The organism is Desemzia incerta (genome assembly GCF_900115825.1).
Classification (GTDB): Bacteria; Bacillota; Bacilli; order Lactobacillales; family Carnobacteriaceae; genus Desemzia; species Desemzia incerta.
Genome location: NZ_FOXW01000001.1, coordinates 173,014 through 593,172 on the forward strand (window position 1 = coordinate 173,014; position 420,159 = coordinate 593,172).

The following is a 420,159-nucleotide window of genomic DNA, read 5'->3' on the forward strand; positions in this document are numbered from 1 at the left end:
CAATCACTGATTTGCCATACGACAGTATCGTTGAGGTTTCTGGTGTGGTTACGGCTCATGGAGTAGAACCGTATAACTGGGGTGCATTCCCGTCAGGAGCTGCAAGAGGAATCATCCAAAATATGAAAGGGATGGAAGAAACAGTTATTCGTGCAGCAGTAGAAGGGAACTATGGGGCTGCATTACAGGCCTTCACAGTAAATCCCTTAGTGCCAGGCGGAACGATGGCTAAAACGATTTTAGATGAATTACTTTATGCCCACAAAGATCATTTGCCGCAATTTGCCGATAAAATCAAAGAAATAGAAGAGACTCAACCTGAAACAGTTGCGTATGTCGATGAATTGATGAAAAGCAATAATCCTGCTTTAGTAGGAAACGTAGAAAACTAATCAAAAAGAGGAACAAGCAGTCAATGTTAGAAACTTGACTGCTTGTTTTATTTTGGTAGTGGAAGGAGAGTCTGGATTTAGGTGAAACGGGTGCTGTTTTCGGCCATGGTGATCAAAGATGATGTGCTCATGGCCGATAAAAAATGAGTTTGGGCCATAAGCGCGGTTTTATAGTAGCTGATGGCAGAAATACAGACAATAGTCGGCCATGAGGGTGAACACCCAGCTGCTCATGGCCGGACTTTTGTTGAAAAGAAGCAGCACAAATTTAGGCAAACAAAAAAACCTCCAACAAGAAATTAATTTCTTGTCGGAGGTTTTACATCATGAATCGATTATTTATCTTTTGGTGGGAAAACGACTTTTCTTAATTCCATAAGGACAACTGCAGCTAAAGCTAAACCAGCAGCAATTCCCCATTGTTCTAGACCGAAGTCAGCAGGAATATCAAAGATTGAACGTACACCAGGCAACATTGTGATACCATATAATGCCATACAGAAGATAAAGGCATAAATAGCATACATGTTAGAGAAGAAACCTGCACCAATAGATGTTTGTGTGTTTGAACGAGCTGGGAAAACTTGCAACGTACGAGACAAGATCAATGTCGTAAAGGCCATTGCAACACTCATTTCGTCAGAGTAACCTAAACCAATGTATTGAGAAATGATAACAGCAGTACCAATCAAGACACCACGGAAGACTACTGAAGAGAACGTACCGCCTGCGAAAATACCTTCATTTGGATCACGAGGTTTACGTTGCATTACATTTGGTTCACCAGGCTCCATACCTAAAGAAATAGCTGGGATAGAGTCGTTTACTAAGTTAATGAACAATAATTGTAGAGCAGTGAAAGGGCTGACCCAGTTCATCAATAAAGCAGCAATGATCGCGATGATCGCGCCTAAGTTACCTGAGAATAGGTAAGCAATAGCTTTTTTGATGTTGTCATAAACATTACGTCCAACTTCAACAGCGTTGATGATAGAAACAAAGTTGTCGTCCGTCAATACCATAGCTGCAGAGTCTTTTGCAACGTCAGTACCACTACCCATAGCAACCCCGATATCAGCTTGTTTCAAGGCAGGAGCGTCATTAACACCGTCACCCGTCATAGCAGATACTTTATCTTGATCTTGCCATGCACGAACGATACGAATTTTATTTTCTGGAGAAACACGAGCGTATACAGAAATGTGTTCCAATTTGCTGTGTAATTCTTCTTCACTAAGAGCATCTAATTCTTGACCAGTCAAGGCAATATCGCCTTCTTCGAAAATACCGATGTCACGAGCAATAGCACGAGCTGTTGTTTTGTGGTCACCAGTGATCATAACAGTTTTGATTCCAGCACTTTTCGCTTCAGCAACCGCGCCGTATACTGCTTCACGAGGAGGGTCGATCATAGCCATCAAACCAGCTAAAATCAAGTCATTTTCATCATCAAAACTTAATTTATTACCTTCAGGAAGCGGTTTGTAAGCAAAGGCCAACACACGCAACGCACGGTCTGAGAAAGATTCATTTTGATCTTGTAAAGCTTTCAGACGTTCTTCAGTCAATTCAACGACTTCGCCATTCAACAGCATTTTAGTACTGCGGCCAAATACAACATCTGGACCACCTTTAGTTAATAGAAGACGTTCGCCATCAATTGTGTGGACTGTTGACATCAATTTACGATCAGAGTCGAATGGCAATTCAGCTTCACGAGGATACGTTTTACGTACATCTTCATAAGGTTGGTTTAATTTATTGCTGAAAGCAATCATGGCAACTTCAGTAGGGTCGCCTAGTTCTTGTCCAGCTTCGTTGATGTTAGAGTCATTAGCTAAAACGGCAATTTCCATCAAACGTTTTTCATCAGTTGACCATGATTCAGGAGAAGCATTAAACTCACCAGATTGACCGTTTGGTAAGAAGTAATCTACAATTGTCATTTTGTTTTGAGTCAATGTACCAGTTTTATCTGTACAAATAATACTTGTTGATCCTAAAGTTTCTACAGCAGGCAGTTTACGGATGATTGCATGTTTCTTCGCCATCTTGTTTGTACCCACAGATAATACAATCGTTACGATCGATTGCAAAGCTTCTGGGATAGCAGCAACTGCAACAGCTACAGCAAACATGAAGGCGTTCAATAATTCAGTTTGAACATCTGCAACATCACCGAAGAAAATACGAGCAGCTTGGATACCGAAAATCAAGATACTTAATAGTAAGATTCCGACACCCAATTTTTTACTGAATGAATCTAGTTTCTTTTGTAATGGAGTTTGTTTAGTTGAAGCGTCGTCGATCAAGCTGGCAACTTTACCCATTTCCGTGTTGTTTCCAGTTCCGGTAACAACAAATAGACCACGTCCATAAGTTGTTAGTGTTCCACTAAAGACCATGTTAGAACGGTCACCTAAAGGAACATCTCCGCTCAATTCTTTAGTGTCTTTCTCAGAAGCGACTGACTCACCAGTCAACATACCTTCTTCGATTTGCAATGAACCGGCTTCGATCAAGCGTCCATCTGCAGGAACATAATCCCCAGCATCTAAACTTACGATATCTCCAACAACCAGTTCTTTTGCAGGGATCGTTTCTTTTTTGCCGTTACGTTGTACTTTAGCAGAAGGAGCAGACATGTTTTTCAAAGCGTCCAATGAACCTTCAGCTTTTCTTGTTTGAACAACACTCAAAATCGAGTTGATCATCAATACAGCAAAAATGATAAGAGATTCTGTTACTTCACCTAGTAATACTTGAATGACTGCGACAATTAAAAGAACGATAACCATTGCATCTTTAAATGTTTCTAAAAACAACTTCAAAACGGAGTCACGTTTCTTTTGCTTTAACTCATTAAGACCATCACGTTCTTGTCTGCGTTTGACTTCTGCATCTGATAACCCCTCTCTTGAAGCTTCGAATTCCTGAAAAATTTCTTCAGTACTTTTTTGATAATTTTCCAAATTTTACACCCTTTCTTAATTTCGTAGCAGTATGTTGATAAGTGCTAAGGAGAACTATTACTACTATATGAGATAGTTGTATTTTATTGATACATCTAACATACTATTCTAGCTGTTTTTTCACAAGAAACAGAACTTGTAGTTGAACTGTCAAAATGCCTAACTGAACTTATTTTGGCAGCTGATCAGCTGGATTAAAATGTGCTATCTCTTCTATCGACTCCTCCTGAATAAATTTGACAATAAAATCGAAAAAAAAAGAGACTTATGCGGAATTGTTTATGGTTCAACAACTGCATAAGTCTCACTATTTAAGACAACACCAGTAGAACGTTACCCCTACTTGCTGGTGATGTTGCCACAGCATCTGCTGCCAGTTACTCCCTTATTGGTTCTTATCGATTTCATCGTTATTTAGTATATCGTATTCTGAAACCTGACGCAACAAAAAAAGCTAAACTCATCATGCAAAAATATTTCCATAAAAGAAAAGAAAAATGAAAACGATTTAATTTTTTTTGAAATATGCGAGACAAATCAAATTTTTTTTGTTATGCTTTAAAAGTATAAAGGTTAAAAAATAAAAGTATAGTCATTTAAAAAGGAGCTAATAAACATGCAATATACATTTCCCGAGAATTTCTGGTGGGGTACAGCAGCAAGCGGCCCACAGACTGAAGGTGTTTTTGAAGGCGATAACAAAGGAGACAGCATCTGGGATTACTGGTATAAAGAAAGCCCAGAATTATTCTTCAATCAAGTAGGACCAGAAAAAACTTCTGTCTTCTATGAAAAATTCCAAGAAGATATTCAATTGATGAAAGAAACAGGTCATACGACATTCCGTACATCAATTCAATGGAGCCGATTGATCCCAAATGGTACAGGAGAAGTGAATCAAACGGCAGTCAACTTCTATAATGAAGTTATCGACGAATTGATTGCCAATGATATTGAGCCGTTTATAAATCTGTATCATTTCGACATGCCAATGAAAATGCAAGAAAAGGGTGGCTGGGAAAGTCGCGAGACAGTAGAGGCTTATGTTGCTTTTGCTAAAGTATGTTTCGAGTTGTTTGGAGACCGTGTTAAAAAATGGTTTACGCATAATGAACCGATTGTTCCTGTAGAGGGCGGTTACTTATATCAATTCCACTATCCAGCAATCGTAGACATGAAAAAAGCTGTTCAAGTAGCTTTCCATGAAATTTTAGCTAGTGCTAAAGCGATCAATGTTTATCATGAAATGAATTTAGGTGGAGAAATTGGGATCATCTTAAACTTAACTCCAAGCTATCCACGTGATGAAAATAACCCTGAAGATGTAAAAGCCGCTAAAGCAGCTGACGCATTCTTTAACCGTTCATTCTTAGATACAGCCGTAAAAGGTGAATTCCCAAGCGACCTAGTTGAGATTTTAAGTGAGATCGATGTTTTACCTATTATTGAAGAAGGCGACTTAGAAACAATCAAGGAAAATACCGTTGATTTACTAGGGGTAAACTATTACCAACCACGTCGAATCAAAGCTAAAGAATCAACAACAAAATTAGCTGAAGGTCCGATGCCGGATGATTTTTTTGACAACTACGAAATGCCAGGACGTAAAATGAATCCTTACCGTGGATGGGAAATCTACGAAAAAGGGGTTTACGATATCTTGAAAAACTTGCGTGAAAATTACGGCAACATCAAATGTTACATTTCAGAAAATGGAATGGGTGTTGAAGGGGAAGAACGTTACGTTAACGATCAAGGAATCATTGAAGATGATTACCGTATTGAATTCGTACAAGATCATTTGAAATATGTGCACCAAGCTATTCAAGAGGGAAGCAACGTACGTGGATACCATATGTGGACATGCATGGACAACTGGTCATGGACAAATGCTTATAAAAACCGCTATGGATTGATTGCAGTAGACTTAGACAATAATCACAAACGTACCATCAAGAAAAGTGGGCGTTGGTTTAATGAATTGGCAAAAAACAATGGTTTTGAAGCCTAATAGATAGTTAGCAATAGGCAAATACGGATGCACTCTACCATATTGGTATGAGTGCATTTCCGCTTCATTTAAGTAATAAAAAACTTTAGTAATTAATTAAAATGTGAACGATATGTGAAAAATACAAACTTCTTTTATAAAAGACTAGACATTTTATGAATAAGTGTTATACTTTATTTTGTAAACGTTTGCTATAATAATCAAATTATTCAAAAAATCAAAAAAGGAAAAGAGGATTTTACTTATGAATGGCTTTATTGATAAGTTAAGTGAAAAATTGTTACCGATTGCAGGAAAGCTGGGTCAAAACAAATATTTACTAGTATTACGTGACGCTTTTATGTTGGCTTTCCCGATCACGATGTTTGGTTCATTGGTTGTAGTAATTAACAACTTGCCTTTCTTCAGTGATGAAATGAAAGGTACTTTAGGAACATTGTTTGGTAGTGGACAAAACGCTACAATGTCTATTTTGACTATATTTGTTACATTTGGTATTGGTTATTATTTATCTAAAACGCATGATGTGGATCCTGTTTATGGAGGAGCTGTATCTCTTGCTTCATATTTGATCTTAACACCTTTTGTTACAACATTAGAATCTGGTGAAGTAGTATCAGGAGTATTAACACTCGACCGTTTAGGTGCTAAAGGTATGTTCGTTGGTATGATCGCAGCATTCCTTGCTGGCGAAATTTACAGTCGAATCACTAAAAAAGGAATCGTTATCAAAATGCCAGATGGCGTACCGACAGCTGTTTCCAAATCATTCGCAGCTATGATTCCTGCTATTCTTACATTAAGTGTATTTACTATTGTTAACGCTATCGTAACTGGTGCATTTAACACTAACTTGCATGACTTTGTATACAACGTGATCCAACAACCATTAACTGGTTTAGGTAGCGGATTGCCTGCAACGTTGATCGCAGTATTCTTTGTTCAATTGCTTTGGTTCTTCGGATTACATGGGCAAATCATCGTTAACTCAGTAATGGACCCAATCTGGAACACATTGATGCTAGACAACTTAGAAGCTTATGAAGCTGGAAAAGAATTGCCGAACATTGTTACTAAATCATTCATGGAAATGTATACTGTTGGTATGGGTGGATCAGGTAGTACATTGATCGTCGTTATCTTGATGGCATTTGTTATGAAGAGTCGTCAAATGAAAGATGTTGGTCGTTTAGCTTTAGCTCCAGGAATCTTCAATGTTAACGAACCGGTAATCTTTGGTATGCCGCTAGTATTGAACGCTTCAATCTTTATTCCTTGGCTTTTAGCTCCATTAGTAACTACTACATTGAACTATATCGTAATGGACTTAGGAATTTTCCCAATTCCGACAGGGGTATCCGTACCATGGACTGTTCCAGTATTCTTTAACGGTATGTTAGCAACTAACTCTGTAATGGGTGGGGTTCTACAATTGATTGACATGGCTATCATTGGCTTAATCTGGTTCCCATTCTTGAAAGTAGTAGACAAAGCAAACCTTCGTTCAGTAGATTTAAGTACAGCAGAATAATCACTCTTTATTAATTGAATAAAAAGCAGTTCTGAAGATTCCATTTAGAACTGCTTTTTTTATACAAAAAGTATACACTTTTTTAACATATGATACATTATATGTTCAAAAAAACTAGTCTTTTAACTTTCGTTAGAGTATGCTAGGTATAGAGAATAATTAATGGAGGTAAACGATGATAAAGTACGAAATGATAGCCAATAAAATTAGACAACGTATTCAAGATGGAGTCTACCTAGCAGATTCTCTCATACCTGATCAAGTTTCTTTAGCGAAAGAATTTAAGGTAAGCAGAATGACTGTAAAAAAAGCTATGGATGTTTTAGCATTTGAAGGCCTGATTTTTAGAAAACGCGGATCTGGAACGTATGTAAAAAAAACCGCTCTAAAAAATGGATTAAACGCGAATTTAATGGAGTATGAAGGTCTGACTCAGCAATTATCTGGTCATGAAGTGAAAAGCCAAGTGATTTCTTTTACAGTAGAATTTCCAGATGATTTTATAAAAGAAACATTGATGCTGGATAAACATGATCCGGTTTATAAAATTATCCGTTTGCGTACTGTTGACGGGGATCCGTACATCATTGAACACACCTTTATGAGCGTTAAATGTATACCAGGATTAAGCGAAGAGGCTTTAGATACATCTGTGTACCAATACATTCATAATGAATTAGGATTGCAATTTGGAGGAGCTTACCGCAAGATCCACGCGGCTAAGTCATCTGAATACGATCAAGAATACTTAGGGTGTGCTGTAGATGATCCAGTACTGGAAGTAGAACAAGTCGTTCATTTAGAAGATGGAACACCATTCGAATATTCCAGAAGCAGAAATCGATACGATAAACGCAGCTACACAGTGGTGGATTTGCAAAAATAAATATCAATTAAAAAGGATTGTTTCATTAAGAAACAATCCTTTTTAAATCCTGTTAGACAGGTGCTGTTTAATTAAATATTCAGTGTCAATTCAACTGGACAGTGATCAGAACCCATGACAGCATCATGAATTTTTGCATCTTCCAATTGAGAAGCCAGCCTTTTGGAAACGCAGAAATAATCAATGCGCCATCCAGCGTTGTTTTTACGTGCATTGAACCGATAATTCCACCACGTGTAGCTGCCTTCTTTTTCTGGATAGAAGTAGCGATAAGTATCGATAAATCCTGACTCCAGAAGAGTGGTGAATTGAGCTCTTTCTTCATCTGAGAAGCCCGCATTTCCTCGATTGCGTTGTGGATTTTTTAAATCAATGTCTTTGTGAGCAACGTTCAAGTCTCCACATAAAATAACGGGTTTTTGATTATCTAATTTCTTAAGGTAATCGAGAAAATCATTTTCCCAATGCATTCGGTAATCCAATCGTTTTAGTTCAGATTGCGAATTGGGTGTGTAACAGGTCACTACATAATAGTTATCGTATTCTAAGGTAACGACGCGGCCTTCTGTATCGTGTTCTGGGACTCCGATTCCGTAAGCAGCACTCAACGGTTCATGCTTGGTGAAAATGGCTGTACCAGAATACCCCTTTTTCTCGGCATAATCCCAAAAAGAATAATAGCCAGGAATATCTAAATCTATTTGACCTTCTTGCAGTTTAGTTTCTTGCAGACAGAAAAAATCTGCATCAAGTTCTGTAAAAATGTCTAAGAATCCTTTTTTAACGATAGCGCGTAATCCGTTTACATTCCATGAGATTAGTTTCATTTTAATGGTTTGCTCCTTTAACGTAAAATGGTACTATTATTGTACAAGAAACAAGAATAAACATGAAGCAGCTCAACTTGTAAAAATGTTAGTGAAAATAACTGAAAAAGAAAAGAGGAAGAAAATGAAATTAGGTGTAGTTGGTTTAGGAAGCATTGCTCAAAAAGCTTATTTGCCAGTGATGATGGCAATGAGCGAGGAAGTAGAATGGCATTTTTACACGCGGGACCAAGAAAAATTAGCAAAAATCGGCAAACAATACCGCGTAACAAATCTTCATCCCACAGTAGAATCTATGATTGAAAGTGGTGTAAAGGGAGTATTTATCCACACAGCTACACATACACACGCTGCTTTGATTCAACAGTTTTTAGAAAACGGGATCCATGTTTATGTAGATAAACCAATCAGTGAAAACTTGGATGAAGTAGAAGCTTTGATGGCCTTAGTTGAAGAAAAAGAATTGTTGTTAGTGACTGGATTTAATCGTCGTTTCGCCCCGATGATCCAAGAATTAAAAAAAGTTTCGAACAAAAATATGATTTTCGTGCAAAAGAATAAACCTAACGGATCAGGAACGGTTCAATTTGGGATTTTTGATATGTTCATCCATGTGATCGATACAGCAGTGTACTTATTAGATGAAGAAATTTTAGAAATGTCGCATACGGTTACGGAAACGGATGGACAATTAGAAAACTGTGTTGTCCAATTGGAGACTGAAAATACGATTTGTATCGCTACTATGAATTACAAAGCGGGTGCAAACCTTGAAGTCGCTGAAGTCCAGTCGCCTGAAGGAACTTATAAAGTAACGAATTTAACAGATTACGCAAGCGACTCTTATGGAGAACAGGAAACAAGGATGTTTGGCGATTGGGATCATACTTTAGAAAAAAGAGGCTTTGCCCCTTTGATTCGTCAATATATTGAAGCGATTAAAACTGGTGGAAAGAATCCTGTTAGTTTAGAATCTTCTTTCTTAAGTCACCAGATTTGTGAAGAAATCGTTTCTGAAAACGAATAACTCAATGACTAAACCAGAAATAGACAGGATATCTGTCTATTTTTTTGTTTATCTATGTTATCCTACATTTACTATTGATGAACTAAACATCAAGCAATAGACGAAAAAATTGTAGAAAGACATCAGTAAGAAAGGAGTGTTCTGAATGATCAGAGATAAATTTCGGTTATTATCACCGTCTACTAAAATCGCAGTCAGTTTCTTGGTCATTATTTTTATTGGCTCCTTATTACTGTCTATGCCGATCAGTCATTTACCTGACTCAAACGTCAGCTATTTTCAAAACTTATTTACATCTGTCTCAATGGTTTGTGTAACGGGACTCTTAACAACGCCGATTGTTACCACATACAGCTTGTTTGGGAAAATCATTTGTATTTTGTTGATGCAAATAGGTGGACTGGGACTGATGACTATATTAGCAGCCTTTATTGTCGGAGTAGGAAGAAGAATGACATTTAGAGATACTATTGCTGTCAATGAAGCTCTTAACAGACACAAAATAGGGGATTTTAAGGATTATTTAACATCCATTATCAAGTATACAGCTATTATCGAAGGTAGTGCATTTGTTTTATTAGCATTGCGTTTTGTACCTGATTTCGGAATGAAAAAAGGGTTGTTTCATGCCTTGTTTCTTGCTGTATCTGGATTCAGCAATGCTGGTTTTGACAGCTTTGAAGGAGACAGCTTACAAAATTATGTTCATGATCCACTAGTAAATGGTGTCATGATGGGATTGATTATTCTAGGGGGAATCGGATTCTCAGTCTGGTTTGACGTAACGGAAAATGTGTATTCAATTTTTAAAAAACGAGTCAAAATTGGTTTTATGAAAGATTACAAAAGACTACAAGTTCATACGCGACTAGCATTGAATATCTCGCTTTTTTTACTGATTTTAGGAACTGTAGTGTTCTTGGTTCTTGAATGGAACAATCCTGAAAGTATCGGTACGTTTAATGTTGGAGATAAAGTACTGGCGGCATTGTTTCAATCAACGACTTTTCGAACAGCAGGTTTTACAACAATAGATTTTCTGAATTTTAACCATTTGACTTTGTTCTTCCTCATTATCACTAGTTTTATCGGTGGATCCCCAGGAGGGACAGCTGGTGGACTGAAAACGACCACTGTGGCCTTAGTGGTATTGTTGATGTACAACGAAGTAAAAGGACAGCGGTATGTGAATTACGCTTATCACACTATCCCAACTGAAACAGTTCGGCGAGCCTTAGTGGTCGTCATTACGTTCTTTGTATGCTTCATGCTGGGGACTGGTTTGTTATTGTATTTTGAGCAAGACCAACAACCCTTCCATTTGATGTTTGAAATTGCTTCTGCATTGACGACTATTGGGTTGACGATTGATTTGACGCCTGAATTATCAGCAGCTAGTCAGGTAGTGATCATGGTGCTGATGTTCATCGGACGAATCGGACCTATCACCATATTTTTGAGTCTGGGAAGAAGCCACAAGAAACAGAGAAATCATAAGTATGCTAAAACGAACATCTTGATTGGATAAGTAAAATTGATGGTCTGGATTTACTTTCGAATTAGGGGTTTATGCACTAAAAAGAAGCTGGATAGAGAAGGAATTTCGGCAATAAAAATATTTTGTTTTTTTGATATTGAAACCTCTTTACTTTTACACTAGAAAGATTATAATACATTAGAACTTGAGAAAGAAATTATCATAAAGGAGGACGACATGTCTGCAAAAAAAATTAGGGAGATGTCCCCTGCTGTCAAAATTGCAATTAGCTTTGCTATGGTTATTTTTGTAGGATCCCTACTGTTATCATTGCCAATAAGCAACCTTGACACTTCTGAAACTACTTATTTTGACAATTTATTTATGGCTGTTTCAATGGTGTGCGTTACTGGATTATTTACTATACCTGTTGCAACATCTTATACTTTGTTTGGCCAAATAGTAACTATTTTATTAGTGCAAATCGGTGGTCTTGGATTAATGACCCTGCTAGCTACTTTTGTTTTAAAATTAGGTAGAAAAATTAGTTTTTCTGATACTTTAGCAGTAAATGAAGCATTAAACAGAAGTGAGCTTAGCGATTTTAATCATTATTTAGCTTCAATTTTGAAATACACACTCATTATTGAAGGTACAGGGATGTTCTTGTTGAGTTTTAGATTTGTTCCAGAGTTTGGTTGGGGGAAAGGGTTATTTACTTCTTTATTCTTAGCTGTTTCTAGTTTTTGTAATGCAGGTTTTGACAATCTAGGAGCGCTCAGCCTTCAGAAATATGTTCATGATCCCCTAGTCAATATCGTCATTATAGCGTTGATTGTTTTAGGCGGAATTGGTTTTTCAGTTTGGTTCGATGTCACTCATAATATCCAATCTATTGTAAAAAAGAAAGTACGTAGTGGCTGGAAACGTTCTTATCGCTTGCTCAAAACACACACTCGATTGGCTATTAACATGACGGTTGGTTTGATATTCGTAGGTACGCTTATGTTTTTACTGGTAGAATGGAGTAATCCAACATCTATTGGAACTTACTCAGTAGGAGAAAAGATATTAGCGGCTATGTTCCAAACAGTAACAATGAGAACTGCTGGATTTGCTACGATTGATTATGAACTTGTTAAACCTTTTACATTGCTATTTTTTATTTTTACCATGTTTATCGGCGGATCTCCAGGTGGAGCAGCTGGTGGTATCAAAACGACTACATTTGCGTTAATATTTTTATTGATCATTAATGAAGTCAAAGGCCAAAAGTATGTTAATTATGCAAACCATTCAATTCCGATTGAGCTCGTTAGACGGGCAATCGTTGTAGTAGCTACATTTTTTGGTTTTCTTATGGCAGGAGTCAGTATCTTGATGCTTGTTGAAAATCAACCATTCATCTATTTATTGTTTGAAGCTGTTTCTGCATTGGCTACTGTAGGGGTGAGTGTCAACTTGACACCTGAGTTGTCTCCGATCAGTCATGTGGTATTGATGTGCTTAATGTTTGTAGGAAGAATCGGACCGATTACGATCTTACTGGGATTAAACCGAAACAACAAAAAAACGAAAGACAAACTATTTGCAAAAACGACAATTTTAATTGGATAGGAGAAAAGTTAAAATGGCAGTTAGAACAATTGGTGTATTGGGACTTGGAGTATTTGGTTCTTCGATAGCAAAAGAACTAAGTGAATTCGATTGCGAAGTCATAGCAGTTGATATAGATATGGATAACGTTGAACGGGTTGAACCTTATGTTACTCAAGCGGTTCAAGGGAATATCACAGATTTAGATTTCTTACAAAGTATTGGGTTAGAGAATTGTGATGTTGTAGTAGTTGCAACAGGAACAAGTTTAGAGGCTAGTGTGTTAGCTGTTATGAACTGTAAAAAACTGGGCATTACCACTATCGTCGCAAAAGCTAAAAACAAATCATTTATGGAAGTGCTGCTTGAAATTGGAGCTACTAAAGTGATTCGTCCAGAAAAAGAAGCTGGAACACGTGTAGCAAAAAGTGTTATTAGAAGACATATAACAGATATTGTTGATTTGGATGAGGACTATGCCGTTATCGAGTTTATTCCGCCAGAACCATGGATTGGGAAAACATTTGATGAATTAGATTTAAGAAAACGTTACGAGATCAATATTATCGGAGTTCGTAGAGCGAGTCAAAAACGGATGGATGTCTCGTTTAGTCCTGATTATCGTATTGAAGGCGGTACTATACTGGTAGGAATAGCTGAATCAGAAGTATTTGAGCGTTATGACTATTTGAACAAATTAAAATAACCCGTAAGAGGTATGGTGGAGCGAAAACTCTGTCATACCTCTTTTTGTTCAAAAGTTATTCTAAAAGATGGCTAAAAATTTATCTATTTCATAAAGCAAACTACAAAAAGACAACATTGCATGGTAAACTACAAAATAAGAATGAAAAAATTTCTCGTCAGCAATGGAAATTTGCTCAGATTATTATAAAGTGGAATCTTTTTTTATCCACACGAAAGGGTATTTTAACGCGATGGTAATTGAAGAATTTAAGAAATATTTCCCTAATTTGATTGTAAAAGAAAATGAACCTTTAGCTTTATATACGTATACTAAAACTGGAGGTCCAGCCGACATTCTAGTTTTTCCTACCACTATCGAAGAAGTAAAAAACGTAGTGGAATGGGTCAATAAAGAACAACTTCCTTTAACAGTACTAGGCAATGCCAGTAACTTGATCGTTAAAGACGGTGGAATCCGTGGAGTTGTGTTGATTTTAACCAAAATGAACCAGATTCAAATCGAGAAGAAAAAAGTGATCGCACAAAGTGGGGCACGTCTAATCGATACGTCTTATGCTGCTTATGAAGCTGAATTGACAGGGTTGGAATTTGCTTGCGGTATCCCTGGAAGTATTGGTGGAGCAGTCTATATGAACGCTGGAGCCTACGAAGGCGAAGTCAGCGAAACAATTGAATCAGTGACTGTTTTAACACTTGCCGGCGAGTTGAAAGTCTTAAAAAATAAAGACTTGGACTTCAGGTATCGTCACAGTGCTATTCAAGAGAGTCACGATATCGTTTTGGAAGTCGTTTTTGCGTTAGATCATGGCAAGAAAAAAGAGATCAAAGAACGTATGGATGAATTGACGTTTTTAAGAGAGTCGAAACAACCTCTAGAGTTTCCTTCATGCGGCAGTGTCTTCAAAAGACCTACTGGATATTTCACCGGAAAATTGATCCAAGAAGCTGGACTGCAAGGGTTAGTTTGGGGCGGAGCGCAAATCTCTGAGAAACATGCTGGATTTATCGTGAATATCGATTATGCTACAGCGACGGATTACATTGAATTGATCGAACATATTAAAGAAGTGATCTTAGAGGTCAATCAAGTACAATTGGAAACAGAAGTCCGTATCATCGGCGAAGACTTAGTGAGAGAGTTTTCCTAAAATCCGCTTCGCAAATTGAACAGACAAACAAAAACCATTTCAACTTAATGAAATGGTTTTTTTTGTGTATACAAGGACAATTTTTATGAGGAAGATGGCTTGCGTTCCCTGAAGTTCAAAAATAGGGAGAAAAAGAGCACGCAAATTTGTATAAAAGCAATGTTATAGTCACAAATTTTTCATCCATAAAGTATTGCAATTTGAATAGAAATCCCTATAATAAAAAGAGGTTTTACTAAACAAAATAATTAGTCACAGAAAACTTTTGTGCTTTTTAGTTTAATGAGAGTAAACAAAAAAAGAGGTTGTATAACTATGGAAATCGGAAATCGAATCAAGAATTTACGTATTCAGAAAAATTTGACACAAGAAGAGCTTGCAGAGCGTACAGATTTGAGTAAAGGGTATATCTCTCAAGTAGAAAGAGACTTGAGTATGCCTTCGATGGATGTGTTTTTTGATATGTTGGAAGTGTTGGGTTGTAGTCCGAAAGATTTTTTTGATGAAGAACAAGAAGAACAAAAAGTAGTGTATAAAAAGAGTGACCGGACCCATTTTGAATCAGTGGACAGCCAATACACTATTCAATGGCTGGTACCAGAATCGAACGAGAACGAGATGGAACCCATTGAACTGACACTGGAAAAAAATGGAACGTTTAAAGAGTTCCCACCATCGATGGCAGAAACATTTGCCTACGTGACCAAAGGGGCTGTTTGTATTGAAATCGGTTTGAATCGGTACTACGCCAAAAAAGGGGACGCGATTTATTATCACGCGAATGAGACTCATCAAATTTTCAACCAAGCGGATGGAGAGAGTCATTTGCTGATGGTTGTAACAGAATCCTATTTATAAAAAGTACTTGAAAGCATTTCACTTGTCATTAAGAAGTATAACCAATAGATTGAGACAAAAAGGAGTCCAGAAAAATGCCAGAAAATCCAATTATTACGTTTGAAAATGTAAAGAAACAATATGAAGAAGATGTTGTATTAAAAAACATCAATCTAAAACTTGAACGTGGCAAGTTTTATACCCTATTGGGACCTTCTGGTTGTGGAAAAACGACCATTTTAAACTTGATCGCAGGCTTTACTGAAGTAACAGAAGGTACTGTGACGATCAATGGAGAAAAAGTCAACGATGTGCCGCCGAACAAGCGAACAGTCAATACTGTTTTTCAAGACTATGCGTTATTCCCGCATATGAATGTTTTTGAAAACATTGCTTTTGGATTGCGAATCAAAAAGATGGACACTAAAACGATTGAAGAAAAAGTAGCTTCTGTCTTAAAAATGATGCGATTGTCAGGATACGAAAACCGTGCAATCAGTGAGATGTCAGGTGGTCAGCGCCAACGTGTAGCCATCGCTCGAGCGTTAGTCAATGAACCAGATGTATTATTACTGGACGAACCTTTATCAGCTCTGGATTTGAAATTGAGAACAGACATGCAATACGAATTGCGCGAATTGCAGCAACGATTAGGCATCACTTTTGTTTTCGTTACTCATGACCAAGAAGAAGCCTTGGCGATGAGTGATGAGATTTTCGTTATGAAGGATGGAAAAATCGTTCAAAGCGGAACTCCTGTGGATATTTATGATGAGCCGATCAATCGCTATGTAGCGGACTTTATTGGTGAAAGCAATATCGTTGAAGCAACGATGATCCAAGACTACGAGATTTCGTTTGTCGGTCGCACATTTGAATGTGTGGATGCTGGAATAGCAGCAAATGAACGAGTAGAAGTGGTTATTCGTCCAGAAGATCTAGTACTTACGACGCCTGAAAAAGGAAAATTGACTGTCAAAGTAGATACACAACTATTCCGAGGTGTGCATTATGAGATCATCGGCTACGACAGTGAAGGAAATGAATGGATGGTTCATTCAACGAAGAAAGCAACAGTAGGCGAAATGGTCGGCTTGTTCTTCAATCCTGAAGATATTCATGTAATGCGTATTGGGGAGACAGAAAAAGAGTTCGATGCACGTTTAGAAAGTTACGAAGAGGAGTAGGAGGGAAAAAATGAAACAAACAAAAACTTTTTATTTTGTACCTTATTCGATTTGGCTGCTCCTATTCGTAGTAGCACCGTTGATGTTGATTTTGTATCAATCATTTTTTGACATCCAAGGAAACTTTACTTTTGCTAATTACGCAACGTACTTTCAGTCAGGTACGTATTTGACGATGACATTCAATTCCATCTTTTATGCGTTTTTGATTACGTTGTTCACTTTGTTGATCAGCTATCCGACAGCATATTTGCTGGTGAGAACGAAACATAAGCAATTATGGCTGTTGTTGATTATTTTGCCGACTTGGATCAATTTATTGTTAAAAGCTTACGCATTTATCGGCATTTTCAGTATGAATGGAACGGTCAATGATTTCTTGAGTTTTACTGGAATCGGCCGCCAACAAATTTTGTTTACAGATATGAGTTTCTTATTGGTAGCTTCTTACATTGAGATCCCGTTTATGATTTTACCGATCTACAATGCTTTGGAAGAAATGAATCCGTCTTATTTAAAAGCCAGCAATGATTTAGGGGCAAATAGTTGGGAAACATTCAGACGAGTGATTTTCCCGTTGTCTTTAAACGGCGTAAAAAGCGGTGTTCAAGCCGTATTTATCCCGTCACTATCCTTATTCATGCTGACACGCTTAATTGGTGGGAACCGAGTGATTACGCTGGGAACAGCTATTGAGCAGCATTTCTTAGTGACAGAAAACTGGGGAATGGGTTCGACGATTGGGGTCATTTTAATCATAGCGATGTTCTTAATGATGTTGGTGACAGGAGAAAAGAAAAAGAAAGGAGCAGTTCATAAAAAATGACAAAGAAAAATTTCAAATGGTCAAATTTATACCTGTTGTTGGTTTTTGTGGTCTTATATGCTCCGATCATGTATTTGATTTTTTACTCTTTCAATGAGGGCGGAACGATGACGTCGTTTACTGGCTTTACATGGGACAATTATGCGGCTGTATTCGAAGATACCAGGTTGATGGGAATCGTTCTGGACACCTTTCTTGTAGCATTGTTGGCCTCATTGTTGGCAACTGTGATAGGTACTTTTGGAGCCATCGGCATCTATTACGTTAAAAAGCGCAACACACGCAATACTTTGTTAAGCATGAACAATATCTTATTGGTTTCTCCAGATGTTATCATCGGAGCCAGCTTCTTGATACTTTTTACGTTTATTGGCTTTAGATTAGGGTTCACTTCAGTATTGTTGTCTCACGTAGCGTTCAGTATTCCTATCGTTGTGTTGATGGTATTGCCGAAGTTGCAAGAAATGAATCCGACGATGTTGAAAGCAGCTCAAGATTTAGGGGCAACGAATCTGCAAGTACTGACAAAAATCGTTTTGCCGGCGATCACGCCTGGGATATTAGCTGGTTACTTTATGGCATTTACGTATTCGTTAGATGATTTCGCGGTAACCTTTTTCGTTACTGGAAATGGATTCAGTACGCTTGCGGTAGAAATCTATTCTCGTGCACGTCAAGGTGTATCGTTGGAGATCAATGCCTTGAGTACATTAATGTTCCTATTCGCATTGATTCTAGTGATCGGATACTATTTTATCCAACAATACAACATGAGCAAAAAACACAAACAGAACGGCAAAAAGAATACTAAGGCGGTGACTTTACTATGAAACGATTGGTAACGTTGGCAGCCATTATTCTAGCAGCTTGCGGAGTTTTGTATTACTCTTCCAATAAGTTGGACCAAGCGCAAGGGATTACCGGTGAAAACACATTGAATTTGTACAACTGGGGAGATTACATCGATCCAGAGCTGATCACTAAATTTGAAGAAGAAACAGGTTATGTGGTTTCCTATGAGACGTTTGATTCGAATGAAGCAATGTACACTAAAATCAGCCAAGGTGGTACAGCTTACGATCTGGCTGTTCCTAGTGAATACATGATTGAACGGATGATTGAAGAGGATATGCTGATCGAATTGGACCATTCTAAAATCGAAGGAATGGAGCATTTAGATCCTGATTTGTTGGATATGGCATTTGATCCAGGCAACCAATATTCAATGCCTTATTTCTGGGGAACGTTAGGAATCGTTTATAACATCAAGTTTATTGAAGAAGGTTCTATTGAACATTGGGATGATTTGTGGAAACCTGAATTTCAAGACAACTTGATGTTGATTGACGGCGCTAGAGAAGTGATCGGATTATCGTTAAACAGTTTAGGGTACTCCGTCAATTCTAAAAACGATGCAGAGTTAGCTGAAGCTGCTGAAAAATTGGATACATTGACACCAAATGTAAAAGCAGTCGTTGCTGATGAAATTAAAATGTATATGATCCAAGAAGAAAGCTCGATCGCGGTAACCTTTTCTGGAGAAGTTGCGGACATGATGTGGGAAAATGAAGATTTACAGTATGTTATTCCACCAGAAGGTTCGAATCTTTGGTTTGATAACTTTGTCATCCCTAAAACAGCTCAAAATACGGAAGCTGCTTACGCGTTTATCAGCTTTATGTTAGATCCGGAAAATGCTGCTCAAAATGCTGAGTACGTTGGTTATTCCACACCAAATTTGTCGGCATTAGACATTATGCCGGCTGAGATCACTGAAGATGAACAATTTTATCCTTCAAAAGATACGATGGAACATTTAGAAGTATATGAAAACTTAGGACAAGAATACATTGGGATCTATAATGATTACTTCTTGAAATTCAAAATGCACCGTAATTGATAGTTTTATAGAGTGGAGCTGGGAGAATAACTCCCAGCTTTTTCTTGTTTACAAATCTTTGGTTTGGAAACGCGCTCAAAAAGGCAGCCTCTACATCCATTCACGAATCACGCTCGGGTGGTCTATGACCATCCGAGTGTGATTCGTGGATGGACATGAGGCTAAGCGCCTTTTTTCCCGCTCTCGCTCTTTTTTGGATGAGAGAAACTTTAACGGAATCACATGCTTAATAAGTTTTCAAATCGCCTAAAAAAGAGTATGATAGTAGACGGTGAGGGTTTAAAGAAACTATGAGTTGCTTAGGTGCAGCAGATAGATTTATAGATAAGGTTAAGGTGTAAACATGGAGAATGAGTCAGCAAAAGATTTGTGGGAGAGTTTTCAACAGCAAATTACAAATTTGCCGGAGAAATACGATGTTTGGTCTTTTGGAGATACGAAAGAATCAGCAGATGAATTGGCAGCTTTGGTTTTGGCAGGATTAAAAACGGCTACTTGCAGCCTAAAAAGAATGTATGAAATCGACGGTGCAGATTTGCCGCAAGTTGGAACCTATTCGGTGATTCTCGATGGAGACGATCAAGCAGTAGGGATCATCCAAAACTTGGAAGTGAAAGTTTTTCCATTTGATGAAGTAACAGAGGAAATTGCTATAGCTGAAGGTGAAGGAGATCGTTCAGTGGAATATTGGTCAGACATTCATAAGGACTTTTTCAAAAAAGAATGTCAATCGATCGGCGAATCTTTTTCTACTAAAATGGAAATTGTGTTTGAACGCTTTGAATTGGTGTACGCTGCTTAATCAGCAACAAGAATACGAGAGATGAGGAGAAGTTATCTGATGAACTTGAAAGAATTGGTTGGAGAAAAAGCTGCTGAATATGTAAAAGATGGAATGGTAGTAGGGTTGGGCACAGGCTCAACAGCTTATTATATGGTAGAAGCCATTGGAAGACGTGTGAAAGAAGGATTAGACATCGTTGGAGTAACTACTTCTAACCGTACAAAAGAACAAGCTGAAGGACTAGGCATCCCATTGAAAAGTGTGGATGAAGTCGACCGTATTGATCTGACAATAGACGGAGCAGATGAAATCAGCAAAGACTTTCAAGGCATCAAAGGTGGCGGAGCTGCTCATTTGTTCGAAAAAATAGTGGCCGACAACTCAGATAAAGTCATCTGGATCGTTGATGACAGTAAAATGGTTGAAACATTAGGAGCTTTCCCATTGCCAGTAGAAGTGATTCCTTATGGAAGCCAACAGTTGTTCCGTACATTTGAACAAAAAGGGTATAAACCTGCGTTCAGAAAAACGGAAAGCAATGAAAAATTGGTGACAGATGCCGGTCATTACATCATCGACTTACATATGGAAGTGATTGAAGAGCCTCATTCATTAGCAACATGGTTGGATAGTTTGACAGGTGTTGTAGAGCATGGTCTGTTTTTAGACAGTGTGAATACAGTGATTGTCGGAGGCGAAAACGGCGTAGAAATTTTAGAAGCCAGATAATCTTAAAAAAGTGAAACAGGTCCAAACTGGTCAATCAGTTTGGACTTGTTTTTGCATTTGTTAAAGATGATGTAAAAGTAGAAAAATTCCTTCTAGGATAAGCTAAATATGCTATAATAACTTAAGTAATCGTTTCCAAAAAAGATGCTTACATAAATAACAAACTATCAGGGGGGATAAGATGAGTCCTATATACACACTATACTGGTCATCATTTCGGCTTGTTTTTGTATTTCTAGCCATCACGTTAACCATCGTGTTAGCTTCTGCGTTTATTAAGAAAGTGAAAGAGAATAAAGTGATTGCTCTAGCACTCTGGGGAACTTCTTTCAGTTCATTCATCACAGTGATTTTTGCTTCTTATTTTTCAGGCATTTTATACGATGAATTAAACATACCGACTGATAATCTCATTTTATTTTTAATGGGTTATGCATCTATTGTATTCATCGTCCACACAGGATATTTTCTATTTACGTTGATTCGTAAAAAGAAATATTCTTCAGTGAATTCTGTTGGACGAGGTTATTACCTGTAAAAAACGCAAAAGGATCGAAAAGGAAACTTTTCGGTCTTTTTTGTATTAAGAACAACCGGTTATTTTACTAGAAATTTCTCATAATCATAAGAAAGAAAACGCTATCTTATTGAAGTGTGTTACACTATTCTTGTACTAATGATAGGGAGATGATATTGAGTGAGAATGGTAGATTTGATTCACAAAAAACAACATCAAAAAGAATTGAGTACGGAAGAAATTCAATGGATGATTGAGCAATACACAAACAATGAGATTCCTGATTATCAAATGAGCGCTATGTTGATGGCGATTTATTTTGAAGATATGACAGATGCTGAACGTGGTGCATTAACCATGAGTATGGTCAAATCAGGCGACGAGATCGATTTGTCCCAAATTAAAGGAGTAAAAGTAGACAAACATTCCACAGGTGGAGTGGGTGATACAACAACTTTGATCTTAGCTCCATTAGTAGCCAGTGTTGGCGTACCGATCGCTAAAATGAGCGGTAGAGGATTAGGCCACACAGGCGGAACAATTGATAAATTAGAAGCCATTCCAGGTTTCCATGTGGAATTGAGCCAAGAAGAATTCGTAAAACAAGTAAATGAACATAAAGTAGCTGTCATCGGACAATCTGGGAATTTAACTCCAGCTGATAAAAAATTATATGCTTTAAGAGATGTAACTAGTACAGTAGATTCTATTCCATTGATTGCTAGTTCAATCATGAGTAAGAAAATCGCTGCCGGAGCAGATGCCATCGTTTTAGATGTGAAAACTGGTGCCGGAGCATTTATGAAAACTCCTGAAGATGCACGTAATTTAGCTGATGCAATGGTAAAAATCGGTAACCATGTAGGCCGTAATACAATGGCGGTTATTTCTGATATGAGCCAACCTTTAGGATTTGCTATCGGAAATGCTCTAGAAGTCCAAGAAGCGATCGATACGTTGAAAGGTCATGGACCAGCTGACGTTGTGGATCTATGTTTGACATTAGGAAGCCAAATGGCTCACCTTGCAGGTGTTGGTAAAGATCTTGATGAAGCAAGAGACTTGTTAGAAGCTAATTTGCACAATGGAAAAGCTTTAGAAGTTTTCAAAACATTTGTTGCAGCACAAGGCGGAAATCCTGATGTAGCAGATGATCCAGACTTAATGCCTAAAGCTGCTTATCAAACAGAAGTTTTAGCACATAAAGACGGTTACGTAGCTGAATTAGTGGCGGATCAACTTGGTGTAGCGTCTATGATGTTAGGTGCCGGACGTGCAACAAAAGAGAGCGAGATTGATCTAGCTGTCGGATTAGTTTTACACAAAAAAGTTGGGGACAAAGTGTCTAAAGGCGAAGCATTGTTGACTATCCACAGCAACCAACAAGAAATCCCTGATGTAGAAGAAAAAATCTGGGAATGCATCACAATTGCAGACGAAGCTAAACCATTGCCGTTGATTTACGACATTTTAGCTGGCAAATAAAACAATCAATTAAAAACCTTCCACAGTTATGAAAACTGTGGAAGGTTCTTTCATTTTCTCCTTCACAGTGAAGCGATCAAATGAATCACTGCCAAGTGAAGCGGGTAGTAGGTATAACCTAAATATTTAGGGAAACGAACTACATGGGGATAACTATGGAATAGTATCAGCGCTAACGATAGTAGGGCATACATTTGAATAGAGGGGAAAACAGCCAAATGTATCACAAGATAAGCGATGATTCCAAGAGTACGATCTTTTGAAACCAGCCAATAAATCGCCCATCCTAAAAGAAAACCGTAAATTCCGTATTCCACAAAATAACTGGCAATCAAGCAGGGAATAAAAAAGCGTTTGTCTTTTATAGATAAAGCTAATAAAGAAAGAGCGAATAAGATATTGATCCTGCCTAAAGTGACAGGGATAGAAATAATTCCAAATACGACCAATTGAAAAAGGTACTTTTTAAAGTTCCGTGTTCTTTGGGTCCCAAGGACAGTTGTGTATAAAAATAGTGGAAAAGAAATTCTGCCGATGATTCGAAGAATAATATATTGAGGAAAGAGATATGCCCCTATATGATCGATCGTCATGGTCAAAATCGCCAGCCATTTGATAAAATTGGTTTTTTCGTCATATGTTTTTTGTGGATAAGTTTCCATTGCTTCGCTCCTTTTTGATGAAATGGATTGTCCCCATAGCTTTGTGGATAAAACCAGAAATAAGCAACTAAGGACTTTTCCCTATTATACTAGAGAAAACCATTTTCTTTAACTGAAAGAGGAGTCTGTTATGCTATAATAATTCTTAATCTTTATAAGCGGGGTGAAGGAGTGGAAAAAGAAGTTTGGTCAAAAGGTTTTAAAGTCGTTTTTCCGGTCATGTTGAGTTATGTTCCGTTGGGAATGGCTTGCGGGATGCTGCTGTATGAAGCAGGAATAAGTGTCTTTGGAATTGGTTTGATGAGTATTTTGGTTTTTGCTGGAGCAGGCCAATTTATGGCTGCATCTATGCTGACTGCAGGAGCAACTGTGCCATCAATTATCATCATGACGTTCTTTCTAAATTTACGGCATTTATTGATGAGTTCTAGTATAGCGCCATTTTTCAAAAAGAAATCTATGCCTTTTTTGATGTTGTACAGTCATACATTGGCAGATGAATCGTATGCATTGAACTACACTCAATTCAGAACAGACAAAGAATGGACTCCAGATAGCGCGTTGACGACGAATTTGTTAGCTTACTCTAGCTGGGTATTTAGTACGATTCTTGGCGGATACATAGGCAGTGCATTTGCCTTCAATGCGACGATCATGAATTACGTATTGATCGCCATGTTTATTTGCATGTTGGTGAGTCAATTCGTATCACGCATCTTTGTTATTGTAGGATTGGTAGCGGGGATTTTATCGGTTCTATTGATGGTATTGCTGAATCACAATATTGCTTTAGTGATCGCAGCGGTCATTGCCTCATTCGTAGGGTATCTATTAGATGAGCGAAGAGAAAAGAAACAAGCAGCGGAAGGAGAATCGGTTCAAAATGAATAGTAGCATAGTGATATTGATTTTAGGAATGGCTGTGGTGACTTATTTGCCGAGATTTGTACCGATGTTGGTACTGAGCAACCGAAAAGTTCCTGAAAAGCTTGTCAAATGGATGTCTTTTATTCCAGTATCTATTTTTTCAGCGTTGGTGTTTTCAGATGTCTTTTTTTGGAACAGTGAAGTGAATGTGCATCCACTGGAAAATGTGAAGTTGCTGCCGACCTTTCTGGTTTTTTACATAGCTTATAAAACACAAAATTTATTGTGGTCAATGGCATTTGGGATTTTAGGAATCAGTGTAATGGTTTTATTTACAAGTATATAGATAGCTGCAAACAAAGAGGACCTGTAATCATAGACAGGTTCTCTTTATTGATATTTATAGTTCTAAGTAGTGGTATAAGCGTTTCTTGAAGAAGAAATAAGGAAGTAGCCAGAAAATAATGGATACTAAAAAATATTTTAAAAGAAAGTTATCAGAAGGCCATAGGAGGAAAGCGAAACCAATGATGTCTATAACTTCGCTAACGATAACTAACTGAGTGATTTTTAAACGAGTTGATTCCGTTACATAATCTGTGTTTATGGATTCGGCAGGGAAAAAAGACAGGTGTCGAACGAAACGAGAAGAATAGTCTCCTTTACGGACTTTTAAGATAGTTATGATTCGAAGTGAAAGAAACAGTATACACAAAATAATCGTGAAAATGACTAAATAAAAATTCATAGAATCCCTCTATTCTCAGGTATGATGAACATTTCTGTCGAGTCAATCATACCATAATAGATATTGAAATAAATCGGTTACAAATAAAAAAACTACAAACATTAATAAGAAAAAAAGCAGAAAAAGGTATGGAACTCGAATCGTGTTATAATAAGCACAGTAATAAATATGGAGGCTTTTAGAATGACAAATCAATCTCGAGAAGTAAAAAAATGCTGGGAATCAAAAGTGGTACAGACGCACCGTGTCTTTCCTGGTGACGTAAATTCCCATCGGACGTTATTTGGAGGGAGATTAATGAGCTATATTGATGATACAGCATCGATTTCTGCTTCTCGTCACAGTCGCAGCGATGTGGTTACGGCATCAATGGACACACTGGATTTTTTACATCCCATCCATGAAAACCATTCTGTTTGTATCGAAAGCTATGTAACAGGTGCAGGAAACACTTCCATGGAAGTGTTCTGTAAGATAATGGGAGAAGAACTATCCTCTGGTGAGCGGTATTTGGCAGCGACAAGTTTTATTACTTTTGTGGCCGTATCGAAAGTTCCAGGCGAAAAACGAATGGTTCCCTTAGTAGTTCCGACAAGTAAAGAAGAACAGTTTATCTGCAGTGGGTATGAAAGCCGAAAAGCTAAACGCATGTCCAGCCGCTCATTTCACGAAGAATTTGCCAAGACAATTGAAAATAAATTACCATGGTCAGAATAAAATAAACGAAGCCCTTTGCGGATGATTCCGTGGAGGGCTTTACCTTTATTTTACTTTAACCAATGTGCGTCCAGTCATTTTTCCAGCAAGAATCTTTTCAAATGCACTCGGTAATTCTAAAAGAGTCACTTCTTGATCGATCAGTCGTTCTAGATCACCAGGTTTCCATTCAGAACTCAACAATTCCCACAAACGACGTCGAAGGTCTAATGGACAGTTAACAGAATCTACTCCAATCAAACGGATGCCGCGTAAAATAAACGGCAAAACAGTAGAATCGAATTTGATACCGCCAGCGTTACCGCTCAAAGCGATAGCACCAAAGCTCTTGATTTGAGCAAATAAGTGAGGCAGTTGTTCTCCGCCTACAGGATCCACCACGCCTGACCAACGCTGTTTAGCCAAAGGTTTTAAAGGATCCAAGCGAACTTCATCAGGATGCAAAATGGTGTCTGCTCCTAGATCAGTTAAATAAGCTGTAGAAGTCTCTTTCTTGCGGCTCACGGCCTCGATGGTGTAGTTCAAGTTTCTCAAAATCGCTATCGCGAAACTGCCTACGCCTCCCGTTGCGCCTTGAACCAATACAGGTCCTTTTTCTGGAAACATTCCCGATTCTTCCAAATAATACACCGATTGAGCCGCAGTAAAACCAGCCGTACCTATGATCATTGCTTCCTTCAACGATAGCCCTTCCGGCAGAGACACTACCCATTCGCTCGGGACGCGTGCGTATTCACTAAAGCCGCCAGAATGGTTGACACCCAAGTTGTAACCTGTTACCAAAACTTCGTCTCCAGGATTAAAATCAGATGACTCTGAAGAAACCACCACTCCGCTCAAATCAATTCCTAAAACCATCGGATAGTTGCGAATAACGCCAGTACCGGCTTTAGAAGCTAGAGCATCTTTGTAGTTCACACATGAATAATGCACTTCGATGACGACATCTCCTTGAGACAAGTCATCTATTCCAATAGAACGCAATTCTGTGTAAACCTCTGAATCTTTTGAATCCACAATTAAACTCTTAAAGTTTTGCATACATTTTCCTCTTTTCGATTTAGTGATAAATGATTAATATATAGTGTAAAAACCAATTTGTAAGCGGTACAATTATATACTATATCATAGAGGAGTCAATTTGATAAGAAAATAGTATAATTATTCAAGATATGCAGAAAGCTGGTTATGAAAAGATAGAGGAGAGAGCGTAGATTGACGGATGAACATCTCCTATTAGTCAAGTGAACGTTCAATTTGTATTCACTTGATTAATAGCGCCTAATTCTCATACCTTTAGATACACAAAAAGGTGAGACCACTCAAAAATTCGAGTAGTCTCACCTTTTTTAACTAAAATTACGATCTCAGTTGGTTTCTGCGTGCGTAAGAGCGGTAATCGATGCCTCTAGCCTCGCACCAGTCTTTTACAGCTCCAGAAATGATCACGTCGGCATATTGCAGCTCAGCAATCGTTTCGGCTCCTAGTAAAGTCATGATTGCAACAATGTGTTCTTTCAATTGTTCAATCTCAACAATCGTTTCTTCTACGCCGTTTTTCAATACGGAATGTAAGAAATGACCAGAAACACCCACTGCTCGCGCGCCAAGTGACAGACTTTTCACGATATCCATTGAAGTACGGATACCTCCAGAAGCCAAGATTTCTGACGAGTGGATAAAAGATTGAGCTTCTAGAAGAGAGATCGCAGTAGACTGACCCCAACCTTCTAAAAAGTCCAATTTATTTTCTTTGCGTCGGTAGTTTTCGATTTGAGCAAAATTTGTTCCGCCCATACCGCTGACATCAATGGTTTTGACACCGATGGAAGTCAGTTGCTGAATCGTTTCATGACTCATTCCGAAGCCAACTTCTTTCACAATGACAGGTACATCAACACCATTCACGATGCGTTCTAATTCAGACATCCACGTTGAAAAATCCCGGTCACCTTCTGGCATGACGATTTCTTGAGGGGTATTCAAATGGATCTGCAATCCGTCTGCTTGGATCAGATCGATTGCTTTTTTAGCATTTTCCAGCGTTTGTCCGCCGCCTAAGTTGGCTAAGACAAGACCAGTCGGATTCGTTTCACGAATGATCGTAAAGCTGTCGGCTACAGAAGGATCTTTCAATCCAGCACTCAATGAACCGGATGCCATCAACATACCCGTTTCTCTAGCAACAGTGGCCAGTTTTTCGTTCACTTTTTTAGTCCACGTGCTGCCGCCAGTGATGGCATTGATATAAATCGGCTGATTCATAGATAGTCCAGCAAAAGAAGTAGAAATGTCGATTTTTTGCGTACCTGTTTCAGGCAATGAATGATGAACGAAACGAAGGTGGTCAAAGTCTGTTTGGTGCGTATCTTGATAAAAATGTTCGGCCAACGAAACATGTTCGTTCTTCCTATTGTTTTTTTTCTCCATAATAATCCTCCTGCTGGATAAGTGTAACCCGATAATTAATTATTTTTTACGTAAACATGCAAGGGCAAGTTGGTGATGCCTTGTTCTTCCCACGCTGTGATCAAAGATAATACGCCGTCTTTGCGGTCAAATATCACGATACCGCAATCTCCGCCGCCAGCTCCTGATGATTTAGCAGCTCCATTAAAGTCCTCTGCTAACTTGCATAAATGAGTTAATGCGGGCGTTTCGATCACGACTCCGGTTGTTTGACTCATTTTTTTCAACAGCACTCGGCTGTGACGTATTTCTTCTTGAATTTTTTTGATATCGCCTTGTTCAAATCCGCGAATCATCTCTTGTACACACGCTGAACTAGCAGCTAGGAATTCATCATAAGCTAAAGCATCTTGTGTTCGTTTGCTGGTTACTTCATCAACTAAATGAGAAGTAGAAGCGGGAGAACCCGTCCAACCAATCAATAAACGCATTTCTGCTGGGGGAGTGAGCTGTTTGAAAGACAAGTGAGGCCACTCCAACTCGATGACTTCTCGTACAGATAAGTCTTGCTGCTGTTGCAGTACCCATTTGCGATCAAATGTCGTAAATGCCAGCCAGCCGCCGAATACACTCGCCGCTACATCGCCGCAAGAACCATTGCTCTTAACGGACAAATGAGCTAAAGCCGCCAATTTGAAAATCGTTTCATTGGATTCATTTTGCAGACCGTAAAAACGCAGCACGCCTTTAACAGTAGCTACAGTTACAGCAGCACTGGATCCTAAACCATATTTTCGTCCATTGGAGCTGTCTAATTCGCTGTCGACAGATAAGTGGTAGAAAGATAGTTCTTTACCAAATGATTTTACGTAGCTTTCCGTCACTTCGATAGCCGCCAGAATATAATGGAACGGGTTTTCTCGCTTATCCAAGACTAAACGGTCGTTTTCTCGTTTCCATGTGACCGGCAAGTTTCCGTATTGTGTAGACTGAATGGTCCCCATATCCGTCGTTCGCTCAAGGGAAACCGTGATGAATTGATCAACAGCCACTAAAATAGCTGGATGACCAGGTTCTACCACAGCGTATTCCCCTGCGATATATAATTTTCCGGGTGCAGAAGCACTAATCATGTATGACACTCCTTAAAAATGTTTTCAGAAATAAGAAACAATGCTGCTTTAATGTTTTAAATGCTGATTTCTTCTAAATCTTTTCCAGGTCCAGAAATCACGATTTGTTCTGGGTTGAACGTTTGTACTAAGTAGTCTTTGATTTTTTGACTATCAGACAAGCGGCACAGAACTTTGACGTTCGGACCCGCATCCATCGTAAAGTAACATGGAATACCCGATTGACGCAAATTTCTGACAGCTTGCATGGCGCGAACGCTGTCCGGTTCCCAGTAAGATAGGGGAGGATTAGCCCCCAGCATAGTCGCATGCATTTTCATACCGTTGCTTTCAGTGATCATGCCGACTTGTTCAAAGTCTTTTGCTAATATAGCCTCTTTGATGTTCGCTAAGTCGACCGATGTGGATTCCAACCAGCTCGGGTAGAAAGGAGAAGTAGCAACAGTATTTTTCATGCCTTCACGACTGGAAATGGATTTTTGCTTGTCATTGACGATAATCGTTACCATACCGATGTCCCATGAAGCTTCATCGATCTTGATGGCACGAGAGTCTTCATTATTCGTCCCTTTTTCCCACTCTACGAATCCGCCGAACATACTGCGCGTTGCAGATCCTGAACCGCGTCTAGCATAAGTAGATAAAGTCGTTTTGTCCAAATTCAAACCGCTTGCTAAATTAGCAGCTCCAGCTAAAGCAGCCATCCCGGAAGCAGAAGAAGCTAATCCTGCAGCAGTAGGAACAAAGTTGGTGCTTTTAACGACAGCAGCTGAAGTAATCCCAGCTTCTTGACGGAACAAATCTAAAAAACGGCTCACTTTTTGTGTAGCTTTAGCGTCTTGCAATGCATCATTTAAATAGAAAACATCGCCTTCAGTAGAGTCTTCAAAGGACACAGACGTTTCGGTGTAGAAAGAGTCTAGTGTCAAAGAAAGACTGCTGTTCATCGGCAAGAAGAGTTTTTCATCTCGTTTGCCCCAGTATTTTATCAAAGCAATATTTGTATATGCGCGTACTTTTTTTTCGTTACTCAAAAGAGTCATCCCCCAATTGATAGATCCACGTGTTAGAAGTGCCCGTTTCACGTAAGGCATCTGAAATTTGTTGTGCAGTCGTTTCGCTGTCTGCTAAAGCGATCATACAGCCGCCTCTGCCGCCGCCGGTCAACTTGGCGCCTAAAGCTCCATTTGCTAAAGCAGCATCCACTAATTGATTCAACTGCTCGTTGCTGACGCCTAGTTTATCCAGAAGAAGGTGCGCTTGATGCATGTAAGAACCTAAATCAATCGGACTGTTTTCTTCGATCGCTGTTTTTGCTTTGTCAGCTAACTCTCCCAATTGGTGAATGTCATTCATTGTTTCTTCAGGATGTTCTTTCATTAAAGCAGCGATACTGCCGACTGCTTCTCTGGTTTGTCCTTTGATCCCAGTATCTGCGACAACTAAGTAAGCATCTACAGACATTTTGAAAGGAACAAACGGCTTCCCTTTGATGTAATACAACGGCTGCTCGCCGCTGGTCATAGCTGCATCTAAGCCGCTTGGATTTCCATGAGCGATGACTTCAGATACATTGACCAGTTCGAGCAATTGGTCATGCGTCAATTCTTGCTCAAAGTAATTGAATAACGCACGAACGGTTGCTACAGCTACAGCTGCACTGGATCCCATTCCTCTTTCAGCAGGAATGGAACTGTCGATTTTTAAACTAAAATCTTTCAACTCTTTTTTTAAAGCCTTCAAACTGATTTCCACCACAGTCAGTAAATTGGATAAACGTTCAGGAACGTCTGTCAATAAACCTTTGTGATAAATGCAATCTACCGTAATCGGACCTGTTGATGGTGTAACAGTCGTTTGGATAGTCGCTTTTGGGAAGGGGATTGCTAGAGAAGGTTCTCCGTAAACAACTGCGTGTTCTCCCATTAAAATGATTTTTCCTGTTGCTCTCCCAATAGCTTGGTTGTTTACTGTCTGCATTGGTACGTACTCCTTAAAGGTTGATTTGTATTAGATGAGCGCCAAATATTGAACGATAAACGGCGCCGCGTATAAGGTCATGAACTGTATACCATAGTTCACTCCCATTTTATTTAACGTTCCACTAGTGATCCCAATCAATAACACTCCAAAGATATTGATCAAGCCTGCATCCATATAGGAAAGCAGAAGGATGAAAGAAATAAATAATCCTAAAATGGCTTCATGGGGAATTTTTTCTAGAACGAAGGTAGAAATTCTTCCAGCATACTTGTTAATAATAACATAACTTAAGATGGAAGCTATAGCTGCACCTAGAACGATGGCGATCGCCTTTTCTCCTGTAGACAAAATGTGGAACAAGTTATTTTCAACCGTATAAACAGGAGGAGCATTGAACAAGGCACTTCCTGGTCCGATAGCAGTAGGAGATAAAGGAATTCCCAGAGCCACTAAAGGAATAATGATTCCTGATATGTAAGTCGACTGGGATAATGCACTCATGGTAGTGATTGTTGTAGTCGCCTTTTCTTCAGGGTCTTTGATCTTATTGGACACTGTTTCTCCGAATAACAAAATCAATCCTACTGGACTTAAGACAAAGAAAATATTAGAAAGAAGGGCTGAAAATGATGCAGCTTTTAATTCTTTTTTAGATAAGATCTTGAAAGGATTCAATCTTTTTTCTTTATCTAAATCGCTTGGGATCGTGATTTTTTTGTAACTATCAGTCAACATTGTTTTGCGCGTTTCTTTATTCAATAATTGCATCAATGATACGATCAATGGTCCAATCGTGATCCCTAGGAAAAAGGAAGTAGTGATGTTGGCATCTTCTGGAACAACTCCAGTGCTCCAATACAAATGACGCAAACTTTGAAACAAGATGGCTAAAGGGATGATGCTTAATAAAGAAAGCATTTTTTGCTTACTGATCAAAGACAGAAAGACAGCTCCTATGACGAACAGCAACGATGCATACGGCTGAATAGCTTCTGCAAATGGAACTAATAAGTTCGCCAGTAAAAACGATACTGGAATCGAAATTAACGTGCCGATCAGAGCTCCAGCAGCCATTTTTTTAACCACGACACTGGACTTTCCTTCGTTCTTTAAGTAAATAGCATGGTCGATCATTGGAGCAGACAAAACGCCCCCAGGCAAACCGACGAGAGCTGTTGGCATCAAGTTGGTTAAATTCAGTGTAATAAAAGAGGCTACAAAAAATGTTAAAATGATCATCGGGTCAGCTCCTGAGAGAATCAATGCCAATGATACCGGCATTAAAACAGAAGTTTCATCTGTCCCTGGAATAAATCCGATAAACGTGTATAAAACTACCGCACTCAATGCGGCGAAAAACATTTGAACAAGCAATAAAACATCCATTTCTTAATCTCCTAACTAATGTGTTGGTCTTCTTCTTGGGACGAGCTGATGATGCGTTTTGGTTTTGTCAGTAATCCTGAAATAATAAAACCAAGAAGAGCTCCTCCTAGACCGAAAAATAATTGTAATGTTCTGCTTCCATCTGGCGCTAAAAAATACAAGCCCATAGTGGAGACGGCAGAGATGAATATGGAACGCACAAGATCACGTAATTCTACTACGTCGCCCCATATTTCAATATAGTTTTTTTCTTCTTTCATTGTCGAACTCCTTCCTATACAAATTTCTTATAGTTCCTTTAATGATTCGATAACTCCATTAAAACGCATTCTCACTTACAATAGTACAGTAGATGAATAACTTGTGGTAGTTAAGCTTCGCTAAAACACATTAAATTTTTTTAAAGATTTAGCCGGATTTTCATCTTACACAAAAGGAAAAACTATAATTAAGACTGAATATCTGTTACAATTATGCGAAACTTTCAAAATCAGGAGGGACAAATACCCATGAATGAAACGGAAACTCATCACATTATTTCTCGTGATGACTGGAAAGAATTAGGTCATGATACATCCATCAAAATGACATTTGAAGAATTGGAAAATATTAGAGGACTGAACGATCCGATTTCTTTAGCAGACGTAAAAGAAATCTATGTACCTCTAGTTCAATTAATCAATTTATTTATCCAACAATACGAAAAACTGCAAAAAGAAAAGACCTTTTTCTTAGAGCACCAAACTGAAACAAAACCGTTCGTGATTGGGATCGCAGGAAGTGTTGCTGTTGGGAAAAGCACGACAGCACGTTTGTTGACTCAAATGCTGGCCAGCTACTTCACTGATCTGAGTGTAGAAATGATCACCACAGACGGGTTTTTGTATCCAAATAAGGTCTTAAAAGAAAAAGGCATCATGAATCGAAAAGGGTTTCCTGAAAGTTACGATATGAAAAAATTGATCACATTTTTGAGCAAAGTAAAAATCGGTGAAACCAATATTACTTCTCCAGTCTATTCTCATGAAGTGTATGACATTATAGAGGGGAAAACAAACGTTTTGCACCGACCGGATATTTTGGTTGTGGAAGGCATCAACGTGCTGCAATCACCAGCGAACGAACAGATTTACATAAGCGATTTTTTCGATTTTTCAATCTACGTGGATGCAGAACCGGAACAAATCGAAAAATGGTACATCGAACGATTCGGAGTATTGCTGGAAACAGCGTTTACGGATCCGAACAACTATTATTATGAGTTAGCGCAAAAAGGTCCAGAAGCAGCATTTGCACATGCTCATGACGTATGGAGAACGATCAATTTAGAAAACTTGAAAAACTTCATTCTTCCGACGCGTAAACGGGCGGATTTAATTTTGCACAAAAGTGAAAGGCATTACATTGACAAAATCATGCTGAAAAAGTACTGAATGAACGGGTACTCAAATAGACAAGAATAAGGAAAATAAACTTTTCATTAGAAAAAGCGCTGTCATTTTTTTTGAGCTAACAAATCTATATCATTCATGATACTATGGTAAGAAAAATATAGAAGAGGTGTAAAGTTTTGACAACTATAACAGATACAAAAGAATTGGAAAAAATGATCGTACTTGATTTTGGTAGTCAATATAACCAATTGATCACGCGCCGTATTAGAGAATTTGGAGTTTATTCAGAGTTGATGCCTCATACAACAACAGCTGAAGAGTTGAAAGAATTAAACGTTAAAGGAATCATCTTTTCAGGTGGACCAATGAGTGTTTACGATGAAGGATCATTTTCAGTAGATCCAGAAATTTTTAATTTAGGTATTCCAATTTTTGGTATTTGTTATGGAATGCAATTGATGACGAAAATGATGGGTGGAGAAGTTAGCCCAAGTACAAACCGCGAATACGGGAAAGCTGAGATTCATATTGAAGACCGTACAGCACCTCTTTTCACTACTTTAGATGAAGAAGAAACGGTTTGGATGAGTCATGGTGACTTGGTTACTCAAGCTCCAGAAGGTTTCGTTGTCAGTGCGACTAGCGCACACTGCCCGATTGCTTCTATGTTTAACGAGCAAAAGAACTTCCATGCCGTTCAATTCCATCCAGAAGTTCGTCACTCTGTACATGGAAACGACATGTTAAGAAACTTTACGTTTAATGTCTGTGGTTTTGAAGGAAACTGGAGCATCAGCAACTTTATCGATTTAGAGATCGCTAAAATCCGCGAAACTGTAGGAGACAAAAAAGTCTTGCTTGGTTTATCAGGCGGGGTGGACTCAAGTGTAGTAGGAGTTCTATTGCAAAGAGCGATCGGCGACCAGTTGACGTGTATTTTTGTGGATCATGGTTTATTGCGTAAAGGCGAGAGCGAACAAGTTATGGAAAGTTTAGTCGGCAAATTCGGCTTGAACATTATCCGTGTGGACGCTAAAGAACGTTTCATGGCCAAATTAAAAGGCGTCAGCGATCCCGAACAAAAACGTAAAATTATCGGAAACGAATTTGTGTACTTATTTGATGATGAAGCAACAAAACTTGAAGGTGTTGAGTTTTTAGCTCAAGGAACACTGTATACAGACATCATCGAAAGCGGAACAGCTACTGCTCAAACAATCAAATCTCACCACAACGTAGGTGGACTTCCTGAAGACATGCAATTCAAATTGATCGAACCATTGAATGCTTTATTCAAAGACGAGGTTCGTGAATTAGGAATGGAATTAGGCATGCCAGAAAGCTTAGTTTGGCGCCAACCGTTCCCAGGCCCAGGTCTAGGAATTCGTGTCATCGGTGAATTAACAGAAGAAAAATTAGAGATCGTTCGCGACAGCGACTACATCTTAAGAGAAGAAATTGCTAAAGCCGGTCTTGACCGCGATATCTGGCAATACTTCACAGTTCTTCCAGGTTTCCGCAGTGTCGGAGTAATGGGAGACGGCCGTACGTATGACTACACAGTTGGAATTCGTGCTGTAACGTCTATCGACGGAATGACAGCAGACTTTGCACGTATCCCTTGGGACGTATTGCAAAAAATCTCTGTCCGCATCGTAAACGAAGTGAAACACGTTAACCGTATCGTGTATGATGTGACGAGTAAGCCACCAGCAACTGTTGAGTGGGAATAATTAGCAAGAAATTTGTTGAAGTTTGTATACTTATTTATTCGTTATTGTTTATCTAAAGCAAAATTACTAATTTAATATACAATGCTTGCCGTTAGTATGTGGAAACTTACTAATGGCTTTTTGAATTTCTATAGAAGTAAAAAACAGGCTATTTCTCCTATAAAATTAAATGAATTCAAACTTAGTTAATAGGAAAAAGCTTTGTCTTTATTAAATGAGTAACAAATACAATTTAAATGCTTCTCATAACTCTAGTTTATTAAGAAAAATGTAATCATGGTTATAACTTTCTTTATTATTAAGAATTTACATAGTATCTTTATCCTATGATATAATAAAGTAAAACTATAGTAATACATTCGGTGAAAGGTCAGAACAATGAATTTAAAACATCAAATTTTTACTCCTAAAAAAATAGTGGAAAAAATGTTAAATAGTGTCAATTATTGTAAAAATTTATATGGGAAAAAAATATTAGAAAGCTCTTCTGGAGATGGTAGTATACTACTTAATATTGTAGAGAGATATATAATTTCTTCAATAAAAGATAATTATTCTCTGGATGAAATAAAAGTTGGTTTAGAACAAGATATATATGCTGTTGAGATTGATACCTTCTATTATAAAGAGTGTATAAAGAAATTAAACGAATTAGCTCATGGATATGGTATAAATAAAGTACAATGGAATTTATTTAACTGTGATAGATTAGATAAAAAGTTCAAAATTAAATTCGATTTTATTATTGGAAATCCGCCTTATATAAAATACCATGACATTGAAAAAACAAATAGGGGATTTTTAAAGAGTAAATATAAATCATGTTCCAAGGGAAATTTTGATTATTACTATGCTTTTCTTGAAGAAGATTTAGATAGTTTGAATGAAACTGGAAAAATATCTTATTTGGTTCCAAGTAATATGTTTAAAAATGTGCATGGTAATATAATTAGAGAACTTATAAAAGATAAATTAATAGCTGTTTATGACTACACGAATGAAAAAATATTTCAAAATATACTTACTTCTTCCTCAATCATTATTATCGATAAATCAGTGTGTGTTAATCATATCAATTATCATGATATTAAGAAAAAGAGCACAATAATAATCTCTAAAAACTTATTAAAAGAAAAATGGGTGTTTAGGTCTCATATTAATCATAATGAAAATACATTAAGATTTGGAAATTATTTTGAGGCTTCAATGCCTGTGGCTACTCTATTGAATGAAGCTTTTATTCTTAGAGATTTTGAAGAGAGTGGAGATTACTATAAAGTAAATCAAAAAAAAATCGAAAAATGTTTGGTCAGAGATGCTGCCAGTCCTAAAAATATGTACCTACAAAGAAAAGAAAAAATAATTTTTCCATATTTCTATAATAGTCAAGGGTTAAATAGATATACACCTACAGAGTTTGCAAATTTGTTTCCTTCTGCTAGTGAATATTTGCAAATGTTTTCCCATAAATTATCTTCGAGGAATTCTAGCTCAAATGTTTTTTGGTTTGAGTATGGAAGAACCCAAGCTTTGAAGCATCTAAACCAGCCTAAACTATTGATTTCAACTATAATTACAAAAAAAGTTAAAATATATGAATTAAATCAAAATACAATTCCTTACTCTGGAATATATATAGTACCGAAACAAAATATGAGTTTAGCAATAGCTAAGGATATATTACAGACCAAAGAATTTTTTGAATATGTAACTTCGGTTGGAACTAATGTTAATAGCAGTTCTGTAAGAATAACTGCAAAAGATATCAATAATTACTTTATAAATGAGAATTTAATTTAAAGGAGTTTAACTGATGCTAGATCAAGAAGTAAAGGAAAAAGCTAAAGAAATATTCACTGATTCATATACAATGTCTATAGGTGAAATTGCTAGTATGTACAGTGAAGATGAGTTAGAATTACAACCTGAATACCAGAGGTTTTTCAGATGGTCTAATTCTCAAAAAACTAAGTTTATAGAGTCTATTTTATTAGGCATACCTATTCCACCAATTTTTGTGTATCAAAGAAAAGACGGGGTTTGGACAGTAATTGATGGGTTACAAAGGTTATCGACTATTTTTCAATTTATGGAAATATTAAATATTGATTCTACAAGTAGACACGAAGTTCCTGCATTAGAATTACATGGCACCAAATTTTTACCATCTTTAGAAGGGAAAAAATGGGAGAATGGCGATAATGCTATATCTAAAGAGATTAAACTTTTTTTTAAAAGATCTCGATTGGATGTAAAAATTATTAAGTATACAAGTGATGTGGATTCACAATATGAACTTTTTCAAAGATTAAATACAGGAGGCTCATCACTATCTGAACAAGAAATAAGAAATAGCTTGATGATTATGGGAAACAGGGAATTCTATGCATGGTTTGAAGAATTGAATAACAATATAAATTTTCAAAATTGTTTACCTTTGAGTAAAAAACAAACAAATGAAAAAGATGATATGGACTATTTGTTGAGATATTTTATATTTACATCTCTTAAAATCACTGATATAACTGGGAAAGAAGACATGAGTCCTTATATAACTGAAAAAATGCACGAATTGATTAAAATTGACAATTTTAATTATGACGAAAAGAAGATAGTATTTGAACAAGTATTTTCTATTTTATCAGATACATTAGGAGAAGATAGCTTTAAAAAATTTGATCCTGATAAATCGAAATTTACTGGAGCTGTTTCTATGGCTTTTTTTGAAGCAATAGTACCTGGTCTGACTAATTCTATTATAGAAAAACCTTATGAACCTTCCCAGAATGAAAGAAAAGAAAAACTTAAAAAATTAATTGAAAATTTATCAAATACAGAAGAGTTCCTGGAAAAAAAGAATCAATCAAGACCAATATCAAGAACTAAAGAACTAGTAACTTATAGTGAGGAATATTTTAGTGGATTGTGAAAAATTACAGAGAAAATTAGATAAAAATACAAGTTATCGAAAAAGAGAAATAAGTAATTTAAGCATACAAATTCAGGCTACTGATGGAGAAATTAAGGACTCCTTATTAAGAGCTGCATTTACTATAATATATGCACACTTTGAAGGTTTTTCAGTTGAAGCAATAAGATTGTTTTTACAACATATTAACTTTAAAGAAATTCCTGTGAAAAGTTTAGATTATCATTTACAGACACTGCACCATACAAAGAAAATTATAGATGTAAAAAAATCCACAAAAAAAAGAAAATTTAATGAATTAACTACAGCTATTTTATTAGAAAAAAACACCATTTTTAAAGTTGAAGAGAAAGATAAAAGTATTGTTTCAGCAGAAAGTAACTTAAAATTTGATGTTATTGAGGATCTACTTTTTTACTTAGGAATCACTACAGAAAAATTCATTTTACTGAGCGATAAACAGTCTAACCTATCAACTAAACAAGAATTTATAGATCGTAGTATTTTAAATGTCCGTAATAAAATCGCTCACGGAGAAAATGTTAAAGTTTCAATCGATGAATTTGAAGAAGTTAAAAGTTTTATTTTGGATTATATGGATACATTAAGTAATTATATTATGGACATCTCCATAAATGAAACTTATAAGATGCCAATAAAAGAAGTATAGTAAAAATAAAATAATTTTGGTAGTTAAAAAATAAATAACTAACACAGTGTCCAAAAAGTTTAAATTAAACTGAGTTATTAAAAGGATTGATTAGTTTTCGATAAAATAAGTATTTTTTGACAGCATGAACCTATGAATATAACTAATTGTATTATCTATTGAAATTACTAAATTATTACTAATAATGAGGTTAAACGATTTTGCTTTACGGATATATAATCATCATTTGAATTTATTAAAATTAAAAGGTATCTTATAAGACAATTGGTTAATCACAAAATAAGAAATGTTTTTTTGCATCTACTGTGTAATATAATATTTTGTTCTAAAAAAATTTCATAAATGAATTTTTTATTTTTAAATCGAAAGTTGTTAAACTATTTCTTCCTCTATGATTAAATTAGTTAGAAATAATAACTAGCTAACTATAAAGAAAAAGAAAGCTTTCATTATTACAGATACTGGTAGACTGGAAACTCTTAAAATAATTGAATATTTAAAAGGTAAGACCTAAAACAGCACGGAGTAAGTTAATTTCACTTCGGGCTGTTTTGTATATCTATAACATCTTTGAGTAGCATGAAGTCAGAAAAGAGAAAATAAATCAGGAGAACGAAAAAATTAAAGATTGAAAAAAGCAAATAGTAAACAGGGGGGATAATGATGAAAAAAATCGTACTTACCGGCGGAGCGAATGGAATCGGACGAGCGATTGTGGAAAGTTTAACGGACAAAGTAGAACTGTATGTGATTGATTGCGACCAACAAGCAGGAGAGGCTTTAGAGAAAAAGTTGTCTTCTTCTCATATTCATTTCTTTTACGGAGATTTAGCAAGTGAGACTGTTTTAGAAGAGTTCGCCCGTTTCGTAAAAGAACGAACAAACCAAATTGATGGATTTATCCACAATGCAGCTATCAATAATGGTGGATTAGTTTCCGGAGCAACGTACGGCGACTTTATGGAAGTATTGAAAGTCAATGTGGGAACGGCCTACTATTTGACGCAGCAATTTGAAGAACATCTTTCTGATGTTGCCAGCATTATTTTGATGTCTTCTACTCGTAATCGCCAAAGTATGGAAAACAACGAAAGTTACAGCAGCTCGAAAGGAGCCTTGCTTTCTCTAGCTCTTGCTATGGCGAACAGTCTTCGCAGCAAAGCCAGAGTAAACGTCATCAGTCCAGGATGGATTGAGACCAATGATTTCCAATTCGAAAAACAAGAAATGGAGCTGTCTACAAACGATCACTCCCAACACTTAGTAGGTAGGGTAGGTTATCCAGCAGATATTTTCCACATGGTGGAATTCCTATTAGATGAAAGCAAATCAGGTTTCATCACAGGACAAGAATTTGTAGTAGACGGCGGGATGTCGAAACAAATGATTTATCATGAAGAACATGGGTGGGAATACACCACTGATTAAAGTTAAGGTTGAATTCTGCAAAAAAAGCTGCGCCAACATTTATTGTTGGCACAGCTTTTTTTAACTATCCATAATTAATCAACCAAACCATATCTCTCTTTCACGTTCTGCACTTTCTGTTGAATCGGAAGCGTGAACAGTATTTTCAGACATACTTTTTCCGTAAAGGGCACGAATCGTATTATCTTGAGAATCTGCAGGGTCAGTAGTTCCGTTCAATGCTCGTACTCGACTAATAGCATTTTCTCCTTCTAATACTAAGGCAACTAAAGGGCTTCTTGTCAGATAAGCAACCAGGCGGTCAAAAAAAGGTTTACCTTTATGCTCTATGTAATGTTGCTCCGCTAAAGTTGAAGAGGCTTTCATTAGTTTCAACTCTAAAACGCTTAGTCCATTTCTTTCATATTCAACTAAAATATGACCAATCAGATTCCGTTCCACCGCATCGGGTTTAAGTAGTACCAATGTTTTCTCTATCATTTTTATCCCCCTTAGAAAGTTTCTTACTACAAGTTTAACATAGCTGCATTTTAAAAGCTGAAAGAAGCGAAGATGTTTACCTAGTCTTTCGTTAAATCATTTAGTATCAATTCCAATACTTCTTCTTGGCTGAATGTTTCATCAATGATGGTCTCATTCACAGTATTTAAGTAGTCCTTTTCCAACCACCATTTTTTCATTCTGTCAGGACCAAAATCATTCACTTTATCTCTCGTTTGGTGACGTATAACAGTCTCTTCAAATGGGATCTCATAATAGTACACATAGGCATGCGGAGCAAACAAATCCATCAACTCATCAAACAGTTCTTTATATCGTACAGAAGCGAAAATCCCTTCAATAATCACATATTGATACTTGTCTTTGCCGAATTCAGCCAGCAGTTTTACAAGGTCTACCGTAGGATTTCCTGGTCGGTCTTTAGCATTTAAAATATCGATTCGAACAGTGTCTTGTGAGATCAACATAGCTTGTTCGTAATCAAATTGTTTTTGGAGCAATTGAGCAGTGGTCGTTTTCCCGCTTCCAGAGTTCCCTCTGATGATAATGAGTTTAGAATCCATTTTTGCCTCCACTTGTATTTGATGAATTTATTATATCAATAGAGATCAGATTGGTATACGGATTACTGTATGCCAATGTAACTAAAGTTGATCCGTTTTTTAGCGTTTACTTATTTTCTGTGAGCAGATTATATGACATTCAGTGGGGAAGATTGTAAACTAAAATTTAACAATAGACGTAATCTGTCTAAAATTAGTTTAGAGATTACGCATACTTTCACTGAGGGAGTCACGATCATTATGAAACTAAAGGACTTATTGAAATCGGTAAAGATCGACTCTAGCTGCCCTGAACAGCTTAAAGCGAAATTAAATGAAATCGATATCAAAAAAATTGCATATCACACGAAAGAAGTTGGCGCAGATACGCTATTCGTCTGTATCAATGGACACAAAACAGATGGGCATAAGTATGCCAATCAAGCAGTTATCAATGGAGCGTCCGTTATTGTTGTTGAAAAATTTATTGAAGGGATAGACGTTCTCCAACTCAAGGTCTCTGATAGCCGAGAAGCATTAGCTCAGTTATCAAGTAATTTTTTTGGTCATCCTTCTCAGTCAATGAGCCTGTTCGGAGTGACCGCGACCAATGGTAAAACGACAATTACCTACATGACGGAAGAGATATTTAAAGCCTATCAATTGAAAACCGGTTTAATAGGTACGATTCTAGTCAAGTATGACAAAGAAATCGAAATGAGCCGGTTAACGACTCCAGAGTCCTATGACTTACAACAGTATTTGGCAAAGATGAGAGAGCATGAAATCACGCATGTCTCTATGGAAGTTTCTTCTTCGGCACTAGAATTGAAACGAGTCCGCAATACGGAATTTGATGTTGTAGCCTTTATGAATATCAGTCCCGAACACATCCGATTGCACGAATCGTTTGAAGCTTACTTTGATGCTAAAGCTTCTTTGGTAAGAAATGCTCCTAAAACAAGTACAGCTATTTTAAATATTGATGAACTGCTGCTCATTCCTTTAGCGAATCAGACAAAAGCTCAAGTGGTTACATTTGGAATTGAAAACAGTTCCGGCACTATAAGCGTTTCAGACATCCAATTCTCGTCTGGGATGCCGTCCTTCACCGTTCATATTCAAAAACCTTTTAAAACATTGAGCGGAAACCTCATTGAACCGGTAAGTTTCGGGTTGGAAATGTCGGTTCCAGGGTACCATTCGATTTACAACGCACTTACAACCGTGGTTACAGGATTGGTCAACGACATTCCAATTGAAGTAGTTCAACAAGGGATCAAAAACTTTTGCGGAGTCGAGAGACGATTCCAGATTCTTTATGACAATGAATTTAAAGTGATCGACGACTTATTACTCAACCAGAACAACATCCACTCTTGTATGGAAACCATCAGTCATTTAACTTACAACAAACTGCACCTTGTACACGCCCTCAGAGGAAGCAACGGACCCGAACACAGTACAGAAATCGCGGAAACTTTGGCAGCCTGTTTTGATCAAATGAATGTCGCAAAAATCATTTTGACAACAGCTTCTTCACATGTGGAGAAAAAAGATGAAGTTACTCCAGAAGAGCTAGCAGCTTTCTTGAAAGTCATGGAACAAAACAACATTGAAGTTGCTATGTTTGAGGAATTAGACGATGCATTGGAGTTCGGAGTTGCCCAGTTGGAACAAGAAGATATTCTTTTACTATCAGGAGCGCATTCGATGGATCAAGGTGCTCGAAAGACATTGGAATTGATAAAAGAGCTTTACCCTACAGTAGATCATGAAAAAATCAATCAAGTGTTAGAGTCTAAGCTGATTGGAATGGACACTTACAAATTGGCTGAAAATTTTTAATCCAATAAGTAAAATAAAATCAAAAAACAACTCAGCGGTTGGGATCTTGACCCAACCGCTGAGTTGTTTTTGACAGCCTATAGACATTTTAAACCACACAAATTGGTGCAGCTAACTGGTAGAAGTGGGTTACTTGATTCTGTCAGGCATCATGGCTTCCATGAAGCCCCAAACACCCGTGTTTAATCGCAATGCGTCACGCTCTTCTACACTGACAGACTCTCGAACTATATCTTCTCTGCCGCTTAATACTTTACTTACCCAGTGAGGATCAGCAAGCAATACTCGTCCTAATGCGACCATTTCACTGTTTTGTAGAGCTTCTTCAGCATCAGCACTAGTTCTGATATCTCCAACACTGATCAAAGGAACTCTTCCATTGATCTTGTCATTGATGTATTCAATCATTGATTTGTCTTGATAATTTTCTGATCTGGAAACTTGCTTGTAGTTTCCAATAGAAATGTGTAAATAATCCAGGTCTTTATCGGCAAGCTTATCCACAAGGTATAACGTATCCTCAAAACGAATTCCTGGATTTTCATATTCCTCTGGTGAAAAACGATACCCGATAATGAATGGCTCACTGGTTTCTTTCTCTACGACTTCAATGATCTCATTCACTAAGCGGTCAACAAAAGAATATCTCTTTTCTAAGCTTCCGCCTCATTGATCTTCTCTGCGATTAGAGTGTGGAGAAAAGAATTGTTGAATCAAATAGGTATTTGCCCCATGGATTTCAATACCGTCGAATCCAGCTTTTACAGCACGTACTGCTGCAGATTTAAAATCTTCGATAACTTCTAAAACTTCTGCTTCAGTCAATGCTCTTGGTTCTTCTGCATCTGGACGCTCAGCTTTTATTGCGCTGGCAGACACAGGTTGTTTCCCTTTTAGAATAGAAGAATGTGTCATTCTGCCGCCATGAAAAATTTGTAAGATTGACTTTGTACCAGATTTTTTTATTGCAGCGGAAAGTTTGGCGAGACCTTCTATATGTCGGTCATCAAAAACGCCAATTTCGCCGTCCCAACCTTTTCCAATCTCTTGAACGTTAGCAGCAGCCGTTATAACAGCGCCTACTTCGCCACTTCTTAGTGCATAATATTCGATTTCATCTTTTGTAACAGTCCCATCGAAAAAACTCATCATATTTGTCATAGGTGCCATTACTGCACGGTTTTTAAGTGTTGCTCCACGTTTTAACTCTATCGATTTGCCTAATTTAGTCAATTTTAACCATCCTTTCAAATTGAACGACGGCTTACAATAAGTAAGTTGTCATTCATATGTTGTAACTGCTGTTTCTAAATTATGCAAACTTTTCTACTTGACCGGTACAGAAGAGAGAAAAAACACAAAAGCGTAAAAATTGTCTTTCTTTCTAGAGAATAGTACCATTTTAGATAGTAAGCGGCTGAGAGTATTGAGTCAGTCCAATAAAATCAAATGGATACTTCATTGAGGAGGCAATCACGATGGATTTAGGGATTACAGGAAAAGCAGCACTGATTACAGGGTCGAGTTCAGGAATCGGACTAGCAACAGCAAAAGTTCTTTTGGAAGAAGGAGCTACCGTTATTTTGACTGGAAAAGAAGATGATGAAGTGAAAGAAGCGGTCAATGAACTGGGAGAAAATGAAAGACTTTTTGCTTATGCCGCAGACATTACTGATGAAGAAGAAATCAAGCAGCTCCGCGATAAGATTGCAAAAGATGTCGGCAAAATCGATATTCTTGTTCACTCTGCTGGAATAACAGGCAATCAAGGATTGTTCCACGAATTGTCTGTTGAGGATTGGCAACATACTCTGGACGTGAATTTGATCGGACCAGTTCGTGTAACAAAAGAATTCTTACCTGATTTAAGAGACGGCGGTTGGGGTAGAATTGTCTTTATCTCATCTGAAAATGGAGTTCAACCTTATGACGATGAATTACCGTATGATAGTGCTAAAGCTGGAATTATTGCATTTTCAAAAGGGTTGTCACGGACTTATGCGCGTGAAGGGTTGCTGGTCAATACTGTGTCGCCAGCCTTTATTGAGACTCCGATGACAGATACCATGATGGAAAATCGTGCTAAAGAGTTAAATGTATCTATAGAAGAAGCGGTAGAATCTTTCCTAGATGTGAAGAGACCATTTATGGAATTAAAACGCCGAGGTCGAGTAGAAGAAGTGGCCAGCGTCATTGCTTTTCTATGTTCAGATAAAGCTTCCTTTGTGAATGGATCAAATTACCGTGTAGATTCCGGTTCAGTAGCAACGATTTAAAGATATGTATGAAATAGTTGATAAAAGAAAGGGGAACATTTACATGAAAAACGAAGAAAGAAATGAAATTCAAAATTTACAACAAGTAAACCAGCCGTATGATTATTTGATCGTCGGAGGGGGAATGGTGGCAGCTTATGCCGTTCAGGGTATTCGCGAATACGATAAGATGGGCAGCATAGGAGTCGTTTCTACCGACATGGACGTTCCTTATACACGTCCGGCATTGACAAAAAAATTGTGGACAGATGATGAGTTTACTCAAGACCAGGTTCCTCTGGATACAGAAGAAAATGGGGTAGAATTAAAATTAGAAACAGCTGTCACTGAGATCAATCGAGACCAAAAAACGGTTCGATTGGATGATGGTTCCATTTTAAGTTACGATAAATTGCTTTTAGCTACGGGTAGCGAGCCTATCGAAATCGAAGGACCAGATGATGATCGTGCGATTTTCTTTAGAAGCTGGGAAGATTACCGCAAGTTGCGTGCTTACTCAGGCAACAACAATCATATCATTGTTGTAGGCGGAGGTTACATTGGAACAGAACTAGCGGCTGGATTGATTCAAAACGAAACGAGAGTAACTTTTGTCTATCCTGAAGAGGTGTTAGGAGAAAAACAATTCCCTGAAGAAATCACGAAAGAATATGAACAACCCTTTAGAGAAGCTGGCGTTCAAATGATGAATGGCAAGCGTGCCGAATCTTACCGAAAAGACGGCGACAAGATCATCGTGACTCTGGATGATGGACAGGAAATCGAAGGAGACGCTCTTGTGAGTGGTCTAGGAGTTTCGCCGCGAACAGATCTTGCTGAAGAAAGTGGCTTAAAAGTAGACGATGGAGTCATTGTAGATCAGTATTTGCGCACCAGTGATCCGAATATCTATGCGGCCGGAGATATTGCTACTTATCCAGATGAGATTTTAGGCAGCAACCGCATCGAGCATGTGGATCATGCCCGAAACTCTGGAGAAACAGTAGGTAAAGTGATGGCTGGATCGGATGAGCCATATACGTATACTCCATACTTTTATTCCGTGGTGTTTGACATTTCATGGAAAGCGATCGGTACATTGGATTCAGGGCTGGAGACAATGATCGACGAAGTGGGTGAAGGAAAAGTGGTTTATTACCTGAAAGACAATAAACCGGCAGGCATCTTGTTATGGAATGTAGAAGCCGACTTAGACGAGGTCAGAAGTATTTTAGACAACCCACCTTCTGATCCATCTCAATTGAAAGGCGCTATTCAAGAAAAAGAAGACTAAGTAGGAAACAACCTTTGCTGCAAAAGCAAAGGTTGTTTTTTGATTTGCGTCTATGAAAAGTTGATTATGGCATATATCAAGTGGCAAAGCGTAAAAATGCCTATCGGAAAAAGTGCGATGTGATTTCTTTTCTCCAAGGCATAGAAAAGAAAAGCGGCGCAAGGAGCAAGGGTTAAAATAAGAATCAATGCGAAATTTATCATTCCAATGTAATAAACGATCCAAGAAAGATAATAAACGGAACAAGAAAGAATAGTCGAAATCATTAGTGTAGATTTAACATTATGTTTTGGGGCAGCCGCATTTGCTGTGAAGTATAATAATCCGATAAAGATAACTTGACTAATAGAAGCTGCCAGATTGAAAATAGGAGTGACGGATTCTGTTCTTAATACATCATTAGGAGCAGGAAATAAAGACCAGACAACAGTTGGTAGCAGTAGAAAAACAGTCAGCTATATACTGTCTACATTCAAATTAAAGGTATAATTTTTGATCATAATAAACATGCTCCTTATTACTGACAGAATTAACCATGACAATGAGTCTTTTTTTCATTATACTATTGGTAACGATTGCAATGAGTATAGCAATAAAAAATACGAGAATAAAATAGGAGAGTACACTATGTATATTGAACATATCGCATTATGGGTAAAGGACTTGGAAGCAGCAAGAGATTTTTACTGCGATTATTTTGGCGCTGTTTCAAATGATGTATACCACAACCCTACTAAAGGCTTCAAATCTTACTTTTTAACATTTGAAAAAGGAGCTCGATTGGAATTGATGTCGCGTACAGATGTGACAGAAGCTCATGAACCAGCAATGTTAGGATGGGCACATCTGACGATTTCAGTAGGCAGTAAAGAAAAAGTAGATCAACTAACAGAACAATTGATCCAAGACGGCTACCGCTGTCAAGGACAGCCACGCACAACAGGTGATGGTTATTATGAAAGTGTGATCGAAGATCCTGAAGGGAATTGGATAGAGATCACAAAATAGAAATAGTAAGCCCTTATGCTTTAGTGTTAACAGCGCTTTAATACAGTGCTGTTATCCTGAATTATTCTGGATATATAATGTTTTTAAGATGAAGATCGAGGAAAGTAGTTGCAGCTATAATCTATAGGTTGAAACAAATAAAAATCAGTAGTAAGGATCCTGTGTTTTACAGGATCCTTACTACTGATAAAGTATTTCAGCTTATTTTATTGAGTCTAAATAATTTTGATAAAACTCTTCTACTTTAGCTGGATCAGCTACTAGTTCATTTCCAGTGTCTACTAATGGGCTAACCGTAGAATAAGCTTTCAATTTTAACCCATCATAAGCAGCGCTGAGTTCATCTTGGTTGATGGAGTAAAGAATCGATTTGCGCAAATCAGCACTGACAGAAACCTCACGTCCGTTGGCATTAAACAGCATATAAGTTACACCGTTGCTTGGCATACTTTGTAACGATAAACTGTCTTCTCCTTCAACAACGTCATATTTTGTTTCATCTAACCCAGCTAACAAGTGAATCTCGCCAGAACGTAAGGCAGACAAAGCACTATCTGCATCTCCGATGAAACGAACCGTTACGTTAGCGATTTGAGCGGCATGTTCTGTGCCAGCCATGTAAGCAGGATTTTTTTGGAATGTAGCTTCATAATCATTTTTCTGAGTCATGATATAAGGTCCACTAGCGTACAAATGATTGTCGTATGTTTCGCCTTCTGTTACGGCTCTTTGATCACCATAAGGAATGTCAGTAGAGATGTCAAAGTTTTCCACATCATATGTGTTGATGCTTTCAACTTGCTCTTGTGAGACGATTCCAGCAGATTGGTGTGCAAGATAATTCAAGACTTGTGGAAATGGTTCTGTAGTGGTCACTTTAACAACTTGGTATTGACCTGAAGCATTATCGACTTGCGCTGCATCTTCTACAACACTAGCAATAGGAGACTCTAAATTAGCCTCTAAAGCTTCTTTGACAGTTCCGTTTCCATCAGATAAAGAAGCATTTTCAAGTTCCGCAAGATCGGTAACTAAACTAACTGAATCAATGTGCTCATGTAAACTGTATGTCCGGTGATCTGGAACAGAGTTGGGATCTTTAGCACGATTCAGTGAGAAAACAGCATCTTGTCCACTGACCATTTTGCCAGTATCAACGGCTTGGTCATCTTCAACGGCTGCGAAATTAATATCGTCGCGTAAAATGAAATAGTAATCTGAATTACCTTCTGCAATCGCATGGTTGTAACTCAAAGAACCATCAGAAACCACTTGGTCATCATCTGTTAAATTTACTAATCGGACATACATATTAGTATTCAATTGGTTGATTGATCCATCATTGCCTTTGATAGGGTCTAATGAAGTCAAATCACCTATTTGTTGCGTCAATATTAATGGTTCTGTGTCGTTTGAAGCAGTTTCATTAAATTGTACCGTTTCCCAAGGGAAAGCACGTGATTTTGCTAGGCGAATAGAATCTGGGTTTAAAAGGTCTTGATTAAATGCTTGAGCTTTTAAAGAAGTATAAAGCGGGACGATATAAGCATTTTCGGTAACTAAAACATCTTCTAATTCTTTATATGTTTCGGTATATTCGTCAGAAGTTTGCAAAGCTGCTTCATTGATCAAAGCATCTACTTCACTATTAGACAGATCGCTATTGTCACCGTCTGTGGTAAATAAAGAACGAACAGCATAATCCGGGTTTCCGGTTACCGTTGTCCAACTTGAAATAGCTAGGTCATAATTACCAGCTTCTTTTTGTGTTTGGAAACTAGCGTAATCTGGCTGCGTGTTCAAGGTAACATCGAAACCATTTTTGATCAATTGATCTCTAACAATATTCATGTCGGTTTCATTGCTTGAAGACCCTAGTAATTCAATGGTCGTTTTTTCCGTTGTTTCACCCGTGGAAACATCAGAATTGTCATTGTTTGCTTGTTCTTCTGTTTGAACATTACAAGCCGCTAATAAAATCACACTAGTGGTAAGAGTTAGGAAAGATAATAATCGTTTTTTCATTGTACTTAACCTCCAAATTTTTTTGTTGTGAGAAAATAAAGATAAAGAATACCGGTTAGTTTAATTTTGGATCAGTTGCATCTCGAATACCGTCTCCTAAGAAATTAAAGGATAAAACAAGTAAGATAATAGCTAAGCCTGGATAAATAGCCAAATAGGGATTGGTTTCTAAATATTGGCTGCCGATTCTTAAAATATTTCCCCATTCTGGGATGTGTGCTTCCACACCGAGTCCAAGATAACTTAAGCTACTTGTCGAGATAACAGCAGTCCCAATAGTTAACGTTGAACGCACGATCATTGGAGCGATAGCATTTGGAATAACATGCCTGGAGATGATTCGGCTGTTTGTCTGCCCTAAAGCTCGAGCAGATTCAATGTATTCCAAGTTGCTGACTTGCATCACATTTGCGCGCATCGTTCTAGCGTAAGAGGGAATCGACCCTAAACTTAATGCAATGATCAAGTTCGTTGTTGAAGCTCCAAATGAGGCTATGATCGTAATGGCTAACAGCATGCCGGGAATGGCGTACAGCACATCCAACAATCGCATGATCACGTTATCAGTCTTACGGCCGTAAAAGCCCGATACTGCGCCTAAAATTCCGCCAACTACTAAAGGAATAGCTGTTGCAATCAACCCAACCGATAGTGAAATTTGAGTACCATAAACAATTCTTGTAAAAACATCGCGCCCATAATTATCCGTCCCAAATGGATAACGTAAAGAAGGGGTTTGTAAAATAGAACTGTAATCATTTTGAACAGCAAAAGAATAACTAAACGTCCAATTACAAGTAACAGCTAACATAATTAAGAAAGCAATGAACAGCAGTCCGAGCAAAGCAGCTTGGTTTTTAATCAGCTTTTCACGAATACTTGTCTGACGTTTTCCCATATGATCGGGTTTGTTGTTTTGATAAAAAGAAGCTGCTACAAAAAAGACGAGTATATTTCCTGTAAGACCAGTCAATGCAAGAATGAATAAGGTTATTTTTTGAGTTGTTGGTTTCCATTCAAACCATTTCTGCCCAAAAGCTAAAACGAAGCTGTGAAAGAGCAAGATAACTATCATGAGGTAAAATAACGGTAGAAAAGTGTTCGATACAAACGGCTTAAATAGGTTCAAAGCCGTTACAGCAATGACCAGTACATCAACTAATACCATATAAATTGAATAAATCAGACCAGTCGTTAGTGTTTTTTTAAACGTGGTGATTCCTGAAATAAAAGCAAAGATATTCCCTACTAAAAGACTAGCCATCAAAATCAACGAGCTGACTTTAATGGAAGAAAGGTTTATTTCAACATGAAAATCATCTTTTTTAACTGTTTGGAGCAATTTTTGATGCACTAGGCTGATGAATAAATTCAAGATACCTATTCCCAGAATCACCGGTTTGAACCCTAATGGTTGAAATTGAATACTTAGCAGTATCCATAATGCAGCATAGCCCCAAGTCAATCCGTTGTTGAAACGGATTTGTTGGTAAATTAAATTTGTTTGATAGGATCTCACTTAAAAGTCACCTGCTTTCATCGTCCGCTTTTGATTCGGGAACGAATTCTTGGATCAATAAAACTGTAAAGTAAGTCAATAAATACGTTGACGATGGATAAGATAATCGCGATATAAACGACCCCACCCATAACACTTGGAATATCTGGGACAAATTGTTTGTCAACGATGTAGCTTCCCACACCATTGATGTTAAATACTTTTTCCGTAACAGAGGAGCCGCCAAGCATGCCGCCAAATTGTAAACCAATGATTGTCACGATAGGAATCAAGGCATTCGGTACAGCATGTCGAAGAATGACTCTTCTATTTGAGAGTCCTTTTGCTCGGGCTGTCAAAATGTAATCCTCATTGATGACCTCCAGTGTCGATGAACGAGTCATACGAGCGACGGAAGCCATCAAGCCCGTTCCAAGAACAACGGCTGGCATAATAAGAGAAGCGATGTTGTCTGCATTGTAAGTAGCCGGCAGCCAACCCAAGTTAATGGAAAAGGTTAAAATAAAAATCAATCCTTGCCAGAAACTAGGAATGGATATTCCGATCAAAGCGATTAACATGAAAAGATGATCGAAAGTTGTATTGGCTTTAACCGCAGCATAAATTCCAGCAGGGAAAGCAACTGCAATGGAAAGTATCAAAGCAAATAAGGTCAATTGTAAAGTGACAGGAAAGCGGCGCATGATAGTTGTTACGACACGCTCATTTCCTTCAAAAGCATTGCCTAGATCAAAAGTAAAAATGCCTTTGATGGTTCTGCCTAATTGAGTGAGATAAGGGTCATCCAACCCATGAACAGCATTAAAATTAACGATTTGTTCAGGTGTTGCTTGTTCCCCTAAAATATTCGTCGCTGAATCGGAAGGCGACAAATACAATAATGTAAAGACAATAATGGTGACTCCGATAATAACGAACACCATCATAACTAAACGATTAACGATGTAGCGCAAAGTAGGAATGGATACGACCAATAATAGAAAATACATAGGAAAACCTAGAAGTAAAGATAGTACAAACCCAAGAGGTTGTTCTAACCAGTGTGCGGTTTCATTCAAGAAACTCGGCTGCTCGCGGTTTGACTCTTTGTAATAAGCTTCCATGCGTTCCTGTATTTCTTTCTGGTAACCCACTCGATAAAGTTCGTTGCCCTTTTTTTCCATCTGTGCTTGTGAGCTCTGTTGTTTCAGAAAAGCAACCTTCCGTTTTTCTTGGGCCCGAAGCTTGTCTTTTAAAGATGTTGCCGCACCGCTTTCTTCAAATTCAGATTTGATTTCATGCTCCACAGTGCGTTTTTCAAAAGGTTGGCTTTTTAGTAAGTAGCGGATGAGCACAAGAAGCTGAAAGGGGAAGCTGAGTAAACATAATCCTAAAGCGATAAAGGGTTGCTGTGAAGCTTCCTTATAAGATTGACTGACTTTTTGCAGCCAGTTTGATTTGGTGTGCATGCTATTTCCTCCTTCCAGTTATTTTAGTTGTCAAAGATTCGTTAGACATGTTTTCTGAAAAATATACAAAAAAAGCCCTTAAATGACTCTTCATCGAATGAAGAGCTATTTAAGGGTAAAATGCACTATTTTACGGTTCCACCTTAATGGGTACGAAGAAAAAAGAACTGCCATTCTTGTTTTCTTTGTATGCTTGATTCGGTACGGCGCCATATCATTCAGACGGGTATACCGATTTGCTGTAACGGGCAACCCCGATATGATCTAAAGAATCATTCCCTCAACCATACAACTCCAAGATGCACTTCCAAGTTTTCTTCTAGATCCCTTTCCACCAGACGGGACTCTCTATACTATCATCCAACTTGTACTTTTCTTTTCATAGTTTTTCAGATGTGTTCAATTGTCTAACTAGCCATAAATATAGCAAACGCTCTTATATTCGTCAAGCGAATATAAAAAAAACTTTTATTTAGTAAGCGACAGGGGTTTATTTTTAAAATGAATCGTGTTACATTGCTAAGCAAAAGGACTGCCGTTCACTACCAAGATCAATCTTAATGGTATAATTAAGATTGGTTTCGGTTAAAAATAGTAAAGGAGTCAATTATGGAAACTCTATTGAATGTAACTAATTTGTCTGTCTCTTTTACGACAGGCAGCAACACACAGCAAGTCACATCTGAAGTTTCTTTCTCAGTTCAAAAAGGAGAAACGATTGGAATTGTTGGCGAATCTGGCAGTGGAAAAAGTGTAACGGCTCGCTCTATTATGGGGCTGTTAGCCCCAAACGCATATGTTCATCCTGAGAGCAATATTGTATTTATGGGAAAGAACTTACTTAACATGACTGAACGAAAAATGCAGGAAATACGTGGGAAAGATATCGGGATGATCTTTCAAGATCCGATGACTTCATTGAACCCAACGATGACAGTTGGCAGCCAAATTACGGAGACTCTTCTTTTTCATGAAAAACTATCAAAAAAAGAAGCAGAAGCCCAAGCAAAAGATATTATGCGTCATGTTGGAATAACTGATGTAGATGTGCGGTACAAACAATACGCCCATGAATTTTCAGGCGGTATGCGTCAAAGGATGATGATTGCTTTAGCGTTAGTCTGCAAGCCGGCATTATTGATTGCAGATGAACCGACAACAGCGTTGGATGTGACCATTCAAGCACAAATTTTAGATTTACTGAAAGAGGTTCAAGAGAAATTTGGGACAGCGATTATTTTGATCACTCATGATTTTGGCGTTGTGGCAAATATGTGCGACCAAGTCCTTGTTATGAAAAACGGGCAAGTAGTAGAAACGGGCGAAACAAAAGACGTTTTTCAGCACCCAAAAGAAACGTATACTAAAATGCTTCTAGCAGCCATTCCAAATTTGCATAAAGAAAAGACAGCACAACAGAAGAAAAAACTTGCAGAAATCCATTCAGGAAAACGAGAAAAACTCCTTGAAATATCTCATTTAGAAAAACATTTCCCATTAGGCAAAACAGGTCTGTTGAAAGCTGTGGATGATATCAGCTTTGCCATTTACGAAGGAGAAACTCTAGGCTTAGTTGGAGAGTCGGGTTCTGGAAAGTCTACTACTGGGCGAACGATTCTTCGTTTACATGAAGCGACTGGCGGAGAAACTTTGTATAAAGGCTTTGACTTGAACCATCTGTCTCCAAAAGAATTAAAAACCATGCGCAAACACATGCAGATTATTTTTCAAGATCCTTACGCTTCCTTAAATCCACGAATGAAAATTCAAGATATTATTGGAGAAGCTTTGGATATTCACCACTTAGCAAAAAATAAGAAAAAACGAAATGAAAAAGTAGCAGAATTGCTGCGTTTAGTTGGGTTGGATGAAATATTTGCACAACGTTACCCACATGAATTCTCAGGAGGGCAGAGGCAGCGGGTTGGTATTGCGCGCGCTTTAGCAGTAGATCCTGCATTTATTGTGCTCGATGAGCCATTGTCTGCTTTAGATGCTTCTATTCAAACTCAAATTGTGGAACTTTTAGAAGAGTTACAAGAAAAATTAGGATTGACCTATTTGTTTATTGCCCATGATTTAGCCATGGTCAAGCAGATATCAGATCGAGTAGCTGTGATGTACAATGGCCAAATCGTAGAGCTGGCGGATGCGGAAGAATTATTTTCTAACCCTATTCATCCGTATACGAAAAAATTGTTGTCGGCTATTCCAGTTCCAGATCCAGTTTATGAGACTTCTAAAAAAATGACGAGTTTAGTGACCGATGAAAAAGCTGACTTTTATCCGAAAAATAGTGTCTTTAAAGAAGTTGCTGCTCATCATTGGGTAGCACAAACAGCTGAAAGGGAATAAAATGGCTAGATAGATATGAGGTTAAGCAACAAGAAAAAATGGTCCGCTCTAATCATCAAAGAAGATTGTCGTTGTTTTCTAACAAAAATCAGCGATAATTTTTTTGGAGCGCTTTCTTATATGAAATTAAAAATCAGGATAAAGGAGAGGTGTCGGCATGCACATCGAACATACAGCACTATGGGTAAAAGATTTAGAAGTAACAAAAGATTTCTACTGCAATTATTTTGGAGCTGTTTCAAATGATGTTTACCACAACCCTACAAAAGGATTTAAATCTTATTTTCTAACATTTGCGGAAGGTGCTCGATTGGAATTGATGACGCGTACAGATGTGACAGAAGCTCATGAACCAGCAATGTTAGGATGGGCACATCTGGCGATTTCAGTAGGCAGTAAAGAAAAAGTAGATCAACTGACAGAACAATTGATCCAAGACGGCTACCACTGTCAAGGACAGCCACGCACAACAGGTGATGGTTATTATGAAAGTGTGATCGAAGATCCTGAAGGGAATTGGTTAGAGATTACAGTGTAAAGACTAAAAAATAAAAAAGAAAGGGCTTGCATAACAAAAAGTTGCATGGTATTATCTTTTTAAGGATTGTTACTGGTTGTGCAGGCAAAACCTAAATTGTTACGAAATGATAATTTTTTGTCATTTGGTATCAGTTTAGGTTTTTTTTATTGAAAGGGGGAATGTTTGCTGCATGCGAGTAAAAAAAGTATTTAACAATAATGTCGTGCTTGCCGAAACAAAAGGACAATCCGAAATGATTGTAATGGGTAAAGGAATCGGTTTTCAAAAAAAATCTGGAGATGCCATCGAAGAAGAGTTCATTGAAAAGAAATTTGTTATTCAAGAAGATGAACCAGCAGAATATTTAAAAGCTGTATACCAAACTCTTCCAGTTGAAGAATCAGATGCCGTTTTTGCTATTGTTGTTAAAGCCGAACAAGATCTACAACAGACTTTTGATTCAAATGTTTACCTTACTTTAGCAGATCATATACACTACGCTATCCAAAGAACAGCTGAAGGAATTAATTTGAAAAACCCATTAGCTTGGGAAGTTAGACGGTTTTATCGAAGAGAGTATGAATTAGGGAAAGAAAGTTTAGCTATTATTGAAAAATATACGGGTACAGCACTTGATGCAGACGAAGCAGCTTCAATTGCATTGCATTTTGTAAATGCTCAAAAAGAAGGTCAACTGATCGAAGAAACAATCAAAGTAACCAGAATAGTACAAGATATTTTAAATATCGTTCGGTTGCATTTCGGAATTGTTTTTGAAGAAGAATCGATTTCTTATAATCGATTTATGACTCATTTGCAGTACTTTAGTCAACGAGTAGTCTCTAAAGAAACTTATCCAACTTCCCAAGATACCTTTTTACTTGAACAGGTCAAATCTAATTACCCGGATGCGCTAAAATGTACAGAAAAAATAGCTGTGTATATTTCAGAGAGCTATCAATTTCAAGTTTCTCCAGATGAAAAAATTTACTTAACCATTCACATCCATCGAGTAGTAAATCATATATAACTAATTAAATCTGATCTTAAAGGATTGTTACTGTTCAATCAGGCAAAACCTAAGCAGATAGTAAGTAAGAGCAAAGCAGAATTGCGCTCTTAGTATGCTATCCGTTTAGGTTTTTATTTTTACCAAATAAACTTAAAAAGAGGGATTAAAATGAAATATGAAGAATTAGCAAAAGATATATTAGATCATGTCGGCGGAAAAGAGAATGTCAGCAGTTTAGCACATTGTATTACAAGACTTCGCTTCAAATTAAAAGATGAAAGTAAAGCGGATACAGCTTACTTGAAGAAAAGAGAAGGGGTCGTAACTGTTATCCAAAGCGGCGGACAATATCAAGTGGTCATTGGGAATCATGTACCCGATGTTTACAACGCTGTTGCTAAAGTGGGTAATTTGAACACTGAGGGAGAAGTTCCAGTTGATGAAGGAGAAAAAGGAAGTGTCTTTAATCAGTTCATTGATATGATCTCTAAAATTTTCCAACCGATTTTAGGTCCGTTAGCTGCTACTGGGATGTTGAAAGGTTTAGCTGCAGTACTAGTGGCTTTTGGTGTAGCACAAACTAGCGGAACTTACTTATTGATTCAAGCTGCAGGGGATGGATTATTTAACTTCTTACCTATCTTCTTAGCTTTCACAGCAAGTAAACGATTTGGATTGACCCCTTTTACTGGGATGGCGATTGCTGCAGCGATGCTTTATCCAAGCTTAGTGAACCCAGCAGATGTTGAACCTTTGTATACATTATTTGCGGGAACGATCTTTGAGTCACCAATCTATATGACTTTCCTAGGGTTGCCAGTCATCTTGATGAGCTATGCTTCTTCAGTAGTGCCGATCATTTTGGCTACTTACTTTGGAGCAAAAGTTGAAAAAGCAATGAAAAAAATCATTCCAGATGTAGTAAAACTATTCTTAGTACCTTTCCTTACTCTATTGATTGTTGTACCGGTAACGATTTTAGCAATCGGACCAATTGCTACCTGGGCAGCAACCTTGATTGGATCAGGAGTATCAGCTGTATACAATTTTAGCCCAGCAATTGCTGGAGCAATTATGGGTGGTTTCTGGCAAGTATTTGTAATGTTTGGTTTACATTGGGGTTTTATTCCAATTGCCATCAACAACTTATCCACTATGGGATTTGATACTTTGCTTCAAACGGTATTAGGAGTTTCATTTGCTCAAACAGGTGTCATCATCGCTATTGCGTTGAAGACAAAAGAAGCAAAAGTGAGACAATTGAGTATCCCGGCAATCATCTCTGGTTTCTTTGGGGTAACAGAGCCAGCTATTTACGGTATCTCTTTACCAATGAAAAAACCATTTATCTTAAGCTGTATTGCTGGGGCTGTAACGGGTGTTCTTGCAGGAGTATTCCAATTAACTGGATACAACATAGGGGGATTAGGATTGTTTGCTCTACCAGCGGCTATTGATCCATCAGGAGTCAATACCTTTAATTTCTGGGCAGCAGTGATTGTAAGTTTAGTGGGGTTAGTTTTAGGATTCGTATTGATGTACTTTACAAAAGTTCCTACTTTATATGAAGATACAGCAACTGAAGCAACTGGCACATCAACAAATGGTATGACCACTGAATCAACTGTTTCAGTATCAGCAACTAAAAACAGTCAAAACGTTGCTGAAAAAGATTTGATTGCTAGCCCGATGACTGGAGAAACGGTTGAATTGTCTCAAGTCAAAGATGAAGCATTTTCTACAGGAGCTTTAGGTAAAGGTATTGCGATTCAACCCATAGACGGAAAAGTTTATGCTCCTGCAAATGGAACCATTACGATATTGTTTCCAACTCTTCATGCTGTAGGACTCACAACAGAAAATGGAACAGAGATTTTGATTCATGTTGGAATGGACACCGTTCAACTAGAAGGTGAAGGATTTACAGCTCATATTAAACAAGGCGACAAAGTTGTTGCTGGTCAATTGTTGTTAAGTGTTGACTTAGATGTCGTTCGTGGTAAAGGTTATGAAACGATTACTCCAGTCATAGTAACAAACACAAACGACTATACAGACATTTTGTCTACTAAAGATAGAGACTTAACAAATGGAGATTATTTATTGTCCATTGTAGGCTAGGTAGAAACTGATTTAAAAAACAATCAAAAAGAATGAGAGAGGAAGAAAAATAGATGACAACAGAATTTCCAAAAGACTTTTTATGGGGCGGCGCAACAGCCGCCAATCAATATGAAGGGGCATATAATGTAGACGGAAAAGGATTATCTGTACAAGACGTTACCCCACAAGGAGGTTTTGGGCCGATTACAGATGGTCCGACAGAAGACAATTTGAAATTAGAAGGTATTGATTTTTATCACCGTTACAAAGAAGACATCGCACTTTTTGCAGAGATGGGTTTCAAAGTTTATCGCACATCTATTGCCTGGTCGCGTATTTTTCCAAACGGAGACGAGAGTGAACCGAATGAAGCAGGATTAGCTTTCTATGATAAAGTCTTCGATGAGTTGCACAAATATGGAATCGAACCTTTAGTAACATTGTCTCACTATGAAACACCCTTGCATTTGTCGAAAGAGTACAATGGTTGGACTAATAGAAAATTAATTGGTTTTTACGAAAACTATGTACGCACTGTATTTACTCGTTACAAAGATAAAGTGAAGTATTGGCTGACATTTAATGAAGTCAATTCAGTCTTGCACGCTCCATTCATGAGTGGAGGAATCCTGACTCCACCTGAAGAACTGTCTAAACAAGATTTATACCAAGCCGTTCATCATGAATTGGTAGCTAGTGCGTCTGCAACAAAAATCGCGAAAGAAATCAATCCGGATTTCCAAATCGGCTGTATGGTCATCGCTATGCCGACGTATCCAATGACACCAGATCCAGATGATGTTGTGGCAGCAATGCATGCAGAACGACAAAACTACTTGTTCTCTGATATTCATGTACGAGGTAAGTACCCTAATTACATCAAGCGTTTCTTCCGCGACAATGACATTTCGATTCATTTTGAATCAGGTGATGAAGAACTATTAGCTGAAAACACGGTCGACTTTATCTCATTCAGTTACTATATGAGTGTTGCTCAAGCGGCACACCCTGAGAAATACAATAAAGGAAAAGGAAATATTATGGGAGGAATCGCTAACCCACATTTAAAAGCATCAGAGTGGGGATGGCAAATCGATCCGAAAGGTTTATATATTGCGTTGAATGATTTCTACGATCGTTACCAAAAACCATTGTTTATTGTGGAAAACGGTCTGGGTGCAGTAGATGAGTTGATCACTGATGAAAACGGCAATAAAACGGTCCATGATGATTACCGGATTGAGTACATGAATGATCATTTAGTCCAAGTAGGAGAAGCCATCAAAGATGGTGTAGAAGTCATGGGGTACACTTCTTGGGGATGTATCGACTTAGTGAGTGCTTCAACTGCTGAAATGAAGAAACGTTATGGATTCATTTACGTAGACCGCAATAATGATGGAACAGGAACATTAGAACGTTATAAAAAGAAAAGTTTCTACTGGTACAAAGATGTCATCGCATCCAACGGAGCAACTTTAAAATAGAAGAGAGGGGGATGTAATCAATGAATCGACCAAATGTGTTTCCTGAAGATTTTCTGTGGGGCGGTGCAACTGCTGCGAATCAATTTGAAGGGGCCTGGGACGTTGACGGAAAAGGTCCATCAGTAATTGATGGGCTGACGTGCTCTCGGGACATGAAAGAGCGTTTTAGTGGGACAGGAGATTATTATCCTTCGCATGTCGGAATAGACTTTTATCATCGTTATAAAGAAGACATTGCGTTATTTGCAGAAATGGGTTTCTCCATCTTCCGTTTATCTATTGCTTGGACACGGATTTTTCCAAATGGAGATGAAACTGAACCGAATGAAGCAGGTTTAGCTTTTTATGATAAAGTTTTCGATGAATTAGGCAAATACGGCATAGAGCCTTTAGTAACCATCTCTCATTTTGAAATGCCTCAGTATTTAGTGGATCATTATGGAGGATGGAAAAACCGGCAATTAGTTGATTTCTATGTTCGTTTTGCAACAACTTTATTTGAACGATACAAAGGAAAAGTAAAGTATTGGCTGACATTTAATGAAATCAACATGGCGACGTTTATTCCGCAAATCTCGATTGGTTCAGTGGCTGATGAAGGAGAAAATCCTGAAGAAGTGATGTACCAAGCACTTCACCATCAATTTGTTGCGAGTGCGTTGGCAACTAAGGAAGCTAAATTAATTGATCCGACAAACCAGATAGGCTGTATGATTGCTTATGCTCCAGTTTATCCTTTATCGCCGAAACCAGAAGACATTTTTACGGCAATGCAAAAAGAAGAGGAAAAGCACTTCTTCACGGATGTTCAAGTTAAAGGATATTATCCTGATAATAAGTTGGCTTATTTTGCAGAAAAGGATATTCATATTGAGGCAGAGCAAGGAGACGAAGAAATATTAGCGGCTTATCCAGTTGATTTTATTTCATTCAGTTACTATTCCTCAGGGGCTGCAAGTTTTGAAGAAACAGGTAAAAAGAATAATGGAAATGCAATGATAAGCGAAAAAAATCCTTATTTGAAAGAGTCTGAATGGGGATGGGCAATTGATCCGCTAGGGTTACGGACATCATTAAATACTCTATACAATCGTTACCAAGTTCCTTTAATGGTCGTAGAGAACGGATTGGGAGCTGTTGACGAAGTTGTAGACGGCAAAATTCATGATGATTATCGGATCGCTTACTTAAGAGAACACATAGAAGCTATGCGGGATGCTATTGTTAAAGACGGAGTGGATTTGATTGCATATACTTCTTGGGGCTGTATTGACTTAGTCAGTGCAGGAACTGGAGAAATGGCAAAAAGATATGGATTCATTTACGTAGATCGTCAGAATGATGGATCAGGTTCATTGAATCGTCTGAAGAAAGATTCGTTCTATTGGTATAAAGATGTGATTGCATCAAATGGTACAGAATTAAATTGATTGAATAGCTTGTTGGCTTGAGTCAGCAAGCTATTTTTTACTGTAAAAGAGCTTATTTTAACAGTATAAACAGAAAGCGTTTTCTTTGATAATCAAGGTACAAAATCATAAAGGAGATATGAAATGAAATTCAAAAACCCGATTATCAGCGGCTTTTATCCAGATCCTAGTATTTGCAGAGTTGAAGACGACTTTTATTTAGTTACCAGCAGTTTTGAATATTTTCCAGGTGTCCCCATTTTTCACAGCACGGATCTTGTGAACTGGAAACAAATAGGTCATTGCTTAACTACACCAAAGCAGCTGCCTTTGAACGAGACGCCGAGTTCTTGTGGTATTTATGCGCCTACGATACGTTTTCACGAAGGGGTATTCTATATGGTAACCACCAATGTCTTAGAAGGTGGGAATTTCTATGTTACGGCTACAGATCCGGCTGGACCATGGTCAGAACCGATTTGGTTTGAAGACAGCCAAGGAATCGATCCTTCATTCTTCTTTGATGAAGACGGGAAATGCTACTTGACTGGAACTGGCGGCGATCATGAGAAGCCGGGTATCTATCAAGTAGAAATTGATGTGCAGACAGGGAAATATCTTTCTGAAAGCAAATTTATTTGGGGAGGAACTGGTGGAGCATATCCAGAGGGGCCTCATCTTTATAAAATAGGAGAGTACTATTACTTAATGATTTCAGAAGGTGGAACAGAATATAGGCACATGCTGACGATTTCCAGAAGCAAACATCCGTATGGTCCATTTGAAAGTTACGAAGGAAATCCAATTTTGACACATCGGAGTTTAAATCATCCTATACAAGCAACTGGTCATGCTGATTTAGTGCAGCACACAGATGGTTCTTGGTGGGCTGTATTCTTGGCTTTTAGACCAATTGGATATCCAAAGAAACATCATTTAGGACGAGAGACATTTTTAGCACCTGTTACTTGGACAGAAGACGGTTGGCCTATAGTCGGAGAAATGGGTGTGGTAGGGGAAGAAATCGAACACGAATCGATTACGTCAGAGCAACGTTTTGATTGGAAAGAAAGAGAAGACTTCGATCAATCTGTATTAGATCACAAATGGATTTATAGAAGAAATCCGATAGAAGAAAATTATGTCTTGAATGAGCAAGAAGGTTCCTTGAGTCTACTTGGTTCATCAGCAATGTTGCGGGATACCGCAACACATACCTTTGTTGGACGTCGCCAAGAACATTTTGATTGTGAAGTATCCACATTGATGCGTTTTGATCCACAGAATGCAGAAGAGGCTGGATTGACGATATTTGCTAATGAAAATTACCATTATGAAATAGATCTAAGGTATGTGAATGGGAAAACAGAAGTTTTCTTCAGAAAGAATGTCGGGTCAATAAGCGTAGTCGAAAAAAGTTTTGATTATGAAGAAAGCACTATTGAGTTGCGTATCTTAGCTGACCCAGAATGGTATAAATTCGAAATTGTTTCTCCTAACGGTGAGGTGGTTTATTTAGGCAGCGGAGAATGCGGATTGTTGGCTACAGAAGTCTCAGGCGGCTTCACTGGAAACGTGTTTGGATTGTATGCAACTGGTAATGGAGAAAAGAGACAGAATGAAGCCCGTTTTGACTGGTTCACCTATAAAGTAAACAAATAAGACCATCTACTCTTTAAATACTCATCTACAGGTATGGCAAAGATTTGTTTAGTGTTGAAAGCCCAATTATTAGAATCGAGAACTCAATCCTGAATTTCAAAAAAGAAACCCTGAATGAAAAGTATATTTTTCATTCAGGGTTTCTTTTTTGCATAATCTTTCACCTATACCAAAATTTGAAATGGAAAAAAAATATGCAACTGGAGACGTTTTCAGTCGAAAAAAGAGTTGCAATGCTTCTAAGATAGCTTTAATCTATTTGTTAACACTTATTCATAAAGATGAATAAAGCATACATAATAATAAAGAGGAAAGAAGTGAGAAGCAGTGGAAATTATTAAGTTAATTGGAATCGCCATTATCGTTGTTGGTTTTATATTTAAATTCGATACTATTGCGGTTGTTTTAATAGCAGCTCTAGCAACAGCTTTGGTTTCGGGAATATCATTTGTAGAATTTTTATCTTTACTCGGAGAAGCTTTCGTAGATAATCGTTTAGTTACGTTGTTCTTATTGACATTGCCGATGATTGGAATATCTGAGCGTTTCGGTTTGCGTCAACAAGCTGTAAAGCTGATTGAAAGAATCAAAGGATTGACTCCTGGACGTATGTTGTCTCTTTATATGGTTATCCGTGAAATGGCCGGGTTATTTTCTATCCGCATGCAAGGACATACTCAATTTATTCGTCCACTTATCGAGCCGATGACTCAAGCATCTGCAGAAGCTAAATATGGAGAGATGGATGAACAGGATGTTGAGCGTATCAAAGCTCGTTCAGCTGCCACAGAAAATTTTGGAAATTTCTTTGCTCAAAACACTTTTATTGCAGCTTCAGGAGTGTTATTGATTGCAGGAACGATGAAATCACTGGGCTATGATATCTCTGCTGTAGCAGTCGCGCAAGCTTCTATTCCAGTAGCTTTGATTGCATTGGCTTTTGTAGCCATTTCGAATATATTGTTTGATAGAAAATTAAAAAATAAATATGGTAAAAAGCCGACTGAAAAAGGAGCTGAGTAGTCTATGGAATCAACGATCAATAATTTATTGGAATTTTTCTTTATTTTAACAGGATTTTTATTGATCTACACTGCTGGTTCAGTATTTGTAGACAAAACTCATCCAACTAGATTAGGCACTACTTTATTTTGGTTGTTGCTAGGTGTGATATTTGCTATAGGAAATTTCATTCCTTATACTTTAAGCGGCATTATGCTGTTAGTGATCGGTGCATTGACTTTACTGAAGCAAGTTAAACTGGGACATGTTCGTCCAGTTGAAGAAGCTGAAGCTGAAAAAGCTAGTGACCGTATCGGAAATTGGGTCTTTTTACCGGTTGTCGTGTTAGCTGCAGTTGCGGTAGGTGTGGCACAATTTACTGAACTTGGCGGACAAGTCGGAATCGGTATTGGAGCGGTTGTTTCTTTAATGACTGGAATATTAGTTACTAGAGCAACTCCGAAAACCGTTATGGATGACAGTAATCGAATGATCCAGCAAGTTGGAACAACAGGTATTCTGCCTCAATTGTTAGCAGCTTTAGGAGTGATTTTCACAGCGGCTGGTGTTGGAGAAGTCATCGCAGGAGGAATCTCAACAGTACTTCCTGAAGGGAATCGCTTCTTAGGAGTCGTGGCTTATTGTTTAGGAATGGTCATTTTTACTATGATCATGGGAAATGCATTTGCAGCATTCACGGTCATTACTGCAGGTATTGGTGTTCCATTTGTCATCGCCCAAGGAGGAGATCCTGTTATTGCAGGAGCTCTAGCTATGACAGTAGGATTCTGTGGCACGCTATTGACCCCAATGGCTGCGAACTTCAACGCCTTGCCAGCAGCATTATTGGAAATGAAAAGTGAAACAGGCGTCATCAAAGAACAAACCCCACTAGCCTTGATCATGATCATCGTACACATAGCCCTAATGTACTTCTGGGCATTCTAAAAGGAGGATGCGGAGATCGCTGCTTTGGCTTGAAGGGAAAATCCAGGAAAATTAGTTGGGATGTTTTTCAATCCCAATAATTTTTCTGATTTTACCCAAGAGCCAAGCGACTGCAGCTCAACTGATAAGGATGCGAAGAGGCCTTGCAGCTCAACTCCAGGATGTGAAGATTGCTGTTCTGGCTAGAATGTAAGATTAATGGTATAATTTCAACCAATATTAAACGATTTGAAGAAAGGGATTTTAAACATGAAAATTTTAGTTACTGGGTTCGATCCGTTTGGCGGAGAAAAAATCAATCCTGCTTTAGAAGCTGTAAAAGGATTGGCTGATACTATTAAAGGTGCCGAAATTAAAAAGTTAGAGATTCCAACAGTTTTCAATAAATCAGCAGAGGTAGTTCAAAAAGCTATCGAAGAATTTCAACCAGATTATGTATTGAATATTGGACAAGCTGGAGGAAGGTACGAGATTTCTCCTGAGCGTGTAGCCATAAACGTTGATGACGCACGTATTGCGGATAATGAAGGAAACCAGCCAATTGATGCTCCTATCAAAGAAGACGGAGATGCAGCTTACTTCACTCAATTGCCTGTTAAAGCTATGGTAACAGCGATTAAGAATGCTGGGATTCCTGGAGCAGTTTCAAATACAGCTGGAACGTTTGTGTGCAATCATATTATGTACCAAGTACAATACATGATTCACACCAACTTCCCTAAAATAAAAGGTGGATTTATCCATGTTCCTTACATTCCAGAACAAGTTGTTAATAAACCTGGTCAACCCGCTATGAGTCTGTCAGACATGACAAATGGCTTAACAGCTGCTATTGAAGCTGTTGTAGAATTTGATGGCAAGGAAGACTTGAAACAAGTTGGAGGAGCTATTCACTAGGTTTCAGGAATAGAATCAAATGTAGGTAGTAAGGTCGATGATGCAGAATTCACTTTATGTGGTTTCTGTGACATCGGCTTTATTTTTTTGTTTTTTTTATCCTAATTCCCTATCTTTCCACTAGGAAATAACGTAAGCTATAAGAGTAAAGTCCCTTATTATTGAATTTGTTCATCAAGAACTACTATTGAAATCCTTGAGGCAATTTATTGAATCGGTGGATGGAAACAAAGGAGAAGTGAATATGGGAATCAAAGACTTTGAACTAAATTTTGAAATGATCCAAGGCTCTAAAAAAATCAGCTGTGAAAGAAAAAGAGAGTTGTTTCAAAACTTCCTGAATGAGATAGAAATGATATGTTTCCATTCGTCTGAATATAACAATTCACCAGAAAAAGAATCTGCTGAGAATTTGTACGGTCAAATAAAAAATTACTTAAATGAAGCGTAAACCTCAAGGGAAAATCTTGAGGTTTTTTTGTGCTTTTTTCAATCATTAAGTACAGATTTAAGCAGGTGAAATTTAAGATAACTTTAGACACTGTTTTATATTATGAATTGTACAATTACAATAGACTTTTTAATCTATATCAAATACTGAAATTAGGAGATGCAAAATGCAGGGGAAAATCAAAGAAATTTTAGGGCTTACGGGTATTGTGATAATAACAATGATGGTTGTGCAATATGTAAAAGATCAACATATGGATTGGACCCAAATCTTTATGGTAACAGTCATATTCTTAGTGAGTACAACTCTAGGAAATTTCTATCGATATAAACGCTACGCCAGAAAAGATATGAAATAAGTAGACTATTCCTATAAGAAACTATCTTCAAGTTGTGAGCAAAAAAGAAGGCTCATCAAGAGAAACGTGATATAAATAGGATAAGGCGGATAGGTTGTTGCTTCTTTAATTCTTTATGAAAAAATGAAGTGTTTATTAAGGTGGTGAAGAGCATGCTCATATCAATCTCTTTAAAACTAATATTTGGACTGTTAGGTCTCTTGATCGTTGTTCGACTGATAGGAAAAAAATCATTATCCAATATAACGCCATTCGATTTGGTGTATACGCTGGTATTAGGCGGTATTTTAGAGGAATCTATTTACGATGACAAAGTAAATATAGGTCATTTACTATTTGCTTTAACTTTATGGGCTTCAATGATTTATTTCATAGAAAGAGTTGTTCAAAAAAATGATCGAATCAATCAATTATTGAAAGGAGAGCCTTCAATATTGATTAAAAATGGAACCTTAAACCTAAAAGAATTGTCTAGAAATCATATTGAAATGGAACAATTAAGAACAATGTTGAGACAACAACAATGTTTCTCAGTAGAAAATGCCAGACATGTAGTATTGGAAAATGCCGGACAAATCAGCTTGGTCAAGGAATCAGATGAGGATAAAGTTATGTCCATTATGGTTGTAGACGAAGGCATGATACAAGATAGAGTTCTTCAAACGCATGATTTAGAGCGAGCTTGGTTGATGGAACAATTGGAAAGAAAAGGATACCATTCCTTAGAAGATATTCTTTACGCTGAATGGTCAGAAGAAAAAGGCTTTTATATCGTAACGAATGATGATGTTTTAAATAGAACTTATCGAATAGATGGTTAAATCTAATTTAATTAAGAAAGTATCGCTCATTCATCAAATGGGCGGTACTTTTTGTTTACTCAAATAATACACCTTTCAAAAATACTCTAACTAAATTTGTATATTAATCATTATTTATGTCTAAAATGTTCTTTATCACCGATAAAATAATGGATTATATTTTATAAGTATACAAATCGTCATTCGAATATAGTATGATTGACTCGAGATTGAAGAACAGGAAAGAGGTCGATTCTAATGAATATTGACTTTAAAAAACGACATAGTTTAAACATTATCGGATCAGGTGAAAAAACGATTTTATTTATCCATGGATTTGCTTCCAGCCAACAAGCATGGCAATGGATCACGCCCGCATTTGAAACTACATATAAACTGGTTTTATTGGATTTAGTCGGTTCAGGACAATCTGATCGACAAGCATATGACGAAAACCGTCACCAAACCTTGATGGGACATGTAGACGATATTATTGAGTTGTGTGATGCTCTTGAGTTAGAAAAAGGAATTTTCTTTGGTCACTCTCTCGGAGGAATGATAGGGTTATTATTAGCGGTGAAACGACCAGATTTAGTAGATCAGTTGGTGATGATGGGCACATCCCCGCGTTACTTGAACGATTTGCCAGGATACTACGGCGGATTTGATCGCGAAAGCGTCGACCAAATTCTCGAAATGATGGAATTGAATTATGCAGGATGGGCAAGCTATCTGTCATCAGTAGCTTTACCTGAGTCTGAAGGGGAAAAGGAAAGAAAGTATGTAGAAGCCAGCTTTTTATCCAGTGACCCTAAAATCGCTTGTCAATTCCTTGAGATGACTTTAATGGTAGATTATCGTGATACTCTTAAGGCAGTTGAAACGAACACAGTGATTATTCAATGCTCAGACGATAGTTTCGTTCCGATAGAAGCAGCGGAATATATGGCTAAAGAACTAAAAAACAGTTCATTACACTCACTATCTTCTAAAGGACATTACCCGCATGTAAGCAATCCAGTAGAAACGATAGAAGCTATTAAGCGTAATTTAAAATAGGGGTTTTTAAAATGATAAGTAAACATTGGGAAGAAGCGATCGCACCTCTTGTCGCTTTGAGTTATGAAGGAGACATCATAGGTGTAAATCATGCCTTTGCAGAAATGCTGGGATACTCTACTGACGAACTGACCCAGCAACACATTGAGAAAGTGATGGATAACGGAGCCAAGTTTGTTTTCAACTCCATTCTTTATCCCAAATTAAGAATGGAAAAAAAAATTCAGGAAATTTATCTCACTCTTCAGCATAAAAATCGAGAGCCAATATATGTGATATTCAATGCACAAGTTATTGAGCCTGAGCACATCATTCATTGTTTTGTTGTGCCGATGTCTCAACGAATGGAATATGTGAAAGAAATCAGAGCAATTAATAAGGTCCTGAAAGAAACAGCGGAAGAAAAAACACGACTGCATGAGGAACTCGTAATAGTGAACCGCGAATTAAAATTTTATGCAGAGAGAGATTTTTTGACCAAACTGTATAACCGCAGGATTTTTATGAAAAAAGCGGAACAAACCTATGAAAAATTTCAACAAAGTAATCGTTTGTTTTCTTTCTGTATACTTGATGTTGATTTTTTCAAACAAGTCAACGATCAATACGGACACCATATGGGCGATGAAGTATTAATGGGATTGGCTGAAGAGATGCGGAACTACTTTGATTCTTCCTGTACACTGGCACGCTTTGGCGGGGAAGAATTTATCATTCTCTTACCTGACAAAAATGAGAAGGAAGCTTATGAAATTGCCGATCAATTTCGAGAGAGAGTGAAACTCCAGTCTTGGCACGGAGTTTCTGTGACGATTAGTTTAGGTGTAAATATGGTTTCGTACCCAAGTGAAGTCAGTGATATTATTGTTGGCGCTGATCGGGCACTTTATAAGGCTAAAGCTAATGGTCGAGACCAAGTCATGCTGTAAGTATTTTTTACAAAAAACAGTTCAGAAAAGAAGCGGCTTTGTTATAAGAAGCCAGCTTCTTTTTATGTGCACTTTAAAACAAATTAATCAAGCTTACTTGTGGTAAGCGTTATGCTTATGCTATTCTGGAGCTGGACGTTTTTAACGAGCTTAATATTTATTTTAGCCAAATAGAAAAGCTGCTGCTATTGAGAACAAATAGGAAAGATTTCTAGTTGTTCTTTTTTGTGGGCAAAGATAAAAATACACAAGGAAATAGAAAGGAAAGGATTAAAAAAATGGTTTCTACGTTTAAAAAATATGGATGGTTCTTCAAGCTGCGCTGGAAGAGCTACACATTTGGTGTTGTGGCATTGATTATCTGTGCCATATTGCAAGTTATGAATCCTAAAATTATTGGGACGGTTATTGACCACTTTGTAGAAGGAACCTTGACTTGGCCGATTTTACTGTCATGGGTCGGACTGATCGTCTTGTTTGCATTGATTATGTACGCACTACGTTATGGATGGAGAATGGCTTTATTCGGTAATTCAACATTGATCGAGTCGATTCTTCGTAATCGATTATTTTCATTTTTCACACGGATGGATGCAGAATTTTTCCACAAATACCGTACCGGAGATTTGATGGCGCATGCGACTAACGACTTGGCGGCGATTCGTTTCGTAGCTGCTGATGGAGTACTGACATTAACGGATGCCTTGTCTTTAGGTGGAGTAACGTTGTTTTCAATGTTCTTCTTTATTGACTGGCAATTAACGCTGGCTGCTGTTTTGCCGTTTCCGATTTTGATCGTTGTTTCTACTCGACTAGGGAAAATGATTCATTCTCGTTATCGCGGTGCTCTACAGGCGTTTTCTTCGATGAACGATCACGTTCAAGAGAGTGTTACAGGAATGAAGGTCTTGAAAACTCTTGGAGAAGAAGAGGAAGATTTTTCTGCTTTCAAAAATGAAACACATCATGTAATAACTGAAAACCAAAGTGTGTACAAATTAAAAGCTGCTTTGAATCCCAGTATTGAAATCGTGATGGGTTTGACGTACGTCATTGCTTTATTAGTTGGGGGAAACTTTGTGCAAATCGGACGAATCTCGATTGGAGATCTAGTTGCTTTCATGAGTTACATTGGAATGATGCGCTGGCCGCTATTGGCAGTGGGTGGTCTAATCAACACATTGGAGCGCGGAAGTGCGGCTTATGACAGAGTAAATGCTTTATTGAGCTATACACCAGCTATTGTTGAAAAAGAAGATGCTTATCAAGGCGCTCTAGATGGCGACATCATATTTGATATTCAATCATTTACTTACCCAGAGGATACTCATTCGGCATTAACGGATGTTTCTTTCACAGTAAATCAAGGAAACTTGTTGGGGATTGTTGGAAGAACAGGAGCTGGGAAAAGTACAATCTATAAGTTGTTGATGCGCGATTATGATCAATTTGAAGGCAGAGTAGCTTACAACAATATTGATATCAAAGACTATAGCTTGGAGTCTCTAAAAAAAGGAATCGCTATAGTTCCCCAAGAAAATTTCTTGTTCTCTACAACGATTCGAGAAAATATTCGTTTTGGGAATCCGCGTCTTTCACAAGAAGAGGTAGAGAAGTATGCTAAGATCGCTAATATTCATGAGGATATTCTTCAATTTCCGAATGGATACGATACAGAAGTCGGTGAACGGGGCGTTTCTTTATCTGGAGGGCAAAAACAACGGATCGCTATTGCTCGTGCTTTAGCTGTAGAACCGGAGTGTCTGATTTTAGATGACTCTCTATCAGCAGTAGATGCTCACACAGAAGAAGCGATCTTGAATTCATTGAAACAAGAAAGAAGCCATAAAACCACTATTATTTCTGCTCACCGAATCAGTTCTATTATGCATGCAGATGAAATCATCGTGATGGAAAATGGCAGTATCAGTGAACGAGGAACGCATCAAGAATTGATCCACACACAAGGATGGTACAACGATATGTACCACAAACAACAACTGGAAATGAAGCTAGATAAGGAGGGAGTATAATATGGAAGCACAAAAACAAACTTCTTTCTCTCTCAAAGAATCTTTTAGTATTTTAAAAACGTTATTCCATTTCGCTAAACCGTTTAAGTGGTTTTACATTGTTTCATTTATCTTTTTAGCTGCTGGATCAGCTATTGCTGCTTACTTGCCGATCATTATCCAACGCTATATTGATACGTATTTGGCAGACGGAACGGCTACTATGGAGGTCACTGTACGAATTGTTATTTTCTATGGAATTTTGACATTGTTGAAGGCAGTTTCAGATTATGCTAAAGATTTTCTATTCAATACAGCATCTGAAAGAACGGTTGGAAACATTCGGAACCAATTATACAAAAAGGTAGTGACCCTTGGGATGCGCTACTTTGATCAAACGCCTGCTGGTACAGTGGTTTCACGAGTAACTAACGATACCGAGACCATTAAAGAATTCTGGACAGTCTTTTTAACGATTGCGACTGGATTATTCAACGTTGTTTCGATCGGGATCGCAATGTTTGCTTTGAACTGGCGGATGGCTTTGGTATTTGTCTTGTTTATTCCATTTATTATTTGGATTGCAGGAGTTTACCGCAAGAAAAGTACATTAGTATATGGGCAAATGAGAAGAGTATTGAGTCAATTGAATGCCAAATTGAGTGAATCGATCAGTGGGATGAGCATCATTCAAAAATACAATCAAGAAAAAAGATTGATTGATGAATTTGATGAAGTCAATCAAGCTTATGTTGTTTCACGTCGATCCATGTACAGTATGAACGCTCTGCTATTGGCTCCGGCTATCAACGTCATTGAGTCTCTTGCTTTAGTGGCAGTCTTAATTATTTTTGGTTACCAAGATTGGAACCAGAGTGCTGTAGATATCGGGTTGGTTTATGCTTTTACCTCTTATTCGCGTTCATTTTTCCAGCCTATCAGCCATATGATGAACAGCTTGAGCTCATTACAAGACGGAATTGTTTCCGGACACCGAGTGAAAGAATTATTGAACAATAATGAATTAGCTCCAACAACTAACGCTAATAGTGAGGCTAAAATCACAGATGGCCACATTCGTGTCAGCAACTTGAGTTTTTCTTATGATGTAAAAAAACAAGTCTTGCGCGACATCAATTTTGAAGTGAAGCCAGGCGGAACGGTTGCATTAGTCGGTCAGACTGGATCAGGTAAAAGTTCCATTATCAACGTATTGATGCGTTTCTACGATTACTTTGATGGGGACATTACGATTGATGGGCATTCTTTAAAAGATATTCCAGTAGAAGAACTGCGCAGTAAAATGGGGTTGGTTTTGCAAGACAGTTTCTTATTTTACGGAACAATTTTGGACAACATTCGCATGTACAGTAGAGACTATACGGAGGAAGAAGTAAAGAATGCAGCCGAGTTTGTTTATGCTGATGACTTCATTAAAGACATGGATCAAGGATATCATTCAAAAGTGATTGAACGTGGAGCGAGTTTATCTGCGGGAGAAAAACAATTGATCAGTTTTGCCCGAACGATTTTACGCTCACCTCGTATCTTGATTCTTGATGAAGCAACAGCTAACATCGATACCGAAACAGAAGAGAAAATTCAAAAAGGATTAGCGAACATGCGTAAAGGTCGCACCTCGTTAATTATTGCTCATAGATTATCGACCATCAAAGATGCAGATTTGATTTTAGTAATGAAAAATGGACAAATCATCGAACACGGGACACATGATCAGTTGATTGAGAATAAAGAAACTTATTACGATATGTATCAACTGCAAACGTACCAAGAAAAAACTGGTGAAATGTAAACCGAGTAAAAGAAACACTTCCTGCTTAAGGGAAGTGTTTCTTTTTGTATTCAGATTTTTTGAACATTAAATAAAGATTGTCTTTCTATTTGAAAGCGCCTTCTATATAATGAGAGTAAATAAAAGTTGCGGAACAAAAGTGTTTGTCAGATAAGAGGAGGAAATAAAATGATGTACTTTTTGATAGACATGATTGCATCCATTGCGGAGAGTATCAGCTGGGCTAATTTTAAGAAATTGACGAATCGTCAAGAAAATAAGGAGGACGAAAAATGAAGTTCTTAGGCGGGACCATTGCCATTTGCAGCTCATTGTGGCTGCACGTATATCTTTTTGGTTTACAAGAAACTTCTTCGGCTAAATTTAATGGGTCTTTTTATGTGTATGCCATAATGATGTTTGGATTAGGCGTTTTTGCACTTTATGTATCTTTTACAGAACAAAAGGAAAATAAATAAATTCAAAAGGAGAATCATTGATGCTGAGATTATTGATTATTATTGCTGTAATAGCAATGTTTGTGTATTCCTTTAAGCAATCAAAGAAGTATTCACCTGCAAAACCATCTTTTAATACAGTCCTTACTTTTGATCCTGAAGTTTATGTGGATATCCGGTTTTATGAAGTATTTAGAGAATTAGCGAAATGGGAGAAAAGCGGCTCTACATCGTTCAAGGGGAACGTAAATTTGTCAAAAGAAGAACTTATTAGGCTTATTTGTGAAGTATTAGACATGCCTCTGGAAAAGTTTCGTGTGACACATTTATCAAAAACAGAAGGAGAAGAAATCGATTATATTGTTACCTTTGTAGCCATTCCAAAGCCAAGGATTGAAGACTATCCAAATTTAGAAATAATAGGGGACTGGGAAAATTATGGAAAAAACAGTTACCGCATATGGGCTAGTATTTCGCCAGAAGAATTCAAACAGTTTATTATCCAAGAACTAGCGATTCCAGAAGATAGTTTCACTATTTATTCACCTGCCGACCTGATATGGACAAGATTGTTGTAAACTGACAGGAAATGTTATTGGCTTCTGTTACAACCTTTAAGAATTGTCTTATATGACAAGGTTTTTCTAATCCTATTCAAGATAGAGTATGATGGAAGTATATTAGAGCGTGCGTAGCAGAGGAGGAGATGGAATGGCATTTTCGACATGGATTCAAGCAGAGCAATTTTATAATCGTACAGTGATGTGGATAGCTTTAGGCAGTATAGTTATTATCTTTATCGGGTTGTTTATTGTTTTTTATGCGGAGAGAAAAAAGGCTGTACGTTACATTGGGGTTTTGACTATCTTTCTAGCAGTGTTAGGATTTTGGACGTACGAACAACATCAAAAGTATGCTTCTTATATAAAGGAATACAGTTTGATCAGTCCACTAATCAGAGACCGACAAGCTGATGCGATTGTTCCTGTTTTTTATTCGGAGCGCGAAAAAAAAGTTTACGCGCGCTTGAATGATTTAGAAAGTTTACAAGAACTTAGTCTGTATGAAGAAAAAGACAATTCTATACCAATCCATTATCTTGGAGAAAGTCAATTTTTGCACTATTTTGAATACGAAGGAAAGATCTTCCATACTTCAAGCAGAATCCTCTATACGGATGATGTTTCGGATGCGCAAATAGTAGGAAGTGAATTTACATTAAAAGATCCTAGATATATGGAAATCGGGTTCAATAATGATTTAAACACAATGTTCCGTGCCATCGAAGTAAATGAAAAAAATAGACAGAAAAGTTATACTCCTGAAGCGGGGCAATACATTCCATCAATAAAAGAAGTTTTCCATCAATGGAATTTTTAAGGACAACGCACTACTGATTCAGCTTTTTTTCTGGTTCGTTTTTCAGTTTTCAGCTCTTTATAAGATTCAAAGATATCTAAGACAACCAGCAAATAAACAACTAGATTAAACAAGTGCAACGTGTAACCAGTTAGAAAATCGAGCTGAATATTGGACAAGTAAGTGATATAAAAAACAATCTAAATAAGATCCTCATTTTTCTAAAAATGGTTAACACCTCCAGAGTCATAAATACAGTTTAGAACAACTATTTAGAAATAGATAGCATTTAAATACCAATCCATAGTGAGAATCTGACTATTTTGATGAAAATAGCCAGGTTCTTTTTCGGTTTATATAACAAGTTCATAGCACATTAATAGACGTTCCAATCTGACTGGGGTATAATCTGAGGGATGAAATAAAATGTGAAAGACAAAGACTGAAAGGTAGTTATCAATGAAAACTATTACAATTTTAGTTCCAGCATACAATGAAGAAGAGGTACTTGAACAGATGTATAGTGTGTTGGTCTCTGTTTGCAATCAATTGACCAACTACAAATTTGAGTTTCTTTTTGTGAACGACGGTAGTAAAGATCGAACGTTAGAAATTGTTAAACAACTGAAAGAAAGAGATGCCCGTGTAGAATACGTAGATCTTTCACGCAATTTCGGAAAAGAAATAGCCATGTCGGCTGGGTTTGATTATGCCAGCGGAGACGGCTTGATTATTATGGACGCTGATCTGCAGCATCCTCCAGAAGTCATTGAAGAGATGATTTACTGGTGGGAACAGGGATACGACGATGTTTATGCGATTCGCAGAAAACGTGAAGGGGAAAGCAAGTTGAAAAAGCTGACCTCTAAAACGTATTACAAACTGTTGCAGAAAGTGTCTAAAGAAGAGATCATTCCAGATGCAGGGGACTTCCGCTTGTTAGACAAAAAATGTATCGAAGCCTTATCTCAGTTGAGAGAACATGCTCGTTATACCAAAGGAATGTACAATTGGATTGGTTTTAAGAAAAAAGAAATCAGTTATGATGCAGACCCAAGAGCTGGTGGTGAAACGAAGTGGAAGTTCAGTGCGTTACTGACTCTGGCAATCAATGGGGTGACGTCTTACAGTACGCTGCCGTTGAAAGTGTGGTCTATAGTAGGGGTTATTATTTCGTTATTAGGATTTATTTATTTGTTTGTCGAAATCATGCGCACGATTTTTATGGGCAATTCAGTGGCGGGATATCCTTCTTTAATTGCAGGTATTCTATTCCTTGGTGGAATCCAATTGATTTCTCTTGGGGTAATCGGAGAGTATTTAGGGCGAGTGTTTGTTGAAACGAAAGACCGTCCGCTTTATTTTGTTCAAGAGACCTCAGAAGAAAAGAAACAACGGGAGAAGAGAGAAGTTTCTCATACTTTGAACGAACAAGAAAAAACAGAAAGCGTTGGTCATGACAAATGGAATTCATAAAAAAAATGTATGTTAAATACGAAGAAGCCATTATTTATTTAGTGTTTGGTGTGTTAACGACAGTCGTCAATATCGTGTCGTTTTATTTATTAGACACGGTGCTAGGTGTACAATATTTGATCGCGAATTTAGTATCGATCATCGTATCGATTCTTTTTGCCTTTTTTACGAATAAGAAATATGTGTTCAAATCAAAATCAGAGAGTTTCCAGAGTTGGATGAAAGAATTTATTTTGTTCTGCAGTTTTAGAGCTCTTTCAGGTGTATTTGATATGTTGAGCATGTGGATATTGGTAGATTTCCTTACTCTCGATACAAATATAGCTAAGATAGCTACCCAATTTATTGTGGTTGTGCTGAATTACTTTTTCAGTAAATTCTTTGTATTCAAAAGATAGTATTTACTGAAAAATAATGAAGAGAAAAGAGATTGGTGGTTAGCGTTATGGAACAAATTCAACGAAGCACGAAAAAGAATACCTCAAAAGAAATTTTGTGGTATTCTCTTTTATTTTTGATTACAATGGCATCCATCTATGGATACTTCATGGTTAGCGGAACTTCCTTTATATGGGAAAGTGACGGATTTACTCAACATTATTTATTGTTTAAAGATTATGTAGGCATGTGGCAAGAATTTATCCAACACCCGTCTGGCGGGTTCCAAAATTGGGATTGGACAATAGGTCTGGGCGCTGATGTGATCAGTTCTTACGGATATTATGTAGTAGGAGATCCGTTCGTTTATTTAGGGTTATTGTTTCCGCAGTCGATGATGGAGTTTGCCTTTCACTTTTTGATTGTTTTAAGAATCTACTGTATTGGTTTGGCATTTATGTTTTACGCACGTAAAATGAATGTCAGCGGAGCAGGATTATTGGTAGGGACTTTTGTTTACACGTTCTCTCATTACGTGACACTGAATGCTACAAGGCACCCATTCTTTTTAATGCCGATGATTTTCTTTCCGCTGCTTTGTTTAGGAGTAGAAAAAATATTGCGCAAAGAGTCTGCGTTGTTGTTCGCTGCCGTAGTGTGCGTCAGTGCCACAAGCAACTTTTACTTTTTTTATAAATTGACCGTCTTGATTTTTATTTATGCCATTTTCCGTTATTTCGAGTTGGGCATACCGCTGAAAAAAATCTGGAAGTATTTCTGGAAAGCCTTGTCTCACTATTTAATTGGAGTGTGTATGTCAGCAGTGGTATTGTTTCCTGTGATCTGGGGATTTCTACAATCTTCCAGAGAACCAGGAACGTTTGCCAGCGGAATGACAGTGTACCCATTACAGTATTACGTTAACCTTTTAGCAAATATCTTTATTTCAGAAAGTTACTTGTGGACAGTTTTGGGATTTGCCGGAATCGTGATGTTAGTGATTCCATTGTTCTTTGTTAGACGGAAAGTTTTTGGAGCTATTCCTTATATGATGGTGTTATTCTTGGTTATGCTTCTATTCCCGGCATTCGGCTCCGTTATGAATGGATTATCTGGTCCATATAATCGTTGGACATTCGTTATCCCTTTGCTGTTGGGAATAGCGGTAGCGCGGTTGTATCAGTACCGATTTGACTGGAACAAAAAAGACCGCTTAGCAATGTTTGTGGGGTGGCTGTTTTTTGGTGGGATAGCACTTGGTCAGCAAATCCTTAGCGATTTTTCATGGGCTAGGACAGTACCGGTGATAGCCGCTTTTCTAGTATGGGCATTATTAGAACTAACAGCTCGTAGGAAAGAAAAAGGCAAACTGACAAATGGTTGGGAAAAAGTTGTTTCAGCTGTTATTTTCTTGTCAGTGATCGGTAATGTGATTTTCAATGCTCAAGAATATTATTATCCTATGGGACAAAACAAAGTAGCTGCCTTACTGCCTTATGGAACAGCAAATGACCAGTATGAGCAAGTATTTGATGAAATTGAAAAAGAGATTCCTCCTGTTTCAAAAGACGACATTTTCCGTATTGGGCTTACAGCTAAAGACAATCACATCCGCAATGATATGGTTTATTTAGAACGGATGGGGATGAACTCCTATCTTTCTATCACCAATGGGTCGGTGGCGCAGTTTGCTCGTCAACTGGAACTGGGCTCGTTTCAATTGATCCAACCGGTACGAAATGGAATGGATGACCGAAGAATAGCAAATCATATGTTAGGCGTGCGGTATATCGTGACAGAGGTTTCGAATGAAAAATATTTGCCGTACGGCTACGAAGTGATTTCACGTTCTGAGGGAGAGAACGCTCATTTGATCGCAGAGACAGATCAATCTTATCCTTTTGCATATGCAAATTCTGTTGTGATGGATAACGAGGAGTTTGAAAAACTGAATCCTGTAGAAAAAGAGGAGTTTTTATCTATAGGTTTTACTGCAGCAGCAGATGAAGCTGACATCAATCAGTTAGATCCGTTTGATTCATCACTTTCGACAAAAGAAATTGCGCACACGGTTCGCAGTGAGGACGAAAATAAACTCACTATTGAAAATGACCAAGTGCTCGTTCAAGACAGTGATGGCAAATTACTGATCGAATTAGAGGATGTAAAGGATATTCAACAGTCAGAAGTATACGTACACTTAAAAGGAATGGATTTTGAACCTAATCCAAGTAAAACGTATCATCGAGTGAATACCGGCTTTAATACTAAAGTAGCCTTTAATGGACGAACTAAAACAATTCATCAATCAGACAAGCAGAGTTTCAGTTCATACATTCATCGTAAAAAGATGTTGTTTAACTTAGGTTATCAAGCAGAATCTGAATCTAATACCATCACGGTCCAATTTGAAAAGCCTGGAGCCTATGATTTAGAAGACATCACGATTTATGCTTTGCCGGTAGATGAAGAGAGCTACAATGAAAAAGTAGCTGAGAAATCAGCGCATCAATTAGATGTGACGACATTTGAGAACGAATCTATAGAAGGGACGATCACTCAAGAAGAGGACGCTGTTTTAGTGACAAGCATTCCTTATTCTGTAGGGTGGTCAGCTGAGGTGAACGGGGAAGAAGTAGAGACCATAAAAGTCAATTATGGATTTATCGGGATTCCTTTAAAAGCAGGAACTTCTCAAGTAGCATTTTCTTACGAAACGCCGTTCTTAAAAATCGGCTTCATTATCACCTTGATTGGTATTGGACTGTTTACAGTTGAATATGTTAGACATAAAAAGAAGAGTGGAAAAAAAGGCGTTTAGCCTCGACGTCCACTTCACGAGATCAATATTCATAAAAAGAAGCAGAATCTATTAAGATTCTGCTTCTTTTTGCGTAGGCATTATTTTTCCTTGAGCGTGCTGATGTGATGTACGTCATTGATAGCGATCACTTCATCAATTAATTGAGTCATCTCCATTTCCTCAGGTAAACCGATACTGTAATAATTTGAGTAATGAATTTCAGAGTCTTTGCTGTAATCTAAGCTATGTTCTTCACTAAAAACTTTTATATCATGATCCGAAAAATAACGGTTCAATTCATTTTGTGTTTCTTTGCCAGTGTATTTGATATTCACTAACCGAACATTAGGTGCTCCAAATAATCCTTTAATGATTCTCAGTACGATGAGAACAGCTAACGTACTGATGATAGCTAGAAAATAATACCCCATCCCTACTGCGATACCAATACCGGCGATCGCCCAAATCGAAGCGGCCGTAGTCAGACCTGAAACATTGCGCTTAGTGACAATGATCGTTCCAGCACCTAAAAAACCGATCCCGCTGACGATTTGAGCAGTTAATCGAATGAAATCAGTTGTCAATACACCTTCTAAATCAGGATTCTCAATGACCATTCTAATAATGTCATAACTGGCTTCTACTTGTACCATAGCGATGATAGCTGAGCCTACAGCAACGAGCATGTGAGTTCTCAGACCGGCATTGTGCCCTTTAGCTTCACGTTCAAAACCAATAGCACTGCCGCAAATAATAGCCATACCAATTCGAATCAAAATTTCTATATTGCTCAATTCATACATAACAAAACCCTTTCGTAAGTAAGGATACGTGCGAAATTATCAATTGTTGTGATTTCGACTTGTTTTTCATTTTAAATATACCTTTGAGGGTAAAAATTGTCAAAGAAAGAAACCGAGTAAGAATAAGGCTTAAACGCTAAGAAACACTCATAAATTTGATTGTTTTTGAATGAATTTGATGGTAAAATGAAGAGCGCAGGAGGTGGCTTATGTTAACTGAAGAACGTTACCAATATATTTTGGATCAACTAACACAACATGGGTTGGTGAAGTCTCAAGAATTGATCAAAGAAATGAATTGTTCTGAATCTACGTTGCGTCGAGATTTGGATGCTCTTGAAGAAAAAGGGATGCTGGTTCGAGTTCACGGGGGAGCCAAACGTCTCTATGAGATAGAGCGAGAAATTCCTATTACCGAAAAAACGTCCAAAAACACTCAAGAAAAAAAAGAAATAGCTGAATATGCATCATCTCTTGTACAAGATGGAGACACGATTTTCTTAGATGCCGGAACAACTACATTGTATATGATTCCATTTTTGAAACAGAAAAAAATTCGTATTGTGACAAACGCAGTGCAGCATGCTCACTTATTAGCAGATCAAGAAAATGAAGTGGTTTTAATCGGCGGAGTATTAAAGAATACCACTAAAGCTGTTGTAGGAGCTGTAGGTTGTGCTCAGTTGAGCCAATACAATTTTAATAAAGCGTTTCTAGGGATAAATGGTGTAGATCTTGAATATGGTTTCACGACTCCTGATCCAGAAGAAGCAGCTATCAAGCAGCAAGCCATCAAAAATAGTGCAAAAGTATTTATTTTAACGGATAACAGCAAATTCAATACGGTCACTTTTGTAAAAGTAGAGGATATCGACGGGGCAACGATTTTGACAAACTCACTGAACAAAAAAGAATTTTCTGCTTATTTCGAAGCAACTACGATAATGGAGGTAAAACATGATTTACACAGTAACACTTAATCCATCGATTGATTACATTGTGCAACTTCCCACCGTTCAACTGGGGGAACTGAATCGCATGACAGGCGACATCAAGTTGCCAGGCGGAAAAGGTATCAATGTTTCGCGTGTATTAAACAATATCGGGCAAGAATCCACAGCGTTAGGTTTCATCGGAGGCTTTACAGGACGATTCATTACGGATTGGCTGAAAAAAGAAGCTGTTGGGACAGACTTTGTTGAGATCGAACAAGATACGCGAATCAATGTAAAAGTAAAAGCAGATATCGAAACAGAAATCAATGCAGCAGGACCAGCAGTCTCCGAAAAAGAGTCTGAACAATTATTGCAGCAAATGGATGCTTTAACTGCAGACGATATCGTTGTTTTATCAGGAAATAAACCGCCAACATTGCCAGAAGATTTTTACCAGCAAATGGTTAAAAAAATCTCAGCGGCTGGAGCAGATTTCGTGATTGATACTACTGGGAAAGAATTGATGAATGCAATCGGTTCTCGTCCGTTGTTGGTTAAACCAAACCATCACGAGTTGGCAGATTTGTTTGAAACAACTTTTGACTCTGTGGAAGACATCATTCCATACGGCAAGAAGTTGATTGAATTAGGTGCAAAATATGCGGTTATCTCTATGGCAGGTGACGGAGCATTGTTCTTTACTGAATCAGCGGCTTACCGAGCTACGGTACCTAAAGGACAAGTGAAGAATTCAGTTGGTGCTGGAGACTCTATGATCGCTGGATTTATCGGCGCATTAGTCAGCACTAAAGATCCATTAGAAGCTTTCAAAAAAAGTGTGGCAACAGGAAGCGCCACAGCATTTTCAGACGACTTAGCTACTAAAGAAGCTATCGAGGCATTAGTAGAACAAGTAGAAATCAAAAAGATTGATTAACCAAAACTTACAGGAGGATAAAAAAAGATGAAAATGAAAGACATTTTAATCAAAGATGTTATGATCATGGATCTAAAAGCTCAAACTAAAGAAACTGCTATCGACGAAATGATCGCCAGCTTAAAAGAAAACAACCGTATTAGTGACGTAGAAACGTTTAAAGAAGGTATCTTGAATCGTGAGAGCCTTTCTTCAACAGGTCTTGGAGACGGAATCGCAATGCCGCATGCGAAAAACAAAGCGGTTAAGGAAGCAACAGTTTTATTTGCTAGAAGCAACTCAGGTATTGATTACAATTCTTTAGATGGTCAACCAGCTTTCTTGTTCTTTATGATTGCAGCTCCAGAAGGGGCTAACGATGTTCATTTGGACGCATTGGCGAACCTATCTCGCTTATTGATCCGTCCGGATTTTGTAGCATCATTAAAAAATGCTTCTACTGCTGATGAAGTTCAAGAATTGTTTACAGCAGCAGAAGAAGTGGAAGAAGAATCAAATACTGTAGAAGAAACTACAGCACCTGCTGCAGAAGAAAGACCTTATGTCGTAGCTGTAACAGCTTGTCCTACAGGTATTGCGCATACCTTTATGGCTGAAGATGCTTTGAAAAAGAAAGCAGCTGAAATGGGCGTAGACATCAAAGTAGAAACAAACGGAAGCGGCGGAATCAAAAACCGTCTGACAGCTCAGGATATCGAACGTTCTGTTGGTGTTATCGTAGCTGCGGATAAACAAGTTGAAATGGCTCGTTTTGATGGCAAACCTGTATTGCAACGTCCAGTAAGTGATGGAATCCGCAAAACAGAAGAATTGATCACAAAAGCGATCAACCAACAAGCACCAATTTATTCAGCTGGTGATCGTAAAGCTGAAGCAAGTAATGACAATGAAGAAAAAGGTTCTGTATGGAACAAAGTTTATAAAGATTTGATGAACGGAATTTCTCACATGCTGCCATTTGTAGTCGGCGGCGGAATCTTAATGGGTCTTTCATTCTTATTTGAAAGCTGGTTAGGTAAAGAGAGTGAAATCTTCTTATTCTTGAACTCAATCGGAAGCCAAGCGTTTAATTTCTTGATTCCTATTCTAGCAGGTTACATTGCACTTAGTATTGCTGACCGCCCTGCATTGATGCCTGGTATGGTTGGTGGAGCGATGGCTGTTGCCAGCAACGCTGGATTCTTGGGTGGTTTAGTAGCTGGTTTCTTAGCAGGTTACTTAATGATCGGCTTGCAAAAAGGTTTGCGCAACTTGCCTAAATCGCTAGAAGGTATCAAATCAATCTTGTTGTTCCCAGTACTTGGTTTATTGCTGATTGGATTAATAATGTATTTCGTTGTTGGACCAATTTTTGGTACGATCAATGAAGCAATGATTACATTCTTAGAAAACCTTGGAACTGGAAATGCAGTTATTCTGGGAGCTCTATTAGGTGGAATGATGTCCATCGATATGGGTGGTCCATTCAATAAAGCTGCATACGCATTTTCTATCGGTATCTTTACGGATACAGGTGACGGAAGCTTGATGGCTGCTGTTATGGCCGGAGGAATGGTTCCGCCGTTAGCTATCGCATTAGCAAGCACATTGTTCAAAAACAAATTCAATGCAGACGAAAGAAAATCTGCTTTGTCTAATTACGTTATGGGAATTTCATTCATCACTGAAGGTGCGATTCCATTTGCCGCAGCTGATCCATTGCGCGTCATTGGTTCTTCAGTAGTCGGGTCTGCTATTGCAGGTGGATTGACTCAATTATGGAATGTCACTGTACCAGCACCACACGGTGGAGTATTCGTAGCTGGTCTTTCTAATCATGTTGGATTGTTCCTTCTAGCAATCTTAATCGGGATGGTTGTAGGGGCTGTTATCTTGGGACTATGGAGAAAACCAGTTGAAAGCAATGATTCAGGATTAGAACTAAAATAATCAACTAAAAAAAGTTGCTCCCGCATGAAGAGTTGATCTTCATAGGGGGCAACTTTTTTAGGTGTTTTCCAGTTTGGTGTGAAGGCGGAAATCGGCCATCAGCTCCTAGAAACAACTGCTCATGGCTGAAAAATAATTTAAAAAGGTCATGAGGACGATTTAGTACCGTCTCATGGCTGAACAATCATTTTTTTCGGTCATGACGCATCATATTTACTGGTTCATGGCTGATAATGTGCTGATCTGCTTTAAAGAATAACGTAATAGATCAAGATTCCGGCGAAACCTGAAAGGATCATAACGTGAATCGGACCAAGCTTGGTTTTGCGCAAAATGGCCAAACCGATACTAAACAGGATTACTGAGATCCAGTTTAAGTCGCTGAAAGCAATAGGGAAGCTTTCTGCACCAAACATAGCCGTCAAGAAAATCGTCAATCCAGCAGAAGCAATCAGTGCCACTACAGCTGGACGCAACCCTTGAAGGATACCATCCATAAGAGGGATTCCTTTATATTTGTAATATACTGTAGCTAGTATGATCACTATGATGCAAGATGGGGCGATACATCCAAGAGTAGCAACAATTGAACCTGGAAGTCCGGCCACTTTTGTACCGACAAAAGTAGAAGTATTAATGGCTATCGGACCAGGAGTCATTTGAGAAATCGTAATGATGTCAACGAACTCTGTACTCGACAACCAATTGTTTTGGTGGATAACTTGTTCTTCGATCAAAGGCAAAGCAGCATATCCGCCGCCAAAACTGAATAAACCAACTTGGAAGAAACTCCAAAATAATTGTAAGTAAACCATGATTTATGAGTCCCCCTTTTGATTACGAGATCCGCGTAGGGACGTATAAGCACCTACAGCACCGCATATCAATAAAATAATAACGATGTTGATGTTTAATAAGATAGCGGCTATAAAAGCTAAAATCATCATGACGATGGGCAAAACTTGCTTGGCTTTAATGATTTTTGCAGCCATATCGATTACAACGCTCACAATAACGGCTGCAACTCCAGCCTGCATTCCTAAAAGGAGAGCACTGACCACTGGATTATCTCTAAAAGCTTGATAAAAATAAGAAATAATCGTAATGATGATCAGAGGAGGGAAGATAGTACCTACGACTGCTATCAAAGAACCTAAGATCCCAGCCATTCTGTACCCCACAATAATAGAGGTGTTTACGGCTATAGGGCCGGGAGCAGATTGACCTATTGCGACCAGATCCAGCATTTCCTCTTCATCGATCCATCGCAATTCTTTAACGAACCGTTTTTGCATGAGGGGCACAATAACATAACCCCCGCCAAATGTAAAAGCACTTAATGTAAAAGTAGAAAGAAATAATGTCCAATAAAATTTAATATCTTTTTCCATTTGAACCTCCTATATAAATAATGACAATGTGTACTTTGTTTATTATACCGTAAATGAGAAGAGGTTTCATTTCATGGAAGGTGAATATTCTTTATTTTATACAAATGAAAACAAAAAGGGCTCCCTTTCATTGCAAATATGATATGCTTAATGAGGAGAAAGATATCAATAGATCAATAAAAGTATGATGAGATAGAAAAGAAGCAATGCCTGTCTGGAGGAGCTTCGATCATATAAGTAGGAGATCAAAAATGAATGTATTAGTGACGTGTAATGAAAATTATATTCCGCCCCTTAAAACCATGTTGTGGTCATTATTCAAATCGAATAAAGGGGAACAGTTTACCATTTATTTTATGCACAATAATATGGCAGAGAATAGATTGGAAGAATTAGATTTATTCATTAAGAGAAACGGCCAGGAATTTTATCCAATTGATGGCAGTGGCTTATTTGAAGAAGAAACGACGGTAAATCGTTATTATTCGATTGAAATGTATTATCGATTATTAGCGCCGTTTGTTTTGCCAGATGAAGTAGATCGGATTCTTTATTTGGATCCAGATATCATCAACTTAAACCCTGTTTCTGATTTCTACCATCAAGATTTCAAAGGGAATTTGTTTGTGGCGACCACTCATGATTATTTGACGAAATGGATACAGCCAATCAATAATATTCGGTTGAATACTTTGGAATCAAAAGGGTATTTCAATACGGGGATATTATTGATGAACTTGCCTGCCATTCGCTTGAGCAAAACAAAAGAAGACATCTTTTCTGGAATCGAACTGAATAAGAATCGATTACTGCTGCCAGATCAAGATGTATTCAATCATCTATATTGGGACTCTATTCTAGAAGCGGATTGGAGAATCTATAATTTAGACCCAAGGTACTATTCAAAAGCCAATGTGGTTTTTCCAAAAGATTACAATTTGGAATGGGTAGAAGAAAAAGTGGTGTTCATACATTATTGCGGCAAACAAAAGCCTTGGAATAAAAAAGAGGCTTACAAATACAAGCTTGGTCATTATTATGATCAATATGAACAAGAACATCTACAAGGATTCCCTCAATCGTTAGATTTTGTCCTTGAAGAATAGTAGAAAACTCGTTAACCTATAGAAAACAGAGAAAGAAGGAAATTAGAATGTCAAAACATTATGATTACATTGCTATTGGCGGCGGTAGTGGAGGAATTGCTTCAATCAATCGTGCGGGAATGCATGGAGCCAAAGTGGCACTCGTAGAAGCTAACGAACTTGGTGGAACGTGTGTCAACGTCGGTTGTGTACCTAAAAAAGTAATGTGGCATGGTGCTCAATTAATGGATGAAATGAAATTGTATGCTGAAGATTACGGAATCAGCTATTCAGACATGCAAGTAAACTATTCAAAATTGGTCTTGAACCGAGAAAAATACATCGACCGTCTGCATACAGTTTACAAAAAAGGCTTGGACAGCAACGGAGTCGATTTGATCAAAGGATTTGCTAAGTTTGTAGATAACCATACGATTGAAGTGAACGGCGAACAGTATACAGCTGATCACATTTTGATTGCAACAGGGGGCTATCCTGAAAGACCGAACATTCCAGGACAAGAATACGGTATAGATTCAGACGGTTTCTTCGCTTTAACAGAATTGCCAAAACGAGTGGCTATTATCGGAGCAGGATACATTGCTGTTGAATTGGCTGGTGTGACTCACGGACTAGGTGCAGATACTCATTTATTTGTGCGCAGAAATGCACCGCTTAGAACATTTGATTCAATCATCAGTGAAGGACTTGTAGAAACGATGGAAAGAGAAGGAGCAACTCTGCACACTCATTCTATTCCGAAAAAAGTAGAAAAAAATGAAGATGATAGTCTAACAATTTACTTTGAAGACGGTTCTTCTCACACGACAGATACGATTATCTGGGCTATTGGCCGTAAACCAAATACCGCAAACTTGAATTTAGAAGCTACAGATGTTGAATTGAACCCAGAAGGCTATATCAAAGTAGATGAATACCAAAATACTAACGTAGACGGGATTCACTCTATTGGAGATGTAACTGGACGCATTGAGTTGACTCCAGTAGCTATTGCAGCTGGACGACGTTTGTCAGAGCGCTTGTTCAACGGAAAAACGAATGAAAAGTTAGACTATACGAACATCCCGTCTGTGATTTTCAGCCATCCGCCTATCGGAACGATTGGTTTTACAGAAGAAGAAGCCATCGAAAAATACGGTTCTGAAAACATCAAAATCTATCAAACAAAATTCACTTCGATGCACAGTGCAATCACGAAAAATCGTCAACGGACATATATGAAATTAGTCTGCTACGGTAAAGAGGAAAAAGTTATTGGATTGCATGGTTTAGGAAATGGAATGGATGAAATGCTTCAAGGTTTTGCAGTAGCGATTAAAATGGGTGCTACAAAAGCTGATTTTGACAATACAGTTGCCATTCATCCTACCGGAGCAGAAGAATTTGTAACAATGAGATAATAGAGCAAAAAGAACGGTTGAGTTTCAGCCGTTCTTTTTTGTGCACATAAACAATAGGTAAACACGAACATTAAACGGTTTTTTATTATTAATTATATGACTTTGTCTTGTCATTTTCCAAAATACCGGCTATAATGATGGAGCAAAAGGAAAATCTAATATAATTTAAGCGATATGGGCTTTGAAGTTTCTACTGAACACCGTAAAAGGTTCAACTATTAGAGAAATAAATAGAGCGTGTGATCAAGCTGATGATATGCAGCTTGATGTTTTAATTGTGGATCAGTTTTATGGTTCTTATTGTTTTTTTATTTTTTTCCACAAAGACACCAGTGTTTCTTTAAAGAGACTTTATGACCCTTTTTCTTACTTTATAAAAGAGCGAATACTTCTTTTGTAAACTATAAAAAAGGCAGGGTACTTATTCAATGGATAATTTTTTTAAGTTTAAAGAAAATAATACAACTATCTCAACAGAAATCATGGCAGGTTTGACAACTTTTTTTGCGATGTCTTATATCATATTTGTGAATCCCGCCATTCTTTCTATGACAGGAATGCCCACACAAGCAGTCTTTTTATCTACATTGATCGCAGCCGCAATTGGAACTTTAGTGATGGGGTTATTCGCTAATGTACCGTATGCTCAAGCACCTGGAATGGGATTGAATGCATTCTTTACATACACAGTTGTTTTTGCACTAGGTTTTACTTGGCAAGAAGCTTTAGCAATGGTCTTTATTTGCGGGATCTTTAATATCTTGATCACAGTAACAAAAGTCCGTAAAATGATCATCCATTCGATTCCTATGAGTTTGCAACATGCAATCAGCGGAGGAATCGGAGTATTCGTTGCTTACATCGGAATCAAAAATGCGGGATTCTTACAGTTTACTTCAGAACCAGGAAATATCCAAAGTATCAATAATGCTCCATTCGATGCCGCAGCTACCACTTACGAAGGCGGTATTACCAGCATAGTGAGTGGCGGAGGAATTGTTCCAGCATTAGTAAACTTTACTAATCCAGGGTCTCTTTTAGCTTTATTCGGGTTGATCATTACGGTTATTTTGTTGGTATCAAAAGTGCGCGGAGCAATTTTGATTGGAATCGTAGCAACGACTATTCTAGGAATTCCGATGGGTATCGTAGATTTGTCAGGTATTTCAAATCCAGCAAATTCTTTAGGCAGTGCTTTTTCTGAATTAGGTGTTACTTTTGGAGCAGCTTTTGGATCAGAAGGTATGGCTTCTTTGTTTGGAGATGTATCTCGTCTGCCGTTAGTTTTGATGACGATTTTTGCATTCAGTTTATCTGATGTGTTCGATACGATTGGGACATTTATCGGTACTGGACGGAAAACTGGTATTTTCTCACAAGAAGATGAGTTGGCTTTGGATAACAGCACTGGGATCAAAACAAAAATGGACAAAGCATTATTTGCAGATGCGATCGCAACGTCTGTAGGGGCTGTTTTTGGAACATCTAATACCACAACATACGTTGAAAGTGCTGCTGGTATTGCAGCTGGCGGACGTACAGGCTTTACGAGTGTAGTTGTTGCAGGTATGTTCTTATTGACTAGTTTGTTCTCACCATTGGTAGCGATTGTTCCAGGACAAGCTACTGCACCGGCGTTGATTATGGTAGGGATTATGATGATGTCTTCTCTATTGGAAATCAACTGGGATGATTTAGAAGAAGCTATTCCTGCATTCTTCGCTTCTATTTTTATGGGTCTGGCTTACAGCATCTCTTATGGAATAGCAGCTGGTTTCATTTTTTACATCATTGTAAAACTAGCTAAGAGCAAAATAAAAGATGTTCATCCTGTATTAGGAGTATCTACAGCATTATTTGTCTTGAATTTCCTAATTCTGGCATTTATTTAAAACACTTATTTCACTAGGAGTCGAGGCAACTTAAAGTTGCCTCGGCTCCTTTTTTGTATTACGCACCTGATTCTTTGAATTACAAAAGATAAAAACATATAATGAAAGTGAAATGAAGAAAAGAGAAAGCGGGTGGTTAGTATGGAAAGAAAAGAACAACTAAAGAAACCATTTTTTGCTCAAGATATCTCCAAAGTTTTTCAAACGTTCGAAACGTCTGAAAAAGGTCTTACGACTGCAGAAGCAGAGAAAAGAATCGAATCTTATGGCCACAACCAGTTAAATGAAGAAAAGAAAAAAAGTATCTTGGTTAAGTTTTTTGAACAGTTTAAGGACTTTATGATTTTAGTCTTGATAGCAGCAGCTTTGATCTCGGCTTTTTTCGGCGATGTAGCAGATGCCGTAATCATTTTAGCCGTAGTTATTTTAAATGCTGTGTTGGGCGTCTTTCAAGAAGCAAAGGCGGAAGAAGCAATCGATTCATTGAAGAAAATGTCTTCACCTGAAGCACGTGTCCGGCGAGATGGTTCTGTCGTACATATCAAAAGTGAAGAATTGGTTCCAGGAGACATTGTGTTGCTGGAAGCTGGAGATGTAGTGCCGGCTGATATGCGTTTGTTCGAAAATGCATCGCTTAAAATTGAAGAGTCGGCATTAACAGGAGAATCTGTACCGGTTGATAAAGATATCGCTGTCGTTACTGACGAAAATGCAGGAGTCGGCGATCGGAAGAATATGGCGTTCATGAACAGCAATGTCACTTACGGACGCGGAGAAGGTGTGATTGTTGGAACAGGAATGGCGACAGAAGTAGGGAAAATCGCTGAAATGCTGGCATCTTCCGAAGAAACGATGACACCATTGCAACGCAACTTGAACCGCCTTGGGAAATATTTGACCATTGCAATCATTGTTATCGCAGTTTTGATGTTTATTGTTGGTTTAACAAACGGCAGAGATGTAGTAGAAATGCTGCTGACTTCGATTTCACTGGCTGTAGCAGCTATTCCTGAAGGATTGCCTGCTATCGTAACCATCATTCTTTCACTAGGAACACAAAAGATGGCGAAGAGAAAAGCCTTAGTCCGTAATTTGCCGGCTGTAGAAACACTGGGAAGTACAGATATTATTTGTTCAGATAAAACAGGTACGTTGACGATGAATCAAATGACAGTTGAAAAAGTCTATGCGAACAATCAACTGCAAGATGCAGCTGACGTTGAAGTAAAAGATCTGCCTGTCATGAAAGTCATGATGTATGCGAATGATACGAATATTTCTGGAGAAGGAGAACTGATTGGTGATCCGACTGAAACGGCATTGATTCAATATGCTTTAGATAAAGATATCGATGTACAAGCTGCTTTAGCAAAAGAACCTCGTGAAGCAGAAGTTCCATTTGAATCAGAACGGAAATTGATGTCTACCATTCATAAAATGACTGATGGAATGTACTTTATAGCGACTAAGGGAGCACCAGACGAGTTGTTGAAACGATGTACTAAAATCGACATCAATGGCGAACTTCACACATTGACTGATGAAGACCGTAAAGCTATTTTGGACAGCAACCATGATATGGCGACGCAAGCCTTGCGTGTATTGGCTATGGCTTACAAAATCGTCAGTGCTGTTCCAGACGAGGTAAACACGAACACTGTGGAAACAGAATTAGTGTATGCAGGAATGGTCGGGATGATCGATCCGGAAAGAGAAGAAGCGAAAGACTCTATTGCTGTTGCTAAAACGGCCGGTATTCGTTCGATCATGATCACGGGAGACCACAAAGATACAGCTTCTGCGATCGCTCAACGATTAGGCATCATTGAGGAAGGAGAAACAGATGCGGTTATCACCGGTGCAGAATTGGATCAAATCGATGATGCAACATTTGCGAAGACTGTGAAGAAATATTCTGTCTATGCTCGAGTATCTCCCGAACATAAAGTAAAAATTGTTAAAGCTTGGCAAAAAGCCGGCAAGATCGTAGCGATGACAGGGGATGGTGTAAATGATGCGCCAGCATTGAATACGGCCGATATCGGTGTCGGGATGGGAATCACAGGGACTGAGGTTTCTAAAGGAGCCAGCGACATGGTTTTAGCCGATGACAACTTCGCGACCATTGTAGTAGCTGTAGAAGAAGGACGAAAAGTATTTACCAACATCCAAAAAGCGATCCAATTCCTGTTGTCAGCCAACTTAGGAGAAGTGTTGACATTGTTTATTGCTACATTACTAGGATGGAGTGTATTATCTCCTGTGCATATTTTATGGATCAATTTAGTGACGGACACTTTCCCTGCAATCGCACTAGGATTGGAGCCTGGCGAGAAAGATATCATGCAGGAAAAACCACGTGGAAAAGAAGCCACGTTCTTCTCGAATGGAGTCTTACCAAGCATCGTATATCAAGGAATATTAGAAGGTACGATCACATTGATGGTTTACTGGTGGGCAACGCATAACCCAGTTCATGCTGGAAACGAAGAATTGATCCACTTAGATGCATTGACGATGACATTTGCCACGTTAGGACTGCTTCAACTTTTCCATGCCTTTAACGTGAAATCAATCGAAAAATCGCTGTTTACCGTAGGACTATTTAAAAATAAAATGTTCAACTTGGCAATTGTCACTTCAGGAGTTCTTTTGGGAATGGTCATTTTGATTCCTGGATTGAACAGTTGGTTCAACGTGACGACATTGAACATGGAACAATGGTTAATTGTATTGGGAGCAGCTTTTTCAATCATCCCAATCGTTGAGATCATTAAGTTCTTTATCCGAAAATTCAGTAAGAAAAACAACAAATAAAGACATAACTGTTTTGCTTCACAAGTAAAAAGTATAAAAGACCAGCTTCTATTTTAAGAAGTTGGTCTTATTTGTCTGATTCGATTGCTTTTTCAGGCAAAAACAGTTACTATTTATAAGTCACTGAAATTTTTACTATTGAATTTCAGGACTGCCAGTCGGAAAGCTAGGCAGTCTGGGACCTTTAATCTTATGATATAACATTGCTTGCCAGTCATAGGGAAGCGGCCATTAAAGGGAGGATTTATATGACAGTAGTATCAATTATTTTAGTTTTATTATTATTTATCGCTGTTTTGTTTGGTTTATGGAAAATGCAAGCGAAACATGTGAAATTTTCAACTCGTGTTTTTACAGGTTTAGGAGCAGGGGTAGTATTTGGAGGACTGCTGCAGCTGATTTTTGGAGCTGACGGTGCAGTTACTACAGAAGCTATCAGCTGGATCAATATCGTAGGTCAAGGATATGTAAGATTCTTGCAAATGTTGATTATGCCATTGATCTTTGTTTCTATTATCGGAGCGTTCACTAAAATTGAAACGAACAAAAACTTAGGAAAAATCAGTACTTCAGTATTGACTACATTATTAGCGACAACAGCAGTCTCTGCTTTGATCGGTATGGGTAGTGTAATGTTGTTCAACTTAGACGGAGCTGAATTTGTCCAAGGAACAGCAGAAACAGAACGTATTGAACAAATCACAGAAACTTCAGCACAAGTTGCTGATTTATCTATTCCGGAACAAATTGTCAACTTTATTCCAAACAACTTTTTCGCAGATTTAGCTGATTCAAGAGATACAAGTACAATTGCAGTGGTTATCTTCTCAGCATTTGTCGGTATTGCTTACATGGGGATTTCTAGAAAAGACCCTGAAAATGCATCATTCTTCAAAAAAATCATGGATAGCTTATATACTATCGTTATGCGAATCGTAACATTAGTTTTACGTCTGTCACCTTATGGTATTTTTGCTTTAATGACAAAAATGTTAGCTACAAGTGATTTCAATGCATTAGTAAACTTAGGTGTTTTTGTAATTGCTTCTTATGCAGCAATCATCGTGATGTTCATCATCCACATGTTGATTTTGACTGGATTCAAAGTCAGCCCGATTGCTTATTTGAAAAAAGCATTGCCAGTATTGAGCTTTGCATTTACTTCTCGTTCAAGTGCAGGAGCTTTGCCATTAAATATTGAAACACAAACGAAAGCATTAGGTGTGGATAGTGCATCAGCAAACTTCTCTGGATCATTCGGATTGTCGATTGGTCAAAATGGATGTGCTGGTATCTACCCTGCAATGTTGGCAACGATTGTTGCACCAACTGTAGGAATCGACATCTTCAGTCCAGCTTACATTTTAACTTTGATGGCAGTTGTGACGATCAGTTCATTTGGAGTTGCTGGAGTCGGTGGAGGAGCAACATTTGCTGCTTTGATCGTTCTAGGAGCTATGGATCTGCCAATCGCAATCGTTGGATTGTTGATCTCTGTTGAACCAATCATCGATATGGCTCGTACAATGTTAAACGTAAATGACAGCATGATTGCTGGAGTAGTTTCATCTAGAGTCATCAAGACATTAGATGAAGACGTATTGAACAACGACGAAGCTATCGTAACTAGTGAATACTAATTTAAATCAAGCTGAGATGCCCAACAGGTATCTCAGCTTTTTTGTTTTATTTATCATCTTCTAGCGTTGGCAAGGAAATGTCCTCCGGTCTATGGGATGACTTACGGAGAGCCATGGGACCGCCTTGAGCCAAAGAGCGTCTCAAGTGCTTGCAAGCTTTGCCATAGCCGTTGGAGTGTTAGCGACTTACGGATATGGTATGCGTAGCGCAGCAGAGAACAAACTTAGTGTAACGGCTGAAGCCTAACACTAAGTAATTCACATTGCATCCTTCTTCATGGCTACAAGCCACCCCATATTCCTCCGGGAATTTCTAGGGATAATTTTCTAATGAACTGAACCAAAAACTTAGTTTTTACTCATCATTCATAAATGTTTTAGAATTCGTTATCTGTACAAATTTAATCGGGAAACGCTGGGCCGAAAGGATAAGAAATTTGCGTGCCCTTTTTTCAAATTTTTAGCTAGAATCGGTACGTAAACCTCAAATTCCGATTCTAAAGGATAAAAAAGAGGTGTCTATGAACTCGTCATAGACACCTCTTTAAAAGAAAATCTTATTCGTATCTTAAAGCTTCGATTGGATCTAATTTGGCAGCTTTACGGGCCGGGTAGATTCCAAAGAAAATACCAACGGCACTCGAGAAGAAGAGCACCAATAAGACTGAACCGAGTGTAATATTTGGCACGATATTTAAAGCATTAGAGACTCCCGTTGCCAATCCGATACCTAAAATCAGACCGATGATTCCGCCAATCAAACAAAGGATAACAGATTCCATTAGGAATTGAACCAATATCGTTCCTGTAGTAGCTCCTAAAGCTTTACGAGTACCGATTTCGCGAGTACGTTCCGTAACAGAAACGAGCATGATATTCATAACTCCAATACCGCCTACCAGTAAAGCAATAGCGGCTACTGCTGCGATAAAGTTGATAAACAAACTCAATACTTGATCCACTTGATCTAAAGCTTGTAAGAAGTTGGTTGCTGAGTACCAATTTTCTCCAACCGCATCATGACGAGTTTCCAAAATACGCACGATCTGTGTTGAAACAGATTCGATAGCATCTTTGCTGGAAACTTGAACGGTCAAACTTTCTAAACCGCCGATGTTAGGATCCAGTTTTTCCATCGTTGTTAAAGGGAGTGCAGTATATACGGGCATTTGGCTTAAATCAAATGAACCTTGCAGATCTTGAAAAGTTCCTTCAACGACACCAATGACGGTTAAATCTAATTGGTTTCCAGACTCTCCATCAAGACTGATTTGTTCGCCTAAAACATCTGTACGTCCGTTAAATAAAGCAGAAGCTGTATCTTCACTAATGACGACAACATTTTTACCGTCCGCATAATCAGTCTCATTGAAGTATCTCCCGTGGACGATCGTACTTTCCATAGCTTGGTTTGTGTACTGAAGGTCAGGCGTACCATAAGAAACGACTGATTGCCGGCTTTCAAAATCTGAACTCACACCTGTAAAAGTTGTGGCATCAGGAGAGATACGTTCGATTTCCGGAATAGCATTTTTCAATGCCATAATATCATTTTCTGTAATAGCCTCATCATCAGTGGCTTCTTCCGTTACTGACAACGAAATCGTAGAAGCTCCAAGATTGTTGAATGTCCCGGTGATTTCTTCGGTGGCTCCATTCCCGACACCTAAAATAGCAATAACAGCAGCTATACCAATAATGATTCCCAACATGGTTAGAAAGGAGCGCATTTTATTGGCCATAACACTATCGATCGCCATTTTAAAATTTTCACTAAAATTCAAAGCGTAACAGCTCCTTTCTAAACTAATTTTTGTTCTTGCAGATGGTCATTTTGAATTTCTCCATCTTTGAATAAAACGATTCGTTTTGTGTATTCAGCAACTTCTGGTTCATGAGTGACCATAACGACAGTAGTCCCTTCATTATTGATCTCTTGGAAAATACGCATGATCTCTAAAGTTGTTTTGGAATCCAAGTTACCCGTAGGCTCATCCGCCATCAACACGGAAGGTTCATTGACGATGGCACGAGCAATCGCAACACGTTGTTTTTGTCCACCAGATATTTCATTGGGACGGTGTTTTACTCGATTGCCTAAGCCAACCCGCTCCAAAGCTTTCATTGCTCGCTCGCGGCGTTCTTTTTTAGGAACGTTTGCATAAACCATCGGCAATTCTACATTTTCAAGGATAGTCATACGGGGCATCAAGTTGAAAGATTGAAAGACGAACCCGATTTCTTTGTTTCGTACATGAGCACTTTCATTGTCAGACAAATTGCTGACATCTTGACCATTTAAAAAGTACGTTCCGCCATCAAAACGGTCCAGCAAACCCAAAATATTCATCATTGTAGATTTCCCTGAACCACTTGGTCCCATGATTGAAGTAAATTCTCCATCTTTTATCGTTAAAGTAATATTGTTTAGGGCAGTAAGAGATTCACCGCCAGTATGATACGTTTTAGTGATTCCTTTAATTTCAATCAATGTTATCTACCCTCTATTCTTTTTCTTGAGTTGTGACAGTGATTCCATTTTTGACATCTTCGCTCGGAGAAAGAACAACCGTTTCATCGGCTGCTAATCCAGATAAAATTTCCACTTTTGTAGCAGATTGGATGCCGATTTCGACTGGTTTAGATTTGATGACATCATTTTCTACAGTGTATACGAAAGGCTCATTATTGTTATCGTATACTAGCGCTTCGATAGGAATCGTCATAGCATTTTCAGATGTATTCGTTGTAATCTCAACATCGATATCAAAACCTGCAATCAGGTCTTCAGGATTTTCATCAAATGAAACCACAGCATTTAATAATTGAGTGTTTCCAGTAGCACCAGGAGTACTTGTAGCTACAGGGTCTACTTGTGAAACTTTACCAGAATAAGTCTGGTCTCCGCTTGTCAATGTAGCTGTTTGATCAGCTTTAACTAATGGAGCATCCGTTTTTGTTAGTTGAATAGCTACTTCTAATTGAGACAAATCAGCTAAAACGACTGCTGGAGTCCCCGTTTGTGTGCTGGTATCAGGTTCGCCTTCAGTAGCGTTGACAGCTGTAACTGTGCCTGAAAAATTGGCTTCAATTGGTACACCGCTGAATGAGATTAGTGTATCGCCTTCTTCAACTGTATCGTTGACTGCAACCGGCAGATCTGAGACCGTTCCTTGACCATATACTTCTTGTGTTTCTCCAGGTTCAACCATTCCGGTCAAATTCAATGTCTCATTAATGGTTTCTTCTGTTACTTTTCCTGTACGGACAGACAGCACCTCTTCTTTGTTATTCGCGAAAATGACCGTGTATCCAATAAAGGCAACCGCTGCAATCGCAACCAGAATACCGATAATTTTTTTCCAATTCATTTCAAAACTTCCTTTCACTATCTATTAATGTACATACTTCATTATTATAGAGTGAAAATAGAGTGCCGTCTATTGTAGTGCCTAATCTTAAGAATTAATTTAAAGTCTAATTTTTAACCTATTTCGTAAATTTCTGTATAATTAGAGTATCAAAATAAGAGAGGCGTTGCTTTATGAAACAAGACGTTTTTGTCATCGGAGACATTCATGGAGAAATCACCTTGTTTAAAGAAATGCTGAAGTACTGGGATGAGAAGACACAACAACTGGTATTGATTGGTGACTTGGGAGATCGGGGGGAAAATCCAAAAGAATGCTTTCAGTTAGGGTATCAATTAGTCAATGAAAAGGGTGCTGTCTGTTTAAAAGGAAACCATGAAGACATGCTGCTGCGGTTTTTGCATGATCCAGAAGAAAATTATTCCCTTTACGCTCTAAACGGGGGGCTAAAGACAATTGAGACTTTTTTGCATACAGGCGCTGAAGCAGAATATTCTCCAACAGAGATGGCTAGTATGATCAAAAGTCATTATCCTTGGTTAGAATCTTTTTTAGAAAATTGTTTTCTTTATTTTGAATGGAACGATTACATCTTTGTTCATGGCGGAGTAGATTTGTCTAAAAAAGATTGGAAGAAAACATCTGATGAGGATTTCGTATGGATCAGGGAAGGCTTTTATGACCAACATAATCACACAGGTAGAAAAATCGTGTTCGGACATACGATCACACCTATGTTATATGGAGACAACCAAACGACTGATTTATGGATCAAAGAGGATTTGATCGGTATTGATGGAGGAGCCGTTTACGGAGGAACGTTGCATGGGGTACATTTTGATCGAAGCGGGATCGTGCGGGATTATCGAATCGACAACCAAGCAAAAAAATTATGGCAATGATGGAAAATGTGTAAAACCCCAGAAATTCTTGTTTTAAAACGTTTGGAGTTTCTGGGGTTCTTGACGAGTAATAATAAAAGATGTTTATGGAACAATATTATAGAAGAAACTAAAGGAGAACATTATGATTCTATTTGAAAATGTATCTAAAGAATATCAAGAAAATAAGCCAGTAGTTTCAGAATTAAACTTCGAAATTCAAGATAATGAATTTTTTGTCCTTATTGGGCCAAGCGGAAGCGGAAAGACTACTACGTTAAAAATGATCAATCGACTGATTTCGTTGACGAAAGGCTACATTCGCATCAATGGAAAAATGATCAGTGAATACAAACTGAATGAACTGAGATGGAACATTGGGTACGTTTTGCAGCAAATTGCATTATTTCCGCATATGACGATAGAAGAAAATATTACAATTGTACCGGAAATGAAAAAATGGTCCAAAGATGAAATGAAAGATAGGGTGACAGAGTTGTTGGAAAGTGTCGGATTAGACCCGGATACTTACCGCAATAGGAAGCCTTCTGAGTTGTCAGGAGGAGAACAGCAGCGGATCGGAATCGTTCGGGCGTTAGCAGCTGATCCAGATATTATTTTGATGGATGAGCCGTTCAGTGCTCTTGATCCCATCAGCAGAGCGGGCCTTCAACAAGATTTATTAGAGATGAAAAAGAACCTGAATAAGACGATCGTTTTTGTGACCCATGATATTAGTGAAGCATTGTTATTGGGAGATCGGATCTGTCTGTTCAATAAAGGGAAAGTTGTGCAAATTGGTACTCCAAAGGAAATCGTCCAACAACCTGCAGATGACTTCGTGAGATCATTTTTGAAAGCTGGAAATGTACAGCCTAAATACCAAAAAACAGTAGCAGATGTGATCCAAAGAGGTTACATAAATAAAGAACTTACATTGCCAGTCAATGAGACGATTGTGACAGTGACAGATCCAATCGAAAAATTGATGACCGTTTTGTCTATGCAAACTGAAGTTGCGGTGGTCGATGATCAAGTCGATGTTTTGGGAACTATTTCGCAACAACAATTTCTTTCGTACCTGTCTCAAGATATGCAGGAAGGGGAGAATGAATAATGCAGACTTTTATTGATACATTAATAGAACGAAAAGACCAATTGTTATCTACAGTGATTGAACACATTCAACTTTCATTAATAGCCTTATTGATCGCTGTTTTTATCGCTATCCCAGTAGCAATCGCATTGACCTATCGCAAAAAACTCGCAAATCCAGTCATTCAAGTCACAGCTATTTTCCAAACGATTCCTTCATTAGCTTTACTAGGACTGTTGATTCCCTTAGTAGGAATCGGTCGGGTGCCTGCAACGATTGCATTGGTGATGTACGCCTTGCTTCCGATTTTAAGAAATACATACATCGGTATTGCAGAGATTGATCCTTCCTTGATCGAAGCAGCCGATGCAATGGGAATGAATGCTTTCCGCAAATTGATCAAAGTACAGATTCCAATGGCTTTACCGGTCATTATGGGCGGGATTCGCAATGCAATGGTGCTGATTGTTGGAACAGCAACGATTGCTTCACTGATTGGTGCCGGAGGATTGGGAGATCTGATTTTGCTGGGAATCGACAGAGGGGATAATGCTTTAATTTTATTAGGAGCTGTTCCAGCTGCTTTACTGGCTATTTTATTCGATATCTTGCTGGGGGTATTAGAAAAAATATCCTTCAAAAAGTCTTTATGGATCTTAGGTGTTGGGGTTTTGCTTATTCTGATAGTATTTATCAGTTCATTCTTTTCAAATAACGAAGAAAAAATTGTGATTGGCGGAAAGTTAGGTGCAGAACCGACGATTTTGATGCACATGTATGAAGATTTAATTGAAAGCCAAACAGATATCTCTGTGGAATTGAAACCTAATTTAGGAAAAACAACGTTCAACTTCAATGCGCTACAATCTGGAGATATCGATATTTACACAGAATACACTGGGACTGTGTTAGCAACTTTTTTAAATGAGCCGCTTGATTCATCTGATGGAGAAGCTGTTTATGAACAAGCTAAAACCGGTCTAGAAGAACAGTATGATATGACATTGTTAGAACCGATGGCATTCAATAATACGTATGTATTGGCTGTCACAGAAGAAATGGCAGAACAATACGAGTTAGAAACGATTTCTGATTTGATTCCTATTGCTGATGAAATCAAAGCTGGTTTTACATTAGAGTTTTCTGACCGCAAAGATGGTTATTTAGGGATACAAGAATTATATGGATTAACATTTGAAAATATGGAAACTATGGAACCGAATATCCGCTACCAAGCTGTAGAAACAGGAGATGTGAATTTGGTAGATGCGTATTCCACAGACAGTGATATCGAGAAATATGGGCTGGTCCAGCTAGAAGATGATCAAGGACTTTTCCCTCCATATCAAGGGGCTCCGCTGTTATTGATGGAAACGCTAGAAGAATATCCAGAGTTGGAAGAGATTTTAAATCAGCTAGGTGGGAAAATAACAGACGACGAGATGCGTAAAATGAATTATGCAGTAGATGTTGAAGGCAAATCAGAAGATGAAGTAGCCAGAGATTTTCTGATTCAAACGAATTTATTGGAAGAATAAAATCATCTGGCATTTATTGTCTGGATGATATAGGCTGATAGAAGCGAGTGATATAAAAAGAAGTAAAGGACGTAATATATGAAGATAGGCGTTATTTCGGATATCCACATTGATTCAAATAAAAAAGTCGTTCCTGAAGGCAGCACATTTGCAGAAATTCTAGGCAATCAACTTAACCAACAGCAAATAGAATTGTTGCTATTAGCTGGAGATATCAGCAGCGACTATCTGTTGTCTCAACAGTTTATAGACGAATTGAAAAGCCAAACGAAGTGTCGGATTTTATTTGTCCCGGGTAATCATGATTACTGGTCTAGGAAAAACGGCGAAGAAGATACGAACAAAATCTATCAATTCTTCAAAGCAAAACCAGAAAGTGTACTGGAAAGACCTTATATCATCAATGATGAGTGGGCGGTAGTAGGGAACTCCGGGTGGTACGATTATGGGTACGCAGATGGTGAACAGTATACAGAAGAAGATTTTGACCGTATGAAATACCGTGTGGGAGCTTGGAATGACAAGTACTATGTACATTGGAATGAAGGAAATCAAGCAGTTGCCCAATGGATGATGGATAAGATCGAAGAGGATATGAAAGCGGTCGGTGACAGAAAAGTAATTCTAATGACGCACGTTGCCATGCATCCGCAATTTGTTATTCCTTTACCGCATCGTATTTACGATTATTTCAATGCGTTTCTAGGCAGCTCATCTTACGAATGGTTGTATACTAAATATCCGATCAAATACAGTATCATGGGGCATGTCCATTTTAGGAAAATTGTACGTGATGAAGAGCGGACCTACATTACTGCTTGTTTAGGCAATAAAAAGCATTGGGGAAAAAAGGACTTAGAAGCAGAAATCAAGCGGACCATGGTGACGTTTGAAATTGAATAGATCAACCATCAAAAAGCAGCAAGTCTAATTTAGACTTGCTGCTTTTATAAGTATATGAATTTATCTCTATTCTCTATGTTAAGATTTAATTTCTTTATACACATTAAGGAGCGAAACCGTAAAAAGTTAGCATAAAAAGGATATATCCTAAAGCAATTATTCCTGACATTATAAAGATAGCTCCAATACTGATCACATATTTTAGAGAAACCAAATAGATATCTGCTTTCATTATGAAGTTTCTAAACAGGAGTATCAAGGTTACTCCTAGAGGAATAAACAACAAAAAATACAACGCAGCTAAACCATTGTAGTAGAGGCTTATTCCTTGGTTAGGCAAAGATGTTTTAAAAAATAGAGAAAAGGCTAATAGAAATACAATAAAGATTAAATTGACTACAACAGAATAAAGATGAAACGGCTTTTTGTATTTGTTCGGTAATTTAAGGCCGAAAGAGATCGAAACGCATACAATAGAAATGACGACTGCAACAATAATATTTGATGGAAACTGCATATGGATCCTCCTTTTCAGATCTAGATCTGAATGATTTTAGATATGTATAGTGCGTGGTTTATTTAAGATTAGATTGTTGGATTCATTATATAACAAAAACTACTTTATAAATAGCAACAAACAGTTTACATGGCGCAACCATAGGCTTACATTTTCTTTTTAAATGCGTAAACACATTGTTGATCAAAGATGTATGACCTAACTCAAACTGTTGGGTAAAGCCCACCTGCTTGTTAGGATTTTCTTACAACTTAAAGCCTAAACGGTTTGCTCCACTCTCTTGTCTTTTATGATAAAATAGGGTGTATGTGTTTTATAGAGAGGGAGATAGTAATGGTTGAAATGAATGGAAATCGTGTATTAGAATTGTTGAATGCTGAATTGACGGCATACTCAAAAAAACAAATTACTACCGTATTGAACCTGTTAAAAGAGGGAAATACAGTTCCTTTTATTGCTCGTTACCGTAAAGAAATGACTGGAACATTAGACGAAGTACAAATTCGTGAGATTGAAGAGAGACATGCCTACTTAGAGACTTTAGAAAAACGTAAAGTAGATGTCCTAAAAACGATTGAAGAACAAGGCAAACTAACGCCTGAACTTGAAAAAGAAATCAAACAAGCAGATAAAATGCAATTGGTAGAAGATTTGTATCGTCCGTACAAACAAAAACGCCGGACAAAAGCGACCATTGCAAAAGAAAAAGGACTTGGTCCGTTAGCAGGCTGGTTATTAGCTTTTCCAAAAACAGATGTAACAGCAGAAGCTGAAACATATATTAATGAAGAACAAGAAGTCTTAACAGCTGAAGATGCTCTGGCAGGTGCACACGAAATTTTAGCCGAGACATTTGGCGATGAACCTGATTATCGTCAATGGATTCGGGATTTCACGTTCAATAATGGACGGGTTGTTTCTACGGTCAAAGATGAAGAAGCAGACGAAAAAGGCGTTTTTGAAATGTACTATGACTACAGCGAACCGATTAAATCAGTGGTATCGCATCGAGTTTTAGCAATGAATCGTGGAGAAAAAGAGAAAATATTGAAAGTCGCTTTAGAAGTGGATGAAGAGCAGATATTTGCTTATTTAATGAAGCAAATCGTCAAAGATTCATCTGCAACATCAACTCCTTACCTTCAAGAAGCTTATATGGACAGCTATAAACGATTTATCGGACCAGCGATCGAACGGGAAATTCGTTCATCGTTGACGGAAGTAGCAGATGAACAAGCTATTGCCATCTTTGGTGAGAACCTGCGCAACTTGCTATTGCAACCGCCTTTGAAAGGGAAAGTCGTTCTAGGCTTTGACCCCGCTTACCGTACGGGCTGCAAATTGGCTGTGGTGGATGCAACTGGAAAAGTGTTATCCATTGATGTGATCTACCCGCATAAACCAGCTGGTGCTAGACAGCGTGAAGAAGCAGCTGTGCATTTCAGAAAATTAGTTGAGACATATGGTGTAGAGATGGTGGCTATCGGAAACGGAACAGCCAGCAGAGAATCAGAATCCTTCGTAGCGGAAAACTTGAAACAAGTTGACCGAGAAGTGTATTACGTCATCGTGAATGAAGCTGGAGCTTCTGTGTATTCAGCCAGTGAAGAAGCACGGAACGAATTCCCTGATCTGGAAGTAGAAAAGAGAAGTGCAGTCAGCATCGGACGTCGTTTGCAAGATCCATTAGCTGAATTGGTGAAAATCGATCCTAAATCTGTTGGAGTTGGACAATACCAGCATGACGTTTCTCAAAAACGTTTGGAAGAACAGTTGGACTTTGTTGTGGAAACAGCTGTTAACCAAGTTGGTGTAAATGTGAATACCGCTAGTCCTTCATTGTTGCAGCGTGTAGCCGGTTTGACGAAAACAACGGCTAAAAACGTTGTAGCTTATCGTGAAGAGAACGGCAGCTTTGAAAAGAGAAATCAATTGAAAAAGGTCCCTCGTTTAGGACCTAAAGCTTACGAACAAGCAATTGGATTCTTGCGGATTATTGGTGGAAAGAATGTACTAGATAATACAGGCATTCACCCGGAATCTTATGCAGAAGCAGAGCAAGTCTTAGAGTACGCTGGATTGACGTTGAAAGACGTGGGAACAGAGGCTGCTAAAGAAGCTTTAGCTAAAGTGGATATCGCTGAACTTTCAGATAAAACTGGGTTAGGAAACGAAACCTTAAAAGATATTCTAGATGCCTTAGTAAAACCAGGTCGAGATTTACGTGACGATATGGCTGCGCCTTTACTGCGTCAAGATGTCTTGTCTATGGAAGATATCCAACCTGGGATGAAGATGGAAGGTACAGTTCGTAACGTAGTTGACTTTGGAGCGTTTGTGGATATTGGAGTCAAACAAGACGGATTGGTTCACATTTCCAAATTGAGCAATCGTTTTGTCAAGCATCCAACCAATGTGGTTGCTGTAGGAGATATCGTAACAGTATGGGTAGATCAAATCGATGTCAATAAAGGACGTATTTCTTTATCGATGATTGACCCTCAGAAAGCCTAAATTTAGGAGGTGTTCAACAAATGAGTGCGGAGGAGTTGCAACAGTTAGTAGAAGAGGTTTCTCTGACTTATTTTAACGCACCTTTTCAACATCAAGCTATTTTTAATCAGCGATTGAAAACAACTGGCGGACGTTACCATTTTGCCACGCACCATTTAGACTTTAATCCCAAGATCTTAGAAGTTTTCGGAGAAGAAGAGTTCTTAGGTGTTGTGAAGCATGAGCTGTGTCATTATCATTTGCATTTGTCTGGTAAAGGGTATCGGCATAGAGACCGTGACTTCAAAGAGTTGTTGAAACAAGTCGGCGGGTCTCGGTTCGTGCAGTCATTGAGGGAACCGAAACCGGAAAAGACCTATTGGATCTATGAATGCAAGAAGTGTCAGCAAAAGTTGTATCGACAAAGAAGGTTTAATACCAGCCGCTACATTTGTGCAAAATGTAAAGGAAGTTTCCAGTTGATGACAACGGAAAAAACAACAGTAGAATAAAAAGTTTAAAGAGGCGAGGCAGATAAAAAGATGCTGCTCGCCTCTTTTGCTACAATAAGGACAATGAGAATGCCCAGAAAGGAAGCGAAGAGTATGGCGGATATCGGTTTGGAAAATGAACGATTGATTATGGAAAAGTTGCCTGAGTATATAGATCCAGTTAAGAAAAAACAAGCTCTTCAAGAAACAGAAAAAATATTTCGCTCATTGGAAGATATGCCTCAACGTTCCAAGAAGTGGCAAGACTTTTTGTATATGCCTTTGCTTACGAAACCTAAAACAGACTACCATTCAGTTGTGCCGGTCACGATTGAGAAAAGCAACCGTGTTCGTCCATACTGGAAAAGCTTGTTGGACCAGGCGCTAAAACCTTTGGATGAATTTGAACTTGTTTCAGTAGCTGATTACGGAGCTGTCGGTGATGGAAAAACGGACTGTACAGAAGCTTTCAAAGCAGCCATCGGCAAAGGGAACCGCAGAGTGTTCGTCCCTGCAGGAGTTTACAGCATACGCGGGTTGAAGCTGCCATCCTATACGGCGTTAATCGGATCCGGAGTCGAGCGTACGATATTAAAACTGGCTGACGGAGCACCGAAGAAAGAAAAACTGATCACAAATCAGAACTATGTTAAAGGAAATCAATGTTTGAAAATTTCTGATCTGACACTGGATTGGAATGTGGAGAGGCTGTCTAAAAACGAGAACACTTCAGCCGGTGGAACGTCTTCAAGCGGTATAACCTTAGCTCATGTGCAATTTGCGTGTATTCAACGTGTGAAAATCATCAATCCCGGATTGCATGGAGTCGATATTACTTCCATTCGATACAACTATTTTGGCGATGGCAGGCGGTCTGTTTTGGGCAGCCGTTTTGTCTGGGTTGATCAGGTCGAAGCTAGCGGATTTGGAGACGATGGTATCACGACGCATCACAGCGATGATGTCTGGATCTCTAATAGTTATTTGCACCACCCGAGTGGAAGAGCGCATGAAAAAGGCTACTCTAACTCTAATGGGATTGAAGTGGATGACGGATCTCAGCATGTGGTTTTATCCAATAATCGCACCGCTTACTGTTTTGGTGGAGTCGAAATCAAAGCGCATGCTACCAGTTCTGCTGCATCAGACACTCAAATCGTTGGACACTACTCAAAACAGGATAACCGAGCCTATAATTTCCGACACATCGGTCATCATCGAGATGAAGATCGATATTCGCAATCTGCTTACAGCATCCGAGCGACTTATTTAGTAGCGGATTCCCCGCAAAAAACAGAGTTGTATGTTGGGTCAGCACCTCGAGCATTAGTTGTTTCAGCGTATCAAAAAGTGGCTGTTCATCATTTTGTTGCGATAGAAACCAGCCTTGAAAAAGATCCGATAGCCGTTTCAGTTCAGTATCGAGCTAATCAAGTTCGATTGAAGAATGTGCAGTTAAAAGGATACGAACGAGCTGGAAATCCAATCAGAATTGCTAGAACAACTGAGAACATAAAAATCGAATAAAAAAAGATTCCCTTTTGAATGAAGGGAATCTTTTTTATTGAGATTAAGCTTTAACAGGTTTAGTGGCAATTGATTTGTAGGCTTCAGGTTTAAGACCAGGAATCGTCAGCATAATCGTGAAGCTTGCGAGATATAAAACGGAGAGGAATCCCATAACGATCACTAAGCTGTAATTGTCCATCAGAAAACCAATTACAAGTGAAGAGAATCCGCCGATTGCTCGACCTACATTCAGCACTGCATTGTTGGCAATGGAGTGGATGCGAGCGGGGTAAAGCTGACTCACGATAGCGCCATACCCTGGAAACATCCCATTCACGAAGAATCCTACGAATGCTCCGCCGAATAAAAGGGTCAGTTGGCTGTTTGCATAAACGAATAAGAATACCGATGCTGCTGAGATCAAAAGGAAAACGGCGAAGATATTACGCGGACCAAATTTGTCCAGCAAACGGCCGAACGTCAGCATCCCAGCACACATTCCGGCGATTGTAACGACCATCCATAATGACGATCCGGTAACAGTCAAACCGATTTGCTGCTGCAAAATGGAAGGCAGCCAGTTCATTAATCCGAAGTAACCGGCGATTTGGACGGTTGTCATAAACATTAGTGAAAGAGTGGTGCGTGTTAATTCTTTAGTTTTAAACAATTCTTTTAGAGAAGGTTTTTCTTTATTGATCTCTTCAGTAGACGCCATCAGTTCAAACTCTCCGTCTAGTGAAGTGTGCAGCCAAATGACAAGTAGGATAGGAATCAAACCGAATAAGAATAAGGCTCTCCAACCGAACAGCGGAATCATGGCACCTGCTAATAAAGCTGCAGCGATGGAACCAATTTGCCCAGCGACTCCGTTCCAAGATGACATCACGCCTAATTTTTCTGGAGGGGAGACTTTAGCGATGATACTAATGGCGATCCCGTATTCTCCACCAGCTCCGATTCCTGCGATGAAGCGAAGAAGACAAACCCAGAAGAACGAATCAGCAAAAAACAAAGCGGCGGTAGCGAGTGAAAAAATGATGATGGACCATTTGAACAACTTCAGGTTGCCTCTGCGATCGGCTAAAACTCCGAATACCAAACCGCCAAGCAGCATACCGAGGTTGGTGATGGTAGAAATAAACCCTCCTTGCGTCCCTGTAATACCAAGATCTGTGATGATAGAAGACAAAGCGAATGACAAAAACATGACATTCAAATCGTCCATCCCAGAACCGGCTAAGGCAGCAAAGAGGGCTTTCTGTTTATTTTTGGGCATAGTTGTACTAGCCATAACGACATCTCTCCTTAAAATGGATGCTCTCTGTCATCCTTTATTTTAGTTCCAACACAGTATAGCCATTATTTTTTGATCTGGCAAGTATTTTTTTTGCATTGACATCTGCAAATCGATTCGCTAAGATTAGACACAATGAAAATAAATGATTTCCTTAATTGAGTCCTGTGAGGCTGAAAGGAAGTGCGGAAAAGTACGAATATCCTAGCGCTCCTATGCCCTTTTTTACATGCAGGAGCGCTTTTTTTGCTGCAAAAACGTATTTTTAACCTTAGCAGATGAGTTTATCGGCCGTCAGCATCCCTGCATGGTGCTTCATGGAAGTAATTTCTTGATAACTCAGCCATGAGCGACAATTCAGACCGACTCATGGCGGAAAGTGAACAGGAATTCAGCCATAAGGATCCACTTTCAGTCCTTCATGGCCAATAATTTTATTTTTCAAGCATTCAAAAGAGTTTTACCAACAAATCAACTGACCATGGAGGCTAGAACGTGCTGACAACAAAACCTATTATCGCATTAGATGTTTCTTCAAAAGAAGAGGCAACAGATTTTTTGAAAAAATTTGATCAAGAATCATTGTGTCTAAAAGTCGGGATGGAACTTTACTACAGCGAAGGTCCGCAACTGATTCGAGAACTGAAAGCAGCAGGTCACCAATTATTTTTGGATTTAAAGTTACATGATATCCCAAATACGGTTTACAGTGCTATGAAAGTACTGGCTAAGTTGGAAGTAGATATGGTCAATGTGCATGCGGCTGGCGGAAAAGAAATGATGGCAGCTGCATTAAAAGGGCTGGAAGAAGGAGCTCCAGCAGGGAAAAACAGACCGCTATTGATTGCTGTGACGCAATTGACTTCTACGACAGAACACCAAATGCAAGAAGAACAGCTGATTGAAAAAACGCTGGATGACAGTGTAGCTCACTATGCAAAATTAGCTGAAGAAGCAGGGTTGGATGGTGTAGTCTGTTCTGCATTTGAAGTCCCAAAAATTCATGAAGCTACCACAAAGTCGTTTTTATGTGTCACTCCAGGAATCAGACCTGAAGGAGACAAAGTGGGTGATCAAAAACGAGTTGCGACGCCAGAATTTGCCCATAAAGCAGGTGCGTCCCACATCGTTATAGGACGTCCAATCACAAAAGCAACGGATCCAGTAACAGCTTATACAAACATTACACAACAATGGAGAGGGGAATAACTATGGAACAAGCCGAAAAAATTGCAGGTTTACTACTAGAATGCGAGGCTGTCAGTTTGAATCCGAAAGAGCCTTACACTTGGGCCAGCGGTATCAAAAGCCCTATCTATTGTGATAACCGAATCACGATGAGCTATCCAGCTGTACGTAAAGAAATTGCTAAGGGATTAGCGGATATCATTCGAAAGTTCTACCCAGAAACAGAAGTCATCGCAGGAACGGCAACAGCAGGGATTCCTCATGCAGCTTGGGTAGCAGAAGAGTTGGATTTGCCTATGATCTATATCCGCAGCAAAGCCAAAGGACATGGTAAACAAAATCAAATCGAAGGACGTTTAACCGAGGGGCAAAAAGTAGTGTGTATCGAAGATTTGATTTCAACAGGCGGAAGTGTGATCGATGCAGCATCTGCTGTCCAACAAGCAGGAGGCGCGGTATTAGGATGTGCAGCGATCTTTAGTTATCAGCTGGATGCAGCAATGGATAATTTCCAAGAAGCTGATTTACCGATATATACATTATCGAATTACTCTGCCTTGATCAAAGCAGCCGTTGAAAAAGGGATTATCAAATCTGAAGACAAAATGTTGTTGAACGAATGGCGAGATGATCCAGCTGAATGGGGAAGAGCTTAAAAAACGTTTATCAGGATGCCTTTACAATTTTTTGCAACACTGGTAAAATAATCAGTGTTGTGACATGCGGTTGTGGCGGAATGGTAGACGCGCTGGCTTGAGGGGCCAGTGGGAGAATCTCCCGTGGAAGTTCGACTCTTCTCAGCCGCATATATATACGAAACTGATAGGTCCTATTAATTAGTCTAATAGCTAATTAAAGGGGCTTTTTTTGTTTATATATCAAGGTTTAATTCGTTTATTTTTAATTTTCCACTAATAATTTTATCATTTTATATGCATATCATTTTATAAAAATTCAGATTAGTGATATGGTACACTTTGTAATAAAAAATTATTATTGGGGGCATTTTAAATGAAAGTTATTGTCGTAGGAACATCACATGCTGGTTATGAAGCCATTCAGACATTGATAAAAGAACAACCAGACGCTGAATTGCATTTGTACGAACGTGGAGACACAGCATCGTTCTTGTCTTGTGGAATCCAAAGTTATTTAGAAGGGATCGCAGAATCTCTTGATAGCTTACACTATGCAACAGAAGATTCATATATCGAGCAAAACGTTAACGTACATATGAATAGTGATGTTGTTGGGATCAATCCAGAAGCTAAAACGATTACGGTAAAAACAACCGATGGAGAAACTGAAGAAAGTTATGACAAATTGATCATCTCTCCAGGTGCAATGCCAGTTCGTATTCCTATTCCTGGTACTGACTTAGACAATATTTTCTACGTACGTGGCCGTAACTGGGCTGAAAAAGTTAAAAACCGCATGAATCACTCGAAAAAAGCTGTTGTTGTAGGTGGAGGATACATTGGTATTGAGGTTGCTGAAGCCTTTACTAAAGCAGGTATCGAAACAACGGTCATTGATTCTCTTGATCGAGTATTGAACACTTATTTAGATAAAGAATTTGTAGATGTATTAAACGAAAATATGGAACAAAATGGATTGACTGTCCGTACAAGTGAAATGGTTAAAGAAGTTATTGGAGAAAACGGAACTGTTACTAAAGTCATTACAGATAAAGGTGAATACGAAGCAGATACAGTAATTATGGCTGTAGGTGTTCGTCCAAATACAAAATGGTTGCAAGGCATCGTTGAATTGAATCAAGACGGAACAGTAGTAGTTGACGAGTATTTAGAAACGTCTGCAAAAGACATCTATGCAATGGGAGACGCGACTAAGATTCCATTTGCTCCAAACCATGGTTCCAAATTGATTGCTTTAGCTTCAAACGCTCGTCGCCAAGGTGTGATTGCAGCTAAGAACATTATGGAGAAAAAAGTTAAAATGCCGGAAGTTTCTGGAACGTCAGGATTAACGTTGTTTGATTACAAGTTAGCTTCTACAGGTGTAAAAGATATTGATCAAGATTCAATTGGCGCTGAAGTAGAAAGTACATTCGTAGTAGAAAACATTCGTCCTACATTTATCGATGACGAAAAAGTAATGATGAAGATTCACTTCGAAAAAGAAAGTCACCGTATCGTAGGGGCACAATTGATGTCGACTTACGATGTGACAGCTTCAATCAATGTGATTTCTGTAGCGATTTCTTCTGGCTGGACATTAGAGCAATTAGCGTTTGCTGATTTCTTCTTCCAACCAGGATTCAACCGTCCATGGAACTACTTGAACGTTTTAGCGCAAAAAGCTTTAGACGGTAACTTTGATAACGAGAAACTGTAAAAATAAATACAAAAATAGCGTTAAACTGATTTGAATCAGTTTAACGCTATTTTCTATACTCAAGAAAACAACATATTCGAAATCGTTAATGTTATAGGAAGAGTGATAATCGAAAGCAGCGTGGATAAAACAACGATTCTAGCCCCGTACTCATAATTCCCGCCATAAATTTGAGAAAAGAGAGCAGTATTGATGGCTGAAGGTGCAGCAGAAGCAATCGTCAGAACCATTAAAATCAAATAATTATCGATTGGCAATATCCATAATATAAACATTCCTACTAAAGGGTAAAGGATCAATCTCAAGAACGTGGTCCAATAAGCCGCTTTTGAATTGAAGATATCAATCAGATTGCTCTTAGCGATGTAACTACCTAATAAAATCATGGCTAAAGGAGTATTTAGTGAACTTAAATCATTAAACGCTTCTGATAAAACGAAAGGCAAAGGGATTTGAGTCAGATAGAAAAATAAGCCGACATACAACCCGATAAAAGCTGGGTTAAGCAAAGCATTTTTTAACTGCACCATTCGTTTATCTCCAGTAACGGTATAGATACCATAAGTCCATTGAAAAGTAATGGAAACTACCATAAAACCAGTCATAAAGAAGACACCTTCATAACCCAAAACAGACATCACCAAAGGAATTCCCATGAAGTTTGAATTGGAAAAAGTAGCAGCAAATTTATCGATCCGTTGTTCTTTTTTTAACAAGAAATGATTTAAAAAAGCTCTTGAAGAGAGCAACAGGAAAGATACACCCATTGTCATTATCAACAAACCCATTTGGTTAGATTCAAAATCTTGTGTAAATGCATTGATCAAAATGATAGGCGTTATGTACTTAGTCAGCATATTAGCAATTTGCTGAGTACCATCATCATTTAAAATATTTTTTTTCATTAAAAAATAGCCAAAAAAGATCAGCAGAAACATAATGCTCATTTGTCCAACAATAATAGCGGAAATATTCATCTAATTAAAATTCCTTTCTTAATCTGAAATAAAACACTATTAGTACTAGTATACGGGTCATTGGCAAAATAAAAAAGGGAATTCATTTATTTATCTGGCTTAGAAAATAGTATAAAAGAAGAACAGAACAAGTATTGGTTTTGAAAAGTATTTATAGCTGTGAGGCATAAAATATTTTATTTGATGCATTAAAAAAGACTGTCTAACTGTACAAGAAATAAAAGAAGAGCAGAATAATAATCTGCTCTTCTGGTTAGTTTATTGAATTCAATTTCCTATGTTACCAATCTTTCAGCTGTTAACGTACAGCCAGACGAGATAGTTGGATCACCTTAACCTTTCTTTTTGGAGTAGAAACTCAAAAGATTAATGACAGTCCCCTCCTTTTGATTAAGTAGAGTGAATAATAATCCGCCAAAGGTTATGGAGTTGGGTTTGGAGGTTTATTACGTCTAGCCAATGAATCCAATAACATAGATGAGATAAGTTCAGTAAAAGGATGCGCTTGGTTGACCATTTGACCACTCCTTTATTCTATGTTTATAAAAAAACAGCCTCTAGCACAAGGCTAAAGACTGTTTCATTTATCTAAGGTTATTGTATCGTCTGTCTACAGAGTCACGGGCTTGTACGCGTACGCGAACAGCTTTTCTTTTTAACATAGAAAAGTGAGCACGCAGGAAAAGTGCTGAGGTTACAAACATCATGAATCCTGAACTGAAAATCAATGTTTCTGTGTTCATATTTCTCATCCTCTCTCCTAAAAATCCTTCGGTCCTGCTGCACTTAAAGTAAAAACCATTTACTTTTATTACACCTTCATTATCTCTTATTCATCGGAATACTTCAACAAAAACACTCACTTTCTTTTTTTAAATTAAAAGCATAGGCGATAAGTTGTATTAAGCAGCTCAAAACAGAAAAGTTTCTTAAAAAATATGTAAACGGATTCTTTAATGGTATAATGAAAAAGAATTCTAGTATGATGGGGTGTTCATATGAAATATAGTGTATTAGATTTTTCTTCTCAAGAAACGACTGTTTCAGCAAAGAGAAATCTCAATGAAAGAATCAAATTAGCCAGATTGACAGAATCTATGAATTACCATCGTTTTTGGATCTCGGAAAATGAAGCCAATTCAGTACTGGTTGGAAGTACGCCAGAGTTGATCATGGCTCATTTGGCATTAGCCACAGATGAAATACGGATTGGATCTGCAGGTATCATGCTGCCTTACTATAGTGGAGAAAAGATTGCGGACACTTTTAAAACAATGGATGTGGTCAGGAACAATCGAATTGATGTAGGTGTGGGGCAAGCTGCTGGAAAAAATTGGTTTTCAAAAAAGCTGAATGAAGATCCAACTGACTATCATGTGTTTGAAAGAGAAATGAAAGAGGTACAGCATTTGCTGGAAAAAACGAATCATATGAAAGCCGAAAATGCGTACAGTTCTTTAATGAAAAACGGAAACCCCAAAATTTTTATCATCAACAGCAATGCAAGGAATACCTCCATCACAGCTGAAATAGGGGCAGGTTTTTTCGCACCATATTATTTGAATTCATCCGAAGAATTAAAGGATGCAATCCGCTATTATCAAGAACATTTTGTCCAATCTAATATATTGGAAAAGGCCCACGTTATGCTGGGTGTTTTTGTCGCTATTGGCAGTGCACCGCAAGAAATCGAACAGTTAAAGAGCGATTTCAATCAGTGGGACGAATTGCAGCAGGCATCTGATAGAGAAAGAGACCCAAATCGTGCTATTATTGGGACTGGGAAAGAAGTGGTGGAACGAGTCAGTGAGTTAGCTAAAGACTATTTGGCTGATGAAGTCATGCTGATCCCCAATATAGAGAACAATCAAAAAAGAGCCGGAACGATTCAATCGTTTGCAGAAGCGTTAGCGGAACATAGAAGAGCTCTTTTTGGATAAATAAGTTATTGTTTATTAAATAATAAAGAAGATTGAAGGAGAGATAGGATGAGTTACCAAGCAGCAGAAAATCGTTACGATAAAATGATCTATAATCGAGTAGGAAAAAGCGGGCTGAAATTGCCGGCTGTTTCGCTAGGAATGTGGCACAACTTTGGAGACGTAGATTTATTTGATAAAAGCCGAGCTATTGTCACGAGAGCATTTGACTTAGGAATCACTCATTTTGACTTGGCAAATAACTACGGTCCTCCAGCCGGAAGCGCTGAAGAAAACTTCGGCAGAATTTTTGAAAAAGATTTAAAACCGTATCGTGATGAACTGATTATTTCCAGTAAAGCCGGGTATTACATGTGGCCAGGTCCTTATGGAGAGTTCGGATCGAAAAAGAACTTAACGGCCAGCATTGACCAAAGCCTGAACCGTATGGGATTGGATTATGTAGATATCTTTTATTCTCATAGACCAGATGTCAATACACCATTTGAAGAGACTGCTCAAGCATTGGATTTGATGGTGCGCCAAGGAAAAGCTTTGTATATTGGGATCTCTAATTACTCTGCAGAACAAACTGCTGAAATCAGCGCTATCTTTAAAGAACTGAAAACACCATTCATTATCCACCAACCTTCTTACAGTATGTTCAATCGTTGGATTGAAGACGGATTGCAAGATGTCTTGAGTGAGAATGGAACAGGAACGATTGCTTACAGTCCATTAGCACAAGGATTGTTAACAGACCGTTATCTAGATGGAATCCCAGAAGATTCACGAGCTGGACGTTCTTCAAGTCCGTTTTTACAAGAAGACCAAGTTCATGAAAATATTGCAAAATCGAGAGCGTTAAATGAAATTGCCAAACGACGTGGACAATCATTAGCTCAAATGGCTGTAGCTTGGATCTTGCGCGACCAAAAAGTTACCAGTGTATTAATAGGTGCAAGTCGTGTTGCTCAATTGGAAGACAACGTAAAAGCCTTGGACAACATTCATTTCACAGCTGAAGAGTTGAATGAAATTGATGCTATTTTAAACGAGTCGAAAAAATAAAGTTCTACCAATTAGTCTCTTCATTCAATATACTGAATGAAGAGACTTTTTATTGCAGGAGGAAATCAAATGAACTTAAAACACATTCACCATGTCGCTATTATTGCGTCCGATTATGAAAAATCGAAACATTTTTATACTGAGCTGTTAGGATTGGAAATCATCCGTGAGAATTATCGTGAAGAAAGAGATTCATACAAGCTGGATTTGAAAATCGGAGACAGCGAGATCGAACTGTTTTCTTTTCCAAATCCCCCAAAAAGACAAAGCGGACCAGAATCTGTCGGATTAAGACACTTGTGTTTTTACGCAGATGACATTGAAGAAACCGTAAAAGAATTGAATCAAAAGGGAATCGAAACCGAACCGATTCGAATCGATGAATTTACGGGCGGCAAGTATACCTTTTTTAAAGATCCAGACGGTTTACCGTTGGAATTGCATGAGTAAATTTTCAAAGTTAAACGAACATTTTTGAAAGTTTTAATGAGTTAGGTTAAAATAAAACAGGTAAGGGCAATTTATTCGAGAAGGAGAAGGATGCTATGAGTACAAAAATGATCCATACGTGCTATCGAGTACAAGATTTAGAAAAATCAGTTGAGTTCTATACAGAAATTTTAGGGATGAAAGAAGTTCGTCGTTTAGACTACCCTGATTTCAAATTTACTTTAGTTTATTTAGCCTTTGAAGAAGGCGGCTACGAATTGGAATTGACTTACAACTACAGCGCCGAAAAATATGACCTAGGAAATGGTTATGGACACATCGCTATAGGTGTAGATGACTTAAATGCAGTTCATGAAGAATACAAAGGCAAAAACTGTGATATTACAGATATCAAAGGTCTTTCTGATGGAGCAGCTACTTATTTCTTCATCATGGATCCAGACGGCTACAAAATCGAAGTTGTACAAAACTAATCCATCCCCTATGTAATAGGGATGGTTAAACACCAGATTCATTAAAGACTGATACAAATGGTCTTTAATGAATCTATCTTTTTATTTAACGAAATAACCTAACGACTGCATAAACTATCAGGGGGAATTTGATGAAATATGATGCTGGGACTTTCCATTATTCATCTAGAAGAGAATTGGTTTACGGAAAAAAAGGGATGATTTCTACGACACACCCGCTAGCTTCACAAGCTGGACTGGAAGTGTTGAAAAAAGGCGGCAATGCAATTGATGCGATCGTGGCTGCTGCAGCGGCACTAACCGTTGTTGAACCATCTGCGAACGGAATCGGGGGCGACAGCTTTGCGATCATTTGGTACAAAGGTGAAATGTATGGTCTTAATTCAAGCGGTGCTGCTCCTGAACTGATGAAACGAGAAGCCTTCCAGCAAAAAGGAACAGAGATTCCGCGATATGGACTAGAACCGGTAACTGTTCCAGGAGTGCCTAAGGGATGGGCATCACTGGTCAATAGGTTCGGACGACTAGCGCTCAGTGAAGTGATGGAACCTGCAGCCGTCATTGCAGAAGAAGGACATCCAGTAACCAGTAAGATAGCAGAAGCTTGGGAAAGAACGTTTCACATTTTTTCCAAGCAATTGAAAGACTATCCGGTGCTTCAAACGTGGTTCGACACTTTTTGTCCAGACGGAAAACCTCTTCAAGCAGGAGATATGTGGTTTTCAAAAGGGCATGCAAAAACGTTGCGTGAGATTGGAGCTACAGATGCAGAAGCTTTTTACACGGGCTGGATTGCTGATGAAATCGATGCTTTTTCCAAAAAATATGATGGCTACATACGAAAAAAAGATTTAGAGCAACACCAACTCGAATGGATCACACCTCTTTCAACTGCATATAAAGGATACGATATATGGGAAATGCCGCCAAACGGACAAGGGATAATCGTGTTGATGGCATTGAATATCTTAGAAGAGTTGACATTGAAAGACAAGGAAAGTCCAGACACTTACCACAAGCAAATCGAAGCCATCAAGTTAGCTTTCAGTGATGGATTGCAGTATATTTCTGATCCACGTTCGATGAAAGCAAAAATAGAAGACATGCTGTCCAAGGAATATGCTGCTAATAGAGCCGGACTAATCACGGAGCAAGCTCTTTCACCTGAACCTGGAAAATTCGACAACCCAGGAACGGTCTATTTGGCTGCTGCGGATGGGGAAGGAAACATGGTCTCCTATATCCAAAGCAACTATGCTGGATTTGGTTCTGGATCAGTGGTTCCTGGGCTTGGAATCAGTCTGCACAATCGAGGCAATCAATTTTCGTTAGATGAAAACCATCCAAATGTATTGGTCCCAGGCAAGAGACCTTTTCATACGATCATTCCGGGATTTATCACTCAAAATGGAAAGCCGATCGGACCATTCGGTGTTATGGGTGGAGGAATGCAGCCTCAAGCGCACCTTCAAGTTTTGAGCAGTATGATCGATTTTCAATTGAATCCACAAGATGCTTTAGATGCTCCTCGCTGGCAATGGTTGGAAGGCAAAAAGGTTCTTGTTGAGCCGCAATTTCCTTACCCCATCATTCAAGACTTGATAAAAAGAGGACATGAGGTACAAATTGCTGCAAGTCCTTTGTCTTTCGGGAGAGGGCAAATCATTTTGCAGCAGGAAAACGGAGTCCTCGTTGGAGGCACTGAGCCGAGAGCGGATGGACATATAGCAGTCTGGTAAAATAGAAAGAACAATAGAAAAATATTTTTCTATTGTTCTTTTTTTGACGCTCTTTTTTGATTAAAATAAAGGGAAGGAATAAAAATGACGAAATGCAGGTGATTAGAACATGGGGATTACGTTAGTGAATGTCAAACATCAAGATGTTCTTCAGAATCTTTATGAAGGATTGTATCATCAGTTAGTAGATATCAGTGATTTACCGGGCATCAATACGATTTGTGCAAAAGAAACTGTGGAGACGATACGAAACCGATTTGATATTATCAGCCGCTCTGCAATTCATTTTTTAGGAAATGGAAATTTTCACTATTTGACACTTCCTCTGCTGCAAAAGTATAAACACCCTTTTTCGCTCATTGTATTTGATCATCACAATGATGCTGGAAAGTTGGACTATGAAGGGTTCACCAGTTGCGGTTCCTGGATAAATGAAGTGGTAAAATTGGTTCCTGCAGTCAAAAAAGTTTTCCTTGTAGGCTGCGGGGAAGAAAACGACAAGGAAATGAGTCAAGAGATAACAGAAAAAATCATCATTATTCCAGAAAGAGAACTAAATCCTTTGAAATTGTATCAAGTGTCTAAAATGATTCCGACAAAAGACATTTATTTTAGTGTTGATCGAGATGTTTTAACACCTAAAGAAGTACAGACCAATTGGGATCAAGGAAATGTGTCAACTGAAGAACTAATCGATTACATCAAGATTCTGTCAAATGATCATGCGTTAATTGGTGCCGATATTTGCGGAGATTTGGACTGGGATTACAATATGAGTAAAGAATATAAAAAAATTCCAGCTCGAGAACAAGCCTATCACGTTAATAGACAGTTGTTTGAAACGTTCGAAACGATATTGAAGAAAACAGAAACTTTTCCTTCAGAACAACAAATCGTTTAATTAGTATATACAAATGGTGTGAAAAACCTATCTTTGAATAAAAAATTATGTATAATATAATTTGTGCACTACTAATATTCACTACAAAAATGAAAGCGATTTAAAACTTGTTGTATCATCAAATGAAGGAAAAGCGAGGTATTTTTTAATGGAAAAAATGCAGTTGATCCACATCAATGAAGAAGCCAAGGAATTTCATTTAAGCAACGGTCAAGTGAGTTATATTTTTAGAGTAGAACCTAAAATCAAACAGCTAGAGCAATTTTTTTTTGGTAAGAGCATCAAACACAGAGAATCGTTTTCTTATTTAGTCGAACGGGAAAATCGTCCGGCGAATAATTTATATGAAGGTGATCACACCTCAGCTCTTGAGCACATTAAACAAGAATATCCTGGGTTTGGGACCACAGATTTCAGGTATCCGGCTCATCAAGTAAAATGGCCAATAGGAGACCGGGTGACCCACTTGGAATATTCTTCTCACAAAGTAAGGAAAGGAAAGCCGGTTTTAGAAGGCTTGCCAGCTACATACACTGAAAACGATACAGAAGCAGAGACATTGACAATAACGTTGAAAGACGCCTATTCTGAGTTAGAAGTCTATTTAAACTACACGATTTTTGCAGCATTGCCTGTAATCACTCGCAGCACTTGTTTTGTGAATCAAGGTTCAGAAACTATTGAGTTGGAGAATGTCATGAGTGCGAGTGTCGATTTGCCGGATGCCAACTATGATTTGCTTCATTTGAATGGAGCTTGGGCAAGAGAAACCCATGTGGAACGTAAGGCTCTTCATACAGGTCTGCAATCAGTCTCTAGTGCCAGAGGAGCAAGCAGTCATGCTCATAATCCGTTCATGGCGTTAGTCCGTCCAGACAGCACAGAAACGGTTGGAGAAGTCTATGGTTTTAGTTTAGTTTACAGCGGAAACTTTTCTGCACAAGTAGAAGTTGATACGTATCATGTGACGAGAGCAATGATTGGAATCAATCCGTTCCGCTTCAATTGGCAGTTGGATCCCAACGCTTCTTTCCAAACTCCTGAAGCTGTCATGGTCTATTCGGATAAAGGGCTGAACGGAATGAGTCAGGCTTTTCACGAATTGTATCGCACTCGATTAGCCAGAGGTGTGTGGAGAGACAAGGAACGCCCAGTACTGATCAACAATTGGGAAGCGACTTATTTTGATTTTAATGAAAACAAAATCCTGGAAATTGCAGAAAATGCTGCTGAATTAGGAGTAGAGTTGTTTGTATTAGATGACGGCTGGTTTAATAAGCGGAATGATGATTCAACTTCTCTAGGAGATTGGTTTGAAGACGAGTCGAAGTTGCCTAATGGGATCAAAGGATTGTCAGAAAAAATCCATCAATTAGGATTGAAGTTCGGGTTATGGTTTGAGCCTGAGATGGTCAATAAAGACACAACACTTTATGAACAACACCCAGACTGGATCATCCAAGTGCCTGGGAAAAATGTTTCTCATGGACGAAATCAATTTGTATTGGATTTTTCTCGTCCAGAAGTGGTAGATAATTTGTTCCAGCAAATGGACACGATCATTGAAGGTTCTCAAATCGACTACATCAAGTGGGATATGAACCGCTATATTTCAGAAGCCTTCTCCATCAGTTTGCCTGCGGATAGACAAGAAGAGCTTTATCACCGCTATATCTTAGGTGTTTATGATTTATATGAACGATTGATCGCCAAGTATCCAGAGATTCTGTTTGAATCTTGTGCGGGCGGCGGAGCGCGTAATGACCCTGGAATGTTGTATTATGCACCTCAAGCTTGGGCGAGCGACGATACAGATGCAGTGGAACGATTGAAGATTCAATATGGAACGTCGATGGTTTATCCGATCTCCAGTATTGGAAGTCATGTTTCAGCAGTTCCTAATCATCAAGTAGGGCGTATGACCTCAATGGATATGCGTTCTCATGTGGCTTATTTTGGGACATTTGGTTATGAGTTGGATATTACAATGCTCAGCCACGAAGAAACAGAATCGATTCAGCAGCATATTCAGTTCTTTAAAAAACACCGCAAGTTGATCCAACAGGGAGATTTTTATCGTTTGAAATCACCGTTTGAAGGAAACCATACGGCTTGGATGATCGTTTCAAGAGATCAAGCTGAAGCTGTTGTAGGGTTTTATCAAGTTTTAGGGACACCTAATCCAGCCTATGAACGGTTGGTATTAACTGGACTAGATCCTGAAAAACGTTACGCTGTTCATCCTATGCAGCAAGAACGTTACGGAGATGACTTGATGGCTGCTGGGTTGATTTTTGCGGATGATGTGACGACTGATCGAGGCAAAGAATGGACTTTTAATCGTCACGGGGATTTTACGAGCAATATTTTCTATTTGACCAGTAAAAATGATTCGGAGGGAAACTGATGGGATTAGCAGTATTTGATATTGGAGGCACATCTGTGAAATATGCCTTCTGGCAAGAAGACGATTTGATTGATAAAGGCAGTTTCCCTTCTCCAACAACATGGGTTGGCATGAAACAAGAGTTGAGAAGAGTGAAGGAAAAGTATGCAGAACAATATGTGGTAGAGGGAGTAGCAATCAGTTCTCCTGGTGCGGTCAATCAGGCTGCTAGAGTGGTTGAAGGAGCTAGTGCATTGCCTTATCTGCATCATTTTCCAATCTACGATGAATTGGAAGAAATGTTTGGATGTAAAGTGGCTTTGGAGAATGATGCGAATTGCGCTGCTTTGGCTGAAGTATGGAAAGGTTCGGCTAAAGGATTGGACAATGTATTGATGGTCGTTGTCGGCACAGGAATCGGCGGTTCTGTGATCATCAATGGTGAAGTGCAGCACGGAGCTCATTTATTCGGCGGTGAGTTTGGATTTATGCTCTTAAATGAAACGCAAACGTTCAGCCAATTGGGAACGGCCGTAAAAATGGCGCAACGTTATTGCGAGCGTAAAGGGTATCCTATAGGGACTGTGAACGGGGAAGAGGTTTTCCGATTAGCAGAAACAGGAGATGACATAGCTGCAGAAGAAGCAGAAGTCTTTTATCAGTCTTTGGCACGCGGCATTTACAATTTACAATACAGCTATGATCCGGATTTGATCTTGCTTGGCGGAGGCGTATCCAATAAGCCTGATATTTTAGAACAATTGGAGAAACGCTTCGAACTTATTTTGAAACAAGTGGGTATTGCTCCATTTGTTCCTAAAGTAGAAACATGTTATTTTAAAAGTGAAGCCAATTTGATTGGGGCTGTCTATAATTATATGCAGCAAAGTAATAAAATCAGGGGGACCGAGAATGAAACTATTGCAAAATGACAAAATATTGTTTTATGGAGACAGCATCACAGATGTAGGAAGGAACCGCGATGAATATGGTAATTTAGGTCAAGGGTATGCACTAATGATCGCTGGTAAGCTGCAGGCCAAATATCCTGAGTTGAACTTAACGTGTTTAAATCGGGGCATCGGTGGAGATAAAATAGCTGATTTGAAGAACCGATTGGATGAAGACTGTATTGCATTGGAGCCCACAATAGTGTCTATTTTAATCGGGATTAACGATACTTGGCATATTGAAAATTCTCCAGCACTAGGGTCAAAAGAAGTAATGGTTCAATTTGAACAAGACTACCGTGAGGTTCTGAAACGCATTAAAGAAGAAACGACTGCACGCATCGTTTTGATGGAACCTTATGTCTTACCGTATCCGGAAGATCGTACAAAATGGAGAGTTGATTTAGACCAACGTATCCAGATCATCCGCAAATTAGCGAAAGAATTCCAGACAGAATTTATAGCGCTGGATGGACCATTAAATGCATACGGCATCAAACACAGCTTCCAATATTTAACTGGAGAAGATGGTGTGCACCCAACTGTGGCAGGACATGGATTGATTGCTGAAAAATGGTTGGAAATTTTAGAATAAGAAGATACAAAAAAGCGGCCGAGAGAATTCTCTCAGCCGCTTTTTTCCTAGGCTAGCTTATAAACTTTTTTAAGAAATATTTTTAAAAAGTAATTAAATTGAGGGTTCTCTTTATCTTATAGAGTGGGCTCTTCTTTTTGTTTTTCGAATGATTGATTTAGGGTGATGGTTTCCTAAACATCAATCTAAGTATTTTCCATTGCTTTCAATAACTTTTTTGAACCAGTCAAAGCTTTTTTTAGGAATTCTGCGCATATCCTTTAAATCGTGGTTTTCACGATTAACGTAAACGACCCCGTAACGTTTTCGCATATCGCCTTGAGAACTTAAAATATCGATCAATCCCCAACCAAGATAACCGATACAATCTACGCCATCTAAGAACATAGCATCTTTCATAGCTTGTAAGTGATCACGATGATAATTGATGCGATAATCATCTTGGATCAGTTCATTTTCCGGCAGTTCTTCGATTACTCCGATACCATTTTCGATAGGGAAGACAGGTAATTTATATCGATTATACATGTCTCTAAGAATACTTCTGAATCCTATAGGATCGATTTGCCATCCCCATTCAGTAGCTTCCAGATTAGGATTAGGTTGGCCGCCAATTTCTCTGTATTGATAAATCGGTGTATCTTTGGTGATCTTATCAGCGCTTATGACTGAACTTGCATAGTAGCTGAATGACAGCCAATCGCTTTTCATTTCTGCTAATGTTTCTTCATCGCCTTCTTCGAATTCAGGCATTAAATTGTTTTCTTTCAAATAAGCTAATATGAAAGCAGGATATTTACCGTTTGTAAATATATCCAGATGAAATTGGTTAGTAAAGTCATCTACGAGTTGAGCAGCTAAACTATCTTCTGGTTTAGAAGTAGCTGGATAAACTTTATTATAGGCTACCATTCCGCCAATTTCGCAATTTGGTGCTGATTTGTGAAGATAATTAGCAATCTCTGCATGAGCAATTAAAGTGTTGTGCTGAAGTTGATACAATTCCTTCTCTGTTCCGTCACCTTCTAACAACCCACCTATTTGAAAACCATGAGACATAGCGAAAATGTTTTGTTCATTAAAAGTGATCCAGTATTTTACTTTGTCTTTGTAACGATCAACTATAAGTTTTCCATAACGAACAAAAGCATCTACTACATAACGAGATAAAAATCCACGGTATTCCTCAGCTAGATGTAAAGGCATATCAAAATGATATAAACAAATCATCGGTTCGATTCCGCGTTCCAATAAATCATCAATAAAACGATCGTAAAAGGCGAGACCTTCTTCATTAACCTCACCGTCTCCATTAGGAAACACACGCGACCAAGAAATTTGAAAACGATAGCAATTCATCCCTAATTCTTTCATGTAGTCAAAATCTTCTTTGTATCGATGGTAGCTGTCTGTAGCCACTTTCCAATCAGAAGCGTGTTCGCTGGCTTCTCTAATATCGTAGACTGATTTTCCTTTCCCTCCTTCGTTCCATGCACCCTCTGTTTGCATGCTGGAAACAGAATTTCCCCATAAAAATCCTTGCGGTAATTGAGATAGCATAACTGTAAAACTCCCTTCTATTTTAAAATAAGCGTAAACGTTTACAAATAAGTTGTCAATACAAATTAAACGTAAAGTGTTGTTCTATTTAACCAATGGACAGGTGTATTATCCACACAGTTCTTTTGCTGCAAAATTACAAGAAGGTAAAATAAAACTTGTGTAAAAGAAGTATTCGTGCTAATATAATCTACATGCGATGAGTTGACCGGCAATCAGATGATTTATCATTTCGCTTCGGCGACATAGTGATTGCCCAAAATTAGACAGGGCACATGTGCGTAAGCACACTGCAGGATGCAGGTGTTTGGATCCCTCTGTTTTGTGGAATTCATGGAACCTATTGAATGAAAATTGAATACTGTCGAAAAAGCTGCAAATGGTCCTTCTTAGGAAGGTATCATTTGCAGCCTTTTTTTATTTCGGCGCAGAAAGTTCTTTCAATGCGCCAACTTGGTAACTTAAATAGGTATAATTTTGTTTAAGATACATATCTTTAGGAGTGTCTTCTGCATCAGCAACCAAGATGACTGTTTTTGAACCAGCGTTTTCCATGACAAATCGTTGGATCTCTGTACCAACGCCTTGTCTTTGGTATTCTTCGAGTACAAAAAAATTGTCGATCTCAACTGTGTTCTCTTGTATCAGCAAATCAACACTGCCGACAGGAATACCATTGAGATAAGCGATCACTTGTTGAATAGCAGAGTCATCAAAATCTTGGTCGTAAAGATCTTGCTTTTGATCTGCAAAAGTCTCACTGATGTCAGTATCTTGTACTCGATTGATTTGTTTAAAACTCTTTAACGATTCTTCCGTAACGAATTCTACCGTCACTGCAGGATTTCTTTTGGTGGGGGTGAAGTCTTTAGGATCAATGGCATACAGCTCCAAAATCTCAATCCCATAACCATTACTTGATAAGTAATCGATGATCGGTTCAGTAAACCCATAGTCCTCTGGCCAATAAAATTTAACATGGTCCATTTCCATATCTTCATGGAACTCCAGCAATATTTTTTCGATCAGTTTAAATTCTTCTAAGGTAGGTTGGTATTTCAACCGCATAAAATTATAGTCGTACATAAAACGTGCATCGTGATTATGGTAGAGTTTATAGAATTCATTTTCTTCAATCAACTCTGTTTTCGACGTAATCATATCAAAAGTAATCATAGTGAACCTCTTTTTCATAGTATAGGTAAGAAACTTTTTGCATAGTAGATCATACATCTTGATTATAACAGTACAAATACGAGAATGAAATATCGGTAGAAGTTGGGAAAATTCCCAGCAAATGAGAAAAATAATTTAATTGAAAGCGTTTTCCCTAATTGGTATAGGGCTGTTGTGTCTGAAAATACTAAATGATATAGTCTAATTAAGGAAGCGATTACATATAGAGGAGGACAGCAGAAGATTGAACAGCTTATAGGAAATCACTGTTAAAAAGTTTTTAACTAGAGAGTAAAGGAGATGTCAGCAAATGATGGAAAAATTGCAACGATTCGGTGGGGCCATGTTTACACCGGTATTATTATTCGCCTTTAACGGTATTATTTTAGCTCTTGCAATTGCAATGCAAAATGACTTGATCATGGGAGGACTTGCAGCTGATGGAAGTCTATGGTCAGAAGTCTGGTCTATTATTGAGACCGGCGGATGGACCATTTTCAACAATATGGAATTATTATTTGTGATCGGATTGCCGCTGGGATTAGCTAAAAAAGCCAGTGGTCGAGCTTCTTTAGAAGCCTTCTTGATTTATATGACATGGAATAACTTTATTGCGAAAATGCTTGAACTATGGGGACCATCTTTTGGTGTCGACTATAGCCAAGAAGTAGGCGGAGTTAGTGGTCTTAAACTGATTGGCGGTGTGAAAACTTTAGATACCAACCTTATAGGGGCTATCATTATTGCAGGTATCGTTGTTTTTATCCACAATAAATTCTTTGAAAAGAAAATACCTGATTGGTTAGGCGTTTTCCAAGGATCATCTTTAGTTGTCATCATCGGGTTTATATTGATGTTCCCATTAGCGCTTTTGACATCTTGGGGATGGCCGGCAGTTCAAGGCGTTATCGCTGCTATGCAGGGCTTCTTACAAACTTCTGGAGCATTTGGAGTTTGGATTTATGTATTCTTGGAAAGAATATTGATCCCAACTGGATTGCATCATTTCATTTACCAACCATTCATTTACGGACCAGCTGTTGTGGAGAATGGAATCACAGCTTTCTGGTTGAACAACTTAGATTACTTTGCAAGTACAGAAGGGTCTTTAAGAGAATTGTTCCCGCAAGGCGGTTTCGCATTGCACAACGTGTCTAAACTATTTGCTCCTCTTGGAATTGGGGCAGCATTGGTAGCTACTTCAAAACCAGAAAAAAGAAAACAAACGATCGCTTTAGTAGTTCCTACTGCTATGACAGCCGTTTTAGCTGGTATTACAGAACCGTTTGAATTCACATTCTTATTCTTAGCTCCACAATTGTTTGCTGCTCATGCTGTAATTGCAGCGACATTAGGCACAACGGTCTACTTATTAGGAGTAGCAGGAGATGTAGGTAGTGGATTACTGGCGGTCATTTCTCAATTTATTGTACCGATGTCAGCAACTCATTTAGACGCTATCTTAATTTTATTTGGTACTGGATTAGTCTTTAGCGGAATTTACTTCTTGGTTTTCCGATTCGCTATTTTAAAGTGGGACATCAAGACACCTGGCCGTGAAGATGCAGAAGAAGTAAAAATGTACCGCAAAGCGGACTACAAAGAAAAGAAAGCTCAAGATAAAAATGGAGCTACAGTTACTGCTTCTCAATCGGACGATCCTTACGCTGTAAGAGCTGCAGCATTCCTTGACGGTTTAGGCGGTCCTGATAATATCAGCCGTATCAATAACTGTGCAACTCGATTAAGAGTTAGTGTGCACGATGATTCTCTAGTCAGAGAAGATGGTTTCTTTAAGCAAAATGGTGCGCATGGTTTAGTTCGAAAAGGCAATGCTTTACAAGTCATTGTAGGGTTAGATGTTCCTCAAGTCAGAGAAAAATTTGAAGACATGGTGAATCAAAACAGCTCCGAAACAAGTAATGAGTTGGAAGCTGATCAAGGTACAAATTTAACATAAAGTAGTAGAACAAACTAAAACAATCATAAAAAAAGGGGATTTTATTTATGGCTTTAAAAGAACAATCAATCGTTGTTGCAGGTGGCGGAAGTACATTTACTCCAGGGATCATTATGATGTTATTAGAAAACTTAGATAAGTTTCCGATTCGTCAAATCAAATTTTATGACAATGATTATGATCGTCAAAAACAAATTGCAGATGCTACTGAAATCATTTTGAAAGAAAGAGCACCTCAAATCAAATTCGTTGCGACAACGGATCCGGAAGAAGCTTTTACAGATATCGACTTTGTAATGGCACACATTCGAGTAGGAAAATATGCGATGCGTGAAAAAGATGAGAAAATACCATTGAAATACGGAGTCGTTGGTCAAGAAACGTGTGGCCCAGGAGGAATTGCATACGGAATGCGTTCCATCGGCGGAGTTCTGGAATTGGTGGATTACATGGAAAAATACTCTCCAGATGCTTGGATGTTGAATTACTCTAACCCGGCTGCTATTGTGGCCGAAGCAACTCGTAAATTGCGTCCGAACAGTAAAATCATCAATATCTGTGATATGCCTGTAGGAATCGAGGCACGAATGGCAGAAATTCTTGGTCTAGAGTCTCGTAAAGATATGACCATACGTTACTATGGATTGAACCACTTTGGGTGGTGGACAGATATTCGAGATAAAGACGGAAATGACTTGATGCCTAAAATAAAAGAACATGTAGCAGAACATGGATATGTTACACCAGGTGAATTAAATGGTCGTCCTGAAGAAGAAATAGAACCAAGTTGGATGCATACATTTGGAAAAGCTAAGGAAGTTTATGCATTGGATCCAAAAGTATTGCCAAATACTTATTTGAAATACTATTTCTACCCACAAGACGAAGTAGAACATTCAAATCCTGAGCATACTAGAGCTAATGAAGTTATGGAAAATCGTGAGAAAAAAGTTTTCTCTGAATGCAATCGCATCGCAAATATCAAAACCGCTAAAGATGCAAAATTAGTGACAGATGATCATGCTTCTTATATCGTTGATTTAGCGCGTGCCATTGCTTACAACACAAGAGAAAGAATGCTATTGATCGTTCCAAATAACGGATCTATCGTAAACTTTGATCCGACAGCTATGGTAGAGATTCCATGTATTGTCGGATCACAAGGACCAGAACCATTGACTATGGGTGAAATCCCTCGTTTCCAAAAAGGCTTGATGGAACAACAAGTAGGGGTTGAAAAATTAGTCGTAGAAGCTTGGGCTGAAGGTTCGTACCAAAAACTATGGCAAGCGTTGACACTATCAAGAATCGTACCAAATGCCAGAATCGCGAAACAAATCTTGGATGACTTAATTGAAGCCAATAAAGAATATTGGCCAGAATTAGTTTAATTCCTTTCGTTTGAATGTAAGTTAACTCAACTCTGTATGCCTCTGTGTTATACTAAGACTAGTTTTAATGAACAAATAGTCTTAGTATAAACGGAGGTGTTTTTGGTATTGGAGTTAGAAGCCTTGATCAATGCACATTACCACGAACTAAATGAAAACGATTTACAAATTCTGTCTTTTATCGTGAACAACAAACAATCAGTTCATCAAATGACAATCACTGAATTAGCGAAATTGACCTTAACATCTAAGTCTACGGTTTTAAGACTGACTAAAAAGCTGGGCTTTTCAGGCTATAGTGAATTCAAATACAGCTTGAGGCATGAAAAAACAAAAGAAGCTCAAGACTTGAATACCGTTAAATTTGTTGATTTGCAACGTAAAGATATAGAAACGACTAAAAAACTGTACAGTCAGACAGACATTGCTCCCATAGTGGAAGCTTTGCATCAAGCTGACCGTATTTTTTGCTATGGAACTGGTTGGGGGCAAAGAGACGTATTATCCAACTTTAGAAGGAGTATGGTTCCAGTTGGCAAGTTTCCAATAGTGTTGTCTGCATTAAAAGAATTGGAGATGGCCAGTACGACTTCTGTGACTTCAAAAGATTTAGTGATCTTCGTCTCGTTGAGCGGGGATATTATAGAAGTAGATAAAATTATGAATGTATTGACTTTAAAAGACATTCCGATATTATCGATCACTAGTTTCCGCAATAATCAAATGGCATCAAGAGCTACGTTTAATCTTTATTTTCAAACGACTCCTGTATTGGTACAAAACGAAGAAATTTATTCGTTTCTTCCCTTATATGTAACAACTGATTTGCTGCAACGCTCATATGTGGATCATGTGTTGTTTTCAACTGACAAAAATAACTAAAAGAAGAAGCTGGAATATTTCAGCTTCTTCTTTTAGTTATTGAGCACTAGATGCAGAATCAATAATTTCTTGAGGAATGGAAATATCATTCATTTCGTTCATGTTTTTATAGGTATGATGAATCATCATTACAAGATCATGTCCATCTTGAACACCAGACAGCTCGTTAGTAACTTCTTGGATCAGCAATGTTTCTTTATCTATAGACACCATAACCTTTTGTTCTACTTCTTCAGGAGAAAGCGACCCAAAATTTAAGGAATAAGGGGATTCAAAGGATGAATACAAATCGGCATTTATCTCTTGAAAAGTATAAACGTACTCGTCCTCATTTTCAGTCAATTCACCTATTTTACTGATAGATTCAACAATGGGAACAAGGTTAGGATAAGTTGTGCCTGTACTCTGAAAAAGAGCTTCTTGCTGATTAGACATGTCCATCCAACCTTGATCATTAAGATTCAAGTAGGCTTTGTCATCAACTGAATAATATTCTTGTGTCAAGGATTCACCAGCTGCAGACTTATTTATAGTGCCATAAGTATCCAGAGTTTGTTCATTAATGACGATATCAGATTTGCTCATGCTTTCTTGGATGACATCACCGGACTCTTGATTAGTAACGGAAATAGAAAGATCGATCAATGCACGGTAGTTTTCTACTGCAGACTCGTTTTCACTTACACCACTCACAACTTCTTCCTCACTCAAAGATCTTTCACATCCAAATAAAAAGACCGGACTGATTAAAGAAATCCGAAGTATATTTTTCCTCATTGATTCTCCTCCCAACATTGTTTCAATGAGCTAGTTAAAACGTTTTGGCTTTCACCCAGTTGGTTTACTGGGAATGCCTTTTAAAGGTAACGTCATTGAAAGAGAACTTCTTTCTAAATCAAGCAAACTTATGTCATAATAAGAGCAATTGAACGTACGAAAGGAGAATGGAAATGGACAAACAACGGTTATATATTATCTCGTTAGATGCATTCGGTTCACAAGATTTGGCTTACGCGAGAACCTTACCGAATTTCAAGTATTTATTGGACAGAAGTGCGGTAATTAAACAAGTGGAGACGGTTTATCCTTCATTGACTTATATGGCTCATACTTCTGTGGTGACTGGAATGTATCCAATTAACCATGGAATCCTGAACAATACATATCTTCAACCAAAAAGAATTTCTCCTGACTGGCATTGGTACGCGAAGGACATCAAAGTTCCTTCACTGTTTGACGCAGCACATGAAAAAGGATACAAAACAGCTAGTTTCCTGTGGCCAGTAACTGGTCGGAGTCAGTCGATCGATTACAATTTTGCAGAAATCTTCCCTAATCGCCAGTGGCAAAACCAAGTTATGGTGTCGTTATACTCTTCTAGTCCCAAGTTTATTATGGATCTCAATCGAAAATATGGACACCTAAGAAAGGGAATCCAACAACCTGAACTGGATGAATTTTTGACAGCCGGCATACTGGATACGATCGAAAACAAGAATCCTGATTTATTAGCGATTCATTATGTGGAATTAGATAGTATGAGACACAAATACGGAGTCCATTCTCCTCAAGCAAAAGAAGCTATTCGTAATATGGATCGCCACTTAGGACAAATCATTAAAATGATGAAACAAAAAGGAATCTTTGAAGAGACTATCGTGGCTATTTTAGGAGATCATTACCAAATTGACACACACACTGTGATTCACTTAAACAGTTATTTTGAAACATTAGGATGGTTGAAAAAGAATCAAAGAGGTCAGATAGAAAAGTGGAAAGTTGTGGCAAAAAGCGCAGATGGGGCAACCTATATCTATACTAAACCAGGGATGGATCTGCAAACCGTAGCTGAAGCACTTCGTAAACTTCCAGAAGGAATCGAATTTATTTATACGCAGCAACAAGCAGTAGAACTAGGAGCCGATAAGATGTGCAGCTTTTTACTTGAGGCTGAACGAGGCTATTATTTTTCCGATAAAGATGGACCGTTGTACGAAAAAAAAAAAGGCACAGATTACCACAAAGCAGCTCATGGTTTTTCGCCGACGAAAGAAAATTACGACACGATGATGTTCATTTCAGGTCCTGGAATCAATCAGCAGGCAAAACTCTCTTTTGCTCGACTAGTAGATGCAGCACCGACTTTATTGTACGCAATGGGATATGAATTTACTCATGAAACAGATGGGGTTATCCTGAAAGATTTGTTTGTAGCTGCTGATGAATAAAAAGGTGTACGAAGCTGGAGACTTTAATAAAAAATTAAAGGCAAAAAGAGCTGGGAATGGTGATCTCAGCTTATTTTTGCTATTCAGTTAGCTTCTAAGGCGAGTTCTTCTTGAATACGTTGGAATTCTAATTTGCGGACGTCTCTTGGCAAGAAGCAACGGATTTCATCAGCGTTGTAACCTACTTGGATTCTTCTTTCATCCGTAAGAATAGGTCTTCTGATGAGTTCGGGATTCTTATGTATCAAATCCAACAACTTTTCCAAGGACAATTCTTCAATATCGACGGTGAGATTTTGATAAGCGTGAGAACGGTAAGAAATAATTTCTTCAGTTCCTTCTTCTGTCAAACGAAGAATATTCTTCAATTCATCAATAGATAAGGGGTTAGCAATAATGTTTTTTTCAACATACGGCAAGTGTTGTTCATCTAACCATGCCTTTGCTTTTCTGCAGGAAGTGCAACTAGGGGTAGTATAAAGATTAATCATATTTATCTCTCCTTTACTTATGTAGCAATTAGGGATAAAGCGATTTCAGTCATTATCATATCCCTTTTATTAAAAAAAAGCAAGAAATTTGACTTTTTTTATTTTCTGATTCTCATAGTCCCATCATTTAGCTTAGAAAAATTCGTTAGAAAAATAGTCATTGAAACTAAAAAACAACTTAAAAAAGTGTAATTTTTTTACTTAAGGACATTTCTCGTTATAATAAACTCAACAGATCCTTATCTTGAAATTTTTAATAACTACTGCAAAAAATAGAAGGAGGAAATGACAATGAATGATTTGAAAAAATTGATCTTAGCAAGTATTGGTGGAGTTTCAATGACGTATGATAAAGTCGAAGAAATGGTTGAAAAACTAGCTTCAAGAGGGCAAATCACTGTAGAACAAGGGAAAAAATTAAGTGAAGAATTGATGCGTAAAGGAAAACAAAAAGATGATTCAATCGATAAGGATGAAGTACAAGCTATTTTGCTTCAAATGAACGTAGCCCAACGCAAAGATATTGAAGAATTAGAATTGAAAATTGCAGCTTTAAACGCTCAAATCGATGAGATGGTAGAAAATAACGAGTAGGGGTGATTTTGTGCCTTCAAGTGGAGAAAGATTACGGGAAATTGTGAGGGTCTTAGCTAAATATGGTTTCGGCCATATTTATAATACACGTGTCCGCTCACGGAAAAAAGAACAGGACCCTAAAAAACTACGCCAAGCATTTGAAGAACTGGGTCCTGGCTTCATCAAGATAGGGCAGATTCTTTCTACTAGAAGAGATATCTTACCCTTGGAATACATTACTGAATTATCTAAGCTGCAAGACGAAGCGCCCTCTTTCCCATTTGAAGAAGCAAAAGCGATTTTTGTAAAAGAATTTGGACAGAAAATAGAAGATGTTTTTGAAAGAATTGACGAAAAACCTTTAGCAAGTGCTTCTGTCTCACAAGTACATCGCGGCAAATTGTACACAGGCGAAGAGGTCATTCTGAAAGTCCAACGTCCGGATATGGAGACCACTCTTTTACAAGATATCGAGTTGTTTATTCGAATTGTGGATCGTGCGCCTAATATTTTTAAAGATTTCTTAGTGAGTCCTAAAGAAGCGTTTGAAGAAATTCGCCAAACCTCAAAAAGAGAATTAGACTTTCGCAATGAAGCCAATGCTATATTGCGCTTCAGCGAGTTGAATAAAGAAGTAGCTTGTGTAGACGTGCCGAAAGTGTTTTTATCGTTTAATTCCAAACGAGTGATTGTAGAAGAGTACATTGAAGGGTATAAAATTTTAGATATTGAATCGTTGAATGAAGCGGGCTATATCCGCGAAGACATCGGAGAAAAACTATTGTTGGCTTTTTTATCTCAAGTCTTTAAAGACGGTTTTTTCCACGGGGATCCTCATCCAGGGAATCTGATCATCAAAGAAGGAAAGATTTACTTTATTGATTTTGGAATTATGGGTCAGTTATCCAGTGAAAATAGAGAGCATTTAAATCAATTGTTGAAATCGATCGTGATGAAAGATCTAGATCAGTTGATGAATACGTTATTAAAAATCGGTGTGCAGAAAAAGCGGATCGATCGAGCACGTTTTTACGAAGATTTGAATTATTTGGTGGAAACGTATTTAACTGCAAGTTTCAGTTCAATCCAATTTGGCACTTTGATTGCGGATGTTTTGGATGTTACTCGAAAACACAGCATTTCAATGCCTAGCGAATACACAGTTTTGGTCCGAGCTTTAACGATGTTGGAGGGGTTGATCACTGATCTGGCACCTAATTTGAACGTCGTACAAGTTGCAAAAGGCTACTTATCTGAGAGTGATAATTTTAAACTATTCGAGCCAATCAGCAGCGAAAAACTGTTGCTGAACTCTGTGAAATTTGCCAAAAGTATGATTGAATTGCCTCTGCAAGTCTCAAAACTTTTTGAAAACCTGAATAATGGCCGAACGAAGATCAAATTGGATCTAGTCAATATGGATGACAAATGGACTGGACTAAATAAGATGGTCAATCGCGTCGTTTTTGCATTGATTGTTTCTGCACTGATTATGTCTTCAGCATTGATTATTTTTGCTACAGAAAGAACAGGGACGTCTTTACTAGGTATCATTTTTTTCCTTGGTGCAGGATTTTTAGGGTTATGGCTGATCATTTCCATTATCCGTTCAGAAAGGTTATGAGGGTTAAACCAAGTAAGGTGCAACAGGAGAAAAGAGCAGAAACTCTTTTCTCTTTTTTGATGCCTCGTTTAAAGCCAGAATAGTGTATAATAAATCATGAGAGCGAGGAATTTAAAATGAAAAAGCCTATGAAGAAAACAGCAAAGAAAAAAGAGGGTAAGGTAAACTTAGTCGTAAAAGAAGAAACCGAATTATTGGATTTTCTGTTGAATCAAAAAGTAAAAAGCAGTCGAAATTCGATCAAATCTGTATTAAGCAGAGGCCAAGTAACTGTAGATGGAAAAGTAGTGAAACAATTCAACTATACTTTGACACCCGGACAAGTAGTAAAGATCGAAGACAATAAAGCTGCTCAAAAACAAAGTGAATTGGTAGGAATGTCTATTTTACATGAGGATGATCACATTATCGTTGTGGACAAAGAAGCAGGCATTTTATCGATAGCTGCAGGACATCAAAAAGAAATGACGGCACATAGACAACTCAACATTTATGCAAAACAAGAAAATCCGAATAACCGCATATTTGTGGTGCATCGTTTAGACAGAGACACTTCTGGTGTGATGTTGTTTGCTAAAAGTGAAGAAGTTAAACAAAAAATGCAGCAAAATTGGAAGAATATTGTGAAAGAAAGAATCTATACGACTTTAGTCGAAGGAGACGTTAAAGAAGAAGCCGGAAAAATTGAGTCTTGGCTGACAGAGAATACGAAATCGTTCAAAGTCCATTCCAGTCCTAGAGACAATGGCGGACAGCACGCTGTAAGTCATTACAAGAAGCTGCGTTCAAACGGGGTTACCAGCTTGCTGGAAGTGCAGCTGGAAACTGGTAGAAAAAATCAGATCCGTGTGCATATGGCAGATATCGGCCATCCAGTAGTAGGAGACAAAAAGTACGGATCAACGGTCAATTACATGAAACGTTTAGGTTTGCATGCGACGACGATCGCTTTTGAACATCCAACAACAGGCGAAGTGGTGCGTTTTACTTCTCCGGTTCCAAAGGTGTTTTACACAAAAACAAAATAATCGGTCTAAAGTTGGAAGATAAACCCTCTAGAGTTGGGTAAACTAAGTTAAGGAGGTTAGACATATGACACATCGTTTGAAAAAACTTGGAATAAAAACAGTAATGGTTACAGGATTGGTGGGCGGCTTCATTATTAGTCCGCTTACAGCAAATGCAGCTGAAGACGGAATAGACACAACAGTAGTGAATGAAAAATGGGGAAAGCCAACATTCGTTTATGGCGGTGGATTATCTGATACAGAAGTAGAGGAAACTGAAGAATTGATCGGCATCGAAAACCCTGAAAATGTCGTCAGCGTAAATGTCACTGGTGACGAATTAGTCAAATACTTAGGAGCCGGTTCTGGGAACACTTCTAGTCTGATTTCATCGGTATTGGTAGAAAAAGAAGATGACGGACATGGAGTAGTTGTAGACATCAAAACGCCGGAAAACATCACACAAATTACTCAAGAGCAATATGCAAATGCTGCCATCACAGCTGGTGTTGCAGACGCAACGATCGAAGTAGCCAGCATCCGTCCGGCAACAGGTGAAAGTGCCTTAACCGGTATTTATAAAGCTTTTGATGTCAACGGAGAAGATCTGGATCAAGATCGAATGGAAGTAGCTCAAGACGAGTTGGAAACGACTAATGATATCGCTCAAGAAAACGCGGATAATGGAGAGTTTGATCCATCTAAATTAGACCAGGCCATTATTGAGATCAAACAATCGTTAGCAGAGTTGAAAGAGCAGCAAGGTGAATTGGCCACTAAAGAAGATATTGAACGTATCATCAATGAAGCTTTAGCAAACAATAACCTGGAAAATGTTGTGACCCAAGAACAGATCGATCGTTTGATGAGTTTGTTTGAAAATTATCAACAAACAGCGGCTATTGATTCTGAAGCTGTAAAAGAACAATTGAACAACTTATCTGAAGTTGTCCAATCAAAATTCGGCGACTTCATCGATAGCGCAGAATCTAGCGGGCTATTTGATAAAATCGGTAACTTCTTCAAGCAAGTGTGGGAAGCTATCACAGGATTATTTAATTAAATGTAAATAAAACAGAGACTGACAAGAGACATTTGTTAGTCTCTGTTTTTTAGTTTGAGGGTTATTAGTCAAGTTGCACTTATTAAAATGCTCACTTGACTAATAGAGTGCTGCTATTGATCAAGTGGACTAGAAAAATCAGTCACTTGATTAATAGGACCAAATATACCCGTACGCTCATCAGCCAGCACAAAAAAGGAAAGGGACATTTTCTGTCTCTTTCCTTTTTTGTTACTTAAGTAAATGATTATAGACTAACATCGATTTTAATGAAGTTTTTGAAACGACCTACGATAGCATCGATAAATTGAACCGTCAATTCATCTGTTAATGTACCGTCTTCGTCAAATTTTTCGTGAACAGAGCCTACGAATACATCATTACCGCCAGCTGCAGGCATAACGTAAGCAGCAACGCCCAATGTATCTAAGATATCGCGTAAGTGGATTTGTGCTTTAACTGTTCCTAGAGCCCCCATTGAAGCCCCCATGATTAACACTTTTTTGCCTTCCATTTCTCTACCTGAACGAGAAACCCAGTCCAAAGCATTTTTTAATACCGCTGGAATAGAAGCGTTGTATTCTGGAGTAGCGATAACTACTGCATCAGCATCTTTTACTAAAGCTTGGAAATCACGCACTTCTTGACCAGGATTTGCTTCGATTTCTTCATTAAAGAATGGTAAATTGCCGATTTCTGCAACTTCGATACCTAATTCTGGGTATGTGGTTGCTAGATGATTTACTAATTTTAAGTTGTATGAATCTTTTCTTAAACTACCTACTAATGCTACTGTTTTCACTACAACGACCTCTTTCATAAGTTAATGTTTTTTACATAATTTATCATATCATTAGAGCTTTCTATTTAACAAGTAAAATCACTATCATAAAAGAAGAAATTCTATAAAAAGTAATTAAAATGCGGAATGCTTAAGCAAACTAGAAGTTCTTAAGGAAACTAGGTTTTGTGATAAAAGTAACAAAATCTGGTTTACAATTTTTTATGGATGCATTATAGTTGGAATAGCACATAATAAAAACTAGAAAGGGGATGAAGATCAGCATGCAATTGTATACCAAAAGAGGCGATTTCGGAAACACGAATCTCATCGGCGGTCGAACAGTTTCAAAAGATTCGACAAGAGTAGACAGCTACGGCACGATTGATGAATTGAATTCACTAGTGGGCTACATTGTCAGTCAAATCGGCGCTGAAGATGCAATGATCAAAAATGAACTCGTCAAATTACAGCATGATTTATTTGATTGTGGGACTGATTTATCTACACCTCATGGAGTGAGGGAATATAAAGTCCAAAAAGATTTAGTAGATTGGATTGAAGAAAGAATTGATCAGTATGCGGAAGAAGCTCTGGCGATTGAAAAATTTATCATCCCTGGCGGAGATCCAGTTGCTGGATTGTTACATATGGCTCGGACGGTGACGAGAAGATCTGAAAGAATAATCGTTGCATTGAGTAAAGAGACTACAGTGAATCCTGTGGTAGCCATTTTCATCAATCGCTTATCGGATTATTTCTTTGCGTTAGCCCGAGTCATCAACCACAGACATGGAGTAGAAGAACCTTTTTATGAACGTGGAGGAGTCGTTTTTCATCCAGATTTGAAAAAAGAGGCTTTACCGAAAACTAAATACGACGATTGAAAAATGGAAGTTGGTGCAAATCCAACACGGTCCCGCCACTGTGAGAAGTTTATCGCTTCGAGTCAGGTCTTTTTTTCAATAGTTCCTATCAACAAGAGGCTTCGAGGCAAAGTACTCTTTTATTCTTTTGAGTTCTAATAGGCTGCTATCGTCATTTTGCCTTATTAGAACTTTTTTATATGTCAAAAATCAAAAAAATTATTATCAGGAGGAATAGAAATGATCCATTCAATCAAATTAATTCTTTTAGCATCATCAGCTCTTTTAGTAACGGCTTGCGGAAGCAGCAGCCAGGAAGCAGACTCAAAGCCTATTTCTTCGACGGAATCAAGCGTAGTGGAAACTACGGTATCCGTTTCATTTTCATTTGAAGAAGACGAAAAAGAACTTGCAGATTTAGCTAAAGAAACTGATGTTCAAGAAGGACAATCTGTGTTAGAAGCTTTGAAAGATAACTACGAGGTAGTGGAAGACGGCGGTCTAGTAAGTTCTATAGAAGGACATGAACAAGTTGAAAAGGAAAGCAAGTATTGGTTATATACAGTGAATGACGAGCAGCCGACTGTTGGAGCAAGCGACTACGTTCTTGAAGAGGGTGATGAAGTGAAGTGGTCATTAAATGCCTACTAATCAACCTTTTAGAATCCGAAAAGTCCACCATATAGCTTTACTGGGTATGCTGACAACATTGTGTTATGTCAGTCGGCTAGTATTTCAATTTTTGCCGAATGTCCAACCTGTAACAGTTATTTTGTTATTGATTACGATGTTATTGGGAATGAAAGATGGTCTTATTGTTTCTTTATTAAGCGTAGTGATTTCCAATATTAATTTGGGTTTAGGAGTATGGACTCTTGCTCAAATAACTTCTTTTTCAATTATCATCATTCTGACAGGATTGATCAATCGCTATGTATCATTTGAGCGATTGCCGTTTTTTGGGATGGTTTTTTATGCTGGTTTAACTGGATACATTTATGGATTCATCATCTCCGCGGTACAAGCGCCCTTTTTCGGTATTCAAAATTTTTGGGCTTATTATTTGTCCGGACTTCCATTTGATACGTTGCACGCAGTTGGCAATAGCGTGTTTTATCTAATATTGGCACCTATTTTGATACCATTAATAAAAAAGTTGATGAAAAGCTTTTACGCTTAAATAATGTTGTCCATAAAAAAAACAGGTCCGAAATCCGGACCTGTTTTTTAGTCTATCAACACAAACTAACCTTATCTAATAGGACGTTTGCTTCTAGGTTGATCAAGTATTTCTTTATAAATCACAGCTTGAACAATATTTCTTTGCAAATTGGTTTTTAAAGCCGGCTGTTTATCAGAGTATACATCTCTGGAAGATTTTTTTGATGGAACAGGAGTCTTTTTCATCGAATGACCTTGAGTATGGAACTCTGTGCCTTCATAACTGGCTGTTCCCTCTAAACTGCCTAAACCTTCATAACCTGATCTTCCTTCAGTGCTGCCTGCACCCTCATAACCAATATGCCCCTCGGTACTACTTCCGCCTTCATAACTGCGGTGAGCAGTATTTCTTTTTGAAGGAGAAGCTGTTTTAGGAGTCGTGTTTCTTTTTTGAGGACTTTTTTGTTTAGAGCCTGTATTGTCCAATTCATTCATAGCGTCTTTAAATTCAGCTGCCAACTCTCTCCAGCTTTGAGCTGTACCAGAAGATCGGTTAGTACCGGAAGCTGTTACAGATCTGCTCGTATTTCGTGGAGCAGCGTCTCTTCGATCAGCTCGTTGTTGATTTCTGTTGCTCGTATTTGCTTTAGGAGAGGAGTAGGGATTTCTTTTTTGCCCAGAATTTTTAGGAAATAGGGCACGAATGAAAAAGAAAAAAATGAAAATACCGCTATACGCCAATAAACCCAGCATAATAATGAAAAATAAAGCATCCATTATTCATCACTTTCTCTCTTAGAACTTTCTGAAATTGAACTTCTCATATCTGTATCTGCATTGATATTTTTCATGTTGTAATAATCCATAGCACCAAGATTTCCAGATCTTAATGCATCTGCTAAAGCTAGTGGAACTTGAGACTCGGCTTCTACAACACGAGCACGCATTCGTTGAGTTTCAGCTTGCATTTCTTGTTCTTCTGCAATCGCCATTGAACGTCTTTCTTCTGCTTTAGCTTGGGCGATATTCTTGTCTGCTTGTGCTTGTTCAGTTTGCAATTGAGCACCGATATTACGTCCGACATCAACATCCGCGATATCGATCGATAGAATCTCAAAAGCAGTACCAGAGTCTAAGCCTTTATTTAAGATAACTTTTGAAATGCCGTCTGGATTTTCCAGAACTGCACTATGGTTTATTGAACTACCAACAGTGGTAACAATCCCTTCACCGACACGGGCAATAATAGTATCTTCTCCGGCACCACCGACTAACCGTTCAATGTTTGCACGAACTGTTACCTTAGCTTTTACACGAACTTCGATACCATTTTTAGCAACAGCGGCGATAAAAGGAGTTTCGATAACTTTAGGATTAACACTCACTTGTACCGCTTCAAACACATTACGACCTGCTAAATCGATAGCAGCTGCTTGCTCAAATTTAAGTGGGATATTTGCTCTCTCAGCGGCGATTAAAGCATCAATAACTTGGTTGATGTCTCCACCTGCTAAGTAATGAGCTTCTAAATCGTTAATGTTGATCACCAAACCAGCTTTTGTTGCTTTGATTAAAGGACGCACGATGTGAGAAGGAATAACTCTTCTCAAACGCATTCCTACTAGAGTTCCAATACCAATCTTTACTCCTGAGAAATACGCTGTAACCCATAAACCTACGGGTACAAATCTTAAGAATAGACTGATGATTACTAAAACGATAATAGCGATTATCGCTAAACCAATCCAACTACTTGTTTCATTCATCTTCTACCACTCTCCTAACGACTATTTTTGAACCTTCTACTCTAATAACTTCTATTAGCACGTTTTCTTCGATTCGTTCATTTTGGCTCAACACATCTAATGAAACTTCATCAAATACCGCTTTTCCAGTGGGTCTTAAAGCAGTAAGTGTTTTGCCTTTTTTTCCAAGCAAGGTTGAATAATCAATGTTGCTTGAATATCCTCTGGCGGTATCCAAGTTATTCGTTAATACTAATTTACTGAAATTATCAAAAGAATACCCTTTTTTAGCCAAGATAATCACTAAACCGACGGATAAAAGAAAAGCAATACTTAAATCGCGAACGGCTTGTGCCAGATCTCCTACAGTTTGATATAAACCAAAGAGAATCAACAAAACACCAAAAATACCGGCTATTCCAAAATCAGGGATAAACACTTCAAAGACCAATAAAGAAATGCCTAAAATAAAAATGATAATCGTATACCATTCAGCATGGTCATTCAGGAAAAAATAAGCAGAAAAACTGGCTAACGAAACTGCTCCGCCAATTGTTGAACGAGGAGTTAAAGCCGCAATGACTAATCCCAGAAAACCAATCGACAGAAGTACAATATCTAACATAGAAATACCTCCTTTCATAAGAAAATCTTTCTTAATATGGATGGTTCCAATTAAACTATGAGAAAACGGGTTCTTACCTTTATTCTACCATTAAATTATTCTAATAGACACTATTTAGACAAAAATCGAATCCACTTGAACAAAAAATAACGATAGACATTCTTGTACTTAGTTATGGTCATTGAAAAGTGTCTTTAAAAGCATTTTAAAAAAGGTAGTGGTATAGTTGAAGAGGCAACAGGATTGAAAAAAACAACCATATTATTAAAATAAAGATGTAAAAATAGTATTTAAATGATAATATGATTAAAATGCGAATGTTATTAAGGAAGAGGTGTCAATATGGAAAATCATACAACAAATCAATTTGACCTTATGAGGTTTAAAAAAGACAGTTACTTGTTCAATACGGGCAAGTACTATGATTGCTATTATTCATTGGGATGTCATAAAGAAATAAATGAGGAGCATGAAGGGTATCGGTTTACGGTCTGGGCACCTCATGCTAAGACAGTCTCCTTAGTGAGTGATTGTACAGATTGGAATATGGGAAAACCATTGGAAAAAATAGAAGACACAGAGATGTGGACTGTTTTTTGTGAAACGGCGAAAGAAGGTCAACCTTACAAATACCGTATTGAACAACAAGATGGTACGGTAAAATTAAAAATCGATCCTCAAGCATTGGAGTTTGAAGTGCGACCCAAAGAAGCCTCTGTGATCAAAGAATTGCCGCAAAAAAAATGGCGTGACGGACTGTGGATGGCAAATAAGAAAAGATTTCCTGTTCATGAGCGTCCTTTGAATATTTACGAAGTACATATGAGCTCTTGGAATCGTCATCCGGATGGAAGCTGGTACACTATTCCAGAATTGCAAGCTGAGCTGATTCCGTATGTAAAAGAAAATGGGTACACACATATTGAGTTTTTACCGTTGATGGAACATCCTTTAGATGCTTCATGGGGATATCAAGCTACTGGGTATTTTGCTTTTTCTTCTAAATTTGGAACGATAGAAGAGATGCAGGATTTTGTTGAAGCTGCTCATCTAGCCAATATTGGTGTTGTAATGGACTGGGTGCCCAGTCATTACAACAAGAACGATTATGGTATGGCGTATTTTGATGGTACTCCGCAGTACGAATACAAAGATTACCATAAAGCTCAAAATTACCGTTGGGGGACTTTAAACTTTGACTTAGGAAAGCCGCAAGTACACAGTTTTTTAATTTCTAATGCTCTTTTCTGGATAGAACAGTTCCATTTAGATGGTTTAAGAGTAGATGCTGTCTCTAATATGCTCTATTTAGATTACGACGAAGGAGAGTGGACGCCTAACGAAGACGGAAGCAACCACAATCGAGAAGGCGTAAGTTTTATACAAAAGTTAAACAACATTGTATTTGAACGACACCCAGATACGTTAATGATCGCAGAAGAAAGTACAGCTTGGGAAAAAGTAACAGGTTCTATTGATGAAGGTGGATTAGGTTTTAATTACAAATGGAATATGGGTTGGATGAATGACACCTTAAGATTCTTCGAAATGGATCCAATACACCGCAAAAATCACTTCAATTTATTAACTTTTTCATTTATGTATATGTTTAATGAAAATTATTTGCTTCCTTTTTCTCATGATGAAGTGGTTCATGGTAAAAAATCGTTGATGCATAAAATGCCTGGCGATCGATACAATCAATTTGCCGGACTGCGGGTTTTAGAAGCATACCGTATGGTTCATCCTGGGAAAAAATTAGGCTTTATGGGAAATGAATTTGGACAATTTTTGGAATGGAAGTTTGATGACTCTCTTGAATGGGAGAACTTAACGGACCCAATGAATCAAAAACACTTGGACTTTACGCGTACATTAAATCAATTCTATAAAGAGCATAGGGCATTATGGGAATTAGATCATGATCCAAGAGGAATCCAAATCTTAGATGCTGATAACGCAGAAGAATCGATCATGACATTCATTCGTAAAGGAAAAAAACCAAGAGATTTTTTGATTGTTATATGCAATTTTGTTCCAATAGAACGGCATAATTATCGAGTAGGAGTTCCATTTGAAGGCCAATATGAAGAAATTTTAAACACTGAGATGGAAGCATTAGGCGGCACTTGGACAAAAGGTCAAGGAGTGCTGAAAACCGAGAAGAAAGCTTGGAACCAACAAGAATACTCTTTGAATTTGATTGTTCCTGCATTGAGTGTAGTGATTTTAAAGCCAAAAAGAGTCTTTAAAGTGCCAAAAGAATAAATATTCATTTTTTACAGCAAATCATTTTGATTTGGAATACATTACAGTTACTATATTACCGAGGGAGGGTAGAGGAAGTTAAGTGTAGTTTAACTTCCGTATACAGATGAAAAAAGAAATCGTTGCTATGATCTTAGCTGGAGGCCAAGGGTCACGTCTAGGAAAATTAACCAAAGAAATTGCTAAGCCTGCGGTACCATTCGGTGGAAAATACCGAATTATTGACTTTGCATTAAGTAACTGTGCAAATTCAGGAATCAAAAGTGTTGGGGTTGTCACTCAATACCAACCCTTAGAGCTGAACGCTCATGTTGGAAATGGTGATTCTTGGGGACTGAACACACATGATGGCGGTGCTACTATCTTACAACCATACACTAATGTGGATGGAGAAAAATGGTTCAAAGGAACAGCACACGCTATTTACCAAAATATTGGATTTATTGATCGATACGAACCAGAATATTTGCTGGTACTTTCCGGAGATCATATTTATAAAATGGATTATCAAAAAATGCTGGATTTCCATAAAGAAAAGAAAGCTGCTCTAACAGTTGGAGTTATCCCAGTAGAATGGGAAGAAGCTTCTCGTTTCGGATTAATGAATACGGATAAATCTGGAAGAATCATTGAATTTCAAGAAAAACCAGAAAATCCAAAAAGTAATTTAGCTTCAATGGGGATCTACATCTTTGACTGGCCGCGTTTGAAACAATATTTAATAGACAACCAAGCTAAAAACCGGACTATGGAAGACTTTGGTATGCATGTTATTCCAGCTTACTTACGGAACAGCGAAGATATTTATGCCTATGCCTTTAGAGATTATTGGAAAGATGTAGGAACGATCGAAAGTCTATGGCAAGCAAACATGGAGTTTCTTGATCCGGATCACGCCTTGAATATTCGGGATGAGAACTGGCGCATCTATTCTAAAAACCCAGATTCTCCGCCGCAGTTCTTGACTAAAGATTCTAAAGTAACGAACTCTATGATTGTAGACGGCTGCTATGTCGCAGGCGAAATTAATCATTCCATTCTGTCTCATAATGTAAAAGTAGGAAAAGGTTCGGTAGTCAAAGACAGTTTTATCATGTCTAACGTGACGATTGGTGAAAATGTAACGATCGAACATGCTATTGTAGGCGAAAATGCGAAATTGCATGATGGAGCTGAATTGATTGGTAAAGAGAAAGATATTGCTGTTTTAGGTTATTCTGAGGAGATAGGAGGACTTAAAGATGATGAGAAATAGTTTTTGTGCCATATTAAATTTAGTTGAAGATGGAAGCAAACTGCATCCCCTAACAAAAAAGAGACCGATAGCTGCTTTACCTTTTGCGAGCAGATATAGATTGATTGATTTTCCGTTTACGGCTTTGCATAATGCTGAAGCAACTTCCGCATCTTTATTCATTTCAGGAAGCGGTCATTCATTATATGATCACATTCGAAGTGGTTACGAATGGGGGCTGGACTCTACTATTGGAGGAGGAGTATTCACTCATTCCCAATTAGATTTAAAAGAGACTGCAGCACGTGAGGGAAATAATCTTACCTATTATGAAGATCAAAGAAACTATGTAAAGAAATCTTTAGCTGAATATGTAGTTATTGGCGGAAGCAAGATGTTGTGCAATATCAACCTTCATTCTGTACTTCGCTACCATCAAGAACATGATGCAGATATTACAGTAGTGTATAAGAACATTCCATCAGCAGAAATCCCTGTCGATTCAGACTTGAAATGTTATTCAATTGAATCTGATACAGCTGTGATAACTGGGTTGTTTCCAGTAGCAGAACAAATGGATAAAGGTACTGAAAAACTGGCAATCCAAACCGGTATTACGATTTTAAGATCGGAAAAATTCTTAGACTATTTAGATTTGTTAGAGGAAAGACAAGAAAGACACAGCTGGGGTCTAATGGTTGGTCTGGCTTTAGAAAAAGGAAATAAAGTAGTTGGGTTCGAATATACAGGCTATTTGAAATATATTGATAGTATTTTAAGTTACTATCAAGCTAATATGGATATGTTGGATGAAGATAATTACAACTCATTATTCTTCCGCAATTTGCCGGTTATTACGCGTGCTAGAAATGGGGCTCCTACATTTTATGCTCCAGAAAGCAAAGTATCAAATGTTCAAATTGCTACAGATTGTTTTATTGCCGGAGAAGTGGTCAATACAATTGTTTTTAGAAAAGTAAAAGTAGCGGAAAACGCTGTAGTTAAAGATTCCATTGTCATGCAAGGGTGTAAAATTGGCGAGGGAGCTCATTTGGAATACGTTATTTTAGACAAGAACGTGACTATAGCTCCTGGAGTAAGATTGATAGGTACTCCTGAACAACCACTAGTAGTAGAAAAAGGCAGTGTAGTGAATGAAATGAAAGGAGCATAAAAATGAAAGTTTTATTTGCTTCAGCAGAATGTGCTCCTTTTTATAAAACAGGCGGTTTAGGAGATGTAGCAGGCGCATTGCCAAAGGTACTGAAAAAACAAGGCGTAGATATTCGAGTCGTGCTGCCTTTCTACACTTCTTTACCGCAAAAGTACAAAGATCAACTGGAAGATGTGTGTCAATTTGAAGTGAAAGTCGGCTGGCGCAACCAATTTTGCGGAATCAAAAAATTAGAAAACGATGGTGTAGTTTACTATTTCATCGATAATCTCTATTATTTTGATCGACCTGGGATCTATGGGTTTGACGATGATGGCGAACGGTTTGCGTTCTTTTCTCAAGCGGTTATTGAAATGCTGGAGAAAATAGATTTTATTCCTGATGTCTTGCATGTCAACGATTACCATACGGCAATGATTCCTGTATTGTTAAAAGATAAATACGGCTGGATCGAAAAGTATCAATCCATAAAAACCATGTTGACGATTCACAATATGCAGTTCCAAGGTATCTTTGATCAATTGGTGTTATCTGACTGGTTTGATATAGGGTACAATGCTTTTCATATGAATGGTCTTGAATTTTATGGCAACGTCAATTTCTTAAAGGGCGGAATCTACTATTCAGATATCGTCACAACCGTCAGTCCAACTTATGCTGATGAAATCCAAACGGATGAATTTGGAATGGGCTTGGATGGCGTTTTAAGAGACAACAATTATAAGATCAAAGGGATTTTGAACGGTATCGACTATGACGTGTTTGATCCTGAAGCAGATGAACATGTAGCAGAGCATTTTTCTATCGAGGATCCAAGCGGCAAGCTGATCAATAAAACAGTCTTGCAAGAAAAAGTTGGGCTGCCTGTGAACGAGGAAATTCCTGTTGTGGCTATGGTCAGCAGACTCACAGAACAAAAAGGAGTTCATTTGCTGATAGAAAAAATGGAAGAGTTAATGAACCGTGAGCTTCAAATCATTATATTAGGAACCGGAGAAAGCCACCTGGAAGACGCTTGTAAACACTACAACTGGGCATATCCAGAAAAATTTAAAGCCATCATTGATTTTGATGTTGAATTGGCTCAGCTCATTTATGCAGGAAGCGACATGTTTATCATGCCGTCTGCCTTTGAACCATGCGGATTATCGCAATTGAATTCACTGCGCTACGGAACATTGCCGATCGTGCATGAAACTGGTGGGTTAAAAGATACTGTTGATCCTTACAATGCGTATACTGGTGAGGGAACTGGATTTAGTTTTTCAGGCTATTCCAGCCAGATCATGTTGGAGACGATAGATCGCGCGTTAAATACTTACTATGAATATCCTAAACAGTGGAAAAAATTAGTCCGACAAGCAATGCAAAAAGATTTCAGCTGGGAAAAGTCTAGTCGAATCTATTTGGACTGTTATCGTCAAATCACTGAATCATAATCGATTAATTAAAAAGAAATAATAAGATAACAGGCTAGACCAAATGATGGTTTAGCCTCTTGTCTTATCCTCAATGCTAAAAACATAAACGACTGCAACACTAGTTTCTTTTAACCTTTTAAGGGGGATATCAAATGACATTGCAAGTAGAAGAATTTAGAAAAGATTATGAAAGAGTCGTAAAAGGGATGTACGGCTTAAGTGTGGAAGAAGCTTCTCCGTTCCAGTTGTATAATGCACTTGGAGCTTATGTCAAAAGTTTCGCCGGTGAACATTGGAGTCGAACTAAGACGGAATACGAAAAAAAACAAGTAAAACAATTGTATTATTTCTCCATGGAATTTTTACCTGGGCGCATGTTGAAAAGCAATTTACTTAATTTAGGGATTTTAGATGTTGTCAGAGAAGGTATAGAAGATATTGGATTAGACTTTCACTCTATCGTACAAGCGGAGGAAGATCCTGCTTTGGGGAATGGCGGTTTAGGTCGTTTGGCTTCTTGCTTTATGGACTCTATCGCTTCTTTGGGTATACCGGGATCTGGAAGCGGGATTCGTTATCGGTATGGGCTGTTTCAACAGAGGTTTATCGATGGTCATCAAGTAGAAGTTCCAGATAATTGGTTGAGAAATGGAAATGTTTGGGAAGTACGAAAAGAAAACAAGGCTGTCAATGTCCGTTTTGGAGGACAAGTTTATATGGCAGAACAAAAAGGAAGACTTATACCGGTCTATGAAAATACGCGAACAATTTTAGCTGTTCCTTACGATACGGCGATGATTGGTTATCAAAATGAGCTGGTTAATAATTTACGTTTGTGGTCCGCAGAAATTCCGCCAGAAGACTATGTGCATTACTCAAGTATTTCGGCTCAACAAGAAGTTAATCAGTTAACGGAAGTGCTGTATCCTGATGATTCTAATTATGAGGGGCGCATCTTACGTTTGAGACAAGAATACTTCTTATGTTCTGCTGGAATCCAAAGTATTGTTCGCTATTATAAAAAATTACAGCTGCCTCTGACGATGATTGCAGAAAAAGTAGCAATCCATATCAATGATACTCATCCTGCATTATGTATCCCAGAATTTATTCGTATTCTGATTGATGAAGAACAGTTGACCTGGGAACAAGCGTGGGAAAGTTGTAAGAAAGTTATGAGTTATACGAACCATACGATCATGCAAGAAGCGATGGAAAAATGGCCGATTGAGATGCTGAAAGCTGAAGTTCCACGTATTTATCAAATTATTGAAGAAATCAATAGAAGACATATTGAAAAAAAATTACCTCTCTATGGTGAAGAGTTGACTTATCAAACAGCCATAATCAGAGAAGGTGTAGTCAATATGGCGCATATGGCAATTATTGGAAGCCATAGTGTAAATGGTGTTGCTCAATTGCACACTACTATTTTAAAGAATGAAGTTTTAAAGCCTTTTTATGAAATGTATCCGACAAGATTTAATAACAAAACAAACGGGATTACACAACGTCGTTGGCTGCAACTAGCTAATGAAGAATTGACACAGCTAATTGATGAAAAAATTGGAACAGCATGGAAGAAAAAACCTAGTGAACTGACCATATTAAAAGGCTTTGTCAATGAGGATGAGACGTTGAAACAGTTGGAAGATGTTAAATTAAGAAATAAAAAACGGTTTGCTCGTTATGTTAAAGAGAAAATGGATATTACCATTGATCCCAATGCCATTTTTGATGTTCAAATCAAACGGTTGCATGCTTATAAACGCCAGTTGCTAAATGCTTTGCATATCATTTCCAGATATTTAGAAATCAAAGAAAACCCAAATGCAGCTATTCAACCACGTGTCTTTATTTTTGGAGCTAAAGCAGCTCCAAGTTATTTGTATGCTAAACAAATCATCAAGTTGATCAATGCAATCGCTGAACTAGTCAATAATGACCCAGATGTTGGAGATAAGTTGAAAGTGGTTTTTGTAGAAAACTATGGTGTGACATTAGCAGAATTGATCATCCCGGCAGCCGATGTCAGTGAGCAGATTTCCTTAGCCAGTAAAGAAGCATCAGGAACCAGTAATATGAAATTGATGGCAAACGGTGCTCTGACAGTAGCAACTTTAGACGGAGCTAATGTTGAGATTCGAAATTACGTTGGGGAGGAAAATATTTTCTTATTCGGACTAACTTCTCAAGAAGTATATGAGTACTATGAAAATGGAACATATTCTTCCCGCCAGATATTTGAATCCAATCCAAGACTGATCAAAGTTTTAAATACGTTGATTGATGGAACGATACCAGACATCCAAGAAGAAGGAAGAGTTATTTTTGACTCTTTAGTCCAATACAATGATGAATACTTTGTTTTGAAAGATTTCGAAGAGTATATTTCTGTTCAAAGAGAAGTCGATGAATTGTACCAAGACAAACAAGCTTGGTATCGAAAATCTTTATGGAATATTGCGAATTCCGGACCATTCTCAGCAGACTTTACCATTATGCGTTACGCGGATGAAATATGGAAAATAGACTCGCAAATGCCTGAAATTGAATTATCTTAACTACACACAAAACCCCGCGCCAGCTCTCAATCAGAGAAATGGATGCGGGGTTTTTAGTAAGATTATTCAGCTTTGGTTTTAATTTCAGTGAGTATTTGTTTGAAGGATTCTACAGGTTGTGCTCCACTGATTCCATATTTGCCATCAATGACAAAGAAAGGAACTCCTTGTACGCCAATTTGTTGTGCGGTTACGATATCTTCATTCATAGCGTCTAAATAATCTGCCGACTCGATCACTTCTGCAGATTTTTCTTTATTCAAGCCGATTTTTTCTGCAAGTTCCAATAAAGTGTCATTGTCGTTCAACCATTGTCCACGTATAAAGTAAGCTTCTTTAGCCGCTTCCATAAATTCGTTTCCTTTATTTAACGTTTTAGCGTATTGGAACAGTCGATGCGGTTTAACGGTATTTCCATGTTGAACGGTTTCGTAATGAAAATCCAATCCTGCATTGTTTGCCATGCTGGTAACTTGTTGAATCATGGATTCTGCTTGATCAGCACTCATGCCTTTATTTTCTGCAAAATATTCTTTCATAGCCCCATCGTATTTTTCTGGAGCTGTAGGGTCTAGCTGGAAACTATGGTACTCAATAGTGATGTCTTCCATCCCTTTAGTAGCTTCTTCAATGTGTCTTTTGCCAATATAACAAAACGGACAAACAAAATCTGACCAGATATCTATTTTCATTTGAATTCTCCTTTTTACTTACTTTTTAGCAGTATATTTATCCTACAGGAATTATGTATCCATTTCAACTATTCTAAGTGAAATAGCAAAAAAGCGAAGACTCTTTATAAAAGAGTCTTCGCTGATAAATCAACTTACTAATGTTATAAGATTATTGGTTTTCTTCTTCAATATAGTTATTTTCTTCTTGCTTACGGTATTTATCCATTTTTCGTTTGAACAATTCACCGTTAGAAGGAGGACTGTAGGTAATGGCATTGGCTCCGGCTTCAATCGTTTCTAAAATACTTTCGTCAGTAGGACCGCCTGTCGCTATGATAGGAATATTTGGATGTGTCTTACGAATACTTCTTACGATAGCAGCAGTTTTAGGACCACCACTCACGTTAAGAATATCTACCCCAGCATCTAATTTCTCTTGAATATCCGTGTATTCAGAGACGATTGTGATGACGATTGGGATATCAATCACATCATTGATTTGCTGAATGGTCTCTAATGGAGTTGGAGCATTCACGACAACACTAATGGCTCCTAGAGATTCAGCAAACAAACTAATATTTGCTGATCGAATTCCATGTGTGAGGCCTCCGCCTACACCAGCAATTACAGGTATAGAAGCTACCGATGAAATAGCTTGGATAATGGCAGGGTGAGGAGTAAAAGGATATACTGCAATAACAGCATCTGCATCAGTATTGCAAATAATAGAAATATCCGTTGTAAAAATAAACGATTTTAATTTTCTCCCATTGATATTGATGCCGCTGCATTTAGTAATAACGGATGGAACGTCTACTGTATCATGTCTTAAATCTGTGATAACAGAAGGAATATTATTTTTATAACGGGCCATAGTGTGTTACCTCCTTTAATCTAATAAGCTCTTTTAAATTAAAACTGATTTTGAAGAAAAGAGCAATAAAAAATTTGCATTTTTATAAAAAAGAAGGCGGATTATTAGACAGTAATGTCAAAGTATATTTTTTATCGTCTGCAGAATCGAATAAAGTTAATGTCTCATTATTCACTAAGCGAAACACTAATTCGTATCCGTAATGGTCTATAAAGACGAGCTTTTGTTTGTCTAAATGAGCTACAGAGCCCTTGACCGGTTTTTTATTGATAAACAATCGACTTTGATCATCGATGATTAACGTTTTATTTTGAGAAGATAGTGAATCAGCAAAAGACCAGGTACCCACAAAACCTGTGATCAAAGAATCTTCAACAGACGTTGATTTTTGATTTTTTTTTCGCAGCGTTTCACGCGCAATTCCTGCAATAAAAGAAACACCCAATAAATAAGTAAATGCTTTTCGCCGACTCATCAACACAATCCCCTTTAACTGTAATAAATAATTCATTCAATAGTAGAAAGGGTTTGTAGTTTCATGGTACTATGATAAACAAATCCATTTCTCTCATTTACCTGTTTATTATAGTCCTTTTTTTCTGGAATATATAGAGACTTTAGATGTATTTTTAGAGAAAAACACAATCGTAATAGTTTCTTAAACAGTGTGAAATTTAAAAAATAGAAAAAGGTTGTGATAACATGAAGGTCGTTAAATTCGGTGGAAGTTCATTGGCTTCAGCCCAACAAATCAGAAAAGTAGGACAAATCGTTAAAAGTGATACCGAGCGTAAAATCGTCGTCGTATCGGCTCCAGGTAAGAGGTATTCAGAGGACGAGAAAGTCACAGACTTATTGATCTCCCTTGCTGAAAAATCTTTACAGGATCAAGATTATTCATTAGAAATGAACAAAATTGTTCAAAGATACCAAGAAATGGCTGAAGAACTTTCCCTAAATGAAGAAGTGATGGTTGCAATCGAATCTCGTTTAGATCAATTGGCAGCTGGAGACAAGTCTCATCCGGATTATTACATAGATGCATTCAAAGCCAGCGGTGAAGATAACAACGCAAAGTTAGTGGCTGCTTATTTCAATCAAATAGGTATCCCAGCTAGTTATGTTAGTCCTAAAGAAGCGGGTCTATTGGTCACTAACGAGCCTCATAATGCACGCTTATTGCCCGATAGTTATGAAAAACTCATAACATTACGTGAACGGGAAGAAGTCGTTGTTTTTCCAGGATTTTTTGGATATACCCATGAGGGAGACATTTGTACTTTTTCAAGAGGCGGTTCAGATATTACCGGAGCTATCTTAGCTAGCGGTGTAAATGCTGATTTGTACGAAAACTTTACAGATGTAGATGCGATATTTGCAGCGAATCCATCGGTGGTCGAAAACCCGATGGCCATAGCTGAACTGACGTACCGTGAGATGCGTGAATTATCATATGCGGGTTTTTCTGTACTGCATGATGAAGCGTTGGAGCCGGCTTTTAAAAAGGGGATTCCTGTTGTCATTAAAAACACGAATAACCCTAACGCACCGGGCACCACCATTACTAAAGAGCATACTAAAGAACATCCGCCAATTATTGGAATCGCCAGTTCCAGCGGATTTATGAATATATATATTGAAAAATACTTAATGAACAGAGAAATCGGTTTTGGACGTAAAGTACTTCAATTATTAGAAATGTATGGTTTGAGTTATGAACACACACCATCCGGGATTGATAACATGACCTTAGTACTCAGAGAAGAACAAGTGTCACCCAGTATAGAAGAAGCTTTGATCACAACATTGAAGGAAAAACTACAAGTAGAAAATGTAAAAATTGAACGCGATGTAGCCTTGATTATGTTGGTAGGGGAAGGTATGAGAGACCAGATCGGTACGATGGCGACTGCCGCTAAAGCTTTTAAAGATCAAAATATCAATATTGATATGGTCAATCAAGGCGCTTCTGAAAATAGTGTGATGTTCGGAATCCAGCAAAAAGATGAAGATAAAGCAGTTGAATCGCTGTATCGTGCTTTTTTCGATTAAAAAGCGACAAACATTAAAAAACGGGCTAAGAAAAAATCTTAGTCCGTTTTTTTACATTATTCAATTAGGAAAAAAAGATGAAATAAGTTAATACTAAGATTCCCAACACGATTCTATACCAGCCGAAAGCTTTAAAATCGTTGTTCTTAATGTATTTCATTAGGAATTTGATAGCAATGATGGAAACTACAAAAGCTACGATCATACCTGTTAATAGGATAGTAATTTCAGATCCGGTAAAATTGAATCCGAAGTCTTTAAGTTTTAATAAGCTTGCTCCAAACATGATCGGGATCGACATAAAAAATGAGAATTCTGCTGCTACGAAACGAGAAGTTCCTAACAAGATTGCTCCTAAAATTGTAGCTCCTGAACGAGAAGTACCAGGCACTAAAGAAAGAACTTGGAATACACCGATCAAGAAGGCTGTTTTGTAAGTCAAGTCAGCGAATGTTTCAGTAGTCGCTTTGCGGTTCTTATTGCGGTTTTCAATGATGATAAACAAAATCCCATAAACAATCAGCATGATAGCGACCGTTTGGTAATTAAATAAGTGTTCATTTATCCAATCATCTAAAAGCACTCCTGTAACCCCAGCCGGGATCACCCCGATAACGACTTTGTACCAAATAGACATCGTATCTTTTTTCTCTTGTGTTGACTTACTAGGAGCAAAAGGATTCAACTTATTAAAATAAATAAGAACGACAGCCAAGATGGCTCCTAATTGAATAACGACTAAGAACATCTCCATAAATGCTGGAGACACATCTAATTTGATGAATTCATCTACTAAGATCATGTGGCCTGTACTACTGATAGGCAGCCACTCTGTAATACCTTCGACAATGCCTAGGAATACAGCTTTTAAAATTTCAAAAATAATAGTGATCGACTCCTTTCCAGTCAAAAATTTGCATAACAAAAACAAGTATAACGAATTTTGATAAAGGAATCTATAAATTTAGAAAAATAACTCGGTTTATAAAGATACGGTCACAAACAGAAAGGGAAATAATGAAATTTTATCCAGTTGGATTGAATAGAATATTGATAAGAAAACGTTTTTTTGGTATACTATTCTATGTTGAAAGCACTTCAATGGACGATTGATGAAAGATCGGGTGTGTGTAAAGATGTTCGAGACAAAAGAAATTATTCCAGAGAAAAGAAAAAAACGTTTTTACAATATACTAATGGGGTATTGGATCGTAGTGCCGGTATTTTACTTTTTAATGTTTTTCCTCTTAAATGCTGGGGCTGATCAAAGTTTCCAAGAGATACTTAGTGAAAATCTAACAGCTACTATCAATATTCTGGTATTGTCTATGAATCTGATAGGAGCATATATTTTATATGCAACAGAGTTTTCAGAACGAAAAAAGGGCGGAATCTCAGATGTCGTACTAAAATTTTCGATTGCGCAGCAATTAATTTTAGGGAATTTTGTAGGCGCGATATTTTCCTTTTTAGCGTTTAACGAATTGGTTGAAAATCCTCTGTTGACAGAAAAAGAGCAATTAACAGAGAGACCGATAAAAGCAAAAAATAAAAAAGGCATAATTATTCTCCAGATTGCATTAATTGTGTTATCATTAGGTATAGCAATTGTTAATTGGCGCATTAGCAATGCAGCATAAAATAAGAAGGTAGGGATTTAGATGGGATTATTCGATTTCTTAAAAGGTAAAGATAAGAATTCATCACAAGAAACAAAAGAGGGGAAAGTTTACTCACCAGTTAATGGTAAATTAGTAGCTATTGACGAAGTAGCTGACCCAGTATTCTCACAAAAAATGATGGGAGACGGATTTGCTGTTATTCCAACGGACGGAGATATTTATTCTCCAGTTGACGGAAAAGTAATGAGTGTTTTTCCTACTAAACATGCTGTAGGAATCGCTATGGACAATGGAGTAGAAGTTTTAGTTCACATGGGATTAGACACTGTAGAACTTGAAGGAAAACCATTTACAACAACGGTAACTGAAGGCCAAGAAGTGACTAAAGATACTAAAATTTCTACTGTAGATCTAGAAGCTTTAGCTGCAGCAGAAAAAGACAATGCTATGGTTGTTGTCTTCACGAACATGGACAAAGTTGGATCATTCGACATGATCGACTCTGGATCAACGGTTACAGCTGCAGGGGATATTGGTTCTGTAACGGCAAAATAACAAATAAAATAACAAAAAAAGAGGTGAAGACTAAAGTCTTCGCCTCTTTTATTCTGTTGGTCTTTCTAATTGGAACTCTTCATTTAAAGTAGCATAGTTAGCTCCAGCTAAACGAGCCACAGGATTTAGTTGTTCCGTTAAAATGTATTCTTGAGTACTATCAAATACCGTTTCGTCGAAATAGAAATCTGTAACACGAAGAATAAACAAGTCTGATACGACTGATCCGTCATCGTCTGTTATAGGTACGTATTGATGCAAGTTTCCTTCAAAGCGGATCTTTGCTTCTTGGATAGAAGGAACGCTGACTGTCTTACTATCTGTTAAAGTCAACTTTGTCCGATCGATTTCACTCTTATCAGGAGGCAAAGGAGCAGAAGTTTGGTTCATGTCTTCTACAACTTCCATATCCACGATATGGATCACGGCTTCTTTTCGATGTAAGATGTTTCTTGCACTGTCTTTGATTTGACCAGACTTTCTCAAAATCGCTACCGTGATCAAAGGCAATTCGTTAGAAGCTGCACTAAAGAAACTGAAAGGGGCAGCATTGACTACAGAACCGTCTTTTGACAGAGTAGTTACCCAAGCAATAGGTCGGGGGACAATACTCCCGCTGATCATTTTGTATTGTTGTTGTTTCGTTAAATCATTTGCATTGTAATGGATCATTTAATCACTTCCTTGTTCAATCAGTATACACGTTAAGTTTTAAAAATAGAATCGATTTTCTGTCAGAGCTAAGCGAGGCACTCCACATGTTTTAGTTCAGTTACGGTCGCTTGACTCTTGGTAAAATCATTCTATTTTTTGAGGACAAAGAACATCCTCTAAAAATAGAATCGATTTTCCTTTCGAGTCAGAGCAGCGACCTCCACATGCTTTAATTAAAGTATTCTTTTTCGTAGGTTTTTGTGCTTCTTACTGTGTCGATTGGGCGGACTAGTTTTTCAATTTCTTCTCTGTTGTTTCTGAATTTTGGAGGTAAGGCTAGTGTTTCACCTAGTATTTCCAAAGATTCTTCGTCGTCTACAAAACCAGGCTCATCAGTAGCTAGTTCAAATAAGATACCTGGGTAAATGTTTGTATAAGTCGATTCGAAATAAAAGCGGTCAACGTAGCCGGAGTTTGGCAAATTGAAGCTTTGCATGCGCTCAGTCCATTCGTCTAACATATCGCGATCTTTAACACGGAAAGCTACATGATGAACACTGCCGTATCCTTGGATAGCTCGAGGTAGGATAGTGCTTGGTTCTACAATGATTTGTGCTCCGTTACCGCCGAATTCGCCAACTTCAAACAAATGGTATTGTCCTTCTTTGGCGATTTCTTTAAAAAACATCACTTTTTCCAGAACTTCTTTCATGTAGTCAAAATTAGAGACTCTGAAGAAGATAGGTCCTAGACCAGTGATTCCGTACTCATTAGGAACAGGTCCTTTTCTCCATGGAGTTCCAGAAGGGACACCATGATCGTGTTCATCAGAAATCAATTGGTATTGTTGACCGTCAAAGTCTTCAAACCACAATACTTTTACTCCGAACATTTCTTTGATCATTTCATGTCTGATCTCGTAGTGGTCGAATCGTTTGACCCAATAATCTAAAGCTTCATCACTAGGAACGCGCAGTGAAGTACGAGAAATACTGTCTGTACCCTTAGAATCTTTAGGGATACCAGGAAAATCGAAGAATGTCATATCTGTTCCAGGGCTTCCTTTTTCATCAGCGAAAAATAAGTGATATGTCTGAATATCATCTTGATTCACTGTTTTTTTCACCAATCTCATTCCCAACACATTAGTAAAGAAGTCATAATTTTTTTCTGCACTACTTGTAATAGCTGTAACGTGATGTATTCCGTCAAATGCTTTCATATTAAAAATCCTCCAATTGAGCTTCTATTTCAGCTCGTTTATTTTCTAAAAATGATGGTAAAGCTAAGGATGTTCCTAACTCTTCAAGGGATTCATCTATTGTGAAACCGGGCCCTGTCGTAGCTATTTCAATACGCAGGCCATTAGGTTCTAGTACATATAAACTCTTGAAATAATCTCTGTTGACATACATTTCTACAGGTACATCCATCTCTAAAGCCTTTTGATGCAAAGCCTCTAAACTTTCTGTTGAATCTACCGTATAAGCGATATGATCAATACCACCACGACCTAAACGCGTTTTATGTGCGCTGGTAGATTGCTTAACTGTCGTCACAAATCGACCCAATGGATCTTTTACTTGGTTTTCTGATTTTTGCAGCCCTAAGAAAGTTGTCAAAAAGGTTAATGTTGCCTCTGGATCTTTGACAAACAATTCAATTTCACTTAAACGCAGAATTTGTTTATCCTGCGGCACCGAAGAATGATTAGTGCGGCGCTCTAAAGGTAGAATATCATCTGCTTCTTTTAAAGCAAGCAAAAGACCATCTGGATCCGTAAATAAAAGTTTATCTTCGTCAAAAACAGCTGTGACCTGAAAATCACTATTCTCTAGCCGCTTTTTCCAGAACGTCAAACTGCCTTTTGGAACATTCATTGTGACAGTAGAGAAGTAATTGTCTCTTAAATAAGTCTGTCCAGCTTTTTTGAGTTCGAAAAAAGTCAGCTGTGTGCCAGGAGTGGCTTTATAGTCTCCGTAAAATAAGTGTCTTATAGAAGTCTTTTGTTGGTTGACCGTGTTTTTTACAAATCGTAATCCTAATACATCAGTATAGTAATGATGATTGATTTGAGCAGATTTAGTAAAAGCAGATATATGATGAATACCAGTGATCAAATCAAGTCTCCTTTCAAAAAAAACATTTGTTTAATGAACTGAACTCTGAACCGAGTATAACATACCAATATTTAACTTACAATAAATAAGTTTAAATAGAGATAAATTAATTCGAAGTAAAATAATACAGTCAACAAAATGTAAAAAGCTGATCCTAAAAGGACCAGCTTTTACTAATAATTATGCAAATGTCACGCCAACAACTTCAGGAGCGTAAACATCTTTTTCAAGTAACGTTAATTTTCCACTATCACTGTCTCTTTCAAATAACGTCAAGTTATCTGAATCTTGATGCCCAACAACTACAAACTGATTGGTTGGATCTAGGTCAAAATCGCGTGGAGTTTTGCCTTCTGTAGAAACGTATTCTACTACTTCAAGTGTACCATCGGTAGGAGAGACTTTGAAAACAGCTATAGAATCGTGTCCGCGATTAGAAACATATAAAAACTTGCCATCATTAGACATACGAATAGCTGCGCCCCATTTGAATTCTTCTCGATCTTCAGGAATGCTGGAAATAGTTTGAATATGGTCAAAAGAGCCGTTTGAACTGTCGTAATTCAGTACAACCACTTCACTGCTCAATTCTCCAAGCACATAAGCTTTAGTACCATCTTTAGAGAAAACTAGGTGACGTGGACCAGTACCAGGTTTTGTGTGATAGCGGCCGACTTCTGTTAAGGTGCCTTGGTCGCTGATTGAATAAGTGTAGACCTCATCTGTTCCTAGATCACACGCAACAGCATATTTTTTATCTGGTGTTAGATCGATAAAATGAGCATGAGGACCGTCTTGGTTTTCGTGAACACCAGAACCTTCATGCTGAACTCTGTCTGCAAGAGATATAGAGCCGTCTTTGGATGTGCTGTAAACAGATAAAGTACCGTTGCCGTAATGTGCAGCGTAAACCAATGAACGTTCTGCATCATATGAAACGTAACAAGGTGATGCAGTGTCGTCAGTTGCAGTTGCTACTCTTTCAAAAGTTCCTTCATCTGCAGTTTTGAACATCCCGACCCCGTTTCCGCCATCTTCTCTCAAGATGCCGTATAAATATGAACGGTCATCAGATAAAGTTAGATAAGTGGGATGACCTGCTTCAGCCACCAGTGTTAAGTCTTCCAAGGTTTTATTTTCAGTATCTAAAGTGATTTTGTAAATCCCTTTACTATCTCCTTTAGTATAAGTACCCAAATAAATCGTTTCTTTCATTGTTGATCCTCCTCATAAACTTCCTATTTGCACACAAATTCAGTATAGCATAAAACGAAGAAAACGGAATCAAAAAGCTAATAGGGAGATAAGCTCACCCCTTAGCCGCAGTTGAAGGACAGAGAAAAACCGCCAAATAGTTGTCTATTCAGCGGTTTTTATTGATGAGTTTAAGAAAATTTATTGCAGGTATTCGGTCACAGCCTTAAATACACGGTCACAAGATTTTGTATCTGGATAATGCATTAAGGCATCTGCTTTTTGACGGTTTTTTCGAGATTGTTTAAATTGCTGAGCAGCAACTTGATGCATCAAGTAGAGTAAACTATTCTGTGAAGTTGCGATTTCTCCAGGCAGCTCATTTAAATACGTATTGCGTAAGGACACAGCTGTTGAGTTTCTTTGGAAACGCAAATCCGGTTGATAAAATAAAACCGGTACTTGCAAGAAACTCGCATCAAAAGCGAGAGGATTGTGATCGGTAATGAATATTTTGCATGTTCTTAATAATGGTAACGGATCGATTTGTTTTTGAGCCACTACTGTACAGCCTAGTTCCTCAAATTTCTCTGCGTAATCTTGCATGGAGCGAGGAAGAGCGACAATGGTGGTCAAGTAATGTTCCGTTACTAAGGATGTGAACTCAGGTTGTTTCACTAAAGAAAGAAAAGCCTCAGCCAATTCATGGACCGCATCCTTTTGATAATACAAACTATTGCTGCTGTCATGAGGATAGATGACTAAGTTTGAAGCTACTTCTAAAGAATCAGGTTCTTTTAAAAGTTCGTCAAAGCGAGGCAAACCAGTCAAGCGAATCATTTTTTCAGGATACCCTAAGGTTTGTTGCAAATAACGTTCTTCAGTTTTTGAACTGGCCAGAACTAAATCAGTTTGGAAGTTTTTTGCAGTGTATCCTAAAGTGTCGCTGACATTTTCCAATCCTAAAACGTTATTCTGCAAGAAAATCTTTTTAGCACGAATAAGATTTATTTGCATTGGGCTTCTGGATGGGTACAACTCGTAAGGTGTTTCTGTAAAAAACAGCACTTTAGCAGCTAAGAGCGTATCGATGTATCGTTTAGATTTAAATTCCAACAAATGCTCTGAATCATATGCATAGGCTTTAGCGTAGTCTGGAGAGTGAGTATCCAAAACGTAATAAACAAGTTGTTCTGGATGCTGTTCTCTAAGGTAGCAGAAGAATGCCCAGCCATTATTATTAGCTTCCATTGGATTTTCGCCGATCACCCAAATGTTTTTCCGCTGGTTAAGAGGCGAACGCAAAATAGATAGTGGGGCAGCCTCTTTATAGTAAGCATAAATCTCTTTTTGATATTTTGTAAATGCGAAAGAAATAGCCTGCTGTGATCCTTTCAAATTTAAACCCAAGACAAAAGAAGATTTCCCATAAGAAAGAACAACATCCTTAAAACAATTTCTTGGCAAACTCAAGCCGTTTGTCGTGACAGGAACACTGATAGGGTTGTATAAGCCGTTTAAATACAATTCAAAATAAACGTCGTAATCTTCGTCAGCTATATTATCAATAAGCATATTGCGGGCAAATCTCTGCACATCTAAAGTGAAGTTGTAATCGTAATGATTTAAATGAGTTTCGGTTTCTTGCTCGTTCAGCGTATGGTTTGTGGAGAAAAAGTATTCTTTTCCAGAACGATTAGCAACAAGTGTGATGCCGATTTGATTTAAGGTAAATGCTTTTAAAGATAATTTACCTTTCAAAGAGAATTCACTATTCGACAATTTAAATACATTTAATGTGTGTTCTGAAAAATACTGGCTATTAGGAACAGGCACATTTAAAGCAAGACTAAAGATTTCTTCTTTTTCAGTAAAGTAAGGAATCACAATCTGCTTTTGATAGATTGTCTGGCTTAACCCAAAAGCATCAAACTGGTCAAATAGATCTAGTGATAAAGGATAATCTTGTTCAATCCAATCATCATTCTCTTTGACACGTAACGTAAAATAAATGCTGAAAGTTTCTTTAGCAACAACATCAGCGTTTTCATTAAAAAGGTCTTCTAAAGGAAGACGAAAATGATATGTATGTGGTCTCAGTTCATTGCCTTTATAAATCGTTTTTGTCTCGGCAGTATTATAATGAATATTAAATTGAACAAATTCATAAGTTAATTCATCAGTGAGGGATACAGTAACCTCGTAAGCATCTTCTTCTTTTTGAGCAGAAAAAAATGGGTGTTTGATTTTTTGAGGAAGCGATGGATTTTGTGCTACATCGTATCCTGTATTTTCTTGAACCATTGTTTTACCTCCAGTTACTCGACTATTATTCACTTTATCATACCAGTCTGAGGAAACAGTTACAAACAGATTCCAAGAGAATCAGTTAAATTTCTCTTTTTAGTTAGAAGAATGTGGACAAAAGGGAGGAGATTTGCCAAAAAGATGAAGCTTCTTTAGTAAAGATGGGAGGAATGTGCTAAAATCAGAGTATAAAAGTAGAAGGAAAGTGAAGGGATAAAATACATGTTGATTACAAAAATAACTGCCATTGGTAATAGTGCGATCAGTAAAAGAGATCCATTGATCATTTTATTTGGAGAACAAGCAACAGAGGAATTGCGTAAGGTATCTGTGATTCAATCAAAAGTGTCTGAGGATGATCTGATTGAGTTGAAAATAGGCGGCACCATTGCGTTTGGAGAACAAGAATACAAAATCATGGATGTCGGAAGTTTAGCCAATACAAATTTGAATTCCATTGGACACGTGACATTGAATTTCGCTCAACCTCCTGAAGCGAAAGAAGACCGTATTGAAAATGGTGTTTATTTAACACCGTTTGAATTGCCGGAATTGAGCGTGGGATTGGAAATAGCGTATAAAGATTAACCATACGGACTGAGGAGGGAAAAACGGTATTGAAAAATGAGCCGAGTGCAGAAAATAATAAAGCCATGGTCAATTGGTTTAAAAGGTGGTTTTTAAGCAACAAACTAGTGGCCATTTTACTAGTGCTTCTATTGATCTTGATCAATATTTTTGTTTTTAGCAAAGTTTCTTACGTCTTGAATCCTGTAAGAGATTTTTTAGAAATTATCGGGTTGCCGGTTATTTTCTCGGTTATTCTGTATTACTTGTTAAATCCGGTCATTGACTGGATGGAAAATAAAAAGATCCCTCGTATTTATGGTATCACTATAGTATTTTTAATCATTGCTGGACTACTGGTCTGGGGCGTCACTACACTGATTCCTTTAGTTCAAACTCAAATAGCGAGTCTGGTGATGAATTGGCCAACTTATTGGAGCGACATCACCACTCAAATCGAAGGATTAACCCGAAGCGATATTTTTTCTCAAATCCAAGAACAGTTTCAAGAGTTTAATCAAAATCTGATGAACACAGTTTCTGATCAAGCAAATGTTGTACTGGATTCTACATTTTCAGGTATCGGAAGTGTTGTGGGCACGATTACGAGCATCGTGATCGCGCTGATCACAATGCCATTCATTTTATTTTACTTACTAAGAGACGGAAAAAGACTGCCATTGTTTTTCTTATCTTTTGTACCAACGAAGATACGAGCTAAAACGTATCGAGTGATGACAGAAATGAATGCGCAAATCAGTCAATATGTTCGTGGACAATTATTGGTAGCTCTTTTCGTCAGTATTCTATTTTGGAGTGGATTTGGAATTATTGGGTTGGAGTTTGCCGCTACTTTAGGGATTTTAGCTGGATTTTTGAATATTATTCCTTATCTGGGGTCAATATTGGCCACAATTCCAGCCTTGGTAGTCGCTTTAGTCGACTCGCCAAGTATGCTGATCAAAGTGATCATTGTATTCTCAATTGAACAAATCATTGAGGGGCGGGTCATTTCACCTCAGATTCTTGGTTCTAATTTGAAGATGCATCCCATCACGATTATTTTTGTTCTATTGACCGGGGGGAAGCTTTTCGGCGTGGTAGGTGTCTTATTTGGAATACCAGGATATGCAATTTTAAAAATCATTGTTGTGCATATTTTTCAATGGTACCAAAGCTATTCGGGTCTATATGAAAATGAAGAGAGTTATCGACCTGAAGACATCATAAGACGGGAAAAACTGCAAATGCAAGAAACGGAAACTTCTGATTGAATCTGTTGATTAAATGAAAAATTAAAAAGATGAAGGCACACAACTCTAAAGGGTTGTGTGCCTTTTTGTTGCAACATGACAGGTTGTCATATATAATTGTTGGATGCTGTATGAAATTGTACGAACATTGTAGGGTGAAAGGAGAGGTTTCGTTTGCCTACACAAACTTTTTTTAATTTAAGCGAAGAAAAAAGAAATCGACTGATAGATGCTGCAATGGAAGAATTTTCAGAAAAGTCATTGAATCAAGCGTCTATTAATACCATTATAAAGAAGGCTTGTGTGTCTAGAGGAAGTTTTTACCAGTACTTTGAAAATAAAGAAGATTTATTCTTCTATATCATGAAGCTGGTTAAAACAGATTCGCAGCGTCTGTTTATCGAAGAAATCAAAAAAGCGGACGGAGATCTTTTTTTAGGGGTCAGGCATTACTTTCCTAAATTGTTGTCATCCGTCATGGAGACACCGAATGCGGACTTTTTTAAGCAATTATTTTTGCATTTGGATTACCGTACCAGCAAAGAAGTGACTCCAGAGCAGCTGAGAGAAAGCGAAGAAGGGAACGCAACACGAAAAGCTGTTTTTTCTCATGTAGATCGGAACCGTTTGAAAGCCAATACGGATGAAGAACTGTTGTGTTTACTGAATTTCATCGTCTCTATGATGATGCAGGAAATTGTAGAAGGATATGCAAAAGAACGTCCTCGAAAAAAGATTCATTTTTATTTTTGTCAAAAATTAAACTGGCTGGAACATGGGGCCAGAAAAGAAGTCAAATCAGAAGCGGGGGAAAAATAGCGTGTGGAAATTAACAAAAAGAATGAATAAGTGGGCTATATTTTTAGCCGTAGTATTCATGATCATACAAGTTACTGGAGATTTAGTATTGCCAACATTAACAGCGGATATCATTGATAATGGTATAGCAAATGGAGACGTCGATTATATTTTAGACATCGGATTGAAGATGATGATCGTTGCACTTATAGCAATAGCAGGAGCGATTGCGAATGTCTTTATTGCTGCAAGAGAGTCCCAAGGATTAGGAAAACGATTGAGAAACAAAATTTTCCGCAAAGTAACTCATTTTTCAAATGATGAACTTGATGAAGTGGGGACGGCTTCTTTGATTACGAGAACAACGAATGACGTTGTCCAAGTTCAATTAGTTGTTTTGATGATGTTGCGTATGATGATCATGGCCCCAATTATGATGGTGGGTGCTGGAATTTTGGCATTTACTCGGGAACCTCAATTGGCACGAGCCTTTTTGATCTCTATTCCATTACTAGCTATTATGATCGCTATTATCATGCGATTTGCCGTGCCATACTTTAAATCGATGCAGCGAAAAACAGATCGATTGAATTTGATTTTTCGTGAAGGCCTGACTGGTGTCCGGGTAGTGAGAGCTTTTAGAAAAGACAAACATGAAGAAAAACGCTTTGATACCGCGAATAAAGACTTTGCAAACACAGCGATTCAGGCTTTTACTTACATGGCATTCCTGATGCCGGCCATGACTGTAGTGATCAGTATCACGAATATCTTGATCATTTGGCTGGGAGGAAGCTTAATCAGCACTGGGGAAATGGAAGTCGGAAACTTAGTAACTTTCTTAACGTATGCTATGCAGATTCTGATCAGTGTTATGCAAGTGGCTTTTATATTTATGTTTATTCCGCGTGGACAAGTTTCAGCTGCTCGTATCAACGAAGTATTAGATTTGAGAAGTAAAATCTTAGATCCGGAAGTGGCAAAAGACATCACAACGGAAAAAGAAGTTTCGTTTGAATTCAGTCATGTGGACTTTCGTTATACAGGTGCCGAAAAGTTGGCATTAGAGGATATTGATTTTAAAGTTCAAAAAGGTGAAACTGTCGCTATTATTGGAGGGACAGGTTCAGGTAAATCTACATTAGCGAATTTGATTCCGCGGTTTTATGACGTAGAGTCTGGGAGTATAAAAATCAACGGAACGGATATTAGAGATTATACTCAACGTGATTTAAGAACGCTTATGGGATATGCTCCTCAAAAAGCTGTTTTGTTTACGGGAACCATTCGCGAAAATATGAGATATGGGAAAGTTGACGCTACAGATGAAGAAATATGGCATGCACTCGAAATCGCTCAAGCTAAAGATTTCGTGGAAAAAATGCCTAAAGGTCTGGATGCTCATGTTGAGCAAGGCGGAGGAAACTTTTCTGGTGGACAACGTCAACGGTTAAGTATTGCACGAGCCCTTGTATCTCAAGCGGATATTTTACTGTTTGATGATTCGTTTTCTGCTTTGGACTTTAAAACCGATGCTGTCTTAAGGGCTGCATTGAAAAAAGAAACGACGGAGTCAATCGTGATCATCATTGCACAGCGTATCAGTAGTGTAGTGGATGCTGACTTGATCATTGTATTGGATGAAGGGAAAATGGTAGGTAAAGGAACTCATGAAGAGCTGAAAGAGACAAGTGAAACGTACCGTGAAATTATGGAATCTCAAATGAAAGGAGACGAGATCTGATGAAAAACAGTTCGCAGAATAAAGGCGGTCTAAGCCCAAGAAAAGCGAAAAATTTCTGGGGCACTTTAAGACGATTGATGACATACATGGCAAATCGAATCTGGGGAGTGCTATTAGTACTGGTATTAACGATTGCCGCAACAATTTTCACCACGTTGACCCCTAAGATGCTGGGTAGAGCAACGACCGAAATATTTAGAGGATATCAAGAAGGAATGACCTTGAGAGAAGCCGGACAGACAGTAGATGTGCTGCCGATCAACTTTGATTTGATTGGTGAAATTTTAGTAATGGTTTTTATCCTCTATATATCAGCTGGTCTATTTAATTACTTTCAACAGTTCACTATGGCGCGTATCGGACAACGAACAGTCTATGATTTGAGAAAAGATTTAAAAGCAAAAATGAGTCGTATGCCGATCAGCTATTACGATACGCATTCTAATGGAGACATCATGTCACGGGCCGTGAATGATATGGACCAAATTGCCAATACATTGCAACAGTCATTGACTCAGTTCGTTCAAAGTGTCGTGCAATTTGTTGCCGTTTTGTCGGTGATGTTGAGCATCAGTCTGCAATTGACTGTGGTATCCATGATTATTGTCGTTTTGAGCGGGATTTTTGTAGGAGTTATTGCCCCTAGAGCTCAAAAAATGTTTGCTAAACAGCAAAAAGAATTAGGGATCTTGAATGATCAGGTAGAAGAAATTTATTCTGGACATGCGGTCGTAAAAATCTACAATCATGAAGAAACAGAAATTGAAAAATTTGAGAAGCAAAATGAATCTTATTATGAAGCATCGTGGAGAGCGCAATTTTTGACAGGGCTTATGATGCCATTGATTTCTTTTGCACGTAATGTCGGGTATTTAGCAGTAGCGGTATTAGGTGGGATCAATGTAGCAAATGGCACGATGACACTCGGGAACGTACAAGCTTTCTTACAATACGTAAACCAATTCTCTCAGCCAATGAGAGATATTGCTAACTTGTCTAATACGATTCAAGCTACAGTAGCATCAGCAGAACGTGTATTTGAAGTCTTGGATGAACCCGAGATGAATTTGGAGCAATCAAACATCCAACCTCTTCAAAACTCGCCGTATAAGATTCAATTTGAACATGTGCAGTTTGGTTATGGTGGACCTGATGAACCATTGTTGATGAAAGATTTCAACTTAGATGTTAAAGAAGGCGAAATGATTGCTGTTGTTGGGCCTACTGGCGCAGGGAAATCGACGTTGATTAACTTGCTGCAACGTTTCTATGACGTCAAGGGCGGCAGCATCAAGCTGAACGGTGTAGACACTAGAGACATCACGAGAGAAGAATTGCGTTCTCATTTTGCTATGGTATTGCAAGATACGTGGTTGTTTAACGGTACAATTTTAGAAAATATTCAATACGGCAACGAAGAAGCAAATGAGTCGAAAGAAAAAGTTTTTGAAGCAGCAGCAGCTGCTCATGTCGATGACTTTGTCCGTAAGCTGCCGCATGGATACGATACTGTTTTGAATGAAGAAGCTAGTAACATTTCTCAAGGACAGCGTCAATTGCTGACCATTGCCCGCGCATTTTATGCAGATCCAGAGATACTCATTCTTGATGAAGCTACTTCCAGTGTGGATACGCGTACTGAAGTATTGATTCAAAAAGCGATGGCGAAGTTGCTGAAAGGCAGAACCAGCTTTGTGGTAGCCCATCGATTATCGACTATTCGTGATGCAGATAAGATCATCGTTATGGATCAAGGAGACGTGATTGAAACCGGAAATCATGATGAGTTGATGGCGAAAAATGGGTTTTACGCTAATCTTTACAACGCTCAATTCGCTCAATCAGAAACTGCTTAACAAAAAGAAGACCGTTCAGCCATCTTTAGGCTGAACGGTCTTCTTTTTAATGGAACTTATTCTAGTACTAAAAGAATGGTGTTATGTTTCAGTCTGTCATTTGATATCCGACTACTTCAATTCCAGCCATTTTTCCGTCATCCTTATAAACAAATGGGGCTTGAAAATTCTCTAAAGTAATGTGCAAATGATCTGAGAAGCCTTCTTTGACTTTTTTACCCATTACTCCATTTTGGGGTGCAGTCAATTCACCAAATTTATCAGGACGAGCGACAATGGTCAAGCGAGCATTTTTATTCTCCAGAATGATTTTTATTTCAGTAGAAGACAATCGTTGAATGGTCATCTTGCTTCTATTATAAGTTGCAAACCGATATTCTTTTCCTTGCATCACCAAATTGCAGATAAAGCCTTCAAGGTTTAACTTCATCAATGGAACATTTGCCACAGAAAAGAACAAGCTTGTCGTAGGATCCTTAAAGTTGTTGCTTTGAATCCACATGTATTCTTTTGGAAAAGAAGTTCCCCAATCTTTTTCAAAATAGCCTTTTCCGCCTGTGAAGTCGATCACACGATTATTGATTTTCACATAACCATTAATAGAGTGGTTCATGCTGATTACGCCATGGTTGCATTCCATGTTGGGAATATAACTCAATGGTCCCATAATGGTAGGATTTAACCATGTCTTTTGGATAGGATGCAAATTGTGCAAAGAAAAAGAACCTTTGATTTTAGTGCCTTCTTTAGTTAAGTGAATTGCAACTTTTTTTTCAGAAAAAACATTTGGACCAATCTGTACTTGAAAAGGTTCATCTCGCGTAATAAATTGATCGATCGGATAAGGAAAATAATCCGTTTTGATCACGGGAAGGTGGTTATGATCTTTGGTCACTGAAATGTATTGAACAAAACAATGTTTGTCCGTTTCGTTTAAACTGATACCTGGAATGAAACTGATCATTTCTGTTTCATCTTTAGTCACTTGTTTATAATACCAACCCTCAAAATAAACTTTTTTTTCAGTGTTCCCTTGAAACAAAATAGGACGAAATGTTTTTGGCATGATACTCACCTCCAGACTATTGATTTCCATTTTTTCCGATTTATATATCATTAGTATAGTCTTTTGTTAGATAAGAAGTCGATTTGTAAGCTCAAAAAATTGACTGGACAAGAGAATAAACCAACAGAAAAAGCAACACGCTGGGTTTTCTGCAGAATATTTTTTTTAGGATAACTGAACGAAATAAGTCCTTCTCATTAACTAGGTTCAAAGAAAATGTGCTACCATAAAAGAAAAAGAATACGGCATAGAGAAAGAGGCGAAGTCAGATGAGTAAAGTAAGGAATGTCCCGCAAGATCATTTCGAAGAAGCTTATGCTTTAGCTATTTATGCTTTCAACGTACCAAATACGACAGAAAGGAAAGCAAATTTTCGTACGGTTTTTAACCATTCAAATACGTTTGGGATCTACCAGCAAAATGAACTAAAGAGTCAAATGCTTGTACTGCCTTTAGAAGTCTTGTTTCATGGAGAAACAATGTCTATGGGCGGAATTTCATATGTTTCTAGCTATCCAGAAACCAGGGGGATGGGCAACATCAAAAAGTTGTTTGCTGCTTCATTAGATTATATGAACAGTGAAGGGATGGTACTTTCTTATTTAGATCCTTTTTCGTATCCTTTTTACCGTAAATTCGGTTATGAAGTAGCCTTCAATACAGCTTCTTACACGATTGATACAAGTTACATGCCAAAAACAAAAAAATACCCAGGACAGGTTAGTCGAGTAAAATGGGAACAAGAAAAAGAAACGATAACGAATATTTATCTTGAAAAGTATCACCATTCAGTTGGACCGCTAAAAAGAGCGGAATGGATGTGGCAGCAAAAATTTTCGAATCCAAATAAACAAAAATTAGCTATTTATAAAGACAACAATGATGAAGCAAAAGGATATTTGTCGTATCATTTTGGAGACAAAACATCAACTGATTTTATAATAGATGAAATGGTTTATTTAACGGCAGATGCGTACACTGCGTTATGGCAATTTGTAGCGTCTCATCAGAGCACGTTTAAAACCGTTCAGTATAAGACAGCAGAGAATGAATACATTATGGAGTTGTTTCCAAGACAGACCATAAAAAAAGAAGTTGATCCTTTCATGATGGCGAGGATCGTGAACATCGAATCTTTCTTGATGCGCTATCCTTTTAAAGAAAAAGCACAAACAACTTTTTATTTACAAGTCAAAGATCGCTTAGCTGATTGGAATAATGGAATCTGGAAAGTAGAACTGAGAAATACAGGTCGAAAAGTAACCAAGCTGGCTATGGGAACAGAAATAAAAGAAGCTGCTTTTTTATCCGCTTCCATTCAAACTTGGACACAGCTGTTCTTGGGTTATCGAACTATAGAAGAGTTGAAATTTCATGAAAAATTGATCAGCTCAACGGCTTGTGCAGCAGAATTAGCTGAAAGAATACCACAAGGAGATCCACAGTTATACGACTATTTTTAAAAGAACAAGAAAAGGTGAAAAAATGTATCCAAAAACTAGAAAAGCTATTCAATCGTTGATTCAAGAAGGGATTATGCCAGGGGCTAGTTATGCCTTCATCGAAGGAAATGACGTACAACATTACTTAGACGGCTTAGCGGCGATTTTTCCTGAAGAAGAAGCCATCAAACCAGGTTTATTGTACGATGTAGCCTCTTTAACAAAAGTCATGATGACGACGACTGTCATTTTACAGTTGATTGAGGAGGGAAAAATCGCTGTGGATGATCCTGTCCAACAGCATTTGCTTGAATACTCTTCTTCTGAAGTGACAATTCGTCACTTGCTGACGCATACTTCGGCTATCAATGGATACATTCCAAATCGAGATGCTTTATCTGCTTCAGAATTAAAACAATCTTTAGTGCAGCTTCCAGTAGGAGAAAATAGGGGAAAAGAAGTGGTTTACACTGATACTGGAATGATTTTATTAGGCTTCATAATTGAAAAAATCGAACAACTGCCTTTACAACAAGTATTTAATAAAAGAGTCCTCCAACCTTTAAAACTGGAGGACTCAACCTTTGAACCAACAGATGTGAATCAATGTGCTCCTACTGAACTTCACCCAAAAAGAGGGTTGATTCGCGGAGAAGTTCATGACCCGAAAGCTTTTGTATTGAAGGGTCACTGTGGCAGTGCAGGTCTTTTTTCTTCTTTAAAAGATTGCCTAACCTTTGCACAAATGATGTTAAACAAAGGAGAAAGCAACGGAGTGAGGGTGTTGAAAGAAAAAACCGTAGAAGGATTGTTGAAAGATTGGACTCCGACTGGAGATTTATGGCGTTCATTAGGTTGGAATCTAAAAGGAAATAAAGATCATCCTATTCTGTTTCATACAGGTTTCACTGGGACATTTATCTTAATCGATGTTCTGGAACAAAAAGCGTTCGTTTTTTTATCCAACAGAGTTCACCCAAAAAGTCATACACCGACTTACTTAGAAAAAAGAGATATGTTGATCGATATCTATTTGAAAGAAAAGAGAAAAGAACAAAATTAAAAATTTATAGTAACATATCATTTTGAAACGTTTACAAATGTGCTAAACTGGAGAAGTGAGGACAAGGTTTATTATTATAGAGTAGAAGCAGGAGGAAATGCAGTGATAGAACCATTAATCTTAGAACCCGTTATGCAAGAAAAAATTTGGGGCGGAACTAAATTAAAAGAAGCGTTTGGATATGACCTCCCCAGTGATAAAGTGGGCGAGTGTTGGGCCATCAGTGCACATAAAAATGGACCAAGCAAAGTGATCAACGGACCTTATAAAGGACTGACGTTGACTGAAGTTTGGGATCAGCATCGTGATGTTTTTGGCCATGCGGAGGGCGACGTTTTCCCTTTATTGACTAAAATATTAGATGCGGCAGAAGACCTGTCTGTCCAAGTTCATCCTGATGATGCGTATGGATTAGAGCATGAAGGAGAACTTGGAAAAACGGAATGCTGGTATGTGATTGATGCTGATGAAGGTTCAGAAATCGTGTACGGTCATCATGCTAAAACCAAAGAAGAGTTGACTGAACTGATTCAAAATGGAAAATGGGATGAACTGCTGCAGCGTATTCCAGTGAAAAAAGGCGATTTTTTCTTTGTGCCCAGCGGAACGATTCATGCTATCGGCGGGGGAATCATGATACTGGAAACACAACAATCCAGTGATACCACTTATCGAGTATATGACTATGACCGTAAAGACGACAGCGGACAAGGAAGAGAACTGCATTTGCAGCAATCAATCGATGTAACAACCGTCCCTAGTCAAAATCCTGATTCATCAGTAAAAACAGAAACTTCTAGCAATATCCAGATGACTACATTCGTTGAAAATGAATTTTTCAATGTTTATGAATGGAAAGTCAATGGCGTAGCAACGTTTGCTCAAACTGCACCTTATACTTTAGTGAGTGTACTGGATGGAGAAGGTGAATTAGTCATAGATGATACTCAATCTTATGAGTTGAAAAAAGGCATGCATTTTATTTTGCCAAATGATTTAAAAGCTTGGTCTATAGATGGAACTTTACAACTGATTGCTTCAACTCCAGGAGAAAAGTTGTAACAAACAAGTGAACAAACGAAAGAGCAGAGAATAAATTTCTCTGCTCTTTTATTGAATGAAGCCGAATGATTTGGGGAATCTATAAAGAACAAGCAGGAATGGGATGTCTTTGAACAAATGGTTGCTTGCAGTTAAAAGGACAAGGTCTTTGAATCGTATCTTGTACTTTAAGTTGATTTACAGTATAATTTTAAAGGATTCTTAGGAGAGAAATGAGGATATATCGGATGGCTCAATTATTTTTTAAGTACGGCGCAATGAACAGTGGTAAAACGATTGAAATTTTAAAAGTCGCACATAATTATGAAGAACAAAATAAACCTGTTATTATTATGACAAGTGGTATCGATGATCGAGACGCTATTGGTGTAGTATCCAGCCGTATTGGGTTACGCCGGAACGGGATAGCCATTTTTGAAGAAACAAATATTTTAGAAGTCGTCAATGAGTTGGACTATGAACCGGCTTGTGTGCTGTTGGATGAAGCGCAATTTTTAACAAAAGACCACATCATTCAATTAACGAAAATAGTGGATGAACTGAATATTCCTGTTATGGCGTTCGGGTTGAAAAATGATTTCCAAAATGAACTGTTTGAAGGCTCAAAATACTTATTATTGTACGCAGATAAGATCGAAGAAATGAAAACTATCTGCTGGTATTGTCACAAAAAAGCTATCATGAATATGCGTGTTGTAGACGGCAAGCCAGTTTATACTGGAGAGCAGATTCAGATCGGCGGAAACGAAGCATATTACCCTGTATGCCGGAAACATTACCATCATCCGCTGATTACCAAAGATAATTTAAGAAATTAGAAAAGAGGAATTGACATGTTTGATCAGTTAGAAAGTGTGGTCGGACGCTATGAAGAAGTAAATGAAATGTTAAGTGATCCGGAAGTAATTTCCGATACGAAACGTTTTATGAAACTCTCTAAAGAAGAGGGTAACCTTCGTGAGACCGTTACGACTTATTTGAAATACAAAGAGATCCAACAAGGCATAGAAGAAACTGAAGAGATGCTGAGAGAAAAATTGGATGCTGAAATGGCTGAAATGGCTAAGGAAGAATTGGCTAGCTTAAAAGCTGAGCGAGAAGAATATGAAGAAAAAATCAAAATCTTGATGCTGCCTAAAGACGAAAATGATGACAAAAACATCATTATGGAAATTCGTGGAGCAGCCGGCGGAGATGAAGCTCAATTATTTGCTGGAGATTTATTCAATATGTACCAACGTTATGCTGAATCTCAAGGTTGGAAGACTGAAGTTCTGAATGCCAACATCACAGGTATTGGCGGATATAAAGAAATCACTTTAATGATTACAGGACAAAACGTTTATTCAAAATTAAAATTTGAAAATGGTGCACACCGTGTTCAACGTGTTCCGCAAACAGAGTCCCAAGGACGTATCCATACTTCTACAGCAACTGTTGTTGTTATGCCGGAAGCGGAAGAAGTAGAGTTGGATATCGCAGACAATGATATCCGTATAGATATTTATCATGCAAGTGGTGCTGGTGGACAGCACGTCAACAAAACAGCATCTGCTGTTCGATTGACACACATTCCAACAGGTATTGCAGTTGCGATGCAAGATGAACGTTCTCAGATAAAGAATAGAGAGAAAGCGATGAAAGTATTGCGTGCGCGTGTATACGATCAGTTACAAAGCGAAGCTCAAAATGAATATGATGCTGAGCGTAAATTAGCGATTGGAACGGGAGACCGTTCAGAGCGCATCAGAACGTATAATTTCCCTCAAAACCGGATCACAGATCATAGAATTGGATTGACGATTCAAAAACTAGATCAAATCTTATCTGGAAAACTAGATGAAGTGGTCGATGCATTAGTGCTGTACGACCAAACTTCAAAAATGGAGCAATTACAGAATAATGAATACTAATTCAACCTATAGAGAAGTCCTTAAGTGGGCTTCTTCTTTTTTAGAAGCCAGCGGCAAAGAAGGTATCGCAGCTGAACGATTATTGATGGAACGACAACAATGGAACCGAACAGATTTTGTATTGCATTTGAATGAAGAAATGCCGTCCGATAGCAAGCGCCAATTGATCGAAGATGTAGCGGAACATGGCGGAGGAAGACCTATTCAGCATATACTGGGATATGAATGGTTTTATGACTTGAAATTAAAAGTGACCCATGACACGTTGATTCCTCGACCTGAAACGGAAGAAATTGTAGACAAGTTTTTACAACAAACAAAACAAGACGATTCGTTAAAAGTATTAGACATCGGAACAGGCACAGGAGCCATTGCGATTGTAGCGAAGAAACAGCGACCAAATGATGATGTGACGGGAACGGATCTTTCGCCTAAAGCATTAGCTGTTGCGAAAGAGAACGCTGAGGCAAATGGAGTAGCGGTCCGGTTTCTTGAAGGAGACTTAGCGGCTCCTGTGAAGGACGAAAAATTTGATGTGATTCTATCTAATCCACCTTATATAGGAGAACATGAAAAAAACGTGATGGATCAAAGCGTATTGGATTATGAACCTCCTATGGCTTTATTTGCTGAAAACGACGGACTTTTTATTTACCAGCGGTTAGCAAAAGAGTTGCCAAGATTATTGAATCCGAACGGGAAAATCTATTTAGAAATCGGCTATCAACAAGGAGAAGCGGTCAAGGAATTATTCCAAAAAGCTTTTCCTGAAGCTCTAGTACAAATAGAGAAAGATTTGAGCGGGTTAGATCGGTTAATCTCTGTCCAAACTTGAACCGCTTTAACTTGAAAGACGTAAAAAACAAGTAAATGAGTTGCAAAAGAAAAGAAAGAAGGCAAATGTGTGGAAACAAGAGTTTTTCAACAGTCAGAAATCAAAGAAGCTGCTGCATTGATCAAAAAAGGTGAATTGGTATCCTTTCCTACTGAAACAGTTTATGGATTAGGAGCAGATGCAATGAACGATCAAGCTGTAAAAAACGTTTATCAAGCAAAAGGACGTCCAAGCGACAATCCGTTAATCGTTCATGTAGCGTCTATAGGAGAAGTGTATGATTACGTGAAAAATGTGCCGAAAGTAGCCGAAACGTTGATGGAACACTTTTGGCCTGGTCCGTTAACACTGATTTTTGAAGTGAAAGAAGGCGTTTTTGCAGATACAGTCACGGCAGGTTTAAACAGTGTAGCTATACGAATGCCTAAAAATGAAGCAACATTGGAATTGATCAAAGAAGCTGGAGTTCCTTTAGTTGGTCCAAGTGCCAATACATCTGGTAAACCCAGTCCCACAACGGCTATGCATGTCTACCATGATTTAAAAGGGAAAATTGCCGGAATATTAGATGATGGAGAAACAGGAGTCGGCTTAGAATCAACCGTGTTGGATATCACAGATCCCCAACAACCAACTATTCTTCGTCCAGGAGGAATCTCTAAAGGTGAGCTGGAAGACGTCATCGGACAAGTGTCTGTAGATAAGCACTTGGTATCAAGTGAAGAGACGCCAAAAGCTCCAGGAATGAAATACAAGCATTATTCTCCTAACGAACCGGTAATCATCGTAGAGGGAAATAAAGAGCTTTTTCAAAAAGCTGTCAAGCAGTATGGATCGACTGGAGAAAAAGTTGGTTTATTAGCGGATGATGAAGTGGTAGAAGCCCTTAAAGACAAAGTTGCTGCTGTTTTTTCTCTTGGCGAAATAGACGACATCCATTCAGCTTCGCGCAGACTGTATGCTGGATTACGATACTTTGAAACTACCGAAGCTAGTTTGATTTTAGCGCAAGCTTATCCTGAAGCAGGAATTGGAACAGCTTATATGAACCGATTGAAAAAAGCAGCGGGAAATCAATTCTATAAAGAACATAATTAAAAGAAAATACATAGGAATCGTTTTTCCTATGTATTTTTTTGTTATTATTTTATATAATGTTGAGTTAAGAATACAAAAAAAAATGATGAGGACTCATCATACATAGAAATTCAGGAATGAACTAAAGGGATGTGGCTGAGATGAAGGGTAAATTATGGGATGAAGAAGTGTTTCAAGCGATTGGACAAGAAAAACAACGCCAAGAACAAAATATTGAGTTGATTGCATCAGAGAATTTTGTTTCCGAAGCTGTACTGGCTGCTCAAGGAAGTATCTTAACGAATAAATACGCTGAAGGCTATCCGGGAAAAAGATATTATGGCGGTTGTGAGTACATTGATGTAGTAGAAAATTTAGCCATTGATCGTGCGAAGAAATTATTTGGTGCTGAGTATGCCAATGTTCAGCCTCATTCTGGATCAAGTGCAAATATGGCGGCTTACAATGCTTTATTGGAGCACGGAGATGTAGTTTTGGGAATGGATTTGACACATGGAGGTCATCTTACACACGGTTCTCCAGTAAACTTCAGTGGAAAAACGTACAACTTTGTCCCTTATGGAGTAGACAAAGACACTGAGCAAATCGATTACCAAGAAGTTCGTCGTTTAGCGATGGAACATAAGCCAAAGTTGATTATTGCAGGTGCCAGTGCTTATCCTAGAGCCATTGATTTTAAGGCATTCCGTGAAATCGCTGATGAAATAAACGCGTATTTCATGGTCGATATGGCACATATTGCCGGTTTAGTAGCTGCTGGTGTTCACGAAAGTCCTATTCTTTATGCAGATGTCGTAACGACAACGACGCATAAAACGCTACGCGGACCACGTGGAGGAATGATTTTAGCTAAAGAAGCGTTTGCGAAAAAATTGAATAGCGCTATTTTCCCCGGCATTCAAGGCGGTCCTTTAGAACATGTCATTGCTGGAAAAGCCATTGCACTAAAAGAAGCAATGCAGCCTGACTTTGGTGTGTACGCAAAGAACGTTGTTAAAAATGCTCAAGCTATGGCTGAAGTTTTTCTTTCGTCTAAAGCGCGACTGATCAGTGGAGGAACGGATAACCATCTATTGCTGCTGGATGTTAGAAATTTTGCATTGAATGGAATGCAAGCTGAAAAGCTGCTAGATGAAGTAGGGATAACGGTTAATAAAAATACGATTCCATTTGAAGAGTTGAGTCCTTTTAAAACAAGCGGTATTCGAATCGGAACGCCAGCAATCACTACCCGTCAGTTCGACGAAGAAGATGCAAAGAAAGTGGCAAGACTAATCATCGAAACTCTAGAGGCAAAAGACCATACTGAAAAACTGGAAACTATTCGAAAAGAAGTACGCCAATTGACGACAAAAAGACCATTGTACTTGGAAAACTAGAGCTGTTTCTTATAACGCTCTGAAGAAGATTGTAGACGAGATAGAGGTGTTTAAACAGCAGTTCACTCTTATTAATTGAGTGAGCTGCTGTTTTATTGTACAGTAGTTTTGTAAAAGAGGAATGGGATCTAAAATTAGCAAGACTAAATCAATTATTTCTTTGTAAAGTGATGAAAGTTCATGTATAATTGGCATGTTTGAACATAATAACCAAGGGGGCAAATAAAATGGCAAAACTTGAAGTAATGGATCATCCTTTAATCCAACATAAGTTAACGATTATCAGAGATAAAAATACAGGGACTAAGGTTTTTCGAGAAGTGGTTAATGAAATCGCCCGCTTAATGGCATATGAAGTATCGAGAGATATGCCGTTACAAGATGTTGAAATTGAAACACCTTTAGTTAAAAGTGTTCAAAAAGAAATTGCTGGTAAAAAAGTAGCCATTATTCCGATTTTACGAGCTGGTCTAGGGATGGTAGACGGGATGCTTGATTTGATCCCAGCAGCTAAAGTAGGTCATGTAGGAATGTATCGTGATCATGAAACATTCGAACCGGTAGAATATTTTGTGAAATTGCCGTCGGATATCAAAGAACGTCAATTACTAGTGGTGGATCCAATGTTAGCAACGGGAGGTTCAGCGATTGCTGCAATCGATTCGTTGAAAAAACGTGGAGCTACGATTATTAAATTTGTGTGTCTGGTAGCTGCCCCAGAAGGTATCAAAGCTTTACAAGAAGCTCATCCTGATGTAGATATTTATACAGCTTCTTTAGATGAAAAATTGAATGAGAATGGATACATTTTGCCTGGTCTAGGTGACGCAGGCGACCGCTTGTTTGGAACGCTATAATCAGAAAATTAAGACCAGAAATCCGTCAAAAGGATTTCTGGTTTTTTGACTCTACCAATAGGAAGCGCTTCAAAAGTTTGTGAAAAGCAAGTGAGTAGTTGCTTAAAAAGCCTTTTGTACAAGTAATTTGATAGAATTAAAACATATTCACATAATTTCTTTGAAATTAAAATCACTTGGTGGTATGATGACAATTGTCTGGGAGAAGAGAGCCTGATTTGAGAGTTTTTCTTTTCTGCTGGAATTTTTTTGATTATAAAGATGGATTCTTGAGAAAGAAGGTGAAAGTATTGGAACACGAAACTCTGACTAGGGAATTTATGGGCCTGACATTTGATCTTACCACTGTATTAGTGACAGTTGCATCGTGCATCATTGTGTTTTTGGTTGTGTTTATTTGTACGCGCAATTTACAACTAAAGCCGACAGGAAAGCAAAATTTTATCGAGTGGGTTATCGATTTCGTAAACAATATTGTATCAACGTCAATTCCTGGGAAACGTGGGGACCGATTTAAACTCCTTGGTTTTACGTTGTTCTTATTCGTATTTGTTTCTAACATGGTGGGCTTGCCTTTAGTGTTAGTGATAGACGACATTCAATGGTGGAAGAGTCCTACTGCTGATCCAATCGTAACTTTATCGTTGGCGATGATGGTTATTTTGATGTCGCATTTCTTCGGGGTTCAAGAGCAAGGGTTCAAAAATTATTTCTTAAATAGTTATATACGTCCCGTACCGTTCTTACTGCCCATAAAACTGTTTGAAGAATTTACAAATACGTTGACACTCGCTTTACGTTTGTATGGAAATATATTTGCAGGAGAAATCCTGATTGGTTTAATTGCCAGCTTGGCGAATAGTTTTGGTGCAGTGACTTGGCTTGTGGGAGTGCCACTCCAAATTGCATGGCAAGGTTTTTCTGTGTTTATAGGAAGTATTCAAGCGTTTGTTTTTACCACTTTAAGTATGGTCTACATTTCTCATAAAATCGGTCATGAAGAAACAGTGGAACACAAAGAATATGTTGAAGCAAGTTAAATAGTTTTCAAATAAAATAAAAAATCGTTGAAGAACGAGGAGGAAATTAGAATGAATTTAATCGGAGCAGCAATCGCAGTTGCAGGAGCAGCTATTGGAGCAGCACTAGGATCAAGTCGTGTTATTTCAAAAGCCCTTGAGTCTATTGCACGTCAACCAGAAATGAAAGGTGAATTACAAACATTGATGTACATCGGTGTTGGTTTAGTAGAGGCTATTCCTATTATGGGTGTAGTTATTGCATTTATCCTCGTATTCCAATAAAACAATTTAAACAAAAAGATTTATCTGGAAATTCATACCAATAAAATTAATTGGTATGTAAGACAAGGGAATGGGAGGAGGCAATAAATGATGTTCAACCAGCTCGTTATAGGATCTGCTACTAGTGCCGGTAACACATTAGTAGTACTTGTTTCTTTTTTAATATTACTTTTATTATTAAAGAAATTCGCGTGGAAACCAGTTACTGAAATGATGGAGAAACGTTCTGAAACAATAGCTAATGATTTGGATGGAGCAAAACAAGCCCAGAAAAAAGCTAATGAACTAGTAGCTGAACAACAAAATAAATTGGCTGCTCTGCAGCAAGAGTCTGCAAAACTCATTGAACAAGCACAAGTCAATGCGACTCGAATGGAAAAAGAAATGATCGAAGAGGCTAAAGATTCGATAGCTCAAATGAAGAAGCAAGCAAAAATGGATATAGCCTTTGAAAGGCAGCAAGCATTAGATGATATTAAAAATGAAGTTAGTGTATTGTCTCTTAAAATAGCGGAAAAATTGATTGGAAAAGAACTAGATACTGCAACACATGCGAAGCTAGTTGATGAATTCATTGAAAGGTTAGCTGATTCGAATGAAACTAAATAGAAATATGGATCATGGACAAATGGCACGTGCTTTTTACGAGCATGCTCTTGAAAAAGAGCAATTAGCTGCAGTGTTCAATGATTTAATGGACGTTCGTCAAATTATGCAAAATAACCCTGATTTAGGCAGGTTTTTCAACAATAGAGCTATTGAGAAAGCTAATAAGGAACAAGTATTGGCAGATTTTACGAAAGAATTTTCTGAATTGACAAAAAGTTTTATTCATACAATCTATGAATATCGTTTAATGGAAGAGCTAAATCACATTGTGAATGAATTTGAGAAAATCTATGATCATCACAATCGAACAGTAGTCGCTAAAGTCATTACTGCAGTGCCTTTGACAAAAGATCAAAGAGATCGATTGTCAGCTGTTTTTGCAGAAAAAATGAAAGCAAAAAAAGTTATTTTCAATGAAATTGTTGAGCCGGAAGTTCTAGGCGGTGTCATCATCGAAACAGAAGACCAAGTCTTTGACGGCAGTTTACGGTTCAATCTTGAAAAACTAAAAAAACAGATTCTTTAGTAATAATGAAGTTAAAGAGGTGAGAAGTAAATGGGCAAAAAAGCAGATGAAATTAGTACGCTTATAAAAAGTCAAATTGAAGGCTATCGTAATGAGTTGGCTATTGATGAAGTCGGAACAGTTAGTTACGTAGGAGATGGTATAGCTCGAGCTTTTGGTTTGAAAAATGTCATGTCGGGTGAATTAGTTGAATTTTCAAACGGTGTCTATGGTATGGCTCAGAACTTGGAAATAGACGATGTCGGGATCATTATTTTAGGGGCGTTTGATGGAATCCGTGAAGGCGATAGAGTAAGACGTACTGGACGTATCATGGAAGTTCCGGTCGGCGAAGAACTTATCGGACGTGTTGTCAATCCTCTAGGTCAACCAGTTGACGGACTTGGGGAAATTCATACTTCTCGAACACGTGAAATTGAAACCGAAGCACCTGGAGTAATGGAACGTCAATCTGTAAAAGAACCTTTGCAAACAGGTATCAAAGCAATCGATGCGCTTGTTCCTATTGGAAGAGGTCAGCGTGAATTGATTATCGGGGATCGAAAAACGGGTAAAACCAGCTTGGCGATCGATACAATCTTAAACCAAAAAGGCAAAGATACCATTTGTATTTATGTAGCGATTGGACAAAAAGAATCAACTGTCCGCTCGCAGGTAGAAACACTGAGACGGTACAATGCATTAGAATACACGATCGTGGTCACTGCAAGTGCATCACAACCTGCGCCTTTATTATATATTGCCCCTTATTCAGGATTGGCAATGGGCGAAGAGTTTATGTATGACGGTAAACATGTCTTGATCATTTTTGATGACTTAAGCAAACAAGCAGCTGCTTATCGTGAACTTTCGCTATTATTACGTCGTCCTCCAGGTCGTGAAGCTTATCCAGGGGATGTATTTTACTTGCATTCACGCTTGTTAGAAAGAGCAGCTAAATTGAGTGATGATCTTGGCGGCGGTTCTATGACGGCTATACCATTTGTTGAAACGCAAGCAGGAGATATTTCTGCTTATATTCCAACGAACGTTATTTCCATTACAGATGGGCAAATATTCTTAGAAAATGATTTATTTTACTCTGGTGTCAGACCTGCAATAGCTGCTGGACTTTCTGTATCTCGTGTTGGTGGATCTGCTCAAATCAAAGCGATGAAAAAAGTTTCAGGGACATTACGTTTGGACCTAGCCAGCTATAGAGAATTGGAATCATTTACGCAATTCGGTTCTGATTTGGATGCTGCTACGCAAGCAAAATTGAATCGTGGTCAAAGAACTGTTGAAGTATTGAAACAAGACTTGCACAGCCCAATAGCTGTAGAAAAACAAGTCATGATATTTTATGCTTTGACACATGGGTTCCTTGACTCTATACCAGTAGGCTCACTGAAAGAGTATGAGAAACAATTGTATATATTCTTAGACAATCAACACAGTGAAGTATTGACAGAAATCAGAGAAACTAAAAATTTACCTGCTGAGGATAAACTCGATGCAGTACTGGCTGAATTCAATACGACATTCAGTGCTATGCGTACTGACATCAATCGCTAAAAAGAGGCTAACAATTGAAGGCGGTGAATGAAGTTGGCAGAATCTTTACAAGATATCCAAAAACGAATCCAATCAACTAGAAAAACAAGTAATATCACAAAAGCTATGCAGATGGTTTCTGCAGCCAAGCTAGGGAAACAAGAACAGTTGAATAAAGGTTTTCAAGTTTATTCAGCCAAAGTAAGAGAAATGGTTGTTCATTTGGCTCAAACGCAATTAGCACTATTGGAAGATTCAGATATGATAGGAACAAATTCACCTTCAAATATTGACTTCCACGATATGTTGATTGAACGCCCCGTAAAAAAAACAGGGTATATCATTATCAGCTCGGATACAGGATTAGCAGGCGCATACAACAGTTCTGTCATCAAAACGACGATTGATATGATCCAACGAGATCACCAATCTCCGGATGAATATATTTTTATGGCTATTGGCCGCACAGCAGCTGATTTCTTTAAAAACCGAGGAATGAATATCGCTTATGAGCTGGATAATTTAAGTGATCAACCAGCATTTGACGAGGTGCGCGGGATAGCTCGCCAAATCGTTGAGATGTATAAAAACGAAGTGTTTGACGAAGTTTACCTTTGTTATAATCATCATATAAATACTATTACGTTCCAATATCGAGCGGAAAAAGTATTGCCGTTGACCGATTTAGATATTTCTGAGGCAGAAAAATTAGATTTTGATACAGATTATATTTATGAACCTTCGAAAGAAGAGATATTAGACATATTGCTGCCTCAATATGCAGAAAGTTTGCTCTATGGGGCTATTCTTGATGCAAAAACAGCTGAACATGCTGCTCGTATGACGGCTATGCAAGGCGCGACAGACAATGCAAAACAAATCATTGATGATCTGTCGATAAAATACAACCGAGCTAGACAAGCCGCGATAACTGAAGAAATCACAGAAATTATCGGCGGGTCTGAAGGGCTAAAATAAACAAGATTAAGGTAAGTGAATGGGAGGAAGATGAATGAGTACTGGTCATATTGTGCAAGTAATTGGTCCGGTTGTCGATGTAGAGTTCCCATTAAACGGAGTTCTTCCTGAAATCAATCATGCTTTGATCGTTGAAAAAGCAACCAATGAGTATTCAACAAGCAATTCGGACTCATCTCAAAGTGCAGAGACAGTAGTGCTAGAAGTTTCCTTACAATTGGGAAATGGAGTAGTTAGAACCATCGCCATGGAATCTACAGACGGTTTACAAAGAGGTATGCGAGTGAAAAACACAGAGCGTCCTATCTCTGTTCCGGTAGGAGAAGAAACATTAGGACGTATGTTTAATGTTTTAGGTGAAGCTATTGACCAAAAAGGCGACTTTGATGAAGAGATTAGACGTGATCCAATCCATCGCGAGGCACCTGCTTTTAATGAGCTAGCTGCCAGCACATCTATATTAGAGACAGGAATAAAAGTAATTGATTTGCTTGCTCCTTATTTAAAAGGTGGGAAAATTGGTCTATTCGGCGGAGCCGGCGTAGGTAAAACCGTATTGATTCAAGAACTGATTCACAACATTTCAGAAGAACATGGTGGTATTTCTGTTTTTGCGGGTGTAGGAGAAAGAACTCGTGAAGGAAATGATCTTTATTTTGAAATGATTGATTCTGGCGTTATCAAACGTACAGCTATGGTGTTTGGTCAAATGAACGAGCCGCCTGGTGCGCGTATGCGGGTAGCTTTGACAGGGCTGACAATGGCAGAGTATTTTAGAGATGAAGCTGGTCAAGATGTACTGCTCTTTATCGACAATATTTATCGATTTACTCAAGCCGGTTCAGAAGTCTCTGCTTTGTTAGGTCGTATGCCGTCTGCTGTTGGATATCAACCTACATTAGCTACGGAAATGGGTCAATTGCAAGAACGGATTACTTCTACAACTAGAGGTTCAATCACTTCTATTCAAGCGATTTATGTACCAGCGGATGACTATACGGATCCTGCTCCTGCAACCACCTTCGCCCATTTAGATGCGACAACAAACTTAGAGCGTCGTTTAACGGAGCAAGGTATCTATCCAGCTGTAGACCCATTAGCTTCTTCATCTAGTGCATTGTCTCCTGAAATTGTGGGAGAGGAACATTATGAAGTAGCTACTGAAGTACAGCATATGCTGCAGCGTTATCAAGAATTGCAAGACATTATTGCTATCTTAGGTATGGATGAACTTTCAGATCATGAAAAAATCATCGTTTCGAGGGCACGCAGAATCCAACTCTTCCTATCGCAAAACTTCCATGTGGCTGAAGCGTTCACAGGGATTCCAGGATCATATGTACCGGTTTCTGAAACGGTCAGAGGATTTAAAGAAATCTTAAATGGACGTTATGACGATTTACCAGAAGATGCCTTTAGGAACGTTGGAAGAATAGAAGAAGCTGTAGAAAAGGCGGGTCATTTAAAATATTGATCGACTAAAAATAAGTTGAACTTTTCCATGAGGAGGAATGACGAATGGCGGAGATGCGTGTACAAATAGTTGCACCATCAGGCGTTATCTATGATCATAGAGCGTCTATGGTAAGTGCTAGAGCAATCGATGGTGACATTAGTATTTTGCCGAATCATACTCCGATCATTTTGCCCTTAACGATTCATGCTGTTCGAATCAAACGTATCTCAATAGATGCTGAAGATTGGGTAGCGGTAAATGGCGGAGTATTAGAAGTGCGAAACAATGTCTGTTCCATTGTGGCGGATAGTGCAGAGAGAGCACGTGATATTGATATTGAAAGAGCATTTGAAGAAAAACATCGCGCAGAAGAAAGTATGAAACGTTTGTCAGGTATTAAGGCAAATCTTGAATACAAACGAGCTTCCATTTCTCTACACAAAGCGCTTAATCGAATCAATGTATCAAAAAATAAAAGAGTTTAAAAGACTATTTCAAGAACATGTTGAGACAGGAGGAAAAACCTGTCTCAACATGTTTTTTTATGTAAATAATAGGTAAATCGCTTCAAATAGGTCAGAAACAAAAAAAACAGATGTCTTTATTAAAAAACAATAGGAAAATGATAAAACCTTCATTTGATAACGTTCTCAAAAGCAAAATTTGTGTTTTTACATTACAATTGTGTTACTATCTATTAGGAAGAGAAAGGTAGATGTTTACATGAACTTTATTGGTATCCAAGCGGCAGGAACATTACTATCGCACATTATTTTTATCTTATTAACCTTTTGGGCGCTGCAAGCTGTCCGTGTAGAAAAAGTTATTCGAAAACAACATGTGAATCAAGCCAAAGTTTTGTATTTATTTGTTTCGATCGCTATTGGCTATTTAGTCAGTTCTTTCTTCATGGAATTCATTCTTTCTTCTCAAAATTTGATTTTTCTTTTTGAACGCTAAATTCGTGATAACTTTATGACAAATGCTTATTTCAATTGTTTCACAATCACTGCTCATGCTATAATGCACAAAGTTGTTCGGATTGCATACGTTAGAGTATGCGGCATTTACAAAAATCCGGGAGTCAACTCACATTCGGAGGGATACGAAAAAAATGGAAAAAATTATTGTTCGAGGAGGCAAACGCCTCGAAGGTTCAGTTAAAGTAGAGGGCGCTAAAAACGCTGTGTTGCCTATATTAGCCGCTACTATTTTAGCGAGTGAAGGCCAAACTAAATTAACCAATGTTCCTATCTTATCAGACATTTTTACACTTAACCAAGTATTGACACACTTAAATTTAGATATTGAATTTAATCAAGATAAAAAAGAAATTTTATTAGACGCTACTAACCCGCTAAACTTTGAAGCTCCTTTTGAATACATGAGCAAAATGCGTGCATCTATTGTAGTGATGGGACCATTATTAGCTCGTTTAGGACATGCAAAAGTTGCTTTGCCAGGTGGCTGCGCAATTGGAACTCGTCCGATTGATTTACATTTAAAAGGTTTTGAAGCTATGGGAGCTAAAATCAATATCGAAAGCGGATATATCGAAGCTTTTGCAGACCAATTACATGGAGCTCATATTTACTTAGACTTTCCTAGTGTTGGTGCTACTCAAAACATTATGATGGCTGCTACTTTAGCAGAAGGGGAAACGACTATCGAAAACGTAGCTCGCGAACCTGAAATCGTTGATTTAGCGATTTTCTTAAATCGTATGGGAGCTAAAGTGCATGGTGCAGGTACAGAAACGATTCGTATAGAAGGTACTAAAAAACTTCGAGCTACATCGCACAGTATTATCCCTGACCGTATTGAAGCAGGTACATTCATGGTAGCTGCTGCATTAACAAATGGGGATGTATTCATCGAAGATGCGATTCCTGAACACAATAAACCATTGATCTCGAAATTAAGAGAAATGGGTGTGGATTTTGAATTGCACTCTAATGGAATGCGTGTTTTAGGACCAGCTGAATTAAAAGCTACAGATGTTAAAACCATGCCTCATCCTGGATTCCCAACAGACATGCAAGCTCAAATGACAGTAGCACAAGTTCATGCACAGGGCACCAGCATTATGAAAGAAACCGTGTTTGAAAACCGGTTCATGCATATGGAAGAATTGCGTCGTATGAACGCAGAATTCAAAGTCGATGGACAAACTTTGATCATTCAAGGACCTTCTTCACTACAAGGAGCAGAAGTATCTGCTACAGACTTAAGAGCAGCAGCAGCTTTAATTTTAGCTGGTCTAGTTTCAGAAGGTCATACTACAGTGACTCAGCTGGAACATTTAGATCGTGGTTACTATGAATTCCATAAAAAACTTCAACAACTTAATGCGGATGTTATTCGAGTGAATGATGATAGTTCAAGTGAAGCTATTGAAGAAGAATTTTCTAGTTTGCTGTCTAAATAAGTATTTGTTATTATTTTATAACACAATTGTTATCTATTGGTTTTTTGATAGAATAATAAAAAATAAACAACTGTTATTTTGAATGATGATTAGGAGTGAAAATCCCGCTATGAGACAAGTTTCTCATAATGGGATTTTTGTTTTGTGTCCCCAAAAAAGCAACATTTATTACATTTTTAATAAATTTTAAAACGCCTTTTCCTATTGATTTGTTTTGTGCTATAATTTGTAAGATGGTTATGATTTTATGATTTTTGGCATAGCTGATAATAGCCTGAGAGGAGAACGAAACAAATGGCTAAAGATATTGGAATAGATTTAGGTACGGCCAACGTGTTGATTCACGTAAAAGGAAAAGGGATCGTTTTAAATGAACCTTCTGTTGTTGCTATTGATGTAGCAACTAAAAAAGTATTAGCAGTTGGGGAAGAAGCATACTTAATGGTGGGACGTACTCCGGGTAACATCCGAGCAATTCGCCCATTAGAAGGTGGAGTCATAGCTGATTTTGACACAACTGAAGCGATGTTGACTCATTTTATTGATAAGTTGAACGTTAAAGGCTTCTTATCTAAACCGAATATTTTGATATGCTGTCCAACAAATATCACTGCTATCGAGCAGAAAGCAATCATTGAAGCAGCTGAAAAAAGCGGCGGAAAAAATGTCTACTTAGAGGAAGAACCTAAAGTAGCTGCTATTGGTGCTGGAATGGATATCTTCCAACCGAGCGGTAATATGGTTATTGATATTGGTGGCGGAACGAGTGATATAGCCGTTTTATCTATGGGCGGAATCGTAACAAGCCGTTCATTAAAAGTAGCTGGTGACACGTTAGATAATGAAATCATCCAATACGTAAAGAAAACACACAAATTATTGATCGGTGAGCGTACTGCTGAAACGATCAAAAAAGATATCGGTACTGTATTTAAAGGACGCCGTGAAGATTCAATGGAAGTTCGTGGACGTGATATGGTAACTGGTTTACCAAGAACGATCACAATTACTTCAAATGAAGTTCAAGTAGCTACTGCTGATTCAATGATGCAAATCGTTGAAATCGCAAAAGTTGTACTAGAACAAACTCCTCCAGAATTGTCTGCAGATATCATTGATCGCGGAATTATTTTAACAGGTGGTGGAGCATTATTAGATGGGATAGAGCAGTTATTTACAGAACAATTAAAAGTTCCTGTATTTACCGCTGAACATCCTCTAGATTCTGTTGCATTAGGAACTGGAATTTTATTAGAAAATATTACGAAAAAGAAACGCAGAATATAGACCTTTCTTTACCTGTTGATTATGTTCTGTATCCTGCTCTGATGTTGGATAGAATTTTTTGATATCAGATAGTACTATTACAAAGAGGTGTAGCAATGACTAAGAAAAAAGTGTTGATGGATATGTTATGGTTTGTTTTGAAAATTATGCTTGTCATTGTTTTGGTATTGATTGCCTTTATTGTAGGAGCAATGGTAGGGTACGGAGTATTAGGAGACGGAGAGCCGGCTGGTGTTTTTGATCCGGCAATTTGGGAAAATATTTTCAGCTACTTTAAAACTCCAGTAATAAAATAAAAAAAAGCTGATCGAAAAAGATCTTTTATCGCCTTCATTTGAAGAGGTAAGAGGTCTTTTTTTTGTGTGAAAATAAAGAAAGCAGCGTTTTTTTACATATATTATACTGTCACTAAAATTATAGGAGGGGTAAAGATGAATCAAGTCAATGTAATTGGACGATTGGTTAGGGATATAGAGTTAAAAGATTTGGGAGAAGGAAAACAAGTGATGAATAATACCGTAGCTGTTTCTACAAATTTCAAAAAAGAGGGCGGACAAGATACAGATTTTATACCTATTGTAGCCTGGAATAAAACAGCTGCATTAATGCACCAATACTGTAAGAAAGGCAGCTTGATCGGATTATCCGGCAGAATACAATCAAGATCTTATGTGAACAAAGAGAATGAAACGGTTTATGTGGTAGAGATGGTCGTAAATACGGTAAACTTTTTATCCAGCAAACCGAAAGAAGAAACGCAGTCTTCTATTCCAGCGTTGTCTTCTGCAGCTGGTACAATACCTGCTCAATAAATAGCTGAATGATTAAAAAAAGCGGTTGGAAATTTTCCAGTCGTTTTTTTAATGGATCAAATGCTAGTTTAGATGATACGGTTGCTTCTTTAGAAGTAGATGAGAATAGGGTATAATAGAGAGAAAAAAAGTAAAAAGGAGAGTAGGTACTTTGAAAATTTTGATGATTGAAGACAATCCATCTGTCGGAGAAATGATGGATATGTTTTTTCAAAAAGAGAATTGGGAAGCGGTCTTTATACAAGACGGAAAAGAAGGTCTCGAAAGGTTTTTAAAAGAACAAGACCAATGGGACCTGGTCATCCTTGATTTGAATTTACCCAGTATGGATGGGATGCAAATATGCCGTGAAATTCGCACAGTTTCTGCTTCGGTACCTATTATCATGCTGACGGCTAAAGATACTGAAAGTGATCAGGTAATCGGTCTGGAGATGGGCGCAGATGATTATGTAACAAAACCATTTAGTCCCTTGACTATGATTGCTCGGATCAAAGCTTTGCACAGAAGAGCTGATTTGAATGCAGAAGAGCCTAAGAAAAGGATTGATTCTTCGTTTGATATTGAGACGACTTACTTAAAAATCAATAAAAAAACTCGCGAAGCTTTTTTATACGGACAACCGCTTGAAGGGCTTACACCTAAAGAATTTGAACTGTTGTACACAATGGCAAAAAGTCCTAAACAAGTCTTTTCAAGAGAACAATTATTGTCGCTTGTATGGGATTACGAGTATTTCGGAGATGAACGTACGGTAGATGCCCATATTAAGAAATTGCGCCAAAAAATCGATAGAAATGGTCCTCAAGTCATCCAAACCGTCTGGGGGGTAGGATACAAATTTGATGATTCAGAAGTTGAGAGATAAGACAAATCGGACTATAAAACGGAATCCGTTTAGGAGGTCAGTTTGATTCATGAGAATGAAATATTTTTACCAACAAATGCTGGCCTTTTTTGCTGTAATGACTACTTTGTTGATCATTATGACGATCGTGTTTCTAGAATTCACACGTAATTCTACTTATCGAGATACGGAAGAAATGTTGTTTGGCTATGCAGAAGCGTTGATAGATGGAGATTTAGATGAAGAACAATTAGAAAATACTCAATTTGTTCTGCACAATCAAGAAGTAGTGATCACGGTTTTTGATAATAGGAATGAAATGGTTTATCCGAATACTTCTATACCTTATTCAAGCGGAATCTCGAATCAAAATTTTGCCCAATTGAAAAATGGAGAGAAGATCACTTTAAGTTTTCAAGACAAAGACTTCTTCGGTAACCAACTGGAGATTGCATTAGTATACATGCCGTTTTTCTCCAAGAGTGATGGAACGTTTTCCGGGTTTATCGGAATCAGCTCTCCAATCAGCGGTATTGAAGAGAACTTAAGAGAAATGCGGAGCAATTTGTTCACGGCATTTTTAGTGTCTGCTTTGGGTGCCATTTTAATGGGGCTGTTTTTTGCTCGGTATCAAGTTGGACGAATCAATCGTTTAAGGAGTGCCACTCATCAAGTAGCTAAAGGGGACTTTGATATTCATTTGGACAGTGACGATAGAGATGAGATCGATGATTTGGCTAATGACTTCAATAGCATGACTCAGTCTCTAAGGGCCTCTCAAGAAGAAATAGAGCGTCAAGAAGAGCGAAGAAGACAATTCATGGCTGATGCTGCTCATGAGATGAGAACGCCTCTAACCACTATAAATGGCTTATTAGAAGGATTGGAACATGACATGATTCCTGAGAATCAGAAGAAGAGAAGCGTACAGTTGATGAGAGACGAAACAAGACGTCTGATTCGTTTGGTGAATGAAAATCTAGACTACGAAAAAATACGGTCTAACCAGATTCGATTAACGAAAAGAACGTTCAATGCCCATGACGCCGTTCGCTCTCTCGTGGAGCCTTTAAAAGGAAAAGCAGATGCTTCAAATAATCAAATCCAAGTCGCATGTCCTGAAGACTTAGAAGTATATGCTGATTATGATCGGTTTATCCAAATTCTTTACAATCTGGTTCAAAATGCGATTCAATTTACAACGGATGGTGTGATTACGATTGCAGCGGAACAAGAGACTGAAGGAAGCAAGTTCATTGTGACGGATACAGGAATTGGGATGACAAAAGAGCAAGCAAGAAACATTTGGGAACGATACTATAAAGCCGATGTCTCAAGAATGAGCACCAAATATGGAGAGTCTGGTTTAGGATTGGCTATCGTCCAACAGTTGGTTCAACTACATGGAGGGAAGATTACGGTGGAGAGCACATTAGGAGAAGGAAGTACTTTTACGATCTTTTTCCCTTCAGAACAGAGTGGAAAGAGCAACTAGTTTCTCAAGCAGTAATGAATACATGTCAGGTATTAGAGCGAATGACAAAAAAATCCCCGATCAGTAGAGGAATGAAATTCCTGTATACTGATCGGGGATTTTTTGAATTGTTTTTTACTCTGCAGTTGTCTCTTCTGTATCAGGAGTGTCTGCAGGTTCTTCTGACAGACCATCTTCTGATTCAGGTGCAAGCTCTGGAGCGTTTGTTTTGTACAAAGGAACAGTCGATTCGTTGCCGTTTAAATGATACAAACTAGTAGAATCTTCTCCTAATTGTTCATTTAATTTTTGAAGACGTTCCAGTTGATTCATATAACTGTAATCAGCAACGTCGTCTTCCAGCAATCCTTCAGGAGTATAGAAACGAAGCAAGTCGCTTTGAAGAATACTGTCTGAAGTACTTAATTGCATGGAAATCTGTTCTTTTAGAGTTTCCACTTCTGATAATACTTCTTGTGAAGGTTCCAGGATCTCTTCACCTGTTTTAGTGTCATAAATCACAGAACCGTCTACCGTATACTTAGGAGTAACGATGTCTCCATTTCTAAATGCGACAGTCTGGTCATGTTCTGGAGAGAACATGTCAGTTCCCATCAATACATAATCTTTTGTATCGATACCCAACAAATGCAATAAAGTCGGCAACATATCGATTTGTGCGCTGTACGTCTCTGATATTTGACCTTTTCCTGTACCAGGAATGTGGTAAATAGCAGGAACGCGCTGCATCATCGAATCATCATAGCCAGTCCATTCTTCTGGGTTTTCACCTAGTAAAGGAGCTAATGATTTGTTCCGTGCATTCGAGATGCCATAATGGTCTCCATATAACACGATAATAGAATTGTCATACAGACCAGATTCTTTTAAATAGTTGAAGAATTCTTCAACGGCTTCATCCAAATAGTGAGCAGTTACGAAATAATTGTCAATCGTGTTATCTCCCGTTGTAGCTGCTGGGAAATCAACATTCGGCTCATCCAACGGATAAGGGAAGTGATTAGAAACTGTGATAAATTTACTATAGAAAGGTTGCGGCAATTGTTCTAAATATTGAATAGACTCTTGGAAAAAGACTTTATCTTTCATGCCGTATTCTAGTCGGTTTTCTTCTGTGAAAGTATAGTATTCATCATCGAAGAAATAATCGATGCCCATTGATTTGTACGTATCATCTCGGTTCCAGAATGATCCAACGTTCCCATGGAACATAGCAGAAGTATAATCTGCTTCTGAGCGTAAAATTTGAGAAGCGGATTGGAAAGTATTAGTCGATCCATATTGAGTAAATGCTCCACCTTGAGGGGAACCGTACAATGAATTTTCTAAAATCATTTCGGAATCAGCTGTTTTACCTTGTCCTACTTGATGGAAGAAGTTTTCAAAACTGTAGCTGTCTTCGTTATCGAACAAGCTGTTGATGAATGGGGTAACTTCGTGAAGCTCACCATTTTCATCTTCTAATTGATAATCGATCAAGAATTGTTGGAAGCTTTCTAAATGGATATAAATCACATTTCTGTCTTCAGCGATACCAAACATTTCACTATTCGGTTCCCCGTAATGCTCATTGACATAGTTCAACACAGTGTCCATATCCGATTCATCGGCACTAGCTTTGATTTGATTGGATTGAGCAGTTTGATAACCGTCAAAAGCGGTGAAAAAGTTGATTCCTAAATATTTGACAATGTAGTTCCGGTCAAAGGTACGCAATAACAATTGTGGACGGTCGCTTTCTGCTAAGGCTAAGTTACCAGCGAACAACGTTACACCTAGAGTCGTCATAGCTACCGCATATCTTTTCATCATAGGACGCTTATCCAACGTAATGCCGTTTTTCTTGCTGAATGCAAGATAAAGCAACCCGAGGAAGTCAGCCCAGTAAAGTAAATCTTGCGGACGTAAGAGAGCAAATGCGCTGGCGCCTATACCGTTAGAGACTTTTCCAGCTCCCAACATAGTAGTAATGGTCAGGAAATCGCTGAATTCACGGTAGTATAAGACGTTTGCGTACAGCAGCACACTTGTCAGAAAGTAAACAACAAATAATGCTCCGTAAGCTTTTTTCGGTTTGGTAAAATAAAGCGCAAAAGAGAATAAAAGGACTGTAGTTGCAATTGGATTAATCAATAAAATGAACTCCTGCATCAGTCCTGTTACACCTAATTCAAATTCAATTTGATAAACTAGATAGGTTTTTAACCAAAATAAAATAACAGCAAAAGAAAAAAAGCCGAGTCGTTTAGACAGTAATGGTTTTAATTTTGACACGATGTTGCCTCCTCTATGAAAATGCAGGCGATTAAAATAAACATTTTCAAAAAAAATGATTCACTTAACATTTTAATCTTCTATAAGTATATCTTCCTGTATCAACAAACATTTTACAATTAATACATATTATAGTCAATTAAAAGTAGAAAAGTTAAGACTTTAGTAGTATGATAAATCTTTTAGGGTGAAGGATCGAAAGCAAATGTTAAGAATCAGTAAAAATTTAATAATGAAGACAAGATTAAAGAGACTAGAATAGACTTAATACAAATTCTGATTTAAGATATAATGATCTTTAGAGTAAAGGAGGCTTCTGGCGAAGTGATTTTTTTAGAAGAGATATTTAATATGACAGAAGCCTTATTGGGTGAAGGGCTCAATCACTTCTTCTTGATTGAGTTGATTTTTTTTAGTTTGGATCGTTCCTTACTGTATTTTTTGGTCTGGCTGGTTTTTAGATGGTCCTATCTGAAGATCCGGAAAAACCGATGGCCTGTTAAAAATAAACGACGTGAATGGATACTAAACAGTTTTGTGTTTTATATCCTATTGCTGATTCATCTAACGGTATTCAGGGGTGGTACGTCACTATCATCTATTGAGTTGCACATCCAGCCATTGAGCGTCATCAATTGGGTTCCTCTAGTGGAAACCATCAAATTAACCAACGGGATTTCCATGTTTTCTTACTATTATAATCTGTATGGAAACATTTTGTGGTTTGTTCCTATGGGTTTCGGTTCAGCTTATCTGCTGAAAGAGAAACATTCCTTTTTACGCACGTTGTCGATCGGTTTTTTAGTATCGTTATCGATCGAGGTGCTGCAGTATCTGTTGGATACCGGTATACCAGATATTGATGATTTGATTTTTAATACACTGGGAACCATACTAGGCATCTGGTGTTTTCACTTTATCCACTGGATCAGAGCCAAAAGAAACAAAAAACAAGATAAATTAGTCAGCAAAAAAGAATAGACATGAACGAATAAAAGAAGAATAGTGAGCTATACTAAAAAGTGAAGCATATTAAACGAAATGAGGTTTAGAAGTGAAAAAAATACCATTAAAACAAAAGGCGACTCAACGTGTACTAAAAGGTTACCCTTTATTAGTCAAAGAAGATTTTGTCCAGCCATTAAATGAAAAAGAAGGTTCTTTGGTCGAATTAACGGATGAACAAAACCACTTTGTAGCAACAGCTTATTTAGCGGAGCAAAATAAAGGTGCAGGGTGGGTATTGAGTTTGAACCCTAACGAAGTGATCACAGAGTCCTTTTATGAACGTTTGTTTATGCAAGCAGCAGACATCAGAGAGCATTTGAAAGCCGATGAAACAACTACGGCTTATCGCTTCTTTAATGGAGAAGGAGATGGACTTGGCGGATTGACCATTGATGCATATGAAGACTACTATGTGTTTTCTTGGTATAGTCAAGGGATTTACGAGCATCAAAAGAGTATTCTTAGAGCCTTTGAAAATACGGTAACAGACGCAAAAGGCATCTACCAAAAATTCCGATACAAACGCTCAGACGACATCGTTTCTGAATTTGTTTCCGGAACGCCTGCACCAGAACCGTTGATCATCCAAGAAAATGGTGTGAAATATGCGGTTTATCTAGATGATGGCTTGATGACAGGAATATTTTTAGATCAACGCCATGTACGCAGAAGTCTTATGGAAAATTACTCAGCAGGCAGAAGTGTATTGAATACATTTAGTTATACGGGTGCTTTTTCTGTTGCAGCTGCACTGGGCGGCGCAGTGGAAACGGTGAGCGTGGATCTGGCAAAACGCAGCTTGCCGAAAACGGAAGAGCAATTTGCAGTAAACGGGTTACCTACAGACCAGCATAAAATTCGCGTGATGGATGTTTTTGATTACTTCAAATACGCTGTTCGAAAGAATCTATTGTTTGATACAGTGGTCGTTGATCCACCAAGTTTTGCCCGTTCGAAGAAAAGAACGTTCAGCGTGGCGAAGAATTACACTGCTCTTTTAGAAGATGTGATCGACATTACGCAAAGCGGCGGTACGATCATTGCGTCTACCAATTCGGCTGCTGTTTCTGCGACGCGTTTTGAAACGTTTATTCGAGAAGCTTTTGAAAACAAAGGACTGCGTTACAGAATTATGGAAACCCACACTTTACCAGAAGATTTCCATGTCAATCCGAATTTTAAAGAGGGCAATTACTTAAAAGTGTACATCGTTCAAAAAGGCTAAAAAAGAGAAAGAAGTTTTTAAATGGCTAAAAAAACAAAAGTACAAAAAACAAATGCAATCAGATTACTAGAGAAAAACAACCTTTCTTTTGCTGTCCATACGTTCCCTTGGAGTGAAGATCACTTAGGAGCGAAAGAAGCGATGGAAAAATTGACGGTTCCAAAAGAACACATCTTTAAAACATTGGTCACTACGGGGGATAAAACAGGTATCGTTATCGCAGTTATTCCTGGCGAAGGTGAGTTGGATTTGAAAGCTTTGGCAAAGGTCAGCGGCAATAAGCACATAGAACTGTTGCCAATAACTGAGCTGTTTGCGGCTACAGGATATGTTCGTGGAGGTTGTTCTCCTATTGGAATGAAAAAAGAGTATCCGACTTATTTTTCAAATACAGCTGAGAAGATGGACAGCATAATCGTTTCAGCGGGCAAAAGAGGCATGCAAGTGGAACTATCTCCCTTGGACCTTAAACTGGTGACGCATGGTGAATTTGCAGAGATTGAGTCAAAGAAAAAAAGTCATGGGTAAACAAAAAGGCGTTGCTGGATCAAAGTCCAGCAACGCCTTTTTAGTCTTTTGATTAGAAAAGCAGCCGCTTTATTTGCTGAACTAATCTTTATTGGTTGGTTAAGGTAATGACGATGAAATGAGGTTTATTATTGATACGTAAAGGAAAAAGACTGTTTCCGATCCCGCGGCTGACGACCAGTTTTTGGTCTGCATTTTGAGAGCTGGAATAGACACCAGAAGTATATTTCGGGAAAAATCCTTGTCCTGGAGCAAATAAGCCGCCGATAAAAGGGAGTCGAATTTGACCCCCGTGAGCATGTCCGCTAAAGGTCACGTCAGGCTGAATATCAGGGTTGTCTGTGGTATAAGACGGGAAAAATTCTGGATGATGGGCCAATAAAAGAACCGGTAATTCTCTGATATCTTCTGAAAGAGGGATCATGGAAGTCTGGTTCCCGTCTTTTACTCCCATAATGGCAACTTTTTCTCCTGATAGGGTGGCGATGTGTATGTCGTTTTCCAATAGTACAGCCCCGTTTTCCGTCATAATATCATTCCATTGGTCTAATTGGCGGCTGGAAGTTTCATGATTTCCAGAAACTGAATACGTAGGAGCTATTTGAGATAAACTCTGGATCAATTCGGCTAGAGGGACATCTTCAATAGAGGCCGTGCGATCGATTAAATCACCCGTAAGAAAAATAACATCTGGGTCTGCTTTTTGTGTTTCTTTAATAAGGTGATCAGGATCGATTCGATTTTTAGGGAAATGGATATCTGATAGATGGACGATTTTTAACTGATCTAGATTGTCTGGAAGGTCAGGCAACCGGATAGTTAATTCGTCTACATCTAATGAGCGGTTTTCATTATATCCATGAACCAGCAGCATAATGAAAATCAGACATAAAAAGATAAAGCCCCATAGAAATTTTTTCATTTTTTAAAACCTCCTGCCTGATTGAATGAGGATGAAAAGGTTAGTTGAGAAAAAGAATCCTAATCATCAAGATTGAGATTCAGAACGGTCTTCAAGTCTGTCAGCATCCATGAAATAATTTCGTACGTCCATCCAATGATAGACTCGTTCATAGGCACACTGTTCTTGGTTCAACGAGTTGGTAAACAACAAGCCTGTACCTGTGAAACGATTTAATTGACGAATAGAATCATCAATAAGGTAGTCAGCATGTATGACGCTTTTTTCACCGCAAAAAACAAACCGTTGAGGGTCTAAAAAGTCAAAATGCTCCAACAGCCATTCGTATTTTGCTTGGAATGTATTGGGTACGTCCATAGCAGCTGTTGCGATGTATAAATCATAGTGATCATTTAATTCCCGTAAAACACGCTGTGCATCTTTCATAACAGGAATGCGGCGAAAAAATTCATAGGTGTTGATTAGGGGATAGAGTTCTTTTATGACCGTTACGATATCAAAATCAGGGTTTTCGGCCATGTAGTCTTCTATAGAATCAAATTCGACTTGATATTCTTTTTTATACAACTCGATAAAACTAACTTCCATATCTGCAAGTACTTGATCCATATCAATGGCAATACGTTTTCTCATAAAAAGTTCTTCCTTTCATAGTACTTGCTCCAACAATCTAGCTGCAGTTTACTGCTCAAGTGCCGCTAATGCAGCATGCTGACCCGCGATTCGTCCAGTAATAAAAGCACCAGTGATGTTATAGCCTCCAGTATAACCGTTGTAATCCAGAAATTCGCCACTGAAGTATAATCCTTTGGTTAATTTGCTTTCCATTGTTTTAGGATTTACTTCTTTAGTACTGACACCACCGCCTGTAACAAAAGCCTTCTCAATAGGAAGAGTGCCGTTTGCTTCTAAGCGGAAATCCTTCAAATACAAGCAAATATCCTCCAACTGTTGCGCGGTCAATTGCTTCATAGGAGTACTTTCATCGATGTTTAAACGGTTTAGACCAAACAATAAATAGCGTTCAGGCACCAAACCTTTTAATGCATTTTTCACGGCTTTACCACCATCGTCTTTTTGCAATTTCTGCAACTGTTGTGTTAAGTCATGGGCTGTGAATTGAGGCAGAGCATCAATTGAGACCGAAACAGAGTCGGTCTTATCCCGTTTCATTGTTTGATGGACAAACATTGAACAGCGAAGAACAGCCGGACCGGATATCCCAAAGTGAGTGAAAATCATATCCATTTGGTGGGAAATGACTTTTTTACCTTTTTTGTTTAAGACGCTCAAGTTGATATCGCGTAAAGAAAGGCCTTGTAAGGTACGATCTTGGATAAACTTTTCGTCAGAAGTAATCGGAGATTCAGTTGGGTATAGTTCTTTGATCGTATGCCCAGCTTTTTTCGCCCATTTGTACCCATCACCTGTTGAACCGGTACGAGGCATGGCTTTTCCACCGACAGATAAAACGACACAAGGCGCAGTTAAGGTGCGTCCGTCTTTTAATTGAACACCTTTGACTTCGCCATTTTCATACAATACCGTTTCTACAGGAGCATCTGTATACACTTTTATCTCCAAACGGTCCATAATCGTGATCAATGTTTCTAAAATCGTTCTAGATTTATCGGTTGTAGGGAACATTCTTCCATGGTCTTCTTCTTTTAAAGCTACGCCATTTGAACGGAAGAAATCCATGATGTCGTAGTTGTCATATTGAGCAAATGCGCTATACAAAAAGCGTCCATTTCCTGGGATATGAGCAATGATTTCTTCTTTATCTCGGTTATTGGTCACGTTGCAGCGCCCATTTCCGGTAACCAACAATTTTCTTCCGAGGGTTTTGTTTTTTTCGACTAAAATGACATCAGCGCCATTCTCGGCAGCAGAAATAGCCGCCATCATACCGCTGGTTCCTCCGCCGACTACAATTACTTTAGCATCCATTTATTTCGTTAACTCCTTAATTTCGTGGTTTATCAGTGTTTTTTAGTAGTATTACTTTACCACATTTTACTCAATATAAACTAGCCTATTCAATAAACCAGTTGAATCTGTGAGAATAAAGGCAACAAATTAAAGAAAACATGAGAAAACAGTAGGAAAGATTTTATTTTTGTGTTCTTATTGTTAATATGTAAGGTATTACTTTGATAAAGAAATTAAGATAGAGTAGGCGGATGAAAATGAGTTATTTTAGAAAACTTCCTGTAACGATCGGGGAAGAAAGAAAGTCAGGGTTAGCAAAAGAGTTAAAAACAATGGATTTGATTTTATTAGGATTAGGAGCCATTGTAGGGACTGGTATTTTTGTAATTACAGGAACAGCCAGCGCCACAACTGCAGGACCAGCATTGATCTTATCTTTTATTATTGCAGCTTTTTCTTGTGCATTGAGTGCGCTGTGTTTTGCTGAGTTTGCTTCAAGAATGCCAGTATCAGGAGGAGCTTATTCTTATGGATACGCGATCTTCGGGGAAGTGATTGGTTGGATCGTAGGCTGGTTGATGTTGTGTCAGTATTTATTGGCCTGTGCGTCCGTAGCTTCAGGATGGTCTGGTTATTTGAACGGATTTTTAGATGGTCTTGGAATAGGATTGCCTCAAGCCTTTCGTGCGTCTTACGATTTGGCTAACCGGACATATGTGGACTTGATCGCTGTCGTTATCACATTATTGGTTTCCTATTTAGTCATGCAAGGAGCTAAAAAAGCTTTACGTTTAAACAGTGTTATGGTGTATGTGAAGTTTGGTCTGATTGCTTTATTCTTGATCGTAGGTGTTTTTTACGTAAAACCTGCTAATTGGACGCCTTTTGCTCCATTTGGAATGAGCGGGATCATTGAAGGAGCAGCAATTGTATTTTTTGCTTTCCTTGGTTTTGATGCAGTGAGTACAGCTGCTGAAGAAACGAAAGATCCACAGAAAAGCATGCCCAGAGCAATCATTGGTTCTTTAGGTATTGCTACGGTGTTGTATATATTAGTAACATTGGTGCTGACAGGAGTAGTGCCAGTAGCACATTTGGACGTACGTGATCCGGTTTCGTTTGCAATGCGGTTTATTGGACAAGATTTTGTAGCAGGGATCATTTCAATCGGAGCCATCTTAACGTTATTAACGGTGTTGATCTCTATGATGTATGGATTAGGACGCTTGATTTTTGCGATCAGTAGAGATGGTCTGTTGCCTAAACCATTGAGTAAGATAGATGAAAAAAGCCATACACCTAAAAATGCTACAATCGTAGCGGGCGTTGTGACTGCTATTTTATCTGGTGTCATTCCTTTAGGTAAATTAGCTGAGTTGACAAACATTGTAACGCTAATGGTCTTTGTGATTATGGCAGCAGGTATCATCAAATTGAGAAAAGATCATGGAGAACCTAAAAAAGGTGAATTCCGTGTACCATTGGTTCCTGTATTGCCGATATTATCTATATTGGTGTGTGTTTACTTGATGATCCAATTGTCAGGGATGATTTGGTTGTTATTTGTGATTTGGACAGTTCTTGGTTTAGGAATTTACATGGTCTATGGTTATTCTCATAGTAAAATGAATAATAAAAACCGCTAAAAGATTCCTTTCAAATGATAAGCGAACATAGTTCTTAAATGATTGATTTTTTGATACACTAATAAGCATGCAACAAACACAAAAAATTATGATGTAGAGAGAGTGGAGAAAATGGCATTTGTTAAAATAAAAGATGAATACAAACGCTATAAAATGGGGGAAACGATCGTCGCTGCGAACGATGGAGTTTCATTTGAAATTGAAGAAGGTGATTTCGCTGTCATTGTAGGTCCAAGTGGTGCGGGGAAGACAACCGTTTTGAATATTTTAGGCGGAATGGATACGGCTGATGAAGGTTTAGTGGAAATTGATGGTATCGATATTTCTGATTTCGACAGTAAACAATTGATTCGTTACCGTAGAGAATCAATTGGCTTTGTGTTTCAGTCGTATAACTTAGTGCCCAACTTAACGGCAAAAGAAAATGTCGAGTTAGCTTCAGAAATCTCAGTCAATGCTTTAGATCCGGAGAAAGTTCTCCAAGAAGTAGGGCTAGGGCACAGAATGAACAATTTCCCTGCTCAATTGTCTGGTGGAGAACAACAACGGGTAGCAATCGCAAGGGCATTAGCGAAACAACCGAAATTGCTGCTTTGTGATGAGCCGACTGGTGCATTAGATTATGAGACGGGAAAACAAGTATTGAAGTTATTGAAAGACACTTGTGAAAACTACGGAACAACAGTCATAGTGATTACTCACAATCAAGCCATCACCCCGATTGCTGACCGTACGATTGAAATCAATAATGCAAAAGTACGAAAAGTCACCCTTAACCCTAACCCTAAATCTGTATCAGAAATAGAATGGTAGAGGTGAGACTTTGAAGAAGAAAGCATTGTGGAAAGATATATTTCGAGAAATTTCTAAATCAAAGATGAGATTTCTATCCATCTTTTTGATTATTTTACTTGGTGTAGCATTTTATTCTGGAATCAAAGCCACTAGTCCTGACATGATCGATACAGCAGATACTTACTATAGAAAACAAGACTTAATGGACGTAAAAGTTTTGTCGACGTACGGTTTAACAGAAGAGGATATTCAGTTGTTGGAACAAATGGAAGGAAACTCTGTTGAAGCTGCTTATACACAAGATGTCATTTTAGAAGAAACAGATTTGACCACAAAAGTAGTCAGTTTGCCAAATGATCAAAAAAATGACTTGAACAAACCGTTGATCGTTGAAGGAAGACTGCCTGAAAAATCGGGTGAGATTGCTTTAGACGCGAGAAGCGCGTACGCAGAAGAATACGCGATTGGAGAAACGGTTACTTTCAAGACAGATGATAATGCTGTTGATTTAGAAGACTCCTTTACGGGATTGTTATACGAAGTCGTGGGATTTGTGAATTCGCCTCAGTTTATTGAAAATAATGCCAGAGGAAATACGTCTATCGGGGCTGGGACATTAGATGGCTTTGCGTTTATACCAGAAAAAGATTTCACGTTAGACGTGTATACGGAAGCCTATTTGACTTTTGCGAACGTCAAAGATTCTCAATCGTATTCAAGTGAATACGAATCTCAAATTGAGGACAATCAAACAGCAGTAGAAGAACTGTTAAAAGATCGTCCCGAAGAGCGCAGAGATGAGATTACCCAGCGGATTCAAGATGAAATTGATAAAGGGCAAGCTGAAATCGATGATGGGTTAAAAGAAATAGAAGAAGGAAAACAAGCTTTAGAGGATGCAGAAGCAGAATTGGCAAATGCTCGAGCTGAATTAGATGAAGGTTGGCAAGAGTATGAGAATGGTATAGAAACGTTTGAAACAGAAATTGCCGATGGACAAGCTACGATTGATCAGAAAAGACAAGAACTTGAAAATGCACGTATAGAGATTATCGATGGAAAAGCAGAACTTGAGGTTGCCCAAGAGGAATTAGATGAATCTAGAGCTATGTTGGAACAAGAAAGAGCAAATGCTGAAACACAAGTAGCCAACAGTACAGCAGCTATCCAAAATGCTCAAGAAACCATTGTTGTTCCGATAAATTCAATTCCTGCACAGCAGCAAAATACTTTACTTAGTGGAGCACAAGCTATCAGTCCTGAAATGACTGGCTTAATAAGAGGATACTTTGATGGAACTGTTCCTGCCCAGACTGTATTAGATGCTGTCAATGAAGTAGAAGCAGCTTCTGCTGAAGATGAATCCTCAGAAAATCGTGAGAGTTTGGCAGAATGGATCACACTCGCACGTTCTGTTGTTCAAATACCAGGTATGAGTGTGTCATTGAATACACAAGTCCAAGTGGTCGAACAACTGCGAACGATGGATGTGCAACTAGGCGATTTGATGAGTCAGTATTACGATGGAGCAGTACCGCCAAACAATACGATTGAAGCTTTAAGTTCAGCAGAATCCCGTGTAAATGCTATTGATCAACAATTGGATGCTTACGAAGCTGAGTTGAATGCCGGACAAAATCAAATCAACCAGCAAAGAGCTGAACTAGAAGCAGCGGAAACAGAAATCGCTAATGGTCAAGCTGCTCTTGAAGAAGCACAAAATCAACTGTATCAAGAAACAGAAAATAGGCAAGCAGAATTAGAGGAAGCTCGTTTAGAACTAGAACAAGGTGAAGAAGAATACGAAGACGGCCTGGAAGAGTTTGAAACTGAAAAATCAGATGCAGAAACAGAAATTGCAGATGCAGAAACAGAAATCGCTAAGGGTCAAAGAGAATTGGATAAAGCAAAAGCTGAACTGGAAGATATCACTTTACCGGAATATTATGTTTTAGATCGAACAACTAATCCAGGATACGCTGAATTTAAAGACAATGCAGAACGTATTGCCTCTATTGCACAAGTATTTCCAGTGTTTTTCTTCTTGATAGCAGCACTGGTTTCCTTGACCACTTTAACGAGAATGGTAGATGAACAACGTACACAAATTGGGACTTTAAAAGCTTTAGGATACACAAACTGGGATATTTCTAAGAAATTCTTAGTTTACGCTACACTGGCTAGTTTATCAGGAGCAATGATAGGGTTGATTATTGGGTTCCATTTGTTCCCGACGATCATCATTAATGCCTATGGATCCCTATATAACCTTTCAGAGGTCCAAATCAGTTATTATCCGCAAGACATGGCGATTTCCTTGCTCATTGCTTTCTTGTGTACTAGTGTAACGGCGTTCGTAGCTGTTCGAGTATCCTTACAAAGCAACGCAGCAGAATTGATGCGGCCAAAAGCACCAAAAGTTGGGAAACGGATCTTATTGGAACGAGTTCCTTTCATTTGGGACAGATTTGCGTTTACCCAAAAGATTACTGCACGAAACCTTTTCCGCTACAAGCGAAGAATGTTTATGACGGTCGCCGGTATCGCAGGATGTACGGCTTTGCTGTTGACTGGGTTTGGTTTATCAGATTCCATTTCCGATGTGGGCGGTTTGCAGTACGGAAAAATCAATCAATACGATGGAATCATCGCTTTAGACACAGATGCTGAAGAGATAGAAAAAGAAGAATACACTCAATTGATTGCCGAAACTCCAGAAATCACTTCGACATTGAATGTGTATCAAGAAATTTACCAAGCAGAAGAATCAGGTGTGAATCCACAAGATGTCACTCTGTTTGTTCCTGAATCTACTGATCAATTGGCGGATTTCGTACGATTGAATGATCGCTCTTCTGGAGAAGAATATGAATTAAGCAATGATGGAGCCATTATCAGTGAAAAATTAGCAGATTTATTTGATCTTCAAGTGGGAGATACCCTTTTACTGGAAGATGCAGATAATGAACAAATAGAAGTGACCGTTGACCAGATCACAGAAAACTACTTGCAGCATTTTGTTTATCTGACTCCTGAATATTATGAAACAGTAGTAGGAGAACTACCGGAAGCTACTACACAGTTAGTGAACTTCAACGAATCTGCAAGTTGGGAGAATGATTTTGGTCAAGAATTGACTCAATTGGATGCTGTTCTGGGAGTAACGTTTACGAGCGTTATTAGTAACTCTTTTAAAGACACATTAGAGAGTTTAGTGATCGTAACACTTGTATTAGTCGTTTCAGCAGCTTTACTAGCTTTTGTCGTGTTGTACAATTTGACCAACATAAATGTATCTGAAAGGATTAGGGAATTGTCGACTATTAAGGTGCTTGGTTTTTATGACAAAGAAGTCACAATGTATGTTTACCGGGAAAACTTCTTGTTGACCTTAATGGGAATCGTTGTAGGACTCGTTTTAGGATTGATTTTACATGGGTTTGTATTGAATACAGCAGAATTGGACATTATGATGTTCAGCCCAGTGATTGCAGTCTCCAGTTACATTTATTCCGCATTGTTGACCATACTCTTCTCCACACTCGTTATGGTGTTTATGCATGTCAAATTGAAAAACGTCGACATGTTGGAAGCTTTAAAAACAATCGAATAAAACAGACATTAATCAGCTTCTTGAGAACTAAAAAAGTGTTGATCGTATTTTGCGATCAGCGCTTTTTTGATTTCTCCCCTAGACTCTTCTGACTACAGCTCACTTCTTTGCTATAATAAATTAAGAAGAGACTGCTGAAAATGGCGGAAATATACAGAAAGGAGGGGATCGTTTGTCGCTTAGTTTGCGGACCCTAAAAATAGCACTTTCAACAGTAGCCGCTATTTTTATTGCGGACTTATTTCATTTGGAGTCAAGCATCTCGGCAGGGATTATTGCTATCTTGAGTGTTTTAGATACTCGTAAAACATCTTTGGAAATAGCCGTTCAACGTGTGGTTTCAACAATATTGGCTTTAGGAATAGCTGCTGTATTATTTAATGTACTGGGTTTTTCTACAGCAGTATTTGGATTATATTTATTGTTCTATGTTCCTAGTGCGTATAAACTAAACGTTCAGTCGGGTATTGCGCCTTGTTCAGTCTTGGTGACTCATTTGCTGCTGGCAGAAAGTACTGCGCTTGGATTGCTGTTTAATGGATTAAGCTTGATGCTGATAGGAGCAGGTATGGCCTTGATAGTGAATTTATATATGCCTTCTCAAGAGAATAAAATCGCAGATATCAGAACTCAAGTCGAAGAACAAATGAAGGTGATTTTATTTCAATTTGATCACTTTTTACAAAATGGAATCGAAGAGGAAATCTCAGACAAAGACTTGGTTCAGTTGAACCATTTGTTGGAACAAGGCATTCGATTGTCTCGCGCAGAAGCTGAAAATCGATTTATCGATCAATCGTATTATCATTTTCGCTACTTTGAAATGAGAAAGAGTCAAGCAAGAATCTTGGAGCAAATGCAATGGAATTTGAAGCAAATTTCAATTCCGCTTCAACAAAGCAGAATTTTAGCTGGAATGTACTATTTAACAGCTGAAACCTTGCATGAGTACAACCCGGGAATCAATTTATTGGAAGAAATCGATCAGTTAACAGATGTATTCAGAGAAAGCGATTTGCCTGAAACCAGGGAAGAGTTCGAAAAAAGAGCAGTCCTCTTTCAACTATTGAATGACTTTGAACGTTTCATTCAAATAAAGAAAGATTTTTATGACGAATACAGTAAAGAATGGTTTGCATTATAAATGGATTTAGAAAACGAATGAACAATAGACGTTTTTGATTAATAATCTCTTATTAATCAAAAACGTCTTTTTGCTTTACTTCGTCAACTAGCTGAAATGACGAAATCAAGATTCTTATTGTTGTATTTAACCAAACTGACAACTTTTGATAAAAACCTTTTGTTATAAGGAAAAAATGTATTGATTAAATATTCTGAATATTCTATACTAAGAAACATCATTACTTTTCTTATTTGATTTTAATTTTATGCTTAACGATAAAGTTGCTGAATAAGAAGTTAGAAATAAAAGGGATAATGGGGGAATGAATAAATGAAAAAGACATTACTATTAGGGGTAGCAGCTTTATCTTTATTTGCAGCAGGATGTGGTGCAGGAAGTGGAGCAGGAGATGAAGATACGATCCAGCTTGGCGCGATGTTTGAAAAAACAGGTCCTGTATCAGCTTATGGAACAGCCGAATCTAATGGAGTAAAGTTAGCCATTAAAGAAATCAATGAAGCTGGCGGTATCTTAGACAAACAAATTGAATTAACAGAATACGATACAAAATCAGATAACGTGGAAGCAACCAGTATTGCAACGCGGTTAGCTACTGAAGACAATGTTGTAGCTATCGTTGGACCTGCTACTTCTGGTGCTGTTCAAGCAGCGACACAACCGATTACTAGAGCAGAAGTGCCGTTGATCACGCCATCCGGTACAGCAGATAACCTGACACTAACAGAATCAGGAGATGTACAGCCATTTGTATTTAGAACTTCTTTCCAAGATTCTTTCCAAGGAGTAGCATTAGCGAACTTTGCTATGGACAGCCTAGGAGCAAAAAAAGCGGTTATTATTGGTGACAGTTCAAGTGATTACGCTGTGGGATTAACGAATGCTTTTAAAGATACTTATGAAGGCGAAATCGTTGCAGAAGAGTACTTTACTCAAGACGACACAGATTTCAGCGCTATTTTGACAAAAATCCAAAATCAAGACTTTGATTTTATCTATCTTCCTGCTTATTATGAGCAAGCAGGTTTAATTTTGAAACAAGCTCGTGAAATGGGGCTGGATCAGCCAGTACTAGGCGGGGACGGATTTAGCAACCAAGCTTTATTGGATTTAGCAGGAACAGAAAATGTATCAGATGTTTACTACTCTGCTCATTTCTCATTAGAAAATGAAGACGAACAAGTACAAACGTTTATTGACAACTATACAGCAGAATACGATACAGCACCTGATGCTTTTTCAGCTCTAGCGTATGATGCAGTATACTTGGTTGCTCAAGCTATTGAAGACGGCGGAGAAGCAACACCTGAAGCTATCACTGATGCACTTGAAAGCATTACGGATTTTGATGGGGTAACTGGAACATTCTCTATCGATGAAAATCACAACCCTGTAAAATCTACGTTGATCATTGAATTGCAAGATGGTAAAGAAACAAGTACACAAGAAATTCAACCTTAACAAAAGATAAATAAAAGGTGCAAAGCAGTTGCTAACTTTGCACTTTTTATTTTTTATAAAATAAGGCAAAAAAATAGAAGTAAAAAGAGAGGTATCCTATGGAAACATTTTTTCAACAAATGATAAATGGACTATCGTTGGGTAGTATTTATGCTTTGATTGCTCTAGGTTATACAATGGTTTATGGAATTATAAAATTGATTAATTTTGCTCACGGGGACATTTATATGGTTGGAGCGTTTATCGGATACACCATGATTCATTCTTTTGGAATGGGATTTTTCCCTGCTCTTCTTACAGCAATGGCATTAAGTGCACTCTTAGGCGTTTTAATTGAGCGCATTGCTTATAAACCCTTACGTCATGCTACTCGAATAGCCGTTTTAATCACAGCTATCGGCGTCTCTTATCTATTGCAAAACGGGATGCTTTATTTCTATGGTGCAGAGGTACGCTCGTTCCCACAAGTCGTCGACAATACACTTTTTGAAGTCGCAGGGTTGCAAGTGAGTCGGATCCAATTGTTGATATTTGCGACAACACTTGTTTTGATGGTCTTGTTGCAGTTCATCGTTCAAAAGACGAAAATGGGGAAAGCTATGAGAGCGGTAAGTACCGATTCATCAGCAGCTCAATTGATGGGGATCAATGTCGACAACGTCATCTCTTTTACTTTTTTCTTAGGCTCGGCTTTAGCAGGAGCAGCAGGAGTATTAGTAGGCTTGTACTACAACACGATTGATCCAATGATGGGGGTAGCTCCTGGTCTTAAAGCCTTTGTAGCTGCAGTTCTAGGAGGAATAGGCTTCATTCCTGGTGCGGTACTTGGCGGTTTTACTATAGGGATAGTAGAAACTTTGGTCAGTGCTTATGGAAACTCCATGATTCGTGATGCAGTAGTATATGGGATCTTGATCCTTATTTTAATTATTCGTCCTGCCGGCATCTTAGGAAAACATGTTAAAGAGAAAGTGTAGGTGACAAAATGAAATTAATAAACAAAACAACGATTGGATGGTTGGTAGTGGCTATAGCAGGATTTTTAGTGCTGCAACTAGCGGTGACTACGGGAATCATCAGTGCCTATTATGAAATCACTTTAGTAACGATTCTAATCAATATTATACTGGCTGTCGGATTGAACCTGATTATTGGATTCTCTGGTCAGTTTTCACTGGGCCATGCTGGTTTTATGGCTATTGGAGCTTATACAGCAGGAATCATCACGAAATATTTCCCGACTTATACCGGTTTATTTCTTGGTATTTTGGCGGGTGTTATCTTGACCAGTATAGTGGCATTGATTGTTGGGATCCCAACATTACGACTAAAAGGAGACTATTTGGCGATTGCTACGTTAGGGGTAGCAGAAATCATTCGAATTGTTATCGTAAATATGCAATCTGTCACTAATGGAGCTGCCGGGTTGAGCGGTATTCCTTATCTGTCTAAATGGCCACTGATTTATGTATTTACGGTATTGACGATTTTACTCGTTGCCAATTACACACAAAGCAGCCCAGGTCGTGCAACGATTGCTATTAGAGAAGACGAAATTGCTGCTGAGTCTATGGGGGTCAATACGACTAAGTACAAGACGATTGCTTTTATCTTAGGTGCAGCGACTGCAGCCATTGGCGGAGCTTTACACGCTTCATACTTTAGCGTTATCCGTCCAGGAGACTTTACCTTTAATAAATCAGTAGATGTATTGATCATTGTGGTTTTCGGCGGTATCGGAAGCATAACCGGTTCTGTTGTAGCGGCAATTTTGCTTGGTTTCTTGAACGTGTTTCTACAACCTTTTGGGGCTTTGCGGATGATCATTTATGCACTAGCGTTAATTGGGATCATGATTTTTAAACCTTCAGGATTGCTGGGCAATAAAGAATTCACTGTATCAGGACTGCTGCGTTTGTTCAATCGCAAATCTGCGCAAGGGGAGGGATAACGATGAGTTTGCTGGAAGTAAAAAAATTAACGAAAAACTTTGGCGGACTTTCTGCTATTTCCAATGTTCATTTAGAATTAAAAGAAAATGAACTCGTTGGATTAATCGGTCCCAATGGAGCAGGAAAAACGACGTTATTCAACTTACTGACAGGGGTTTACCAACCCACTGAAGGCTCGATTGAAATTGAAACGAATGGGCAAAGAGAATCTGTTATAGGGAAAAAGACTTATACGATAACGGATATGGGATTCGGCAGAACGTTTCAAAATATCCGCTTATTCAAAAATCTAACTGTTCTGGACAACGTATTGATCGCGATGCATTCCAAAAGTAAAGTCGGAACGTTAAAAAGTGTTCTTCGTTTACCAAGTTATTATGCTTCTGAATCGAAAATGAAAAAAGAAGCGATTGAGTTATTGAAAATATTTAGTTTGGAAAATAAAGTAGACGAACTAGCAAAAAATTTGCCTTATGGGGAACAACGACGACTAGAAATCGTTCGAGCGTTAGCTACTAAGCCTAAAGTATTGTTCTTAGATGAGCCGGCTGCGGGAATGAATCCTCAAGAAACAGCTGATCTGACCGCTTTGATCCGTCAAATCCAAAAAGACTTTAAGATCACGATTTTGCTGATCGAACATGACATGTCGTTAGTCATGAATGTGTGTGAACGGATCTACGTATTAGAGTATGGTCGTATGATCGCTCATGGGACACCCGAAGAAATAAAAGGCAATAAACAAGTTATCAAAGCATATTTAGGCGGTGAGTAAATGTTAACTGTAAACAATCTAGCAGTGCACTATGGGGTTATTGAAGCCATTCGAGAGGTTTCTTTTGAAGTAAAAGAAGGGGAAATCGTTTCGTTGATCGGAGCGAATGGTGCCGGAAAATCAACTATTTTAAAAGCTGTTTCCGGATTGATCCGTCCGAGCCAAGGGGAAATCGTTTACGAAGGGACGCCTATTACAACAGCTACTCCGAAACAAATCGTAGAAAAAGGGATTTCTCAAGTTCCAGAAGGCAGACACATCTTTAGCGGAATGACCGTTTTAGAGAATCTGGAGATGGGAGCCTTTTTAAGAAAAGACAAAAATGAGGTCGAAAAAGATCTGCAACTCGTTTTTGATCGGTTTCCTATTTTAAAGGAACGGAAGAATCAGGATGCAGCAACTCTTTCTGGTGGGGAACAACAAATGGTAGCCATGGGAAGAGCTCTGATGAGCCGCCCAAGATTATTGCTCTTAGATGAGCCCTCAATGGGGTTGGCACCGATTTTGATCAAAGAGATTTTTCATATTATTGAAGAAATCAACCGAACAGGTACGACTGTACTCTTGATCGAACAAAATGCTAAAATGGCTTTAAAGATAGCGAATAGAGGCTATGTATTAGAGACCGGAAATGTCGTTCAAACCGGTACAGGGGAAGAATTGTTAGAGAGCGACATCATTCAGAAGGCTTATTTGGGAGGTTAAAGGTATGTTGGTCAAAGATTATATGACAGCTGATGTAGTGTCGGTAAATGAAGAAACAAAAGTATTGGAAGCTTTAGATTTGATGAAAGAACATGACTTCCATCGCTTGCCAGTCGTAAGAAATGAACGAATGGTTGGATTAGTTACAGAAGAGATCATCAGTGACAATTCTCCGTCGACGGCTACATCGTTAAGTATTCATGAGTTGAACTACTTGCTGACCAAAACAACTGTGGGAGACATCATGAACAAAGAAGTTCCTGCTATTGGTCCAGATGATTTACTGGAAGAAGCAGCTACTCGTATGAGAGACTCTAAAGTCACTGTTTTGCCAGTTATAGAAAATGAAGACCAGGTTGTCGGGATTATCACCGATAAAGACATCTTTCGAGCTTTTATCGACTTATTGGGATACAACAACAAAGGCAGTCGTATCGTGATCGATATTCCAGAAGACTATCCGGGTATTTTAGAGGATATCACTAATATTCTGGCGGAAGCTAATGTAAGCATCAACCAAATTGCTGTTTACAGAAAAGAATCATTTACACAAATCGTGATTCAAATGGACAGCGACAAAACCACTGACATAAAAGAAATTCTAACAACAAGCGGATATACTGTCAGTTCAGCTATTTATAAAGAAGGTTACTTAAAAGAGGAATAATAGCTAGTCATAACGAAAAACCATTAGGGGTCACTGCCCTAATGGTTTTTTGTGTTAAGCAGATTGATTCGTTTTAGACTAGGAACTCAAATGTTATTCAAAATCGTAACACAAGCCCCATTGTTCCCGCAAGTTATCCATGATAGACATCACATCATGAGTCAATTGAATGTGCTTGTTCGGTGCTTGTTGTAAAATGTTGCTCGTCATCAATTCGATTTCATAATTTAAAGCTTGATTAGAGTCGCCCGCTGTCACGGTTTCAGAAGAACCATCTGGATACGTAATGGTTGCAGTATTGGCTCTAGGGTAATCTTCAACAGTAATAAAACCATTTTCAAAAGCAACGATACCCACTTTAGGCATCTTAGCACGGAAAGTCAAACTGACGACAGCCATTTCATTATCTGGGTTTTTCAAAATGACAGCAGATTGCTCATCGACACCCGTTTCATATGGATTCATAGTTGTTAAAATCTCAGTAGGTTGGCTGGATAAGAAGAATCGAGTAAAGGCTAAAGCATACACTCCAATATCCAATAAAGCTCCGCCTGCAATCTCTTTATTAAAGAAGCGGTTAGTCGGATCAGCTTCTTTCAAGCTTCCAAAAGAAGCTTGAATCATTTTCAATTTGCCTAGTTTTCCAGTGGAGATGATGTCTTGCAATTTATGGTAAAGAGGCATATGGTAAATTGTCATTGCCTCAGCTAAAATCAGATTTTTTTCTTCAGCTACAGCTAAAGCTTCGTCCAACTCTTTATTGTTCATAGTGATTGCCTTCTCGCACAATACGTGTTTACCAGCTCGCAAGCTTTTTAAAATATACTTTGCATGATGGCTGTGCGGAGTAGCGATATACACGACATCAATATCCGGATCAAACAACATTTCTTCGTAATTTCCATAAGCTTTTTCAATCCCGTACTTTTCCGCAAATGCATTTGCTTTGTCCAAATTACGTGAAGCCACCGCCAGCAAAGTAGCTTGTTGGACATTAAAATCTTTAGCAAAACTGGATGCGATATCTCCTAAACCGATGATTCCCCAATTAACAGTTGTCATATAGTATTTTAGAAACTCTCTATCATTCATGATACTAGAGCTTCTAATCCTCCTCTCAATAAAAAAGTTCCGCTTTCATTATTGCGTATTTGTCAAAAGAAGTACAGTGAAAGTTATGTCGATTGTTTAAATGAACGAGTATCTTGAAACCTCTTAGTAAAGAACAAAGAGACGATCAAAATCAACTCGAAAGCATTTGTAATAGCTGCACTTGGTAATGAAATAGGGAATGCATTTCCAAGGAACATGATTAATGTACCGACAAAAAACCAGATCCAACCTTGTTTTCTCCAGACAATAATAGAGGCGAAAATCAGTATCAGTGAAACAAACAACACCATTAAAGGAACTCCGGAAGCTGGTTCAACGTTGCTGTAACTCAACACACCATATTTCCAATTGGCTTCTAAAGTCAGTCCGAGTACTTCACTGAATAGTTCGTAAACGATTAAACCCAATGTCAATAGATAAAAAATAGCTTGAAACCATTTTTTAAACGCCCATTTGAAATCAGCTTTTTTCATCGCGCCCAAAGAAAACAACACCAGTAAAGGGGTGAAAAAAGCGTGCATATAAAACCGAGGGTAACTTAAGTTTTCCAGTAAACTGCCTTCTCCAATGAATTTACCCACAGCCAGTACACCATTGTCGTAAACCAATCCGATAATAACGAGCAGCAGTACATTTGAGAGATCGTTCCACCCGTAGCGTGCTGCTAGCTTGATACCCCAAATCAATAAAAATAAATATGCAGCGAAGTAACCAAAAAATAAAATGGTGTCTAACATAAATTGTTTCCTCCTTTCTTAAGAAAAATTGAATCTCAATAGTCCTCATAGTTAACATATAATTTTCGCCAACTAGGGTCAAATAGTTGCAACAGAAAGGAGTAAATAACTGGCAAATTAACCTATTAAGTGTATTATAAAAGTATAAAAAGAAAGTTATTTTGCTGCAGCCATTATTCTCGTCACCGTTTAAATTGATTTAAGGAAAGGTGTTCATCATTTCAAGGATAAGGAGAGATGAAGTATGCATGAAGCATTGGTAGCCATTGTATTAGGGGCAGTCAAAGAACAATATGCAACAGAAAAGGCTTTTTATTCTGAACAATTGGGGATCTCTCCCCAAAGTTGGGATCGTTGGAAAAAAGGCCAACAAGGTTTAAAAACAGAAAACATGAATAAGTTGGCTCAATTGTTTACGGATTATGAGTGGATGCTTGTCCAAAAGGTTTGCCGCAATTCCTTGTTGATTTCAGAGGTAGCAGAAAATCCGGTCGCAGAGTATATGAACATGAAATATCACGTAGCGAAAAAATGGTTGAGAAGCAATATGGCAACAATAGAGATTCATCATCAGCCAGAAGAGAACGCAGAAGCTCATCACCGCAAAATCAATCAAACCATTGTACGCATAGAGATCAGTTATGATTTCTGGAGTTATAAGGACCGTATTGAATTGCATTTGCCAGGAATCGTACAGCAGCAATTGGAAACTGAAAAACAAGGTTTGTTGGAATGGTTCAGCAAGAACGTAGAACAACCTTTTCGTGTCTAAAGAAATTTAAAACAATGAATAATAAATTTAACCAATCATCAGCGGGAAGTTTCTTCCTGCTGATTTGTTTTTGTGTTGAAGTAGTCGATAAAAAAAGAAAGAAGTAAAATTCAGTCTAAGGTAGGTTGAAAAGCGAAAAAATTTCTATAAAATAGAATAAGTGCAACTAATGATATGAAATGAACGGAGTCTTAACAATGAAATTGAAATTATGGGCAACAATGCTAGCAGTAGGGTTATTGGCTGGGTGCCAAAATGAATCTACGGATGTAACGAATGAATCCACATCTTTAAACAGCGAAGAAGTCAGTCAGGAATCTGAAGAATCAACGGCTCTGACGCCGGAAGAAGAAAAAGAGCAGGAGATGATCGCTGCATTACCAGATGTATCGACAGCAGATTGGAATTTGGTTTTGGTCAATAATTGGCATCCGATTGATGAGACGGTTGAGATTCCATTGGAAACAGTAGCTGATCAAAAAGAAGTCGATGCTCGTATAGTAGAGCCTTATACGAATTGGATGGAAGCTGCCAAAAAAGCAGGTTATACAATTTTCTTAGCTTCCTCTTACCGCTCAATTGAAAGGCAGCAAGCTAATTATGATGCCAGCATTCAAGGTTACATCAATGAAGGCTACTCTAAAGAAGAGGCTATTGAAAAAACGGAAGACTATATTGCTGTTCCTGGAGGCAGTGAACACCACACTGGTTTAGCACTGGATATGGTAGATAATGAATGGCTCAGTACAGGAAAAGGGTTAGTGCCGGAATATGACACGCAAGAATCCCAACAATGGCTGGTCAGTACGGCAGCGGACTACGGATTTATTCTGCGTTTTCCTAAAAATAAAGAAACAGAGACGGGTATTCAATACGAGTCTTGGCATTTTCGTTATGTAGGAGTAGAAAATGCTCAATTTATCCAGCAGTATGGATTGTCTTTGGAAGAATACATTGAGCTTCTTGAAAAAGCTGGAAAAACAGGAGAACAAAGGATAGAATAACTCGTTTTTATCCTAAGTTGTGAAAGGAGCAGTCAAGGTGGCGCAGGCGAAGAAAAAGAAGAAAACGACGTACAGAAAAAAAAGTGCTAAACAAAGACGCTTGTTACCTAGTCGCATACTAATGGTATTATTTGTCTTGTTTTTTGTTTTTTTTGGAGCATTAACTTTTTTGGGGAAATCCATTATCGAACCGTTGAATTCGAGTCGAGAAAAAGAAGAGTTTATCGTTCAAATTTCTGGTCATGCAAAAATATTGCAAGAACAATACGATTTGCTGCCTAGTATCAGTATCGCTCAAGCTATCTTAGAATCAGATTGGGGGACGAGTGAGTTGGCAACTGAGAATAAGAATCTCTACGGCATAAAAGGCAGCAGTCCAGAAAATACGGTTATGATGGAAACAAAAGAGTTTGAAAACGGAGAGTGGATCGAGATAAAAGCTCCTTTTAGAAAGTACGACACTTGGCAAGAGTCAATGGATGACCATGCTCTATTATTTGTCAATGGGACCAACTGGAATGCGGATCAGTATACAACGGTGCTGACGGCTGAAAATTATCAAGAAGCTGCACAAGCCTTACAAGATAATGGTTATGCCACAGACCCCACTTATGCAGAAAAGCTGACTCGTTTGATTGAACAATATCAGCTTCATCATTACGATGATTAACCAGTCAGGAACTTTTATCTCAGCACAGATGTCTATAGAGAATATACTAGGAATAACAAAGGGTTTGGAGTAAACTAACTATAAGTGTATTCAAGTGTAAAAAGGAAACAAACTTAAAGGAGGAGTGGTAAATGTCGACGAATCAACCACAAAGAAAACGAGGGTTGAGTAAACCAATGTGGATAGCAGTTGTTGTCTTTTTAGTAGCTGTTATCAGCGTAATCGGTTGGATGGCTTGGTCATATTTTAACGGGAAAAATTCAGATTCAGCTGCAGCGGAAGAAAAGTCTCAAGAATTTATTGCTTACTTAGAAGAACAAAATTTCTCTGCGTTACCTACTGTATTAAATGAATCCTCATTGGTTGATGCTGGATTTACAAAAAAGCAAGTAGAAGAATTGTATCAGAGTTCTTTTAATGAAATGCAAGTGAATGATGTTGAAGTAACGGATGTAGTGTTTAATGAAAACGAATCGGATGATGTGATGGAATTTTCATATGTCCTAAACTTCGTGACACCAATTGGGACAATGGAAAACCTACCCTATTCGGCTACTTTAACAAAAGGTGCTGAAGAGGAGTTTTTCGTGGATTGGCAGCCAAATCTCGTCTTGCCTGATATGGAGCCCGGAGATGTAGTTGAGGCACAATTTGAAAAAGGCGAACGGGGTAAAATTGTGGATCGAGACGGAGATCCATTGGCAACAGCTGGTGTTTGGATGAGAGCTGGTCTTTATCCTGGAGCATTAGGCGAAGAAGATGCACGAACAGATAATCTCACAAAAATTAGTGAAACGTTTGAAGTTTCAGTAGAGTACCTTGAAGGATTGTTGGAACAAAGCTGGGTTACGGAAGATACTTTTGTGCCGTTTAAAACAATAGCCTCCGATGAGACTGAGGAATTGACAGGTGTAATGTATCAAGAGGTCAGCATGCGGACTTATCCTTTGAATGAAGCTACAGCTCATTTAATCGGCTATGTTGGCGAAGTGAATGCTGAAGAGATCGAAAAGAATCCAACGTTGACTGCTGGGGAAATCGTCGGAAAATCTGGGCTGGAAGCTGCTTATAATGAGCGGTTACGCGGCAAATTTGGTGGTTCAATCGTACTAAAAGATGGGAAAGGAACGACGAAAACCGTCTTAAAAGAACAAGAAGTTCAAAATGGGGAAGATATCCAGTTAACGATCGATGCAGATGTGCAGCAAAAAGCTTATGAAGCACTACAAGAGAAAAACGGATCTGTAGTAGCCATGGACCCTGAAGACGGGAGCTTGTTAGCTCTTGTCAGTACTCCTTCATACGATGCAGGGTTGATGACGAGAGGGATTACCAATGAAGCTTACCAAGCTTATCTGGATGATGAAAATACACCATTTCTTTCCCGGTATACAGCTCGTCTGGCACCAGGATCAACGTTTAAATTGATCACAGCAGGAATTGGTCTTGATTCAGGGACGACAACTCCTGAAGAAGTACACGAAATCGATGGAGATACTTGGCAGGCGAATGAGTCATGGGGAAATTATGCCGTACATCGTGTAACCGAAGTGGATAACGTTTCTTTAAGAGAAGCATTAGTTTATTCAGATAATATTTTCTTTGCTCAAGAAGCTTTAGAGATGGGGCAAGAGACGGTTGAAAAAGGCATGAGCAACTTTGTATTTGGAGAAGAGTTCGATTTGCCGCTAGTTATGCAGCCGGCTCAATTGTCCAACTCTGGCAAACTGGATTCTGAGATTCTATTAGCCGATACGGCTTATGGACAAGGAGAATTGTTGATGAGCCCTATTCAACAAATCGTATCGTATAGTGCATTTTTGAATGGTGGAACAATGATTTATCCGAAATTGACCAGTGATCAAGAAACAGCTGAACCTAAACAAGTAGTGTCTAAAGAGTCCGCTGATTTGATTCGTTCGTATTTGCTTGAAGTTGTAACGGATGAAAATGGAACAGCTCACGAATTAGCTGATCTGCCTTACTCAATTGGCGCAAAAACAGCAACAGCTGAATTCCAAAACGTAGACAAGAACAATGGGTTCGTTTTGACATTTGATGCAGAAAATAATTCTTATATGATGTTGGGAATGTTGGAAGAAAGTGCAAGTGGAGAAGTAATCGAGTTATTAAAACCTGTCTTAGAAGAAATGCCGAAGTTATTGCAATAACTGGTTTTTAATAACAGACAAATTGATTAGAAACCAATGAGAATCATTTGTTGAAATAAAGGTTAAATAATGGTACAGTGGTAATGTTTTATAAATAAATTTTTATGACTATTGAAGGAGAAGATGATAAATGACCCCAGACCCCGGAAGTGATTCTTCGCTGAGTGTCCAGATAATCTTAATTGTAGTCTTGACCGCAATTAACGCATTATTTGCCGCAGCAGAGATGGCGTTTGTTTCCTTAGACAAAGGCAAAATAAACGAGAAAGCCATAAATGGTGATAAGAAAGCGAAAAACGTCTTGAAGTTATTAGGCAATTCAGACAACTTTCTATCTACTATTCAAGTAGCAATTACATTGGCAGGTTTCTTAAACAGTGCCTCTGCAGCTACATCATTAGCAAATCGTTTTATGCCGTTGTTGGGAGATATTCCCGGAGCTTCAACAATAGCAGTTGTTATCGTGACAATAATTATTTCCTATATCACATTGGTATTTGGAGAGCTGTTTCCAAAAACAGTAGCTTTACAGCGTTCAGAAAGTGTTGCTCTTGGAACTGCAGGAATTATATTAGCCGTTCAAAAAGTGATGATGCCTTTCGTAAAACTTCTTTCATTATCAACAAATATGTTGAAGAAAATTACACCAATTGAATTTTCGGAAGAAGAAGAGAAGATGACGCGTGACGAATTTCGTTCTTACTTAGAGCAAAGTCAAAAAGATGAAGCTATTGATATAGGCGAATTTTCAATGTTGAAAGGTGTCTTGTCTTTAGATACTAAAATGGCTAAAGAAGTCATGGTACCAAGAACAGATACATTCATGATTGATTACGATGATGGGAATGAGGAAAACATCCCTAAACTATTAGATATCCCATATTCACGTGTCCCTGTTTACTTTGAAGATAAGGACAATATTATTGGGATCATCCATGTAAAAAACTTATTGAGAGAAAGCCGAAACCGCAATATTGACGAGATCGATTTAAAAGACATACTAAATGAACCGTTATTTGTTCCAGAAACAATTTATATTGATGATTTGATTTATGAATTGAGAAAAACGCGCAATCAGATGGCTGTATTGAATGACGAATACGGCGGTGTGGTAGGAGTCGTGACTTTGGAAGACGTGGTGGAAGAAATCGTAGGAGATATCGACGATGAGTACGATGAAGTGTATGCATTGATTGAAAAAATCAATGATAATCGTTATTTAGTAGACGGATCCACTCAATTATCTAAGTTCAATGAGTTCTTTGGCACGAGTCTTGAATCTTCAGACGTTGATACTATTGCCGGATTCTTCATTATAGAATATGGAAATATTCCTAGAGATGGTGATGATGCATTTGTCGAATACGAAAACTTCTTGTTGAAAGCAAATGAAATCGAATCTTCACGAATCAGCAATTTGATTGTTGAAAGAATAGATGAAACCCAAGATACTACAGGAATAAATCTTATGGACGAAGACAAATAATTAACATAAGGGTTAAGCCAGCAATTGGTTTAACCTTTTGTTCTATCTAAATCTTTTTAGCTGCGAGTCATTATGGAGAAATAGAGAACCTATCAACGGGAGGAAGAGAATGAAATTACTTGAAGAAAGAATTGTACAAGACGGGCGTGTATTAAGTGAAGGTGTGTTGAAAGTGGATCAATTTTTGAATCATCAAATAGATCCTGCGTTGATGCAAGCCATGGGAGAAGATTTTGCAAATTACTTTGAGCAAAAAGGGATCACGAAAGTTATAACAATTGAAGCTTCAGGAATCGCTCCGGCTGTTTTTACAGGACTGTCTTTAGATGTGCCTGTTGTTGTGGCAAAGAAAAATGTCGGGATTACTATGACAGATGAATTGGCGGCAGCTGATGTGTATTCTTTTACTAAACAACAAAATTATACGATATCTGTTTCAAAATCTGTGCTGTCAAAAAATGATACTGTTCTGATTATTGATGACTTTTTAGCCAATGGGCAAGCTGCGTTAGGTTTAATGAGCATTTGTCAGCAACTAGGAGCAGCAGTAGCCGGAATCGGTATTGTTATTGAAAAATCGTTTCAAACAGGTCGTTCTTTATTAGAGGAACAAGGAGCAGATATTTACTCTCTTGCGCGTATCCGTTCATTAGAGAATAGACAGGTTGAGTTTGTAGAGGAAAATCTGTCACAACACTAAATGAGCAACTAAAGAGATTTACTGAATGCGTAAAGAGTCAGGTTAACGTTAGATACTAATTTGGCAGATTTATCAGACAAGGAGAGTATAGCTAAAATGGAAATAGATTTGGGACTATTAGCAACAATATTTGTGATCAACGTAGGTTATGTCACTTTGATGACGATTCGAATGATGTTGACGATGAAAGGATACCGTTTAGCTGCACCGTTAGTAGCGATGGCAGAAACGACGATTTACATCGTAGGATTAGGGCTTGTATTGGATCGTTTAGATAATTTTTGGAACATCTTAGTATATGCTTTAGGATACGGTGCCGGAATTTTAGCCGGGATTAAAATTGAAGAATATCTAGCATTAGGGTATATTATGGTTACAGTGATCATACCGTCTATTGAGAATGACATCCCCTCTAAATTACGTGAGTTAGGATATGGGGTAACAACAAGTTACGCCTTGGGTAAAGAAGGCGACCGGATGGTATTAGAAATCCTGACCCCCCGCAAGACAGAACGGAAATTGTATCAACAGATCGAAGAATTAGCACCAAAAGCGTTTGTCATTTCATATGAACCGAAATACATTAGCGGCGGATTCTGGACGAAACGTGTGAAAAAGCGCAGAAAAGAAATTAAACTAGAACAAAAACAACAAAAAATCGATGAAAAAAACTGAATATTTAGAAGGTAGGGATAAATCTTGGCAAATGTGATAACTCCTAGCAAAGTGATTGGTATTATTGGCGGAGGAAACCTAGGAAGAATGCTGACTTTGTCTGCTAAAAAAAGGGGATATCAAGTAGGTATTCTTGATCCTGTACTGGACTGTCCAGCCGCTCAACTAGCTGATTGGCAATTAGTAGGGGATATCAATGACCCTCAGCTTCTAACAGAATTAGCGTTTAAATGTGATGTCGTAACGATTGAAGCAGAAAATGTATTTTCAGAATCAGCTCAAAGAATTTCCAGAACGGTTTCTTTCCCGCAAGGAATTGAACTATTGGATGTTGCTCAAGACAGATTATTGGAAAAAGCCTATTTAGAAGCAGCGAATTTTAATATCGCTCCTTATGCAACGATTGTTTCACCAGAAGACATTGAAATCGCCAGCAGAGAACTAGGGTTTCCTTGTGTATTAAAGACATTGCATCGAGACAAAAAGAAAAAGCAGAAAGTTACATTATACAGTGAAGAAGATTTTGAGAAAAGTGCAACATTGCTTGTTCACGGGACTTGTATCTTAGAAGCGCTGATCCCGTTTGAAAGACAACTTTCCGTTTCAGTGGTCAGCAATCCTCAAGGAGAAATACGGATTTTTCCAATCTCTGAAAACTTGTATCGGGATGATGTTTTGTATCAAAATTTGTTTCCAGCACATATCGATGATGAAGTAGCGGAAGAAGTGAATCGGATAGCTTTAGATATTGCTCAAAGAAGCCATTTGATAGGCACAATGACAGTCGAATTATTGTTGACGTCTAGTGGCGCCTTATATGTGGACGATATTACGCCAACGATTCACGATAGCGGATTAAGCACGATGGATGCTTGTTCTATATCGCTTTTCGATGCTCATATCCGTGCTATCTGCGGATGGCCGTTGCCGGAAATTAAGTTACACTCTAAAGCTGTGATGGTAAAAGCTTTTGAAAATAATCGTTCTGAAGTGAAAAATCAGCTTCAATTGAAGCCGGATTGGCATTTTTACTATTACGGAGTTGAAAGAGACTATGATGAAGGTATAGGACATATAACGGTTTTGACAGAAGACATTGATATGACGATAGAATTGCTGCAAGATACAGGTATTTTGAACTGATATTTTTTTGAAAAGGATCAACGACATTGTGTTGATCTTTTTTTCTATCTCATCCTGTCCAAAAAAATAAAGATAAATCATGACAGATGAAAGACATAGTGCTAAAGTAATAAAGGGAATTTTAATAATTCAGCAAGAAAATTTTTACTTAAGGGAGACTAAAAAGATGATTGAACGCTACACCAGACCTGAAATGGGAGCTATTTGGACGGATGAGAATCGATACAATGCTTGGTTGGAAATCGAAATATTGGCTGATGAAGCTTGGGCTGAATTAGGAGAGATTCCGAAAGAAGATGTTCAAAAGATACGTGAAAATGCTTCTTTTGATGTTCAACGTATCCTTGAGATCGAACAAGAGACTCGTCATGATGTGGTTGCTTTTACACGTGCTGTATCAGAGTCTTTAGGAGAAGAACGGAAATGGGTTCACTACGGTCTGACAAGTACAGATGTTGTAGATACAGCATATGGATACTTATTCAAACAAGCGAATGATATATTACGTCAAGATCTAGACAGATTCCTTGCTGTGATTGGTGAAAAAGCAAAAGAACACAAGTACACGGTTATGATGGGCAGAACACACGGGGTCCATGCTGAACCGACTACTTTTGGCATGAAGTTAGGTACTTGGTATTCTGAAATGAAACGGAATATTGAGCGTTTTGAACATGCTGCAAAAGGCGTGGAAGCAGGGAAAATCAGCGGAGCTGTTGGAACGTTCGCTAATATTCCTCTGGAAGTCGAGGAGTATGTCTGTGATCGTCTAGGAATCAGAGCTCAAGAAATCTCTACCCAAGTCTTACCTCGTGATCTGCATGCTGAATATATTTCCGCAATGGCGCTTATCGCGACCAGTATTGAGCGTTTCGCTACTGAGATCAGAGGTCTTCAAAAATCAGAAACACGCGAAGTAGAAGAGTACTTTGCAAAAGGGCAAAAAGGATCATCAGCTATGCCTCATAAACGCAATCCAATCGGTTCAGAAAATATGAGTGGATTAGCTCGCGTCATAAGAGGTCACATGATCACTGCTTACGAAAATGTTACGTTATGGCATGAAAGAGACATCTCACATTCTTCTGCTGAAAGAATCATTATTCCTGATACGACTATTTTACTGGATTATATGTTGAATCGATTCAGCAACTTGGTTAAAAATTTAACTGTTTTTCCAGAAAATATGTTGCGCAATATGGATGCTACTTACGGATTGATTTATAGCCAACGTGTTTTACTGAAATTGGTTGATAAAGGGATGAGCCGCGAAGAAGCTTACGATCTAGTTCAACCTAAAACTGCTCAGGCATGGGACGAACAGATACAATTCAGACCATTATTGGAAGAAGATGGACGAATCAGCAAACTTCTTTCTACAGAAGAGTTAGATGATGCATTCAACTATCAGCATCATTTAAAAAATGTAGATCAAGTTTTCAAACGATTAGGGCTTGATTGATCTGATTCGTTGTTTCTTGCAAGAAAAAAATCAGGATAGACACATAGCAAAAACAACACACAAAAATAGAGCTTTTGCTCTAGTTTTTGTGTGTTTCACTATACAAAAGAAGAGCAGGTGCAGAAATGAAAAAAGCAAAAATCAGCATTATTTTTTCGATGATTACTTTTGGGACCATCGGTATTTTCGTAAAAAATATTGCCCTTTCCTCCAGTGAAATTGCCCTATATCGAGGACTCTTTGGGAGTTTATTTTTACTTGGAGTCTTAATGACAAAAAAAGACAGCATCCCTGTATCTGTCCTTAAGAAGAATGCGTGGGCATTATTTTTTTCTGGAGCAGCCATTGGTATCAATTGGATTTTATTGTTCGAATCTTATCGTTACACTACGATTTCAAATGCAACTTTGAGTTACTATGTTGCCCCCATTATCGTTGTTGTCGTTTCAGCAAGTCTATTTAAAGAAAAATTGACCTTTAGAAAATTTCTTTGTGCCGCAGCCGCTATGTTGGGGATGTTTCTAATCGTTAATGGAGGCGGATCAGGGCTGGGAGGTCCAGGCCATCTCAAAGGTATCGGATTAGCATTAAGTGCTGCTGTTTTCTATGCCAGCGTCATTCTCGTCAATCGATTTGTCAAAGAGTTGTCAGGATTACAAAGTACGTTTATTCAATTATCTGTAGCGTCCATTGTATTATTGCCGTATGTCTTAACGACTCAAGGATTCCACTTAATGGAAGTTGATAGGAGTTCTTTTATCTATTTGTTGATTTTAGGTGTCGTGCACACAGGAATAGCTTATGCACTGTTCTTTTCTGCCATTCCACACTTGAAAAGTCAAACAACAGCTATGTTGAGTTACATTGATCCTGCATCTGCAGTTTTCTTTTCAGCTGTATTCATCAAAGAAGAATTTAGTCTGCTTCAGTTTATCGGGGGCTTACTTGTTCTAGGAGCTTCTTTTATCAGTGAAACAAAGGCCGTTTCTGCTTTTGAACAGTCTGTCTAAAAGTCAAAAGTGTCCGTAAAAAAGAAACTGCTTGTGGGCTCAAGCAGTTTCCTCGGGGCAAAACCATACAAACATATGGTGAAAAACAGTGCTCCATTACACTGATTAAAAGATACCATATCGATATAAAAAACGTGTTAGGAAAAGGTTTTCTTTTTGTAAACTTTAGTTTAATGATAAAAAAAGGTTTCTGATGGTTAAATACGACTAATTTTTGAAAACGCCCTCTTTTTTTGGAGGCAGTTTCCTAAAAACAGGTTGAATATCTTTAGATATATCTTTATAATCAGATGTAATACCTAGGCACAAAATTGTTTTTTAAACAAATGGTATAGTAGTAATGAGTTGGGAACATAGAAATATAAGAAGGGAAAGAAAGAATTGGTAAAAGCAAAAAATTTAGAGACTCAAGCATATCAGTACATAAAAAATAAAATTACTAGTAGACAATGGCTGCCCCAAACACATATAACAGAACTTGATTTGTCTAAAGAGCTAGGAATCAGTCGAACCCCAATCAGAAGAGCTTTTATCCGTCTCCAAGAAGAAAATATCTTAAGAATCATTCCTCATAAAGGAGCGACCATTCAAGAACCTCTTATCGATAATAAAGGTTTCCAAGACCGTCTTGGGTTTATGGAATTGATGCTGAACGATTACTTGCATCAAATGCAGATCAGAGAGGTTTCCTTTACAAAAGAGGATTTATTGGACTATGTGGAAAAAATGTCCTCTTTGACTGGCAGGAATCAAGGGGATGAATTTTATGAGGCAGAAATCTACTACTGGCAAGAATTTATCAGACATGCCAAGAATTCTTATAATGTCTCCGTACTTATGGATACTTTTCGTTCGTTGAATCAGCAAGACAATAAAGAAATTCAGGCGGTCTTGCTGGAGTGCAGAAAAATAAAAATCCGTCATCTTAAACGGTTGGCTGAATATGTAGCTGATTCCAAGTATGCTTATGCTAGAAAAGAAGTTCGAATCTTGATGAATCAACTATCTTTAGCTTTATTACAAGGCGTTTAAATCATTTTTCATATACAATTACTACAAAGCAGAATCCTTCATTAAATAATGTGGAGGTTTTTGTATTTTTTTTTGTGATTTTACTTTGAAGTTTTGCATCTCATACTCTAAGAAGATTCAAACTATGGTAAAATAGACAAGGAAATAATGGCAGAAGTCAGGATACAGGTATGACAAGAGTAAATTGTACCTTTAGGAATTAGAGAGGATGTAAATAAGTGGTATTACGAGAAGAATTATTAAATGGAATGAATCCGCGTCAAAAAGAGGCCGTGATCCATACTGATGGACCACTCTTGATTATGGCAGGGGCTGGTAGTGGAAAGACCAGAGTACTGACTCATCGTATCGCCTATTTGATTCAGGAAAAAAATGTCAATCCTTGGAATATATTAGCGATCACGTTTACCAATAAAGCAGCTAAAGAGATGAAAGAGCGAGTCAGTCGTTTGATTCGTGATGGTGGGAGTGAAGTATGGGTTTCAACTTTTCACTCGATGTGTGTCCGAATTTTGCGCCGTGACATCGATCGTATCGGTTATACGCGTTCTTTTACAATCAGCGATCCAGGAGAACAACAAACGCTAATGAAACGAATTCTGAAAGAGCGCGACATTGATCCCAAGAAATTCAATCCTAGAGCTATTCTTGCTGAGATCAGTAATGCAAAAAATGAATTGCTGACAGCAGAACAATACAGAGACACAGCAACTTCTTATTTTCAGCGAATCGTGGCAGACTGCTATGATGATTATCAAAGAGAGTTGCGCCGTAATCAAGCAGTCGATTTTGACGACTTGATCATGCTGACAGCTCGTTTATTTAAAGAAAGTCCTGAAACGCTTCAGTACTACCAAGCGAAATTTCAGTATATTCATGTGGATGAGTATCAAGATACCAACCATGCTCAATATACGTTGGTCCAATTATTAGCAGACCGATTCAGAAATATTTGTGTCGTAGGGGATGCTGACCAAAGTATTTATGGATGGCGCGGAGCCGATATGGAAAACATCTTGAACTTTGAAAAAGACTATTCGGATGCAAAAGTGGTATTATTGGAACAAAACTATCGTTCCACTAAATACATTCTGCAAGCCGCAAATGATGTTATTGGCAACAATGCCAATCGAAAAGACAAGAAGTTATGGACAGACAACCACGAGGGAGAAAAAATTTCTTACTACCGTGCTCAAAGTGAAGGCGATGAGTCTCGTTACGTTGTTTCAAAGATCCAAGAAGAAATGAAAGAAAATGGTCTGGGTTATGGGCATTTCGCTGTACTTTACCGAACAAATGCTCAATCGCGTAAAATTGAAGAAAGTCTATTGCAATCGAATATCCCGTACAAAATGGTTGGCGGTCACAAATTCTACGATCGTAAAGAAATCAAAGATGTTTTAGCTTATTTGCGCCTTGTGGCGAATCCGGACGACAACATGAGTTTTGAGCGTGTTGTAAATGTACCTAAACGTGGGGTTGGCCCGGGAACGGTAGAAAAATTGAGAGCTTTTGCGAATCAATACGATTGGTCATTATTGGAAGCTGCTCAAAACGTAGCTTTAACAAGTATTACAGGAAAAGCTTCTAAAGCGTTAGAAGGTTTTGGTCATATGCTGAAAGACTTGCAGAAAATGCAAGAGTACTTGCCTGTGACAGAATTGGTAGAAGAGTTATTGAAACGCAGCGGATATAAAGAATCATTAGAACTGGAAAAAAGTTTAGAGTCAGAATCTCGCTTAGAAAATATCCAAGAATTCTTATCTGTTACACAACAGTTTGAAAAGGACAATGCAGGAGGAGAAACGGATCTATTGACTTTCTTGACAGATTTGTCTCTTGTATCCGACTTGGACAACTTAGAAGCAGAAAATGGTGAAGTAACTTTAATGACGCTTCATGCAGCAAAAGGGTTAGAGTTTCCGGTTGTTTTCCTGATAGGAATGGAAGAAGGCATTTTCCCGCTTTCTCGTGCCATGATGGAAGAAAACGAACTGGAAGAAGAACGTCGTTTAGCGTATGTAGGAATTACTAGAGCTGAACGGAAATTGTATTTAACAAATGCCTACTCTCGAGTGTTGTATGGACGTACGCAAGCTAATACACCTTCACGTTTCATCCAAGAGATCAGCGATGATGTAATGGATCTTATGCACAGAGAAACGACGTCTGTTCCATTTAGAAGCAACGCACCATTTATCAATAAAGAAAAACGTGCGAGCAGTACGCCGTATCCAACTCAAGCGCCAGTTTCCAGCAAAGTCAGCAGTGGAGCAGATAAAGTTGAATGGAACGTCGGCGATAAAGCTATGCATAAAAAATGGGGCGTAGGTACAGTAGTCAAACTGACTGGTAATGCTGATAACTTGCAATTGGATATCGCATTTCCAGCTCCAACAGGCATTAAACGTCTATTGGCAGCTTTCGCTCCAATCGAAAAGGTTTAATCGGAAGAAAAAGGGTACGACAAAAGTTACAGCCATCAGGCTTCTTACTAAGGCAAGTAAAAGAGGATGGCTGCTTTTGTTTCATGAACCAAGAGGTTACGAAATAATAAGAAAGAAGGGGTTTATGTGACGGATAAAACAGGAAACTATTCTCCAACGAGTTTATCTTTTGAAGAGGCTACAAAGAGAGCAGAGGAATTAAGAGAAACTTTAGATCGTTACAGTCATGAATATTATGTATTGGATAAACCCACAGTAACAGATGCGGAATATGACAGTTTATATAGAGAACTTGTCAGCTTAGAAACAGCTTATCCTGAATTGATCAGTGGCGATTCTCCTACGCAACGGGTTGGCGGAACAGTTCTTCCCGGATTTGAAAAAGTGACTCATGACATTCCTATGCTGAGTCTTGGTAATGCATTTGGAGAGCAAGACTTATTTGACTTTGACCGTCGAGTACGAAAATTGACGGATAAAAAAGTGGAGTATATTTGTGAGCTGAAAATCGATGGTCTGGCCCTTTCTTTAAAATATGAAGAAGGAAAATTGGTACAAGCTGCTACTCGAGGTGATGGAGTAGTGGGCGAGAATGTGACTCAAAATGTTCGGACTATAAAATCCGTTCCGTTAAAACTGAAAAAACCTTATTCGATTGAAGTACGCGGTGAGTGTTATATGCCGAAAGAAGCTTTTGTAACATTGAATATGGAACGAGAAGAGAATGGGGAAGACATTTTTGCCAATCCTAGAAACGCAGCAGCTGGAGGATTAAGAAATTTGAATCCAAAAGAAACAGCGAAGCGTAATTTAAATACCTTCATGTATACTATTGCTGATTTTGGAGAACTTGATGCAGTCAGCCAGTCTGATGCACTGGACCAATTAGATACTATTGGCATCCGAACAAATCACGAGCGCCGTGTTTACGAAACTATTGAAGAAGTATGGGCGTATGTTCAAGAGTTTCAAGAGCACCGCAGCGGTCTGCCTTATGATATTGACGGTATCGTCATCAAAGTAAATGATTTTGAAGCTCAAAAAGATATCGGGTATACGATCAAAGCTCCACGTTGGGCGATAGCGTATAAGTTTCCTGCTGAAGAAGCACATACAGTCATCCGAAAAATCGAATGGACTGTTGGAAGAACAGGAGTAGTCACTCCTACTGCTATCATGGATCCTGTTCAATTAGCCGGAACGACTGTGCAAAGAGCGAGTTTACACAACGTAGATTTGATCAAAGAGCGAGACATTCGCTTATTTGATACCGTAGTGGTCCATAAAGCGGGAGACATCATACCTGAAGTGACGCGAGTGGTAGAAGATTTGCGTCCTGAAGACAGCGTTCCATATGAATTTCCGACCCATTGTCCGGCCTGCGACAGCGAGTTGGTGCATTTAGATGAAGAAGTGGCATTGCGCTGCATCAATCCAAAATGTCCTGCACAAATCATTGAAGGGTTGACTCATTTTGTATCCCGTAATGCCATGAACATTGATGGATTAGGAAATAAAGTCATTATTCAAATGTATGAAAAAGAATTGGTAAAAGATGTAGCGGATTTGTACAGTTTAACGTATGATCAACTAGTCACTTTAGATAAGATCAAAGACAAGTCTGCAAATAATTTGTTGAATGCTATTGATGCAAGCCGCAGTAATTCATTAGAACGGTTGATTTTCGGATTGGGTATTCGCAATGTAGGTGTAAATGCAGCGAAATTACTAGCAGAAGAATTTGAAACCATCGAAAAGCTGCAACAAGCAAAAGCTGAAGATATCACAGCTATTGAAGGCATTGGTAAGATCATTGCGGAGAGTGTAGTAGCATTTTTCGAGCTTCCGGAAGTGGCCGAGTTGATCAATGAGCTTAGAGCAAAAGACATCAACTTGAAGTATCTTGGAAAGAAAAAAGAAGTGGCAGAAGAAAGTGATTCATATTTCAATGGAAAAACAATTGTCTTGACCGGAAAATTAACTCACTTTACGCGTGAAGAAGCTAAAGAACGAATTGAGAATCTGGGCGGAAAAGTAACTGGAAGTGTGTCTAAAAAAACGGACTTTCTAGTTGCCGGAGAAGATGCAGGAAGCAAATTGACAAAAGCGCAAAGTTTAGAGATTCCCGTTTGGAACGAGGATCAATTGTTGGAAACATTAGAAGGAGAGGAATAAGAGTTTGAAAAGCAAACTACTCATGTTACTTGCAGGAAGTGTATTGTTCTTTACTGCATGTGCAGCTCCTGAGGAAGAAAACGCAGGAGAAACAACGACGGACGGTTCAGAAACTGAATTGGCGGCAGAAGAGGCTACGAGTACTTCACGTCAATTATCTGATGAATATTATCGTTCGCTGATTACCGATGGTCAATATCAAACTAGTGCAAACAGAGGCGCCACATTAGGAACAAATTCGAATTACAACTTAAAAGCATTTGAAACGGGATTGTTGGAAATCTCTCAAGAACATTTTTCGACCGATAATCATCTGATACAAGAAGGTCAATATCTGGACAGCAGCACAGTCAACAAGTGGCTTGAACGTTATAGACCTGAAGGAAAAGGATTCAATCAGTATGGGGATCCTATTACAGTGGACGAAAGCAGCCAAAACCTTGAAGGATTGAATCCTCAACACAATGGGAGCAAAGAGCCGGACGAACGGACACCCATTTTTCTAGAGTCTATTTTGGAACAAAATTACGTTACTGAAACAGAGAATGGGTACAAACTGTCTGGAATCAGTATAGGATTGGCAATGAATACTGTTGATTATTACCAGAAGAAACAATTTGATGCAACGTTTGAAACGAAGATCAGCGAAGAAGAATTGATTCAACAAGGGAAAGAGATGGCGGATAAAATCATTGAGCGTATGCGCCAAATTGAAGGATTGGAAGAAATTCCAATCGTTGTAGGGATCTTTAAACAAACTCCGCAAGACAGTTTAGCTGGAGGTTCATATGTAGCGGAAGGTGTCAGCGAAAACGGCAGTAATTCAGTCGGCGGATGGACTAATCTGTCTGTTAAAAAGTTGGTCTTTCCATTGCAAGGAGGCGAAAGTACGGAGTTGAACAGTTTCCAAAACTTCAAATCAGAAGTGGAAAGTTTCTTCCCGAACTTAAGCGGGGTTACTGCAGAAGCAACGTATATTGACGATACATTGGTCAAAATGAAAGTTGATATAGTGACTCAATTTTATGGAGAAACAGAAGTGATTGCATTCACACAACACGTTTACGATCAAGCAGTGAAATTTTTACCGCCAAATATCCCAATCGAAATCAGTATTTCTTCCATAAAAGGGATGGAAGCTTTCTTAGCAAGAGAGACGGGAGAAAATCAATTTTACAGTCATGTATTTGATTAAAGCCTTTACCGTTGAATCAAGATGAATGATTTATTTAAAGTGAGAACAAGAACCGAGTATCTTCTGGTTCACTGTTCTCACTTTTTTTTATTTTTGGACTAAAAGAAAAAACTTCTAGAATGTGTTCTTTAAATGTGCGCTTCTAAAGAATTCTCCTTGCTGAATCAAAGAATTCATAGAGTCTGTACCCGGTTTGTGATATTATAGGAAGGAAGTTTTAAATCTGTGAACTTTTAGAAAGTGAGTGAAATAGCAAATGGTTGTAACTGAAGAAGATATCAAACACGTTGCAAAATTAGCAAAGTTGGAGATAACCGAAGATGAACTCGGAAAATTTACTGAACAAATGGATAAAATTATCGCTATGGTTGAGCAATTAAGTGAGTTGGATACAGAAGATGTGCCTGTGACAACGCATGGTATGGCAACTTCAAGCGTTATGCGTGAAGATAAAGCAGTACCTGGAACAGACCGCGACAAATTATTTGAAAATGTAAAACGCCATGAAAATGGATTAGTGAAAGTACCTGCAATGATAGATAATTCGGAAGGAGATGCATAAGATGAGTTTGTTGGATCATACATTAGAAGAACTGCATACCATGCTGGTAAACAAAGAAACAACAGCAGAAAAAATCATGACTGCAGTTTATGCCCGCATCTCTGAGACGGAAGATCAAGTGGGTTCATTTATTACCTTAACTGAAGAGGAAGCTTTAGTAAAAGCACGCGAGATGGACGAAGCTGGAATTGATCCAGAGAATATCTTAGCTGGATTGCCGATTGGGATTAAAGACAACATCGTTACAGAAGGAACATTGACAACTGCAGCCAGCCGTATGTTAGAAGATTTTGTACCGATCTATGATGCAACGGTTACTGAAAAAGTGAAAGAATCCGGCATGATCTCAGTTGGTAAACTGAACATGGATGAATTTGCCATGGGTGGAAGTACAGAGAACTCTTATTTCAAGTTAACACGCAACCCTTGGAATCTAGATAAAGTACCTGGTGGATCTTCAGGTGGTTCCGCAGCAGCAGTTGCTGCAGGACAAGTTCCAGTTTCTTTAGGAACAGATACAGGCGGATCGATCCGCGAACCTGCAGCCTTTACCGGTGTAGTAGGTATGAAGCCGACTTATGGACGAGTGTCTCGTTTTGGTTTGATTGCTTTTGGTTCAAGTTTAGATCAAATTGGACCTTTTACACGTAATGTAAAAGACAACGCGATTGTATTGAATGCTATCAGTGGTCATGACCCTAAAGATGCTATGTCTCATACTGAAGAAGTGCCTGATTTTACAGAAGGCATTACAGATGGCGTTAAAGGAATGAAAATCGGTGTGCCGAAAGAGTACATGCAAGAAGGCGGACTTCAAGACGGCGTAAAAGAAGCTGTTTTAGAAGCTATCGAAACGTATAAGAAATTAGGTGCAATCGTTGAAACGGTTAGTTTGCCGCATTCTAAATATGGAATTCCTGCTTACTACATCATTTCTTCTTCGGAAGCTTCTTCGAACTTGCAACGTTTTGACGGAGTACGTTATGGTTACCGAGCTAAAGATGTAGAATCTTTAGAGGAATTGTATGTTAAAACACGTACAGAAGGTTTTGGACCAGAAGTTAAGCGTCGTATCATGTTAGGTACGTTCTCATTAAGTTCTGGATTCTATGATGCTCATTTTAAACAAGCTTCAAAAGCTCGTACGTTGATCCGTAGAGACTTTGAAAATGTGTTCGAAGAGTACGACTTGATTTTAGGACCTACTACAACAACAACTGCTTATGGTATCGGTGAACAAATCGATGATCCAATCGCAATGTATCTATCAGATATTCTAACAGTACCGGTAAACTTAGCTGGAGTTCCTGCAATTTCAATTCCTTGTGGATTTTCAGACGGCATGCCTGTTGGATTGCAATTGATCGGAAAACATTTCGATGAAAAAACAATCTACCAAGCAGCATATGCATTTGAACAAGCAACAGAATTCCACAAAGCAAGACCAAATTTGTAGGAGGAGAGACGAAACATGAATTTTGAAACAGTAATCGGACTAGAGGTCCACGTAGAATTAAAAACAGACTCTAAAATGTTCTCACCATCTCCAGCACATTTTGGAGCTGAACCGAATACCAACACAAACGTTATCGACTGGGGATACCCAGGTGTTTTACCAACAATCAATAAAGGCGCTGTAGATTTCGGTATCCGTGCTGCATTAGCCTTGAATTGTGAAATCTCACAAGATACAAAATTTGACCGTAAAAACTACTTCTATCCAGATAATCCAAAAGCTTACCAAATTTCTCAATTTGATAAACCGATTGGACACGATGGATGGATCGAGATCGAAGTCGAAGGCAAAAAGAAAAAAATCCGTATTGAACGCGTTCATTTAGAAGAAGATGCTGGGAAAAACACTCACGGCACAGACGGTTATTCTTATGTTGACTTGAACCGTCAAGGAACGCCTTTGATCGAGATTGTATCTGAAGCAGATATGCGTTCGCCGGAAGAAGCTTATGCTTATCTTGAGGCATTGAAACAAATCGTTCAATACACAGGTGTAAGTGATGTTAAAATGGAAGAGGGATCAATGCGTTGTGACGCAAACATTTCTATTCGTCCATTCGGTCAAGATGAATTTGGAACAAAAACGGAATTAAAAAACTTAAACTCGTTCAACTTTGTGCGCAGAGGATTAGCATTTGAAGAAAAACGCCAAGAAAAAGTATTGCTTGCTGGAGGCATTATTCAACAAGAGACAAGACGTTACGATGAAGCAACAGGTGAAACGATCTTGATGCGTGTGAAAGAGGGTTCTAGTGACTACCGTTATTTCCCAGAACCAGATCTTCCAAACATATACATTGAAGACGAGTGGATCGAAACGGTAAGAGAAACGATTCCTGAAATGCCTAAAGAGCGTCGTTTACGTTATGTAAAAGACTTTGGCTTATCTGATTATGATGCTGGGCAATTAACAGCAACTAAAGAAATGTCCGATTTCTTTGAAGGAACGATTGCTAATCAAGCGGATGCAAAACAAGCAGCCAACTGGTTGATGGGTGAAGTATCAGCTTACTTGAACAGTGAAAAATTAGAATTACACGATACGAAATTGACGCCTGAGAACTTAGCAGGAATGATCAATTTGATCGCAGATGGAACAATCAGTTCAAAAATCGCGAAAAAAGTTTTCCGTGAATTGATTCAAAATGGCGGAGATGCCAATGAAGTTGTAGAAGCAAATGGCTGGGTACAATTAAGTGATCCATCTAAATTGTTGCCAATCATCAATGATATTTTAGACAACAATGCGCAATCCATTGAAGATTTCAAAAATGGAAAAGACCGTGCGATCGGGTTCCTCGTTGGTCAAATCATGAAAGCTACTAAAGGACAAGCAAACCCTGGTGTAGTCAATAAATTGTTGAACGAAGAATTGAGCAAACGGTAATTTTGGAAAGAAGGTAAAACAGATGCGTGCGAGAATTATTTATAATCCAACATCTGGGCGCGAATTGCTGAAGAAAAATTTAGTAGACATCTTGAGTGTGTATGAAAGTGCTGGTTATGAGACCAGTGCTTTTGCTACAACGCCTGAGCCCTTTTCAGCTCGGAATGAAGCGGAAAGAGCTGCAAGAGCGGGTTTTGATTTGATTGTGGCTGCTGGAGGGGACGGAACGATCAATGAGGTCGTGAACGGATTAGCCGGTCTAGAAAAAAGACCTAAAATGGCGATCATCCCTGCAGGAACGACAAATGATTATGCTAGAGCATTGCATATCCCAAGAAATGATTTGATTGCTGCAGCAAAAATCATCGAGAAAAATCAAACCATCCATATGGACATTGGACAATCAATCACACAAAAACAAATGTCTTACTTTATCAACATTGGTGCGGCAGGCTATTTGACGGAGTTAACCTATGAAGTTCCGTCTCAATTAAAATCCGTTTTTGGCTACTTAGCTTACTTTGTTAAGGGTGCGGAAATGTTGCCGCGTGTCAAAGCGGTTCCTATGCGGATCGAATACGATGATGGAGTTTTTGAAGAAAGTGCCTCTATGTTTTTCGTCGCTTTGACGAATTCAGTCGGTGGTTTTGAGCAGCTGGCTCCAGACGCAAGGTTAGATGATGGAAAGTTCACATTGATCATTGTCAAAACGGCTAACTTGTTGGAGATCTTCCGATTGATCGCTAAGCTTTTAAACGGGGCTAAACACATTTCGAGTCCAAATGTCGTCTATGTGAAAACCAATAAAATCAAAGCACAAACAACGGATTTAACTCCATTGATGATCAATTTAGATGGAGAGTACGGAGGAGATTCACCTGTTGAATTCATCAACTTGAAACAACACATTGAAATGTATGCAGACGTTGATTTGATCCCTTATGACGTAGAGGAAAAAGATGAGTTTGCAGATGATGTGGAAGAAGCCTTCTTGAGACAAGTAGAAGAATTAACAGGAGAATTACCAGAAAACGAGCAAGAAAACAACGAATTGAAGAATTCTTATACAAATGATTCAAACGAATTGTAGAAAACAGGAAATCAACCGGCCGTTGCACATAAAAGAATAATCGCCCCAAAAATGTCCAGCATGTTTTTGAGTGGAAGGAGAATAAGGAATTGAAAAAAGATCAAACTATTCCAGTAAATAAAAATGAACAGCATACGGTTACTATCGAAGATTTAACATTTGAAGGTATGGGTGTTGCTAAAATAAATGGGTATCCATTATTTATAGAAGACGCTTTACCAGGTGAAAAAGCAGAGGTTAAAATCCACAAAACAGGTAAGACTTATGGTTACGCAAAAGTGATGAATCGTCTAACATCAAGTAAAGACCGGGTCCCTTTGAAAAACAGAAGCTATACACGTGCAGGTATCGCACCTTTGCAACATATGTCTTATGCTGCTCAGTTAGCTTTTAAAAAGAAACAAGTGGCGAATGTTATGCAACGTATTGCAAGAATGCCTGAAGTTCCAGTACTAGATACGATGGGAATGGAAGAGCCATGGGGATACCGCAATAAAGCACAGGTTCCAGTGCGTAAAGTTGAAGGATTGTTGACAACCGGATTTTTCCGTAAAAACAGCCATGATTTGATTCCTATGGAAGATTTTTATATTCAAGATCCAAAAATCGACGAAGCGATTATCGCTGTTCGAGATATTATGCGTGAATACGGAGTAAAACCATATAACGAGAAAGACAATACTGGTAACTTGCGTCATATCGTTGTGCGCAGAGGATATCATACTGGGGAAATGATGATTGTATTGGTTACACGTACAGCTAAATTGTTCCCAACAAGTAAAATCATCCCTGCTATCCAAGAAGCTTTACCAGAAGTTGTCAGCATTGTTCAAAATGTCAATCCAAGAGGAACTAACGTTATCTTAGGAGAAGAAGCAATCGTATTGTATGGTGAAGACAAATATAGAGATGAATTAATGGGAAATACATTTGAAATTTCACATCGTTCATTCTATCAAGTCAACCCATTACAAACGGAAAAACTGTATCAAACAGTTTTAGATTTTGCTGCAATGACAGGCGAAGAAACAGTTATCGATGCTTACTGTGGTATCGGAACGATTACTCTTGCTTTGGCGAAAAAAGCGAAAGAAGTTTACGGAATCGAGATCGTTGAAATGGCAGTTGAAGATGCTAAAAGAAATGCTGCATTAAACGGTGTTGAAAACGTCACTTACCAACTTGGAGCTGCTGAAGAAGTCATGCTTAAGTGGGCTGAGGAAGAACGTACAGCAGATCTATTAGTCGTTGATCCGCCTCGTAAAGGACTGGAAGGACAATTTATCGATGCTGTATTAGAAATGAAACCATCAAAAATGGTTTATGTCAGCTGCAACCCGGCTACATTAGCTCGTGACTTAGCCTTATTGGCAGAGGGCGGCTACAATGTGGAGAAAATCCAACCAGTAGATTTGTTCCCGCAAACAAACCATGTTGAGTCAGTAACATTGCTGACAAGAAACGAAGCCTAATAAGAAGTAAAAAAATGATTAAGGTCGCGAATTTCGTGGTCTTAATCATTTTCTATTGTAAAGAACAGTTGTCAGTTGTAATCTTCAAGAATGAACAGATGGATATCGGATTTGCTAAAAGATAAAAAATCCGCTATAATTTTTAAGGTTAACAAGAATTCTAACAGGTATAGAAGAAAAATACCTATAATGAAATAGTTGCAAGGAAAGACAATTTAATTTGAGGTAAATGATTGCCTCTCTATGAAAGGAATACGTATAAAAAATGAAAGAAAATTTTTGGCAAGAATTACCGCGACCGTTTTTTGTGTTGGCCCCAATGGAAGATGTGACAGATGTTGTTTTTCGTCATGTAGTCAGTGAAGCAGGCAGACCAGATGTGTTTTTTACAGAGTTTACGAATTCTGTCAGCTACTGCCATCCAGAAGGACGCAACAGTGTTCGTGGACGGTTGACCTTTACAGAAGATGAACAACCTATGGTAGCCCATATATGGGGAGATGAGCCAAAATACTTCAGAGAAATGAGTATTGGTATGGCAAAAGAAGGATTCAGCGGAATCGATATCAACATGGGTTGTCCAGTTCCTAATGTAGCCGGTAACGGAAGAGGAAGCGGACTGATCAAACGTCCAGAAGTGGCTGCTGAACTGATTGAAGCTGCAAAAGCAGGCGGACTGCCTGTAAGTGTCAAAACGCGATTGGGTTATTTGAAGGTCGATGAATGGAAAGAATGGTTGACTCATTTATTGAAGCAAGATATCGCTAATCTATCGATTCATTTGCGCACTAAAAAAGAAATGAGTAAAGTAGACGCTCACTGGGAATTGATACCAGAAATCGTAGAATTGCGTAACGAGATAGCGCCTCACACATTGATTACGATCAATGGAGACATCCCAGATCGTAAAACAGGTCTAGAATTGGCTGAAAAATACGGTGTAGACGGAGTAATGATCGGACGCGGTATTTTCCACAATCCTTACGCATTTGAAAAAGAACCGAGAGAACATTCTAGCAAAGAATTGTTGGAACTTTTTAGAATCCATTTGGATTTGTTTGATAAGTATACTGTTGATGAGCCTCGTGCTTTTAAACCGCTTCGTCGTTTCTTCAAGATATACGTCAAAGGAATCCGTGGAGCGAGTGATTTAAGAGCTCAATTGATGGAAACTGAAACAACCAATGATGTACGAGCTTTATTGGATGAATTTGAAGAAAAGAATAAAGATATTTTAGGTGAATAAACATTAATTTAAAAAAGCTGTTTTCCTGATTGATTGAGGAAAACAGTTTTTTCTATTTTTCCAATAATTCTTTTACAAAAAAATCCGTAACCTCCCGCATAGTACTCGTTTTGACTAGATGCTCTTCGTCTTCATCAGTAAAATAAATATTTGGGAGTTCTTTTTGTTCATCAGCAAAATCAGCCACATCTTCATAAGGAACAATCAGGTCTTGTTTTCCATGCCAGATAAATAAGGGACGCCCGTCTAAAGTCTCAGGACGAAGAGACAAATCATACTGTGGAATCCAGCTCAGCAGTTCCTTGTAGTCTTGAGGCAAGTAACGGTTGGACCTCTTAGCGTGTTCGACTATTCTTTCGCGGTAGGCGGACAACTTGGGCGACCCCATTAAACAAGCAGCGGCTTTGATCTCAGGATGATGTGTCAATAATGCACAAGTGGTTATTCCACCCATTGAAGTACCGCCTACTCCAATAACATCATCTACGAAACCGATAGTGCGAAAATGATGTACAATAAAACCAAATTCAACTAAATTGGTATGGATACTTTGCCAAAACGTCAAAGAAGGAATTTTAGAAACAGGTTGCTTTCTTTCCCCATGATTCATAGCATCCGGTAAAATGACTCTAAAACCTTGACGCGCTAAGTAACGAGCTTGAGTTAAATTCAATTCTTTTACGGACTGCCAACCATGGTAATAAATGATTAGCGGCAGCAAATCATTGCGTTTTTTTGTTGGAACAACTTCCAGCATTGGGATAGTTCCTAAAGTTCTTTTTCGAATCGTTAATTTCAATTCATCCACCTCCTGAGTATCATATCAAATGAATATAGATAAGGAAATGAATACAGTTAGAAGTTTTCGGAAAACAGGTGAAAAGGTTGTTAAAATGGACAAAAAACTATATTTACTTTGCATTAATATAAACAGTGATGTATAGTTATAAATTGTGTGTTCATTATATAAGTAGGAGTGTTTTAAGTTGGAGAAAGAAAAAATTGTTTCAGTAAAAGAAGTAACAGCAAATCCGGCACCACTAGGATTGATGGGATTTGGTATGACAACTATTTTGTTAAATATACATAATGCAGGATTTTTTGAATTAGACGCAATGATTTTAGCAATGGGTATTTTTTATGGAGGTATTGCACAAGTCATCGCAGGTATCATGGAATTTAAGAAAAATAATACATTTGGAACAACTGCTTTTACGTCGTATGGTTTCTTTTGGCTATCATTAGTGGCATTGAATATTTTACCATTGATGGGATATGGAGAAGCAGCTGGATCTTTATCTATGGCAGCGTACTTATTTATGTGGGGAGTATTTACATTATTTATGTTCATCGGAACATTACGGATCAATCGCGCATTACAAGTAGTATTTGGTTCACTGACGATTTTATTCTTCTTACTAGCTATCGGAAACTTTACTGGTTTTAGTTTGATTTTAACGATTGCCGGCTATGAAGGAATCTTATGTGGTTTTTCAGCTATTTATGCAGCTATGGCACAAGTATTGAATGAATTGTACGGCAAGGACATTATGCCTATTGGAGAAGTAAAATAAAATTGATTTGAGGGACTTCGTTGATCATCAGCGAAGTCTTTTATTCTGTATATCGGTTCAAATTTTTAATTGCGATTACACAGTTTTGAAATTTAAATTTATTTTAAAACAAAATGTGTATGAATTCTATCTGATAAGTGATATAAGTAAGATAGTACAAAAAGTTAGTAAAACTGGAGGCTTATCAGATGACTATTTACGATATCGAAGTGACGCTTGAAAGCGGAGAAACGTATAAAATGGATAAATACAAAGGCAAAACATTGCTGATCGTCAATACAGCTACCAAATGTGGTTTAGCATCTCAATTCGATGATTTGCAAAAGTTATATGAGAAATACAAAGAAGAGGATCTTGTTGTTCTAGGATTCCCAACTAATCAATTCAAACAAGAAATCGATTCAGCCAGCGATGCAGCCGAATCGTGCCGGATGACTTATGGGGTAACTTTTCCGATGCACGAAATGATAAAAGTGAATGGAGCAGATGCTCATCCATTGTTTAAATTGCTGACAGAAGAAACAAAAGGTCTTACAGGAAAAGCTGTAAAATGGAATTTCACTAAATTTTTAGTGGATAAAGAAGGCAATATCATCAAACGCTTTGCGCCTACAACTACACCATTGTCATTTGAAGAAGAATTAGCCCAATACAAGTAAATTGGAAAACAGCGTCCAATCACACGAGAGAACATTGTGTGGTTGGACGCTGTTTTTAACCATCTGTAATCTTCAACCCCATAAGAGTAGATAAATAAACAGCTTGTTCACGTGAAACGGTGCATCCTTTTAATTCATTTTGAGATACTCTAAGCGAACTGAAATGAGACAAGCTTAAGTCGATGCCTTTTAAAAGAGTTTGTTCAAACGCAGCCTCGTTCAAATTACAGTTGTCGAACACGACATTTTTTAAAGTGCAGTCATAAAAATCAGTACTTTCTAAAGAACAGTGTTGAAAAATAATTTTTTCCAGCTTAGATGAATGGAAAGTGGCAAAATTCAGAATGGAGTTGCTGAATAAAACATTTCCTAAACTAGATTCGGGAAAACTGATGCCCAGCAGTTTGCAATTTTCAAATTCAACTCTGTGAATAGAAGCTTTGCTCAAGTCGGCGTTTGAGAAATCGCAATTGATGAATCGGACATCGACAATATCAATACCGCTAAAATTAGTATGAGTAAAGGTGCTGTTTTTAATGACAGCGTTGTGCAAGTGAGCTCTATCTAAATTTTCATTTGAAAAATCAGATTGAGAGATTTCGCAGTTTCCCAACATGTAATCTTCATCGTCTAAAATAGCTTGAAAATCTTTTGTGGTTAGTAGCGCTTTTGAAATAGCAGGTGTTTTAAGTTTCATTGTTTTCCTTCTTTCTACTTCTTAACGTCAATGATACAGTATAGCATATAAAAAGAGTTTTTAAGAACAATTAGTCGAATGACAGCTTGTTTTAGAAGCGTGCTGTTCCATTTAAATTGAACTTCAAGTAAAATTGTGAGCAAAAAGAAAATAGAACTTAAACTTACAAGATTGAAGTAGAAAAAGCTTAACATTTTGAAATGATCGAGTATAATATAAGTAAAGCTCAACAATTGTGAATTGTTGAGCTTTTTAAAATGGAAGTTAAAGGAGCACAAAAGATGAAGGTGAAAAAGAAGAGCAGGATCATTCTAGTGATGTTGATAGCGATGGTATTTTTTATGGGCTGTGCCGCTCAGGCAAAGGATTCGCAAAGAACCGAAGCAACAACGATTGTTACGGATGCTAAAGGAAAGGTAGAAATTCCTAAAGCCCCGAAAAGAATTGTGGACTTAAGCGGGAATAGCGACAGTTTATCGATTTTAGGATACAAAGTAACTGGAACAGCCAATAGTGATGCTTACGATTACACTAAGTTTCCCTCTTATTTAGAAGATGTTTTAGAGGGGGCTGAGATTTTGGGGTACAGTATGCAAGATACTGTGGATGTAGAAGCAGTCATGAATTTGGAACCTGATTTGATCATACTGTCAACAGTGCAGGAAAAAGTGTATGAGCAATTGAAAACCATTGCTCCGACGGTCATGATCCAATTAGAGGCTTTGGACTGGAAAGAAGACGTAAAAACACTTGGAACAGTATTCCATCAAAAAGATAAGGCAGAAGACTGGTTGAAAAACTATGAAACAAAAGCTGCTTCAATCGGAAATACGATTAAAAAGAAACAAGGTGAAGACACAACCTATTTGTCTTTCTTAGCTAGTGGAGGTCAATTTTTCGTTTTTGACGGAGCAGGTTTTGGCGAAGTACTTTACGAAGATATGGGATTAAAGAAACCAACAGGTATGCCGGAACAGACAGATATCAGTTTGCCGGTAGTGACTTATGAAGGATTAGCTGCCATCGAGGCAGATCATATTTTTGTGATCGCTACTGATGAAGACCTAGAAGTATTACAAGCCAATGAAATCTGGAATAATCTTCCTGCAGTAAAAGCAGGGAAGGTGACGACTCTGGATGCTTCTCCGTATTTCAATCAAGGCTACAGCCCGATAGGCAGAGAACTGCTGCTAGATGAAATAGCGGTGATGTTAGATGAACCAGATTAAAAACACCCTTTTTGTGCTGGCTTGTCTGCTGATTCTAGCTGTGGGGATCTACTTGGCAATTATTCTGGGAGCAGAATCTATCGGTCCGACAGAATTATGGAATAGTTTATGGCAGCCAGAAAATTCATTGAATCAATTATTGATCAGGGACGTTCGAACCCCTCGAGTAGTGTCTGCCTTATTCACAGGAGGCATTTTGGGGGCTTGTGGTGCACTTATACAAGGAGTTACGCGTAATCCTATAGCTGAACCATCCTTGCTGGGAGTGAGCCAAGGCGCCACTTTAGTGATCGCACTGTTTTATGCGGCCAATATCACCATAAGCACACAAAGTAGTATGTTAGCTTCATTGATAGGGACAGCATTCAGTGCGGCTCTAGTTCTCATGTTTTTATTCAATACAAAGAAAAATAATTCTACCAGCAAATTATTGCTTGCTGGAATTTCTATGAGTACTTTTTTTATTTCTTTGACCACGACCATCGGAATTTTATCCAATAAGTCTCAGTTTATTGCTTTTTGGATCTCCGGCAGTTTTAGAAATGCTACGTGGTCGGATGTTCAATTGGTAGTTAGTGTAGGAACCGTTGGATTGCTGTTTAGTATGTTGTTGTCAAATAAAATTACTATTCTCGGTTTAGGAGATGAAGCAGCAGCTGGATTAGGAGTAAACCCTGGAAAGACAAGATTAATGGCATTTTTGATTTTGATCCCAATGTGTGCAGCTGCTGTAGCAGTGGGAAAAAATATTGGATTTGTAGGGGTGATCATTCCGCAAATCAATCGAAGGCTTGTAGGAGAAAATTATGCTAAGAATATTTCCTTATCTTTTTTATTAGGAGCAATTTTAGTCCTTTATTCCGATATGGCTGCCCGATTAGTTTATACTCCATATGAAATGCCTGTTGGAATTTTTACTTCCTTGATAGGAGTTCCATTTTTTATAGCAGCCGCTCGCAAGGAGGTTGCTTAAGATGAAAAAATACAAAATGAAACCTTTAATGATTGTTTTGGTTAGTCTGTTTATTGTAGCGGTATTATTTTACTTAAGTTGGGGAAGCTATCAGATGTCAGTATCTGACCTTCTTTTAACGCTAGTCGGAAAAGGAAACGCATATCAACAAACGGCTCTTTTCAACTTGCGTTTTCCTCGAATGATAGTAGCGATTTGTGTCGGTGCGGCGTTGGCTACTTCTGGAGGAATCGTCCAAACCATCACAAAAAATGAATTGGCTGATCCCGGAATGATAGGAATAAATGCTGGAGCAGCAGCGGCAGCAATTTTGGTGGTAACGTTTCAAACCACACAGTATTATAACAAGTTAGGTTCTTTTTCTATTTATCTGTTGCCGATCATGGCCATTATTGGCGCTGGAATCACGGCTTGCATCGTTTATCTTCTTTCTAATCAACAAGAGATCAAACCTAAAAGAATGGTGTTGATAGGTCTAGGAATAAACGCAGGACTGAGCGCTTTTATGACGTTTTTCATCTTCAGAGGCGGTGTAGGAGAATACAACAAAGTGTTGATTTGGACATCCGGCAGTTTGTGGGGAACAGGTTGGGAGTACGCAAACATTCTTTTGCCTGTAGTCGCGATTGTTTTTACCTTGGTCTTATTGAATCATAAAAAAATGGATGTCTTACAATTATCTGATGAACATATTTTATCTTTAGGGTTAAACCGGAACCGAGAACGAAAAAAGATGTTGATTTACGCAGTAATTTTAGCTGGCGGAGCGACAGCATTTGCTGGAAATGTTGGATTCATTGGATTAATTTCTCCTAATATCGCTAAAAGATTAGTGGGTTCATCGCATAAAAATTTCTTGATAGTTTCAGTGTTGATCAGTGCCATTATTATGTTGTGTGCAGACGCTATTTCTAAAAATATGTTTTCACCTGTAGAAATACCTGTTGGCATCACTGTTTCATTGTTGGGTGTTCCTTACTTTATGTATTTGATTGTAAAGGAGAATTAGATGGAAGCTATAGCCGTAAAAGAATTATCAGCAGGATATGAAGAACAGACTGTGATCGAAAAATTGGATTTGTCCATTTTAAAAGGCAAAATCAATATCATCGTAGGATCTAATGGATGCGGAAAGTCGACTCTTTTAAAAAGTATTGTCGGAGTCATTAAGCCGCAGAACGGGCATATTTCTATTAATGGAAAAGATATTGCCAAGCAAAAAGAAAAGGTTTTAGCTACTCAAATCGCCTTTCTGCCGCAAGAACCAATCTGCCCAAGCGGATTGACTGTCAGAGAACTGGTTGCTTATGGCCGATTTCCGTATCAAAAAAGTTTTGGTGGATTATCTAAACACGATAGACACATGATTGATTGGGCGATTCAAGAGACGGAGTTAGAGGACCTTTCGGATCGAAAAGTAGAGGCGTTATCTCAAGGACAACGTCAAAGAGTATGGATTGCTATGACTATAGCCCAAGAAACCGATATTATTTTACTGGATGAACCTACAACGTATTTGGATTTATCTTATCAGCAAGAAATCCTGCAATTATTGAGCAAATTAAATAAACAAGCTGGTTTTACTATCGTGATGGTGCTGCATGAGTTGAACAATGCGTGCAGATATGCTGATAATATCATCGGTTTAAAACACGGGAAACTAATCTGTCAAGGTTCACCTTGCGAAGCGATCACACGAGAAAGTTTGAGTGAGTTATACGGTATAGAAGCTAAACTGCAGCTCAGTGAAGACAAACGATACCCCATTTGCCTAGAATATGAAGTAATCAAAAGAGAAACGTTGCTAATTGGATGTACGAAGAAATGTGATTTAAATTGCAAGCATAGAAAAATTGCACCAGTATAAGAAGAGACCGAGCCGACAGAAGGAAAGTTTTCCTTCTGTCGGCTCGGCTTTGTCGTATAAAAATTCATGAAAAATCAAGAGTTATTGAATTCTGTAACAAACTATTCACTTTTGATGAAAATAATGTGTATTTTTATTAAAAAAGATTACATTTCTTTTCATATTAACCGATTAACAAAATAGTGGAAAGAGTTTGGAGTTTTAAAAAGTAAACGGTTAATACATAAAAGGAAGGTAAGAGATTCATGAATTTGAAACAAAAATTATTAACAGGTTTTTTTAGTATTATCGCATTATTGATGATTATCAGCGGGATAACATATGTACAGTTTAACGCGGTAAATGATCAATACAGTTCTACAATAACAGACAGAACAAATAAGATTCAGCTAACTTCTTATACTTTATTTGAAACGTATCAAGAAGAAAGAGATTTACAAGCTTACTTAACAACAGGAGATGTAGAAAAGCTTGATGCCTATTACCTAAACCGAGATGAATTTAAGGAAAATATAGGTAATCTAGCAGCACACTCTAATAGTAAAGAAGCTAATGGATTGATTGATCAATTAGTAGCAACAGAAGAAAGATTCGCTGAAATGGCAGAGGAAGCTATTACATATAAACAAAGTGAAAACGTAGAAGGTTATACGGATTTGATGAATACCAGAGGAGACGAAATATCTGCGGAACTCGAAAATATTGGAAAAGAGCTGTTGTTTTATCAACAAGACGCTTTTGCTGCAACTAGTCAACAACTCAGTCAGCAAACCAATAATACAATTCGTGTGATCGTCATACTTAGTTTAGTAGCCATTGCAACTGGGATTGCAGTAGCTCTAGGCATCAGTAACAAAATTTCAAAAAGAGCAAAAATCGTTACTGAAGTAGCAGAAGAGATTGCGAATGGCAATTTAGCCATAGACGAAATCAACGTCAAAGGAAAAGATGAAATCAGTCACTTAGCTTTAGCAGTTAATAAAATGTTGAACAATTTGCACGACATGATTGAAAAAGTCAGTCAAACCTCAGAACAGGTAGCCTCTTCTTCACAAGAACTACTGGCTATAGCAGAAGAAACAACTGCTGCGACTAATCAAGTAGCGGATTCAATTAGTAACGTAGCAGAGAGTATTGAAGTTCAAAGCAGAAATACAAATGAAAGTGCCCATGGAGCAAATGAAATTGCAACAGGTATTTTGCAAATTACCGGGAACACTTCCACAGTAGCTCAAACAACGATAGAAACGATAAGACAAGCAGCTAAAGGAAATCAAAATGTTCAAGAAGTTATTCGTCAAATGAATACGATTTCTCAAGCAAACGAAGAAACGAATCAAGTGATTCAAGCTTTGGAAAAAAGATCGATTGAAATTGGAAAAATTATTAGTGTCATAACAGATATCTCTGATCAAACAAATCTATTGGCACTAAATGCGGCCATAGAGTCTGCTAGAGCTGGAGAGCAAGGAAAAGGCTTCGCCGTAGTAGCAGATGAAGTACGGAAATTGGCGGAACAATCTAGAGAATCAGCTAATCAAATTGCAAAATTGATCCAGCATATTCAAACCGATACATCAAAAGCCGTTGAAATGATGCATCATGGGAACGATGAGATTGTTCAAGGGATGACAATAGCGGAAGAAACTGGAAAGTCATTTGAACGGATCGTTCAGTCGATTGAAAGTACAACCATTCAAACACAAGAATTATCGGCTGCTTCAGAGCAAATTTCAGCGAGTGTCCAACAAGTGAATGCTTCGATTGAAGAAGTAGCTGCAGCGGCAAAAACTTCTTCTGCAACAACTGGTGAAATCGCTGCTGCAACAGAAGAACAATTGGCTTCGACCGAAGAGGTTTCTTCATCAGCCACTTTCTTAGCTCAATTAGCAGAAGAATTAACCGGTCTCGTCAGCAAATTCAGTGTTTAAAATAGTCTTATCAAAGACGGAAAAATGTTCTTACATTTTTTCGTCTTTTTTTATTTTCCCCACAGAAAAATATGATAGGCTAGTAAGGAGCAGAATTGCAGATGAAAGAGTTATGGAGGTCCTTATGAAATCAATTCTAGAAACATTAAAACATTATTATGGATATGAGTCTTTTCGACCTGGACAAGAACAACTAATTGAAGCTATTTTAAGAGGAGACGATGTTTTAGGCGTTATGCCTACTGGAGGCGGGAAATCGATTTGTTATCAGATTCCGGCTATTTGTATGGAAGGTGTCACAATCGTTGTGTCTCCTTTGATTTCTTTAATGAAAGATCAGGTAGACGCTTTAGCAACTATGGGAATCAAAGCAGCGTATATCAACAGCCAACTGTCTTTTTACGAGCAAGAAAGCATTCTGTACAGTGCCGTTCATGGGGAACTAGACTTAATGTATGTGTCTCCGGAACGCTTAGAAAACGAGACCTTTATATCCTATGTCCAACAAATGAATGTTAATTTAGTAGCCGTAGATGAGGCGCATTGTGTTTCTCAGTGGGGACACGACTTCAGACCCAGTTATCAAAATATTCCTCGATTAATGGATGTCTTGAATAACAGACCTCCGTTTGCTGGTTTTACAGCGACGGCGACTACACCAGTGCGAGCAGATATGATCACACAATTAAGGCTAGAACAGCCTTATCAATATATTTCCAGTTTTGACCGTCCTAATCTGTATTTTTCAGTGGTCAAACCGAAAAAGAAAGCCGACGAATTGCTGCGTATTTTAGACAACAAAGAATCCAGCATTATTTACTGCAATACGAGAAAGAATGTGGATACGGTTTATGATACGTTAGTCAAAAAAGGGTACCCGGTAACGATGTATCATGCAGGAATCAGTCCACAAGAGAGAACACAAAATCAAGATGACTTTTTATACGACCGAAAACCGATTATGGTGGCTACGAATGCTTTTGGAATGGGTATCGATAAATCAAACGTCAGACGAGTCATTCATTACAACATGCCTTTGGATATGGAAAGTTATTATCAAGAAGCTGGACGTGCAGGAAGAGATGGAGCTCCATCTGAAGCGATCCTCTTTTATTCTGGTCAAGATATCATTACCAATACGTTTTTGATCGAACAGGGAAATAACCCGCATGCTAAATCAAATTTGAATACGATGATCACGTACTGCAAAACAGGAAGTTGTTTGCGAAAAACGATTTTGAATTATTTTGATGAAACCCCTGAGTGGACGGAGTGCAAGCATTGTTCAAATTGTGATGGAGAAATGGTCAAAACAGATATCACTGTAGAATGCCAAAAAATTCTCTCATGTATTTACCGCATGAATCAAGCCTATGGAACTGGATTGATAGTCGATGTGTTACGCGGAAAATCCACCAGCCGCATCAAGCAGCAAGGGTTTGACGCATTGTCTACTTATGGATTGATGAAAGAATATACGGATGGGGATATCAAAGATATGATTTCTATCATGATCAGTGAAAACTACTTGCACTTAGGTGGGGATCAGTATCCGATTTTGCAATTCACGGCAAAAACCAATGACTTATTACAAGCTAAAGTACGTTTGTCGATGACCAAATCATTGAAAGAAGAACCGACAACAACGAAAAAATCAGTCGAAAATATTGAGAATTATGATACGGGATTATTTGAACAGTTACGCGAATTGCGGAAAGAGATTGCCCAAGGACTGGGTAAGCCGCCATTTGTTGTCTTTTCAGATCGTAGTTTAATTGATATGGCCGCTAAATTTCCTGCTTCAGATGCTGAATTTTTAACCATTCATGGAGTAGGAGAAGCAAAATTAGCTGATTACGGAGATCAGTTCTTAGCTCTTATTAACGATTATATCAGCACAAATGATTTGAATGTGGAACAATTGCGCACAGAAAATTTGTCTACCAAAGCAGTCGTGAAAGCAGCACCTTCTTCAACAAGTCCACGTAAGAAAGGCAAAACACATGAAGAGACATTGAGTTTTTTCCAAGAGGGCAAAACCATTGAAGAAATTGCATCAATCCGTGATTTGTCGCCAACAACGATAGTGAATCATTTGTGTACCTTGATTCAAGAAGGGACAGAATTGGAGTATTCCAGACTAGTTGCTCCAGAAGCTGAATCTGAGATAAGAAAAGCCGTAGAAGAAGTGGGGACAGCATCACTGAAGCCAATTAAAGAAGCTTTAGCGGACTCGATATCTTACGATGAAATCAAGTTTGTCCTAGCGAAAGTAAAAGCAGAGTCGAAGTAATGAAGTTTATTTTTAAATAGATATGGGAGGTCGTCTATTAATCAAGTGAGTGAAGAAAGAGAGTTCATTTGATTAATAGAACAGATTAGCCCTCGAATAAAAGAATATAGACACACCAAAAACACCTATCCTACTTTCGTTACAAGTAGAATAGGTGTTTTTATGTAATAGATCATTTATTCAGAAAAATCATTCTCACTATCGAGGTCTTCGCTTGAGTCAGACTCTGCGGGTGGTGTAGGAGATTCAGATTCCTCAGGTGTTTCATCTGAACTTTCTTCTTCAGCCGGTGTAGCAGGCGTTTCAGGTTTCTCTTCAACAGGTTCTTTTACTAATCCACCTTCGTCTTTTTGAGGTTTCTCTTCTTTTGAAGACTCTGATTCGGATGATTCTGTTTTTGGTTTGGCTTTAGGTTTAGTTGTTTTCTTAGTCGTTTTACCGGTAGAGCTTTTCGGTTTTGACCATTTTTTTGAATTGTTTTGAGAGCTGGATTCAGAACTGTATTCTGTTTCCTCATAAAACTCGCTTTCTTCCAATTCCAATTCACTTTCTTCGCTTTCAACAACTTCTTCTATTTCTTCGGTTTCTTCTTCAACGACCCACAAGTTGCTAGAAATACTGCTGCTGATAGTATCAGTCAATTGACTGCCTCGTGACTCTACTCGCTGGATTGCGGTCAATCCGTCAGCTGAAAGAGGTTCTTTTGCGCGTGATTTTGTCGCAACTTCTTTTTCAATACTTTTTGTCTGAACGGTTTCTTTGCTGAACGTTTTAGTTTGGTTTAATCCTACATAAACAATGGCGAAAAATAAAAGCAATAATACAATAATCGGACCATACTTTTTCATGAAAGACTCCTTTCAATTCACATTATGAGACAATCATATAACAAGCGGTATACAAAAACTAGTTATTTTAAAGATGTTTGGAAAATTGTCACTAAATAGGAATTACTATTCGCAAATACGAGCAAGTTCAAGTAAAGTTAAGCTGAGAAAAGAAATCAATAAAAAGCACACAGATAGGAGATATTCTATGAAAATCATTGTTTTAGAAGGATATACGACAAATCCAGGTGATTTGAATTGGGACGGGTTGAATGAGCTAGGGAATTTAGAGGTTTATCACCGGACCTCTTTAACTGATGAAAAAGAAATTATTGATCGCATAGGGAACGCTGAAATCGTGTTGACCAATAAAACACCTATTACGGGAAGTATCATGGATGCTTGTCCTTATTTGAAATATATTGGCGTATTAGCCACAGGATACAATGTTGTAGACTTGAAGGCTGCTAAAGAAAAAGGGATAGTGGTAACCAATGTTCCAGATTACAGTACGCCTTCAGTAGCGCAAATGACTTTTGCCCTTCTACTAGAGATCTGTCAGCACGTTGGACATCACAGCCAAGCAGTACATGAAGGCAAATGGGAGAAAAGTCCAGATTGGAGCTTTTTTGATTTTCCTTTAATTGAATTGGTTGGAAAAACAATCGGCATTATTGGCTTTGGCAGTATTGGACAAGAGACCGCGAAAATCGCGAATGCTTTTGGTATGAATGTGATAGCTTATAATCGCAGTCAAAGTGAAGAAGGAAAAAAATTGGCTGTTTATGTGTCTTTAGATGAATTATTGAAGCAATCGGATGTTATTTCACTGCATATTCCGTTGGTGGAAGAAACCAAATCGCTTATTGATGAAGAAGCCATTGCAAAAATGAAAAATGGCGTTGTTGTCTTGAATACAGCTCGTGGTGAATTACTGGATGAGCAAGCTGTAGCAGATGCCTTGAATAGCGGGAAAATATATGCTGCTGGAGTTGATGTGGTCAGCACGGAATCTATTGAAAGTTCGAATCCATTATTAAAAGCTCAAAACTGTTTTATCACACCGCACATTGCATGGGCAACTAAGGAAAGCAGAACTAGATTAATTGATATCGCTACGAATAATATCAAACAGTATATAAACGGAGATCCAGTCAATGTAGTGAATAGTGATTAATTCAATTCGTATACAAATAGAGCATTACTCGAAAGAGAGGAGCAATCCGGCTTTTTTAATATTGATCATTATTTGGATGTACGTCTTATTTATGTTTTGTCTATATCAAAATATTCTTTTAAAAGAGCAGCTAAAAAGATTCTAGAAAAAGGAGCGGAGATCCGGTCCTTTTTCTCTACATAAAAAGATCCATAAAAAAAGCGCATTGAAAAATATATTCTTAGTTCAAGCGTATACTTTTTCCATTATAATAAAATACGTTAAGGAATATATGGGGTGAGAATATGCAAAAAATTATGATTATAGAAGATGATCTTACAATTGCCAAAAGTTTGCAGGAAGAGCTGACGAAGTGGAGTTACCAAGCATTTTATACAACTGATTTCAATCAAATCATGGAGCTGTTTACAGAACAAGCCCCACAATTAGTGTTGATTGATATCAAATTGCCTTATTTTAATGGATACTACTGGTGTACAGAAATCAGGAAAGTGTCTCAAGTACCGATTATATTTATATCGTCGCAGAATGAGCGAATGGACATTGTTATGGCGATTCAAATGGGAGCAGATGATTTCATCAGTAAGCCCTTCGATTTAACGATTGCGATCGCCAAAATACAAGCTTTATTAAGAAGAACCTATGATTTTAACGAAAACGATTCTTTTTTGAACCATCAAGGTGTTTATTTGAAAGCAAATGAATTGAGGCTGCAATTTGAAGAAAAAGAAATGGCTTTGACTAAAACAGAGATGAAAATACTGGAACAGTTGTTTCTGCACAAAAGCGAATTCGTTTCTCGTGAAGCCATTATGGTCAGCTTATGGGAAAACGAAGCGTTTATCGATGATAATACGTTAGCGGTCAATATCGCCCGGTTAAGAAAAAAATTAGCCGAGATAGGGCTGGAGAATTTTATCATCACTAAAAAAGGTTATGGGTATGGATTGATGAAGGGGGAATAAAATGACTTATTTAAAAGAGCAAAGCGCAGTATTTAGGGGGTTTTTATCCTTTAAGCGTTATGAGATAGCTATTTATTTGAGCATGGTCATTCTTTATGGTGTTTTATTTATTTTAGGACGCTTGCCGCTGGAATTTTATTTTTACGGCATACTATTGACTGGATTTTTGTTTTTGGTTTTTTTGATTGTGCAGTTTATCCAATACAATAAACGGTACAAAATATTGAAATACATTGAGACTCAACCTTTAACCGTTTTGAATGAGCTCGCACCATCTATTGATCCTTCAGAACAATACCTTATTGAAGAGATCAATCATTTGATGGATGAAATAGAGAAATTTCATTACAGTCAGCAAGAAAAAAATACTGAGCAAATGGATTATTTTACCTTATGGCTTCACCAAATTAAAACCCCGATTGCGGCAATGAGTCTATTGATGCAGCAAAATAATGAAAATACAGACTTAACTAAAAAGGTTCGTCAGGAATTGATTCGCATAGAAAATTACACGCATATGGCGTTAAATTATTTAAAGTTGGAACAAGCCGAAAAAGAACTTGATTTAGATGAAGTAGAATTAGATCGTGTCATCAAAAAAGCGCTCAAAAAGTTTTCGATTTTATTTATCTACAATCAGATCACACTAGAGTACCAATCCCTTGAAAAAAAAGTGTTGTCAGATGAAAATTGGCTGCTTATTTTAATAGAGCAGATTTTGTCTAATAGTTTAAAATACACGCCTAAAAAAGGACAGATAAAAATATACATGGATCCGCAGCAAGAAAACCATTTGATTATTGAAGACACAGGGATAGGTATTCGCTCAGAAGACTTGCCCAAGATATTTGAAAAAGGGTATTCGGGATGGAATGGAAAGGTTCAAGAAAAATCTACCGGTTTAGGGCTCTTTTTAAGCAAAAAAATCTGCCGGCGTTTAGGTCACAAGTTAACGATTCAATCAGAAGTAGGTAAAGGAACGCGAGTCAGTATTGATTTGAATCATGAAATAGTAGAAATTTTTTAGTAAAAGACAGTCTTACAAAAGTGTAAGATTGTCTATCATTTTGTAAGGATAGATAAAGGCACCATTTGTTCTAACGGCATACAATAGGGTTAGTTAGAACAAGAGGAGGAAATAAAATGACTTTATTAGAAGTAAATCATTTGAAAAAAACATATGCAACTCGTTTCTCAAACCAACAGGTAGAAGCATTGAAAGATGTCAACTTTACCGTTGAAAAAGGAGAATTCGTTTCAGTCATGGGGGAATCGGGTTCAGGAAAAACGACTTTGTTGAATATTTTATCTACATTGGATAAAGCAAGCTCTGGGGAAGTTTTATTAGAAGGAAAAAATTTAGCTGACATCAAAGACAGTAAAGTGTCAGATTTCAGAAGAAAAGATTTAGGATTTGTTTTCCAAGATTTTAATTTGTTGGACAACTTTTCGATCAAAGACAACATTCTCTTGCCATTAGTGCTGTCAAATACACCGGTCAAAGAAATGGAAGCTCGCTTATTGCCGATCGTTGAAAAATTAGGGATTGCCAACTTGATCGGACATTATCCATATGAAGTATCTGGAGGACAAAAGCAACGTGCGGCTGTTGCCAGAGCGTTGATCACACAGCCAAAACTGATTTTAGCTGATGAGCCGACAGGTGCGTTGGATTCTAAAGCCTCACAAAGCTTATTAGAGACGTTTGAAGACATTAATGAAGCTGGACAGACCATTATGATGGTCACGCATAGTACGCGAGCTGCAGCGCACTCTAATCGTGTGTTGTTCATTCAAGATGGTATAGTATTCAATGAAATTTATCGCGGCAACCAGACTGTAGATCAGTTTATGGAAAAAATCACTCAAACGTTAATGGTTTTAGTGAATCGAGGTGAGCAGCATGACTAAGCAATTATTTGCGAAGTTAGCCATTAAAAATATTCGTTCCAATAAACAAATCTATGTTCCTTATATTTTGGCATCTATTGCAACTGTAGCAATGTTCTATCTGATGACGTCATTAGTCTACAATGATTTTCTTATGGAACGTTCATCCCTTCTGCCAATGATGTTTATGCTGGGATCTGTAGTGATCGGTGTTTTCTCATTTATCTTCATCATGTACACAAATAGTTTTTTGATTAAACGACGGAAAAAGGAAATTGGATTGTACGCTATATTAGGTATGAAGAAAAAACATGTAGCATTCGTTTTATTGTTAGAGTCCTTGATCACTAGTTTAGGAAGTATCCTTATCGGGATCATCAGCGGACAAATCATGGGAAGATTTGTTTTCCTAGCATTGAATTATCTTTTGAAATTCCCAGTAAGTATGGATTATCCTTTTTCTTTTGTAGTAGCATTGATCACATTTGCTGGTTTTACGGTCATTTTCTTTGTAGCTTTACTGTATAATATCAGTCAAGTGACATTCAGCAACCCTATTGAATTGGTAAAAGGGAAACAGAGTGGAGAGAAAGAACCGAAAAGTTCGATCATTTTATTTTTACTATCTGTTATTTTCTTAGGAAGCGGATATGGGATCTCACTTTCGATTGAAGATCCAGTCAGTGCCATACTGTATTTCTTTATAGCAGTTTTGTTGGTCATTGCTGGTACGTATTTGTTGTTTATTTCAGGGTCTATTTTCATCTTGAAAGCCATGAAAAAGAACAAAAAAATCTACTATCGTCCAAATGCTTTTATTTCTATTTCGGGAATGTTGTACCGAATGAAACAAAACGCTGCAGGATTAGCAAATATCTGTATATTAGCTACGATGATTATTGTTGCTGTTTCAACGACTGCAGCTATTTATGTAGGAACGGAAGGAGCACTAGAATCGCGTTTCCCTTATGACCACAATGCGACAGTCTTTGAACTGAAAGATGCAGAGAAGATGTCAGAGTTTGAAAATCTTGTTCGTACTGAAACAGAAAATGCGGGATTAGCTTTAACAGATTACTCTAGTTATCGATATGAAACTTTAAGTGGTAATTTAGAAAGTGACACATTTGTGGTACCAGGTTCTTCTAGCGGAAATCTTGTCCCTGGAGAAATGATGCTGATCCCTCAAGAAGATATTGAACGAATGATTGGTGCGCCTTTACAAATCGAAGAAGGAGAAGTGGCGGTCTACCATTCAAAAGGACCTTATTCAGCATCTACAATAGAATTAGCAGGTCAGGTTCATCCAGTTCACCAATTTACGGATTCTTCTGTAAAAAATAAAGTGGAGGAACAGTTGAAAGTTATCGAAGGTAATAATCTTGTAGAGACTATTATACTAGTAACACCTAGTGTAGAAGGAACGGACTCGATCATAGCCGATTATGTAGAAGAAAACCCAGAGCTGTTTGTATTTGGTACGCGGGCTATTATCGGTTGGAATACAACGGGAACAGAAGACGATAAAATTGCGAATAGCCATACGATGGATAAAATACTCAATGAAGAAGGATTTTCAACTATGCTTGATTCCAGAGATGCTAATCGACAAGAATGGTATAGTGCTAACGGTGGGTTTTTATTTATTGGGGTTTTCCTAGGATTATTGTTTACTTTTGGAGCGATTCTGATCACGTATTTCAAACAAGTTTCAGAAGGTTACGATGACCGAGACAAATTCCAGATTATGCAAAAAGTTGGGCTGGATAATCAGATGATTGAAAAGTCAACACGTTCTCAAATTATCTGGATGTTTTTCTTACCGTTACTCATTGCAGTCATGCATGTCGCTTTTGCTTTTCCGATCATCCAAAAGATGTTGTTATTCTTTAGTGTAACAGACACTACTTTAGTCGTCTTGTGTATTGCCGGAGTAGTCTTATTCTTTAGTTTAGTGTATTGGATCATTTACCGAATCACATCAAGAGTTTACTTCTCAATTATAAAATAAAAAAGTTTTAAAAAAGCAGCTTAGCTCCCAACGTATGGGTGCTAAGCTGCTTTTTAACAATCAATATTATTCAGCTGTTACGCCTTCAGTCCATTCAGCAACTTTTTCTGGATTTGCTTCAATCCATGCTTCAGCTGCATCTTCTGGGTCAGTTCCTTCTTGGATGTCTAACATGATGCTTTCCATGTCTTCAACTGACCATTCAAATTGATCCAATACTTGGTAAGCTTCTGGCATTTCTTCTTCTAAGCCTTCACGTACCATTGTGTTGATGGTTTCTGCTTCTCCAAAAGTACCGTTAGGATCTTCTAGATATTTAAGGTCATATGTCTCGAATTTCCAATGTGGAGACCAACCGGTAACGACGATTTCTTCTTCATTTTCATAGGCTTGACCTAATGTAGTCGTCATTGCCCCAGAAGAAGACGTTTGTACGTTCCAACCTTCTAAGTTAGGGTATTCTTCAACAGTACGTTCAGAAGCTGCTACAACACCAGCACCAGGTTCGATACCTGTGATCGTTTGGCCGGCTTCATCTGTTAAGTCTTCGATTGAATTAACATCTTCCATATAAGTTGGAACAACTAAACCAATTTTTGCGCCTTCTAAGTTAGGACCTAAGTCAACCATTTGGTCGCCATATCTTTCAAATTGTGCTCCATGAGTTCCTGGTAACCATGCTGCTACCATTCCATCAGCTTCACCAGTTGCTACTGCTTCCCACATGATGGCATTATCTAATTGAGTTAATTCAACGTCATAACCTAAATCTTCTAGTACTTTACCAATAACGTTTGTTGAAGCAATCTCAGTATCCCATGCAACATAAGATAACTCGATTTCTTCACCTTTTCCTACAGTATCTTCTTTAGACGCGTCATCTGATGAACAAGCTGCTAATACAAGAGTTGTAGCTAATGCAGCTGTTAAACCTGTTTTTTTCCAATTGAATTTTGACAAATCAATCTCTCCTTTTTGTGTTTTATCCGCTGTGCGGGTTTGTCCTGTTATTTTAAACGAGTTGCAAAAGGCTAAACGCCTTTCTCCACTCTCTGCTTCTGAAACGCGTTGCGCAAGGCAGACTACACGCTTATAAGCCGGATTCGACCTGTTAGGAAAAACACCTAACTGGTCGACCCCTTCTGATAAGCGGTAGCCTAAACGCCTTGCTCCACGCTCTTATTTTAAAACGAGTTCCGAAAAGCAGCCTATGTGCCTATAAGCCAATTTCAACTGCCAGGTAAAGTACACCTGTCTGCTGAAATTTTCTTATAGTCAATAGGCTAAACGCTTTTCTCCACTCTCTGCTCTTACTTAGTGAATTTTTGTGTTAGGCGGTCGATGATGATGGCTAGGATAACTAGAGCTAGTCCTGAGACGAAGCCTGTTCCTACTTGTGCTCTTTGTAGTGAAGATAATACTTGGGAACCAAGTCCTGGAGCACCGATCATTGAGGCAATAACAACCATTGATAAAGCTAACATAACGGTTTGGTTGATACCGGCCATAATCGTTGATTTAGCAAGTGGTAATTCAACTTTAAATAGTTTTTGTGACCCTGTACTACCAAATGAGTCAGCAGCTTCCACTAATTCTTCCGAAACTTGACGAATTCCTAGGTTTGTAAAACGCACAGTAGGTGGTAGTGCGAAGATGACTGAAGCGAAAACTCCGGGCACCATACCGATTCCGAAGAATGCTACTGCGGGAATCAAGTATACAAAGGCCGGCATTGTTTGCATAAAGTCAAGAATAGGGGTAACGATTGTGTTTGCCCACTTGCTTTTAGCCATTAGAATTCCTAGTGGCACACCGATAATCACGGAAACCAAACTAGATACAATGACTAAGGTGATCGTACTCATCAAATCATCCCAAAGACCTTGGTTCTGAACATAAAATAAACCTACAATTGAAAAGGCAGCTAATCCGAATTTTTTACCGGATGCAAAGAAACAGATTGCAGCTATCAGAACGATGAATAATAGGGGAGGGACAAGTAATAGTAGATCAGTTAAACCTTCCATTACGATTTCACTGAATGACTGAACAAAATCAAATATCGGTTCCAACACATCAGTGATCCAATCCATAAAGTTTTCAATATTTTCTGCTACTGGTAATTTGGGTATATTATCTAAAAAATCCATATTATAAAGACACCTCACTATCTTTGGCAAGTGCACCAAGAACTAAACTACGAACAATGATACCGACTAATTTTCCATCTTCGACAACGGCTACTGGTGTAGAAGCATCGTGGATGACTTCAAAAATGTCATTGATCAATGTATCTTTTTGTACAGTCGGAATATCTGTACGTAGAATGTTATCAAAGTTCTTTTCATGGTTCTTAACTGCACGAGCAGTATCGCTATCTGTAACATATCCATATAGTTTTCGGCTGTCATCTATGACAAGCATATTTGACAAACCTTCTTGCTCCATACGTCTTAAAGCTACGTTCGGACCATCTTTCCCTATTTTCAGAGTAGTAGGGCGGTCCATGATGTTTTCTGCTGTCAATACTCTAGAACGATCAACATCTTCGACGAATTTCTCAACGTAATCGTTGGCTGGGTTGGTTAAAATTTCTTCCCCAGTACCGATTTGCATGATTTCGCCATCTTTCATCAAAGCGATATGATTCCCGATGCGCAATGCTTCGTTTAAATCATGTGTGATGAAAATAATCGTTTTATTCATTTTTTCTTGCATGTCTAATAATTCATCCTGCATTTCACGACGAATCAATGGGTCCAATGCTGAGAATGCTTCATCCATTAACAGAATTTCAGGATCGTTAGCTAAAGCACGAGCTAGCCCAACACGTTGTTGCATTCCACCTGAAAGTTGACTTGGATATTGGTCTTTATAAGCAAGTAGACCAGCGTTATCTAAGGCTTTTTCTGCACGTTCGCGACGTTCAGCTTTCGCCATACCTTGGATCTCTAAACCATACTCTGTATTTTCCAAAATTGTTTTTTGCGGGAATAAACCGAAGTTTTGGAATACCATACTCATTTCTTTTCTTCGTACATTACGCAAATCTTCTTTTCCCATTTTTGAAACATTTTTTCCATCAATAAAGATATTTCCTTGAGAAGGTTCAATCAATCGGTTCAATAAGCGAACCAAAGTTGATTTACCACTCCCAGAAAGCCCCATGATGACAAATATTTCTCCCTGTTCAACAGAAAAACTAGCATTGTTGACACCAACAGTTGCACCAGTTCTTTCAAGAATCTCAGATTTTTTCTTACCTTCATTAGCTAGCTTTAAAGCTTGTTCTTCTTTTTTACCAAATACTTTTGACAAGTTTTCAACAGTTACTTTAGGCAAAAGCTTCAACTCCTTTATTTTTTTAATCGTCAGAACACTTTTCATACAAAAGTAGTGAAAAGATTGATTCCATCGAGTTTTGAACGAATGTTTAAATTTTCTTTCCGCCTTGAACACAAGTATAACCGTAACACACTTAAAACAGACCTGTAAAACGGAGTTGCCGTAAAAACACGTTTGTTAACGCTTTCTATGACCATGAGAACAGGACTCTAAGAATTTGATTAAAATTAAAAAAATGGTCAAAATAGGTTAATGAATTTATTTTGAAAAAACAGTTCCATTTGTAGAGATAGTTTGTAAAAAATTCTCCAATAAAAAAGTTGGAAAAGTAAAATTAGCGAAGATTATTAGTGTTAGTTTTTTTTTGTTTAAAGAACTACAGGAATAAAAAAGATGATTTTGAAATCATTAATTTTCGATTAGAAATGGGTTTTTTATAGAATAAATCATTGACAAGGAAACGCTTACATGATATATTCTAACTGTAAAGAGGGACATGCTAGAAACAATAGATAAAAAAGAAAGAGCATGCCGCTCTTTAGAAGAACCCTTGAAAAAGGGTTCTTAGGTTAATAGTTTAAGTAGAGCTATTAACCCAAAGTATCTTAGTTGGTGTTCATCAAGTTTTAGTTGGTTAAAAAGGGACACCAATCTAAGATCTACTATCATAGCAACACGGAGTATCTCACATCTAGATTGTATATCCAAAGCTTCTATGTATTGACGATTCAGATAAACGCAGTTTAACAGAGTCCCAACAGAACACTTTGAAAAAGGTAAACAAGATTATCTAGTTCAATTAAGACCATTTACGTGAAAAAATGGCATCGAAAAGATAAAAATGTGAGTACACGTGTTGCACATATGAGAGGGGAGGAGCCGTATAAGGTTCCTTCCTTTTTTTATGCTTTTTTTGCCTATGGTGGTAATATAAATAATGAATAGGAATTGTCTTATAAATGTTCTCTTTTTCGTTTTGATTGCTATGGTTTCTGCAGGAAGGAGACTTGCAATGAGAAAGTATAATTTAGCTGCATTTTGCTTTTTGTTTCTACTTACTTCATGTACAATATCAAATGAAAACAGTGAACCAACCTCAGAGATGGAGTTATCTGAGTCTGAGTCCCTTGCAAAAGACCAAACTTCTAATTCTTTAACTTATGAAGTAGGAGAAGCTTATGAAAATGTTACTTTTGACCAGCCTTTACATTTCACTTCTGCCTATGACGACTCGAATAAGGTTTTTATAGTGGAAAGAACAGGGAAAATTTATGTGATGGATAATCAACCTGATGTCACTACTAAAGAAGTATTTGTTGATTTAAGCAATAAAATAAGCACGAACGGTAATGAAATGGGCTTATTAGGATTGGCTTTCCATCCTGATTTTAAACAAAATGGTTACTACTATGTCAATTATACTACTCAAGAAGAGACAGTTATTTCACGTTTCAAAGCAGATCTTAAAAGTTATGAAACGGACTTGAACAGCGAAACAATATTTATGACATTTCCTCAGCCGTATACTAATCACAATGGAGGACACTTGGCATTTGGGTTTGATGGTTACTTATATATTGGAACAGGTGATGGTGGAGGAAGTGGTGATCCGCAGAACAACGCTCAAGATATAACGGAGATCCATGGAAAACTGTTGAGAATTGATGTAGACAAAAAGACCGACGAATCAGAGTATAGTATTCCAGAAGATAACCCATATGAAGGAAACAGTGAAAACTATCGAGAAGAGATATTTGCTTACGGTTTTCGTAATCCTTGGAAATTTAGTTTTGATCCCCAAAAAGAGGAATTGTGGTTGGCGGATGTAGGTCAAAATGTTTTAGAAGAAATCAACTTGGTAGAGTCTGGCAAAAATTATGGATGGCGATTAAAGGAAGGAACTAAAGAATACATTCCGGATAATTCAACAAACGATCAAACTTTGGAAGATCCTGTCTGGGTGTATGACCATTCGCAAGGACAATCCATTACGGGTGGGTATATTTACAATGGCTCAGAAATCCCTAGTTTAAAAGGGGCTTATATTTATGGTGATTTTATATCTGGAAGAGTATGGGCACTTAAAAAATCAGAAGATGGGCAAATCAAAAATAAAGAATTGCTGGATACTGATTTGATAATTTCTTCTTTTGGACTAGATGAGAATGGGGAGCTGGTTATTGTAGATTTTAATGGCAAACTATATAAACTCATAGAAAAAGAGTAAACGAGATTTCTTTTTTACTAAAATCAGAGGTAGAGTCCCTTTTAAACGGAGAAATTGACCGCTGTTTAAAAGGGGCTTTTCTGTCTGACTATTTTTTTATTTTATCACTCATTTTCGTATACTAAATCAAGCAAAAACAGTACACTTATAAAGAGTAAAAAGCTAAAAGGAAAGGATTCAACTAAATGACATTGATTTTAATAATTGTTTATTTATCTTTTATTAGTTTGGGATTGCCCGATTCTCTACTAGGATCAGCTTGGCCTGCCATGTACGGAGAGCTGGGAGTATCCATATCTTCTATAAGCTGGATTTCAGTAATCACCACTGGCGGGACAGTCCTATCGAGTTTACTGAGCGGAACAATGATCAAGCGTTTTGGTACAGCAAGAGTGACATTAGTCAGCATTCTTTTGACTGCTATAGCTTTATTTGGGTTTGCTTTTTCAGGCAGTTTTTTAGGGTTATGTATTCTAGCGATTCCGTTAGGTTTAGGAGCAGGATCCGTGGATGCGGCTTTGAATAATTTTGTGGCATTGTATTTTAAAGCGAGCCATATGAGTTGGTTACATAGTTTTTGGGGGCTGGGGGCCACGATGGGTCCACTGATCTTGTCTTTTTTTATTGCACGTGGGAGTTGGGAGAACGGCTATTTGGCGATTGGGATTTTGCAATTGATTTTAGTCGCTTTTATAACCAGCTCTTTGCCTAAATGGAAGCAAGTGGAAAACAAAGATGCCAATGATGCATCAGAAGCTGAAGTTGTTTTTCAGTCGAAGAAGTCTGTATTGAAGAAGAATAGTGTTAAGTTGTCAGTGTTGGCGTTCTTTTTGTATAGTGCGATTGAAACTACGACAGGTTTGTGGAGCAGTACTTATTTAGTAGAGTATAAGTCATTAGCTCCAGAAGTGGCTGCGCGTTGGACCTCGCTATTTTTTCTTGGCATAACCATCGGAAGACTAATTTCCGGATTCTTAACGTATACGATGAGCAATAAATTACTGATTCGTTTGGGACAATTGATTTGTGCATTTGGTGGAGTTTTGTTGCTGCTGCCGTTTTCTAATCTGTTTTCAATGGCAGGTTTATTGTTCATTGGACTAGGTTGCGCACCGATTTACCCTAGCATGATTCATGATACACCGAATCGGTTCGGCAGAGGAGCCTCTCAATCCGTTATGGGACTGCAAGTGGCATTTGCTTATATCGGAAGTTCAATCATGCCGCTAATTTTTAGCGGATTAGTTTCTTTCAGCACGATTGGACTATTTCCGGTGTATATCTTGCTGAGTGTTGTGGTGATGACCCTTTGTTCAGAAAAAATGAATACTTCTGTTAAACATGAATTGCTGTCTAATAAATAAAATAACGTACAAAAAGCTGCGAGATATCCTTGCGGCTTTTTTATACGTCAAAATAGAACCAGACCGTTTCTTTAGTAAATGACTCTCTAAGAAATTATAATAAAGATGATCCTACTTGGAGGTGGTTACATGCTCAAAGATTTTGATTTTAATGAAACAAGAAACCCTTACGCAGGTTTTAAACGCAAAGAATTGGGAGAACGCTTAGCACGAGCACAACGACTGATCAAAAACTTGAATATTCCAGTTTTGATCATTGTGGATGGCTGGGAGTCTTCAGGGAAAGGTTACGTCATTAAAGACCTTGTTCGAGAACTGAATCCAAAGTCGTATAAAGTCAGTGTATTTGAAACTCCTACTGCAGAAGAAGAAGCTAGACCTTTTTTGTGGCGATTTTGGGAAAAAATTCCGTCAAAAGGGAACATGGCTATCTTTGACCGCAGTTTTTACTTCAATTTACTGAATGATTTATCTATTGAGAATGGCGAATTGCAGCAGGGGATAGAGGACATCAGTATCATTGAAAAACAATTGTTGGATGACAATGTGATCATCATCAAGTTCTTTCTTCATCAGAAAGAAAAAACGCAGCAAGGAAGAATCGACACTTTAAAAAATGATGTCGATAAAGCTTTCATGGTTGGGGAGCGGGACGAAGAGCAATATAAGCATTATGCTGACTATTTAGAACATTTTGATGAGATTCTAGAAAAATCGGATTTCCCTTTCAGCAAGTGGCATATCGTTTCAACGGAAGAGAAAAAAGCTGCTTCGGAAAAGATTCTCGGTATGTCGATCGATTTGATTTATGAAGGGATCGATCGAATTTTAGGACAAAAGAACGGCGGTATCCGTTACGCGAGAAATTATATTCCTTCTCAAAAACCGCTGGAAAAAATTGATTTGGGTCTTACGTTAACAGAAGAAGAGTACGACAAACGAAAAGACGCTCTCCAACTGGAAGCTCAGCGTATCGCTTTTCAACTTTACACTAAAGGGATCCCTACTGTCTTAGTGTTTGAGGGAGTGGATGCTGCTGGTAAAGGTGGAGCCATTGAACGGCTGACGCGGGAAATGGACCCTAGGGGATACGAAGTGATTACAACCTCCGCACCAAATGAGTTAGAGCAACAATACCATTATTTGTGGAGGTTCTATAGAAATTTCCCTAAGAAAGGCGATATCAAAATTTTTGATCGGAGTTGGTACGGAAGAGTTCTGGTTGAAAGAGTAGAGGGATTCGCAACTGAAAAAGAGTGGGAAAGGGCTTATGAAGAAATCAATCAAATGGAAGCTCAGTTAACGAAATTTGGGACATTGGTGATTAAATTTTTCCTTTATATTGATAAAGAGGAACAATTGAAACGGTTTAAAGATCGTGAAAATGAGCCGGATAAAGTATACAAACTAACTGATGAAGACTGGCGCAACCGTGAAAAATGGGATGAGTATATCGATGCAATGAATGAGATGTTAGACCGGACTTCTACTCCACAAGCGCCATGGAACATTGTATCAGGAATGGATAAAAAATACGCTCGTATAAACGTTCTTGAAACGTTTATTGAACAAGCGACTAAAAAATTAAATGAATAAACTATAAGAAACAGAAGATGAATTTTCGTAAGGAGGATTATCAGTGGTAAAAAATAGTTATCTAAGCAATCCAGAAAAGTTGTATGAAAAATTGATTTCTTTAAGAAAAAAAGTTACTGAAGAAGGGGATAGGTTATACCAAAAGTGGCAACCTTTTTTAAAAGAAGAAAATCAAGAATCCAGTGCTAAAAATCTGGCTTATTATTTGGCTTTGCGAAATCACGATATTAGGAAAATTCAAGAAGCTTTGACTCCATGGGGATTGTCTTCACTAGGAAGACTAGAGTCGCGTGTTTTAGATAATTTGAATGCGGTGATTTTAAGTTTAGGGACCATTTTAGGGAAAGAAAAAGAAGTTGCGGAAGTCGACTACCCTTCTATGGACTACTATCTCGCCAGCAGCAAAGAATTGGAAAAAAATACTGCGACTATTTTTGGGAAGAAGCCGGCAGATCGCTTTACGCGTATCATGGTTACTATACCTGGCCAAGCAGCTAAAGACAGTAAATTCATTGAAGATTTGATGAAGGCTGGAATGAATGTAGCTCGTTTGAATTGTGCGCATGATGATCCTGAAACATGGAAAGCTATTATCAAAAATATCCGAAAATGTGAAAAAAAGCTTGATCAAAAATGTCAGGTATTGATGGATATTGCAGGACCAAAAGCTAGGATCAGCTGGATCTTTACTAGTTTGAAAAAGCCGAGAGTAAAAGTGGGGAATCAGTTTTTACTGACTGGATCTGACACACCTCCAAAAATGAGCGGAATTGAATTGATGATTGGATGCAACATTCCTGAAATCATCTCTCATTTAAAACAAGGCGACCCAATCAAAATCGATGACGGGATAGTAGAAGGTGTAATAAAAGAAGTTACAGAAGAAGGTGCGATCGTTGAGACGACAAAAGTCGATTCTAAAAAAGGGGTACGATTAAAAGCTGAAAAAGGCTTGAATTTCCCTGCATCAGAAGTGAAAATGGAATTTATTACCGATAAGGATAAAAACGATTTAGATTTTGTCTGCGACCATGCTGATATCATAGGGTTTTCATTTGTTAAAAATGCTGGCGATGTTCAAGAAATCCAACAAGAGTTGCTGAAGCGTATGCCGAAGAAAAAAGCTCAGACGATTCCTTTGATGGCGAAAATCGAAACCGTTGAAGCGGTGAGAAAACTGCCGGAAATCATTGTAGCTGCAGCCGGACAAAATCCGTTTTCTGTCATGATTGCTCGTGGAGACTTGGCTGTTGAAGCTGGGTTCTTAAGATTAGCAGAGTTGCAGCAAGAAATCTTGTGGATCTGTGAAGCAGCTGATGTTCCTGTAGTATGGGGAACGCAAGTGTTGGAAAATATGGTGGCCACAGGAATTCCAACTCGAGCAGAAGTCACGGATGCTGCTCAAGGGAGTCGTTCAGAATGCGTCATGTTGAATAAAGGCGAATATTTAACAGAAAGTGTAGCTTTCTTAGATGAAGTCATCAAGCAAATGCATGAACATGAATATAAGAAAACACCGAAACTAAGAGCACTGAACATTGCAAAAAGAGAAATCGAAAAAGAATAATCAATGAGGTGATCCCCATAGCTGTTGTCGGAATGAAATTAAGCTTTCGAATTGATGAAGCTTATTCTTTAAAGGATAAAAGAAGTGTAATAAAAAGTATTATCCACAAGATGCACCGCAAATTTAATATCAGTATTGCAGAACTGGATAAGCAAGATATGCTGAATCAAGGAGTGATCGGAATCAGCGTGGTGGGGAATGAGTACCAACAATGCCACACCGTAATAGATAAGGTTTTAAACGAAATTGAAGAAACTTATGCGATTGAAGTTTATAACATTGAACGAATGGAAATGTAGAACGGCTTCGGGATAATGATTTTTGGCCATCAAGAGCCAAGGTAGAAGTGTCGTGGACGATTTACAAGTATATTCGTCCGTGAAGAAATAAAAACCAAGGTTGATGGATGTTGTAAAGGTATTTTCGGTCATGAACAAATCAAACCAACAGCTCATGGAACAAAATGACACTTTACACATGTTTTAGAAGCTGAACACTACAATAAAAAGGCGCTCCCTTTAATAGGGAAGCGCCTTTTTATATACATTATGTTTATTTGCCAAGTTCTTCTTTCAAGCGAGACAATTCATCTTCAACAGCTGCTGAACCTTGAGAAGAGTATTTTTCTTCCAAACTCTTAGCTGGGTCTTCTGGTTGAGCATTTAAATCTGCCATAGCATTAGCTTCATCCAATTTGCGAGTAGCTTTTTCTTCCATACGTTGGAAAGCACTCATTGCGCCGTCTGTTTTTCCAATAGATTCGCTGACTTCATTCAGTTTCTCTTGTGTGTCAGCAACAGATAATTGTGCTTTGATCATTGAACGGCGGCCTCTTAACTTCTCAATATCAGAGGCTAGTTTATCATGCATCTGGCGCATCTTAGTCGCATTTTCATGTGCTTTTGCGTAAGAATTCGCTAAGCCAGTTCCTATGTCTTCCAATTCTTGTTTTTTAGCCAAGAAGACACGAGCGTCATCGTCATTTCCAGCTTCGATAGCTTTTTTTGCGAAGTTGGTGTATTTCATTACTTCAGCTTCATTTTCATCAACTAAACGTTTAGATTTCGTTTCTTCTGCCATAACTCCAGCAGTGTTTTGTTTTACTTCTGCCAAATCTTCCATCATATCACGGAGGTATTGGTCGATCATTTTTTCTGGATCTTCCATTCTATCGATAACCGCATTGATGTTTGCACTGATGATATCTTGAAAACGACTTAATATTGCCATATTGCATTCCTCCTAATAAACTGTTTTTATTTTTTATTGCTGTCCTCATATTTTTTTGCGAGCTTTTCAGCTGCAGAGTCTCCAAAAGTATCCAAAGGTTTGCTGAGCATTTCTTCGGTACGTTTTGCTTCCAAATCTTTTTGTTGTTGTCTTCGTTTCCACCAAGTATACAGTAAGAAAAGTACAGCCAGTACTCCTAGAACGATCAGAACAGGAATCCATGGAGAACGGGTCACTGTCATAATGCGATCTGCAGCATCTCTAAAGGAATTGCTGAAGAATTCTTCGTTACTTAGACTATTATCATAATAATTCCGGTCGATATAATCCAGTAAAATGTCTCCGGCTTCTGCGTCGATCACACTTTTAGCTTGAGTTCCTGTCACATAATAGTCCATATAAGAATTATTGTCTGGAGCAAAGAACACGAGCAACAGATGAGCCTCATCTGTAAATAATTCATCATATAAGTTGTTCGAAAACTCTTCAAGTTCAGCACTAGAAGGGGCAGTAGAACCATTGATATTGTCTGTAATGTATACGTGAGGCTGCACGCCTGTTTCGTTGTAAAAATGTCGTAGCCCATCAATCATAGTTGTTTGATTGCCGATCCAGCCAGCTTGTGTTTGATCGGTGAAATAGGCTGTCTCATTGACTGAACCTTCAGGTAAAGCTTCTCGCTCGATAGTTGAACGAGTAATTGATGATGAACCCGAACTAGAACCGGAGAATCCACCTGAAAAGAAATAGAGAATTGCACCCATAACCAATAAAATGATAATAATTGAACTGCAGCCGGTGCCTCCACACCCATTTCCGCCGCCACCTCCACCGGTTCCGTAATAACGACCTCCACGAGGCCTAGAACCATAAAACGGTCTAGTCGGAATAAAAACAGGTCTGGAAGGACGATTGTATCCTCCTCCTCTTCCTCTAGGAGAACCTCCAAAACCACCGAAACCTCCGCCTCGATTGCCGCCAAAACCACCGCCGCCGCTTCGACCGGCTCCGCCCCTGCTTCCTCCGAAAGATCCTCCTCCTCCACGACTTCCGCCACCTCTAGCCATATGCGTGTCACTCCCTCATCCATCATTTACTATTGCCCTAAATCTAGCATAGTGGATGAAACGCTGTCAATTTATATGCGGGTCGTCAAAAATGGAATCAATAAAAAGACGGTTGAAGGCGACGTAATTTTCGAACTCTTAGATTAGAAAGAGTATACTTTACTTGAAAAATAAACGGCTAATGGGAGAACTATAAAAACAACTGTACTTATTGGAAAGAAAAGAGGTGAGTAAAATGGTTTTGAAAATAGAACAAATATTTGTTAACTTACCGGTGAAAGATTTAGAAGTTTCAATGGATTTCTTTAAGAAAATAGGGTTTGAATTTGATGAACGGTTTACAGACGAAAAAGCCGCTTGTATGGTTTTAGGATCCAATATGTACGCTATGTTGTTAGAAGAAGACTTTTTCAGCAGTTTCACTCACTTGGGCATTGCAGATACAAGTAAAGAAAATGAATGTATTTTGGCATTCAATGTATCTTCCAAAGAAGAAGTAGATACGATATTCAATAAAGCGCTAGAAGCTGGCGGAGAAGACAAATCGATCCCTGGAGAAGAAGAAATGATGTACTTCAAACGGATCAAAGATATAGACGGTCATTTATGGGAAATCAGTTTCATGGAATTCAACCAGTTTGATAATACGGACTATACGATCATATAAAGTTACGAAGAGAGCAAGACTTAGTCGAGCTCTCTTTTTATAGGCATTTTACGAAAAGTAAAATATGATGTAAAATAGAAATATTATGGAAAGAAAGTCGGGGGTAGAATGCATTCCAAAATAGATTTATGGGTCATTAAAGGAAGCTAAAAAGAATCATTAGAAGAGAGTCTCTTAAGTTATAAACAAGAGCACCTTCTAGAAGTAGCTGCCTATTATGGAATAGATCTTAAAAAGGTATACAAAAGTAAAAATGATGGAGTTGCTGCTGTCGGTAGTAAAGGAACAGTTTCAAGAGGAGTGGGAAAAGACACCTTCTATAGAAAAAGAGCAATGGCTGGACATCGAGAGTACGGAAAATGTAAAACTGCAGGACATTCGTCATTGGATTGAAAAAGGATTTCTGTTCGTCTACTTAGTTAAAGGACAATTAAAAGTGAACATACCAACTGAACTGAAGTACGTAATGCAAAAAACAACCAACAATCCTTTAACAGAAGAACTAGACAGATTTGTTGTGTTTTATCAACATGCAAATATGATGAAAAGGATATACGGTTTTATAAATATCAATCATTTAATTTCTGTTTGGAATCGGTACTATAAATCACAACTTAATAAAGAAAACGTTATCCAATTATTAAAAGCGAAAAATATTCTTTCAAAACAAAAAATATATCTTGAAAACGAAGAAGTTTACTGAAAAAGGTTGCTATTATAGCAAATAATAAGATAGACTAGATGAAGAGATAAAAATGTCAGGAGTAATTTTTAATGAATAATACAGAGTCTATAACTAGTCCATCACAAACTGGATTAGTCAATTTACTGCAATCAAATACAAAAGATGTAATGATGAGTATTGCAGAAAAACACGAAATCAAAGTTTATAAAAGCCATACAAAAACTAAAATGGCTGAAAATATGAAAGAACCATTATTGCAAAACCTTCCAGGTTTATTGAGTTATATGGACAGCAATAGTCAAGAAACACTGAAGAAAGTCATGAACTTTAAAGACAGTGAAACTATTTTTGACTTTTTAGATGCTAAACCGTTAGCAACTTTAGCTGAACACGGTTATTTATATGTAGAAGAAGAAGACGGCAAATTCCATCCGTTTTTAGCAGATGAAGTAAAAGAAGCTGTAAAAGAGCTGGCCGAAAATGAAGAGTTCCAGCAAGCAACGGCTGAAAACCTAGAATTTTCTAAATACTTAACAGCTCTCATTCATTTATATGGTATTTATTCTGTAGAACAATATGTCAAAGTATGGAATGAACATCATGCTGAGGCGATTACGGAAGAAACAGCCAGCGCAGTGATTGCTCGTTTAGCTGATTGGGATGTTCAATTTACCTTCGAGGAAAATTTAGTGACGTCGGTTTTATTCGAGGCAGAAGAAATCGACAAAGAAGGCTTGAAACGTATTCTTCATGTAGACTACTATATGCCGACAAAAGAAGATGTCGACTATTACGAAAATTATTGGATCGATACAAATTCACTACAGTACTTAAATATGAAACAATATATTTTTGGAAAAGAATTAGATGAAGTAAAGAAAAATCGCGTGCTGTACACTATCGCAGAAGGCGCAGTAATCGGGAAATCTGGTGAAAAACTTTACCAGAGTATTACGAAACAAGACTTTACTTTTGAAAATAAAGAAGAAGTGACCAAGTTTGTCGAATTGTTCAAAGAATTAAGAGAACACGCTAGAACTTGGCATAATCACGGCTTTACTGTTCAAGAATTAGCATCTAGTCAATTGGTGAAATCTGCGAATGTAAAACTAGGCAAACAACAGCCAGTGACTGCTCACAAAGTTGGAAGAAATGAACCTTGCCCATGCGGCAGCGGTAAAAAATACAAAAAGTGTCACGGTAAATAAAAAAAATAAGCTCTACAAGAGTCGACTCTTGTGGAGCTTATTTTTTTACATCCGATCTTTTTTGAATTGATTTCTAAAGAAATAGCTAGTGATACCAAATGCAATCAAGTCCGCTGTAGGAACTGCAAAATAAATTCCGTATAATCCAAATAAACGGGAGAAAATAAAAATCAATGGAATCAGTACAATAATTTGTCTCATCAGATTCAAAAAGCTGGCCAGACGTATTTCACCAATAGCTTGGAAGTAATTAGCCCAAACGATTTGTATACCAACCAGAGGGAAACCCAATACCCAAATTCGAATAGCAGGAACACCTAATTCGACAACAGCAGGTTCTTGGTTGAACAACATAACTACTGCTTCAGGGAATAGCTGGATCACTAAGAAACCAATAGTAGTAATCACTCCTCCGATGATCGTTCCCCATTTCAAGACTTCTTTCACGCGATCCCCTTTTTTCGCACCATAATTAAAGCTGGTGATCGGCTGCATCCCTTGAATCAATCCTGAAACGAACATAACGATCAACGTTACTGCACTGGTAATGATTCCTGCTACGGACACGGCGACGTCTCCACCGTAACTCACCAAAGTAGTATTTAGAATGATATTCAAAATACTATTAGCGATTTGAAGCATAAAAGCCGGAATACCAATGGATAAAATAGCTGTGACATAGATTTTTTGAGGCAGCATATTTTTTAATTTCAAGGACACATTGCTTCTGCCCCTTAAAAAATAATTCAATTGCCATAACATTGAAAGAAATTGACCGCCAATAGTAGCATAAGCTGCCCCAGCCATTCCCCAGCCGAGTTGAACAATAAAGATGTAATCAAAAACAATGTTGAATCCTGCTCCAATCAGCATACTGATCATGGAAATACGCGGACTGCCATCTGCTCGAGCGAAATTATTCAAAGTTATAGCCACTGATTGGAAAACCGCTCCAAACAAAATAATTCTCAAATAATCTTCAGCATAAGGCAAGACATCTGGACTGGCTCCTAAAAAAGAAAGGAGAGGCTCGATAAACAGATTTCCAAAAATCATGAAAATAGTACCTAAAATAATAGCTATAGCCACTGCGTTGCCTAAGAAATGTTGCGCTTTGTGTTCTTCATTTTTCCCTAAACTGATGGAAAAAATGGTAGATCCTCCAACGGCCACCATAAGAGAAAAAGCTAATAAGACTAAAGTAACAGGGTAAGTAATGGATACTGCAGCTAATCCTAATGAACCGAGATCAGGTGCATTCCCGATAAAGATTCTATCCACTATGTTATAAATGCCGTTTACCATCATTCCAATGATAGCGGGTATAGAAAATTCCATCAATAATCTAGGGATTTTCTCAGTGCCTAACCGATTTTCTGTCTTCATTTTTTGACCTTCTTTTCTATAATATATGTCTATTAAAAATAGCAGTGTTAAACAATCTTGTCAATTCAATCCGAAAGCCCCGTTTTTTAGATAAGGCATATTATTTCAAACTTTTGAAAGAGTAGGCTATACTAAGATGTGTACAAAATATTACAAAAGAGGAGAGATAGATATGGACAATGTATCGAATACGATTAGTTCAGGATTCAACTCGTTTGTTGATTTCTTGCCTACGTTATTAGGCGCAATTGCTTTAGTCATAGTGGCATGGGTTTTAGCAGTACTAATTAGAAAAGGGGTCAAGCAAGGTCTTAAAATGGCCGGTTTTAATAGACACCTAGTTAAGTGGGGAGTAGCTCAAAATGAAGAGCAAGCTAATACTACTGTAGAATCAATTGGGAATGTTTTGTACTATCTTGTATGGTTATTATTCTTACCAGCGATTCTAGGTATGTTAGGTTTAACAGCAGTAGCTCAACCTATTTCAAATATGTTTGACACTGCACTAAGCTTCATTCCAACGTTAATTGGAGCTATCTTTATTTTGGTAATTGGTTACTTTGTAGCGAAGTTTGCTAAAAACCTTGTTTACAACTTAGCTTTATCTCTTAACTTAGATAAGTGGATGTCTAAATTAAGCGGATCATCAGACACACCAGATGCTACACCAACAGCATCTCAAAAAAATACGTTAGCCAAAGTATTGGCAAACTTAGTATTTGTAGTGATTTTGATTCCAATTGCTACAGCTGCTCTTGATGTGTTAGGTATTGAAAGCATTTCTAGACCAGTAATTGGTGTGTTAAATTCTATTCTTGCAGCTATACCTAATATCTTAGTTGCAGTGATTTTATTAGGTATCGGTATTTTCCTTGCTAAATTCATTGGTCAATTATTGGCTGATTTGTTACGCGGAACAGGAATGAACAGCTTAACAAAATACTTGAATACAAATGGTAAAATGAACTTAGATTTAGCTAAGTTGACTGGACAAGTGGTTTCAGTAGTCATTGGTATTTTCTTCTTAGTAGAAGCCTTAAATGTTTTGAACTTAGAAGTTCTGAATACAATCGGTGGAGCGATCATTGCTTACTTGCCGCTAGTTATTAGTGCGTTAGTTATTCTAGGTCTTGGAATCATCGGAGGAACGTTGTTAGGAAACTTCATCTCAACGTCAACGAAGAGTGAATTCTTTGGAGAAGCAGTGAAATACATCTTAATCGTTTTCTCAATCTTCATGGCTTTAGATCAATTACAGTTTGCGACAAACATTGTTAATACTGCATTCATGTTTATCATGGGTGGTATTGCAGTTGCCTTTGCTATTGCTTTTGGTATCGGTGGACGCGATGTTGCAAAACGTACTCTTGAAAAAGCAGGAAATAAAGTAGAAAAAGAATCAAACAAAACATCCGATTCTTCAAACGACTTTACTCCTCCAACAATGTAATCAAAAATAAAACAAAGAAGTCTGGCTCTTGAGCCAGACTTCTTTTGTTTTAAAGACTTAAAGAAGATTCACAAAGCAAATACATACAGGTTTCTCCATTTTATTTATACTTTCAGGTATGGTACAATACTAGATAGATTGTTTGTACTATACAACTTTATAGGAAAGGAAGTGGATGTTATTTGAACCCATTAACAGATAAACTTAAAGAAGTGTTAGTGTCAGTGATGCCAATCGTAGCTATGGTGTTGTTGCTAAACTTCACGATTGTACCTTTAGAAGGAACGATATTGATGCGTTTTTTGCTTGGAGCTGGATTGATCGTTCTTGGATTAGCTATTTTCCTTTTAGGAACCGACATTGGAATCACTCCAATAGGAAACTATCTTGGTAAGGGAGTTACGCGAAGCAATAAAGTCTGGGTCGTTATAGTAGCTGGATTATTTCTAGGTTTTTTTATTTCGATTGCAGAACCTGATTTGCATATATTAGCCAATCAGATCAACACTGTTACCGGCGGCGTGGTTCCTAGTTCTACTATTCTAGTATCTGTTTCTATTGGAATAGCCGTAATGATGACGATCGGTATTTTACGGATTGTCTATAACGTACCGTTATTTAAATTATTAACAGGCGTTTATCTTTTTATCTTAGTTTTGTCTCTTTTTACTTCAAGTGAATTTTTAGCCATTTCGTTTGATGCTTCGGGTGCAACAACTGGTGCACTTACGGTGCCTTTTATGTTGTCTTTATCATCTGGGATATCCTCGTTGAAAAAAAATGGAAAAGCTTCAGAAAAAGATAGTTTTGGTTTAGTAGCTATTTCTTCATCGGGAGCTATTATAGCAGTGATGTTTTTAAATATCATTACTGGACAAAATGAATTGACCGGAGAATTGCCAGTTGATTTGAATCCGTCTGGAACGGTTTTAGAACCTTTTATTCATGAATTACCGATTATTTCACAAGAAATCTTTATTGCTTTGCTCCCTATAGTATTAGTTTTCTTAGGCTATAATTTCTTTTCTTTACGCTTGAACAAGCGACCGTTAAGAAGAGTACTGAAAGGAATTGTATACGTATTTGTAGGATTGGTCATCTTCTTAGTGGGAGTTAATGCAGGCTTCATGAATGTGGGGAGTGTGGTCGGATACCGTCTAGCAGGAATGGAAATGTCCATTTATCTATTAGTTATTGCTTTTGTGCTAGGATTGGTAACGATTTTGGCTGAACCGGCTGTATATGTTTTGACTCATCAAATAGAACAAGTCACCAACGGTTATGTTAAGAGAAAAGCTGTTTTGGGAGCATTATCTCTTGGAGTTGGGCTAGCCGTATTATTATCGGTTATCCGAATTATGGTTCCTGGTTTAGAGCTGTGGCATTATTTGTTGCCAGGATATATTATAGCAGTAGGGCTGATGTATATTGTGCCTAAAATGTTTATTGGAATGGCATTTGATGCCGGTGGTGTTGCCTCAGGTCCAATGACAGCCACTTTTATTTTAGCCTTTGTGCAAGGTGCTGCTCAGTCAATAGAAGGAGCCGACGTGATCCGTGATGGATTTGGAATGATTGCTATGGTCGCTATGATGCCGATCATCACGTTGCAGTTGCTCGGTTTGATCTTTAAATTGAAATCAAAAAGAGAGGATCGTTAATCTATGACAGAAAATCAGTCAGTAAAAGTAAATACCGATCTGCTCTGCCTTATTGTCAATGACGGTATGGGAAGTGAAGTCATCCGTATTGCTAAGAAGAATGGCAGCAGTGGCGGAACGGTTTTTTATGGTTCGGGTACCATCAATAACTCCCGGTTAAAAATGTTTGGTTTAGACAATATTCGAAAAGAAATTGTTCTAATGATTACTAATGATGATCAAAGTGATGCTATTTTGAAAGTTCTTTCAGAAAAATTAAAGCTCGATCGCCCAAATCATGGAATAGCTTTTTCAATCTCGCTGTTGAATGTTCTTGGAAGACGAAACAGTACTTATGATCAAAATGCTCAAATCGGAGAGGATGACAGTGTAATGCACCAAGCCATTTTTGTTATTGTGGAACGCGGAAAAGCGGAAGACGTTATCGACGCAGCTGTAGAAGCCGGTTCTCAAGGAGGAACCATCATCAGTGCACGTGGTTCAGGAGTAAATGAGACCAGTCGTTTGTTCGGAATGGATATCGAACCTGAAAAAGAAATCGTGTTGATTTTATCAGACAAAGATAAAGTGGATCCAATCGTGGCTTCTATTAGTCATGCAACGAAAATTGAAAAACCTGGTAATGGTATTATTTTTACTATTGATGTGAAAAATACTAAAGGATTATTTTAATTCAGTTTTTACTTAATAGTGTATAAAAACAACAGTTCTGGAATGTTTGCAAAGAAACTATTCAGAACTGTTGTTTTTTTGTTTTGACTTTTTGTAAGTGCTTCCTTAAAATTAAGTAAGATAAACTGGGTTAAAGAGAAAGATGTTGGATTGGGAGGAAGTTAGATGGCTTTAAATAAAAATGAGCGAAAAGTTTTAGATGTGATTCGGCAAGATCCTTACGTATCACAGCAAGATCTTGCAGATGCAGTAGAGTTATCCCGGTCTGCAGTTGCAAATATCATTTCAAACTTAGTTAGAAAAGGTTATTTGTTAGGAAAAGCATACATCGTAAATGAAGAACGTCCTATCGTATGTATTGGTGCAGCGAATATTGACAATCGGTACATTGTACAAGATGACTTGATTGCAAATACTTCGCATAATATAAAAGCTGCTTCTTCTTTAGGCGGAGGCGCACGAAACGTGGCAGAAAACTTAGGACGACTAAGTGAACATGTGAAATTAATTTCGGTGGTCGGTAATGATGATGACTGGAGAAGAATCAAAAGCCATTCAAAACATTTCATTGATTTAACAAGCGTTTCTGTATTGGAAGAAAAAACAACGGGCAACTTTATTGAAATCATCAATAAAGAGCAAGAAATGTTGGTGGGTTTAGCTGATATGTCCATTTATGAATGTCTTACTCCTAAATTGATCAATAAATACCTGAATGTTATTCAACGAGCTAAATGTATTGTAGTGGACTCTAACTGTCCTAAAGAAACTATTGAATTTTTATTAGCATTTACAAAACGATATAATATTAAATTAGTGTTATTGACCGTTTCTGTACAACAAATGAAAAACTTACCTCATCGTTTGGATGGAGCTACTATGATCACGAAACACAATGAATTAGAAGCTTTGTTTAAGCGTCCGGTTCAAACAAATGCAGATTTGAAAGAAATGGTGTCGTTATTCTTACAAAGAGGTTTTAAAGAAGTCCTCATCTCTAAAGATAGTGAAAAAATCATATACGGAAATAAGAATCATATGAGGATATTTGAAAATCCTTATCCTCATAACCAGAAATACGATTGGGGGCAAAATGAAGCAATGTGTGCGGGGATGCTTTACGCCGAATTCCATCCTGATTTTTGTGAAGACATTGTTTTGGCGGGTGTAGTCAATGCCTTTAGAACGCTAGAATGTTTAGAAATCGTTCGACCTAGTTTAACTAATGATAAATTACAAAACGATATAGAAGAAAATAGGATTCCTATAACGGAAATCAAGTTTTAGTTTTGCTCACATTAGTGCTGGTTCAAATTGCAAACGTGTGTTATCTTTGAGTCAACAAAAAATGAATGTGAGGAAAAAGCAATGAAGTATATCAAATACATTGGAAACAGTTTATTAACTATTGTGATTGTCCTTTTCGCAGTAACCGCTGCAGTCAGTTTTTTTTCAGGACCTAAAGATGAAGGTTTATTTGGTTATAAAGGGTATACAGTCGTAAGCGGAAGTATGGAGCCTGTTTTTTCGACAGGAGATTTTATCTTTGTCAAAATGACTCCATTTGAAAATGTGGAAGCTGAAGACATTGTTACATTTGTCAGTGATGAGGAAATCGTGACACATAGAGCTATAGAGGTCAATGAAGAAGGGCTGATCACTCAAGGAGATGCTAATAACATCCCTGATCAAGCTGCAGTAACAGCAGATACTTATATTGGAGAATTGGCGTTGATTGTACCTTATTTTGGTTATGTCGTAGTTGCAACGCAACAACCATTAGTTTTAGGCGGGTTAGTAGTATTGTTGGGGATCTATTACATTCTTACTTATGTTGATGTAGCGAAAAAAGACAAGCAAAAAGTCTGATATCTGTTAATTTTATTTAAATTGTCATATTTTGTTCACAATCAATAATTATGCAAAAAAGAAGCAAATGCTTGAATAGAAACTTATTCTAGCGATTGCTTCTTTTTTATGGTAAAAATTTGCATAAATTAACTAAAAAAAATTTAAAAATGATAAAAGTATTAAAATCAAAAAAATAAATCATGTAATTATACGAATAAAAATATACCGGTTATTTAACTAGACGATAAAACACTTTGAATTCAAAGTATTTGTCATTAACGAAAATTGTATTAAAATCCTAAATTTGAATAAAAAAATAGGACAAAAGTTTAGATTATCGTGAAAATAATATTCAATTATTTTTTAATGATGAATATCTTTTGATATATAAGTATTTCGAAGTTAAAATCACTCATAAAACGTAATGTATTTTAATAAATATCTAAACATAATTTTATTGCTCGAATTAGTATTAAATAAAATGAATATTCAGTTATTTTTTGACTTTAAAAAACAAGATGGATATATTGAAAAATGGAAAGAGAACAAATATAGACCAAAATGGAGGAATAATTAGAAATGAAAAATATCAAAAAGTTTTATCCGCTGATCGTCGGTTTAGTATTGTTAATTAGTGTAGCTGCTTATGGAACCCGTGCTTACTTCTCGGATTCAACTAGTGAAGATGCTGGGATTAATCTTACTTTGGGCAATGTAGATATCACTGCCAGATCAGGAGACTGGATATATATTCCTGATGTAGAAAATGAACAATTAACTGCTTCAGGAACTACATCAATAGGTGAAACTATTAAAGATAAAAATAATTTTGGTAAAGAGGATAATATAGCAAAAGGTGTTGTTTTAAAAAATGCTCGACCTGGAGATGCCTTTAAAAAAACATTTACTTTTGAGAATACTGGCTCTTTAGATCAAGTCTTAACTTTTGACTCTAAGGATAATAAAACTGACGGCATTTTTGTTGTGAGCTGGGAAAAAACTGGTCTTGATGAAAGTGAAAGTATTATTTTAGCTCCAAAAGAAGAATTTACAGCAACAATGACAGTTACTGTAGATTTGACTAATGCTGAACAAGAATATAATGAAGTAACTGCTAAACATGTTGATTCTAATAACTTTGTTGGAAAAACTGTAGAAGTTAAGACTAAACAAACGAACGTTACAGCTGCTGAATAATAATTATATTCAAAGTTTATAAAATAATTAAATGCGCTAATAAGATTACCCTTTAGTTATTTACCTGGAGGGTAATCTTATGGGTTGTTTGAATCTTAAAGGAGGGTACTTTCAATTGGATAAAAGAATCAAAATTAAACTATATCTCACAATTCTTTTGGTGCTTTTGTGCATTTTGTTAGTACCTAATGCTAAGGTATACGCTTATTTTTCTGATGATATTTCTGAAGATTCAGGAATCGAATTGACGTTAGGCTCGATAGATTTAAAAGTTAAAGAAAAAAGCAATCGAGTAGTGAACTTAGAAACTGGACAAAATAAAATTCAATTAGAAGAAACTATTCAAAATGAAGGAACTCTTACTGGCAAAATAGCGTATAGAATTCTATTTAAAAATATTAATAGTAATAAAGTTTCTTTCCAAAGTGAATATAAAATGTTAACTGATGGGTCTAGTAATAACTCATTGATGATAGAACCAAATGAATCTAAAGTAGTTTCTGTTGAAGTAGATATCACATCAATACAAAGTCAAATTGAACATACTGAAGTACAAATTGAGTTTGTATTATTCCAAACCAATGGGACTATAGAGAAGCCTTTATTTCATGATAACGAAGCTGTTTTTTATAGCTTAAAACTAACTGAGGATCCCTTTTGGAACAATAATGATGTAGATACAGTTGGCAATTATAAAATTGCTATAGAAAAACCAAATACCTTTTATTTTATAAAAAATGATAAAAAACATTTAGGAATGAACGTTGGGATTATATATATAGAAAGTAAGCATAGTGTAAAAAAATGGGAAAATGTAATAAATTTTTCGAGTTCTCCCCATTTTAGTATTAGTAGGATTGATACTGATGCTAACAATACTAGAGCTAAGATATATTTTTATTTGGATAGACCAACTACTACTGATTTAAATAAAGTATTTTATACAAATAAGAGTTCAATTCATATAGGTGGATCTAAGAAAGAATTTGAATACAGTGCAAATCTCATATTTTTAAGTAGTGACTTATTTAACTCTAGTGCGCTTTCTATTGAAGAATCTGCAATTAATATTGGAAGTTCTGCTAATGAAAGAATTTCATTGCAATACATGACTAAAAGCGATGATGGATTTAAAAGAAATGACTTGAAATTTGATTCAGTTTATTTACTCAGTGCTGTTATTAAAAGACCTCTATGGTGGGACGAACCTCTAGAGGTGCTTGATAATAAAATTAGCTTAGATGTAAATGGTTTTATTAAACTTATAGAAGCTATTACCAGTGGAAACATTTATAAGTTAGAAGCTAAGCTTTCTCATCCTAAAGAAAACAATATTATAATTTCTAGATATTTAACCTATAAAGTAGTAAGTGAAACGAGATCTGTTAAGTCTGATGGTGCATCTAACTTAAGTATAGATAATTCTAAAAATTATTCATCAAATGAAAATAAAGTAAGTAAAAGATATGTGGCTCCTAAAAATGAGTATAAGACTGATAAGAGTTCTTTTGATGAACAAAATAAAAAAATAGAAAAAGTAAAACCAGATTCTAAAGTAGTCGCTGTTCCTGAATCAGAAGAAAATAGAGCGCCAGAAAACCAAATAAAATCACCCGAAAAACAGACAGATAAACCTAAAGAACAAATCAATGAATTGGATGAATTCAGACTTCCTACAGATGAACAATTTAAGTACATGGAACTGATATTTAATGAAAAAAGTTATTACATTGGACTCACACAAGACCAGATTAATTGGATTATGAAATACAAAACTATACAAGAATTTTCTGATCAACTGACTGGAGAAAATCAAGCACTTTACGTAAAATACGATAAAATTGTAGGAATTGATAATATTGAACAATATATCTATCAACTAGCAGAAGAAAAACAACTGGATTTTGAAATCGTAGTGGAAGATATACCAGAGCGAGATATCTTACAAATTAAATTCACAAGATAAAAGTAAATTATTTGTGAGGGATTGACGAAAGATACACATTTCGCTGCTATACTAGAAACAACCAACAGATATACCTTGATTATAGAACAAACCATTGAGGGCCAGATATTCTGGCTCTTTTTGATGTTTACGCATTTTTCATTACCTTGATGTTTGTATGGATGAAACAAAATAAGCACCGGAATTTCAAATCACTCGTATGAGCAAAATATAAGAAGAATCTAAACTTCTGAGGGCGCTACCTTGTTTTGGAAAAAGTTGTTATTTTACTGTCTATTCCAATAAAAGGCGGTTCGCTTTTTTAAAATATCGTCGAATAAAGTAAATCGTCAGCAGTAATGTCAATCCTTCTGTAAATGGGAGGGTCAACCATACACCAGTTAAGCCAAAGAAAGAAGACAAGATAAACAATAATGGAATGACTAAAATCAAACCTCTCAATAATGAAAGAATAAATGATTGTTTTGGTTTAGCTACTGCTGAAAAGAACGCAATCGATACGATGTTCAGCCCCATAAACAAGAAGGCCATAAAATAAAGTGCAATGCCTTTTTTCGTAATAGCCGCTAAGACAGCATCGTTTTCACTGTTAAACCATTGAGTAATGGTATCAGAATAAACTAGACCAATTCCATAAAACAGTATTCCTAAGATTAGAGCAGTAGAAAAACCATACGTCATTAAGTGAATAATATTAGTGTGTTTTTTTGCACCGAAGTTTACGCTCACGATTGGTTGAATACCTTGTCCAATGCCTGTGAAAATAGCTACACAAACCAACGAGATATTGGCAATGATACCATACGCCGCAACCCCGACGTTTCCGGATAATTCCAAGATAACAATGTTGAACATAAAAATGACTAATCCAGATGAAAATTCAGTAATGAAAGAGGGGAACCCGATAGATAAAGTTGATAAAAAGGGATTTATCTTCCAATTAACTGTAGAAAAAGCTAATTGTCTTTTAGGGAACGGTTTATGAAAAGTCAAGATTAGTAAACTGATGATCGGAGAAGTTGCTGTAGCTAGAGCAGCTCCTTCCATGCCCATTTCCAAAGGGAAAATGAATAAATAGTCTAATACGATATTTGCTAAGCTGCCTACTAACATTCCGGTCATGGCTAATTGAGGATTGCCGTCATTTCGAACAAAACACACCACAATATTATTCACTACAAAAAACACGGAGAACAATAAAATGATGCCAAAATAATTTTTCGCCAAAGGAAGAATGTTCCCAGTAGCCCCTAGCATTTGGAGTAAAGGATCGATAAACAGCAATCCTAATACAGTAAAAATAATTCCTGAGCCTGTTCCTATAATAAGAGTTGAGGTAAAAATTTGACGGCTTTCTTCTCGCTCATTTTTTCCTTGCGAAATAGCATATAAAGTAGCGCCTCCCATCCCCAGCATTAACCCCAGACCATTCAATACGTTGTAAACCGGGATGACAAGATTCAAAGCAGTCAAACCATCTTGTCCGACACCATTTGCGATAAAGAAAGTATCAGCCAAGATATACAATGATAACCCCAACATACTGAACAAACTTAGACTAACGTAATGGATGAATGATTTATGCAAAGGTTGATTTATTAACTCAGTAGATTTCATATTTTCCTCCTTTCAAAATAAAAGAGCACCACTTCTACTGTCCAAGACCTGATGACAGAAGAAACGAGTGCTTTAAGAGGTTCGTTGTCCGGCGACAAAAGAACCTCAGCAAAATTCAATTTAACTGGAGTATAGCATATCCTGTTTTACAATCAAAGAGTATAATAGGATTTAAATCTATCTAAGGAAAAAAACGTCAAATTATCATTTTTAATGAAAAAACTTTTTTTTACTATTAACTTTCTTTTTTTAGTGCCGATAAGAATAATAACAACTAAATAGGTAATTCTCGTATAGATGTTCTAAAGTATGTATTTACATAAGCAATGGTTATAATTGCATCCATTTGAACGGAGGAAACCCAATGAACCCAAGTATATCTCATCCATTTAAATTGAACAATAAGAAAGCTTTATCAGCCGCCGTAATTCGTGCGGCTTTTTTTGTACTCATTTTTTCTCTGGTACTTTTAGTGTTAGGCGGACTTCACTTCACAAAAGCGGAGGCTAAAAGTATTTCATCAGCTGAATCATTAGGGTATCAAATAGTAGAAATGACAAACGAAAATCTACCTGAGACGTTGCAAGTAGCTATCTACAGGGACACCGTTTCTAAAAAAGATGCATTAGCAATCGCTAAAGAATTAAATAAAGAAAACAAACAAGATGTCGTGGTATATGTCAGTATGGCACCACTATCGTCAGAAAAAGAAGTTCGATTCAACGAAGAGATTGCTTACAAAGTTACAGTAAATGACGGTTCTATTGAAACTGTAGACTTCGATGTTTACAAAGATGTCCAGCCGGATAGAACCGTTGATGGAAATTGGAACTTGGAGGATAATGTCCTGAATTTAGTTACGGGTGAAGTGACTATCAATATCAATATGGACGACGGATTAGCTAAAGAAACGGTCTTGTCTAAAGCTCAAGCTTTATCTGAACAAATTCTAGCTCTTAATAAAGAAAGTGGAATAAGTTCTGTGCTATTCCGTATTTCTGCAGGAGAAAAAGAGTATGTGTATCATTCTGATCAGTTCTATACCATTGGAGAAGCTCGTGTATCTAAAGGTTAAGCACCTATTAATCAAGTGAGTAGTCTTCAAGAATTCATTTGATTAATAGCACTTGCTGTCTAGAAAAATAAGGGAACTCATCAAAAAGGAGAAAGTTAACTGAATAACTTTCTCCTTTAAACGACTAGTCGCCGTTTTCTTTCTTCACTTGTTTCAGTTTTTCTGGATCGCCAAAAGATTGGAAATCTTCTGGGGCTGTCTCGTTTTCTTTATCTGCTTCTGTTTTTTCGTCTTCTTCAGCAGGAGAAACGATCTCACCAAGTCCTTCTTTTACGAAAAATGGGTTGACGATAGGGTTTTGTCCATCACCAGGTGGTTGTTGTGCCATATAAAAACCTCATTTCTTTTATAGTTTAAACTAACTATACCATTATCGTTTTGGAAACGCTTTAAATTTGCTTTATAAAGTGTAAAATTGACTGAGCAATTTATCTCTAAACTTAAGAATATATGGTAAACTAGGAGAAACTGAAAGAACTAAGTAATGAATTCTACCGGAGGCAAAGTTATGATTTGGATTATACTAGGATTATTGATCGTATTTATATTGCTTTACTTGTACTTAAACAATACATGGCTTCAGACAACACATTATTCGATTCGGATTCCTTTTTTAGATGAAGAGTTGAAGGGCACGAAAATCGTTCAAGTATCAGATGTGCACTTTCCAAAAGAAGGCGTATCGATCCAGCGATTGTTGAAAAAAGTGGCTAATGAAAGTCCGTCTTTCATTGCGTTAACGGGAGACTTGATTCAAGTAGATGAAAAATTCCCGGCAAGCAAATTAAGCCAATTGAGTACGGGGTTGGCAAAAATTGCACCTACTTATGCAGTAACAGGAAACCACGATTTAAAAGGTGGCCATTTGAGAGATTGGGAGCAGATGTTAAGCGAATCAGGAGTCACCGTGTTGATCGATGAAGCGGTCTGGCATCCAATTAATGGCAGCGGACTGGTTCTTATGGGGTTGTCTGAAAAAGAAGACTTTGAATCGGCTCCGAAACCTATTTTAAAAGAGATTGAATTGGCGGATGAACAAAAAGATGAAAAACGTATCTTACTAGCCCATCATCCAGAGTTTTTGGAAGAGTACTTGATGGACCTGACGCGAGTTCCGGATCTGATTTTATCTGGTCATGCTCATGGGGGGCAAATCCGACTGCCTTTCTTTGGTGGACTGTTTGCGCCTGGACAAGGACGTTTCCCAAAATACACTTCAGGTGTGCACTTTGATCCGGATCTTCCTGATAAACGCATGGTCGTCAGTCGTGGGATCGGAAACTCAACCTTTCCCTTCCGTTTCAACAATCGACCAGAAATTGTTGTCATTGAATTGCAGTAACACGCAAAGCACTTTTCATTTCGATGAAAGTGCTTTTTGTATAGAAAAGAAGTTTTAATGTAAGTGGTTTCCTTTGATGTTTTCGATGGTCTTAGCTAAACTAAAGGTAACTTGATTAGGAGGCGAAGCATATGGTAGTAGGCTTATATGATAGAATTCCTTTGAACAACGGTTATACGATCCCAAGAATTGGGTTAGGTACGGCAGGCTTGTCGGGTGCAGAAGCAGAGGAAGCTGTGTTTTATGCACTGAATCATGGTTATCGATTGATTGATACTGCAGCTATATACGATAATGAAGAAGAAGTTGGTCGGGGGATCAATTTAGCGATCAATGCAGGTATCAGCCGGGAAGAAATCTTTGTTGTTACGAAGATTGCACCTGAAGATATGGGGTTTGATAAAACAACTGATGCTTTTGAAGAAAGCTTAGAACGATTGAATACTCAATACGTTGATTTATTATTGATCCATAAACCGGCTAAAGACGATGAAGTAACGTTAGAGACTTGGCGAGCAATGGAAGAAATCTATGCTTCGGGACGAGTACGTTCCATCGGGGTTTCCAACTTTGACCGCGGAGACTTAGCGATGCTGTTGGAAGAAGCGAAAGTCAGACCAGCAGTCAACCAATATCAAATGTTCCCGGGAGCAAGCGCACGACACACGAATGATTATTGTGATGAAGAAAATATCGTGTCAATGGCGTATTCTCCGTTGAAAAAAGGTAAAGTTCAAAAAGACCGCAAATTAAGTTCTATGGCTGAAACGTATGGTAAAACAGCTGAGCAGCTAGTTTTACGCTGGTCAATCGACCGAAACGTCGTGCCAATTCCTCAGTCTGGCAATAAAGATCATATCCGTGACAACATCGATATTTTCGATTTTACGATTAGTGATAATGATATGGAAATTTTAAACAGTTTAGATATTCCTCGTGGAGAAAGACAAAGCAATGACGCTTCGGGCTTGAGAGACCGTACTCACCGCCGTCAAAACATCCAAAAAGGACGCGGAAGAGGTTCAGGTCGAATGAGACATTAATAGAATAAATAGGCTAACTCTTACAAATAAGGAGAAACCATTATCCGTTGCACGTACATTTGTGCAGTGGGTAATGGTTTCTTTTTATGGAAGCTTTTACTATTGGATGAGATTTGGTAAAATAAGCATGTGAGTGCGATAGTAGTTGGTTATAGAATGATTGACCCTATTTCGCAAAGAACTATAGATAAGAAGAAAATATACCTACTGGAGGTTATAAAGATGGTTTTAAATCTTGGGATTATTGGTACAAATTCAATTACAAATGTGTTTGTGGATGCAGCATTGGAATCAAAATTATATGCAGTAAAAGCGGTTTATTCGCGCACAATAGAGAAAGCTCAAGCATTTGGGGAACCTTATGGTGCAGATGTATTTGAAACGGATCTGACAGCATTCGCTCAACATCCTGAAATAGATGTGGTCTATATTGCTTCTCCAAACAGCCTGCATTTTGAACAAGCAGTGGAAATCATGAAAAATGGAAAACATGTGATTGTTGAAAAGCCTATGTTTTCTAACCCGACGGAATGGAAAATCGCTGCAGAAACAGCTAAAGAAAATAATGTGTTTATGTTTGATGCAGCTCGTCATATCCATGAAGAGAACTTCAAGCGTGTGAAAGAAGAAATCAAAAACATCGAACACATCCAAGGGGCTAATTTGACTTATATGAAATACTCTTCTCGCTACGACAATGTATTAAACGGAGAAGAGCCAAATATCTTTTCATTGAAGTTTTCAGGCGGAGCATTAGCTGATTTAGGCGTGTACGTGGTGTATGCTGCAATCGATTGGTTTGGTGTGCCGCAATCTGCACATTACTTTGCGCAAAAGATTTCTACAGGAGTAGATGGAAAAGGAACGATCATCTTCCGTTATCCAACTTTTGATGTAACAATGCAAACCGGTAAAATTGCTAGTTCATATTTACCGAGCGAAATCTATGGATTGAATAAAACAATCTCCCTAGATGGTGTAACAGGTATTTCAACGATCGATGTGATTGATCGTAAAGCTGGTTTGAAAGACAATATCGCTAAACCAACTCAAAAATCACCAATGATCGAAGAAGCGGTAGATTTTGCTGATGTCATTAATCATCCTAATGATGAAAAAGCCTTGAAAAATTATCAAGAATGGCTTGAATTAAGCCGAAATGTTAACCAAGTGTTATATGATCTAAGAGCTGATGCTGGAATCATTTATCTAGCAGATAAAAAATAAACTACGATAAAATAGAGATGAATAATGGGCTGAGCGAATTGTCTCAGTCCATTAAATTATGTTTTAAGAGGAGCAACTAAAAAATGAGTGAATTTTTAAGTCCTGAATTTCAAGAATATTGGACGAAATCAGGTTTCAAGGCACCAACAGCTATTCAGTTAACAGCGTATGAAGTGTTAAAAGAAAAGAAAGATATGGTCGGGATTTCTCCTACAGGAAGCGGGAAGACATTAGCGTTTACCCTTCCATTACTGGAAACTCTTGTTCCAGACAAGCGCATGCAATTATTGATTTTAGAACCTTCTCAAGAACTAGCTGTTCAAGTTGGACAGGTAGTAAAAGAGTGGGCTGATATTCGCCAATTAAGCACCCTAACACTGATCGGGGGAGCAAATGTACAACGTCAGATTGATAAATTAAAAACTAAACCTGAGATCATCATTGGAACACCAGGACGAATTTTAGAATTGGCCGACAAAAAGAAATTAAAACTGCATCAAGTCCAAACAGTCGTTTTAGATGAAGCGGATCAATTGTTGGGACAAGATCAATTGAATACCGTGCGCGAGCTGGTCAAAAAAATGCCGAGTGATCGTCAAATGGGCTTCTTTTCTGCTACAAGCAACACATTGATGGATGATTTATCAACATGGTTCAATGTGGATCCGATTTGGAAAGATGTGACAGCAGTAGATGATTCTAAAGGCGAGATCACTCATGCATTTATTGAGACACCTATTCGTAAAAGAGATGCGATGTTAAAACAACTGAGTCATTTGTCAAAATTCAGAGCATTGGTTTTTTTCAATGATGTAGCTAGTTTGACAGCCGCTTTAGATCGTTTGCGTTACGAAGGTATTTCAGCAGGAGTATTGCATAGTGAGCGAAATAAAACAGAACGGAAACAAGTCTTGCAAGATTTCCGTAATGGAAAGATCCAATTTTTATTGACCACAGATATAGCTTCTAGAGGATTGGATATTGAAGAGTTGGATTATATTATTCAATATGATATTCCTATTTCTAAAGAGAGTTATGTGCATCGTTCTGGAAGAACCGGTCGAATGAGAAGAAAAGGAACCGTCTTAACGTTAGTGAATGAACGAGAACTGCGGAATTTCAAACAACTAATATCTCCTTTAGAGCTTTCGTTAACTCGCTTGTATTTATATGGTGGAGAACTGGTTGAGGAAAAAATTGCTGTTGAAGCACCGCAATCATCTGTAAAGAACACTTCTGAAAAGGGAGCCAAAGAAGTGAAAGTCATGCCGAAAAAAGAGCACAAACCACGTGTTGTAAAAGATTCTCCACCAGTTCCAGTAAAGAAAAAGAAAAAAAATCGGACGAAAAAAGCGAAAAATAAAGGGGCAAGACGTAAAAAAACAGATTAATCCTGTGCAACAAAGGAGAATGTATTGAAGATGAACAATCGTAAAGACTTGGTTTTAACTTTTTTACAACAAAAACCAAATGAGTCCTTCTCAGCAAAAGTGCTTGCGGAAGAACTAAAGCTTGATCGATCTAATGTGAGTCGTTACTTAAACGAACTTTACAATGAAAACAAAGTTCACAAAAATGCTGGCCGACCAGTATTGTTTCAATTCAAACCATCCCGTACAGAAAAAGAAGAAGGAGAAAGCAAAGCATTTTCAAAAATCGTTGGACACAGTTTGTCGTTAAAAGTGATGGTCCAGCAAGCTAAAGCAGCTATCTTATATCCACCTAGAGGACTGCACACCATTATTTTCGGGGAAACGGGTACGGGTAAATCCGTTTTTGCAAGAAGTATGTATGAATTCGCGTTGGAGTCTAAAGCAATGTCACAAGATGCACCGTTTATTTCCTTCAACTGTGCAGATTATGCCCAAAACCCGCAATTATTATTTGGGCATATCTTCGGTGTAAAAAAAGGCTCTTATACAGGCGCTACAGAAGACAGTCCAGGATTGTTGAAAAAAGCTGATGGAGGGATTTTATTTCTGGATGAAATCCATCGTTTGCCGCCTGAAGGGCAAGAAATGCTGTTCACTTTTATTGACAAAGGTGTCTACCAGCCGTTAGGAGAAAGCGGCAAAGAGTATGAAGCCAGTGTGCAGATCATTGGAGCTACGACAGAGAATTCTGATGTTCTACTATCCACTTTCAACAGACGAATCCCGATGTCGATTACTATGCCTCCTTTAAGAGAACGAACGATTGATGAACGGTATCAATTAGTAGCTTCCTTTTTGCAGCAAGAAGCTCATCGGTTGAATCAAGAGATCGTTGCAGAAAGAGAAGTCGTTTTGGCTTTTATGTTGTACCATCCAGAAGCCAACATTGGACAAGTTGAGCGGGATTTGAAATTGGTCTGTGCTAAAGCCTTTTTGCATTATCGGACCAATAATGAAGACCATTTAACGATCACGCAAGAAGACTTGCCTTTGCCGGTTCAAAAAGGGCTGCTGTTGAAAAAAGAAGCTCCGGAAAGATTGAATAGAATCGTTAAACCGCAACAAAAGCACTTTTCATTTGAACCCAATCAACCCCAACCGGATTATTTTTTAGGTTCTGGAGAAGATATGAGTGTCTATAACGCAATTGAGGAACGAGTCGATGAGTTGCTCAAATCTGGTGCGGAACAAATTGACTTAGAAACATTTGTTGAAAATGGAATGGGGCATTATTTTAGTGATTACATTGAGCAATTAGCGAGCAGGGAAGTTCGAAAAGAATTAATCTCTAAAGAAATCTTAAAAGCTACTGATTTAGTGTATGATGTTGCAGAAAAACGGTTGAATCGTTCTTTTAATAACAGTACACGCTTTGCTTTTTCATTGCATTTGCAGAGTACTTTAGATCGTATTCGTGAAAACCGTCAGATCATTCATCCTAATCTAAACGGGGCACGGAAACAGTATTCTAAAGAATTTCAAGTGGCTATCGAATTGTCTGCTTTGATTGAGGAACAATTTGCGATTGAAATCCCTTTAGATGAGATTGGCTTTATTACGATGTTTTTAACGATTGATCTCACAGAAAAAGCGGAAAAGACGCAGGAAAAAGTAGGTATCGTGGTTATCATGCACGGTAAATCAACGGCTACCAGTATGCTGGAAACCGTACAAGAATTATTGGATACAAAAGTAGGCATTGCTTTAGACATGCCTTTGACGATGAAAGTGAAAGAAATGTATGAGGTTGTGAGGAATACCTTAAGGCAGAAAAGTAAAGAATACACCAAAGGGATATTTTTGTTGACCGATATGGGGTCTTTGAATTCTTTTGGTAGGATTTTAGCAGAAGAATTGAGCCTTCCCATTAAGACGTTATCCATGACCAGCACTCCTATTGTACTTGAAGCTGTTCGAATGGCCAGTTTAGGCAGACCTTTAGAGGATATTTATCAAAGCTGCTTGAGTGCAATGAATACCAGTCTCCAGCAAATCGTTTCCGTCCAAAAAAACAAACCGCATGCTATTGTGGTCACTTGTTTCACAGGTGAAGGAGTAGCAAAAAGTCTTGAAGATAAATTGGAAAACGAAATAGATACCTCTGCTGTCAAAATTATTTCACTCCAGTTTTTACAGCGAGAGCAATTCAGACAGCAAATCGATCATTTGATGGCAGACTATGATATCAAAGCTATTGTGGGAACAGTTGCTTTTGATTATGCTTCTATCCCTTACTATTCTGCATATGATATTTTTGAAGACAGCAAATTGAATGAGTTGAAGAGACGCCTAGAGGTCCATGTTTCAATAGAAGAAATGGCAAATTCTTTATCAGGAACGCTACGAGTTGTCGGTTCTATTTCAGAACTTTTAACTAAAATTCAAACTGTAGTAAATCAAGTGTTGACTGATAGACGACTTCAAATCGATTCAGGAGTCAAAGTCGGGTTGATGCTGCATATGGCTTTTTTAGTGGACGCCTTGAAATCAGGAACGATTACACGTAAATTTCCAAAGAAAGAAGCTTTTTTGAAGGAAAATCGTTTGTTGATGGATGTAGTGAAAACAAAACTGCTTTCATTGGAACAACAATACAGCATTCAATTTCCTGAAGATGAGATTGCATATATCAGCTATATCATTATAGAAAATGCTTTTTAACTACTGAAATACACACTAAAAATAAGAGTGTAACAACTTATCTTTAGTGTGTATTTGCTTTTCCGAAAAGAAAGCCCTTTCTGATAACGCTTTCGAAATAAAAAGTTGGCACGATACTTGCTTATATAGAAGTGTAAGCAAAAAAACTATTTGGAGTGAATGAATAATGGCAGAAAAAACAATCATGTTAGTATGTGCAGCAGGTATGAGTACAAGTTTATTGGTAAGTAAAATGGAAAAAGCAGCAGCAGCTAAAGGATTAGACGCTGAAATTTTTGCAGTATCCGCTTCTGAAGCAGATGCTCACTTAGCGAATAAAAATGTAGACGTTTTATTATTAGGCCCACAAGTTCGCTTTATGAAGTCACAATTTGAAAAGAAAGTTGCGGACAAAAATATTCCTGTAGACATCATCAACATGCAAGATTACGGTATGATGAACGGTGAAAAAGTACTAGATCATGTATTAACTTTAATCTAAACCTAAAAAATAAAAAATTACTTATTTTTAAGATCCGAAAGGGAGTTTTATTGTGGTAGATGAACAAAATTTAGAAACAATCATGGGCCTCATCATTAACGGAGGGAACGCTAAGAGCGATGCCATGGAAGCTATCCAAGCTGCTAAAAAAGGAAACTTTGAAGAAGCAGACCAAAAAATAAAAGATGCTGATGCATCATTAACAGAAGCACATAGATCTCAAACAGGAATGCTGACAAAAGAAGCTTCAGGAGATCCAGTAGCTTTATCATTATTAATGGTACATGGACAAGATCATTTGATGAATGCTATTACATTCCGTGATCTAGCAGCTGAAGTTGTAGACGTATACAAAGCTATTGCAGGCGTCTCAACTGAACAAGAGTAAAGTCGATGAAAAGCTGTAAAAAGTGTCTATTCCTTTTTGCAGCTTTTTCTTATCATGAAATTATTTGAGGGGGGAAAAAGATGATTTTATTAAATGCACCGATTCAACAAGACAAAATTATTGACACTTTATCTAATTACAGTGAAAATGGAGTTAGCTACAAATTCATCAAAAAAGCTGGTATGAAATTGTACTTTGAAACAACAGCTGAAAATGAAGAAGAAGCAGCACAATTAGCTAAAAAAATCATCAAATCTACTGACTACGGTTCGGTATTGTATTTCCAAGCTACTGTGGAATGAGGGAGATAGGCAATGCTTAAAAACGGAATGTTCATCATGTCCCTAGGATTTATTATCCTTATACTGGGCTTAACGAGTCTGTCCGAAAACAATGGATGGATAGTGCTTTTGGCTACAGTGTTTATTCTGGTGGGCTTCATTCTGTATTATCGTGTCGAAAAAAAGGAAAAACAATAAAAGCAATTCATAAAAAAGACTCTATTTATAGAGTCTTTTTAGTCTATTAAGGAAAGAAGGGATTAGTATGACAGCAAGTATTCGAAAAATGGACGACCAAGTGATCGCAGAATTTGAAAGAGAATATCCAGTCGAAATAGATTTGGTGTGGCGTATGTTGGCAGAAAACCAATATCTGCAAAAATGGTTCGCCGATTTAGAAATCCAAACACTAGAAGAAGGTGGAAAGATTCTATTTGATATGAAAGATGGAACATTTGAAGAAATGACTATTACTTCATTAAGTGTGTCGAATGTTTTAGAATATACTTGGGGAAATGATTTGGTGCGTTTTGATGTGACTCCATCGAAAATAGGTACACATTTGATTTTTAAAGAAACTATCAGTGAAGTAACAGACCACACACCAAAAGATATTACTGGTTGGCACATTTGCTTGGATGTCATCGAAGCCATTCTATCCAATGAGGAATTGCCTGACCGACAGTTGAGTTACAATGAATGGTATCCTGTGTATGAGGAAAAGTTCACTGAACTAACCGAAGAAAAGTGACACACATTTTAGGCTTTCAACAATAAAAAAGAACCTAAAAGACAGCAGTTCTAAATAAAATAGGGCTCCTGTCTTTTTTTAGGTTGGTTAATCTGGAGTGAACCATCTAGAAGATGGAAGAATCTTAACGTGCCGGATCAAAGATAAATCAATGACGACAGATTCTTCGTTGGATTGAATGTAAATCAGTTGATTGTCGAACCCTGTCACGACTCCTATAATATCTGGTTCATAAAAACCGTCTACAATGAAATCTAATTGAACAGTTAACTGATGACCATATGCAAAAGAACGATGTAAATAATCACTGATGACAGATAAAGACTGTTTTTCTTTCGCTATAGGTTTTATTTGCTGTTCTTTTTCTTGATGAATCAAGTCTGAATGATCGGATAAAATGAATCCTTGCCATTTAGCCATTTTTCGATCTTGATACCCTTCTTTAAAAGGACTGATTCTTTTGTTTTTTTCCTCCGATTGAACTTTCTCCATAAACTCGCCTCCATATACTAGCTTCATTATTGATTATACGAACAAATGTTCGGATAGTAAAGCGAAAAACTTATCACCACTTAAAATAGAATATGGTAGAATGGTTTTTAAAGACTGAATGATCAAATCAAAGAGGTGATACATAGTGCAAATTAGAAAGACAGTCCTTAATGAGTTGGAGCTGATCCAAGCGATTTACGATGAAGCCAGACAATACATGAGAGATAACGGCAATTCACACCAATGGGTAAATGGCTATCCTAGTGACGAGTTATTGAAAAAAGATATAGCAGAAGGTATCAGTTATGTTTGTATAGATCAAGGAGAAATCGTTGGTGTATTTACTTTTTCTATCGGGGAAGATGAAACCTATAAAAAAATATATGATGGACAATGGCTGAATGAAAAGACATACGGAGTGATTCATCGTTTAGGAGTTTCAAGTGCGAAAAAAGGGGTAGGCACTGTGTGTTTAGATTGGTGTTTCCAGCAAATACCAAACATTCGAGTAGATACTCATGAAGCGAATGTGCCGATGCAAAAATTATTGATGAAAAATGGCTATCAAAAATGTGGTATCATTTATGTGAATGATGGCACTCCACGAGCAGCTTTTCAAAAAACAATCGATTCAGTGATGTAATAAAATGGAGTAAAATGAATACAGATTCTCCTTTTAAGAAGAGCATCAAACAACAAGAATAAAGGAGGATTAATTTTGAGTAAGTTTAAAAGTTATTTAGCTGGTATTTTATTGACCATTTTACTGGCGATCACAGCTAATCAAATCAGTGGATGGGTGCCAAACGGCATCATCAGCGGAAGTGTATTTGCGTTATTGATCGGGATGGCCTTAAACCCATTGATTGCTAAGTACCCTATTTTTAAAGATGGTATCCAGTTCGTTTCGAAGCGCGTATTGAAATTTTCGATTATTTTATTGGGATTGACTCTTAGTTTTACCCAAGTATTAAATGTAGGCAAATATTCTTTGATCGTGATGATGTTTACGTTGCTCACTGCATTTGGCGGGGGATATTTGATTGGAAAATTGTTCAATATGAATTGGAAATTATCCAGCTTGATCTCAGCCGGTACAGGGATTTGCGGAGGTTCGGCTATTGCAGCAGTGGCGCCAACGATTGAAGCCGAAGACAAAGATGTAGCTTACGCGATTTCAGCAACGTTTATTTTCGATATATTGATGGTCATTTTATTTCCTATAGCAGGGGTCTACTTCGGAATGAGCGACTTAGGGTATGGGTTATGGACAGGTACAGCCGTGAATGATACATCTTCTGTAGTAGCTGCTGCTTATGCATTTTCTGACGCAGCAGGGGCTTATGCGGTTATTGTGAAGTTGACAAGAACTTTGGCGATCGTTCCTATGGTCATGATGTTCTCGATTATTAATTTGCGTGTTAAACAAAAAGAACAACTTGCAGCAGGGGAAACTGTCACAAGGCAAAAAGTAAACATCAAAAAAATTTTTCCATTTTTCATTCTGCTGTTTCTAGTCATGGTAGCTGTTAAAAGTACAGGAATCATCTCAGATTCATTGAGCAGCCAAACTTCTACAATCAGTAAATTTTTAATGGTGATGGCACTAGGTTCTATTGGGTTAAAGACTAATTTCGCTGATGTCGCAAAATCCGGTTTCAGACCGATGCTGCATGGTTTCATCGTTTCTACACTAGTCGTAGTAGTCTCATTTGTCGTGCAAGTATTCTTAGGCCAAGTCTAGAACAAATAAATCGTAAATCGTAGAAGTATTGATGGATTTGCATTTATATAAAATAAGTGCTATACTAATTGAATACGAAAGATATTGATATACGATTTTTGTGTTTTACGCGGCAAGTTTATTCACACTGGAGTAGCTATGGGGCTACAAGGATGTATTAGAGGTTAGGGAATACATTGTATAAATTGAAATATTGAAAATGAGTAATAGTTTAGTCAGCCTTAAAATATTGAATATTGATTAGTTAGATAGCCTTCTCTTAAATAGAGAAGGCTATCGTTCATTTTACAGAGAAAAGCACCGGCAGTTTTATGCGGTGCTTTTAAAATGTGAAGGAACTCTGGACGCCCTGTTCCACTCTCTGGTTTTAAACGAGTTGCTCGAGGCAGCTTACACGTCTATAAGCCGAATTCGACCTGTTAGGAAAAGCACCTAACTGTTCGAATCCTTCTTATATCCGGTAAGCTAAACGCCTCGATCCACTCTCTGGTTTTAAAACGCGCTGCACAAAGCAGTTTACACTGCCATAAGAGCCATAAGAATAGTAGGTAAAAAGCACCTAATTTTCTTATGGCTCTTATGTTCGGTAAACTAAACGCTTTGTTTCACGCTCTACGGTCCTAGAGAGGTTCGAACTCCCGACCTAACGTTTATACTGATAGGTAACGTTCTTCTGCAACATGACTTGCTCAGAATACTTGTTTTCCCCCAGTCCACACCTTGCAGGCGACTTTCATCGCACAAGGCGTTCCATCAATCAGAATTTCGTTGAAGAGAGAAGAACTCTTATGAATGTAAAACACATCTCATTTGCGCAAAGGAAAAATGAATCTATGATACTGGAAATAAATGCATTATGCTTCAACGAAATACTCAACTGACTAGCCATCTTCCCTCCGCTGGTTGTTATCCCAGGTTCCTCGGTACTACACAGCTGCTGCCGCAACTATTCAACAGCCATTATCCTGCTGTTTAGAACCCTCAAATAGGAGTTGACAGTTCCTAGTTGCTTCCAACGTTCCGTTATTACTAGCTTTGCCATTAAACTTAGGTGCTTTCTATAAATGTTTCAGCGTTTTTGATCCACAACCATTCAATCAAAAACTATTAAGGTCAAATCCTTAATAACAGTTTGTGTTTTCCTAGACAGTCCACCGTGCTTTAATTCATCGAGTGAAGAAACATCCGTACGTTCGAAAGTTCGTCAGTGTCAAAACACATTCTCACCTTATTTAATTTATAGCCCTCCGACTACTGGGCAGATGCTTTTCGCCGACTTTACCGAACTTTTGACAATACCCAACTATTTTTAAGTCTTGCCAATCGGAGATCAAGGTATTTCTCAAGCGGTTGACTTGAGTGTGCTTTTTTCATTTTGCACAATATCGTAATAACAGTTAAGCCAAGCGGCTCTTACTTTTTATAAACTTTTTCAAGTTTACTTTGTAGTAAAACGTTGCGTACAGGAAACGTTTGCTCTATCCAACTGAGCTATAGGACCACATGGATAAAATTATTTTCTCATGATTCTAAAAAGTTGTCTAGTGATTTTGAGAGAATTATGATGTCAGTCCATTTTACCTTCACAAAAAAACAAGCTAGGTCTAATGACAATAGCTTGTTAGAAACAAATCAATATTTGTATAACATGGTAATAAATTCATAACCTGTTCCGATCGTCCAGAAGAGAACGTGATCACCGCGTTTGATTTTTTCCGTTTGAATCCCTTCATGTAGAGCCAAAAATGGACTGCTGGTGCCAGGATAGCCGAACTGATCGCCTACAAAAATCATTTGGTCATTTGAAAAACCTATTTCTTCTTGAATCATATCCAGATTAGCTTTATTACTTTGCGAAAAGCAGCATTTCACATCACTTGGAGATAAATCGTATTGATCCAAAAGTTCTCGAATAGAGTCATAGACATGAGGATACATTTCAGAATCATCAAACGGACGAGTCTTCATGTAAGCATGAGAGTTTCCAGCAACCAATTGAGTTAGACCTTCTGCCGGGAACATCATATTAGTTGGATCAGTGCTGTCTATATAGTGAATGGCATCTATAAAGCCGGTTGCTTCATCTGTTTTTTCTAAAATGACCGCAACAGACAGATCACCAAAGAAAGGATAAGCAACTTCATCTTCTGGATCTAAAATAGGAGAAAAATGGTCTGCACCAACGACTAGAGCTCTCTTTATACGAGGATTGGAGAGCATAGTTCTGGAAGCCTGTTCCACAGCCATCGTCATTCCGGCACAGTTCGCATTCAAGTCATAAGCCAGCATCCGGTTTTTTCCTTTGATGGCTTGATGCACAAACAAAGCATTCATCGGAAGACTATGTTCAGGAACTTGAGTAGAGTAAATCAGTAAATCGATATCTTCACCAGTTAAACCAGCTTTTCGCAAGACTTCTTTACTAGATTCAACAGCCATTGTGACGCCAGTTTCTCCAGAATCCTTTATGCGATAACGGTTCTGTCTTCCAAGGTGTAATAATAGATTTTGAATATCTTTTCCTTTTTCAGCAAAGTGGTCAATAAAATAATCGTTTTCCACGGTATGAGCAGGATGGTATAATGCAATTTCTGTTAGTTTGATATGTGTCACAAAAGACAGTCCTTTCTATATATCGATTCAAATGATAGAATTCTTTTTCATAAAAAAAGTAAGGGAAAAATGCTCCCTTACTTCAAAAAACGATTATTTACACTTCAACAACGTTCGCGTTGGTTAAATTAACTTGACGCACTATGCGATTAATTTGCATTTTTAAAATAGCACTATTAACTTCAAATGTAATTTCTTTAAAACCTGTTTCTTTGTATAAATTAAAACTAGCTGCTAGTTGCTCCAGCATATCAGATGTCTCTACTTGCATTTCTTTGCAATTTACCACTAATTCGTATTCGGACGGTTTAATATCACTGACAGTTTGACTGTAGTCATTAAAGAATCCTTGAATTGCCTCAGGTTCTGCTTTTCCAGATACAAAAAGAAAGACCTTTTTCTCTTTTGCGTCTACAGTGATAGTATAACTACCTTTTGATGAAATGGACATATGTATAACTTTCCCTTCTTAAAAAAAAATATAATTGTACAGAATTTTATTATACCATTTAAGAGAAGGTTCACAATGAAAAAAATGAATAAAGTGGATATTTTTAAATCAAGGAAAGTAAAAAAGGCGAAAATAAGCTTAGATTCTGTATTCATATGCATAACTAAAGCATAGACCAGCATGTTGGAAATTTTTATCACAAGACTGAAACCATGTTATACTATATAAAATAAGTAGATGAAAATAGAAAAGAGGGATAGAATGACTGCTTTTAAGCAAGCAACATCCATTGAAGAAGTAAGACGATTTATTGAAGAGAATCAATTGGCTTTTGTGTATATTTCAAGAGAAGATTGCAGCGTTTGCCATGCAGTTCGTCCTCAAGTACAAGATATTCTCAAAGATTATCCACGCATTCAGTCTATCCAAGCAGATGCGGATCATATCCCAGAGGTGGCTGGAGATTTTACTGTTTTTAGTGTCCCGGCATTATTATTGTTTGCAGATGGCAAAGAACTGATTCGAGAAGCCCGATTTGTCAACATGGAAAATTTAAATCGTCAGTTCAGCCGAGTGGTCGAAAATTACTGATTGTTAATGAGTTCGTAAGCCATTCATATTGTTTTACAAGGTGTTTTGATGACTGCTAAGATAGAGCAGTAAACACATTGAAGGGAATGAAGACAATGAATAAATCTATTCCAACATATACACTGAATGACGGTCAAGAAGTACCGGTTATTGGACTGGGAACGGTCGGGATAAAAGGAGCTAAGGGAGTAAATGAGGTCTTAGATGCTCTGGATAATGGGTATCGGTTGATCGATACATCCACGAATTACAATAATGAAGGAATGGTTGGAGAAGCTATTCGCCGAAGTTCCGTGCCCCGTGATCAAATTTTAGTCAGTTCAAAATTACCTGGTGCTAAACATAAATACGAAGACGCAATTCAAATGATCCAAGAATCTTTGTATCGTATAGGCATCGACTATTTTGACAAATATTTGATTCACTGGCCATTGCCTAAACAAGATCAATATGTAGAAGCTTGGCAAGCACTTGTAGATGCACAAAAATTCGGCTTGATTCGTTCCATCGGAGTATCCAATTTCCTGCCTGAACATTTAGACCGCATCATTGAGGAAACAGGTGTGACTCCGGCGACCAATCAAATCGAGCGGCATCCATATTTTACAAACAAACGTGTCATAGAGTACAACAAAGAACACGGGATTTTAACAGAAGCTTGGAGTCCATTTGGCCGGGAAATCAACGATTTATTAGAGAATGAAATGATAGCTTCGTTGGCTGAAAAGCACAAGAAATCGGTTGGGCAAATCATTTTGAGATGGAATTACCAAGAACAGATCTTAACGATTCCTAAAGCTTCCAGCAACAAACATCAAAGAGAAAACATGGATATTTTCGATTTTACTTTAAGTGATGAAGAAATGAAGATGATCGACAGCTTGGATAAAGGGTTAGATGGTCTGGTCGAAGGACAACACCCAAATGAATACGAAGAGTTCGACTAAAAAGCAAAAATACCAGCCGAGAAAATAGTTTCTCGACTGGTATTTTACTTATTTGGATCTTATGTTTTAAATTATGCCCACTCGCCATTACGGAAAACAGGAACTGTTGAGCCGTCTGCTTTGATTCCGTCGATATTCATATCTTTTGAACCAATCATAAAGTCCACATGAACAGTAGAGCGGTTTAATCCGGCTGCTGCTAATTCTTCTTCAGACATTTCAGTTCCGCCAACGATGTTGAACGCATAACCTGAACCTAAAGCTAAGTGGTTTGAAGCATTTTCGTCAAATAGCGTATTGAAGAAAGTCAAACCAGATTGAGAAATAGGAGATTGGTTAGGAACTAATGCTACTTCACCTAAACGAGCAGCTCCTTCATCGGTTTCGATCAAACGTTTTAACGTTTCTTCTCCTTGAGCTGCAGTAACTTCTACAACTTTACCATCTTTGAAAGTGAATTCCATGTCTAAGATAGTTGTTCCTGCGTAACTTAACGGTTTAGTACTGCGCACTACACCATCAACACGGTTAGCATCTGGAGCAGTAAACACTTCTTCAGTCGGCATGTTCGCCATGAAGCGTTCGCCGCGAGCGTTCAAGCTTCCAGCACCTTCCCAACGGTGACCAGCAGGCAACCCGACAGTTAAGTCAGTACCAGGAGCCGTATAGTGTAAAGCAGTGAATTGTTGCGCGTTCAATTCTTCAGCTTTTGTTTCCAGCGTAACGTCTTTTTCTTTCCAAGTTGCGATAGGATCTTCATCATAAATATGAACAGCTTTAAAGATAGCATCCCATAAAGCGTCAACTTGTTCTTCAGTTGTTTCTAGTTCAGGGAAAACTTTAGCAGCCCATTTAGCACCTGAAGCTGCAGCTACTAACCAGCTTACTTTGTTTGCTTGAGTAGCTTTTCTTTGTTCAATCATTGCTTTACCCACTGCTGATTGGTAAGCAGCAATTTTCTCTGCATCGATTCCTGATAGAGCATCCGGATCAGAAGAACGAACGCTGATACGGCTTGCGCCTTTTTCAATATGGTCTAATGACTCGTCGATTTTGTATTGCGGGATATCTGTCAAACGTTCCACCGGAGTGTGTTTCATAACCTCGCGATTAATGATGTCGTCCGCCCATTTGACAATCACTTCAGTAGCTCCTAGAGCGTAAGCTTCTTTAGTGATCATACGTGCTAGTGGTGCTTGGTCTACGTCGATAGATAGAACAACTGTATGACTCTTTGATACATTGACACCAACTTCAACGATTGCACGAGCATATTTTTGTAAATTTTCTTCAAAATTTGGTAATACCATTTTTAAAATCCTCCTCATCTTAGATAACACACGATTTTACTGCAATAATTCACCTTTCTATCATAGCATAAGAAAATAAGAAAAAACAATTTGCCTGATAAAAAATCTGAAGCTGGAACAGTTGCTAAATCTAAAGGCGTTCTGATATTATTACATGAATAACCTATGGTATAATTATTGTGCATAAGATAGAGGTTGCTTTATATAAAAATTGCCGTTATATTAATATGCATCTTGTCTTTATTACTATACAAGTGATACAATAATGATTGTCTGCTAAAGAGTAGAGGAAAAAATTGAAAAAAACGTTGGTAAATTTCTTAACCGTTTCAGAAAGAAGAACTAACCAAAATGTATTTTTATGCTAAATGAACAGCATAAAGTTTGTGTACCTTTCTAAGTCGTTTAAGAATTTTTTGTATGGATACTATAACCAAGAGGTAATACTGTAGCTGAGACTATAACTATTCCTTGAGAAAAGAAAGAATTTAGAGGTGAGGAAGATGGCAAGGAAAAAAACGATTATGAAGTCTAGTATTTTAGACACTGCATATGAAGTTGTCAGAAAAGAAGGGTTTGACGGGTTTACTGCTCGTAATATTGCAAAAGAAATGAACTGTTCTACACAACCTATTTACTTGGAATTCAAAAACATGAATGATCTAAAAAGAGAATTGATTATCAGAATAAAAGCTCATTTGACAGAAACGATCTATACTCAAGAAAGAACAGAACATCCAGTATTGAATGACGCACTCAACTATTTGTATTTTGCAAAAGAGGAATCTACTTTCTTTAAAGCGTTGTACTTGGAGAACCGCTTAGATGCAAAAAAAGTCTACACTATTTCACGTGATGTAGTGCTTGATTCATTTAATGAAGTATCTGAAACAAAAGAGTTGACGGAAAAAGAAAAAGAAAAAGTCTTCGGTTTATTTTGGTCCAGTGTACACGGAGGAGCTTCATTTATTGCTCAAGAACTAGTTCCGCTTCATGAAGAAGATTTGATCCAATATTTAAACCAAGCATTCCAAACCAGCTTAAAACTTGTCCAATAGACTAGATATTAAAAAACTCAACGTCTTGATGACGTTGAGTTTTTTTAGTTTGCGGCAGCTTTTTCAACTAATGATTTGCTGAAAGCTACTAATTTTTCGATATCTTCTTCTTCGGGATCTAAATCCACTTTGACACTTTCTGCTCCTTCTACAGCACCAACAGATTTGAATTGTTCTGTAAAATCATCCACAGACTGGCAAAATTTTTCATAAAAGGTATCTCCTGAACCAAACGTCCCAAAAATTTTTCCTGTTAAATCTACCTCTGACAACTCTTCATAGAAGTCCTCGATCTCATCCGGCAAGTTGGCATCTGTCCCGTAAGTATAAGTAGCGACCAAGCACAAATCTACATCTAGAAAGTCATGAGGATCAGCTTGCATGCTTTCTACAACTTCAACATCTACATCCAAGTCTGTTAAGGCTTCTTCAACAATATCCACGCATTGAGCTGTATTTCCTGTTAAACTTGCATATACGATCAAGGCTTTAACCATTCTGTTTTCATCCCTTTGTGTATAGTTTCTCAAGCTAGTATATCAAATTTTATCTTATAGTACCAATAGGAATCTCAGAAGAAATGAATGAAGGGATAAAGACCATAATCTAGTAGTTACATAGGTAAAAAAATGTTCATAATAAGACATTAAAAATAACGTATAATAAGAGCAAAATTATGCTAAGATGAAAAGGAAATCAATTTTGAGCGCTAGGGGGAAAGAACGTGTTTAATCTGGATATGATCCATTCATTTACTGAAACTGAGAGAGTGCTTTACGACTATATTATGCAGCATAAAGACACGGTCTATTATATGCGGGTTCGAGACTTGGCGGAAGCAGCACACGTTTCACCGGCGTCTGTTATCCGCTTGATGAAAAAAGGCGGGTACGAAAGTTTTGCAGAGTTTAAGCTGGAGATTCGAAATCAACACAAACAAGTAGAGCAACAAGCTGTTTTTGACACGAAAGAAATCGTGGATGAGTTTTTCAATCGCACATTGAGCAATGACTACAATAAGCAGTTAGATAAAGCGGTAGAAATGATCCACACTGCGGGACTAGTAATTTTTCTAGGGATTGGAACTTCAGGTATTTTAGCGGAATATGGATCCAGACAGTTTTTTAATCTAGGGCAGCGGACATTCTTTGTAAAAGATCCTTTTTATCCGCTAGGACACTCTAGAGAAGACTTTACAGATTCGGTGGCAATTATTTTGTCGGTCTCTGGAGAAACAGAACAAATATTGGAACAAACGGAGATATTGATCGAACGGGGAAGCAAAATCATTAGTATCACAAATACTTCTGGAAATACATTAGCAAAACATTCCGATGTAAATCTGGCGTATCATTTAACCCCAGAAACGATCAATAAAACGGTCAATATTACTTCTCAAGTTCCTGTAGCCTATTTAGTTGAAACTTTGGCACGAAAAAACTACGCAAAAAGGCAAAACCGCATTTGAAACACTGTGTTTCAAATGCGAAACATGTTCCAATTAAATGAAACCGCATCCATAAAATTAAAAACAGATTGTTTTATTTGTAAAAACGGTTACAATAAAAAGTGTAATAAATGAAAAATTGAGGTGAGGAAATGGAACACAAAAAATTAGTCCCTTTTCCTGAAGACTTTCTATGGGGATCTGCTTCTGCAGCCTATCAAGTAGAGGGTGCGATGGAAGAAGACGGTAAAGGATTGTCTGTTTGGGATGAATTTGTAAAAATCCCAGGTAAAACATTTAAAGAAACCACAGGAGAGGTAGCAGTAGATCACTACCATCGCTATAAGGAAGATGTTCAGTTGATGGCTGAACAAGGCTTGAAAGCGTACCGTTTTTCTGTTGCATGGAGTCGAGTGATTCCGGATGGACATGGAGAAGTAAACGAAGCAGGACTTCAATTCTATGAAAACCTGATTGATGAATTACTGGCTCATAACATTGAACCAATTGTTACATTGTATCACTGGGATATCCCGCAAGCGCTGCAAGACAAATACAAAGGTTGGGAATCTCGCCAAGTGATCGAAGACTTCACTCGTTACTCTACAATTTTATTTGAACGTTTTAATGGGAAAGTAAACTATTGGGTAACCCTGAATGAGCAAAACGTTTTTACATCACATGGCTATATGATGGGCAGTCATCCACCAGGTGTCAAAGATCCGAAACGGTTTTATGAAGCCAATCACATTGCCAACTTGGCAAACGCTTCAGTGATCAAAGCGTTTAGAGAACTGGAGATCAAAGGAAAAATCGGACCAAGCTTTGCTTATGGACCAACTTATGCGTTAGATTCTAAACCAGAAAATCAATTAGCTGCAGATAACAACGAAACCTTTAATGCCCATTTTTGGATGGATGTTTATGTGTTTGGGAAATATCCAAAGCTGGCAATGAAATGGTTAGAAGAAAATAATTTAGCGCCTACGATCGAAGAGGGAGATTACGCTTTATTAGCAGAAGGAAAACCGGATTTTATGGGCTTAAACTATTACCGCAGTTCAACTGTAGAACACAATCCGTTAGATGGTGTTTCTGAAGGTAAAATGAATACGACCGGAGAAAAAGGTTCGACTGAAGCGGGTGGAGTACCTGGACTTTACAAAGGAACAGATAATCCTTTTGTAGAGAAAACGAACTGGGATTGGGATATTGATCCAACTGGATTGCGGATTGGTATGCGCCGAATTGACAGCCGCTACGAATTGCCTATATTGATCACGGAAAATGGTTTAGGAGAATACGATACATTGGAAGAAGATGGTTCAATCCATGATACATATCGAATTGACTATCTAAAAGCCCATGTGAAAGCGATCCAAGAAACGATCTCCGATGGAGTAGAAGTTCTAGGGTATTGTACTTGGAGCTATACTGACTTATTGAGCTGGTTGAATGGTTATCAAAAACGTTACGGTTTTGTTTATGTCGATCGAGAAGAGAACGACGAAAAAGAACTGAAACGCTACAAAAAAGACAGCTATCACTGGTATAAAAAAGTCATTGAAAACAATGGAGTAACAGATTAAAAATCATTTCTTCGCACTTCAGTGGGGCTTTTAGCCTCACTGATCGAAGGGGGGCAACAAGTTTAGAGTCAGTGTTCATTCGACATACCGCAGAAAAGATTTTCTTTAAGGGGACAGGAAGTATAATTTTACTTATTGGAGGGAAACCAAATGAGCTTTATGGACAAATTTGAAGGTGCATTAGAAAAAACTTTAGTGCCTCTATCAATTAAGTTAAACAGCCAAAGACACATCGGAGCTGTACGTGATGCATTTATTCTAGCTTTTCCATTAACAATGGCAGGATCATTGATCCTATTACTCAATTTTGCTGTATTATCCCCAGACGGATTCATCGCTTCATTATTGAATTTAGAAAGTATTTTTCCCAACTTAGCCGAAGCACAAAATATTTTTTCACCCGTTGTCCGTGGAACGAATGATGTCTTATCTATCTTCATCGTCTTCATGATCGCAAGAAACTTAACTGAAACATATAAGCAAGATTCTTTATTAGGTGGATTGACAGCGATTTCAACATTCTTTATTCTGTATCCGCCATATCAAAATGTTGAAGGTGCGAACTACTTAGCTACACAATACATAGGCGCTCAAGGATTATTTGTTGCTATGATCGTCGGATTGTTAGTTGGGGAAATTTTCAGCCGTTTGTCTTTAAATAAACGCTTAAAAATCAAAATGCCGGAGCAAGTACCTCCAGCTGTAGCACGTTCGTTCTCTGTATTGATTCCGATCATTTTGATCTTGATGCTTTTCTCAGTGATCAATTATGTAGTGACTTTATTCTTCCCAGATGGAATCAACCAATTGATTTACTCATTAATTCAAGCACCACTAACAAATATTGGTGGAAACGTATTTGCGGTTATCATTTTAGCACTAGTTTCTAACATGTTATGGGTGTTGGGAATTCATGGACCAAATACCATCGCAGCAATTCGTGACCCTATCTTCTCACCGATGGGAATTGAAAACTTGAACTACATTGCTGAAAAAGGAACAACATGGGGTGTTCCATATCCAATTAACTGGGGTTCTATGAACGACGGTTTTGCGAATTACGGTGGTAGCGGAATGACTCTTGGATTGTTGATAGCTGTATTCCTAGTGTCAAAACGTAAAGATTACCGCAACATTGCAAAATTATCTTTTGCTCCTGGTCTATTCAACATCAATGAGCCAGTAGTATTCGGACTTCCAATCGTATTAAACCCAATCATGATCATTCCTTTTGTATTGACTCCGGTCATCAACATTTTGATAGGATATTTCTTTATTGTGAGTGAAATCATACCTCCAATCGGTTATTCAGTACCTTGGACAACTCCAGGTCCGCTGATCCCGTTCTTAGGAACAGGCGGCAGCTGGGGAGCATTAGCTGTTGGGTTCTTATGTTTAGGAGTATCTGTTTTGACATACATGCCATTTGTTTTAGCAACGAACAAAGCTGCTGTGAAAATGGAAGAAATGGAAAATGCACAAGATGCAACTAGTGTAGAAGCTTAATAAATGATGGACTATCTGCCTGAAAACCTCGGGCGGATAGTTTTTTCACTAAGGAGGTTATGATTAAATGAATGCAGTTTGTTTTGATATTGGAGGAACAGCTATCAAGTATGCATTGGTTTCCCAAAGTAAAGGAATTGCCCATCAAGGAAAAATCACTACACCTTACGACCTTACCGCATTTCAAAAAGTGATTGCGGAAGTCGTAGAAGAATACGCTGCAACAGATGAAATAACGGCAGTTGGTATCAGTATGCCAGGTTACATCAATCCCCAAACGGGATATGCTGAAAGAGCCGGTGCGTTAGCTTATCTAGACCACAAAAATATCATTGATGTGCTGAGCGAGAAAATTTCGTTCCCGATTTACATAGAAAATGATGCAAGATGTGCAGCGTTAGCAGAGCGGTACTCGGGAAATGCTCAAGGATTGAATAACTTTATTGTGATGACGATCGGTACGGGTATCGGAACTGCTTTTTATTTGAACGGCAGTTTGTATCGAGGAGCATCTTTCAAAGCTGGAGAATTTGGACATTCTAGAATCGATTATCAAAAAAGACCACAGCACACCATGCACGATATTTTTTCGACGCGCATATTAGTAGAAGAATATAAAAAGTACATGAAGATACCTGCACCGGCGGTCGTCACAGGTGAAGAAGTATTTGAAACCGCTAAATTGGATCCTGAAGTAGAAGAAATGATTCAAAAATGGGTACAGTGGTTATGTGTGGGGACATATAATCTGGCATGTACCTTCAATCCGGAAAAGATCTTGATTGGAGGAGGAGTCAGTGCGAATCCTGAGTTGTTGCCGAGGATCGAACAACAAATGTCTCAGATTGATGAACGATGGATCACAGACTTTTATACAGTGATCGAACCTTGTAAGTATTTAAATAATGCGGGCATCTTAGGAGCTTTTTATTTTGTAGAACAACAATTGGAAAAACAAACCGTTAAAGGAGAGAGCTGAATGGCCATTCTATCAGGATCATTTCAATCGCGTGAATTGTTTCGAAAAGTTAGTTTTACGGCAGTCATTCCAACTAGTACACGATCCATTTATGAAGCTAAAATAGAAAATGAGGAGGAAGACAAACCTCTAAAGACGTTATACTTATTGAATGGATGGGACGGAAATCATGAAGATTGGTTGCATAATACACGTATAGCTGAATTGGCAATCAAGTATCATGTGGCTGTCATTATGCCAGATGGGCAAAACAGTTTTTACGCTGATCATCCCAATGGGGATAATTATGGTACTTATATAGGAGAAGAGTTGGTACAGGAAACACGCAAATTGTTTCATTTGTCGATGAAAAAAGAAGATACAGCTATAGGAGGTCTGTCGATGGGAGGATACGGGGCTTTAAGAAATGGGCTCAGCTACTTGGATACATTCGGTACGATCATAGCTTTGTCAAATAAAGTATTGACCAAAAGTTCAAAGGAGCATTTTGATGCTGCTTATCCTATTTATCAAAGGCTTCAAGCCATAGTACAAACAGACAGAGCTGAAAAGATGCCTGATGAAATGGATATTGAGTCGCTGGTTTTAAATGCATTGGAACAACCTGAAAAAAAACCGGACTTGTATTTGGCATGCGGAACAGAAGACGATATTTTCCAAGAAAATAAAGACTTGCATCAATTTTTGATGACACACGGCTATCAGCATAAATATATAGAAGCACCCGGGAAACATGATTGGGATTTTTGGAATACAACCATCAAAGACAGTATGGAATGGTTGTATGGAGAAAATAAAAACTAGTCAAATTAGCAGTCCTTATTAGGAGAAAACCTCTCTTAATAAGGACTTTTTTTATTTATGATAAATTTGTAAATACAATTTTAACATAAAGCTTTACAATTAATTTGGAAGGGGTTACAATAGTGGTGTCAAAAAAAAGGAGGAAAGACAAAATGGAAGAAAGTAAATGGGTCAGTATGTTAGGTAATTTCGCAGCAAAAGTCAACAGTTACAAATACATCATCGCCATCAAGAATGCTTTTACGATGTTATTGCCGGTCATCATTACCGGTGCATTTGCAACCTTGATCTCAAATATGGTGTTTGGAACTACAAGTGGTTTAGCAGCTATCAATGGGTTCGGTTTTCTAGAAAATTTAAAACCGATAACGGACTCGATCAGTTATGCTACATTGAACTTTTTAACGATTAGTGCGGTATTTTTGATCGGTATGGAGTTAGGGAAATTAAACCAGTTAAAAGGATTTTTCCCAGGGTTATTGGCGGTTATCAGTTACATAACCATTATCCCGAAAACGATTGAAACATTGGTCAATGAATCGCCTGTAGAAGTGGTAGATGTGATCGCTAAACAATATACCAACAGTTCAGGATTATTTTTAGGCATGTTTGTAGCTATTTTATCTATCGAATTGTTTAGCTGGTTGCAGAGACAAGATAAGTTGAATATTCACATGCCTGATTCAGTGCCTTCTAATGTGTCAGCGAGTTTTTCAGCATTGGTTCCTACGATTTTAACAATCACCATTATTTCTGCACTAGGTTTTGCGGTGTTGTCTCTGACAGGTATGACCCTTTACGATATCATTTACACGATCGTTCAAGAACCATTATCTAATCTAGTATCAGGATTGCCGGGAATATTATTGTTGATGTTTGTATCGCAAGTCTTTTGGGTAATCGGTATTCATGGAAATCAAATCATCAAACCGATTCGCGAACCGATTCTATTAGCTGCCATCGCAGAAAATACTGCAGCATTTGAAGCAGGAGAAGCGATTCCTAACATCATCAACATGCCTTTTTGGGATATTTATATGAGCGTGGGGGGATCAGGGGTAACTTTTGGTCTGTTGATCGCTATTTTCATCGTCAGCAAACGGGAAGATTACCGTTCAATCTCTAAATTATCTTTTGCTCCAGGAATTTTTAATATCAATGAACCAATGATTTTTGGATTGCCGATCATGCTGAACCCGGTCATGGCGATTCCATTTATTATCACACCATTAATAACAGGGGTAATTGGTTACTTTGCAACAGCTATCGGGTTTGCCGGTCCAGCTGTAGTTATGATTCCATGGACAACACCGCCAATCATCAGTGCTTACTTGGCAACAGCTGGAAGCCTTGGAGCTGTTGCGACACAATTGATTTGTATCGCAGTTGCTACATTGGTTTACTTGCCATTCGTCAAAGCATCAAATGTGACTAAGAGAGTCGATGAAGTAGAAGAAGTACCGCAAGAACAAAACTAAAGGAGAGATTTTGTGTTTAAAACAATACCAGAGAATTTTATTATTGGAGCTGCATCTTCAGCATGGCAGACAGAAGGATGGAAAGGGAAAAAAGAAGGACAAGATTCTTATTTGGATACATGGTATAAAAATGAGCGTCATGTCTGGCATGAAGGTTATGGACCAGGAGTAGCAACCAATTTTTATGAACGTTACGGGGAAGATGTAGCTTACATGAAAGAAATCGGGCTTACACATTACCGTACGTCGATCAATTGGGCTCGCTTCTTTACCGACTATGAAACATTGGAAGTCGATGAAGAGTATGCTCAACATATAGACAACGTCATCAATGCTCTGATTGAAGCCGGTGTAGAACCCATTCTTTGTCTGGAACACTACGAGCTGCCGACTGCCTTGCAGGAAAAATATGATGGCTGGAGCTCTAAAAAAGTGGTGGAATTATTCGTTGGATATGCGGAGATCGTGTTTGAACGGTATGCTGATCGTGTCAAACAGTGGTTTACCTTCAATGAGCCGATCGTTATCCAAACCCGCGTCTATCTAGATGCGATCCGTTACCCTCATGAACAAAATACGAAAAAATGGATGCAATGGAACCATCATAAAGTTCTCGCAACTACAAAAGTAGTAGAACTATATCATCGAAAAAACTACGACGGTGAAATCGGTATTGTATTGAATCCTGAGGTCACTTATCCGCGTTCCTCTTCTCAAGCAGATAAAAAAGCTGCTGAGATGTATGATTTATTCTATAACCGAGTTTTCTTAGATCCATTGGTAAAAGGAGCTTATCCGGAAGAACTATTTTTGAAAATGGCCGAACATGACATCACTTTTGATTACACACAAGAAGAATTGGACATTATCCGTGAAAATACAGTAGATTACTTAGGTGTCAATTTGTATTTCCCGCATCGTGTCCAAGCGCCTAAGCACAAATGGAATGAAAACACACCATTCCATCCTGCTTATTACTTCGATTCATTTGAACTGCCAGGCCGTCGAATGAACAAATCAAGAGGATGGGAAATTTATCCGCAAATCGTTTACGATATGGGGATGCGTTTGAAAGAAGAGTATGGAAACATTCCATGGATACTGACAGAAAATGGTATGGGGATCGAGAATGAACACTTATTCATGAATGAGGAAGGTGTCGTTCAAGACGACTACCGTATTGAGTACATTACCGAACACATGAGCTGCTTATTGGATGCTTATGAAGCAGGATCGAACTGCCGCGGATATATGCTGTGGGCCTTTACCGACTGTGTGTCGCCAATGAATGCTTTCAAAAATCGTTATGGTTTAGTGCGGATCGATTTGGAAAACAATCGAGCTCGTTCGCTGAAAAAATCAGGTTTTTGGTATAAAGACGTGATCTCAAGTAGTCGATTAGAAGTACCAGACGTTCCAGAGTACAAATAAACATTGTTTGCCCCCGCAAGAGTTGAAAGCAGTCTTTCAACTCTTGCTTTTTTGTTCAGAATAGGTATCTAGTGCTGTTGTACAATTTGCGTTCCATTTTAGCTGTTAAAAAGACCTTAGCGGAACGCAAAATAATTTTTCGTCTCTTTTTTACGTCATTTCAGCTAAAAAAGAAACGGAAATGAAAATTGCGTGCCGTTAAAAGAAAGAAGAGTTGTAAAAAGGAACGCAAGCCTAATTGCTACATGTATTCCTTTTATTTGTCTATACAAATCATAGAACTGTCGTTTAAAAATATACAAATTCATGCTATACTAATAAAAAGAAGCAGTTATCTCATGAAGTTAGGTGAATGAAATGGTCAAATACAAAGAAGTGGCAAATGAAATTCGTAAACGAATCAAAAACGGGTCGTATCCCCTTGAAGAACGAATGCCTGATCAAACATCGTTAGCAAAAGAGTTCCACACAAGTCGTGTGACCATAAAAAAAGCTCTAGACTTGCTGACTGTCGCAGGATTAGTGTACACTATCCAAGGTTCTGGAACATATATTAAACAAAACGCTCTTCAATTAGCGGAATCAAGCATTCGCATCGGACAAAACGTGGGATTAACAGCTCAAGTTGATGAGAGAATGCATCTGGAAAATAAAACCATTAAATTTGATGTGCGTTTTCCTACCGAAGAAGAATGTGAACAGTTGTTGTTGAAAAAAGAAGACCCAGTTTATGAAATCGAGAGGCTACGCATTTTGAATAAGCAGCCTTATTCATTGGAACATTCTATATTGCCTTTGTCGCTTGTACCAGGAGTGACAAAAGACGTGTTGCAAAAATCGATGTATGATTACATCAGAAACGAGCTGGGTATCGTATTTGGAGAGAACCGGCAGACTATTCGGGCAGCTCAGCCAGATGAATTAGATAAAGAATTTTTGCAGTGTGGTGAGAATGAACCAGTGTTGGAAGTGACTAAAGTGATGTTCACTTCGAGTGGAACGCCATTGGAATTTTCTAAAGTACGCCATCGATTTGACATGGTGGAGATGTCGTTTGTCAATTTAAATACAGAGATCTACTAGGCTTTAGAATAACAATGATGAGGGTTTCATGCTGTTGTATGAGAATAAGAAAGAAGACTTTCTCTTCACAACCTTCGAAAATGAGTTATAATAGATAAGAATGGTATAGCGTAAAAAATAGAAAAGAGGAATAAGAGTGATTACATTAAAGTCAAAACGCGAAATTGATGCAATGGACGAGTCAGGTACATTATTAGCCAACATGCATATTGCATTGCGTGATTTTATCAAACCAGGAATTACAAGCTGGGATATTGAAGAATTCTGTCACAAATTTATTGTTGATAATGGAGCGATTCCTGAACAAATCGGATTTGAAGGGTACGAATACGCTACTTGTGTAAGTATCAATGATGAGATTTGTCATGGTTTCCCTCGTAAAGAAAAATTAAAAGACGGAGACTTGATCAAAGTTGACACTGTTATCAACCTAAAAGGCGCTTTGAGCGACTCTTGCTGGAGTTATGTAGTAGGGAAATCGACTCCTGAATTGGACAAATTGATGGAAGTAACTCGTACCGCTTTATACAAAGGAATCGAACAAGCACAAGTCGGCAATCGTATTGGAGATATTGGGCATGCGATTCAATCTTATGTAGAACCAGAAGGATTTTCAGTTGTACGTGAGTTTATTGGACATGGTGTTGGACCAACTCTTCATGAAGCTCCATCTGTTCCTCACTACGGAGATCCAGGTAAAGGCCTTCGTTTGAAAGAAGGAATGGTCATTACGATTGAACCGATGATCAATACAGGAACATGGAAATCTAAAATGGATGACAATGGCTGGACAGCACGTACTCAAGATGGTGGAATCAGCTGCCAGTTTGAACACACATTAGCGATCACAAAAGATGGTCCGAGAATTTTAACTTCTCAAGGCGACCAATAAAAGCCCGAAATAATCAGTGGCAATAAAAAAGAAGGGGCAGGCGCATCTCAATGATGCGTCTGACTCTTCTTTTTTATTGCATAATAGTTAGAGGGAATTGGTTGCGTTAAAGCGACTCAAGAACTCGTTTAATCGTGGTGTCTCCGGGTTATTGATCATTTGTTCAGGAGAACCTTGCTCGACGATTTTTCCGCCATCGAAGAAAGCAATTCGATCTGCTACTTCTAAGGCGAAGTCCATCTCGTGAGTAATCAAGAGCATCGCCATTTCACCTTCATCAGCAATTTCTTTGATAATCTCCAACACTTCACCGACTAACTCAGGGTCTAATGCAGAAGTAGGTTCATCAAAAATCATTACTTTAGGTTTCATTACTAATGCTCGCGCAATTGCGACACGTTGTTTTTGTCCACCGGAAAGTTGAGCAGGGTAGACGTCAGCTTTTTCCAGCAATCCCACTTTATCCAACATGTCCTTAGAAATTTTTTCAGCTTCTTTTTCAGGCGTTTTTTTAACCGTTACTTGAGCTTCCATGACATTTTCTAAGACCGTCATATGTGGGAATAAATGGAAATGTTGAAATACCATACCAATATTTTGACGCACTTCACGCAAATGCTTAGAGCTGGCTTTAACTAACTTGCCGTCTTTTTCTTCATGCCATAAATACTGACCGTCAACTTGGATAGTCCCTGAAGACAAACTCTCTAAAGTCATCAATAAACGGGCAAAAGTAGTCTTACCCGAACCACTGGGACCGATCAATGCCACCTTCTCACCTGGCATAATGTCAAAATCAATTTTGTTCAATACTTGTAGATCCCCAAAATATTTTGATACTTGATTGTAACGTACAATTGGTTCAGTCATTAAATCGCTCCTTTTCTAAACTTGATACTTCTTATTTAATTTATTTTCTAGTTGCTTGATCAATAACGATGCGGGATAACTGAGGACGAAGAACAAAATACCAACAATCGTAATCGGTTCGACGTAACTAAAGGAATTAGCACCTAATATTTTTGCTTGCTGCAAGATTTCTACTAAAGTGATTGCAGATAGTAGAGGGGTTTCTTTAAACATCGTAATAAAATAATTCCCGATAACTGGAACGATCGGCGGAACAGCCTGAGGTAAAATAATACGAGTCCAAGTTTGCTTTTGCGTAAAGTTCAATGCTTTTCCAACTTCCCACTGTCCAACCGGAACAGCGTCGATTCCGCTCCGAAAAACTTCTGACAAGTACGTACTGTAATGAATTCCCAAACCCAATACACCGGCTACGAATGGAGATAATGTCAGCCCGAAAGAAGGGAAGACATAAAAAATAAAATACAGTTGAACCAATAAGGGTGTGTTACGAATAAATTTGATAACTCCATTCGTAATCGTGGCTATTGTTTTGACTTTTGTACGTGACAGCATAGCCAGCACTAATCCTAATACAAATGCGAGGATAAACCCGACAATAGTAGCTGAAATGGTGATTCGCAAAGCGGATAGAATCGTGGGAAAGATTTCAATCGCATACTGAAAATCAAACATCGCTTAAAATCTCCCTTCTGTTAGTTTACGTTCTAATACATTCATTCCTTTTGTCAGCGGCCATGCCAAGACAAAATAAATGAGTAAGAGCAACGTATAGATTTTTGTCGTTTCAAGAGTAGAACCGTTTAAGACGTTCGCTTGATACGTTAAATCTGTTAAAGTAATCAACGATACGAGAGAAGTGCTCTTGAACAATTCGATCAATTGATTTCCCAAGTTTGGGATCATTCGAATAAAAGCTTGAGGAATAATAATGCGGCGCATCATTTGTTGTCTTGTCATATTCAAAGCTACAGAAGCTTCTCGCTGACCAACGTCAATTGCTTGTACAGCACTTCGCACTACCTCAGATGTGTAAGCTCCGAAGTTTAATCCGATAGCTAAAACAGCAGCTACCATTGCAGACATGCGCAAGCCAAACATCGGTAAAACGAAATAAATGAAAAATAACTGAACCAATAAAGAGGTCCCCCTAAATAATTCAACATAAGTGCCAGCGATAAACCATATTATTTTTGATTTTGACATCCTTGCCAACCCAGAACCGAATCCCAATACTAGAGCGAGGATTGCGGAAAAAAAAGTTAATGATACGGTTACCAGGAGCCCTTCTTTTAGTAATGATCCTAAAATTTCTAATGTACTCATGATTTGCTCCTTTCGATTTCATTTATAGGTTTATTATTCTAAAACGTCCTCGACAGTAACGTCTCCTGGAAGTTCTTTTTCTGTAAAGCCAAATGGCTCAATAATTTCTAATAGTTCACCAGACTCTTTTAATTTTTCGAGTTCAGCGTTAAAAGCATCAATAAAAGTTTGGTCTTCAGAACGGAAAACGGTCGCTCCATAACCTTCAACGGATTCGCCGTCCACAACTGGCTGCTCAAATTCTTCTACACGTTCAATATTGTCATTGTTGGCAGTATCAAGTGTTGCTTGTAGGGAAGGACCAGTAGCAGTTATCGCATCAACACGACCAGATAACAAGGCTGATAATGCAGAGGGCATATCGGGGACGGTAACGATTTGGTCTTCAGAAATTCCAGCCTCAATGGCGTATTGGTATTCAATCGCTCCACCTACAATGGCAATAGTGGCTTCAGAGTTTTCTCCAGTATCTTGATAACTGTGCAAATCTAACGGATTTCCCTTTTGGACAGCAATCGCTTGACCAATTTTATACTCTGGATTTGCAAATTGGACAGATTCTTCTTCTGCTCGTTGAGGAGTAATGAACATCCCGGCAGTGACCATATCAAAACGTCCAGCCTGCAATCCTGGTACAAGTGAGGAAAACTCCGTTAAGACACCTCTCATTTCTTTAATACCTAATCGTTCTAGAATAACGCGAGCAATTTCCACTGCCTCACCAGTCAGTTCACCATCAGCTGTTTGGTAGGCGTAAGGTTTTTCATTGGCAAAACCAACAACTACATATCCTTGGTCTCGGACTTTATTCAAAGTAGTTTGCTCATCTGTCTCATTGCTGCAGCTCGCTAAAAATATAACAGCAATGAGTAAAGCAATAATGGATTTGCCAATTTTAGCAAATGCGTACTTCATTTTTTTCCTCCTTTATAATAGTTAGAATGGGCCGCTTTATTTCTATCCTTTGAAAAAACTGCAATAAAAAAGAGCATATGTTTACATAGGCTCCTAAAAGAGATAGCAAATACGCTTTATCACATTAACTTTAATGAAATAAAAAGTTCAGTTAATAACCGCGTGTTGTTAACTGTGTAAATCGAGACGTATGCTTATGGAGTAAGCTGACGGATTCGGAATAAATTCTACCCCTACACAAATTGTGATTCACCCCAAAAAAGGTGGTTCCCCCATTTTCCTTTTAGGAAATTCAGCAGTTCAATCTAAGTTATTTAATTTTTTGCGCAACTTTTCTCTAAAACCCTAACATAAATAACAATAACGGGTCAAAATAAACGCATTATTGATGTTTGAGGTAAATGGAAAGCAAATATAGAGTGTTTTAGTAAATGTTTGATATAATAAATTATGATGATAAAAAGGAGCAGCTTATGAAAAACAGATTATGGTATGTCGATTTGATACGAATTGTATCTATTTTTTTAGTTATCGTAGTACATATTTCTTCCAGCAATTTTGATTGGTACCAACCTGATTCAGCCCAGTGGCAAATCATCAATGCCTATGACTCTGTGGCCCGAATCTGTGTGCCGTTATTCGTCATGATCAGCGGAATTTTTTTTCTCGACCCGAAAAAAGAAATCGGTATTCGTAAATTATACCGTAAAAATATTTGGCGTATCGTGAGGGTATCCCTTTTTTGGTCGTCTTTCTATGCTGTTTTTATGGCGTTTTACCCATTTAATTCATTTTCTATGGATCAAATGGACGAAACGATCAGTCGGTTTATTGAGGGACACTTTCATTTATGGTTTTTATTCCGGATCGTAGAATTATACATTATGACTCCTGTACTGCGTAAAATTTCGGAAGAGAAAAAACTCATGCAGTATATCATGTTGTACTGTTTTATATTAGGATTTATTATCCCCACGATTCGGCAATTCCCGATTGGTTCAACAGTCACAATGGCAGACGATTGGATCAATTTAGACATTACTTTTGGGTATGTGGGATACTTTTTTGCTGGAAGCTACCTTCATCGATATGGGGTGACACCAGTAGTGAAAAAGTGGATTTATGCTCTAGGAGTAATAGGTCTATTGACAACATTTTTAGGAACAGGATTCTTATCTATAGAGGCAGGCAAACCAGTGGGGTGGTTATATGAATACTTGACGCCTAATGTGATGATTACTAGTTTAGCTGTATTTCTATGGTTTAAAGAGACCTTCAATCACCGCACATTCTCTAAAAGAGTACAAAAATGGATCAAAGAATGTTCGGATATCTCATTTGGAGTTTATTTGAGCCATGTATTAATCATCTTTTTACTGAACCAATTGAACATCACTACACAACTTTTAAATCCGATTTTATCGGTACCATTGCTAACAGGAATAGTAGCGATACTGGGTTACATCGTTGTAAAAATGATGTCAAAAGTACCGGGATTAAAAAAATGGATTTTATAACGGTTTCGGTTGACTATTTTTAAAAAAAGAATGATATACTAAATCGGAAAACGATTTCAACAATAGAATGGAGGAACAAATGTGAACAAAATCAGTATAGGACAGTCAGAGTTAATGGCTTCTCAGATTTCTTTAGGAATCATGCGTATGAATGCTTTATCTGTAGAAGAAGCAAAAACGGTCATCGAAACAGCTATCAGTGAAGGTATCGATCACTTTGACCATGCGGATATATATGGTAAAGGCGCCTCAGAAACGATATTCGGTCAAGCGTTTAAAAAGCTGGGTATTTCTCGCGATTCAGTCATTTTACAAACGAAGACAGGAATCGTGCCAGGAATCATGTATGATTTTTCAAAAGAGCACATCATCCAATCAGTAGAAGAAAGTTTGACTCGTTTACAAACGGATTATGTCGATACCTTACTGCTTCACCGACCAGATGCACTAATAGAACCAGAAGAAGTGGCAGAAGCATTTGATGAGTTGGAAAAATCTGGAAAAGTAAGAACATTTGGAGTCAGCAACCACAATCCTTTGCAAATTGAATTGCTGAAAAAATTTGTTAATCAGCCATTGATCATAAATCAATTACAATTGAGCTTGACTCATACGCCGATGATTGATGCCGGATTGAATGTGAACCGAACGGAAGCCGGATCTGTCTTGCATGAGGGACAATTAATCGACTACAGCCGAATAAACGATATGACGATCCAACCATGGTCTCCATTCCAATCAGGAAATGGGAAAAAAGGATTGTTCTTTGACCATCCTGATTATCTAGAATTGAACAAAGTCGTCAATGAAATGGCAAAAGAAAAAGGAGTGGCTCGTGAAGCCATTGCGATCGCTTGGTTATTGCGTCATCCAGCGAAGATGCAGCCAATTGTTGGTACAATGAACCCAGATCGTATCAAAGCGATCACAAAAACGACTGAAATTTCTTTAAGCAGAGAAGAATGGTACAAACTTTACCTAAGCGGTGGGAAAATGCTGCCATAAAATAAAAAATGCTCTATTCCAGTGAATCTGAAATAGAGCATTTTTTGTTTGATTTAATCAGTGTATCCATTTGGATTGTTTTCTTGCCATTTCCAAGAGTCACGGCACATTTCCTCTAAAGTGAATTCTGCTTTCCAGTCTAATTCTTTAGCTGCTTTTGATGCATCTGCAAAGAAGCTTGCAATGTCACCAGGTCGTCTATCAACGATCTCGTAAGGTACTTTTTGACCGGTAGCTTTTTCAAAATTATTGACGACATCTAATACACTGTATCCAACACCCGTACCTAAGTTGTATGCTTCGATTCGTTCAGTTTCTAGAACCTTGTTTACGGCCTTTAAATGACCTTTAGCCAAGTCGACAACGTGTATATAGTCACGCACACCTGTACCATCTGGAGTATCGTAGTCATCGCCAAACACACTTAGATGTTCGCGTTTGCCAACAGCTACTTGAGTAATATAAGGCATTAAGTTATTCGGGATGCCGTTTGGATCTTCTCCTATGCGTCCACTTTCATGAGCACCAATAGGGTTGAAATAACGCAATAGGGCGATGCTCCAAGAATTATCAGAAACATAAATGTCTTGCAAAATTTGTTCGATCATTAATTTAGTCGTTCCATAAGGATTAGTTGCACTTAATGGCATATCTTCTGTGTAAGGAGCAGGATTATTCTCGCCATAAACAGTCGCAGAAGAACTGAAGACGATTTTCTTTACATTATATTGCGCCATTAATTCACACAACACTATAGTACCTGTCAGATTGTTATGGTAGTACTTCAAAGGTTCAGCAACAGATTCGCCAACTGCTTTATAGCCAGCAAAATGAATGACTGCTTCTAGGTCGTTTTCTTTAAAAACAGGTTCAAGAGCTTCTTTATCCAAGATATTTACTTCATAGAATTTAAAGCTTTTACCAGTGATTTCTTTAATGCGATTTAAAACTTCTGGTTTACTGTTTGAATAATCATCTACGATAACGACTTCATGACCTGCATTTAATAATTCGACTACTGTATGGCTGCCGATATACCCGGCACCGCCTGTAACTAAAATTGACATATTCATCCTTCTTTCTTGTTTTTAAAGTTGGTTTAAATCAATGTTTGATTTTTTGTAAGCAAACTGCTATCACGAATTTAGGCAGAGCCAGCATCCGTTTGAATCTAGTGGGTTGTTTAATCAATCTGTAAAACCATTCTAAATTGTGTTTTAAATAAAATTCAGGTGCGCGTTGAGATGTTCCCGACAACACATCGAAACTTCCGCCAACACCCATTAAGAAACCTTTATCTGCTACTTCAAGATACTGGCTGATCCAAAGTTCTTGTTTAGGAAAACCTAAAGCTGCAAAAACCATATCAGGTTTTTTTTGCTTGACTTCTTCCAAAACTTTTTCATCCTTAAGATCAAAGTAACCATCACGATACCCAACAATATCAATATTCGGGTATTGAGCAGCAACGTTACTAACTGCCTTTGTGACAACTGATTCCTTAGCACCTAAAAAGTAGACTTTTAACGCTTTTTTATCCGCTTCTGCCAGCAACTCCAGTAAAAGTTCATAACCTGGGACTCGTTCTTTCAAAGGCTTGCCCAGAATCTGAGCACCTTTTACAACACCAATTCCATCTGGAATGACCATATGAGCGTGTTCTAAAATTTTCATATAAGAGGAATGGTTTCGAGCGTACATGACGATTTCAGGGTTTGCAGTTACTGCAAAAGTTTTTTCTTGTTTTTCAATCCGAGATAAAATCTCAAAAACAAATTCTTGTTTTGTTTTGTTAATGAATTCGACGCCTAATATATTTACTGATGTATCTGTCATAAGTTATTCCTGTCCTATCTATCCAGTAAAATGTGTTATTTCTCTAACACTATACCATTAAAATACAATAGTGTTAACAAGAAAAATGAATCAAAAGACTAAAAAAACTGCTTTTCCAATCTAGTAAGAAAAAGCGGAGAGTTCAGAATGTAACCGTTTTATGGTACTATAGAGTAGATAATTAAAGAAAGCAGTTAATGAATGGAGAGATTAAACGATGAAAACAAAAATTGCTGTCATTGGGGCAGGTTCTTGGGGAACCGCTCTAGCTAAAGTGCTGGAAGAAAATGGACATGAGCCGATTTTATACAGTAACGTAGAAGAGCAAATCAAAGAAATTAATGAACAACACACAAATAAAACTTTTTTACCCGAATTGGTTATATCAAAAAATATCAAAGGCACTACTGATTTAAAAGAAGCTTTAGAAGACGCACAAGTGGTATTATTTGTTGTACCGACAAAAGTTACCCGTATGGTAGCTAAGCAAGTTGCGGAATTGCTGACAGATAAAGTTATTCTAGTGACAGCTAGTAAAGGTTTGGAACAACAAACGCACAAACGCATTTCTACTATCTTAGAAGAAGAAATTCCAGAAAACAAAAGAGCGGGGGTTGTAGCTTTATCCGGCCCTAGTCATGCAGAAGAAGTTGCTGTAAATGACTTAACGACTATCACAGCAGCCTCATCTGACATGGATGCTGCTGAGAAAATTCAGCAACTATTTATGAATGATTACATGAGAATCTACACAAACAAAGATATTGTGGGTGTAGAGTATGGCGCAGCCCTTAAAAACATCATTGCTTTAGGAGCGGGTGCTTTAGCGGGTCTGGGATATGGAGATAATGCCAAAGCTGCTTTGATCACTAGAGGTTTAGCTGAGATAAGCCGCCTGGGAATAGCCTTTGGGGCTGATCCGCTTACGTTCATCGGACTGAGCGGAGTTGGTGATTTGATTGTTACGTGTACGAGTATTCATTCGAGAAACTGGCAAGCGGGCAATATGATTGGAAAAGGTCATTCTTTAGATGAAGTATTAGGAAGTATGGGGATGGTCGTTGAAGGAGCTTCGACGGTCGTAGCTGCTTATGAATTAGCGAGAGAAAAAAACATCGAAATGCCTATCACTGAAGCTATCTATGATGTTTTATACAATAATGCAGATGTTAGAGAAACTATTGTAGCTTTAATGAATCGTGATCCAAAATCTGAAGCACATTCAAAAGATTAATAATAAATCATTACTCGAGACAGCCTGGAAATTATTTTCAGGCTGTCTTTTTGAGCTATTTTATTTTTTTTGAAATCAGCTATAATAAACAGTAGTTGAACAAACTATCACTTTTTTCTTAACAAATCTTAATTTTGATCAATAATAGAAAAAATTCAAATGATTCTATGCTATAATCTCATAGATTATCAAAAGTTGAAAACAAAGAAAATCTATACTACTATGTATAGGTTAGTTCATAAGATTCACAGGTTTGAAGAAATTTATCAATCAAAGAATAGGTGAAACATGTTGGAAAACAAATTAAAAGTACGTATTGAGAATGTTACAAAACAATATGATCTATATAAGCAAAAGTCAGATAAAGTTAAAGCGCTGTTTAAGTTTTCTAGAAAAGATATTCCTACGTTTTGGGCTCTAAGAGGAGTTACTCTAGATGTATACGATGGCGAGACAGTTGGGTTGATAGGTGTGAATGGATCAGGTAAATCAACCCTGTCCAACATCATTGCAGGAATCATACCGCCAACGACTGGAAAAGTAGAAGTTAATGGAGATACTTCTATTATTGCTATCTCTGCTGGTTTGAAGAATCAATTGACTGGACTAGAAAATATTCGATTAAAATCATTGATGACAGGTAAAACAAACCAAGAAATCGATGCAACCATCGATGATATCATTGATTTTGCTGAAATTGGAGATTTTATTAATCAACCGGTAAAGAGTTACTCAAGTGGTATGAAATCGCGTCTTGGTTTTGCCATTGCAGTTCATACGGATCCGGATATTTTGATTATCGATGAAGCCCTATCAGTTGGTGATGAGACTTTCTACCAAAAGTGTGTAGACAAGATGCTAGAATTCAAAGCACAAGGAAAGACCATTTTCTTTGTTAGTCATTCATTGAATCAAGTCAAAAAGTTGTGTGATAAAATTGTGTGGATGCATTATGGTGAAGTACGTATGGCAGGTCCTGCGGAAGAAGTAGCTGCTGAATACAAAAAATTTAGTGATGACTTTAAGAAAAAAAGTGCAAAAGACAAAAAAGCGTATCAAAACAAACACAAACAAGACCAGAAAGACTTTGATGTTCGTGCGTACTTTAAAAAACAAGAAGAACAAACAACAGACAGCAATAAATTAAAAGATTTGAATACTCAATTTGAAGAAGAAAAAGTAACCGATCGTATGAAATTGTCAACACGCTTGACGTTACTAGGTATAACATTAGCCACTGGTTTTCTAATTGGGGTGCACTTAAGCGGCAACTCACTGAGCAGTGTATTGTTTGGTGCTCAATCAGAAACTGAGCAGACACAAGAAGCAGCAGTAGCTTTTGTTGATGAAGATACAAAATTAGTAGAAACAACTGTGGCAGACATTTAACATAAATAGAGTTGATCTAGAAAGAAGGAGAAAGTTGGAACAAATCAAAAAAATAATATACGTATGGTTGATTAGGTTCTTCTCTCTTCTTTCTAAGCCTTTACCAGTCAAAAAAAGAATTGTTTATTTAATGAGTTTTCCGAAAAATGATAATGGTTTTCTAGAGGCTTTAATCACAGAAAACCCAACCATTGAGATCGTCATTCTTTTTGAAAAAAATTGCGAAGAAGAGGCAATAAAATTTAAAGAAGCTGGAGTTAGTCTGATGCCTATCTCTTCTTCAATAGATTTTCTACGAAAAGCAGTGCCTATTCTTATGCAAGCAAAGATCATCCTATGTGACAATTACTTCCCATTTTTAGCAGGGTTGTATCCGAACAAGGAAACAACAATCATTCAAATCTGGCATGCAAATGGAGCCATCAAACGGTTTGGTCTAGAAGATCCTACTGCCTTGAAGAGAAGCTTTTTCGATCACCTTCGCTTTAAACAAGTCTACAAACGCTTTAACGAGTACATTGTAGGTTCAGAAATGATGGGAAGAGTCTTTCAAAAAAGTTACGGTGCAAGTAAAAGCAGTATAAAACCGTTAGGGAATCCTAGAACGGATATTTACTTCAATAAAGTATTGATGGATGAAAAAAGAGAGTTTTTCTTTGACCAGTACCCGGAGTTAAAAGATAAAAAAATTATTTTGTACGCTCCTACTTATCGAAATGGATTAGAAGACGACTATCCCTTTGATGTTCGTCGATTATATCAAGCTTTAGGAAATGAATATGCTGTTCTAATGAAAAAGCATCCCCATGTTTTGAGTAGGCCTATTGCAAATGAGTACAAAGAATTTTTTTATGGGGATTTAAGTCAGCATAAAATTGAAGATTTACTAGTAGTTACGGACATTTTGATTACAGATTATTCTTCCATACCCTTTGATTTTACGTTGCTTGATAATGCCAAGAATATATTGTTTTACTGCTACGACTTAGAAGAATACGATCAAATAACAGGGCTGCAAAAAGATTTCAAAGAATGGGCACCTGGAGAAATCGTGCAAACGATGGATGAGTTGATCGTTCAAATAAAAAAAGAAACCTATAATGATTTTGTAGAATTTAATGATAAATGGAATACGTACAATGATGGATATGCTATTAAACATCTTATAGAACATATTCAACAATTATTGTAGTATCTATATGAATAAGGAGATTCAACATGAAAAATGTTATGCTTATTATAAAAGAACAATTTGATAACGTTGGAATTATAAGACGTGTGTCAAAATATGAAGAAAAAGCAACTTATCAAAGCCACTATCTAGGCTTGATGTGGCAATTTTTAAATCCTTTAATCCAAATCGGGATTTACTATCTTGTCTTCGGTTTAGGTGTTAACGGTGGACGAAACGTTGAGGGAGTCCCTTTCATTGTATGGATGTTGATCGGGATTATTGTTTGGTTCTTTGTAAACTCTAGTCTCTTAGGTGGTTCAAATAGTATATACAATAAAGTGGGAATGGTTTCTAAAATGAAATTCCCGGTTAGTGTCTTGCCATCGATCAATATGGCCAGTAATATTGTTTCTTATTGGTGGATGATGGCCATTCTTATAGTCGTTATGTTTATTTTTGGCGTTTATCCTACGATTTACTGGTTACAATATATTTATTATTTCATTTGTATGATAGCCTTTTTGTTTGCTATGGGGATTTTAGATTCAACCATCACAATTTTAGTTCGTGATTACCATATTATGCTGCAATCGATTTTGAGATTACTTTTCTATGTTTCAGGTCCTATCTGGGATATTGAAACGCGTAGTTTCCCTGACTGGTTAGTTAGAATTTTCCAGATCAACCCTGTGTATTATTTTATAGACGGGTTTAGAGATACTTTTCTTTCAAGAGAATGGTTCTGGGAAAAACCAACCTTAGCATTGATTTTCTGGGGAATTATTTCTATTATTTTGATATTAGGTACACATCTGCACATGAAATTCAGAGCTCGTTTTGTAGACTTTATTTAAATTGATTATAGTATCAAACAGAAAAATTGGAGGGAACAATGATGAGAAAAGTATTAACTTATGGAACATTCGATCTATTACACAAAGGGCATATATTATTATTACAACGAGCAGCTGCCTTGGGGGATCACTTAACAGTAGCTGTCTCTACAGATGAGTTCAACGCTATCAAAGGAAAAAAAGCTTACACATCATGGGAAGATCGCAAACTAATTTTAGAAGCATTGTCATGTGTAGATGAAGTCATCCCTGAAAATGATTGGGACCAAAAAATACGCGATGTACAAAAATATGATATTGATGTATTTGTTATGGGAGACGACTGGGAAGGGAAATTTGATTTCCTTAAAGAATATTGTCAAGTAGTGTACTTGCCTCGAACAGAAGGAATTTCTACTTCTAAAATAAAAGAAGACTTGAAGCAAATTAAAGCTGAAGTAGACAAAATCAGCAAAAAAATTGAAGAAGACATCGAAAGAGAGTTTTAGTAAATAATGAAGCAAAAAATAATTACTTTTGTCTTAACTCTTGTTTTTAATATTTTTAAATTACTACCGATCAAACGAGGAGTATATATATTTGAATCTCAATATGGTGGACGATTCGATGATAATCCGAAAGCTGTTTATGATTATTTGAAAAAACAAGATAATGCTGAACATAAATTATTTTGGAGTATTCGTTACCGCGATCGTAATATAGTGGGGGAGGAAGACGTCAACGTATTGTATCGTTTTTCTCTTCGCTGGTTGTATTACATGGCTAGAGCTGAGTTTTGGATTATTAATGCACGTATGCCGCAATGGTTGCCAAAACGAAAAGAAACAAAATACGTTCAAACATGGCATGGCACTCCCTTGAAAAAATTAGCGTTAGATATGGATACTTTTGGTATGCCTGGGTCGAGTTTAGAAAATTACAAAAAAAACTTCTTAGCCGAAACTCAAAAATGGGATTATCTAGTAGCGCCAAATCAGTATTCTAAAGAAATTTTTAAATCTTGTTTCGCTTTTGAAAAAACGTTTATTGAAAGTGGATACCCTCGAAATGATGTCTTGTATCAAAAGAATAACCCTGAAGATATTAGAGCCATCAAAGAGCGTTTAGGATTACCATTAGATAAAAAAGTTATTCTTTATGCACCAACTTGGCGCGATGATTACTATATTTCTAAAGGTAAGTATAAATTTCATGTTCCATTTGATATGAACCAGTTGATTGATGTGCTCGGCAATGATGCTGTTTTCATATTTAGAGCGCACTATCTAGTGGCTGAAAGCTTAGATGAGCTTTCGACTCATCCTAACGTATTTAATTTTTCAACGAATGTAGACATCAGTGATTTATATTTAGTTTCAGACTTACTGGTTACTGATTATTCATCGGTATTTTTTGATTACGCTAATCTTAAGAGACCGATGTTGTTCTATGCTTATGATTATGAGCATTATCGTGATAATCTAAGAGGATTCTATTTTGATTTAGAACAAGATGCACCAGGACCGTTTGTTACAGAGGAAAACAGATTTTATAAAAAATTAAAAACTTTTATAGAAGATGCTGAAAGTTATGGAACAAAAGAAAAGCTGTATCAATTTTACAATGAATTTTGTTTATGGGAAGACGGGAATGCTTCTAAAAAAATCATTGATAATATAAGATAGTAACTATTTTTAAAAGGAGTTTATTAAGTGAATAAAAAAGTTCTGAAAAGGAAAATCAAATTTATTGGGTCTCCGGTAAAAAATACTTTGATGAATACTGGATATAAGAGAAATCGCATTTATGCCAATTTTTACGAAACAAAAAAAGTTGTAGATAATATTATTTTATATGAAAGTAGAGATGGAAAGAGCATAACTGACAGTCCTTATGCTATATTCAAATTCTTAATAAGCCAACCTCAATTTAAAAACTACAAACATATTTGGTCTGTGCAAGATTTCAAAGAACTCGAAATTGTCATGAATCGATATAAAGAATTAGACAACGTAATTTTTGTAAAGAGAAATTCGACTAAATATCTAGAATATTTAGCTACCGCTAAGTATTTAATTAATAATTCAACGTTTCAAAATTTCTTTATACCTAAAGAAGAGCAAATTTATATTAACACTTGGCATGGCACTCCTCTGAAGAAAATGGGGTTTGAAATACCAGGGAACCCTGCAACTTCGAGAAACGTGGTAAGAAATTTCTTAAGTTCTTCCATTTTGATTAGTCCTAATGAACATACAACAGATATGTATTTGAAAAGTTATAAATTAGATGGATTATATAGTGGTGAAATAATAGAAGACGGGTATCCAAGAATTGATTTAACCTTAAACACGTCAGAAACTAAACTTATCAATGACCTAGTTAGCGTTGGTCTAAAAATAGATACGAATAAAAAGAATATTTTGTATGCTCCTACTTGGAAAGGTACGAATGTTAATCAGGCACGTAATGATATGGAACAAATCATTTCTGATATGAACATACTAAAAGAAAAAAACGGAGATGAGTACAATATTCTTATAAAAGTTCATCCGTTTTTATACCCTACTGCAAAAAACATAATAGAGATTAAAGATATTTTAATCCCTGATTATATTGATACAAATGAAATGCTAAGCGCAACTGATTTGTTAATAACAGATTATTCGAGTATATTCTTTGATTATTTAGTTACGGATAAACCAATCTTATTTTATATGTGGGATGCAGAATATTATATTGACAGTAGAGGTAGTTATATTGATTTCGAAGAATTGCCTGGTCCGGTTCTTTATAACATAGGTGAAGTTACAGAAGCAATCACTCATGTAGACGAAGTAAAAAGAAGTTATCAAAGTAACTATAATCATATGAAAGAAAGATTTACTAAATATGATGATGGAAATGTCACATCTAGATTGGTAGATTACATTTTTGATAATGGCACTAAAGACATCAAAGTAATAAATAACTTAGATAGTAAAAAAGAAAAAATTGTTTTCTACCCAGGTGGTATGATGAATAATGGTATAACCTCATCGTTTATTAACTTAATGAATAATATAGATTATGATAAATATGATGTGAGTGTCTTTTTAAAGATACCAAATAAACAAGAAGCCTTAAAAAACATAGCAAAAATAAACGACCATGCCCGTTTATTATTCAAGCATGGAATCCCTGTTTACACTTTAAATGAAATTTATCGTGATCGTCTCTGTCATAATAGAGGTGTAGGGAAAAACTATCTGGAAAAAGCATATCCGGAAGCTGCCTATCAAAGAGAAGCTAAACGTTTTTTTGGAAAAACTGAATTTGATTTTTCAATTGATTTTAGTGGATATAGTCTGTTTTGGGCAAAATTTTTGCTAGCTACCAATGCTAAAAAGCGTATCTGTTATATGCACAATGATATTTTGTCTGACAGTGAGCGAACAATCAATGGCAAAAGACCGCACTTTATAAATTTACGTGGGCTAATGACCGTGTATAATCGTTTTGATAAATTGGTGAGTGTTTCTAAAGGAACCATGGAATTGAACAAAAAAAATCTTGGCAAGTATGCTGATGATGATAAATTTGACTTCATTATTAACTCTATAAATCCAGAAAAAATACTAGGACATCGAACAAATAATGAAAATGTTTCAGAAGAAGATACGGGTATAAATACTATACCAGTGACTCTAAATAAGAAATTTGTTGCTAGAGCCCGGATAATAAACACTGATCATTTAAGCATCTGGAACAAACCAATCCATGATAGTTTTGTAAAAGAAGTTAGTTCAGCAGAGATATATAAAAACGAAGAAGTAGTTATTTCTTGGTTAACTGAAGTAGATGGAGCCAAATACTATAAATTTAGTATAAATAATAGAATCATTGGCTGGCTTGAAGAAAGAGCTTTTGAGTTGCTTCCTGATAGTGTTATGAATACTGAAAAAGTTAACATGTTGGCTGTGTTAAAACGAACAAAAAACAACGCGTTATGGACTAAACCCTATAATCTGTTTAATTCTCGTAGAGTGGCTTATAGTGGACAATACAAGAATATAATAGTGGATGTCCAAGAAATAGTTAAAACTCAACACAGCACATATAGTTTACTCTTTATTAACGATATAAAATTAGGCTGGATTGATTCTTCTGCGCTCGATGTTTTGAAAGATTACACTTTGACTAATAAGTCATCACAAGATATAGAAAAAGAAAAAAATAAATTAAAAAGAAGTAACTATAAAAAGTTCAGCAAAGTTATTGAATATTTACCAAGTAGATCACTTAGGGACAGGAATATCGACAAGAAAGGAATCATAAAGAATTTAGACACTTGTCGAATTTGGAATAAAATACCATCAAATCCTGATACTAAAGAGATTGAAGAACTGCCGGATATATTAAATAAGGAGCTCGACATTGTACGTGTAATGATAAATAAAAATGGCGCTTATTATTTAATTCAATATAATGGAGAACGAGTTGGTTGGGTAAATAAAAAAGCGGTAGAAATCATACCAGATAAAAATGATTTACAGGAAAGAAATGTTTCTTATAAAGGGAAACTTTCTATAGGAAATCCTTTAATTTTGAAAAGTCCTGTAACTAAAGAATACGTACAGCTAACAGTTGACAAAATTCTTAGCGATTCTCTAGTTTCTGTAGTAAAAGAAATGACTATTGGAGAAGAAGTATACTGCTGTCTGATGGATGAAGATAACTTTATCGGATGGATAAATAAAGATGAATTTATTGAAATAGAAGAACAAGGGATTGAAATAAATAATCAGATTATTGATGATCCTTCTTCTAAAAACATAAACTTTGTTAATATGGGACGTTTATCTCCTGAAAAGGCGCAAGGTAATTTAATTTTGGCTTTTAAAGAAGTCCAAAAGAGACATTCAAATAGTATGTTATATATATTAGGTGAGGGGCCGCTAAAGAGTGAGTTACAAGAATTAGTTGCTGACTTAAATCTGCAAGACAGAGTAATCCTCACTGGACAACAAGAAGAACCTTTCAGAATACTAGATAAATGCAACTGTTTTGTTCTTTCTTCACACTATGAAGGACAACCAATGGTTCTTTTAGAGGCACTCACGTTAGGATTGGACATTATAGCTACCGATATTGTCGCAAACCGAACTGTATTAGAAGATGGAAAATATGGCATGTTGGTAGAAGATAGTGTAGACGGGTTGGTCAATGGTATGATAAAATTCATAGAGTCATCAGACCACTCAGGAAGCGAAAGAAAGAATCAATTTGATTATATGGAATACAACCAGAGTGCAATACAAAACTTTTATCAAGTTATTCACAGCTAATAACTCTTGCTAAATAAGTCAATTTAAAATGTATGTTGTAATGGCGAAGTAAAAGCATGAAATGTTTTGACTTGCGTTTCGTTCTTGACTAACCATTTTCTTAAAATATTTTATTATTTTATTTGAAAAAATAGTGAAATTAGTTGGATTGACAGATTTAAAGCTGATCTTGAGTATCTTTTATCAAGATTAGCTTCTTTTATTTTTTTATGTCTTAAATCATATTTTTTATCAAGATACTAACGCTACTAATAAAACGTTAAACAAGTTAATAAAAAATAAAATGGTAACAGACTAACGGACATTTAACATTACTCAAGGAAGAGGAATCAAAGAATTATGAATAGTAATAAAAATAGTAACAAAAGAGGGATGTATTTATACACATTAGCTTTTATAGCTATAAGTATGGTAGTATTTAGCGTCTTTTATTTACGAAATTTTTCTTTCGTTGCGCAATTTGATGGTGTTGGACAGCATTATCCAATGTTGGTAGAATTAAGAAATATTATAATAGATAGATTGAAAAATCCTTTTGCGCCTATTAACTTCTGGACGTGGCAATTAGGTATTGGGTCTGATGTGATACATAGCATGTCATATTATGGATTGGGAGATGTAATTTCATATTTGATTGTACTCTTTCCAGAACAGTATTTAGAATTTGGGTATGGATTCTTAATGATACTACGAATGTATTTAGCTGGACTGACTATGATTTTTTATTTGAAAAAGTACGAATATTCTTCTGTTGTAAACGCAGCAAGTGGAGTTTTTTATGCTTTTTGTGGAACACTTCTGATGTTTGTGCATCCTTTTTTTGCTAATCCTCTAATATTATTACCGTTACTTTTAAAGTCAATAGATAGAGTTTTTGAGGGGAAATCAATAAAAAGCTTTGCTTGGCTTGTTGCATATACGTTTATAAATAATTTTTATTTTGCCTACATGCTAGTAATCATGGTTATTTTTTATTTCTTTTTGAATTATATATTGATATTTAAACAAAAAGTTAATTTTTGGAATGTTTTTATAAAATTAGGTGTAAACAGTGTTATGGGAGCAATGATATCATGTGTACTATTCTTGCCCTCAGTAATAGGTACACTAAATTCAACTAGAGCAGAAAGACCTTTCGCTAATGGGATAGTTTTTTATCCTTTAGACTATTATTTAAAATTATTAAAAGGGTTTATAGGACCCGTAAACCATCTCCCTTATTCAACCAAATTGTCATTTGCTAGTATAGTAATATTTGCAATAGTTTTTACATTTTTGAATAGGAAAAAGTATAGGGTCTTGTTTGCCTCACTGGTTAGTAGCCTTATTATATTAGTATTACCATATGGAGCAGCACTAATGAATGGATTTACTTCTCCAGCAAATAGATGGGCCTTCGGGTTGGCATTTGTATTAACTATTTGTGTTGCACACTTTTTAAATGAAATCAAAGATGTAACCATAAAAGAAATTAAAATTTACACGACGACGTATCTTGTTTTTTTAGCTCTACATTGGGTTCATGCTGGATATAATGTATATTCTTTGAACATGATGTGGCCGTTAGTGTTTTTAACAATCAACTTAATGTTAATTGTATTCTGCTATATTCAAAGGAAAGAAAAGCTGTTTTCTATTAATTTAGTTACATTATTTTTCTTGATTATATGTTTAAATGTAGCTGTTACTGGAAATTATTATTTCAGTAACAAAGGAGACGGTGTAGCTTCTAATCGTCGACAAGGGAACACAATTAGTGAAAGTATTGAGGATCAATATAATGGCTTGAATAAGATGATTAACGATGAAAGTTTTTACAGAACGAGTCCTCTTGCACAAGGTGCGACGTACAATTTAGAAGAAGTAAATAACTCAATGCTTCGAAATAATAGAGAAGTAGCTTCTTATTTATCCGTTCAAAATAAAAATATTGGTCAATTTTCAAGAGAAATGAAGAATAATCAATTCACTATGACAAATCCTTTAAAACAACTAGATGACAGAACTGTTCTTATGAATTATTTAGGCGTCAAGTATCTTTTTGTTGAAGAATCTGAAGGTGACAGAGTGCCTTTTCTATATGAAAAAGATATTGAGAATCCAAAAGCATCACTATATTCAACCGATTATGCTTTACCAATTGCTTTCATGAATTATAATGAAATTAGTCAAGAAAGCTACGAGGAACTTTCAGCTAACCAAAAGGAAGATTATTTAATTCAAGGGATAGTGACAGATAGAACTAAAGATAGTAGTTCAGAGATTCAAAATATAGCAGAATATGAAAATATAGACTTTAATATATCGGATATTACAGATAATAAGCTAGAGATATCTAATGATAAAAAACAGTATCGTATAACTATCAAACGTCCGGAAGATTTAGTAGATAGAGAAGTTTATTTAAAGATCAAAGGTCTGAAATATATACCATATTCATTCACTGAGCGCTGGGAAGATGTTAAAAAAAATCGAGTACCTAGAAGAACAACTTATGATTTTTTTAAAAATAATATTGGAGCACATTATTCAGATGGATACGAGATTTCATTTACTACAGATCAAAAAAAGAATACAATCAAACAGTATACAAAATATGATCCATCCTCTTATGATCCACAAGAAGATTTTCTAATAAATTTAGGAATTCATAGAGAAGAATTGAGCAGTATATTAATTGAATCAAATAGTTTAGGATTTTACACTTTTGAAAGTATAGAATTGATATCTAAAAGTTTTAATGAAGAATACGAAACTCAAATAAGACAACTACAAGACCAAAGTTTGAAACAAATAAAGTTCTCTAATAATCAATTAGAGGGAAATATTCAAAATAATCAAGATGGTTACTTAGTTACGTCTATTCCATATTCCAGTGGATGGGAAATCTATGTTAATGATGAATTAGTGGAATCAGAAAAAGCTAATATTGGGTTTTTATCAGTCTATTTAGAGGAAGGGAGTCATCAGGTAAAATTTGTTTACCATTCACCCGGATTCAAAATAGGTCTTATCATTTCTATAATAGGTATTCTGTTTTGGGTGCTCTTATTATTAAAACCAATCACCAATCGTAAAAAAACAGTAGCTGAAGGAGATTCAAAAAAATGAAATTAGTCACTATTTGCACACCTATGTATAATGAAGGGGAAAATATTGAGAAATTTTATAAGGAAATTACTAAGGTAATTGCTCCTATAATTGATAAGTATAAATTTGAGTTTTTGTTTATAAATGATGGAAGTTTAGATGATTCTCTTGAAAAAGTAAAAGAAATCAGACAATACGATAAGAGAGTAAAATACGTTGATCTATCAAGAAATTTTGGAAAAGAAGTAGCTATGGCAGCCGGTTTTGATTATGCATTAGGTGATGCTGTCATTACTATGGATAGTGATTTGCAACACCCTCCGAAAATAATCTTAGAAATGATTAAAGAATGGGAAAATGGCTATCAAGACGTTTACGGTAAACGTAGGGAGCGACCTGGAGAATCAAAATTTAAAAAAAAGAGTTCCAGTATGTACTATGAGATGTTAAAAAAATTCTCGAAAACACCAGTTTTGCCTGGAGTTGGAGACTTTAGATTACTGGATAGAGTCTGTATAGAAGGTATAAAAAAATTGAGAGAGTCTCAACGTTATACTAAGGGATTGTATATGTGGATCGGCTATTCAAAGAAAGAAGTTTTATTTGATGCGGAGGAACGTTACGCTGGTGAGACTAAGTGGAAATTATCTTCCCTAATCAATTTAGCAATAGATGGTATTACATCAAACACGGTATTTCCTTTGCGAGTTGCATCAATCGTAGGAGCGATAATATCCATAATTGCTTTTATATATATGGTATATATCTTAGTTTCTACATTGTTTTTAGGAAATGATGTTAGCGGGTATCCTTCAACTATAATAATCATGCTGTTTCTAGGTGGGTTACAAATTTTATTTTTAGGAATTATCGGAGAATATGTTGGTAAAATTTTTGTTGAAACAAAAAATAGACCGATATATTTAATTAAGGAATACAGTGATGAAATAGAATGAAAAAGTAGTTTAATTCGCAAATAAAATAATAAAATTTAGAAATAGTAGTATATGGAAAAGTAAGAGTCTATATACTACTATTTCTATATAATTAAGCAATTTTACTTAAACAATTTAATGAACGTTCAAATAATGTCCATATACAACTAAAACCTTTTAAAAAAAACACGCCTATACCTAGATAAGAAAAATAATAAATAGTATATTTAAAAGGTGGTTAATTAAAAAAGGAGGAATTTATTAAGTGTTGAAAAAGGCAATACAAAAAGTTGTCATTGTTTCTATGGTTGCAGGTATGATAAGCCCGATAATTTTATCAACGGGAGTTTCAGCAGTTGAAAGTAAACAATGGAACACCGATGTAGAACAAAGTATAGTTGAGCAAAACGAATCCGAGTCCGTTGAAAGCAGTGAACAATCTAAATCAGACACTGTGCAAGAAGATTACATAAATGAATTAGAAGACGTAGATTCTAATGAGAATGATATACCTAATGAACCAGAAAAGGATGCTATAAAACAACAGGAGCCTGCTTTAGAAGATTTGTCTGAAAGCAGCGAGGAAGTTGTAGGTGAATATTTTTCATTAGATGAAAACAGAGAAAAAGCAGTTGAAATGATGGAACAAGAAAACCAGACTTTCAGTACATTTAGCATGAAGGCAAGAACTGTTTCGAAAACTGATGCATTTATCAATGCTATTTCTTCTTATGCAGTCTCAATAGCTAATGAATATAAACTGTATGCGTCTGTAATGATTGCTCAAGCGGCTTTAGAGAGCGCATGGGGGACAAGTATACTGGCTTACGCTCCAAATTATAACTTGTTTGGTATCAAGGCAGGAACTGGAGAACCATATTTTACAAAGTACTCTAAAGAGTATAGTGAAGAAAAAGGCTGGACAGTAGAGAAATCTAATTTCAAAAAATATCCTTCCTATAAGGATACTTTTGTAGACTATGCTAAAAAATTACGTAATGGACCAGATTGGAATAGGGCGCAAGGATCATGGGAGCCAAAGCGGTACGCTGGTGCATGGAAAGAGAATGCATCAACTTATCAAGCAGCTACTAAAGCACTTACCGGAAAGTATGCCACTGATCCGGATTATCATACTAAACTAAATGATCTTATTCAAAAATACAATTTAACTCAGTATGATAAAGTTACCTCGAATAATGGTGAAGATAAGAGTTTAGATGAAATCGCAAGTATTTCGTATGATGAAGTTAAATCTACTGTTAATGTAAAAGATTATAAGGCTTACATCACTGGTGACACAGACGGAATATACACTCAGCCTAAAGGTACTGTTAATTCTAAAGTAGTGGCAGACGCTTCACAATACTTCAATAAACAAGTAGTAGTAACAGAAGAATCTACCACTGTTAATGGGGTAACATGGGCAAAAATCACTTTAAATGGCAAAGTTTTAGGTTGGATTGATAAAAAAGGTATAACAATTTACGACATTATTTTGTCTGAAAAACCTATAAATTACGTAGCGAAAATTTCTCGTAAAACAGATGGGATTAATTCACGACCATACGGCACACAAGGATATAAGATGAATGCCTACTCATCAAAGTATTATGGTAAAGAAGTTAAAATTATCAAAGAAGCAGTAACTTCACGTGCAACCTGGGCTTTAATTACTTTAAATGGAAAAGAGTTAGGTTGGATAGATAAGAACGGTTTGTCTATTGAAAAAGTAACTTCAACCAAAAATGTTAACTATTTAGCTTCTGTAAACCGTAAAACTGATGGTATCAATACGAAACCATGGGGAACAGAAGGGTATCAGTTAGTTGCAATGTCTTCTCAGTATTTTGGAAAAGAAGTAAAAGTAACTAAAGAAGCAGTAACTCCCCGTGCAACTTGGGCTCTGATTTCTATAGGTGGAAAAGAACTAGGTTGGATTGATAAAGCGGCATTAACAACAAAAGACGTAATATTATCTGAAAAAGATATTAATTACTCTGCAACGATTAATCGTAAAACCGATGGGATTAACACCAAACCATGGGGAACGGAAGGATATCAATTAGTAGCGATGTCTTCTCAATACTTCGGAAGAGAAGTTAAAATTACTAAGGAAGCTGTTACTCCTCGAGCAACGTGGGCTTTGATCTCAGTGGGTGGTAAGGAACTAGGTTGGATTGATAAGGCAGCTCTTAATATAGAAAAAATAACATCTATAAATGATATTAGCTATACGGCTGTTGTAGCTAGTAAAACCGACGGGATCAATACCAAACCATGGGGAACTGAAGGTTATCAACTGGTTTCAATGTCTTCAGAATATCTTGGTAGTGAAGTACAAGTCATTAAAGAAGCTCAAACAAGAAGAGCAACCTGGGCTTTGATTACTTTAAAAGGTAAAGAGTTGGGCTGGATTGATAAGAATGGTCTAGAAACTTTTGATGCTATTTTATCTGAGAAAACTGTCAATTATGTTGCTAAAATCAACCGTAAAACAGATGGAATCAACACTAAACCATGGGGAACAAATGGTTATGAATTAGTAGCAATGTCTTCTCAATATGTTGGAAAAGAAGTAAAAGTTACTAAAGAAGCTGTCACACCTCGAGCAACGTGGGCTTTGATCTCAGTGGGTGGTAAGGAGCTGGGATGGATTGATAAAGCAGGACTTGAGGTTGAAAAAATAACTTCTACCAAGAATATCAATTATCAAGCAAAGATCAAACGTGCAAATGATGGAATTAATACCCAGCCATGGGGAACAGAAGGATATCAATTAGTAGCTATGGCTTCAGAATATCTTGGCAAAGAAGTTAAGATTACAAAAGAAGCAGTAACACCTCGTGCAACATGGGCATTAATTTCACTAAATGGAAAAGAATTAGGCTGGATTGATAAGGCAGGACTTGAAGTTGAAAAAATAACTTCTACCAAGAATATCAATTACCAAGCAAAAATTAAACGTTCAAATGATGGAATTAATACAAAACCTTGGGGAACAGAAGGATATGAATTGGTTTCAATGTCTTCTGCTTATCTAGGTAAAGAAATTAAAGTTATCAGAGAAGCTGTAACACCCCGTGCAACTTGGGCATTAATCAGTCTAAATGGAAAAGAATTAGGTTGGATTGATAAAAATGGTTTAGACGTTGAAAAAATCACGTCACAAACTAATGTGGCAGATTATAAAGCTCGCATTGTAAGAACTAACGATGGGATTAATACAAAGCCTTGGGGAACTGAAGGATATAAAACAGCTTACTATTCAAAAGATTATTTTGGAGCAGAAATAACTGTTAAAAAAGAAGCTAAAACCCGACGTGCAACATGGGCATTGATTGCTTTCAATGGTAAAGAACTAGGTTGGATCGATAAAGCTGCATTGAAAAAACTAGATCCGAATAAAAAGGTCGTTGTAATTGATGCAGGACATGGTGGATCAGATCCTGGAGCTCAAAGAGTTGGCGTTAGAGAAAAAGATCTTAATTTATCCGTTGCGAAAAAAGTTCAAAGCAAACTAAAAGCAGCTGGATACGAAGTTATTATGACAAGAACTAATGATACTTTTATTGCTTTATCTGAAAGAGCAAGAATCGCAAATATATCGAATGCTGATATCTTTGTAAGTATTCATACTAATTCATTTAATGGAATTACTAGTGGTATTGAAACTTTCTCTTATGACTTAAAAGGAAGTGCGAAAAATCCTATCGTTGCGAACGATCGTAATAGAATGTTGAAGAGCAATACTCTATCAAGCTACATTCAAAAATCTTTAATTAGTGCTACAAGTACTCCAAAAGAAAAGAATAGAGGAACTAAAATAGCTAATTTCCATGTACTTCGTGAAACTGGGATGCCAGCAGTATTAACTGAGATTGGTTTTATTGATAATAATAGCGAAAGAAACAAGATGGTAACAAACAGTTACCAAGAAAAATTAGCAAATGGTATTACGAATGGGATCAAAGAGTATTTCAGATTAGTTAAATAAAGTGATTTTTTGAAGAAACAATGAGGCTTAAACCTTATTGTTTCTTCTTTTTTGTTAAGAGTAAACTATTTGTATGGTAAAATAGGGTTTGCTAGAAGAATATACTTCTCAATTGATTTAGTAAATGAAAGCGAGTAGATAAATTTGCATAAAATAAAAGTGATGTCCATATTTGGGACGAGACCGGAAGCTATCAAGATGGCTCCGATTGTATTAGCATTGGAAAATCAATCCGATAAGTTCGAGTCTATTGTCACAGTAACAGCTCAACATCGTGAAATGTTGGATCAAGTGTTGTCTTTGTTTGACATCAAACCGGATTACGATTTAAATATCATGAAGAAACAACAATCTCTATCTGAGATTACAGCTAATGTATTATTGGGACTAGATCAAGTCATGAAAGAAGCGAAACCAGACATTGTCTTGGTTCACGGGGATACAACAACAACTTTGGCAGCTGGGATGTCAGCCTTTTACAACCAAATAATGATTGGACACGTTGAGGCAGGATTACGCACATGGAATAAAATGTCTCCATATCCAGAAGAAATGAATAGACAAGTGACAGATATCATGGCTGACTTATATTTTGCTCCAACTGAACAAAGTAAAGAAAATCTGTTAAAAGAAAACCACCCTTCAGATAAAATTTTTATTACAGGAAATACGGCTATAGATGCTCTTAAAGAAACTGTGAAAGAAGACTATACACACGAAGTATTAAGCAAGATCAAAAAAGACAGCCGGTTAATCTTAATGACTATGCATAGAAGAGAAAATCAAGGCCAACCTATGGCACGAGTTTTTAAAGCTATTCGAAAAGTAGTCGAAGAAGATGAAAGTATTGAGTTAGTCTATCCTGTTCATTTGAACCCGGTCGTGCAGCAGTTGGCGGCTGAAGTTTTAAGTAACCATGACCGGATTCATCTAATTGATCCGCTTGGTGTGATCGATTTTCACAATATAGCTTCTCGAAGCTATTTGATCATGACAGATTCAGGTGGTGTTCAGGAAGAAGCACCTTCTCTTGGTGTGCCTGTTTTAGTATTGCGTGATACGACAGAACGTCCTGAAGGTGTGGATGCAGGTACTTTGAGGTTGATAGGAACTGACGGAGCAGATGTTGAGCGCGCGTTAAGAGAGCTTTTAACGAATGAAGAAGTGTACCAATCTATGAGTTTGGCAAGTAATCCGTATGGAGACGGCGAATCAGCTGAACGAATACTTGAGGCAATAGCTTACTCGTTTGAACAAATAGAAGAACGACCACAGGATTTCTTAATCTGAAAGATAGGTAATTTGTTGTAAAATAGTCACAAATTTGTATAGATTACTTTTAAATAACATAGTATGATAGAAAAGAATTAGTTTTTATTTAAAAACGTCCAGACGTTGAAAGTAGGAGAAAAATGGATAACAATACACGTAGTCAAAGAAGACAACCTTCTCAAAAGAAAAAGCCTTCCTTCATGAAAAAACTAGGATGCGGAATCGGAATCGTCTTTATGATTTTATTAGTAGCTGTCGGTGTTTTTGTGTTTAAAGTCTATAGTGATGTAACAAGTACAACAGATGAAATCTATCAAGATGTGGAAAAAGACGAACGTCGTGAAAATCCAATCGAAGTAAAAAATAAAGAACCCTTTTCTGTCTTATTGCTAGGAGTAGATACGGGAGATCTAGGCCGTACGGAACAAGGAAGATCGGATACCATGATGGTCTTAACGGTCAACCCGAATACAAATCAAACGTCTATCGTAAGTATTCCAAGAGATACTTACACAGAAATCATCGGTCGAGGAACGATGGATAAAATCAATCACGCTTATGCATTTGGTGGAGCGTCTATGTCTGTCAATACTGTTCAAAATCTATTGGACATTCCAATCGATTACTATGTTGAAGTGAATATGCAAGGGGTCAAAGATATCGTGGATGCATTAGACGGAGTACAAGTTACACCGGCATTATCATTCAGTTATGATGGATACTCATTTGCAGAAGGACAGACTACTACTTTAGATGGTAATGCGGCTTTGGCTTACTCACGTATGCGTTACGATGATCCTAATGGAGACTACGGTCGTCAAGCTCGCCAAAGACAAATCATTATGGCATCTATGAACAAAGTGGCTTCTTTATCTTCCATTATGAACTACCAAGGTATTTTAGGAACGTTAGAAAATAATATGCAAACGAATCTTACTTTTGATGACATGCTCTCTATCTTTAATAACTATAGAGGAGCAGTATCAAACGTAGAGCAAATTCAATTAGAAGGTGCTGGAACGAAAATTGACGGTATCTACTACGCTATTGTGGATGATAGTGAATTAGCTGCAGTTTCGGGAGCTTTAAAAGAACAACTTGAAATCGAATAAATAACAAGAAAAAAATTCCATGATTGAATTCATGGGATTTTTTTGTGTTCTCTGTTTCCTTTTGCTAGTATTGGTTTATTAGGTTGTCTAAGACGGGAGTGAATAAAATGGAACAGAAATGGGTAGTTTTTTATGTGTCTTCTCATGGTTTTGGGCATATGACGAGAAGTTTGGCGGTTATTGAAGAAATCATGAAACAAACATCTGATCATGTTTATTTAGTTTCTGGTGCGTACCAAAATGAGTTTGCCCGAAATTATTTAAAGAAATTTGCTGATCGTATGCAGTATAAAGATCTAAAAACAGATATCGGACTAGTAGCTGTTCAAAATGGGTTAACGGTTGATGTGGAAGAAACCGAACAGCAATTGACTCCATTTGTAGCTAGTTGGGAAAATATTGTGGCAGAAGAAGTGGTGCAGTTAAAAGACATGTCTATCAAATGTGTTCTGACCGACATCACACCTATAGGAGCTTTAGTGGGAGAGAGATTGAAATTGAGAACCATAGGGTTGTCTAATTTCACTTGGGTAGAACAATATGAGTTTTTTCATATCCAACAGGAGATTATTGAGGCTTTTAAACAAGCTTATTCTCAGTTAGATTTGTTTGGTGAGTATGCGTTGGCTTTATCCATGGAATCTGTTAATTGTCCTAGAAAGTCTATTGGATTTTTGTCTCGAGAATTGGATTGGAGTAAAATAAGTGATTTGAAACAGCAGTATGGTCATAGTCTATTTATTTCTTGCGGCAAAGCGGTAAAAATAGATCGTGTTCATATTGAGAATTATCACGGGACTGTATTTACCACAAGCGGTATAACGGTTACTGGAAGTGATCAAATCATTGAGTTGGCAACTGACACACAAGATACTCACAATTATCTTGCAGCGAGCGATTTAGTGATCGCCAAAGCAGGATGGGGAACAATTTCTGAAGCTATTACGGCAAGTAAAAAATTGGTATTGATTGAACGGGAAAGTGTTTTAGAAGACACTCACAACATTCAACAGTTAAAAGAGGACCATTTGGCTATCTCAATAAAAGAAAGTGAACTGGCTTCGTTGGATATTTCTCAGTTAGAAGCGAGGGCTGACCGGAGTATTTCATTAGAGCGACTAAACCAGTATAGCAATCAACAAGATAAAGTAGTCGAGTTGCTTGGGTTGAAGTAAACTTTTACTTGTCTCTAACTTCGTATAATTGTATCTTTTTCAGCAAAAACGTTATAGTAAGAGCATATTAAAGTGAAAAGGAGTCTTGAAAATGGCACATTCTATAGATTATTCTTCGAAAGAGTATTTGGATAAGGTGGATGCTTGGTGGCGAGCGGCCAACTACCTTTCTGTAGGGCAGTTGTATTTGAAAGACAACCCGCTCTTACGAACACCTCTAAAAGCGAATGATTTAAAATTCAATCCAATCGGACACTGGGGAACGATCCCGGGACAAAATATGATTTATGCTCATTTAAATAGAGTCATCAATAAATATGATCTCAATATGTTTTTTATTGAGGGACCTGGTCATGGTGGACAAGTAATGGTTTCCAATTCTTATTTAGATGGCAGTTATAGCGAAATTTATCCTAAAATCACTCAAGACGAAGCTGGTATGCAAAAACTGTTTAAACAATTTTCATTTCCAGGCGGAATCGGTTCTCATGCGGCACCTGAAACACCAGGATCTATTCATGAAGGAGGAGAACTGGGATATTCGTTATCTCATGGAGTAGGAGCAATCTTAGATTATCCTGATGTGATTGCTGCGGTCACGATAGGGGATGGAGAAGCTGAAACTGGGGCTTTAGCCACTGCTTGGTTCTCGAATGTTTTTATCAATCCGGTAACTGATGGAGCAGTACTCCCAATTTTGCATTTGAACGAATACAAAATTGCCAATCCTACCATTCTGTCTAGAAAGACAAATGAAGAATTGACGCAATATTTCAAAGGATTAGGGTGGGACCCGATTTTTGTAGAAGGATCTGATCCAGAAAAAGTGCATCCATTGATGGCTGAAAAAATGGATACAGCGATTGAAAAAATTCATTCAATACAAGAACAAGCACGGAAAAAAGACGCTGCGGAAGCAGAAATAGGTGTGTGGCCTGTATTGATCGTGCGTACACCAAAAGGATGGACAGGACCAGAAGAATGGGAAACTGAACCAGTAGAAGGATCTTTCCGTTCGCACCAAGTTCCAATACCGGTAGATGCAGAACATACAGAGCATCTAGATGCACTAGTAAACTGGTTGCAATCGTATCGACCAGAAGAATTGTTTGATGCTAATGGCACAGTGCTGGATGACATCAAAGAGCTGGCTCCAAAAGGCAATCAACGAATGGCAGCCAATCCGATCACTAATGGGGGAATCGATCCTAAGCCATTAACGTTGCCTGATTGGAGAAATTATGCCATAGATATCAAAGTACCTGGACAAGAGGATGCTCAAGACATGACGGAATTCGGAGGTTATGTACGCGACATCATTACAGCTAATCCGACTCATTTTCGGGCATTCAGTACAGACGAATTAAAATCCAATCGTTTGAATCGGGTATTCGAGGTAACCAATCGGCAATGGTTAGAAACCGTCAATGAACCGGAAGATGAATTCCAAGCCGCCAGTGGGCGAGTGATTGATTCTCAGTTATCAGAAAACCAAGCTGAAGGTTGGCTGGAAGGTTATACGTTGACCGGAAGACATGGTTTCTTTGTCAGCTATGAAGGCTTTTTGCGAGTCATCGATTCGATGTTGACTCAACATTTCAAATGGCTGCGTAAAGCGGATGAATTAAAATGGCGGAAAAAATATCCGTCTTTAAACATCATAGCTTCTTCGACAGTATTCCAACAAGATCATAATGGATATACTCACCAAGATCCTGGAATATTGACTCACTTAGCAGAGAAAAAAGTGGAATACATTCGAGAATATTTACCAGCAGATGCCAATACACTACTGGCAGTAATGGACAAAACTTTTCGATCATCACAAAAAATCAATTTGATCGTATCCAGCAAGCATCCTAGACCTCAATTTTACAGCAAAGAAGAAGCAGAAGAATTAGTTGAGAAAGGGCTGAAAATCATCGATTGGGCAAGTAATGATGATGGAGAACCAGACGTTGTCGTCGTTACAGCAGGAACTGAACCAAATTTAGAAGGGTTAGCTGCGGTATCGATTTTACGAGAACACTTCCCAGAATTGAAGATCCGCTTTATCAATGTTGTGGATTTATTGGTGTTGCGCAGTCAGAAAAAATCACCGCATGGATTAAGCGATAAAGTTTTTGATGAATACTTTACTAAGGACACACCGATTGTATTTGCTTTTCATGGTTATGAAGGGTTGATTCGCAATATGTTCTTTGACCATAATAATCGAAATCTGACGGTTCACGGCTATAGAGAAAATGGTGATGTGACCACTCCGTTTGATATGCGAGTCGTCAATAAGGTGGACCGCTTTAATTTAGCCAAATCGATCGCTTCGGTTGGTTTAGGATGGAAATCTGACGAATTCACGAAAGAGATGGATGATTTGCTGCAAAAACATCATGAGTACATTCGCGAAGAAGGAAGAGATATCCCTGAAGTGACGGAATGGAAATGGAGCAATCAGTAAACAGCTAGTATCGATCAGCATCAAGAAAAGCTCACAAATATCGTGAGCTTTTTTTGATGGGACGTTAAATTCTTCTTTACAGACTAGCTACTGAAGGATAAGTTCGATATAATAAACTGAAAAGCAAAGGTATCTGAGAGAACATGAAGGAGTGTTAGAAGAATGATTGATCTGCATTGCCATATTTTGCCAGGTGTTGATGATGGCGCTAAAACGATCGAAGATTCAATGGACATGGCCAGAACAGCTGTGGAAGAAGGAATCACCCATATATTGGCAACCCCTCATTATAAAAATGGACATTGGGATATTGAGAAAAAAGACATTTTACCTTTAGTAGAAGAGGTGCAAGACGAATTAGATGCTAGAGGAATCCCGTTGACGATTTTTTCTGGACAAGAAGTTCGAATCAATGGAGAACTTATGGAAGACATTGAGTTGGAAAAAGTTCAATTTATCGACGAAGGACAACAGTATGTGTTGATTGAATTTCCAACGCCATCTATACCGGCATATACAGAATCTTTATTTTTTGAATTGCAGCGTTCAGGCGTTACTCCGGTGATTGTTCATCCAGAACGGAATCATGCAGTGTTGAAAGATCCGAATGTCCTGCTGCCGTTTATTGAACGGGGTGCGTTAGCTCAGCTGACAGCAGCCAGCTATACAGGCGGATTTGGAAAAGAGATTCAACAAGTCAGCAAAAAATTGATTGAAGCGAACTTGGTTCATTTCATTGCATCAGATGCACATAGTGTTTCTAAACGTTCGTTCCATATGAAAGCAGCTTTTGAAAAATTGGAAAAAGAGTACGGTGCTCGTAAAGTAGAAGAATACCATCAAGTAACTAAAGACTTGATCAATGGGGACGTAGTTGTTCCACCGACACCTTCAAAAATCAAACGCAGCAAATTATTCGGGCTATTTTAATCACACAAAAAAGAAGAGGCGCATATAAGCCTCTTCTTTTTTGTGTACTTAATCTGCTGTGACGCTCAATGCGATTCCTTTGGCGAAAGCTTGTTTTTTAAGCAGCTGTTTTGCATAGTCAGCAGCTTGGGTTTCATTTAAAGAAGTAGTGTCAAAGTGCAATTGGATGCCTTGTTTTTTAATGTATGTATAAGATGGATCTTCATTCTTCTCTAAAAGAGTGATGATTTCTTTTTGCATGAACGGACTAGTGACTTTTATCATTATAATACCTCCTTTTATACGCTATTATTTTAACCGTTTTCATTTGAGGAATCAATCTATTTTCAAAACAGATTTTACAGCATCTGTTATAAGATGCAGATTGAACGATAGAAACGTCGAGGTGTATTTTCTGACTAGGAAAAAAAGGCTAAATTTAGTATACTGAAGGAGTGCATAAGAAATACGGATAAATTACAAAGAAAATTTATTATTACTTAGGAGGAACGAAATGAAAAAAGTTAGAAAAGCGATTATACCAGCGGCGGGATTGGGAACACGATTTTTACCTGCAACAAAAGCAATGGCAAAAGAAATGCTGCCGATTGTTGATAAACCGACTATCCAATTTATCGTAGAGGAAGCAATTGCTTCTGGAATCGAAGAAATCTTAGTGGTGACAGGTAAGAGTAAACGTTCTATCGAAGACCATTTTGATTCTAATATCGAATTGGAAGAAAATTTGAAAGAAAAAAACAAACTGGAACTATTGAGGTTAGTAGAAGAAACAACGAAAATCAAATTGCATTTTATCCGTCAATCTTATCCAAAAGGTCTTGGAGATGCTGTATTGCATGCTAAAGCTTTTGTAGGAGACGAGCCATTTGTGGTTATGCTTGGGGATGACTTGATGGAAGATGAAGTACCATTGACGAAGCAATTGATCGATGAGTACAACAAAAACAAAGCTTCGAATATTGCCGTTATGGAAGTACCAAAAGAAGAAACATCTAAATACGGGATCATCAATCCTGAAAGACAAGTGGGTAAAAAATTATACAACGTCCGCAACTTTGTTGAGAAACCTAAACCAGAAGAAGCTCCAAGCAATTTAGCGATTATTGGTCGTTACTTATTGACACCGGAAATTTTCAACATACTGGAAACACAAAAACCAGGTGCCGGAAATGAAATTCAATTAACGGATGCTATTGATAAACTAAATACGACTCAACGCGTGTTTGCTCACGTCTTTACCGGTAAACGTTACGATGTAGGAGACAAGTTCGGCTTTATGCAAACTAGTATCCAATACGGATTAACGCATCCTGAAATAAAAGATTCTTTATGTCAATACATTATCGATCTAGGAAAAGAACTAGAAGGCAAATCCAATAAAAGTAAATAACGCATGAAAGAAACAGTTGCTCTCATTATACTTTGAGCAGCTGTTTTTTTCATATTATTGTCGCACTTAGAAGGTTGCAGCTATGATATACTGCACGTAAGTTAAGGGACTAGGGTGTGGTAAAAATGAAAATAAAATGGCGAGTCAAAATGATTTTACTTAGTGTAGGCTCAGTGCTATTCATCAGCGGAATTTTTCTATTTGTTGAAATGAGAAATAATCAAAAACAAGCCCGGTTGACGACTGAGTATATGACTTCAGATGTCTATCAACGCGAAAGCATTCGAGACCGTGCTGAATTTGTCACTCAAAGAGATGGAGAAATGGACATTGTAGTTTTAGGCAGCAGTGTAACGAAGGGATTGGGTGCTACTGAAAGCCAACCGGTTTGGGGCGAATTAATGGAACGTCATTTGAACGCTCATAATAATATTCAAGTCTCTGTTCACAATTATGGATATAGTGGGTACAGTACATCGGATTTGATAGAAAAGAATAAGATTAGACCTGTAGTAGAAGCTGCACCAGATTTAATTATTTTTGAGTTGTGTTTGATCAATAATAATCGATACCCGCAAAATTCGTTGGTACAGACTACAGCAGATATCCAGTGGATCATGGAGACCTTTACTAGAGAACTTCCAGATACGTTGGTCATCTTCACTACTGCGAATCCTACCATTTTTAATAATGTGTTGTTGGCTGACGGAAAGCTGACTTATGACCAATACAATAAAGCTGTCAGTGCATTCATTGAAGAACAAAACTGGCCGTTGATTGACATTTACGAACTAATGATGCAGGAATTGAACAATCAGCATAGACCTGTTGAAGACATTCTAACGGATCATGTCCATCCCAATGGAAATGGTTATCAGTTGTGGTTCGATGTAATGCAAGAAAAATTGTTTGTTCCTGTGAGTGGATTGTAGGAAAAAGTCATCAAGCATATAAGTTGCGATTTCGACCAATTTTTTTTATTCTATTAATGTACTAAAAAAACTTTTAGGAGGCTAATGATGAATCAAAAATTTGATGAATTGAAACAGAAGCTTAAAAGTGTTGATAAAGCGCAGGTTGGTGATTTGATGAAAGATTTCGAACGGGCTAAAGACGACGGAAAAATCAACGAAAAAGAACGCCAAGAACTGATGGATGCAGCAAAAAACGCAATAGGTGGAAAAGATCATTCTAAAGGGTTTGGCCTCTAAATTGAATAAAAAACAAAACTTAGATTTGTCTGAATTCAGGCCAGTCTAAGTTTTTTTATGGTTGAAAATAAAATGATGTCTACTCAGGGCGTTATTGTTTAGCAAATGAAAAGAATAACGTATAATATGATTAGATTCATAACTACTATATTATAGAAAAGAGGAATTCTTATGACAAAAGTTGGTTCATTTCTTAAAGGTGCTTTAATCGGTGCTGCAATAGGATTGTTATATGCTCCAAAATCAGGGAAAGAATTACGCGCAGAATTGATGCAAAAGAAAGAAGATGCAAGAGATAGAGCTATGGATTACACAAACATGGCAAAAGAAAAAGGCTCTGATTTGCAGCAGGTTGCAAAAGATACTTCAGACGACATCAAAGTAACATTAAAAGCAGGATTTGAAGATGTAAAAGGTCAAGTTCAAGAAACTGCTGAACAAGTGAAAAGTGATGCTAGTACTGTAGTTGATACTGCAAAAGAAACAGCGGAAGAAGTAAAAGGAAAAGCTGAAGAAGGTAAAGCGGAAGCTGATCAAACAGCAGAAGTGGAAAAACCTTAAGTTTGACGGTTAGAAAAATAATAGGGGTTTGAGTGTCGAATAGAGAAATGAATGAGGGGAGGAAGTAAAATGGGTCTTGCTATAGGAATCGTGTTGGTTCTCTTGGCTGCTGGTTTGATTTTTTTGAATTTAGATTCGATGGTAATGCTGAATTTAGGTTTCACAGAATTCAATCTGCCGTTATGGGCCATCATGACAGGTTTGTTAGTAGCTGGTTTGATTGCTGGTTGGTTGATCATGCTTTCAAAAGAAAAGAAGAGTAAAGAAAAGTTGCATGAGAAAAATGAGAAGCTGAGAGATCACGAAGACAAAATTCGGATTGCTGATAAAACTAAAGAAGAAGCTGTTGATCAAGCGAAAAAAGAAACACAATCAGAGTTGATTAGGAAAAATGCTGAAATTGAAGGATTAAAACAACAAGTCCATACTCTAGAACAAGAGCTGAACAAACAGTTTCCTCACAATACTGCTGAACTTTCAAATACATCATCAAAAACTTCGAAAACTCCTGTTACACAAACTGAAAAACGTGTAAGAGAAGTACAAGTTGAGCCAGAGAACGAGAAAAAGACTAAATAAGTTTTCTCCAATGAGTACTTTATTTCATAGACAAAACAAAAAAGTGAGGCACATGCCTCACTTTTTTGTTTGCTTATATTGTTTTTAAGGTCTATTAGTTAAATCATCATCATTGTCTACAGTAACGTCACCTTGAGTATCCACATCTAAATCTTCTTTTCGCACAGTTTCTGAAACTTCTTTGGTTTCTTCTTTGGTTTCCTTATTAATGACAACTTCATCTGTCACAACAGGACGCTTGGTGACTTCAATTTGTTCTTCAGTGATTGGAATAGTAATTTCTTCATCACCGATAGTTCCGTCAGCAGGTTCGTTTCCTGAAACAGGACGTTTTTCAATCGTCACTTCTTCATGTTGAACAGGGACTTCTACTGTTTTTGTTTCTTCTGTGACATTTTTCTTAACATGTACTTCACCAGTTTGGACTTCGTTGGTGTCTACATCTAATCTTTCTTCTTGAAGAGAGATTCTTTCTTCATCCGTTACAGAACGGTCAGTTGTTGGAACAGGATCAATCGTATGATCCACATCATTGTTTAGAGTGTCATCTGTTCCAAGATCTGGGGCAGGATCTACTACTCCGTCACCTGGTAATGGAGTAATACCTTCGCCTGGAACCGGAGTAGGATCTACGATTGGAGGAACTGCACTAGGATTAGAAGTGTCTAACGTATCTCCTTCAGTGTAGTTCGTATCCGCTGTACTTCTATCAATATTAGGATTGTCTTCCACTAACACAACGATGTTCCCATTGTCGATATCTTCTTTATAGTTGTATAGAACATCTTCGTCTCGGTTATAGTCAGGAGAATCGTAGGATGACTCATCATAAGAGTCTACTGTAAAGACATCTTTGATTTTGTCCCACATCGACTTGTCGTCATTACCAGTATCTCCATTAGACGTTTCATCATAATCTGTTGTAACCTCTACATCAGTATCGAGAGAAAGAGAATCTTTCACCGATTGATTGGTCACCAAAGTAATGTCATTTTCAGAATACCCTTGCGAAACTAGGACGTCAATTGCTTTCTGTGCTTCTTCTATAGATAGATAACTTCCTTCTACAAACTTGCTCATAATGAATTTCCTCCTTTTATTCTGCGTGGTTTCTTGATACAAATTCATTGTACATACTTTTGTCATATTTGGCTAATGATATGTTTATAGAGTAACCAGTTCAATTATGAAAATAAAGTAAACCTTATCATATTAACAAATTAAACTGATTTAGAAAAAATGAAGACAAATTATTTTTCACTAAATGAAAATATTTCCTTAATTTAAATGTTGACGAAAATATTTTCATGCAGTAGAATGAAATCAAGAAATGTATAAAAGCACTTACAAAATGGAGGGGTAAGAAATGAAAAACAAGTTTTTTGAACGGGCACAGCAATTTGGGAAATCTTTTATGTTGCCAATTGCGATTTTGCCTGCAGCAGGTTTATTGTTGGGGATTGGGGGAGCTTTATCTAATCCAAATACGATAGGGGCATATCCTATATTGGATGTAGCTTGGTTGCAAAGTATTTTCACGATTATGAGCAGTGCAGGGAATATTGTGTTTGCCAACTTGCCGGTTATCTTTGCAGTCGGTCTAGCAATTGGTTTGGCAAAATCTGATAAAGGTACTGCAGCATTAGCTTCATTGATTGGTTACTTGGTAATGAATGCTACAATGAATGCGATATTGGTGTTAACAGGTGATTTGGCTGCAGATAATTTGGCAGCTGCGGGACAAGGTATGACATTAGGGATTCAAACTTTAGAGTCTGGTGTTTTCGGTGGTATCGTAGTTGGTATTCTTGCAAGCTGGTTGCACAATCGTTACAATAAGATCGAATTGCCGCAATACTTAGGGTTCTTCGGTGGTTCTCGTTTTGTACCGATCGTGACTTCGTTTGCAGCTATTTTATTAGGTGTAGTCATGTACTTTGTATGGCCGCTATTCCAAAATGTGATTGCTGGAGTAGGGGATGTTGTCAATGCAACTGGTTATGTAGGAACGCTATTATATGGATTTATTTTACGCATGCTTGGACCACTTGGTTTGCACCACATTTTCTATCTGCCATTTTGGCAAACAGCTGTCGGCGGATCATTAGAAGTTGGTGGAGAAATTGTTCAAGGAACTCAAAACATTTTCTTTGCTCAATTAGGCGACCCTAGTACGACAGAATTTTTTGCAGGAACATCACGCTTCATGTCAGGTCGTTTCATTACCATGATGTTTGGATTGGTAGGGGCTGCATTTGCGATTTATAAAACAGCAAAACCTGAGAATAAAAAAGTTGTGGGTGGATTGATGTTGTCAGCAGCTTTAACTTCTTTCTTAACTGGGATCACTGAACCACTGGAATTCTCATTCCTGTTTGTAGCTCCAGTATTGTACGTTGTTCATGCTGCATTTGATGGTTTTGCTTTTATGTTTGCACATATTTTTGACATCACTATTGGACAAACGTTCTCTGGCGGTTTCATTGACTTTATTTTATTCGGAGTATTGCAAGGTAATGCTCGCACGAACTGGTTGTTAGTTCTTCCAATCGGAATAGCTTGGTTCTTCTTGTATTACTTTACATTCACATGCTTGATCCGCAAATTTAATTTCAAGACGCCAGGCAGAGAAGAGAAATTAGCAGCAACACCTACAGGAAATACTGTAAAAGAAGGAAGAGCTGTAAATATCATTGAAGCATTAGGCGGAAAAGATAATTTAGTAGACGTAGATAACTGCGCCACTCGTTTACGTGTGACTGTAAAAGATGGTTCTTTAGTTAACAAAGAATCATTGAAAGCTACAGGCAGCAGTGGAGTGTTGGTAAAAGGAAATGGGATCCAAGTTGTGTACGGACCGCAAGTTTCTGTTATTAAAAATGAAGTGGAAGAAGTATTGGAGGAATATGAAGGATGAAAATGATTGATCAAGTAAAAGGTGGTTTGATCGTTTCTTGTCAAGCCTTGCCAGACGAACCATTGCACAGTTCTTACATTATGGGGCGTATGGCAGTAGCCGCTGAACAAGGCGGGGCAGTAGGGATTCGTGCTAATACAAGAGAAGATATTATTGAAATCAAGAAAAATACAGAGTTGCCGGTCATTGGAATCGTTAAACGCGACTATGACGATTCTCCAGTTTTCATCACAGCCACAATGAAAGAAATCGATGAGTTGATGGAATCTGGTTGTGAGATGATTGCTTTAGATGCAACCGATCGCATTCGTCCAAATGGGCAAACATTGCAAGAGTTCGTCTCTACAATACGTGAAAAGTATGGAGATATCCAATTGATGGCTGACTGTTCAACTGTTGAAGAAGTGTTTGAAGCTGAGAGACTGGGCTTTGATGTAGTTTCAACTACTTTAATGGGGTATACAGAAGCATCTAAAGGACACGACATTGCTGAAAATGATTTTGCACGACTAAAAGAAGTTTTAGCTCATGTAAAAGCACCCGTTATCGCAGAAGGAAATGTCAATACTCCTGCAAAAGCTAAACGTTGCTTAGAGTTAGGGGTAACTTCAGTGGTAGTCGGAAGTGCCATAACAAGACCACAACTTATCACAAAGACATTTGTAGAAGGTATGAAATAAAAAATGATTTAAATGTGAGCTCTCACTCTTGTGGGAGCTCTATTTTTTTGTGAGAGGAAATCTATTAGTCAAGTAATTCAGTGAGTCAGGTTCACTTGACTAATAGAGATGGTCTATTAATCAAGTAGATGAACTTATATTGAGCACTTGATTAATAGGAGGATGCTATTGATCAAGTACTAGCATTTTTTATGATCACTTGACTAATAGATCTATAAATTCAATTAAATAGAGTTTTTCACTGTTCATTCACTCAATAAAAGAAGTTCACCTATTTTAGGTGAACTTCTTTTATGTATTATTTTAATTTTAGTGCTTGAAGTGTTTTGTTTCTGTTGTCTAAGTATGTTGGATTTTTTAACAAAGAGTAGCAGAGGATATCTAAAATAAAGATGATGGAGATCTGGCTATTAATGAAACGTTCATCTGTAATGTATTGATTTTCAGAAGTAAACAACACGCCATCCGAAACTTCTGTAAGAGGGGTATGGTTACGATTCGTTATCGTAAAGACGGGAGCTCCAACTTGATTTGCTGCCTTTCCGGCTTCAATGACCGACTGAGAAGTTCCTGAATTGGAGATGCCGATAAAGAGATCATTCTCATCTAGTAAAGAAGCGCTCATCAGCATTTTATGGGGATCTAAAGCTACGTCGGCATTCAACCCCATCCGGATCAATCGGCTTTTTAATTCCTCAGCGCTCAACCCGGAACTGCCTAGCCCGCAAATTAAAATTTTGTTAGCTTGATCAATGGTATTGACCAAAGCTCTTAATTGATGGATATCCATCAGTTCAGTAGAAGATTGGATCAATTGATTATAATAAGAAGCAATCGTTTCAGGAACTTCCAACTTTTCATTTTGCTCCGTATTTAATTCTTGAGCGACGAAAGTTTTGAACTCAGCAAAACTAGTGTAGCCGACCTTATGACAAAATCGAGAAATAGTCGAAATTGAGGAATCCGTTAATTTTGCGAGGTCTTTGATATTCCAATGCGTGATTTCTGGCAAATGTTTGGAAATAAATTCTGCTATATTGCGTTCTTTCTTAGACAGCAAAGAATAGTTTTGTGATATTCGATTGGAAAAGTTTAGATTCTGCATAAGTCATCCTCCAAAAAGTATAAATGTCTTTACTAATAGTATACCACTCTAAAAGGAAAAAATAAGTGATTCTTTACCAAAGCAAGTACTAGCTAAGAACTCTTTATATTTTGGGGACAAAGAAGCCAGGTAAGAAATAATTCTTACCTGGCTTTTCATTGAGTCGATTATTCTACTGTAACACTTTTAGCTAAGTTTCTTGGTTTATCCACGTCATTGCCGCGGTGTAAACTAGTATAGTAAGCAATCAATTGAGTCGGGATGACACTCACTAACGGAGTTAACAATTCATGAACTTTTGGCAATACATACGCATCTTCTGGCTGGTTTAATCCATCCATCGAAATGATCATGCTGTGTGCTCCGCGAGAAATAACTTCGTGCGCATTTCCACGAGTGTGTCCCGCTGTTTTTTTGTCTGTGATGATAGAGATGACTGGAGTATTGTCTTCAATCAAAGCAATGGTTCCGTGTTTCAATTCCCCAGCAGCGAAACCTTCCGTTTGAACGTAAGAAACTTCTTTCAATTTCAATGAAGCTTCCATCACTAAGTAGTAGTCGATTCCGCGTCCAATGTAGAAAGCGTTGCGGCTAGTGCTTAAATGAGTCAATGATAACTGTTCAAAGATTTCTTTATCATCAATCACAGATTCAATAGCTGAAGCTACGATAGCTAATTCATGAGCAACATCCATTTCTACAGGTAAACCTTTTGCTTTTGCAGTCAATTCAGCTAAGATAGACATGACAGCGATTTGAGCTGTGTAAGCTTTTGTTGATGCTACAGCGATTTCCGGACCAGCATACAGTAATAATGTAAATTGAGCTTCACGAGAAAGAGTAGAGCCTGGCACATTTGTCAGTGTAAGAGACGGATAACCCATTTCATTTACTTGAACCAACACTTGACGGCTGTCGGCAGTTTCTCCACTTTGTGATAAGAAAATGAAGAATGGTTTTTCCGTCAATAATGGCATATTGTAACCAAATTCGCTCGATAAATGAACTTCGGTCGGGATATTGGTAGTTTTTTCAAGCAATTGTTTCCCAACCCAACCAGCATTGTAGCTTGTGCCACAAGCAACGATATAAATGCGGTCGCTAGCTAGAATAGAATCTAAGATCTCTGGATCCATTTCTAGTTCGCCTTGTTCATTTTGGTAGTTTTGGATGATTTTACGCATAACAGCAGGCTGCTCATCAATTTCTTTAGCCATATAGTATGGGTAAGTACCTTTTCCTAAATCGTTCGCATCTAAGTGAGCTGTATAAGGAGCGCGGTCGATAACGTCTCCAGCCAAGGTTTCGATTTGAATGCCTTCATGTGATAATGTAGCTACTTCACCGTCCATCAGCTCGATGAATTGATTTGTTTCTCTAATCATAGCCATTGCATCACTACAAATAACATTGAACCCATCACCTGTACCTAACAATAGAGGACTCTTGTTTTTTGCTGCATAAATCACATCAGGATTTTCATTGTCCACTAAAGCAAGAGCGTAAGAACCTTTCAAAGCAACGATAGCCTTTTTGAAAGCATCCATCGTGTCTAATTCTTCAGACTCCGCAAACCAAGCAATCAATTGAACAATGATTTCAGTATCTGTATCACTGTGCAGTTCAACATCTTGCAAATAAGCGTCGCGAACTTCTGCAAAATTTTCAATTACTCCGTTGTGGACAATCGAAAAACGACCGCTGTTTGATTGATGAGGATGAGCATTGTCTACACTAGGTGCTCCATGAGTAGCCCAACGTGTATGGCCGATTCCTGAAAAAGCAGCAACTGATTGATCGACTTTATCGCGTAAAGCAGCGATACGTCCTTTTTCTTTGAATAAATGACCAGTTTGACTGTCATCCATTACATAAATTCCAGCTGAGTCATAACCACGATATTCTAAAGTATCTAAACCATGTAATAAAATTTCTTTTGCATCTTTATTTCCGATATACCCAACGATTCCGCACATTTGCTGTTCCAACTTTCTTTTTATGATTTTTTTTATGAACTTTTCTAATGTAGTAGTTGTCAGACCTGTATCTAACCAAATACAATACTACGATAAATTGGTATAGACAATAAATTGGAGGCAAAACAACGAGAACAGTTACATAATATAGCACCAAAAAATAGAAGTCAAACATTTATTTCTTTTTTATTTTAAATTGGTATAGACGTTTAATCGGAGAGGGGGAGTATTGTGCTTCTAGAGAGGGAATGTCTATCAGAATAACTAAAAAGTCCCTTGTTGATTTAACCTGAGTCAACTAGGGATTTTTTTGTTTTGTCAAAAAAACGACACATTTAGAGGGAGAAAAAAAGTCGAAAAAGGTTATCGTTTTTCTCCTTTTTGAAAACGTGCTATACTCTATGCAAATTAAAAAACACACCTTTTTGATTTTACTCCAGTTTTAACCTCAGATTTTACCGCTTTTTCTCATCTAGATGGATCCAACACAAGTATCTTTTTCTATTAGTTCGTTTGTTTTGTTTTTTTGGTGCACTATTATTTTGTAAGAAAATACAGCAGTTTATTTGAGTTTGCCAAATCACAAAGAAAAGAGGTCTAATGTATGAAAGAAACGAGAAAAAGAATTGTCACAGAGTTGCCCGAAAAGCAGGTCGCGGATGTTTATTTTGATGGACGTTATGGAGCATTGTACGAGGAAAAAGAACAAGCTTCGTTAGAATTGTTCACATACTGTTCAGATTATGGCGAAATTCAGTATAGATATCTGAAAAGATCGGTCCCTTACTTAATTAGCGGCGAACAATATTATGATATCATTACTCCTTATGGCTATGGAGGACCGAATATTGTAGCAGCTATAGATGCTGAGAAGCTTATCGTAGAATTCCAAAAAGCATTTGCCCAACACTGCAAGGAACAAAAAATTGTCAGTGAATTCATCCGGTTTCATTTGCTGAAAAATAAAGAAGTTGTGAATAGATTTTATGGGGAAGCAGTCTTTTCCGGAATGAATATTGTCAAAGACTTGCGCGAGCCTATTCTCCAAGATTGTAGTAAAAGCGTTAAAAGAACTATGAAGAAAGCACAGCAACAAGGCTTTGAGGTTATCTATGATACATCAGGAGAACGGTTAGATGATTTCTTAACAGTTTACTATTCTACTATGGACAGAAACGGTGCGAATAATTATTATTACTTTGATGAAGATTTCTTTAGACGCTTAAATCAAGAAATGGAAGGTCATTACGTCTATGTCCATGTTTTGCTGGAAAATAAAGTAATCGCAACCGGATTAACCCTTTATGGATCAACTTACAGCTATGGATTTCTAGGAGGGACCTTGAGCGATTATTTTACTTACAACCCCACAACCTTTTTAGAAATCAAAAGTATGGAATGGCTGAAAGAAAAACAGGTTGACTATTATATACTCGGAGGGGGTTACGAACCTGATGACGGTATCTATCGTTTCAAACGCAGCTTTGCTAAGACCACTGGAGATGTCCCCTTTTATATCGGTAAAAAAGTCCATGATTCCACTATTTATCAACAGTTAGTCCAACAACGTTCTAAAGAACCAAACTTCGATCCATCTAACTCGTACTTTCCTTTATACCGCTCCTAACATCAAAAAATTCCAAAAACAGATTTAAAATCCATACAACTTCGCATTACCCTTACTCGCAACACAACCACGAAAACCACTTCTCAAAAAACTCAAAAAATCCTCATCCACCATAAAACTCAATTGAAAAGAAAGAAGGGAACTGGTTATGTACAAGACCGTTAAACCTTTAGTCGATGTTATTGGCGCGTTGATCCTGTTCTTTTTTGTATGGCCAATCATCCTTTTTTGCGGAATCTGCATTAAATTGGAAGACCCCTCTGGTCCAGTCTTTTTCCTTCAAAAACGAGTTGGAAAAGAAGAAAAGATTTTTCATATCTATAAGTTGAGAACGATGAATTCAAACACAGATCGAAAAGGAACTTTATTGTCTGATTCTGAACGAATGCTGCATTGCGGAAAATGGATTCGAAAGTTAAGTTTGGATGAGTTGCCTCAGATCATCAATATCTTAAAAGGAGAAATGAGCTTCATTGGACCTAGGCCGCTATTGCCGGAGTATTTAGCTTTTTATACTGAAAAAGAGACCAAGCGTCATTCAGTGAAGCCCGGCATAAGCGGCTGGGCTCAAATCAATGGGAGAAACTCCTTAACTTGGGAAGAGCGGTTCGCATTAGACCTAGATTACATTGATCAGTTGTCTTTTAAATTGGACACTAAAATCGTTTTGTTAACGATAAAAAAAGTACTGTCTGGCTCTGATGTGATAGAAGACGAATCGGAAGAATTAGCAGATTTTGATGTCTACCGAATGAACCAAATGCGCAGATCAAAATAGGCATGAACATCCTTCCGTTATCGATTTATTTAGAAAAGAGGCGTATGTATGATACAAAAAAGTATGTTGACCAAAGAAATCACGCAAAAATCAGAATGGGACGAAGCAATTGGTTTGTTTCAAGAAAAAGATATTTATTTCACTTATGACTATATGCAGCCGTTTCGAAAAAATGGTGATGGAGAGCCGATATTGTTTTATTTTGAGTCGTATTTAGGTAAAGCAGCTTATCCCTTTATGTATCGTGATATTGCTGAATCTGCTCACTTGAAAGGGAAGATTCCTAACCGAACCTACTTTGACATCAGCGGTGTTTATGGATATGGAGGTCCGCTGGTAGAAGTAAATCCTTTATATGATTTTAGTAGTGTGATAGAAATACTCAAACATGATTTCCAAGAAATTTTTTCAGCATACTGCAAAGAAAAAGGGATTGTTTCTCAATTTGACCGTTTTCATCCTTTGTTGAATACTCATGAATTTTTTGCAGATTATTGTACGGTCACACCAAATAAAAAAACGATTTGCTTAGACCTAAAAAGTGTAGAGTTTCTTACTCAAAATTTAACTTCAGGGTGTCGAAATAAAATTCGTCAGGCTGAAAAAAATGAGATAACAGTAGTTGTAAATGATCGAGTAGAGACGTTAGAAGCATTTAAGCAAATGTACCATTCTACGATGACACATAACCAAGCTTCGGATTATTACTTTTTCAACCCCCACTTTTTTGACGATATAAAACTTCACCAATCGTCACATCTGATAGTAGCGAATGCTTACTATCAAGATAAAATCATTGCCTCCGCATTGATTTTGAGCTTCGATCACTTTCTTCATCATCATTTTTCAGGATCCTTATCAGAATACCGTCATTTGAAACCGAACAACCTATTGTTCTACGAAATTGCCAAATGGGGAAGCGAACAGGGTTACCAAAGCTTTCATTTAGGCGGAGGACATGAATCAGAAGGAGATTCTTTATTCCGCTTCAAAAAAAGTTTCTCTAAATCAGAACCAAAAGATTTTTATATCGGAAAAAAACTCCACGATCCAGTTAAGAGTGATTTTTTAGCACAGATTGCTGGAAAATTTTCTAACGGACCCTCTGATTATTTCCCGATCTACCGCAGTTAGCTGTTAGCTGATAAAAAGACAGAAAGGAGTACAGCTATGAGAAAAGTCTTAATCGTTGCTTCTGTTTCTGAAATGATTGAAGCGTTCCTGCTGCCTAATATTGAATTGTTGCAAAACATGGGGAATGAAGTTCATGTAATGGCTAATTTCAAAGATACGGATGCATTGAGACAAGAGCGGATCAATTTGTTCAAAGAGCAGTTATTGAACAGAGGAGTTATTTCCTATTCTTTGCCTATCCATCGCGATCCCTTTCATGTAGAAAATAAAAGAGCCTACCATCAAATGAAGGAGATTATTGAAACCGAACAATTTTCTATGATCCATTGCCACACACCGATTGGCGGAGTATTAACTCGTTTAGCTTCCAGAAAAGTGAGAGAATCTGGAACAAAAGTAGTCTATACAGCTCATGGATTTCACTTTTTTAAAGGAGCACCGCTAAAGAATTGGGCAATTTTTTATACAATTGAAAAAATGTTGTCTAAGTACACTGATTGTTTGATCACGATCAACCAAGAAGATTATTCTGCGGCACATTCCCATCAGTTCAAAACGAAAATAATCGAAATGATTCCAGGTGTAGGGATCAATCCATTAAAGTTCAGACCAGTTACTGAATCCAAAAGAAAATACTTGAGACAGCAGTATGGATATGAAGACGAGGAATTTATTTTGATCTATGTAGCAGAATTAAGTTATCGAAAACACCAAGACATGCTCATTTCAATGATGCCGAAATTACTGGAGACTGTTCCGACTGCCAGATTGCTGTTAGTAGGTGATGGGGATGAAGACAAATTGTATGAGTATCATTCCTTGATCCACGAACTAGGTATTGAGGACCAAGTGAATATGTTGGGTTTCAGGAGGGATGTCAATGACTTGATGTCTTTATCAAATGTTGTAGTCTCCGCTTCCAGACAAGAAGGACTTCCGGTAAATGTGTTGGAAGCGATGTCGATTGGATTGCCGTTAGTAGTGACTGATTGCAGAGGGAACAGGGATCTGGTCCATGATGGGGAAAATGGATTTGTAGTCGATATAGATGATACAGATCGTTTTGTTGAAAGAATCATAGAATTGCATCAAGACAAAGAAAAAAGAACAGCCTTTAGTAAAGAAAATTTAAGAGCTATCAAAAGTTACAGTGTGCACCACGTTAACGATACGTTACAAGCTATCTATCAAAAAGTTTTCCATCTCATTGAGCAAGATGAACTGAAAAAAGAACATGCAGCTTCTTCTGCGAAGACTACTACGCAATAAACCAGAAAAAATCCTCGTTTATCCTCTTTTGATGTACCAGCTTTTTTAAAAACCACTCTTTTCATAGAACAGCATAAACTACTGGAGCCTGACTCTAGTAAGATTTGAGGTGTTACTTTTGCCAAAAAGCATAAAAAAAAATTTAGGTTATCAAGTCTTATTTCAAACGATTCGTATTTTGATGCCAATCATCACAATTCCCATTGTTTCCAACGCCCTTGGTTCAAAAGGAATTGGTATCAGTTTATTTTCCGGATCAATTGCAGAGTATTTTGTGTTGTTTTCCAGTCTGGGGATAGGCATTTATGGGAATAGAGAAATTGCCATAGTCAGAGATGATTCTGAAAAGTTGACACGTACTTTTTCAGAACTGATCATTTTAAAAATCCTGACAACCGGAACTTCCCTCATCGGCTATTTCGTATTGGTTCATCTATTTTTTGAAGGGAATATTTTTATTTACTTTCTTCAATCGTTTCATATTTTAGCCGTGTTGTTTGATATTTCCTGGTTTTTCATGGGACTGGAAGATTTTAAAAAAGTAACCTTATCAAACTTATCGATACAAGTATTGATGTTCTTGTCGATTGTTTTGTTCATCAAAGATTATTCAGATCTGTATTTATACGTCTTTATCATTGCTTTTGCCAACACCTTATCTCAAGCGGTCATATGGATATTCGCTCGTAAATACGTTCGTTTTCAGCACATCGAACTCTCTTCTTTACTGCACCATTTGAAGCAGATGTGGGTTTATTTCATTCCTCAAATCGCCATCACCCTGTACAGCACATTGAATCAAACCATTTTAGGTGTGATTTCCGGCGAAGTAGAAGTAGGGATTTATGGAAATGCCGTCAAATTGAGTACTACGATCGTTACGATGATATCCACTATCAATAATGTCATGCTGCCTAGAATGAGCAATCTTTTTGCCAATCAGCAACTCCAGCTTATTAAAACCTCTTTAAGCGATGTGATTCATGGGCAGTTGTTTATTTCAATTCCTGCTGTATTTGGATTATGCGCAGTCATTTCTTCTTTGGTTCCTTGGTTTTTTGGTCAAGATTTTTTAGGCTTGATTCAGTTGATTCCCATTTATTCTGTTGTGATCATTGCTGTTCCTCTAGGAATGTCCGTTTCCAATCTTTATTTGCTGCCGACTGGAAACACTCGAACATATACTTTTTCTGTTTTTTTAGGCGCTGGAATGAGCGTTGTCTTGAATCTCTTACTGATCCCTTCATTTGGAGCATTGGGAGCCATCTTGACGACGATTTTAGTAGAGATGTTTGTCACAACCTATCGCTTGATGTACCTAAGAAGAAAAATACAGTTTGCATTGGATTATCGCTTGATAGGAAAGTATGTAACAGCTGCAGTGACTATGTATATTGGAATTGTTTTTCTGACCCGTCATTTAGCGCCCAATATGCTGACCAATTTGATTCAGTTGATGATAGGCGTCGTCATTTATACAGGTATGTGTCTCGTGTTAAAGGTGCCTTTAGTCAAAACCATTTTTCTTCGTCTATTCTTAAAAATGAAAGATGTAAGCAGCAAAGTCATCCAATAATTTAAGATAAATAAGGAGAGATTGCGATGAATCAAAAACCTCGAACTAAACTACTTCCAAACTATTCGATCAAAGAGATGAGTCAACTGTTCTTCCGGCAACACAGAGTCGCGATACGTAAAGTGGCTTTTTTAGGGCTAGACAACAGCATGATTTACTTAGCGACCGTACTGTCTTACATCTTTTTGGATCCTTACATTCTTATCCCAGTAGAAACGTTCTTTGTCGTTGCAAATTTATTTATACTGGTTTATTCGATTTTAGCGTTGAAATTTGATTTATGTGCGACGTTGTATCGTTATACAGGGGTTAAAGATTTAATCACATTGTTTATGAGTTTGACGATTTCTTTTCTTGTAGTGGTCGTAATTACACCGTTTATTCTCTCTTTCAGCAGCATGCGCTTGAACTTGTTGGTCTATTTACTTTCTTTATTGATTGTAGGCAGTAGACACATTTTGTTCCGCATCTTTTTTGAACTGAGAGTTTCATTTGAAAAGAACGGCTTAACGAAAAGGCAGATTCGTACTTTAGTAGTCGGCGCAGGAGATGGCGGCAGTATTTTTATCAAAAGTATCCAAAGTCATCCTTCTGATATTCAATTGGTTGGAGTGGTAGATGATGATGCTGCAAAACAACAATTGAACTTTTATGGGGTAAAAATTTTGGGAACCACAAGAGACATTTCAGAACTGGTCAAACAGTATGAAATAGAACAAATCACCATCGCCGCCCCGAGCTTAAGCCCGGAAGAGCTGGATCGAATCTTAGGCATTTGCAATAGCAGCGGTGTTACAGCAAACCTTATTCCATCCATAGAAGATGTCATGAATGGCAAGTTGACCGTTAGTCGTTTCAGATCGATCGATGTAGTCGATTTATTGGGCAGGGAAGAGATCGAGTTGGACACGACTGCTTTATCGAATTCTATTTGCGGAAAAGTGATTTTGATCAGCGGTGCCGGCGGATCAATCGGCTCAGAAATTTGCAGAATCGTAGCGACATTTTCACCCAAAAAAATCGTCTTGCTTGGGCACGGAGAAAATTCTATTTATCAAATCCATAGAGAGCTGTCTAAAAAATATGGAAGCCGCATTGAATTGTCTCCTGTAATAGCCGACGTTCAAGATCGAAAAAGAATTTTTGAAGTGATGCAAACCTATCGACCAGATATCGTGTATCATGCAGCGGCTCACAAACACGTTCCTATGATGGAATACAATCCGATTGAAGCTGTAAAAAACAATGTTTTTGGATCTAAAAATATGGCGGAAGCTGCTAAGGCGGCCAATGTCCAAACATTTGTCATGGTTTCTACAGATAAAGCAGTCAATCCGCCAAATGTCATGGGAGCCACTAAGCGGATCGCAGAAATGATCGTTACAAGCTTGAATGAAAAAGGGAAAACAAGGTTTGCCGCTGTGCGATTTGGAAATGTGTTAGGCAGCAGAGGCAGTGTGATTCCGCTGTTTGAAGAACAAGTGAGAAATGGTGGCCCTGTAACGGTAACCGATTTTCGAATGACACGTTATTTTATGACGATTCCGGAAGCGAGCCGATTGGTGATTCAAGCAGGTGCGTTAGCTCAAGGAGGAGAAATATTTGTCTTAGACATGGGGAATCCAGTCAAAATCGTAGAACTGGCGAAGAAAATCGTTAAATTAAGCGGATTTTCAGAAGAGGAAATCCCTGTTGTGGAAACGGGTATCAGACCGGGAGAAAAGTTATATGAAGAACTCTTGGTTGCCAATGAACGAACCGATAAAAAAGTTTACGATAAGATTTTTGTTGGAAAAGCTGTCAATCGTCCAATGGAAGATGTCCTCTTCTTTTTAGACCAATTAGCAGGTTGCAAGCCTGAAGAATACAAAGAAAAGCTGATTCAATTTGCTAAAGTGGGCGAAAAATCTATCGTTGAAAAAGATGCACAAGTTGTCCAAATGAACCAGCCGTTTTCCAAAGAATTTTCTGCTGCAAAAGAGAAGTCTCTAGCGCCGGCTTAATCTTAACGATGAAGAGAACGGGAGGAAAATACTATGATGAAATCAAAACAAATCTTATTGTCTTCACCTCATATGTCTGGAAATGAACAAAAGTATATTGATGAAGCTTTTGAGACCAATTGGATAGCCCCTTTAGGACCTAATGTCAATCACTTTGAAACAGAATTAGCCAGGTATTCTGGGACTGTTGGAGCTTCTGTAACCAGTTCTGGTACAGCAGCAATTCACTTAGCTTTAACTACTCTGGGAGTGAAAAAAGGGGACACTGTGTTTTGTTCCACATTCACATTTATTGCCAGTGCAAACCCGGCAGTATATTTAGGGGCAGAAGTGGTGTTCATTGATTCCGAATTGGACAGTTGGAATATGTCTCCTGAAGCTTTAGAACGTGCGCTGGTTGCAGCGAAAAAAGTTAATCGCCTGCCCAAAGCCATTATCGTCGTCAACTTGTATGGTCAAAGCGCAAAAATGGATGAACTTTGTGTCATCGCAGATGCTTATGGAGTGCCTATTGTAGAAGATGCTGCCGAATCGTTGGGAGCAGAGTATAAAGGCAAAAAGAGCGGCAGTATTGGGAAAATCGGTATCTACTCCTTTAATGGAAATAAAATTATTACGACCTCAGGAGGCGGGGCGATGGTTTCCAATGACGAAGAACTGCTGATTAAATCACGCTTTTTGGCCACACAAGCAAAGGATGCCGCGCCACACTATGAACACAGTCAAATCGGATATAATTACCGGATGAGCAACATCTTGGCAGGAGTAGGAAGAGCTCAATTAGCCATTTTAGACGAGAGAGTTCAACAAAGACGAACTGTTTTTGAACGGTATACAGCAGAACTCGAATCTCTTGAAGGTCTTCATTTCATGCCTGAACTAGCTAATACAAAATCCAATCGTTGGTTGACAACGATGTTGATAAATCCAGCAGTTATCAAGACCAACCCATTTGACGTGATGGTGGAAATGAATGAACAAGGTATTGAAACAAGAGCGTTGTGGAAACCGCTGCATCTCCAACCTGTTTTTAAACACACAGCTTTCTATGCTCATCGACCAAATGAAATGCCTATTTCCGAAGCCTTATTCACCACTGGAATTTGCTTGCCAAGTGGCTCGAACATGACAGAAGATGATCAATACAGAGTCATTGATGCACTGAAAAAAGTGTTGAATAAGCAACCTGCAACAGTAAAAGCTGTATAACCCCCTCCTAAAAAACATCTGCTTTACATTCATCAAACAAGATTTTCCTTTCCATAAATCATTCGCTTTCCATCTTAAGTACCGAAAGAGGAGTGTGACATTAAATGAAAAAAATCGGTTTAATTGTGCCGTACTTCGGGGAATTCCCTAACTATTTTGACTTATTTTTGAAAAGCTGTGCATTCAATCCATCTATCGATTGGTTGATTTTTACAGATAATGAAGTTGAAGAATTGCCAAGTAACGTCAAAATAGTGTCTATGACATTTGATCAGTTGAAAAGCCTGATTTCTTACAAATTAAACACCTCAGCTGCTTTACTCGATCCGTATAAATTATGCGACTACAAACCTGCTTACGGAAAAATATTTGCTGATTATTTAGAGGAGTATGATTTCTGGGGACATTGTGATATTGATTTGATTTTTGGCAATTTAAGACAATTCATTACAGAAGAAATCTTAACCGAATACGATAAGATTTTTATGGACGGACATCTTATCCTTTACCGGAATACGAAAAAAGTCAATCATTCATTCGATTTGATAGGAGATAAAGATACGAGCTTCAGGTACTGTATTCAAGTTCTTGAAGTGATGTACTTTGATGAATGGGGAATCAATTTGTTGTACGAGAAATATGGGTTGCGGCAATACAATAATCCTAGATACGCAGATATTCTTCCTCAGTCTCCTTATTTTAGAAATGTTTTGTTTGGGGATGATCAGCATCATAAAAATCAGTTCTTCCAATGGAGAAACGGACATGTTTACAAATGCTGGGAAGAGAATGGAGAAATCCAGCAACGAGAATACAGTTATATCCATCTACAAAAACGTGCTTTCCCAACGCCCCCTTCCTCACTGACAAAAGAAGAAGCTTTTGTCATTTCTGCTTACGGATTTTACTCCTCTAATGAAACGGTCGAAATCAATAAGGCCAATTACAAACAAGCCTTTCAGTATCATGTCAAACGGCTTAAAGGCATCACCCCTATAAAAGTAAAACGTACTCTTAAGGGGTTGATGTTGTAAAAAAGTAACCCATTATAGGAAAGAAAGGAGTCTTTAAATGATGGTTTCACGACCCATAGAACTCGGTAAATCCACTAAAAGTTCTACAGGAAGCAGTGTACTGATTGTGATGACGTATTTCATAGGAGCCTTGTTGAATCAATCAGATGTACTATTTGGAATGAATATTTCATTGGCTGATTTTTTCATTGTTTTATTTATTGGAGCGCTGATCAATTATAATTTGTTCCATATATCATCCACTCACATCTTGGTATTTTTGCTTTTTTCAGTTGTGATTTTTATAAATGCGGTATTTGTCATCCCGAATCTATACCAAATCCCTGTTTATGCAGGAGCTGTATTGACGGATTATATCAAGGTAGTGGTCAGCTTTTTGTATTTTTTGGTTGGCTACTTGATCGCAAAAAACGGATTGAGTCAAACGCTTTTTAAATGGTTTGCGATCGCAGCTGTAATATTGGGTTGTTTAGGGATTATTTTTTCTCTTGTGCCTATTCCTCAAATGGTCGATTTATTATTTTATGAACAAGTGAGGTTGAAGGGGCTGATGAATGATCCAAATTACTTTTCGGTCATTCAATGTGCAGCGATAGCGATCCTATTGCGTTATAAACCTCTGCCTAGTTTATTCAAAATCGGTTCGATCTCTATACTAATTCTTTCTATTTTTAGTTCCGGTTCGAAAACTGGGTTTCTTACATTAGGATGTTTGCTTGTCTTTTGGATGTTCAATACTTTTCTGGAAGGCAAAATTGAAGTGAGGAAACTGATTTTCAACCTCATTTGCTTGTTTGTGGTGTTTTTCTTTCTTCCAAATATCCAAGCGATTTTAAGCAGCTTTTTAGAAATGATTTCCGATAAGTTCCCAGTTTTTTCCAGAGTAGAACTCTTGCTGACAGACTTTGACCAAGCCGTTACAGCAAATGGGTCTGGGCGGGAGGAGCAATGGGTCATCGCAATGGATTTGATTCAAGAATTTCCTTTATTAGGAGTAGGAAATACAGCCAACTACTTAACGGTTGTTCAAGGGATGAGCCCTATGGGAAATCTTGCTCACAATACGTATTTGCAAATGGCAGGAGAATGGGGTATACCTATAACCCTTTTTATGATGTATTACATTACTCGAGTATTTTTTATTTCGGTTTCTAAAGGGAAAAATAAACAAGTCCACCTTACTACAAAAGAAATGCTGGTTGCTTTTTTAGTCAGTTCGCTGTCCCTCTCTTTTAATAATTCCCGTATTTTTTGGCTTCTGCTAGGGATGGCAGTGTGGTATTCGGTAGAACTAAAGGAAAAAAACCACACAACAAAAAAAGACAGATGAAGAACAGAATAAGTGGAGGGATACGGATGAAAAGTACGATTAGTTTAATGGAACTTTTATTGGTCCTTAAAAATAATTGGTATGTGCTGCTTATTGGTGGTGCTGCTTTTGCAATAGCAGCTTTTCTAGCTAGTACATATCTTATGACGCCGCAATACTCAGCCTCTACCAATCTTTTGGTCTGTCAAGGGGTTTCGGATTCTCAAGCGATAGAATTAGGAGAAATCGAAACCAATCTGCGAATGATCCAGACTTATCGGGATGTCATACAAGATCCTATAGTATTAGATGATGCTGCAGAAAATCTAGGGAATGAATTTACCGCAGAGGAGTTGAAAGAGAAAATCGAAGTCACCATTGAAGAAAATTCTCAAGTATTTTCTCTGACAGCTTTTGCAGATCACCCAGATAAAGCCGCATTGATTGCTAACGAAATAGCTGCTTCATTCCAAAAAAATATCATGGAAGTGATCAGTATAGAAAATGTAGCTATTTTATCTCCAGCAAAAAGCAGTTCCTCTTCTATCTATCCAAATGTGCCTTTCCATACAATCTTGGGTGGATTGATTGGGATGCTTTTCGGAACCATTTATGCGCTGATCATGACTTTAGCAGATCAAAAAATCCGTACTGAAAAGATGATTCCTCAGTTATTAAAGTGGAATGTTATTGGAGTGATCAGTTCTATAGAAACTGTAGGGGATGCAGGCTTTGTAACTAAGAACCAGATGAATGGGAGGTCATATTAATGAATCCTTTAATCAGTATCATTGTTCCAGTATATAATGTTGAAAAATATGTCCAACGATGCATTGAAAGCATATTAAACCAAACGTATAAACAAATTGAAGTGATTCTAGTGGATGATGGTTCGCTAGACAGCTCTGGAGTTATTTGTGAGGAATATGCTTTTCTGGATTCGAGAGTAAAAGTTATCCATAAAGAGAACGGAGGACTAAGTTCCGCTAGAAATGTTGGATTAGATAATGCTAAAGGAAAGTTTATTGGATTTGTCGATAGTGATGACTGGATCGATAGTCACATGTATGAGTCTATGCTTCATTTAGCTCTCTCCTATCAAGCAGAGGTTGTACAATGCGGCTATACATTGATCAACGGGCAAGGGAAAATCACACGTGAAATCCACTTTGGGGACAGACGATTCGATACTAAATCAGAAGTTGAAAAAGCGTATTATATAACAAATGAATTTAGTTCTGTGGTGTGGAACAAATTGTATAAAGTTGAGTTATTTGAAGAACTGCGTTTTAAGGTCGGTAAGAACAATGAAGATGTTTTTATCTTGACAGACGCTTTACTGCACATTCAAAGAATGGTGAACACTCCTAAGTGTCATTATCATTATTTGCAGCGAAAAGAAAGTATCATGGGGGCTCAATTCACCGAGAAAAAATTTGATCGACTAGAAGCCGGAGAATATTTGTTGCAGCAGTGTTTGCTTCACTCGCCTCAATATCAAAACTGGGCAAGAATTGAATTATGCAAAATCTGTATTTTTCTATACATTGATTTGATGCACAGTAAAAATCAAATCGATCAAGGATACAAAAATAAATTGGTTTCAAATTTTAATCTCCATTTTCGAACGCTGAAAGGCAGTTCGGAATTAAAACAAGCTAAATTAGTGGATAAAATACTGCTTCACAGCTTTTCATTAAATAGATCTTTTACTCATTATTCGTATGATTTGTATCGACTAGTACGAGGATAGCCAGTAAAAGGACCTGAGGGGAGAGAAGTTAAATGGATCATCCTTTAGTCAGTGTCATCATACCAACTATAGAACGGCCATATTATTTAAAGAGAGCTATAGAAAGTGTGTTGAAACAAAGTTATGACAATTTAGAGATTATTGTGGTCATAGATGGAATGTCATCCAAGACTGTTGAACTGATAGATTCTTACAAAAATAAAAGTGGGATTTCTCTGCAATGGATCGAAACAGGAAAGAAAGTAGGGGGAAGTGAAGCTAGGAATATCGGCGCCCAAAAAGCTCAAGGAGACTTTATCGCGTTATTCGACGACGATGACGAATGGTTAGGGGATAAAATTGTTGCTCAATTAAATTTGATTAAAGAATATACTTTAACTGAAAAAGACTCGTTCGTTTGTTTTACGTCCATTTATGTCTATGAATCGAGCGATCAAAAAAAATACAAACAACTGCCGATCGTAACTTATTTAGATAGTCGTAAAGAAAGAATAGCTGACTACTTATTTGAAGCGAATGGATTAAAAAGAATCGGTTTGATTCAAACTTCAACCATCCTCACACCAAGACATTTGCTGTTGCAATATCCTTTCACAAAAGGACTGCCCAAACACCAAGACTGGGACTGGCTGTTGAAAGTAGATCAACTACCTGATTTGCAAGTTCTTCAAGTGAATCAACCGATGGTGATCTATCATTCAGATGTGCCAAAAGAAAAACGGATTGGACTAGCGAACCATTGGCGTTTTAGTGAAGAGTGGTTGTCAGAGCATCGAGATAGTTTTGGAAAAAATGCTTATGAAACATTCCTATTGGACATACTCATCCCAGGCATTATTACGGATGAATCATTATCTGGGACAGAACGTACCATAGAAATCAAAAGAATACTTTACAAATTATCTTTAAGGGCGTATAGTCGGCCGTTTACTTGGAAAATGTTGAGTTACTCCATCATCAGAAAGAATGACTACTTTTTTAAAAAAATACAGCATTCTTCCTTACTAATGAGTGTCAAAAATTGGCTGTTTTAATGTTTGACAAATCAGTGAACCTTTGTTAAGATTGTTCCAGTTTCACTTAAGTGCGCGCTTAAACAAACGAAACATAAAAAATGATTCAATAAAAAAGGAGGAAACCAAATGTTGATGTTTAACTGTTGTTGTTCATGTTGTATCAAAAACTCATGTAATCAGTTGACATCGTATGCGGTTTCTTTCAGCTAAATAGTCTTTTTGTGTTCTATTAAATAACAGAATGTTACGGTTTTTAGGGAAAACTGTAGGCTTTTTAGATTAAACCAATTATGAACGTAGACTGTCCATGAGAATTTATTTTCTCATGCACTTTTTTGTTTTTTATAAAGAGGAGTGGAAGAATGTGGAAAAAAGAGGACAATTGAAAAGGCCCAGCCTAATGATCCAAGTGGTTATAGGAGCCGTTATCGGGACTTTATTAGGTTATTTAAGCCCAGCTGTAGGAATGGAAATGGAATTTTTAGGTACTTTATTTATGAATTTTATTCAAATGGTCATTGTGCCGTTGATTTTTCCTTTGATCGTATTAGCGATTGTAGAAATCAGCAAAGCAAAACGATTCGGCAATGTTGCATTTAAATCTTTTGCGTATTTTTTTGTGGTAACGACATTCTTGATTGTCTTAACGCTGATTATCGGTGCTTTGAGCAACGTAGGGAACGGTCTATTGATCGATTCCATCAGTACGGAAGCTTTGGATGGGATTGCCAACAGTATTGATTTTAGAACATTCATTTTAGGAATCATCCCAAGCAATGTTTTCCAAGCGTTTGCGGACGGCAATTTATTGCCGATCATTTTCTTCGGTATTTTCTTAGGTATTTCTCTAGTCACTATTCAAGAAAAAGCAAAACCAGTATTAGATTTTTTTGATGCTTGGATAAGTGCTATGTTCAAAATGGTCAATTACGCGATTGCCGTTGCACCGATTGGAGTATTTGGATTTTTAGCGTATGATGTGGCTACTTACGGAGTCAGTAATTTATTGTCTCTAGGTCAGTTTGTTATTTGGGCCTATCTAGCGTATGCTGTTGTAGCATTTGTAGTGTACCCGATAATCGGTCTAGGATTTAAGGTTCCTTATTTTTCTCTGTTAAAAGAAACAAGTGATTTATCTTTATTAGCTTTTTCAACCGGCAGTTCCAGTGTAGTGTTGCCATCTTTAATTGATCGATTGAAGAAGTTCGGTGTTCCGAGTTCAGTGGCGTCGTTTGTTACTACTCTGGGTTATTCCTTTAATCTTGGAGGAGCAGCTGTTTATACGACATTAGCCGTCATGTTTGTAGTAAATTTATACGGTGCTTCTTTAAACGTCACTGATTATATCGCATTGGTCTTTTTCCTTACCATTATCACTAAAAGTATTGCAGCAGTCCCATCAGGAGCAGTTGTTGTTTTATTAGCTTCTGCTACTCAATTAGGCTTGCCGCCACAAGGAGTTGCGCTGCTGGTATCGATCGACTTTTTTGTCAATGCGGGACGTACAGCGCTGAACGTTGTAGGAAATGCATTAGCACCAGTAGTTATCGCGAAAACGGAAGGGAAATTTGTTCCTTCAGGCGTTTTGAATGAAAAAGAGAGCTCAAATTTGGTAAAATAAGAAGATAAGAAATGGAGTGGACATGAAATATGAAAAAAGTTTATATTATTCACGAAAATGATGATTGGACAAGACACTTGACAGCTCGATTAGACGAATTGAACGTACCTTATGAAAACTGGGATCTATCTGAAGGGTTAGTAGATATTCAAGCTGCACCGCCAGAAGGTATTTTTTATAATCGTATGAGTGCTTCTTCTCATACCAGAGGTCATCGTTATGCTCCAGAATTGACAGACAATTTATTGCATTGGTTAGAAAGCTATGGAGCTACAGTAATCAATGGTACCGGAGCAATTGAATTAGAAGTCAGCAAATTAAAACAACATTTAGCATTGAAAACAAACGGAATCAACACTCCAGAAACTATTGGTGCTGTAGGAAAAGAAAATATTATCCAAGCAGCTGAAAAGTTGAATCGTTTTCCATTTATCATCAAACACAATCGTGCCGGAAAAGGGCTCGGAGTACGTTTGATGTATACAATCCAAGATCTGAAAGACTATGTTTATGGGCCGGAATTTGAAGATTCTATTGATGGAATCAGCTTGATCCAACAATACGTTCGCCCAGCTGATGGAAACATTGTCCGTTCTGAATTTATTGGCGGAAAATTCTTTTATGCTGTAAAAGTTGATTCCAGTGATGGTTTTGAACTTTGTCCAGCAGATAATTGCCAAATTCCTATTGGAACAGAAATGTGCCCAGCAGAAGAACCTGAAGAGTTGACACCAAGTAAATTTAAAATCAAAGAAGATGGATTACCACAAGCTCAAATCGACTTATACGAAGCATTCTTAAAACAACAACGTATTGACGTGGCAGCGATTGAGTTCATCGAAACCGAAGGCGGTCAAAGGTATGCGTATGATGTAAACACCAATACAAATTACAATGCAGACGCCGAAAGAGAAGCTGGCAAATATGCTATGTTGCAATTAGCAACGTATTTGAAAAATGAGTTGGAAAAAACAGCAGCTGTAGAAGTTTAAGATTATTTAGTTTAAAATCGTAAAAAATTCTTCCTGTGATTTTTCATCAGGAAGAATTTTTTTATAGTTTGTATTCTGAAGGCACTATGTCAATATAGTCGGTAAAGATACCAGTAGCGCCGATATCAATCAAATCTAAAATTTCATCTTCAGAATTAACTGTATAAGGATGTAATTCGAGGCCTGCTTGACGAACTTGTTGCGCAAACGATTCAGTTACTGATTTATAGTTTACTCCAATACCTATAGCATATTTCTTTATCTCTGTGATTCTTTCTTGAGAAATAATGGCATTCTCGTTGTATTGAACTAACTGAATTAAAGGGATATCTGGGCAGATTTCATGAACAGCTTCGAGACTTTTTTGACTAAAAGATTGGATAATAACTTTATTGTTCGATGTATTATCCACTAGTTGATATTCATCTACTAGTTTTAATAACTTTTGTTCCATGTGTTTATAGTCATCTGGCGATTTAGTTTCAATATAATAATTAACAGAAGTTCCAAATCTTTCAAAAACTTCTCTTAAAGTAGGTACAGTTAATCCGATATAGTTTTCATGCGCTTTATTAGGAAACTTTTCATTAAACCAGCTTCCAGCATCCAATTGCTGCAACTCTTTTAAAGTATAAGACTTCACTAAACCCTTACCATTTGTCGTACGTTCAAGGCTCTCATCGTGCATGGCTATCAATTCGCCATCTTTTGTTTGTTGTAAGTCAATTTCCAAGTAGTCAGCGCCCATTTCAGTAGCTAACTGATAAGATTCTAACGTATGCTCAGGGGCATAGCCACTTGCTCCGCGATGACCTATTATTAAAAACTGTTGCGATTCATTTTGTGTTAAGGTTTCAACTGTATCTTCTTGAACTATTGTTTTTAAAAAGAGAATACTTCCTATTAATAAAACTATTCCAACTCCTATTTTTTTCATTTAATTGGCTCCTTCATTATTTGCTTCTCATCTCTATTTTACACAAAAACTTATTAGCTAACGTAATTTTTTATAAAATCTTAAAAAGATATAGGTAAATTTAGTAGAAGATTTGAATTCTAAAAACTAGTCGTTAAAAGTGTCTACAAAAATATGAAAATAGTAGCTATGATATAATAAATGTAAATTGGTAAAAAAAGGAGTTGAAGAGAGTGCAAAAGAAACCTTTGAACTTTGCTCATAGAGGATTCAGCGGAAAATATCCGGAAAATACTATGCTGGCTTTTCAAAAAGCTTTCGAAGTAGGAGTGGACGGTATCGAGATTGATATTCAATTGACGAAAGATCAAGAATTGATCGTGATTCATGACACTACTGTTAATAGAACAACGGATGGAAAAGGGTATGTCAAAGATAAGACGCTAAAAGAGCTGGAGCAGCTCAATGCGGCTCACAAGTTTCCTGAAATCCATGACAAGGAAAAAATACCAACCTTACGAGAGTACTTCGATTGGGTAAAAGAAAAACCTTTAGTGACTAATATAGAATTAAAAACGAATGTATTTGAATATGCGGGTATTGAGGAAATGGTGGTAAAACTCATCCAAGAATATCAATTGCAGCATACAATCATTTTTTCTTCATTCAACCATTACACTATCCAGAAATTGAAAGCATTAGATCCGACAATCAAATGCGGCTTATTATCTTCGGATTGGCTCGTTGACTTTGGAGAATATGCTAGGAAAGTCGGGGTAGAATGTGTTCATCCTGCTCACTATACGTTGCAGAATTCTGTAGTCTTAAAAAATATCCAAGAGAGTCATCTAGAAATCAACACTTGGACAGTCAATAAAGAAGAGCAAATGAGAAACTTGGTCCAATCTGGTGTGACGAGCATCATTACAAATTATCCAGATAAATTAAATAAAGTACTAGCAGAATCGAAATAAAAGATTCTATGCTAAACACCAAAAAGGCGGCTGAAAAAAAAGCTGCCTTTTTGGTGTTATTCAAACAATTCTGTACGTTAAAAGCATGCAAAAAAGTGCGTTTATCTAATCAACTGGTCAGGAAATACATATGTCATCTGAATTTGAAATGAAAGTACAAATCTGACAATTTGGTGTATTTGGTATTCTACCTTGAATTCATCAGTTCTTTTACGTATAGTGTTGGGTAATAGAATGGAACAGGAGTGAAGTGTGTGACGAGAAAAATAATGATGAATGTGATCTGTGTAGTTTTAGGCACAACTTTAGTAGGTATAGGCGGAAGTTTGTGTATCAAAGCGGCTATAGGCGTTTCAGCAGTAGATGCTTTCAACAGCGGAATCAGTGAATTGACTACGATCAAAGTAGGGACCGTCTCAGTTATCATTAATGTATTGTTGGTATTTGTGCAATGGATAATTCAAAAACGTGATTTCAAACTGTTTCAGTTGATGCAAATCCCTTTATCTCTATTAATCGGCGAAGTTATCAATACAATGGTTTATGTTGTATTGCCTTCTCTTGTTTTAGAAGAATACTATATGAATGTCTTATTGGTCATCTTAGGCAACTTAACAGCTGCTTTAGGAGTAGGGTTGTGTACAGCGTTAGACTTCGTCAGTTTCCCATTAGAATCTCTGTGTATGGTCATCAGTAAGCGTGCAAAAGCTAGTTTTGGAAAAATCAGACAATCCGCAGACATCATTCTTATTATTGCCTCTTTAACACTTTCTTTGCTATTTGGCGGTTCTTTCTTTATACGTGAAGGGACAATCATCGGTGCGTTGTTATTTGCTCCAATGATGAATTTTATCTACTTGAATATTTCTCGTGTTTTTCCACTCCACCATATTAAGCTCACACCAGTTGCGAAAAAGATGATGTAAAAGATCAGCTGAGCTGATCTTTTTTAAATAAAGAAGAATCCGGAAACGAGTTGACAAACTATCTTTTAAAGCATACACTTAAATAAATGATAACGATTTCTAAAACCGATTAACGAAATCGATACACAAAATAATTCAGTAAAAGAGCAGGTGTGGCATTTTGGCTAAAAAGAAAGTGACTTTAAAAGATATTGCTAAAGCAGCAAACGTCAGTGGAACGACTATATCTCGTTATTTGAACGGGAAATTCGATTATATGTCAGCAGATACTCGTCAGACGATTGAAAGAGTGATTAAAGAATTGGAGTACCGACCAAGCAATATAGCGCGGTCTTTAAAATCACAAAAAAGTATGCTCCTTGGAGCAGTCATTGCAGATATTGAAAATCCATTTTCGAACACGATCATTAAGGGATTATCAGACCGTGCGAATGAGTTGAACTATTCTTTGATGGTGGCCGTTTCCGACGGCTCAAAAGAACGGGAACAAAAGCATATCCAACGTTTTTTAGATAATCGAGTAGATGGATTGGTCATCAATACAGTAGGAGAGAATGAGGATTATTTAGTATCGTTGAAAAATGAACACGTTCCCATTGTATTGTTAGACAAATCCATGTCGGATAAAAGCTATGACTGTATCACCTCAAATAATTACGATCTCAGCAAAGAGCTGACGCAACATTTGGTGGAAGAGGGCTTTGCTTCAATTGGCTATTTTACGCCGACTATAAAATCCAATACCGTTCAACAAAGTAGATCCCAAGCTTTAGAAGATGTCTTAAAAGACCATTCAGAAATCGAGATGAAACAATATGTGATGGCGAAAGGACAAACTGACTTGTTGATTGAAGCGATAGAAAGTTTCTTTAAGCTGCCCGAACCTCGAGTTTTGATTGCTGCAAATGGTTTGATTTTACTGAACGTATTGAAAGAAATCGAAAAAATGGGGAAAAGAATAGCTGTCGATTATGGCATTTGCGGATTCGACGATATTTTGGCTGCTTCCATCATTAGTCCAGGGATCACAACGGTTGCTCAAAATTCTTATGGTTTGGGGAAAGAAAGTGCATCTTTACTGGTCCAAAAAATCAATGAAGACAAAGAAGAGTATTCCATTATATATAAGGAATTACCTGGAGAACTGAAAATACGAAAATCTACAAGAGTAGAAGAGTGGAACAGAAAGGACGAAATCAATGAGTGATGTAATTTTGATTGGGGAACCAATGGGGTTGTTTATTTCAAATGAATATGGAGAATTGGAAGACGGTAAGACCTTTTCCAAGGGATCGCTGGTGCTGAAGTCAATGTAGGAACAGGGTTGGCCAGACTTGGATTCGAAGTGGACTTTCTTACGAAATTAGGAAAAGATCCATTTGGACAATATATTTATAAATATCTGCAAAATGAAAGAATCGGTACAGAACATATTACATTTGATGAAGAACTGAATACAGGGATCATGTTGAAGAACAAAACTAAAGAAGGCGATCCTATTACAGCTTACTACCGTAAAGGCAGTGCTTTTACAAACTTCTCCATTGAAGATGTGATGGATATCGATTTTTCTGAGGTGCGTTTATTGCATGTGACAGGCATACCTCCTGCTGTAAATCGAGTGACTCGCGGAGCGGTGTACCATTTGATGGCAAAAGCGAGAGAAGCAGGTAGTTTCATTACTTTCGATCCGAATATGCGTCCTGAGTTATGGAAAAATGAAGAAACGATGATCAAAGTATTGAACAACATGGCTCGTTATGCAAATGTGGTCCTTCCCGGAATCAGTGAAGGCGAAAAATTAACGGGTTCTAGAGACAAAGAGACGATCGCGCAATTTTATTTAGACATGGGTGTAGAGTATGTTGTGATTAAAACCGGCTCTGACGGTGCATTTATAAGAAAACAAGGTCAAGAAATGAAAAATGTACCTGGGTTTACTGTGAAAGAAGTTGTTGATACAGTAGGAGCTGGAGACGGATTCGCAGTTGGAGTCATCAGCGCCTACTTGGATGGATTAGACATGGAAAATAGCGTACTTCGTGGGAATGCTATAGGTTCATTGCAAGTACAAAACCAAGGCGATAATGAAGGGTTGCCTTCACGTGATGAGTTAGAAAAATACATTCAAGAAAATAATCCATTAAATTAAAGTGTCTGATTCAAGAGCTCTTCACTAAAAAGTGAGAGCTCTTTTTTAACCCGTATGATTTGAATCATTTTTACGGACTATTTATACTGAATTTGTAAACTAAAAAATGAAAGAGGGATCGCAGTATGAATACAACAATAGAAGAAGTGGCTCAAAAAGCGTTAGAGTGTCAAGAGACCTGTAACCAGTGTTTCAGTGCTTGTTTGAAAGAAGATCATGTAAAAATGATGGCTGAATGCATTCGTTTAGACCGAGATTGTGCAGATATTTGCGGTTTAGTAGCAAGTTTTTCTAGTAGAGAGAGTCGATTTACAAAAGAATTGATTCAGTTATGTGCAGAGATTTGTCAAGCTTGCGGAGATGAATGCCAGAAACACGACCATGATCATTGCCAAGAATGCGCAAAAGTCTGTCATGAATGTGCTGAAGTATGCCGGGCTTACGTAGCATAGATCATAGATTAGTAGATGAATCACTAGGAGTTCTCATAGGACTTCTAGTGATTTTTTACTACTGTCTTGTAACGGGTGTGGTATGGTATATTAACAGTAACAATGAAGTCGATAACATCATTTAACAATGTTCAAGGGATGGTACAGGGATGAAAAAAAAAAGTTTAACTGCTTCTCCAATAAAGTGGGTAGGGTTAAAACCCTATCGATTTAAAAAATACCGAACATGGATCAATCGCGTAAAACCAGGGATTTGTGGGACTTATGCAAGTGCAGCTTTAGTCCATGATACTTTTTTACAAGAATATAAAGTTGATTTAGCCAAAGACAATTTATTGAACGGCTTAAAATCGGTCATTGATGATTTGTTTCCATATAAGGGAACTTTTCCTTGGGATTTAAAATGGGATTGGATTATGTCTTGAGAGATATCCCTGAATTGAAAGTAAAAATGAGTTTAGTTCCGGAAACAACAGTGGTGAATGTCTTGAATCAGCCAAATCCTACGCCTCTAGCGGTCGGCACAGCCAAGTTATTCGGCAGCAACTATAAAAATCATTGGTTGTTGGTGTATGCATATGGATACAATCAAGACGGAAAATTATTCTTTAAAGCGTATGACAATCATGGAAGATATCAAGCAGTTGTACCTGCCTCTCAAACGATTGGTTGTGTATGGATAAAGAAACAAGACATCTCTTAGTCGGTTAAAATAGCAGCAAAAAAATAGTTGTATGGAGCAAATGGAAAGAAACAGAACATCCACTTGATGATATGTACATGATTTGAAGTGTAAAGAAGTTATACAGATTCTTATTCATTAAAAAAGACACTGAGATTTTCTCTCAGTGTCTTTTTTATCTGTTATGGAGAAACGACAGGAGCAGTTTCAGTTTCACTGCGTACTTCGTTCAATCGTTTTTTTACCATATCAATAATCGCTTCAGCATGCTCGGGATTTTCTAGGTCGTATTGATCAATGTCGATCGTTAATGTAGCACTCTTATTGTACCCATTGAACCAGCCGTCATAGCGACTATGTAAATGTTTGTAATAGTCTAACAGACCTGAATTTTTTTCGACTTGTTCGTAGTCGCGCCCGCGTTTTTCGATGCGTTCTAGAACGGTATCTAGAGAACCTCTTAAATAAATCAATAGATCTGGAGATTTTTTTGGCATGCTGTCTAATTCTTCCATCATGTTTTCCAACAAATCTAAATAAGTATCCATTTCCGGTTCGCTCATATTGCCTTGTTCATAGTTGATGCGCGTGAATAAAGCATCTTCATAAATAGAACGGTCTAAGACGTTATTTTTATGTTTAAAAGCATCTTTGATACTTCTAAAACGAGTGTTTAAAAAATAAATTTGCAGCGAGAAAGCCCATCTTTTCGGATCCTCATAAAATTTTTCTAAAATACGGTTGTCGTCTACACTTTCATAAAATGCCTCACTGCCAAGTGCTTCGGATATCAAAGCGGTATAAGTGCTTTTTCCTGCGCCAATCATTCCTGCCAATACAATCACTGCGTTTTGTTCTCCTTTCATTTAACGGTCATCCTCCCAAACAAAGACCGATCGTGTCTTTATCATTTATTTAAAAAAGCTTCAGCTTTCCTCAAATAGCCTTAATCAGTATAGCATATTTTTCCTGTTTTAGAGATCAGATTATAAGAGTTTTGTTTTTTTCTGTAAACATGATTGTGTAAAATAATGAAAACAAGAAAACTAAAGATGCAAATGTTACGAAAGATTGACGAAATAATAAATGAATGACCACAGTGAAAGTTCTGTTTATGAAAATCGATGATGAATAAGCAACGAAAAAAGGCTCTCCAAATAAGAGAGGCTTTTGGATGCAATTAGTGGGTGAATGTAAATCACCAACAATCCTTCAGCAGCTATGCTAAGTGGTCGATGCCATTCCATTTTTCTAAAGAATAATGACCATCAGTCAAGTTCAAAATTGAAATGCTCGTATTTTCAAGCGGAGGGGAAGAACGCAGATCTTTGGTTTCTTTTTTGAGTAGGGAAAGCATGGTACAAGTAATTGTGATGCTGTGACCGACAAACAAAAGATCTTTTCCTGGGAAAGCTGCACAGGCTGTTTCTACCACTGCAATACCTCTTTTGACTAATTCGAGGTAAGTTTCGCCTCCAATTTCAGTTGGATCATACAACTCTGGTCTTACTCTTAGGTGATGAAACATTTCTGGAAAAGATTGCTTTAATTGTGGGATAAAAGCTCCTTCCCAGTCACCATATTTCAATTCTTTAAACTTTTCATCGAAATGAACTGTAAAGGGATGTTCAAATTGATTGGTAATTAATTCAGAGGTTTCCACTGCACGGTGTTGCGGGCTGGTAATCACGTGTGAGATTCTTTTGTCTTTCAAAGCGATACCAGTTTTGATGGCATCTTCTTTGCTTTCTGGAAGAAGCGGTGAATCAACATCTCCGCCTTGTACTCGATCAGCAAGATTGTATTCTGTTTTTCCATGGCGAACAAAATAAAGTTTAGTCATGTCATCTCTCCTAAATTGAAATTTAATTTCATGATAACATATTAAATCGAAAATAAAAGAGGTGTGAAATGATTATCGAAAGTGAAACGGATACATTTTTGAAAAAGGTATAACATTGTTATGTCATGTATTTAAACGATAATGCTGCATTAAATTTTAATGGTATATCTGACAAGTGCAAAAAAAGTAGTTGAAATAAAATTTCAGTGTGTTAATATGAAGTTGCAAATGAAAACGCTGTAAGGAGGAATGCCATGTTTGGCTTATCTGTATTCTTAGGTGACGAGTTGACTCAAGAAAGAAAAAGGTATTTGAAGCAAATGAAAGAAGCAGGTTTCACAAAAGTTTTTACTTCCTTACATATTCCAGAAGAAAATGCCGATCAATACTTAGAAAGATTGGCTGAGTTGGGATTAGTAATGAAAGAACTAGAAATGGAACTAGTAGCAGATGTTTCTAAAGGAGCTTTGGCTAAGATTGGAGTCTCTAACCTTTCAGTTGATGGATTAAAACGATTGAAAGAAAAAGGGGTAAACGGTCTTAGAGTCGATTACGGTTTTTCAAACCAAGAAATTGCTTTTATGTCTCATGAATTAAATATCGTTTTAAATGCTAGTACAATCACTCAGAACGATATTGAAGAGTTGAACCATTATGGAGCAAGTTTTCCTCGTATGGTAGCAATGCACAATTATTATCCTAGACCTGAAACGGGTTTAGCGAAGGAAGTACTAAAAGAGAAAAATCAGTGGTTGGCAGAGACCGGCTTTACAGTAGCTGCATTTGTTCCTGGAGATAAACAGCTGAGAGGTCCTCTGTATAAACAGTTGCCGACATTAGAAGATCACCGAGGCAAACATCCTTTGGCTGCAGCGATTGAATTGATCACAGAGTGCTACGTAGATGAAGTGTATATCGGGGATCCTGAAATAGCAGAATCTACAATCTATCAATTCAAGAGATACATCGCTGACAAAACAGTTGTATATTTTGTTAAGCCGGAAAAACAGTCTCCGTATTTTGAAATCGTTTTAGGTAAACATCAAAACCGCTGGGATCCAGCTAAAGATGTGTTAAGAAGTGCGGATGCCCGTTTTAAAGAGATACCTCAGATCAGTCCTTATGAAACGATTGAGCGAACACGCGGATCTGTAACAATAGACAATCAGGACTATCAGCGATATATGGGAGAAATACAAGTTGTTGTCCATGATTTACCTAAAGATGAAAAAGTCAACGTTGCAGCACGTATTAGAGCAGAAGATTTGCCATTATTGGATTGTTGTCCTGCTGGCGGATATTTTGAGTTGAAAGAACAAATGAATCAAACAGAGGAGAATATAAGTGAACTTAGATAAATTAACCACAGAAACTAGAAATCACCAAACAATGAATTTAGATGAACTGACTACAAGTGAAGTAGTACAGTTAATGAATGAGGAAGACAAAAAAGTTGCGTATGCAGTTGAAAAAGAACTGCCGTCAATTTCAAAAGTAGCTGAAGCCATCATTGAAAGCTTTAAGAAAGGAGGACGTTTGATTTATATGGGAGCCGGTACCAGTGGACGTTTAGGTGTTCTAGATGCAGCTGAGTGTGTTCCAACTTTTAGTGTGGATCCTACTATGGTACAAGGATTGATTGCTGGCGGAATGAAAGCGATGACCGTTGCTGTTGAAGGCGCTGAGGACTCTGCTACTTTAGGAAAAGAAGATCTGCAACACATTGAATTGACTGAAAATGATGTAGTCTTAGGAATCGCAGCCAGCGGAAGAACACCATACGTTATCGGAGCATTGACTTATGCAAATGAAATTGGAGCAACAACTGCTTCTCTTTCCTGTAATAAAGATGCTGAGATCAGCCGCTATGCGACTTTACCTATTGAAGTAGAAGTAGGACCTGAAATTTTAACTGGTTCAACTAGACTGAAATCCGGTACAGCACAAAAACTAGTGTTAAATATGTTGTCTACCAGTTCAATGATCGGCATCGGAAAAGTGTATCAAAACTTGATGGTGGACGTAAAACCATCTAATGAAAAATTGGTAGAACGTTCAAAACGCATCATCATGCAAGCAACGGATTGCTCTTATGAACAAGCTTCTCAAGCCTTTACAAGTGCAAATCAACAAGTAAAAACAGCTATTGTTATGATCTTGACTGACTCTACTAAAGAGGAAGCTGAACAAAAGTTAGTAGAATCGCAGGGATTTGTTAGAAATACTATGAATAAATAAAGTATAGAATAAGAGGAGGAAGAGTAATGGCAAGTGCAAAAGAAGAAAAATTAGCGAAAGATATTTACAGTCAAGTTGGCGGAATGAGTAACGTGGGCAATGTGATCAACTGTATGACTCGTGTCCGTTTAGACATCAAAGATTACAACCAAGTCGATATCGACAATTTGAAAAAAGTTGATGGTGTTTTGGGTGTAGTAGAAGATGATACATTGCAAATCGTTTTAGGACCTGGAATTGTTACTAAAGTAGCCAATCAAATGTCGCAAATGAAAAAAGGACGTCCTGCTGAAGTTGACACTACTGATGTACCTTCAGGACGACAAGAAGCTGAAAGAAAAGCAGCAGCTACTAAATCTGAACAAAAAAAACGCAATAATACTCCATTCAAGCGTGCTTTAAAATCAATCGCAAATATCTTTGTACCATTAATTCCAGCATTCGTTGGAGCGGGTATCATTGGTGGTATTGCTTCAGTGTTCCAAAACATGATGACAGCAGGTATGATCGAAGGAGAAGCATGGTTATACAGTATCATGGTCTTAAACATTATTAAAAGCGGACTTTTTGGCTATTTAAATATTTATATCGGGATCAACGCAGCAAAAGTATTTGGAGCTACAGAAGGTTTAGGTGGAGTTGTGGCTGGAATCATTTATTTAACAGGGATGACACCAGAACTTCCATTGCCAAATATTTTTACTGGTCAACCTTTAGCAGCTGGACAAGGTGGGGTAATTGGAGTCGTATTAGCTGTATGGCTATTGTCTATTGTTGAAAAGAACTTGCGCAAAGTCGTACCGAATTCATTGGATGTTATTGTAACACCCACAATTGCTTTATTAGTTATCGGATTGATTACTATTTTCTTAATCATGCCAATTGCTGGTTTCATCTCTACATCTCTAGTAGGCGCTATTACTTGGGTATTGAATGTTGGTGGTGCATTTGCAGGATTCGTATTAGGAGCTACTTTCTTACCAATGGTTATGTTTGGTTTACACCAAATCTTAACACCGATCCATATTGAAATGATTGCATCTCAAGGTTCAACATTACTACTGCCAATTTTAGCTATGGCCGGCGCTGGTCAAGTTGGAGCAGCAATTGCATTATGGGCAAAATGCCGCAAAAATAAACAATTAACAAATATGATCAAAGGGTCATTGCCAGTAGGAATTTTAGGAATTGGCGAACCGTTGATCTATGCTGTTACATTACCATTAGGTCGTCCATTCATTACAGCATGTATTGGTGGAGGAATCGGTGGTGCTGTTATCGGATTGATCGGTGGAGTCGGCGCTACTGCTATCGGACCAAGCGGGGTAGCTTTGATTCCGTTAATTGCTGATGGTCTATGGTGGGGATATGTATTAGGATTATTGGCAGCTTACGCTGGAGGTTTTGCAGCAACTTACTTCTTTGGAGTACCTGCAGAAGCTATAGAAGCGACTGAATTGCCTACTACTGAAATAGATGGCGAAACGGTAGTCGACTATTAAGCGTTTAAGCTTTATACTATAAAGGTAACTGTAAAAGGCAACTAACTGAAATCAGTTTAGGTGCCTTTTCTTTTTATAGAGTGTCTATATAGTCCAAATTGATCAGCAGGACCAAAAGGGGAAAGTATATGTTAAACAATATCTTACTGCAGATAAAAGAAAAAAAAGCCTTTTTGCCATTGTCGGAGAAAAAAATTGCTGAAGTGATTTTGAAAGATCCTGTATCTGTCATCAATATGAATTCATCGTTGTTGGCAAAAAAAGCCGATTCCAGTTCGGCAGCGGTCATTCGGTTTTGCCGTTCCATCGGGTTAAAAGGTTTTGTAGATTTAAAGCTGCAGCTATCAGCAGATTTACAAGGGATCAATGATAATGTCTACACAGATATCGTTCCAGGTGAAGACTTAGAACAGATCAAAAAGAAGCTTCTGGTGAATACTCATCATGTATTCAAAGAGACAAACCACACGTTAGATCCAAAAGCTGTGTCTCAAGCTACTAAATTATTTTATGAAAGTTCAGTGATTTATCCATTTGGGGTAGGGGCTTCCAGTATTGTGGCTGAAGACTTTCAACAAAAGTTCAGTCGGATAGGCAAAAAAGTGATCGTTCTTCAAGACCAACACGTATTGTCAACTGCACTAGCCGTGGCAGACGATAAAGCGTTGTTTTTAGGCATCTCTAATGGAGGGGAAAAAAGCGAAGTGTTAGCTTTGACGAAGATGGCAAAAGAGTTCGGAGTCCAGACGATTTCGCTGACGCGCAACACTGAGAACACATTAAGTACTTTAACGAATGTGTCGTTAAAAACAGCCTTTGCTCAAGAGCCTCCACTAAGAAGTGGAGCAACGGTTTCATTACTGGCACAAATGTATGCGATCGATATTTTATTTTACGCATACGTGACGAATTACTACCAAGCCAGTATACAGAAACTGGAAAAATCAAAAGAAGCCATTGATCACTTGTATCAGCAATATGATTTTTTCAACCTATAAAAAGAAGCCGGTCTGGAAACAGACTAGCTTCTTTTTTGTGCTGCTGTCTACGTCTTCAACTAAAGAGTTTTTTCTGAGTCTTGGGTCCGAAGATCCCATCTACTTGCAAATGATATTGCTTTTGAAATAAGCGAACGGCACTTTCAGTTTTAGGACCATACACCTTATCGAGAGTTCCTATATTTTTGTAATTCAAACAATACAACAGAGCTTGTACAGCATACACATCCCATCCTTTACTGCCGGATCTTAAGACGCGTGCAGAAAGAGACAGGGAATCGTTCCAAATACCAGTTGGATAGATGCCATAGGTACGTTGGTATAATTTCAAAAGAGCCGTCTTAGTGTTTGGACCAAAACGACCGTCTGGTTCAGTACCTATCGTTCGTTGGATTTGAGTAATGATTTCTGAATTGGTGATGGTGCTGTCTTTTTTTAGCCTGAGCATTTGCCCGGTGTAAATGACTTCAGAAGGCAAATGGTTGATTGCTGCCAAATATTGAACAGTCGTTTGGTATTTTTCAGCAATGCTCCACAGGGTATCTCCTCTTTTAACCAAATGTGATTGAGAAACTGGTTCTTTAGAAGAGCTGCTGGATCCCTTAGAAAGATCCCGCGCGAATTGGGCCAACGTGACCCCAAAACTGGCCAGATAGTTGTCCGGGTCAGTATGTGTTGTTCCTCCTAAGTTGCGGCTGACCCAATGATGAGTTTTTATGCCTTTATCTTCAATAGAATGTCCCGTATTTAATGTAAAAGGGATGGAGGTTTCAGTAGCTAACTGTCTTAATAACCAGACATAAGCAAGATAATCTTTAGCGAACTGTTTTTTGTCTGTTGTTCGGGCTAATTCGACTTGAGCAAAAGCATAAGGATTGGCTTTTGCTCCTGCACCATATTGGATTTTTCCGGTTTGGGCTATTTGAATAATTCTCCCTCCGCCTCCTACCCAATGGCTGGTAAAAGCTCCACCTTCTTTCGCTTTTCGAGACATGTAAGATACTTCATTGATCAATGCATTTTTACCGACATTAGCGGGATTGCCGGATTCATGAGCGATAACGAATCTTGATGCTGTTAAGGGTTGCTGTTTGATAGAGATAAGTTGTTTATCAATCGTATGCATAGAGAGACCTCCTTAATTTTTAACCGAGTCATAAAAAACCTGAACCAATAAGCTTGGTCCAGGTTTGGCGTAAAGACAACTTCAGTTAGGACACATCATTACTCTGTTTCGAAAATATCCGTTACTAATCGTTCCACATAACGAGCTGAAAGACTGGTTGCATAAGGATTAACACCTTCAATGTCAAACATATTCAAGCGAATGATATCTGCCATTGCTTTTTGAGCAGCCTCAGAAGTTACATCAAGAAGCGGGTCTTTCACACTAATTGTTTTTGTTTTATTGATACTTGTTCCAAACTTCAATTCTAACGTTTTTGCCATGGTTTATTCCTCCTTTTTAATATTATTACGTGCGGTTAGCGAGTGTATTTGTATTCTTCGACAATTACTGTGTGACCTAGATTTAATCCAGATAAAGATTCAATAGCTGCAGTGAAGCCTTCGACTTGTTCTGGGGAGACATTTTCAATAGTGTTTGGATAGCTTCGACGAAGAAATTCCTCGTTTTCAACATCTTCAAAATACAATTCAATCGCACCTTTATTCCATTCTCTTTGCATAAATCATTCCTCCTTTTCTGATTTGTGTAAGGTTGTCATGACTGCTTACATGCTTAGTAACGTAATCCAGTTTTCAACTGTTTCCTTCCGCGCTGATTTAGGCTGAAGGCTTTATCTGCGAGTCATCTTCTTTGAAGAGAATAAAGGATTTTGATATGCTTACCTTGAACTTAAGTAGTCTTTAATATGAACCAAAAATTTGTTTTAACTAAATTGGAGCGTGAGAAGAATGCAAAGACGAGTAGAAGGAACTTACCAAACTTCATCAGAAGTGATCAAAGCAGTAGAAAGACTGATGAATGAAGGATATAAGGCTGAAGAAATGGTCGTTGTCACAGATAATGACTCAAAACACCAAGAAGAATTAGATGATCTAACTTTAGTAGAGGTGGATACTGTTGACCCCGATGAAGGAAGTTCTTTTTGGGAGAAAGCAAAAGAAATGTTGACTTTTGGAAAGTATGATACTAATGAATCGAATACGCCGCTCACAAAATATGACGTGGCTGAAAGTGATGCGGAACAATACAACTCAGCTTTGAAAAATGGGGACATTTTGCTGTTAGTTGCGCAAAAAGAGTCATCAACTCAACAGCAAGCTGCTGCAGTAAAACAAGAAGATCCAGCAGTGATTGCTTCAAAAGAGACAATGAAAGAAGATTATGAACCTTCTCCAGGAGATGAAGAAATTTTTGATCCAACTAAAGCTCAATCTGCTCGAGAGGATAAACCAAACGAAAATAAGGAGGAAACACTCATGGATGACAAAGAATTAAATAAAAATGCTCAAGAACCTGCAGAGAATAATGAAAATGACAATATGTTAGAAGACGAAGAGGCTCCTCAATTAACGGGCGATGAAACAAGTGTCACTGTAGATGAAGGAAACCATGTTTATCCAGACAACATCAACACAGGCTATACAGCCGGCAATGCTGGAAATGATGCGGATGACTCATCCGACTATGTCAATAAACCAGATAATGAATCAAACAATGATGACACTTATATCCAAAGTGGCGAAAAAAACACTGATGATGCTGAAAAAAATAATCATTAAGAAATTTAACATCACTTAAATTGTGAATAAAAAGAAGTTAGAAATTTTCTAACTTCTTTTTATTATTCATCATATGACAAGCGTCTTTTTTGTAACTAAAAAGGCTTTTTGTTATCTTTAAAATGAAAAACAAGTAAATGAACGCTAAACAGAGTAAAATATCAGAAGGGTTGAGGATAAATAATGACAAACAAAGAATGGACATCACAAGAACCAAAAAAAGGGTATTTGATGAGCGACGCTACAGCAGATGTACCTCAAGAAATTGAAACTGAAGATCCGAATTATAAACCAGCTGGAAAGCTGAAAGACAAAAACACTATTATAACAGGTGGAGACAGTGGTATCGGACGAGCGACTGCTATTGCATTTGCGAAAGAAGGAGCTAACGTGGCAATCGTCTATCATGAAAATGATGAAGATGCCGAAAAAACAAAAGATCGTCTGAAAGACTTGGGAGTGAACGTTCTAGCAATCAAAGGCGATGTAGGTGACGAAGATTTTGTCGTACAAGTGGTTAAAGAAGTGACAGATGAATGGGGACAAATTGATGTCTTGGTAAACCATGCCGGAGAACAACATGTACAAGAAAAAATCGAAGATATCACAGCTGAACAAATAGACCGTACTTTCCGGACGAATGTATACAGTATGCACTACTTTGTCAAAGCTGCTCTTCCATATTTATCTGAAGGAAGTTCAATCATCAATACAGCATCCATTACAGCCTATAAAGGTAAACCGATCCTTCTTGATTATTCTGCATCTAATGGAGCGGTAGTAAGTTTTACAAGAGCCTTATCGCAACATTCGCAAATACTAGATAAAAAAATTCGTGTAAATGGAGTTGCGCCAGGTCCGATTTTGACTCCTATGATTCCCGCTACTTTCAATGAAGAGCAATTGGAAACTTGGGGAGAGAGCGGGGCTCTTGGTCGACCAGGGAAAGCCTACGAGTTGGCAGGAGCTTATGTGTATCTTGCAAGTTCTGATTCTAGTTATGTTTCAGGTCAAATGATTCATGTCAACGGTGGAGAAATTATTAACGGATAACCCTATTTCTTTAAGTGAACTGGAGGCAGATAATGATGGCGAAAAAAGTAGAAGGTTCTTACGCTTCAATAGATGAAACAATACAAGCAGTTCGTCGTTTACTGAATGAAGGGTACTATTTATCAGGAGATATCACAGTAGTCACCAATCGGAAAAATCACGAAAGCCTAGAAGATTTAACATCTGTCCAAGTAGATAAAGTAGATACCGTAGAGGATAAAACAGCTTGGGATCGTTTTAAAGGCATGTTTGCTAAACCAAGTGAGGAAGCGACTTTAGAGCAGTATGGAATTGAGATGCATGAGGCTGTTAAACTTGAAGAAGATTTAATAAATGGAAAATATGTAGTCATTGTAAATGACACTGATTTAAATGCTGTGGAGAAGAGTGCAACGTCTATTAGTGATAGAGCAGATACGGAATCACAAGCTCAACAGACCGACATTGAAATGGAAGAAGATCCTTTATTGAATGGTTCTGTAGATAGAGGACCGATCTATGGAGTAGTCAAAGAAGAAACAAATGCTAGACCGTTAGATGATATTGTGGACGATGAAAGAAATAAAAAATAATGGGTACTACTAAACTTACTGTATAAGTTCATTCAATATACAGTAAGTTTTTTTGTCTTGTAAAAACGATTATGAAAAAGAAAAGAATTTTTAAAATAAAACCAAGTTTTGTATTGTGATATTCGGTTACTTCTTTTACAATGATTTAGAAAACGTTTTATAAATTGAAAGGAGATTGAACAATGAAAGTTGATTTAACTGCAAAACCTTATAACTTAGACGCTGAATCCATTAAATGGGTAGAAAATACGATTGAAAGCATGACAGATGAAGAAAAAATCGGTCAATTGTTTATCAATATGGGGTCAAGCCGTACTGAAGAATATTTAACAGGTGTCTTAAATGATTACCATATTGGTGGAGTTCGTTACAATCCTGGTAAATCAGATGAAGTTTACGAACAAAACCGCATTTTACAAGAGAACAGTAAAATTCCACTGTTAATTGCCGCTAACACTGAAATGGGTGGAAACGGTGCCAGTACTGATGGAACATATATTGGTAACGAAGTGAAAATCGCTGCTACAAACGATCCTAAGTACGCTTACGAGATGGGGCGTGTTTCAGGAGTTGAAGCTGCTGCTATCGGATGTAACTGGAGTTTTGCTCCAATCGTTGACCTTTTACGCAACTGGCGTAACCCGATCATCTCAACGCGTACTTGGAGTGCAGATGTGGACCAAACGATTGAATTATCTCTAGAATATATGCGAGGAATTCAAGAAAGCGGTATCGCTCCAGCTGCAAAACATTTCCCTGGAGACGGAATTGATGAACGTGACCAACATTTGTCATTTGCTCCTAACCACTATTCTGTAGAAGAATGGGATGCTACTTTTGGTAAAGTTTACGGTTCATTATTTGACGCTGGACTTCCTTCTATCATGGCTGGACACATTTCATTGCCTTCTTACGTGCGTCACTTCAATCCTGAAGCAACTGTACAAGAAGCGAACTTGCCAGCTACTCTGAGCAAATACATTTTGACTGACTTATTAAGAGATAGAATGGGATTTAATGGGTTAGTTGTCACAGACGCTAGCCACATGGTTGCTTTAACAGGTGCTATGAAACGTAAAGACATGCTTCCAGTTTCTATCGCTGCTGGTTCTGATTTGTTCTTATTCTTCAACGATCCGGACGAAGACTTCCAATGGATGATGGACGGTTACAAAAACGGTGTAATCACTGAAGAACGTCTAAAAGAAGCGTTGACTCGCATTTTAGGAACAAAAGCTGCTTTAGGCTTGCACAAAAAAGCTAAAACAGAACTCTTACCTTCTAAAGAAGAAGCAATGGCTAAAATCGGTCTTCCTGAAAACAAAAAAATTGCAGAAGAAGTTGCTGACAAAGCGATTACTTTGGTTAAAAACAAAGAAAACATCTTCCCGATTTCTCCAGAAGACAAAAAACGGATATTGCTAGTAGACGTTAAGGGGACACAAGGTGGATTTGGTGCAATGATTGGGGATAACGTAAGACCATCTGCTAAAATGAAAGAATTACTTGAAGCAGAAGGTTTTGAAGTGACTATTTGGGAAGCTGCGGAAGAGAAAATCATGAAGATGCCTGAAGAAGAAAGAAAAGCAGCGTTGGCAAACGTGTATGCACAAAAACGTCCAATTGCTGAATTAACCGAAAACTATGATTTGATCATCAACTTGGCTATCGTTAATCCAAATACAGATCAACGTATCCAGTGGCCAGCTTCAAAAGGAACTCCAGATATTCCATTCTATGTACACGAAGTGCCAACGATCTTCGTTTCATTGCAATCACCATTCCATTTAGCTGATGTTCCACAAGTACAAACGTACATCAATGCTTATGATAACAAAGATTTCACAATGAAGGCTTTAGTAGATAAATTCTTAGGCCGTTCAGAATTCAAAGGTGTATCTCCAGTAGACGCATTTTGTGGATTCGAAGATACTTGTTACTAAACGATAAATCATTTAATGGAGCGCTTATGTGAGAGGCAACTCTCGCATAAGCGTTTTTTTACTTTTAATTTGAATGAAAAGAATTGATTCGAACATTTGTTTGAGGTAGGCTATAATAAGAGCACTAAATAGGATTAGGAGGTGAGGAGATTGGCACTTATTCCCAATGATCAACCAAAGAATGAGGGGAAAACGAATCCCAAAATCACAAAAATAGAAACTCAAAAACGTAAAGGACGCTACAACGTTTATTTAGATGGAGAGTATGCTTTTCCTATAGATGAATCAGTATTAGTGAACCATGTATTGTTTAAAGGAATGGAAATTTCAAAAGAGTTTCAAAAGCAGCTGGAGGAAGAAGATGATTTCAGCAAAGCTTTTTCTCGTGCCGTAAATTATTTGAGTTATTCATTGCGTTCAGAAAGAGAAGTCCGAGACGATTTGTTGAAGCATGAATTCTCGTTAGAAACAGCAGAAAAAGCTATCGAAAAACTAAAAACGATGAAGTACATTGATGATTTGACTTATGCAGAAAGTTATACAAGAACTGCGGCTAATCTAAATGGAAAAGGACCTTATACTATCCGCCAAGAATTGAAAAAGCGGGGAGTTCATGACACGATCATTGAACAAGCTTTAATGCAATATCCTTTAGAACAGCGAATCGAAAATGGAGTTGCTGCTGCGAATAAGGTGTTAAAAAGAACCAAACAGAGTTCTTCAAAAGAAACAGCAAATAAGGTTAGGCAAAATCTTATGCAAAAAGGTTTTAACAGTGATGAGATCACTGAAATTTTGACTCATATAGATACAGAAAAAGAAGAAGATGACGAATATGAAGCGTTGAAAAAACATGGAGAAAAAATTTGGCGGAAACAGTCTAAACTGACAGGCAGCAAAAAAATCCAAAAAGTGAAGACTAATTTATACCAAAAAGGGTTTGATGGTGAATTGATCACCCAATTTATTAACGAGAAGGAACTGGAAGAAGAATGAATGAAACGAGTATGACAACAGCAAAAGTAATCAATGGAATACAAATTTGGCCTCAAGAAAAAATCGAGCGTTTTCGAACAACTCTATTAAGCTGGTATGATATAGAAAAGCGTGATCTTCCGTGGAGAAAAAACAATGATCCGTATCGTATATGGGTATCGGAGATCATGTTACAGCAAACGCGAGTAGATACGGTTATCCCATATTATTTAAATTTTATGCGTACATTTCCCTCTATTGAAGCTCTCTCTCAAGCAGAAGAAGACACTTTATTGAAAACTTGGGAAGGACTGGGGTATTACTCCAGAGTCCGTAATCTGCAAAAAGCGGCTATTCAAATCATGGAAGAATACAATGGTGAAATGCCGCGTGATCCAAAAGAAATCATTAAATTGAAAGGAATCGGTCCATATACGACTGGAGCAATTGCTAGTATGGCTTTTGGATTGCCGGAGCCGGCTGTGGATGGAAATATCATGCGTATTTTAAGCCGCTTATTTGAAATTGATGCAGATATCGCGGTGCCGGCAAATCGTAAGCTGTTTGAAGAGATTTTAAGAGAGATCATTGATCCTTATAGACCAGGAGACTTCAATCAAGCTTTAATGGATTTAGGGGCTACTATTTGTACGCCGAAAAATTATCATCCTGAAAAAAGTCCTGTTAAAGAATTCAATCAATCTTATCTCAATGGCACATGGGAAAAATATCCGGTGAAAAGCAAAAAGAAAAAAGCCAAACCGGTTTACTATGCTGGAGTTGTTATCAGCAATCAAAAAGGGGAATTGTTGCTCGAGAAGCGCCCCAGTAACGGGTTATTAGCCAGCATGTGGACTTTTCCTTTGTTGGAAGAAAGTCAGATAAGCCAGTTTTTCGCTAAAGGAAAATTTCTCTCGCCAAAAGAAGGAACATCCGATTATTCAGTCAATGAGTTGAATGATCAACTGGATCTTTTTTATGGAATAAAACCGGTGCTGATAAAAGAGCCGATTGCTGGAGATACCCACATTTTCAGTCACTTGAAATGGCATATGGCTATTTATTACGGAGAGCTCCCTAAAAATGATCTAATCGATTCTATTCCTGAACATTGTGCATGGGTGAAGCCAGAAGACTTTGATCAGTATACTTTTCCTGGTCCTCAAATGAAGATGTGGGCAGCGTATAAAAATAAATTTTTAGAGAAATAAACAAACTTGTTTGAATATCGATAAAAAGCTTTTTTCGCTGTGACCATACGAGCATTTGTGCATTCGAGATAGTCGGAAAATAGATGCTTTAGATCAACGAAAAAAAAGGTGGGCTAAACCCACCTTTTTTTTACTTTATTAAAATGATTATGGTATACTATTTAATGATTCGAGTGTATTCTTACACTTGTGGTAAAGTAACTATCTCTCAACAAGTAACAGAGATAAAGAAAGTTGGGTTAGCGATGCATCATCCAAAAGAAGGAGAATACATCACGATCCAAAGCTATAAACACGACGGCAGTTTACATCGCACGTGGCGAGATACAATGGTACTAAAAACAAGTAATCAATCCTTGATCGGCTGCAATGACCATACTCTAGTTACAGAAGCCGATGGCAGAAGATGGGTGACAAGAGAACCGGCTATTCTTTATTTCCATAAAAAATATTGGTTCAACATCATCGCTATGATTCGCGATAACGGGGTATCTTATTATTGTAACCTTGCCTCACCAGCTCTTATTGATGAAGAAGGGTTAAAATATATTGATTATGATTTAGACATCAAAGTATTTCCAGATGGCGAGAAACGGTTGTTGGATGTAGATGAGTACGAAGACCATAGTCGCAAATGGGAATATCCAGAAGATATTGATCATATATTAAAAGAAAATGTCAAGATCCTAGTAGATTGGATCAATGAAGGCAAAGGACCATTCTCTCAAGCCTATATGGACATTTGGTATGATCGATACCGTCAATTATCTGGAAAGCAATAGGTCTTCATACGAGGTTGTGAGTGTTCGATACAGTAGCATTTTCATCAATCATTTTAAACAATTCGCCATGCATTTTTGTTTCGGAAAAATGTGTAGCGGATTGTTTTGATCTTTAAGTAAAAAAATGAGTTTAAGAACAAAAAAGCAGGTCCTGATCATATTGAAATTTATGATGGTGACCTGTTTTTTGTATGTTATAATAACGAAGGAAATTAAAAATGAAGGAGTGAGAAAATATGAAAAAGAAAGGTATAGTTCTGGTTTGTCTACTATTTCTTCTCACTGTAGCAGTTGTGTTTGTGGGGTATTCATATTCGAATAAACAGCAAGAAAAATTGATTCATGCTACTACTGCATCCACTACAGAAGAAACAACTGAACCTGCAGAAAAGAAAGAAAAAGAACAGGCTGTTGACATCACAACGTATGAAGAAAACAGAGACAGCTTATCTATAGTAGAGTACTTAAACTACATACAAACGGTTGAAAAAGAAACAGCAATAGCTTTTTACGGACAACTGCCTGAAAATGCGACTTGGTCAACTAAGGCTGAGGAGTATCTTAAAGAACAGGTGACTGGTGAATTGACTTCTTCTTCGTTAGTGAGCGAAGAGGCAGATTCATATGAGTTGTACATTACAAATACTTTTAATGAATTAGCAGAAACCAATGCATCAGTTGTCTTCTTTATGGTCCCGGCTCTTGGCGACCAAGTTCGGGACATTAGTTTAGGGGATTCTGAAGATTATTTAACTAGAAATGTAACATCCATTAAAGAAGTTCTGCCAGATGCGTTAGTTGTAATGGTAACACCATCTCCTAACAGCAGTGGAATAGAGGATTATAATTCTCGAATGTTGGATTACATCCAATACATGGAGAATGCAAAAGAAACTGCTGCTGCTAATGATTGGCCAGTATTCGACTTGCATGATTTGTATATGAACAAGTTAGAAGCAGACAATATAGATTTGACCGCCACCCTAGAAGAAGATGGATACAGCCTAAACAGTCAAGGCGAAGAATTGATGTCTGAATTGTTTATCGAAGAATTATCTAAACCAATTGACACAACCTCAGGAAGAGAGGAATAGAATTGTTAAAAAGAAGCTTGACCTGGCTACTTTACACCAGATCAAGCTTCTTTTTATTGTTCAATATTCTGAATATTGTCGATAGCTTCTTTTTGCGACCAATCATAGTGTCTGTAACTCGTAACCAATCGGTTCAAAAGAATCAAATTTTCTTCATACTCTAATATGGCTGACATAATATGAATAACAGCGTTGCTGTCTCCATAATCATCATGCATGTAGGAGTCTAATTTGGCTTCGTCAAAAAAGGTACTCATAAATTCTTTTCGAAGAGAAGATTTGTATGCGATAAAATTAACTGCTTCAGGATCTACACGACCATTAAACTTTAACAATATTTGTTCATGACCGCTTAATAATACTTCCAATCTTTCCCGGATCAAAATCCGCAAGTCAGAAGAAAAGTGGTTAAAAACATTTTCTGCAGAATGCAATGTACTAGCTAAGTTGTATGCAGCTCTAGTGGTTTCGACCAATTGTCGATAAACTGCGATTCTACGAAGGTTTCTGATCTGTTTGGATCTGGACTTCGTTAAAATATTGTCTTCTTTCATCATGGACATATAATTGTCCATTCGTTTGATCTCAGATTGAATGAACTTCAAATCTTTTTTCAAAAGAGTAAACTGTGTATTTTTTCGAACGCTTGCTCGAATCCATTTCATCAATTCAGACGATGTGTAATCCATTAAGTGAAACAGCTTATCTTCATATTTTGGTCGATATAAAAACGTGTTTACAATGGTTCCGATGATGACACCTATAATCGTAGCCAACACACGTATCCCTGCAGCCAATACAAAAGAATCAGCTGTGGTAAAACTGATAACGATCAATGTCACTACAGCATTTCCAATAACATTATCAAAATTCAACTGGTGTAAAATAGCGATCAATATGGCAGACGCAAAACCAACAATCAAATAATGACTGCCAAAACTCAAAGTGAAAATAACTGCTACTATACCGCCTATCGTGTTTCCTAAAATTCGATTTCGAACTTGAACCCACTGACGTTTAGGAGAGGGCTGCATTGCAAAAACAGCAGAAATTCCAGCCAAGATACTGCCTTCCGGCATGCCGAGTAAGGGCGGAATCAATAAAGCCAGTGCAACTGCAAGTCCTGTTTTAAACGTTCGAGCGCCAATTTTCATAAAAACTGAGTCCCCTCATGATTAATAATTGTCTACAATTGATATATTATACCAAAGCTTGATAGATTTGCAAAGGGCATTTAAAGATTGAACGTCATCTTATAATTTAGAAAATGCAGTATCGATAGCTTTTTTAGTTTCGTCAATGTCTTCTTGAGTATGCATGATCGTAATATACATCGCTTCGTATTTACTTGGTGCTAGATTGATTCCTTCGTCCAACATGGCTTTAAAGAATTTTCCATAGCGTTCAGCATCTGTATCAACAGCGTCGTTATAATCTTTTACCTCATGGTCAGTAAAGTATACTTGTAAAGAACCGCCGATTTGATTGACAACAGTAGGGATAGAATATTTTTTCCCAGCAGCTTCAAGAGCATCTCTTAATTGTTCAGCAAAATCAGCCATTCGTTCGTAAATACCTGGTTCTTGCAGAACTTCCAAACAAGCAATACCAGCTTGCATTGACAATGGATTTCCAGCCATTGTACCAGCTTGATAAGCAGGTCCTAAAGGAGCGACAGTATCCATAATTTCAACTGGACCACCATAAGCACCGATCGGAAGACCGCCACCAATAGATTTACCAAAGGCAGTTAAATCTGGGATAACGCCTAATAGATCTTGAGCAGCTCCGTAATGGAAACGGAAATTAGTAATTACTTCATCATAAATCACTAAAGCACCATGTTGGTGGGTGATTTCATTAACAGCTTCCAGGAATCCCGGTTTAGGTGCAACCATACCGAAGTTTCCTACAATCGGCTCAACTAATACAGCAGCAACTTGATCTCCCCATTTTTCCATAACTGCACGATAGGATTCAACATCATTGTAAGGAACAGTAATCACTTCTCTGGCAGTTCCGACCGTTACTCCGCCAGAACTATTCGTTCCTAAAGTTGAAGGGCCGCTTCCTGCTTCTACCAGAACCAAGTCAAAGTGACCGTGGTATTGTCCGGAGAATTTAACGATCAATTCACGATTTGTATATGCTCGTGCAACTCTAACTGTCGTCATGACAGCTTCAGTTCCAGAGTTTGTAAAGCGGACTTTATCCATTGAAGGAATAGCATCTGTCAGCATTTTTGCAAATTTAACTTCATGTTTAGTTGGTGTACCAAATAAAACCCCTGTTTCTGCTGCGCTTTTAACAGCTTTTACAACATGAGGATGATTGAATCCTGTAATGATAGGACCATATGCTGCTAAGTAATCAATATACCGGTTGCCATCAACGTCATATAAATAAGCACCATCTCCGTATTCCATTGTAACAGGGTATCCACCGCCAACTGCTTTATAAGAACGACTTGGACTGTTTACACCTCCTACAATAACCTTTTCTGCTTCCGCGCCTACTTGATTTGATTTTGAATGGTCTAGCTTCATATTGTTCCTCCTAAAATATCTCTAAAAATCGCAAAAAAACTAAATTCTTTGTACTTTAATCATAGGAGAATTGCAAAGAATTTTCAATCTTTATTGTGAAAAGTCGCCAAAACTCTCATAAAAAAGAAGTTTTGACTAACGAGGATTCATAAAAGTTGAATTTAATATAGAAAAACTGTGAGTGAAAGAAATCTAGTTGCAAAAAAGAGAAAAAGTAAGTAAAATAAGAGAGTAAAGTATTATCATCTAATAATCGTTACAATCTGTTTAAGAAGAAAAAAGGGGAGTCCTGTTTATGAGTGAGCGTGTGTCTCAGTCCATCAATAAATTAAAAGCAAATAATATTCGTATCACACCTCAACGTTATGGAATATTGGAGTATTTGATCGAACACGACAGTCACCCGACTGCTGATGAAATTTATAAAGCACTATCTGATCGATTCCCTAGTATGAGTGTAGCCACAGTCTACAATAATTTACGTTTGTTTACAGAAATTGGCTTTGTTAAAGAAATGAGATTTGGGGATGCTTCCAGCAGGTTTGATTTTGCAACCACTGAGCATTATCATGCAGTCTGTGAGAATTGCGGTAAAGTAGAAGATATCTACTATCCAGGTTTGGAAGATGTGGAGAGTGTTACTGCGGATCTGACAGGTTTTAAAATTACCCATCATCGTTTAGAGATTTATGGACTGTGCATGGATTGTCAAAAGTTGGATCAGTTTTCTGAAGTAAAATAATATTGAACCTTTTTTGATAAGTAGTTATGTAGAAACCTTGAACGATTTTAGATTTCGAGGTTTCTATTTTTCTCTAGTCTGTTGTTTTTTATCAAAATAATAGCGATAATAAAATAGAAGAAACCTACTCAAGTTAGGTGAATTGAAAGGGGATTCGAAATGGCGACGTTAAATGATGTGGCAAAAAAAGCTAATGTTTCTAAAATGACTGTTTCTAGAGTGATCAACCACCCGGAACAAGTCACAGACGAATTGAAAACATTAGTGATACAAGCGATGAAAGAATTGAATTATCGCCCTAATACAGCCGCCAGAGCTTTAGTAAATAATCGAACGTTAGTAATCAAGTTTTTTATTCTAGAAAAAATGAGTACAACGGAACCTTATTACATGAATTTGCTGACCGGAATTGCTAAAGGATTGGAAGCAGAACAGTATTCACTTCAATTAGTGACGCAGAACAATTTTGATATCGGGTTATGTGATGGATATATCATGACTGGAGTTCGTCAAAAAGACTATGAGTGGATTTCTAGAGCGACAAAACCAGTTGTATTGTTTGGAGAAAACGATCGCGGATACGACTTTATAGATACAGATAATAAGCAAGGTGTGTCTGCTGCCACCCAGCATGTATTAGATCTAGGCTACGAAAAAGTCGTTTATATAGGGATCGATATCAATGAAAAGTTCGAAAAATCAAGAGAGTCCGGTTATAAAGAGGTAATGGAAAAAAATCATAAAGAAACCACAGCTTTCCATTTTAAGAACCATTCTTCATTATCATCGCAATTTATAGAAGAGAACTGGCATTTATTTGAACCAAATACGGCTTTTGTATGCAGCTCTGATCGTTTAGCATTAGGAATCGAAAGAGGAATCTTGAAAATGAACGGCAGTATTCCAAACGATTATGGTATAGTAGGACATGATGGCGTGTTTTTAGACCAGATTGCTTACCCCAGATTGACGACTATGAGGCAACCGGTAGTGGAAATGGGAGAAGCTTGTGCTAAAATGATTTTGAAAAAAATAGCTGAAAACGGTAAATCTCAAGGAAACTTAGTTTTTGAGTCAACGCTAGTAGAAAGAGGATCAACAAGAAAAAAGAGTTAGTTAACCATCTCGTTAGCATTCACTGACACAAATATGAAAGAGTGACCCCACCTTATGAAAAAAATAATGATCATCGCAAATCCATCTTCAGGAAAAGAACAATCTGAAGAGTATATCGAAAAATTGAAATCTATCTTAAGCGAAACAACCCAAGAAATCAAAGTCAACAAAACGAAAGAAAAAGGCGATGCTGAAAATTATGCGCATAAAGCTGCTGAAGAAGACTTTGATACTGTGATTGCTATGGGTGGAGACGGTACGATGCATGAAGTGGTGAACGGATTAAGGAAAAACGATCAATCAACAGCTCTAGGCATCGTACCGCTTGGGACAGTCAATAATTTCGCCAAAGCCTTAGGTATTCCGAACGATCCGTTGGAAGCGATAGAAGTTTTTTCAGATGCACAGATTGTTCCGATTGATACAGGTAGAATCAATGATACTTATTTTGTCAGTTCAGTTTCCGCTGGACCAATACCAGAAACGGTTCAACATGTGGACAGTGAAATGAAAACAACTTTTGGGCCGCTAGCTTACTTCATCCAAGGTGTTAAAGCGTTGGATCAAGAAACTGTTTATCCATTTACACTGCTTTTTGATGGCAAAGAGGTAAAAGAACAGTACAGCTTAATGATTATTGCATTAAGCAATTCGGTAGCGGGCATCCAAAACTTTATCCCGGAAGCGACTATTGAAGATGGCAAGTTGTATTTTCTAGGATTAAAAGAAACCAACTTGCATCAAAAATTGGTTTTAGTTCCTATGTTATTCCAAAATCATGCAGATTATTCAGACCAAGTAGATATGATACCTTTCAGCAAAGCTCAAATCAGACTGGATAAGGAGAATGACTTAAAAACAACCATTGATGGAGAAGTTGGACTAAGTTTTCCAGCTGAAGTTGAAGTTTTCCCACACTCATTAAATGTACTTATTCCTGCCAAATCCACTGTGGTTGAAGAATAATAAAAGAAACAACGAACGCGCCTAAAAGAGAAAGCATGCTCTTTTAAGCGCGTTTCTTTGTTAAGTTTTAAAGATTACTGCATATAGTCTAATGGTGTTGTACCTTGAAGATAAAATTCCTCTCGATCAATATCAGGAACCATACTTCCTCCAGTGGCCCACGCAATGTGAGTGGCTCGAGTCATTTTGTCTGTTAAATCATTTTCTGTCAAATAGCGCTTGCCTTCTGTAGTAGATAACAAGCGAGCAGCTCCAGGCAAACCAGCTACAGCAGCAGGTTCTAAAAAGATTTGTTCGCTGTCTGCTATAGAAGCGAGCAATTGATAAGTATGACGATCATCCAGTGTATAAGACCCGCTGAAAAAGTTTTCCATTACTTTAGCCACAAAACCAGAAGTACGAGGAACGGCTAATCCATCTGCACAGGTTTTTCCGTCGATAGAGAAGTCCTTAACAGATACGTTATCGTACTGTTGAGTAACAAGTCCTACCAGCATGGAAGGAGTGTGAGTAGGTTCGGCTAAGAAACAGTGAACGTTGTCTCCATAAATTTGTTTCAAACCAAAAGTAATGCCTCCTGGGCTTCCGCCGATTCCGCAAGGCAAATAAACAAATAGAGGATGATCCTTATCAACTCTAATATCTTTAGCATCCAGTTGGTTTTTTAATCGACTTCCAGCAACTGTGTATCCTAAAAAGAGATCTACAGAATGTTCGTCATCGACAAAGTAAGACATAGGATCTGCATTTGATTCCGCCCGGCCCTTTTCAACAGCTTTAGTAAAGTCTGATTCATGCTCAATAACCGTAACCCCGCGCGAGCGTAAAAAATCTTTTTTCCATTTTTTAGCTTCGACTGACATATGAACCGTTACTTCAAACCCCAGTTTAGCCCCTACAGTTCCTACACTGATCCCTAAATTACCAGTCGTTCCTACCGCAATTTTATGTTTTGCAAAGAAATCATGGAACTTCTCACTGGCAAAAATACTGTAATCCTCATCCATAGAGGTTAGAAGTCCGTACTCCAAAGCTAATGTTTCAGCGTGTTTTAAGACTTCATAAATAGCGCCTCTAGCTTTGATTGTGCCTGCAATGGGCAAAGTGTCGTCTCGTTTCAATAAAAAATTTCCTGGAATAAAAGTATCTGTTTCTTTTTCGATAATCTTTTTCATTTCTGTTAAGGGAGTTAAATCAGATTCGATGATGCCGTTTGATTCTTTGGTTTCAGGAAAAGCAATTTTTAAATAATAAGCAAATCGTTTTAACCGATTTTCAGCATCTTCGACATCCTTTTGAGTATAAACAACTCGTTCATTAGCGATGTCGAAAGCTATTTTATTTTGGTTGATCCAAAATATTTCCTCTGTTTTTATAATCTTTTCTAATATTGGTACCGACTCAATCCATTGAGGTAAAGTTTTACCTGCAACGATTTTTTCACTCACGAAAATCCCTCCTCCAATATCTCAAAAATACACCATTACAATAGCATACCCAAGAAAGAAATACTAGCCTGTTTCCAATCATACCAAGTGGTGAAGCATAAAGTATGATGAGTAAAAGCTGATATTTAAAAAGGTGTTTAACGAACTAATAAAGATACATACAGTACAGAAATGAACAAAAATGAAAAAACTTAAAAAAGATGTTATCGGTAACATTTTTTAAACCTTGTAAGTGCTTTCTGAATTCGTTAATCTTAGTACGAAGCATGAAATTAACATGAATCATTAGATAATGAGTTAGGAGAGAACAAAATGGAAGAAAAGTGGTGGCAGCAAGCTGTTGTATATCAAGTCTATCCTGGAAGTTTTCAAGATACGAATCATGATGGTATAGGCGACGTCAGAGGACTGATTGAACGATTAAAGTATATTCAATCGCTAGGAGCTAATGTTATCTGGTTAAACCCTATTTTTCAATCTCCGCAAGTAGACAACGGATATGATGTTTCGGATTATTACACGATAGATCCTTTGTATGGCACTATGGAAGATGTAGAAGAATTGCTGGATAAATCCCATAGTCTAGGGCTTAAAGTGATTTTTGATTTAGTACTGAATCATACTTCTAGAGAACATCATTGGTTTCAAGAGGCTATAAAAGGCAGAGACAATCCGTATCGAGATTTTTATATATGGAGTGATCCCAAGCCTGGTGATCAACTTCCCAATAACTGGGCTTCTTTTTTTGGGGGATCTGTGTGGGAGAAAGAACCATCAGGAGATCAATATTATTTTCATTTATTTGATAAGACGATGCCTGACTTAAACTGGGAAAATGAAAGGGTCCAGCAAGAAGTAGTCAATATAGCTGATTATTGGTTGGAAAAGGGAGTAGATGGATTTCGATTAGATGCATTTATTCATTTGGATAAAGCTAAAGGATTTCCTGATGTCCAAGCCAAAGAAGGAGAAATCGTTTTAGCGGAGGAATACTATTCTAATCTCGAAAAAGTAACGGACTATATAGCTGAAATGGCAAAAACACTTCGTCGGAAAAAAGAAGATATTTTTATATTAGGTGAAGCCGCATCAGCAGACGTACAGAAAGCAAGAGAATACTCTGATCCTGCAAATGGCGCGTGCGATACCGTCGTCACATTCCGCTTCTTTCCAATGGATGAGTCTCAAAAAGACCCTAGATTGCCAGCTGATATGCAAATTGAAAAACTAGACATACCCGCCTTTAAAAAGACTATGAGCGAATTTCAAGAAGGATTGAGCGATATTGGAGGACCAACTTTGTATTGGAACAACCATGATATGGCTCGCATGGTATCCCGTTTCGGCAGTACGGAAAAAGAAAGAGACAACAGTACAAAAATGTTGGCAACGTTGATGTACTTGCAAAAAGGAATCCCGGTTCTTTTGAATGGAGAAGAGATCGGTATGAAGAACTTGGAACGTGATTCACTGGATGACTTCAAGAAGATGAAAGAAATTTATTTCATCGAGAAAGCTCAATCGTTAGGGTATTCAGATGAGTTTATTATTGAACAGCTGAATGCTAGAAGCATCAACGCGAGTCGCGGAGTTATGCAGTGGGATACCGGGGAATATGCCGGGTTCTCTACTACCCAACCATGGAGCGGAGTAAACGATGAACCTAAGTATACTGTTGAAATGCAAGAACAGGATGAAACAAGTATATTGAATTATTACAAGAAGTTGTTAAAATACAAAAAAACACCTTTGTTTACAAAAGGAGAGTTTAAACTCCTTGAAACAAATCATCATTTGTATTGTTACGAAAGAAGTTATGCAGACTTTACGGCTTTAGTTTGCTGCAATTTCAGTGATCATGAACAAGTAATCATGGATACACGGTTAACTAAACTGCCTTATACGACTATCTTACAAAATGATCATAATAAAATTGAAGCAGACAGAATAACGCTTGCTCCATATGGGGCAGCAGTAGTGGTGTTTGAACAAACAGAATACTAACTTGAATAAGAAATGAGGACCAATCAATGGACACATCAGCATTATTACATCGTCCAGATAGCGAATATGCTTATCTATATGATGACAACAAATTCAATATTCGATTACGCACGAAAGCTGGAGAAGCAGAAAAAATTACTTTGATCAGCGGGGATAACTACGCGTATAAAAAAGATGAATGGAAAGAAAACGAACAACCCTTAAAATTAATCGCTCAAACAAATATTCACGACTACTGGGGGATCGTCGCTTCAGCACCTCATAATCGACTAGCTTATGCATTTCATATTACCGGAAAAGACGGGATTGAAGTACTGTATTCAGACAGGGGAGCGTATCCCTATGAAGATCGATACATGGAAAACATCAATAGTTTTTTCCGTATGCCTTATTTCCATGACATTGACCGTGTAGCTATACCAAACTGGGCTCGGGAGACGATTTGGTATCAAATCTTTCCAGAACGTTTTGCAAACGGGGATAAATCCAATGATCCGGAAAACGTCTTGGAATGGGGAGGGAAAAAGCACCCTTCACGAGATGATTTTTATGGAGGAGACCTTCAAGGTGTCATTGATCATTTGGATTATTTAGTTGATTTGGGAATCAATGGGATTTATTTTACACCGATATTTAAAGCACCATCTAATCACAAGTATGATACAGTGGATTACTTCGAAGTCGATCCACACTTTGGAGACAAGCAATTATTCAAAAATTTAGTTGAAGAAGCACACAAGCGCGGGATACGTGTCATGTTGGATGCGGTATTTAACCACATCGGGATGTCTTCTTACCAATGGCAAGATGTCCTGGATAAACAAGAAGCTTCGGAATACATCGATTGGTTCCATATCGATGAGTTTCCGATCAGATCGTTAGAAGGATTAAGTGCAGATGAATTGGAGAACATAGGCCCATTGAATTATCATACTTTTGCATTTACTGGACATATGCCCAAATTGAATACAGCGAACCCGGCAGTTCAAAAATATTTGATCAATATCGCAACATATTGGGTAAGAGAATTTGGTATTGATGCATGGCGATTAGACGTAGCGAACGAAGTAGATCATCGTTTTTGGAAGAAATTCAATCGTTCTGTACGTAAGGTCAACCCTGATATCTATATTCTTGGAGAAATCTGGCATTCTTCTCAAAGCTGGTTGCAAGGAGACGAGTTCCATGCCGTAATGAATTATGCCTTTACGGAACAAATCGAAGAATTCTTTACCAATAAATCCAGTTCCGCTGTAAAAATGGTTTCCGGATTAAATGAGCAATTGATGCTGTACCGCAGACAAACCAACGAAGTTATGTTCAACATGTTGGATTCTCACGATACTCCGCGACTGCTGACAAAAGCAAATGGGAATAAGCAAATTGCTAAAGCAGAACTGACTTTTATGTTCGCACAAACGGGGTCACCGTGTCTTTTTTATGGAACAGAAGTTGGCCTGGAAGGGTATAACGACCCAGATTGCCGAAAATGTATGATTTGGGATGAAGAAGAACGAGATAACGATATGTACCATTTCATAAAAAGTCTGATCACATTCAGAAAAGAACACCAAGATTTATTGAGTTTTGGTGAAACAGAATGGCTGGATGTCAGAGAAGACGAACGAGTGATTGGATTCAGAAAATTCTATAAAGGTACAGAAATCTATGGTTACTTCAATCAAGGGGAAGAAACAGTCTCATTGAAGTACCATCAAGAGCCAGTGCCTATCTTTAGAAACTTAACTTCTATCAAAGCCAATGAGATACGTATTAAGCAATACGGATTTGTATTGTTTACTTTAGGTGATGAAGTAAAGTTAGATCATGACAATTACAACTATCAAGAACACTAAACCATATTACAAAGCTATCCTCTTACTTTATATAGTAAATAAGGATAGCTTTTGTTTTGGAAACACAGTTTTGTATCTAAATAACTCAGAAACGGACGAGAATGAGTAGTAAATAAGATAGGATTGGATGTTTTGTTGGAGTTCGCATCAAAGCGATATTTCTGTTACCGGTAACATTCAGAAAACGTTTGCAAAAGTATGTAATGTTCGTAATAATAAGGGTGTACTTAAAAAGAACACATTAGGGAGGAATTATTCATGGATCAAAAAAGATTTAAAAAATACTTAATGGGCGTTGTTTCTGCAAGCGCTTTACTATTAGCTGCTTGTGGCGGAGGAGAGGAAGAAGCTGCTGAGTCAAGTTCTGGAACAAATGATTCGACAGAAACTTCAGGTTCTAATTTCGATGGTGAAACGTTAAAAATCTCGATTGACCCAATGTATTCAGAATTCATTGAGGGTATTTCTGATTCATTCGAAGAAGAAACAGGAGCAACGATTGAAGTAGAAGAAAAAGATATGTTCGAAACTCTTGAAGCTTTACCTTTAGATGGTCCAGCTGGTTTGTCACCGGACGTTATGCTGGCACCGTATGACAGAATCGGAGGTCTTGGACAACAAGGGCATTTAGCTGAATACACATTACCAGACGACGGTCGTTACGATGACATCGACGAACAGCAAGTAACGATGAAAGATAAGATTTATGGAGCACCTTTCGTTATTGAGTCAATGGTTCTATATTACAATACAGATTTATTAGAAAAAGCACCTGAAACTTTCGAAGAGTTGGAAGCGTTAACTGAAGATGAGCAATACGCTTATGAAGGCGAAGCAGGAAAGAGTGTAGCTTTCTTAGCAAACTGGGTAGATTTTTATAACTCTTATGGCTTATTAAACGGTTTCGGCGGATATGTTTTTGGTGCTGACGGAACAGACCCTTCAGACATTGGTTTGAATAAACCTGAAGCTATCGAAGGTATCCAATATGCAACAGACTGGTTCCAAAACACATGGCCAAAAGGAATGTTAGATGTTACTACAGCTGGAAACTTTATTGATGAGCAATTCACAACAGGTACAGCTGGAGCAGTTATCAATGGTCCTTGGGCTGCATCTAATTATATGGAATCTGGAGTAAATGTAGGGGTAGCAACAGTACCGACATTGCCAAATGGAGAAGAGTACCAACCGTTTGCTGGTGGTAAAGGATGGGTAGTGAGCCAATATTCAGAAAACCCTGAATTAGGTCAAGCATTCTTAGACTTTGCTACAAACGAAGAAAACATGGAAGCGTTGTATTCAGAGTATACAAATGAAGTGCCTGCTAACCAAATGGTAAGACAAACAATCATTGATGCTGACGATGACGAATTAGCAATGGCTGTAGTAAACCAATACAACGTTTCATCTCCAATGCCAAACATCCCAGAAATGGCAGAAGTTTGGGTAGGTGCTGAAACAATGATGTTTGATGCTGGATCAGGCAACAAAACTCCAGAAGAATCAGCTAACGACACAGTTAAAGTCATTGAACAAAATATCGAACAAAAATACTAAAAAGATAACGTAAATACTAAATAGTAGGAACGTGATTTCGGCGGAGATGAACGACTATATCTCTGCCGAAAATTTTTAAGAAGGAGATGAATAAGTGTGGAGAAGAGTGAAGCACAAAAGAAAAAAGTAGAATACTCTCCAGAAGATCAAAAACGCATCCAAAAAGCAGGTGTGTTCTCAATTATTCCGGGACTAGGACAGTTTTACAATAAACAATACTTTAAAGGAGCACTTTTTCTAGCATTGTTTCTATTATTTGCGATAGAGATGGTTTTATTCGGATTCAACGCTTTTGAAAATTTGTTTACATTGGGTTCGATCCCTAGAGAAGACCATTCTTTATTTTTAATGATTCAAGGGACATTGCAAATCTTAGTTACATTGATTTTTATAGTATTTTATGCAGCTAATATCAGTGATGCGAGACGCATTGCAGCATTGAAAGCTTTAACTCCTGAAAAGGTCAGCTATTCTATTAAAAATACATTATTGAATACATGGAATCATGGGTTTGCTTACTTATTGACTATTCCAGCTTATATCTTAATGATTTTTACGATTGTCTTTCCCGTATTGGTGACGATTTTTATTGCTTTCACAAATTACGATTTTTACCATATACCACCTGCAACTTTAATTGATTGGACTGGTTTTGAAAATTTCGCTGCCATCTTTACATTGAGCACTTATCGAGATTCATTTGGGGCTGTATTTGGATGGACAGTAATATGGACACTTTCCGCCACAACACTGCAAATCATTATTGGTATTTTTGCTGCTATTGTCATGCACCAGCCATTCATTAAATTTAAACGGATTTTTGGTGTTATTTTACTCTTGCCTTGGGCAGTACCGGCTTTTATCACAATTCTATCTTTTTCAAATATGTTCAACGACAGTGCGGGTGCAATCAATACGCAAGTGATTCCGTTGATTAATAGTCTGCCATTCATTGATATCCCGGCAATTTCTTGGAAAACAGATCCTTTCTGGACAAAAATAGCGATCATTTCCATTCAAGGATGGCTCGGATTCCCTTATATTTACGTACTGACTTCTGGTATATTGCAATCTATTCCGGATGATTGGTATGAAGCTTCCATTATTGATGGAGCCAGTATATTACAGAAGTTCAGATATATTACTTTACCGCAGATTTTTGCAGTAGCCGCACCTGTTTTTATTACCCAATACACATTCAACTTCAATAATTTCTCTATGATCTACCTCTTTAATGAAGGTGGACCTGGAAGTGTGGGATCAGGAGCAGGAGCAACAGATATTTTGATTTCATGGATCTACAAATTAACTACTGGAACTTCTCCACAATACAATATCGCCTCAGCTATCACGTTAATTATTTCGGCAATAGTGATCTGTGTGTCCTTACTCGTCTTTAAACGGACACGGGCATTTGAAATGGAGGATTAAACGATGCAAAATACAAAAAAAGTCAAAACACAAAAGAATCAACGCATATGGGGTAAAATTTTTACCTACCTATTTCTGTTGTTTATGTCAGTTATCATCATTTATCCGTTGCTGATCACTGTTACTTCTGCATTCAAGCCAGGAAACTTATTGGCATTTAGATTGGATTTTGATTTTGAGTGGACAATGAACAACTTTAGACGCTTATTTGATGAAACACAATACGGACAATGGTACATGAATACATTGAAGGTAGCGGTTATGGCTATGTTGATTCAAGTTGCAGCTGTAACGTTATCTGGATTTGCATACAGCAGATACCGATTTACTGGTCGAAAAGTGACGTTGAAGTTCTTCTTGATCATTCAAATGGTTCCAACAACAGCCGCTCTTACAGCATTTTATGTTATGGCTTTACTGGTTGGGGGACTAGATCAGCATTGGTTCTTGATCCTTGTGTATATCGGCGGAGGAATTCCAATGAATACCTGGTTGATGAAGGGATACTTTGACACCGTTCCAATTGATTTGGATGAATCAGCTCGTTTAGATGGCGCAGGGCACTTCCGTATTTTCTGGCAAATTATTATGCCGTTAGTACGCCCGATGATCGCTGTACAAGCTTTATGGGCTTTTATGAATCCATTTGGAGAGTTTATGCTGGCTCGCTTCTTATTACGGTCAACAGAAAACTATACAGTAGCCATTGGATTGCAAACGTTCATCAATAATCCGCAAAATCAGCAAGTTGCGCTCTTTTCAGCTGGAGCGATTTTAATCGCCGTCCCAATTTCGATTTTATTCTTCTACTTACAAAAGAGCTTTGTAACAGGATTAACAAAAGGTGGAACGAAAGGTTAAGCTTTGGCAGGTGTCACAGAAAAGGAAGTGAAATAACCATTGAAAACAGATACTTTTCCATTAAATTACTTTAAAACCATATGGAGCCCTAAAAAAATCATTGAAAAACGTCAATCGCTAAACTGGCTTCAATTGTTGTTTCTCTTAATATTTTTAAATGCATTGATGATTGTTCCGGTAAGCTTGAATTATACAAGAATGGACAGTTATTCGTTAGAAAATACTTTTCCAGAATCTTTTCAAATGCTGGATCAATCGGTAGTCAGTGAACTATCAAAAGCATCCATTAAAAATGGAGAAATGACGATAGATGAATTTGAGATCAACAATGAGCAGGGTGCAATAATGGGCGGGATTTCTTCTGATAGAGCAGAACTAGCACTCCAGGAAGAAGAGAACACCATTCTATTTCTTGAAGATGAGTTGGTCATCAAAGAAACAAATCAATCCGCTTCTCATGTGCCTTATACAAAAGATTTTACACTTGAAGGAATTGAGTCAACCGATCAATTGAAAGAGGCTGTTTCGCAACAATGGTTTATAAAGAACCAATCATTTCTAATCGCAGTATTGTCTTTCATCCTGTTTGTTTTATTGTTGGCTGAATTAGTTTTTTTGATTTTTGGAGCAGCTTTCTTCCTATATATAGCTTCAAAAAACAAACCGCTTTTAAAAGGCCGGTATAAAGAATCCGTTTCAGTTGTAATGTATGCAGCTGGAGCTCCTACGATTGCAGCGATGTTGGTAGGATTGATTGATTTTAACATTATTACTATGGTGACTGTTCAATCTATAGGTATGATCGGGTTTATCTGGGTAATTTATTATCATAATAGAATCAGTGAAATAAAAGCACAGAAAGAAATGTCTAAACAAGTTCAATATTAATCCAATGGGAGAGAGATAAATGAAAAGATTATTTGATATTGATCCATGGGAAATAAAGACAACGTCTCTTGATAAAATGAACAAACGTTTACAAGAAAGCATCACATCGATTGGAAACGGCTATATGGGTATGCGAGGCAACTTTGAAGAAGGTTATTCTGGGGATACACATATTGGAACATATCTAGCAGGTGTTTGGTATCCAGACAAAACTAGAGTCGGCTGGTGGAAAATTGGTTACCCAGAATACTTCGGAAAAGTGATCAATGCGACTAATTTTATTCCTATAGCTATATATGTGAATGATGAAAAAGTTGATTTAGCTGTTGATGCAGTAAAAGAGTTCAATTTATCTCTAAACATGCAAGAAGGAATTTTAAGACGCAGTTATGTGTGGAGCAAGGAAAATACAGAAATTCGTTTTTCTTTTAAACGTTACGTAAGTATCGTGCAAAAAGAACTGGCAGTGATCGAAGTAAAGACAGAAATTTTAAAAGGCTCAGCAACTGTTAAATTCGATTCTTATTTGGATGGGGATGTCGAAAATGAAGACAGCAACTATGAAGAAAAGTTTTGGATAGAGCGACAAAGAGACAGCAATGAAAAAAGTTACTTGACTACAGATACAATAGAAAATCCATTTGGAACAGAACAATTTACAGTAACGACCATGATGCAGAATTTAGCTGAGGGAAATAGTCATCGAGAAACTAGAAACCAGCATATGTTAGTTGGCGAAACGATTGCTTTTGAACTGGGTGAGGGGGAACAAGCGTTAATCACCAAATTAGTGACAGTAGTGACCAGCAGAGACATAGCTGCAGAACAACAAGTTCAAGAAGCCAGCAATTTATTAGATGCAGCTGTTCTAAAAGGGACAGAACAACTAGAAGCTGAACATAAAGCTGCCTGGAAAGAACGTTGGAGCAAAGCAGATGTGAAAATTGAGGGAGACGATGAAAGTCAGCAAGGCGTCCGTTTCAATATTTTTCAACTCTTTTCTACCTATTACGGAAATGACTCTCGTTTGAACATTGGACCAAAAGGGTTTACTGGAGAGAAGTATGGCGGAGCAACGTATTGGGATACTGAAGCATTTATATTACCGATGTATTTGTCTACATCAGATAAAGAGGTTACAGAGCAACTTCTTGACTACCGGTACAACCAATTAGAAGGGGCATACCATAATGCTCGACAACAGGGGCTAAAAGGCGCATTATACCCGATGGTGACATTCAATGGTATTGAGAGCCATAACGAATGGGAAATCACTTTCGAAGAAATCCATCGTAATGGAACAATCGCCTACGCTATTTACAATTATACGAACTACACGGGAGACGATTCATACTTGCAGCAGAAAGGGATTGAAGTCCTAGTAGGAATATCACGTTTTTGGGCTGATCGCGTTCATTTTTCTAAACGAAAGAATAGTTATATGATTCATGGTGTTACTGGACCGAATGAATATGAGAACAATATAAACAATAACTGGTACACGAATAAAATGGCGACATGGACACTGCGTTACACAATTGAAAGCTTAGCAAATGCCTCTCCCGTTAAGAAAGAAGAACTAGAGATCAGCGAAGAGGAATTAGCACAATGGCAAGATATTATCGAACGGATGTATTATCCATACGATGAAGAATTAGGCGTATTTGTTCAACACGATACATTTTTAGATAAAGATTTACAAACCGTAGATTCACTAAGTCCGGATGAAAGACCGATCAATCAAAACTGGTCTTGGGATAAAATTTTGCGCTCGCCGTTTATTAAGCAAGCAGATGTTCTTCAAGGACTATATTACTTGAATCATGAGTTTAGTATAGAAGAAAAAGAACGAAACTTTGATTTTTATGAGCCTATGACAGTACATGAGTCCTCTTTATCACCAGCTATCCACGCTATTTTGGCAGCTGAATTAGGGAAAGAAGAAAAAGCTGTTGAATTTTATGCTAGAACTGCACGATTGGATTTGGATAACTACAATAACGATACAGAAGATGGATTGCACATCACTTCTATGAGCGGAGGATGGTTGGCTATCGTTCAAGGATTTGCTGGTATGAGAACAGCTAACGAAGAGTTGGCATTCAAACCCTTCTGTCCACCGAATTGGTCAAGTTACAGCTTTTTGGTAAAATACCGTGGTCGATTATTAGAAGTCCAAGTAACAAAAAGTGTTGTAACGGTTCAATTAAAAGAAGGAGAACCGTTAGAAATCAGATTGTATGATAAAAAAGAACGATTAGAAGATGCTGTATCAACTTCAGTCAAATAAAATAGTGTTGCAGTAAACAATATCGTGATAAAAATAAGCTTAGAAGGAAATCTTAGGGATAATGTAAGATTCTTTTTGAGCTTATTTGCTTTTATCCAATCTGTTCTGAAAAAAAGAAAGTGAGATACACTAAGAAAAGAGCTGTAAAAACAAATTTTATCTCGTAGTAGAATATTAAGGTAAAAAGAAAAGCGAACATAAACGTTTTTAGTAGAGTTATACTGGTTAGAAAATAATAAATGTATATATATTCGTATTGAAATAACTAGTGATTGTTCGCTATTTCAACTAATTGTGTTTTTAACTTAATTAATGGTTGACCAAATACAGAAAAGTTGATATAGTATTAAATGTCGTCAGGGAAGACTTGTAAGAGTTTACTTGATGAAAAAACATTTTTTGTATTTTTAGTATTGACACAATATACAAAATAAGTTAAACTCATAAGAGTTGATAGGTAAGAGAGCTCGTCTCTCGCGTTTTGAATAAATATTCAACAAAAGAAGGGAATATTCGAAATAACTATTGACACAACGATGAGAAGTTGATATATTAACGAAGTTGTTGATGCAAAGTGTCTGAGAAAAAGTTGAAATAATTGTTGACACTAAGTTGAAACGATGATAGTATTAAGTAGTTGTCGCTGAGACAACGCAACACAAAATTAGACCTTTGAAAACTAAACAAAGTAAGACGAACCAAACGTGTAAGGAGTTTCGGCAAGTGCCGAAACAACAACATTAGTGAATAATTATTCGCTAGCAATCAATTAATGAGCTTCAAGCATCATTAAGCAGTCACCTTCGGGTGACGACTTTATATGAGAGTTTGATCCTGGCTCAGGACGAACGCTGGCGGCGTGCCTAATACATGCAAGTCGAACGCTTCCTACCGGTGCTTGCACCGGGAAAGAAGAGTGGCGGACGGGTGAGTAACACGTGGGTAACCTACCTACAAGCGGGGGATAACATTCGGAAAC

363 protein-coding genes, 1 tRNA gene, 1 rRNA gene, 5 pseudogenes, 3 riboswitches and 1 other annotated feature (1 of these 374 only partly in view) are annotated in these 420,159 nt (G+C 37.6%); of the genes and pseudogenes, 284 read left to right on the top strand and 86 right to left on the bottom strand.

What is annotated here, in order from left to right:
• Positions 1–392 carry the end of a 6-phospho-beta-glucosidase gene (locus tag BM137_RS00845; protein WP_092479228.1) on the top strand. It extends 1,039 nt beyond the left edge of the window, so 392 of the gene's 1,431 nt are visible here — the last part of the coding sequence; its start codon lies beyond the left edge, outside the window; its stop codon occupies positions 390–392.
• A gap of 335 nt (positions 393–727) precedes the next feature.
• On the opposite strand, the gene BM137_RS00850 is transcribed toward BM137_RS00845, so the two are convergent.
• The gene (locus BM137_RS00850; RefSeq protein ID WP_092479230.1) at positions 728–3,364 is read right to left on the bottom strand and encodes a cation-translocating P-type ATPase; all 2,637 of its coding nucleotides are present in this window, start codon (positions 3,362–3,364) and stop codon (positions 728–730) included.
• A 616-nt stretch (positions 3,365–3,980) separates the two neighbouring features.
• Between BM137_RS00850 and BM137_RS00855 the strand changes: the two genes are divergently transcribed.
• The 3 genes from BM137_RS00855 to BM137_RS00865 all read left to right on the top strand — a co-directional run bounded on the left by BM137_RS00855 (position 3,981) and on the right by BM137_RS00865 (position 7,792).
• A complete protein-coding gene (locus BM137_RS00855) occupies positions 3,981–5,375 on the top strand; it encodes a glycoside hydrolase family 1 protein (protein WP_092479231.1) in 1,395 nt (464 codons plus the stop codon).
• Positions 5,376–5,619: 244 nt separating this feature from the next.
• Complete coding sequence (gene celB, locus BM137_RS00860; RefSeq protein WP_092479233.1) at positions 5,620–6,906, top strand: PTS cellobiose transporter subunit IIC; 1,287 nt, start codon at positions 5,620–5,622, stop codon at positions 6,904–6,906.
• Between the two features lie 175 nt (positions 6,907–7,081).
• Positions 7,082–7,792: a GntR family transcriptional regulator gene (locus BM137_RS00865; RefSeq protein ID WP_092479235.1), complete on the top strand. Its 711-nt coding sequence runs from the start codon at positions 7,082–7,084 to the stop codon at positions 7,790–7,792.
• 71 nt (positions 7,793–7,863) lie between these two features.
• Here the strand turns inward: BM137_RS00865 and BM137_RS00870 are convergent, their stop codons facing one another.
• Positions 7,864–8,619, bottom strand: coding sequence for an exodeoxyribonuclease III (locus BM137_RS00870; RefSeq protein ID WP_092479237.1), 756 nt, complete (start codon positions 8,617–8,619; stop codon positions 7,864–7,866).
• A 124-nt stretch (positions 8,620–8,743) separates the two neighbouring features.
• Between BM137_RS00870 and BM137_RS00875 the strand changes: the two genes are divergently transcribed.
• The 14 genes from BM137_RS00875 to BM137_RS00945 all read left to right on the top strand — a co-directional run bounded on the left by BM137_RS00875 (position 8,744) and on the right by BM137_RS00945 (position 22,840).
• Positions 8,744–9,646 (top strand): Gfo/Idh/MocA family protein, encoded by a 903-nt coding sequence (locus BM137_RS00875; RefSeq protein WP_092479239.1) that lies wholly within the window; start codon positions 8,744–8,746, stop codon positions 9,644–9,646.
• Positions 9,647–9,791: 145 nt separating this feature from the next.
• Positions 9,792–11,174: a TrkH family potassium uptake protein gene (locus BM137_RS00880; protein ID WP_092479241.1), complete on the top strand. Its 1,383-nt coding sequence runs from the start codon at positions 9,792–9,794 to the stop codon at positions 11,172–11,174.
• A 186-nt stretch (positions 11,175–11,360) separates the two neighbouring features.
• Entirely contained in the window at positions 11,361–12,740 is a 1,380-nt protein-coding gene (locus BM137_RS00885) for a TrkH family potassium uptake protein (RefSeq protein ID WP_092479243.1), read from the top strand.
• 13 nt (positions 12,741–12,753) lie between these two features.
• Positions 12,754–13,425: a potassium channel family protein gene (locus tag BM137_RS00890; protein ID WP_092479245.1), complete on the top strand. Its 672-nt coding sequence runs from the start codon at positions 12,754–12,756 to the stop codon at positions 13,423–13,425.
• A 232-nt stretch (positions 13,426–13,657) separates the two neighbouring features.
• On the top strand, positions 13,658–14,575 hold the full coding sequence (gene murB, locus BM137_RS00900; RefSeq protein WP_092479249.1) for a UDP-N-acetylmuramate dehydrogenase: 918 nt from the start codon (positions 13,658–13,660) through the stop codon (positions 14,573–14,575).
• A 315-nt stretch (positions 14,576–14,890) separates the two neighbouring features.
• Complete coding sequence (locus BM137_RS00905; protein ID WP_092479251.1) at positions 14,891–15,433, top strand: helix-turn-helix domain-containing protein; 543 nt, start codon at positions 14,891–14,893, stop codon at positions 15,431–15,433.
• Positions 15,434–15,507: 74 nt separating this feature from the next.
• Complete coding sequence (locus BM137_RS00910; protein WP_092479252.1) at positions 15,508–16,599, top strand: ABC transporter ATP-binding protein; 1,092 nt, start codon at positions 15,508–15,510, stop codon at positions 16,597–16,599.
• 10 nt (positions 16,600–16,609) lie between these two features.
• Positions 16,610–17,425: an ABC transporter permease gene (locus BM137_RS00915; protein WP_092479254.1), complete on the top strand. Its 816-nt coding sequence runs from the start codon at positions 16,610–16,612 to the stop codon at positions 17,423–17,425.
• Entirely contained in the window at positions 17,422–18,255 is an 834-nt protein-coding gene (locus tag BM137_RS00920; protein ID WP_092479257.1) for an ABC transporter permease, read from the top strand. Before BM137_RS00915 ends, BM137_RS00920 begins: the two co-directional genes overlap by 4 nt.
• Positions 18,252–19,325, top strand: coding sequence for an ABC transporter substrate-binding protein (locus BM137_RS00925; protein ID WP_092479260.1), 1,074 nt, complete (start codon positions 18,252–18,254; stop codon positions 19,323–19,325). Before BM137_RS00920 ends, BM137_RS00925 begins: the two co-directional genes overlap by 4 nt.
• A gap of 343 nt (positions 19,326–19,668) precedes the next feature.
• Positions 19,669–20,127, top strand: coding sequence for an ASCH domain-containing protein (locus tag BM137_RS00930; RefSeq protein ID WP_092479263.1), 459 nt, complete (start codon positions 19,669–19,671; stop codon positions 20,125–20,127).
• Positions 20,128–20,166: 39 nt separating this feature from the next.
• Positions 20,167–20,838, top strand: a complete 672-nt coding sequence (rpiA, locus tag BM137_RS00935; RefSeq protein ID WP_092479266.1) for a ribose-5-phosphate isomerase RpiA — start codon at positions 20,167–20,169, stop codon at positions 20,836–20,838.
• Between the two features lie 181 nt (positions 20,839–21,019).
• Entirely contained in the window at positions 21,020–21,376 is a 357-nt protein-coding gene (locus BM137_RS00940) for a hypothetical protein (RefSeq protein WP_092479269.1), read from the top strand.
• 159 nt (positions 21,377–21,535) lie between these two features.
• Complete coding sequence (locus BM137_RS00945; RefSeq protein ID WP_092479272.1) at positions 21,536–22,840, top strand: pyrimidine-nucleoside phosphorylase; 1,305 nt, start codon at positions 21,536–21,538, stop codon at positions 22,838–22,840.
• Positions 22,841–22,902: 62 nt separating this feature from the next.
• Here the strand turns inward: BM137_RS00945 and BM137_RS00950 are convergent, their stop codons facing one another.
• Complete coding sequence (locus BM137_RS00950) at positions 22,903–23,502, bottom strand: TraX family protein (RefSeq protein ID WP_092479276.1); 600 nt, start codon at positions 23,500–23,502, stop codon at positions 22,903–22,905.
• A 171-nt stretch (positions 23,503–23,673) separates the two neighbouring features.
• Between BM137_RS00950 and BM137_RS00955 the strand changes: the two genes are divergently transcribed.
• The gene (locus BM137_RS00955) at positions 23,674–24,393 is read left to right on the top strand and encodes an AzlC family ABC transporter permease (protein ID WP_092479277.1); all 720 of its coding nucleotides are present in this window, start codon (positions 23,674–23,676) and stop codon (positions 24,391–24,393) included.
• Positions 24,386–24,715, top strand: a complete 330-nt coding sequence (locus tag BM137_RS00960) for an AzlD domain-containing protein (RefSeq protein ID WP_092479278.1) — start codon at positions 24,386–24,388, stop codon at positions 24,713–24,715. The genes BM137_RS00955 and BM137_RS00960 overlap by 8 nt, the downstream gene beginning before the upstream one ends.
• A 54-nt stretch (positions 24,716–24,769) precedes the next feature.
• On the opposite strand, the gene BM137_RS11200 is transcribed toward BM137_RS00960, so the two are convergent.
• Positions 24,770–25,117 carry a hypothetical protein gene (locus BM137_RS11200; protein WP_143084224.1) on the bottom strand — a complete coding sequence of 116 codons (348 nt, stop codon included), beginning with the start codon at positions 25,115–25,117 and terminating at the stop codon, positions 24,770–24,772.
• A 183-nt stretch (positions 25,118–25,300) separates the two neighbouring features.
• Here BM137_RS11200 and BM137_RS00965 point away from each other — a divergent pair, with 183 nt between their 5' ends.
• A complete protein-coding gene (locus BM137_RS00965; protein ID WP_092479279.1) occupies positions 25,301–25,834 on the top strand; it encodes an acyl-CoA thioesterase in 534 nt (177 codons plus the stop codon).
• A gap of 45 nt (positions 25,835–25,879) precedes the next feature.
• Here the strand turns inward: BM137_RS00965 and BM137_RS00970 are convergent, their stop codons facing one another.
• The 7 genes from BM137_RS00970 to BM137_RS01000 form a co-directional block, all read right to left on the bottom strand.
• Positions 25,880–26,875 (bottom strand): YhdH/YhfP family quinone oxidoreductase, encoded by a 996-nt coding sequence (locus tag BM137_RS00970; RefSeq protein WP_092479280.1) that lies wholly within the window; start codon positions 26,873–26,875, stop codon positions 25,880–25,882.
• Positions 26,876–27,193: 318 nt separating this feature from the next.
• Positions 27,194–28,264 carry a type 2 isopentenyl-diphosphate Delta-isomerase gene (fni, locus tag BM137_RS00975; RefSeq protein ID WP_092479281.1) on the bottom strand — a complete coding sequence of 357 codons (1,071 nt, stop codon included), beginning with the start codon at positions 28,262–28,264 and terminating at the stop codon, positions 27,194–27,196.
• A gap of 35 nt (positions 28,265–28,299) precedes the next feature.
• A complete protein-coding gene (locus tag BM137_RS00980) occupies positions 28,300–29,376 on the bottom strand; it encodes a phosphomevalonate kinase (protein WP_092479282.1) in 1,077 nt (358 codons plus the stop codon).
• Between the two features lie 56 nt (positions 29,377–29,432).
• Positions 29,433–30,419 carry a diphosphomevalonate decarboxylase gene (gene mvaD, locus BM137_RS00985; protein WP_177192474.1) on the bottom strand — a complete coding sequence of 329 codons (987 nt, stop codon included), beginning with the start codon at positions 30,417–30,419 and terminating at the stop codon, positions 29,433–29,435.
• The gene (gene mvk / locus BM137_RS00990) at positions 30,403–31,356 is read right to left on the bottom strand and encodes a mevalonate kinase (protein ID WP_092479284.1); all 954 of its coding nucleotides are present in this window, start codon (positions 31,354–31,356) and stop codon (positions 30,403–30,405) included. Before mvk ends, mvaD begins: the two co-directional genes overlap by 17 nt.
• Before the next feature lie 30 nt (positions 31,357–31,386).
• A complete protein-coding gene (locus BM137_RS00995) occupies positions 31,387–32,745 on the bottom strand; it encodes a tripartite tricarboxylate transporter permease (RefSeq protein WP_092479285.1) in 1,359 nt (452 codons plus the stop codon).
• Between the two features lie 11 nt (positions 32,746–32,756).
• Entirely contained in the window at positions 32,757–33,005 is a 249-nt protein-coding gene (locus BM137_RS01000) for a hypothetical protein (protein ID WP_092479286.1), read from the bottom strand.
• Positions 33,006–33,254: 249 nt separating this feature from the next.
• On the opposite strand from BM137_RS01000, the gene coaA reads away from it, so the two are divergent.
• From coaA to BM137_RS01030, 6 genes are all read left to right on the top strand, one after another.
• A complete protein-coding gene (gene coaA, locus BM137_RS01005; protein ID WP_092479287.1) occupies positions 33,255–34,178 on the top strand; it encodes a type I pantothenate kinase in 924 nt (307 codons plus the stop codon).
• Positions 34,179–34,351: 173 nt separating this feature from the next.
• Entirely contained in the window at positions 34,352–35,872 is a 1,521-nt protein-coding gene (gene guaA, locus BM137_RS01010; RefSeq protein WP_092479603.1) for a glutamine-hydrolyzing GMP synthase, read from the top strand.
• Between the two features lie 378 nt (positions 35,873–36,250).
• Positions 36,251–37,672, top strand: a complete 1,422-nt coding sequence (locus tag BM137_RS01015; protein WP_092479288.1) for an Eco57I restriction-modification methylase domain-containing protein — start codon at positions 36,251–36,253, stop codon at positions 37,670–37,672.
• Positions 37,673–37,685: 13 nt separating this feature from the next.
• Complete coding sequence (locus BM137_RS01020) at positions 37,686–38,801, top strand: GmrSD restriction endonuclease domain-containing protein (RefSeq protein WP_092479289.1); 1,116 nt, start codon at positions 37,686–37,688, stop codon at positions 38,799–38,801.
• Positions 38,791–39,471: an MAE_28990/MAE_18760 family HEPN-like nuclease gene (locus BM137_RS01025; protein WP_092479290.1), complete on the top strand. Its 681-nt coding sequence runs from the start codon at positions 38,791–38,793 to the stop codon at positions 39,469–39,471. Before BM137_RS01020 ends, BM137_RS01025 begins: the two co-directional genes overlap by 11 nt.
• A gap of 663 nt (positions 39,472–40,134) precedes the next feature.
• Entirely contained in the window at positions 40,135–40,899 is a 765-nt protein-coding gene (locus tag BM137_RS01030) for an SDR family oxidoreductase (protein WP_092479291.1), read from the top strand.
• Between the two features lie 78 nt (positions 40,900–40,977).
• Here BM137_RS01030 and ndk read toward each other — a convergent pair whose 3' ends face one another.
• Positions 40,978–41,379 (bottom strand): nucleoside-diphosphate kinase, encoded by a 402-nt coding sequence (ndk, locus tag BM137_RS01035; protein ID WP_092479292.1) that lies wholly within the window; start codon positions 41,377–41,379, stop codon positions 40,978–40,980.
• 80 nt (positions 41,380–41,459) lie between these two features.
• A complete protein-coding gene (locus tag BM137_RS01040) occupies positions 41,460–41,963 on the bottom strand; it encodes an AAA family ATPase (RefSeq protein WP_092479293.1) in 504 nt (167 codons plus the stop codon).
• Positions 41,964–42,203: 240 nt separating this feature from the next.
• On the opposite strand from BM137_RS01040, the gene BM137_RS01045 reads away from it, so the two are divergent.
• Positions 42,204–43,790, top strand: a complete 1,587-nt coding sequence (locus BM137_RS01045; RefSeq protein WP_092479294.1) for a Mur ligase family protein — start codon at positions 42,204–42,206, stop codon at positions 43,788–43,790.
• 129 nt (positions 43,791–43,919) lie between these two features.
• On the opposite strand, the pseudogene BM137_RS01050 reads toward BM137_RS01045, so the two are convergent.
• Positions 43,920–45,023: pseudogene (locus BM137_RS01050) on the bottom strand (NADH-dependent flavin oxidoreductase).
• Between the two features lie 245 nt (positions 45,024–45,268).
• Between BM137_RS01050 and BM137_RS01055 the strand changes: the two are divergent.
• From BM137_RS01055 to BM137_RS01065, 3 genes are all read left to right on the top strand, one after another.
• Positions 45,269–46,066: an SDR family NAD(P)-dependent oxidoreductase gene (locus tag BM137_RS01055; protein WP_092479295.1), complete on the top strand. Its 798-nt coding sequence runs from the start codon at positions 45,269–45,271 to the stop codon at positions 46,064–46,066.
• Between the two features lie 43 nt (positions 46,067–46,109).
• Positions 46,110–47,339 (top strand): NAD(P)/FAD-dependent oxidoreductase, encoded by a 1,230-nt coding sequence (locus BM137_RS01060; protein ID WP_092479296.1) that lies wholly within the window; start codon positions 46,110–46,112, stop codon positions 47,337–47,339.
• 627 nt (positions 47,340–47,966) lie between these two features.
• On the top strand, positions 47,967–48,347 hold the full coding sequence (locus tag BM137_RS01065; RefSeq protein WP_092479297.1) for a VOC family protein: 381 nt from the start codon (positions 47,967–47,969) through the stop codon (positions 48,345–48,347).
• 201 nt (positions 48,348–48,548) lie between these two features.
• Here BM137_RS01065 and BM137_RS01070 read toward each other — a convergent pair whose 3' ends face one another.
• From BM137_RS01070 to BM137_RS01080, 3 genes are read right to left on the bottom strand one after another with little or no spacing between them, the layout of a single operon-like run.
• Positions 48,549–50,372 (bottom strand): ABC transporter substrate-binding protein, encoded by a 1,824-nt coding sequence (locus tag BM137_RS01070; RefSeq protein ID WP_092479298.1) that lies wholly within the window; start codon positions 50,370–50,372, stop codon positions 48,549–48,551.
• 55 nt (positions 50,373–50,427) lie between these two features.
• Positions 50,428–51,891, bottom strand: a complete 1,464-nt coding sequence (locus BM137_RS01075; protein ID WP_218147481.1) for an ABC transporter permease — start codon at positions 51,889–51,891, stop codon at positions 50,428–50,430.
• 17 nt (positions 51,892–51,908) lie between these two features.
• Positions 51,909–53,339, bottom strand: coding sequence for an ABC transporter permease (locus BM137_RS01080; RefSeq protein WP_092479299.1), 1,431 nt, complete (start codon positions 53,337–53,339; stop codon positions 51,909–51,911).
• Positions 53,340–53,447: 108 nt separating this feature from the next.
• Positions 53,448–53,731 (bottom strand) — a binding site (T-box leader).
• A 217-nt stretch (positions 53,732–53,948) separates the two neighbouring features.
• On the opposite strand from BM137_RS01080, the pseudogene BM137_RS11485 reads away from it, so the two are divergent.
• From BM137_RS11485 to BM137_RS01195, 24 genes and pseudogenes are all read left to right on the top strand, one after another.
• Positions 53,949–54,776: pseudogene (locus BM137_RS11485) on the top strand (ABC transporter ATP-binding protein); the annotation flags it as partial.
• Positions 54,777–55,694: an ABC transporter ATP-binding protein gene (locus BM137_RS11490; RefSeq protein ID WP_244887627.1), complete on the top strand. Its 918-nt coding sequence runs from the start codon at positions 54,777–54,779 to the stop codon at positions 55,692–55,694. It abuts the pseudogene before it with no gap.
• 157 nt (positions 55,695–55,851) lie between these two features.
• On the top strand, positions 55,852–56,232 hold the full coding sequence (locus tag BM137_RS01090) for a VOC family protein (protein WP_092479301.1): 381 nt from the start codon (positions 55,852–55,854) through the stop codon (positions 56,230–56,232).
• A 172-nt stretch (positions 56,233–56,404) separates the two neighbouring features.
• A complete protein-coding gene (gene licT / locus BM137_RS01095; protein WP_092479302.1) occupies positions 56,405–57,244 on the top strand; it encodes a BglG family transcription antiterminator LicT in 840 nt (279 codons plus the stop codon).
• A 150-nt stretch (positions 57,245–57,394) separates the two neighbouring features.
• Positions 57,395–59,347 (top strand): beta-glucoside-specific PTS transporter subunit IIABC, encoded by a 1,953-nt coding sequence (locus BM137_RS01100; protein ID WP_092479303.1) that lies wholly within the window; start codon positions 57,395–57,397, stop codon positions 59,345–59,347.
• A 53-nt stretch (positions 59,348–59,400) separates the two neighbouring features.
• A complete protein-coding gene (locus BM137_RS01105; protein ID WP_092479304.1) occupies positions 59,401–60,816 on the top strand; it encodes a glycoside hydrolase family 1 protein in 1,416 nt (471 codons plus the stop codon).
• A 20-nt stretch (positions 60,817–60,836) separates the two neighbouring features.
• Positions 60,837–62,246: a 6-phospho-beta-glucosidase gene (locus BM137_RS01110; RefSeq protein ID WP_092479305.1), complete on the top strand. Its 1,410-nt coding sequence runs from the start codon at positions 60,837–60,839 to the stop codon at positions 62,244–62,246.
• Between the two features lie 123 nt (positions 62,247–62,369).
• The gene (locus tag BM137_RS01115; protein WP_092479306.1) at positions 62,370–63,887 is read left to right on the top strand and encodes a glycoside hydrolase family 43 protein; all 1,518 of its coding nucleotides are present in this window, start codon (positions 62,370–62,372) and stop codon (positions 63,885–63,887) included.
• Positions 63,888–64,214: 327 nt separating this feature from the next.
• Positions 64,215–64,910 carry a DUF969 domain-containing protein gene (locus tag BM137_RS01120; RefSeq protein ID WP_092479307.1) on the top strand — a complete coding sequence of 232 codons (696 nt, stop codon included), beginning with the start codon at positions 64,215–64,217 and terminating at the stop codon, positions 64,908–64,910.
• Between the two features lie 3 nt (positions 64,911–64,913).
• Positions 64,914–65,837 carry a DUF979 domain-containing protein gene (locus BM137_RS01125; protein ID WP_092479308.1) on the top strand — a complete coding sequence of 308 codons (924 nt, stop codon included), beginning with the start codon at positions 64,914–64,916 and terminating at the stop codon, positions 65,835–65,837.
• A 249-nt stretch (positions 65,838–66,086) separates the two neighbouring features.
• Positions 66,087–66,734 carry a pyroglutamyl-peptidase I gene (pcp, locus tag BM137_RS01130; protein ID WP_092479309.1) on the top strand — a complete coding sequence of 216 codons (648 nt, stop codon included), beginning with the start codon at positions 66,087–66,089 and terminating at the stop codon, positions 66,732–66,734.
• Positions 66,735–66,978: 244 nt separating this feature from the next.
• Positions 66,979–67,185 carry a hypothetical protein gene (locus BM137_RS01135; RefSeq protein ID WP_092479310.1) on the top strand — a complete coding sequence of 69 codons (207 nt, stop codon included), beginning with the start codon at positions 66,979–66,981 and terminating at the stop codon, positions 67,183–67,185.
• 166 nt (positions 67,186–67,351) lie between these two features.
• A complete protein-coding gene (locus BM137_RS01140; RefSeq protein WP_092479311.1) occupies positions 67,352–67,543 on the top strand; it encodes a hypothetical protein in 192 nt (63 codons plus the stop codon).
• 152 nt (positions 67,544–67,695) lie between these two features.
• Positions 67,696–68,364, top strand: a complete 669-nt coding sequence (locus BM137_RS01145) for a DUF421 domain-containing protein (protein ID WP_092479312.1) — start codon at positions 67,696–67,698, stop codon at positions 68,362–68,364.
• Between the two features lie 237 nt (positions 68,365–68,601).
• Positions 68,602–69,402: an alpha/beta fold hydrolase gene (locus BM137_RS01150; protein WP_092479313.1), complete on the top strand. Its 801-nt coding sequence runs from the start codon at positions 68,602–68,604 to the stop codon at positions 69,400–69,402.
• Positions 69,403–69,413: 11 nt separating this feature from the next.
• Positions 69,414–70,331 (top strand): sensor domain-containing diguanylate cyclase, encoded by a 918-nt coding sequence (locus tag BM137_RS01155; RefSeq protein ID WP_092479314.1) that lies wholly within the window; start codon positions 69,414–69,416, stop codon positions 70,329–70,331.
• A gap of 278 nt (positions 70,332–70,609) precedes the next feature.
• Positions 70,610–72,364, top strand: a complete 1,755-nt coding sequence (locus BM137_RS01160; protein WP_092479605.1) for an ABC transporter ATP-binding protein — start codon at positions 70,610–70,612, stop codon at positions 72,362–72,364.
• Between the two features lies 1 nt (position 72,365).
• Positions 72,366–74,156 carry an ABC transporter ATP-binding protein gene (locus BM137_RS01165; protein WP_092479315.1) on the top strand — a complete coding sequence of 597 codons (1,791 nt, stop codon included), beginning with the start codon at positions 72,366–72,368 and terminating at the stop codon, positions 74,154–74,156.
• Between the two features lie 272 nt (positions 74,157–74,428).
• Complete coding sequence (locus tag BM137_RS01170) at positions 74,429–74,614, top strand: hypothetical protein (RefSeq protein WP_092479316.1); 186 nt, start codon at positions 74,429–74,431, stop codon at positions 74,612–74,614.
• A 20-nt stretch (positions 74,615–74,634) separates the two neighbouring features.
• On the top strand, positions 74,635–75,171 hold the full coding sequence (locus tag BM137_RS01175) for a hypothetical protein (RefSeq protein WP_092479317.1): 537 nt from the start codon (positions 74,635–74,637) through the stop codon (positions 75,169–75,171).
• 133 nt (positions 75,172–75,304) lie between these two features.
• Positions 75,305–75,973, top strand: coding sequence for a hypothetical protein (locus BM137_RS01180; RefSeq protein WP_092479318.1), 669 nt, complete (start codon positions 75,305–75,307; stop codon positions 75,971–75,973).
• Between the two features lie 438 nt (positions 75,974–76,411).
• Positions 76,412–77,428: a glycosyltransferase family 2 protein gene (locus BM137_RS01185; RefSeq protein ID WP_092479319.1), complete on the top strand. Its 1,017-nt coding sequence runs from the start codon at positions 76,412–76,414 to the stop codon at positions 77,426–77,428.
• Positions 77,425–77,826 carry a GtrA family protein gene (locus BM137_RS01190; RefSeq protein WP_177192475.1) on the top strand — a complete coding sequence of 134 codons (402 nt, stop codon included), beginning with the start codon at positions 77,425–77,427 and terminating at the stop codon, positions 77,824–77,826. The genes BM137_RS01185 and BM137_RS01190 overlap by 4 nt, the downstream gene beginning before the upstream one ends.
• A 47-nt stretch (positions 77,827–77,873) precedes the next feature.
• Positions 77,874–80,627 (top strand): YfhO family protein, encoded by a 2,754-nt coding sequence (locus BM137_RS01195; protein ID WP_092479321.1) that lies wholly within the window; start codon positions 77,874–77,876, stop codon positions 80,625–80,627.
• A gap of 80 nt (positions 80,628–80,707) precedes the next feature.
• Here BM137_RS01195 and BM137_RS01200 read toward each other — a convergent pair whose 3' ends face one another.
• Positions 80,708–81,412, bottom strand: a complete 705-nt coding sequence (locus BM137_RS01200) for an MgtC/SapB family protein (protein WP_092479322.1) — start codon at positions 81,410–81,412, stop codon at positions 80,708–80,710.
• Between the two features lie 209 nt (positions 81,413–81,621).
• Here BM137_RS01200 and BM137_RS01205 point away from each other — a divergent pair, with 209 nt between their 5' ends.
• Genes BM137_RS01205 through BM137_RS01215 form a run of 3 tightly spaced genes read left to right on the top strand, consistent with a single transcriptional unit; the run spans position 81,622 to position 85,213 of the window.
• On the top strand, positions 81,622–82,392 hold the full coding sequence (locus BM137_RS01205; RefSeq protein ID WP_092479323.1) for a DeoR/GlpR family DNA-binding transcription regulator: 771 nt from the start codon (positions 81,622–81,624) through the stop codon (positions 82,390–82,392).
• Positions 82,370–83,284: a 1-phosphofructokinase gene (gene pfkB, locus BM137_RS01210; RefSeq protein ID WP_092479324.1), complete on the top strand. Its 915-nt coding sequence runs from the start codon at positions 82,370–82,372 to the stop codon at positions 83,282–83,284. Before BM137_RS01205 ends, pfkB begins: the two co-directional genes overlap by 23 nt.
• Positions 83,285–83,311: 27 nt before the next feature.
• Complete coding sequence (locus tag BM137_RS01215; RefSeq protein ID WP_092479325.1) at positions 83,312–85,213, top strand: PTS fructose transporter subunit IIABC; 1,902 nt, start codon at positions 83,312–83,314, stop codon at positions 85,211–85,213.
• A 248-nt stretch (positions 85,214–85,461) separates the two neighbouring features.
• Here BM137_RS01215 and BM137_RS01220 read toward each other — a convergent pair whose 3' ends face one another.
• Positions 85,462–86,028, bottom strand: coding sequence for a chromate transporter (locus tag BM137_RS01220; RefSeq protein ID WP_092479326.1), 567 nt, complete (start codon positions 86,026–86,028; stop codon positions 85,462–85,464).
• A 3-nt stretch (positions 86,029–86,031) separates the two neighbouring features.
• A complete protein-coding gene (locus BM137_RS01225; protein WP_092479327.1) occupies positions 86,032–86,604 on the bottom strand; it encodes a chromate transporter in 573 nt (190 codons plus the stop codon).
• A gap of 251 nt (positions 86,605–86,855) precedes the next feature.
• Between BM137_RS01225 and BM137_RS01230 the strand changes: the two genes are divergently transcribed.
• From BM137_RS01230 to BM137_RS01250, 5 genes are all read left to right on the top strand, one after another.
• Positions 86,856–87,710 (top strand): glycosyltransferase family 8 protein, encoded by an 855-nt coding sequence (locus BM137_RS01230; protein ID WP_177192456.1) that lies wholly within the window; start codon positions 86,856–86,858, stop codon positions 87,708–87,710.
• Positions 87,711–87,757: 47 nt separating this feature from the next.
• On the top strand, positions 87,758–89,110 hold the full coding sequence (gorA, locus tag BM137_RS01235) for a glutathione-disulfide reductase (RefSeq protein ID WP_092479329.1): 1,353 nt from the start codon (positions 87,758–87,760) through the stop codon (positions 89,108–89,110).
• Between the two features lie 136 nt (positions 89,111–89,246).
• Positions 89,247–89,348: riboswitch (purine riboswitch) on the top strand.
• A 190-nt stretch (positions 89,349–89,538) separates the two neighbouring features.
• Positions 89,539–91,002 (top strand): NCS2 family permease, encoded by a 1,464-nt coding sequence (locus tag BM137_RS01240; RefSeq protein WP_092479330.1) that lies wholly within the window; start codon positions 89,539–89,541, stop codon positions 91,000–91,002.
• Positions 91,003–91,143: 141 nt separating this feature from the next.
• The gene (locus BM137_RS01245) at positions 91,144–93,819 is read left to right on the top strand and encodes a cation-translocating P-type ATPase (RefSeq protein ID WP_092479331.1); all 2,676 of its coding nucleotides are present in this window, start codon (positions 91,144–91,146) and stop codon (positions 93,817–93,819) included.
• Positions 93,820–94,067: 248 nt separating this feature from the next.
• The gene (locus BM137_RS01250) at positions 94,068–95,459 is read left to right on the top strand and encodes an L-cystine transporter (protein WP_092479332.1); all 1,392 of its coding nucleotides are present in this window, start codon (positions 94,068–94,070) and stop codon (positions 95,457–95,459) included.
• 557 nt (positions 95,460–96,016) lie between these two features.
• Here the strand turns inward: BM137_RS01250 and BM137_RS01255 are convergent.
• The 3 genes from BM137_RS01255 to BM137_RS01265 are packed head-to-tail and all read right to left on the bottom strand — an operon-like array spanning position 96,017 to position 98,830.
• Positions 96,017–97,243: an ABC transporter permease gene (locus tag BM137_RS01255; RefSeq protein WP_092479333.1), complete on the bottom strand. Its 1,227-nt coding sequence runs from the start codon at positions 97,241–97,243 to the stop codon at positions 96,017–96,019.
• A 17-nt stretch (positions 97,244–97,260) separates the two neighbouring features.
• The gene (locus tag BM137_RS01260) at positions 97,261–97,950 is read right to left on the bottom strand and encodes an ABC transporter ATP-binding protein (RefSeq protein WP_092479334.1); all 690 of its coding nucleotides are present in this window, start codon (positions 97,948–97,950) and stop codon (positions 97,261–97,263) included.
• Between the two features lie 13 nt (positions 97,951–97,963).
• Positions 97,964–98,830 carry an efflux RND transporter periplasmic adaptor subunit gene (locus BM137_RS01265; RefSeq protein WP_092479335.1) on the bottom strand — a complete coding sequence of 289 codons (867 nt, stop codon included), beginning with the start codon at positions 98,828–98,830 and terminating at the stop codon, positions 97,964–97,966.
• 173 nt (positions 98,831–99,003) lie between these two features.
• On the opposite strand from BM137_RS01265, the gene BM137_RS01270 reads away from it, so the two are divergent.
• The 4 genes from BM137_RS01270 (at position 99,004) to BM137_RS01285 (ending at position 103,248) form a co-directional block, all read left to right on the top strand.
• Positions 99,004–99,732, top strand: a complete 729-nt coding sequence (locus BM137_RS01270) for a metallophosphoesterase (protein ID WP_092479336.1) — start codon at positions 99,004–99,006, stop codon at positions 99,730–99,732.
• 124 nt (positions 99,733–99,856) lie between these two features.
• Positions 99,857–100,828, top strand: coding sequence for an ABC transporter ATP-binding protein (locus BM137_RS01275; RefSeq protein ID WP_092479337.1), 972 nt, complete (start codon positions 99,857–99,859; stop codon positions 100,826–100,828).
• Positions 100,828–102,345: an ABC transporter permease/substrate-binding protein gene (locus BM137_RS01280; protein WP_092479338.1), complete on the top strand. Its 1,518-nt coding sequence runs from the start codon at positions 100,828–100,830 to the stop codon at positions 102,343–102,345. The genes BM137_RS01275 and BM137_RS01280 overlap by 1 nt, the downstream gene beginning before the upstream one ends.
• A gap of 78 nt (positions 102,346–102,423) precedes the next feature.
• A complete protein-coding gene (locus BM137_RS01285) occupies positions 102,424–103,248 on the top strand; it encodes a metallophosphoesterase (RefSeq protein ID WP_092479339.1) in 825 nt (274 codons plus the stop codon).
• Positions 103,249–103,351: 103 nt separating this feature from the next.
• Here BM137_RS01285 and BM137_RS01290 read toward each other — a convergent pair whose 3' ends face one another.
• Positions 103,352–103,765, bottom strand: a complete 414-nt coding sequence (locus BM137_RS01290) for a hypothetical protein (RefSeq protein ID WP_092479340.1) — start codon at positions 103,763–103,765, stop codon at positions 103,352–103,354.
• A 333-nt stretch (positions 103,766–104,098) separates the two neighbouring features.
• Between BM137_RS01290 and BM137_RS01295 the strand changes: the two genes are divergently transcribed.
• The 3 genes from BM137_RS01295 to BM137_RS01305 all read left to right on the top strand — a co-directional run bounded on the left by BM137_RS01295 (position 104,099) and on the right by BM137_RS01305 (position 108,276).
• Complete coding sequence (locus tag BM137_RS01295) at positions 104,099–106,279, top strand: Tex family protein (RefSeq protein ID WP_092479341.1); 2,181 nt, start codon at positions 104,099–104,101, stop codon at positions 106,277–106,279.
• A gap of 20 nt (positions 106,280–106,299) precedes the next feature.
• Positions 106,300–106,770: a SprT family protein gene (locus BM137_RS01300; protein WP_092479342.1), complete on the top strand. Its 471-nt coding sequence runs from the start codon at positions 106,300–106,302 to the stop codon at positions 106,768–106,770.
• Between the two features lie 93 nt (positions 106,771–106,863).
• Entirely contained in the window at positions 106,864–108,276 is a 1,413-nt protein-coding gene (locus BM137_RS01305; RefSeq protein WP_092479343.1) for a glycoside hydrolase family 55 protein, read from the top strand.
• 43 nt (positions 108,277–108,319) lie between these two features.
• On the opposite strand, the gene BM137_RS01310 is transcribed toward BM137_RS01305, so the two are convergent.
• Positions 108,320–109,552 carry an MFS transporter gene (locus BM137_RS01310; protein ID WP_092479344.1) on the bottom strand — a complete coding sequence of 411 codons (1,233 nt, stop codon included), beginning with the start codon at positions 109,550–109,552 and terminating at the stop codon, positions 108,320–108,322.
• A 501-nt stretch (positions 109,553–110,053) separates the two neighbouring features.
• Between BM137_RS01310 and pyrF the strand changes: the two genes are divergently transcribed.
• The 4 genes from pyrF (at position 110,054) to BM137_RS01330 (ending at position 113,101) form a co-directional block, all read left to right on the top strand.
• A complete protein-coding gene (gene pyrF / locus BM137_RS01315; RefSeq protein ID WP_092479606.1) occupies positions 110,054–110,764 on the top strand; it encodes an orotidine-5'-phosphate decarboxylase in 711 nt (236 codons plus the stop codon).
• A 2-nt stretch (positions 110,765–110,766) separates the two neighbouring features.
• Entirely contained in the window at positions 110,767–111,399 is a 633-nt protein-coding gene (gene pyrE / locus BM137_RS01320; protein ID WP_092479345.1) for an orotate phosphoribosyltransferase, read from the top strand.
• Positions 111,400–111,465: 66 nt separating this feature from the next.
• A tRNA-Leu gene (locus BM137_RS01325) sits at positions 111,466–111,549 on the top strand.
• A gap of 205 nt (positions 111,550–111,754) precedes the next feature.
• The gene (locus BM137_RS01330) at positions 111,755–113,101 is read left to right on the top strand and encodes an FAD-dependent oxidoreductase (RefSeq protein ID WP_092479346.1); all 1,347 of its coding nucleotides are present in this window, start codon (positions 111,755–111,757) and stop codon (positions 113,099–113,101) included.
• Between the two features lie 59 nt (positions 113,102–113,160).
• Here the strand turns inward: BM137_RS01330 and BM137_RS01335 are convergent, their stop codons facing one another.
• Both BM137_RS01335 and BM137_RS11245 read right to left on the bottom strand, forming a co-directional pair.
• On the bottom strand, positions 113,161–114,078 hold the full coding sequence (locus BM137_RS01335; RefSeq protein ID WP_092479347.1) for an AEC family transporter: 918 nt from the start codon (positions 114,076–114,078) through the stop codon (positions 113,161–113,163).
• Positions 114,079–114,662: 584 nt separating this feature from the next.
• Positions 114,663–114,821, bottom strand: a complete 159-nt coding sequence (locus tag BM137_RS11245; protein ID WP_177192457.1) for a hypothetical protein — start codon at positions 114,819–114,821, stop codon at positions 114,663–114,665.
• Positions 114,822–115,076: 255 nt separating this feature from the next.
• Here BM137_RS11245 and BM137_RS01340 point away from each other — a divergent pair, with 255 nt between their 5' ends.
• From BM137_RS01340 to BM137_RS01380, 9 genes are all read left to right on the top strand, one after another.
• Positions 115,077–116,018 (top strand): MsnO8 family LLM class oxidoreductase, encoded by a 942-nt coding sequence (locus BM137_RS01340; RefSeq protein ID WP_092479348.1) that lies wholly within the window; start codon positions 115,077–115,079, stop codon positions 116,016–116,018.
• A gap of 48 nt (positions 116,019–116,066) precedes the next feature.
• Entirely contained in the window at positions 116,067–117,068 is a 1,002-nt protein-coding gene (gene mgrA, locus BM137_RS01345) for an L-glyceraldehyde 3-phosphate reductase (protein ID WP_092479349.1), read from the top strand.
• Positions 117,069–117,137: 69 nt separating this feature from the next.
• The gene (gene gloA2 / locus BM137_RS01350; protein ID WP_092479350.1) at positions 117,138–117,518 is read left to right on the top strand and encodes an SMU1112c/YaeR family gloxylase I-like metalloprotein; all 381 of its coding nucleotides are present in this window, start codon (positions 117,138–117,140) and stop codon (positions 117,516–117,518) included.
• 95 nt (positions 117,519–117,613) lie between these two features.
• A complete protein-coding gene (gloA, locus tag BM137_RS01355; RefSeq protein WP_092479351.1) occupies positions 117,614–117,991 on the top strand; it encodes a lactoylglutathione lyase in 378 nt (125 codons plus the stop codon).
• 131 nt (positions 117,992–118,122) lie between these two features.
• The gene (locus BM137_RS01360; RefSeq protein ID WP_177192458.1) at positions 118,123–119,730 is read left to right on the top strand and encodes a gamma-glutamyltransferase family protein; all 1,608 of its coding nucleotides are present in this window, start codon (positions 118,123–118,125) and stop codon (positions 119,728–119,730) included.
• 109 nt (positions 119,731–119,839) lie between these two features.
• Positions 119,840–120,631 carry an arginase family protein gene (locus BM137_RS01365; RefSeq protein ID WP_092479353.1) on the top strand — a complete coding sequence of 264 codons (792 nt, stop codon included), beginning with the start codon at positions 119,840–119,842 and terminating at the stop codon, positions 120,629–120,631.
• 148 nt (positions 120,632–120,779) lie between these two features.
• On the top strand, positions 120,780–123,038 hold the full coding sequence (locus BM137_RS01370; protein ID WP_092479354.1) for an alpha-galactosidase: 2,259 nt from the start codon (positions 120,780–120,782) through the stop codon (positions 123,036–123,038).
• On the top strand, positions 123,038–123,949 hold the full coding sequence (locus tag BM137_RS01375) for an ROK family protein (protein ID WP_092479355.1): 912 nt from the start codon (positions 123,038–123,040) through the stop codon (positions 123,947–123,949). The genes BM137_RS01370 and BM137_RS01375 overlap by 1 nt, the downstream gene beginning before the upstream one ends.
• On the top strand, positions 123,930–124,562 hold the full coding sequence (locus BM137_RS01380) for an SGNH/GDSL hydrolase family protein (RefSeq protein WP_092479356.1): 633 nt from the start codon (positions 123,930–123,932) through the stop codon (positions 124,560–124,562). The genes BM137_RS01375 and BM137_RS01380 overlap by 20 nt, the downstream gene beginning before the upstream one ends.
• 180 nt (positions 124,563–124,742) lie before the next feature.
• Here the strand turns inward: BM137_RS01380 and BM137_RS01385 are convergent, their stop codons facing one another.
• Positions 124,743–126,122 carry a glycoside hydrolase family 1 protein gene (locus BM137_RS01385; protein WP_092479357.1) on the bottom strand — a complete coding sequence of 460 codons (1,380 nt, stop codon included), beginning with the start codon at positions 126,120–126,122 and terminating at the stop codon, positions 124,743–124,745.
• 417 nt (positions 126,123–126,539) lie between these two features.
• Complete coding sequence (locus tag BM137_RS01390) at positions 126,540–127,298, bottom strand: GNAT family N-acetyltransferase (protein WP_177192459.1); 759 nt, start codon at positions 127,296–127,298, stop codon at positions 126,540–126,542.
• A gap of 310 nt (positions 127,299–127,608) precedes the next feature.
• On the opposite strand from BM137_RS01390, the gene BM137_RS01395 reads away from it, so the two are divergent.
• From BM137_RS01395 to BM137_RS01405, 3 genes are all read left to right on the top strand, one after another.
• Positions 127,609–129,258, top strand: a complete 1,650-nt coding sequence (locus BM137_RS01395) for an alpha-glucoside-specific PTS transporter subunit IIBC (RefSeq protein ID WP_092479359.1) — start codon at positions 127,609–127,611, stop codon at positions 129,256–129,258.
• Between the two features lie 47 nt (positions 129,259–129,305).
• Complete coding sequence (locus BM137_RS01400) at positions 129,306–130,649, top strand: 6-phospho-alpha-glucosidase (protein ID WP_092479360.1); 1,344 nt, start codon at positions 129,306–129,308, stop codon at positions 130,647–130,649.
• 108 nt (positions 130,650–130,757) lie between these two features.
• Positions 130,758–131,531 carry a MurR/RpiR family transcriptional regulator gene (locus tag BM137_RS01405; protein WP_092479607.1) on the top strand — a complete coding sequence of 258 codons (774 nt, stop codon included), beginning with the start codon at positions 130,758–130,760 and terminating at the stop codon, positions 131,529–131,531.
• A gap of 36 nt (positions 131,532–131,567) precedes the next feature.
• Here the strand turns inward: BM137_RS01405 and BM137_RS01410 are convergent, their stop codons facing one another.
• Complete coding sequence (locus tag BM137_RS01410) at positions 131,568–132,308, bottom strand: DUF6612 family protein (protein ID WP_092479361.1); 741 nt, start codon at positions 132,306–132,308, stop codon at positions 131,568–131,570.
• A gap of 173 nt (positions 132,309–132,481) precedes the next feature.
• On the opposite strand from BM137_RS01410, the gene BM137_RS01415 reads away from it, so the two are divergent.
• Entirely contained in the window at positions 132,482–133,759 is a 1,278-nt protein-coding gene (locus tag BM137_RS01415; RefSeq protein WP_092479362.1) for an alkaline phosphatase family protein, read from the top strand.
• An 83-nt stretch (positions 133,760–133,842) separates the two neighbouring features.
• Here the strand turns inward: BM137_RS01415 and spxA are convergent, their stop codons facing one another.
• Positions 133,843–134,250, bottom strand: a complete 408-nt coding sequence (gene spxA / locus BM137_RS01420) for a transcriptional regulator SpxA (protein WP_092479363.1) — start codon at positions 134,248–134,250, stop codon at positions 133,843–133,845.
• 291 nt (positions 134,251–134,541) lie between these two features.
• Here spxA and BM137_RS01425 point away from each other — a divergent pair, with 291 nt between their 5' ends.
• The 4 genes from BM137_RS01425 to BM137_RS01440 all read left to right on the top strand — a co-directional run bounded on the left by BM137_RS01425 (position 134,542) and on the right by BM137_RS01440 (position 138,520).
• Entirely contained in the window at positions 134,542–134,844 is a 303-nt protein-coding gene (locus BM137_RS01425; protein ID WP_092479364.1) for a phasin family protein, read from the top strand.
• 10 nt (positions 134,845–134,854) lie between these two features.
• Positions 134,855–136,450, top strand: coding sequence for an ABC1 kinase family protein (locus BM137_RS01430; RefSeq protein WP_177192460.1), 1,596 nt, complete (start codon positions 134,855–134,857; stop codon positions 136,448–136,450).
• A gap of 116 nt (positions 136,451–136,566) precedes the next feature.
• Entirely contained in the window at positions 136,567–137,478 is a 912-nt protein-coding gene (locus tag BM137_RS01435; RefSeq protein WP_092479366.1) for an RluA family pseudouridine synthase, read from the top strand.
• A 64-nt stretch (positions 137,479–137,542) separates the two neighbouring features.
• Positions 137,543–138,520, top strand: a complete 978-nt coding sequence (locus BM137_RS01440; protein WP_092479367.1) for a DUF1002 domain-containing protein — start codon at positions 137,543–137,545, stop codon at positions 138,518–138,520.
• A gap of 247 nt (positions 138,521–138,767) precedes the next feature.
• Here BM137_RS01440 and BM137_RS01445 read toward each other — a convergent pair whose 3' ends face one another.
• The gene (locus tag BM137_RS01445) at positions 138,768–139,322 is read right to left on the bottom strand and encodes an NADPH-dependent FMN reductase (RefSeq protein WP_092479368.1); all 555 of its coding nucleotides are present in this window, start codon (positions 139,320–139,322) and stop codon (positions 138,768–138,770) included.
• A gap of 263 nt (positions 139,323–139,585) precedes the next feature.
• On the opposite strand from BM137_RS01445, the gene BM137_RS01450 reads away from it, so the two are divergent.
• From BM137_RS01450 to BM137_RS01460, 3 genes are all read left to right on the top strand, one after another.
• Positions 139,586–140,188, top strand: a complete 603-nt coding sequence (locus tag BM137_RS01450) for a cob(I)yrinic acid a,c-diamide adenosyltransferase (protein WP_177192461.1) — start codon at positions 139,586–139,588, stop codon at positions 140,186–140,188.
• A riboswitch (adenosylcobalamin (AdoCbl) riboswitch) is annotated at positions 140,168–140,313 on the top strand. Its footprint overlaps the gene before it by 21 nt.
• A 94-nt stretch (positions 140,314–140,407) precedes the next feature.
• Positions 140,408–140,818 (top strand): DUF4430 domain-containing protein, encoded by a 411-nt coding sequence (locus BM137_RS01455; RefSeq protein WP_092479369.1) that lies wholly within the window; start codon positions 140,408–140,410, stop codon positions 140,816–140,818.
• On the top strand, positions 140,808–141,347 hold the full coding sequence (locus BM137_RS01460) for an ECF transporter S component (protein WP_092479370.1): 540 nt from the start codon (positions 140,808–140,810) through the stop codon (positions 141,345–141,347). Before BM137_RS01455 ends, BM137_RS01460 begins: the two co-directional genes overlap by 11 nt.
• A gap of 71 nt (positions 141,348–141,418) precedes the next feature.
• Here the strand turns inward: BM137_RS01460 and BM137_RS01465 are convergent, their stop codons facing one another.
• Genes BM137_RS01465 through BM137_RS01475 form a run of 3 tightly spaced genes read right to left on the bottom strand, consistent with a single transcriptional unit; the run spans position 141,419 to position 143,698 of the window.
• Positions 141,419–142,105, bottom strand: coding sequence for a hypothetical protein (locus BM137_RS01465; protein WP_092479371.1), 687 nt, complete (start codon positions 142,103–142,105; stop codon positions 141,419–141,421).
• Positions 142,105–143,094, bottom strand: coding sequence for a flotillin-like protein FloA (floA, locus tag BM137_RS01470; protein WP_092479372.1), 990 nt, complete (start codon positions 143,092–143,094; stop codon positions 142,105–142,107). Before floA ends, BM137_RS01465 begins: the two co-directional genes overlap by 1 nt.
• Positions 143,087–143,698, bottom strand: coding sequence for an NfeD family protein (locus BM137_RS01475; protein ID WP_092479373.1), 612 nt, complete (start codon positions 143,696–143,698; stop codon positions 143,087–143,089). The genes floA and BM137_RS01475 overlap by 8 nt, the downstream gene beginning before the upstream one ends.
• A gap of 342 nt (positions 143,699–144,040) precedes the next feature.
• Here BM137_RS01475 and glgB point away from each other — a divergent pair, with 342 nt between their 5' ends.
• The 5 genes from glgB to BM137_RS01500 all read left to right on the top strand — a co-directional run bounded on the left by glgB (position 144,041) and on the right by BM137_RS01500 (position 152,359).
• A complete protein-coding gene (gene glgB, locus BM137_RS01480) occupies positions 144,041–145,966 on the top strand; it encodes a 1,4-alpha-glucan branching protein GlgB (RefSeq protein ID WP_092479374.1) in 1,926 nt (641 codons plus the stop codon).
• 106 nt (positions 145,967–146,072) lie between these two features.
• Positions 146,073–147,221, top strand: coding sequence for a glucose-1-phosphate adenylyltransferase (locus BM137_RS01485; RefSeq protein WP_092479375.1), 1,149 nt, complete (start codon positions 146,073–146,075; stop codon positions 147,219–147,221).
• Positions 147,208–148,374, top strand: a complete 1,167-nt coding sequence (glgD, locus tag BM137_RS01490) for a glucose-1-phosphate adenylyltransferase subunit GlgD (protein ID WP_092479376.1) — start codon at positions 147,208–147,210, stop codon at positions 148,372–148,374. The genes BM137_RS01485 and glgD overlap by 14 nt, the downstream gene beginning before the upstream one ends.
• A gap of 2 nt (positions 148,375–148,376) precedes the next feature.
• Positions 148,377–149,813, top strand: coding sequence for a glycogen synthase GlgA (glgA, locus tag BM137_RS01495; RefSeq protein ID WP_092479377.1), 1,437 nt, complete (start codon positions 148,377–148,379; stop codon positions 149,811–149,813).
• A gap of 134 nt (positions 149,814–149,947) precedes the next feature.
• Entirely contained in the window at positions 149,948–152,359 is a 2,412-nt protein-coding gene (locus BM137_RS01500) for a glycogen/starch/alpha-glucan phosphorylase (RefSeq protein ID WP_092479378.1), read from the top strand.
• A 62-nt stretch (positions 152,360–152,421) separates the two neighbouring features.
• Here the strand turns inward: BM137_RS01500 and BM137_RS01505 are convergent, their stop codons facing one another.
• The 3 genes from BM137_RS01505 to BM137_RS01515 all read right to left on the bottom strand — a co-directional run bounded on the left by BM137_RS01505 (position 152,422) and on the right by BM137_RS01515 (position 154,382).
• Positions 152,422–153,051, bottom strand: a complete 630-nt coding sequence (locus BM137_RS01505) for a DsbA family oxidoreductase (protein ID WP_092479379.1) — start codon at positions 153,049–153,051, stop codon at positions 152,422–152,424.
• 151 nt (positions 153,052–153,202) lie between these two features.
• Positions 153,203–153,907 (bottom strand): beta/alpha barrel domain-containing protein, encoded by a 705-nt coding sequence (locus tag BM137_RS01510; protein ID WP_092479380.1) that lies wholly within the window; start codon positions 153,905–153,907, stop codon positions 153,203–153,205.
• Positions 153,908–153,989: 82 nt separating this feature from the next.
• On the bottom strand, positions 153,990–154,382 hold the full coding sequence (locus BM137_RS01515) for a DUF4828 domain-containing protein (protein ID WP_177192462.1): 393 nt from the start codon (positions 154,380–154,382) through the stop codon (positions 153,990–153,992).
• 227 nt (positions 154,383–154,609) lie between these two features.
• Here BM137_RS01515 and BM137_RS01520 point away from each other — a divergent pair, with 227 nt between their 5' ends.
• Positions 154,610–155,959: an aspartate kinase gene (locus tag BM137_RS01520; RefSeq protein WP_092479382.1), complete on the top strand. Its 1,350-nt coding sequence runs from the start codon at positions 154,610–154,612 to the stop codon at positions 155,957–155,959.
• Between the two features lie 64 nt (positions 155,960–156,023).
• Here the strand turns inward: BM137_RS01520 and BM137_RS01525 are convergent, their stop codons facing one another.
• Positions 156,024–156,869 carry an undecaprenyl-diphosphate phosphatase gene (locus BM137_RS01525; protein WP_230523656.1) on the bottom strand — a complete coding sequence of 282 codons (846 nt, stop codon included), beginning with the start codon at positions 156,867–156,869 and terminating at the stop codon, positions 156,024–156,026.
• A gap of 226 nt (positions 156,870–157,095) precedes the next feature.
• On the opposite strand from BM137_RS01525, the gene BM137_RS01530 reads away from it, so the two are divergent.
• Together BM137_RS01530 and BM137_RS01535 are read left to right on the top strand one after the other, a co-directional pair.
• Entirely contained in the window at positions 157,096–157,599 is a 504-nt protein-coding gene (locus tag BM137_RS01530; protein WP_143084225.1) for a hypothetical protein, read from the top strand.
• A gap of 21 nt (positions 157,600–157,620) precedes the next feature.
• Positions 157,621–158,136 carry a PTS sugar transporter subunit IIA gene (locus tag BM137_RS01535; RefSeq protein ID WP_092479384.1) on the top strand — a complete coding sequence of 172 codons (516 nt, stop codon included), beginning with the start codon at positions 157,621–157,623 and terminating at the stop codon, positions 158,134–158,136.
• A gap of 48 nt (positions 158,137–158,184) precedes the next feature.
• Here the strand turns inward: BM137_RS01535 and BM137_RS01540 are convergent, their stop codons facing one another.
• From BM137_RS01540 to BM137_RS01560, 5 genes are all read right to left on the bottom strand, one after another.
• A complete protein-coding gene (locus tag BM137_RS01540; protein ID WP_092479385.1) occupies positions 158,185–158,808 on the bottom strand; it encodes a flavin reductase family protein in 624 nt (207 codons plus the stop codon).
• Between the two features lie 211 nt (positions 158,809–159,019).
• Positions 159,020–160,012 (bottom strand): ring-cleaving dioxygenase, encoded by a 993-nt coding sequence (locus BM137_RS01545; RefSeq protein WP_092479386.1) that lies wholly within the window; start codon positions 160,010–160,012, stop codon positions 159,020–159,022.
• A gap of 1 nt (position 160,013) precedes the next feature.
• Positions 160,014–160,910 (bottom strand): VOC family protein, encoded by an 897-nt coding sequence (locus tag BM137_RS01550; protein WP_092479387.1) that lies wholly within the window; start codon positions 160,908–160,910, stop codon positions 160,014–160,016.
• Positions 160,911–161,090: 180 nt separating this feature from the next.
• Entirely contained in the window at positions 161,091–162,125 is a 1,035-nt protein-coding gene (locus BM137_RS01555; protein ID WP_092479388.1) for a lactonase family protein, read from the bottom strand.
• 180 nt (positions 162,126–162,305) lie between these two features.
• Positions 162,306–164,408 (bottom strand): CDP-glycerol glycerophosphotransferase family protein, encoded by a 2,103-nt coding sequence (locus BM137_RS01560; RefSeq protein WP_092479389.1) that lies wholly within the window; start codon positions 164,406–164,408, stop codon positions 162,306–162,308.
• Between the two features lie 225 nt (positions 164,409–164,633).
• On the opposite strand from BM137_RS01560, the gene BM137_RS01565 reads away from it, so the two are divergent.
• The 5 genes from BM137_RS01565 to BM137_RS01585 all read left to right on the top strand — a co-directional run bounded on the left by BM137_RS01565 (position 164,634) and on the right by BM137_RS01585 (position 170,629).
• The gene (locus tag BM137_RS01565; RefSeq protein ID WP_092479390.1) at positions 164,634–164,999 is read left to right on the top strand and encodes a PTS glucitol/sorbitol transporter subunit IIA; all 366 of its coding nucleotides are present in this window, start codon (positions 164,634–164,636) and stop codon (positions 164,997–164,999) included.
• Positions 165,000–165,064: 65 nt separating this feature from the next.
• A complete protein-coding gene (locus tag BM137_RS01570; protein WP_092479609.1) occupies positions 165,065–166,252 on the top strand; it encodes an AI-2E family transporter in 1,188 nt (395 codons plus the stop codon).
• 153 nt (positions 166,253–166,405) lie between these two features.
• Complete coding sequence (locus BM137_RS01575) at positions 166,406–167,050, top strand: TetR/AcrR family transcriptional regulator (RefSeq protein WP_092479391.1); 645 nt, start codon at positions 166,406–166,408, stop codon at positions 167,048–167,050.
• A gap of 1 nt (position 167,051) precedes the next feature.
• Positions 167,052–168,773, top strand: a complete 1,722-nt coding sequence (locus BM137_RS01580; protein WP_092479392.1) for an ABC transporter ATP-binding protein — start codon at positions 167,052–167,054, stop codon at positions 168,771–168,773.
• Positions 168,773–170,629, top strand: a complete 1,857-nt coding sequence (locus BM137_RS01585) for an ABC transporter ATP-binding protein (RefSeq protein WP_092479393.1) — start codon at positions 168,773–168,775, stop codon at positions 170,627–170,629. The genes BM137_RS01580 and BM137_RS01585 overlap by 1 nt, the downstream gene beginning before the upstream one ends.
• An 88-nt stretch (positions 170,630–170,717) precedes the next feature.
• On the opposite strand, the gene BM137_RS01590 is transcribed toward BM137_RS01585, so the two are convergent.
• Positions 170,718–171,695: a tocopherol cyclase family protein gene (locus tag BM137_RS01590; protein WP_092479394.1), complete on the bottom strand. Its 978-nt coding sequence runs from the start codon at positions 171,693–171,695 to the stop codon at positions 170,718–170,720.
• Between the two features lie 269 nt (positions 171,696–171,964).
• On the opposite strand from BM137_RS01590, the gene BM137_RS01595 reads away from it, so the two are divergent.
• The 24 genes from BM137_RS01595 to BM137_RS01710 all read left to right on the top strand — a co-directional run bounded on the left by BM137_RS01595 (position 171,965) and on the right by BM137_RS01710 (position 194,619).
• A complete protein-coding gene (locus BM137_RS01595; protein WP_092479395.1) occupies positions 171,965–173,158 on the top strand; it encodes a GNAT family N-acetyltransferase in 1,194 nt (397 codons plus the stop codon).
• Between the two features lie 22 nt (positions 173,159–173,180).
• Positions 173,181–174,200 (top strand): serine hydrolase domain-containing protein, encoded by a 1,020-nt coding sequence (locus tag BM137_RS01600; RefSeq protein ID WP_092479396.1) that lies wholly within the window; start codon positions 173,181–173,183, stop codon positions 174,198–174,200.
• Positions 174,201–174,302: 102 nt separating this feature from the next.
• Entirely contained in the window at positions 174,303–175,262 is a 960-nt protein-coding gene (gene manA / locus BM137_RS01605) for a mannose-6-phosphate isomerase, class I (protein ID WP_092479397.1), read from the top strand.
• A 227-nt stretch (positions 175,263–175,489) separates the two neighbouring features.
• Entirely contained in the window at positions 175,490–176,080 is a 591-nt protein-coding gene (locus BM137_RS01610; protein WP_092479398.1) for a thymidine kinase, read from the top strand.
• Between the two features lie 15 nt (positions 176,081–176,095).
• The gene (gene prfA, locus BM137_RS01615; protein ID WP_092479399.1) at positions 176,096–177,175 is read left to right on the top strand and encodes a peptide chain release factor 1; all 1,080 of its coding nucleotides are present in this window, start codon (positions 176,096–176,098) and stop codon (positions 177,173–177,175) included.
• Positions 177,165–178,010, top strand: coding sequence for a peptide chain release factor N(5)-glutamine methyltransferase (gene prmC, locus BM137_RS01620; protein WP_092479400.1), 846 nt, complete (start codon positions 177,165–177,167; stop codon positions 178,008–178,010). The genes prfA and prmC overlap by 11 nt, the downstream gene beginning before the upstream one ends.
• Before the next feature lie 69 nt (positions 178,011–178,079).
• Positions 178,080–179,108: an L-threonylcarbamoyladenylate synthase gene (locus BM137_RS01625; RefSeq protein WP_092479401.1), complete on the top strand. Its 1,029-nt coding sequence runs from the start codon at positions 178,080–178,082 to the stop codon at positions 179,106–179,108.
• A 140-nt stretch (positions 179,109–179,248) separates the two neighbouring features.
• Entirely contained in the window at positions 179,249–180,487 is a 1,239-nt protein-coding gene (gene glyA, locus BM137_RS01630) for a serine hydroxymethyltransferase (protein WP_092479402.1), read from the top strand.
• Between the two features lie 227 nt (positions 180,488–180,714).
• Positions 180,715–181,344: a uracil phosphoribosyltransferase gene (upp, locus tag BM137_RS01635; RefSeq protein WP_092479403.1), complete on the top strand. Its 630-nt coding sequence runs from the start codon at positions 180,715–180,717 to the stop codon at positions 181,342–181,344.
• Between the two features lie 290 nt (positions 181,345–181,634).
• Positions 181,635–182,384, top strand: coding sequence for a F0F1 ATP synthase subunit A (atpB, locus tag BM137_RS01640; RefSeq protein WP_280521779.1), 750 nt, complete (start codon positions 181,635–181,637; stop codon positions 182,382–182,384).
• A 51-nt stretch (positions 182,385–182,435) separates the two neighbouring features.
• Positions 182,436–182,648, top strand: a complete 213-nt coding sequence (gene atpE, locus BM137_RS01645; protein WP_092479404.1) for a F0F1 ATP synthase subunit C — start codon at positions 182,436–182,438, stop codon at positions 182,646–182,648.
• Between the two features lie 87 nt (positions 182,649–182,735).
• The gene (atpF, locus tag BM137_RS01650) at positions 182,736–183,257 is read left to right on the top strand and encodes a F0F1 ATP synthase subunit B (protein WP_092479405.1); all 522 of its coding nucleotides are present in this window, start codon (positions 182,736–182,738) and stop codon (positions 183,255–183,257) included.
• Positions 183,244–183,783, top strand: a complete 540-nt coding sequence (gene atpH / locus BM137_RS01655; RefSeq protein WP_092479406.1) for an ATP synthase F1 subunit delta — start codon at positions 183,244–183,246, stop codon at positions 183,781–183,783. The genes atpF and atpH overlap by 14 nt, the downstream gene beginning before the upstream one ends.
• Before the next feature lie 30 nt (positions 183,784–183,813).
• Positions 183,814–185,337: a F0F1 ATP synthase subunit alpha gene (gene atpA, locus BM137_RS01660; protein ID WP_092479407.1), complete on the top strand. Its 1,524-nt coding sequence runs from the start codon at positions 183,814–183,816 to the stop codon at positions 185,335–185,337.
• A 33-nt stretch (positions 185,338–185,370) separates the two neighbouring features.
• The gene (locus tag BM137_RS01665) at positions 185,371–186,294 is read left to right on the top strand and encodes a F0F1 ATP synthase subunit gamma (RefSeq protein WP_092479611.1); all 924 of its coding nucleotides are present in this window, start codon (positions 185,371–185,373) and stop codon (positions 186,292–186,294) included.
• A 34-nt stretch (positions 186,295–186,328) separates the two neighbouring features.
• Positions 186,329–187,768, top strand: a complete 1,440-nt coding sequence (atpD, locus tag BM137_RS01670; RefSeq protein ID WP_092479408.1) for a F0F1 ATP synthase subunit beta — start codon at positions 186,329–186,331, stop codon at positions 187,766–187,768.
• Positions 187,769–187,812: 44 nt separating this feature from the next.
• Positions 187,813–188,235: a F0F1 ATP synthase subunit epsilon gene (locus tag BM137_RS01675; RefSeq protein WP_092479409.1), complete on the top strand. Its 423-nt coding sequence runs from the start codon at positions 187,813–187,815 to the stop codon at positions 188,233–188,235.
• Between the two features lie 238 nt (positions 188,236–188,473).
• Positions 188,474–188,710, top strand: coding sequence for a DUF1146 family protein (locus BM137_RS01680; protein WP_092479410.1), 237 nt, complete (start codon positions 188,474–188,476; stop codon positions 188,708–188,710).
• A 154-nt stretch (positions 188,711–188,864) separates the two neighbouring features.
• The gene (murA, locus tag BM137_RS01685; RefSeq protein ID WP_092479411.1) at positions 188,865–190,178 is read left to right on the top strand and encodes a UDP-N-acetylglucosamine 1-carboxyvinyltransferase; all 1,314 of its coding nucleotides are present in this window, start codon (positions 188,865–188,867) and stop codon (positions 190,176–190,178) included.
• A 294-nt stretch (positions 190,179–190,472) separates the two neighbouring features.
• Positions 190,473–191,465 (top strand): rod shape-determining protein, encoded by a 993-nt coding sequence (mreB, locus tag BM137_RS01690; RefSeq protein ID WP_092479412.1) that lies wholly within the window; start codon positions 190,473–190,475, stop codon positions 191,463–191,465.
• A gap of 95 nt (positions 191,466–191,560) precedes the next feature.
• The gene (locus tag BM137_RS01695; protein ID WP_092479413.1) at positions 191,561–191,761 is read left to right on the top strand and encodes a DNA-directed RNA polymerase subunit beta; all 201 of its coding nucleotides are present in this window, start codon (positions 191,561–191,563) and stop codon (positions 191,759–191,761) included.
• 135 nt (positions 191,762–191,896) lie between these two features.
• Positions 191,897–192,277, top strand: coding sequence for a single-stranded DNA-binding protein (locus BM137_RS01700; RefSeq protein ID WP_092479414.1), 381 nt, complete (start codon positions 191,897–191,899; stop codon positions 192,275–192,277).
• Between the two features lie 151 nt (positions 192,278–192,428).
• A complete protein-coding gene (locus BM137_RS01705) occupies positions 192,429–193,145 on the top strand; it encodes a response regulator transcription factor (protein ID WP_092479415.1) in 717 nt (238 codons plus the stop codon).
• Between the two features lie 49 nt (positions 193,146–193,194).
• A complete protein-coding gene (locus BM137_RS01710) occupies positions 193,195–194,619 on the top strand; it encodes a sensor histidine kinase (RefSeq protein ID WP_341849600.1) in 1,425 nt (474 codons plus the stop codon).
• A gap of 114 nt (positions 194,620–194,733) precedes the next feature.
• Here BM137_RS01710 and BM137_RS01715 read toward each other — a convergent pair whose 3' ends face one another.
• The gene (locus BM137_RS01715) at positions 194,734–196,893 is read right to left on the bottom strand and encodes an LTA synthase family protein (RefSeq protein WP_092479416.1); all 2,160 of its coding nucleotides are present in this window, start codon (positions 196,891–196,893) and stop codon (positions 194,734–194,736) included.
• Positions 196,894–197,217: 324 nt separating this feature from the next.
• On the opposite strand from BM137_RS01715, the gene BM137_RS01720 reads away from it, so the two are divergent.
• The 3 genes from BM137_RS01720 to ybaK all read left to right on the top strand — a co-directional run bounded on the left by BM137_RS01720 (position 197,218) and on the right by ybaK (position 199,654).
• Positions 197,218–197,874 carry a VanZ family protein gene (locus BM137_RS01720; protein WP_092479417.1) on the top strand — a complete coding sequence of 219 codons (657 nt, stop codon included), beginning with the start codon at positions 197,218–197,220 and terminating at the stop codon, positions 197,872–197,874.
• 73 nt (positions 197,875–197,947) lie between these two features.
• A complete protein-coding gene (locus BM137_RS01725) occupies positions 197,948–199,126 on the top strand; it encodes a class I SAM-dependent rRNA methyltransferase (RefSeq protein ID WP_092479418.1) in 1,179 nt (392 codons plus the stop codon).
• 21 nt (positions 199,127–199,147) lie between these two features.
• Positions 199,148–199,654: a Cys-tRNA(Pro) deacylase gene (gene ybaK, locus BM137_RS01730; RefSeq protein WP_092479419.1), complete on the top strand. Its 507-nt coding sequence runs from the start codon at positions 199,148–199,150 to the stop codon at positions 199,652–199,654.
• 88 nt (positions 199,655–199,742) lie between these two features.
• Here ybaK and BM137_RS01735 read toward each other — a convergent pair whose 3' ends face one another.
• From BM137_RS01735 to BM137_RS01745, 3 genes are all read right to left on the bottom strand, one after another.
• Positions 199,743–200,576, bottom strand: a complete 834-nt coding sequence (locus BM137_RS01735; protein ID WP_092479420.1) for a metallophosphoesterase — start codon at positions 200,574–200,576, stop codon at positions 199,743–199,745.
• A 66-nt stretch (positions 200,577–200,642) separates the two neighbouring features.
• A complete protein-coding gene (locus BM137_RS01740; RefSeq protein ID WP_092479421.1) occupies positions 200,643–201,209 on the bottom strand; it encodes a 5' nucleotidase, NT5C type in 567 nt (188 codons plus the stop codon).
• A gap of 48 nt (positions 201,210–201,257) precedes the next feature.
• Entirely contained in the window at positions 201,258–202,526 is a 1,269-nt protein-coding gene (locus BM137_RS01745) for a BaiN/RdsA family NAD(P)/FAD-dependent oxidoreductase (protein ID WP_092479422.1), read from the bottom strand.
• A gap of 239 nt (positions 202,527–202,765) precedes the next feature.
• Here BM137_RS01745 and BM137_RS01750 point away from each other — a divergent pair, with 239 nt between their 5' ends.
• The 10 genes from BM137_RS01750 to BM137_RS01795 all read left to right on the top strand — a co-directional run bounded on the left by BM137_RS01750 (position 202,766) and on the right by BM137_RS01795 (position 215,266).
• Positions 202,766–204,154, top strand: coding sequence for an APC family permease (locus BM137_RS01750; protein ID WP_092479423.1), 1,389 nt, complete (start codon positions 202,766–202,768; stop codon positions 204,152–204,154).
• 111 nt (positions 204,155–204,265) lie between these two features.
• On the top strand, positions 204,266–204,967 hold the full coding sequence (locus BM137_RS01755; RefSeq protein ID WP_092479424.1) for an ABC transporter ATP-binding protein: 702 nt from the start codon (positions 204,266–204,268) through the stop codon (positions 204,965–204,967).
• A 10-nt stretch (positions 204,968–204,977) separates the two neighbouring features.
• Positions 204,978–208,562 carry an FtsX-like permease family protein gene (locus tag BM137_RS01760; RefSeq protein WP_092479425.1) on the top strand — a complete coding sequence of 1,195 codons (3,585 nt, stop codon included), beginning with the start codon at positions 204,978–204,980 and terminating at the stop codon, positions 208,560–208,562.
• Between the two features lie 172 nt (positions 208,563–208,734).
• The gene (locus BM137_RS01765; RefSeq protein ID WP_092479426.1) at positions 208,735–209,706 is read left to right on the top strand and encodes an aromatic acid exporter family protein; all 972 of its coding nucleotides are present in this window, start codon (positions 208,735–208,737) and stop codon (positions 209,704–209,706) included.
• 312 nt (positions 209,707–210,018) lie between these two features.
• Positions 210,019–211,167 (top strand): ABC transporter substrate-binding protein, encoded by a 1,149-nt coding sequence (locus tag BM137_RS01770; RefSeq protein ID WP_092479427.1) that lies wholly within the window; start codon positions 210,019–210,021, stop codon positions 211,165–211,167.
• A 98-nt stretch (positions 211,168–211,265) separates the two neighbouring features.
• Positions 211,266–212,144 (top strand): branched-chain amino acid ABC transporter permease, encoded by an 879-nt coding sequence (locus BM137_RS01775; protein WP_092479428.1) that lies wholly within the window; start codon positions 211,266–211,268, stop codon positions 212,142–212,144.
• An 8-nt stretch (positions 212,145–212,152) separates the two neighbouring features.
• Positions 212,153–213,118, top strand: a complete 966-nt coding sequence (locus tag BM137_RS01780; protein WP_092479429.1) for a branched-chain amino acid ABC transporter permease — start codon at positions 212,153–212,155, stop codon at positions 213,116–213,118.
• A gap of 2 nt (positions 213,119–213,120) precedes the next feature.
• A complete protein-coding gene (locus BM137_RS01785) occupies positions 213,121–213,894 on the top strand; it encodes an ABC transporter ATP-binding protein (RefSeq protein WP_092479430.1) in 774 nt (257 codons plus the stop codon).
• Complete coding sequence (locus tag BM137_RS01790) at positions 213,895–214,599, top strand: ABC transporter ATP-binding protein (protein WP_092479431.1); 705 nt, start codon at positions 213,895–213,897, stop codon at positions 214,597–214,599.
• Between the two features lie 4 nt (positions 214,600–214,603).
• The gene (locus BM137_RS01795) at positions 214,604–215,266 is read left to right on the top strand and encodes a CBS and ACT domain-containing protein (protein WP_092479432.1); all 663 of its coding nucleotides are present in this window, start codon (positions 214,604–214,606) and stop codon (positions 215,264–215,266) included.
• A 93-nt stretch (positions 215,267–215,359) separates the two neighbouring features.
• On the opposite strand, the gene BM137_RS01800 is transcribed toward BM137_RS01795, so the two are convergent.
• Entirely contained in the window at positions 215,360–216,328 is a 969-nt protein-coding gene (locus BM137_RS01800) for a Gfo/Idh/MocA family protein (RefSeq protein ID WP_092479613.1), read from the bottom strand.
• Positions 216,329–216,441: 113 nt separating this feature from the next.
• Positions 216,442–217,116, bottom strand: a complete 675-nt coding sequence (locus tag BM137_RS01805) for a hypothetical protein (RefSeq protein ID WP_092479433.1) — start codon at positions 217,114–217,116, stop codon at positions 216,442–216,444.
• A 244-nt stretch (positions 217,117–217,360) separates the two neighbouring features.
• Here BM137_RS01805 and BM137_RS01810 point away from each other — a divergent pair, with 244 nt between their 5' ends.
• The 20 genes from BM137_RS01810 to BM137_RS01905 all read left to right on the top strand — a co-directional run bounded on the left by BM137_RS01810 (position 217,361) and on the right by BM137_RS01905 (position 242,330).
• Positions 217,361–217,888 (top strand): hypothetical protein, encoded by a 528-nt coding sequence (locus BM137_RS01810; protein ID WP_092479434.1) that lies wholly within the window; start codon positions 217,361–217,363, stop codon positions 217,886–217,888.
• A 197-nt stretch (positions 217,889–218,085) separates the two neighbouring features.
• A complete protein-coding gene (locus BM137_RS01815) occupies positions 218,086–218,892 on the top strand; it encodes a M15 family metallopeptidase (RefSeq protein ID WP_092479435.1) in 807 nt (268 codons plus the stop codon).
• A gap of 121 nt (positions 218,893–219,013) precedes the next feature.
• Positions 219,014–219,562, top strand: coding sequence for a glycoside hydrolase family 73 protein (locus BM137_RS01820; RefSeq protein WP_092479614.1), 549 nt, complete (start codon positions 219,014–219,016; stop codon positions 219,560–219,562).
• A 131-nt stretch (positions 219,563–219,693) separates the two neighbouring features.
• On the top strand, positions 219,694–221,733 hold the full coding sequence (pbp4, locus tag BM137_RS01825; protein WP_092479436.1) for a penicillin-binding protein PBP4(5): 2,040 nt from the start codon (positions 219,694–219,696) through the stop codon (positions 221,731–221,733).
• A 130-nt stretch (positions 221,734–221,863) separates the two neighbouring features.
• Positions 221,864–223,219 carry a hemolysin family protein gene (locus BM137_RS01830; protein WP_092479437.1) on the top strand — a complete coding sequence of 452 codons (1,356 nt, stop codon included), beginning with the start codon at positions 221,864–221,866 and terminating at the stop codon, positions 223,217–223,219.
• A gap of 109 nt (positions 223,220–223,328) precedes the next feature.
• Entirely contained in the window at positions 223,329–223,919 is a 591-nt protein-coding gene (locus BM137_RS01835; RefSeq protein ID WP_092479438.1) for a xanthine phosphoribosyltransferase, read from the top strand.
• A gap of 96 nt (positions 223,920–224,015) precedes the next feature.
• Positions 224,016–224,594, top strand: a complete 579-nt coding sequence (locus BM137_RS01840) for a DUF2179 domain-containing protein (RefSeq protein ID WP_092479439.1) — start codon at positions 224,016–224,018, stop codon at positions 224,592–224,594.
• A gap of 33 nt (positions 224,595–224,627) precedes the next feature.
• Positions 224,628–225,737, top strand: a complete 1,110-nt coding sequence (locus BM137_RS01845; RefSeq protein ID WP_341849602.1) for a 5-(carboxyamino)imidazole ribonucleotide synthase — start codon at positions 224,628–224,630, stop codon at positions 225,735–225,737.
• 166 nt (positions 225,738–225,903) lie between these two features.
• Positions 225,904–227,199 (top strand): adenylosuccinate lyase, encoded by a 1,296-nt coding sequence (purB, locus tag BM137_RS01850; protein WP_092479441.1) that lies wholly within the window; start codon positions 225,904–225,906, stop codon positions 227,197–227,199.
• 125 nt (positions 227,200–227,324) lie between these two features.
• Positions 227,325–228,209 carry a DMT family transporter gene (locus tag BM137_RS01855; RefSeq protein ID WP_092479442.1) on the top strand — a complete coding sequence of 295 codons (885 nt, stop codon included), beginning with the start codon at positions 227,325–227,327 and terminating at the stop codon, positions 228,207–228,209.
• Between the two features lie 381 nt (positions 228,210–228,590).
• Positions 228,591–229,241 (top strand): GntR family transcriptional regulator, encoded by a 651-nt coding sequence (locus tag BM137_RS01860; RefSeq protein WP_092479443.1) that lies wholly within the window; start codon positions 228,591–228,593, stop codon positions 229,239–229,241.
• 218 nt (positions 229,242–229,459) lie between these two features.
• Complete coding sequence (gene pcrA, locus BM137_RS01865) at positions 229,460–231,688, top strand: DNA helicase PcrA (protein WP_092479444.1); 2,229 nt, start codon at positions 229,460–229,462, stop codon at positions 231,686–231,688.
• Between the two features lie 126 nt (positions 231,689–231,814).
• Positions 231,815–233,863 carry an NAD-dependent DNA ligase LigA gene (gene ligA / locus BM137_RS01870; protein WP_092479445.1) on the top strand — a complete coding sequence of 683 codons (2,049 nt, stop codon included), beginning with the start codon at positions 231,815–231,817 and terminating at the stop codon, positions 233,861–233,863.
• A 4-nt stretch (positions 233,864–233,867) separates the two neighbouring features.
• Positions 233,868–235,058: a CamS family sex pheromone protein gene (locus tag BM137_RS01875; protein WP_223155958.1), complete on the top strand. Its 1,191-nt coding sequence runs from the start codon at positions 233,868–233,870 to the stop codon at positions 235,056–235,058.
• A gap of 256 nt (positions 235,059–235,314) precedes the next feature.
• A complete protein-coding gene (gatC, locus tag BM137_RS01880) occupies positions 235,315–235,620 on the top strand; it encodes an Asp-tRNA(Asn)/Glu-tRNA(Gln) amidotransferase subunit GatC (RefSeq protein ID WP_092479447.1) in 306 nt (101 codons plus the stop codon).
• A 1-nt stretch (position 235,621) separates the two neighbouring features.
• Positions 235,622–237,076 (top strand): Asp-tRNA(Asn)/Glu-tRNA(Gln) amidotransferase subunit GatA, encoded by a 1,455-nt coding sequence (gene gatA / locus BM137_RS01885; protein WP_092479448.1) that lies wholly within the window; start codon positions 235,622–235,624, stop codon positions 237,074–237,076.
• 15 nt (positions 237,077–237,091) lie between these two features.
• Positions 237,092–238,522 carry an Asp-tRNA(Asn)/Glu-tRNA(Gln) amidotransferase subunit GatB gene (gatB, locus tag BM137_RS01890; protein ID WP_092479449.1) on the top strand — a complete coding sequence of 477 codons (1,431 nt, stop codon included), beginning with the start codon at positions 237,092–237,094 and terminating at the stop codon, positions 238,520–238,522.
• 22 nt (positions 238,523–238,544) lie between these two features.
• Complete coding sequence (locus tag BM137_RS01895) at positions 238,545–239,612, top strand: diacylglycerol kinase (protein ID WP_092479450.1); 1,068 nt, start codon at positions 238,545–238,547, stop codon at positions 239,610–239,612.
• A gap of 89 nt (positions 239,613–239,701) precedes the next feature.
• A complete protein-coding gene (gene rlmD / locus BM137_RS01900) occupies positions 239,702–241,084 on the top strand; it encodes a 23S rRNA (uracil(1939)-C(5))-methyltransferase RlmD (RefSeq protein ID WP_092479451.1) in 1,383 nt (460 codons plus the stop codon).
• 265 nt (positions 241,085–241,349) lie between these two features.
• Positions 241,350–242,330, top strand: coding sequence for a tRNA dihydrouridine synthase (locus tag BM137_RS01905; RefSeq protein ID WP_092479452.1), 981 nt, complete (start codon positions 241,350–241,352; stop codon positions 242,328–242,330).
• 52 nt (positions 242,331–242,382) lie between these two features.
• Here the strand turns inward: BM137_RS01905 and BM137_RS01910 are convergent, their stop codons facing one another.
• Positions 242,383–243,129, bottom strand: coding sequence for an alpha/beta fold hydrolase (locus BM137_RS01910; protein ID WP_092479453.1), 747 nt, complete (start codon positions 243,127–243,129; stop codon positions 242,383–242,385).
• Positions 243,130–243,316: 187 nt separating this feature from the next.
• Between BM137_RS01910 and BM137_RS01915 the strand changes: the two genes are divergently transcribed.
• Both BM137_RS01915 and BM137_RS01920 read left to right on the top strand, forming a co-directional pair.
• Complete coding sequence (locus BM137_RS01915) at positions 243,317–243,904, top strand: acetate uptake transporter (RefSeq protein WP_092479454.1); 588 nt, start codon at positions 243,317–243,319, stop codon at positions 243,902–243,904.
• Between the two features lie 188 nt (positions 243,905–244,092).
• Positions 244,093–244,563, top strand: coding sequence for a glutathione peroxidase (locus tag BM137_RS01920; protein WP_092479455.1), 471 nt, complete (start codon positions 244,093–244,095; stop codon positions 244,561–244,563).
• A 55-nt stretch (positions 244,564–244,618) separates the two neighbouring features.
• Here BM137_RS01920 and BM137_RS01925 read toward each other — a convergent pair whose 3' ends face one another.
• Positions 244,619–245,260 carry a pentapeptide repeat-containing protein gene (locus BM137_RS01925; RefSeq protein ID WP_092479456.1) on the bottom strand — a complete coding sequence of 214 codons (642 nt, stop codon included), beginning with the start codon at positions 245,258–245,260 and terminating at the stop codon, positions 244,619–244,621.
• A 281-nt stretch (positions 245,261–245,541) separates the two neighbouring features.
• Here BM137_RS01925 and BM137_RS01930 point away from each other — a divergent pair, with 281 nt between their 5' ends.
• From BM137_RS01930 to recQ, 6 genes are all read left to right on the top strand, one after another.
• Positions 245,542–246,489 (top strand): iron-hydroxamate ABC transporter substrate-binding protein, encoded by a 948-nt coding sequence (locus tag BM137_RS01930; RefSeq protein WP_092479457.1) that lies wholly within the window; start codon positions 245,542–245,544, stop codon positions 246,487–246,489.
• Positions 246,476–247,462, top strand: a complete 987-nt coding sequence (locus BM137_RS01935; RefSeq protein ID WP_092479458.1) for a FecCD family ABC transporter permease — start codon at positions 246,476–246,478, stop codon at positions 247,460–247,462. The genes BM137_RS01930 and BM137_RS01935 overlap by 14 nt, the downstream gene beginning before the upstream one ends.
• A 1-nt stretch (position 247,463) precedes the next feature.
• Positions 247,464–248,471: a FecCD family ABC transporter permease gene (locus BM137_RS01940; RefSeq protein WP_092479459.1), complete on the top strand. Its 1,008-nt coding sequence runs from the start codon at positions 247,464–247,466 to the stop codon at positions 248,469–248,471.
• On the top strand, positions 248,472–249,329 hold the full coding sequence (locus tag BM137_RS01945) for an ABC transporter ATP-binding protein (protein ID WP_092479460.1): 858 nt from the start codon (positions 248,472–248,474) through the stop codon (positions 249,327–249,329). It abuts the gene before it with no gap.
• Positions 249,330–249,574: 245 nt separating this feature from the next.
• Positions 249,575–251,260 (top strand): methyl-accepting chemotaxis protein, encoded by a 1,686-nt coding sequence (locus BM137_RS01950; protein WP_092479461.1) that lies wholly within the window; start codon positions 249,575–249,577, stop codon positions 251,258–251,260.
• A gap of 124 nt (positions 251,261–251,384) precedes the next feature.
• Positions 251,385–253,553: a DNA helicase RecQ gene (recQ, locus tag BM137_RS01955; RefSeq protein ID WP_092479462.1), complete on the top strand. Its 2,169-nt coding sequence runs from the start codon at positions 251,385–251,387 to the stop codon at positions 253,551–253,553.
• 176 nt (positions 253,554–253,729) lie between these two features.
• On the opposite strand, the gene BM137_RS01960 is transcribed toward recQ, so the two are convergent.
• A complete protein-coding gene (locus tag BM137_RS01960; RefSeq protein WP_092479463.1) occupies positions 253,730–254,401 on the bottom strand; it encodes a hypothetical protein in 672 nt (223 codons plus the stop codon).
• A gap of 187 nt (positions 254,402–254,588) precedes the next feature.
• On the opposite strand from BM137_RS01960, the gene BM137_RS01965 reads away from it, so the two are divergent.
• From BM137_RS01965 to BM137_RS01985, 5 genes are all read left to right on the top strand, one after another.
• Positions 254,589–255,557 carry a D-2-hydroxyacid dehydrogenase gene (locus BM137_RS01965; RefSeq protein WP_092479464.1) on the top strand — a complete coding sequence of 323 codons (969 nt, stop codon included), beginning with the start codon at positions 254,589–254,591 and terminating at the stop codon, positions 255,555–255,557.
• Positions 255,558–255,841: 284 nt separating this feature from the next.
• Entirely contained in the window at positions 255,842–256,522 is a 681-nt protein-coding gene (locus BM137_RS01970) for a response regulator transcription factor (RefSeq protein ID WP_092479465.1), read from the top strand.
• A 1-nt stretch (position 256,523) separates the two neighbouring features.
• Entirely contained in the window at positions 256,524–257,549 is a 1,026-nt protein-coding gene (locus BM137_RS01975) for a sensor histidine kinase (RefSeq protein ID WP_177192463.1), read from the top strand.
• Between the two features lie 116 nt (positions 257,550–257,665).
• The gene (locus BM137_RS01980; protein ID WP_092479466.1) at positions 257,666–258,433 is read left to right on the top strand and encodes an ABC transporter ATP-binding protein; all 768 of its coding nucleotides are present in this window, start codon (positions 257,666–257,668) and stop codon (positions 258,431–258,433) included.
• Complete coding sequence (locus BM137_RS01985; protein ID WP_092479467.1) at positions 258,426–260,423, top strand: ABC transporter permease; 1,998 nt, start codon at positions 258,426–258,428, stop codon at positions 260,421–260,423. The genes BM137_RS01980 and BM137_RS01985 overlap by 8 nt, the downstream gene beginning before the upstream one ends.
• Before the next feature lie 66 nt (positions 260,424–260,489).
• On the opposite strand, the pseudogene BM137_RS01990 reads toward BM137_RS01985, so the two are convergent.
• From BM137_RS01990 to BM137_RS02000, 3 genes and pseudogenes are all read right to left on the bottom strand, one after another.
• Positions 260,490–261,260, bottom strand: a pseudogene (locus BM137_RS01990) (glycine betaine ABC transporter substrate-binding protein); the annotation flags it as partial.
• Between the two features lie 482 nt (positions 261,261–261,742).
• A pseudogene (locus BM137_RS01995) lies at positions 261,743–262,573 on the bottom strand (ABC transporter permease); the annotation flags it as partial.
• 1 nt (position 262,574) lies between these two features.
• Positions 262,575–263,765 (bottom strand): quaternary amine ABC transporter ATP-binding protein, encoded by a 1,191-nt coding sequence (locus tag BM137_RS02000; protein WP_092479470.1) that lies wholly within the window; start codon positions 263,763–263,765, stop codon positions 262,575–262,577.
• Between the two features lie 1,015 nt (positions 263,766–264,780).
• Here BM137_RS02000 and BM137_RS02005 point away from each other — a divergent pair.
• The 5 genes from BM137_RS02005 (at position 264,781) to BM137_RS02025 (ending at position 270,821) form a co-directional block, all read left to right on the top strand.
• A complete protein-coding gene (locus BM137_RS02005; protein ID WP_092479471.1) occupies positions 264,781–265,995 on the top strand; it encodes a PQQ-dependent sugar dehydrogenase in 1,215 nt (404 codons plus the stop codon).
• A gap of 185 nt (positions 265,996–266,180) precedes the next feature.
• The gene (locus BM137_RS02010) at positions 266,181–267,359 is read left to right on the top strand and encodes an MFS transporter (RefSeq protein ID WP_092479472.1); all 1,179 of its coding nucleotides are present in this window, start codon (positions 266,181–266,183) and stop codon (positions 267,357–267,359) included.
• 129 nt (positions 267,360–267,488) lie between these two features.
• Positions 267,489–268,955 carry a hypothetical protein gene (locus BM137_RS02015; RefSeq protein ID WP_092479473.1) on the top strand — a complete coding sequence of 489 codons (1,467 nt, stop codon included), beginning with the start codon at positions 267,489–267,491 and terminating at the stop codon, positions 268,953–268,955.
• A gap of 43 nt (positions 268,956–268,998) precedes the next feature.
• On the top strand, positions 268,999–270,522 hold the full coding sequence (locus BM137_RS02020) for a pyruvate kinase (protein WP_092479474.1): 1,524 nt from the start codon (positions 268,999–269,001) through the stop codon (positions 270,520–270,522).
• 32 nt (positions 270,523–270,554) lie between these two features.
• Positions 270,555–270,821, top strand: a complete 267-nt coding sequence (locus tag BM137_RS02025) for a DUF503 domain-containing protein (RefSeq protein ID WP_244887618.1) — start codon at positions 270,555–270,557, stop codon at positions 270,819–270,821.
• Between the two features lie 253 nt (positions 270,822–271,074).
• On the opposite strand, the gene BM137_RS02030 is transcribed toward BM137_RS02025, so the two are convergent.
• Complete coding sequence (locus tag BM137_RS02030; RefSeq protein ID WP_092479475.1) at positions 271,075–271,752, bottom strand: PspA/IM30 family protein; 678 nt, start codon at positions 271,750–271,752, stop codon at positions 271,075–271,077.
• A gap of 26 nt (positions 271,753–271,778) precedes the next feature.
• The gene (locus BM137_RS11415) at positions 271,779–272,819 is read right to left on the bottom strand and encodes a hypothetical protein (RefSeq protein ID WP_218147483.1); all 1,041 of its coding nucleotides are present in this window, start codon (positions 272,817–272,819) and stop codon (positions 271,779–271,781) included.
• A gap of 235 nt (positions 272,820–273,054) precedes the next feature.
• Between BM137_RS11415 and BM137_RS02045 the strand changes: the two genes are divergently transcribed.
• The 3 genes and pseudogenes from BM137_RS02045 to BM137_RS11305 all read left to right on the top strand — a co-directional run.
• Entirely contained in the window at positions 273,055–273,486 is a 432-nt protein-coding gene (locus BM137_RS02045) for a VOC family protein (protein WP_092479476.1), read from the top strand.
• 253 nt (positions 273,487–273,739) lie between these two features.
• Positions 273,740–274,189: a hypothetical protein gene (locus BM137_RS02050; RefSeq protein ID WP_218147484.1), complete on the top strand. Its 450-nt coding sequence runs from the start codon at positions 273,740–273,742 to the stop codon at positions 274,187–274,189.
• A 1,112-nt stretch (positions 274,190–275,301) separates the two neighbouring features.
• Positions 275,302–275,379, top strand: a pseudogene (locus tag BM137_RS11305) (SEC-C metal-binding domain-containing protein); the annotation flags it as partial.
• A 45-nt stretch (positions 275,380–275,424) separates the two neighbouring features.
• Here the strand turns inward: BM137_RS11305 and BM137_RS02060 are convergent.
• Positions 275,425–276,765, bottom strand: a complete 1,341-nt coding sequence (locus tag BM137_RS02060) for an MATE family efflux transporter (protein ID WP_092479479.1) — start codon at positions 276,763–276,765, stop codon at positions 275,425–275,427.
• Between the two features lie 172 nt (positions 276,766–276,937).
• On the opposite strand from BM137_RS02060, the gene BM137_RS02065 reads away from it, so the two are divergent.
• From BM137_RS02065 to BM137_RS02095, 7 genes are all read left to right on the top strand, one after another.
• Positions 276,938–278,215, top strand: a complete 1,278-nt coding sequence (locus BM137_RS02065) for a mechanosensitive ion channel (RefSeq protein WP_092479480.1) — start codon at positions 276,938–276,940, stop codon at positions 278,213–278,215.
• 182 nt (positions 278,216–278,397) lie between these two features.
• Entirely contained in the window at positions 278,398–279,876 is a 1,479-nt protein-coding gene (locus tag BM137_RS02070; protein WP_177192465.1) for a DUF1538 domain-containing protein, read from the top strand.
• A gap of 3 nt (positions 279,877–279,879) precedes the next feature.
• Entirely contained in the window at positions 279,880–280,548 is a 669-nt protein-coding gene (locus BM137_RS02075; protein ID WP_092479481.1) for a P-II family nitrogen regulator, read from the top strand.
• Positions 280,549–280,713: 165 nt separating this feature from the next.
• Positions 280,714–281,835 carry a carbohydrate kinase gene (locus BM137_RS02080; RefSeq protein WP_092479482.1) on the top strand — a complete coding sequence of 374 codons (1,122 nt, stop codon included), beginning with the start codon at positions 280,714–280,716 and terminating at the stop codon, positions 281,833–281,835.
• Positions 281,836–281,916: 81 nt separating this feature from the next.
• Complete coding sequence (locus BM137_RS02085) at positions 281,917–282,417, top strand: signal peptidase I (RefSeq protein WP_092479483.1); 501 nt, start codon at positions 281,917–281,919, stop codon at positions 282,415–282,417.
• 561 nt (positions 282,418–282,978) lie between these two features.
• Complete coding sequence (locus BM137_RS02090; protein WP_092479484.1) at positions 282,979–283,596, top strand: hypothetical protein; 618 nt, start codon at positions 282,979–282,981, stop codon at positions 283,594–283,596.
• Positions 283,597–283,711: 115 nt separating this feature from the next.
• A complete protein-coding gene (locus tag BM137_RS02095) occupies positions 283,712–285,562 on the top strand; it encodes a hypothetical protein (RefSeq protein ID WP_143084226.1) in 1,851 nt (616 codons plus the stop codon).
• A 273-nt stretch (positions 285,563–285,835) separates the two neighbouring features.
• On the opposite strand, the gene BM137_RS02100 is transcribed toward BM137_RS02095, so the two are convergent.
• The gene (locus tag BM137_RS02100) at positions 285,836–287,179 is read right to left on the bottom strand and encodes an MATE family efflux transporter (protein WP_092479486.1); all 1,344 of its coding nucleotides are present in this window, start codon (positions 287,177–287,179) and stop codon (positions 285,836–285,838) included.
• 364 nt (positions 287,180–287,543) lie between these two features.
• On the opposite strand from BM137_RS02100, the gene BM137_RS02105 reads away from it, so the two are divergent.
• Positions 287,544–288,254, top strand: coding sequence for a hypothetical protein (locus BM137_RS02105; RefSeq protein ID WP_092479487.1), 711 nt, complete (start codon positions 287,544–287,546; stop codon positions 288,252–288,254).
• 124 nt (positions 288,255–288,378) lie between these two features.
• Here BM137_RS02105 and BM137_RS02110 read toward each other — a convergent pair whose 3' ends face one another.
• A complete protein-coding gene (locus BM137_RS02110) occupies positions 288,379–288,582 on the bottom strand; it encodes a hypothetical protein (protein WP_092479488.1) in 204 nt (67 codons plus the stop codon).
• Positions 288,583–288,762: 180 nt separating this feature from the next.
• On the opposite strand from BM137_RS02110, the gene BM137_RS02115 reads away from it, so the two are divergent.
• From BM137_RS02115 to BM137_RS02155, 9 genes are all read left to right on the top strand, one after another.
• On the top strand, positions 288,763–289,596 hold the full coding sequence (locus BM137_RS02115; RefSeq protein WP_244887619.1) for a metallophosphoesterase: 834 nt from the start codon (positions 288,763–288,765) through the stop codon (positions 289,594–289,596).
• A 131-nt stretch (positions 289,597–289,727) separates the two neighbouring features.
• Complete coding sequence (locus BM137_RS02120) at positions 289,728–290,639, top strand: aldo/keto reductase (RefSeq protein WP_092479490.1); 912 nt, start codon at positions 289,728–289,730, stop codon at positions 290,637–290,639.
• Between the two features lie 222 nt (positions 290,640–290,861).
• Positions 290,862–291,866 carry a Gfo/Idh/MocA family protein gene (locus BM137_RS02125; protein WP_092479491.1) on the top strand — a complete coding sequence of 335 codons (1,005 nt, stop codon included), beginning with the start codon at positions 290,862–290,864 and terminating at the stop codon, positions 291,864–291,866.
• An 83-nt stretch (positions 291,867–291,949) separates the two neighbouring features.
• Positions 291,950–293,257, top strand: a complete 1,308-nt coding sequence (locus tag BM137_RS02130) for a DEAD/DEAH box helicase (protein ID WP_092479492.1) — start codon at positions 291,950–291,952, stop codon at positions 293,255–293,257.
• A gap of 30 nt (positions 293,258–293,287) precedes the next feature.
• On the top strand, positions 293,288–295,960 hold the full coding sequence (locus tag BM137_RS02135; protein WP_092479493.1) for a sigma-54-dependent transcriptional regulator: 2,673 nt from the start codon (positions 293,288–293,290) through the stop codon (positions 295,958–295,960).
• Positions 295,961–296,126: 166 nt separating this feature from the next.
• Positions 296,127–296,441, top strand: a complete 315-nt coding sequence (locus BM137_RS02140) for a PTS sugar transporter subunit IIB (protein WP_092479494.1) — start codon at positions 296,127–296,129, stop codon at positions 296,439–296,441.
• An 82-nt stretch (positions 296,442–296,523) separates the two neighbouring features.
• The gene (locus tag BM137_RS02145; protein WP_425248171.1) at positions 296,524–296,829 is read left to right on the top strand and encodes a PTS sugar transporter subunit IIA; all 306 of its coding nucleotides are present in this window, start codon (positions 296,524–296,526) and stop codon (positions 296,827–296,829) included.
• Positions 296,830–296,909: 80 nt separating this feature from the next.
• Positions 296,910–297,131, top strand: coding sequence for a hypothetical protein (locus BM137_RS02150; protein ID WP_092479496.1), 222 nt, complete (start codon positions 296,910–296,912; stop codon positions 297,129–297,131).
• Positions 297,132–297,375: 244 nt separating this feature from the next.
• Positions 297,376–297,861: an SRPBCC domain-containing protein gene (locus BM137_RS02155; RefSeq protein WP_092479497.1), complete on the top strand. Its 486-nt coding sequence runs from the start codon at positions 297,376–297,378 to the stop codon at positions 297,859–297,861.
• A gap of 87 nt (positions 297,862–297,948) precedes the next feature.
• On the opposite strand, the gene BM137_RS02160 is transcribed toward BM137_RS02155, so the two are convergent.
• Positions 297,949–298,353: a hypothetical protein gene (locus BM137_RS02160; protein ID WP_092479498.1), complete on the bottom strand. Its 405-nt coding sequence runs from the start codon at positions 298,351–298,353 to the stop codon at positions 297,949–297,951.
• Positions 298,354–298,498: 145 nt separating this feature from the next.
• Here BM137_RS02160 and BM137_RS02165 point away from each other — a divergent pair, with 145 nt between their 5' ends.
• Positions 298,499–298,996, top strand: a complete 498-nt coding sequence (locus BM137_RS02165) for a GNAT family N-acetyltransferase (protein WP_143084227.1) — start codon at positions 298,499–298,501, stop codon at positions 298,994–298,996.
• Positions 298,997–299,071: 75 nt separating this feature from the next.
• The gene (locus BM137_RS02170) at positions 299,072–300,097 is read left to right on the top strand and encodes a YeiH family protein (protein WP_092479500.1); all 1,026 of its coding nucleotides are present in this window, start codon (positions 299,072–299,074) and stop codon (positions 300,095–300,097) included.
• A 1,632-nt stretch (positions 300,098–301,729) separates the two neighbouring features.
• On the opposite strand, the gene BM137_RS02175 is transcribed toward BM137_RS02170, so the two are convergent.
• Positions 301,730–302,710, bottom strand: a complete 981-nt coding sequence (locus BM137_RS02175) for a 3-oxoacyl-[acyl-carrier-protein] synthase III C-terminal domain-containing protein (protein ID WP_092479501.1) — start codon at positions 302,708–302,710, stop codon at positions 301,730–301,732.
• 97 nt (positions 302,711–302,807) lie between these two features.
• Positions 302,808–303,161 (bottom strand): hypothetical protein, encoded by a 354-nt coding sequence (locus BM137_RS02180; protein WP_092479502.1) that lies wholly within the window; start codon positions 303,159–303,161, stop codon positions 302,808–302,810.
• A 261-nt stretch (positions 303,162–303,422) separates the two neighbouring features.
• Here BM137_RS02180 and BM137_RS02185 point away from each other — a divergent pair, with 261 nt between their 5' ends.
• Positions 303,423–303,752 (top strand): thioredoxin family protein, encoded by a 330-nt coding sequence (locus BM137_RS02185; RefSeq protein ID WP_092479503.1) that lies wholly within the window; start codon positions 303,423–303,425, stop codon positions 303,750–303,752.
• A gap of 95 nt (positions 303,753–303,847) precedes the next feature.
• Positions 303,848–304,699: an aldo/keto reductase gene (locus tag BM137_RS02190; protein ID WP_092479504.1), complete on the top strand. Its 852-nt coding sequence runs from the start codon at positions 303,848–303,850 to the stop codon at positions 304,697–304,699.
• 71 nt (positions 304,700–304,770) lie between these two features.
• Here BM137_RS02190 and BM137_RS02195 read toward each other — a convergent pair whose 3' ends face one another.
• Positions 304,771–306,009, bottom strand: coding sequence for an aminopeptidase (locus tag BM137_RS02195; RefSeq protein WP_092479505.1), 1,239 nt, complete (start codon positions 306,007–306,009; stop codon positions 304,771–304,773).
• A gap of 503 nt (positions 306,010–306,512) precedes the next feature.
• Between BM137_RS02195 and BM137_RS02200 the strand changes: the two genes are divergently transcribed.
• Positions 306,513–307,067 carry a TetR/AcrR family transcriptional regulator gene (locus BM137_RS02200; RefSeq protein ID WP_092479506.1) on the top strand — a complete coding sequence of 185 codons (555 nt, stop codon included), beginning with the start codon at positions 306,513–306,515 and terminating at the stop codon, positions 307,065–307,067.
• A gap of 44 nt (positions 307,068–307,111) precedes the next feature.
• Here the strand turns inward: BM137_RS02200 and BM137_RS02205 are convergent, their stop codons facing one another.
• Positions 307,112–307,564 (bottom strand): flavodoxin, encoded by a 453-nt coding sequence (locus tag BM137_RS02205; protein WP_092479507.1) that lies wholly within the window; start codon positions 307,562–307,564, stop codon positions 307,112–307,114.
• A 227-nt stretch (positions 307,565–307,791) separates the two neighbouring features.
• Between BM137_RS02205 and BM137_RS02210 the strand changes: the two genes are divergently transcribed.
• The 9 genes from BM137_RS02210 to map all read left to right on the top strand — a co-directional run bounded on the left by BM137_RS02210 (position 307,792) and on the right by map (position 318,276).
• Positions 307,792–308,535, top strand: a complete 744-nt coding sequence (locus BM137_RS02210; RefSeq protein ID WP_092479508.1) for a MurR/RpiR family transcriptional regulator — start codon at positions 307,792–307,794, stop codon at positions 308,533–308,535.
• Positions 308,536–308,666: 131 nt separating this feature from the next.
• Complete coding sequence (locus BM137_RS02215) at positions 308,667–310,103, top strand: glycoside hydrolase family 1 protein (RefSeq protein ID WP_092479509.1); 1,437 nt, start codon at positions 308,667–308,669, stop codon at positions 310,101–310,103.
• A 159-nt stretch (positions 310,104–310,262) separates the two neighbouring features.
• A complete protein-coding gene (locus BM137_RS02220) occupies positions 310,263–311,609 on the top strand; it encodes a PTS sugar transporter subunit IIC (RefSeq protein ID WP_425248172.1) in 1,347 nt (448 codons plus the stop codon).
• 67 nt (positions 311,610–311,676) lie between these two features.
• The gene (locus tag BM137_RS02225; RefSeq protein ID WP_092479511.1) at positions 311,677–312,588 is read left to right on the top strand and encodes an ROK family protein; all 912 of its coding nucleotides are present in this window, start codon (positions 311,677–311,679) and stop codon (positions 312,586–312,588) included.
• On the top strand, positions 312,589–313,392 hold the full coding sequence (locus tag BM137_RS02230) for an alpha/beta hydrolase (RefSeq protein WP_092479512.1): 804 nt from the start codon (positions 312,589–312,591) through the stop codon (positions 313,390–313,392).
• Between the two features lie 152 nt (positions 313,393–313,544).
• Positions 313,545–314,870 (top strand): PTS sugar transporter subunit IIC, encoded by a 1,326-nt coding sequence (locus BM137_RS02235; protein ID WP_092479513.1) that lies wholly within the window; start codon positions 313,545–313,547, stop codon positions 314,868–314,870.
• 12 nt (positions 314,871–314,882) lie between these two features.
• Entirely contained in the window at positions 314,883–316,301 is a 1,419-nt protein-coding gene (locus tag BM137_RS02240; RefSeq protein ID WP_092479514.1) for a glycoside hydrolase family 1 protein, read from the top strand.
• A 357-nt stretch (positions 316,302–316,658) separates the two neighbouring features.
• Entirely contained in the window at positions 316,659–317,384 is a 726-nt protein-coding gene (locus BM137_RS02245) for a GntR family transcriptional regulator (protein ID WP_092479515.1), read from the top strand.
• 136 nt (positions 317,385–317,520) lie between these two features.
• Positions 317,521–318,276 carry a type I methionyl aminopeptidase gene (gene map, locus BM137_RS02250; RefSeq protein ID WP_092479516.1) on the top strand — a complete coding sequence of 252 codons (756 nt, stop codon included), beginning with the start codon at positions 317,521–317,523 and terminating at the stop codon, positions 318,274–318,276.
• A gap of 87 nt (positions 318,277–318,363) precedes the next feature.
• Here map and ehuA read toward each other — a convergent pair whose 3' ends face one another.
• The 4 genes from ehuA to ehuB are packed head-to-tail and all read right to left on the bottom strand — an operon-like array spanning position 318,364 to position 321,387.
• Complete coding sequence (gene ehuA, locus BM137_RS11250; RefSeq protein WP_177192466.1) at positions 318,364–319,146, bottom strand: ectoine/hydroxyectoine ABC transporter ATP-binding protein EhuA; 783 nt, start codon at positions 319,144–319,146, stop codon at positions 318,364–318,366.
• A 15-nt stretch (positions 319,147–319,161) separates the two neighbouring features.
• Positions 319,162–319,821: an ectoine/hydroxyectoine ABC transporter permease subunit EhuD gene (ehuD, locus tag BM137_RS11255; protein WP_177192467.1), complete on the bottom strand. Its 660-nt coding sequence runs from the start codon at positions 319,819–319,821 to the stop codon at positions 319,162–319,164.
• A 3-nt stretch (positions 319,822–319,824) separates the two neighbouring features.
• The gene (gene ehuC / locus BM137_RS02260) at positions 319,825–320,472 is read right to left on the bottom strand and encodes an ectoine/hydroxyectoine ABC transporter permease subunit EhuC (protein ID WP_092479517.1); all 648 of its coding nucleotides are present in this window, start codon (positions 320,470–320,472) and stop codon (positions 319,825–319,827) included.
• A gap of 33 nt (positions 320,473–320,505) precedes the next feature.
• Entirely contained in the window at positions 320,506–321,387 is an 882-nt protein-coding gene (ehuB, locus tag BM137_RS02265) for an ectoine/hydroxyectoine ABC transporter substrate-binding protein EhuB (RefSeq protein ID WP_092479518.1), read from the bottom strand.
• A gap of 177 nt (positions 321,388–321,564) precedes the next feature.
• Positions 321,565–321,695: riboswitch (cyclic di-AMP (ydaO/yuaA leader) on the bottom strand.
• A gap of 165 nt (positions 321,696–321,860) precedes the next feature.
• On the opposite strand from ehuB, the gene BM137_RS02270 reads away from it, so the two are divergent.
• Together BM137_RS02270 and BM137_RS02275 are read left to right on the top strand one after the other, a co-directional pair.
• Positions 321,861–322,904 (top strand): acyltransferase, encoded by a 1,044-nt coding sequence (locus tag BM137_RS02270; protein WP_177192468.1) that lies wholly within the window; start codon positions 321,861–321,863, stop codon positions 322,902–322,904.
• An 81-nt stretch (positions 322,905–322,985) separates the two neighbouring features.
• Entirely contained in the window at positions 322,986–323,909 is a 924-nt protein-coding gene (locus BM137_RS02275) for an aldo/keto reductase (protein WP_092479520.1), read from the top strand.
• Between the two features lie 53 nt (positions 323,910–323,962).
• Here the strand turns inward: BM137_RS02275 and galE are convergent, their stop codons facing one another.
• Positions 323,963–324,976, bottom strand: coding sequence for a UDP-glucose 4-epimerase GalE (galE, locus tag BM137_RS02280; RefSeq protein WP_092479521.1), 1,014 nt, complete (start codon positions 324,974–324,976; stop codon positions 323,963–323,965).
• Positions 324,977–325,013: 37 nt separating this feature from the next.
• On the bottom strand, positions 325,014–325,745 hold the full coding sequence (locus BM137_RS02285; RefSeq protein WP_092479522.1) for a WecB/TagA/CpsF family glycosyltransferase: 732 nt from the start codon (positions 325,743–325,745) through the stop codon (positions 325,014–325,016).
• A gap of 217 nt (positions 325,746–325,962) precedes the next feature.
• Between BM137_RS02285 and BM137_RS02290 the strand changes: the two genes are divergently transcribed.
• The 15 genes from BM137_RS02290 to BM137_RS02360 all read left to right on the top strand — a co-directional run bounded on the left by BM137_RS02290 (position 325,963) and on the right by BM137_RS02360 (position 350,671).
• Entirely contained in the window at positions 325,963–326,979 is a 1,017-nt protein-coding gene (locus BM137_RS02290) for an NAD(P)H-dependent glycerol-3-phosphate dehydrogenase (protein ID WP_092479523.1), read from the top strand.
• Positions 326,980–327,267: 288 nt separating this feature from the next.
• On the top strand, positions 327,268–328,368 hold the full coding sequence (gene tagH, locus BM137_RS02295) for a teichoic acids export ABC transporter ATP-binding subunit TagH (protein WP_218147485.1): 1,101 nt from the start codon (positions 327,268–327,270) through the stop codon (positions 328,366–328,368).
• A 67-nt stretch (positions 328,369–328,435) separates the two neighbouring features.
• Positions 328,436–329,560, top strand: coding sequence for a CDP-glycerol glycerophosphotransferase family protein (locus BM137_RS02300; RefSeq protein ID WP_280521782.1), 1,125 nt, complete (start codon positions 328,436–328,438; stop codon positions 329,558–329,560).
• A 26-nt stretch (positions 329,561–329,586) separates the two neighbouring features.
• Complete coding sequence (locus BM137_RS02305; RefSeq protein ID WP_092479525.1) at positions 329,587–330,396, top strand: ABC transporter permease; 810 nt, start codon at positions 329,587–329,589, stop codon at positions 330,394–330,396.
• Between the two features lie 41 nt (positions 330,397–330,437).
• Positions 330,438–330,884: a glycerol-3-phosphate cytidylyltransferase gene (gene tagD / locus BM137_RS02310; RefSeq protein WP_092479526.1), complete on the top strand. Its 447-nt coding sequence runs from the start codon at positions 330,438–330,440 to the stop codon at positions 330,882–330,884.
• Positions 330,885–330,890: 6 nt separating this feature from the next.
• The gene (locus tag BM137_RS02315; protein ID WP_092479527.1) at positions 330,891–332,060 is read left to right on the top strand and encodes a CDP-glycerol glycerophosphotransferase family protein; all 1,170 of its coding nucleotides are present in this window, start codon (positions 330,891–330,893) and stop codon (positions 332,058–332,060) included.
• Between the two features lie 27 nt (positions 332,061–332,087).
• Positions 332,088–335,702, top strand: a complete 3,615-nt coding sequence (locus BM137_RS02320) for a CDP-glycerol glycerophosphotransferase family protein (protein ID WP_092479528.1) — start codon at positions 332,088–332,090, stop codon at positions 335,700–335,702.
• Positions 335,703–336,041: 339 nt separating this feature from the next.
• Complete coding sequence (locus tag BM137_RS02325) at positions 336,042–338,813, top strand: YfhO family protein (protein ID WP_092479529.1); 2,772 nt, start codon at positions 336,042–336,044, stop codon at positions 338,811–338,813.
• Positions 338,810–339,748: a glycosyltransferase family 2 protein gene (locus BM137_RS02330; protein ID WP_092479530.1), complete on the top strand. Its 939-nt coding sequence runs from the start codon at positions 338,810–338,812 to the stop codon at positions 339,746–339,748. Before BM137_RS02325 ends, BM137_RS02330 begins: the two co-directional genes overlap by 4 nt.
• Positions 339,749–339,992: 244 nt before the next feature.
• A complete protein-coding gene (locus tag BM137_RS02335; protein WP_092479531.1) occupies positions 339,993–343,724 on the top strand; it encodes a GW dipeptide domain-containing protein in 3,732 nt (1,243 codons plus the stop codon).
• Between the two features lie 144 nt (positions 343,725–343,868).
• Positions 343,869–345,014 (top strand): non-hydrolyzing UDP-N-acetylglucosamine 2-epimerase, encoded by a 1,146-nt coding sequence (gene wecB, locus BM137_RS02340; RefSeq protein WP_092479532.1) that lies wholly within the window; start codon positions 343,869–343,871, stop codon positions 345,012–345,014.
• Positions 345,015–345,196: 182 nt separating this feature from the next.
• Complete coding sequence (locus BM137_RS02345; RefSeq protein ID WP_244887629.1) at positions 345,197–346,108, top strand: LCP family glycopolymer transferase; 912 nt, start codon at positions 345,197–345,199, stop codon at positions 346,106–346,108.
• Between the two features lie 107 nt (positions 346,109–346,215).
• A complete protein-coding gene (locus BM137_RS02350; RefSeq protein WP_092479534.1) occupies positions 346,216–347,283 on the top strand; it encodes a glycosyltransferase in 1,068 nt (355 codons plus the stop codon).
• Positions 347,284–347,386: 103 nt separating this feature from the next.
• Entirely contained in the window at positions 347,387–349,741 is a 2,355-nt protein-coding gene (locus tag BM137_RS02355) for a phosphoketolase family protein (RefSeq protein WP_092479620.1), read from the top strand.
• A 162-nt stretch (positions 349,742–349,903) separates the two neighbouring features.
• The gene (locus tag BM137_RS02360) at positions 349,904–350,671 is read left to right on the top strand and encodes a tyrosine-protein phosphatase (protein ID WP_092479535.1); all 768 of its coding nucleotides are present in this window, start codon (positions 349,904–349,906) and stop codon (positions 350,669–350,671) included.
• A gap of 48 nt (positions 350,672–350,719) precedes the next feature.
• Here BM137_RS02360 and BM137_RS02365 read toward each other — a convergent pair whose 3' ends face one another.
• Positions 350,720–350,935, bottom strand: a complete 216-nt coding sequence (locus BM137_RS02365) for a hypothetical protein (RefSeq protein ID WP_092479536.1) — start codon at positions 350,933–350,935, stop codon at positions 350,720–350,722.
• Between the two features lie 229 nt (positions 350,936–351,164).
• On the opposite strand from BM137_RS02365, the gene galU reads away from it, so the two are divergent.
• From galU to BM137_RS02390, 5 genes are all read left to right on the top strand, one after another.
• Positions 351,165–352,061 carry a UTP--glucose-1-phosphate uridylyltransferase GalU gene (gene galU, locus BM137_RS02370; protein ID WP_092479537.1) on the top strand — a complete coding sequence of 299 codons (897 nt, stop codon included), beginning with the start codon at positions 351,165–351,167 and terminating at the stop codon, positions 352,059–352,061.
• 125 nt (positions 352,062–352,186) lie between these two features.
• Positions 352,187–352,993 (top strand): SGNH/GDSL hydrolase family protein, encoded by an 807-nt coding sequence (locus BM137_RS02375; RefSeq protein WP_092479538.1) that lies wholly within the window; start codon positions 352,187–352,189, stop codon positions 352,991–352,993.
• Positions 352,994–353,080: 87 nt separating this feature from the next.
• Complete coding sequence (locus BM137_RS02380; RefSeq protein WP_244887620.1) at positions 353,081–353,272, top strand: hypothetical protein; 192 nt, start codon at positions 353,081–353,083, stop codon at positions 353,270–353,272.
• Between the two features lie 171 nt (positions 353,273–353,443).
• Positions 353,444–353,833: a YtxH domain-containing protein gene (locus BM137_RS02385; RefSeq protein WP_092479540.1), complete on the top strand. Its 390-nt coding sequence runs from the start codon at positions 353,444–353,446 to the stop codon at positions 353,831–353,833.
• A 69-nt stretch (positions 353,834–353,902) separates the two neighbouring features.
• Positions 353,903–354,412, top strand: coding sequence for a lipopolysaccharide assembly protein LapA domain-containing protein (locus tag BM137_RS02390; protein WP_177192469.1), 510 nt, complete (start codon positions 353,903–353,905; stop codon positions 354,410–354,412).
• An 84-nt stretch (positions 354,413–354,496) separates the two neighbouring features.
• Here the strand turns inward: BM137_RS02390 and BM137_RS02395 are convergent, their stop codons facing one another.
• Positions 354,497–355,492, bottom strand: coding sequence for a YsnF/AvaK domain-containing protein (locus BM137_RS02395; RefSeq protein ID WP_177192470.1), 996 nt, complete (start codon positions 355,490–355,492; stop codon positions 354,497–354,499).
• Positions 355,493–355,778: 286 nt separating this feature from the next.
• On the opposite strand from BM137_RS02395, the gene ptsG reads away from it, so the two are divergent.
• Both ptsG and BM137_RS02405 read left to right on the top strand, forming a co-directional pair.
• Complete coding sequence (gene ptsG, locus BM137_RS02400) at positions 355,779–357,329, top strand: glucose-specific PTS transporter subunit IIBC (RefSeq protein ID WP_092479543.1); 1,551 nt, start codon at positions 355,779–355,781, stop codon at positions 357,327–357,329.
• Complete coding sequence (locus BM137_RS02405) at positions 357,326–358,009, top strand: N-acetylmannosamine-6-phosphate 2-epimerase (RefSeq protein ID WP_092479544.1); 684 nt, start codon at positions 357,326–357,328, stop codon at positions 358,007–358,009. Before ptsG ends, BM137_RS02405 begins: the two co-directional genes overlap by 4 nt.
• A 298-nt stretch (positions 358,010–358,307) precedes the next feature.
• On the opposite strand, the gene BM137_RS02410 is transcribed toward BM137_RS02405, so the two are convergent.
• Both BM137_RS02410 and glmS read right to left on the bottom strand, forming a co-directional pair.
• Complete coding sequence (locus BM137_RS02410) at positions 358,308–359,114, bottom strand: MurR/RpiR family transcriptional regulator (protein WP_092479545.1); 807 nt, start codon at positions 359,112–359,114, stop codon at positions 358,308–358,310.
• 167 nt (positions 359,115–359,281) lie between these two features.
• Complete coding sequence (gene glmS, locus BM137_RS02415; protein WP_092479546.1) at positions 359,282–361,090, bottom strand: glutamine--fructose-6-phosphate transaminase (isomerizing); 1,809 nt, start codon at positions 361,088–361,090, stop codon at positions 359,282–359,284.
• Between the two features lie 604 nt (positions 361,091–361,694).
• Between glmS and BM137_RS02420 the strand changes: the two genes are divergently transcribed.
• The 14 genes from BM137_RS02420 (at position 361,695) to BM137_RS02485 (ending at position 378,411) form a co-directional block, all read left to right on the top strand.
• Positions 361,695–362,717, top strand: a complete 1,023-nt coding sequence (locus BM137_RS02420) for a GNAT family N-acetyltransferase (protein ID WP_092479547.1) — start codon at positions 361,695–361,697, stop codon at positions 362,715–362,717.
• Between the two features lie 148 nt (positions 362,718–362,865).
• Positions 362,866–363,495, top strand: coding sequence for a sugar transferase (locus BM137_RS02425; protein ID WP_092479548.1), 630 nt, complete (start codon positions 362,866–362,868; stop codon positions 363,493–363,495).
• Positions 363,496–363,543: 48 nt separating this feature from the next.
• Positions 363,544–364,629, top strand: a complete 1,086-nt coding sequence (locus tag BM137_RS02430) for a GNAT family N-acetyltransferase (protein ID WP_092479549.1) — start codon at positions 363,544–363,546, stop codon at positions 364,627–364,629.
• A 36-nt stretch (positions 364,630–364,665) separates the two neighbouring features.
• On the top strand, positions 364,666–365,898 hold the full coding sequence (locus BM137_RS02435; RefSeq protein ID WP_092479550.1) for a glycosyltransferase family 4 protein: 1,233 nt from the start codon (positions 364,666–364,668) through the stop codon (positions 365,896–365,898).
• Positions 365,899–366,016: 118 nt separating this feature from the next.
• A complete protein-coding gene (locus BM137_RS02440; RefSeq protein ID WP_092479551.1) occupies positions 366,017–367,474 on the top strand; it encodes an oligosaccharide flippase family protein in 1,458 nt (485 codons plus the stop codon).
• A gap of 77 nt (positions 367,475–367,551) precedes the next feature.
• A complete protein-coding gene (locus BM137_RS02445; protein ID WP_177192479.1) occupies positions 367,552–369,477 on the top strand; it encodes a polysaccharide biosynthesis protein in 1,926 nt (641 codons plus the stop codon).
• A 36-nt stretch (positions 369,478–369,513) separates the two neighbouring features.
• Positions 369,514–370,686 (top strand): DegT/DnrJ/EryC1/StrS family aminotransferase, encoded by a 1,173-nt coding sequence (locus BM137_RS02450; RefSeq protein ID WP_143084230.1) that lies wholly within the window; start codon positions 369,514–369,516, stop codon positions 370,684–370,686.
• Between the two features lie 104 nt (positions 370,687–370,790).
• Entirely contained in the window at positions 370,791–371,720 is a 930-nt protein-coding gene (locus BM137_RS02455; RefSeq protein ID WP_092479553.1) for a DUF6625 family protein, read from the top strand.
• Positions 371,721–371,757: 37 nt separating this feature from the next.
• Positions 371,758–373,050, top strand: coding sequence for an O-antigen ligase family protein (locus tag BM137_RS02460; protein ID WP_092479554.1), 1,293 nt, complete (start codon positions 371,758–371,760; stop codon positions 373,048–373,050).
• Between the two features lie 26 nt (positions 373,051–373,076).
• Positions 373,077–373,799 (top strand): YveK family protein, encoded by a 723-nt coding sequence (locus BM137_RS02465; RefSeq protein WP_177192471.1) that lies wholly within the window; start codon positions 373,077–373,079, stop codon positions 373,797–373,799.
• On the top strand, positions 373,799–374,782 hold the full coding sequence (locus tag BM137_RS02470) for a glycosyltransferase family 2 protein (RefSeq protein ID WP_092479556.1): 984 nt from the start codon (positions 373,799–373,801) through the stop codon (positions 374,780–374,782). The genes BM137_RS02465 and BM137_RS02470 overlap by 1 nt, the downstream gene beginning before the upstream one ends.
• A 32-nt stretch (positions 374,783–374,814) precedes the next feature.
• Positions 374,815–375,816 (top strand): glycosyltransferase family 2 protein, encoded by a 1,002-nt coding sequence (locus tag BM137_RS02475; protein ID WP_092479557.1) that lies wholly within the window; start codon positions 374,815–374,817, stop codon positions 375,814–375,816.
• A gap of 346 nt (positions 375,817–376,162) precedes the next feature.
• Positions 376,163–377,419 carry a dicarboxylate/amino acid:cation symporter gene (locus BM137_RS02480; protein WP_244887621.1) on the top strand — a complete coding sequence of 419 codons (1,257 nt, stop codon included), beginning with the start codon at positions 376,163–376,165 and terminating at the stop codon, positions 377,417–377,419.
• Between the two features lie 29 nt (positions 377,420–377,448).
• Positions 377,449–378,411 (top strand): ATP-grasp domain-containing protein, encoded by a 963-nt coding sequence (locus BM137_RS02485; protein WP_092479559.1) that lies wholly within the window; start codon positions 377,449–377,451, stop codon positions 378,409–378,411.
• A gap of 61 nt (positions 378,412–378,472) precedes the next feature.
• Here the strand turns inward: BM137_RS02485 and BM137_RS02490 are convergent, their stop codons facing one another.
• Positions 378,473–379,348 (bottom strand): glycerophosphodiester phosphodiesterase, encoded by an 876-nt coding sequence (locus BM137_RS02490; RefSeq protein WP_092479560.1) that lies wholly within the window; start codon positions 379,346–379,348, stop codon positions 378,473–378,475.
• Between the two features lie 212 nt (positions 379,349–379,560).
• On the opposite strand from BM137_RS02490, the gene BM137_RS02495 reads away from it, so the two are divergent.
• The 7 genes from BM137_RS02495 (at position 379,561) to BM137_RS11360 (ending at position 384,534) form a co-directional block, all read left to right on the top strand.
• Positions 379,561–380,301 carry a glycerophosphodiester phosphodiesterase gene (locus tag BM137_RS02495; RefSeq protein WP_218147486.1) on the top strand — a complete coding sequence of 247 codons (741 nt, stop codon included), beginning with the start codon at positions 379,561–379,563 and terminating at the stop codon, positions 380,299–380,301.
• 254 nt (positions 380,302–380,555) lie between these two features.
• Positions 380,556–381,227 (top strand): YczE/YyaS/YitT family protein, encoded by a 672-nt coding sequence (locus BM137_RS02500; protein ID WP_092479561.1) that lies wholly within the window; start codon positions 380,556–380,558, stop codon positions 381,225–381,227.
• Positions 381,228–381,387: 160 nt separating this feature from the next.
• The gene (locus BM137_RS02505; protein WP_092479562.1) at positions 381,388–382,434 is read left to right on the top strand and encodes a LacI family DNA-binding transcriptional regulator; all 1,047 of its coding nucleotides are present in this window, start codon (positions 381,388–381,390) and stop codon (positions 382,432–382,434) included.
• A gap of 117 nt (positions 382,435–382,551) precedes the next feature.
• The gene (locus BM137_RS02510) at positions 382,552–383,379 is read left to right on the top strand and encodes a sugar kinase (RefSeq protein ID WP_244887622.1); all 828 of its coding nucleotides are present in this window, start codon (positions 382,552–382,554) and stop codon (positions 383,377–383,379) included.
• Between the two features lie 125 nt (positions 383,380–383,504).
• The gene (locus tag BM137_RS02515; RefSeq protein ID WP_092479563.1) at positions 383,505–383,831 is read left to right on the top strand and encodes a four-helix bundle copper-binding protein; all 327 of its coding nucleotides are present in this window, start codon (positions 383,505–383,507) and stop codon (positions 383,829–383,831) included.
• 149 nt (positions 383,832–383,980) lie between these two features.
• Positions 383,981–384,256, top strand: coding sequence for a hypothetical protein (locus tag BM137_RS11355; RefSeq protein ID WP_244887623.1), 276 nt, complete (start codon positions 383,981–383,983; stop codon positions 384,254–384,256).
• Entirely contained in the window at positions 384,223–384,534 is a 312-nt protein-coding gene (locus tag BM137_RS11360) for a hypothetical protein (RefSeq protein ID WP_244887624.1), read from the top strand. Before BM137_RS11355 ends, BM137_RS11360 begins: the two co-directional genes overlap by 34 nt.
• A gap of 161 nt (positions 384,535–384,695) precedes the next feature.
• On the opposite strand, the gene BM137_RS02525 is transcribed toward BM137_RS11360, so the two are convergent.
• Together BM137_RS02525 and BM137_RS02530 are read right to left on the bottom strand one after the other, a co-directional pair.
• Positions 384,696–385,379, bottom strand: a complete 684-nt coding sequence (locus BM137_RS02525; RefSeq protein WP_092479564.1) for a deoxynucleoside kinase — start codon at positions 385,377–385,379, stop codon at positions 384,696–384,698.
• 353 nt (positions 385,380–385,732) lie between these two features.
• Entirely contained in the window at positions 385,733–386,356 is a 624-nt protein-coding gene (locus BM137_RS02530) for a histidine phosphatase family protein (RefSeq protein ID WP_092479565.1), read from the bottom strand.
• Between the two features lie 254 nt (positions 386,357–386,610).
• Between BM137_RS02530 and BM137_RS02535 the strand changes: the two genes are divergently transcribed.
• The 4 genes from BM137_RS02535 to BM137_RS02550 all read left to right on the top strand — a co-directional run bounded on the left by BM137_RS02535 (position 386,611) and on the right by BM137_RS02550 (position 391,094).
• Positions 386,611–387,714, top strand: coding sequence for a DUF871 domain-containing protein (locus BM137_RS02535; protein WP_092479566.1), 1,104 nt, complete (start codon positions 386,611–386,613; stop codon positions 387,712–387,714).
• Positions 387,701–388,594, top strand: a complete 894-nt coding sequence (gene murQ / locus BM137_RS02540) for an N-acetylmuramic acid 6-phosphate etherase (protein ID WP_092479567.1) — start codon at positions 387,701–387,703, stop codon at positions 388,592–388,594. Before BM137_RS02535 ends, murQ begins: the two co-directional genes overlap by 14 nt.
• Positions 388,595–388,620: 26 nt before the next feature.
• Complete coding sequence (locus tag BM137_RS02545; RefSeq protein WP_092479568.1) at positions 388,621–390,096, top strand: PTS transporter subunit EIIC; 1,476 nt, start codon at positions 388,621–388,623, stop codon at positions 390,094–390,096.
• Positions 390,097–390,224: 128 nt separating this feature from the next.
• Entirely contained in the window at positions 390,225–391,094 is an 870-nt protein-coding gene (locus BM137_RS02550; protein ID WP_092479569.1) for a MurR/RpiR family transcriptional regulator, read from the top strand.
• 55 nt (positions 391,095–391,149) lie between these two features.
• On the opposite strand, the gene BM137_RS02555 is transcribed toward BM137_RS02550, so the two are convergent.
• From BM137_RS02555 to BM137_RS02565, 3 genes are all read right to left on the bottom strand, one after another.
• Positions 391,150–392,220 (bottom strand): peptidoglycan-binding protein, encoded by a 1,071-nt coding sequence (locus tag BM137_RS02555; protein ID WP_092479570.1) that lies wholly within the window; start codon positions 392,218–392,220, stop codon positions 391,150–391,152.
• Between the two features lie 98 nt (positions 392,221–392,318).
• Entirely contained in the window at positions 392,319–392,543 is a 225-nt protein-coding gene (locus BM137_RS02560) for a DUF2922 domain-containing protein (RefSeq protein ID WP_092479571.1), read from the bottom strand.
• 35 nt (positions 392,544–392,578) lie between these two features.
• Positions 392,579–392,782, bottom strand: a complete 204-nt coding sequence (locus BM137_RS02565) for a DUF1659 domain-containing protein (protein WP_092479572.1) — start codon at positions 392,780–392,782, stop codon at positions 392,579–392,581.
• Positions 392,783–393,011: 229 nt separating this feature from the next.
• Here BM137_RS02565 and BM137_RS02570 point away from each other — a divergent pair, with 229 nt between their 5' ends.
• The 8 genes from BM137_RS02570 to BM137_RS02605 all read left to right on the top strand — a co-directional run bounded on the left by BM137_RS02570 (position 393,012) and on the right by BM137_RS02605 (position 401,472).
• The gene (locus BM137_RS02570; protein WP_092479573.1) at positions 393,012–393,842 is read left to right on the top strand and encodes a general stress protein; all 831 of its coding nucleotides are present in this window, start codon (positions 393,012–393,014) and stop codon (positions 393,840–393,842) included.
• A 183-nt stretch (positions 393,843–394,025) separates the two neighbouring features.
• Positions 394,026–394,895, top strand: a complete 870-nt coding sequence (locus BM137_RS02575) for an SDR family oxidoreductase (RefSeq protein WP_092479574.1) — start codon at positions 394,026–394,028, stop codon at positions 394,893–394,895.
• Between the two features lie 35 nt (positions 394,896–394,930).
• A complete protein-coding gene (locus tag BM137_RS02580) occupies positions 394,931–395,467 on the top strand; it encodes a general stress protein (RefSeq protein WP_177192472.1) in 537 nt (178 codons plus the stop codon).
• 182 nt (positions 395,468–395,649) lie between these two features.
• Positions 395,650–397,410, top strand: coding sequence for a glycoside hydrolase family 3 protein (locus BM137_RS02585; RefSeq protein WP_092479576.1), 1,761 nt, complete (start codon positions 395,650–395,652; stop codon positions 397,408–397,410).
• Positions 397,411–397,560: 150 nt separating this feature from the next.
• Positions 397,561–398,406, top strand: coding sequence for a recombination regulator RecX (recX, locus tag BM137_RS02590; RefSeq protein ID WP_177192473.1), 846 nt, complete (start codon positions 397,561–397,563; stop codon positions 398,404–398,406).
• Entirely contained in the window at positions 398,403–399,596 is a 1,194-nt protein-coding gene (gene mutY / locus BM137_RS02595; protein WP_244887625.1) for an A/G-specific adenine glycosylase, read from the top strand. Before recX ends, mutY begins: the two co-directional genes overlap by 4 nt.
• Before the next feature lie 245 nt (positions 399,597–399,841).
• Entirely contained in the window at positions 399,842–400,378 is a 537-nt protein-coding gene (gene ntdP, locus BM137_RS02600) for a nucleoside tri-diphosphate phosphatase (RefSeq protein ID WP_092479624.1), read from the top strand.
• Positions 400,379–400,614: 236 nt separating this feature from the next.
• Positions 400,615–401,472, top strand: coding sequence for an SGNH/GDSL hydrolase family protein (locus tag BM137_RS02605; protein ID WP_092479578.1), 858 nt, complete (start codon positions 400,615–400,617; stop codon positions 401,470–401,472).
• 53 nt (positions 401,473–401,525) lie between these two features.
• On the opposite strand, the gene BM137_RS02610 is transcribed toward BM137_RS02605, so the two are convergent.
• Both BM137_RS02610 and BM137_RS02615 read right to left on the bottom strand, forming a co-directional pair.
• Positions 401,526–402,626 (bottom strand): FUSC family protein, encoded by a 1,101-nt coding sequence (locus BM137_RS02610; protein ID WP_092479579.1) that lies wholly within the window; start codon positions 402,624–402,626, stop codon positions 401,526–401,528.
• Between the two features lie 99 nt (positions 402,627–402,725).
• A complete protein-coding gene (locus BM137_RS02615) occupies positions 402,726–404,018 on the bottom strand; it encodes a glutamate-1-semialdehyde 2,1-aminomutase (protein ID WP_092479580.1) in 1,293 nt (430 codons plus the stop codon).
• Positions 404,019–404,313: 295 nt separating this feature from the next.
• Here BM137_RS02615 and BM137_RS02620 point away from each other — a divergent pair, with 295 nt between their 5' ends.
• From BM137_RS02620 to BM137_RS02630, 3 genes are all read left to right on the top strand, one after another.
• On the top strand, positions 404,314–404,760 hold the full coding sequence (locus BM137_RS02620) for a Fur family transcriptional regulator (protein ID WP_092479581.1): 447 nt from the start codon (positions 404,314–404,316) through the stop codon (positions 404,758–404,760).
• Positions 404,761–404,919: 159 nt separating this feature from the next.
• Entirely contained in the window at positions 404,920–405,876 is a 957-nt protein-coding gene (locus tag BM137_RS02625; RefSeq protein WP_092479582.1) for a LacI family DNA-binding transcriptional regulator, read from the top strand.
• A gap of 54 nt (positions 405,877–405,930) precedes the next feature.
• The gene (locus BM137_RS02630; protein WP_092479583.1) at positions 405,931–406,842 is read left to right on the top strand and encodes a diacylglycerol/lipid kinase family protein; all 912 of its coding nucleotides are present in this window, start codon (positions 405,931–405,933) and stop codon (positions 406,840–406,842) included.
• Between the two features lie 74 nt (positions 406,843–406,916).
• Here the strand turns inward: BM137_RS02630 and BM137_RS02635 are convergent, their stop codons facing one another.
• On the bottom strand, positions 406,917–408,290 hold the full coding sequence (locus BM137_RS02635; protein ID WP_092479584.1) for a D-serine ammonia-lyase: 1,374 nt from the start codon (positions 408,288–408,290) through the stop codon (positions 406,917–406,919).
• A 312-nt stretch (positions 408,291–408,602) separates the two neighbouring features.
• Here BM137_RS02635 and BM137_RS02640 point away from each other — a divergent pair, with 312 nt between their 5' ends.
• The 8 genes from BM137_RS02640 to BM137_RS02675 all read left to right on the top strand — a co-directional run.
• A complete protein-coding gene (locus BM137_RS02640; RefSeq protein WP_092479585.1) occupies positions 408,603–410,294 on the top strand; it encodes a glycoside hydrolase family 13 protein in 1,692 nt (563 codons plus the stop codon).
• 26 nt (positions 410,295–410,320) lie between these two features.
• A complete protein-coding gene (locus tag BM137_RS02645) occupies positions 410,321–412,150 on the top strand; it encodes a glycoside hydrolase family 13 protein (protein ID WP_092479586.1) in 1,830 nt (609 codons plus the stop codon).
• 258 nt (positions 412,151–412,408) lie between these two features.
• Positions 412,409–413,710 (top strand): extracellular solute-binding protein, encoded by a 1,302-nt coding sequence (locus BM137_RS02650; RefSeq protein ID WP_092479587.1) that lies wholly within the window; start codon positions 412,409–412,411, stop codon positions 413,708–413,710.
• A gap of 96 nt (positions 413,711–413,806) precedes the next feature.
• A complete protein-coding gene (locus BM137_RS02655; RefSeq protein WP_092479588.1) occupies positions 413,807–415,141 on the top strand; it encodes a carbohydrate ABC transporter permease in 1,335 nt (444 codons plus the stop codon).
• A gap of 3 nt (positions 415,142–415,144) precedes the next feature.
• Complete coding sequence (locus BM137_RS02660) at positions 415,145–416,002, top strand: sugar ABC transporter permease (protein ID WP_092479589.1); 858 nt, start codon at positions 415,145–415,147, stop codon at positions 416,000–416,002.
• Positions 416,003–416,041: 39 nt separating this feature from the next.
• Positions 416,042–416,890, top strand: coding sequence for a DUF1189 family protein (locus tag BM137_RS02665; protein WP_092479590.1), 849 nt, complete (start codon positions 416,042–416,044; stop codon positions 416,888–416,890).
• A gap of 19 nt (positions 416,891–416,909) precedes the next feature.
• Complete coding sequence (locus BM137_RS02670) at positions 416,910–419,180, top strand: glycoside hydrolase family 65 protein (protein WP_092479591.1); 2,271 nt, start codon at positions 416,910–416,912, stop codon at positions 419,178–419,180.
• An 816-nt stretch (positions 419,181–419,996) separates the two neighbouring features.
• Positions 419,997–420,159 (top strand): 16S ribosomal RNA (locus BM137_RS02675); the annotation flags it as partial.

Coding starts and splice junctions, on each gene's coding strand:
- BM137_RS01565 (WP_092479390.1), top strand. CDS start 164,634: ATGTTGATTACAAAAATAACTGCCATTGGTAATAGTGCGATCAGTAAA.
- BM137_RS02445 (WP_177192479.1), top strand. CDS start 367,552: ATGAGTCAACTGTTCTTCCGGCAACACAGAGTCGCGATACGTAAAGTG.
- BM137_RS02660 (WP_092479589.1), top strand. CDS start 415,145: ATGCAAAATACAAAAAAAGTCAAAACACAAAAGAATCAACGCATATGG.
- coaA (WP_092479287.1), top strand. CDS start 33,255: ATGAATGAAACGGAAACTCATCACATTATTTCTCGTGATGACTGGAAA.
- BM137_RS01170 (WP_092479316.1), top strand. CDS start 74,429: ATGAAGTTCTTAGGCGGGACCATTGCCATTTGCAGCTCATTGTGGCTG.
- BM137_RS01680 (WP_092479410.1), top strand. CDS start 188,474: ATGAACTTTATTGGTATCCAAGCGGCAGGAACATTACTATCGCACATT.
- atpA (WP_092479407.1), top strand. CDS start 183,814: ATGGGCAAAAAAGCAGATGAAATTAGTACGCTTATAAAAAGTCAAATT.
- BM137_RS02190 (WP_092479504.1), top strand. CDS start 303,848: ATGAATAAATCTATTCCAACATATACACTGAATGACGGTCAAGAAGTA.
- BM137_RS00970 (WP_092479280.1), bottom strand. CDS start 26,875: ATGCAAAACTTTAAGAGTTTAATTGTGGATTCAAAAGATTCAGAGGTT.
- BM137_RS01535 (WP_092479384.1), top strand. CDS start 157,621: ATGGGATTATTCGATTTCTTAAAAGGTAAAGATAAGAATTCATCACAA.
- BM137_RS01975 (WP_177192463.1), top strand. CDS start 256,524: ATGACTTATTTAAAAGAGCAAAGCGCAGTATTTAGGGGGTTTTTATCC.
- BM137_RS02105 (WP_092479487.1), top strand. CDS start 287,544: ATGAACCCAAGTATATCTCATCCATTTAAATTGAACAATAAGAAAGCT.
- BM137_RS01135 (WP_092479310.1), top strand. CDS start 66,979: ATGGGAATCAAAGACTTTGAACTAAATTTTGAAATGATCCAAGGCTCT.
- ehuA (WP_177192466.1), bottom strand. CDS start 319,146: ATGACTGAACCAATTGTACGTTACAATCAAGTATCAAAATATTTTGGG.
- BM137_RS02200 (WP_092479506.1), top strand. CDS start 306,513: ATGGCAAGGAAAAAAACGATTATGAAGTCTAGTATTTTAGACACTGCA.
- BM137_RS01145 (WP_092479312.1), top strand. CDS start 67,696: ATGCTCATATCAATCTCTTTAAAACTAATATTTGGACTGTTAGGTCTC.
- BM137_RS01810 (WP_092479434.1), top strand. CDS start 217,361: ATGCATGAAGCATTGGTAGCCATTGTATTAGGGGCAGTCAAAGAACAA.
- BM137_RS02375 (WP_092479538.1), top strand. CDS start 352,187: ATGAAAATAAAATGGCGAGTCAAAATGATTTTACTTAGTGTAGGCTCA.
- BM137_RS01740 (WP_092479421.1), bottom strand. CDS start 201,209: ATGAGAAAACGTATTGCCATTGATATGGATCAAGTACTTGCAGATATG.
- BM137_RS01930 (WP_092479457.1), top strand. CDS start 245,542: ATGAAGGTGAAAAAGAAGAGCAGGATCATTCTAGTGATGTTGATAGCG.
- BM137_RS01970 (WP_092479465.1), top strand. CDS start 255,842: ATGCAAAAAATTATGATTATAGAAGATGATCTTACAATTGCCAAAAGT.
- BM137_RS01840 (WP_092479439.1), top strand. CDS start 224,016: ATGGAAATAGATTTGGGACTATTAGCAACAATATTTGTGATCAACGTA.
- BM137_RS01410 (WP_092479361.1), bottom strand. CDS start 132,308: ATGAGGAAAAATATACTTCGGATTTCTTTAATCAGTCCGGTCTTTTTA.
- BM137_RS01415 (WP_092479362.1), top strand. CDS start 132,482: ATGGACAAACAACGGTTATATATTATCTCGTTAGATGCATTCGGTTCA.
- atpF (WP_092479405.1), top strand. CDS start 182,736: ATGATGTTCAACCAGCTCGTTATAGGATCTGCTACTAGTGCCGGTAAC.
- BM137_RS02365 (WP_092479536.1), bottom strand. CDS start 350,935: ATGATAAAAGTCACTAGTCCGTTCATGCAAAAAGAAATCATCACTCTT.
- BM137_RS01090 (WP_092479301.1), top strand. CDS start 55,852: ATGCACATCGAACATACAGCACTATGGGTAAAAGATTTAGAAGTAACA.
- BM137_RS02515 (WP_092479563.1), top strand. CDS start 383,505: ATGAATACAACAATAGAAGAAGTGGCTCAAAAAGCGTTAGAGTGTCAA.
- BM137_RS01835 (WP_092479438.1), top strand. CDS start 223,329: ATGAAATTACTTGAAGAAAGAATTGTACAAGACGGGCGTGTATTAAGT.
- BM137_RS01340 (WP_092479348.1), top strand. CDS start 115,077: ATGAAATATAGTGTATTAGATTTTTCTTCTCAAGAAACGACTGTTTCA.
- BM137_RS02150 (WP_092479496.1), top strand. CDS start 296,910: ATGATTTTATTAAATGCACCGATTCAACAAGACAAAATTATTGACACT.
- BM137_RS02135 (WP_092479493.1), top strand. CDS start 293,288: ATGAACAATCGTAAAGACTTGGTTTTAACTTTTTTACAACAAAAACCA.
- BM137_RS01675 (WP_092479409.1), top strand. CDS start 187,813: ATGGCGGAGATGCGTGTACAAATAGTTGCACCATCAGGCGTTATCTAT.
- BM137_RS01600 (WP_092479396.1), top strand. CDS start 173,181: ATGTATCCAAAAACTAGAAAAGCTATTCAATCGTTGATTCAAGAAGGG.
- BM137_RS01925 (WP_092479456.1), bottom strand. CDS start 245,260: ATGAAACTTAAAACACCTGCTATTTCAAAAGCGCTACTAACCACAAAA.
- BM137_RS00870 (WP_092479237.1), bottom strand. CDS start 8,619: ATGAAACTAATCTCATGGAATGTAAACGGATTACGCGCTATCGTTAAA.
- tagD (WP_092479526.1), top strand. CDS start 330,438: ATGAGAAAAGTATTAACTTATGGAACATTCGATCTATTACACAAAGGG.
- pbp4 (WP_092479436.1), top strand. CDS start 219,694: ATGTCGACGAATCAACCACAAAGAAAACGAGGGTTGAGTAAACCAATG.
- BM137_RS02140 (WP_092479494.1), top strand. CDS start 296,127: ATGGCAGAAAAAACAATCATGTTAGTATGTGCAGCAGGTATGAGTACA.
- BM137_RS02230 (WP_092479512.1), top strand. CDS start 312,589: ATGGCCATTCTATCAGGATCATTTCAATCGCGTGAATTGTTTCGAAAA.
- BM137_RS02325 (WP_092479529.1), top strand. CDS start 336,042: ATGAATAGTAATAAAAATAGTAACAAAAGAGGGATGTATTTATACACA.
- BM137_RS02450 (WP_143084230.1), top strand. CDS start 369,514: ATGAAATCAAAACAAATCTTATTGTCTTCACCTCATATGTCTGGAAAT.
- BM137_RS01105 (WP_092479304.1), top strand. CDS start 59,401: ATGACAACAGAATTTCCAAAAGACTTTTTATGGGGCGGCGCAACAGCC.
- BM137_RS02330 (WP_092479530.1), top strand. CDS start 338,810: ATGAAATTAGTCACTATTTGCACACCTATGTATAATGAAGGGGAAAAT.
- BM137_RS00865 (WP_092479235.1), top strand. CDS start 7,082: ATGATAAAGTACGAAATGATAGCCAATAAAATTAGACAACGTATTCAA.
- BM137_RS02180 (WP_092479502.1), bottom strand. CDS start 303,161: ATGTCCATTTCATCAAAAGGTAGTTATACTATCACTGTAGACGCAAAA.
- BM137_RS01440 (WP_092479367.1), top strand. CDS start 137,543: ATGACACATCGTTTGAAAAAACTTGGAATAAAAACAGTAATGGTTACA.
- BM137_RS01590 (WP_092479394.1), bottom strand. CDS start 171,695: ATGCCAAAAACATTTCGTCCTATTTTGTTTCAAGGGAACACTGAAAAA.
- BM137_RS02115 (WP_244887619.1), top strand. CDS start 288,763: ATGATTTGGATTATACTAGGATTATTGATCGTATTTATATTGCTTTAC.
- BM137_RS02525 (WP_092479564.1), bottom strand. CDS start 385,379: ATGAAAGGAGAACAAAACGCAGTGATTGTATTGGCAGGAATGATTGGC.
- BM137_RS01185 (WP_092479319.1), top strand. CDS start 76,412: ATGAAAACTATTACAATTTTAGTTCCAGCATACAATGAAGAAGAGGTA.
- BM137_RS02395 (WP_177192470.1), bottom strand. CDS start 355,492: ATGAGCAAGTTTGTAGAAGGAAGTTATCTATCTATAGAAGAAGCACAG.
- BM137_RS02625 (WP_092479582.1), top strand. CDS start 404,920: ATGGCGACGTTAAATGATGTGGCAAAAAAAGCTAATGTTTCTAAAATG.
- BM137_RS01485 (WP_092479375.1), top strand. CDS start 146,073: ATGAAAAAAGAAATCGTTGCTATGATCTTAGCTGGAGGCCAAGGGTCA.
- BM137_RS02185 (WP_092479503.1), top strand. CDS start 303,423: ATGACTGCTTTTAAGCAAGCAACATCCATTGAAGAAGTAAGACGATTT.
- BM137_RS01785 (WP_092479430.1), top strand. CDS start 213,121: ATGAGTTTGCTGGAAGTAAAAAAATTAACGAAAAACTTTGGCGGACTT.
- BM137_RS01610 (WP_092479398.1), top strand. CDS start 175,490: ATGGCTCAATTATTTTTTAAGTACGGCGCAATGAACAGTGGTAAAACG.
- BM137_RS01140 (WP_092479311.1), top strand. CDS start 67,352: ATGCAGGGGAAAATCAAAGAAATTTTAGGGCTTACGGGTATTGTGATA.
- BM137_RS00875 (WP_092479239.1), top strand. CDS start 8,744: ATGAAATTAGGTGTAGTTGGTTTAGGAAGCATTGCTCAAAAAGCTTAT.
- BM137_RS02125 (WP_092479491.1), top strand. CDS start 290,862: ATGGTTTTAAATCTTGGGATTATTGGTACAAATTCAATTACAAATGTG.
- BM137_RS02155 (WP_092479497.1), top strand. CDS start 297,376: ATGACAGCAAGTATTCGAAAAATGGACGACCAAGTGATCGCAGAATTT.
- BM137_RS01245 (WP_092479331.1), top strand. CDS start 91,144: ATGGAAAGAAAAGAACAACTAAAGAAACCATTTTTTGCTCAAGATATC.
- BM137_RS02160 (WP_092479498.1), bottom strand. CDS start 298,353: ATGGAGAAAGTTCAATCGGAGGAAAAAAACAAAAGAATCAGTCCTTTT.
- BM137_RS02010 (WP_092479472.1), top strand. CDS start 266,181: ATGACATTGATTTTAATAATTGTTTATTTATCTTTTATTAGTTTGGGA.
- BM137_RS01385 (WP_092479357.1), bottom strand. CDS start 126,122: ATGCTATCTCAATTACCGCAAGGATTTTTATGGGGAAATTCTGTTTCC.
- glmS (WP_092479546.1), bottom strand. CDS start 361,090: ATGTGCGGAATCGTTGGGTATATCGGAAATAAAGATGCAAAAGAAATT.
- BM137_RS02650 (WP_092479587.1), top strand. CDS start 412,409: ATGGATCAAAAAAGATTTAAAAAATACTTAATGGGCGTTGTTTCTGCA.
- BM137_RS02585 (WP_092479576.1), top strand. CDS start 395,650: ATGAAAGTTGATTTAACTGCAAAACCTTATAACTTAGACGCTGAATCC.
- BM137_RS02225 (WP_092479511.1), top strand. CDS start 311,677: ATGAATGCAGTTTGTTTTGATATTGGAGGAACAGCTATCAAGTATGCA.
- BM137_RS01545 (WP_092479386.1), bottom strand. CDS start 160,012: ATGAAAGCATTTGACGGAATACATCACGTTACAGCTATTACAAGTAGT.
- glgA (WP_092479377.1), top strand. CDS start 148,377: ATGAAAGTTTTATTTGCTTCAGCAGAATGTGCTCCTTTTTATAAAACA.
- BM137_RS01300 (WP_092479342.1), top strand. CDS start 106,300: ATGAGTGCGGAGGAGTTGCAACAGTTAGTAGAAGAGGTTTCTCTGACT.
- BM137_RS01390 (WP_177192459.1), bottom strand. CDS start 127,298: ATGATTACTTTTGATATGATTACGTCGAAAACAGAGTTGATTGAAGAA.
- BM137_RS02065 (WP_092479480.1), top strand. CDS start 276,938: ATGGACAATGTATCGAATACGATTAGTTCAGGATTCAACTCGTTTGTT.
- BM137_RS01150 (WP_092479313.1), top strand. CDS start 68,602: ATGAATATTGACTTTAAAAAACGACATAGTTTAAACATTATCGGATCA.
- BM137_RS01460 (WP_092479370.1), top strand. CDS start 140,808: ATGCCTACTAATCAACCTTTTAGAATCCGAAAAGTCCACCATATAGCT.
- BM137_RS01450 (WP_177192461.1), top strand. CDS start 139,586: ATGCAATTGTATACCAAAAGAGGCGATTTCGGAAACACGAATCTCATC.
- BM137_RS01110 (WP_092479305.1), top strand. CDS start 60,837: ATGAATCGACCAAATGTGTTTCCTGAAGATTTTCTGTGGGGCGGTGCA.
- BM137_RS02060 (WP_092479479.1), bottom strand. CDS start 276,765: ATGAAGACAGAAAATCGGTTAGGCACTGAGAAAATCCCTAGATTATTG.
- BM137_RS01750 (WP_092479423.1), top strand. CDS start 202,766: ATGAGTTATTTTAGAAAACTTCCTGTAACGATCGGGGAAGAAAGAAAG.
- gatA (WP_092479448.1), top strand. CDS start 235,622: ATGAGTTTGTTGGATCATACATTAGAAGAACTGCATACCATGCTGGTA.
- BM137_RS02615 (WP_092479580.1), bottom strand. CDS start 404,018: ATGAAGCTAGACCATTCAAAATCAAATCAAGTAGGCGCGGAAGCAGAA.
- BM137_RS02620 (WP_092479581.1), top strand. CDS start 404,314: ATGAGTGAGCGTGTGTCTCAGTCCATCAATAAATTAAAAGCAAATAAT.
- BM137_RS01015 (WP_092479288.1), top strand. CDS start 36,251: ATGAATTTAAAACATCAAATTTTTACTCCTAAAAAAATAGTGGAAAAA.
- BM137_RS01500 (WP_092479378.1), top strand. CDS start 149,948: ATGACATTGCAAGTAGAAGAATTTAGAAAAGATTATGAAAGAGTCGTA.
- ptsG (WP_092479543.1), top strand. CDS start 355,779: ATGAAAAACAAGTTTTTTGAACGGGCACAGCAATTTGGGAAATCTTTT.
- BM137_RS01920 (WP_092479455.1), top strand. CDS start 244,093: ATGACTATTTACGATATCGAAGTGACGCTTGAAAGCGGAGAAACGTAT.
- BM137_RS01230 (WP_177192456.1), top strand. CDS start 86,856: ATGAATGTATTAGTGACGTGTAATGAAAATTATATTCCGCCCCTTAAA.
- BM137_RS01240 (WP_092479330.1), top strand. CDS start 89,539: ATGGATAATTTTTTTAAGTTTAAAGAAAATAATACAACTATCTCAACA.
- BM137_RS00855 (WP_092479231.1), top strand. CDS start 3,981: ATGCAATATACATTTCCCGAGAATTTCTGGTGGGGTACAGCAGCAAGC.
- BM137_RS01960 (WP_092479463.1), bottom strand. CDS start 254,401: ATGAAAAAGTATGGTCCGATTATTGTATTATTGCTTTTATTTTTCGCC.
- BM137_RS01275 (WP_092479337.1), top strand. CDS start 99,857: ATGATTCTATTTGAAAATGTATCTAAAGAATATCAAGAAAATAAGCCA.
- ehuC (WP_092479517.1), bottom strand. CDS start 320,472: ATGAGTACATTAGAAATTTTAGGATCATTACTAAAAGAAGGGCTCCTG.
- BM137_RS01285 (WP_092479339.1), top strand. CDS start 102,424: ATGAAGATAGGCGTTATTTCGGATATCCACATTGATTCAAATAAAAAA.
- BM137_RS00905 (WP_092479251.1), top strand. CDS start 14,891: ATGGAAATCGGAAATCGAATCAAGAATTTACGTATTCAGAAAAATTTG.
- BM137_RS01795 (WP_092479432.1), top strand. CDS start 214,604: ATGTTGGTCAAAGATTATATGACAGCTGATGTAGTGTCGGTAAATGAA.
- BM137_RS00915 (WP_092479254.1), top strand. CDS start 16,610: ATGAAACAAACAAAAACTTTTTATTTTGTACCTTATTCGATTTGGCTG.
- BM137_RS01060 (WP_092479296.1), top strand. CDS start 46,110: ATGAAAAACGAAGAAAGAAATGAAATTCAAAATTTACAACAAGTAAAC.
- guaA (WP_092479603.1), top strand. CDS start 34,352: ATGATCGTACTTGATTTTGGTAGTCAATATAACCAATTGATCACGCGC.
- BM137_RS02420 (WP_092479547.1), top strand. CDS start 361,695: ATGAAAGAAACGAGAAAAAGAATTGTCACAGAGTTGCCCGAAAAGCAG.
- prfA (WP_092479399.1), top strand. CDS start 176,096: ATGTTTGATCAGTTAGAAAGTGTGGTCGGACGCTATGAAGAAGTAAAT.
- BM137_RS01980 (WP_092479466.1), top strand. CDS start 257,666: ATGACTTTATTAGAAGTAAATCATTTGAAAAAAACATATGCAACTCGT.
- BM137_RS02385 (WP_092479540.1), top strand. CDS start 353,444: ATGACAAAAGTTGGTTCATTTCTTAAAGGTGCTTTAATCGGTGCTGCA.
- atpH (WP_092479406.1), top strand. CDS start 183,244: ATGAAACTAAATAGAAATATGGATCATGGACAAATGGCACGTGCTTTT.
- BM137_RS02090 (WP_092479484.1), top strand. CDS start 282,979: ATGAAAAATATCAAAAAGTTTTATCCGCTGATCGTCGGTTTAGTATTG.
- BM137_RS01070 (WP_092479298.1), bottom strand. CDS start 50,372: ATGAAAAAACGATTATTATCTTTCCTAACTCTTACCACTAGTGTGATT.
- BM137_RS01950 (WP_092479461.1), top strand. CDS start 249,575: ATGAATTTGAAACAAAAATTATTAACAGGTTTTTTTAGTATTATCGCA.
- BM137_RS01200 (WP_092479322.1), bottom strand. CDS start 81,412: ATGTATGAATTGAGCAATATAGAAATTTTGATTCGAATTGGTATGGCT.
- BM137_RS02490 (WP_092479560.1), bottom strand. CDS start 379,348: ATGAAAAAAATAGGAGTTGGAATAGTTTTATTAATAGGAAGTATTCTC.
- mvaD (WP_177192474.1), bottom strand. CDS start 30,419: ATGACTCTTTTGAGTAACGAAAAAAAAGTACGCGCATATACAAATATT.
- BM137_RS02670 (WP_092479591.1), top strand. CDS start 416,910: ATGAAAAGATTATTTGATATTGATCCATGGGAAATAAAGACAACGTCT.
- BM137_RS02475 (WP_092479557.1), top strand. CDS start 374,815: ATGGATCATCCTTTAGTCAGTGTCATCATACCAACTATAGAACGGCCA.
- BM137_RS02195 (WP_092479505.1), bottom strand. CDS start 306,009: ATGGTATTACCAAATTTTGAAGAAAATTTACAAAAATATGCTCGTGCA.
- BM137_RS01555 (WP_092479388.1), bottom strand. CDS start 162,125: ATGAAAGAAACGATTTATTTGGGTACTTATACTAAAGGAGATAGTAAA.
- ybaK (WP_092479419.1), top strand. CDS start 199,148: ATGGCTAAAAAAACAAAAGTACAAAAAACAAATGCAATCAGATTACTA.
- BM137_RS00910 (WP_092479252.1), top strand. CDS start 15,508: ATGCCAGAAAATCCAATTATTACGTTTGAAAATGTAAAGAAACAATAT.
- BM137_RS01400 (WP_092479360.1), top strand. CDS start 129,306: ATGGCTTTAAAAGAACAATCAATCGTTGTTGCAGGTGGCGGAAGTACA.
- BM137_RS01710 (WP_341849600.1), top strand. CDS start 193,195: ATGAGAATGAAATATTTTTACCAACAAATGCTGGCCTTTTTTGCTGTA.
- BM137_RS01815 (WP_092479435.1), top strand. CDS start 218,086: ATGAAATTGAAATTATGGGCAACAATGCTAGCAGTAGGGTTATTGGCT.
- BM137_RS02605 (WP_092479578.1), top strand. CDS start 400,615: ATGAAAAAGAAAGGTATAGTTCTGGTTTGTCTACTATTTCTTCTCACT.
- BM137_RS00960 (WP_092479278.1), top strand. CDS start 24,386: ATGAATAGTAGCATAGTGATATTGATTTTAGGAATGGCTGTGGTGACT.
- BM137_RS01125 (WP_092479308.1), top strand. CDS start 64,914: ATGGAATCAACGATCAATAATTTATTGGAATTTTTCTTTATTTTAACA.
- BM137_RS01510 (WP_092479380.1), bottom strand. CDS start 153,907: ATGGCCCGTTATAAAAATAATATTCCTTCTGTTATCACAGATTTAAGA.
- BM137_RS01830 (WP_092479437.1), top strand. CDS start 221,864: ATGACCCCAGACCCCGGAAGTGATTCTTCGCTGAGTGTCCAGATAATC.
- BM137_RS02030 (WP_092479475.1), bottom strand. CDS start 271,752: ATGGCAATATTAAGTCGTTTTCAAGATATCATCAGTGCAAACATCAAT.
- BM137_RS01000 (WP_092479286.1), bottom strand. CDS start 33,005: ATGAAAGAAGAAAAAAACTATATTGAAATATGGGGCGACGTAGTAGAA.
- BM137_RS01250 (WP_092479332.1), top strand. CDS start 94,068: ATGACAGTAGTATCAATTATTTTAGTTTTATTATTATTTATCGCTGTT.
- BM137_RS02235 (WP_092479513.1), top strand. CDS start 313,545: ATGGAAGAAAGTAAATGGGTCAGTATGTTAGGTAATTTCGCAGCAAAA.
- pcp (WP_092479309.1), top strand. CDS start 66,087: ATGAAAATTTTAGTTACTGGGTTCGATCCGTTTGGCGGAGAAAAAATC.
- BM137_RS01425 (WP_092479364.1), top strand. CDS start 134,542: ATGAATGATTTGAAAAAATTGATCTTAGCAAGTATTGGTGGAGTTTCA.
- BM137_RS02045 (WP_092479476.1), top strand. CDS start 273,055: ATGGTTTTGAAAATAGAACAAATATTTGTTAACTTACCGGTGAAAGAT.
- BM137_RS01455 (WP_092479369.1), top strand. CDS start 140,408: ATGATCCATTCAATCAAATTAATTCTTTTAGCATCATCAGCTCTTTTA.
- BM137_RS01040 (WP_092479293.1), bottom strand. CDS start 41,963: ATGGATTCTAAACTCATTATCATCAGAGGGAACTCTGGAAGCGGGAAA.
- gatB (WP_092479449.1), top strand. CDS start 237,092: ATGAATTTTGAAACAGTAATCGGACTAGAGGTCCACGTAGAATTAAAA.
- ntdP (WP_092479624.1), top strand. CDS start 399,842: ATGCATCATCCAAAAGAAGGAGAATACATCACGATCCAAAGCTATAAA.
- BM137_RS01770 (WP_092479427.1), top strand. CDS start 210,019: ATGAAAAAGACATTACTATTAGGGGTAGCAGCTTTATCTTTATTTGCA.
- BM137_RS01515 (WP_177192462.1), bottom strand. CDS start 154,382: ATGAGTCGGCGAAAAGCATTTACTTATTTATTGGGTGTTTCTTTTATT.
- BM137_RS01540 (WP_092479385.1), bottom strand. CDS start 158,808: ATGATCCATTACAATGCAAATGATTTAACGAAACAACAACAATACAAA.
- gloA2 (WP_092479350.1), top strand. CDS start 117,138: ATGAACTTAAAACACATTCACCATGTCGCTATTATTGCGTCCGATTAT.
- BM137_RS02130 (WP_092479492.1), top strand. CDS start 291,950: ATGAGTGAATTTTTAAGTCCTGAATTTCAAGAATATTGGACGAAATCA.
- BM137_RS01305 (WP_092479343.1), top strand. CDS start 106,864: ATGGCGGATATCGGTTTGGAAAATGAACGATTGATTATGGAAAAGTTG.
- BM137_RS02560 (WP_092479571.1), bottom strand. CDS start 392,543: ATGGCAAAAACGTTAGAATTGAAGTTTGGAACAAGTATCAATAAAACA.
- BM137_RS01585 (WP_092479393.1), top strand. CDS start 168,773: ATGAAAAACAGTTCGCAGAATAAAGGCGGTCTAAGCCCAAGAAAAGCG.
- BM137_RS01160 (WP_092479605.1), top strand. CDS start 70,610: ATGGTTTCTACGTTTAAAAAATATGGATGGTTCTTCAAGCTGCGCTGG.
- ehuB (WP_092479518.1), bottom strand. CDS start 321,387: ATGAAGTACGCATTTGCTAAAATTGGCAAATCCATTATTGCTTTACTC.
- BM137_RS01215 (WP_092479325.1), top strand. CDS start 83,312: ATGAAAATGAAAGACATTTTAATCAAAGATGTTATGATCATGGATCTA.
- BM137_RS02245 (WP_092479515.1), top strand. CDS start 316,659: ATGGTCAAATACAAAGAAGTGGCAAATGAAATTCGTAAACGAATCAAA.
- BM137_RS00925 (WP_092479260.1), top strand. CDS start 18,252: ATGAAACGATTGGTAACGTTGGCAGCCATTATTCTAGCAGCTTGCGGA.
- pfkB (WP_092479324.1), top strand. CDS start 82,370: ATGATTTACACAGTAACACTTAATCCATCGATTGATTACATTGTGCAA.
- BM137_RS01395 (WP_092479359.1), top strand. CDS start 127,609: ATGATGGAAAAATTGCAACGATTCGGTGGGGCCATGTTTACACCGGTA.
- BM137_RS01280 (WP_092479338.1), top strand. CDS start 100,828: ATGCAGACTTTTATTGATACATTAATAGAACGAAAAGACCAATTGTTA.
- BM137_RS02460 (WP_092479554.1), top strand. CDS start 371,758: ATGATGGTTTCACGACCCATAGAACTCGGTAAATCCACTAAAAGTTCT.
- BM137_RS01225 (WP_092479327.1), bottom strand. CDS start 86,604: ATGGAAAAAGATATTAAATTTTATTGGACATTATTTCTTTCTACTTTT.
- mvk (WP_092479284.1), bottom strand. CDS start 31,356: ATGCAGACAGTAAACAACCAAGCTATTGGGAGAGCAACAGGAAAAATC.
- BM137_RS01735 (WP_092479420.1), bottom strand. CDS start 200,576: ATGAAAAAATTTCTATGGGGCTTTATCTTTTTATGTCTGATTTTCATT.
- BM137_RS02080 (WP_092479482.1), top strand. CDS start 280,714: ATGGCTTTAAATAAAAATGAGCGAAAAGTTTTAGATGTGATTCGGCAA.
- BM137_RS01520 (WP_092479382.1), top strand. CDS start 154,610: ATGAAGGTCGTTAAATTCGGTGGAAGTTCATTGGCTTCAGCCCAACAA.
- BM137_RS01935 (WP_092479458.1), top strand. CDS start 246,476: ATGAACCAGATTAAAAACACCCTTTTTGTGCTGGCTTGTCTGCTGATT.
- BM137_RS01100 (WP_092479303.1), top strand. CDS start 57,395: ATGAAATATGAAGAATTAGCAAAAGATATATTAGATCATGTCGGCGGA.
- BM137_RS01330 (WP_092479346.1), top strand. CDS start 111,755: ATGAAAGTTATTGTCGTAGGAACATCACATGCTGGTTATGAAGCCATT.
- galU (WP_092479537.1), top strand. CDS start 351,165: ATGAAAAAAGTTAGAAAAGCGATTATACCAGCGGCGGGATTGGGAACA.
- BM137_RS01270 (WP_092479336.1), top strand. CDS start 99,004: ATGAAACAAGACGTTTTTGTCATCGGAGACATTCATGGAGAAATCACC.
- BM137_RS01265 (WP_092479335.1), bottom strand. CDS start 98,830: ATGAATTGGAAAAAAATTATCGGTATTCTGGTTGCGATTGCAGCGGTT.
- BM137_RS01310 (WP_092479344.1), bottom strand. CDS start 109,552: ATGGCTAGTACAACTATGCCCAAAAATAAACAGAAAGCCCTCTTTGCT.
- BM137_RS01855 (WP_092479442.1), top strand. CDS start 227,325: ATGAAAAAAGCAAAAATCAGCATTATTTTTTCGATGATTACTTTTGGG.
- BM137_RS01375 (WP_092479355.1), top strand. CDS start 123,038: ATGGGATTAGCAGTATTTGATATTGGAGGCACATCTGTGAAATATGCC.
- BM137_RS02640 (WP_092479585.1), top strand. CDS start 408,603: ATGGAAGAAAAGTGGTGGCAGCAAGCTGTTGTATATCAAGTCTATCCT.
- rpiA (WP_092479266.1), top strand. CDS start 20,167: ATGAACTTGAAAGAATTGGTTGGAGAAAAAGCTGCTGAATATGTAAAA.
- BM137_RS01905 (WP_092479452.1), top strand. CDS start 241,350: ATGAAAGAAAATTTTTGGCAAGAATTACCGCGACCGTTTTTTGTGTTG.
- BM137_RS01295 (WP_092479341.1), top strand. CDS start 104,099: ATGGTTGAAATGAATGGAAATCGTGTATTAGAATTGTTGAATGCTGAA.
- upp (WP_092479403.1), top strand. CDS start 180,715: ATGGCAAAACTTGAAGTAATGGATCATCCTTTAATCCAACATAAGTTA.
- BM137_RS01745 (WP_092479422.1), bottom strand. CDS start 202,526: ATGGATGCTAAAGTAATTGTAGTCGGCGGAGGAACCAGCGGTATGATG.
- BM137_RS11245 (WP_177192457.1), bottom strand. CDS start 114,821: ATGAACACAGAAACATTGATTTTCAGTTCAGGATTCATGATGTTTGTA.
- murA (WP_092479411.1), top strand. CDS start 188,865: ATGGAAAAAATTATTGTTCGAGGAGGCAAACGCCTCGAAGGTTCAGTT.
- BM137_RS02305 (WP_092479525.1), top strand. CDS start 329,587: ATGAAAAATGTTATGCTTATTATAAAAGAACAATTTGATAACGTTGGA.
- BM137_RS01365 (WP_092479353.1), top strand. CDS start 119,840: ATGGGGATTACGTTAGTGAATGTCAAACATCAAGATGTTCTTCAGAAT.
- BM137_RS02085 (WP_092479483.1), top strand. CDS start 281,917: ATGAAGTATATCAAATACATTGGAAACAGTTTATTAACTATTGTGATT.
- gloA (WP_092479351.1), top strand. CDS start 117,614: ATGAGTACAAAAATGATCCATACGTGCTATCGAGTACAAGATTTAGAA.
- mgrA (WP_092479349.1), top strand. CDS start 116,067: ATGAGTTACCAAGCAGCAGAAAATCGTTACGATAAAATGATCTATAAT.
- BM137_RS01180 (WP_092479318.1), top strand. CDS start 75,305: ATGGCATTTTCGACATGGATTCAAGCAGAGCAATTTTATAATCGTACA.
- BM137_RS01985 (WP_092479467.1), top strand. CDS start 258,426: ATGACTAAGCAATTATTTGCGAAGTTAGCCATTAAAAATATTCGTTCC.
- spxA (WP_092479363.1), bottom strand. CDS start 134,250: ATGATTAATCTTTATACTACCCCTAGTTGCACTTCCTGCAGAAAAGCA.
- BM137_RS01290 (WP_092479340.1), bottom strand. CDS start 103,765: ATGCAGTTTCCATCAAATATTATTGTTGCAGTCGTCATTTCTATTGTA.
- BM137_RS02580 (WP_177192472.1), top strand. CDS start 394,931: ATGGCGAAAAAAGTAGAAGGTTCTTACGCTTCAATAGATGAAACAATA.
- BM137_RS02465 (WP_177192471.1), top strand. CDS start 373,077: ATGAAAAGTACGATTAGTTTAATGGAACTTTTATTGGTCCTTAAAAAT.
- BM137_RS02315 (WP_092479527.1), top strand. CDS start 330,891: ATGAAGCAAAAAATAATTACTTTTGTCTTAACTCTTGTTTTTAATATT.
- floA (WP_092479372.1), bottom strand. CDS start 143,094: ATGAATGAAACAAGTAGTTGGATTGGTTTAGCGATAATCGCTATTATC.
- gatC (WP_092479447.1), top strand. CDS start 235,315: ATGGTTGTAACTGAAGAAGATATCAAACACGTTGCAAAATTAGCAAAG.
- BM137_RS01175 (WP_092479317.1), top strand. CDS start 74,635: ATGCTGAGATTATTGATTATTATTGCTGTAATAGCAATGTTTGTGTAT.
- BM137_RS01335 (WP_092479347.1), bottom strand. CDS start 114,078: ATGAATATTTCCGCTATTATTGTTGGACAAATGAGCATTATGTTTCTG.
- celB (WP_092479233.1), top strand. CDS start 5,620: ATGAATGGCTTTATTGATAAGTTAAGTGAAAAATTGTTACCGATTGCA.
- BM137_RS01220 (WP_092479326.1), bottom strand. CDS start 86,028: ATGGTTTACTTACAATTATTTTGGAGTTTCTTCCAAGTTGGTTTATTC.
- BM137_RS01780 (WP_092479429.1), top strand. CDS start 212,153: ATGAAATTAATAAACAAAACAACGATTGGATGGTTGGTAGTGGCTATA.
- gorA (WP_092479329.1), top strand. CDS start 87,758: ATGTCAAAACATTATGATTACATTGCTATTGGCGGCGGTAGTGGAGGA.
- BM137_RS11415 (WP_218147483.1), bottom strand. CDS start 272,819: ATGGCTAGAGGTGGCGGAAGTCGTGGAGGAGGAGGATCTTTCGGAGGA.
- BM137_RS00965 (WP_092479279.1), top strand. CDS start 25,301: ATGACAAATCAATCTCGAGAAGTAAAAAAATGCTGGGAATCAAAAGTG.
- BM137_RS11355 (WP_244887623.1), top strand. CDS start 383,981: ATGAAAAAAAAAAGTTTAACTGCTTCTCCAATAAAGTGGGTAGGGTTA.
- BM137_RS02050 (WP_218147484.1), top strand. CDS start 273,740: ATGATGGAGTTGCTGCTGTCGGTAGTAAAGGAACAGTTTCAAGAGGAG.
- BM137_RS01370 (WP_092479354.1), top strand. CDS start 120,780: ATGGAAAAAATGCAGTTGATCCACATCAATGAAGAAGCCAAGGAATTT.
- BM137_RS01820 (WP_092479614.1), top strand. CDS start 219,014: ATGGTATTATTTGTCTTGTTTTTTGTTTTTTTTGGAGCATTAACTTTT.
- BM137_RS02575 (WP_092479574.1), top strand. CDS start 394,026: ATGACAAACAAAGAATGGACATCACAAGAACCAAAAAAAGGGTATTTG.
- BM137_RS02110 (WP_092479488.1), bottom strand. CDS start 288,582: ATGGCACAACAACCACCTGGTGATGGACAAAACCCTATCGTCAACCCA.
- BM137_RS00940 (WP_092479269.1), top strand. CDS start 21,020: ATGAGTCCTATATACACACTATACTGGTCATCATTTCGGCTTGTTTTT.
- BM137_RS02015 (WP_092479473.1), top strand. CDS start 267,489: ATGCTCAAAGATTTTGATTTTAATGAAACAAGAAACCCTTACGCAGGT.
- BM137_RS01790 (WP_092479431.1), top strand. CDS start 213,895: ATGTTAACTGTAAACAATCTAGCAGTGCACTATGGGGTTATTGAAGCC.
- purB (WP_092479441.1), top strand. CDS start 225,904: ATGATTGAACGCTACACCAGACCTGAAATGGGAGCTATTTGGACGGAT.
- BM137_RS02380 (WP_244887620.1), top strand. CDS start 353,081: ATGAATCAAAAATTTGATGAATTGAAACAGAAGCTTAAAAGTGTTGAT.
- BM137_RS01360 (WP_177192458.1), top strand. CDS start 118,123: ATGAAATATGATGCTGGGACTTTCCATTATTCATCTAGAAGAGAATTG.
- BM137_RS02435 (WP_092479550.1), top strand. CDS start 364,666: ATGAGAAAAGTCTTAATCGTTGCTTCTGTTTCTGAAATGATTGAAGCG.
- BM137_RS02025 (WP_244887618.1), top strand. CDS start 270,555: ATGAAATTAAGCTTTCGAATTGATGAAGCTTATTCTTTAAAGGATAAA.
- BM137_RS02100 (WP_092479486.1), bottom strand. CDS start 287,179: ATGAAATCTACTGAGTTAATAAATCAACCTTTGCATAAATCATTCATC.
- mutY (WP_244887625.1), top strand. CDS start 398,403: ATGAATGAAACGAGTATGACAACAGCAAAAGTAATCAATGGAATACAA.
- BM137_RS02390 (WP_177192469.1), top strand. CDS start 353,903: ATGGGTCTTGCTATAGGAATCGTGTTGGTTCTCTTGGCTGCTGGTTTG.
- BM137_RS01380 (WP_092479356.1), top strand. CDS start 123,930: ATGAAACTATTGCAAAATGACAAAATATTGTTTTATGGAGACAGCATC.
- BM137_RS02145 (WP_425248171.1), top strand. CDS start 296,524: ATGGGCCTCATCATTAACGGAGGGAACGCTAAGAGCGATGCCATGGAA.
- atpD (WP_092479408.1), top strand. CDS start 186,329: ATGAGTACTGGTCATATTGTGCAAGTAATTGGTCCGGTTGTCGATGTA.
- BM137_RS00920 (WP_092479257.1), top strand. CDS start 17,422: ATGACAAAGAAAAATTTCAAATGGTCAAATTTATACCTGTTGTTGGTT.
- BM137_RS01945 (WP_092479460.1), top strand. CDS start 248,472: ATGGAAGCTATAGCCGTAAAAGAATTATCAGCAGGATATGAAGAACAG.
- BM137_RS01800 (WP_092479613.1), bottom strand. CDS start 216,328: ATGACAACTGTTAATTGGGGAATCATCGGTTTAGGAGATATCGCATCC.
- recQ (WP_092479462.1), top strand. CDS start 251,385: ATGAAATCAATTCTAGAAACATTAAAACATTATTATGGATATGAGTCT.
- BM137_RS01895 (WP_092479450.1), top strand. CDS start 238,545: ATGCGTGCGAGAATTATTTATAATCCAACATCTGGGCGCGAATTGCTG.
- BM137_RS01065 (WP_092479297.1), top strand. CDS start 47,967: ATGTATATTGAACATATCGCATTATGGGTAAAGGACTTGGAAGCAGCA.
- mreB (WP_092479412.1), top strand. CDS start 190,473: ATGGCTAAAGATATTGGAATAGATTTAGGTACGGCCAACGTGTTGATT.
- BM137_RS01695 (WP_092479413.1), top strand. CDS start 191,561: ATGACTAAGAAAAAAGTGTTGATGGATATGTTATGGTTTGTTTTGAAA.
- BM137_RS00885 (WP_092479243.1), top strand. CDS start 11,361: ATGTCTGCAAAAAAAATTAGGGAGATGTCCCCTGCTGTCAAAATTGCA.
- BM137_RS01940 (WP_092479459.1), top strand. CDS start 247,464: ATGAAAAAATACAAAATGAAACCTTTAATGATTGTTTTGGTTAGTCTG.
- BM137_RS02570 (WP_092479573.1), top strand. CDS start 393,012: ATGCAAAGACGAGTAGAAGGAACTTACCAAACTTCATCAGAAGTGATC.
- BM137_RS01155 (WP_092479314.1), top strand. CDS start 69,414: ATGATAAGTAAACATTGGGAAGAAGCGATCGCACCTCTTGTCGCTTTG.
- ndk (WP_092479292.1), bottom strand. CDS start 41,379: ATGATAGAGAAAACATTGGTACTACTTAAACCCGATGCGGTGGAACGG.
- glgD (WP_092479376.1), top strand. CDS start 147,208: ATGATGAGAAATAGTTTTTGTGCCATATTAAATTTAGTTGAAGATGGA.
- BM137_RS01165 (WP_092479315.1), top strand. CDS start 72,366: ATGGAAGCACAAAAACAAACTTCTTTCTCTCTCAAAGAATCTTTTAGT.
- BM137_RS01775 (WP_092479428.1), top strand. CDS start 211,266: ATGGAAACATTTTTTCAACAAATGATAAATGGACTATCGTTGGGTAGT.
- ehuD (WP_177192467.1), bottom strand. CDS start 319,821: ATGTTTGATTTTCAGTATGCGATTGAAATCTTTCCCACGATTCTATCC.
- BM137_RS02005 (WP_092479471.1), top strand. CDS start 264,781: ATGAGAAAGTATAATTTAGCTGCATTTTGCTTTTTGTTTCTACTTACT.
- BM137_RS02345 (WP_244887629.1), top strand. CDS start 345,197: ATGAAAAAACTAGGATGCGGAATCGGAATCGTCTTTATGATTTTATTA.
- BM137_RS02530 (WP_092479565.1), bottom strand. CDS start 386,356: ATGACTAAACTTTATTTTGTTCGCCATGGAAAAACAGAATACAATCTT.
- BM137_RS02555 (WP_092479570.1), bottom strand. CDS start 392,220: ATGCATACGATTGATAAACAACTTATCTCTATCAAACAGCAACCCTTA.
- BM137_RS02205 (WP_092479507.1), bottom strand. CDS start 307,564: ATGGTTAAAGCCTTGATCGTATATGCAAGTTTAACAGGAAATACAGCT.
- BM137_RS00995 (WP_092479285.1), bottom strand. CDS start 32,745: ATGGATGTTTTATTGCTTGTTCAAATGTTTTTCGCCGCATTGAGTGCG.
- BM137_RS02630 (WP_092479583.1), top strand. CDS start 405,931: ATGAAAAAAATAATGATCATCGCAAATCCATCTTCAGGAAAAGAACAA.
- BM137_RS11200 (WP_143084224.1), bottom strand. CDS start 25,117: ATGAATTTTTATTTAGTCATTTTCACGATTATTTTGTGTATACTGTTT.
- BM137_RS02285 (WP_092479522.1), bottom strand. CDS start 325,745: ATGACAGATACATCAGTAAATATATTAGGCGTCGAATTCATTAACAAA.
- BM137_RS01505 (WP_092479379.1), bottom strand. CDS start 153,051: ATGAAAATAGATATCTGGTCAGATTTTGTTTGTCCGTTTTGTTATATT.
- BM137_RS00930 (WP_092479263.1), top strand. CDS start 19,669: ATGGAGAATGAGTCAGCAAAAGATTTGTGGGAGAGTTTTCAACAGCAA.
- atpE (WP_092479404.1), top strand. CDS start 182,436: ATGAATTTAATCGGAGCAGCAATCGCAGTTGCAGGAGCAGCTATTGGA.
- BM137_RS01465 (WP_092479371.1), bottom strand. CDS start 142,105: ATGGATGCTTTATTTTTCATTATTATGCTGGGTTTATTGGCGTATAGC.
- BM137_RS02120 (WP_092479490.1), top strand. CDS start 289,728: ATGGTAGTAGGCTTATATGATAGAATTCCTTTGAACAACGGTTATACG.
- BM137_RS02645 (WP_092479586.1), top strand. CDS start 410,321: ATGGACACATCAGCATTATTACATCGTCCAGATAGCGAATATGCTTAT.
- BM137_RS01195 (WP_092479321.1), top strand. CDS start 77,874: ATGGAACAAATTCAACGAAGCACGAAAAAGAATACCTCAAAAGAAATT.
- BM137_RS02405 (WP_092479544.1), top strand. CDS start 357,326: ATGAAAATGATTGATCAAGTAAAAGGTGGTTTGATCGTTTCTTGTCAA.
- tagH (WP_218147485.1), top strand. CDS start 327,268: ATGTTGGAAAACAAATTAAAAGTACGTATTGAGAATGTTACAAAACAA.
- BM137_RS02485 (WP_092479559.1), top strand. CDS start 377,449: ATGAAAAAAGTTTATATTATTCACGAAAATGATGATTGGACAAGACAC.
- BM137_RS01805 (WP_092479433.1), bottom strand. CDS start 217,116: ATGTTAGACACCATTTTATTTTTTGGTTACTTCGCTGCATATTTATTT.
- BM137_RS01570 (WP_092479609.1), top strand. CDS start 165,065: ATGGTCAATTGGTTTAAAAGGTGGTTTTTAAGCAACAAACTAGTGGCC.
- BM137_RS02360 (WP_092479535.1), top strand. CDS start 349,904: ATGATTGATCTGCATTGCCATATTTTGCCAGGTGTTGATGATGGCGCT.
- BM137_RS02470 (WP_092479556.1), top strand. CDS start 373,799: ATGAATCCTTTAATCAGTATCATTGTTCCAGTATATAATGTTGAAAAA.
- BM137_RS01595 (WP_092479395.1), top strand. CDS start 171,965: ATGAGTAAAGTAAGGAATGTCCCGCAAGATCATTTCGAAGAAGCTTAT.
- glgB (WP_092479374.1), top strand. CDS start 144,041: ATGGAAAATCATACAACAAATCAATTTGACCTTATGAGGTTTAAAAAA.
- prmC (WP_092479400.1), top strand. CDS start 177,165: ATGAATACTAATTCAACCTATAGAGAAGTCCTTAAGTGGGCTTCTTCT.
- BM137_RS01530 (WP_143084225.1), top strand. CDS start 157,096: ATGTTCGAGACAAAAGAAATTATTCCAGAGAAAAGAAAAAAACGTTTT.
- BM137_RS01435 (WP_092479366.1), top strand. CDS start 136,567: ATGAAAAAGCCTATGAAGAAAACAGCAAAGAAAAAAGAGGGTAAGGTA.
- glyA (WP_092479402.1), top strand. CDS start 179,249: ATGAAGGGTAAATTATGGGATGAAGAAGTGTTTCAAGCGATTGGACAA.
- BM137_RS02455 (WP_092479553.1), top strand. CDS start 370,791: ATGAAAAAAATCGGTTTAATTGTGCCGTACTTCGGGGAATTCCCTAAC.
- BM137_RS01020 (WP_092479289.1), top strand. CDS start 37,686: ATGCTAGATCAAGAAGTAAAGGAAAAAGCTAAAGAAATATTCACTGAT.
- BM137_RS01115 (WP_092479306.1), top strand. CDS start 62,370: ATGAAATTCAAAAACCCGATTATCAGCGGCTTTTATCCAGATCCTAGT.
- BM137_RS01205 (WP_092479323.1), top strand. CDS start 81,622: ATGTTAACTGAAGAACGTTACCAATATATTTTGGATCAACTAACACAA.
- BM137_RS00950 (WP_092479276.1), bottom strand. CDS start 23,502: ATGGAAACTTATCCACAAAAAACATATGACGAAAAAACCAATTTTATC.
- BM137_RS01700 (WP_092479414.1), top strand. CDS start 191,897: ATGAATCAAGTCAATGTAATTGGACGATTGGTTAGGGATATAGAGTTA.
- galE (WP_092479521.1), bottom strand. CDS start 324,976: ATGTCAATTTTAGTTACAGGCGGTGCCGGGTATATCGGCAGCCATACA.
- BM137_RS02565 (WP_092479572.1), bottom strand. CDS start 392,782: ATGCAAAGAGAATGGAATAAAGGTGCGATTGAATTGTATTTTGAAGAT.
- BM137_RS02610 (WP_092479579.1), bottom strand. CDS start 402,626: ATGAAAATTGGCGCTCGAACGTTTAAAACAGGACTTGCAGTTGCACTG.
- BM137_RS02220 (WP_425248172.1), top strand. CDS start 310,263: ATGGACAAATTTGAAGGTGCATTAGAAAAAACTTTAGTGCCTCTATCA.
- BM137_RS02430 (WP_092479549.1), top strand. CDS start 363,544: ATGATACAAAAAAGTATGTTGACCAAAGAAATCACGCAAAAATCAGAA.
- BM137_RS01755 (WP_092479424.1), top strand. CDS start 204,266: ATGGCATTTGTTAAAATAAAAGATGAATACAAACGCTATAAAATGGGG.
- BM137_RS02270 (WP_177192468.1), top strand. CDS start 321,861: ATGAAAAACAGATTATGGTATGTCGATTTGATACGAATTGTATCTATT.
- BM137_RS02290 (WP_092479523.1), top strand. CDS start 325,963: ATGAAAACAAAAATTGCTGTCATTGGGGCAGGTTCTTGGGGAACCGCT.
- BM137_RS02535 (WP_092479566.1), top strand. CDS start 386,611: ATGTTTGGCTTATCTGTATTCTTAGGTGACGAGTTGACTCAAGAAAGA.
- murB (WP_092479249.1), top strand. CDS start 13,658: ATGGTAATTGAAGAATTTAAGAAATATTTCCCTAATTTGATTGTAAAA.
- BM137_RS01030 (WP_092479291.1), top strand. CDS start 40,135: ATGAAAAAAATCGTACTTACCGGCGGAGCGAATGGAATCGGACGAGCG.
- BM137_RS01080 (WP_092479299.1), bottom strand. CDS start 53,339: ATGCACACCAAATCAAACTGGCTGCAAAAAGTCAGTCAATCTTATAAG.
- pyrE (WP_092479345.1), top strand. CDS start 110,767: ATGGAACAAGCCGAAAAAATTGCAGGTTTACTACTAGAATGCGAGGCT.
- fni (WP_092479281.1), bottom strand. CDS start 28,264: ATGGAGAAAAAAAACAATAGGAAGAACGAACATGTTTCGTTGGCCGAA.
- BM137_RS01475 (WP_092479373.1), bottom strand. CDS start 143,698: ATGTTAGATATTGTACTTCTGTCGATTGGTTTTCTGGGATTAGTCATT.
- BM137_RS02075 (WP_092479481.1), top strand. CDS start 279,880: ATGACAGAAAATCAGTCAGTAAAAGTAAATACCGATCTGCTCTGCCTT.
- BM137_RS02545 (WP_092479568.1), top strand. CDS start 388,621: ATGGCAAGTGCAAAAGAAGAAAAATTAGCGAAAGATATTTACAGTCAA.
- BM137_RS02550 (WP_092479569.1), top strand. CDS start 390,225: ATGTTAAACAATATCTTACTGCAGATAAAAGAAAAAAAAGCCTTTTTG.
- BM137_RS02425 (WP_092479548.1), top strand. CDS start 362,866: ATGTACAAGACCGTTAAACCTTTAGTCGATGTTATTGGCGCGTTGATC.
- BM137_RS01560 (WP_092479389.1), bottom strand. CDS start 164,408: ATGGTTCAAGAAAATACAGGATACGATGTAGCACAAAATCCATCGCTT.
- BM137_RS02350 (WP_092479534.1), top strand. CDS start 346,216: ATGGAACAGAAATGGGTAGTTTTTTATGTGTCTTCTCATGGTTTTGGG.
- BM137_RS01965 (WP_092479464.1), top strand. CDS start 254,589: ATGAAAATCATTGTTTTAGAAGGATATACGACAAATCCAGGTGATTTG.
- BM137_RS02215 (WP_092479509.1), top strand. CDS start 308,667: ATGGAACACAAAAAATTAGTCCCTTTTCCTGAAGACTTTCTATGGGGA.
- BM137_RS00890 (WP_092479245.1), top strand. CDS start 12,754: ATGGCAGTTAGAACAATTGGTGTATTGGGACTTGGAGTATTTGGTTCT.
- licT (WP_092479302.1), top strand. CDS start 56,405: ATGCGAGTAAAAAAAGTATTTAACAATAATGTCGTGCTTGCCGAAACA.
- BM137_RS00980 (WP_092479282.1), bottom strand. CDS start 29,376: ATGATTAGTGCTTCTGCACCCGGAAAATTATATATCGCAGGGGAATAC.
- BM137_RS02410 (WP_092479545.1), bottom strand. CDS start 359,114: ATGCAGAATCTAAACTTTTCCAATCGAATATCACAAAACTATTCTTTG.
- BM137_RS00880 (WP_092479241.1), top strand. CDS start 9,792: ATGATCAGAGATAAATTTCGGTTATTATCACCGTCTACTAAAATCGCA.
- BM137_RS01045 (WP_092479294.1), top strand. CDS start 42,204: ATGAAACTAAAGGACTTATTGAAATCGGTAAAGATCGACTCTAGCTGC.
- BM137_RS01055 (WP_092479295.1), top strand. CDS start 45,269: ATGGATTTAGGGATTACAGGAAAAGCAGCACTGATTACAGGGTCGAGT.